Annotated in this window: 438 protein-coding genes, 5 tRNA genes, 1 other RNA gene, 6 pseudogenes and 1 other annotated feature (2 of these 451 only partly in view); of the genes and pseudogenes, 186 read left to right on the top strand and 264 right to left on the bottom strand. The window is 53.9% G+C overall.

Annotation, left to right across the window (positions count from 1 at the left end):
• The 4 genes from pyrF to pgpB all read right to left on the bottom strand — a co-directional run.
• Positions 1-108, bottom strand: partial view of an orotidine-5'-phosphate decarboxylase gene (gene pyrF, locus AWR26_RS12060; protein WP_064566075.1) — the 5' portion only. The gene continues 630 nt to the left of window position 1, outside the view; only the first 108 of its 738 coding nucleotides appear in the window; its start codon is at positions 106-108; its stop codon lies beyond the left edge, outside the window.
• Between the two features lie 188 nt (positions 109-296).
• Positions 297-1,466: a lipopolysaccharide assembly protein LapB gene (gene lapB / locus AWR26_RS12055; protein WP_064566074.1), complete on the bottom strand. Its 1,170-nt coding sequence runs from the start codon at positions 1,464-1,466 to the stop codon at positions 297-299.
• 6 nt (positions 1,467-1,472) lie between these two features.
• Positions 1,473-1,781: a LapA family protein gene (locus AWR26_RS12050; protein WP_043953495.1), complete on the bottom strand. Its 309-nt coding sequence runs from the start codon at positions 1,779-1,781 to the stop codon at positions 1,473-1,475.
• Positions 1,782-1,921: 140 nt separating this feature from the next.
• The gene (gene pgpB / locus AWR26_RS12045) at positions 1,922-2,686 is read right to left on the bottom strand and encodes a phosphatidylglycerophosphatase B (RefSeq protein WP_064566072.1); all 765 of its coding nucleotides are present in this window, start codon (positions 2,684-2,686) and stop codon (positions 1,922-1,924) included.
• A gap of 196 nt (positions 2,687-2,882) precedes the next feature.
• Between pgpB and ribA the strand changes: the two genes are divergently transcribed.
• Positions 2,883-3,470: a GTP cyclohydrolase II gene (gene ribA, locus AWR26_RS12040; RefSeq protein WP_007371938.1), complete on the top strand. Its 588-nt coding sequence runs from the start codon at positions 2,883-2,885 to the stop codon at positions 3,468-3,470.
• A gap of 47 nt (positions 3,471-3,517) precedes the next feature.
• On the opposite strand, the gene acnA is transcribed toward ribA, so the two are convergent.
• The 6 genes from acnA to topA all read right to left on the bottom strand — a co-directional run bounded on the left by acnA (position 3,518) and on the right by topA (position 11,009).
• On the bottom strand, positions 3,518-6,193 hold the full coding sequence (acnA, locus tag AWR26_RS12035; RefSeq protein WP_064566070.1) for an aconitate hydratase AcnA: 2,676 nt from the start codon (positions 6,191-6,193) through the stop codon (positions 3,518-3,520).
• A gap of 172 nt (positions 6,194-6,365) precedes the next feature.
• The gene (ymiC, locus tag AWR26_RS25720; RefSeq protein ID WP_227123165.1) at positions 6,366-6,464 is read right to left on the bottom strand and encodes a small membrane protein YmiC; all 99 of its coding nucleotides are present in this window, start codon (positions 6,462-6,464) and stop codon (positions 6,366-6,368) included.
• A gap of 138 nt (positions 6,465-6,602) precedes the next feature.
• A complete protein-coding gene (locus AWR26_RS12030; protein ID WP_007371935.1) occupies positions 6,603-6,773 on the bottom strand; it encodes a hypothetical protein in 171 nt (56 codons plus the stop codon).
• 1 nt (position 6,774) lies between these two features.
• Positions 6,775-6,936, bottom strand: coding sequence for a YmiA family putative membrane protein (locus AWR26_RS12025; RefSeq protein ID WP_072439810.1), 162 nt, complete (start codon positions 6,934-6,936; stop codon positions 6,775-6,777).
• A gap of 318 nt (positions 6,937-7,254) precedes the next feature.
• Positions 7,255-8,229, bottom strand: coding sequence for an HTH-type transcriptional regulator CysB (gene cysB / locus AWR26_RS12020; RefSeq protein ID WP_064566068.1), 975 nt, complete (start codon positions 8,227-8,229; stop codon positions 7,255-7,257).
• Positions 8,230-8,411: 182 nt separating this feature from the next.
• A complete protein-coding gene (gene topA / locus AWR26_RS12015; protein WP_064566066.1) occupies positions 8,412-11,009 on the bottom strand; it encodes a type I DNA topoisomerase in 2,598 nt (865 codons plus the stop codon).
• A gap of 395 nt (positions 11,010-11,404) precedes the next feature.
• Here topA and AWR26_RS12010 point away from each other — a divergent pair, with 395 nt between their 5' ends.
• Positions 11,405-11,656, top strand: a complete 252-nt coding sequence (locus AWR26_RS12010) for a YciN family protein (RefSeq protein WP_007371930.1) — start codon at positions 11,405-11,407, stop codon at positions 11,654-11,656.
• A 34-nt stretch (positions 11,657-11,690) separates the two neighbouring features.
• On the opposite strand, the gene sohB is transcribed toward AWR26_RS12010, so the two are convergent.
• Entirely contained in the window at positions 11,691-12,737 is a 1,047-nt protein-coding gene (sohB, locus tag AWR26_RS12005) for a protease SohB (RefSeq protein WP_064569004.1), read from the bottom strand.
• A gap of 225 nt (positions 12,738-12,962) precedes the next feature.
• On the opposite strand from sohB, the gene AWR26_RS12000 reads away from it, so the two are divergent.
• Positions 12,963-13,718, top strand: coding sequence for a YciK family oxidoreductase (locus AWR26_RS12000; protein WP_064566065.1), 756 nt, complete (start codon positions 12,963-12,965; stop codon positions 13,716-13,718).
• On the top strand, positions 13,715-14,305 hold the full coding sequence (gene cobO, locus AWR26_RS11995; RefSeq protein ID WP_064566063.1) for a cob(I)yrinic acid a,c-diamide adenosyltransferase: 591 nt from the start codon (positions 13,715-13,717) through the stop codon (positions 14,303-14,305). Before AWR26_RS12000 ends, cobO begins: the two co-directional genes overlap by 4 nt.
• A gap of 88 nt (positions 14,306-14,393) precedes the next feature.
• Here cobO and rluB read toward each other — a convergent pair whose 3' ends face one another.
• The 3 genes and pseudogenes from rluB to rnm all read right to left on the bottom strand — a co-directional run bounded on the left by rluB (position 14,394) and on the right by rnm (position 16,870).
• Positions 14,394-15,272 carry a 23S rRNA pseudouridine(2605) synthase RluB gene (gene rluB, locus AWR26_RS11990; RefSeq protein ID WP_064566061.1) on the bottom strand — a complete coding sequence of 293 codons (879 nt, stop codon included), beginning with the start codon at positions 15,270-15,272 and terminating at the stop codon, positions 14,394-14,396.
• A gap of 98 nt (positions 15,273-15,370) precedes the next feature.
• Positions 15,371-15,991: an L-threonylcarbamoyladenylate synthase gene (locus tag AWR26_RS11985; protein WP_064566058.1), complete on the bottom strand. Its 621-nt coding sequence runs from the start codon at positions 15,989-15,991 to the stop codon at positions 15,371-15,373.
• Positions 15,988-16,870 (bottom strand): annotated as a pseudogene (gene rnm, locus AWR26_RS11980) (RNase RNM). Before rnm ends, AWR26_RS11985 begins: the two are co-directional and overlap by 4 nt.
• 160 nt (positions 16,871-17,030) lie before the next feature.
• Positions 17,031-17,125, top strand: a sequence feature (Trp leader region).
• A 22-nt stretch (positions 17,126-17,147) separates the two neighbouring features.
• Between rnm and AWR26_RS11975 the strand changes: the two are divergent.
• Genes AWR26_RS11975 through trpA form a run of 5 tightly spaced genes read left to right on the top strand, consistent with a single transcriptional unit; the run spans position 17,148 to position 23,682 of the window.
• On the top strand, positions 17,148-18,710 hold the full coding sequence (locus AWR26_RS11975) for an anthranilate synthase component 1 (RefSeq protein ID WP_064566055.1): 1,563 nt from the start codon (positions 17,148-17,150) through the stop codon (positions 18,708-18,710).
• The gene (gene trpD, locus AWR26_RS11970) at positions 18,710-20,305 is read left to right on the top strand and encodes a bifunctional anthranilate synthase glutamate amidotransferase component TrpG/anthranilate phosphoribosyltransferase TrpD (protein WP_043953485.1); all 1,596 of its coding nucleotides are present in this window, start codon (positions 18,710-18,712) and stop codon (positions 20,303-20,305) included. Before AWR26_RS11975 ends, trpD begins: the two co-directional genes overlap by 1 nt.
• A 3-nt stretch (positions 20,306-20,308) precedes the next feature.
• Entirely contained in the window at positions 20,309-21,667 is a 1,359-nt protein-coding gene (gene trpCF / locus AWR26_RS11965) for a bifunctional indole-3-glycerol-phosphate synthase TrpC/phosphoribosylanthranilate isomerase TrpF (RefSeq protein WP_064566053.1), read from the top strand.
• A gap of 12 nt (positions 21,668-21,679) precedes the next feature.
• Complete coding sequence (trpB, locus tag AWR26_RS11960) at positions 21,680-22,873, top strand: tryptophan synthase subunit beta (RefSeq protein ID WP_064566050.1); 1,194 nt, start codon at positions 21,680-21,682, stop codon at positions 22,871-22,873.
• Positions 22,873-23,682: a tryptophan synthase subunit alpha gene (gene trpA, locus AWR26_RS11955; protein WP_064566048.1), complete on the top strand. Its 810-nt coding sequence runs from the start codon at positions 22,873-22,875 to the stop codon at positions 23,680-23,682. The genes trpB and trpA overlap by 1 nt, the downstream gene beginning before the upstream one ends.
• 20 nt (positions 23,683-23,702) lie before the next feature.
• Here the strand turns inward: trpA and AWR26_RS11950 are convergent, their stop codons facing one another.
• A complete protein-coding gene (locus tag AWR26_RS11950; protein WP_064566047.1) occupies positions 23,703-24,170 on the bottom strand; it encodes a MarR family winged helix-turn-helix transcriptional regulator in 468 nt (155 codons plus the stop codon).
• Between the two features lie 74 nt (positions 24,171-24,244).
• On the opposite strand from AWR26_RS11950, the gene AWR26_RS11945 reads away from it, so the two are divergent.
• Both AWR26_RS11945 and AWR26_RS11940 read left to right on the top strand, forming a co-directional pair.
• Positions 24,245-25,183: a quinone oxidoreductase family protein gene (locus tag AWR26_RS11945; protein WP_064566045.1), complete on the top strand. Its 939-nt coding sequence runs from the start codon at positions 24,245-24,247 to the stop codon at positions 25,181-25,183.
• Between the two features lie 10 nt (positions 25,184-25,193).
• A complete protein-coding gene (locus AWR26_RS11940; protein ID WP_082934099.1) occupies positions 25,194-26,498 on the top strand; it encodes a chloride channel protein in 1,305 nt (434 codons plus the stop codon).
• A gap of 114 nt (positions 26,499-26,612) precedes the next feature.
• Here the strand turns inward: AWR26_RS11940 and ompW are convergent, their stop codons facing one another.
• Positions 26,613-27,248: an outer membrane protein OmpW gene (gene ompW / locus AWR26_RS11935; RefSeq protein WP_043953478.1), complete on the bottom strand. Its 636-nt coding sequence runs from the start codon at positions 27,246-27,248 to the stop codon at positions 26,613-26,615.
• 280 nt (positions 27,249-27,528) lie between these two features.
• Between ompW and AWR26_RS11930 the strand changes: the two genes are divergently transcribed.
• The 4 genes from AWR26_RS11930 to yciA all read left to right on the top strand — a co-directional run bounded on the left by AWR26_RS11930 (position 27,529) and on the right by yciA (position 29,792).
• Positions 27,529-27,933 (top strand): YkgJ family cysteine cluster protein, encoded by a 405-nt coding sequence (locus AWR26_RS11930; protein ID WP_071892693.1) that lies wholly within the window; start codon positions 27,529-27,531, stop codon positions 27,931-27,933.
• 24 nt (positions 27,934-27,957) lie between these two features.
• Positions 27,958-28,698, top strand: coding sequence for a YciC family protein (locus AWR26_RS11925; protein WP_064566044.1), 741 nt, complete (start codon positions 27,958-27,960; stop codon positions 28,696-28,698).
• Between the two features lie 51 nt (positions 28,699-28,749).
• On the top strand, positions 28,750-29,292 hold the full coding sequence (locus AWR26_RS11920) for a septation protein A (protein ID WP_043953476.1): 543 nt from the start codon (positions 28,750-28,752) through the stop codon (positions 29,290-29,292).
• A gap of 98 nt (positions 29,293-29,390) precedes the next feature.
• Entirely contained in the window at positions 29,391-29,792 is a 402-nt protein-coding gene (gene yciA, locus AWR26_RS11915) for an acyl-CoA thioester hydrolase YciA (RefSeq protein ID WP_064566042.1), read from the top strand.
• 26 nt (positions 29,793-29,818) lie between these two features.
• Here yciA and tonB read toward each other — a convergent pair whose 3' ends face one another.
• The gene (gene tonB / locus AWR26_RS11910) at positions 29,819-30,544 is read right to left on the bottom strand and encodes a TonB system transport protein TonB (RefSeq protein WP_064569002.1); all 726 of its coding nucleotides are present in this window, start codon (positions 30,542-30,544) and stop codon (positions 29,819-29,821) included.
• A 220-nt stretch (positions 30,545-30,764) separates the two neighbouring features.
• Between tonB and AWR26_RS11905 the strand changes: the two genes are divergently transcribed.
• A complete protein-coding gene (locus AWR26_RS11905; protein WP_064566041.1) occupies positions 30,765-31,061 on the top strand; it encodes a YciI family protein in 297 nt (98 codons plus the stop codon).
• A gap of 45 nt (positions 31,062-31,106) precedes the next feature.
• Here AWR26_RS11905 and AWR26_RS11900 read toward each other — a convergent pair whose 3' ends face one another.
• The 3 genes from AWR26_RS11900 to AWR26_RS11890 form a co-directional block, all read right to left on the bottom strand.
• The gene (locus AWR26_RS11900; protein WP_043953473.1) at positions 31,107-31,445 is read right to left on the bottom strand and encodes an SMR family transporter; all 339 of its coding nucleotides are present in this window, start codon (positions 31,443-31,445) and stop codon (positions 31,107-31,109) included.
• Positions 31,446-31,464: 19 nt separating this feature from the next.
• Positions 31,465-32,085, bottom strand: a complete 621-nt coding sequence (locus AWR26_RS11895; RefSeq protein ID WP_064566039.1) for a LysE family translocator — start codon at positions 32,083-32,085, stop codon at positions 31,465-31,467.
• 66 nt (positions 32,086-32,151) lie between these two features.
• A complete protein-coding gene (locus AWR26_RS11890) occupies positions 32,152-32,325 on the bottom strand; it encodes a YciY family protein (protein ID WP_017457170.1) in 174 nt (57 codons plus the stop codon).
• Between the two features lie 139 nt (positions 32,326-32,464).
• On the opposite strand from AWR26_RS11890, the gene cls reads away from it, so the two are divergent.
• Both cls and AWR26_RS11880 read left to right on the top strand, forming a co-directional pair.
• Entirely contained in the window at positions 32,465-33,925 is a 1,461-nt protein-coding gene (cls, locus tag AWR26_RS11885) for a cardiolipin synthase (RefSeq protein ID WP_043953471.1), read from the top strand.
• Positions 33,926-33,956: 31 nt separating this feature from the next.
• A complete protein-coding gene (locus AWR26_RS11880) occupies positions 33,957-34,286 on the top strand; it encodes an HI1450 family dsDNA-mimic protein (RefSeq protein ID WP_064566037.1) in 330 nt (109 codons plus the stop codon).
• 55 nt (positions 34,287-34,341) lie between these two features.
• Here the strand turns inward: AWR26_RS11880 and oppF are convergent, their stop codons facing one another.
• The 5 genes from oppF to oppA form a co-directional block, all read right to left on the bottom strand.
• Positions 34,342-35,346, bottom strand: a complete 1,005-nt coding sequence (gene oppF / locus AWR26_RS11875; protein WP_007371901.1) for a murein tripeptide/oligopeptide ABC transporter ATP-binding protein OppF — start codon at positions 35,344-35,346, stop codon at positions 34,342-34,344.
• Complete coding sequence (gene oppD, locus AWR26_RS11870; RefSeq protein WP_064566035.1) at positions 35,343-36,356, bottom strand: ABC transporter ATP-binding protein; 1,014 nt, start codon at positions 36,354-36,356, stop codon at positions 35,343-35,345. Before oppD ends, oppF begins: the two co-directional genes overlap by 4 nt.
• A gap of 11 nt (positions 36,357-36,367) precedes the next feature.
• A complete protein-coding gene (gene oppC, locus AWR26_RS11865; protein ID WP_007371899.1) occupies positions 36,368-37,276 on the bottom strand; it encodes an oligopeptide ABC transporter permease OppC in 909 nt (302 codons plus the stop codon).
• A 14-nt stretch (positions 37,277-37,290) separates the two neighbouring features.
• Positions 37,291-38,211, bottom strand: a complete 921-nt coding sequence (gene oppB, locus AWR26_RS11860; protein ID WP_007371898.1) for an oligopeptide ABC transporter permease OppB — start codon at positions 38,209-38,211, stop codon at positions 37,291-37,293.
• A 134-nt stretch (positions 38,212-38,345) separates the two neighbouring features.
• Entirely contained in the window at positions 38,346-39,977 is a 1,632-nt protein-coding gene (gene oppA, locus AWR26_RS11855; protein ID WP_064566033.1) for an oligopeptide ABC transporter substrate-binding protein OppA, read from the bottom strand.
• A gap of 225 nt (positions 39,978-40,202) precedes the next feature.
• Here oppA and AWR26_RS11850 point away from each other — a divergent pair, with 225 nt between their 5' ends.
• Complete coding sequence (locus tag AWR26_RS11850; RefSeq protein WP_139227893.1) at positions 40,203-40,439, top strand: hypothetical protein; 237 nt, start codon at positions 40,203-40,205, stop codon at positions 40,437-40,439.
• Positions 40,440-40,804: 365 nt separating this feature from the next.
• Here AWR26_RS11850 and AWR26_RS11845 read toward each other — a convergent pair whose 3' ends face one another.
• On the bottom strand, positions 40,805-41,449 hold the full coding sequence (locus AWR26_RS11845; RefSeq protein WP_007371895.1) for a YchE family NAAT transporter: 645 nt from the start codon (positions 41,447-41,449) through the stop codon (positions 40,805-40,807).
• 477 nt (positions 41,450-41,926) lie between these two features.
• Between AWR26_RS11845 and adhE the strand changes: the two genes are divergently transcribed.
• Positions 41,927-44,611, top strand: a complete 2,685-nt coding sequence (gene adhE / locus AWR26_RS11840; protein WP_064566031.1) for a bifunctional acetaldehyde-CoA/alcohol dehydrogenase — start codon at positions 41,927-41,929, stop codon at positions 44,609-44,611.
• Positions 44,612-44,668: 57 nt separating this feature from the next.
• Here the strand turns inward: adhE and tdk are convergent, their stop codons facing one another.
• Entirely contained in the window at positions 44,669-45,298 is a 630-nt protein-coding gene (gene tdk / locus AWR26_RS11835) for a thymidine kinase (RefSeq protein WP_035885504.1), read from the bottom strand.
• A gap of 536 nt (positions 45,299-45,834) precedes the next feature.
• Between tdk and hns the strand changes: the two genes are divergently transcribed.
• Positions 45,835-46,248 (top strand): histone-like nucleoid-structuring protein H-NS, encoded by a 414-nt coding sequence (gene hns / locus AWR26_RS11830; protein ID WP_064566029.1) that lies wholly within the window; start codon positions 45,835-45,837, stop codon positions 46,246-46,248.
• A 273-nt stretch (positions 46,249-46,521) separates the two neighbouring features.
• On the opposite strand, the gene galU is transcribed toward hns, so the two are convergent.
• From galU to rssA, 3 genes are all read right to left on the bottom strand, one after another.
• Complete coding sequence (gene galU, locus AWR26_RS11825; RefSeq protein WP_064566027.1) at positions 46,522-47,433, bottom strand: UTP--glucose-1-phosphate uridylyltransferase GalU; 912 nt, start codon at positions 47,431-47,433, stop codon at positions 46,522-46,524.
• 197 nt (positions 47,434-47,630) lie between these two features.
• Positions 47,631-48,650: a two-component system response regulator RssB gene (gene rssB, locus AWR26_RS11820; RefSeq protein WP_064566025.1), complete on the bottom strand. Its 1,020-nt coding sequence runs from the start codon at positions 48,648-48,650 to the stop codon at positions 47,631-47,633.
• An 88-nt stretch (positions 48,651-48,738) separates the two neighbouring features.
• A complete protein-coding gene (rssA, locus tag AWR26_RS11815; protein WP_064566023.1) occupies positions 48,739-49,647 on the bottom strand; it encodes a patatin-like phospholipase RssA in 909 nt (302 codons plus the stop codon).
• Positions 49,648-49,757: 110 nt separating this feature from the next.
• On the opposite strand from rssA, the gene AWR26_RS11810 reads away from it, so the two are divergent.
• From AWR26_RS11810 to AWR26_RS11790, 5 genes are all read left to right on the top strand, one after another.
• On the top strand, positions 49,758-50,216 hold the full coding sequence (locus AWR26_RS11810; protein WP_071892687.1) for a YchJ family protein: 459 nt from the start codon (positions 49,758-49,760) through the stop codon (positions 50,214-50,216).
• Positions 50,217-50,264: 48 nt separating this feature from the next.
• Positions 50,265-51,107: a formyltetrahydrofolate deformylase gene (gene purU, locus AWR26_RS11805; protein WP_007371883.1), complete on the top strand. Its 843-nt coding sequence runs from the start codon at positions 50,265-50,267 to the stop codon at positions 51,105-51,107.
• A 163-nt stretch (positions 51,108-51,270) separates the two neighbouring features.
• A tRNA-Tyr gene (locus tag AWR26_RS11800) sits at positions 51,271-51,355 on the top strand.
• Positions 51,356-51,390: 35 nt separating this feature from the next.
• Positions 51,391-51,475 (top strand) — tRNA-Tyr (locus AWR26_RS11795).
• A gap of 52 nt (positions 51,476-51,527) precedes the next feature.
• A non-coding RNA gene (locus tag AWR26_RS11790) (RtT sRNA) lies at positions 51,528-51,659 on the top strand.
• 59 nt (positions 51,660-51,718) lie between these two features.
• On the opposite strand, the gene AWR26_RS11785 is transcribed toward AWR26_RS11790, so the two are convergent.
• Positions 51,719-52,162: an Lrp/AsnC family transcriptional regulator gene (locus AWR26_RS11785; protein ID WP_064569001.1), complete on the bottom strand. Its 444-nt coding sequence runs from the start codon at positions 52,160-52,162 to the stop codon at positions 51,719-51,721.
• A gap of 109 nt (positions 52,163-52,271) precedes the next feature.
• Here AWR26_RS11785 and AWR26_RS11780 point away from each other — a divergent pair, with 109 nt between their 5' ends.
• Positions 52,272-53,156: a DMT family transporter gene (locus AWR26_RS11780; RefSeq protein ID WP_064566021.1), complete on the top strand. Its 885-nt coding sequence runs from the start codon at positions 52,272-52,274 to the stop codon at positions 53,154-53,156.
• A 30-nt stretch (positions 53,157-53,186) separates the two neighbouring features.
• On the opposite strand, the gene narI is transcribed toward AWR26_RS11780, so the two are convergent.
• The 5 genes from narI to AWR26_RS11755 form a co-directional block, all read right to left on the bottom strand.
• The gene (gene narI / locus AWR26_RS11775; RefSeq protein WP_064566020.1) at positions 53,187-53,864 is read right to left on the bottom strand and encodes a respiratory nitrate reductase subunit gamma; all 678 of its coding nucleotides are present in this window, start codon (positions 53,862-53,864) and stop codon (positions 53,187-53,189) included.
• The gene (narJ, locus tag AWR26_RS11770; protein WP_007371879.1) at positions 53,864-54,574 is read right to left on the bottom strand and encodes a nitrate reductase molybdenum cofactor assembly chaperone; all 711 of its coding nucleotides are present in this window, start codon (positions 54,572-54,574) and stop codon (positions 53,864-53,866) included. Before narJ ends, narI begins: the two co-directional genes overlap by 1 nt.
• Positions 54,571-56,106: a nitrate reductase subunit beta gene (narH, locus tag AWR26_RS11765; protein ID WP_007371878.1), complete on the bottom strand. Its 1,536-nt coding sequence runs from the start codon at positions 56,104-56,106 to the stop codon at positions 54,571-54,573. The genes narJ and narH overlap by 4 nt, the downstream gene beginning before the upstream one ends.
• The gene (locus AWR26_RS11760) at positions 56,103-59,846 is read right to left on the bottom strand and encodes a nitrate reductase subunit alpha (RefSeq protein WP_064566019.1); all 3,744 of its coding nucleotides are present in this window, start codon (positions 59,844-59,846) and stop codon (positions 56,103-56,105) included. Before AWR26_RS11760 ends, narH begins: the two co-directional genes overlap by 4 nt.
• Before the next feature lie 390 nt (positions 59,847-60,236).
• Positions 60,237-61,628, bottom strand: coding sequence for a NarK family nitrate/nitrite MFS transporter (locus AWR26_RS11755; protein WP_064566018.1), 1,392 nt, complete (start codon positions 61,626-61,628; stop codon positions 60,237-60,239).
• 308 nt (positions 61,629-61,936) lie between these two features.
• On the opposite strand from AWR26_RS11755, the gene narX reads away from it, so the two are divergent.
• Together narX and narL are read left to right on the top strand one after the other, a co-directional pair.
• Positions 61,937-63,736, top strand: a complete 1,800-nt coding sequence (narX, locus tag AWR26_RS11750) for a nitrate/nitrite two-component system sensor histidine kinase NarX (protein WP_064566016.1) — start codon at positions 61,937-61,939, stop codon at positions 63,734-63,736.
• Positions 63,729-64,379, top strand: a complete 651-nt coding sequence (gene narL, locus AWR26_RS11745; protein ID WP_035889835.1) for a two-component system response regulator NarL — start codon at positions 63,729-63,731, stop codon at positions 64,377-64,379. Before narX ends, narL begins: the two co-directional genes overlap by 8 nt.
• Positions 64,380-64,382: 3 nt before the next feature.
• Here narL and AWR26_RS11740 read toward each other — a convergent pair whose 3' ends face one another.
• On the bottom strand, positions 64,383-65,786 hold the full coding sequence (locus tag AWR26_RS11740) for a YchO/YchP family invasin (protein WP_064566014.1): 1,404 nt from the start codon (positions 65,784-65,786) through the stop codon (positions 64,383-64,385).
• 172 nt (positions 65,787-65,958) lie between these two features.
• Here AWR26_RS11740 and AWR26_RS11735 point away from each other — a divergent pair, with 172 nt between their 5' ends.
• The 4 genes from AWR26_RS11735 to AWR26_RS11720 all read left to right on the top strand — a co-directional run bounded on the left by AWR26_RS11735 (position 65,959) and on the right by AWR26_RS11720 (position 69,316).
• On the top strand, positions 65,959-66,510 hold the full coding sequence (locus AWR26_RS11735) for a YbhB/YbcL family Raf kinase inhibitor-like protein (protein ID WP_064566012.1): 552 nt from the start codon (positions 65,959-65,961) through the stop codon (positions 66,508-66,510).
• A gap of 99 nt (positions 66,511-66,609) precedes the next feature.
• Positions 66,610-66,963: a DsrE/DsrF/TusD sulfur relay family protein gene (locus AWR26_RS11730; RefSeq protein WP_043953451.1), complete on the top strand. Its 354-nt coding sequence runs from the start codon at positions 66,610-66,612 to the stop codon at positions 66,961-66,963.
• Positions 66,964-67,070: 107 nt separating this feature from the next.
• Complete coding sequence (locus AWR26_RS11725; protein ID WP_064566010.1) at positions 67,071-68,855, top strand: methyl-accepting chemotaxis protein; 1,785 nt, start codon at positions 67,071-67,073, stop codon at positions 68,853-68,855.
• A 215-nt stretch (positions 68,856-69,070) separates the two neighbouring features.
• The gene (locus AWR26_RS11720; protein ID WP_043953449.1) at positions 69,071-69,316 is read left to right on the top strand and encodes a DUF1883 domain-containing protein; all 246 of its coding nucleotides are present in this window, start codon (positions 69,071-69,073) and stop codon (positions 69,314-69,316) included.
• Between the two features lie 4 nt (positions 69,317-69,320).
• Here AWR26_RS11720 and AWR26_RS11715 read toward each other — a convergent pair whose 3' ends face one another.
• Together AWR26_RS11715 and chaB are read right to left on the bottom strand one after the other, a co-directional pair.
• Positions 69,321-70,019 (bottom strand): gamma-glutamylcyclotransferase, encoded by a 699-nt coding sequence (locus tag AWR26_RS11715; RefSeq protein ID WP_064566008.1) that lies wholly within the window; start codon positions 70,017-70,019, stop codon positions 69,321-69,323.
• Positions 70,020-70,191: 172 nt separating this feature from the next.
• Positions 70,192-70,422: a putative cation transport regulator ChaB gene (gene chaB, locus AWR26_RS11710; protein WP_043953447.1), complete on the bottom strand. Its 231-nt coding sequence runs from the start codon at positions 70,420-70,422 to the stop codon at positions 70,192-70,194.
• A 275-nt stretch (positions 70,423-70,697) separates the two neighbouring features.
• Here chaB and chaA point away from each other — a divergent pair, with 275 nt between their 5' ends.
• Complete coding sequence (gene chaA, locus AWR26_RS11705) at positions 70,698-71,798, top strand: sodium-potassium/proton antiporter ChaA (protein WP_064566006.1); 1,101 nt, start codon at positions 70,698-70,700, stop codon at positions 71,796-71,798.
• A gap of 52 nt (positions 71,799-71,850) precedes the next feature.
• Here the strand turns inward: chaA and kdsA are convergent, their stop codons facing one another.
• The 6 genes from kdsA to hemA are packed head-to-tail and all read right to left on the bottom strand — an operon-like array spanning position 71,851 to position 77,171.
• On the bottom strand, positions 71,851-72,702 hold the full coding sequence (gene kdsA, locus AWR26_RS11700) for a 3-deoxy-8-phosphooctulonate synthase (protein WP_016495811.1): 852 nt from the start codon (positions 72,700-72,702) through the stop codon (positions 71,851-71,853).
• Positions 72,703-72,738: 36 nt separating this feature from the next.
• Complete coding sequence (gene sirB1 / locus AWR26_RS11695) at positions 72,739-73,548, bottom strand: invasion regulator SirB1 (RefSeq protein WP_064566004.1); 810 nt, start codon at positions 73,546-73,548, stop codon at positions 72,739-72,741.
• 3 nt (positions 73,549-73,551) lie between these two features.
• Complete coding sequence (sirB2, locus tag AWR26_RS11690; RefSeq protein WP_043953444.1) at positions 73,552-73,944, bottom strand: invasion regulator SirB2; 393 nt, start codon at positions 73,942-73,944, stop codon at positions 73,552-73,554.
• A 6-nt stretch (positions 73,945-73,950) separates the two neighbouring features.
• Entirely contained in the window at positions 73,951-74,790 is an 840-nt protein-coding gene (gene prmC, locus AWR26_RS11685; protein ID WP_064566002.1) for a peptide chain release factor N(5)-glutamine methyltransferase, read from the bottom strand.
• A complete protein-coding gene (gene prfA, locus AWR26_RS11680; protein WP_064566000.1) occupies positions 74,790-75,872 on the bottom strand; it encodes a peptide chain release factor 1 in 1,083 nt (360 codons plus the stop codon). Before prfA ends, prmC begins: the two co-directional genes overlap by 1 nt.
• Before the next feature lie 42 nt (positions 75,873-75,914).
• The gene (hemA, locus tag AWR26_RS11675) at positions 75,915-77,171 is read right to left on the bottom strand and encodes a glutamyl-tRNA reductase (protein WP_064565998.1); all 1,257 of its coding nucleotides are present in this window, start codon (positions 77,169-77,171) and stop codon (positions 75,915-75,917) included.
• Positions 77,172-77,372: 201 nt separating this feature from the next.
• On the opposite strand from hemA, the gene lolB reads away from it, so the two are divergent.
• The 4 genes from lolB (at position 77,373) to dauA (ending at position 81,718) form a co-directional block, all read left to right on the top strand.
• Complete coding sequence (lolB, locus tag AWR26_RS11670; RefSeq protein ID WP_007371857.1) at positions 77,373-77,996, top strand: lipoprotein insertase outer membrane protein LolB; 624 nt, start codon at positions 77,373-77,375, stop codon at positions 77,994-77,996.
• Positions 77,993-78,859 carry a 4-(cytidine 5'-diphospho)-2-C-methyl-D-erythritol kinase gene (ispE, locus tag AWR26_RS11665; RefSeq protein WP_064565996.1) on the top strand — a complete coding sequence of 289 codons (867 nt, stop codon included), beginning with the start codon at positions 77,993-77,995 and terminating at the stop codon, positions 78,857-78,859. The genes lolB and ispE overlap by 4 nt, the downstream gene beginning before the upstream one ends.
• 123 nt (positions 78,860-78,982) lie before the next feature.
• Positions 78,983-79,930 carry a ribose-phosphate diphosphokinase gene (gene prs, locus AWR26_RS11660; RefSeq protein ID WP_017457137.1) on the top strand — a complete coding sequence of 316 codons (948 nt, stop codon included), beginning with the start codon at positions 78,983-78,985 and terminating at the stop codon, positions 79,928-79,930.
• A 108-nt stretch (positions 79,931-80,038) separates the two neighbouring features.
• Positions 80,039-81,718, top strand: a complete 1,680-nt coding sequence (dauA, locus tag AWR26_RS11655) for a C4-dicarboxylic acid transporter DauA (protein WP_071892684.1) — start codon at positions 80,039-80,041, stop codon at positions 81,716-81,718.
• Here the strand turns inward: dauA and AWR26_RS11650 are convergent.
• Positions 81,713-82,759 (bottom strand): MerR family transcriptional regulator, encoded by a 1,047-nt coding sequence (locus AWR26_RS11650; protein ID WP_064565994.1) that lies wholly within the window; start codon positions 82,757-82,759, stop codon positions 81,713-81,715. The two genes, dauA and AWR26_RS11650, sit on opposite strands and share 6 nt — an antisense overlap.
• A 112-nt stretch (positions 82,760-82,871) precedes the next feature.
• Positions 82,872-83,147, bottom strand: coding sequence for a stress-induced protein YchH (gene ychH / locus AWR26_RS11645; protein ID WP_043953438.1), 276 nt, complete (start codon positions 83,145-83,147; stop codon positions 82,872-82,874).
• Positions 83,148-83,418: 271 nt separating this feature from the next.
• Here ychH and pth point away from each other — a divergent pair, with 271 nt between their 5' ends.
• The 3 genes from pth to copM all read left to right on the top strand — a co-directional run bounded on the left by pth (position 83,419) and on the right by copM (position 86,013).
• Positions 83,419-84,003, top strand: coding sequence for an aminoacyl-tRNA hydrolase (pth, locus tag AWR26_RS11640; RefSeq protein ID WP_007371851.1), 585 nt, complete (start codon positions 83,419-83,421; stop codon positions 84,001-84,003).
• A gap of 126 nt (positions 84,004-84,129) precedes the next feature.
• Positions 84,130-85,221 (top strand): redox-regulated ATPase YchF, encoded by a 1,092-nt coding sequence (gene ychF / locus AWR26_RS11635; protein ID WP_043953437.1) that lies wholly within the window; start codon positions 84,130-84,132, stop codon positions 85,219-85,221.
• Positions 85,222-85,662: 441 nt separating this feature from the next.
• Positions 85,663-86,013 carry a CopM family metallochaperone gene (copM, locus tag AWR26_RS11630; RefSeq protein WP_064565992.1) on the top strand — a complete coding sequence of 117 codons (351 nt, stop codon included), beginning with the start codon at positions 85,663-85,665 and terminating at the stop codon, positions 86,011-86,013.
• 382 nt (positions 86,014-86,395) lie between these two features.
• Here the strand turns inward: copM and AWR26_RS11625 are convergent, their stop codons facing one another.
• Positions 86,396-87,271 carry an AraC family transcriptional regulator gene (locus AWR26_RS11625; RefSeq protein ID WP_064565990.1) on the bottom strand — a complete coding sequence of 292 codons (876 nt, stop codon included), beginning with the start codon at positions 87,269-87,271 and terminating at the stop codon, positions 86,396-86,398.
• 248 nt (positions 87,272-87,519) lie between these two features.
• On the opposite strand from AWR26_RS11625, the gene AWR26_RS11620 reads away from it, so the two are divergent.
• Both AWR26_RS11620 and AWR26_RS11615 read left to right on the top strand, forming a co-directional pair.
• The gene (locus AWR26_RS11620; protein WP_064565988.1) at positions 87,520-88,275 is read left to right on the top strand and encodes an SDR family NAD(P)-dependent oxidoreductase; all 756 of its coding nucleotides are present in this window, start codon (positions 87,520-87,522) and stop codon (positions 88,273-88,275) included.
• Positions 88,276-88,493: 218 nt separating this feature from the next.
• Positions 88,494-89,072: a YceI family protein gene (locus AWR26_RS11615; protein WP_064565986.1), complete on the top strand. Its 579-nt coding sequence runs from the start codon at positions 88,494-88,496 to the stop codon at positions 89,070-89,072.
• Between the two features lie 46 nt (positions 89,073-89,118).
• Here the strand turns inward: AWR26_RS11615 and AWR26_RS11610 are convergent, their stop codons facing one another.
• The 3 genes from AWR26_RS11610 to AWR26_RS11600 all read right to left on the bottom strand — a co-directional run bounded on the left by AWR26_RS11610 (position 89,119) and on the right by AWR26_RS11600 (position 90,996).
• The gene (locus AWR26_RS11610) at positions 89,119-89,916 is read right to left on the bottom strand and encodes an anti-sigma factor family protein (protein ID WP_064565984.1); all 798 of its coding nucleotides are present in this window, start codon (positions 89,914-89,916) and stop codon (positions 89,119-89,121) included.
• Complete coding sequence (locus tag AWR26_RS11605) at positions 89,913-90,389, bottom strand: sigma-70 family RNA polymerase sigma factor (RefSeq protein WP_405055569.1); 477 nt, start codon at positions 90,387-90,389, stop codon at positions 89,913-89,915. The genes AWR26_RS11610 and AWR26_RS11605 overlap by 4 nt, the downstream gene beginning before the upstream one ends.
• A 61-nt stretch (positions 90,390-90,450) precedes the next feature.
• Positions 90,451-90,996: a tetratricopeptide repeat protein gene (locus AWR26_RS11600; RefSeq protein WP_064568999.1), complete on the bottom strand. Its 546-nt coding sequence runs from the start codon at positions 90,994-90,996 to the stop codon at positions 90,451-90,453.
• 353 nt (positions 90,997-91,349) lie between these two features.
• Here AWR26_RS11600 and AWR26_RS11595 point away from each other — a divergent pair, with 353 nt between their 5' ends.
• Complete coding sequence (locus tag AWR26_RS11595; protein ID WP_064565980.1) at positions 91,350-91,832, top strand: glutathione peroxidase; 483 nt, start codon at positions 91,350-91,352, stop codon at positions 91,830-91,832.
• A gap of 303 nt (positions 91,833-92,135) precedes the next feature.
• Positions 92,136-92,615, top strand: coding sequence for an RrF2 family transcriptional regulator (locus tag AWR26_RS11590; RefSeq protein WP_064565978.1), 480 nt, complete (start codon positions 92,136-92,138; stop codon positions 92,613-92,615).
• A gap of 65 nt (positions 92,616-92,680) precedes the next feature.
• On the opposite strand, the gene oqxB is transcribed toward AWR26_RS11590, so the two are convergent.
• Both oqxB and AWR26_RS11580 read right to left on the bottom strand, forming a co-directional pair.
• Positions 92,681-95,836, bottom strand: coding sequence for a multidrug efflux RND transporter permease subunit OqxB (gene oqxB / locus AWR26_RS11585; protein WP_064565976.1), 3,156 nt, complete (start codon positions 95,834-95,836; stop codon positions 92,681-92,683).
• A 23-nt stretch (positions 95,837-95,859) separates the two neighbouring features.
• On the bottom strand, positions 95,860-97,035 hold the full coding sequence (locus AWR26_RS11580; RefSeq protein ID WP_064565974.1) for an efflux RND transporter periplasmic adaptor subunit: 1,176 nt from the start codon (positions 97,033-97,035) through the stop codon (positions 95,860-95,862).
• A 333-nt stretch (positions 97,036-97,368) separates the two neighbouring features.
• Between AWR26_RS11580 and AWR26_RS11575 the strand changes: the two genes are divergently transcribed.
• Entirely contained in the window at positions 97,369-97,725 is a 357-nt protein-coding gene (locus tag AWR26_RS11575) for a helix-turn-helix domain-containing protein (RefSeq protein ID WP_043953408.1), read from the top strand.
• Between the two features lie 113 nt (positions 97,726-97,838).
• Here the strand turns inward: AWR26_RS11575 and AWR26_RS11570 are convergent, their stop codons facing one another.
• From AWR26_RS11570 to aroQ, 3 genes are all read right to left on the bottom strand, one after another.
• On the bottom strand, positions 97,839-99,179 hold the full coding sequence (locus AWR26_RS11570) for a glycoside hydrolase family 28 protein (protein ID WP_071892680.1): 1,341 nt from the start codon (positions 99,177-99,179) through the stop codon (positions 97,839-97,841).
• Between the two features lie 229 nt (positions 99,180-99,408).
• The gene (locus AWR26_RS11565) at positions 99,409-99,786 is read right to left on the bottom strand and encodes a hypothetical protein (RefSeq protein WP_064565970.1); all 378 of its coding nucleotides are present in this window, start codon (positions 99,784-99,786) and stop codon (positions 99,409-99,411) included.
• A gap of 557 nt (positions 99,787-100,343) precedes the next feature.
• Positions 100,344-100,877 carry a gamma subclass chorismate mutase AroQ gene (aroQ, locus tag AWR26_RS11560; RefSeq protein WP_064565968.1) on the bottom strand — a complete coding sequence of 178 codons (534 nt, stop codon included), beginning with the start codon at positions 100,875-100,877 and terminating at the stop codon, positions 100,344-100,346.
• Between the two features lie 552 nt (positions 100,878-101,429).
• On the opposite strand from aroQ, the gene AWR26_RS11555 reads away from it, so the two are divergent.
• The 8 genes from AWR26_RS11555 (at position 101,430) to AWR26_RS11520 (ending at position 108,044) form a co-directional block, all read left to right on the top strand.
• Positions 101,430-101,864 carry a RidA family protein gene (locus AWR26_RS11555; RefSeq protein WP_007371833.1) on the top strand — a complete coding sequence of 145 codons (435 nt, stop codon included), beginning with the start codon at positions 101,430-101,432 and terminating at the stop codon, positions 101,862-101,864.
• Positions 101,865-101,868: 4 nt separating this feature from the next.
• Positions 101,869-102,543, top strand: coding sequence for a DUF1028 domain-containing protein (locus AWR26_RS11550; RefSeq protein ID WP_064565966.1), 675 nt, complete (start codon positions 101,869-101,871; stop codon positions 102,541-102,543).
• Between the two features lie 15 nt (positions 102,544-102,558).
• Complete coding sequence (argE, locus tag AWR26_RS11545; RefSeq protein ID WP_064565964.1) at positions 102,559-103,716, top strand: acetylornithine deacetylase; 1,158 nt, start codon at positions 102,559-102,561, stop codon at positions 103,714-103,716.
• Positions 103,717-103,900: 184 nt separating this feature from the next.
• Positions 103,901-105,046 carry an ABC transporter ATP-binding protein gene (locus AWR26_RS11540; protein ID WP_064565962.1) on the top strand — a complete coding sequence of 382 codons (1,146 nt, stop codon included), beginning with the start codon at positions 103,901-103,903 and terminating at the stop codon, positions 105,044-105,046.
• 6 nt (positions 105,047-105,052) lie between these two features.
• The gene (locus AWR26_RS11535) at positions 105,053-106,048 is read left to right on the top strand and encodes an NAD(P)H-quinone oxidoreductase (protein ID WP_064565960.1); all 996 of its coding nucleotides are present in this window, start codon (positions 105,053-105,055) and stop codon (positions 106,046-106,048) included.
• Complete coding sequence (locus AWR26_RS11530; RefSeq protein WP_064565958.1) at positions 106,045-106,656, top strand: glutathione S-transferase; 612 nt, start codon at positions 106,045-106,047, stop codon at positions 106,654-106,656. Before AWR26_RS11535 ends, AWR26_RS11530 begins: the two co-directional genes overlap by 4 nt.
• A 12-nt stretch (positions 106,657-106,668) precedes the next feature.
• Positions 106,669-107,118, top strand: coding sequence for a type II 3-dehydroquinate dehydratase (locus AWR26_RS11525; RefSeq protein WP_064565956.1), 450 nt, complete (start codon positions 106,669-106,671; stop codon positions 107,116-107,118).
• Positions 107,115-108,044, top strand: a complete 930-nt coding sequence (locus tag AWR26_RS11520) for a 2-hydroxyacid dehydrogenase (RefSeq protein ID WP_064565954.1) — start codon at positions 107,115-107,117, stop codon at positions 108,042-108,044. Before AWR26_RS11525 ends, AWR26_RS11520 begins: the two co-directional genes overlap by 4 nt.
• A gap of 75 nt (positions 108,045-108,119) precedes the next feature.
• Here AWR26_RS11520 and AWR26_RS11515 read toward each other — a convergent pair whose 3' ends face one another.
• The gene (locus AWR26_RS11515; protein WP_064565952.1) at positions 108,120-109,082 is read right to left on the bottom strand and encodes a LysR family transcriptional regulator; all 963 of its coding nucleotides are present in this window, start codon (positions 109,080-109,082) and stop codon (positions 108,120-108,122) included.
• Positions 109,083-109,425: 343 nt separating this feature from the next.
• Between AWR26_RS11515 and AWR26_RS11510 the strand changes: the two genes are divergently transcribed.
• The 6 genes from AWR26_RS11510 (at position 109,426) to AWR26_RS11485 (ending at position 115,395) form a co-directional block, all read left to right on the top strand.
• Positions 109,426-110,457, top strand: a complete 1,032-nt coding sequence (locus AWR26_RS11510) for an ABC transporter substrate-binding protein (RefSeq protein ID WP_064565950.1) — start codon at positions 109,426-109,428, stop codon at positions 110,455-110,457.
• Between the two features lie 65 nt (positions 110,458-110,522).
• The gene (locus AWR26_RS11505) at positions 110,523-111,377 is read left to right on the top strand and encodes an ABC transporter permease (protein ID WP_064565949.1); all 855 of its coding nucleotides are present in this window, start codon (positions 110,523-110,525) and stop codon (positions 111,375-111,377) included.
• A gap of 1 nt (position 111,378) precedes the next feature.
• Positions 111,379-112,197 carry an ABC transporter permease gene (locus AWR26_RS11500; protein ID WP_064565947.1) on the top strand — a complete coding sequence of 273 codons (819 nt, stop codon included), beginning with the start codon at positions 111,379-111,381 and terminating at the stop codon, positions 112,195-112,197.
• A 130-nt stretch (positions 112,198-112,327) separates the two neighbouring features.
• Complete coding sequence (locus tag AWR26_RS11495) at positions 112,328-113,578, top strand: flavin-containing monooxygenase (RefSeq protein WP_064565945.1); 1,251 nt, start codon at positions 112,328-112,330, stop codon at positions 113,576-113,578.
• Between the two features lie 71 nt (positions 113,579-113,649).
• Complete coding sequence (locus tag AWR26_RS11490) at positions 113,650-114,798, top strand: alpha-hydroxy acid oxidase (protein WP_064565943.1); 1,149 nt, start codon at positions 113,650-113,652, stop codon at positions 114,796-114,798.
• Positions 114,799-114,855: 57 nt separating this feature from the next.
• The gene (locus tag AWR26_RS11485) at positions 114,856-115,395 is read left to right on the top strand and encodes a DUF2058 domain-containing protein (protein WP_064565941.1); all 540 of its coding nucleotides are present in this window, start codon (positions 114,856-114,858) and stop codon (positions 115,393-115,395) included.
• A gap of 8 nt (positions 115,396-115,403) precedes the next feature.
• On the opposite strand, the gene AWR26_RS11480 is transcribed toward AWR26_RS11485, so the two are convergent.
• Complete coding sequence (locus tag AWR26_RS11480) at positions 115,404-116,099, bottom strand: RluA family pseudouridine synthase (RefSeq protein ID WP_064565939.1); 696 nt, start codon at positions 116,097-116,099, stop codon at positions 115,404-115,406.
• Positions 116,100-116,347: 248 nt separating this feature from the next.
• Between AWR26_RS11480 and AWR26_RS11475 the strand changes: the two genes are divergently transcribed.
• Positions 116,348-116,824, top strand: coding sequence for a cold-shock protein (locus AWR26_RS11475; RefSeq protein WP_064565937.1), 477 nt, complete (start codon positions 116,348-116,350; stop codon positions 116,822-116,824).
• A gap of 113 nt (positions 116,825-116,937) precedes the next feature.
• Here the strand turns inward: AWR26_RS11475 and cybB are convergent, their stop codons facing one another.
• From cybB to AWR26_RS25715, 3 genes are all read right to left on the bottom strand, one after another.
• Positions 116,938-117,474: a cytochrome b561 gene (cybB, locus tag AWR26_RS11470; protein ID WP_064565935.1), complete on the bottom strand. Its 537-nt coding sequence runs from the start codon at positions 117,472-117,474 to the stop codon at positions 116,938-116,940.
• A 29-nt stretch (positions 117,475-117,503) separates the two neighbouring features.
• A complete protein-coding gene (locus tag AWR26_RS11465) occupies positions 117,504-118,193 on the bottom strand; it encodes a VIT1/CCC1 transporter family protein (RefSeq protein ID WP_064565932.1) in 690 nt (229 codons plus the stop codon).
• Between the two features lie 293 nt (positions 118,194-118,486).
• Positions 118,487-118,822 carry a hypothetical protein gene (locus AWR26_RS25715; protein ID WP_244256262.1) on the bottom strand — a complete coding sequence of 112 codons (336 nt, stop codon included), beginning with the start codon at positions 118,820-118,822 and terminating at the stop codon, positions 118,487-118,489.
• Between AWR26_RS25715 and AWR26_RS11460 the strand changes: the two genes are divergently transcribed.
• From AWR26_RS11460 to AWR26_RS11445, 4 genes are all read left to right on the top strand, one after another.
• Positions 118,706-120,226, top strand: coding sequence for an EAL domain-containing protein (locus tag AWR26_RS11460; protein ID WP_244256251.1), 1,521 nt, complete (start codon positions 118,706-118,708; stop codon positions 120,224-120,226). The genes AWR26_RS25715 and AWR26_RS11460 overlap by 117 nt on opposite strands.
• A 527-nt stretch (positions 120,227-120,753) precedes the next feature.
• The gene (locus AWR26_RS11455; protein ID WP_139227894.1) at positions 120,754-121,236 is read left to right on the top strand and encodes a hypothetical protein; all 483 of its coding nucleotides are present in this window, start codon (positions 120,754-120,756) and stop codon (positions 121,234-121,236) included.
• A 50-nt stretch (positions 121,237-121,286) separates the two neighbouring features.
• Complete coding sequence (locus AWR26_RS11450; RefSeq protein ID WP_064565926.1) at positions 121,287-121,904, top strand: hypothetical protein; 618 nt, start codon at positions 121,287-121,289, stop codon at positions 121,902-121,904.
• An 88-nt stretch (positions 121,905-121,992) separates the two neighbouring features.
• Positions 121,993-122,649, top strand: a complete 657-nt coding sequence (locus AWR26_RS11445; protein WP_064565924.1) for a hypothetical protein — start codon at positions 121,993-121,995, stop codon at positions 122,647-122,649.
• Between the two features lie 46 nt (positions 122,650-122,695).
• Here the strand turns inward: AWR26_RS11445 and urtE are convergent, their stop codons facing one another.
• From urtE to atzF, 8 genes are all read right to left on the bottom strand, one after another.
• On the bottom strand, positions 122,696-123,394 hold the full coding sequence (urtE, locus tag AWR26_RS11440) for an urea ABC transporter ATP-binding subunit UrtE (protein ID WP_043953382.1): 699 nt from the start codon (positions 123,392-123,394) through the stop codon (positions 122,696-122,698).
• A 1-nt stretch (position 123,395) separates the two neighbouring features.
• On the bottom strand, positions 123,396-124,187 hold the full coding sequence (gene urtD / locus AWR26_RS11435; RefSeq protein WP_064565921.1) for an urea ABC transporter ATP-binding protein UrtD: 792 nt from the start codon (positions 124,185-124,187) through the stop codon (positions 123,396-123,398).
• A complete protein-coding gene (gene urtC, locus AWR26_RS11430) occupies positions 124,180-125,256 on the bottom strand; it encodes an urea ABC transporter permease subunit UrtC (RefSeq protein WP_007371802.1) in 1,077 nt (358 codons plus the stop codon). The genes urtD and urtC overlap by 8 nt, the downstream gene beginning before the upstream one ends.
• The gene (gene urtB / locus AWR26_RS11425) at positions 125,256-126,830 is read right to left on the bottom strand and encodes an urea ABC transporter permease subunit UrtB (RefSeq protein WP_064565919.1); all 1,575 of its coding nucleotides are present in this window, start codon (positions 126,828-126,830) and stop codon (positions 125,256-125,258) included. Before urtB ends, urtC begins: the two co-directional genes overlap by 1 nt.
• 83 nt (positions 126,831-126,913) lie before the next feature.
• A complete protein-coding gene (gene urtA / locus AWR26_RS11420) occupies positions 126,914-128,185 on the bottom strand; it encodes an urea ABC transporter substrate-binding protein (protein WP_007371800.1) in 1,272 nt (423 codons plus the stop codon).
• 65 nt (positions 128,186-128,250) lie between these two features.
• The gene (locus AWR26_RS11415) at positions 128,251-128,952 is read right to left on the bottom strand and encodes a GntR family transcriptional regulator (protein ID WP_064565917.1); all 702 of its coding nucleotides are present in this window, start codon (positions 128,950-128,952) and stop codon (positions 128,251-128,253) included.
• A gap of 9 nt (positions 128,953-128,961) precedes the next feature.
• Positions 128,962-132,576: an urea carboxylase gene (gene uca, locus AWR26_RS11410; RefSeq protein ID WP_064565915.1), complete on the bottom strand. Its 3,615-nt coding sequence runs from the start codon at positions 132,574-132,576 to the stop codon at positions 128,962-128,964.
• The gene (gene atzF, locus AWR26_RS11405) at positions 132,569-134,371 is read right to left on the bottom strand and encodes an allophanate hydrolase (protein WP_064565913.1); all 1,803 of its coding nucleotides are present in this window, start codon (positions 134,369-134,371) and stop codon (positions 132,569-132,571) included. The genes uca and atzF overlap by 8 nt, the downstream gene beginning before the upstream one ends.
• 284 nt (positions 134,372-134,655) lie before the next feature.
• Here atzF and AWR26_RS11400 point away from each other — a divergent pair, with 284 nt between their 5' ends.
• Positions 134,656-135,612 carry a quinone oxidoreductase family protein gene (locus AWR26_RS11400; protein WP_064565911.1) on the top strand — a complete coding sequence of 319 codons (957 nt, stop codon included), beginning with the start codon at positions 134,656-134,658 and terminating at the stop codon, positions 135,610-135,612.
• A 65-nt stretch (positions 135,613-135,677) separates the two neighbouring features.
• Here AWR26_RS11400 and AWR26_RS11395 read toward each other — a convergent pair whose 3' ends face one another.
• The 4 genes from AWR26_RS11395 to AWR26_RS11380 form a co-directional block, all read right to left on the bottom strand.
• The gene (locus AWR26_RS11395; protein WP_064565909.1) at positions 135,678-136,463 is read right to left on the bottom strand and encodes a DUF3750 domain-containing protein; all 786 of its coding nucleotides are present in this window, start codon (positions 136,461-136,463) and stop codon (positions 135,678-135,680) included.
• A gap of 217 nt (positions 136,464-136,680) precedes the next feature.
• On the bottom strand, positions 136,681-137,127 hold the full coding sequence (locus tag AWR26_RS11390) for a DUF421 domain-containing protein (RefSeq protein ID WP_043953373.1): 447 nt from the start codon (positions 137,125-137,127) through the stop codon (positions 136,681-136,683).
• Between the two features lie 9 nt (positions 137,128-137,136).
• Positions 137,137-137,637, bottom strand: coding sequence for a hypothetical protein (locus AWR26_RS11385; protein ID WP_064565907.1), 501 nt, complete (start codon positions 137,635-137,637; stop codon positions 137,137-137,139).
• An 82-nt stretch (positions 137,638-137,719) separates the two neighbouring features.
• Positions 137,720-138,043 (bottom strand): hypothetical protein, encoded by a 324-nt coding sequence (locus tag AWR26_RS11380; protein ID WP_064565905.1) that lies wholly within the window; start codon positions 138,041-138,043, stop codon positions 137,720-137,722.
• A gap of 155 nt (positions 138,044-138,198) precedes the next feature.
• On the opposite strand from AWR26_RS11380, the gene AWR26_RS11375 reads away from it, so the two are divergent.
• Positions 138,199-140,589, top strand: a complete 2,391-nt coding sequence (locus AWR26_RS11375) for a phosphoketolase family protein (protein WP_064565903.1) — start codon at positions 138,199-138,201, stop codon at positions 140,587-140,589.
• Between the two features lie 29 nt (positions 140,590-140,618).
• Here the strand turns inward: AWR26_RS11375 and AWR26_RS11370 are convergent, their stop codons facing one another.
• On the bottom strand, positions 140,619-140,945 hold the full coding sequence (locus tag AWR26_RS11370; RefSeq protein WP_064565901.1) for a four-helix bundle copper-binding protein: 327 nt from the start codon (positions 140,943-140,945) through the stop codon (positions 140,619-140,621).
• Between the two features lie 786 nt (positions 140,946-141,731).
• Here AWR26_RS11370 and AWR26_RS11365 point away from each other — a divergent pair.
• The 7 genes from AWR26_RS11365 (at position 141,732) to AWR26_RS11335 (ending at position 146,593) form a co-directional block, all read left to right on the top strand.
• Positions 141,732-141,914 carry a con-10 family general stress protein gene (locus AWR26_RS11365; RefSeq protein WP_064565899.1) on the top strand — a complete coding sequence of 61 codons (183 nt, stop codon included), beginning with the start codon at positions 141,732-141,734 and terminating at the stop codon, positions 141,912-141,914.
• Between the two features lie 97 nt (positions 141,915-142,011).
• Entirely contained in the window at positions 142,012-142,506 is a 495-nt protein-coding gene (locus AWR26_RS11360; protein WP_064565897.1) for a YciE/YciF ferroxidase family protein, read from the top strand.
• A 78-nt stretch (positions 142,507-142,584) separates the two neighbouring features.
• Positions 142,585-143,091 carry a ferritin-like domain-containing protein gene (locus tag AWR26_RS11355; RefSeq protein WP_064565895.1) on the top strand — a complete coding sequence of 169 codons (507 nt, stop codon included), beginning with the start codon at positions 142,585-142,587 and terminating at the stop codon, positions 143,089-143,091.
• Between the two features lie 21 nt (positions 143,092-143,112).
• Positions 143,113-143,988, top strand: coding sequence for a manganese catalase family protein (locus AWR26_RS11350; protein ID WP_043953366.1), 876 nt, complete (start codon positions 143,113-143,115; stop codon positions 143,986-143,988).
• A gap of 66 nt (positions 143,989-144,054) precedes the next feature.
• Complete coding sequence (locus AWR26_RS11345) at positions 144,055-145,455, top strand: cytochrome ubiquinol oxidase subunit I (protein WP_064565893.1); 1,401 nt, start codon at positions 144,055-144,057, stop codon at positions 145,453-145,455.
• The gene (gene cydB / locus AWR26_RS11340; RefSeq protein WP_064565891.1) at positions 145,455-146,465 is read left to right on the top strand and encodes a cytochrome d ubiquinol oxidase subunit II; all 1,011 of its coding nucleotides are present in this window, start codon (positions 145,455-145,457) and stop codon (positions 146,463-146,465) included. Before AWR26_RS11345 ends, cydB begins: the two co-directional genes overlap by 1 nt.
• Positions 146,465-146,593 carry a DUF2474 family protein gene (locus AWR26_RS11335; RefSeq protein ID WP_082934097.1) on the top strand — a complete coding sequence of 43 codons (129 nt, stop codon included), beginning with the start codon at positions 146,465-146,467 and terminating at the stop codon, positions 146,591-146,593. Before cydB ends, AWR26_RS11335 begins: the two co-directional genes overlap by 1 nt.
• A 444-nt stretch (positions 146,594-147,037) precedes the next feature.
• Here AWR26_RS11335 and AWR26_RS11330 read toward each other — a convergent pair whose 3' ends face one another.
• Genes AWR26_RS11330 through AWR26_RS11320 form a run of 3 tightly spaced genes read right to left on the bottom strand, consistent with a single transcriptional unit; the run spans position 147,038 to position 149,723 of the window.
• A complete protein-coding gene (locus tag AWR26_RS11330; protein ID WP_082934146.1) occupies positions 147,038-147,532 on the bottom strand; it encodes a 2-oxo-tetronate isomerase in 495 nt (164 codons plus the stop codon).
• Positions 147,533-147,582: 50 nt separating this feature from the next.
• Positions 147,583-148,776, bottom strand: coding sequence for a zinc-dependent alcohol dehydrogenase (locus tag AWR26_RS11325; protein ID WP_064565889.1), 1,194 nt, complete (start codon positions 148,774-148,776; stop codon positions 147,583-147,585).
• 38 nt (positions 148,777-148,814) lie between these two features.
• A complete protein-coding gene (locus tag AWR26_RS11320; RefSeq protein ID WP_064565887.1) occupies positions 148,815-149,723 on the bottom strand; it encodes an SDR family oxidoreductase in 909 nt (302 codons plus the stop codon).
• A 197-nt stretch (positions 149,724-149,920) separates the two neighbouring features.
• On the opposite strand from AWR26_RS11320, the gene AWR26_RS11315 reads away from it, so the two are divergent.
• From AWR26_RS11315 to AWR26_RS11300, 4 genes are all read left to right on the top strand, one after another.
• Positions 149,921-151,246, top strand: coding sequence for a cation:proton antiporter (locus AWR26_RS11315; protein WP_064565885.1), 1,326 nt, complete (start codon positions 149,921-149,923; stop codon positions 151,244-151,246).
• Between the two features lie 176 nt (positions 151,247-151,422).
• A complete protein-coding gene (locus AWR26_RS11310) occupies positions 151,423-152,499 on the top strand; it encodes an alpha/beta fold hydrolase (RefSeq protein WP_064565884.1) in 1,077 nt (358 codons plus the stop codon).
• A 106-nt stretch (positions 152,500-152,605) separates the two neighbouring features.
• Positions 152,606-154,225 (top strand): methyl-accepting chemotaxis protein, encoded by a 1,620-nt coding sequence (locus AWR26_RS11305; RefSeq protein WP_064565882.1) that lies wholly within the window; start codon positions 152,606-152,608, stop codon positions 154,223-154,225.
• Between the two features lie 201 nt (positions 154,226-154,426).
• Positions 154,427-155,812, top strand: coding sequence for a diguanylate cyclase (locus AWR26_RS11300; protein WP_064565880.1), 1,386 nt, complete (start codon positions 154,427-154,429; stop codon positions 155,810-155,812).
• A 25-nt stretch (positions 155,813-155,837) separates the two neighbouring features.
• Here AWR26_RS11300 and AWR26_RS11295 read toward each other — a convergent pair whose 3' ends face one another.
• Positions 155,838-156,617, bottom strand: coding sequence for an acetoin reductase (locus tag AWR26_RS11295; protein ID WP_064565878.1), 780 nt, complete (start codon positions 156,615-156,617; stop codon positions 155,838-155,840).
• A 174-nt stretch (positions 156,618-156,791) separates the two neighbouring features.
• On the opposite strand from AWR26_RS11295, the gene AWR26_RS11290 reads away from it, so the two are divergent.
• Positions 156,792-159,500, top strand: coding sequence for a LuxR C-terminal-related transcriptional regulator (locus tag AWR26_RS11290; protein WP_064565876.1), 2,709 nt, complete (start codon positions 156,792-156,794; stop codon positions 159,498-159,500).
• Here AWR26_RS11290 and AWR26_RS11285 read toward each other — a convergent pair whose 3' ends face one another.
• From AWR26_RS11285 to AWR26_RS11265, 5 genes are all read right to left on the bottom strand, one after another.
• Entirely contained in the window at positions 159,501-160,514 is a 1,014-nt protein-coding gene (locus AWR26_RS11285; protein ID WP_244256245.1) for an alpha/beta fold hydrolase, read from the bottom strand. It lies immediately after the preceding gene.
• A gap of 75 nt (positions 160,515-160,589) precedes the next feature.
• Positions 160,590-161,825, bottom strand: a complete 1,236-nt coding sequence (locus tag AWR26_RS11280; protein WP_007371764.1) for an MFS transporter — start codon at positions 161,823-161,825, stop codon at positions 160,590-160,592.
• Positions 161,826-161,972: 147 nt separating this feature from the next.
• Positions 161,973-163,511 carry a DHA2 family efflux MFS transporter permease subunit gene (locus tag AWR26_RS11275; RefSeq protein ID WP_064565874.1) on the bottom strand — a complete coding sequence of 513 codons (1,539 nt, stop codon included), beginning with the start codon at positions 163,509-163,511 and terminating at the stop codon, positions 161,973-161,975.
• A gap of 10 nt (positions 163,512-163,521) precedes the next feature.
• Positions 163,522-164,700, bottom strand: a complete 1,179-nt coding sequence (locus tag AWR26_RS11270) for an efflux RND transporter periplasmic adaptor subunit (RefSeq protein WP_064565872.1) — start codon at positions 164,698-164,700, stop codon at positions 163,522-163,524.
• Positions 164,701-164,722: 22 nt separating this feature from the next.
• Positions 164,723-165,178 carry a MarR family transcriptional regulator gene (locus AWR26_RS11265; protein ID WP_064565871.1) on the bottom strand — a complete coding sequence of 152 codons (456 nt, stop codon included), beginning with the start codon at positions 165,176-165,178 and terminating at the stop codon, positions 164,723-164,725.
• Between the two features lie 554 nt (positions 165,179-165,732).
• On the opposite strand from AWR26_RS11265, the gene tssB (AWR26_RS11260) reads away from it, so the two are divergent.
• From tssB (AWR26_RS11260) to katG, 18 genes are all read left to right on the top strand, one after another.
• The gene (tssB, locus tag AWR26_RS11260) at positions 165,733-166,215 is read left to right on the top strand and encodes a type VI secretion system contractile sheath small subunit (protein WP_007371760.1); all 483 of its coding nucleotides are present in this window, start codon (positions 165,733-165,735) and stop codon (positions 166,213-166,215) included.
• Positions 166,216-166,217: 2 nt separating this feature from the next.
• A complete protein-coding gene (tssC, locus tag AWR26_RS11255; RefSeq protein WP_064565869.1) occupies positions 166,218-167,699 on the top strand; it encodes a type VI secretion system contractile sheath large subunit in 1,482 nt (493 codons plus the stop codon).
• A 39-nt stretch (positions 167,700-167,738) separates the two neighbouring features.
• Positions 167,739-168,221, top strand: coding sequence for an Hcp family type VI secretion system effector (locus tag AWR26_RS11250; protein WP_064565867.1), 483 nt, complete (start codon positions 167,739-167,741; stop codon positions 168,219-168,221).
• Positions 168,222-168,271: 50 nt separating this feature from the next.
• On the top strand, positions 168,272-168,694 hold the full coding sequence (locus AWR26_RS11245) for a GPW/gp25 family protein (RefSeq protein ID WP_064565865.1): 423 nt from the start codon (positions 168,272-168,274) through the stop codon (positions 168,692-168,694).
• A complete protein-coding gene (gene tssF, locus AWR26_RS11240) occupies positions 168,687-170,486 on the top strand; it encodes a type VI secretion system baseplate subunit TssF (RefSeq protein ID WP_064565863.1) in 1,800 nt (599 codons plus the stop codon). Before AWR26_RS11245 ends, tssF (AWR26_RS11240) begins: the two co-directional genes overlap by 8 nt.
• The gene (gene tssG, locus AWR26_RS11235; protein ID WP_064565861.1) at positions 170,477-171,418 is read left to right on the top strand and encodes a type VI secretion system baseplate subunit TssG; all 942 of its coding nucleotides are present in this window, start codon (positions 170,477-170,479) and stop codon (positions 171,416-171,418) included. Before tssF (AWR26_RS11240) ends, tssG (AWR26_RS11235) begins: the two co-directional genes overlap by 10 nt.
• A gap of 12 nt (positions 171,419-171,430) precedes the next feature.
• Positions 171,431-173,569 carry a type VI secretion system Vgr family protein gene (locus AWR26_RS11230; RefSeq protein WP_064565859.1) on the top strand — a complete coding sequence of 713 codons (2,139 nt, stop codon included), beginning with the start codon at positions 171,431-171,433 and terminating at the stop codon, positions 173,567-173,569.
• Positions 173,570-173,579: 10 nt separating this feature from the next.
• A complete protein-coding gene (locus AWR26_RS11225; protein ID WP_064565857.1) occupies positions 173,580-174,026 on the top strand; it encodes a DUF6931 family protein in 447 nt (148 codons plus the stop codon).
• Positions 174,026-174,325, top strand: coding sequence for a PAAR domain-containing protein (locus tag AWR26_RS11220; protein WP_043953333.1), 300 nt, complete (start codon positions 174,026-174,028; stop codon positions 174,323-174,325). The genes AWR26_RS11225 and AWR26_RS11220 overlap by 1 nt, the downstream gene beginning before the upstream one ends.
• Before the next feature lie 6 nt (positions 174,326-174,331).
• Positions 174,332-175,384 carry a type VI secretion system protein TssA gene (gene tssA / locus AWR26_RS11215; RefSeq protein WP_064565855.1) on the top strand — a complete coding sequence of 351 codons (1,053 nt, stop codon included), beginning with the start codon at positions 174,332-174,334 and terminating at the stop codon, positions 175,382-175,384.
• Entirely contained in the window at positions 175,384-176,013 is a 630-nt protein-coding gene (gene tssJ / locus AWR26_RS11210) for a type VI secretion system lipoprotein TssJ (RefSeq protein ID WP_064565853.1), read from the top strand. Before tssA (AWR26_RS11215) ends, tssJ (AWR26_RS11210) begins: the two co-directional genes overlap by 1 nt.
• Before the next feature lies 1 nt (position 176,014).
• Positions 176,015-177,376, top strand: a complete 1,362-nt coding sequence (gene tssK / locus AWR26_RS11205) for a type VI secretion system baseplate subunit TssK (protein WP_064565851.1) — start codon at positions 176,015-176,017, stop codon at positions 177,374-177,376.
• Entirely contained in the window at positions 177,373-177,993 is a 621-nt protein-coding gene (locus AWR26_RS11200) for a DotU family type IV/VI secretion system protein (RefSeq protein WP_064565849.1), read from the top strand. The genes tssK (AWR26_RS11205) and AWR26_RS11200 overlap by 4 nt, the downstream gene beginning before the upstream one ends.
• A 5-nt stretch (positions 177,994-177,998) precedes the next feature.
• Entirely contained in the window at positions 177,999-181,427 is a 3,429-nt protein-coding gene (locus AWR26_RS11195) for a type VI secretion protein IcmF/TssM N-terminal domain-containing protein (protein WP_064565847.1), read from the top strand.
• 19 nt (positions 181,428-181,446) lie between these two features.
• Positions 181,447-183,957: a type VI secretion system ATPase TssH gene (tssH, locus tag AWR26_RS11190; protein WP_064565846.1), complete on the top strand. Its 2,511-nt coding sequence runs from the start codon at positions 181,447-181,449 to the stop codon at positions 183,955-183,957.
• Between the two features lie 520 nt (positions 183,958-184,477).
• The gene (locus tag AWR26_RS11185) at positions 184,478-185,032 is read left to right on the top strand and encodes a winged helix-turn-helix domain-containing protein (protein WP_064565844.1); all 555 of its coding nucleotides are present in this window, start codon (positions 184,478-184,480) and stop codon (positions 185,030-185,032) included.
• A gap of 542 nt (positions 185,033-185,574) precedes the next feature.
• A complete protein-coding gene (locus AWR26_RS11180; protein ID WP_156525210.1) occupies positions 185,575-186,516 on the top strand; it encodes a hypothetical protein in 942 nt (313 codons plus the stop codon).
• A gap of 167 nt (positions 186,517-186,683) precedes the next feature.
• The gene (katG, locus tag AWR26_RS11175) at positions 186,684-188,867 is read left to right on the top strand and encodes a catalase/peroxidase HPI (RefSeq protein WP_064565840.1); all 2,184 of its coding nucleotides are present in this window, start codon (positions 186,684-186,686) and stop codon (positions 188,865-188,867) included.
• 340 nt (positions 188,868-189,207) lie between these two features.
• Here the strand turns inward: katG and AWR26_RS11170 are convergent, their stop codons facing one another.
• Entirely contained in the window at positions 189,208-189,417 is a 210-nt protein-coding gene (locus AWR26_RS11170) for a hypothetical protein (protein WP_064565838.1), read from the bottom strand.
• Positions 189,418-189,594: 177 nt separating this feature from the next.
• Between AWR26_RS11170 and AWR26_RS11165 the strand changes: the two genes are divergently transcribed.
• A complete protein-coding gene (locus AWR26_RS11165) occupies positions 189,595-190,575 on the top strand; it encodes a GlxA family transcriptional regulator (protein ID WP_064565836.1) in 981 nt (326 codons plus the stop codon).
• A 78-nt stretch (positions 190,576-190,653) separates the two neighbouring features.
• Positions 190,654-191,664, top strand: coding sequence for a type I glyceraldehyde-3-phosphate dehydrogenase (gap, locus tag AWR26_RS11160; protein ID WP_043953322.1), 1,011 nt, complete (start codon positions 190,654-190,656; stop codon positions 191,662-191,664).
• A 38-nt stretch (positions 191,665-191,702) separates the two neighbouring features.
• Here the strand turns inward: gap and AWR26_RS11155 are convergent, their stop codons facing one another.
• Positions 191,703-192,056, bottom strand: a complete 354-nt coding sequence (locus AWR26_RS11155) for a MerR family transcriptional regulator (protein WP_007371738.1) — start codon at positions 192,054-192,056, stop codon at positions 191,703-191,705.
• Positions 192,057-192,139: 83 nt separating this feature from the next.
• On the opposite strand from AWR26_RS11155, the gene AWR26_RS11150 reads away from it, so the two are divergent.
• Positions 192,140-193,021 (top strand): alpha/beta fold hydrolase, encoded by an 882-nt coding sequence (locus AWR26_RS11150; protein ID WP_064565834.1) that lies wholly within the window; start codon positions 192,140-192,142, stop codon positions 193,019-193,021.
• Between the two features lie 40 nt (positions 193,022-193,061).
• Here AWR26_RS11150 and adhP read toward each other — a convergent pair whose 3' ends face one another.
• Both adhP and exaC read right to left on the bottom strand, forming a co-directional pair.
• On the bottom strand, positions 193,062-194,093 hold the full coding sequence (gene adhP, locus AWR26_RS11145; RefSeq protein ID WP_035888619.1) for an alcohol dehydrogenase AdhP: 1,032 nt from the start codon (positions 194,091-194,093) through the stop codon (positions 193,062-193,064).
• A 27-nt stretch (positions 194,094-194,120) separates the two neighbouring features.
• Complete coding sequence (gene exaC, locus AWR26_RS11140) at positions 194,121-195,641, bottom strand: acetaldehyde dehydrogenase ExaC (RefSeq protein WP_064565831.1); 1,521 nt, start codon at positions 195,639-195,641, stop codon at positions 194,121-194,123.
• Between the two features lie 273 nt (positions 195,642-195,914).
• Between exaC and AWR26_RS11135 the strand changes: the two genes are divergently transcribed.
• The gene (locus tag AWR26_RS11135; protein WP_064565828.1) at positions 195,915-197,651 is read left to right on the top strand and encodes a sigma-54-dependent Fis family transcriptional regulator; all 1,737 of its coding nucleotides are present in this window, start codon (positions 195,915-195,917) and stop codon (positions 197,649-197,651) included.
• Between the two features lie 31 nt (positions 197,652-197,682).
• Here the strand turns inward: AWR26_RS11135 and AWR26_RS11130 are convergent, their stop codons facing one another.
• The 9 genes from AWR26_RS11130 to nifH all read right to left on the bottom strand — a co-directional run bounded on the left by AWR26_RS11130 (position 197,683) and on the right by nifH (position 206,522).
• Positions 197,683-198,486 carry a S1 family peptidase gene (locus tag AWR26_RS11130; protein WP_064565826.1) on the bottom strand — a complete coding sequence of 268 codons (804 nt, stop codon included), beginning with the start codon at positions 198,484-198,486 and terminating at the stop codon, positions 197,683-197,685.
• A 495-nt stretch (positions 198,487-198,981) separates the two neighbouring features.
• A complete protein-coding gene (locus AWR26_RS11125; protein ID WP_082934145.1) occupies positions 198,982-200,586 on the bottom strand; it encodes a sigma-54 interaction domain-containing protein in 1,605 nt (534 codons plus the stop codon).
• Positions 200,587-200,756: 170 nt separating this feature from the next.
• On the bottom strand, positions 200,757-201,368 hold the full coding sequence (locus AWR26_RS11120) for a Fe-only nitrogenase accessory AnfO family protein (RefSeq protein ID WP_064565823.1): 612 nt from the start codon (positions 201,366-201,368) through the stop codon (positions 200,757-200,759).
• Positions 201,369-201,380: 12 nt separating this feature from the next.
• Positions 201,381-201,875: a pyridoxamine 5'-phosphate oxidase family protein gene (locus AWR26_RS11115; RefSeq protein ID WP_064565821.1), complete on the bottom strand. Its 495-nt coding sequence runs from the start codon at positions 201,873-201,875 to the stop codon at positions 201,381-201,383.
• Entirely contained in the window at positions 201,872-202,294 is a 423-nt protein-coding gene (locus AWR26_RS11110) for a hypothetical protein (RefSeq protein WP_064565819.1), read from the bottom strand. The genes AWR26_RS11115 and AWR26_RS11110 overlap by 4 nt, the downstream gene beginning before the upstream one ends.
• 43 nt (positions 202,295-202,337) lie before the next feature.
• On the bottom strand, positions 202,338-203,726 hold the full coding sequence (gene anfK, locus AWR26_RS11105) for a Fe-only nitrogenase subunit beta (RefSeq protein ID WP_064565817.1): 1,389 nt from the start codon (positions 203,724-203,726) through the stop codon (positions 202,338-202,340).
• A gap of 11 nt (positions 203,727-203,737) precedes the next feature.
• Positions 203,738-204,082 (bottom strand): Fe-only nitrogenase subunit delta, encoded by a 345-nt coding sequence (gene anfG / locus AWR26_RS11100; protein WP_064565815.1) that lies wholly within the window; start codon positions 204,080-204,082, stop codon positions 203,738-203,740.
• The gene (gene anfD, locus AWR26_RS11095; RefSeq protein ID WP_064565813.1) at positions 204,079-205,650 is read right to left on the bottom strand and encodes a nitrogenase iron-iron protein, alpha chain; all 1,572 of its coding nucleotides are present in this window, start codon (positions 205,648-205,650) and stop codon (positions 204,079-204,081) included. Before anfD ends, anfG begins: the two co-directional genes overlap by 4 nt.
• Before the next feature lie 44 nt (positions 205,651-205,694).
• On the bottom strand, positions 205,695-206,522 hold the full coding sequence (nifH, locus tag AWR26_RS11090) for a nitrogenase iron protein (RefSeq protein WP_035888626.1): 828 nt from the start codon (positions 206,520-206,522) through the stop codon (positions 205,695-205,697).
• 14 nt (positions 206,523-206,536) lie between these two features.
• Between nifH and AWR26_RS11085 the strand changes: the two genes are divergently transcribed.
• On the top strand, positions 206,537-206,770 hold the full coding sequence (locus AWR26_RS11085; RefSeq protein ID WP_139227896.1) for a hypothetical protein: 234 nt from the start codon (positions 206,537-206,539) through the stop codon (positions 206,768-206,770).
• Here the strand turns inward: AWR26_RS11085 and AWR26_RS11080 are convergent.
• A complete protein-coding gene (locus tag AWR26_RS11080) occupies positions 206,750-207,448 on the bottom strand; it encodes a glutamine amidotransferase (RefSeq protein ID WP_064565811.1) in 699 nt (232 codons plus the stop codon). The two genes, AWR26_RS11085 and AWR26_RS11080, sit on opposite strands and share 21 nt — an antisense overlap.
• 409 nt (positions 207,449-207,857) lie before the next feature.
• On the opposite strand from AWR26_RS11080, the gene AWR26_RS11075 reads away from it, so the two are divergent.
• Positions 207,858-209,207 carry an MFS transporter gene (locus AWR26_RS11075; protein ID WP_064565809.1) on the top strand — a complete coding sequence of 450 codons (1,350 nt, stop codon included), beginning with the start codon at positions 207,858-207,860 and terminating at the stop codon, positions 209,205-209,207.
• Positions 209,208-209,246: 39 nt separating this feature from the next.
• Here the strand turns inward: AWR26_RS11075 and mqo are convergent, their stop codons facing one another.
• Together mqo and AWR26_RS11065 are read right to left on the bottom strand one after the other, a co-directional pair.
• Complete coding sequence (gene mqo, locus AWR26_RS11070; RefSeq protein ID WP_139227897.1) at positions 209,247-210,896, bottom strand: malate dehydrogenase (quinone); 1,650 nt, start codon at positions 210,894-210,896, stop codon at positions 209,247-209,249.
• A 280-nt stretch (positions 210,897-211,176) separates the two neighbouring features.
• Positions 211,177-212,091 (bottom strand): N-acetylmuramic acid 6-phosphate etherase, encoded by a 915-nt coding sequence (locus tag AWR26_RS11065; RefSeq protein WP_064565805.1) that lies wholly within the window; start codon positions 212,089-212,091, stop codon positions 211,177-211,179.
• 176 nt (positions 212,092-212,267) lie between these two features.
• On the opposite strand from AWR26_RS11065, the gene AWR26_RS11060 reads away from it, so the two are divergent.
• Both AWR26_RS11060 and dcuR read left to right on the top strand, forming a co-directional pair.
• The gene (locus AWR26_RS11060) at positions 212,268-213,884 is read left to right on the top strand and encodes a sensor histidine kinase (protein WP_064565804.1); all 1,617 of its coding nucleotides are present in this window, start codon (positions 212,268-212,270) and stop codon (positions 213,882-213,884) included.
• The gene (gene dcuR / locus AWR26_RS11055; protein ID WP_043953306.1) at positions 213,881-214,600 is read left to right on the top strand and encodes a two-component system response regulator DcuR; all 720 of its coding nucleotides are present in this window, start codon (positions 213,881-213,883) and stop codon (positions 214,598-214,600) included. The genes AWR26_RS11060 and dcuR overlap by 4 nt, the downstream gene beginning before the upstream one ends.
• On the opposite strand, the gene AWR26_RS11050 is transcribed toward dcuR, so the two are convergent.
• Positions 214,581-215,543 carry an FAD:protein FMN transferase gene (locus AWR26_RS11050; protein WP_064565802.1) on the bottom strand — a complete coding sequence of 321 codons (963 nt, stop codon included), beginning with the start codon at positions 215,541-215,543 and terminating at the stop codon, positions 214,581-214,583. The two genes, dcuR and AWR26_RS11050, sit on opposite strands and share 20 nt — an antisense overlap.
• A 163-nt stretch (positions 215,544-215,706) precedes the next feature.
• Positions 215,707-218,484 carry a flavocytochrome c gene (locus AWR26_RS11045; protein ID WP_064565800.1) on the bottom strand — a complete coding sequence of 926 codons (2,778 nt, stop codon included), beginning with the start codon at positions 218,482-218,484 and terminating at the stop codon, positions 215,707-215,709.
• 637 nt (positions 218,485-219,121) lie between these two features.
• Between AWR26_RS11045 and AWR26_RS11040 the strand changes: the two genes are divergently transcribed.
• Positions 219,122-220,633: an anion permease gene (locus tag AWR26_RS11040; RefSeq protein WP_064565798.1), complete on the top strand. Its 1,512-nt coding sequence runs from the start codon at positions 219,122-219,124 to the stop codon at positions 220,631-220,633.
• Between the two features lie 51 nt (positions 220,634-220,684).
• Entirely contained in the window at positions 220,685-222,334 is a 1,650-nt protein-coding gene (fumA, locus tag AWR26_RS11035) for a class I fumarate hydratase FumA (RefSeq protein WP_043953302.1), read from the top strand.
• A 638-nt stretch (positions 222,335-222,972) separates the two neighbouring features.
• On the opposite strand, the gene AWR26_RS11030 is transcribed toward fumA, so the two are convergent.
• Entirely contained in the window at positions 222,973-223,236 is a 264-nt protein-coding gene (locus AWR26_RS11030; protein WP_064565795.1) for a hypothetical protein, read from the bottom strand.
• Positions 223,237-223,347: 111 nt separating this feature from the next.
• On the opposite strand from AWR26_RS11030, the pseudogene AWR26_RS11025 reads away from it, so the two are divergent.
• Positions 223,348-223,740, top strand: a pseudogene (locus tag AWR26_RS11025) (FumA C-terminus/TtdB family hydratase beta subunit); the annotation flags it as partial.
• A 208-nt stretch (positions 223,741-223,948) separates the two neighbouring features.
• Here the strand turns inward: AWR26_RS11025 and AWR26_RS11020 are convergent.
• The 29 genes from AWR26_RS11020 to AWR26_RS10880 all read right to left on the bottom strand — a co-directional run bounded on the left by AWR26_RS11020 (position 223,949) and on the right by AWR26_RS10880 (position 256,818).
• Positions 223,949-224,335 (bottom strand): immunity protein Tsi6 family protein, encoded by a 387-nt coding sequence (locus AWR26_RS11020; protein WP_064565791.1) that lies wholly within the window; start codon positions 224,333-224,335, stop codon positions 223,949-223,951.
• A 119-nt stretch (positions 224,336-224,454) separates the two neighbouring features.
• Positions 224,455-224,676: a hypothetical protein gene (locus tag AWR26_RS11015; protein WP_139227916.1), complete on the bottom strand. Its 222-nt coding sequence runs from the start codon at positions 224,674-224,676 to the stop codon at positions 224,455-224,457.
• Between the two features lie 81 nt (positions 224,677-224,757).
• Positions 224,758-225,828, bottom strand: coding sequence for an ADP-ribosylarginine hydrolase Tri1 (gene tri1, locus AWR26_RS11010; protein WP_064565787.1), 1,071 nt, complete (start codon positions 225,826-225,828; stop codon positions 224,758-224,760).
• Entirely contained in the window at positions 225,828-227,159 is a 1,332-nt protein-coding gene (locus tag AWR26_RS11005; RefSeq protein WP_064565785.1) for a PAAR domain-containing protein, read from the bottom strand. The genes tri1 and AWR26_RS11005 overlap by 1 nt, the downstream gene beginning before the upstream one ends.
• Positions 227,152-227,958 (bottom strand): DcrB-related protein, encoded by an 807-nt coding sequence (locus tag AWR26_RS11000; RefSeq protein WP_064565783.1) that lies wholly within the window; start codon positions 227,956-227,958, stop codon positions 227,152-227,154. Before AWR26_RS11000 ends, AWR26_RS11005 begins: the two co-directional genes overlap by 8 nt.
• A gap of 12 nt (positions 227,959-227,970) precedes the next feature.
• Positions 227,971-229,896: a type VI secretion system Vgr family protein gene (locus tag AWR26_RS10995; protein WP_064565781.1), complete on the bottom strand. Its 1,926-nt coding sequence runs from the start codon at positions 229,894-229,896 to the stop codon at positions 227,971-227,973.
• 58 nt (positions 229,897-229,954) lie between these two features.
• On the bottom strand, positions 229,955-230,458 hold the full coding sequence (locus AWR26_RS10990; RefSeq protein WP_227122918.1) for a DcrB-related protein: 504 nt from the start codon (positions 230,456-230,458) through the stop codon (positions 229,955-229,957).
• Positions 230,459-230,484: 26 nt separating this feature from the next.
• Positions 230,485-231,924, bottom strand: coding sequence for a serine/threonine protein kinase (locus AWR26_RS10985; protein ID WP_064565777.1), 1,440 nt, complete (start codon positions 231,922-231,924; stop codon positions 230,485-230,487).
• 26 nt (positions 231,925-231,950) lie between these two features.
• Positions 231,951-234,563, bottom strand: coding sequence for a type VI secretion system ATPase TssH (tssH, locus tag AWR26_RS10980; protein WP_064565775.1), 2,613 nt, complete (start codon positions 234,561-234,563; stop codon positions 231,951-231,953).
• A gap of 44 nt (positions 234,564-234,607) precedes the next feature.
• Complete coding sequence (tssG, locus tag AWR26_RS10975; protein WP_064565773.1) at positions 234,608-235,651, bottom strand: type VI secretion system baseplate subunit TssG; 1,044 nt, start codon at positions 235,649-235,651, stop codon at positions 234,608-234,610.
• Complete coding sequence (gene tssF / locus AWR26_RS10970) at positions 235,648-237,519, bottom strand: type VI secretion system baseplate subunit TssF (RefSeq protein WP_043953291.1); 1,872 nt, start codon at positions 237,517-237,519, stop codon at positions 235,648-235,650. The genes tssG (AWR26_RS10975) and tssF (AWR26_RS10970) overlap by 4 nt, the downstream gene beginning before the upstream one ends.
• Before the next feature lie 2 nt (positions 237,520-237,521).
• On the bottom strand, positions 237,522-238,091 hold the full coding sequence (tssE, locus tag AWR26_RS10965; protein WP_043953290.1) for a type VI secretion system baseplate subunit TssE: 570 nt from the start codon (positions 238,089-238,091) through the stop codon (positions 237,522-237,524).
• Positions 238,084-238,896 (bottom strand): type VI secretion system accessory protein TagJ, encoded by an 813-nt coding sequence (locus AWR26_RS10960; protein ID WP_064565771.1) that lies wholly within the window; start codon positions 238,894-238,896, stop codon positions 238,084-238,086. Before AWR26_RS10960 ends, tssE begins: the two co-directional genes overlap by 8 nt.
• A gap of 9 nt (positions 238,897-238,905) precedes the next feature.
• The gene (locus AWR26_RS10955; protein ID WP_064565769.1) at positions 238,906-239,895 is read right to left on the bottom strand and encodes a hypothetical protein; all 990 of its coding nucleotides are present in this window, start codon (positions 239,893-239,895) and stop codon (positions 238,906-238,908) included.
• Between the two features lie 20 nt (positions 239,896-239,915).
• On the bottom strand, positions 239,916-240,710 hold the full coding sequence (locus tag AWR26_RS10950; RefSeq protein WP_007371684.1) for a PP2C family protein-serine/threonine phosphatase: 795 nt from the start codon (positions 240,708-240,710) through the stop codon (positions 239,916-239,918).
• Positions 240,707-242,494, bottom strand: a complete 1,788-nt coding sequence (gene tagH / locus AWR26_RS10945) for a type VI secretion system-associated FHA domain protein TagH (RefSeq protein WP_064565767.1) — start codon at positions 242,492-242,494, stop codon at positions 240,707-240,709. The genes AWR26_RS10950 and tagH overlap by 4 nt, the downstream gene beginning before the upstream one ends.
• A 126-nt stretch (positions 242,495-242,620) precedes the next feature.
• Positions 242,621-243,457, bottom strand: a complete 837-nt coding sequence (locus tag AWR26_RS10940) for a lysozyme inhibitor LprI family protein (protein WP_064565765.1) — start codon at positions 243,455-243,457, stop codon at positions 242,621-242,623.
• Positions 243,458-243,808: 351 nt separating this feature from the next.
• On the bottom strand, positions 243,809-244,291 hold the full coding sequence (locus AWR26_RS10935) for an Hcp family type VI secretion system effector (RefSeq protein WP_043953284.1): 483 nt from the start codon (positions 244,289-244,291) through the stop codon (positions 243,809-243,811).
• A 227-nt stretch (positions 244,292-244,518) separates the two neighbouring features.
• Positions 244,519-244,944 (bottom strand): T6SS amidase immunity protein Tai4 family protein, encoded by a 426-nt coding sequence (locus AWR26_RS10930; protein WP_064565763.1) that lies wholly within the window; start codon positions 244,942-244,944, stop codon positions 244,519-244,521.
• Positions 244,941-245,447, bottom strand: coding sequence for a type VI secretion system amidase effector protein Tae4 (locus AWR26_RS10925; protein ID WP_064565761.1), 507 nt, complete (start codon positions 245,445-245,447; stop codon positions 244,941-244,943). The genes AWR26_RS10930 and AWR26_RS10925 overlap by 4 nt, the downstream gene beginning before the upstream one ends.
• A 252-nt stretch (positions 245,448-245,699) precedes the next feature.
• The gene (gene tssC / locus AWR26_RS10920; protein ID WP_007371676.1) at positions 245,700-247,199 is read right to left on the bottom strand and encodes a type VI secretion system contractile sheath large subunit; all 1,500 of its coding nucleotides are present in this window, start codon (positions 247,197-247,199) and stop codon (positions 245,700-245,702) included.
• 3 nt (positions 247,200-247,202) lie between these two features.
• Complete coding sequence (gene tssB / locus AWR26_RS10915; protein WP_007371675.1) at positions 247,203-247,727, bottom strand: type VI secretion system contractile sheath small subunit; 525 nt, start codon at positions 247,725-247,727, stop codon at positions 247,203-247,205.
• A gap of 74 nt (positions 247,728-247,801) precedes the next feature.
• On the bottom strand, positions 247,802-248,815 hold the full coding sequence (gene tssA, locus AWR26_RS10910; RefSeq protein WP_064565759.1) for a type VI secretion system protein TssA: 1,014 nt from the start codon (positions 248,813-248,815) through the stop codon (positions 247,802-247,804).
• An 11-nt stretch (positions 248,816-248,826) separates the two neighbouring features.
• Complete coding sequence (tagF, locus tag AWR26_RS10905) at positions 248,827-249,534, bottom strand: type VI secretion system-associated protein TagF (RefSeq protein WP_007371673.1); 708 nt, start codon at positions 249,532-249,534, stop codon at positions 248,827-248,829.
• A 17-nt stretch (positions 249,535-249,551) separates the two neighbouring features.
• On the bottom strand, positions 249,552-253,166 hold the full coding sequence (gene tssM / locus AWR26_RS10900; RefSeq protein WP_064565757.1) for a type VI secretion system membrane subunit TssM: 3,615 nt from the start codon (positions 253,164-253,166) through the stop codon (positions 249,552-249,554).
• Between the two features lie 3 nt (positions 253,167-253,169).
• Positions 253,170-254,408, bottom strand: a complete 1,239-nt coding sequence (locus AWR26_RS10895) for a DotU family type VI secretion system protein (protein ID WP_064565755.1) — start codon at positions 254,406-254,408, stop codon at positions 253,170-253,172.
• 17 nt (positions 254,409-254,425) lie between these two features.
• A complete protein-coding gene (gene tssK / locus AWR26_RS10890; protein WP_064565753.1) occupies positions 254,426-255,769 on the bottom strand; it encodes a type VI secretion system baseplate subunit TssK in 1,344 nt (447 codons plus the stop codon).
• 24 nt (positions 255,770-255,793) lie between these two features.
• Positions 255,794-256,300, bottom strand: a complete 507-nt coding sequence (tssJ, locus tag AWR26_RS10885) for a type VI secretion system lipoprotein TssJ (protein ID WP_007371669.1) — start codon at positions 256,298-256,300, stop codon at positions 255,794-255,796.
• Between the two features lie 23 nt (positions 256,301-256,323).
• Positions 256,324-256,818, bottom strand: coding sequence for a hypothetical protein (locus AWR26_RS10880; RefSeq protein WP_064565751.1), 495 nt, complete (start codon positions 256,816-256,818; stop codon positions 256,324-256,326).
• A 971-nt stretch (positions 256,819-257,789) separates the two neighbouring features.
• Here AWR26_RS10880 and AWR26_RS10875 point away from each other — a divergent pair.
• On the top strand, positions 257,790-259,490 hold the full coding sequence (locus AWR26_RS10875; protein ID WP_064565749.1) for an alpha,alpha-trehalase: 1,701 nt from the start codon (positions 257,790-257,792) through the stop codon (positions 259,488-259,490).
• A 49-nt stretch (positions 259,491-259,539) separates the two neighbouring features.
• On the opposite strand, the gene AWR26_RS10870 is transcribed toward AWR26_RS10875, so the two are convergent.
• A complete protein-coding gene (locus AWR26_RS10870; RefSeq protein WP_007371666.1) occupies positions 259,540-259,794 on the bottom strand; it encodes a GlsB/YeaQ/YmgE family stress response membrane protein in 255 nt (84 codons plus the stop codon).
• A gap of 210 nt (positions 259,795-260,004) precedes the next feature.
• Between AWR26_RS10870 and ycgR the strand changes: the two genes are divergently transcribed.
• Positions 260,005-260,736, top strand: coding sequence for a flagellar brake protein YcgR (gene ycgR, locus AWR26_RS10865; protein WP_064565747.1), 732 nt, complete (start codon positions 260,005-260,007; stop codon positions 260,734-260,736).
• Here the strand turns inward: ycgR and emtA are convergent, their stop codons facing one another.
• Entirely contained in the window at positions 260,737-261,348 is a 612-nt protein-coding gene (gene emtA, locus AWR26_RS10860; RefSeq protein ID WP_064565745.1) for a membrane-bound lytic murein transglycosylase EmtA, read from the bottom strand.
• Positions 261,349-261,448: 100 nt separating this feature from the next.
• On the opposite strand from emtA, the gene ldcA reads away from it, so the two are divergent.
• Positions 261,449-262,360, top strand: coding sequence for a muramoyltetrapeptide carboxypeptidase (gene ldcA, locus AWR26_RS10855; protein ID WP_064565742.1), 912 nt, complete (start codon positions 261,449-261,451; stop codon positions 262,358-262,360).
• 121 nt (positions 262,361-262,481) lie between these two features.
• Complete coding sequence (locus tag AWR26_RS10850; RefSeq protein ID WP_064565740.1) at positions 262,482-264,215, top strand: potassium/proton antiporter; 1,734 nt, start codon at positions 262,482-262,484, stop codon at positions 264,213-264,215.
• Positions 264,216-264,230: 15 nt separating this feature from the next.
• Here AWR26_RS10850 and dadX read toward each other — a convergent pair whose 3' ends face one another.
• Both dadX and AWR26_RS10840 read right to left on the bottom strand, forming a co-directional pair.
• Positions 264,231-265,301 (bottom strand): catabolic alanine racemase DadX, encoded by a 1,071-nt coding sequence (dadX, locus tag AWR26_RS10845; RefSeq protein ID WP_064565738.1) that lies wholly within the window; start codon positions 265,299-265,301, stop codon positions 264,231-264,233.
• Positions 265,302-265,319: 18 nt separating this feature from the next.
• Complete coding sequence (locus tag AWR26_RS10840) at positions 265,320-266,618, bottom strand: D-amino acid dehydrogenase (protein WP_064565736.1); 1,299 nt, start codon at positions 266,616-266,618, stop codon at positions 265,320-265,322.
• Between the two features lie 317 nt (positions 266,619-266,935).
• Between AWR26_RS10840 and AWR26_RS10835 the strand changes: the two genes are divergently transcribed.
• Positions 266,936-268,468, top strand: a complete 1,533-nt coding sequence (locus AWR26_RS10835; RefSeq protein ID WP_043953267.1) for a SpoVR family protein — start codon at positions 266,936-266,938, stop codon at positions 268,466-268,468.
• Positions 268,469-268,504: 36 nt separating this feature from the next.
• Here the strand turns inward: AWR26_RS10835 and fadR are convergent, their stop codons facing one another.
• The gene (gene fadR / locus AWR26_RS10830) at positions 268,505-269,224 is read right to left on the bottom strand and encodes a fatty acid metabolism transcriptional regulator FadR (protein WP_007371658.1); all 720 of its coding nucleotides are present in this window, start codon (positions 269,222-269,224) and stop codon (positions 268,505-268,507) included.
• A gap of 329 nt (positions 269,225-269,553) precedes the next feature.
• Between fadR and dsbB the strand changes: the two genes are divergently transcribed.
• Complete coding sequence (gene dsbB / locus AWR26_RS10825) at positions 269,554-270,084, top strand: disulfide bond formation protein DsbB (RefSeq protein ID WP_043953266.1); 531 nt, start codon at positions 269,554-269,556, stop codon at positions 270,082-270,084.
• Between the two features lie 211 nt (positions 270,085-270,295).
• Here dsbB and AWR26_RS10820 read toward each other — a convergent pair whose 3' ends face one another.
• From AWR26_RS10820 to AWR26_RS10810, 3 genes are all read right to left on the bottom strand, one after another.
• Positions 270,296-270,742 carry a YcgN family cysteine cluster protein gene (locus AWR26_RS10820; RefSeq protein ID WP_007371656.1) on the bottom strand — a complete coding sequence of 149 codons (447 nt, stop codon included), beginning with the start codon at positions 270,740-270,742 and terminating at the stop codon, positions 270,296-270,298.
• 93 nt (positions 270,743-270,835) lie between these two features.
• Entirely contained in the window at positions 270,836-271,495 is a 660-nt protein-coding gene (locus AWR26_RS10815; protein ID WP_064565734.1) for a fumarylacetoacetate hydrolase family protein, read from the bottom strand.
• A 144-nt stretch (positions 271,496-271,639) separates the two neighbouring features.
• Positions 271,640-271,915 carry a YcgL domain-containing protein gene (locus AWR26_RS10810; RefSeq protein ID WP_064565732.1) on the bottom strand — a complete coding sequence of 92 codons (276 nt, stop codon included), beginning with the start codon at positions 271,913-271,915 and terminating at the stop codon, positions 271,640-271,642.
• A 122-nt stretch (positions 271,916-272,037) separates the two neighbouring features.
• Here AWR26_RS10810 and minC point away from each other — a divergent pair, with 122 nt between their 5' ends.
• The 3 genes from minC to minE are packed head-to-tail and all read left to right on the top strand — an operon-like array spanning position 272,038 to position 273,835.
• Complete coding sequence (gene minC / locus AWR26_RS10805; protein ID WP_064565730.1) at positions 272,038-272,730, top strand: septum site-determining protein MinC; 693 nt, start codon at positions 272,038-272,040, stop codon at positions 272,728-272,730.
• Between the two features lie 22 nt (positions 272,731-272,752).
• On the top strand, positions 272,753-273,565 hold the full coding sequence (minD, locus tag AWR26_RS10800; protein ID WP_007371652.1) for a septum site-determining protein MinD: 813 nt from the start codon (positions 272,753-272,755) through the stop codon (positions 273,563-273,565).
• A gap of 3 nt (positions 273,566-273,568) precedes the next feature.
• Positions 273,569-273,835, top strand: coding sequence for a cell division topological specificity factor MinE (gene minE, locus AWR26_RS10795; RefSeq protein WP_007371651.1), 267 nt, complete (start codon positions 273,569-273,571; stop codon positions 273,833-273,835).
• Positions 273,836-273,922: 87 nt separating this feature from the next.
• Here the strand turns inward: minE and rnd are convergent, their stop codons facing one another.
• The 5 genes from rnd to AWR26_RS10770 all read right to left on the bottom strand — a co-directional run bounded on the left by rnd (position 273,923) and on the right by AWR26_RS10770 (position 280,304).
• Positions 273,923-275,038 carry a ribonuclease D gene (gene rnd, locus AWR26_RS10790; protein ID WP_064565728.1) on the bottom strand — a complete coding sequence of 372 codons (1,116 nt, stop codon included), beginning with the start codon at positions 275,036-275,038 and terminating at the stop codon, positions 273,923-273,925.
• A gap of 83 nt (positions 275,039-275,121) precedes the next feature.
• A complete protein-coding gene (gene fadD / locus AWR26_RS10785; RefSeq protein ID WP_139227915.1) occupies positions 275,122-276,807 on the bottom strand; it encodes a long-chain-fatty-acid--CoA ligase FadD in 1,686 nt (561 codons plus the stop codon).
• A 205-nt stretch (positions 276,808-277,012) separates the two neighbouring features.
• On the bottom strand, positions 277,013-277,603 hold the full coding sequence (locus AWR26_RS10780; protein ID WP_064565724.1) for a Slp family lipoprotein: 591 nt from the start codon (positions 277,601-277,603) through the stop codon (positions 277,013-277,015).
• A 36-nt stretch (positions 277,604-277,639) separates the two neighbouring features.
• On the bottom strand, positions 277,640-278,335 hold the full coding sequence (gene tsaB / locus AWR26_RS10775) for a tRNA (adenosine(37)-N6)-threonylcarbamoyltransferase complex dimerization subunit type 1 TsaB (RefSeq protein ID WP_064565722.1): 696 nt from the start codon (positions 278,333-278,335) through the stop codon (positions 277,640-277,642).
• A 58-nt stretch (positions 278,336-278,393) separates the two neighbouring features.
• Positions 278,394-280,304, bottom strand: a complete 1,911-nt coding sequence (locus tag AWR26_RS10770; protein WP_064565720.1) for an ATP-dependent DNA helicase — start codon at positions 280,302-280,304, stop codon at positions 278,394-278,396.
• Between the two features lie 111 nt (positions 280,305-280,415).
• On the opposite strand from AWR26_RS10770, the gene AWR26_RS10765 reads away from it, so the two are divergent.
• On the top strand, positions 280,416-280,760 hold the full coding sequence (locus AWR26_RS10765; protein WP_064565717.1) for a RidA family protein: 345 nt from the start codon (positions 280,416-280,418) through the stop codon (positions 280,758-280,760).
• On the opposite strand, the gene AWR26_RS10760 is transcribed toward AWR26_RS10765, so the two are convergent.
• Entirely contained in the window at positions 280,761-280,943 is a 183-nt protein-coding gene (locus AWR26_RS10760; RefSeq protein ID WP_035887444.1) for a YoaH family protein, read from the bottom strand.
• Positions 280,944-281,024: 81 nt separating this feature from the next.
• On the opposite strand from AWR26_RS10760, the gene pabB reads away from it, so the two are divergent.
• The 4 genes from pabB (at position 281,025) to AWR26_RS10740 (ending at position 286,253) form a co-directional block, all read left to right on the top strand.
• Positions 281,025-282,377 (top strand): aminodeoxychorismate synthase component 1, encoded by a 1,353-nt coding sequence (gene pabB / locus AWR26_RS10755; protein WP_064565715.1) that lies wholly within the window; start codon positions 281,025-281,027, stop codon positions 282,375-282,377.
• A gap of 3 nt (positions 282,378-282,380) precedes the next feature.
• Positions 282,381-282,959: a CoA pyrophosphatase gene (locus tag AWR26_RS10750; protein WP_043953256.1), complete on the top strand. Its 579-nt coding sequence runs from the start codon at positions 282,381-282,383 to the stop codon at positions 282,957-282,959.
• Between the two features lie 173 nt (positions 282,960-283,132).
• A complete protein-coding gene (gene sdaA, locus AWR26_RS10745; RefSeq protein ID WP_064565713.1) occupies positions 283,133-284,497 on the top strand; it encodes an L-serine ammonia-lyase in 1,365 nt (454 codons plus the stop codon).
• Positions 284,498-284,654: 157 nt separating this feature from the next.
• Entirely contained in the window at positions 284,655-286,253 is a 1,599-nt protein-coding gene (locus AWR26_RS10740) for an EAL domain-containing protein (RefSeq protein WP_064565712.1), read from the top strand.
• Positions 286,254-286,256: 3 nt separating this feature from the next.
• Here the strand turns inward: AWR26_RS10740 and yoaE are convergent, their stop codons facing one another.
• Positions 286,257-287,816 (bottom strand): CNNM family cation transport protein YoaE, encoded by a 1,560-nt coding sequence (gene yoaE, locus AWR26_RS10735; protein WP_064565710.1) that lies wholly within the window; start codon positions 287,814-287,816, stop codon positions 286,257-286,259.
• A complete protein-coding gene (locus tag AWR26_RS25900) occupies positions 287,804-287,962 on the bottom strand; it encodes a protein YoaL (RefSeq protein WP_405055559.1) in 159 nt (52 codons plus the stop codon). Before AWR26_RS25900 ends, yoaE begins: the two co-directional genes overlap by 13 nt.
• A 312-nt stretch (positions 287,963-288,274) precedes the next feature.
• Between AWR26_RS25900 and manX the strand changes: the two genes are divergently transcribed.
• The 5 genes from manX to mntP all read left to right on the top strand — a co-directional run bounded on the left by manX (position 288,275) and on the right by mntP (position 292,426).
• Positions 288,275-289,237 carry a PTS mannose transporter subunit IIAB gene (gene manX / locus AWR26_RS10730; RefSeq protein WP_064565708.1) on the top strand — a complete coding sequence of 321 codons (963 nt, stop codon included), beginning with the start codon at positions 288,275-288,277 and terminating at the stop codon, positions 289,235-289,237.
• Between the two features lie 63 nt (positions 289,238-289,300).
• Positions 289,301-290,101, top strand: coding sequence for a PTS mannose/fructose/sorbose transporter subunit IIC (locus AWR26_RS10725; protein WP_064565706.1), 801 nt, complete (start codon positions 289,301-289,303; stop codon positions 290,099-290,101).
• A gap of 12 nt (positions 290,102-290,113) precedes the next feature.
• Positions 290,114-290,965: a PTS mannose transporter subunit IID gene (locus AWR26_RS10720; protein ID WP_064565704.1), complete on the top strand. Its 852-nt coding sequence runs from the start codon at positions 290,114-290,116 to the stop codon at positions 290,963-290,965.
• 57 nt (positions 290,966-291,022) lie between these two features.
• Complete coding sequence (locus tag AWR26_RS10715; RefSeq protein ID WP_064565702.1) at positions 291,023-291,481, top strand: DUF986 family protein; 459 nt, start codon at positions 291,023-291,025, stop codon at positions 291,479-291,481.
• Between the two features lie 378 nt (positions 291,482-291,859).
• On the top strand, positions 291,860-292,426 hold the full coding sequence (gene mntP, locus AWR26_RS10710; RefSeq protein ID WP_064565700.1) for a manganese efflux pump MntP: 567 nt from the start codon (positions 291,860-291,862) through the stop codon (positions 292,424-292,426).
• Here the strand turns inward: mntP and rlmA are convergent.
• From rlmA to mgrB, 6 genes and pseudogenes are all read right to left on the bottom strand, one after another.
• Complete coding sequence (rlmA, locus tag AWR26_RS10705) at positions 292,423-293,238, bottom strand: 23S rRNA (guanine(745)-N(1))-methyltransferase (RefSeq protein ID WP_064565698.1); 816 nt, start codon at positions 293,236-293,238, stop codon at positions 292,423-292,425. The two genes, mntP and rlmA, sit on opposite strands and share 4 nt — an antisense overlap.
• Before the next feature lie 141 nt (positions 293,239-293,379).
• On the bottom strand, positions 293,380-293,589 hold the full coding sequence (gene cspE, locus AWR26_RS10700; RefSeq protein WP_001062678.1) for a transcription antiterminator/RNA stability regulator CspE: 210 nt from the start codon (positions 293,587-293,589) through the stop codon (positions 293,380-293,382).
• Positions 293,590-293,601: 12 nt separating this feature from the next.
• Positions 293,602-293,743 (bottom strand): annotated as a pseudogene (locus AWR26_RS10695) (DUF2627 domain-containing protein).
• Between the two features lie 512 nt (positions 293,744-294,255).
• Entirely contained in the window at positions 294,256-295,245 is a 990-nt protein-coding gene (locus tag AWR26_RS10690; RefSeq protein WP_064565696.1) for an MBL fold metallo-hydrolase, read from the bottom strand.
• 17 nt (positions 295,246-295,262) lie between these two features.
• On the bottom strand, positions 295,263-295,553 hold the full coding sequence (locus AWR26_RS10685; RefSeq protein WP_043953245.1) for a YebO family protein: 291 nt from the start codon (positions 295,551-295,553) through the stop codon (positions 295,263-295,265).
• Between the two features lie 74 nt (positions 295,554-295,627).
• On the bottom strand, positions 295,628-295,771 hold the full coding sequence (gene mgrB / locus AWR26_RS10680; protein WP_007371630.1) for a PhoP/PhoQ regulator MgrB: 144 nt from the start codon (positions 295,769-295,771) through the stop codon (positions 295,628-295,630).
• A 161-nt stretch (positions 295,772-295,932) separates the two neighbouring features.
• Between mgrB and AWR26_RS10675 the strand changes: the two genes are divergently transcribed.
• Complete coding sequence (locus AWR26_RS10675; protein WP_064565694.1) at positions 295,933-296,172, top strand: YobH family protein; 240 nt, start codon at positions 295,933-295,935, stop codon at positions 296,170-296,172.
• A 44-nt stretch (positions 296,173-296,216) separates the two neighbouring features.
• On the opposite strand, the gene kdgR is transcribed toward AWR26_RS10675, so the two are convergent.
• Positions 296,217-297,008, bottom strand: a complete 792-nt coding sequence (kdgR, locus tag AWR26_RS10670; protein WP_043953243.1) for a DNA-binding transcriptional regulator KdgR — start codon at positions 297,006-297,008, stop codon at positions 296,217-296,219.
• A 202-nt stretch (positions 297,009-297,210) separates the two neighbouring features.
• Between kdgR and AWR26_RS10665 the strand changes: the two genes are divergently transcribed.
• Complete coding sequence (locus AWR26_RS10665) at positions 297,211-298,581, top strand: MFS transporter (protein ID WP_064565692.1); 1,371 nt, start codon at positions 297,211-297,213, stop codon at positions 298,579-298,581.
• A gap of 77 nt (positions 298,582-298,658) precedes the next feature.
• Here AWR26_RS10665 and htpX read toward each other — a convergent pair whose 3' ends face one another.
• The 4 genes from htpX to AWR26_RS10645 all read right to left on the bottom strand — a co-directional run bounded on the left by htpX (position 298,659) and on the right by AWR26_RS10645 (position 303,081).
• Positions 298,659-299,540, bottom strand: coding sequence for a protease HtpX (gene htpX / locus AWR26_RS10660; protein WP_064565690.1), 882 nt, complete (start codon positions 299,538-299,540; stop codon positions 298,659-298,661).
• A gap of 192 nt (positions 299,541-299,732) precedes the next feature.
• A complete protein-coding gene (gene prc / locus AWR26_RS10655; protein ID WP_064565688.1) occupies positions 299,733-301,781 on the bottom strand; it encodes a carboxy terminal-processing peptidase in 2,049 nt (682 codons plus the stop codon).
• Between the two features lie 19 nt (positions 301,782-301,800).
• On the bottom strand, positions 301,801-302,487 hold the full coding sequence (proQ, locus tag AWR26_RS10650; RefSeq protein ID WP_064565686.1) for an RNA chaperone ProQ: 687 nt from the start codon (positions 302,485-302,487) through the stop codon (positions 301,801-301,803).
• A gap of 96 nt (positions 302,488-302,583) precedes the next feature.
• Positions 302,584-303,081, bottom strand: a complete 498-nt coding sequence (locus tag AWR26_RS10645) for a GAF domain-containing protein (protein ID WP_043953238.1) — start codon at positions 303,079-303,081, stop codon at positions 302,584-302,586.
• A gap of 132 nt (positions 303,082-303,213) precedes the next feature.
• On the opposite strand from AWR26_RS10645, the gene yebS reads away from it, so the two are divergent.
• The 5 genes from yebS to AWR26_RS10620 all read left to right on the top strand — a co-directional run bounded on the left by yebS (position 303,214) and on the right by AWR26_RS10620 (position 309,269).
• Positions 303,214-304,497, top strand: a complete 1,284-nt coding sequence (yebS, locus tag AWR26_RS10640) for a membrane integrity lipid transport subunit YebS (RefSeq protein ID WP_064565684.1) — start codon at positions 303,214-303,216, stop codon at positions 304,495-304,497.
• Positions 304,466-307,099, top strand: a complete 2,634-nt coding sequence (locus AWR26_RS10635; protein WP_064565682.1) for a PqiB family protein — start codon at positions 304,466-304,468, stop codon at positions 307,097-307,099. The genes yebS and AWR26_RS10635 overlap by 32 nt, the downstream gene beginning before the upstream one ends.
• A gap of 78 nt (positions 307,100-307,177) precedes the next feature.
• Positions 307,178-308,617: a 16S rRNA (cytosine(1407)-C(5))-methyltransferase RsmF gene (rsmF, locus tag AWR26_RS10630; RefSeq protein WP_206062525.1), complete on the top strand. Its 1,440-nt coding sequence runs from the start codon at positions 307,178-307,180 to the stop codon at positions 308,615-308,617.
• A gap of 114 nt (positions 308,618-308,731) precedes the next feature.
• Positions 308,732-308,971, top strand: a complete 240-nt coding sequence (locus AWR26_RS10625) for a YebV family protein (RefSeq protein WP_007371619.1) — start codon at positions 308,732-308,734, stop codon at positions 308,969-308,971.
• A 106-nt stretch (positions 308,972-309,077) separates the two neighbouring features.
• Positions 309,078-309,269 carry a YdfD/YebW family protein gene (locus AWR26_RS10620; protein ID WP_007371618.1) on the top strand — a complete coding sequence of 64 codons (192 nt, stop codon included), beginning with the start codon at positions 309,078-309,080 and terminating at the stop codon, positions 309,267-309,269.
• Here AWR26_RS10620 and pphA read toward each other — a convergent pair whose 3' ends face one another.
• Entirely contained in the window at positions 309,270-309,914 is a 645-nt protein-coding gene (gene pphA, locus AWR26_RS10615) for a protein-serine/threonine phosphatase (protein WP_064565677.1), read from the bottom strand. It lies immediately after the preceding gene.
• A 173-nt stretch (positions 309,915-310,087) separates the two neighbouring features.
• Here pphA and AWR26_RS10610 point away from each other — a divergent pair, with 173 nt between their 5' ends.
• Complete coding sequence (locus AWR26_RS10610; RefSeq protein WP_064565675.1) at positions 310,088-311,035, top strand: VirK/YbjX family protein; 948 nt, start codon at positions 310,088-310,090, stop codon at positions 311,033-311,035.
• An 86-nt stretch (positions 311,036-311,121) separates the two neighbouring features.
• Here AWR26_RS10610 and AWR26_RS10605 read toward each other — a convergent pair whose 3' ends face one another.
• Entirely contained in the window at positions 311,122-312,153 is a 1,032-nt protein-coding gene (locus AWR26_RS10605; RefSeq protein ID WP_139227912.1) for a zinc-dependent alcohol dehydrogenase family protein, read from the bottom strand.
• A 104-nt stretch (positions 312,154-312,257) separates the two neighbouring features.
• On the opposite strand from AWR26_RS10605, the gene AWR26_RS10600 reads away from it, so the two are divergent.
• Complete coding sequence (locus AWR26_RS10600) at positions 312,258-313,169, top strand: LysR family transcriptional regulator (RefSeq protein WP_064568994.1); 912 nt, start codon at positions 312,258-312,260, stop codon at positions 313,167-313,169.
• Positions 313,170-313,283: 114 nt separating this feature from the next.
• On the opposite strand, the gene AWR26_RS10595 is transcribed toward AWR26_RS10600, so the two are convergent.
• The 4 genes from AWR26_RS10595 to AWR26_RS10580 form a co-directional block, all read right to left on the bottom strand.
• Positions 313,284-316,340 (bottom strand): efflux RND transporter permease subunit, encoded by a 3,057-nt coding sequence (locus tag AWR26_RS10595; RefSeq protein WP_064565673.1) that lies wholly within the window; start codon positions 316,338-316,340, stop codon positions 313,284-313,286.
• Complete coding sequence (locus AWR26_RS10590; protein ID WP_064565671.1) at positions 316,337-317,491, bottom strand: efflux RND transporter periplasmic adaptor subunit; 1,155 nt, start codon at positions 317,489-317,491, stop codon at positions 316,337-316,339. Before AWR26_RS10590 ends, AWR26_RS10595 begins: the two co-directional genes overlap by 4 nt.
• A 93-nt stretch (positions 317,492-317,584) precedes the next feature.
• A complete protein-coding gene (locus tag AWR26_RS10585; RefSeq protein ID WP_064565669.1) occupies positions 317,585-318,763 on the bottom strand; it encodes a sensor histidine kinase in 1,179 nt (392 codons plus the stop codon).
• A complete protein-coding gene (locus AWR26_RS10580; protein ID WP_064565667.1) occupies positions 318,760-319,455 on the bottom strand; it encodes a response regulator in 696 nt (231 codons plus the stop codon). Before AWR26_RS10580 ends, AWR26_RS10585 begins: the two co-directional genes overlap by 4 nt.
• Before the next feature lie 127 nt (positions 319,456-319,582).
• Here AWR26_RS10580 and AWR26_RS10575 point away from each other — a divergent pair, with 127 nt between their 5' ends.
• Positions 319,583-320,371, top strand: coding sequence for a MipA/OmpV family protein (locus AWR26_RS10575; protein ID WP_064568993.1), 789 nt, complete (start codon positions 319,583-319,585; stop codon positions 320,369-320,371).
• A gap of 105 nt (positions 320,372-320,476) precedes the next feature.
• Here the strand turns inward: AWR26_RS10575 and AWR26_RS10570 are convergent, their stop codons facing one another.
• The gene (locus AWR26_RS10570; RefSeq protein WP_064565665.1) at positions 320,477-321,007 is read right to left on the bottom strand and encodes a lipocalin family protein; all 531 of its coding nucleotides are present in this window, start codon (positions 321,005-321,007) and stop codon (positions 320,477-320,479) included.
• A gap of 206 nt (positions 321,008-321,213) precedes the next feature.
• Here AWR26_RS10570 and AWR26_RS10565 point away from each other — a divergent pair.
• Positions 321,214-321,303: pseudogene (locus tag AWR26_RS10565) on the top strand (nuclear transport factor 2 family protein); the annotation flags it as partial.
• Positions 321,304-321,392: 89 nt separating this feature from the next.
• Here the strand turns inward: AWR26_RS10565 and AWR26_RS10560 are convergent.
• Positions 321,393-322,089: pseudogene (locus AWR26_RS10560) on the bottom strand (transposase); the annotation flags it as partial.
• A 294-nt stretch (positions 322,090-322,383) separates the two neighbouring features.
• Here AWR26_RS10560 and AWR26_RS10555 point away from each other — a divergent pair.
• Both AWR26_RS10555 and AWR26_RS10550 read left to right on the top strand, forming a co-directional pair.
• Positions 322,384-323,280, top strand: a complete 897-nt coding sequence (locus AWR26_RS10555) for an acyltransferase family protein (RefSeq protein WP_407658794.1) — start codon at positions 322,384-322,386, stop codon at positions 323,278-323,280.
• A 158-nt stretch (positions 323,281-323,438) separates the two neighbouring features.
• Entirely contained in the window at positions 323,439-324,125 is a 687-nt protein-coding gene (locus AWR26_RS10550; protein WP_244256243.1) for a tyrosine-type recombinase/integrase, read from the top strand.
• A 336-nt stretch (positions 324,126-324,461) separates the two neighbouring features.
• Here the strand turns inward: AWR26_RS10550 and AWR26_RS10545 are convergent, their stop codons facing one another.
• The 3 genes from AWR26_RS10545 to yobA are packed head-to-tail and all read right to left on the bottom strand — an operon-like array spanning position 324,462 to position 326,066.
• Positions 324,462-324,800: a YebY family protein gene (locus tag AWR26_RS10545; RefSeq protein ID WP_064565660.1), complete on the bottom strand. Its 339-nt coding sequence runs from the start codon at positions 324,798-324,800 to the stop codon at positions 324,462-324,464.
• A gap of 18 nt (positions 324,801-324,818) precedes the next feature.
• Complete coding sequence (copD, locus tag AWR26_RS10540; protein WP_064565658.1) at positions 324,819-325,688, bottom strand: copper homeostasis membrane protein CopD; 870 nt, start codon at positions 325,686-325,688, stop codon at positions 324,819-324,821.
• Between the two features lie 3 nt (positions 325,689-325,691).
• The gene (yobA, locus tag AWR26_RS10535; RefSeq protein WP_064565656.1) at positions 325,692-326,066 is read right to left on the bottom strand and encodes a CopC domain-containing protein YobA; all 375 of its coding nucleotides are present in this window, start codon (positions 326,064-326,066) and stop codon (positions 325,692-325,694) included.
• A 137-nt stretch (positions 326,067-326,203) separates the two neighbouring features.
• On the opposite strand from yobA, the gene AWR26_RS10530 reads away from it, so the two are divergent.
• Both AWR26_RS10530 and exoX read left to right on the top strand, forming a co-directional pair.
• Positions 326,204-326,434: a DNA polymerase III subunit theta gene (locus AWR26_RS10530; RefSeq protein ID WP_043953224.1), complete on the top strand. Its 231-nt coding sequence runs from the start codon at positions 326,204-326,206 to the stop codon at positions 326,432-326,434.
• A gap of 11 nt (positions 326,435-326,445) precedes the next feature.
• Positions 326,446-327,108: an exodeoxyribonuclease X gene (exoX, locus tag AWR26_RS10525; RefSeq protein WP_064565654.1), complete on the top strand. Its 663-nt coding sequence runs from the start codon at positions 326,446-326,448 to the stop codon at positions 327,106-327,108.
• Here the strand turns inward: exoX and ptrB are convergent.
• The 4 genes from ptrB to AWR26_RS10505 all read right to left on the bottom strand — a co-directional run bounded on the left by ptrB (position 327,105) and on the right by AWR26_RS10505 (position 330,748).
• Positions 327,105-329,165, bottom strand: a complete 2,061-nt coding sequence (gene ptrB, locus AWR26_RS10520; RefSeq protein ID WP_064565652.1) for an oligopeptidase B — start codon at positions 329,163-329,165, stop codon at positions 327,105-327,107. The genes exoX and ptrB overlap by 4 nt on opposite strands.
• A gap of 83 nt (positions 329,166-329,248) precedes the next feature.
• Complete coding sequence (locus AWR26_RS10515) at positions 329,249-329,905, bottom strand: tellurite resistance TerB family protein (protein WP_175518628.1); 657 nt, start codon at positions 329,903-329,905, stop codon at positions 329,249-329,251.
• Positions 329,906-329,995: 90 nt separating this feature from the next.
• Positions 329,996-330,346, bottom strand: a complete 351-nt coding sequence (gene yebF / locus AWR26_RS10510) for a protein YebF (protein WP_064565648.1) — start codon at positions 330,344-330,346, stop codon at positions 329,996-329,998.
• A gap of 63 nt (positions 330,347-330,409) precedes the next feature.
• Entirely contained in the window at positions 330,410-330,748 is a 339-nt protein-coding gene (locus AWR26_RS10505; RefSeq protein ID WP_064565646.1) for a YebG family protein, read from the bottom strand.
• 132 nt (positions 330,749-330,880) lie between these two features.
• Between AWR26_RS10505 and purT the strand changes: the two genes are divergently transcribed.
• Positions 330,881-332,059: a formate-dependent phosphoribosylglycinamide formyltransferase gene (purT, locus tag AWR26_RS10500; protein WP_064565644.1), complete on the top strand. Its 1,179-nt coding sequence runs from the start codon at positions 330,881-330,883 to the stop codon at positions 332,057-332,059.
• Positions 332,060-332,130: 71 nt separating this feature from the next.
• Here the strand turns inward: purT and kdgA are convergent, their stop codons facing one another.
• From kdgA to zwf, 3 genes are all read right to left on the bottom strand, one after another.
• Positions 332,131-332,772: a bifunctional 4-hydroxy-2-oxoglutarate aldolase/2-dehydro-3-deoxy-phosphogluconate aldolase gene (gene kdgA / locus AWR26_RS10495; RefSeq protein WP_064565642.1), complete on the bottom strand. Its 642-nt coding sequence runs from the start codon at positions 332,770-332,772 to the stop codon at positions 332,131-332,133.
• A 37-nt stretch (positions 332,773-332,809) separates the two neighbouring features.
• Entirely contained in the window at positions 332,810-334,621 is a 1,812-nt protein-coding gene (gene edd / locus AWR26_RS10490) for a phosphogluconate dehydratase (protein ID WP_064565640.1), read from the bottom strand.
• 233 nt (positions 334,622-334,854) lie between these two features.
• Positions 334,855-336,330 (bottom strand): glucose-6-phosphate dehydrogenase, encoded by a 1,476-nt coding sequence (zwf, locus tag AWR26_RS10485; RefSeq protein WP_007371594.1) that lies wholly within the window; start codon positions 336,328-336,330, stop codon positions 334,855-334,857.
• Positions 336,331-336,672: 342 nt separating this feature from the next.
• Between zwf and AWR26_RS10480 the strand changes: the two genes are divergently transcribed.
• A complete protein-coding gene (locus tag AWR26_RS10480; RefSeq protein WP_007371592.1) occupies positions 336,673-337,542 on the top strand; it encodes a MurR/RpiR family transcriptional regulator in 870 nt (289 codons plus the stop codon).
• 126 nt (positions 337,543-337,668) lie between these two features.
• A complete protein-coding gene (gene pyk / locus AWR26_RS10475) occupies positions 337,669-339,111 on the top strand; it encodes a pyruvate kinase (RefSeq protein WP_007371591.1) in 1,443 nt (480 codons plus the stop codon).
• A gap of 45 nt (positions 339,112-339,156) precedes the next feature.
• Here the strand turns inward: pyk and lpxM are convergent, their stop codons facing one another.
• From lpxM to znuA, 3 genes are all read right to left on the bottom strand, one after another.
• The gene (lpxM, locus tag AWR26_RS10470; RefSeq protein WP_064565638.1) at positions 339,157-340,128 is read right to left on the bottom strand and encodes a lauroyl-Kdo(2)-lipid IV(A) myristoyltransferase; all 972 of its coding nucleotides are present in this window, start codon (positions 340,126-340,128) and stop codon (positions 339,157-339,159) included.
• Between the two features lie 130 nt (positions 340,129-340,258).
• Positions 340,259-341,584: a murein DD-endopeptidase MepM gene (gene mepM / locus AWR26_RS10465; protein ID WP_071892677.1), complete on the bottom strand. Its 1,326-nt coding sequence runs from the start codon at positions 341,582-341,584 to the stop codon at positions 340,259-340,261.
• Positions 341,585-341,599: 15 nt separating this feature from the next.
• Positions 341,600-342,544, bottom strand: a complete 945-nt coding sequence (znuA, locus tag AWR26_RS10460) for a zinc ABC transporter substrate-binding protein ZnuA (RefSeq protein WP_064565634.1) — start codon at positions 342,542-342,544, stop codon at positions 341,600-341,602.
• 78 nt (positions 342,545-342,622) lie between these two features.
• Between znuA and znuC the strand changes: the two genes are divergently transcribed.
• Positions 342,623-343,378 (top strand): zinc ABC transporter ATP-binding protein ZnuC, encoded by a 756-nt coding sequence (znuC, locus tag AWR26_RS10455; protein ID WP_035887496.1) that lies wholly within the window; start codon positions 342,623-342,625, stop codon positions 343,376-343,378.
• On the top strand, positions 343,375-344,160 hold the full coding sequence (gene znuB, locus AWR26_RS10450; protein ID WP_064565632.1) for a zinc ABC transporter permease subunit ZnuB: 786 nt from the start codon (positions 343,375-343,377) through the stop codon (positions 344,158-344,160). The genes znuC and znuB overlap by 4 nt, the downstream gene beginning before the upstream one ends.
• Positions 344,161-344,245: 85 nt before the next feature.
• Here the strand turns inward: znuB and ruvB are convergent, their stop codons facing one another.
• The 3 genes from ruvB to AWR26_RS10435 all read right to left on the bottom strand — a co-directional run bounded on the left by ruvB (position 344,246) and on the right by AWR26_RS10435 (position 346,857).
• Positions 344,246-345,256 carry a Holliday junction branch migration DNA helicase RuvB gene (gene ruvB / locus AWR26_RS10445; protein ID WP_064565630.1) on the bottom strand — a complete coding sequence of 337 codons (1,011 nt, stop codon included), beginning with the start codon at positions 345,254-345,256 and terminating at the stop codon, positions 344,246-344,248.
• An 8-nt stretch (positions 345,257-345,264) separates the two neighbouring features.
• Complete coding sequence (gene ruvA, locus AWR26_RS10440; RefSeq protein ID WP_064565628.1) at positions 345,265-345,876, bottom strand: Holliday junction branch migration protein RuvA; 612 nt, start codon at positions 345,874-345,876, stop codon at positions 345,265-345,267.
• A 99-nt stretch (positions 345,877-345,975) separates the two neighbouring features.
• Positions 345,976-346,857, bottom strand: a complete 882-nt coding sequence (locus AWR26_RS10435) for an SDR family oxidoreductase (RefSeq protein ID WP_064565626.1) — start codon at positions 346,855-346,857, stop codon at positions 345,976-345,978.
• Positions 346,858-346,952: 95 nt separating this feature from the next.
• Here AWR26_RS10435 and AWR26_RS10430 point away from each other — a divergent pair, with 95 nt between their 5' ends.
• Positions 346,953-347,771: a helix-turn-helix transcriptional regulator gene (locus AWR26_RS10430; protein ID WP_064565624.1), complete on the top strand. Its 819-nt coding sequence runs from the start codon at positions 346,953-346,955 to the stop codon at positions 347,769-347,771.
• A 25-nt stretch (positions 347,772-347,796) separates the two neighbouring features.
• On the opposite strand, the gene ruvC is transcribed toward AWR26_RS10430, so the two are convergent.
• The 4 genes from ruvC to aspS all read right to left on the bottom strand — a co-directional run bounded on the left by ruvC (position 347,797) and on the right by aspS (position 351,465).
• Positions 347,797-348,318, bottom strand: coding sequence for a crossover junction endodeoxyribonuclease RuvC (ruvC, locus tag AWR26_RS10425; RefSeq protein ID WP_007371581.1), 522 nt, complete (start codon positions 348,316-348,318; stop codon positions 347,797-347,799).
• A gap of 37 nt (positions 348,319-348,355) precedes the next feature.
• The gene (locus AWR26_RS10420) at positions 348,356-349,096 is read right to left on the bottom strand and encodes a YebC/PmpR family DNA-binding transcriptional regulator (RefSeq protein WP_007371580.1); all 741 of its coding nucleotides are present in this window, start codon (positions 349,094-349,096) and stop codon (positions 348,356-348,358) included.
• Positions 349,097-349,241: 145 nt separating this feature from the next.
• On the bottom strand, positions 349,242-349,685 hold the full coding sequence (gene nudB, locus AWR26_RS10415) for a dihydroneopterin triphosphate diphosphatase (protein WP_043953206.1): 444 nt from the start codon (positions 349,683-349,685) through the stop codon (positions 349,242-349,244).
• A gap of 1 nt (position 349,686) precedes the next feature.
• Positions 349,687-351,465: an aspartate--tRNA ligase gene (gene aspS, locus AWR26_RS10410; RefSeq protein WP_064565622.1), complete on the bottom strand. Its 1,779-nt coding sequence runs from the start codon at positions 351,463-351,465 to the stop codon at positions 349,687-349,689.
• Between the two features lie 267 nt (positions 351,466-351,732).
• Between aspS and AWR26_RS10405 the strand changes: the two genes are divergently transcribed.
• The 5 genes from AWR26_RS10405 to cmoB are packed head-to-tail and all read left to right on the top strand — an operon-like array spanning position 351,733 to position 355,310.
• The gene (locus tag AWR26_RS10405) at positions 351,733-352,299 is read left to right on the top strand and encodes a hydrolase (RefSeq protein ID WP_064565620.1); all 567 of its coding nucleotides are present in this window, start codon (positions 351,733-351,735) and stop codon (positions 352,297-352,299) included.
• Positions 352,296-353,114 (top strand): DUF72 domain-containing protein, encoded by an 819-nt coding sequence (locus AWR26_RS10400; protein ID WP_064565618.1) that lies wholly within the window; start codon positions 352,296-352,298, stop codon positions 353,112-353,114. The genes AWR26_RS10405 and AWR26_RS10400 overlap by 4 nt, the downstream gene beginning before the upstream one ends.
• Positions 353,115-353,166: 52 nt before the next feature.
• On the top strand, positions 353,167-353,562 hold the full coding sequence (locus tag AWR26_RS10395; RefSeq protein WP_064565616.1) for an MAPEG family protein: 396 nt from the start codon (positions 353,167-353,169) through the stop codon (positions 353,560-353,562).
• 39 nt (positions 353,563-353,601) lie between these two features.
• A complete protein-coding gene (gene cmoA, locus AWR26_RS10390) occupies positions 353,602-354,342 on the top strand; it encodes a carboxy-S-adenosyl-L-methionine synthase CmoA (RefSeq protein WP_007371573.1) in 741 nt (246 codons plus the stop codon).
• On the top strand, positions 354,339-355,310 hold the full coding sequence (cmoB, locus tag AWR26_RS10385) for a tRNA 5-methoxyuridine(34)/uridine 5-oxyacetic acid(34) synthase CmoB (protein ID WP_043953201.1): 972 nt from the start codon (positions 354,339-354,341) through the stop codon (positions 355,308-355,310). The genes cmoA and cmoB overlap by 4 nt, the downstream gene beginning before the upstream one ends.
• A gap of 82 nt (positions 355,311-355,392) precedes the next feature.
• On the opposite strand, the gene cutC is transcribed toward cmoB, so the two are convergent.
• Both cutC and AWR26_RS10375 read right to left on the bottom strand, forming a co-directional pair.
• Positions 355,393-356,136 (bottom strand): copper homeostasis protein CutC, encoded by a 744-nt coding sequence (cutC, locus tag AWR26_RS10380; RefSeq protein ID WP_064565614.1) that lies wholly within the window; start codon positions 356,134-356,136, stop codon positions 355,393-355,395.
• Positions 356,137-356,206: 70 nt separating this feature from the next.
• On the bottom strand, positions 356,207-356,767 hold the full coding sequence (locus AWR26_RS10375; RefSeq protein ID WP_064565612.1) for a VOC family protein: 561 nt from the start codon (positions 356,765-356,767) through the stop codon (positions 356,207-356,209).
• A gap of 214 nt (positions 356,768-356,981) precedes the next feature.
• Between AWR26_RS10375 and argS the strand changes: the two genes are divergently transcribed.
• Positions 356,982-358,715, top strand: a complete 1,734-nt coding sequence (gene argS / locus AWR26_RS10370) for an arginine--tRNA ligase (protein ID WP_064565610.1) — start codon at positions 356,982-356,984, stop codon at positions 358,713-358,715.
• Between the two features lie 145 nt (positions 358,716-358,860).
• Here the strand turns inward: argS and AWR26_RS10365 are convergent, their stop codons facing one another.
• From AWR26_RS10365 to flhB, 6 genes are all read right to left on the bottom strand, one after another.
• Complete coding sequence (locus AWR26_RS10365; protein ID WP_052502016.1) at positions 358,861-359,151, bottom strand: hypothetical protein; 291 nt, start codon at positions 359,149-359,151, stop codon at positions 358,861-358,863.
• A 255-nt stretch (positions 359,152-359,406) separates the two neighbouring features.
• Positions 359,407-360,546 carry a beta-galactosidase BglB gene (gene bglB, locus AWR26_RS10360; RefSeq protein ID WP_064565607.1) on the bottom strand — a complete coding sequence of 380 codons (1,140 nt, stop codon included), beginning with the start codon at positions 360,544-360,546 and terminating at the stop codon, positions 359,407-359,409.
• Between the two features lie 10 nt (positions 360,547-360,556).
• Positions 360,557-362,131 carry an MFS transporter gene (locus AWR26_RS10355; RefSeq protein ID WP_064565605.1) on the bottom strand — a complete coding sequence of 525 codons (1,575 nt, stop codon included), beginning with the start codon at positions 362,129-362,131 and terminating at the stop codon, positions 360,557-360,559.
• A 302-nt stretch (positions 362,132-362,433) separates the two neighbouring features.
• On the bottom strand, positions 362,434-362,844 hold the full coding sequence (gene flhE, locus AWR26_RS10350) for a flagellar protein FlhE (RefSeq protein WP_064565603.1): 411 nt from the start codon (positions 362,842-362,844) through the stop codon (positions 362,434-362,436).
• The gene (flhA, locus tag AWR26_RS10345; protein ID WP_064565601.1) at positions 362,844-364,922 is read right to left on the bottom strand and encodes a flagellar biosynthesis protein FlhA; all 2,079 of its coding nucleotides are present in this window, start codon (positions 364,920-364,922) and stop codon (positions 362,844-362,846) included. The genes flhE and flhA overlap by 1 nt, the downstream gene beginning before the upstream one ends.
• Positions 364,915-366,075, bottom strand: coding sequence for a flagellar biosynthesis protein FlhB (flhB, locus tag AWR26_RS10340; protein WP_407658784.1), 1,161 nt, complete (start codon positions 366,073-366,075; stop codon positions 364,915-364,917). Before flhB ends, flhA begins: the two co-directional genes overlap by 8 nt.
• Before the next feature lie 379 nt (positions 366,076-366,454).
• Here flhB and AWR26_RS10335 point away from each other — a divergent pair, with 379 nt between their 5' ends.
• Positions 366,455-367,003: a CPBP family intramembrane glutamic endopeptidase gene (locus tag AWR26_RS10335; RefSeq protein WP_244256240.1), complete on the top strand. Its 549-nt coding sequence runs from the start codon at positions 366,455-366,457 to the stop codon at positions 367,001-367,003.
• An 81-nt stretch (positions 367,004-367,084) separates the two neighbouring features.
• On the opposite strand, the gene cheZ is transcribed toward AWR26_RS10335, so the two are convergent.
• From cheZ to flhD, 12 genes are all read right to left on the bottom strand, one after another.
• A complete protein-coding gene (cheZ, locus tag AWR26_RS10330) occupies positions 367,085-367,729 on the bottom strand; it encodes a protein phosphatase CheZ (protein WP_007371560.1) in 645 nt (214 codons plus the stop codon).
• 10 nt (positions 367,730-367,739) lie between these two features.
• Positions 367,740-368,129 carry a chemotaxis response regulator CheY gene (gene cheY, locus AWR26_RS10325; RefSeq protein WP_007371559.1) on the bottom strand — a complete coding sequence of 130 codons (390 nt, stop codon included), beginning with the start codon at positions 368,127-368,129 and terminating at the stop codon, positions 367,740-367,742.
• A gap of 17 nt (positions 368,130-368,146) precedes the next feature.
• Entirely contained in the window at positions 368,147-369,196 is a 1,050-nt protein-coding gene (locus AWR26_RS10320; RefSeq protein ID WP_064565597.1) for a protein-glutamate methylesterase/protein-glutamine glutaminase, read from the bottom strand.
• Positions 369,193-370,062 (bottom strand): protein-glutamate O-methyltransferase CheR, encoded by an 870-nt coding sequence (gene cheR / locus AWR26_RS10315; RefSeq protein ID WP_007371557.1) that lies wholly within the window; start codon positions 370,060-370,062, stop codon positions 369,193-369,195. Before cheR ends, AWR26_RS10320 begins: the two co-directional genes overlap by 4 nt.
• 24 nt (positions 370,063-370,086) lie before the next feature.
• Complete coding sequence (tap, locus tag AWR26_RS10310; protein WP_064565595.1) at positions 370,087-371,685, bottom strand: methyl-accepting chemotaxis protein IV; 1,599 nt, start codon at positions 371,683-371,685, stop codon at positions 370,087-370,089.
• 42 nt (positions 371,686-371,727) lie between these two features.
• Positions 371,728-373,392: a methyl-accepting chemotaxis protein II gene (gene tar, locus AWR26_RS10305; protein ID WP_064565593.1), complete on the bottom strand. Its 1,665-nt coding sequence runs from the start codon at positions 373,390-373,392 to the stop codon at positions 371,728-371,730.
• Between the two features lie 377 nt (positions 373,393-373,769).
• On the bottom strand, positions 373,770-374,273 hold the full coding sequence (gene cheW, locus AWR26_RS10300) for a chemotaxis protein CheW (protein WP_007371553.1): 504 nt from the start codon (positions 374,271-374,273) through the stop codon (positions 373,770-373,772).
• Positions 374,274-374,293: 20 nt separating this feature from the next.
• The gene (gene cheA / locus AWR26_RS10295) at positions 374,294-376,345 is read right to left on the bottom strand and encodes a chemotaxis protein CheA (protein ID WP_064565591.1); all 2,052 of its coding nucleotides are present in this window, start codon (positions 376,343-376,345) and stop codon (positions 374,294-374,296) included.
• Between the two features lie 4 nt (positions 376,346-376,349).
• Entirely contained in the window at positions 376,350-377,309 is a 960-nt protein-coding gene (motB, locus tag AWR26_RS10290; RefSeq protein ID WP_064565589.1) for a flagellar motor protein MotB, read from the bottom strand.
• Entirely contained in the window at positions 377,306-378,193 is an 888-nt protein-coding gene (gene motA, locus AWR26_RS10285) for a flagellar motor stator protein MotA (RefSeq protein ID WP_007371550.1), read from the bottom strand. Before motA ends, motB begins: the two co-directional genes overlap by 4 nt.
• A gap of 125 nt (positions 378,194-378,318) precedes the next feature.
• A complete protein-coding gene (gene flhC, locus AWR26_RS10280; RefSeq protein WP_043953187.1) occupies positions 378,319-378,897 on the bottom strand; it encodes a flagellar transcriptional regulator FlhC in 579 nt (192 codons plus the stop codon).
• Positions 378,898-378,899: 2 nt separating this feature from the next.
• Positions 378,900-379,250, bottom strand: a complete 351-nt coding sequence (flhD, locus tag AWR26_RS10275) for a flagellar transcriptional regulator FlhD (RefSeq protein ID WP_043953186.1) — start codon at positions 379,248-379,250, stop codon at positions 378,900-378,902.
• A gap of 779 nt (positions 379,251-380,029) precedes the next feature.
• Between flhD and uspC the strand changes: the two genes are divergently transcribed.
• Positions 380,030-380,455, top strand: coding sequence for a universal stress protein UspC (gene uspC, locus AWR26_RS10270; RefSeq protein WP_043953185.1), 426 nt, complete (start codon positions 380,030-380,032; stop codon positions 380,453-380,455).
• Between the two features lie 33 nt (positions 380,456-380,488).
• On the opposite strand, the gene otsA is transcribed toward uspC, so the two are convergent.
• The 8 genes from otsA to azuC all read right to left on the bottom strand — a co-directional run bounded on the left by otsA (position 380,489) and on the right by azuC (position 387,868).
• A complete protein-coding gene (gene otsA / locus AWR26_RS10265; protein ID WP_064565587.1) occupies positions 380,489-381,913 on the bottom strand; it encodes an alpha,alpha-trehalose-phosphate synthase in 1,425 nt (474 codons plus the stop codon).
• Complete coding sequence (otsB, locus tag AWR26_RS10260) at positions 381,888-382,694, bottom strand: trehalose-phosphatase (RefSeq protein WP_064565585.1); 807 nt, start codon at positions 382,692-382,694, stop codon at positions 381,888-381,890. The genes otsA and otsB overlap by 26 nt, the downstream gene beginning before the upstream one ends.
• A gap of 186 nt (positions 382,695-382,880) precedes the next feature.
• A complete protein-coding gene (gene araH / locus AWR26_RS10255) occupies positions 382,881-383,861 on the bottom strand; it encodes an L-arabinose ABC transporter permease AraH (RefSeq protein WP_064565583.1) in 981 nt (326 codons plus the stop codon).
• Positions 383,862-383,875: 14 nt separating this feature from the next.
• Positions 383,876-385,390 (bottom strand): L-arabinose ABC transporter ATP-binding protein AraG, encoded by a 1,515-nt coding sequence (araG, locus tag AWR26_RS10250; protein ID WP_043953181.1) that lies wholly within the window; start codon positions 385,388-385,390, stop codon positions 383,876-383,878.
• A 71-nt stretch (positions 385,391-385,461) separates the two neighbouring features.
• Entirely contained in the window at positions 385,462-386,442 is a 981-nt protein-coding gene (locus tag AWR26_RS10245) for an arabinose ABC transporter substrate-binding protein (protein ID WP_007371542.1), read from the bottom strand.
• 316 nt (positions 386,443-386,758) lie between these two features.
• The gene (locus AWR26_RS10240) at positions 386,759-387,316 is read right to left on the bottom strand and encodes a DJ-1 family glyoxalase III (protein ID WP_064565580.1); all 558 of its coding nucleotides are present in this window, start codon (positions 387,314-387,316) and stop codon (positions 386,759-386,761) included.
• A gap of 105 nt (positions 387,317-387,421) precedes the next feature.
• The gene (locus tag AWR26_RS10235) at positions 387,422-387,673 is read right to left on the bottom strand and encodes a DUF2766 family protein (protein WP_043953179.1); all 252 of its coding nucleotides are present in this window, start codon (positions 387,671-387,673) and stop codon (positions 387,422-387,424) included.
• Between the two features lie 111 nt (positions 387,674-387,784).
• Positions 387,785-387,868: a stress response protein AzuC gene (azuC, locus tag AWR26_RS10230; protein ID WP_017458329.1), complete on the bottom strand. Its 84-nt coding sequence runs from the start codon at positions 387,866-387,868 to the stop codon at positions 387,785-387,787.
• A gap of 213 nt (positions 387,869-388,081) precedes the next feature.
• Between azuC and AWR26_RS10225 the strand changes: the two genes are divergently transcribed.
• On the top strand, positions 388,082-389,506 hold the full coding sequence (locus AWR26_RS10225) for an MFS transporter (RefSeq protein ID WP_064565578.1): 1,425 nt from the start codon (positions 388,082-388,084) through the stop codon (positions 389,504-389,506).
• A gap of 39 nt (positions 389,507-389,545) precedes the next feature.
• On the opposite strand, the gene AWR26_RS10220 is transcribed toward AWR26_RS10225, so the two are convergent.
• Positions 389,546-390,184 (bottom strand): RpiB/LacA/LacB family sugar-phosphate isomerase, encoded by a 639-nt coding sequence (locus tag AWR26_RS10220; protein WP_035887538.1) that lies wholly within the window; start codon positions 390,182-390,184, stop codon positions 389,546-389,548.
• 244 nt (positions 390,185-390,428) lie between these two features.
• Between AWR26_RS10220 and yecR the strand changes: the two genes are divergently transcribed.
• Positions 390,429-390,761 carry a YecR family lipoprotein gene (gene yecR / locus AWR26_RS10215; protein WP_064568991.1) on the top strand — a complete coding sequence of 111 codons (333 nt, stop codon included), beginning with the start codon at positions 390,429-390,431 and terminating at the stop codon, positions 390,759-390,761.
• A gap of 202 nt (positions 390,762-390,963) precedes the next feature.
• Complete coding sequence (gene ftnA / locus AWR26_RS10210) at positions 390,964-391,461, top strand: non-heme ferritin (protein ID WP_064565576.1); 498 nt, start codon at positions 390,964-390,966, stop codon at positions 391,459-391,461.
• A 40-nt stretch (positions 391,462-391,501) separates the two neighbouring features.
• Here ftnA and AWR26_RS10205 read toward each other — a convergent pair whose 3' ends face one another.
• Complete coding sequence (locus tag AWR26_RS10205; RefSeq protein WP_064565574.1) at positions 391,502-391,741, bottom strand: YecH family metal-binding protein; 240 nt, start codon at positions 391,739-391,741, stop codon at positions 391,502-391,504.
• A gap of 378 nt (positions 391,742-392,119) precedes the next feature.
• Between AWR26_RS10205 and tyrP the strand changes: the two genes are divergently transcribed.
• A complete protein-coding gene (gene tyrP / locus AWR26_RS10200; protein ID WP_064565572.1) occupies positions 392,120-393,331 on the top strand; it encodes a tyrosine transporter TyrP in 1,212 nt (403 codons plus the stop codon).
• A gap of 245 nt (positions 393,332-393,576) precedes the next feature.
• Here the strand turns inward: tyrP and AWR26_RS10195 are convergent.
• From AWR26_RS10195 to uvrY, 6 genes are all read right to left on the bottom strand, one after another.
• A tRNA-Leu gene (locus AWR26_RS10195) sits at positions 393,577-393,663 on the bottom strand.
• Between the two features lie 12 nt (positions 393,664-393,675).
• A tRNA-Cys gene (locus tag AWR26_RS10190) sits at positions 393,676-393,749 on the bottom strand.
• Between the two features lie 54 nt (positions 393,750-393,803).
• Positions 393,804-393,879: transfer RNA gene (locus AWR26_RS10185), tRNA-Gly, on the bottom strand.
• Between the two features lie 149 nt (positions 393,880-394,028).
• The gene (pgsA, locus tag AWR26_RS10180; RefSeq protein ID WP_064565569.1) at positions 394,029-394,577 is read right to left on the bottom strand and encodes a CDP-diacylglycerol--glycerol-3-phosphate 3-phosphatidyltransferase; all 549 of its coding nucleotides are present in this window, start codon (positions 394,575-394,577) and stop codon (positions 394,029-394,031) included.
• A 56-nt stretch (positions 394,578-394,633) separates the two neighbouring features.
• Complete coding sequence (gene uvrC, locus AWR26_RS10175) at positions 394,634-396,466, bottom strand: excinuclease ABC subunit UvrC (RefSeq protein ID WP_064565566.1); 1,833 nt, start codon at positions 396,464-396,466, stop codon at positions 394,634-394,636.
• Positions 396,463-397,119 (bottom strand): UvrY/SirA/GacA family response regulator transcription factor, encoded by a 657-nt coding sequence (uvrY, locus tag AWR26_RS10170; protein WP_007371531.1) that lies wholly within the window; start codon positions 397,117-397,119, stop codon positions 396,463-396,465. The genes uvrC and uvrY overlap by 4 nt, the downstream gene beginning before the upstream one ends.
• A 396-nt stretch (positions 397,120-397,515) precedes the next feature.
• On the opposite strand from uvrY, the gene AWR26_RS25950 reads away from it, so the two are divergent.
• Together AWR26_RS25950 and AWR26_RS10165 are read left to right on the top strand one after the other, a co-directional pair.
• Positions 397,516-397,587 carry a hypothetical protein gene (locus AWR26_RS25950; protein WP_418268669.1) on the top strand — a complete coding sequence of 24 codons (72 nt, stop codon included), beginning with the start codon at positions 397,516-397,518 and terminating at the stop codon, positions 397,585-397,587.
• Positions 397,584-397,808: a DUF2594 family protein gene (locus tag AWR26_RS10165; protein ID WP_007371530.1), complete on the top strand. Its 225-nt coding sequence runs from the start codon at positions 397,584-397,586 to the stop codon at positions 397,806-397,808. The genes AWR26_RS25950 and AWR26_RS10165 overlap by 4 nt, the downstream gene beginning before the upstream one ends.
• Positions 397,809-397,871: 63 nt before the next feature.
• Here AWR26_RS10165 and sdiA read toward each other — a convergent pair whose 3' ends face one another.
• The 11 genes from sdiA to AWR26_RS10110 all read right to left on the bottom strand — a co-directional run bounded on the left by sdiA (position 397,872) and on the right by AWR26_RS10110 (position 408,049).
• Positions 397,872-398,594, bottom strand: a complete 723-nt coding sequence (gene sdiA / locus AWR26_RS10160) for a transcriptional regulator SdiA (RefSeq protein ID WP_064565563.1) — start codon at positions 398,592-398,594, stop codon at positions 397,872-397,874.
• A 289-nt stretch (positions 398,595-398,883) separates the two neighbouring features.
• Positions 398,884-399,636 (bottom strand): L-cystine ABC transporter ATP-binding protein TcyN, encoded by a 753-nt coding sequence (tcyN, locus tag AWR26_RS10155; protein WP_064565560.1) that lies wholly within the window; start codon positions 399,634-399,636, stop codon positions 398,884-398,886.
• Complete coding sequence (tcyL, locus tag AWR26_RS10150) at positions 399,633-400,301, bottom strand: cystine ABC transporter permease (RefSeq protein WP_064565557.1); 669 nt, start codon at positions 400,299-400,301, stop codon at positions 399,633-399,635. Before tcyL ends, tcyN begins: the two co-directional genes overlap by 4 nt.
• Before the next feature lie 18 nt (positions 400,302-400,319).
• Entirely contained in the window at positions 400,320-401,306 is a 987-nt protein-coding gene (dcyD, locus tag AWR26_RS10145) for a D-cysteine desulfhydrase (RefSeq protein ID WP_064565555.1), read from the bottom strand.
• Between the two features lie 106 nt (positions 401,307-401,412).
• Positions 401,413-402,213 (bottom strand): cystine ABC transporter substrate-binding protein, encoded by an 801-nt coding sequence (gene tcyJ / locus AWR26_RS10140; RefSeq protein WP_064565552.1) that lies wholly within the window; start codon positions 402,211-402,213, stop codon positions 401,413-401,415.
• An 88-nt stretch (positions 402,214-402,301) separates the two neighbouring features.
• The gene (gene fliZ / locus AWR26_RS10135) at positions 402,302-402,853 is read right to left on the bottom strand and encodes a flagella biosynthesis regulatory protein FliZ (RefSeq protein WP_064565549.1); all 552 of its coding nucleotides are present in this window, start codon (positions 402,851-402,853) and stop codon (positions 402,302-402,304) included.
• 62 nt (positions 402,854-402,915) lie between these two features.
• On the bottom strand, positions 402,916-403,635 hold the full coding sequence (locus tag AWR26_RS10130) for an RNA polymerase sigma factor FliA (protein ID WP_007371523.1): 720 nt from the start codon (positions 403,633-403,635) through the stop codon (positions 402,916-402,918).
• Positions 403,636-403,735: 100 nt separating this feature from the next.
• The gene (locus tag AWR26_RS10125; RefSeq protein ID WP_064565546.1) at positions 403,736-404,140 is read right to left on the bottom strand and encodes a hypothetical protein; all 405 of its coding nucleotides are present in this window, start codon (positions 404,138-404,140) and stop codon (positions 403,736-403,738) included.
• 471 nt (positions 404,141-404,611) lie between these two features.
• Positions 404,612-405,721 (bottom strand): Gfo/Idh/MocA family protein, encoded by a 1,110-nt coding sequence (locus AWR26_RS10120; protein WP_064565543.1) that lies wholly within the window; start codon positions 405,719-405,721, stop codon positions 404,612-404,614.
• A gap of 10 nt (positions 405,722-405,731) precedes the next feature.
• Positions 405,732-406,898 carry an ATP-grasp domain-containing protein gene (locus AWR26_RS10115; protein ID WP_064565540.1) on the bottom strand — a complete coding sequence of 389 codons (1,167 nt, stop codon included), beginning with the start codon at positions 406,896-406,898 and terminating at the stop codon, positions 405,732-405,734.
• Entirely contained in the window at positions 406,895-408,049 is a 1,155-nt protein-coding gene (locus AWR26_RS10110) for a DegT/DnrJ/EryC1/StrS family aminotransferase (RefSeq protein ID WP_064565537.1), read from the bottom strand. Before AWR26_RS10110 ends, AWR26_RS10115 begins: the two co-directional genes overlap by 4 nt.
• Positions 408,050-408,292: 243 nt before the next feature.
• Between AWR26_RS10110 and AWR26_RS10105 the strand changes: the two genes are divergently transcribed.
• Positions 408,293-411,853 carry a glycosyltransferase gene (locus AWR26_RS10105; protein ID WP_064565534.1) on the top strand — a complete coding sequence of 1,187 codons (3,561 nt, stop codon included), beginning with the start codon at positions 408,293-408,295 and terminating at the stop codon, positions 411,851-411,853.
• A gap of 59 nt (positions 411,854-411,912) precedes the next feature.
• On the opposite strand, the gene AWR26_RS10100 is transcribed toward AWR26_RS10105, so the two are convergent.
• The 4 genes from AWR26_RS10100 to AWR26_RS10085 form a co-directional block, all read right to left on the bottom strand.
• Positions 411,913-415,563 carry a glycosyltransferase gene (locus AWR26_RS10100; protein WP_064565527.1) on the bottom strand — a complete coding sequence of 1,217 codons (3,651 nt, stop codon included), beginning with the start codon at positions 415,561-415,563 and terminating at the stop codon, positions 411,913-411,915.
• Positions 415,564-415,746: 183 nt separating this feature from the next.
• Complete coding sequence (locus tag AWR26_RS10095; RefSeq protein WP_007371515.1) at positions 415,747-416,649, bottom strand: flagellin N-terminal helical domain-containing protein; 903 nt, start codon at positions 416,647-416,649, stop codon at positions 415,747-415,749.
• A 197-nt stretch (positions 416,650-416,846) separates the two neighbouring features.
• Positions 416,847-417,752, bottom strand: coding sequence for a flagellin N-terminal helical domain-containing protein (locus AWR26_RS10090; RefSeq protein WP_064565524.1), 906 nt, complete (start codon positions 417,750-417,752; stop codon positions 416,847-416,849).
• Positions 417,753-417,939: 187 nt separating this feature from the next.
• Positions 417,940-418,845: a flagellin N-terminal helical domain-containing protein gene (locus tag AWR26_RS10085; RefSeq protein WP_043953160.1), complete on the bottom strand. Its 906-nt coding sequence runs from the start codon at positions 418,843-418,845 to the stop codon at positions 417,940-417,942.
• Between the two features lie 245 nt (positions 418,846-419,090).
• Here AWR26_RS10085 and fliD point away from each other — a divergent pair, with 245 nt between their 5' ends.
• Genes fliD through fliT form a run of 3 tightly spaced genes read left to right on the top strand, consistent with a single transcriptional unit; the run spans position 419,091 to position 421,296 of the window.
• Positions 419,091-420,506, top strand: a complete 1,416-nt coding sequence (gene fliD, locus AWR26_RS10080; protein WP_064565521.1) for a flagellar filament capping protein FliD — start codon at positions 419,091-419,093, stop codon at positions 420,504-420,506.
• A 20-nt stretch (positions 420,507-420,526) separates the two neighbouring features.
• Entirely contained in the window at positions 420,527-420,937 is a 411-nt protein-coding gene (gene fliS, locus AWR26_RS10075) for a flagellar export chaperone FliS (RefSeq protein WP_043953158.1), read from the top strand.
• Positions 420,937-421,296 (top strand): flagella biosynthesis regulatory protein FliT, encoded by a 360-nt coding sequence (gene fliT / locus AWR26_RS10070; RefSeq protein ID WP_007371510.1) that lies wholly within the window; start codon positions 420,937-420,939, stop codon positions 421,294-421,296. Before fliS ends, fliT begins: the two co-directional genes overlap by 1 nt.
• Before the next feature lie 249 nt (positions 421,297-421,545).
• Here fliT and yedD read toward each other — a convergent pair whose 3' ends face one another.
• The gene (gene yedD / locus AWR26_RS10065; RefSeq protein ID WP_064565517.1) at positions 421,546-421,956 is read right to left on the bottom strand and encodes a lipoprotein YedD; all 411 of its coding nucleotides are present in this window, start codon (positions 421,954-421,956) and stop codon (positions 421,546-421,548) included.
• Positions 421,957-422,141: 185 nt separating this feature from the next.
• Between yedD and yedE the strand changes: the two genes are divergently transcribed.
• Together yedE and yedF are read left to right on the top strand one after the other, a co-directional pair.
• Positions 422,142-423,347 (top strand): selenium metabolism membrane protein YedE/FdhT, encoded by a 1,206-nt coding sequence (gene yedE / locus AWR26_RS10060; RefSeq protein ID WP_064565514.1) that lies wholly within the window; start codon positions 422,142-422,144, stop codon positions 423,345-423,347.
• The gene (gene yedF, locus AWR26_RS10055; RefSeq protein WP_035890239.1) at positions 423,344-423,574 is read left to right on the top strand and encodes a sulfurtransferase-like selenium metabolism protein YedF; all 231 of its coding nucleotides are present in this window, start codon (positions 423,344-423,346) and stop codon (positions 423,572-423,574) included. The genes yedE and yedF overlap by 4 nt, the downstream gene beginning before the upstream one ends.
• A gap of 49 nt (positions 423,575-423,623) precedes the next feature.
• Here the strand turns inward: yedF and AWR26_RS10050 are convergent, their stop codons facing one another.
• Positions 423,624-424,520 carry a diguanylate cyclase gene (locus AWR26_RS10050; protein WP_064565511.1) on the bottom strand — a complete coding sequence of 299 codons (897 nt, stop codon included), beginning with the start codon at positions 424,518-424,520 and terminating at the stop codon, positions 423,624-423,626.
• Between the two features lie 315 nt (positions 424,521-424,835).
• On the opposite strand from AWR26_RS10050, the gene AWR26_RS25710 reads away from it, so the two are divergent.
• Positions 424,836-425,006 (top strand): YnfU family zinc-binding protein, encoded by a 171-nt coding sequence (locus AWR26_RS25710; protein ID WP_217273295.1) that lies wholly within the window; start codon positions 424,836-424,838, stop codon positions 425,004-425,006.
• A gap of 169 nt (positions 425,007-425,175) precedes the next feature.
• Here the strand turns inward: AWR26_RS25710 and fliE are convergent, their stop codons facing one another.
• Positions 425,176-425,487 (bottom strand): flagellar hook-basal body complex protein FliE, encoded by a 312-nt coding sequence (fliE, locus tag AWR26_RS10045; RefSeq protein WP_007371501.1) that lies wholly within the window; start codon positions 425,485-425,487, stop codon positions 425,176-425,178.
• Positions 425,488-425,713: 226 nt separating this feature from the next.
• Between fliE and fliF the strand changes: the two genes are divergently transcribed.
• The 14 genes from fliF (at position 425,714) to rcsA (ending at position 437,294) form a co-directional block, all read left to right on the top strand.
• Entirely contained in the window at positions 425,714-427,402 is a 1,689-nt protein-coding gene (gene fliF, locus AWR26_RS10040; protein ID WP_064565508.1) for a flagellar basal-body MS-ring/collar protein FliF, read from the top strand.
• On the top strand, positions 427,392-428,390 hold the full coding sequence (gene fliG, locus AWR26_RS10035) for a flagellar motor switch protein FliG (protein ID WP_007371498.1): 999 nt from the start codon (positions 427,392-427,394) through the stop codon (positions 428,388-428,390). The genes fliF and fliG overlap by 11 nt, the downstream gene beginning before the upstream one ends.
• Positions 428,383-429,096 (top strand): flagellar assembly protein FliH, encoded by a 714-nt coding sequence (gene fliH / locus AWR26_RS10030; RefSeq protein ID WP_007371497.1) that lies wholly within the window; start codon positions 428,383-428,385, stop codon positions 429,094-429,096. The genes fliG and fliH overlap by 8 nt, the downstream gene beginning before the upstream one ends.
• The gene (gene fliI, locus AWR26_RS10025; protein WP_007371496.1) at positions 429,096-430,466 is read left to right on the top strand and encodes a flagellar protein export ATPase FliI; all 1,371 of its coding nucleotides are present in this window, start codon (positions 429,096-429,098) and stop codon (positions 430,464-430,466) included. The genes fliH and fliI overlap by 1 nt, the downstream gene beginning before the upstream one ends.
• 20 nt (positions 430,467-430,486) lie before the next feature.
• Positions 430,487-430,930 carry a flagellar export protein FliJ gene (fliJ, locus tag AWR26_RS10020; protein ID WP_043953151.1) on the top strand — a complete coding sequence of 148 codons (444 nt, stop codon included), beginning with the start codon at positions 430,487-430,489 and terminating at the stop codon, positions 430,928-430,930.
• The gene (gene fliK / locus AWR26_RS10015; RefSeq protein WP_064565505.1) at positions 430,927-432,195 is read left to right on the top strand and encodes a flagellar hook length control protein FliK; all 1,269 of its coding nucleotides are present in this window, start codon (positions 430,927-430,929) and stop codon (positions 432,193-432,195) included. Before fliJ ends, fliK begins: the two co-directional genes overlap by 4 nt.
• 104 nt (positions 432,196-432,299) lie before the next feature.
• Positions 432,300-432,767, top strand: coding sequence for a flagellar basal body-associated protein FliL (gene fliL / locus AWR26_RS10010; protein WP_043953149.1), 468 nt, complete (start codon positions 432,300-432,302; stop codon positions 432,765-432,767).
• Positions 432,768-432,771: 4 nt separating this feature from the next.
• Positions 432,772-433,776 (top strand): flagellar motor switch protein FliM, encoded by a 1,005-nt coding sequence (gene fliM, locus AWR26_RS10005; protein WP_007371492.1) that lies wholly within the window; start codon positions 432,772-432,774, stop codon positions 433,774-433,776.
• Positions 433,773-434,189, top strand: coding sequence for a flagellar motor switch protein FliN (fliN, locus tag AWR26_RS10000; protein WP_043953147.1), 417 nt, complete (start codon positions 433,773-433,775; stop codon positions 434,187-434,189). Before fliM ends, fliN begins: the two co-directional genes overlap by 4 nt.
• Before the next feature lie 7 nt (positions 434,190-434,196).
• Positions 434,197-434,571, top strand: a complete 375-nt coding sequence (gene fliO, locus AWR26_RS09995; RefSeq protein WP_007371490.1) for a flagellar biosynthetic protein FliO — start codon at positions 434,197-434,199, stop codon at positions 434,569-434,571.
• The gene (gene fliP, locus AWR26_RS09990; protein WP_043953145.1) at positions 434,571-435,308 is read left to right on the top strand and encodes a flagellar type III secretion system pore protein FliP; all 738 of its coding nucleotides are present in this window, start codon (positions 434,571-434,573) and stop codon (positions 435,306-435,308) included. The genes fliO and fliP overlap by 1 nt, the downstream gene beginning before the upstream one ends.
• A gap of 9 nt (positions 435,309-435,317) precedes the next feature.
• On the top strand, positions 435,318-435,587 hold the full coding sequence (fliQ, locus tag AWR26_RS09985; RefSeq protein ID WP_007371488.1) for a flagellar biosynthesis protein FliQ: 270 nt from the start codon (positions 435,318-435,320) through the stop codon (positions 435,585-435,587).
• An 8-nt stretch (positions 435,588-435,595) separates the two neighbouring features.
• A complete protein-coding gene (fliR, locus tag AWR26_RS09980) occupies positions 435,596-436,393 on the top strand; it encodes a flagellar biosynthetic protein FliR (RefSeq protein WP_043953143.1) in 798 nt (265 codons plus the stop codon).
• A 277-nt stretch (positions 436,394-436,670) separates the two neighbouring features.
• The gene (gene rcsA / locus AWR26_RS09975; RefSeq protein ID WP_007371486.1) at positions 436,671-437,294 is read left to right on the top strand and encodes a transcriptional regulator RcsA; all 624 of its coding nucleotides are present in this window, start codon (positions 436,671-436,673) and stop codon (positions 437,292-437,294) included.
• Between the two features lie 43 nt (positions 437,295-437,337).
• Here rcsA and dsrB read toward each other — a convergent pair whose 3' ends face one another.
• The gene (gene dsrB / locus AWR26_RS09970; RefSeq protein WP_007371485.1) at positions 437,338-437,526 is read right to left on the bottom strand and encodes a protein DsrB; all 189 of its coding nucleotides are present in this window, start codon (positions 437,524-437,526) and stop codon (positions 437,338-437,340) included.
• 126 nt (positions 437,527-437,652) lie between these two features.
• On the opposite strand from dsrB, the gene yodD reads away from it, so the two are divergent.
• The gene (gene yodD, locus AWR26_RS09965) at positions 437,653-437,883 is read left to right on the top strand and encodes a YodD family peroxide/acid resistance protein (RefSeq protein WP_043953142.1); all 231 of its coding nucleotides are present in this window, start codon (positions 437,653-437,655) and stop codon (positions 437,881-437,883) included.
• Between the two features lie 220 nt (positions 437,884-438,103).
• On the top strand, positions 438,104-438,934 hold the full coding sequence (locus AWR26_RS09960) for a mannosyl-3-phosphoglycerate phosphatase-related protein (protein ID WP_064565502.1): 831 nt from the start codon (positions 438,104-438,106) through the stop codon (positions 438,932-438,934).
• Here AWR26_RS09960 and dgcQ read toward each other — a convergent pair.
• The 3 genes and pseudogenes from dgcQ to AWR26_RS09945 all read right to left on the bottom strand — a co-directional run bounded on the left by dgcQ (position 438,898) and on the right by AWR26_RS09945 (position 441,880).
• Positions 438,898-440,600: pseudogene (dgcQ, locus tag AWR26_RS09955) on the bottom strand (cellulose biosynthesis regulator diguanylate cyclase DgcQ). The gene AWR26_RS09960 and the pseudogene dgcQ sit on opposite strands and share 37 nt — an antisense overlap.
• Before the next feature lie 106 nt (positions 440,601-440,706).
• Positions 440,707-440,889 carry a YodC family protein gene (locus tag AWR26_RS09950; protein ID WP_007371481.1) on the bottom strand — a complete coding sequence of 61 codons (183 nt, stop codon included), beginning with the start codon at positions 440,887-440,889 and terminating at the stop codon, positions 440,707-440,709.
• Positions 440,890-440,968: 79 nt separating this feature from the next.
• Positions 440,969-441,880: a DUF808 family protein gene (locus tag AWR26_RS09945; RefSeq protein WP_064565500.1), complete on the bottom strand. Its 912-nt coding sequence runs from the start codon at positions 441,878-441,880 to the stop codon at positions 440,969-440,971.
• A gap of 177 nt (positions 441,881-442,057) precedes the next feature.
• Between AWR26_RS09945 and yedA the strand changes: the two genes are divergently transcribed.
• Complete coding sequence (gene yedA / locus AWR26_RS09940; RefSeq protein ID WP_064565496.1) at positions 442,058-442,966, top strand: drug/metabolite exporter YedA; 909 nt, start codon at positions 442,058-442,060, stop codon at positions 442,964-442,966.
• On the opposite strand, the gene AWR26_RS09935 is transcribed toward yedA, so the two are convergent.
• The 20 genes from AWR26_RS09935 to AWR26_RS09845 form a co-directional block, all read right to left on the bottom strand.
• Positions 442,944-443,435, bottom strand: coding sequence for a very short patch repair endonuclease (locus AWR26_RS09935; RefSeq protein WP_043953137.1), 492 nt, complete (start codon positions 443,433-443,435; stop codon positions 442,944-442,946). The genes yedA and AWR26_RS09935 overlap by 23 nt on opposite strands.
• A gap of 11 nt (positions 443,436-443,446) precedes the next feature.
• Positions 443,447-444,145, bottom strand: a complete 699-nt coding sequence (locus tag AWR26_RS09930) for a phosphohydrolase (protein ID WP_064565493.1) — start codon at positions 444,143-444,145, stop codon at positions 443,447-443,449.
• A gap of 39 nt (positions 444,146-444,184) precedes the next feature.
• A complete protein-coding gene (gene drpB / locus AWR26_RS09925; protein WP_064568990.1) occupies positions 444,185-444,442 on the bottom strand; it encodes a cell division protein DrpB in 258 nt (85 codons plus the stop codon).
• A gap of 903 nt (positions 444,443-445,345) precedes the next feature.
• Positions 445,346-445,957, bottom strand: coding sequence for a hypothetical protein (locus AWR26_RS09920; protein ID WP_064565490.1), 612 nt, complete (start codon positions 445,955-445,957; stop codon positions 445,346-445,348).
• A 1,305-nt stretch (positions 445,958-447,262) separates the two neighbouring features.
• Complete coding sequence (locus AWR26_RS09915) at positions 447,263-448,054, bottom strand: hypothetical protein (protein WP_064565487.1); 792 nt, start codon at positions 448,052-448,054, stop codon at positions 447,263-447,265.
• Positions 448,055-448,282: 228 nt separating this feature from the next.
• On the bottom strand, positions 448,283-448,948 hold the full coding sequence (locus tag AWR26_RS09910; RefSeq protein ID WP_064565485.1) for a RipA family octameric membrane protein: 666 nt from the start codon (positions 448,946-448,948) through the stop codon (positions 448,283-448,285).
• A gap of 372 nt (positions 448,949-449,320) precedes the next feature.
• Complete coding sequence (locus tag AWR26_RS09905; RefSeq protein ID WP_064565482.1) at positions 449,321-450,586, bottom strand: Y-family DNA polymerase; 1,266 nt, start codon at positions 450,584-450,586, stop codon at positions 449,321-449,323.
• Positions 450,587-450,588: 2 nt separating this feature from the next.
• Positions 450,589-451,011: a translesion error-prone DNA polymerase V autoproteolytic subunit gene (locus tag AWR26_RS09900; protein WP_064565479.1), complete on the bottom strand. Its 423-nt coding sequence runs from the start codon at positions 451,009-451,011 to the stop codon at positions 450,589-450,591.
• A gap of 134 nt (positions 451,012-451,145) precedes the next feature.
• Positions 451,146-451,520, bottom strand: coding sequence for a tail fiber assembly protein (locus AWR26_RS09895; protein WP_064565477.1), 375 nt, complete (start codon positions 451,518-451,520; stop codon positions 451,146-451,148).
• Complete coding sequence (locus tag AWR26_RS25705; RefSeq protein ID WP_244256238.1) at positions 451,517-452,635, bottom strand: hypothetical protein; 1,119 nt, start codon at positions 452,633-452,635, stop codon at positions 451,517-451,519. The genes AWR26_RS09895 and AWR26_RS25705 overlap by 4 nt, the downstream gene beginning before the upstream one ends.
• A gap of 55 nt (positions 452,636-452,690) precedes the next feature.
• Complete coding sequence (gene cor, locus AWR26_RS09885) at positions 452,691-452,927, bottom strand: phage exclusion lipoprotein Cor (RefSeq protein ID WP_064565474.1); 237 nt, start codon at positions 452,925-452,927, stop codon at positions 452,691-452,693.
• A gap of 108 nt (positions 452,928-453,035) precedes the next feature.
• Positions 453,036-453,707: a hypothetical protein gene (locus AWR26_RS09880; protein WP_064565471.1), complete on the bottom strand. Its 672-nt coding sequence runs from the start codon at positions 453,705-453,707 to the stop codon at positions 453,036-453,038.
• On the bottom strand, positions 453,707-454,009 hold the full coding sequence (locus tag AWR26_RS25870; protein ID WP_071892670.1) for a hypothetical protein: 303 nt from the start codon (positions 454,007-454,009) through the stop codon (positions 453,707-453,709). The genes AWR26_RS09880 and AWR26_RS25870 overlap by 1 nt, the downstream gene beginning before the upstream one ends.
• 45 nt (positions 454,010-454,054) lie before the next feature.
• Positions 454,055-457,243, bottom strand: a complete 3,189-nt coding sequence (locus AWR26_RS09875) for a host specificity protein J (RefSeq protein ID WP_064565468.1) — start codon at positions 457,241-457,243, stop codon at positions 454,055-454,057.
• Between the two features lie 51 nt (positions 457,244-457,294).
• Positions 457,295-457,894 carry a tail assembly protein gene (locus AWR26_RS09870; RefSeq protein ID WP_064565465.1) on the bottom strand — a complete coding sequence of 200 codons (600 nt, stop codon included), beginning with the start codon at positions 457,892-457,894 and terminating at the stop codon, positions 457,295-457,297.
• 62 nt (positions 457,895-457,956) lie between these two features.
• On the bottom strand, positions 457,957-458,271 hold the full coding sequence (locus AWR26_RS09865) for a hypothetical protein (RefSeq protein WP_064565463.1): 315 nt from the start codon (positions 458,269-458,271) through the stop codon (positions 457,957-457,959).
• Between the two features lie 133 nt (positions 458,272-458,404).
• On the bottom strand, positions 458,405-459,115 hold the full coding sequence (locus AWR26_RS09860; RefSeq protein ID WP_064565460.1) for a C40 family peptidase: 711 nt from the start codon (positions 459,113-459,115) through the stop codon (positions 458,405-458,407).
• Position 459,116: 1 nt separating this feature from the next.
• A complete protein-coding gene (locus AWR26_RS09855; RefSeq protein ID WP_064565457.1) occupies positions 459,117-459,872 on the bottom strand; it encodes a phage minor tail protein L in 756 nt (251 codons plus the stop codon).
• The gene (locus tag AWR26_RS09850; protein WP_064565454.1) at positions 459,869-460,216 is read right to left on the bottom strand and encodes a phage tail protein; all 348 of its coding nucleotides are present in this window, start codon (positions 460,214-460,216) and stop codon (positions 459,869-459,871) included. The genes AWR26_RS09855 and AWR26_RS09850 overlap by 4 nt, the downstream gene beginning before the upstream one ends.
• Before the next feature lie 2 nt (positions 460,217-460,218).
• Positions 460,219-461,373: the 3' end of a phage tail tape measure protein gene (locus tag AWR26_RS09845; RefSeq protein WP_064565451.1), read on the bottom strand. 1,347 nt of this gene lie beyond the right edge of the window; 1,155 of the gene's 2,502 nt are visible here — the last part of the coding sequence; the start codon falls outside the window, past its right edge; it ends in the stop codon at positions 460,219-460,221.

Genomic DNA, 461,373 nt, shown 5'->3' with positions numbered 1-461,373 from the left:
GATGCGGTCGACAAACGCCAGCGCTTTGTCGCGGTTATCGTAATCAAGTGCCACTACCACCGGGGAAGCAGTCACAGCGCGGGAAGTCGATAAAGGAGTAGATGTCATGATCGGACCTTCTGAAATGAGGCACCCGCACAGGCGCGAAGTGAATAAACGGCGTGCATTCTACCTGCGGGAGCCTGGAAATAACAGTTTCCATTTTTCCCCTGCAAAGCGATGTTGTTGCACAGGTCTGACAGATGAGTGTCTAAATCCATTAGTATGTTGTAACTAAAATGAGGACTTTTAAAAAATCACTGTCCATCGAGACCGCGTATAGGCTTAACCGTTGACCACGCCCGGCATGACGGACAGTGCCAGTAAATGGTAAATGCCGTAAAACCGCATTTATGGCAGCGGTAGCGCGGCTTACTTCGCACCTGCTCACCCACCATGTCGCGCAACACCATCAGGCTCTCTTTCGCACGCCCTTCCTCTGCATCATGCAAATGGTAATCGATAAGTTTGTGGAATACGCGCATGGTCGGATGACGCTGTACCTGTCGGGTCACGTAGCTCTGCGCGGCATCTGCCCCATCACGCTGCTCAATGATTTCCGCCAGCATCAGTTCTGCGGTGGCACCAACGTTCTCTTCAACACAACGTTGCAGAAATGCTGCCCATTCGTCATTTTTGCCCAGTTGCTGATAGCAGGTCTGGAGCATATCCAGCGTTTCGCACACCAGATCTTTATCCTGCTCGATAACCCGCAACAGTGTTTCGACCGCTTTGCCGTACTCCCCGTTGCTCATAAACACCCGCCCCATCATGATGGAAACGCGCGGGCTATTACGATCGGCGGCGGCGCCTTTTTTCAGCAGCCCCATCGCGCGATCCATATCTTCATTACCCATCTGCTGCAGCGCCAGCTCACAGTAAAAATGGGCGATCTCGCCGAGTTGCTTCTCTTTGCCGAGTTTCACCAGCCGCTCAGCCACATCAATCGCTTTTTGCCATTCACTGGTGGCCTGATAAATTTGCAGCAATTGCTGTAGTGCGTTGACGCGGAAATCCGTTTCGTCGACCAGCTGTTTGAACATATCTTCAGCCCGGTCATACAGACCCGCCGCCATATAGTCACGGCCCAGTTGCTGCACGGCCAGCAGACGCTGGTCATAGGTGAGCGAAGCGCTTTCCATCAGCGTTTGGTGTATGCGAATAGCGCGATCCACTTCGCCGCGCGAGCGGAACAAGTTACCAAGGGTAAGATGTGCTTCGACAGTGCCGGTATCCTCTTTCAACATCTCGAGGAACAGGTCTACAGCCTTATCTTGCTGGTTGCTGAGTAACAGGTTAACCCCAGCCACATATTCACGTGAGAGCCGGTTAGCTTCATCCTGCTTTGTTTGTTGAGCATTTCTGCGCCCCATGTACCAGCCGTAGGCAGCCGCGACAGGTAACAACAGAAACAGCAACTCCAGCATAAAATATTATTCCTTCACCGCCGCTGTGCCGGGGACAACCGGTACATCTGAGGCGGGAGCAAGCTGGTGCTCAAGTCTTTTGATCTTACGTTCAGCGCGAACCAGAGAGACACGCACGCGTAGCCAGAACAGGCCGCAAATCAGCCAGCCGATGATAAACCCGGCCGCAAACAGTACAGCCAGCAGCGTAGAAATGCGATATTCGCCCTGCGCCAGTAAATAATTGAATGTTACCTGCTGATCGTTTTGCGCACCAAGCGTAATCGACACGACAAAAATCGCTAATACCAGTAAGAAAATGAGTAAATATTTCACATTACATCCCGTCATGTGGTTCAGGCGATGAATTTCTATGCAACTGACTGCACGCAGCCTTATAACCTATCATTTTAGCGCCCTTCGTGGAATGAAATTACATAATGCCAAATTCCGATTTGCGGGCGAAATATCTGAAATCAAGTCTCGCGATCTCTGGCGACAATTTCTGGCACCTCTTGCGCGGGCGGCGTCAATGGGCCGCACAGGCGCTGCGCCAGCCATGTCGCCAGCGTGACCAGCAGCCAGGAAATCAGCGTTGCGACGACTAAATCGCGCGGCCAGTGCATGCCCAGCAATAAACGGCTGCCCATTACCCCGGTTGCCCATACTAACAGGAAAACAATGGTCCATGTCCGTCTGCGCGGCCACAATAAACCCACGCCCAGCAATGCCCAACTGGCAGCAAACATCGTGTGTCCGGAAGGAAAGGCAAAACCGGTCTCTTTTTGCCAATGTTTACGTAAAAAACCAGGAATATCATGCTGCCCGGAGAGCTGCGATTTCACCAGTTCTCCCCGTGACTTACGCTTTAAAGTGTAGAACTCATCCGCCGGGATATTGTGCGTTTTTTCCAGCCATAACACGAAAGGACGCGGCTCCTGCACTCGCTCTTTGACGAAGGATTTTAATCCCTGCCCGACCAGAATTGCGCATCCAAGAATCGCAAACAGCACCAGCGCCGCTTTCAGGCGAAAACGCAGGCACCAGAGAAACCAGCCGCATAGCAACACGTGCGTAATAATCCCCCACGGCTGCGTAACCGTTTCGGTTAACCAGAAGAGAAAATGGAGCCACCATCGGGATTGTCCGGGCTGCCAACTCCAGCCGGAAACCCACACGGCCAGCGGCATCACCAATAAAATCGCCGCTCCCGCAGTTGTACGCTTTGCAATTGACAGCATGTCCTCTCCTTTCTGTTAAGCGACTCAATCATAACCGAAATATAACATTCACGCTAAAAGCGACGTATTTGTGCGTTTAACCAGCAATGGAATGGTCACTTGTAGGTGTTATTCAGTGCATTGTGGCAAAATACACCTATACAGAAGGCCAACAGGCTAAAGGCGCGCAGTGTGCCAATATAATTCGGAGATTCACATGCAACTTAAACGTGTGGCAGAAGCCAAACTGCCAACCCCATGGGGCGACTTCCTGATGGTGGGTTTTGAAGAACTGGCTACCGGGCAAGATCACGTTGCTCTTGTTTTCGGCGATATTTCCGGGCAGTTGCCTGTCCTGGCGCGCGTACATTCGGAGTGTCTGACCGGTGACGCCCTTTTCAGTTTGCGTTGTGACTGTGGCTTTCAGCTTGAAGCGGCCCTGAACCATATCGCCGAGGAAGGTCGCGGCGTGCTGCTTTATCATCGCCAGGAAGGTCGTAACATTGGTCTGCTGAATAAAATCCGCGCTTATGCGTTGCAGGATCAGGGCTACGACACCGTCGAGGCCAATCATCAACTGGGTTTCGCCGCCGATGAGCGCGATTTCACCCTGTGCGCCGATATGTTCAAACTGCTGGGCGTCGATGAAGTCCGCCTGCTGACCAATAACCCCAAGAAAGTGGAAATCCTGACCGAAGCCGGGATCAACATCGTGGAACGCGTCCCGCTGATTGTCGGCCGCAACCCGAAAAACGAACACTATCTGGATACGAAAGCCGAAAAAATGGGGCATCTGCTGAAATAAGCTGCCGCCATGAACGTAAAAAGGCCTGCAGACGCAGGCCTTTTTGTTTAGTTCAGCATGTTGCGTATCACATAGTGCAAGATGCCGTCATTGCGGTAGTAAGTCAGCTCTGTCGACGTATCAATGCGGCAGCGGCATTCCAGCATTTCCTGCTTACCATCAGCGCGGGTAAGTGTTACCGCTAATGTTCCACCCGGTTTGATATGCTCTAAATCCGCAATATCCAGTGTTTCCTCGCCGGTAAGTCCCAGCGTTTTGCGCGTAACGCCTTGCGGGAATTCCAGCGGCAGGATCCCCATACCAATCAGATTCGAGCGGTGAATACGCTCAAACGATTCGGCGATCACCACGCGAATCCCCAGCAGACGCGGCCCCTTGGCGGCCCAGTCGCGGCTGGAGCCTGAACCATACTCTTTACCGGCAATCACCGCTAATGGCGTTTTCTCCTGCTGATAACGCATCGCGGCATCATAGATGGAGATCACTTCACTGCCCGGTAAATGGCGAGTCATGCCCCCTTCCACGCCTGGCACCATTTCATTGCGGATACGAATATTGGCAAACGTACCGCGCATCATGACTTCATGGTTGCCGCGCCGCGATCCGTACGAGTTAAAATCACGACGCTCAACGCCGTGGCTTTGCAGATAACGTCCAGCCGGGCTGTCCGCTTTGATACTGCCCGCCGGCGAAATATGGTCGGTGGTGACAGAATCACCAAGCATGGCAAGGATCCGCGCGCCGTGAATATCCTCTACCGGCTTCGGTTGCGCCGCCATATCATCAAAGAACGGAGATAACCGGATATAGGTTGAATCATTCTGCCAGCCGTAAGTGTCCGAACGCTCAACCTGGATCGCTTTCCATTCCGGCGTACCTTCAAACACCTCGGCATACTCTTTGCGGAACATCTCCGTCGAGACCTGCTCAACGGCACGCGCAATTTCGTTGCTGGAAGGCCAGATATCTTTCAGGTAGACCGGATCGCCTTTCCGATCGTGGCCAAGAGGATCGGTGGCGAGGTTGATATTCATGTTCCCCGCCAGCGCGTAAGCCACCACCAGCGGCGGAGACGCCAGCCAGTTGGTTTTCACCAGCGGATGAATGCGGCCTTCAAAGTTTCGGTTGCCCGAAAGTACCGCGCCAACCGTCAGATCGCCCGCGCGGATCGCTTGCTCAATCGGTTCCGGCAGCGGGCCAGAGTTACCGATACAGGTCGTACAGCCATATCCAACCAGGTTAAAACCCAGCTCATCAAGGTAAGGCGTCAGGCGCGCCTGCGCCAGGTAATCGGAAACCACTTTCGAACCCGGCGCCAGTGAAGCTTTTACCCACGGCTGAAGTTTCAGGCCAAGTGTGACGGCCTTCTTCGCCAGTAACCCGGCAGCCATCAGCACGCTGGGGTTTGAGGTATTCGTACAGGAAGTAATGGCGGCAATGACCACCGCGCCATCCGGCAATTGATATGAATGTCCATTGAGCACGTAGTCGACCGGTTTGCGGTCCTTCTGCGCCGTATTCAGTTCCAGTTCAGAGCTGGCGGCAAAGGCTTTAGGCACATCGCCAAGCGCTACACGATCCTGTGGACGTTTGGGGCCAGCAAGACTTGCCTCGACATCATGCATATTCAGTTCGAGTGTGCTGGTAAATACCGGTTCATCACCCGGGTTACGCCACATGCCCTGCGCTTTCGCATAGGCTTCAACCAACGCAACCTGCTCTTCGCTACGCCCGCTCAGGCGCATATATTCAAGCGTTACGCCATCAATAGGGAAAAAACCGCAGGTGGCGCCATACTCGGGTGCCATATTGGCGATAGTGGCGCGATCGGCGAGCGGCAGCGAATCGAGTCCGTCACCATAAAATTCGACGAATTTCCCCACCACGCCGTGTTTACGCAACATCTGCGTCACCGTCAGCACCAGGTCGGTGGCGGTAATGCCTTCACGCAGCTTGCCGGTCAGTTTAAAACCAACGACGTCAGGAATGAGCATGGAAACCGGCTGGCCGAGCATAGCGGCTTCCGCTTCAATACCCCCGACACCCCAGCCCAGCACGCCCAGACCATTGATCATCGTAGTGTGCGAATCGGTACCGACCAGCGTGTCCGGATAAGCAACCCACTCTTTGTCCTGGAGTTCACTCCACACGGCTTTGCCGAGGTATTCAAGGTTGACCTGGTGGCAGATACCGGTGCCAGGCGGTACGACGCTGAAGCGGCTAAAGGCTTGCTGGCCCCAGCGCAGAAAAACATAACGCTCATGGTTACGCTCCATCTCCAGCCGGACGTTCTCTTCGAACGCGTCATCATCACCAAAATGGTCAACGGTGACTGAGTGGTCGATAACCAAATCAACCGGTGACAGCGGGTTTACTTTCGCGGTATCGCCACCGAGACGTTTTACCGCTTCGCGCATGGCAGCAAGATCAACGACTGCGGGGACACCGGTGAAATCCTGCATCAGAACCCTGGCCGGGCGATAAGCAATTTCTCTGTCGGCATGGGCGGTAGTTAGCCAGCCCGCCAGCGCACGAATATCCTCTTCAGTGACGGATTCCTCATCCTGCCAGCGCAGAAGATTTTCGAGTAGTACTTTGAGTGACTTGGGTAGACGCGCAATATCCCCAAGTTGTCTGGCGGCCAGCGGCAAGCTGTAATAGTGGTAAGTTTTATTCTCTGCCTGCAATGTGTCCTTACTGGCTTCGCGTAGGGTCAACGACATGTGCTCCTCCTTACTTACAGGGATTGCGATACCCTGAAGATCTTCAGGGTCTGTATTAAAGATAACACAAACATATCGTAACGATTTGATAACAACCCAAATTGCTACAAACGGACAAATTTACAGGCGAGGAAATTAAAAAAGCCCCGCAGTTGCGAGGCTTTTCAATTCATTACCGGATGAGCATCCAGACAATCTGAGCCCAAAAGAGGATGGAAACAGAAAACACGCTGATCCACGACCAGTATTTCATTCGACAATCATTATTCATCAATAAATTACCAGAAAAACTATTCATTAAAACTGAGTCTTTACTCAATTCATTTATGCTGTGTATTAATTAAAGAGTACATAAGATCATACCAATGAATAGCGTGGATAATTTCCCACAATTATTCTGATGATATATTTATTGTTTTTTGGTGTCGTCTTCAGCGAAGGCATCAATAAAAGCTTGCTGCTGTGGCGTCAGTTTCCAGCATGCTGGAATAGAGGTCACAGTTTTGGTTTTCGCTTTCTGTGGTGTGTCACGAAGCTGACATACTTGCTTAACTGGTTCTAATCGACCCGCTATAGCCATTTTAACCCCAGAATTTCCAGATCAATAACGCGATAACCGCCCAAAATAAGGCAGAACCAAGAAATACCGCCAGCCAGGCTTTACGCTTGAGCTCAGGATCCCTTTTTGGCTCTTCACTTCCTGATGGCATTGCTAACCTCGTACAATCGACATCACTTATCATTTTGGGCACCAACAATAGGTACAATTAATCATGAGATGAGACAAATCCTAAAAGAACTTTAGCCGAAAATCCAGTGAATTTACTCACCATTTCCAAAGAAATATTTAATCTTTTGACCACAAATAAATTATTGAAGTAATAAATTTGCAGACCAGCAATTTAGTTTCTATTTTTGTCGCTAAATAGTGACAGTGTCTGCTCTGAGGATGTGATTTCAATCACCGAGGCGGATTTTCGATAAGTCAGATGATGATAATAATGATTTAGCTTTAGTCAGAGTTAAGGGTATCTTTTCAGTCGAAAAGATACCCTCCGACATTATTTTTGCGGCAACTTAATATCTTTAAACATCGCTTCTATATCTTCATTAGAACGCAATGCCACGGCAGTATCGACGACATCGCGGGTTAAATGCGGCGCAAAGCGTTGAATAAAATCATACATATAGCTACGCAAGAAGGTGCTGCGACGGAAACCAATTTTGGTTGTGCTGTGGCTGAAAATCTCATGCGCATCCAGCTTGACCAGGTCCGGATCGGAAACCGGATCGACCGCCATACTGGCAATAACACCGACTCCCAGGCCAAGTCTTACATAAGTTTTAATAACGTCTGCGTCGGTGGCGGTAAAGACAATACGCGGCGTTAACCCTGCGCGATTAAACGCGGTATCCAACTCCGAACGGCCTGTAAAACCAAAGGTATACGTTACCAGCGGATACTGCGCCAGCTCCTCAATCGTGACCGATTGCTTTGAAGCCAGTGGATGGTCCGGCGTAACCACGATTGAACGGTTCCAGTGATAGCACGGCAGCATCACCAGATCGTCATACAGATGTAACGCTTCAGTGGCTATGGCGAAGTCCGCATTCCCCTTCGAAACCGCTTCGGCAATTTGCGTGGGCGATCCTTGATGCATATGCAAGGAAACGCGCGGGTAGCGTTCAATAAAGCCTTTGATCACGTTAGGCAACGCATAGCGCGCCTGAGTGTGCGTGGTGGCGACATACAACGAGCCTTTGTCGGGCCAGGTATGTTCCCCCGCCACCGATTTAATCGCATCCACTTTTGACAGGACTTCGCGCGCAATGCGGATAATTTCCTGTCCGGCGGGCGTCACCTGGGTAAGATGCTTGCCGCTGCGGGCAAAAATTTGGATCCCCAGCTCATCTTCCAGCATGCGGACTTGCTTACTGATACCAGGCTGGGAAGTATAAAGCCCTTCCGCCGTCGAGGAGACATTGAGGTTGTGATTGACCACCTCGACGATATAACGAAGCTGCTGTAGTTTCATAACAGACCATCCGAAGTACGCAAACGGGTTATCGCTTAAGACGATTTCATAATAAAAAAGCGGATTGCTATAACAACTATATCATTTATAGCTTCTGTGTATAGCAGCGAACAAAGAATAATAATGCAGGTATAAAAAAGGGCCGACAGAGCGGCCCTTTTGGGATAGGTAACTGAAGTCGCTTATTTTTTAGCTTCAGTCCACTTGTTATCAATGTAGAAAGCCGACCATCCCGTTGCTTTGCCCTCTTTTTCCGATGCCACATACTGCTGTTTGGTTTTACGGCTAAAACGGACAATCGTTTTATTACCTTCCGGATCCTGCTGCGGCGCGTCGGCCAGGTAACGCAGTTTTTCCGGCAGACGATCGCGGAAGCGGTACAGTTCTTCCACCAGCGGCGCACGTGTTTCACGCGATTTCGGGAAGGTATTGGCGGCGAGGAACACCCCGGCAGCACCATCACGCAGCACGAAATATGCGTCGGATTTTTCGCAAGGCAGCTCCGGTAATGGCACCGGATCTTCCTTCGGTGGTGCAACTTCACCGTTACGCAGAATTTTACGCGTGTTTTTGCAATCGTCGTTGGTACATGCCATGTACTTACCAAAACGCCCCATTTTCAGGTGCATTTCAGAACCGCATTTCTCACACTCAACGATCGGACCGTCATACCCCTTGATGCGGAACTCGCCCTCTTCGATTTCGTAGCCATCACAGGTCGGGTTATTACCGCAGACATGTAATTTGCGCTTCGGATCGATGAGGTAGCTGTCCATCGCCGTGCCGCACTTCTGGCAACGACGTTTGGCGCGCAGCGCGTTGGTTTCCGCGTCATCGCCTTCCAGCACATTGAGCACTTCGTTTTCCGGCACAAGGTTAATGGTGGTCTTACAGCGCTCTTTTGGCGGCAGCGCATAGCCGGAACAGCCGAGGAACACGCCGGTACTGGCGGTACGAATCCCCATTTTACGGCCGCAGGTCGGACAGTCGATGCTGGTCAGCACCATCTGGTTCGGTCGCATACCGCCCGCTTCCGGATCCTGTTCAGCTTGCTCAAGCTGGCGAGAAAAATCGCCAAAGAAGCTGTCCAGCACCTTCCGCCACTCGGCTTCATGGTTTGCGACGCGGTCAAGACTGTCTTCCATCTGCGCGGTAAAATCGTAGTTCATCAGCTCGCGGAAGTTCTCTTCCAGGCGATCGGTGACGATTTCACCCATTTTTTCCGCGTAAAAACGACGGTTTTCCACGCGCACATAGCCCCTGTCCTGAATGGTCGAAATGATCGAGGCATAAGTGGACGGACGGCCAATGCCGCGTTTTTCAAGCTCTTTAACCAGCGAAGCTTCGCTGAAACGCGCTGGCGGCTTGGTAAAGTGTTGCGCCGGAGTCAGTTCTACGAGCGACAGCACATCACCTTTATTCACTGACGGTAGAGTGCGATCTTCATCGCCCTTGCGCAGTGCCGGCATCACTTTTGTCCAGCCATCGAAGCGCAAAATGCGCCCGCGCGCTTTGAGGCGGAAATCACCCGCACCCACGGTCAGCGTCGTGGAATCGTACTGCGCAGGGGTCATCTGACAGGCGACAAACTGGCGCCAGATAAGCTGATACAGCTTCTGCGCGTCGGTTTCCATGTCCTTCAGCGACTCAGCCTGCACTGCGACATCGGAAGGACGAATCGCTTCGTGCGCTTCCTGGGAATTTTCTTTACTGGCGTACTGGTTAGCCGATTCCGGCAGGTATTTCTTACCGAAATTGTCGGTAATATAGCCGCGAACCATGTTGATCGCGTCCTGGCTCAGATTCGTTGAGTCGGTACGCATGTAGGTGATGTAACCGGCTTCGTACAGACGCTGCGCCATCATCATGGTTTTCTTCACGCCAAAGCCGAGACGCGTGCTGGCGGCCTGCTGCAACGTGGAGGTGATAAACGGCGCACCGGGCTTGCTGCTGGTCGGTTTATCTTCCCGCTCCAGTACGGTGTAACGCGCTTTCTCCAGCAGGCTAACGGCGGCCATTGTCTGCTCGCGATTGACCGGACGGAACGCTTTATCACCTTGATGCGTCACCTGCAGCGGCAATGCATCGCCGCCAGGCGTCGCGGTCGCGGCATCAATTTCCCAGAACTCTTCCGGAACAAAGGCTTTGATTTCGCGCTCGCGTTCAACCACCAGACGAACAGCAACAGACTGCACGCGGCCAGCAGAAAGGCCTCGGGCAATTTTCTTCCACAGCAGCGGAGAGACCATGTAACCCACAACGCGATCCATAAAGCGGCGCGCCTGCTGGGCATTCACACGGTCAATATTCAGTTCACCCGGCGTTTCAAAAGCCTGGCGAATCGCATTCTTGGTGATTTCGTTAAACACTACGCGGCTGTAGCGTTTTTCATCACCGCCGATCACTTCCCGCAGGTGCCATGCAATGGCTTCCCCTTCGCGGTCAAGGTCGGTTGCGAGATAGATGTGGTCGGCTTTTTCAGCCAGCGATTTCAGTTCAGAAACCACCTTCTCTTTGCCTGGCAGCACTTCGTAATGTGCATCCCAGTTGTGCCATGGGTCGATCCCCATGCGATTGACAAGAGCGCCGCGTTCATCCTTTTTAGGCTTCTTAGCCGTTTTGGTGGAGGCTGAGTCTGCGCTCTTTTTGGGTGCTGAGCCACTGGTCGGCAAATCACGGATATGACCAACACTGGATTTAACCACATAGTCATTACCCAGATATTTATTGATCGTTTTGGCTTTTGCCGGGGACTCAACGATAACGAGAGCTTTGCCCATATTCACCTTTACCTAATTTAATTCTTCCAGGAATACGTCGACATTGCTTAACACCACCCGCGACGAACCTTCACTATTGCGGCGACAACCGGGGATATCAACCCCCATATCTGGCCAGGCGCGTCAAACGGAGCATTCAGGTGGCTGAGTTTACAAGCTTTTTCGCGTCAGGGTGATGTAGTACGACGGTGTTATGGTCGAATGTCAAGCAATTCTGTTGCCAGATTGACGAAAGCGTCACACTGTACCTGATAAAATTTGTTACGCAACTTTATTAGCACGCAAAAATGAAACGCGCCAGCACAACAACAGGGCAAACCCTTTGCAAAAACAGGGAAAATTTGCTCCCTGTCCGGGCCAGCGGTAAACTTCAGAAAATTTTGAGGAGTAGAAAAATGACCGGTACATCTCAACCCATCGATCGCCAAACATTGCTGGAGCTGGCTAACAAACTGATCCGTGAGCATGAAGATACGCTGGCAGGTATTGCCGCCACCGATGTTACCCAGCGCAATGGCGTGCTGGTGTTCAGCGGCGAGTACTATCTGGATGAGCAAGGTCTGCCAACGCCAAAAAGCACGGCAGTATTCAATATGTTCAAATACTTAGCGCATGAACTTTCAGAAAAGTATCATCTTATTGACTAAGTAAAAACGCGAGGCTTCTGGCCTCGCGTTTTGTTTACATCAGGGGTTTTTGCCCGCGCTGCCACCAGCGCATCAGCAGATGGTCAATACTCTCTGTCGCACTGCCGGTAAACCGCTCCATCATTTTCTTGCGTTGCTGGTAGCGGACGCCGATAACTTCATGATTCTCATACAGGCTGAGCAGCAGTTCGTCGCTGGTGCCAATCTGATCAATCAGCCCCTTCTCCAGCGCCTGGGAGCCATACCAGTGTTCACCGGTCGCCACGCTTTCAATATCCAGTGCCGGGCGCATCTGATGAACGAATTCTTTAAATAAGTCATGGGTTTCATTCAGGCTTTCGCGGAATTTCTGCCGCCCTTCTTCGGTATTTTCACCCAGTAGAGTGAGCGTACGTTTAAACTGTCCGGCAGTATGCAACTCAATATCGATCTCTTTGCCTTTCAGGAAACGGTTGAAGTTAGGGACCTGTGCCACCACGCCGATAGAGCCAATAATGGCGAAGGGCGCGGCAACAATTTTATCCGCCACGCAGGCCATCATATAACCGCCGCTGGCTGCCACTTTATCAACGGCAATCGTCAGCGGAATATGTCTGTCGCGCAGGCGCTGCAATTGAGAAGCCGCAAGACCGTAGCCGTGCACCACGCCGCCGGGGCTTTCAAGTCGCAGAACGACCTGATCCTGCGGTTTGGCCACGGTCAGCACGGCGGTAATTTCCTCGCGCAACCCGCTGACTTCTCCGGCGTCCATACTGCCTTTAAAATCCAGCACATAAACGCGTGATTTTCCTGTATCACCGTTTTTCCCTGCTTTTGCTTTCGCTTTGGCTTCCTTTGCCTCCTGCTTCAGCTTTTTCTTCTGCGCTTTATACCACTGTTTCTGCTGATGATCGTCCAGCAACGAAGCGGACATCTCCTCCTGCATCTCTTTATACTGCTCGCTCAAACGGGTAATTTTCAGCTCACCCCGCTGGCGCTTGCGCTGCGTCAGATTGACAATAAGCACTGCTATCACCGCAATCGCCACTACCACGGTCGCGATCTTGGCCAAAAACAGACCATATTCAGACAGTAATTCCACGCGTACCACCTCGGTTACACCAATAAATAATGGCTCCAGTGTACATGAGCCGTCCGGGCGCGTCTCGCGCAAGCCCTGCACCAAATGTGCCATGTCGCTGAATTTTTTAACACTCTCTGGCTTAAAGGTTGCGCAACTCTCCGCCAGGCCGATTGAAATAGCCTGTCATTTAAGGCATAAAGCCAACATATGAAGGTGAATACCGACCCGGCCTGAGGAGGCAGTATGCATTATCAGCCGCAACGCGATCTGCTAAACGACCGCATAATTCTTGTTACTGGTGCCAGTGACGGCATCGGTAAAGAAGCCGCCCTGACCTACGCCCGCCACGGCGCGAACCTGATTTTGCTCGGACGCCAGGAAGCGAAATTACGCCAGGTCGCGCAGGCAATAAATGACGAAGGTCAGCAGGCACAATGGTTTACTCTGGATATGGCAACCTGTACGCCGGAAGAGTGCCAACAGTTGGCGGCAACAATCGCAGCCACCACGCCACGCCTTGATGGCGTGCTGCACAACGCCGGTTTACTGGGCGATGTTTGCCCGATGAGCGAACAGGATCCCGCAACCTGGGATGCCGTTATGCAGGTCAACGTCAACGCAACATTCTATCTTACGCAGGCGCTTCTTCCTTTATTACTCAAATCAGACAGCGGTTCGCTGGTGTTTACCTCTTCCAGCGTGGGGCGTCAGGGGCGCGCCAACTGGGGTGCTTATGCAGCGTCAAAATTCGCCACCGAGGGAATGATGCAGGTGCTGGCCGAAGAGTACCAGAACCGCCTGCGGGTCAACTGTATCAACCCGGGCGGCACGCGCACTAAAATGCGTGCCAGCGCCTTCCCGACAGAAGATCCGCAAAAACTCAAAACCCCCGCCGATATTATGCCGCTCTATTTGTGGCTGATGGGCGATGACAGCCGACGCAAAACCGGGATGAGCTTTGATGCACAACCCGGTCGTAAACCAGGGATTGCACAATGAGTGAAGAACGTTATCAGCAACGTCAACAGCGTGTAAAAGAACGCGTTGATGCACGCGTCGTCGCCGCGCAGGACGAACGTGGAATTATTATTGTCTTCACCGGTAACGGCAAAGGCAAAACCACCGCAGCGTTTGGCACCGCCACGCGCGCTGTCGGACATGGGAAAAAGGTCGGCGTGATCCAGTTTATTAAAGGGACCTGGCCAAACGGCGAACGTAACCTGCTGGAGCCATTGGGTGTGGAATTTCAGGTCATGGCGACCGGTTTTACCTGGGACACGCAGAACCGTGAAAGTGACACAGCGGCTTGTCTGGCGGTGTGGCAGCACGCGGAGAAAATGCTGGCTGACCCTTCTCTGGACATGGTGCTGCTCGATGAGCTGACCTACATGGTGGCGTATGATTATTTGCCGCTGGAAACGGTGCTGAACGCGTTGCGCAACCGTCCGCCAATGCAAACGGTGATCATTACGGGACGCGGCTGCCACCGGGATATTCTGGAACTGGCAGATACGGTCAGTGAACTACGCCCGGTTAAACATGCTTTCGAAGCAGGTATTAAAGCGCAGATCGGTATTGATTATTGATGGCCATTCTGGGCTGGCGATAATGCAGGCCCGTTGACGAGCAGTGGTCAACGCAGGCGATAAAAAAGGGGCTTTCGCCCCTTTTTTGTTAATCGTTTTTGTTACGCGTACTGCCAGGACGGCGAGTGCCGCCAGGCTGGCTGTGGCGCTTCACGGCACGACGGATCTGATTTGCTTTCATGCGGCGACGATCTTTCTCTACCGCCACTTTTGATTGCGTTTCCGCTTCCAGACCAACCAGTTCGCGCAAATAGTTGGTTTGCGCCAGATCCAGCTCCGTCCAGCCGCCGCGCGGCAGACCTTTCGGCAGCGGGATATCACCGTAACGGACGCGGATCAGGCGGCTAACCTGAACACCCACCGCTTCCCACAGGCGACGCACTTCGCGGTTACGCCCTTCGGTCAGGGTCACGTTGTACCACTGGTTAATCCCTTCACCACCGCTGAATTTGATGGTTTTAAATGCCGCCTGGCCGTCTTCCAGTTGCACACCGCGCGCGAGATCGCGCAGCTTCGCATCGTCCACTTCACCAAATACGCGCACGGCGTATTCGCGCTCAACTTCACGGCTCGGGTGCATCAGGCGGTTCGCCAGCTCACCGTCGGTGGTAAACAGCAACAAACCGCAGGTATTGACGTCGAGACGACCAACAGCAATCCAGCGCGCACCGCGCAGTTTTGGCAGACGATCAAATACCGTCGGGCGGCCTTCAGGATCGTTGCGGGTACAGAGCTCGCCTTCGGGTTTGTAGTACGCCAGCACACGACAAATCTGCTCGACGGACTCTTTCACCGAAATGAGATGACCATCGATACGAATTTTCAGCCCCGGCGTCACTTCAACGCGGTCGCCCAGGGTAGCGATTTTACCGTCCACGCTGACGCGGCCAGCTTCAATAATAGATTCGATCTCACGGCGGGAGCCGTGGCCAGCTCGCGCCAGCACTTTCTGTAGTTTTTCGCTCATAGAGCATCCTTAGGTGTCGCCTTCACAGGCGTCGAATAGGGTCATCAGTCCGGCGAAGCCGCTGCTGAAATGGCCGCGTAGTATAGCGGCTTGCGCCACTATAGGAAAGGCTTAACGTCACCAACGCCTTCGCGGAGCACCACCGGCGTGTCATCGGTTAAGTCTATCACCGTTGTCGGCTGCTGCCCGAGATAGCCGCCGTGGATGATCAGATCAACGACTTTTTCCAGGCGATCCTTGATTTCATCAGGGTCCGATTCGGTAAAATCGCTGCCCGGCAGCATTAATGACGTCGAAAGCATCGGCTCATTGAGCGCTTCCAGCAGCGCCAGCGCAATCGGGTTTGACGGTACGCGCAGCCCGATGGTTTTGCGTTTTTCCTGCAATAAACGACGCGGCACCTCTTTTGTCCCTTTCAGGATAAAGGTGTAATTACCGGGCGTATTATTTTTAATCAGACGAAACGCCACGTTATCAACGAATGAATAGGTCGACAGTTCAGATAGATCGCGGCACATCAGCGTGAAGTTGTGGCCATCCGGCAGATGACGGATGCGACAAATCCGCTCCATCGCGCCTTTATCCTCGATTTTGCACCCCAGCGCATACCCGGAGTCGGTGGGATAAACAATCACACCGCCCTTACGCACGATCTCCACCGCCTGATTAATTAATCGCGGTTGTGGGTTTTCCGGATGAATATAAAAAAACTGACTCATACTTCCCTCTCTTTCGTTTTACCGCGGCTGCTCCCATTTCAGCCAGACACCTTCAACACCGGCCGGTAGCCAGAGTTTGCGCCCCAGTTCAATCCACGGACAGGGCTGATGGAAATCCGATCCTTGCGACGCCAGCAAACCATACTGACGGGCATACACGGCGAGCTGCGATCGTTCATTGGGAGCCTGCTGGCATTGGGCAACTTCCATCGCCTCTCCGCCGCGTTCAGCAAAATGCGCCAGCAGTCTTTTCAGCCATTTAGCGGAAAGGTTATAACGACCAGGATGAGCCAATACCGCCGTTCCGCCAGAATGATGAATGACTTCAATAGCTTGTTCTATTGTACACCACTGCGGCGGAACATATCCCGTTTTCCCGCGCGCAAGATATTTTTTAAAAACATCGGCGATGTTACTGGCCTTACCCTGCTCAACCAGAAAGCGGGCAAAGTGACCACGCGTCACGCTCGCGCCCTGTGCCAGCCGCTGTGCACCTTCCCACGCGCCGGGAATATGCGCTTTTTCCAGACGCTCGGCAATCAGTTGCGCGCGCTGAATACGACGCGCGGACTGCTGCTGCAAAAATTCGCCCATCGCCGGGTGATCGATATCGATATTCAGACCCACGATATGGATTTCATGATTTTCCCAGACGGTAGAGATTTCCACGCCATTAATGAGTTCCAGCGCCAGCCCGGCGCGGGCAATTTCAGCCCGTGCCGCAGTGATTGCAGCTGTGGTATCGTGATCGGTAATGGCCAGCGTGCCCACGCGCATTTCTACCGCGCGATGTACCAGTTGTTCCGGGGAAAGCAGGCCGTCAGAGGCGCTGGTGTGGCTATGCAGGTCATAAATTATGGCGTAATTCGTGTCGCTCAAAGCGGCTCCGTAGATTTTCAGGACATCTGTTTGCGCCCTATCATAACGGTTAGCCAACTTTTTCTGAAATCGAGGGTTGACTTTCTTTCCATGAACCAGTTAACTAGTACGCAAGTTCACACGACAAGGTATCGCAACAATGAATGCACATTTCTCTGTTACTCGCTGGTGGCGCACTCCCTGAACAGGGCTGTGAGATCACGTGCGCATTCAGCATACCGATACCCGGCCCGCTCACTCAGCGGGCTTTTTTTTGAACAAATTTATGAGAGCGACTATGCAAACGCAAAAACCAGCACTCGAACTTCTGACCAGCAACGCCGCATACCGCGACAATCCGACGGCGCTGTTCCACCAATTATGCGGCGATCGCCCGGCCACGTTGCTGCTGGAATCCGCCGATATCGACAGCAAGAATGATTTAAAAAGCCTGCTGCTGGTCGATAGCGCGCTGCGCATTACCGCGCTGGGTGACACTGTCACTATTAAGGCGCTCACCGCCAACGGCGCTTCCCTGCTAAATCTGCTCGATGCGGCGCTGCCCGCCGGGGTTGAAAACACCGTGCTGACGGATGGCCGCGAATTGCGTTTCCCGTCGGTCAGCACGCTACTGGATGAAGATGCCCGCCTGTGCTCGCTCTCGGTATTTGACGCTTTCCGACTGCTGCAAACGCTGGTGGGCGTCCCGGCAGATGAACGCGAAGCGATGTTTTTCGGCGGCTTGTTTGCCTATGACCTGGTCGCCGGTTTTGAAGATTTACCGCAGCTTGCCCACGATCGTCGCTGCCCGGATTACTGCTTCTATCTCGCGGAAACATTACTGGTGATCGACCACCAGAAAAAACAAACACGTATCCAGGCGAGCGTATTCAGCCAGGATGCCAGCGAAAAAGCACGCCTGCTTGAGCGTATTAATGTCCTGCGCCAACAATTGGATCTACCCGCAGAGCCGCTGCCGGTGCAAACCGTTGCGCATATGCGCTGCGAGACCAATCAAAGCGATGAAGAGTACGGCGCCGTTGTTCGGGAGATGCAGAAAGCGATTCGCAGCGGCGAAATTTTCCAGGTTGTCCCGTCGCGCCGCTTTACGCTGCCTTGCCCTTCGCCGCTGGCCGCTTATGAAGTGCTGAAAAAGAGCAACCCCAGCCCGTATATGTTTTTCATGCAGGACGATGATTTCGCCCTGTTCGGCGCATCGCCGGAAAGCTCACTGAAATACGACGCCAGCAACCGTCAGATTGAGATCTACCCCATCGCCGGAACGCGCCCGCGCGGTCGTCGCCCGGATGGTTCGCTGGATCGCGATCTCGACAGCCGTATCGAACTCGATATGCGTACCGACCATAAAGAACTTTCTGAGCACCTGATGCTGGTCGATCTGGCGCGTAACGATCTGGCGCGCATCTGTACACCAGGTAGCCGTTATGTTGCCGACCTGACAAAAGTGGATCGTTACTCCTACGTTATGCACCTGGTTTCCCGCGTGGTGGGTGAATTGCGTCAGGATCTGGATGTGCTGCACGCTTACCGCGCCTGCATGAACATGGGAACGCTTAGCGGCGCACCGAAAGTCCGCGCCATGCAACTGATTGCCCAGGCCGAAGGGGCTCGACGCGGCAGCTATGGCGGCGCTGTCGGTTACTTCACCGCTCACGGCGATCTGGATACCTGCATTGTCATTCGTTCTGCGTGGGTTGAAGACGGTATTGCCACCGTTCAGGCCGGAGCAGGCGTGGTACTGGATTCTGTACCGCAGTCTGAAGCCGATGAAACCCGTAATAAAGCTCGCGCGGTTCTGCGCGCCATTGCCACCGCACACCACGCACAGGAGACGTTCTGATGGCTGACATTCTGCTGCTCGATAATATCGACTCTTTTACTTACAACCTGGCGGATCAGCTGCGTGCAAGTGGACATAATGTGGTGATTTATCGCAACCATGTACCCGCACAAACCTTAATTGACCGTCTGGCAACGATGCAAAATCCGGTGCTGATGCTGTCACCGGGTCCGGGCGCGCCATCAGAAGCGGGCTGTATGCCGGAACTGTTAACGCGTCTGCGCGGCAAGTTGCCGATTATCGGTATCTGCCTTGGACACCAGGCGATTGTCGAGGCGTACGGCGGCTATGTCGGCCAGGCCGGTGAAATCCTGCACGGCAAAGCCTCCAGTATTGAACATGATGGTCAGGCGATGTTTGCCGGTTTAAGCAATCCACTGCCGGTGGCACGTTACCATTCGCTGGTTGGCAGCAATATTCCCGCCGGATTGACCATCAATGCGCATTTCAACGGTATGGTGATGGCGGTACGTCACGACGCGGATCGCGTCTGCGGCTTCCAGTTCCACCCGGAATCGATCCTCACCACGCAAGGCGCGCGTCTGCTGGAGCAGACGCTGGCCTGGGCGTTGCAGAAACTGGAGCAGAGCAACACGCTGCAACCGATTCTGGAGAAACTTTACCAGGCGCAAACCCTCAGCCAGCAAGAGAGCCACCAGCTCTTCTCGGCGGTGGTGCGCGGCGAGCTGAAGCCTGAACAACTGGCCGCAGCGCTGGTCAGTATGAAGATCCGCGGCGAGCACCCGAATGAAATTGCCGGTGCGGCTACGGCGCTGCTGGAAAATGCCGCCCCCTTCCCGCGCCCGGATTATCCGTTCGCGGATATCGTCGGCACCGGCGGCGATGGCAGCAACAGTATCAATATTTCCACCGCCAGCGCGTTTGTCGCTGCCGCGTGCGGGCTGAAGGTCGCTAAACACGGCAACCGCAGCGTTTCCAGCCGTTCAGGCTCATCCGATCTGCTGGCCGCATTTGGTATTAATCTGGATATGAATGCCGACAAATCGCGCAGCGCGCTGGATGAACTTGGCGTCTGCTTCCTGTTCGCGCCGAAATACCACACCGGTTTCCGCCACGCGATGCCGGTACGTCAGCAGTTGAAAACCCGCACCCTGTTTAACGTGCTGGGGCCGCTCATCAACCCGGCGCATCCGCCGCTGGCGTTGATTGGCGTTTACAGCCCGGAGCTGGTGCTGCCGATTGCGGAAACCCTGCGCGTTCTCGGTTATCAGCGTGCAGCCGTCGTGCATAGCGGCGGAATGGATGAAGTGTCATTACATGCGCCGACACTTGTTGCAGAGCTCAATAATGGTGAAATTAAAAGTTACCAGTTGAGTGCCGAAGACTTCGGCCTGACGCCTTATCATCAGGAACAGCTTGCGGGCGGCACGCCGGAAGAAAACCGTGACATTCTGACGCGCTTATTACAAGGTAAAGGCGAAACTGCTCATGAAGCCGCGGTGGCCGCCAACGTTGCGATGCTGATGCGTCTGCACGGCAACGAAGATTTACGGGCCAACGCGCAGAAAGTACTGGATGTGCTGCACAGCGGAGCAGCCTACGACAAAGTCACCGCACTTGCGGCAAGAGGATAAAAGATGCAGACCGTTTTAGCGAAAATCGTCGCCGACAAAGCCGTATGGGTTGCGGCGCGTAAGGAGCAACAACCGCTAGCCAGTTTCCAGAACGACGTCGTGCCGAGTACGCGCAGCTTCTACGATGCCCTGCAAGGAACACGGACCGCCTTTATTCTGGAGTGCAAAAAAGCGTCGCCGTCCAAAGGCGTTATCCGTGACGATTTCGATCCGGCGCGCATCGCCGGCGTTTACAAACATCACGCTTCGGCGATTTCCGTCCTGACCGATGAGAAATATTTCCAGGGCAGTTTCGATTTTCTGCCCATCGTCAGCGCCATCGCGCCGCAGCCGATCCTGTGCAAAGATTTTATTATCGACCCGTATCAGATCTATCTGGCGCGTCACTACCAGGCCGATGCCTGCCTGTTGATGCTGTCAGTGCTGGATGACGAACAGTACCGCCAGCTTGCTGCCGTGGCGCACAGCCTGAAGATGGGCGTGCTGACTGAAGTAAGCAACGAAGAAGAGCTGCAACGCGCCATTGCGCTAGAAGCGAAAGTGGTTGGCATTAATAACCGCGATCTGCGTGATCTGTCGATTGATCTCAACCGTACCCGCCAGCTTGCGCCACGTCTGGGTAAAGGCGTCACGGTGATCAGCGAGTCCGGCATTAATACCTACGCCCAGGTTCGCGAACTGAGCCACTTTGCCAATGGTTTCCTGATCGGTTCGGCGCTGATGTCTCATGACGATCTGGATGCCGCCGTGAAACGCGTGCTGCTCGGCGAGAACAAAGTTTGCGGATTGACTCGCGCCGAAGATGCGCGCGCCGCCCATGAAGCGGGCGCGATTTACGGTGGATTGATTTTTGTCGCCTCCTCGCCGCGCGCCGTTTCCGATGAACAGGCGCAGGCAGTAATGCAGGGTGCGCCGCTGCAATATGTCGGCGTGTTCCGTAACGCCCCGGTTGAAGATGTGGTGGCGAAAGCGCAAGCGCTGGCACTCTCTGCGGTGCAGTTACACGGCAGCGAAGATCAGGCCTACATTGATGCTCTGCGCGCGGTACTGCCTGCGCAGACGCAAATCTGGAAAGCGCTGAGCGTCAGCGACACCCTGCCGGCGCGCAACTTACAGCAGGTCGATAAATATCTCTTCGACAACGGCCAGGGCGGCAGTGGCCAAAGCTTCGACTGGTCACTGCTGGCCGGTGAACCGCTCGATAATGTGCTGCTGGCTGGCGGCCTGAGCGCAGATAATTGTGTGCAGGCGGCGAAAACCGGCTGTGCCGGACTCGATTTTAATTCAGGCGTGGAGTCGGAACCGGGTATTAAAGATGCCAGCAAACTGGCTTCGGTTTTCCGTACACTGCGTGCTTATTAAGGAAAGAAGAGAATGACGACACTATTGAACCCATGGTTTGGCGAGTTTGGCGGCATGTTTGTTCCACAGATCCTGATGCCTGCCCTGCGCCAACTGGAAGAAGCGTTTGTCAGCGCCCAGAGCGATGCGGATTTTCAGCGCCAGTTTAACGATCTGCTGAAAAACTACGCCGGACGTCCTACTGCGCTAACAAAATGCCAGAACCTGACGGCCGGTACCCGCACCACGCTGTACCTGAAACGTGAAGATCTGCTGCACGGCGGCGCGCACAAAACCAACCAGGTTCTCGGTCAGGCGCTGCTGGCAAAACGGATGGGCAAAACCGAAATCATCGCAGAAACCGGCGCGGGGCAACATGGCGTTGCATCAGCGCTGGCCAGTGCCTTGCTCGGCCTGAAGTGCCGCATCTATATGGGTGCAAAAGATGTTGAGCGCCAGTCGCCGAACGTCTTCCGTATGCGTCTGATGGGCGCAGAAGTGATCCCGGTACACAGCGGTTCCGCCACGCTGAAAGACGCCTGTAACGAAGCGCTGCGCGACTGGTCCGGCAGCTACGAAACCGCCCACTATATGCTCGGTACTGCCGCTGGCCCACACCCGTTCCCGACCATTGTGCGCGAATTCCAGCGCATGATCGGCGAAGAGACCAAAGCGCAGATCCTCGAAAAAGAGGGGCGTCTGCCGGATGCGGTGATCGCCTGCGTTGGCGGCGGCTCCAATGCTATTGGCATGTTTGCCGATTTTATCGATGAAACCGGCGTTGGCCTGATTGGCGTTGAACCGGCCGGTCACGGTATTGAAACCGGCGAACACGGCGCGCCGCTGAAGCACGGCCGCGTGGGCATCTATTTCGGCATGAAATCGCCGATGATGCAGACCGATGAAGGCCAGATTGAAGAATCTTACTCTATCTCCGCCGGGCTGGATTTCCCGTCTGTCGGGCCGCAGCATGCGTACCTCAACAGCATTGGGCGCGCTGATTATGTGTCGATTACTGACGACGAAGCGCTGGACGCTTTCCAGATGCTGAGCCGCCATGAAGGGATTATTCCGGCGCTGGAATCTTCGCATGCCCTCGCGCACGCGCTGAAAATGATGCGCGAAAACCCGGATAAAGAGCAGTTGCTGGTCGTTAACCTTTCCGGCCGCGGCGATAAAGACATCTTCACCGTACATGACATCCTGAAAGCACGAGGGGAAATCTGATGGAACGCTACGACAACCTGTTTAAACGGCTCGCCGACCGGAAAGAAGGCGCTTTCGTTCCCTTCGTTACGCTGGGCGATCCGTCGCCGGAACAGTCACTGAAAATTATCGATACGCTGATCGAAGCCGGCGCGGACGCGCTGGAGCTGGGGATTCCCTTCTCCGATCCGCTGGCCGACGGCCCGACAATCCAGGGCGCGACCCTGCGCGCTTTCGCCGCTGGCGTTACGCCGACCCAGTGCTTTGAAATACTGGCGACCATTCGCCAGAAGCATCCGACCATTCCAATTGGCCTGCTGATGTACGCCAACCTGGTGTTCAGCGGCGGCATTGATGAGTTTTATGCCAAATGCGAAAAAGTCGGTGTCGATTCCGTGCTGGTGGCCGATGTGCCCATTGAAGAGTCTGCACCTTTCCGTCAGGCGGCGATGCGCCACAATGTTGCGCCAATCTTTATCTGCCCGCCGAATGCCGATGATGAACTGCTGCGCCAGATTGCCTCTTATGGTCGCGGTTATACCTATCTGCTGTCACGGGCTGGCGTGACCGGTGCGGAAAACCGTGCAGCGCTGCCGTTGCATCACCTGGTGGAAAAACTGAAGGAATACCACGCTGCGCCGCCGTTGCAGGGTTTTGGTATCTCTGCGCCGGATCAGGTCACCGCTGCCGTGAACGCAGGCGCTGCGGGCGCGATTTCTGGTTCGGCGATTGTCAAAATCATCGAAAAAAATCTGCAAAACCCCACCGCGATGCTGGCTGAGCTGAAAGCGTTTGTTCAGAGCCTGAAAGCCGCTACGCTGCCACGTTAATCCTGTTGCCGCCTGTTCGCTCAGGCGGCCTCTTCTTGCTTCAGTAGTGTCTGCGCATATTTCTGGACCAACCGGAACAGCGCCTGAACATCATCGGGTTCCCAGCCGTCGAATGACGCATTCATCAGCCGCTGCCGCGCGGCGTCAATTTTCATTGTCATCGCTTTGCCTTCTTCGCTGATGGTGAGCTCGCTCACTCGTTTGTCCTGCGGCTGACTTTTTTTCACCACCAGCCCGGCCTGCTCCAGTTTTTTCACCTGACGGCTTACCGTGGTGTAATCCCGTCCGACGCGGTTAGCCAGGTCAACTACACCGATGGGGCCAAAACGTTCAACCGTCACCAGCAGCGGAAACAACACCTGATCAAGGGTGATTTCCGCCGCGCGCATCAGCGCCATATCGCGTAACGGATGATTCATCACGCCAATAATAGTGAGTAACGCGCGATGGAAATCATCGATGTCGTAATTAATATGTGCATTTTGCATATAAATTCCTGATGGTGTAGAGTGGCAATCTCAATATGTGCATTTTACACATAAACCCTGACGGAGAGAATTCTATGTACGCAGCCATTGTCCACCAGACCAACCTACCCCCACGTTATGCCAGCTTCGCCATGCCTGAAGCCCGGCAGGACGAGTGCCTGATCACCGTTAACGCCGCCGCGATAAGTCATGTGGTGAAAAGCCGCGCATCAGGCCAGCATTACAGTTTTGACGGTACGTTACCCTTTGTACCGGGTATTGATGGCGTCGGCACCCGACCAGACGGCCAGCGGGTCTGGTTTGCCTTCCCGCGCTCGCCGTGGGGTAGCATGGCAGAGTTTGCGCCAGTCGCCGAACAGCACTGCATCCCTCTGGCGGATGAGCTGGACAGCATCAGCGCCGCAGCGATGGCCAATCCGGGTATGTCAGCCTGGGCCGCACTGGTAACCCGCGCGGGCCTCCGTCGCGGCGAAACGGTGTTAATCAATGGCGCAACGGGCAGCGCCGGACAACTTGCGGTGCAGATTGCCCGCTACCTCGGCGCGGGGAAAATTATCGTCACCGGGCGTAATGCCGCCGTTTTGCACAGTCTTGGCGCGGATTACACAATCAATCTGACGGATGAGAGCGACGCGCTGCGCCAGCAATTCGCTCGCGCCTTCGCGACTCCTGTCGATGTAGTGGTTGATTATTTATGGGGCAGTAGCGCCGAACTGATTCTCACCGCCGCCGCGAAGGCGAAATCGCCAACCCGCTTTGTGCAGGTAGGTGCGCTTTCCGGGCAAGATATCTGTTTGTCCGGTGCCTGGCTGCGCGCGGCACCGATCCAGATGATGGGTAGCGGCATCGGCAGTTTATCGTTACCTCAGTTGCTGCAGGCCACCGCAGAGATGTTCGCCGTGGCGGTACCGGCGCAACTGCGTATTGCCACCACGCCTGCGCCTCTGAGTGACGTTGAAACGGCCTGGCAGCGAGATGACAGCCAGAAAAGAACCGTTTTTGTTATCAGCTAATGGTAACCCATTGTTAAAAGGTTCATATTTTCTGTGGAATAATGACCGCGACGCGGGTTACACAGAGAATGAATTGATGAGCGACACTCCTTCCTCCTGGCCGCGGCGCTGGATCGCGCTGCTGCTGACTGGCCTGCTTTCCGGCGCGTCAGGCATGCTGATTGCGCTACTGCTGCATGAAATCCAGCATCTGGTGTTCGGTTACAGCCAGCAATCACTGATTGGCGGCGCGCCGTTTCTGCAAGGCGTCACCGATGCCAGCAACCTGCGCCGCTTTGCCGCATTGACCGGCGCCGGTGTGATTGCTGGCTGCGGCTGGTGGTTGCTGGCGAGATATGGCAAGCCCCGGGTAAGCGTTACGGCGGCGCTCGGCGAAAAGGGTTGCCAGATGCCTGCGAGCACCACAATCTGCCATGCCCTGTTACAGGTGGTGACGGTGGCGATGGGCTCGCCGCTGGGACGTGAAAGCGCGCCGCGGGAAGTGGGCGCGCTGTTTGGCGGCAGCATTGCCCGGCGTAGCGGCCTTAATGAGCAGGAAACCCGGCTGGTGATCGCCTGTGGTGCAGGAGCCGGGCTGGCGGCGGTTTATAACGTTCCGCTGGCCGGTGCGATTTTCACGCTGGAAGTGCTGCTGGTGACCATCGCCTGGGATGCGGTGATCGCCGCAACGGTCAGCTCCGCGCTGGCGGCGTTTGTCGCCTCGCTGGTGCTGGGCAACGAACGACAGTACCAATTTATTGCGCCACCCGCGCCAGTGTCATTAATCGTTTGGGCGGCGCTCTCCGGCCCACTGTTCGGTTATGCCGCCTGCCAGTTTCGCCGCATGACGCGGCATGCGCGCGGCCAGGCGAAAAGCAACTGGCAGATGCCGCTGTTCTGCATCCTGGCCTTTGCCTGCCTGGGCTTGTTCTCCATCTGGTTTCCGCAACTTCCGGGCAACGGCCGCGGGCCGGTGCAGCTCAGTTTTGGCGGCGGTGTCACTCTGCCGCTGGCAGCCATGCTGATTGGCCTGAAAGTAGTGAGTATCTGGATGGTGCTACGCAGCGGCGCGGAGGGCGGCCTGCTGACACCCGGTCTGGCGATTGGCGCACTGCTGGGCGCGCTGATGTTTCTGCTTGTCGGCCCCTTCTTCCCTGGCGGCAGTATGGCGGAATTTGCTCTCACCGGCGGTGCCGCGTTTCTGGCGTCGTCCATGCAGATGCCGCTGACCGCCATTGTCCTGTTGATGGAATTCACCGGCATGGACTTCAGCTTTTTTATCCCTCTCACACTGTGTGTGGCTGGCGCGTATATGACCTGCCGCTACGTAGAGTGATCCCGACGTCTGAATTACCGATGCAGTGACTAAATGGATTTGGCGGTATAAGAGCCACGAACGCAGAGATAAACGGGGAAACTGGCCGCAAGCGGGGCCAGTTTCCAGCCGGACTCAGAAACGATAACCCGCAGAGAACATAAATACCCACGGATCCAGGCGAGTACTGACACTCTGCTGAGCGCCATTGGCTTTGAAACGCACGTCCGTATCGATATCCATATACCAGACCGACATATTGATTAACCAGTTGCGGTTGATCAGATAGTCCAGCCCCACTTGCCCTGCCGCGCCCCACGAATCTTTCAGGCTCAGATCGGAAAGCCCGGCTTCTTTACCGGTGTCGTTAAATTTTTCGTCAAAGAAAGTGGTGTAGTTAATACCCGCACCAATATACGGACGGAATTTGCTTTTCGGATCACCAAAGTACCACTGCGCCATCAGCGAAGGCGGCAAATGATGCACGGTTGCGATATCGCCCGTAGGACCGGTGCCTACGCGGTGGCGGAACGGCGTCGCAGCCAGCAGTTCAATACCCACGTTGTCCGTTGCCATCCAGGTCATCGTCACACCCAACTGGGTGTTATTGCTGACATTAAAACTGCCAAGACTTCCCAGAACATTATCCGAACCTGCCGTTGGACGGACAGTAGCGGAACCGGCACGAATAAAGAATTCGCCCGCGTCATGCGCATACGCGCCGCCGGAAAGCGAACTCAGGACTAATGCTGCCACAGCTAATTTTTTCATATCCACTCCATGATTGAGGTTTTTATCGCGGCGTGAATATACCCATAATTGAGTACAAAGTGATCCAACCCAGATCACACTTAATCCCGTAATTTAACATTCATTGATCTGAGATAATTTTCAATTTGATGCCATCTCCTTAATTTTTGTATTTAAATCAATTTTCACTTTTTCAGGCATGAAAAAATTTCCACCTTAGCCATCTTGTACGCCAGCAAACGCAGAGATAATTTAGTGGCCTGACAATTCGTCTTGATACGTTGTGAAGTGCAGGTGTGCTATGAGTGATCTCAATCCGTGCATGTCGTGCGGAGCATGTTGTGCGTATTTTCGTGTCTCTTTTTACTGGGCTGAAGCGGATGACGCTGGCGGCCCTGTCCCGGCTCAACTTACAGAGCCAGTAACTCCCTTTTTACGCTGTATGAGCGGCACCAATCAGAAGCAGAGCCGCTGCGTGGCGCTGGAAGGTACCCCCGGCGAATCAGTCCGTTGCAGCATCTATGAAGGAAGGCCGTCACCCTGCCGGGAATTCGCGATGTCTGGCGAGAATGGCGAAGTGAATGAAGCCTGCGATCGCGCCCGCGCACGTTACGGATTAGCGCCTCTTTACAAAGATATGCTTTTCCATACAAGCCATGATGCTGCCACTGAGCCACTATTCGGGGTACAATCGCCGACAATTTAATACCGCAATACTCAAGGAGAGTGCATGTCTATCACGGCGAAGTCCGTTTACCGTGACACGGGGAATTTTTTTCGTAATCAGTTGATTACCATTTTGCTGATTGCGCTGCTGTGCGCATTTATCACCGCAGTCATTGGGCACGCGTTTTCGCCTACTGACGAACAACTCTCCATTTTAACCCAAGGGGATAACCTGGCAGGCAGCGTCGGTTTGTTTGAACTGGTGCAAAACATGACGCCAGAGCAACAGCAGGTGCTGCTGCGCGCCTCGGCCGCATCAACGTTTTCCGGGCTTATCGGCAACGCGATTCTGGCAGGCGGCGTTTTACTGCTGATCCAGATGGTTTCTGCCGGTCAACGCGTCAGTGCGCTGCGCGCGATTGGTGCCAGCGCGCCGGTGCTGCCAAAGCTGTTTTTACTGATCCTGTTGACCACTTTTATGGTGCAGATTGGCATTATGTTTATCATTGTTCCGGGCGTGATTCTGGCGATTCTGCTCTCCTTCGCCCCCGTCATGCTGGTACAGGATAAAGTGGGGATTTTCGCCGCCATGCGCAGCAGTATGCGTTTGAGCTGGCAAAATATGCGGCTGGTAGCTCCGGCGGTCATAAGCTGGCTGCTGGCAAAAACAGCGCTGTTAATGTTCGCGCACAATTTCGCGGTTCTCACCCCGGAAGTGGGCGCAGTTATCGCGAATACAATCAGCAATTTGATCTCGGCGGCGCTGCTTATTTATCTGTTCCGCCTTTATATGCTGATGCGCTAATGATTGTTCCGGCAGCCCTGTCAGGGTTGCCCCTGTTTATGGAATCCTAGAATGAAGCAGTTTCTTGATTTTCTTCCGCTGGCGCTCTTTTTCGCGGTTTACAAGCTTTACGATATTTTTGCCGCGACCAAGGTATTGATTATTGCCTCGGCCATCGTGCTGATTTATTGCTGGATCCGTTACCGCAAAGTGGAAAAAGTGGCGTTAATCACGTTTGTGCTGGTCGCCGTGTTTGGCGGATTGACCATCAAATTCCACGACGTTGAGTTTATTAAGTGGAAAGTCACGGTGATTTACGGTCTGTTTGCCGTCGCGCTGCTGTTCAGCCAGTTGGTAATGAAGAAAACCCTCATCCAGAGCATGCTCGGGAAAGAGCTGACGCTGCCTGCGGTCGTCTGGTCACGGCTGAACATCGCCTGGGCGCTGTTCTTTATCGCTTGCGGGCTGGCGAATATCTATATTGCTTTCTGGCTGCCGTTTGATGTTTGGGTCAATTTCAAAGTGTTTGGCCTGACGATTCTGACGCTGGTGTTTACCGTGCTCAGCGGTATTTACATCTACCGCCATATGCCACAGCAGGATGATAACTCCTGAAAACTGAAGCCAGGCCAACGCCTGGCTTTTTTCTTTCCGAACGCCCCGTATTCGTAGTAGCATCCCGCCAGAAATCCCTCATCACAGAAGAGATAATAATGACCACCATTCAGGAGACTCCTCAGGGAGAACTTGTTTTACGCACATTAGCAATGCCAGCGGATACCAATGCTAACGGAGATATTTTCGGCGGCTGGTTGATGTCACAAATGGATATGGGGGGCGCAATCCTGGCAAAAGAGATTGCGCACGGACGCGTAGTCACCGTGCGGGTGGATGGCATGACCTTCCTCCGTCCGGTTGCCGTCGGCGACGTGGTGTGCTGCTATGCGCGCTGCGTGAAACGCGGGAATACTTCCGTCAGCATCAATATCGAAGTGTGGGTGAAAAAAGTCTCTTCTGAGCCAATTGGGCAGCGTTACAAAGCCACCGAAGCGCTGTTTATCTATGTCGCGGTTGATAAAGAAGGGAAACCTCGCCCGCTACCGCAGCAGTCATAAAAAAAGCCTCCGTCAGGAGGCTTTTTTTATTCCATTGACGCCCCGCCGTTCAGGCGGAACACAACATTGACTATCAGTCCTGAACCCGGTTTTCCGGCTTCGTAGCGCCATTTCCGCATGGCCGCTTTCACTTCACGCTCAAACATGTTTGCTGGTTGCGCCGACAGAACTTCAATATTCTCGACGCGACCATCGGCCGTAACATCAAATTTCACCCGCACACGACCTTCAATGCGCAACGCCTGGGCACGCGCCGGATATTGTGGCTGGTTACGACTCAACGCGCGCGGACCGGCCGGCACGGACGGCGCTGGCGTGGAGGACGCCGACGGTGTCGGATTCGCCACCGGGCGTGCTGGCGCGTTGTTGTTAAACGGTGATTCCGGATGCGGCTGTGCTGGTTTAACCTCCTGCTTCGGCTGCTCGACCTTTTTCTCCGGTTTCGGCTTTGGCTTCGGCTTAGGTTTCGGTTTTGGCTTTTCAATCACCACAGGGGCTTCTTTTGGCGGCTCGACTACCGGTTCCGGTTCGGGCTCTGGCTCCGGTTCGACGACGGGTTGTGGCGGTTGTGCTACCTGCGGCGGTTCGAGTTCAGCCGGTGTCACCATCGTCACAGAGATAGGCTGTGCGGGTGCGGGCAATTCAACAACCTGATGTACCGATGTATAGAGCAGACCTGCCACGACGGCTCCGTGAATAGCGACGGACAACAGCGTCGGCCAGGGAAAGCGGCGAGGTAAATCAAGGGTCATTGAAGTCATAATCATGTCAGTTAAAAAACCAGGGTTCAATTTTAAATGCAAATAGCAATCATATTCAACAAGCCATCGCATTGGCCCATCATTTTCTCTCATGACCGGACAAAAAAAACCACCTTTTTTATAAGGGTGCTCATGTCAGAGCATCTTTACATTGCAGTCGTATTCCCTTTCACATACGGTATGCCTTTCCGATAAGTAAGGAGCCCTTCCCGTGCTTTACGTTATTTTTGCTGAAGATGTTGCTGACTCGCTTGAGAAACGTTTATCCGTGCGCCCTGCCCACCTGGCGCGACTGCAATTACTGCATGACGAAGGTCGTTTGCTGACGGCTGGCCCGATGCCAGCGGTGGACAGCAATGATCCTGGCGCCGCAGGTTTTACCGGTTCAACGGTGATTGCAGAGTTTGAATCGCTGGAAGGGGCAAAAGCCTGGGCGGATGCCGATCCCTATGTCGCTGCTGGCGTGTACCAGAACGTTATCGTTAAACCGTTCAAGAAGGTTTTTTAAAACTTAAGGCCCGCCAATGATGGCGGGCCCTTCTGGTTACAATGATTAATGAGCAACACTTTTTGAAAAAAGATTAATGGTAACCACACCGGCAATAATCAGCCCCATACCCAGCATTGCCGGAAGATCCAGTTTCTGGCCGTGAACCAACCAGCCAACAATCCCAATCAATACAATCCCGGCGCCAGACCAGATGGCGTAAATAATTCCCGTCGGGATGGTGCGCATCGGAATCGTCAGGCACCAGAACGCGATGCAATAACCCGCAATGCTGATGATACTGGGCAGCAACCGGGTGAAGCTGTCGGATGATTTCAGTGCGGTGGTGGCAATCACTTCAACAACAATGGCGATACCAAGAAAAATAAGCGCTTCTTTATTCATTTTGTCCAACTTATATCCGTTAACGCTTGCTCATGGCCAGGCGGGTGGCAAACAGCAAAAACACCATGCCGGTACTGCGATCCATCCAGCGTATCACTCTCTCTTTACGCAAGAATGACGACAGCGGTCGGGTCGCCGAAATTAATACCGTTGACCAGCAGGAGCCCAACACAACATGAATCATAACCAGGCCAAATGTCCAGGCGATCAGCGGCTGCCCGTGTGGAATAAATTGCGGCAAAAAAGAGACGTAAAAGATACCGACTTTAGGATTCAGCACATTACCCAGCATGCCTTTTATAAACCAGTTTTGCGCTTTGGTTTGCCCTTCATTGCCTGTCGTCAGTGCGCCACGGGGGCGTAGCAGCATATTCAGCCCCAGCCAGCAGAGGTAAGCGGCACCGCAATACTTCAGGATGTTATAAGCGAGTTCAGAAACCGCAATCAGCGCGCCAAGACCGAAGGCGACCATCGCGCCCCAAATCAGGCATCCGGTATTGATACCTAGTGCGGCTTTGAATGCCTGCTTACGCCCTTCGACTGCCGCCGTACGCAGTATCAGCGCGGTATCAAGCCCGGGTGTTAACGTCAGCAGCGTTGCCGCAAAAGTAAATGCAAGAAGACTATCAATAACCGACATGCTGCTTCTCCTGTAGATAAAAGAAAGCCCTAAAACGACCGCGGGCACCTTATCGGTGCCCGGGTATCAAAGATCGTAAATGGCGAACAACAGCACATTACGATGGCGATTTACGCCGCATTTTCTGATGGCGTGGATGCGCATATTGCGGCGTGATTGCGCTTCCAGCCAGCGGGCTTTACGGCGGCTCATCTGCCGAAGCATACGCCAGCGCCCCACTTCCGTTCGACTACGCTTCATTTTTACAACTCTGAACAAAACAGAGAGGCCATTATAGTCCGTCGATTTTCCCAGGCCAGTGCTTTTCCGCGTTTTTATTTGCCAGATTAATGCGGATGCGTAAACTCATGAGATGTGGTTTTTAAAAGGATTTTTATCTATGTCCACTTTTTACACCGTAATGAGTTGGCTGATTGTCTTAGGTTACTGGCTACTGATTGCTGGTGTAACCCTGCGTATTTTAATGAAACGGCGGGCGGTAACGTCGGCGATGGCCTGGCTGTTAATCATCTATATTCTGCCACTGGTCGGAATTATCGCTTACCTTTCGCTGGGCGAATTGCATCTTGGCAAACGCCGCGCCGAACGCGCCCGCGCTATGTGGCCTTCTACCGCCAAATGGCTCAACGATTTAAAAAACTTTAAACACATCTTCGCGCAGGAAAACAGCAGTGTTGCTTCGTCATTATTTAAATTGTGCGAACGGCGCCAGGGCATCGCGGGCGTAAAAGGCAACCAGTTACAACTGCTGACTTCCAGCGATGATGTCATGCAGGCGCTGATCCGCGATATTCAGCTCGCCAGGCACAATATCGAGATGGTGTTCTACATCTGGCAGCCCGGCGGATTGGCCGATCAGGTGGCGGAATCGCTGATGGCCGCGGCGCGGCGCGGCGTGCACTGCCGTCTGTTACTTGACTCTGCGGGTAGCGTGGCATTCTTCCGTAGCCCATGGGCCGCGATGATGCGCAATGCGGGCATTGAGGTGGTCGAGGCGCTGAAAGTGAATCTGATGCGCGTTTTTTTACGCCGTATGGATTTACGCCAGCACCGCAAGATTGTGCTCATCGATAACTATATTGCTTACACTGGCAGTATGAATATGGTAGACCCGCGCTTCTTCAAACAGGACGCTGGCGTCGGCCAGTGGGTCGATTTGATGGCGCGTATGGAAGGCCCGGTTGCCACGGCGATGGGCATCATCTACTCCTGCGACTGGGAGATTGAGACCGGCAAACGCATTCTGCCACCGCCGCCGGATGCCAATATCATGCCGTTTGAAGAAGCCAGCGGGCATACGATTCACACCATTGCCTCGGGTCCGGGATTTCCTGAAGATTTGATTCACCAGGCATTACTGACTGCCGTTTACGCCTCGCGTGAATACTTGATCATGACCACGCCCTATTTCGTACCCAGTGACGACTTGCTGCACGCCATTTGCACGGCGGCGCAGCGCGGCGTCGATGTGAGCATTATTCTGCCGCGCAAAAACGACTCGGTGCTGGTTGGTTGGGCCAGCCGCGCCTTCTTCACTGAGTTGCTGGCGGCCGGGGTGAAGATTTATCAGTTTGAAGGTGGCCTGTTGCACACCAAAAGCGTGCTGGTTGATGGCGAATTGAGCCTTATTGGCACCGTGAATCTCGATATGCGCAGTTTGTGGCTGAATTTTGAGATCACGCTGGTTATTGATGATGCCGGTTTTGGCGGCGATCTGGCGGCGGTGCAGGACGATTACATTTCCCGTTCCCGGCTACTTGATGCGCGTTTGTGGGTAAAACGGCCCTTCTGGCACCGTATTGCTGAACGACTGTTTTACTTCTTTAGTCCGTTGCTGTAAAACGTGCCCAACAGACATGAAGAGGTAAACCATGGAAATGGATCTGAACAACCGCCTGACCGAAGACGAAACCCTCGAACAGGCTTATGACATCTTCCTCGAACTGGCGGCAGACAACCTTGACCCGGCGGACATCATTCTTTTCAACCTGCAATTTGAAGAGCGTGGCGGCGCAGAGTTGTTTGATCCAGGCGAAGATTGGGCGGAGCATGTTGATTACGATTTGAACCCGGATTTCTTCGCTGAAGTGGTAATCGGGCTGGCAGACACCGACGGTGGCGAACTCAATGACATTTTCGCGCGCGTTCTGCTGTGTCGCGAGAAAAATCATAAAATTTGCCATATTCTGTGGCGCGAATAAGCTGCCGTGGAAGTAAAAAGGGCTGACAAATGTCAGCCCTTTTTTTATACATCGCTTATAACGGATCGACTTTCAGGCACGAGACCGCATGGCGGAAACTGCCCTCCAGTACCGGACGCGTCTGCGCGCATTCCGGCCCGGCAATCGGGCAACGGGTGCGGAAGACACAACCTGAAGGCGGGTTAATCGGCGACGGTAAATCCCCTTCCAGCAACTGGATAGTTTTATTCTTTTCCAGATCCGGATCGGGAACCGGCACGGCTGACATCAGCGCTTTGGTGTACGGATGTAGCGGGTTTTGATACACCTCATCGTACGTGCCTAACTCAACGGCGTGCCCAAGGTACATCACCAGAACGCGATCGGAGATATGCTTCACGACGGCCAGGTCATGGGCGATAAAGATCAGTGACAGCCCCATTTCACGTTGCAGTTGTTGCAGCAGGTTCACCACCTGCGCCTGAATCGACACATCCAGTGCAGAGACCGGCTCGTCGCAGATAATCAGCTTGGGTTCAAGGATCAGCGCGCGCGCAATACCAATACGCTGACACTGGCCGCCGGAAAACTCATGCGGGTAACGGTTGATCAGGTTCGGCAACAAACCGACCTTCATCATCATCGTTTTGACGCGATCGCGCACTTCCTGACGCGACATTTTCGGGTGATAGGTGCGCAACGGCTCGGCAATGATTTCCCCGATAGTCATACGCGGGTTCAGCGACGCCAGCGGATCCTGGAAAATCATCTGGATATCGCTGCGCACATCGCGCCACTCTTCCGGTTTCATGCCCAGCAGATCTTTACCCAGCCAGGCGACTTTACCGTCGGTGGCTTTTACCAGCCCGATAATGGCACGCGCAAAGGTCGATTTACCGCAACCGGACTCGCCCACCACGCCAAGGGTTTCACCTTCGTACAGACGCAGGGTAACGCCATCGACCGCTTTCAGGGTCTTAGCCGGTTGCCAGAACCACTGTTTGCCGTCTTTAATATCGAAATGCACCTTCAGATCGGCGATTTCCAGCAGCACTTTTCTCTCTTCGGTCATCGCGTTCATACCAGTTCCTCCACCGACTTAAAGCAGGCGCGCAGGCGGCCTGGGGCAAACTGCTCCAGCGGAGGAGCACTGTTACAGATTTCCATCGCGTGCGGACAGCGCGGCTGGAACGGACAGCCTTTCGGCAGACGCAGTAAGTTCGGCGGGTTGCCCGGAATGGTCAACAGCGCTTCACCTTCCGCATCCAGACGCGGCACAGCGCTTAGCAGACCGATGGAATAAGGATGAGACGGCTGGTAGAACACATCGCGCGCGTTGCCATATTCCATGGTGCGTCCGGCATACATCACCAGCACTTTATCGCAAATTCCGGCCACTACGCCGAGATCGTGAGTGATCATGATAATCGCGGTGTTGAATTCACGTTTCAGTTCATTCAGCAAGGTCATGATCTGCGCCTGTACGGTCACATCCAGCGCGGTGGTCGGCTCGTCGGCAATCAGCAGTTTCGGCCGACACAGCAACGCCATCGCGATCATCACACGCTGACGCATACCACCAGAAAATTCATGCGGATACATGCGCATGCGCTTACGCGCTTCCGGCATTTTCACCGCATCAAGCATTTTTACGGATTCTTCAAATGCTTCCGCTTTGCCTATGCCTTTGTGCAACATCAGGACTTCCATTAACTGCTCGCCAACCCTCATATACGGGTTCAGCGAGGTCATTGGGTCCTGGAAAATCATCGAGATCTGCTCGGCGCGCAGTTTGTTCAGCGCCTGTTCCGGCAAATTGAGGATCTCTTTACCGTTAAACGTCGCCGAACCGCCAATGCGGCCGTTGGCCGCCAGTAGCCCCATCAGCGCAAATGCAGTTTGCGATTTGCCGGAGCCGGACTCACCAACGATACCCAGCGTTTCCCCGGCTCGTAGCGAGAAATTGAGATCGTTGACCGCCGTAACATCGCCATCCGGCGTCTGGAAGGTGACCCGTAAATCTTTGACATCCAGCAGAAGGTCCGATTGCTGCCGCGTCGTGGACGCTAATGAGGTTTCAGTAATGCTCATGACAGCACTCCTTAACGATCTTTCGGGTCGAGGGCATCACGCAGGCCATCGCCGATAAAGTTAAAACAGAACAGGGTGACAACGAGGAAACCCGCCGGGAACAGCAGCAACCACGGAGACACTTCCATCGAGTTGGCGCCATCGCTTAACAGCGCGCCCCAGCTGCTCAGTGGTTCCTGCGTACCCAGCCCCAGGAAGCTGAGGAAGGATTCGAACAGGATCATGCTCGGCACCAGCAGCGACGCGTACACCACTACCACGCCCAGCACGTTCGGTACGATGTGACGCACCACGATATTCGCCGTGGAAACACCGCCAACCTGTGCCGCTTCGATAAACTCTTTACGCTTAAGGCTTAAAGTCTGGCCGCGAACGATACGCGCCATATCCAGCCAGGAGACCATGCCGATCGCCACAAAAATGAGCAGAATATTTTGCCCAAAGAAGGTCACCAGCAGGATAACGAAGAACATAAACGGGAAGGAATTGAGGATTTCCAGCAGACGCATCATGACGGAATCTGTCTTGCCGCCGAGGTAGCCGGAAAGCGATCCGTACAGCGTACCGACCACGACCGCCACCAGCGCCGCCGCAATACCGACCATCAGCGAGATACGTCCGCCGATCGCCACGCGAACCAGCAGATCGCGCCCGGAGGAGTCGGTACCAAAATAGTGACCGGACTCCATATCCGGCTGGCTCGACATCATGCCCCAGTCGGTATCGAAATAGGTAAATTGTGAAACCATTGGTGCCAGCGTCACAAACAGTGCAATCAGCAACAGCACAACCAGGCTGGCAACCGCCGCACGGTTATGCATAAAGCGGCGACGCGCATCCTGCCACAGACTACGTCCTTCGACTTCGAGTTTCTCACTGAAGTTTTCCAGCGCCTCGCTGTTTTTCTTACTTAACATCATGGCGAACTCCAGTGTTAATAACGGATCTTCGGATCGATGACGGCATACAGCACATCAACGATCGCGTTAAAGATAATGGTCAGCGCCCCGACAAGGATGGTCAGGCTCAGCACCAGCGAATAGTCACGGTTCAGCGCGCCGTTCACAAACAGCTGGCCGATACCCGGCAGGCCATAAATGGTCTCGATAACCATTGAACCGGTAATAATGCCGACAAACGCAGGCCCCATATAAGAGAGTACCGGCAGCAGCGCAGGTTTCAGCGCGTGGCGGAAGATAATGCGGCGCATCGGCAGCCCTTTCGCCCGCGCGGTACGGATAAAGTTTGAGTGTAATACCTCAATCATTGAACCGCGCGTAATACGGGCGATGCTGGCGATATAGGCCAGAGAGAGCGCAACCATCGGCAGGATCATGAATTTCAGCGCGCCGCCATTCCAGCCACCGGCGGGCAGCCATTTCAATATAATGGCGAAGATCATCACTAATAATGGTGCGACAACAAAACTGGGGATCACTACCCCGGTCATTGCCAGCCCCATCACCGTGTAGTCCCACTTCGTGTTCTGGTTTAACGCCGCAACAACGCCTGCGGTAACGCCAAAGACAATCGCAAGAATAAAGGCTGCCGCCCCTAATTTCGCTGAAACCGGGAAGCTGGCCGCAACCAGATCGTTTACGGTGTAGTCTTTGTATTTAAATGACGGTCCGAAATCGAAATGCGCCAACTGTTTCAGATAGCTGAAATATTGCGTAGTGATCGGATCGTTTAAATGGTATTTCGCCTCAATATTCGCCATCACTTCCGGCGCAAGCGCACGTTCACCGGTAAAAGGACTACCCGGCGCGAGACGCATCATAAAGAACGAAATCGTGATAAGGATGAAAAGCGTTGGGATCGCTTCTAGACAGCGACGTAGGATAAATTTCAACATTGCCCGTACCTTCTGGCCTGTGCCTTTTACACATTCGCTTCCAGACTGCCATTAGCCGTCCGTGCATGATGTGTATTCTGTTGCGTAAAAAATAAGACACTGTGGGGCAGGTTGCCCTGCCCCACTCATTGCCATTAATGCTTGATAATATACAAGTTTTTAACGTAGATATTATCCATCGGGTCTTTACCGGTGTAGCCGCCAACCCAGGTTTTCACCAGACGGGCGTTCACGTAGTAGTAAACCGGAACGATCGCCGAGTCTTTATCCAACTGCTGTTCAGCTTTGGAGTAAAGCTCCGTACGCTGCGCTTCGTCAGTAACTTTCAGCGTGTCGGCAATCAGCTTGTCAAACGCCGGGCTCTTATAGTGCGCGGTGTTGTTAGAGCTGTCGGACAGCATGGTATTCAGGAAAGAAGTCGGCTCGTTGTAGTCCGCACACCAGCCCGCACGTGCCACATCAAAGGTGCCCTGATGACGCGTGTCGAGGAAGGTTTTCCACTCCTGGTTTTCCAGCGTTACGTTAGCGCCCAGGTTTTTCTTCCAGATGGAAGCCACGGCGATCGCCAGTTTTTTATGCAGGTCAGACGTGTTGTACAGCAGGCTGAAGGAGAGCGGTTTATCCGCAGTATAACCGGCTTCGGCCAGCAGTTTTTTCGCTTCGGCGTTACGCTGTTCTTGAGTCATTTTGAACCAGGCCGGTTCAGTCAGTTTTGCACCATCGGTATACGGCGGCGTGTAGCTGTATGCCGGCAGATCGCCCTGGTTTTTCACTTTATTAACGATGATGTCGCGATCCAGCGCCAGTTTCAGAGCGGTACGAACACGAACGTCAGTGAATGGCGGTTTTTGGTTGTTGATTTCGTAGTAATAAGTACACAGGTACGGATCGACGTGCACTTCTTTAGGAATCTCTTTTTTCAGCTTCTGGAACAGTTCAATCGGCATGTTGTTGTAAGTCATGTCGATTTCGCCGCTGCGATAGCGGTTAACGTCTGTCACTTCAGAAGAGATCGGCAGGTAGGTAACCTGGTTGATAACCGTTTTAGCGTTATCCCAATAGTTGGTGTTACGCTCAAGAACGATACGTTCGTTGACCACCCAGTCTTTCAGTTTGTATGCACCGTTGGTGACAATGTTGGCTGGTTGAGTCCATTTTTCACCGTATTTCTCAATAGCGGCTTTAGGCACAGCAGAAACTGACGGGTGAACCAGCAGTTTGTAGAAATAAGGAACCGGCTCGCTAAGCGTCACTTCAAAGGTATTGTCATCAATAGCTTTTACGCCGAGATCGGTGACAGGTTTTTTACCGGCGATAACATCGTCGATGTTAGCGATATGACCGTATTGCAGGTAGCTCGCATACGGAGAAGCCGTTTTCGGATCCGCCAGACGCTGCCAGCTGTAGACGAAATCGTGCGCCGTTACCGGCGTACCGTCGGACCATTTTGCGTTTTTGCGCAGATGGAAGGTCCAGACTTTAAAATCTTTGTTTTCCCACTTCTCTGCAACACCGGCGGTCGGGTGGCCTTCAACATCAGAGATCAGCAGACCTTCGAACAGATCGCGGCTGACGTTGGATTCAGGAACCCCTTCAATTTTGTGCGGGTCGAGAGATTGCACTTCAGAACCGTTATTACGGACCAGCGTCTGATTATCCGCCAGTTGAACACCTGCCGGAACGTCGGCAGCCATTGCCGCGTTGCCGGTAATTAGCGCAGCCAGAACTCCTGCTGCTACCAGACTTTTCTTTGTGATGATGGACATTGTGTTGATACTCCACTCATTATAATTACTGACGTTGACGTCAGCGTGTTTCATCCCCTGTGGGGGTCTGAAGAGCGCAGGAGCTTTTTGGCGCTATCAGACATCTTTTTTTACTGCTGCTATCACCGACTTTTTTATTACGGATCGCTCAAACGGCAATCTTACGTCGATTCGGTAAACCGCCCCCCCTGTCGAGGCAGCTCTGATTCTGGCGATGGTCGTTATATGAAAACGATTCTCATCTATATTGTTTATCTTGCAAATTATAAGGAGCTAAATATAAGGGCGGAAAATATCAAATGCCTCACACCGCCGCCAATACAATTTGCAAATTTGTTAACCATTTCTCTTTTGCGACACAGCGTTATCTATGAAGCGCTGCGTTCACAGCCTCCCTTTGAGTTTTTTATCTCTTTAAATCAAGAAGATAAGGAAGCATTACCACCATGTAATGCTTTTTAGCAGATGCCGTATTTTTTTGCACAAATAATCAACAATTGACTACTTTTTAGCACATTCATCTGCAGGAAGTCTGAAAGTACTAATATCATTTCGATTATGTCACGGCAAGCCCAATAGTATGGTGTGACAGAAATAACAGCGTCAATTGTGCGAAATACGCACAGGATAGATTCACATTACTTATAATTCACTGATTGGGAACAGATTTTCTGATAAGTGTAAATTATTATATTTCGCGCCGCTTTGCGCATTCTTCATATCTTTTACTAATTTTTGGCTTTTCCAGGCGGGTCCGTAGCGGCTGAATTTACCTGTTATATAAAGGAAGAGATAACAAGCTCAGCCGTACGTAATAAAAAGGTGAATCAGTTCAGCAGACCGGGGAACAAGGATCTTATGCCGCCGACAATAAACTCAATGCCCAATGCCATCAATAATAACCCCATAATACGCGTGATAACGTTGATGCCGGTTTGCCCCAGTAAGCGCACTAACCATGGCGCGATGCGGAACAGCCCCCACGAGCAGAAAGCAAATAACGCAATGGCCACGGTAAAACCAATTAAATGTACCAGGTTGTGATAGCGCGTCCCCCACACAATCGTGGAGCTGATGGCACCAGGCCCCGCCATTAAAGGTAATGCCAGCGGCACTACGCCGATGCTTTCGCGAATCGCGGTTTCTGACTTCTCTTGTTTATTCTGTTTATCTTCCCCGAGCTTGCCGCTGATCATCGACATGGCAATAGTGACAACCAGAATGCCGCCGGCAATGCGGAACGAATCAATCGAGATGCCGAATAGCTGCAAAATGCCATTACCGAGAAATAAAGAAGTCCAGAGGATAATTGCCACTGAGACGTTTGCAGTAAGGTTGGTTTTATTTCGCGCACCAACCATCTGATAACTGGTCATGCTGATAAAAACCGGAATGATGCCGACCGGGTTCACCAGCGCAAAAAGACCAATAAAAAATTTAAAATAAAGAGGTAAATCTATCAATGTTTGCACCGCTGTAAGCTCCGTAATGTCACCCTATATCAACTATATCGGCGTGGCAGGAAAATCCATGCAGAAGATACGCGTTTTCGTGCCGCTGTTCATTAAGATTTGCAGAAAAATCATGCAATACAGCGCGTTACACAGTTGTTGTAATTGTGATAATCTTACGGCGCGCCTGGCCAAATGCCATTAACATTTGATACAAACGCCCAAAAACGGCCTGCTGAAAGGTGTCAGCTTCGCTGAAACTTGACATAGATCACGCATTACTTACTCAGAAGTGGGTAATCTTGAATCCACGAAAAGAGAGCAAAATCGTCAATAAATGCGACTTTTCTGTTAAGGCTCTTTCAGTAAACCAGTAGTATTGGGTTGGCGTTAAGTCTTTGTTTTTCTGAACCTTATGCAACCTGCAGCCGGCCTGTCTATAATTTCACCCTGGACAGCTGGTTTACTAAAAGAGTTTAACATTATCAGGAGAGCATTATGGCTGTTACTAATGTCGCTGAACTTAACGCGCTCGTTGAACGAGTGAAAAAAGCCCAGCGTGAATATGCCAACTTTACTCAAGAGCAAGTAGATAAAATCTTCCGTGCCGCCGCCCTGGCAGCCGCAGATGCTCGAATCCCTCTCGCTAAAATGGCCGTTGCCGAATCTGGTATGGGTATCGTTGAAGATAAAGTGATTAAAAACCACTTCGCTTCTGAGTATATCTACAACGCCTATAAAGATGAGAAAACCTGTGGTGTGCTGTCTGAAGATGATACCTTCGGCACCATCACCATTGCGGAACCTATCGGCATCATCTGTGGTATCGTTCCAACCACTAACCCAACCTCTACTGCTATCTTCAAATCGCTAATTAGCCTGAAGACCCGTAACGCAATTATCTTCTCTCCACATCCGCGCGCTAAAGATGCTACTAACAAAGCCGCAGACATCGTTCTGCAAGCTGCGATTGCCGCTGGCGCGCCGAAAGATTTGATCGGCTGGATTGACCAACCGTCTGTTGAATTATCCAACGCACTGATGCACCACCCTGACATTAACCTGATTCTGGCCACCGGTGGCCCGGGTATGGTTAAAGCGGCGTACAGTTCCGGTAAACCAGCAATTGGTGTAGGCGCTGGTAACACCCCGGTTGTGATCGACGAAACTGCCGATATCAAACGTGCCGTCGCATCCGTACTGATGTCCAAAACCTTCGATAACGGCGTGATCTGCGCATCTGAACAATCTGTCGTTGTTGTCGATTCTGTGTATGACGCCGTTCGCGAACGTTTCGCCAGCCACGGCGGCTACATGTTGCAGGGTAAAGAACTGAAAGCCGTTCAGGATATTATCCTGAAAAATGGCGCGCTGAACGCCGCTATCGTTGGCCAGCCAGCCTATAAAATTGCTGAGCTTGCCGGCTTCACCGTTCCGGCTACAACCAAGATCCTGATTGGTGAAGTGAAAGTGGTTGATGAAAGTGAACCATTTGCACATGAAAAACTCTCCCCGACGCTGGCAATGTACCGTGCGAAAGACTTTGAAGACGCGGTAGAAAAAGCTGAGAAACTGGTCGCCATGGGCGGTATCGGTCATACTTCCTGCCTGTATACCGACCAGGATAACCAGCCGGATCGTGTCGCCTTCTTCGGTCAGAAGATGAAAACCGCACGTATCCTGATCAACACCCCGGCATCACAGGGTGGTATCGGTGACCTGTATAACTTTAAACTCGCGCCTTCCCTGACTCTGGGTTGTGGTTCCTGGGGTGGTAACTCCATCTCCGAAAACGTTGGTCCGAAACACCTGATCAACAAGAAAACCGTTGCTAAGCGAGCTGAAAACATGTTGTGGCATAAACTTCCGAAATCTATCTACTTCCGCCGTGGCTCACTGCCAATTGCGCTGGATGAAGTGATTACTGATGGTCACAAACGCGCGCTTATCGTGACCGACCGTTTCCTCTTCAACAATGGCTATGCAGACCAGATCACCTCTGTGCTGAAAGCGGCTGGCGTGGAAACTGAAGTGTTCTTCGAAGTTGAAGCTGACCCGACGCTGACCATCGTGCGTAAAGGTGCGGAACTGGCGAACTCCTTCAAACCGGACATCATCATCGCGCTTGGTGGTGGTTCCCCGATGGATGCCGCTAAAATCATGTGGGTTATGTACGAACATCCGGAAACCCATTTCGAAGAGCTGGCGCTGCGCTTTATGGACATCCGTAAACGTATCTACAAGTTCCCGAAAATGGGCGTGAAAGCGAAAATGGTCGCTATCACCACTACTTCCGGTACCGGTTCTGAAGTGACGCCGTTTGCCGTCGTGACCGATGATGCAACCGGTCAGAAATACCCGCTGGCAGATTATGCACTGACCCCGGATATGGCCATTGTCGACGCCAACCTCGTAATGGAAATGCCGAAATCACTGTGTGCTTTCGGTGGCCTGGACGCGGTGACGCACGCACTGGAAGCTTATGTTTCTGTACTGGCTTCTGAATTCTCCGATGGTCAGGCGCTGCAAGCCCTGAAACTGTTGAAAGAAAATCTGCCAGCGTCTTACAACGAAGGTTCTAAAAACCCGGTAGCACGTGAACGCGTTCACAGTGCAGCGACCATCGCCGGTATCGCGTTTGCAAACGCCTTCCTCGGCGTGTGTCACTCCATGGCGCACAAACTGGGCTCACAGTTCCACATTCCGCACGGTCTGGCTAACGCCCTGCTGATCTGTAACGTTATCCGCTACAACGCGAATGACAACCCGACCAAACAGACGGCTTTCAGCCAGTACGATCGTCCGCAGGCGCGTCGTCGCTATGCTGAGATCGCCGATCATCTGGGCCTGAGCGCTCCAGGCGACCGTACCGCAGCGAAAATTGAAAAACTGCTGGCATGGCTGGAAAGCCTGAAAGCTGAACTGGGCATTCCGAAATCTATCCGTGAAGCTGGCGTGCAGGAAGCGGACTTCCTTGCGAACGTGGATAAACTGTCTGAAGATGCATTTGATGACCAGTGCACTGGCGCTAACCCGCGTTACCCACTGATCTCCGAACTGAAACAAATCCTGCTGGATACGTTCTATGGTCGTGAGTTCAAAGAAAGTGACACGGCATCAGCGAAAGTTGAAGTGGTAGTACCGGCTGTAAAAGCAGATAAAAAAGCGAAGAAAACCGCTTAATTATCTCAGTTAATAAAAAACCCGCTTCGGCGGGTTTTTTTATATCTGACATTAAACTCAACAATCGGACGTTGTTCCGCGTACGCGTTGCTGTATCGCCGTTAACGAACCCTCAGCAAGGGCTTCCTTATAGTGTTTACGGCATACGGAGACATAGCGCTCATTGCCGCCTATTACTACCTGCTCCCCTTCATTGTAGGGACGTCCGGCCTGATCCAGGCGCAGTACCATGCTGGCTTTACGTCCGCAGAAACAGATGGTTTTCAGTTCGACCAGTTTGTCTGACCACGCGAGTAAATATTGGCTTCCCACGAACAGCTCGCCGCGAAAATCAGTACGCAGCCCATAGCACAGTACCGGGATATCCAGTTGATCAACAACTTCAGACAATGCATAGACCTGTTCACGCGTTAAAAACTGGCTCTCATCCACCAGCACGCAATGTACCGCTTCACGCGCATGTTCAGCTTTTATCTCTTCGAATAATGCAGTGTGTTGATTAAACAAACGCGCAGGTGATGATAAGCCAATACGCGAACTTACCTTCCCTGCTCCGAAGCGATCGTCAATTTCAGCGGTGTAGACTACCGAACGCATGCCGCGTTCCTGATAATTGTACGAAGACTGTAGTAACGCTGTCGATTTCCCTGCATTCATTGCTGAATAGTAGAAATAAAGCTGTGCCATTGCGTGCAAAACCCCAATCAAAGTGTGATATTCCGACAACGATTGTACCATATTTTATCTGGCTAACCCTGAGCCAGCGCTGATCCTGAGTAAATCGGGTCTGGTTATGGACTCATAGATATAAGGCAAGTTTATGCAGTGGTTTGTTACTGCCAAAGAAACAACAATTAGAAACCGGGTCGTATACATACTATTTGTAATCAGAACAATCTGAGCTTATGGTTCGGAAATTATTAATAATTTAGAAGAAAAACCCCATCTGATGTCGTAATACATAAGGCTGTTATTTATCCATTGTGCCTATAACCCTTTCTGGATTAATCGAAAGCAGCCGCAATCCTGACGATGAAGTTTGTCGTCGGTATAAGCGCTGTTTTGTGCGATTCTTCAAGCTAAATTTAAGTTAGCGATATTTAAAAATCATCGAAATAAATGGGTATTTTGAATTCCTTACATTCTCAGCTATTGCACTGGTCAAATTAACGCTCTATTATTAGCCCAACAAACCACCCCAATATAAGTTTGAGATTACTACAATGAGCGAAGCACTTAAAATTCTGAACAACATCCGTACTCTTCGTGCGCAGGCAAGAGAATGCACTCTGGAAACGCTCGAAGAAATGCTGGAAAAATTAGAAGTTGTGGTAAATGAACGCCGCGAGGAAGAAAGCGCCGCCGCAGCTGAAGTTGAAGAACGTACGCGTAAACTGCAACAATACCGTGACATGCTGATGGCTGACGGTATTGACCCGAATGAATTGCTGAATAGTCTTTCTGCTGCTAAATCCGGCACAAAAGCTAAACGCGCAGCACGTCCGGCTAAATATAGCTACGTTGATGAAAACGGCGAAACTAAAACGTGGACTGGCCAGGGTCGCACTCCTGCTGTTATCAAAAAAGCAATGGACGAACAAGGCAAACAGCTCGACGATTTCCTGATCACCGAGTAATCTCGCCTGCTTCAAAAAAATCCCGCCACCGGCGGGATTTTTTTTGATGAACCACACAATATCTTCACAAATATAGTGTAGCGCCAACCCCGCTCAGACTTACTGCTTGCCTTTTGTTTAAATTCTCAACATCACATTATTCTTTTTGTGCGCTTTGTTCTTACGAGAAGAAGTTAACGGATGTTTCACCTGGAAACACAAAAATAAAAAGGCCGGAGATAATCAGCGCATTGCACTATTGTCTCCGGCCTTATTTGGGCATCAGGAAGAAGATTATGCTTTTCCGGTGCCTACAGTATCTTCCAGCCAGGTTTTAAATTCGGCACCAAGAGAATTGTGACGAAGACCGTATTCTACGAACGCCTGCATATATCCCAGCTTATTACCACAATCGTGGCTCTTGCCTTTCATATGATAAGCTTCAACCGTTTCTTTTTCGATTAACATATCAATCGCATCGGTAAGCTGAATCTCATCACCCGCTCCCGGAGGCGTTTTCGCCAGCAACGGCCAAATTTGCTCACTCAGCACATAACGGCCTACCACGGCCAGATTGGACGGCGCAACGTCGGCTTTCGGTTTTTCTACCACGCCAACCATCGGCACGCTGTCGCCTGGATTTAACGTGGCGCCTTTACAGTCAACGACACCATAGGCGGTCACATCAGCAACCGGCTCAACCATAATCTGGCTGGCACCCGTTTCGTCAAAGCGTTTAATCATTTCAGCCAGGTTATCCTGGGACAGATCGGATTCATATTCATCCAGAATAACGTCCGGAAGAATTACCGCGACTGGCTCATTACCAACCACCGGATGCGCACACAGCACTGCGTGTCCCAATCCTTTCGCCAGCCCCTGACGAACCTGCATAATAGTGACATGTGGCGGGCAAATGGACTGAACTTCTTCCAGAAGCTGACGTTTAACACGTTTTTCCAGCATCGCTTCCAGTTCAAAACTGGTATCGAAATGGTTTTCAATAGAGTTTTTGGAGGAATGTGTGACCAGAACGATTTCCGTAATACCTGCAGCGATACATTCATTAACGACATACTGAATTAATGGCTTATCCACCAGCGGTAACATTTCTTTAGGAATTGCCTTGGTCGCTGGTAACATCCTGGTTCCCAATCCCGCTACCGGGATTACTGCTTTAGTCACTTTCGAATTTATTGCAGCCATTGAAATCTCCTGGACTGTTCAAACTATGAACATGTTCATGAATTAACTCGCGCCTGAGTATATCAGTACCCACCCATCAACCAGGTCTGAAAAGGACGCGCTTACATCTAATTAGGACAAATACGCATATTCTGCGGCGATAGTACCACCCGTTTAATCCGACGGGTAAATGTATCTGCAATGGATGATGCGATCGCTCATTCCGCGCTCAACATCAAGCGCAGCCGCCCCCCAGCGCCCCACACCTGACATTGCCAGGAGTCGCAGCGCTGGCTCAACTGATTAAGATAAGTATTACCCAATGTGCCAAGCGGAACACCGTTGCTAATTTGAATATGGTGATCGCCGGTATTTAACGAGGCATTAAGCCCGGCTGAAACTAATATCAGGTTTTTAAGATCGCTGTGGTAATAGCCCACCAGTAGCGGAAATTGTCCCGGCAAATTCGCCTGGCGCAAAAGCTGATTCACCTGTTTAAGTAACGCTCCCATTTCAGGCAAACGCTGACGCTGACGCTGATGCGATAGCTGTTCTTGCAGCAGGCCGTTAAATAACGCCCGCAATAATAGTGCAGCCAGTACGCCGTTATTCCCCGCGCGGGTAACATCCAGGCAGTAAAAGGCGAGATCCTGCGAAGAAATAGGCGCAATATCCAGAACCAGCCCTGGATTTTCCGCCGAAACTAACTGGCGATAATTTACCCGGCACCCGGAAAGTACCTGCTGTACCGGCGGCTGAAGTTCCTGCAACAAATTGGCCGCCGCCTGCGGATTACCTACCAGCGCGTCCCAGTCCTGGAACAGGCGTTCCTCTTCTTCGACGCGCGAGTTAAACATGTTGGGATAAATACAGGCAAAGATAGTTTCTTTCAGGCGGTTGAAATCTTTCACCGGTTTTAGCACCACGTCCTGCACGCCAAGACGCAACGCTTTAGCGATGTCAGCCATATTTTCTGTTGCGGAGATCACCAGCACCGGAGTCTGATCGCCCTGATTACGCAACGATTCGATCAGCATCAGACCATTCATGCGCGGCATCGCAAGATCGCAAATCATCAAATCAGGCTTACTTGTCGTCATCAACTCCAGCGCGTCCACGCCATCACCAGCAAGCAGCGTCGTCGCACCTAATGACAGGAGCCATGAATCCAGCAGCGAGCGGAAAACGGGCTCGTCCTCAACGATCAGTATTTGTTTTCCGGTTAACGGCTGCGTCATCTTTTCTCCCCTGCCTGACGATAGACTAATAGTGGCATGCTTCGCCAGGAATCGCCTGTCAGAATTTGCTGAACTCTTGTAAAAATAGTCACACTGATGTCCGCGCCAGAGGCATCAATTCATCGATTTTCTTTTCAACCGCCAGCTGACCAGCAGCAATGGCAGCGTCCGCACGGTGAAAGTCTAGCGTCGATATTTGCGGGCAAACAGGCTGTAGCAAAATATCAGGGGGATCGCCTGCCATACGGTTGCGCTTAAGCCGGTTCTCCAGCACCTGAATCGAGGTACTCATGATCTCCATCGCGGTTGGCGCTACCGGACGTTTGGGCGTAATGCGGCCCAGCCGCGCGCGCAGACGTTTATGCCACGCTAATGTCTCTCCGACGGCGCTTTCTGTTTCGTTTTGCGTGAGATTTAATGACATAAGATCCTGTTGCATCAAATGCGCATCATGCTGTAAATCGACAGCAATCACGACATCCGCACCTAACGCACGGGTCAATGAAATGGGAACCGGGTTAACTACCGCGCCATCAACCAGCCAGTAACCATTGTGCGCAACCGGCGACATAAGGCCAGGCATACTACAGGAAGCGCGTACTGCATGATGCATATTGCCGCTGGTGAACCAGAGTTCACGCCCGGTACTCAGGTTGGTCGCCACTGCGCCAAATCGCTTTTCGCACTGGCTAAATTCAGTAAACGGTAAAATCTGGCGATATTGATTGAACACGCGTTCTCCACGGAGCAAACCACCGCGCTGCCATGAGACATCCATCAACCGCAGCACATCCCAGTAGCTAAAGGCGCGCACCCACGATTCCAGCGCCGACAGGCGCCCACAGGAATACGCCGCACCTACCAGAGATCCAATGGAACACCCTGCCACAATATCGATCTCAATGCCGGCACGCTCCAGGGCATTAATTACACCAATATGCGACCAGCCCCGGGCTGCGCCTGAACCGAGCGCCAGACCTATTTTTACCGTTCTCATTACGCTTGTTTCACTTCCCCCGGCTTACTGTAGCCACAACGCTGCGGCTCAGTTAACATATTGCTACCCTGGCGCAAACGCGCCGCTTTTATTGTTCCTGGAATGCTATTTTGTCTCAATCTTGCCCATGCGGTAGCGCTCTCGATTATAGCCTATGTTGTCAGCCTTATCTGTCTGGTACGCAGGTTGCGCCGGATCCCTCACGCCTGATGCGCTCGCGTTACACCGCTTTTGTTCTCCATCAGGCCGAATACCTGATCAAAACCTGGCATCCCTCTTGCGAAGCTCATGCGTTCCGCCAGCAAATTGAAGCCGGATTTGCCGATACATACTGGCTGGGTCTGACGGTATTTGAGCATGCTGATGGCGCTAATGCCAACGAAGGCTATGTCAGTTTTGTGGCGCGCTTTCAGGAAAAGGGTAAGAACGGCGCGATAATCGAACGTTCCCGATTCTTAAAGGAGAACGGCCAGTGGTATTATATCGACGGTACGCGTCCTCAGTTTGGCCGTAACGATCCCTGCCCTTGTGGGTCAGGTAAAAAATTTAAAAAGTGCTGCGGGCAATAAGCCGGGCATCACCTCATAGCAAACATCATCAACAGGATTTACCCGGCAATGCATTCATTACAACGTAAAATTTTGCGCACCATTTGCCCTGACCAAAAAGGCCTTATCGCGCGGATCACTAACATTTGTTATAAGCACGAACTGAACATTGTGCAGAACAATGAGTTTGTGGATCACCGCACCGGACGCTTTTTTATGCGTACCGAGCTGGAAGGTATTTTTAACGACGCCACGCTGTTGGCCGATCTTGATAGCGCGCTGCCGGAAGGCTCCATTCGCGAGCTGAACCCTGCCGGTCGTCGCCGCGTGGTTATTCTGGTGACAAAAGAGGCGCATTGCCTCGGCGATCTGCTAATGAAAGCCAACTATGGTGGGCTGGATGTGGAGATTGCCGCCGTTATCGGTAACCATGATACGCTGCGTTCTCTGGTAGAGCGCTTCGACATTCCGTTCGAACTGGTAAGCCATGAAGGGTTGACCCGCGAAGCGCACGATGCACTGATGGTGCAGGCGATTGAAGCCCATCAACCCGATTATGTAGTGCTGGCAAAATACATGCGAGTGTTGACTCCGGAGTTTGTTTCCCGCTTCCCGAATAAGATCATCAATATTCACCACTCGTTCCTGCCTGCCTTTATCGGCGCCCGTCCTTATCATCAGGCGTATGAGCGCGGTGTGAAGATCATCGGCGCAACTGCGCACTATGTGAATGACAATCTGGACGAAGGCCCAATCATTATGCAGGACGTCATTCATGTGGATCACACCTATACAGCAGAAGATATGATGCGCGCCGGTCGTGACGTCGAGAAAAATGTTCTGAGCCGTGCGCTGTATCAGGTGCTGGCGCAACGGGTATTTGTATACGGTAACCGGACGATTATTCTTTAATCATTAATAAAATGAATTGCCTGCGTTTGCACCATTACGTGCAAAAAGCAGGCAACCGATTCAATTTTGGTATTTCAGCGCTTTACAGCGACGCGTCATTTGATATGATGCGCCGCGCTTCCCGAGATGGAAGCGGGCCAGTATCAAACTAGCTTTACCCCGTGGTGGGGTTCCCGAGCGGCCAAAGGGAGCAGACTGTAAATCTGCCGTCATCGACTTCGAAGGTTCGAATCCTTCCCCCACCACCATCTACTGCACATGCATCACAATAAGTATTACCCCTGGTGGGGTTCCCGAGCGGCCAAAGGGAGCAGACTGTAAATCTGCCGTCATCGACTTCGAAGGTTCGAATCCTTCCCCCACCACCATCTTCAAAAACACTTTCCCAGCTCCCAGCTTTTATCCAGCTCAATACCCACATATTTTTCCGATCGGGGAAGGACGAGAACCTTCGATTAAGGTTCGACTCGAGCAACGCGAGAGCGCGTTGCCGCAGGCAACGACCCGCAGGGTGAGGCGCTTTAGCGCCGAATCATCCTTCCCCCACCACCATCTCCAAAAACACTTTCCCTGCTTTTATCCAGCTCAATATCTGCATATTTTGCCGATGGTTAGATTGGTGGTAACCGCCGTTTAACCGGTGAACTCTTCACTATCGACGTATTACATTGCGCATACTCGGAAATCGTGTCGAGCAGTGCATCCAGTTGCTCGATGGAGTGCACAACCAGCCGCATAACGAAACAGTCTTCTCCGGTGACCTTGTCATTTTCTATACACTCGGGCAACGCCTGAATCAGCTTATCCACTTTCTGCAGCATCCCGGGCAATGGCCTGACCCGTACCAGCGCCTGTATGCGATAATCCAGCGCCGCGAGATTTACCCGAGCGCCATATCCCTCTATTACGCCCCGCTCCTCCAGCCGTTTAACCCGTTCCGCCGTGCTGGGTGAAGTGAGCCCTACGCGTGCGCTAAGCACTTTTAACGACTGGCGCGCATCTTCCGCTAGTGAGGCGAGAATGGCACGGTCGATGTCATCAATAATGTATTCCATAATTTTCACCTAATTTATAAAGGCATTAACAATATCTTACCTTATATCCTCTCTGTAAAGCTGGCCGCTGTTTTTCGACAATAAGCGCATCAACTTCAGGAGGTCATCGATGAAAACTATTCCAGAGGGTGCCTGGCAAATGAGCCTGGCGATGCTGATTTCCGGATCGATTGGCGCATTTGTCCTGCTCAGCGGGATGGCGGTGATTGATGTGGTTTTCTGGCGCTGCCTGATAGGTGCATTTACCCTTTTTCTGTTTATCCGCTTTAGCAAACAACCGCTGCGCCGCATCCCCCGCACAATCTTACTTCTGGCCATTGCCGGGGGAGTTGCACTGGTCATTAACTGGTTGCTGCTGTTCGCCGCTTACAGCCGTATTTCAATGGGGCTGGCGACGGTGGTCTACAACACGCAACCCTTTATGCTGGTGCTGATGAGTATGCTGCTCGGCGAACGTGTCACGCTGACAAAATGGGGCTGGTTGCTGCTGGCCTTTTCCGGCGTCGTACTGTTGCTACTTAGCGAACTACGCCATCCGAATGCGCAATGGCTTAGTGGAATGGCGATGGCGTTAGGCGCCGCATTTTTCTATGCCCTGACGGCAATGATTGCCCGCCATTTGCGTCAGTTACCGGCGCAACATATTGCTCTGATTCAGGTGCTGACCGGCGTAGTGATGCTGCTGCCGCTGGCGCATATTTCAGCCCCTGCCCAGCCTTTTTCGTGGGCCATGGTATTGACGCTGGGGATTCTGCATACCGGCGTAATGTATCAACTGCTTTATAGCGCGATACAGAAATTACCCACGCCGTTAATTGGCTCCCTGTCGTTTATTTATCCTCTGGTTGCGATTGTTATTGATAACCTGCTGTTTGGCCATTCGCTCAGTCTCGTGCAAATGGCAGGTGGCGTGCTTATTCTGCTGGCGGCTGCAGGCAATAATCTCGGCTGGGGTGAGCGTCGAAATGCCCCGGCAACACTCACCTCACGGTAATAAAAAACCCCGCGTTGCGGGGTTTTTTCATTAGCGACGAGCACGCACGATCTGGTATTTCCGCGTCAGATACTCCACCGGCGCGCTCCAGATATGCACCAGGCGGGAGAACGGGAACAGCACAAACAGCGTCATTCCCAGCACCAAATGCATGCGGTAAATAAAGGCAACACCATCAAGATGCGCAGAGGCTCCGCCATGGAAAGTGACCACAGCCTGCGCCCAGCCGACCAGTTTCATCATTTCGCTGCCATCCATATGCTGAGCAGAGAACGGAATAGTCAATAAGCCCAGCGCACACTGCACCATCAGCAGCGTCATGATCAGAATGTCCGCCGTGGTCGAGGTCGCACGGATGCGCGGATTGAACAGGCGGCGTTTCAGCAGCAGCAAACCACCCACCAGGCACATCACGCCGCAGGCCCCACCGCCGATCATCGCCATCTTCTGTTTCACTTCGATCGGCAGGAATGATTCATACATCCAGTGCGGCGTCAGCATCCCGAGGAAATGGCCGGCGAAGATGCCCAGAATACCCAGGTGGAACAGGTTCGAGGCGAGGTTCATCCCTTTGCGATCCAGCATCTGGCTGGAGCCTGCGCGCCAGCTGTATTGCCCATAGTCATAACGCAGCCAGCTACCAATCAGGAAAACCGCACCGGCCAGATAGGGATAGATGTCAAAGAAGAACATATTAAGGAAGTGCATTAGCGCTCTCCTCCTGTTGTGATATTCAGATATTGCGGTGCGACAGCGCCCGCAAATCGGCGCTGATGAGCAGTAATGTCAGAGTCGCCGCAGCCCTGTTCAGCAAAGAATTTCACCTGCTCCTCTTCCCACACGGCATCCAGCGCCTGCGGCGTATCGTCGCGCGCTTCAGCGGCAATTTTTTCCGCCACTTGCGCGTTATCCACTGCCGTTTTACTCAGTGAAAGCAGTGCCTCAAACAGCGTGGCGTAATGGCTTTCACGCTGCTGCAAGCGCGCCTGTAACAGCGCCAGGATCGGCGCGATATCCTGCAAACCGCCAATCGCTTCCGCCGGGGGAAGCTGCGCCAGATACTCCAGATAGAGCGGCAGATGATCCGGCAATTCGCGGCTGTCGAGCAGCAAACCGTGGCGCTCATACTGCGCCAGCAGATCGACCATCGCCTGCCCACGATCGCGGGATTCGCCGTGGACATGTTCAAACAGCAGCAACGAGGTTGCGCGACCGCGATCAAACAGCTCGCTGTAAGTGGACTGCGCGTCCAGCAGATCCTGCGCCGTCAAATCGCGTAAAAAGATCCCGACCTGCTGCGCATCGGCTTTCGCCAGATTTTCGCCGGAGGCCAGCGCATCAAACAGCTCCTGCTGATGCTGCCACAGGGCAGCATCCGGGTACTCCAGCAAACGGGAAATAACCACCAGTTCAATCATGGGTGCGGCTCCGTTTTGACTGTGACATCCACCGCATCAATGCGACGACTGTTGAACAGGTTGAATTTGCTGTCTGAACCGTGGCAACCATCGCCGAAACTAAAGCCACAACCACTTTTCTCCGGGAACGCTTCACGCGCCAGCTCACGATGGCTGGACGGCACAACGAAACGGTCTTCGTAGTTGGCGATCGCCAGATAACGATACATCTCCTGCGCCTGCTCTTTCGACAGCCCAACTTCTTCCAGCGCACGGGTATCTTCGATGCCTTCAACCGTTTCCGCACGTTTAAAGTGGCGCATCGCCAGCATGCGTTTCAGCGCCAGCAGCACCGGTTCGGTGTCTCCGGCCGTCAACAGGTTCGCCAGGTACTGCACCGGAATGCGCAGGCTCTCGACGTTCGGCAGAATGCCATTGCTGCCCAGTTCCCCCGCATCCGCTGCGGACTGGATCGGCGACAGAGGCGGTACGTACCACACCATCGGCAGCGTGCGATATTCCGGATGCAGCGGCAGCGCCAGTTTCCAGTCCATCGCCATTTTGTAGACCGGTGATTTCTGCGCCGCGTCAATCACGCTTTGCGGCACGCCATCGGCCAGCGCTTGCGCGATCACCGCCGGATCATGCGGATCGAGGAACACATCAAGCTGGCGCTGGTACAGGTCTTTTTCGCTTTCGGTGCTGGCGGCGTTTTCAATCGCATCCGCGTCATACAGCAGCACGCCAAGATAACGAATACGGCCAACGCAGGTTTCCGAACAAACGGTCGGCATACCCGCTTCAATACGCGGATAACAGAAAATGCACTTCTCGGATTTGCCGCTCTTCCAGTTGAAGTAGATTTTTTTGTATGGGCAACCGGTGACACACATACGCCAGCCGCGACATTTATCCTGATCGATCAGCACAATGCCGTCTTCTTCACGTTTGTAGATCGCGCCGCTCGGGCAGGTCGCAACGCATGCCGGGTTCAGACAGTGTTCACACAGACGCGGCAAATACATCATGAAGGTGTTTTCGAACTGGCCGTACATCGCTTTTTGCAGGTTGGCGAAGTTCTGGTCTTTGCTCAGCTTATCGAACTCACCGCCCAGATCGTCTTCCCAGTTCGGACCGGCAGTGATTTTGTTCATCCGCTGGCCGGTGATCAACGAGCGCGGACGCGCAATCGGCTGATGTTTGCTTTCCGGCGCGTTATGCAGACGCTGATAGTCAAAATCGAACGGTTCGTAGTAATCATCAATCTCCGGCAAATGCGGGTTGGCGAAGATCTTACCGAGCAGCAGCGCACGGTTGCCCATACGCGGTTGCAGTTTGCCGTTGATTTTGCGGATCCAGCCGCCCTTCCATTTTTCCTGGTTTTCCCAGTCGGTCGGGAAGCCGGTGCCCGGCTTGGTTTCAACGTTATTGAACCACGCGTATTCCACGCCTTCACGGCTGGTCCAGACGTTTTTACAGGTCACAGAACAGGTATGACAGCCGATGCATTTATCGAGATTCAGCACCATGCCGACTTGCGAACGAATTTTCATTTTGCGCTCTCCTGTACCTGGTCATTGCCTTCGCCATCCAACCAGTTGATATTTTTCATCTTACGCACCACCACAAACTCATCACGGTTGGAACCGACCGTTCCGTAATAGTTGAAACCATAAGCCAGCTGGGCATAGCCGCCGATCATATGCGTCGGTTTCGGCGTGATGCGGGTAACCGAGTTATGGATACCACCGCGCTGCCCGGTAATTTCTGACCCCGGCAGGTTCACGATACGTTCCTGCGCGTGGTACATCATCGTCATACCGGATGGCACACGCTGGCTCACCACCGCACGCGCTGTCAGCGCACCGTTGCTGTTGAACACTTCGATCCAGTCGTTATCCGCAATGCCCATCTCTTTGGCATCAACATCGCTGAGCCATACCACCGGGCCGCCGCGACCCAGCGTCAGCATCAGCAGGTTATCGCTGTAAGTGGAGTGAATGCCCCATTTCTGGTGCGGCGTCAGGAAGTTGAGCGCTTTTTCCTTATAACCATTAGGTTTCACGCCCATCACCTCTTTCACCGAACGGGTGTCAATCGGCGGACGGTAAACCAGCAGGCTTTCGCCGAAGTCGCGCATCCATTGATGATCCTGATATAACTGCTGGCGGCCGGAGAGCGTGCGCCATGGGATCAACTCATGTACGTTGGTATAACCGGCGTTGTAAGAGACATGCTCATCTTCGAGGCCGGACCAGGTCGGGCTGGAGATAATTTTGCGCGGCTGCGCCTGGATATCGCGGAAACGAATCTTTTCGTCTTCTTTATTCAGCGCCAGGTGCGTATGGTCGCGACCGGTAAATTCACTGAGCGCTGCCCACGCTTTCACCGCCACGTTGCCGTTGGTTTCCGGTGCCAGCGTCAGGATCATCTCTGCTGCATCAATCGCCGTATTCAACATCGGCTGGCCTTTCGCCGGGCCATCAGCTTTGGTGTAGTTGAGCTTACGCAGCAGATCCATTTCGCTCTGGGTGTTCCAGGCGATACCTTTGCCGCCGTTGCCAATTTTCTCCATCAATGGGCCAATCGACGTGAAGCGTTCGTAGGTTGCCGGATAATCACGTTCGACCGGAATGATATGCGGCGCGGTTTTACCCGGGATCAGATCGCATTCGCCTTTTTTCCAGTCCTGCACGCCCAGCGGCTGCGCCAGCTCTGCGGCAGAATCGTGCTGGATCGGCAGCGTCACCACGTCGGTCTCTTTACCCAGGTGGCCGACGCACAGCGCGGAGAAGGATTTGGCGATGCCTTTGTAAATCTCCCAGTCGCTTTTGGATTCCCATGCCGGATCGACAGCGGCAGAGAGCGGATGAATAAACGGGTGCATATCCGAGGTATTCATGTCGTCTTTTTCATACCAGGTTGCCGTTGGCAGCACGATATCGGAATAGAGGCAAGTGCTCGACAGGCGGAAATCCAGCGTCACCACCAGATCCAGTTTGCCGTCGAGGCCGTTATCACGCCATTCCACCTCTTCTGGCTTCACGCCGCCCTGCTTGCCAAGATCTTTGCCCTGAATACCGTGTTCGGTGCCCAGCAAATACTTGAGCATGAACTCATGACCTTTACCGGAAGAACCGAGCAGGTTGGAGCGCCAGATAAACAGGTTTCGCGGATGGTTTTTACCGTTTTCCGGCTGTTCCGCCGCAAAGCGCAAAGAACCTTCTTTCAGGGATTTCACCGTGTAATCCACGGCGCTCATCCCGGCTTTTTCCGCTTCGGCGGCGATGCGCAGCGGGTTGGTGCCTAACTGCGGCGCTGACGGCAGCCAGCCCATGCGTTCAGCACGCACGTTAAAGTCGATCAGGTGGCCGGTATAGCGGGATTTATCCGCCAGCGGCGACAGGAATTCCTGTGCCGTTACCGTCTCATAACGCCACTGGCTGGAGTGATTATAGAAATAAGAGGTGCTGTTCATATGGCGCGCCGGACGCTGCCAGTCGAGAGCAAACGCCAACGGCTGCCAGCCGGTTTGCGGACGCAATTTTTCCTGGCCAACATAGTGGGCCCAGCCGCCACCGCTCTGCCCCACACAGCCACAGAAGATCAGCATGTTGATAATGCCGCGATAGTTCATATCGAGGTGATACCAGTGGTTCATCCCGGCACCGATAATCACCATCGAACGGCCATGGGTTTTGTCGGCGTTATCGGCGAACTCGCGGGCAATGCGGATAATCTGCGCCTGCGACACACCGGTGATTTTCTCTGCCCACGCCGGCGTATAGGCTTTAATTTCGTCGTAACGGGTCGCGCAGTTTTCATCATCCAGACCGCGATCCAGGCCGTAGTTGGCGAGCGTCAGATCGTAGACCGTCGCCACCAGCGCCGTAGAACCGTCTGCCAGTTGAATGCGTTTTACCGGCAGTTTGTGCAGCAGGATATTTTCCAGCGAAACGCCGCTAACATGTTCGCTGCTTTCGCCACCGAAATACGGGAAACCAACCTGCGCCACATCGTCGTGTTTACCGAGCAGGCTCAGATTCAACTCTACGTCAGCGCCATTGCCGCCATCGCGTTGTTCAAGGTTCCATTTCCCTTTCTCACCCCAGCGGAAACCGATAGAGCCGTTCGGCGCGACCAGGTTGCCATCGTTATCAAGAGCGATGGTCTTCCATTCCGGGTTATTTTGCTGGCCCAGCGCATCCACCAGATCGGCAGCGCGCAACATGCGACCGGCGGCGTAATAACCGTCGCGCTCCTCCAGCATCACCAGCATCGGCATGTCGGTATAGCGACGCACATAATCGGTGAAATACTGGCTCGGTTTGTCCAGATGGAATTCGCGCAGCATGACATGGCCCATTGCCAGCGCCATCGCAGCATCGGTGCCCTGTTTTGGCGCCAGCCACAAATCGCACAGCTTGGCGATTTCAGCGTAATCCGGCGTCACAGCAACGGTTTTGGTGCCTTTGTAACGCACTTCGGTAAAGAAGTGCGCATCCGGAGTACGGGTTTGCGGCACGTTAGAACCCCAGGCGATGATGTAGCTGGAGTTGTACCAGTCAGCAGATTCCGGTACGTCAGTCTGTTCGCCCCAGGTTTGCGGCGAGGCGGGCGGTAAATCGCAGTACCAGTCATAGAAGCTCAGGCAGGTGCCGCCGAGCAATGAAAGGTAACGCGCGCCAGAAGCATAAGAGACCATCGACATCGCCGGGATCGGCGAAAAACCTGCCACGCGGTCCGGGCCGTAGGTTTTGACGGTATAAACGTTGGATGCCGCAATCAGCTCGTTTACTTCCTGCCAGGAAGAACGCACGAAACCACCGCGGCCGCGCGCCTGCTTAAAGCTTTTCGCTTTATCGGCATCTTCAATGATGGAAGCCCAGGCATTCACCGGATCGGCATGCTGCGCTTTCGCTTCGCGCCACAGTTTGATCAGGCGTTTACGCATCAGCGGATATTTCAGACGGTTAGCGCTGTAGAGATACCAGGAGTAACTCGCGCCGCGCGGGCAGCCACGCGGTTCATGGTTAGGCATATCCGGGCGGGTACGCGGGTAGTCTGTCTGTTGGGTTTCCCAGGTGACCAGCCCGTTTTTAACAAAGATCTGCCAGCTACAGGAACCAGTACAGTTCACGCCGTGGGTAGAGCGAACGATTTTGTCGTGCTGCCAGCGGCTACGGTATCCATCCTCCCAGTCCCGGTTGGTGTTTAAGAGCTGGCCGTGCCCGTCGGCAAAGGTTTCGCCTTTCTGTTTGAAGTAGCGAAACCGGTCCAGGAATTTACTCATCGGGGTTCTCCTGTTGGAGCCTGTATGGCTCTCTTGCTAAATCGACATTGCTGCATTTGCCGCGACGGTAACCCTCACAAAGACAAAGAGAATTGATGGCGATCAAGCCCTCAGGGCTTCACACGGGCAGCAAAAAAGAGAGTTACCTCCAAAGGGTTAGTCGTTTCTGTTTTTTAATCGACTGATAAATAAGAATTTTTATGAAAGAAGTGCAGAATCGTCTCTACTTTTCCAGAATGCCAGGTATTAAGGGGTAGATGTTCTGCCTGGCCCCTGGCGCACGAGAGCTTCCGCAGCAGGATGAAAACAAACTGAATAGTATGTTGTAACTACAATCTGAATAAAAAAAGCGCGGCTTTCACCGCGCAAGATAATCAACAAGTTTTTATTTTATTGTTTTTTACGCCCGTATATCGCCCAGGTGATCACAACACAGGCAATATAGAACACGAGAAAGACTTTCATTGCGCCAGCCGGAGAGCCGGTTAATGCCAGGGAAGTCCCGAACGCTTTCGGAATGAAAAAGCCGCCAATCGCGCCAATTGCCGAGATAAACCCAAGCGCCGCCGCCGTTTCTGTTGCCGCTTCGCGCATGGCTTCACTCTCACTACCACCGCGTTTTTGTACGCGTTCCATGGTCATTTTGCGGAAAATAACCGAAATCATCTGGAAAGTAGAACCACTGCCGAGACCTGCCGTCAGGAACAGCACCAGGAAGACGCAGAAGAAGGCAATAAAGCTGCCGCCAGTACCCTCAGTGGGTAAGGTCAGGAACAGCGCCGCGCTGAAAATGGCCATCACCACAAAGTTCACCAGCGTGACTCGCGTGCCGCCGAGGCGATCGGAGATCGCGCCGCCAGCCGAACGCGCCAGCGCGCCGATCAGTGGGCCGAAGAAGGCAAAATGCAGGATCTGTACATCCGGAAACTGCGTTTTCGACAGCATGGCGAAACCGGCTGAAAAGCCGATAAACGAACCGAAGGTTGCCAGATAGAGGAAACTCATGATCCACAAGTGGCTGCGTTTCAGTACCGGCAATTGCGCGCGCAGTGAGGCCTTAGAGGTCGCCAGTTCGTTCATGCCGAACCACGCCGCCAGCGTAAAGAAGGCCAGCAGCGGAACCCAGACCCAGGCCGCGTTCTCCAGATACAGCATTGAGCCGTCCGGCTGCGCCACGCCCGTACCACCAAAAGCGGCAAAAATGGAAAAAGAGACGGCCAGCGGCGCAATCAATTGCATCACGCTGACGCCCAGATTGCCCAGCCCGCCGTTGATCCCCAGCGCACCGCCCTGCTTCTGTTTCGGGAAGAAGAAACTGATGTTCGCCATGCTCGAAGCAAAGTTTGCGCCGGCGAAACCGCACAGCAGCGAGATAATAATAAACGAACTAAAAGGCGTGGTCGGATCCTGCACGGCAAAACCGAGCCATACGCAAGGAATAATCAGAATCCCGGTGCTGAAGGCCGTCCATCGACGTCCGCCAAACACCGGTACCATAAAAGAGTACGGAACACGAAGTAGCGCGCCGGAAACTGAAGGCAGCGCCGTCAGCATAAAGAGCTGGTCGGTGGTAAACTTGAAGCCCACTTTTGGCAGGTTAACGGCGACGGCGCTGAACAGCATCCAGACGCAAAACGCCAGAAGCAGGCAAGGAACGGAAATCCACAAGTTACGGCTTGCAATCGCATGTCCCTGCTGTTGCCAGAAAGCCGGATCTTCAGGACGCCATTCGGTAATAACCCGTGATGACGAACTTTTTCCCGGGATGGATGAGTGCTGCATATACACCTCTGCTGATCGGTTTGATGCCTGCCACCATAGTTTTTGCAGCGCCAGGTAAGTTGATATAAATCAAAGGAAAAGCAGCACTTTCTACGCCCGAAAAATCACCATGCTCATTAGTGAGTAGTCATAACATACAAAAAAGGTGTGGTTTTTCACGGCTATCGCCGCTACCGCGCAGATTGTTCCCACGTTGGTCGACACGCTGGCAATAAAGAGGTAATCCTTTAGAGGTATGGGTATACCCCAGGCGATAGCTGACAATACCGCCATCCGCAGCGTATGCGGTCAAGGAGCTTTCATCACTTATGCTAAAACGCCTCTTTTCTCCTATTTCGCTGGTTAACCAACTGGCGCTGCTGATGTTGCTGTCCACGGTTATCGGCGTGGCAGGCATGGCGATCTCCGGCTGGCTGGTACAGGGCGTTCAGGGCAGTGCACACGCTATCAATAAAGCCGGTTCTCTGCGCATGCAGAGCTATCGCCTGCTGTCAGCGATTCCGCTGCACGAAGACAAGCAATATCTGTTTGATGAAATGGAACATACCGCCTTTAGCCCGGAGCTGGCGCTGGCCGCGCAGCGTGATGGCCAGCAGGCGCAGCTTGCTGAGTTACAAAACTACTGGCACAGCATTGTGATCCCTGCTATCCGCCAGGCGCAACGCTCCAGTGAAGCCGCAGACACCATCGCCATCTTCGTTGGCAGGATTGATAAACTGGTGACGTCGTTCGATCGCAGCACAGAACAACGGATTGAACAGGTCGTCATCATGCAACATCTGATGGCGCTGTTGATGGCTCTGCTGCTGCTGTTTGCCGTCGTCTGGCTGCGCTCAAAACTGTTGCGCCCATGGCACCAACTGCTGCAAATGGCGCGCGCCGTCAGCCAGCGTGATTTTACCCAGCGCGCCTCGATTAGCGGACGCAACGAAATGGCGACACTTGGCGAGGCGTTGAATAACATGTCCGCAGAGCTGGCGGAGAGTTACGCCGTGCTCGAACAGCGCGTCAAAGAGAAGACCGCCGGGCTTGAGCAGAAAAACCAGATCCTGTCGTTTTTGTGGCAGGCTAACCATCGCCTGCACTCGCGCATTCCGCTATGCGAACGCCTTTCGCCGGTACTTAATGGCTTGCAGGATTTAACCCTGCTGCACGATATCGAACTGCGCGTCTACGACATGGAAGATGAGAATAATCATCAGGAGTTTACTTGCCAGTCGGATGCCAGTTGTGATGATAAAGGCTGCCATTTGTGCCCGCGCGGTGCCCCAACGCCGCATCCGGGTTCCGGAACAACATTAAAATGGCGGCTGGCGGATACCCATATGCAGTACGGTTTGCTGCTGGCGCAATTGCCGCCAGGCCGGCATTTAAGCCATGACCAGCAGCAACTGGTTGATACGCTGGTGGAACAAATAACCGCGACGCTGGCGCTCGACAGGCATCAGGACAAACAGCAGCAGTTGCTGGTTATGGAAGAGCGGGCAACCATCGCCCGTGAACTGCATGATTCGATTGCGCAATCCCTCTCCTGCATGAAGATGCAGGTCAGTTGCCTGCAAATGCAGGGCGATGCGTTGCCGCAGAACAGCCAGCAGTTGCTGGGCCAGATCCGTAACGAGCTGAATACGTCCTGGGCGCAGTTACGCGAATTGTTGACCACCTTCCGCTTACAATTAACCGAACCGGGGCTGCGCCCGGCGCTGGAAGCCAGTTGCCAGGAATACAGCGATCATTTCGGTTTCCAGGTGCGGCTCGACTATCAGCTTACGCCCCGCCTGGTGCCGCCGCATCAGGCGATCCATCTGTTGCAAATTGCCCGCGAAGCGCTGAGCAATGCCCTGAAACACTCCGGCGCAACCGCGGTCAGCGTTGCTGTAGAACAGCAAGAAAACCGGGTGATACTGCGCGTTACCGATAATGGGCGCGGTATTCAGGTCAATGCTGAAAGGACAAATCATTATGGATTGATCATTATGCGTGACCGCGCGCAAAGCCTGCGCGGCGATTGCCAGGTCCGCCCCGTTGCTTCCGGCGGGACCGAGGTTATCGTTACGTTCATCCCTGAGACGTTTCTCTCACCCATGCAAGGAGATACCCATGAGTAACCCGCAACCGGCCACTATTTTGCTGATCGACGACCATCCGATGCTGCGAACCGGTGTGAAGCAGTTGATCGGCATGGCGCCCGACATCACCGTGGTCGGCGAGGCCAGCAACGGTGAGCAAGGGATTGAACTGGCGGATGCGCTCGATCCAGACCTGATACTGCTGGATCTCAATATGCCTGGCATGAACGGCCTGGAAACACTCGACAAACTGCGCGAGAAATCGCTTTCCGGTCGGGTGGTGGTCTTCAGCGTTTCCAACCACGAAGAAGATGTCGTGACCGCGCTGAAACGCGGCGCGGATGGCTATCTGTTGAAAGATATGGAGCCGGAAGATTTACTGAAAGCGTTGCAGCAAGCAGCAGCGGGAGAGATGGTGCTCAGCGAAGCGCTCACCCCGGTGCTGGCGGCAAGCTTGCGCGCCAATCGCGCGACCAGCGATCGCGACATCAGCCAGCTCACCCCACGCGAACGCGATATTCTCAAGCTGATTGCGCAGGGGTTGCCGAATAAAATGATCGCCCGCCGTCTCGATATCACCGAGAGCACGGTCAAAGTCCACGTTAAACATATGCTGAAGAAAATGAAGCTGAAATCCCGCGTTGAAGCTGCGGTGTGGGTTCATCAGGAACGCATTTTTTGACCGTTACGGGGCTGGCAGCGACCAGCCCGCGTTATCGTCATCGTCCGTCATCGGCGGCACCACCGGTTCGGTCAGTTTCAGCTCGATGGTATTCGACGCCACGCGCTGCCCTTTTTCATCTTCCACCAGCGCGGTGAGCGTCCAGCGATTACTCGCTCCTTCAGCGCTATCCCAGCGCGGCATAATCAACGTCCAGCCATCGGCACTGCGGCCATTCGCTGGCGGCGTCAGGCTAAGCGCCTGGGTATCGCCCTGCCAGCTAATCGAACGCACGCCGTGCGTACTGTTGATTTGCAGCTTCAGCGCCACGGTTTCGCCTGGCTGTAAATCCCACGGCGGTGTCGCGAGAAACACCGACAACGTTTTGCGCTGACGAAATTCATATACCGGCGTACTGTTGCGCGTTGGGCTGTCGTAACGGCTGCCGCGCAGCGAACGGCTGGCGGCCACTTCGCTGGCTGAAAGTTGCTTCCACAACGGGACGCCAAAGCGGTAATTGAGCTTCAGACCTAAGTCATTCTGGCTAACGCCGCTTTCGCCCTGACGATGTTCGGCGGTCAGCGTCACCAGTGGAACCGGGGTATAGTTGAGGCCCACTTTCACCGCTACCGGATTGTGATAACCGGTGCCGGTATCAAACAGATCCACATTATCACCGAAGTACTGTTCAACGCTGAGGCTGGTATTGAGCTGCTGCCAGAACGGCAATCGCGCCTGCGCCGTCACGTCGTAACCCCGCGCCATCCGCTGTTGCTGCGTGGCGGTTTGATAATTCCAGTTGCTTACCGGCTGGTAGTAGTTGGCGGAGAAACGCAGATACTCCCCCCATGCCTCAGCGCCTAACCCGGCGCGGCTATAATTGTCATCCAGCAGCGTGTCGTAAAAAGTGTTATAGCCGAGCAACCAATCGCCTGCTATCCAGCGTTGGCCCAGCCCGACATTGCCCACCAGCCCCTGGTCCTGTTGCGTCACCCCGAGCTGCCCCCAACTGAGGTAGCGGTTATTGTCCTGCAGAGGCACAAACCAGTCGCCGTGGCTGCCAGTGAAACTCCCTTCGTTATCGACCTTAAAATCGACATTGGCGCTGCCCCAGGGCGACAGCCAGGATTCCACTTTCTGGTTCACTTCATCGCTTACCACATCGCGCAATTGCCCGAATGCAAACTGGCGCGCCTGCTCTCCTGCAGTCAGCCCGTTATCGGTCATGCTGGCTTCACCAAAGGCTTTGACCATTTCCGCAACGTGTTTTTCCTGCGTGCCATTTTCTGGCGCCATGCCGAGATCCGGCAAACCATCGCCGTCATTATCGAAGGGGTTTTCCGCTTGCTGAACGAAGCTATTTTGTGCGGCATCGACAACTTCGCCCGCCAGCAGCAATATCAGGAGAGATGGAACCTTATAATTCATAACACCGTACAGCAATTTGCTGATGATAATCCGCCCAGTTTTATCGACATGAACCGATAAGTTTAACGGTTTTGCCCCTGCTTTGCAGGGAGCAGCAAAATACCAGGAAAATCCTTACCCACCCGCTGCGTTGCAACTACAGTTAATGCACCACAGCTAAAAGAGAATCGCCATGAATTGTAAACTGCGTGGAGCGCTCTGTAGCGCGCTGCTGTTGTTCGGTGGACAGGCATACGCAAATGAACTGTTTAACCTGCAATCCCCGGCTTTCGCCGACAATGCATTGATGGAGAAAAAATTCGCCGGCAACGCCAGCAATAATCCCAACTGTACCGGTGAGAATCAGTCGCCCGCGCTGGTGTGGAGTAACCCGCCAGCCAGTACAAAAAGTTTTGCCCTGCTGGTTCACGATCCGGAAGGCGCGAACGGATTGGGGGTGACGCATCTGGTGGCTTACAATATTTCGCCCTCAACGACCGGTTTTGCCCTAAACGATCTGCGCGACGGCAAACATTATACCGGCGGGAAAAACAGCCCCGGTAATCTGCGCTGGCATGGCCCCTGCCCACCGCCTGGCAGCGGCGCGCACCATTACACGTTCACGCTGATTGCCACCTCACTGCCACCAACCTTGCCGGAAGGGCTAACCCGCGAGGCGCTGTTAGATAAACTTAAAGGGCACGCACTGGCCGCCAGCGGATTGATCGGCCGCTTCGGACAATAATTTGTGGTAATCCACTGATTCTGCGCCGCCGTCCTTTCACCGGGAACGGCGGCGCAGTAGCATAAGCCCCGTCTGCACAATGTTATCGAAGGAGTGAAAATGCAAAAGATCGTCATTGTCGCCACTGGCGCGGCTTATGGTAGCGAATCGCTGTTCAGTAGTTTGCGGCTGGCAATCGCCCTCTGCGAAGAAGAGAGCGCGAAGCAGCTGAAAGTGTTTTTAATGTCCGACGCGGTTACCGCCGGTCTGCGCGGGCAAAACCCGGCGGAAGGTTATAACCTGCAGCAGATGCTGGAGATTTTGACCGCCCAGGGCGTGGTGGTGAAATTATGCAAAACCTGCACCGATGGACGCGGTATCACCGCCCTGCCGCTGGCAGATGGCGTGGAAATCGGCACGCTGGTTGAACTGGCGCACTGGACGCTGGCTGCGGATAAAGTATTAACTTTTTAATTCCGCCGCGAGTTCAATACTATTTTCTTATGAATGACGTTCCGTCATCAAGTTTGCCTGTTGTGTTGCCGATAGCCACTTAAGACAACACAGCAGGTAAGATAATTATGTTTAGATCGATTAAATCCCGTATTATTGCGGCCACGGCGGGATGTCTCGCTATCGCTTTACTTCTTAACACCGTTATTAACTATCAAGTCACTCGCCAACATAATCAACAAACTCAGCAGGATATCCTCTCCAGCACCAGCGTAAGCCACAGTATTGCCATTGCCGACTGGGTCGCCAGTAAAATGGAGATCATCAGCTCGCTGCAAAGCGTCGCCTTAACTGACGATCCGGTGCCCATTTTCACGCAGATGGCGCACGCCGGCGGCTTCACCAATGTGTATATCGGTTATGCCAGCAAAACGGCGAAATTCTCCGATCCGACCGGCGTTCCTGCCGATTATGATCCGACGATCCGTCCGTGGTATCAGCAGGTACTGAAAGCGGATGCGCCGGTGGTAACCGCTCCGTATGTCGATGCGGGTAGCGGGAAACTGGTGGTCACGTTCGCCGTACCGGTGAAAGAGAACGGTACGCTGAAAGGCGTGGTCGCCGGTGATGTTTCGATGGACAGCGTGGTCGCTAACGTACGCGGCATCAATCCATCGCCTAACAGCAGCGGTTTGCTGCTGGATAGCGACGGGACGGTGATTGCCGCGAACAACGATAAACTGACGCTTAAACCCTTCGCAGAAGCGCTCAGCGGGGTAAGTTTCGCCGAGTTACGCGCCGGGAAAACCGTCGAAGGCCAGTACGCTGGCGTCCAGAAGATACTGCAAGCGACTCCGGTCAAAGGCACCCACTGGCTGCTGACCGTGGCGCTGGATAGCGCAGATTCCACGTCCGGTTTGCAGGCACAGCTCAAAGCGTCCGCCCTGTCGCTGGTCGTGCTGGTACTGGTTGCCGGTGGAGTCATGCACTGGATCGTGTCGGCCATGCTTAAACGACTGCTGACAATTCGCGATGCGATGAATGCCATCAGTAGCGGCACCGACGATCTTTCCCAGCGTTTACCGGTAGATGGCCATGATGAAGTGACGCAAATCGCTCATGCCTTTAACGCCTTCAGCGATAAATTGTCGGTGGTGATGGTTAAACTGCGTGATTCCAGCCAATCCGTACAGCAAGCGGCGCAGGAAATTGCCGCGGGTAACCAGGATCTCTCAGGAAGGACTGAACAGGCGGCTTCCAGCCTGCGCGAAACGGCCAGCGCCGTTGAGCAGATCACCGCGTCGGTCGCCCAGTCCACCGATGCTGCCGCTCAGGCTAATCAGCAGGCACATGCAGCATCTGCAGCGGCATCCCGCGGCGGTCAGGTAGTGACGCAGGCGATCACCACCATGCAATCCATTGAAACCGCTTCGGCGAAAATCGGCGACATCACCAGCGTGATTGACGGTATCGCCTTCCAGACGAATATTCTGGCGCTGAATGCCTCCGTCGAAGCGGCGCGTGCGGGCGAACAGGGACGCGGGTTTGCCGTGGTCGCCGGTGAAGTACGCAACCTGGCCAGCCGCAGCGCGCAGGCGGCGAAAGAGATCAAAACGCTGATTGATTCCACCACCGAAAGTGTCGCCACCGGTTCACGCTTTGTGCGGCTGGCGGGCGACAGCATGACCGACATTGTTTCCAGCATCGACAGTGTGTCGGTGATCATGCGCGAGATCACCGTCGCCACCAGCGAGCAGATGAAGGGCATTCAGGAAATCAATCATGCGGTTAGCGATCTTGACAGGATGGTGCAGCAAAACGCCGAGCTGGTGATCCAGTCCGCTGCCGCCGCAGGCGCGTTGCGCTCACAGGCCGGGGAGCTTGCTGAAACCGCCGGGCATTTCCGCATTTAATCTTCTTTCGGCGCATTTCACCCACGGTTTTATGCGCCGACCTCCCCCCTCGCCAGATAATGTAATTTTTGTTTAATCGCCACGTCATTATTTGATCAAAATCAGCATTCGTTATCCTTCACTTTGGTGTTATTGGCTGAGTGAATTGTGAACAGAATCACGCGCGAGAAGTTTTCGTGGCGGAAAGCGTTGTTATAAAACTACGGGGTTGGAAAATGGCGGTGGTAAAAGCAAGTTTGAAATTATTTGGCGGGGATACAATTGTCGTTCGTTGTTCAGCAAATTGTCATATTCATTTGATGAGCGAGAAGAGCAGCGCGGCTAATGAGCAGACCGATATTTTAAGCGTCCAGAACCGCGCAAGCGCCTATCTGGCGGTGCCTTACAGTGGGATCTGGAACGTGCTGATCGATAGCCACAGCCAGTCGCTGGAGCACTCAATCAGCTACGTTGCAGCATAATCGCTCAACAGACAAAACCAGGTTGCAGGTCCGGGCCTGGTTTTTCTCCCTCCAGCAAGCCACGCACTCTCCCCACCAATTCATTCAGGCAGTCATCGTGCATGCCGAGCTTAATCAGTTCCTGTTCAAGTGCAAAAAGGTATTGCGCATTGGTGCCAAGCGGGCCGCTGGCGGAGGCAATCAACGGGGCAATAGTTTGCGCGCGGGTATCGAATTCGTAGAGCGGATGGCGTGGATCCATAATAAACACCAGCGCGTTAATAACACGGCCGTCGTCCAGCGCCAGCTTGCACCAGCTCGGCATATAGCAGCCGGTGATCATTTCACGCTTCCACAGCAGCGACAGCTCTTCCGTAAGCGTTTCCTCCGGCAGACGGTAAGCGACACCGGTCGTGCGGCCGCCCTCTTTCAGCGCCAGCATGCGGCCAGGCTGACAAGCCGTTCCGCGGCCCGCGGTTAAGCGCAGGCAAAAGGCGCGATGCCAGCCAACCAGCGTTCCGGTGCAGGACTCTTCAAATTCCAGCGCCGGGTTCCACATCAGCGAACCGTAGCCGAAAATCCACACCGGGCCCTCATCCGGACGACAAGCGAGCGTCGCTGCCAGCGATGCGGCCCGCTGTTCCGCCGACCATAACAGCGACTCCTCAATGTCGCCAAACGCCGTTTTACAATCGGCTGTTCGCAAGAAATCACGCGTTAACATCTTTTACCTCCGCCACTGCCTGCGTCCCTGCGACTGCTCTACTGCTGTCTTCCCGACAAATGCTGCTTTAAGCGCAGCTTACTACGCACCATATGCAATTCGCGGGCCGCTTGCAATAGCACCAACACATTGAATATGGCTATAAATGGCGAAGTGTAATTATTTCATTGTGTTATTTCTTTTTGTGCCAGCGATCGTCATCGCCTTTTTCATAATCTTGTTTAACGGCTGACCAGGCAACGCGATGCGCAGTCTCTTCGCGGCTGGCGTCATCGCGCCGATCGGCTTTGTCCTTGTACTGCTCCCAGGCGCTATTAAACGCCTCTTTATAAATTTCCTGCGCATGAGCAGGCAGTACATGCTGGACGCTGTCAGGAAGATCGGATTTCTCTTTATAGGGCATGTTTTGGCTCCTTTTGGGCTAAATGAATAAGCCTGGTTGATAATCCGCGCAACCGCCACCGCACCATGATTTATTGCAAATAAAAAATCACATTACATTGTTAAATAAAGCTATTTTTTATGAGATAGCCTTTTTCTAAGCATTAGAATAAAAATTATAAATAGACAGTAAAACTAAGTAAAAACCCGCCTGAAACTGGCGATTTTTTGCTATTTTAGGCCGCTGATAATTTTATCTATAATCCACATACACCTGCACCATGACGGAGCATCATAATGACAACAACGCACGAAGCGGTTAAAACCCGCCACAAGGAGACATCCCTCATTTTCCCGGTGCTGGCGCTGGCCGTGCTGCTTTTCTGGGGAAGTTCGCAGTCATTGCCAGCGGTGATTGGCATCAATATCCTGGCGCTGGTCGGCATTCTTGCCAGCGCCTTTAGCGTGGTTCGCCATGCTGACGTACTCGCCCACCGCCTCGGCGAGCCCTATGGTTCGCTGATTCTGAGTCTCTCGGTGGTGATCCTCGAAGTGAGCCTGATTTCCGCGCTGATGGCAACAGGCGATGCGGCGCCAACGCTGATGCGCGACACGCTTTACTCTATCATCATGATTGTCACCGGCGGGCTGGTGGGGTTCTCGCTGCTGCTCGGCGGGCGTAAATTCGCCACCCAGTATATGAATCTGTTTGGCATCAAACAGTATCTTATCGCCCTGTTCCCGCTGGCGATTATTGTGCTGGTGTTCCCGATGGCGCTGCCGGAGGCCAATTTCACGATTGCTCAGTCGCTGCTGGTGGCATTAATCTCGGCGGCGATGTACGGCGTGTTTTTGCTGATTCAGACCAAAACGCATCAGAGTCTGTTTGTTTACGAGCATGAAGATGAGAGCGACGACGACGATCCGCATCACGGCAAACCGTCTGCACACGGGAATTTGTGGCATACCGTATGGCTGATCGTGCATCTGATTGCGGTGATTGCGGTGACCAAAATGAACGCGAAGCCGCTGGAGGCGCTGCTGACAGAGATGAATGCGCCCGTCGCGTTTACCGGTTTCCTGGTCGCGCTGCTGATCCTGTCGCCGGAAGGTCTTGGGGCGCTGAAAGCGGTGCTGAATAATCAGGTTCAGCGCGCCATGAATCTGTTTTTTGGTTCGGTGCTGGCGACCATTTCCCTGACGGTGCCGGTCGTTACGCTGATTGCGTGGATCACCGGTAATCACCTGGTGTTTGGCCTTGGCGCGCCGGAGATGATTGTGATGGTCTCCTCGCTGCTGCTGTGCCAGCTCTCCTTCTCGACCGGTCGAACGAATGTGCTGAACGGCGCGGCGCATATGGCGCTGTTTGCGGCTTACCTGATGACGATATTTGCCTGACGCCCTTTTACCTGGCCGATAAAAAACCCCGCATTTGCGGGGTTTTGTTTTTTTACTCGGTGTCGAGTTCGTCGAAGCTTTTCACCAGATCGTCAATCGCTTTGATCTGCTTGAGGAACGGTTCGAGTTTGTCCAGCGGCAGCGCGGACGGGCCATCGCATTTTGCGTTGTCCGGATCCGGATGCGCTTCAATAAACAGGCCCGCCAGACCTGTAGCCATCCCTGCGCGAGCCAGTTCAGTGACCTGCGCGCGGCGACCGCCGGAAGCCGCGCCAAACGGGTCGCGGCATTGCAGTGCGTGGGTGACGTCAAAAATCACCGGCGAGTTATTGGAGACTTTCTTCATCACGCCGAAACCGAGCATATCCACAACCAGGTTGTCATAACCAAAGTTAGCGCCGCGGTCGCAGAGGATCACTTTGTCATTGCCGCCTTCATGGAATTTATCCACGATATTGCCCATCTGGCCTGGGCTTACGAACTGCGGTTTTTTCACGTTGATGACCGCGCCGGTTTTCGCCATCGCTTCCACCAGATCGGTCTGGCGGGCGAGGAACGCCGGAAGCTGAATCACGTCAACCACATCGGCTACCGGCTGCGCCTGGGAAGCTTCATGCACGTCGGTGATCACTTTTACGCCAAAGGTCTGTTTCAGTTCCTGGAAAATTTTCATTCCCTCTTCCAGACCCGGCCCGCGATAGGACTTGATGGAAGAACGGTTGGCTTTATCAAAAGAGGCTTTGAACACATACGGAATACCCAGTTTCTGGGTCACAGTCACGTAGTGTTCGCAAATGCGCATCGCCAGATCGCGGGATTCCAGCACGTTCATACCACCAAACAGCACAAACGGCAGGTCGTTCGCAACGTTAATGTCGCCAATGCTGACCACTTTTTGTTTCATAAAATCGCCTTATCAAGTGTGAATCGGAACTTACTTTTAATGCAGGGTAACCTGTTTGTGCGAAATCGTGTTGATTTGCGCGCGGATCATCTCGCTTATCGGATCCTCCGGACACTGCTCGACGAAGTAACTCAGGTCGTGCAGCGCCACATGATCGCAATCAAGCTGGGCGTAAATCAGCCCACGGTCACGGATTTCGTACGGATCTTCCGGATTAAACTGTAACAGTGCTTCACTGGCGCGTAAGGCCAGTTCCATCTGCTGCTCTTCCATCAGCGCTGACTTTAAGGTATCCAGCAGTTTGCGGATCACTTCAGCGTTGTCAGCTTCATCCAGATCTTCGTTAAACAGCTCGGCGACCGGGCTGATATTGCCCTTCAGCCACACTTCGAGCGTATGTTCATCCAGTGTGTCGCCATTAAACGGGTTAATGAGCCACATTTCGCCATCCAGCCACTCGGCGCGCAGGATTAGCTGCGTCGGGAAAATGACCGGCGTCAGCGGAATGTCGAGACGCCCGGCGACCCACAATAAGATCGCCCCCAGCGAAACGGCGCTTCCCTGACGATTTTCCAGTACTTTATCCAGCCACAGTGCATCAGACAGGCGGTAAACCCCACGCGTGTCTTTAAAACCCCATTCGCCGTAAAACAACTCAATGAGCTTTTCCAGCTGCCAGTCCTGAGGCTTCGCCTGACTTATTTCCTCTCGCGCCAGGCTCAGCAGCCGCTCCAGCTCTTCATGCACGTACAGCGAAGGAAAATCATCGCGAATCAGCTCTGAAACAAGGATCATCCCGTCGCATAATGGCGCGTTGTTAAATTCGAAATCAGCTAACGACCTCATTTCTTACCCCAGTATCGGTACTTTTGTGGCGGCGAGTTTAATGATGATGTACAGCACCACCAGCCCCAGCATAAAGGCGATAAAACCCGTTTGCTGGCTGCGCGGACGATGTCGTCCCAGCGCGATAAAACCCAAAACGATGTAGATGATAACGCCAAACAGCTTTTCAGTCAGCCATGCGCCTTTAACAGTAAAAGGTAAATAGCCCGTTACCCACATCAATCCGCCGCCGCTTAGCAGCAACAGGCTGTCGACCACATGCGGTACAACCCGCACCCAGCGGGCCTGCGCACGTGGGTTATTCTCCCAGCGCCACCAGTAACGTAAAACGAACAGGCTAATGGTCAACGCAACGCAGGTCAAATGCAATGTAATCAGTATGTTAAAGGCGTGCACCGCGCATTACTCCTGTAAAGGCTGCTTTCCCAGCGTCAGCCGCTCATTACCGCCATAATCCCGGCAGGTTTCCACTTCCTGCCAGCCATATTGTGAAAATAGCGAACGCACCGCCGCGCCCTGCTGCCAGCCATGTTCCAGCAGCAGCCAGCCGCCCGGCAGCAAAAAGCGCCGCGCATCGCAAATGATGGTCTGTAAATCGGCGAGACCATGATCGGCCGCCACCAGCGCGCTCAGCGGTTCAAAACGGACATCGCCCTGCGCGAGATGCGGATCCTGCTCGTCAATATAGGGAGGATTGCTGACAATCATGGCGAACTGCTGCCCTGCAAGCGCACTGAACCAGCGACTTTGCAGGATCTCGACGTTGGTGATCGCCAGGTGTTCCGCATTGCGTTGCGCCAGCGCCACCGCCTCAGCAACCACATCGACGGCAGTAACGTGGCAATCCGGCCGTTCGCTGGCCAGCGCCAGCGCGATCGCCCCGGTCCCGGTGCCCAGATCGAGAATGCGACACGGCGAAGCGGGAAGGCGGTTTAACGCCTGCTCGACCAGGCACTCCGTGTCCGGGCGCGGGATCAGCGTCGCCGGAGAAACAAACAGCGGCAGCGACCAGAACTCACGCTCACCAACCAGGTGCGCCACCGGTTCACCAAGCGCACGGCGCGCCAGCAGCGCATCCAGTTGCTGCTGCTGTTCCGCCGTAAGCCGCGTTTCACCAAAAGCAAGAATGAAGGTGCGCGTTTTGCCGGTCACAAACCCCAGCAGAATTTCAGCATCGCGGCGCGGGCTTTCGCTCGTCTGCAACTGGCTTATCGCCGCACGCAACCACTGTTGATAGTCCATTAGTCCTGCTCGGAAAGCGCCGCCAGTTGATCGGCCTGATATTCCTGCACAATCGGCTCAATCAGCATATCGAGCTTGCCTTCCATCACCTCATCAAGACGATAAAGTGTCACGTTGATGCGGTGATCGGTAACGCGCCCCTGCGGAAAATTGTATGTGCGGTTGCGATCGCTGCGATCGCCGCTGCCCAGCAGATTGCGGCGGGTTGATGCTTCCGCCTGCTGGCGTTTCGCCATCTCCGCTGCGTGGATACGCGCGCCCAGCACTGACATCGCTTTGGCTTTGTTTTTATGCTGCGAACGTTCGTCCTGGCATTCGACCACAATCCCCGTCGGCAGGTGGGTAATACGGATTGCCGAGTCGGTGGTGTTAACGTGCTGGCCGCCCGCGCCGGAGGAGCGGAAAGTATCAATGCGCAGATCCGCCGGGTTGATATCCGGCAGCTCAGCTTCAGGCAGCTCCGGCATGACAGCAACGGTACAGGCAGAAGTATGAATACGCCCCTGCGATTCGGTCGCCGGGACGCGCTGCACACGATGGCCGCCCGATTCAAACTTCAGACGCCCGTAGACGCCTTCGCCGCTGATTTTGGCGATCACTTCTTTATAGCCGCCATGTTCACCGTCATTGGCGCTCATGATCTCCACGCGCCAGCGGCGGGCTTCCGCGTAGCGGCTGTACATGCGGAACAGATCGCCGGCAAATAATGCCGCTTCGTCACCGCCCGTACCCGCGCGAACCTCAACGAAAGCATTGCGTTCGTCATCCGGATCTTTTGGCAAGAGTAAAACCTGTAACTGCTGCTCCAGCTGTTCGCTTTTTTCTTTCGCATCGCGCAACTCTTCCTGCGCCATTTCGCGCATTTCCGGGTCGTCGAGCATCATCTGTGCCGTTTCAATATCTTCCTGAACCTGTTGCCAGTCAGTAAAACAGCGCGACACATCGCTTAGCTGCGCATATTCCCGCGACAGCGCGCGGAAACGATCCTGGTCGGCAATAGTTTGCGCATCACCCAGCAGCGCCTGAACTTCTTCATGGCGTTCATGCAGGGCTTCCAGTTTGGCAACGATAGAAGGCTTCATAGGCGTAAATGCACCTTTTAATAATCAGAGAGTGGTGTTGTGCTAATCCAGCCCGAGGCTGTTGCGCAAAGTATGCAGGCGCTCATCATCCCCGTCACGGGCGGCCTGCTGAAGAGATTTGGTTGGAGCGTGGATCAGGCGATTAGTCAGCTTCCACGCGAGGTCCTGCATGATAACCTGCGGATCGCCGCCCTGCTCCAGCGCAGCCAGCGCTTTGGCGGTCAGCTCATCGCGCACGGCTTCGGAATGGCTACGGTATTCACGAATTGTCTCGCTGGCGCTTTGCGCGCGCAGCCATGACATAAATTCGCTGGTTTCCTGGGCGACGATGGTTTCCGCCTGCACCGCAGCGGCTTTACGCTGCGCCAGGTTGTGCTGAATAATGCTTTGCAGATCGTCGACGCTGTAGAGATAAGCGTTGGCCACTTTCCCCACTTCCGGTTCAACGTCGCGCGGTACGGCGATGTCCACCAGCAGCATCGGTTGATTGCGGCGCGCTTTCATCGCGCGTTCCACCATCCCTTTACCGATGATCGGCAGCGGGCTGGCGGTAGAACTGATGACAATATCAGCGTCTTTCAGGCGCTCGTCGATTTCGCTCAGGGAGATAACGTCAGCCCCGACTTCCCCCGCCAGCACCTGCGCGCGCTCACGCGTACGGTTCGCAATGATCATCTTCTGCACTTTGTGTTCGCGCAGGTGACGGGCAACCAGTTCAATGGTTTCGCCTGCGCCAACCAGTAAGACGGTGACTGTCGAGAGGGATTCGAAAATCTGCCGCGCCAGCGTACAGGCGGCAAAGGCGACTGACACGGCACTGGCGCCAATATCGGTTTCCGTACGCACCCGTTTAGCCACGGAGAAGGATTTCTGGAACATGCGTTCCAGATCGCTGGCATTGCCGTGCCCGCGCTGCGAATCGGCATAGGCTTTTTTCACCTGGCCGAGAATTTGCGGCTCGCCAAGCACCAGCGAATCGAGCCCGCTTGCCACGCGCATTAAATGGCTGACGGCGTCATTATCCTGATGCCAGTAAAGACTCTGGCGCACTTCCTCTTCGCTCAGGTGATGGTAATCACACAACCAGCGAACCAGCGCTTCACGCAGGTTTTCCCGCTCTTCGACGCTCAAATAAAGCTCGGTGCGGTTACAGGTTGAAAGCACCACCCCACCCTGCACCATCGGCTGCGAGAGCAGGCTTTCCAGCGCCTGGTCAAGCGTATCCGGCGAAAATGCAATGCGTTCTCGCAGCGAAACGGGTGCCGTTTTGTGGTTGATGCCAAGAGCTAAAAGGGTCATGGGCGCGGGAATAGTACCAACGTTGATAAGGTTAGACTGCACGCATCATACAGGATGCGCACGGTCAATAAAAGAGAGACTCTCCTTTCGGAGTAATTGGTATTTTAATGATTTAAGACAACTTGAACGTAGACGCTGTTACAGTGCGGCGCTAGCATTAAGCCTAATCACCGCAACCTCTCTCAAGGATTTGTCATCGTTATGACTCTGTCGGACTTCCGCTTTATTCGCCTGCTGCCGCTGGCCAGCCTCGTTTTGACCGCCTGTACGCTCAACGCGCCCAAAGGGCCGGGGCAAAGCCCGGATTCGCCGCAGTGGCGTCAGCATCAGCAGCAGGTGCGCGCATTAAGCCAGTACCAGACGCGCGGTGCCTTCGCTTACCTGTCCGATCAGCAAAAAGTCTACGCCCGCTTCTTCTGGCAGCAGACCGGTGAAGATCGTTACCGTTTGTTGCTGACCAATCCGCTGGGCAGCACTGAACTGGAGCTGAACGCGCAGCCGGGCAATGTGCAACTGGTTGATAATAAAGGCCAGCGCTATACCGCTGACGATGCTGAAGAGATGATCGGCAAGCTGACCGGCATGCCTATCCCGCTCAATAGCCTGCGCCAGTGGATCCTCGGTCTGCCGGGCAATGCCACCGATTACAAACTTGACGATCAGTATCGCCTGAGCGAGCTGAACTACAGCCAGGGCGGTAAAAGCTGGAAAGTTGTTTATGGCGGATATGACAGCAAAACCCAGCCAGCAATGCCTGCGAATATGGAGCTGAGCGACGGTAGTCAACGTATCAAGCTGAAGATGGATAACTGGATTGTAAAATGACGACCTGGCCCGCTCCGGCGAAACTTAACCTTTTTTTATACATTACCGGCCAGCGAGCTGATGGCTACCACACCTTGCAGACGCTTTTTCAATTTCTCGATTATGGCGATACGCTGACCATCGAACCGCGCAGCGACGGTGAAATTCGTCTGTTAACCCCGATTGCCGGGTTGCCTGATGAAGAGAACCTGATCGTTCGCGCGGCACGTTTGCTGATCAAACGCGCCCGTGAGACTGGGCGTTACCCTGAAGGCAGCGGCGCCGATATTGCGATTGATAAACGTCTGCCAATGGGTGGCGGCCTGGGCGGCGGTTCATCAAATGCCGCGACGGTACTGGTTGCGTTGAATCATTTATGGCGCTGTCAGTTAAGCGTTGATGAACTGGCGACGCTTGGCCTGCAACTGGGCGCGGATGTACCGGTATTTGTGCGCGGGCATGCAGCTTTTGCCGAAGGGATTGGTGAAATCCTGACGCCGGTTAATCCCCCGGAGAAATGGTATCTGGTGGCGCATCCGGGCGTCAGCATTCCCACGCCGATGATTTTCAAAGATCCCGAGTTGCCAAGAGCGACACCGAAACGGTCAATCGAAACGTTGCTAAATTGTGAATTCGGCAACGATTGCGAGGTTATCGCAAGAAAACGTTTTCGCGAGGTTGATGCCGCGCTTTCCTGGCTGTTAGAATACGCGCCGTCGCGCCTGACTGGCACAGGAGCCTGTGTCTTTTCCGAATTTGACACCGAATCCGCCGCTCGTCAGGTGCTTGAGCAAGCCCCGGAATGGCTGCACGGTTTTGTCGCGCGAGGCGTCAACCTCTCGCCGCTAGCACAAACCATCGCCGGGCAAGCTGAGCTCCGGTGACAACGTCACATGTTCCAGACGTTGCATCGCGCTCTTTAATACACCGCATGGATAGAATTTCGCCCTGACCGCACATTCTGGCGTATTCTATCCACCACTGGACGCATGCCTGAGGTTCTTCTCGTGCCTGATATGAAGCTTTTTGCTGGTAACGCTACCCCGGAACTAGCACAACGTATTGCCAACCGCCTGTACACTTCTCTCGGCGACGCCGCTGTAGGTCGCTTTAGCGACGGCGAAGTCAGCGTACAAATTAATGAAAACGTACGCGGTGGTGATATTTTCATCATCCAGTCCACTTGTGCTCCCACAAACGACAACCTGATGGAACTGGTTGTCATGGTTGATGCGCTGCGTCGTGCTTCCGCAGGCCGTATCACCGCGGTCATTCCTTATTTCGGCTACGCCCGTCAGGACCGCCGCGTGCGTTCTGCCCGTGTGCCAATTACCGCAAAAGTCGTTGCTGATTTCCTTTCCAGCGTTGGCGTTGACCGCGTGTTGACCGTTGACCTGCATGCTGAACAGATTCAGGGCTTCTTCGATGTGCCGGTTGATAACGTATTCGGTAGCCCGATCCTGCTCGAAGATATGCTGCAACTGAACCTGGACAACCCTATCGTGGTTTCTCCGGACATCGGCGGTGTGGTTCGTGCCCGTGCTATCGCCAAACTGCTGAACGATACTGATATGGCGATCATCGACAAACGCCGTCCGCGCGCTAACGTCTCTCAGGTGATGCACATCATCGGCGACGTGGCTAACCGCGACTGCGTACTGGTTGACGATATGATCGATACCGGCGGTACGCTGTGCAAAGCGGCAGAAGCGCTGAAAGAGCGTGGCGCAAAACGCGTATTTGCTTACGCGACGCACCCGATTTTCTCTGGCAATGCGGTGAACAACCTGCGCAACTCCGTGATCGACGAAGTGGTAGTCTGCGACACCATTCCGCTGAGCGATGAGATCAAAGCGCTGCCGAACGTACGTACGCTGACGCTGTCTGGCATGCTGGCCGAAGCTATCCGCCGTATCAGCAACGAAGAATCTATTTCTGCGATGTTCGAACATTAATCGCTGCTGACAAGAAAACCCGCTGCGGCGGGTTTTTTTATCTTTGAATGTTATTTGTATGATTTATTTAGTCGTTATTACTTTCCACCTCCAGGATGAAATAGCATCGTGAATAAATTTTTCACTCCCCAGGTTCTGCCTTTCCGCGCGTTAATTGAGGCGTGCTGGAAAGAAAAATACACGATGGCTCGCTTTACCCGCGATCTGATCGCCGGTATCACCGTCGGAATTATCGCCATTCCCCTGTCGATGGCGCTGGCGATTGGCAGCGGCGTCGCGCCGCAATATGGCCTGTATACCTCGGCGATTGCCGGTATCGTTATCGCCCTGAGCGGCGGTTCACGCTACAGCGTTTCCGGCCCGACCGCCGCGTTTGTGGTGATCCTCTATCCGGTTTCGCAACAGTTTGGCCTTGCGGGCCTGCTGGTTGCCACGCTGATGTCCGGGGTGTTCCTGATCCTCTTCGGCCTGGCGCGCTTTGGCCGGTTGATTGAATATATTCCGCTTTCGGTGACGCTCGGTTTTACCTCCGGTATTGGCATCACCATTGCCACGATGCAGTTGAAAGATTTTCTCGGGCTGCATATGACGCATGTCCCGGAACATTACCTGCAAAAAGTGGGTGCGCTGGTGATGGCGCTGCCCACCATTAATTTTGGCGATGCGGCCATCGGCGTGACGACACTGGCAACGCTGGTTCTCTGGCCGCGCTTACGCATACGCTTGCCCGGTCACTTGCCTGCACTGCTGGCAGGCTGCGCGGTGATGCTGGTGGTGAACCTGCTCGGCGGTCATGTTGCCACTATCGGTTCCCAGTTCCAGTACACGCTGGCAGATGGCACGCAGGGCAACGGTATCCCTCAGCTTCTGCCACAGTTGGTGTTGCCGTGGGATCTGCCGGGTTCGAATTTCACCCTGAGCTGGAACTCGCTACAGGCGATGCTGCCCGCCGCGTTTTCAATGGCCATGCTGGGCGCCATTGAATCGCTGCTCTGCGCGGTGGTACTGGACGGGATGACCGGCACCAAACATAAAGCCAACAGCGAACTGATTGGCCAGGGCATGGGGAATATTATCGCGCCGTTCTTTGGCGGTATCACCGCGACGGCGGCGATTGCCCGCTCTGCCGCCAACGTGCGCGCGGGCGCCACTTCGCCCATTTCGGCCGTGGTCCATGCGCTGCTGGTGATCCTGGCGTTACTGGCGCTGGCGCCGCTCCTCTCCTGGCTGCCGCTGTCGGCGATGGCCGCGCTGCTGTTAATGGTGGCGTGGAATATGAGTGAAGCGCACAAAGTAATCGATCTGCTGCGCCGCGCGCCCGCCGATGACATTGTGGTGATGCTGATGTGTATGTCGCTGACGGTGCTGTTCGATATGGTTATCGCCATTAGCGTCGGGATTGTGCTGGCGTCGCTGCTGTTTATGCGCCGCATTGCGCGGATGACGCACCTGGCAGCGGTGAATGTCAGCGTGCCGGATGACGTGCTGGTGCTGCGCGTTATTGGCCCGCTGTTCTTTGCCGCGGCGGAAGGTGTGTTCAGCGATCTGGAAACCCGCATCGCCGGTAAGCGAATTGTTGTGCTGAAGTGGGATGCCGTGCCGGTGCTCGATGCTGGTGGGCTGGATGCCTTCCGCCGTTTTGTTGCCCGCCTACCGGAAGGTACCGAGCTGCGGGTCAGCAATCTGGAGTTTCAGCCGCTGCGCACGCTGGCGCGCGCCGGTGTACAGCCCATCCCTGGCCGACTGGCTTTCTTCCCTAACCGCGACGCGGCATTAGCCGATCTATGAACCGGATGCGGAATAGCGATTCCGCATCATCACCTCTATCGCCCGTTGTAGCCATTGCAGCACTTCGGGCGTCATCCATGTCCCCTTCATCAGGTGCGGTTCCTGGTGCATCGCAGTGCGAAACTTTTGCTGCGTCTGCGCATCCGTTCCGGCGTAAGACTGGAACAGCGCCAGCCAGTTTTGCGCCAGCGCCTGCGCCTCTTCCGACTGCGGATCCAGCGCCTGCCGCTGGGCGAGATGCAGTTTCGCCACCAGCGGCGGCCACTCCATCATGCGGTCAAAATAGTGGGCCCGCGTGAAGGCCATCTCTTCCGGCGACAGATAACGCTGCCAGATAGCGAGCTTACTTTCTGCGAAACTGCGGGTAATAAAATCGACGATGCTTTGCGTGATGCCGGTTTGCTCGCGCATCTGCGGTTCCACACTGTGCATCTCGTTTAAACGGGTAAGAAACTCCGGCTTATTCGCCGTATCGTCTTCAAGACGGCTCATCCAGCGCGTTGCCAGATCCATCGCGCGTACATCGTCCGGTGGGCAATTTTCCGCCAGCAATTTCTGCGCTTCACTCACCATTTCGGCCCAGGCCTGCTCCCGCGCCTCGTCGGGCGTGGCAAATGGCAATTCCTGTAACTCTTGCGGACTAAACCAGCGATCGTACATTTTCATCATCTCCAGTGTCTGTAGCCATGACTCCAGGTCAGGCTCCGCACCGCTGGCAAGACCGTCACGCAAAGCTGTGAGCTGATGACGTAAGGTGACAATGTCACGCATTTGCTTATCGAGCATGGTGATTTGCTGATCCAGCAATTCTGCCAGCGGGCGCGTCTCCTGCGCCAGATAATCATTAATTGCCGCCAGTTCCATACCTGCTTTCGCCAGCGCCTGAATCATGTGCAGGCGTTTCACATCAGCAAGATTATAGAGCCGGTAACCCGCGGCGCTTCGGGCAGAAGGGAGCAGCAAACCAATATGTTCATAGTGATGCAGCGTACGCACACTGATGCCCGCCCGCCGCGACAACTCTCCAACCTGAATCAACATGGCTTCCCCCTCTTCTCCACAGACCGGACTTTCAGGCCTGACGTTACGTGAGGGTCAAGCAGAACACAAAAAAAAACGGCTCACTCAGGAGCCGTTTTCGAAAAACTCGTCTTTAACTGTGATGTTGCCGGTCACGGCGGCAGCGTTTGTCATAGTGGCGAACCCACCAGTATTTATCGCAAACCTGCTCATGGCCTCCTACACGGGCACCTGCGAGCCAGAGAACAGCGCCGAGGAAGATACTCAGTACCGCGCCGTGCGCAAAAAATTGCGGCAGGTTAAGCTGCGGAAGCTGGTTTAAAATAGAGTAACCAACACCAACAACCATCACGACCAACCCCAACCCCATGAGCGCATTACCGAGTAACGAAGCGTTTTTGCGTTTCATATGTCACCTCCGGAACAATGGGTTGGATGGGAAAACCCCAATCCTTGTGAACAAAGTATAGACATCGCTCTTTTTGGCGGTTGCGGACACGATCACAATTACATATGTTTGGCTAACAAAAATTTACAAATAAGCGATTGAACTGCTTGAATTTCGAATGATTGAGGTGAGCAATCATTATCATTTCCCACCGGATACCGTGAGAATTTTGTCATCGCGCCCCGCACAACGTAAACTACGCGCCGGATATTGACCTGGTCAGGAATAAAAAGTGACGATTAAACTGATTGTCGGGCTGGCGAACCCTGGCGCTGAATACGCTGCGACACGCCACAATGCGGGTGCCTGGTATGTCGATTTACTGGCGGAACGCGCGCGCGCGCCGCTGCGCGATGAACCGAAATTCTTCGGTTATACCTCGCGCATTAATCTGGCGGGCGAAGATGTGCGTCTGCTGGTGCCGACCACCTTTATGAACCTGAGCGGCAAAGCGGTGGCGGCGATGGCGACTTTTTATCGCATCAACCCGGATGAAATCCTTGTCGCGCATGATGAACTGGATCTGCCGCCAGGCGTGGCGAAGTTCAAACTGGGCGGCGGTCACGGTGGCCATAACGGCCTGAAAGACATTATTAGTAAGCTGGGGAATAACCCCAATTTTCACCGTTTGCGCGTGGGTATCGGCCATCCGGGGGATAAAAACAAAGTGGTCGGTTTTGTACTGGGCAAACCGCCGGTTTCTGAACAGAAGCTGATCGATGAAGCCGTTGACGAAGCGGCACGTTGTACAGAGATCTGGCTGAAGGATGGTTTAACCAAAGCCACCAACCGCCTGCATGCCTTTAAGGCACAGTAACCCCACTGCAACGGCAATTTTGCCGCGCGTTACATCTGTTACGTGTATAATAGGCAAAGTTATTCACTTTTCTACAATCCGTTTTACTCAACGGGTTGATTATCAAGAGATTAAGGTAATTACATCATGGGATTCAAATGCGGTATCGTTGGTCTGCCCAACGTAGGTAAATCCACCCTGTTCAACGCGCTCACCAAAGCAGGTATTGAAGCGGCAAACTTCCCCTTCTGTACTATTGAGCCGAACACCGGTGTCGTACCGATGCCCGATCCGCGTCTGGACAAACTCGCGGAAATCGTTAAGCCTCAGCGCATTCTGCCGACCACGATGGAATTTGTTGATATCGCCGGTCTGGTAAAAGGCGCGTCCAAAGGTGAAGGCCTGGGTAACCAGTTCCTGACCAACATCCGCGAAACCGAAGCCATCGGCCACGTTGTACGCTGCTTTGAAAACGACAACATCATCCACGTTGCCGGTAAAGTTGACCCGGCGGAAGATATCGACGTTATCAACACCGAACTGGCGCTGTCCGATCTGGAAACCTGCGAGCGTGCGATTCACCGCGTGTCCAAGAAAGCAAAAGGCGGCGATAAAGACGCGAAAGTTGAGCTGGCCGCGCTGGAAAAATGCCTGCCGCAGCTGGAAAACGCCGGTATGCTGCGCGCGCTGGATCTGAGCAAAGAAGAGAAAGAAGCCATTCGTTACCTGAGCTTCCTGACGCTGAAACCGACCATGTACATCGCTAACGTCAATGAAGACGGTTTCGAAAACAACCCGTATCTGGATCAGGTTCGCGCCATCGCGGAAAAAGAAGGCTCTGTAGTCGTGCCGGTTTGTGCCGCGGTTGAAGCGGATATCGCCGAGCTGGATGACGAAGAGCGTGATGAGTTCATGGCCGAGCTGGGTCTTGAAGAGCCGGGCCTGAACCGCGTGATCCGCGCCGGTTATGCCCTGCTGAATCTGCAAACCTACTTCACCGCCGGGGTGAAAGAAGTGCGTGCCTGGACAATCCCGGTTGGCGCAACGGCTCCGCAGGCTGCCGGTAAAATTCACACCGACTTCGAAAAAGGCTTTATCCGCGCGCAAACCATCGCTTATGAAGACTTTATTGCTTACAAAGGCGAGCAAGGCGCGAAAGAAGCCGGCAAAATGCGTGCAGAAGGCAAAGAGTACATCGTTAAAGATGGCGACGTGATGAACTTCCTGTTCAACGTCTAAATAAGTTTTGTTGTCTCATGAGGTGTCACAACATCTCATAAATCTCACAAAACCCGCTAAAATCCACGCGTTTGCGTGGATTTTTTATTCCATATTGTCTCATGAAAGCGCAGTCTAAAATGAGTACAATCCGTTTCCATTCTTATTTTATCTGTAGTGGTCAACAAAACTGGCCACCGCTTTAACGTTTTTCCAGTATCGGTTTTCATATCCAGCCGGTGGCATTTTAATCGCCGAACCATGCCGACGCTTATTGTTATAAATCATTCCGATATAATAAAAAATATCACTGCGGGCTTCTTGTCATTATCCCGGCAAAACGGACCATTCACTTTTAAAGATCTCCCGATATCCTGATTAGCTCCTCTCAAAAAGTATGTGGCATTAAAACAGATATGCTTACATAATTACCTTGTACGCAACTAACATAGGATTTATTTCATGAAACTCAAAGGCTCTCTTTTTGTTATATTAATGTTATCTCTGCCAGCGATATCCGCCGAACACTCGACGATGAAAATGACTGATATGGCATCATCGGCATCGTCGCAGGAATATATGGCTGGTATGAAAGACATGCATGAAAAAATGATGACAGCTTTTAAAGAGTCTGATCCTGATAAAGCCTTTGCTAAGGGCATGATTCCACATCATGAAGGTGCGATAGCAATGGCTGAAACCGAACTCAAATACGGAAAAGATCCCGAAATGAGAAAGCTTGCGCAGAACATCATAAAAGCGCAGAAAAGTGAAATCGAGCAGATGAATAAATGGGTCAGTAATCATAAATAAATATTACTGATGACCAAAATCAGAGTAATCCAAATATATTCATGGGCACAGAAACCTGCTAATCGTAAAATAATCAAAACCCGATCCCTTTCGGGTTTTGATTTAAAATAGATCTTAATTATCTGCAATATACGTAGCTTATAAAATACCCGTCGTGGCCGCAGAAGAACACAGCGCTATCCCATAACGCTCCCTGTCTGCATTGGAAAACAGGCAACCTGAACACCAACCCAAATCCCTTCTTTGTAGGTTATGGTTGCAAAATAGCGGGTCTGCTGACCATCCTGACAAAAATCTCCCTAAGTACGGATGATATCGGTTAATAGAAAATCAAGCAGCATCTTGTCCCCCCCGAAGCGATTGTCTTCCGCAATCGGTGACGTTACTGCCCTGCAAATATGGAACTCAAATGCGCGTCACGGATGCTGCGAGCCGGTGGTTGGCCGAACATACGCGAATATTCACGGGTAAACTGCGTCACACTCTCATAGCCGACGCCATGAGCAGCGGTGCTAACCGCAGCACCTTCCGCAAGCATACGCCTGCGGGCTTCGACCAGACGCAACTGTTTTTGAAATTGCAGCGGTGTGAGCGTAGTGACATTGCGAAAATGCGTATGGAACACCGAAATACTCATACCCGCTGCATCGGCCAGCATTTTGATGCGCAACGGCCGATCATATTGAGTCCGAATAATCTCGACAGCCCGGGCGATCCGGCGGGCATGGCTATCCGTGTTTCCAAGAGCACGCACAGATTTGCCATATCGTCCGGAGAGCAGCCAGTAATGCAACTCGCGCACCAACTGGCGACCCAGCATCTTCAACGCATGCGGTCTGTCGAGCAATTTCAGCAGGCGCAACGCCGCTTCTGCGACGTCCTCTTCGATCTGGTCAACCCTCACGGGCAGATCCGGCGTTGCCTGCAGTTTCCCCATATCGCCAACCAATTCAGTAATCACCGCAGCATCAAGTTCCACGACCAGTGAATAATATGGGGTGGCGGCGCTGGCGGTGATAACCTGGCTTACTGTCGGCACATCCGCAGTCACCAGCAAAGACTCCCCCGCGCCAAAATCAAAAGTATGGCTACCCATCGTCACCTGCTTGCGGCCTTGCAGTACAAATGCGACCAGCGGTTTAGTAATGGCGAACTGCAGCAAGGAAGGTGCGCTCTCGCTGAGGATGAATACCCCTGGAATGGGGGTGGTTGCCACACCTTCTTTATTGCGATGCGCGTCGGCATATTTCCGTGCCACCCGAAGCAGCGCCGCAGTTGTCTTTGCACCTTCAGGCTCATCAGTGCCTGAGGTACCTACTTCAGATAATCGGGTCGTCACCATCATATTTTTAGGCTATTAAATGCGATTTAAGCGTGCGCTAATCTTAGTGCAGTTCTGATTGAATAGAAATTTCAAAATTATCAGGCAAGTTTTCGCGATTATCGGGCAACCTAAAATGCGTTGTGCTGGTTAGTATTTCATCTCCACTGATTAGGAGATATTTCATGACAACCCTTTCTCTTGTAACCGGTGCCAGTCGGGGCCTTGGTCGAAATACTGCACTGAGCATTGCCCGCCATGGTGGCGATGTGATCATCACCTATCGTAATGACAAAGAAGCCGCAGACGCCGTGGCGGCTGACATCCAGTCTCTTGGTCGTAAAGCAATGACGCTTCAACTGGACGTGAGTAACGTGTCGTCCTTTCTCGGTTTCGTGGCCGCCATACGCGCCGCATTGCGAGACAATTGGGGGCGCGATACGTTCGACCATCTCATCAATAACGCCGGGCATGGAGAAATGGCCGACTTCGTGGATACCACTGAAGCACAGTTTGACGCGCTCTTTGACGTTCACGTGAAGGGGGTATTTTTCCTGACACAGTCACTTCTGCCGATGCTGGCCGATGGCGGACGGATCATCAATTTCTCATCGGGTCTGACTCGCGTGTCGTTCCCCGGGTTCTCGGCCTACTCGGCGGCCAAAGGCGCAGTTGAAGTGCTCAGCGTTTATATGGCTAAAGAGCTGGGCAGCCGTGGCATTACCGTCAATACCATTGCCCCGGGCGCAATCGAAACGGACTTCCTGGGCGGGGCTGTACGTGACATTCCCGATTACAACAAAGCCTTTGCTGGTATGACTGCGCTGGGTCGCGTGGGGTTACCTGACGATATCGGTCCGATGATTGCCAGCCTGTTGGGTGAGGAGAACCGATGGGTCAACGCTCAGCGCATTGAAGTTTCCGGCGGGCAATCGATTTAATCGCTCTGTGATAGATTCCACTGCGGGTGGGATCTATCGCCTCCCCTGTCTGCCATTGAGCCACGACGATACGCGGCAAGGCCGGGAATCCTGCAAAATCCGCTGCCTGCAAAAGCGGCTCCTTTAACGGCGGGCTGTGTTAAGCCATTACGCTCTTTGCATCGAATAAAAAACAGGGCTGGCACGTTTACACGCTAAACACATCAAGGATTATCAACATGACGCGTATCGTGCCTGTCATCGCTCTCGGATTTTTAATCACCTCCTTTTCGTTATGTGCCAGCCCGGCTAACTACCGTATCAACACGCAAAAAACAACGATTACCCTCTCCTGGCATGCATTTGGGGATACTTCAGAGGCCAGGCTGGGAGATGTGACGGGGGATATTGTGCTCAATGCCGGAAACGACGAGGACGACACTATCTCTGTTTCCATTCCGGTGGCAACGCTGCAGGCGTCCAACAGGCTGTTAACCTGGCAGATGAAAGGCACGCTCTTTTTTGATGCCGGACGCTATCCGAACATCACTTTCATCAGTAGCCGCGTGGTGTCACTGGAACAGGGCCATTTTCGTATTTTTGGCACACTGGCAGTTAAGAACGTCTCGCGCCCGGTTATTCTGGATGCCTTACTGCCAGGGAAAAACACCGGGCTCACCGGGGCTGCGAACATTTATCTGCATGCCTCAACGACGATTTCACGCTCAGCATTCAATATGGCCAGTTTCGCTGCGCTGGTAGATGACCACGTGATAATCAATATTGATATTCAGGCCCGCCTGCATCAGGCCGTCTGAGCATCCCCGGCAGCCCGTTACCAGGCATACCGGCGTGTTTCTTTTGCTATGAAAGTGCAGCCTGCAATGTCAGTGCGTTTTGTTGCAGTTGGGAAGCAGGGTTACGGCCAATCAACACAAACTGGTAGCCTCTGGCATGCCACCAGACGAGATTCATCCGGTGGCGCTGCTCGTGATTCAGTTCTGTGCTGGCTGAATGGCGGTCCGGTGAAATACAGAGCGCCATCGGGCCATAATCGGCATGCATCCAGGCGATTTGCGCAATCGAGGTGCTGTCATAGCGCAGCATACGCACCATTTTCAGCTCTGCCCCATGCAGCACAAGTTGCTGCTCATTCGCCTGCAAACCTATGTCTTGTGCAGTACGCGCCAGTCCACGCTGCAATGCTGATGGAGAACTGTCTGCATCAAGCAACGTTTCTGCACTGTACAAAGACATATACTGAGCCTCAAGGTCGCGAATTTTTTCGCTCTCTCCCTGAGGTTTTGTTGCAGGGCGTGCGAAATAGCCCAGCCCTGAGCCGATAACCAGAAAACTGAGCGAGGCCGCGATCAACGCGCGTCGGCTGACTCCGGTTGCCCCGGGAGTCGTTGCCGGTGGTTGGGCGAGCACATTGGCCAGTTGTGCCTCCAGCCGAGACTGCGGTGCCTCTTCCAGCAGTGGCGCGAAGGCGCGGGCAATGTCAGTCTGGTTGAGCCTTAGCGCTTCGGTTCGTTCGGCCAGTTGTTTATCCTGACCGAGCGCCGCCTCAAAGCGCTCGGCATCGCTGGCCTGCATTTCGCCATCCAGCCAGGCGACTATCGCCTCATCGCTGTACGGCGCGGTAAATCTCATTGATTTCAATATCGCTTCTCCTGTACAGGATGCGGCGTGTGAATCAGCTGGGCGATTTTCGCCCTTGCCGTAGCCAGCCGGCTCATGATCGTGCCAATCGGGACAGACAATGTATCTGCCGCCTCCTGATAGGTAAAACCTTCAACATAGACTAAAAATACCGCATTGCGTTGTGCTTCCGGCAGAGCGCTCACGTACTGCATAATTTTCGCATAGTGCAGGCGCGCCTCATCCTGTTCATGCGTATCCGGCGCCAGTAATTCATCGCTTTCGACGAACCCCTGCCCCAGCCGCACCCGGCGGGAACGCACCTCTGAAATCCAGATGGAATGCAGAATAGTGAATAACCAACTGTCAATGCGTGTGCCGGGGGTGAACTGCGCGCTTTTTTCAAGCGCGCGGACACAGGTAGACTGCACCAGTTCTTCGGCAACCTCGCGGTTACGCGACAGAACCAGCCCATAGCGCCACAGGCGTGTCAGATGTTCAGCAAGATGCTGACGGACGTCACTGGTCGTGATTTTATTATCCTCATACCATTACTCAGGATTCAGGATGGCCGTCGATAGCAGCCTGCAGATCCTTGTACTCTTCGCAACTATGGCCGCAAAGTGTGGCGATGGTTTCCAGTTGCGCTTTTGCCAGGTCAGGACGCCCTTTCACCAGCCATGCTTCACCAAGGTATTCACGTACTTTGGCATAGGTCGGATCGAGTGCTATGGAACGCTGGTAATAGCCGATACCTTCATCAGTACGGCCCAGCTTACGCGTGGCATAGCCCCGGTAATTCCAGGCCTCGGCAGTATCACCATTTTTCAGCGTGTTAAGCAGATCCAGAGCTGCCTGGTACTCCCCTTTTTTTGCCAGATGATAAGCATAACTGGTTTTATCTTTATCACTGAGCTGGCTTGTTTTCTCAGGGACGCACTGTTTTGTCGTGCTGTCATACACCTGCCCGGTGGGACAATCCGGCGTTTTGCTGTTGGTATTATCGTCACCTGCGGCAAAAACCGGCGTGGTGAGCAGAACAAACACCACCGGCAGCAGACGTTGAATCATTGCGGAAGGTAAAAACGAAAACAGGTTCATGGTGAACTGCGGGATGACGCAAACTGCAGTAACCCAATGCAGTACCAGGGTAAAACTATCGTAGCGCTGTCGTATTAACTGCGGCGTGGTTTCAGTCATAAGTTAGATTCCATCAGTGTGTTGATGATGGGTAAACGCCACACCTTCTGAATCTATTCGATAAAAAATACTTTTTTCGCTTTGTATCCCGGAACGCAGGTCAAAGGTCGCCTGTTTGTTGTTCTTTTCGTTCGGCTTTGCAAAGATGTACCGCACACGATTCCAGACCTGCCACGCAATCAGGAACAGAATCTATTCTCTACACTCCAGTGGCGCCGTTGACGTCGAACTGATTCAGCTTTGAGGATTCCGCTATGGCTCCCTTTCATCAACTTACCGCCACCAGTCTGGACGGCCAGCTTATCTCTATGGCCGACTATGCGGGTAAGGTGGTTCTGGTCGTGAATACCGCCAGCCTCTGTGGCTTCACGCCACAATACGGCGGCCTGGAAGCGCTCTACCAGAAATACGCCGCCCGAGGTTTGGTGGTGCTGGGTTTCCCCTGCAACCAGTTCGGTAAGCAGGAACCCGGCGGTGCCGAGGAAATCGCCCAGACCTGCCACATTAACTACGGTGTCAGCTTTCCGATGTTCGGGAAGGTCGAGGTCAACGGAGCCGCAGCGCACCCGGTGTTTCGTTATCTGAAAAGCGAATTACCCGGCGTGCTGGGTGGGCGAATCAAGTGGAACTTCACTAAGTTTCTGATCGGACGCGACGGTAAACCGCTCAAGCGTTTTGCTCCCTTCACCACCCCGGAGAAAATGGAAGCCACAATCCTTGCGGCACTTGAAATCTAAGCGTTTTTCATTCAAACCCTTCAAAGCAGGCTTGTTGAACGGTTTGATTTAAACATTTCGCTTGTTTTGGCGACTTTCCCGCGGAGTTACCTTTGCCAAACAGCACAGGAAATTTGCGATCGAGAAAGTACACAGATTGATACATTGCTCACATTCGGCGCGCACTGGAAACTCTTTTTTACGAGCCAGGTCAAGCGTGGACGTCTTCAAAAAAAATCCCGTATTTGTTATATTGTTGTTTATTGTTTTTTCACCTCTGCGGTGCCAAAAAGAACAAGATTCACCGCAACCCAGGATACAAAAATGTTAGATTACCGCTTCCCGACAGCTTTGCAGATGGTTCTCAGCGTAGCGATGGCGGAGCAATTAGGTGAACGTTCGACGAGTGCGATTCTGGCCTACGGCCTGGAAGCCAATCCGAGCTTTATCCGCAAATTAATGGTTCCACTCACGCGTGACGGCATTATTGTCTCAACGCTTGGCCGCAACGGCTCTATTCATCTTGGTCGCCCGGCGGACCAGATCACCCTGCGCGATATCTACCTTTCTGTCACAGAAGATAAAAGGCTGTGGGCGTCGCGTCCTGATATACCGGCTCGCTGCGTGGTCAGCGCTAATGCCTGCTGGTACTTCAAATCTATCGCCAATGAAGCGGAGCAGGCGTCCTTAGCGGTATTAGCGCAGCATACCGTGGCAAGCGCGCTGGATGAGGTCAAAAAAGCCGATACCAGCGGGTGCGATCCGCTGCCTGAACTGATTGCCCAGTATAAAAAAACGTCTTAATTATTGACCTGTTGCGAAAAAAAACCGCCTCACTATGAAGGCGGTTTTTTGTTATTTGCCATAAGCTACGCAGGCAAAACATCCCTTTCCACTTTTTTGCCGCGCGTCACCAGCTTACGCAGCGTGACGTAGAACACCGGCGTCAGGAACAGACCAAACAGCGTCACGCCCAGCATACCGGAGAACACCGTGATCCCGGTGACGCCGCGCACTTCTGCCCCTGCGCCGTGGCCGAGGATCAGCGGAATCGTCCCGGCAATAAAGGCGATAGAGGTCATCACAATCGGGCGCAAACGCAGGCGGCAAGCCTCCAGCGCGGCTTCCATGATGCCTTTCCCCTGAATTTCCAGTTCGCGGGCAAACTCAACGATAAGAATCGCGTTTTTACAGGCCAGCCCCATCAGTACCACCAGACCAACCTGCACGAACACGTTGTTATCACCGCCGGTCAGCCAGACGCCAAACAGCGCGGAGAGCATCGTCATTGGGACGATCAGGATCACCGCCAGCGGCAGCGTCCAGCTTTCATACAGCGCCGCCAGCACCAGGAACGCCAGCAGAACCGCGACCGGGAAGACGATCAGCGCCGTATTGCCCTGAGTCGCCTGCTGGAAACTCAGATCCGTCCACTCGATATTCATCCCATTCGGCAGTATCTGCTTAGACATCCCCTCCAGTTGCGTCATCGCCTGCGAAGAAGAGAGGACGCGAGGATCGGCATCACCAATGAGATCCGCCGCCGGATAACCATTGTAACGAATCACCGGATCCGGCCCGTAGGTGGTCGTGATCTTCACCATACTGCCGATCGGCACCATTTCGCCCTGATTATTACGGGTGCGCAAATTCGCAATATTTTCCACGCTGTCGCGGAACGGCCCGTCGGCCTGCGCCATTACGCGCCAGGTACGTCCGAACTGGTTAAAATCGTTCACATAAGACGAGCCCAGGTAGGTTTGCAGCGTACCGAAAAGATCGGTCAGCGACACGCCCTGCGCTTTCGCCTTATCACGATCGACCTGCACGTCCAGTTGCGGAACGTTAGCCTGGTAGGTGGAGATCGGGAAATGCATCCCCGGCGTCTGCATAATCGCACCAGACATAGTGTTCACCGCGCTTTGCAGCGCGCCATAGCCAAGACCGGCGCGATCCTGGATGTACAGCGAATAGCCAGAACCCTGACCCAGCCCTAAAATCGGCGGCGGCAAAATGGAGAAGCCAAAGCCCTGCTGGATTTGCGCGATTTTCGCGTTGATCTCAGCGTTAATTTCCGCCGCAGTATGTTTACGCTGGTCGAACGGTTTCAGGCCAAAAAAGACCGTCCCGGTATTCGGCGTATTGGTGAACTGCAACGCATTGAGCCCTGGAAAAGCGACCGCATAATCCACGCCTTCGGTATTCATACCGATTTCGCTCATTTTGCGGATCACCGCATCGGTACGCGCCAGCGAAGAGCCTTCCGGCATTTTCACGCCGCCAATTAAATAGAGCTTATCCTGAGTCGGAATAAACCCGCCGGGTACGGCTTTAAACATGACGCCAGCGGCACAGAGCAGCAGCACATAAACCACAAACACCGCACCACGTCGTCCGAGCGTTTTACCAACCAGCCCCTGATAGCGGTCCGAGCTACGGTGGAAAAAGCGGTTAAACGGACGGAACAGCCAACCGAACAGACGATCAATAAGCCTCGTCGGGAAGTCTTTCGGTGCGCCGTGCGGCTTTAACAGCAGAGCAGCCAGCGCCGGAGAGAGCGTCAGCGAGTTGATGGCAGAGATAACCGTCGAAATCGCGATCGTCACCGCAAACTGTTTGTAGAACTGACCGGTCACCCCGGAGAGAAACGCCATCGGCACAAACACCGCGCACAGCACCAGCGCAATGGCGATAATCGGCCCGGAGACCTCACGCATCGCCTGATGCGCCGCCGCAAGCGGTGCAAGCCCCTCTTCAATATTTCGCTCGACGTTTTCCACCACCACGATGGCGTCATCGACAACGATACCGATAGCCAATACCAGCCCGAACAGACTCAGGGTATTAAGCGAAAAACCAAGCAGGTAGAGAATACTGAACGTTCCGACGACCGATACCGGCACCGCGATCAGCGGAATAATCGACGCGCGCCAGGTTTGCAGGAACAGAATCACCACCAGCACCACCAGCACTACCGCTTCCAGCAGCGTTTGCACGACCGCACGAATGGAATCGCGAACAAACACCGTCGGATCGTAAGGTGCCGCCCATTTCATATCTTCCGGGAAACGCGTGGCCAGTTCGTTCATTTTGGCGCGTACGGCGTTCGACAAATCGATGGCGTTCGCCCCCGGAGACTGGAAGATACCAATCCCGACCGCGTCTTTATTGTTAAGCTGGGAACGCAGCGCATAGCTGCCGGAACCCATTTCAATACGCGCCACGTCGCGCAGGCGAACCAGCGAGCCATCTTGCGCCGTTTTCAGAATAATATTGCCAAACTCTTCTTCGGTGTGCAGGCGCCCCTGGGCGTTAATCGAGATCAGGAAATCGCTCTCTTTCGGCAGCGGTTCAGCGCCAAGCTGCCCGGCGGAAACCTGCACGTTTTGCTCCTGCATCGCCGTCACCACATCCGAGGCAGTCAACCCGCGTGCCGCCACCTTATTGGGATCCAGCCAGATGCGCATCGCGTATTCGCCCGCGCCAAAAATCTGAATTTGACCAACACCTGGCAGACGCGCCAGCTCATCCTTCACTTTCAGCGTGGCGTAGTTACGCATATACAGCGAATCGTATTTACCGCCAGGCGAAAACAGATGCACCACCAGCGTGAGCGTCGGCGATTGTTTCTGGGTAGTAATACCCAAACGCCGCACATCTTCCGGCAGACGCGCCTCGGCCTGCGATACCCGGTTTTGCACCTGAACCTGCGCCTGATCGGGGTCTGTACCCGGACGGAAGGTTACGGTGGTCACCAGTACGCCGTCGGAGCCTGCGACGGATTTCATGTACATCATGTTCTCAACGCCGTTGATCGCTTCTTCCAGCGGCGTCGCCACGGTTTCTGCAATCACTTTCGGGTTGGCACCTGGATACTCCGCTCGCACCTGCACGCTTGGCGGTACGACATCAGGATATTCGCTGACCGGCAACAGCGGGATGGCGATTAATCCTGTAATAAAAATCAGAATCGACAGCACCGCGGCAAAAATCGGCCTGTCGATAAAAAAGCGGGAAAAGTCCATGTTTCGGATTCTCAGGTAAGGGATCAGTTGAGGGCGGTGCTGGCGGTCATGGCAACGGTTTTCGCATTAACCGGCATACCCGGCATAAACACTTTTTGTAAACCATCAACGATGACTTTATCGCCCGGGGTCAGCCCCTGCTGCACGATGCGTAAACCATCTGCAAGACGACCCGGCGTAATATCGCGACGCTGCGCTTTACCATCTTTATCAACGATATAAACATATTTGCGATCCTGATCGGTCAGCACTGCTTTGTCGTCGATAAGCGTGGCTTTGAATTCAGCGCTGCCCGGCAGGCGTACGCGGGCAAACAGTCCCGGCGTGAACTGACGCTGTGAGTTATCCAGCAGCGCGCGCATACGGATCGTACCGGTACTCGGCGTTAACTGATTATCAAGAAAATCCACTTTGCCCTGGTGGGGGTAACCCTCTTCGCCAACAAGGCCAATCTCAACCGGTAGCGCCAGGTGATTACTGGATGCCCCCTGCCCGCTGCGAGCGAGATTTTGATAGTGAAGATAGGTTGACTCATCCACGTCAAAGTAGACATAAACCGTCTTCTGCGATACCAGCGTGGTAAGCACGCTGGCGCTATCACCGGCAGTGACCAGATTACCGCTGGTGATCAACGCACGGCTGGCGCGGCCATCAATCGGCGCGGTCACCTTGGTGAAATCCAGGTTAAGTTGCGCGGCATCCACCGCCGCCTGCGCGGCGCGAATGTCGGCCTGCGCCTGGGCCGCGGCCGAACGGCGCTGCTCCCACTCTTCACGGGATACCAGGTTGGTATGGATCAATTTATCGGTACGGTTAGCCTCGCTTTGCGCCAGGCTGGCCTGCGTTTTGGCTCTTGCCAACGTCGCCTGCGCCTGTTCCAGCGCGGCGCGATAGGTTCTGTCATCAATCGTGAACAGCACCTCGCCCTTTTTCACCTCCTGGCCGTCGGTGTAATTCACTTTATCAATGTAGCCGGAGACGCGGGGGCGGAGCTGAACGCTTTCCACCGCTTCAATCCGACCATTAAAGCTATCCCACTGACTAATGGATTTCACTACCACGTTAGCTGCGCTGACGGAGGGAGCTTGTGGCACGGCGTTTTGCGCAACACCTTTATCGCATCCGACGAGCAGTACGGAGAGGAATATCACTCCCAGCGCATTCAAATGAAAGTTAACCCAAGGTTTCTGCAGGCTCATTATTTTTATTCCGCTAATTGTAGCCGCCGGGCAAGACGCAGCAGGAGATGCCGCGCCACTTCCTTTGTCCGGGCTGGCTTAAGGCCATTTGTGTCGTTCATCGCCACAAAACTGTAACAGTTCCGAATACACTATCGCGGCGATTGTAGGAAGGCGCTTAATTAAGTGCAAGAATAATTGTTGCACTTTATGTGCTATTTGTTGCACAGGGAAATGACCCGTTTCGGCCAGGGTTTTAAATGCAACAATAAAACTTGCAATTAATGCAAAAGCGGGCCACTTTAAATGCAACAGATAAAGATACGTTTTAATCAGCCTGCGTGAGGAAACGAGATGAACACTGGCGCATTTATTCACGATTTGCTCGACTGGATCGACAACAACCTTGAAGGCCGTCTGGACATTGCTACCGTTTCCAGGCGAGCCGGCTATTCGAAATGGCACCTCCAGCGGATATTCAAAGAACATACCGGCTACCGTCTCGCCGAGTATATTCGCGCGCAGAAGCTGAAAAAATCGGTCGAGCGCTTAGCCCACAGCGACGAACCGATTTTGAATGTGGCGATGGCGTTAGGCTTTGACTCCCAGCAATCCTTCAACCGCAGCTTCAAACGTCAGTATGGCCAGGCCCCTGGCGCATGGCGCCGCAGTATCAGTTCCCCGAAAACGCAGCATTTACGCCAGCAATGAAGCTGGTGCGTTGTGGGTTTCGCCGCGACAGTTGAGGGAAATCGTCGGCCTGATAGCCGCAGGCCAGCGTGTTCAGTTTGACGTTTCATTCGAATAGCCGCTTTCTGCGCTACTCATTTTACTGATGGCGCATCCGTCACGGGAAAGGGGATCCAGTGTGTTGCGCAATCAACGGGAACAACCGCTGGCTGCAACGATGCTTCTCCTGCCGGAACAGGCGAGACGCCGTCCGGGCCAATGCGGATCTGCGCCGCTTCAATTAGCCAGCGGGCTGCATGACTGAAATGAACCCCGTTCAGGGCAAAATGCAAAGAATGAGCGGCATCATAACCGCGCAACACCAACTGGCCAGTTTCGCCGGAAATATGCGTCAGGGAAATATCACGGTAGACGGGAATGTTGTTCCCGATCGCGTGTGCGTCATATCGCGTATCAAAGTCGAGCGGCCGCCGGTTCCCCCGCATACAAACATTTTCGTAGCGGATATCGCTGACAATCCCACCCCGGCTGAGATCACTTTTGATACGAAGCCCTGAAGTCGTACCGTCAAGCGTCAAATCACGCACCCGAATATCGCTGACACCACCCACCGTCTCGCTACCAATCGACATGCCGTGTCCCCAATAAAAATGGTTGTCCACTAACAGCACATGACGCGTGGGCCCAGCGGCGCCAGCTTTAATCGCCACATTGTCGTCACCGGTTCTGATGAAGCTGTGAGCAATAAGGATATTCTGCGACGAAACAGGATCAATGCCGTCGGTATTGCGGGCATTCGCAGGAGTATCAATACGTACGCCCCAGAAAGTCGCATTGCGCACATTCTTCAGGGTGACATGGAATCCAGGGGAATTTCGCAGCGTAATGCCGTGAAAAGTCATATTTGAGCCATCATCTATTTCAATCAGGCGAGGCACATTCTGCGCCGCACCTTCTCGCTGCGCGCGGCGAGCCAGTTGCCACCAGGATTCATTCTCTCCTTGCATCCGCTCTCCGCCCTGCCCATCAATCGTCCCCTCCCCGACAATGCCTCCACCTTCGGTATTCTTAAACACAATAAAAGGCCGACAGCCATTCCCCTTATCATCGAGGGTTCCACAGCGCCCATTTTTGTCATAAACACGTGGGTCAGTATTGGCTGCGAGTATTGCGCCATGTGAAATCCAGAGCGTGACGCCAGATTTCATGGTCAACGGCCCACTGGAGAAATGACCGGCAAGGAGTTGTAAAGCCTCCCCCCGTGGGCAGTGATTAATCGCCGACTGAAGTCGTTGGCTATCGTCGCCTGCTGAATAATCCTGGCGGGGAGCCAATTTTGCACAGATATGCGCGGGCAGCACAGGCTCAGACAAATCAGGGCTCGCCTCGGGCAATATCGCCGCGCTGAACCCTGATACCGGGACGGCTAACATACCAGCGAGGATTACGTTCAAATGACAGCGCAGAATAAACATACTGTTCCCGATATCAGAATTATTAAAGTATTGTAGCGTCGCCGCGATAAAAACATCTGGCGAACAGGTGTTCAGTTGAAGTGGCGTTTATGTTTGTTGCGAAAAAAAAGATATAATTTTTCGCCTCTTCATTTTTACCACAGTCAGTGAACAGGCGTTCATTGATTAAATCGCGCTGGCTTTAGCAACCCGTACAGTTTTTTATTTCAGGTAAAAGGGAAATTTATGCTTATTCATCACTTCCCGGGTTTGTAAAAACCCGTCCGGATATGGCATCAAGAGCATTGACAGCTTGCTTAACCTCTTCGAAGTCATGATAAAACTGATTATTTATCGGCATGTGTCTCAGGAGCCCAAGGCAATAGTTCAGCGCGTTTAGCGCATTGTGTATTGGGTACAAACAGAGCATGGCATTACTGTCCAGGCTGGCTCTGCTTAACAGGCGAATATCCTGTTCAATACCTGCTTTGATAACGTCCAGTTTACCGTGCAGCAAACGCAAGGTGTCAGGCTCTTCGGGTTCCAGGATCAACACGTTAATCAAGCCAATGGCTTCTTTAAAGTTTTTAACGATAGAGTTAATAAAACTACGCGTTTCGGATGCCATGTCCACTCCGTAAGTCATCATTAATGCCAACACAGTTACCGGATATCATTGGTGTTATTATCCGCCGGCATAAAAAAGTAAACTGCTTTGTAATATCTTTAAAAATCACCGTCGGGAATTCACCCGCTGGCGTTCTTATTTTCATTAGACAAATTTAACATTGTAAAATTAAACTTTACTGCAATAACGCGGTTAAATATCGCCAGCGTATAGCGAAAAATGGCTTTCAGTGACATAAAAAAGCTATCACGTGAAGCTGAAGATATCGGCTAACCTGAAATATGACGGAATGGCGTCAATTCGTTTGGCAAATGAAAAAACAGAAGCGCTGTAAGAAGAATCAGATAATGATGAATTATCGTTAATTTCCAGCGTCTGAATTATCGGATTGGATATCGCCGCCAGCCGACCCTGTCGGATTGCATACGCGTGATAAAATATTTCTTCCGTACCGCCCAGGCCTGCAAAGCGTTAATCGAACCCCTGAGAATGATCAGCGGTTCGCAAACCCTTACCCGTACGGACGCTGAATCGCCTGGCAGCGCCGCAGCGGTCTCCTACGTGGCACGCTGAATAAAGCGCATGGTGTCGAGTAAATTATCCTTCTCGGCTTCAGTCAGATTCGGGGAGACGGTCTTCTCGGCCAGCCAGGCCCGCTCGGAATAAGAGAGTTGACCTGTGCGAAGCCGCTGGCTGATGGTCATCAGCAGATGCTTGTCCAGTTCATTGATACGCTGTCTGATTCCCTCAAGATCCTGTTGGGTGACAGATAAATCTGCTGGCGCAAACCCGTCTGCCAGATAGCGATACTGTATCGTTTTCCCCGCCGTCATCAACGCACTGATGAACGACTCCACAGAGTGAGGTTCCAGCCCGGCCTCTTGCGCCGTGTTTCGCGCCGCCGCCAACACTTTTTGTTCCCGCGCTAAATCCTCCACGGGTAAACGATACTTCGCCTTGTAAGCCGCAACATCTCTCATTATCTGCATACGTTCAGTCAAGATTAACGACAGGGCATTAAGACAGATGGAAGCTGATGCTCCCGCAAAAACGCTTCCGGACATGAGTAGAGTTGATGCGAAATTCTTCATAACCAGCCCTCAAAGAAAGGTGAGACATTAATTTAACTGCGCAAATATAACTAAAGGTTACTATTTCGTTTCTGGATGTAAGCGCTTTGTTATAAGCAACGCCAGCTTTCTGTACCGCTCGTTATCGCGCAGCGCTTATGGATTCGGCACTGGCGGCTAACAAGCGCGCTTTTCAGATACGCCATTGCGTGATGAACAAAGGCACCTGCAAGAAGACGCAGCAAATCAGGTACCTGAACACATCATTCACTTTTCATTAATTTAATTACGTTATTATTTCACCAAAGCGGCTTTCGGTAAGGAAATGTAACGCGCTGATATCCATGTAGATTCATCGGCAGCCCGCGAGTCTGCTACGAAGCGGCGATGGAAAGATGGAAACACGTGATCAGGCCTTTTGTGCCGGGGCGCTTCGCCGTTTTATGCGCACAAAAGCGGTGTGGGTTTGGGGGCGTTCGCATTTTCTAAACTAACGCCTCGGATTATTCTGTTTTATTTGTTGTAGCCTGAGAAGGTATACCTTGCCGGGAACCCATTTCCAGGCAGGCAGACATGAGCACACATACCCGCATTCGCAAATTCAATACGAAAGATACTTACCCAAATCAGTCGCTTGATAACGATCTTTGCCAGGCGGTACGCGCTGGCAATACCGTGTACGTTCGCGGGCAGATTGGTACTGATTTCGAAGGCAACCTGGTGGGGCTTGGCGATCCGGCAGCGCAGGCCGAGCAAGCGATGAAGAACGTGAAACAACTGCTGGAAGAAGCGGGCAGCGATCTGTCACACATCGTTAAAACCACCACCTATATCATCGACCCCCGCTACCGCGAGCCGGTTTATCAAGTGGTTGGCAAATGGCTGAAGGGTGTATTTCCGATCTCAACCGGACTGGTCATTTCTGCGCTTGGTCAGCCGCAGTGGCTGATGGAAATTGATGTTATCGCGGTGATTCCGGACGACTGGCAGCCGCAATCAGGAGCCTAAACTCATGACGTTATCGATTATCGGACGCTGCGCGCAAACCGGCCAGATCGGCATTGCTATCAGCTCATCCAGCATCGCGGTCGGCGCACGCTGCCCCTGGCTGCGCAGCAAGGTCGGCGCGGTATCAACGCAAAACATCACCTTACCGGCGCTGGGGCCGCGCATTCTTGATCGGCTACAGCAAGGCGACGCTGCCGAAACCGCGCTGCAATTCGGGCTTGGTACGGATGACTACGCCATGTACCGGCAGGTTACCGTGCTGACGGCCAGCGGTGAAAGCGCGTTCTACAGCGGCGAAAAGACGCTGGGAGTGAACAACGCGCTGCGCGGGGAGAACTGCGTGGCGGCGGGTAATCTGCTGGCAAACGCGGAGGTCATTACCGCAATGGTCAACGCCTTCGAACAGCAATCAGGGCATCTTGCTGACAGGCTCATTGCTGCGATGCAGGCGGGCCTGCTCGCGGGCGGAGAAGCTGGCCCGGTGCATTCGGCGGCGCTGTCGATTGTCGATTCGCCAGTCTGGCCGATTGTTGATTTACGCGTTGACTGGACGGACGCCGATCCGATTGCTGAACTTAGCCAGCTCTGGCAAGCCTACAAACCGCAGATGCAGGACTATTTAACCCGCGCGCTCGATCCCCGCAGTGCACCGGGTTACGGCGTGCCGGGCGACGAGTAACCGCAAGGAGATCTGATGATGAGCAGCCGCAAACTGCTGGAACAACTGGTGGCGTTTAACACCACCAGCCGCGAATCTAATCTGGCGCTGATCGACTTTGTTCGTCGCTACTTAACCGGGCTTGGTGTCGAGTGCGAACTGATTCACAACGCCGAACGCAGCAAAGCGAATCTGTATGCCCGGCTTGGCCCATCGGGTAGCGGCGGCGTGATGCTCTCGGGCCACAGCGACGTGGTGCCCGTTGACGGGCAGAACTGGAGCGTTCCCCCCTTTGTGCTGACTGAGCGAGAAGGCAAACTGTACGGTCGCGGCACGGCGGACATGAAAGGCTTTATCGCCTGCATGCTGGCAGCCGTACCCTATTTTCTTACGCAGCCGCTGGCGCAACCGCTGCATCTGGCAATCTCTTATGATGAGGAAGTGGGATGCCTTGGCGTGCGAACGCTGCTGGACGCGCTCTCTCAGCGGCCGGAAAAGCCCGATATCTGCCTGATTGGCGAACCCACCGAATTGCAACCCGTGCTCGGCCACAAAGGCAAGCTCGGCGTGCGCTGTGAAGTACAGGGTGCCGCCTGCCATTCGGCCTACGCACCACAGGGCGTGAATGCCATCGAATATGCCGCAAAGCTTATCCAGAAGCTTACGGTGATAGGCCAGCGGCTGGCCGCGCCGGAACATCAGGATGCGCGTTTTGATCCGCCGTTTACCACCGTGCAAACGGGCGTTATTCAGGGTGGCCGGGCGCTCAATATCGTGCCTGCCGAATGTACGTTTGACTTCGAGGTCCGCACATTGCCGCAGGATGACGCGCAGGAAGTAGCCGAGGAACTGGAGCATTACGCGCAGCGCGAACTCCTGCCGCAAATGCACGCCGTGAATAGTGATGCGGCGATCCGCTTTTATCCCATCAGCGGTTATCCCGGTTTGTACACCGCCGCGCAAAGCGCCGCGGCGCGACTGCTTGCTCATCTCACGGGTTCCAGTGCGTTCAGCACCGTCGCATTCGGTACGGAAGGAGGGTTGTTTCATCAGGCGGGTATTCCCAGCGTGGTCTGCGGGCCAGGCAGTATGGCGCAGGGCCATAAAGCGGATGAGTTTATCACCGTTGAACAGTTGGACGCCTGCGATGCCCTGCTACGCCGTCTTGCTATATGGATGTGCCAAAAAGCATAACGTTGCCGCCCAACACTATCGCACCGTAAATGCCGGGCGCGTCCTCGGCCGCCCGGCATTTATTCCCCCACCCTTTACTGCTTTAACTTTTCCAAATGCCAGCTTCAGGAAGCACTAACCGCATGATGCACGCTGAAGCCGTATGCTGGTGGTCAGTATTTGATAGCCCGTTTCTGGAGATTCCATGGTCAGTGCAGAAGTCACCACATTCCCGCAGCCCGCAACGCTGCCCCCCGTCGCGCACACTCACGTTGCCGTACGGCTTGATGGCGTACTGAAACGCTTTGGCGATGCCATCGCCTTACACAAAATTTCCCTGATGATTGAGGAAGGGGAATTTATTACGCTGCTAGGCCCTTCCGGCTGCGGTAAAACCACGCTGCTGAATCTGATGGCGGGTTTCGCCGAAGCGGACGGCGGCGAAATCTTCATTGATGGCGATCTGGTTACCGATATACCGCCCTGGCAGCGTGAAATCGGCATTGTCTTTCAGAACTACGCACTGTTCCCACATATGACGGTCGAGAAGAACGTGGGTTACGGCCTGCGTATGCGCGGTGTGCCGAAAGCCGAGATTGCTGAACGCGTTGAGCAGGCGCTGGCGCTGGTGAAACTTGCCGGTTATGGCCACCGCAAGCCACGTGAACTTTCTGGCGGCCAGCAGCAGCGCGTGGCGCTGGCCCGCGCGTTGGTCATTCGCCCTAAAGTGCTGCTGCTGGATGAACCTTTCTCCGCACTGGACAAAAACCTGCGCCTGTCAATGCAGGTTGAGTTGAAAGCGATTCAGCGCAAGCTGGGCGTCACCACCGTTTTCGTGACGCACGATCAGGGTGAAGCGCTGAGCATGAGCGATCGCGTGGTGGTGATGTCGGCAGGCCATGTACGCCAGATCGGCACGCCGGATGAGATTTATCGCCGTCCGCAGGATCCGTTTGTCGCGGGTTTTGTCGGTGATGTAAACATTCTGCCGGGGCGCTACGCCGGTCGCGATGGCGATGCAATACTCGATCTGGGCGGTAATGTGCTGCGTCTGCCAGCAGAGCGCGTTCATGCCACGATTGGCGAGCGCCTTGATGTCTACGTCCGTCCGGAAAATATTCAACTGGCTGCGCTTGGCCCGCATTCATTGTTGAGCGCCACGGTTATCGCCCATGTCTTTCAGGGCGATCATGTTGATGTCCATCTTGATGTGCCTGCACTGGGCAACGCCGCGCTGTTTGCCCGCCAGTCCGGCCTGAATTCGCTGACGCGCTGGCCAGTCGGTAGCCTGGTTGGCGTGAGTGTCGATGACGAAGGCGTGTGCGCATTTAGCACGGCGAAGCAGGGATAAGCCGCAATGATACCTGAAATGATGAATGCCGTGATTGCCTGCCGCCCGGGCGGCCCGGAGGTGTTAGAGCGCGTACAGCGCCCTGTGCCGCAGCCTGGCGCCGGTGAAGTGCTGATCCGTGTGGCCAGTGCGGGGGTCAATCGCCCCGATATTCTGCAGCGCAATGGCATGCCGTTGCCGCCAGGGGTAACCGATGTGCTGGGGCTGGAAGTCTCCGGTACTGTGGTGGCGCTGGGCGCGGGTGTTGAATTCCCCGCGGTTGGCTCGCCGGTCATGGCGCTGCTCAATGGCGGCGGTTATGCGGACTACTGCGTGGCGCGTGCTGAACTCTGTTTATCCGTGCCGGAAACGCTGCCGCTCGCGCAGGCCGCAGGCGTGCCGGAGGCGGCATTTACCGTGTGGCATAACCTGTTTGAACTGGGGCGTTTGCAGCCGGGTGAAAGCGTACTGATTCACGGTGCAGCAAGCGGTGTTGGCACCTTTGCTATTCAATGTGCGCAGGCATGCGGGGCGCGGGTGATTGCGACGGCTGGCGGGAGTGAAAAGATTGCGGCGCTGCAACAGCTCGGTGTCTGGCACGCCATCAACCGCCACAGCGAAGATTTCGTCGCCGTCGTGCTTGCCGCAACCGAAGGACGCGGTGTCGATGTGGTGCTGGATAATGTCGGTGGCGATTACGTGGCGCGCAACCTGAGCGCGTTAGCGCCGGGCGGACGTCATATCAGCCTTTCATTTATGCAGGGCGCGAAGATTGAACTCGATCTGCAACTGGTGATGCGCAAAGGGCTGAGCCTCACCTCTTCTACCCTGCGCCCCAAAAGCGTGGCCGAAAAAATGCGGCTGGCGCAGTGCATCAACAAACATCTGCTGCCGCTGATCGGCGCAGGCAAAATCGCACCGACGCTGTATCAAACCTTACCGTTAGCGCAAGCCGCTGACGCTCATCGTCTCCTTGAGGCCAATGCCAACATCGGCAAAGTGCTGCTGCAGGTGGCGCCATGATGCAACTCTTTTATGCCACCACCTCCGCTTATGTACGCAAAGTGATGGTGTGCGCAAGCGTACTGGGTCTGGCTGATGAGATAGAACGGCTGGATTCTGCCGCCCACCCAATTGAGCGCGACGAACGTATCGCCGTGTTTAATCCGCTGGCAAAAGTACCGGCGCTGCGCACCGAAAACGGGCTCTGTCTCTATGACAGCCGGGTCATTTGCGAATACCTCAACGCGCGGGCCGGGGGCGATTTATACCCGGCACAGGGTGATGCACGCTGGAGAAGTCTGGCACGCCAGGCGCTGGGCGACGGGATGATCGATGCTGCATTACTGGCACGTTACGAATTCAGTGCGCGTCCCCCGGAGAAGCAGTGGCAGAACTGGGCTGACGCGCAGCTGAAAAAAGTTGCCGCCGCACTGGCAGAGATCGAAGGCCAGGCCAGCAGTTTCAGCACTCATCCCAATGATATCGGGCTGATTGCCATTGGCTGTGCGCTCGGTTATCTCGACTTCCGCTTTGCCGGGCTCAACTGGCGCGACGGTCATCCGCTTACCGCCGCCTGGTTCGCCCTCTTCGATGCGCATCCGGCGATGGCCGCGACGCGTCCGTATTAATCAGGAGTGTGCATGTCACAGCAGATCTATTTTCTCAATGGGCCGAACGCCAATTTGTATGGGCTGGATAAAAACGGCACCTACGGCAGCGAAAGTTTTGTCAGCATCGAAGCGCGCTGTCAGCGACGCGCCGCGTCACATGGTGTGATATTGCATTTTCGCCAGAGCAACCACGAAGGCGTATTGGTTGACTGGATTCAGGAGGCGCGTCAGAACGCGGTGGGGTTAATTATCAACGCCGCGGGTTTAACCTACAGTTCGGTGCCTATTCTTGATGCGTTGCTGATGTTTGATGGGCCGATCATTGAAACGCATATGAGCAACATCTGGAAACGCGAGCCGTTCCGCCATCACTCGCTGGTGTCGAAAGCGGCGACCGGTGTGATTGCCGGGCTGGGCGCAGCCGGTTACGAGCTGGCGATCGACGCGGTGGTCAACCTGCTGGGAACGCACGCTGCATGAGTACATTAGTGTTTTACAGCGAATTCGACAGCTTCGAAGAGTGGTCCGGTTTACTTGCCCCACATTTGCCCGGCGTGACGATTTGCCGCGCCGAAACGGTGCAAAACCCCGATGAGGTGCACTATGCGCTGGCATGGAAACCGCCTCATGGCTTCTTTGCGCCGTACCGCAATCTCAAACTGTTGGTGAATCTCGGCGCGGGTGTTGATTCGCTGGTGGGACGCGACGATCTACCGGACATTCCGATAATCCGTCTCTCCGATCCGGATATGGCACGCATGATGGCCGGGTACGTGCTGTTTGCCGTGCTGCGCTACGCGCGCGATATCCCGGCATTTGAACGCGCGCAGCGTGAACAGCGCTGGCATTACCTGCATCCACGCAAACCTTCCGGCATCCGGGTTGGTGTGCTGGGTTTGGGAGAGTTGGGCGCCTATACGGCGCGGGAACTGGTACGACAGGGGTTCGACGTGCGCGGCTGGTCGCGTTCGCCAAAAGCGATGACGGGTATAACGTGCAGCAGTGGGCTGGCGTCGCTGAATGATTTTCTCAGCCAGAGCGACATTCTGGTGGTCATGCTGCCGCTCACGCCGCACACCGCTGGCTTGCTGAGTGCAGAGCGGCTGTCGCGCCTGCCGTACGGCGCGGCGTTCATTAATGTTTCGCGCGGGGCGATTGTCGATCAGGCGGCGCTGACTGACGCGCTGCGCTCAGGGCAGATTGCTGAAGCCACGCTGGATGTGTTTGACCGCGAGCCGCTGCCTTCCTGCGATCCGCTGTGGCGGATGGATAACGTGCTGATCACGCCGCATCTGGCCTCGGTCGCCATCCCGGCCAGCGCCGCACAGCAGGTGGCAGAAAACATCCTGCGTGCCGCACGCGGTGAATCAGTGACCAATCAGGTGTTCCCGGAGCGTGGGTATTAACGGAAAGCCGCGCAATGTCTGGCAGCCATGCTGCCGACATTGCGCCAGGCGTTACATTGCGCCGCCGGGCATCCATCACGCCACCCGCACCACCTGCGGATCGAAATAACTGGGTGCCGCCATGCCAGGAATATACTGGTCGGAGATAAAAACGCGGCAGCGCTCAGCGAAGGCGTTAACCACCATGGAGTGCTGGGTGTGAGCGGCGGTCGCGTAACCGAGTAGCATCGGCCTGTTGGTCCCGGCCAGCCGTACGCGAATCAGGCGTTTGCCATCCTGGGAGAGATGCGCTTTCGGCCGCACGTTGGCGATACCAAACCCCACGCCGTTCGCCACCATCGCACGCACCACTTCCATATTGCTGGAGCGCATCACCACATTCGGCGTTACGCCCGCCTCGCTAAACAGCCCGAGGAAATATTCACGGCTCCACGGCATATCCAGCAACACCATCGGCATCGTCGCCAGATCCTGAATGGTCACCGCCGATTGTGTCGCCAGCGGATGATGTTCACCCACCATCACATACGGTGGCAACTGTGCCAGCGACGTAAATGCGATGTCGCTGGCGGGAACCAAATCGTAGGTCAACGCGATATCGATGTCGGCGGTGCGCAACTGTTTCAGCAACTGTTCATGGTTGCCTTCGACAAGCGTAATGCGCACGCCGGGAAACGCGCGGCCAAAGCCGAACACCAGTTCGGGCGTCAGCATAGGCGCCAGCGTATCCAGACAGCCCACGCGCAGCGGGCCGCGCACATGGTTCATGGATTCCGACGCGATAGTATAAAGGTTCGACATCTGCTCCAGAATGAGCTTCGCCTCTTTCAGAACCTGATGACCGATCGCCGTGAGCGAAACGCCCTGCGCGTGATGGCGCACAAAAAGCTGTACGCCAAGTTCAGATTCGATATGGGTGATAGCAGCCGAGATCGACGGCGACGAAACGTGGATACGTTCTGAAGCGCCAATGATGCTGCCCGCCTCTCCCGAGGCGACAAAATATTCCAGCTGACGCTGGGTTATGCGACTGAGCATGCAGGTTCTCCTGAGATCGCCGACGCGATCATGTCGCGTCAGTCATTCTAATAGTGCTTATTTTTATGCACTTATCATGCCAAACGACAAATAACAGCATAATTCCCTGGTTTTGTTGTACCGCCCTTCCCTTCAGCCTTATCACTGGTTAAGAAAATCCGTTGCAAAGCAGCGCCTTTTTTAGCGTCAGAAATCCTGATGCAACGGCGAGGAAAAGGCTGTTTTACGGAATCAACTCGCAACGTCATTATCGCTTTCACACCAGGGAACACCGTTTGCACCGTTCCGGCGCGCCGGGTTTCAGATTGCTACAACAGCCATTTCATAAGATGGGGATGAGAATATGTTGCGTAAGATTTGTGCCTTAACGTTGTTGACCACATGCGTGCTCAGTGCAGGCAATGCGATGGCCGCTGACAAGCTGATTGTCAGCACCTGGGGCGGCGGTTTTAAAGATTTGATCGATGAAACCATTGCCAAAGAGTTCACCAAAGAGACCGGCGTAGAAGTGCAGTTTGTCACTGGCGGCACCATTGATCGCCTGAACAAAGCCAAGCTGGCGGGCGGTTCACCGGAAACTGACGTGACCTTTACCACCGCGCATGTGGGCTATCTGTACGCCAACTCAGGCCTGTTTGAAAAACTCGATATGAGCAAAATCCCGAACGCAGCAAACCTGGTGCAACAGGCGAAAGTCAGCCCTTATCACCTCGGCGTGTGGGGCTACGTTTACACCATCGGCTATCGTCCGGATCTGGTGCCCAAAGGTGAAACCTTTACCAGTTGGAACGATCTGTGGAAGCCCGAGCTGAAAGGTACGCTGGCGCTGCCAGACTGGGATCCGAGCCATATCATTGCGGTGGCCGCCAAACTTTCCGGCAGCGATGCGGCGCACTGGGAGCAAGGCCAGGCGAAGCTGAAAGCGCTGATCCCGAATATCAAATCGTTCTATACCGATGATGCCAACAGCCAGCAATTGATCTCCACGGGCGAAACCCCGGTACAGGTGATGCTGTCGATGAACGCCTACAACATGATGGCTGAAGGGGTGGACGTCAAACTGGCGATCCCCAAAGAGGGGGCGATTTTGGGCGTCGATACCATTGGTATCAACAAAGGCACCAAACATAGCGATCTTGCATATAAGTTCATGAATATTGCCCTGAAGCCCGACATTCAGGAGCAGGTGGCAAAGATTTATCACGGCAGCCCAACGGTAACCAACGCGCATATCGATCCTGAGCTGGCGAAACTGCCGGGCATGCTCACCACGCCTGCACAGTGGAATGCCACCATCAATACCGATCCGCAACTGCGCGCCGAGAAAACCGCAGAGTGGCGTCAGTGGTTCTCTGAAAACATCATGTCTCATTGATTTATCGGGCGGCTTGCGGGCCGCCCGGGTTCTACCGGCAGCACATTACTCAGGCAGCAAGGTCTATGACGAGAAAACCGACATTTTTACCCTGGTTCATCATCCCCGCGACGCTCGCCGCTGTCGGGCTGGTTGTCGCGATGTTCGCGGTGATGCAGTTCAGCGTGCGGGCGTATATTCCCGGTTCGCTCGACGTGGGCGGATTTACGCTGGCGAACTTCAAAGGCCTGTTCAAAAGCATCTATGCCGATGCGTTTATTAACACCGTCGTGCTGAGTGCGAAAACCGCTATTTTTGGCCTGCTGATGAGCTACCCGCTGGCGTATGCGCTGGTGCGCACCCGCACCACATGGATCAAATCCGCGATTTTGATCATTGCGATTACGCCGATGTTTCTCGGCGAAGTGGTGCGCACCTATTCCTGGATTATCGTGCTGGGTAACAGCGGCTTCCTTAATAGTCTGCTGCTGGCGTTGGGCGTTATCTCCACGCCGATTCAGTTTATGTTTACGCAAACCGGCGTGGTGCTGGCACTGGTGCACGTGACCATGCCAATCATGGTGCTGATGCTGGCGACCGCCTTGTCGCACATCAACCCGGATTATGAGAAAGCCGCCGCCAGCCTGGGCGCAGGGCCGATCCGTACCCTGCTGACCGTGACGATTCCCCTCTCGATCCCCGGCATTGTCTCCAGCCTCACTACCGCGTTTGCCTGGACCTTTAGCGCCTTTGCCACACCGCAGCTTATTGGCGGCGGACGCGTCAGCACCGTGGCGACCATGGTCTATCAGTTGGGTTTCTCGTCGATGAACTTCCCGTTTGCCGCCGCGCTGAGCATCGCCGGTTTGATCCTGACCATCCTGCTGTTGCTGGCACTCAAACGCATGACCCGATTCCTGCGCACGATGGGAGAGCATTGATATGACCCGTTCGCTCAACGACAAACTGACTGTACTGGCGGGCCGCCTGCTGGTCGCTGCTATTCTGCTCTTTGTGATGCTGCCGACGATCGTGGTAGTGATCTCCTCGTTCAGCAGTACCGCCGTGTTGTTCTTTCCGCCGAAAGGCTGGTCGCTGCGCTGGTTCGAGCGCGCGGTGAATTATGATGATTTCCGTCACGGCTTCTACTCCGGGCTGATTGTTACCGCATGGGCATCGTCACTGGCGGTGATCATCGGCACCACGCTGGCGATTGCTATCGAACGCTATGCGTTTCCGTGTAAGCAGGTGCTGGAAGGGATTCTGCTGTCGCCGCTGTTTATCCCGCATTTCACCATTGGCCTGGGCCTGCTGATGCTGGTGTCGCAACTCAACCTGGGGCGCGGTTATCCGCTGGTGATTTTCTGCCACATCGTGCTGGTCCTGCCGTTTGTGCTGCGCAGCGTTTATGTGTCGATAAAAAACCTTGAACAGCGCATTGAACTGGCAGCAGCAAGCCTTGGCGCATCGCCATTGCGCGTGGTGTGGACCATCACCGTACCGCTGATTTTGCCGGGCCTGTTTGGCGGCTGGCTGTTTGCCGCGATCCTCTCGTTTAACGAATTTACCGCGTCGTTGTTTATTACTACCCAGGCAACACAGACCTTACCGGTGGCAATGTACAACTATGTGCGTGAATTTGCTGACCCGACACTGGCGGCCCTGTCGGTTATTTATATTGCCGTCACCGCCACCTTATTAATTATTGCCAATAAGTTTTTAGGCCTGGGGAAAATATTGAACATTGAGACCAGACATTAATTAACCGTGAATGAAGGCGCACTGGAATTTCCCGTGCGCTGCCTTTAAGACGCCTGATTATCATTAATACGACACCCGATTACGCTTCGCGATAAAACTATCGAGGGTCGCTTATATCCAGGAATTCAACATGTCAGTAGAAAAAATTAATACCGTCATTGTCGGCGCAGGTCAGGCCGGTATTGCCATGAGCGAGCATCTGGCATTAATGGGCGTGCCCCACGTCGTACTGGAACGCAGCCGCATCGCTGAACGCTGGCGTTCTGAACGTTGGGATTCGTTGGTAGCGAACGGTCCCGCGTGGCACGACCGCTTTCCATCGCTGAAATTCGACAATATTTCCCAGGAAGCATTTCCGCCGAAAGAGCGCATGGCGCAATATTTTGAAGACTATGCAAGGATGATTAACGCTCCCGTACGCACCGGCGTTGAGGTACATCAGGTTGTGCGCCTGGCGGGACGCAGCGGATTCAAAGTGGTGACCTCCGCCGGTGAATTTGAAGCCGCGAATGTGGTGGCCGCCACCGGCCCGTTTCAGAAACCCTCATTCCCGCAGATCGTGCCGCAAAGCGCAGGCGTGCAGCAGATTCACTCTTCCGTCTACAAAAACCCGCAGCAACTGCCCTCAGGCGGCGTGCTGGTGGTGGGTGCTGGCGCTTCCGGTACGCAAATTGCCGAAGAGCTGCGTAAAGCGGGCCGGGACGTTTATCTGTCGGTCGGCGAACATTATCGCCCGCCGCGCGCCTACCGTGACCGTGATTACTGCTGGTGGCTCGGCGCGCTTGGCCTGTGGGATGAAGTGAAAATAAAACCGAAAAAAGAGCACGTTGCTTTTGCGGTAAGCGGCTATGAAGGCGGTAAAACCGTCGATTTCCGTCGCCTGGCGCATATGGGTATTACGCTGGTGGGCATCACCCAAAGCTGGGATAACGGTGTCCTGAGCTTTGCCGACGGCCTGGCGGAGAATATCGCTGCGGGTGATAACGCCTACTTTGACGTGCTGCGCGATGCGGATGCTTACATCGAACGCAACGGGCTGGATCTGCCGCCCGAGCCGCAGGCGTGGGAACTGCTGCCGGATCCGCAATGTCTGCTCAATCCGCTGGCGCAATTAGATATTGCCGCAGCGGGTATTACCACCATTATCTGGGCGACGGGTTTTAAATTTGATTTTAGCTGGCTGCAAGTGGATGCCTTCGACGAAAAAGGCCTGCCATTCCATAAACGCGGTATTTCCGCCGAGCGCGGTATCTATTTTCTCGGCCTGCCTAATTTAGTAAACCGGGCATCATCGTTTATTTATGGTGTATGGCACGATGCGAAATACATTGCCGATCATATTGTTTTGCAGAACGCTTATACCGACTACGTTAAATCATAATTGTCCACGTATTCTGATCGTCACCGGTGGCTAAATCATCGTTATTTAGCCACACCGTCCTGGATAACAACATGATCATCACCTGCATTGAAGATCTCCGGCAACTGGCGCGTAAGCGGGTGCCCAAAATGTTTTACGATTATGTCGATGCCGGCTCGTGGAGCGAATATAGCTATCGTGCCAATGAAGCGGATTTACGTCGCCTTGAGTTTCGCCAGCGCGTGGCGGTCGATATTACCGCCCGCAGCACCGCCAGCATGATGCTTGGACAGCCTGTAACAATGCCCGTAGCCATTGCCCCCACGGGGTTAACCGGCATGATCCATCCCGACGGCGAAATCCTTGCGGCACGGGCAGCGAAAACGTTCGGCATCCCCTTTACGCTTTCGACAATGAGTATTTGTTCCATTGAAACCGTGGCGCAGGCTACGGATTACCATCCCTTCTGGTTCCAGCTCTATGTCATGCGCGATCGCCAGTTTGTCGCGAATCTTATCGATCGCGCAAAGGCCGCCAACTGCGGTGCGCTGGTCGTGACGATGGATCTCCAGGTGTTTGGGCAGCGCCATAAAGACATTAAAAATGGCCTGTCTACGCCGCCGAAAATGACGCTGCGCAACCTGCTGAATATTGCCAGCAAACCCCGCTGGTGCCGCAATATGCTCGCAACCCGCAACCGTAACTTTGGCAATATTATCGGTCACGCCAGCGGTGTTAATAACATTGATGCCATGGTGGAGTGGACAGCGCAGCAGTTCGATCCGCGCCTCTCCTGGCAGGATATTGAGTGGATTAAACGGCGCTGGGGCGGCAAGCTGATCGTAAAAGGCATTATGGACGTAGAAGATGCCCGCCTGGCGGTGGCGGCAGGCGCGGATGCGCTTATTGTCTCTAATCACGGCGGCCGTCAACTGGATGGCGTCTCGTCATCAAGTACCTTATTGCCAGAGATTGTCGCCGCAGTGGGTAATGATATTGAAGTCCATTTCGACGGCGGGATACGTTCCGGGCAGGATGTGCTGAAGGCGATTGCGCTGGGGGCTAAAGGAACCTATATCGGGCGCAGTATGCTGTATGGCTTAGGGGCGATGGGCGAAGAAGGTGTCACCCTGGCGCTAAATATCATTCGTAATGAATTCGATTTGTCGATGGCTTTTTGCGGCAAGACCCATGTTGCTGCCATTGATGCAGGGATCCTGCGGCGCAGGTTGTTTGACTGACTTGCCCCATTTGGCTGTTATAATCCCGCTAACACACCAATGGGTTTAATGACGACAATGACAAAACTTACCTTGCAAGAGCAGCTGTTAAAAGCGGGATTAGTCACCAGCAAAAAAATGGCCAAAGTCCAGAGAACGGCGAAAAAGTCCCGCGTTCAGGCGCGTGAGGCCAGAGAAGCGGTAGAAGAAAATAAGAAAGCGCAACTTGAGCGCGATAAGCAACTCAGCGAACAGCAAAAGCAGGCTGCGTTATCGAAAGAGTATAAAGCGCAGATCAAGCAGCTTATTGAGATGAACCGCATCACAATAACGAAAGGCAATATCAGTTTTAACTTCACCGACAATAACCTGATTAAAAAAATAGAAGTCGATAAAGTGACTCAGGCGCAGCTGATCAATGGCCGTCTCGCCATTGCCCGTCTGGTGGCCGACAACAGCGGTGATAACCAATACGCCATTATCCCGGCGGCTGTCGCCGATAAAATTGCCCAGCGCGATGCCAACTGTATTGTGCTGCACAGCGCGCTCACCCAGGAAGCACAGGACGAAGACGATCCGTATGCCGACTTCAAAGTGCCCGATGATTTGATGTGGTAATTCGCGTTTCAGAATGGGCTGTCATGACGGGCGTTGATCCACGTGTTGCTGCCAGGATGAACAAAATGCAACGCGCTGGCGTGCAGCATCAACCGCGGTGCCCGTTCAGTCCCCGGCATCAGCCGACCGCCATACAGATCGCACCCCAGAATCGGATGCCCGAGGTGCTGGCAGTGAATGCGTAGCTGGTGCGTGCGCCCGGTTTCAGGAATAAGCTCCACGCGCGACAGCGGCAGTAATCTGCCCTCTTCCTGCGTCTGGTAAAAACGCTCAATAACGCGAAAACGGGAACGCGCTGGCTTGCCGCTGGCCGCACAAAGCGACATCAGCGGGAAGCATGCCGGGTCTTTGCCGATCGCCGCATCGATCACCCCTTCGTCGTCGTGCACGTGTCCGCAAAGCAATGCGCTGTAAACCTTGGTGACGCTGCGCTGGCTGAACTGCTGGCAGAGCGCGGCATTAATGGCTTTATTGCGGGCAACCACCATTAACCCGGAAGTGCCAAAATCGAGGCGGTGCACCAGGGTGCATCCGGGGAATATCTGCACCAGCCGATAATGCACCGAATCGAGATTTTGCGGGTTTTTCCCCGACAGGCTGAGTAATCCGCTGGGTTTATTGATCAGCACCAGGTGCTCGTCCTGATAGAGCGTTTCAATATTGTCGTGACACGGCGGGGCAATAAAAGTATCGATCGTAGACATCGGGCAGCCCGAGTGGAGAGTGGCAGCGGATAATAACGGATTTTCACCGAACTGGCGAACCCGGCGGTTCGCTTAACGGGCGCGACAGGCGTTTTCCCCCTGCTGCCTGGCGTTCCGTGGTTTTCCTCACTCGCAGAGCAGAAATTTATCATTCACACTTAACCAGGCATGGCCTGCGCAGGCATTGTGCTTTACACTGCGCGCTGCAAAAAACTGAGTAGATAAACGATTAACCAGGCGGTACAGCGATGAACGGAACAATCACAACGTGGTTTAAAGATAAAGGTTTTGGCTTTATCAAAGATGAAAACGGCGAAAACCGTTATTTTCATGTGATTAAGGTTGCTAACCCTGAGCTAATTAAGAAAGATGCGGCGGTGACTTTCGAACCCACCACCAATAACAAGGGGTTATCGGCTTACGCGGTGAAAGTTATCCCTGACAGCAAATACATCTATATTGCTGGCGAACGTTTCAAGCTTGCGTCGATCAAATCGTATCTGGTGTACAGCGAAGAAGTCCCCGCTGATACTCGCATCGATAAAGAAAACGTCGTGTTGTCGGTGGGTCTGCTGATGGAAAATATCCGGCCGAAGAGCACCACCAAGCCGGGCGAAATGCGCTCGGTGAAAAAACTGGCGATCACCACCTTTCAGGGCACAACGTCCATTTTCTCGGAAGATGAAATCGACATTGATGCGACGGTGAAAATGCTTAAAGTTTGAGCCACCGTTGCTCTGCTTTCTGTACCACGCGCTGGCGTACCGTAAGCCAGCGCATGGTAATGAGAAAGAAGCGGGCTGAATGTCGCTTCTTTTCCCATTCAAGGTAAACCAGCTTAATCCGGGCGCTTGCCTGGCATCATTCTCAGCAAGGTATTATCCCGCAGTATATAGTGGTGCAACAGCGCGGCTGCCGCATGCAAGCCAATGATAAAATAGCCCGTATTCGCCAGTAATTCATGAATCTCTTTCAGGCTATGTTGCAGTACACTATTTTTTTCTGCCGCAACCGGCATGTTAATAAACAGAAAGCTCCACTCTTTCTGGCCGTAATAGAGCGATACCACCCCCAGCAGCGGAAGAAAAATAAACAGTGCATATAAAATAAAATGCACCACAGTGGCGCTGAGTTTTTGCCATTGTGGCAGAGCGGGAACGATCGGCGGTTCCGGGAAAATAAATCTAAATACCATTCTGACCAGCATCAGAATAAAGACACTGAGGCCGCAAGTGTAATGGGTTATTGTCATCCAGTAACGGCCGACAGAATCTTTGGGGAAAATATCCCTGAATTCCATCGCCGCGTACGCGATCGCGATCAGCAATAAAACCAGCCAGTGTAGTGCTATCTGCCCACCTGAGTATTTTTTCATTTTTTCTTTCCTGCGAATGAAACGATTATTTAAGCCAGCGCCTGTCCGGCGAGCGAACCTGCGCCCATCGACAACGCCATCGCCATGGCGCTCCAGAAGGTGATGCGAATAATGGCTTTCAGCGGCGGCGCTTTGCCGGCGACCGACGAGATATAGCCGAGGAGCGCCAGGGAAAAAAGTGTGGAAAGGATGACGCACAGCAAAACCCACCGTGCCGGCGTTAACCACGCCACCAGAACCGGCAACACCGCACCGGCAGAAAAACTGATGGCTGAAAAAATCGCGGCCTGCAGCGGCCGTGCTGAATTCGTCTCCGTCAGGCCCAGTTCTTCCCGGGCATGCGCTTCAAGCGCATCCTTTGCCATCAGTTGCTCCGCAACCTCGCGGGCAAGCGAAGGCGTCAGCCCCCGTTGTATATACAGTGACGTCAGTTCCTGCACCTCCCCGGCATAATCCGTCGCCAGCTCCCTTTTTTCCTGTGCCAGCGCCGCCTTTTCGGTATCGGCTTGCGATGAGACAGAGACATATTCTCCCGTTGCCATTGACATCGCACCGGCGACCAGCCCGGCAACGCCCGCCAGCAACACGCCGGAGGAGGAACTCCCCGCAGACGCAACCCCGAGAACAAGGCTGGCCGTTGACACGATGCCATCATTGGCGCCCAGTACTGCCGCCCGGAGCCATCCCACTCTTCCGATACTGTGAAGTTCCAGATGCATGATGATGTTTTCCTTTTATCCGTGAATGAATCTGCCTGGCATTACGGGTATTAAAAAATCGCGTTGAGAAGGTGTTAATTTATTCTGTCAGCCTTAACGTCACATTAAGAGGGAATGAGTAAAATCCAGGATCTGCTGATTTTTATTTTTCCAAACGCTGAAATGATAATAGCTATCATGCTCATTCATAAGTTGTTCAACAAATTATCCCATCAGCATTACCATTAATTTCATTTTACCTTTCATGCAGGTTATGACCGGTAATTTTCCGGCGCCAGTATGAATTGTTCAGATTATTCACCTGCAGTCAAAGCGAATTGCGACGTTGTCACGTTGTCAGAAAAAAGAGGTGTAAAGTTCACCATAACGAGACGTGCCGTGCGCTGGCGATTTTCGTTTCTCTCAACCATGCTTTTTGTACTGACATTTTGACACGAGAAATCACCCATTTCGCCCAGGACACGATAATGCGCAATGCCCTTATCCCTCTCATCACGGCTGTGCTTCTTTTTATTACCGGCGTTTTTATTCTTAATATGCAGCTCTGGTACTCCACCCGGGCGGAGCGCCTTGAAGGTGCCATATACGCGGTGAATAATATCAATAACATTCTTGATGAAGCGTCCCATGCTACCCATCTTGCCATTGACATCGCGGGGAAAGGATGCGATCCGGAGGGACAATTTCAGCTCGGCACTGAAGCCGCCCTGCAGCCCCATCTGCGCACGATCCTGATTGTTAAAGGCCGGGAAGTCTGGTGCTCATCGCTACCGGGAAATCGCGGGCTGCTGGCGCGTATTCCCAAAATGTCTGCGGCCAGTCTGTTTCTCGCACCGGCAGAGGACGCGGCAAACGAACAGCCCTTTCTGGTCTATCAGACGCGATTTGCCGCAAGCCGCGTGCTGGTCACCATCAGCGATCAGCATATTCGCGAGGCGCTGAATGCGCCGTTAGAGGGGGTTATCTACCGATTGCGCGTCGGGAACAATGTGATCGGCCTGTCGGGGGATATCGCCGCGCTTAACGCCAGCACGCCCCCTTCGGGTCAAGTCAATTCGAAAGCCTATCCCTTCAGTATTATTTACAATCAACCGCCGCTGTTTAGCGTGTTCCGGCTCGTCTCTTTGGGGCCGGGCATCCTGATTTTCATCCTGTTCATCTCCTGCGCGGCGGCCTACGCGCTGGTTAAATACCTGAATAAAAATGCCACACCGGCAGAGACGCTGCGCCGGGCCATTACCAACGGTGAGATCGTGCCTTTTTACCAGCCGGTGGTGAATGGCAGAGAGGGAACCCTGCGCGGCGTCGAAGTACTGGCGCGCTGGAAACACCCGCAATCCGGCTATATCCCGCCCGTATCCTTTATCCCTTTAGCTGAAAAATCAGATCTGATCATACCGCTAACGCAAAGCCTGATGCGGCAGGTCGTGGCCAATATGAACGCCATTGCTCACATGTTGCAGGAAGGTTTTCACATCGGTATTAACTTCAGCGCGTCCCATATCACTTCGCCCGATTTTGTCGCGGAGTGTCTGAAATTCAAAGAGAGTTTCAATCACCCTGCGCTCAATCTGGTAATTGAAGTGACCGAACGCGAACCCTTAAACGTGGATGAAGATCTGGTGCATCGGCTGAATGTCCTGCATGAAAATGGATTTGTTATCGCACTGGATGATTTCGGTACTGGCTACTCAGGGCTCTCTTACCTGCACGATCTGCATATTGATTACATTAAAATCGACCAGAGTTTCGTTGCCAGAGTGAATGCCGAGCAGGACTCGACGCGGATTTTAGACTGCGTGCTGGATCTGGCGCGCAAACTCTCGTTAAGCATTGTCGCCGAAGGCGTCGAAACGAAAGAACAGCTCGATTACCTGAATCAAAACAACATCACTTTCCTGCAAGGTTACTACTTCTATAAGCCGGTCAACTTTCAGGAGCTGATCAAAATTCTGCTGTCAAAACCCAAAGTGAAGGTCGCTGTGGATGATGCAACGCGGGAAAAAGAGGATGTTCACGACATAGTGAATTGAAATAAAAACACTTTTTCCGGTACAGATTGTTGAAGATCTTATCTTTTTCGTATTTGTCGGCGATCGACGGAAGGCGGTAAACCAAACAGCCGGGCATATTCCCCCAATGCGCATTCCAATGTTCGAAAAGCGTATTGACTTCCCCCTTGGTGGAAAAGCGTCACGATATTGATCGTTGCCTTGCAAGAATGGACACGAGAGGCAGATCGGTTAATAGCGAACGGCGACTTTTTCGCATGATAATTCCGAAATAATAACGCCGCGTTCTTCATCATTACGCGCTTCTCGCCTTCATTCACGCAGCAATCCACGGCTCTGATGTAATACATTTCGCGGTGTGTACATTCGCGATAAACGTTTTCAGCACGCACATATTATATATCGGTTAATCGTACCACTACTCTTGTTGTACCCACGCGCTTTGCGGGGGAACACTTCCTCCGTGCTGCCATGGATATTCGCGGTTAATACTTTATCTCACAACTGTGGTAGCCCTTACGAAATAAGACCATCGGCATGAGGTAAATGTGAATAATACAATACACGATGTTTTATTACAGGATTATCCTTTGCTATTTTCCGGCTTGCCAGCAATAAGCTCTGAAAACGAAAGGGAGTTAGTGCAGTTCTGCGAACAGCATAAGGAACATGTTTTATCTGCGATGCCATGGGCGGCTTCAGAGATTGCAGGTAGTTGCGGGTTTAAATCCCTTTTTCAGCTCATTTCTCATCATGGTGGGCGAAAAATATATATCCCCAAGGATGCGGCAAAGTTCTATAAATTATACGAGATTGAGATTCCCAAAAAACAGTATTCCCGGTTATGCAAATATGCGGATTCTGCCGGGAACATCGAAATGCCATCGGCATGGGGCGTATTTGTGGCCATTCGTCGCGCGGCCATGCAGATAGCTATGCAGGACCAGGTTTCACCAAAATCGTTAGTGAAAACGTTTGGCGTCACCATGAGGAGTATAAGGCTCATAAAATCACGAAATACCTATCTGTAAGCAGGCAGTTGTCATCACGTTATTTTCACTCAATACACAAGGTGGATATTATGTCTCAGCAATACACTGTCAATGTTACCAATAATTCAACGATGTTTGGCTCTTTCTGTATTTATCAGTCATTACCGGACATTAGCAATCCGAATATTATGTCGTTGGCCTGGCTGACAAAAGCGGCCTTTCCCGGCACACTGCTCTCTTTCACGTGGGGAATTGACTACAGCTTTGTCTGGGATGATTCAGGACCGCTGGATGTGGGCAGTGTATTCACGGCGTCGCAGAGTGTTCCCTGCGATCCCTCCGGCAATAATAATATCACGCTGATGTACAGCAATGGCGCTTATAATTTTACCGGGCTGAATAATGGCGGGCGTAATGGCACCTTATTTATTACCGGCCATGAAAGTATTAACCCCGTTAATAGCGCCGCTGTCGGGATCGCCATGTCGGGCGCGGGAACATTTGTCCAGCCGGCGCAGCCGAATATGGATTTGGTGTTTTCCGTTACGCCGACGTACTGGATCACTTACGGTAATTACATCCCCGGCCAGGTTATTCAGATCAGCGATATCAGCAATGCACAGCAATTAACTTTCCCAATGGGCAGCTATGAACTTGATGTGACGCTGCAAAGAAATAATAGCTGGGTTGTCGCCAGCAACAGTTAACCGTTAATAACAGCGGGGAAAGGTGTGAGGCCATAATTTATCCCTCACGCCCTTCCCTCTTTATAATTCGTTTCAGAAGGGGAATAAAATGGACAAAGAACAATATGACCGACAGAAAATTAATGAATTTCTCCTGTTGGTGAGTAATGAGGATGAAGTCATTACCTCTACCGGTGCCAGTGTCGTCAATATTAGTGGCACGCTTTATAACGTTGATGGCAGTACGCCGGATCCCAAAAGAGTGCCGGGATATAAAGATAAAAGCTGGAAGGATTTACTCATTGCGAAAGGCATTCCGTCAGGCAGCCCTTGCTATATTACTAACGCCGTTCCGGCGGGCACCAGCCATCCTGAATTTTCCGTCGGTGGTCATATGACGCCCTCCAGCGACGGAAATGTGTCTGTCGGCGGGAGTTGTTATTTGATGCCCGAGTGCCAGTGGCATAACAATAAAGCCCGGGACGGTATTGCGTTTTATCACAGTGAAACGGCCATGCTTCAGCTCACCGGGTATATGCAGGGCGAGCTGGGAGCCACATTCCAGATACGGCTACCGTGCAGCGAAGCTTTTGGTCTGCTGTACAACCTTGAAGGTGACTGGCAACATCAAAACTTCGCCACTAAAGCGGACGCAGAATATTTTCTCGCCCAGTTGAATGGCGGCCAGCAAGTGGAACACCACCTTTTCGAACGTCATATCCAGCTCCAGGGTCAGAGCCAGCGGCTGAAGCTGGTCAAAGTCTGAGTATACCGTTCCTGCCGACGGGATAACCGGCAGGAACGGCTACCCTTCAAATCGCCACCAGTTGTCTTACGCCCTGCGCTTCCATCTCCTCGCCGCGTCCGCGCTGGATAATGGTGCCGCGCGACATCACCAGATACTGATCGGCGAGCTCAGCGGCAAAATCGTAAAACTGCTCCACCAGCAGAATGGCCATATCGCCGCGATTCGCCAGGCTGCGGATCACCGCGCCAATCTCCTTGATAACCGAGGGCTGAATACCTTCCGTCGGCTCATCGAGGATCAACAACTGCGGCTTGCAGGCCAGCGCCCGCCCGATGGCAAGCTGCTGCTGCTGCCCGCCGGAGAGATCGCCGCCCCGCCGCTGTTTCATCTCGCGCAGCACCGGGAAGAGATGGTAAATCTCGTCGGGCACCGTTTTCGCCTGGCGTCCCGAAAAGCGCGACAGCCCCATCAGCAGATTCTCTTCGACGGTCAAACGGGGGAAAATCTCTCGCCCCTGCGGAACGTAGGCGATCCCCTGCTGCACCCGCTGGTGCGGTTTGCTGTTATTGATCAGTTTGCCCTGCCAGTGAACCGTGCCGGACTTCGCCGGAATCAGACCCATCAGGCACTTCAGCAGCGTGGTTTTCCCCACGCCGTTGCGCCCCAGCAGGCAGGTAATTTCACCGGGTGTGGTCTCGAACGACAAGCCGCGCAAAATGTGGCTGCCGCCGTAATACTGGTTTAACTCTTTCACCTGCAACATATTAGCGCCCCAGATAAACGTCGATAACTTGCTCGTTGGCCTGCACCTCGCGCAGCGAACCTTCCGCCAGCACCTGCCCCTGATGCAGCACGGTCACGTAGTCGGCAATGGTTTCGACAAAGCCCATATCATGCTCCACCACCATCAGCGAGTGTTTGCCCGCCAGCGTGCGAAACAGCTCGGCGATATACTCCGTTTCGGCATCCGTCAGCCCGGCGGCAGGCTCATCCAGCAACAGCAGATGCGGTTCCTGAACCAGCAGCATGCCAATTTCCAGAAACTGTTTTTGCCCGTGAGAAAGCAGCCCGGACGGGCGCTGCCGATGCTCCGTCAGCCGCAGCAACAGCAGCACTTCATCAATGCGATCCCGCTGCTCGCCGCTGAGCCTGGCACGCAGGCTGGTCCACACCGACTTATCCATTTTCAGCGCAATTTCGAGGTTTTCCGTCACGCTCAGCGCTTCAAACACCGTGGGTTTCTGGAACTTACGCCCAATGCCCGCACGGCTAATCTCCACCGGCGACATCCCGGTAAGATCGATGTTCTGATCGTAGGTGATCGTGCCGCTGTCCGGCCGTGTTTTACCGGTAATGATATCCATCAGCGTGGTTTTGCCTGCGCCATTTGGCCCGATCACGCAGCGTAGTTCCCCCACGCCAATCGACAGCGACAAATCCGTCAGCGCGCGAAACGAATCAAACGTAACGTTGATTTTTTCCAGTTGCAGCACCGGATCGGTAGTTTCGCGGTAACGGTCCTGCAACTGCGGCTGGGTAAAAAGGGAATCAGTCATGCTTCCTCCGTTTGAGCAGGCCAATCACGCCGCGCGGCAGGAACAGCGTCACAAGAATAAACATCAGCCCAAGGAAGAAGAGCCACACGTCCGGGAAAGCGACGGTAAACCAGCTCTTCGCGCCGTTCACGATCCCGGCGCCGAGGATCGGCCCAATCAGCGAGCCGCGCCCGCCGAGCGCCACCCAAATCGCCGCTTCAATCGAGTTGGTCGGCGACATTTCGCTGGGGTTGATAATCCCCACCTGCGGCACATACAGCGCGCCCGCCAGCCCGCACAGCACGGCGGAGAGCGTCCAGACGAAAAGCTTGTAGCCTTTCGGATCGTAGCCGCAGAACATCAGCCGGTTTTCCGCGTCGCGCACGGCAGTGAGCACCCGGCCAAACTTGCTGCGCGTCAGCATCACGCCAATCGCCAGCGACCCCGCCAGCAGCAGCACCGTTGCCACAAACAGCGCGATGCGCGTACCAGTTGCCGATACCGGAAAGCCGAGCAGCGTGGTAAAACCGGTAAAGCCGTTGTTGCCGCCAAAGCCGGTTTCGTTGCGAAAAAACAGCAACATCCCGGCGTAGGTCAGCGCCTGGGTCATGATCGAGAAGTAGACATCTTTAATGCGCGAGCGAAAGGCGAAATAGCCGAACACCAGCGCCAGCAGGCCCGGCACCAGGATCACCAGGCACAGCGCCCAGGCGAAATACTGCGTTCCGGCCCAGAACCACGGTAATTCCGTCCACGAGAGAAACGACATAAACGCCGGCAGCCCGTCACCGGCGGCCTGGCGCATCAGATACATTCCCATCGCATAACCGCCGAGGGCGAAAAACAAGCCGTGTCCCAGCGACAGCAGCCCCGCATAGCCCCACACCAAATCCAGCGCCACCGCGACAATGGCGTAGCAGAGGATTTTGCCTATCAGCGTCAGCGTGTAGGTGGAGATCGCCAGCGGATTTTCCGCCGGGAGCAGCGCGAAAAAGGGCAGGATCAGCAGCGCGGCCAGCAGCAGTGAAGCGAGCATGCAGGTCAGGCGCGGCGCGCGTCGGGCGATAGTTAACGTAATAGGTTGGCTCATCAGTCAATTACCCGCCCTTTGAATGCAAACAACCCCTGCGGTCGTTTCTGAATAAACAGCACGATCAATACCAGGATCGCGATCTTGCCCAGCACCGCGCCGATTTGCGGCTCAAGGACTTTGTTCAGCACGCCGAGGCCCAGCGCCGCCACGACCGTGCCTGCCAGTTGCCCGACGCCGCCGGTTACCACCACGAGGAAAGAGTCAATAATGTAGCCCTGTCCCAGTTCCGGGCCGACGTTACCGAGCTGCGACAGCGCTACCCCGCCCAGCCCGGCAATACCGGAACCTAAACCGAAAGCCAGCATATCGACGCGCCCGGTGGGTACGCCGCAGCAATCCGCCATGCGGCGGTTTTGCGTCACCGCCCGCACGTTCATGCCGAGGCGGGTTTTGTTCAGCAGCAGCCAGGTGAGGATCAGCACGCCGATAACAAACACAATCACCGCAATACGGTTCCAGGGCAGCACCAGGTTCGGCAACACCGACCAGCCGCCGGAGAGCCACGCCGGGTTAGCGACTTCCAGGTTCTGCGTGCCGAACAGCACGCGCACCAGTTGAATCAGCATCAGGCTAATCCCCCAGGTGGCGAGCAGGGTTTCCAGCGGCCGTCCGTAAAGATGGCGAATAATGGTGCGCTCCAGCAGCATGCCGATAATGGCGGTGATAAAAAACGCCACCGGCAGTGCCACCAGCGGGTAAATCGCCAGCCAGTCGGGGGCAAAGCGCTGAAACAGATCCTGCACCAGCCAGGTGGAGTACGCGCCCAGCATCAACATTTCGCCGTGCGCCATATTAATCACGCCGAGCAAACCGTAAGTGATCGCCAGCCCCAGCGCCGCCAGCAACAGGATCGATCCGAGCGAAATCCCGCTGAACGCCTGGCCGAGCCAGTCGCCCCATCTCAGGCGTTGCTGTACCTGCTTCAGGCTGTCAGCGGCGGCCTGGCGCACGGCGGCGTCCGGCTCATTTTGCGGCTGCGTCAGACGTTGCAGGCTGGCCTGCACCTGCGGATCGCTGGCTTCGCCCAATAGTTTCACCGCCTGCAAACGCCGTTCGGCGCGGCTATCAGCAAGTTGTAAGTTCGCCACCGCAATAGCCAGCGCAGTGTGCACGCTGTCGTTTTTCTCTGCCGCCAGCCGGGCGCTGAGAAACGGCAGTTGATCGGCCTGCGCACCGTTTTGTAGCGTCAGAGCCGCGCGCAGACGGACGCTGTCGTCCGGGCTGACCAGTTGGTGCGTGGCCAGCGCGCTGGCCACCAGCCCGCGAATGCGGTTATTCATAAACACTTTTTTCGTCGCGCCCGCAGGCGCTGCGTCGCCTTCCAGCGCCGTTAGTTTGCCGTTCTGCTCGGTGAAGAGTTGACCATTCGTATCGGTGACGACCGTTTCGTCATTCAGCGCCTGCAACAGCGGCAAGCGCGATGCCTCCGGCGCGGCAGACCACTGCTGAAGCAGTTGCGCCTGCTGCGTGCGGCTGGCCTTGCCATAATCAGCGGCAGGCCCGGCCTGCGCCGTCGCGGTCATCAGCAGGCAGCCGAAAAGGAGAAAGCCCAAAGCCGGGAATATTTTCATCTGTCAGCGTCTTTTGATGGTTATCCGGCCAGGCCGGAACATTCAACCACTGTCAGGGGCAGTACGCCTGCCCCTGACACGTCTTATTTACCGCCGGTTTTTACCGGGTAATCCGGTTTTTTATCGTTGCCCGCAATGTACGGGCTCCACGGCTGGGCGCGGATCGGCTTATCGGTATTCCACACCACGTTGAACTGACCGTTCTCTTCGATTTCACCAATCATCACCGGCTTGTGTAAGTGGTGGTTGGTGGCATCCATGGTCAGCGTAAAGCCGCTTGGCGCAGCAAAGGTCTGGCCTGCCATCGCCGCACGGACTTTATCCACGTCGGTGGTTCCCGCTTTCTCAACCGCCTGCGCCCACATATGGATGCCGACGTAGGTCGCTTCCATCGGATCGTTGGTCACCACGGTGTCGGCGTTCGGCAGTTTGTGCGCTTTGGCATAGGCACGGTAATCCGCAACAAATTTGGTGTTCACCGGGTTGCTGACTGACTCAAAGTAGTTCCACGCAGCCAGATGGCCGACCAGCGGTTTGGTGTCGATACCGCGCAGCTCCTCTTCGCCGACCGAGAAGGCCACCACCGGCACATCAGTCGCTTTAATGCCCTGGTTCGCCAGCTCTTTATAGAACGGCACGTTGGAGTCGCCGTTAATGGTGGAGATCACAGCGGTTTTGCCGCCTGCGGAGAATTTCTTGATATTGGCAACGATAGTCTGGTAATCGCTGTAGCCAAACGGGGTATAGACTTCTTCAATATCTTTATCCTGTACACCTTTAGAGTGCAGGAAGGCGCGCAGAATTTTGTTGGTGGTGCGCGGGTAGACATAGTCAGTGCCGAGCAGGAAGAAGCGTTTTGCGCTGCCGCCGTCTTCACTCATCATGTATTCCACCGCCGGGATCGCCTGCTGGTTTGGTGCCGCGCCGGTGTAGAACACATTCGGCGACATCTCTTCCCCTTCATATTGCACCGGGTAGAACAGCAGGCCGTTCAGCTCTTCAAACACTGGTAGCACTGATTTGCGCGAAACCGAGGTCCAGCAGCCAAACACCACCGCGGCTTTATCCTGGGTCAGCAGTTGACGCGCTTTTTCCGCAAACAGCGGCCAGTTAGAGGCGGGATCGACCACCACCGGCTCCAGCTTTTTACCCAGCACGCCGCCTTTGGCGTTAATTTCATCAATGGTCATCAGCGCCATGTCTTTCAACGGCGTTTCTGAAATGGCCATAGTGCCGGAGAGGGAGTGCATGATCCCCACTTTAATGGTGTCTGCTGCGTATGCCTGTAACGACAAGCCCATGCTCAAAAAAGTGGCTGACAGGGCAAAAGCTTTCAGTAAAGAACGTCTTTTCATTACAAAACCCCTAAATGATATTGAGTGATTAAAATTCCCCGCCGGACGACGGGGCGGAACCACGGCTACGGTGAAACGGGTTGTAAACTTGCCTGCTGGAGCATGTGTAAGGTGATTTTCCTGACCTCGGCTTTGCTCTGAGAAATGTGCTCGGTCAGAATGCGCTGCGCCTCCTCGGTTTGCTGTTTCAGGATCGCCTGTAAAACACGGGCATGTTCGTTGTAGGTCGCATCCACACGGTCATTGCGGGTGAAATCAAGATGGCGGATGATGCGCATCTTCTCGGTCAACTCCACATGTACCCGTACCATTTCACTGTTGCCGCTGGCGCGTACCAGCGTGGTGTGAAATTGCTCATCCTGCAGCGATAACGCTTTGCTCGGCTCCATGCGCGGCGCGTCAATCCAGAAGCTGACCAGCGGCGCCAGATGTTCTGAACAGATGCCCGGCGGCATGCCGCATAAGCGACGTACCGCTTCCCTTTCCAGTACGATACGAAAGTCGTACAGCGCTTCGAAATAATTGAAATCAAAAGGTTTTACCTGCCAGCCGCTGCGCGAGTAAACCTGCACATACCCTTCATGCTCAAGCCAGAACAGCGCCTGCCGCACCGGGGTACGGCTGGCCGACATCCGCTCGGAGATCTCGTTTTCGCTGAAATGCGCGCCCGGCATTAAGCGAAAATCAAAGATGTCGTTTTTCAGTTCGTGATAAATGCGCTCCGCCAGGCCGACGGTGCGTTTTTTATTGCCCTTCTCGCTCATCATCCGTCTCCCTTATTCCAGCCACAGCAGCGTGTCGCCGGGGCTAACCGGACGCCCCGGCTGGCAGGCAATACGTTTAACCTTGCCGCTCTGCGGCGCGTTGATGGCCAGCTCCATCTTCATCGCTTCGACGATCACCAGCGGCTGGCCTTCCGTCACGGCATCGCCGGGATTAACCAGCACCTTCCAGATGTTGCCGCTCATATCGGCGCACACCGGCAATGCGTCGTCATCCTCGGCGATTGCTTCCGGCGGCTGGCTTTCCGCTACGCTGGCCTGATCGTCCAGTTGCCAGCGCTCCACTTCCGCTTCGAAGGCTTCCGCCTGGCGGGTGCGGAATTCGGCAATGTCGGCGGCGTTATCGCGCAGGAACTGCAAATGCTGCGGGAAATCAAACACCGTCTCTTCAATGCGGATGGTGGCGCGGCCTTCGCGGAAATCGTCACGTAACTGAGTAAGTTCCGCTTCACTCACCGGGTAGAAGCGCACCTGGTCGAAGAAGTGCAGCAGCCACGGCTCGTTGGCGGCAAATTGCGCGTTTTTGAGGAACTTGTTCCAGATAGGCAGCGTGCGGCCCACCAGTTGATAGCCGCCGGGGGAATCCATGCCGTAGATGCACATGTACATCCCGCCGATCCCAACGGTGCCTTCGGCGGTAAAGGTACGCGCCGGGTTATATTTGGAACTCAGCAGACGATGACGCGGATCGATCGGCACCGCGCAGGGTGCGCCGAGATAGACATCGCCAAGGCCCAGGATCAGATAGCTGGCGTCAAAAATCGTCGCCTTCACCGCTTCGCGGCTTGCCAGGCCGTTGATACGCTGAATAAAGTCGACGTTGTTAGGCAACCACGGCGCTGTCGCGCGCACCGTGTCTTTGTAGCGGCTGACCGCATCCAGCGTGGCGCTGTCTTCAAACGCCATCGGCAGATGCACAATGCGTGATGGCACTTTCATCTGGCTGACATCGCCAATGTGCGACTCCAGCTCCAGCAGCAGCGCTACCAGTTCCTGCTGGCTAATGGCGAGGCTGTCATAACGCACCTGCAAAGAACGCACGCCTGGCGACAGCTCTTTCACGCCCGGATGCGCCCGTTTGCGCAGTTGTTCCATCAGCAGGTGAACACGCAGACGCAGCGCCAGATCCAGCACGTTGTCGCCATACTCAATCAGAATGTAGTTATCCCCGGCCTGGCGATAGACAATCGCCGGTGCGCCAGCAGCGGCAGGCAGCGACACCAGCGCGGTGGCAGAAACGCCGTCGCGATCGGCAAGGGATGGCGTAGTGAATTCCGCCAGTTGGCTGGCATGCAGCGTCTCAATGCTGCGCTCCTGCGCTTTTTCCCGCGCCACCGCCTCTTCCACGCTGATCGGGTAGAAGCGGATGCGATCGCCCGGTTTGACCTGCCCGACTTTCCACAGCTCGGCTTTAGCGATGGTCACCGGGCAGACAAAACCGCCGAGGCTCGGGCCATCGCGGGTAAGGATCACCGGGAAGTCGCCGGTAAAGTTAATTGCGCCAATGGCGTATTCGCAGTCGTGAACGTTAGAGGGGTGCAGACCGGCTTCACCGCCGTTTGGCCGCGTCCAGCTTGGTTTCGGCCCAACCAGCCGCACGCCGAGGCGGTTTGAGTTGTAATGCACTTGCCAGTCGCTGGCGAAGAACTCGTCGATCGCGTCCTGGGTAAAGAAATCCGGCGCGCCGTGCGGCCCGTACAGCACACCAATGCGCCACAGTTCGCCATACTCCGGGATCAGCGACGGGCTAATCGCCTGGGGTTCGCTCACCGGCGCGGGCGTAGTACAGGCGGCCAGTTGCGGGCGCGAAATCGGCAGCAGATCGGCGACTTTCAGCGTGCGTCCGGCGTGGCCGCCAAACTGCCCGAGTGCAAAGGTGGAGCGGCTGCCAAGGTATTGCGGCACATCAATGCCGTTACGCACCGCGAGATACGCGCGGCAGCCGACCTGCGCGCGCCCATACGCCAGAATCTGCCCGGCGTTAACGGTGATCGGTTGCCATAATGGCACCGCTTCGCCATCCAGCGTCGCCTGACAATCTGCCCCGGTCAGGGCGATCACCGCTGCGCTGTGAAATTGCAGCACCGGACCTTGCAGGGTGAACTCCAGCCCCGCCGCCGCCTCGTGGTTACCAACAATGCGGTTGGCCAGGCGGAAAGCAAAATCATCCATCGGGCCGGAAGGCGGCACGCCGATATCCCAATAACCGAGGCGGCCCGGATAATCCTGAACGCTGCTCCAGGTTCCCGGTTGCAGCACCTCAATCACCGGCGCGTGCGCGTCAACACTGTCGAGCATCCGCGTCCACATGCTGCCATGACGGAAGGCTTCGCTGGCGGTGATCTGGCGCAGATAATCCAGGTTGGTGGTAATGCCGTGCAGGCGGGTGGCGTCGAGCGCCGCCTGCAATTTTGCCAGCGCCTCTTCGCGGCTGTCGCCATGAACAATCAGTTTGGCGATCATCGGATCATAAAATGCCGACACTTCACTGCCGGTGGTCACGCCGGTATCCACACGCACACCCTGCGGGAAAGCCACTTCGGTTAATACGCCAGGACTGGGCTGGAAGTTTTTCAGCGGGTTTTCGGCATAGATACGCACTTCGATGGCCGCGCCTTGCGGTGCCTGTTGCAGACGCCCCCAGTCAATCGCTTCATCCGCCGCCACGCGCAGCATGCACTCGACCAGATCCAGCCCGGTAACGCACTCGGTGACCGGATGCTCCACCTGCAAACGGGTGTTGACCTCCAGAAAGTAGAACGCATCCCGCTGCGCGTCGTAGATAAATTCCACGGTGCCCGCGCTGCGGTAATTGACCAGTTTGCCAAGCTGCACCGCCGCGCTGAGCAGCGCTTCACGGGTAGTGGCTGGCAGGTTTGGCGCCGGGGTTTCTTCCACCACTTTCTGGTTGCGGCGCTGCAATGAGCAGTCGCGCTCGCCGAGCGCCACGACATTGCCTTTGCCGTCGCCAAAGATCTGCACTTCAATATGCCGCGCGCGATCGATGCAGCGCTCGACAAACACGCCGGCGTCGCTAAAAAACTGTTCGCCAAGCCGCCGCACGCTCTCCCAGGCATCATGGAGCGCCTGCGCATTGGCGCAGCGCGTCAGACCAATACCACCGCCGCCCGCCGTGCTTTTCAGCATCACCGGATAGCCAATATTCGCTGCGGCTGCCAGCGCTGCATCCAGCGAGTCGAGCAGCCCGGTGCCCGGCGTCATCGGCACGCCCGCCTCGGCAGCCAGCTCGCGCGCCCGATGTTTCAGCCCAAACTCACCAATCTGTTGTGCCGTCGGGCCGACAAAAACAATGCCCGCCTGTTCACAGGCGGCGGCAAACGGCAGGCTTTCCGACAAAAATCCGTAACCCGGCCAGATAGCCTGTGCCCCCGTTTCCTGCGCTGCGGCGATGATTTTGTCGATACGCAGATAACTGTCGCTGGCCTTTTCGCCGCCGAGTGCCACGGCAATATCGGCCTGTTTGACATGTTCGGCATTTTTATCAGCGTCGGAATAGACCGCCACGCTTTTGATACCCAGACGTTGCAGCGTGCGGATGGCGCGACAGGCAATTTCGCCCCGGTTGGCAATCAGTACGGTGTTAAACATGTTTGCTCTCCTGGCGGGCAATCCAGTTACGCCAGCCTTTAAATTCAGTAATGTCGGTGGCATCGTGCAGCGCTGCCGGTTCGCAGATAAACCCTTTCACCCAGCGGCCATCGGCCAGCTCCAGCGAACCAATACCGAGCGGCGCGGGGATCTCCGCGACAAATTCACCAAAACGCGCGAGCGGGATATCCCACAGCTCCACCGCAATGGCCGCGCCCTGCGCCTGGCGGGCAATGCCCGGCTTGGGCGGTGTGGTGTTTGCCAGTGCATACAGCCGGTAGCACGGCGCGGTTTCGGTGGCTTCGACAAACGCGGCATCGCGGCTGGTGAGCTGGAAGTTCAGCGGCATGCCGCGCAGATGCGCACCTACTACGGCAACGCGAACATGGTGTTGAGAAACCGGTAATGCCATCGCTGGCGGAGTGAATGGCTGGCCGGTCGCGCCGAGCGGCAGCGCCAGTTGCTGCTGCCAGCGCAGGCCAAAATCCGCCAGCGCACGGTCATGCCAGGCCGGGGCGATCAGCGTGATCCCGGCCGGTAAACCGTCGGCGCGAAATGGCGCAGGCAAGGCCAGCGCACAAAGATCAGCAAGATTGGTAAAGTTGGTGTAGGTGCCAAACTGCGAGTTGAAGAGAATCGGCTCCTGCTTCATCTCTTCCAGCGTATGGATGGTAGGCGATGTCGGGACCACCAGCGCATCAACCTCGCTCAGGGCGCGCTGAATTTTTTGCGTCAGCTCTGCACGCAGGTACTCCGCGTTAAAGGCATCCACCGCGCTGTAGTTCAACCCGGCGGAAATAATGGTGTGCACGGTGGGGTCCATCTGCTCCGGGTGTTGCAGCATCTCGCCGACAGAGGCGGTACGTTCCGCCACCCACGGCCCCTGATAAAGCTGCTCAGCAAGCTGGTAGAACGGCGAGAAATCGATCGGCTGCAACGTTGCGCCGCCGGCACGCAACGCCTCCAGCGCCTTCAGCCAGGCGGCTTCAGCCTGCGCATCGCCAAAGAAACGCAGCTCTGCCGGGATAGCGAAAACCGGGTTTTGCGGGATGGCCGCCGGCGCGGTTGCCGGGTTAACGCGCGAATAGGCATCTTCACTGTCTGCGCCACCCGCCAGCGTCGCAATGTAAAACGCATCTTCCACCGTCAGGGCAAACACCGACAGCGTGTCATTCAGACGACAAGCAGGCAGCACGCCGGTTGCAGAGAGCCAGCCTTTGGTTGGCTTCAGCCCGACAATATTGTTAAACCCGGCAGGCACGCGGCCCGAACCGGCGGTGTCGGTACCAAAGGCAAACGGCACCAGGCCACGCGCCACCACCGAAGCCGATCCCGAACTGGAACCGCCGCTGACATACGCCGGATCAAAAGTGTTTGGCACCGCACCGTAGGGGGAACGCGTGCCGACCAGCCCGGTGGCGAACTGATCGAGGTTGGTTTTACCAATCACAATCGCCCCCGCCGCTTTCAGCCGGGCGACGGCAGTGGCATCTCTTTCAGCGATAAATTCGAGCGCCGGGCACGCCGCCGTGGTCGGCCAGCCCGCCACATCCACATTGTCTTTGACGGCGAAAGGTACGCCGAACAGCGGAAACGCATCCGGGTTATTGCGGTACAGCGGCAGTAACGCAGTAATTTGCGCCTGCAACTGCGCGTCGCTGGCGATCACCAGCCAGGCATTATCCTCAAGGGATAAAGCATCTATATGCGCTTTTAAAAGCGAATAAACCGACTCACTCTCCTGCCGGATGCGCTGCTGCCATGCAGCCAGTGTTTTTCCTGTCATTAACGCCATCGTTGAATTCCTGTTGGTATACAAGATGGAATTCAATCAGCAAGCGGCATGCCAGAAATTCAATACCTTGTTTTTAAAGTAAAAACGCTATTTTGTGCCTGTTTTTTCAAAAACCACCTGCACCCTTTCTGAACATCTGCGCGCAATGGCAGTGCAATTACTATTGGAAAAACAGATATCTATAAGCAATATCAGAATATTCAATTATGGCGGTATGCCGCTATTCTTTGCCTGATTAACCTATAAACCTGCGCGAGCCCTTTGCGTAATAGCGAGGAGAAAAGATGAGAGCCGCTGTCTATTTTCAGGCCGGAAAACCGGACGTATTGCGCTATATCGATGTGCCGCAGCCCGTTTGCGGCGCAGACGAGGTATTGATTAAGGTTGAAGCGATCGCCCTTGAAGGCGGTGATGTGATTAATCGCGCCACCGCCGCCCCTTCTTCGCGGGGCACTATCCCCGGCTATTCGGCGGCGGGCACCATTGTGGCGGTAGGTAAAAATGTGCAAAACCGCCAGCCCGGCCAGCGCGTTGCCACTATTGCGCTTAACGGTTCACATGCCCAATACCGCGCTGCGCCCGCCGCATGGAGCTGGGTTATCCCCGATGGGCTGGATGTGGTGACCGCCGCCGCGATCCCGGTGAGTTTTGGCACCGCCGCCTGGGCGCTCTCTTCGCGCCTGCATCTTCAGGCGGGCGAAACGCTGCTGATCCAGGGCGGTGCGGGCGGCGTTGGCGTGGCGGCCATTCAACTGGCGAAAGCGCGTGGCGCGCGCGTGCTGGCGACACTTTCCGGCAGCGCCCGCGTGGCAAAACTTCACGAACTGGGCCTTGATGTGGCGCTTGATTACCGCCAGCAGGATATTGTGGCCGAGGTGCAAACGCTCACCCAACAGCGCGGCGTGGACAGCGTGCTGGATCTGGTGGGCTCCACGCTGGAACTCTCCTTCGCCTGCCTGCGAGAAGGCGGAACCGTGGTGCTGGCCGGTAACGCCGGGGGCAGTACCCGCGCCGATTTAGCGGCGTTACAGCAGGCCAATCAGACGCTGAGCGGGCTATTCTGGGGGCGCGAACTGGCTAACGAACAGGCCAGAGCCTCCGTTGACGGGCTGCTGGCGCAGGCGCGCGATGGCGTGTTACGGGTGCTTATTGATCGCGAGTTTGCGCTACAGGATGTGGTGGAAGCCCACCGTTACGCCGAAGAGAACCGCGTGCTCGGGCGCATTATTCTGCGCCCCTGAAGGCCATTATTGCAGGCTGAGGATAAGCAGAGCCAGGTCAGGATGCTGGCAGCGGAGCGCCGCGCTTACGGCGCGCGTTCCGCGGTCTCTTTCTGCAAATTGTCGCTGCCGAGACCGCCAATAAACGGCAGACGCAGGCGCAGCGGCGTGAAACCCAGCCCAACATTCAGCCCCAGCAGATTGAGTTCAAACCCCTCTTCCGCCCCCAGCGTTACGCCTGCGACACCGAGCAGAGAGACCTGCACGCCGCGCCCGGAAGGTGGCAGGCCAATCGGATTGCGCAGCGAGCGGAAATCTTTGCCGACCGCATTGGCGGGCAGATCCAGCTTCAGCGCCGGGACTTCGCGCCCGATATGCGCGAGAAAAGTATTGCTGTTCGGCCCAGGCCAGGCGTGGTAGGTCTGCGGCCACGGGTAAGAGGCAATCGCCGCTTCAATCTGCGGGATCATCGCTTCGGCCTGCGGGCCACGGTGATCGACCAGCAAGCGCGGCTGTGCGCCGTACCAGTAGCCATCGGGAATATTACTGTTACGCCGCACCTTATCGCCTGCGCCCCAGCTAATCACCTCGTAGCGGTTATAATGTGTTTCCCCGGCGCGTTTGAAAATGATCCATGGATGCACCGCCACCGCCCCTTTCCAGCCCCAGGTAGGTGCGGCATAAACCTGCACGATAGCAAGTTGGGCATTTATGCGCGCATCAGGCGCAATACCGGCAGAATCACGCCGGGCATCCCACCACCCGTGCTGCGTGCGCGTGTCCCGCTGGTGCATTGCCTGAGCAAGGCTGACGGCAAGGGAGAGCAGCGTGATGCACAGCAGGCTCAGGAAAAAGGTTTTTATGACGATCATGGCGGCCTGCTAACAGAAGGGAGAATTCAGCGTCTGCCCATTGTACTGGTGTTTTTTTGCCCGGCAAGACGCCGCCGCGCTGGTGGGCTGGGGAAACAGGCCGAATAGCATAAAAATCCAAAACGCGGCGAAGCCCGCAAAGATAAATAGCGCCGCACACAAGCGAGTTGCCCGGAAGCAGCCGGACAACGCGCCGCGTGCATTTGCTTACCGTGGCTTACCCCTCAACGGGAATAATGGAGATATGCCCATTGCGTTCGAGAATGGCATAGCGGATTTTACTCAACTCGGTAATACCCTGATTCTGTCGCGCTGCGACCAGAATATCATCGCAGGAGACATCCACTTTTTGCAGTTTATCGACAAGGGGAATGCCATTTTCAACGAGGATAACCGGCGAACCATCAATGACCGACTCCGCCCCGGAGAGATATTTTTTCACCAGCCCAAACAAAATATCGACCGCCACCAGCGTAATAATGGTCAGCATTGCACCGGTAACGGAAAAGTCATTGCCGAGAAGCGCCTGTTGCGTGGCCTCACTGATGATTAACAGCAGAATCAGGTCAAAGCTGGTCATCTCTAATAACGCGCGGCGCCCCACCACTTTAAAAACCAGTAACAGGATGAAATAGATCGCCAACGCCCGCAGCACCATTTCCATGTTGTTCTCCTACGGATAAATGAACTGCCAGAACCGGATGCCCGGTTCGTCATTAACTGCGACGGTATTCATCGATTTTCCCGGCGTGCCTGGTGTGGTATTCAGCCACACCGTAAAATCGCCGCTGCGGGTGATGTTGTTATAAACCAGGTAGAGCGTCTCTCCCCGGCTGTACATGCTGTCGGGCTGGGGCCAGACATTGCCGTGTTGATAATTCTCATTGAACGCGCCACCGAGGCTGATGACATATTTCTTCGCCGCCTGGGTTTGCAGGGTGATTTTTAGCGTCTGGGCGTTTTGCAGACGCCCGAATCGCTCATAGTGAATTTTCAGCGTCTGCTGAGCATTACTTTTGTCAGCCGGGCTAAAATAGCCGCCGGAAAAAACGCCGCTCAGCGCGGCGATAATAATCGCCAGCAGCACAAAAGCCCCGATGCGCCGAAACCCGGCTTCGAAATTCAGCGCCCAGGCCTTTTCAGCTACGCCTGGCAACGTCTCGTTGCGTTTCATTATGTCCCTCGCCGTTTCGCTTTCCAGAGATGAAAAACACTATCCAGAAGCCTGGCAGCCTGGCTCGCTTTCGCTATCAGATTCAGGCGAAATCGTCGGACGGCCCATCCAGAGGGCGCAGCGGCGGGAAAATGCGGGCGATCTCTTCGGCAATATCAAATTCGGTTAAATTTTCTTCGGCAATCAGTAACCAGGTCGAACCTTGCGGCGATTTCCATTCGGTAATAAAAAGCTGCGCGTCCGGGCGTAACACGATCTTCTCTCCGCTGTCGCGCGTATAAAACTGCCCGGCGCGTTTATCGTTATCCGGCAGCGTTAACCAGAGCGCCGGGTAAACGCCGCGCCAGACTTCGCCATGGTGCTCGCCGCCCAGAACCAGATATTCCTGCATCACTGTTTTCGCCATTGACCGTCTCCGCTGGATGAACCTCTATCAAGCTTACAACATCGGCCAGAAATCGCGTCCCGACGCCCCTCCTTAACATCTATGCCAGGCTTAAGGGGAACCCATTTTTACAGGAGCTCCCTCTAGCTCATCGCAACCATACAAAAGGAGAACGCATGACGGCATCTTCCCTATCTGACCATGACATCCAGTTGATCGATCGCTACTGGCGCGCCGCGAATTACCTCTCCGTCGGACAAATTTACCTGATGGATAACCCCTTACTACGCGAACCCCTCAAGCCGGAACACATCAAGCCGCGCCTGCTGGGACACTGGGGAACCACGCCCGGCCTTAACTTTATTTATGCCCATCTCAACCGCGTGATACGCCAGCGCGATCTCGATATGATCTCTATCTGCGGTCCGGGGCACGGCGGGCCGGGCATGGTGGCGAATACGTGGCTTGAAGGCTCTTACAGCGAGATTTACCCGCAGGTGAGCCAGGATGCGCAGGGGATGAAAAAATTGTTCCGCCAGTTCTCTTTTCCCGGCGGCATCCCCAGCCATGCCGCGCCGGAAACGCCCGGTTCTATTAATGAAGGTGGCGAGTTGGGTTACTCGCTGGCGCATGCCTTTGGCGCGGTATTTGATAACCCGTCGTTAATTGCCGCCTGCGTGATTGGCGATGGCGAAGCGGAAACCGGCCCGCTGGCCGCAAGCTGGCACGGAATTAAATTCCTCAATGCCGCGCGCGACGGCGCGGTGCTGCCGATTTTGCATCTGAATGGGTACAAGATTGCTAACCCGACGATCCTCGGACGCGCCAGCGATGAAGATCTGTTTCAACTGTTTCGCGGCTACGGGTATGAACCCCTGCTGGTCAGCGGGCATGAGCCGGAGCAAATGCATCGCGATATGGCGCAGGCACTGGACAGCGCCCTTGACCGCATTGCGGATTTTCAGCAGCAGGCGCGCGGCCATCAGGCAGCAGAGCGTTTACCGCGCTGGCCGCTCATTCTGTTGCGTAGCCCGAAAGGCTGGACCGGTCCACAAACCGTGGACGGCAAAAAGGTGGAAGATTTCTGGCGCGCGCACCAGGTGCCGGTCTCTTCATGCCGGGAAAACGACGAGCATCGCCAGATCCTGCAGCGCTGGATGCAAAGCTACCAGCCGCAGGATCTCTTTGATGAACACGGTCAGTTAAAGGCGGAACTGCGCGCGCTGGCACCGTCCGGGGATAAACGCATGGGCGCGTCGCCGTGGGCAAATGGCGGGCGGTTACGCCGCGAACTGGTGACACCGGCATTGCAATCGTACGCCGTGGAGGTCACCTCGCCCGGTGAAATCCAGGCGGAATCCACAGCGGCGCTCGGCGCATATCTGGCTGGCATCTTCCAGCAAAACCCGGATAACTTCCGTCTTTTTGGCCCGGATGAAACGGCATCTAATCGCCTGAGTAAGGTGTTCGATGTCACCAACCGCACGTGGCAGGCGGCGCAAAAACCGTGGGATGAACAGCTCGCGCCCGATGGCCGGGTAATGGAAATTCTCAGCGAGCACCAGTGTCAGGGCTGGCTGGAAGGGTATCTGCTCACCGGGCGGCACGGTCTGTTTAACTGTTACGAAGCGTTTATTCATATTGTCGATTCGATGTTTAATCAGCATGCCAAGTGGCTGAAAGTGACGCGCAAATTGCCGTGGCGGGCTCCCATTTCCTCGCTGAATTACCTGCTCTCGTCCCATGTCTGGCGCCAGGATCACAACGGTTATAGCCATCAGGATCCCGGCTTTATCGATCACGTTGCCAACAAGAAAGCCGATATTGTGCGCATTTATCTGCCGCCGGATGCCAACACGCTGCTCTGTGTGGCGGATCACTGCCTGAAAACCTGGGATCGCATCAATGTGATTGTCGCCGGGAAACAGCCTGCGCCGCAGTGGCTGACGCTGGAGGGTGCCGCAAAGCACTGCGCGGATGGAATGGGGATCTGGTACTGGGCGGGCACAGTTGAGGAAGGTGAAACGCCGGATGTGGTGATGGCCTGTGCCGGTGACGTGCCCACCATGGAGACGCTCGCGGCGGTCGACCTGCTGCGTGAATTCCTGCCAGCGTTGCGCATTCAGGTGGTGAACGTCGTCGATTTAATGGCGTTACAGACCCACGATCAGCACCCGCATGGCCTGAGCGAGCAGGCGTTTGATGCCCTTTTCACCGTCGATAAACCGGTAGTTTTCGCTTTCCACGGTTACCCCAGTTTGATCCACCGGTTAACCTACCTGCGCCATAACCACCGCAATTTCCACGTGCGCGGTTTTATGGAGGAAGGCACCACCACCACGCCGTTTGATATGACGGTGCTGAATGAGTTGGATCGCTTTCATCTGGCGCAGGAAGCGATATTACGCGTGCCGTCGCTGCAGGGGAAAGCGGACGCGATCCTTGATGTGTTACAGGAGAAAATCGCCGCCCATCATCGTTATGTCCGCGAATACGGTGAAGATCTGCCGGAAGTGCAGAACTGGAAATGGCCGTCACAGCAAGGCAGCGACGCTGCGCCGGAATAGCGGGCAGCGCCACCGCGCTTATGCCCGCATCAGGCGGCCATCTGCAAACAGGCTTGCGCGCAGGTTCGACACGCCTGCGCGCACTGCTGGCAGTGATCGTGCGGGTGTCTGCTGCACTCTTCAGCGCAGGATTTACAGATATCCACGCACACCCGGCACAGCGGCTGCAGATAGTCATTCTCCAGCGCCATGAACTGCCCCACCAGCCGACAGAGCGCCGCACACTGGAGATCCAGTTTGATGCAGTCACGCATCATTGCCATATCCTCTTCATTCAGACAACTCGCGGCGCAATGCTCGCAGGCAATGGCGCATTGGTAACAGGCATCGCTACAGGTTTTATGTTCGGTTTGCATAAACTCCTCCTTCTGTTGTCGAAGATATTAAGTGTGTACGAAGGCTGCATTTACGCGAATTATTAATTTTTTCTGCACAATAATAAGGCATTCAAACACAGCGCAAATATTTCCCGGCAGAAATGTTGTTCAACAAAAATAAATTAAAAACACTTAAAATCAATAAGTTAAAATAAGTGCCATCTAATTATTTACGCTGCGAAATAGTAACATCCATTGATGATGCAACTTAACCAGGACTATTCTGAGGGCGCTTTTCTTAATTGTTAGCAGACTAATCCCGGTAGCGAATATGCATTTGCATGCCTTCAGGATCGGTCCGGATTTGCTGTTCCTGAAGGTTTTTTTATTTCAGCTAAAGCGCCGACTCCTGCGTCCTGCAGAAAATAGAAGTTAACTGTGCGATACATCACAGCTTCATCTCCTCTCCCGGTAAGATTTGTCTTAAAAAGATTAACAAAATTTATATAAATTCATTGCAGGACAATGCCGGTGCGTAAACAAAAGTCACTATTTCGGCTATTTTGCCGTCATTTCAGGCATTTTGTAACCATGATTACTATTTCATTTCTATAAAAACAGGCCATAACTTCTTTATCTGCAAAGATATATGACCGATACAACAAATCTGGAATATCCATTCAGTGACTAATTTTTCATCATGGCAATTTTTCCCGCTTCGGTTTGACTAATTATCGATAGCGACTAACTTTAATTACGAACACCGACGACATTGAGATGCAAAATATGTCGTTTTATTTTAAACAACGAAACTGGAGAAATAACATGGCTGAACATCGTGGCGGTTCTGGTAATTTCGCAGAAGATCGTGATAAAGCATCCGAAGCTGGTCGTAAAGGTGGTCAACATAGCGGCGGTAATTTCAAAAATGATCCGCAACGCGCATCTGAAGCCGGGAAAAAAGGCGGTCAAAATAGCCATGGCGGCGGCCGAAAATCAGGCGAATAATACCTAACCACCTTGCTTCGAGCATTAAGTTATTTGTATTTTACGGCGAGTCGAAACGGCTCGCCATTATTTTCTCTTGCATGAAAGGTAATTCGCTATGCAGATTAATTCCCTTACTGATCTATTTATTCATTCCCTCTCTGATATTTACAGCGCGGAAAAGCAACTGACCCGCGCTCTCTCCAAACTGGCGCGTGAGTCTTCAAGCAGCGAGCTGTCTGAGGCTTTTAAAAAGCACTATGAAGAAACCCAGGGGCAGATTGAGCGCCTCGACCAGTTGGTAGAAGCAGAGCCTGAAATCAAGCTTAAGCGCATGAAATGTCACGCTATGGAAGGGCTGATCGATGAAGCCAATGAGGTCATTGAAGCCACGGAAAAAGGCAGCGTACGTGATGCCGGGCTGATTGCAGCAGCGCAAAAAGTCGAACATTACGAAATTGCTTCCTACGGTACACTTTGTACCCTCGCCAGTCAGTTAGGTCTGAAAAAGGCGCAGCAATTACTTGCTGAAACCTTAGAAGAAGAAAAAACCACCGATACATTACTTACCAAAATAGCCACTTCAAGTATTAATCAGAAAGCTGGAAGCTAATAACCGCCAGCACATGTCATCCCTGATAATATTATTCTTCAGGGTCAGTGAGACAGCCCGAAAATAGAGGAATGTACTATGACACCGCAAGAAAATTATCATGACTGGCTACGCGACGCACACGCCATGGAAAAACAAGCCGAATCGATGCTCAGCGCAATGAGCAGCCGCATCGAAAATTATCCCGACTTGCGTGCAAGAATTGAGCAGCACTTAACTGAAACTCAAGGACAGATTAAACTTCTGGAAGAGGTTCTCGATCGCAACAATATTAATCGCTCATTAATGAAAGATGCGACCAGTAAAATGAGTGCGATGGGTCAGGCTGTTGGAGGCATGTTTGCTTCTGATGAAGTTGTCAAAGGCTCAATTAGCAGCTACGTATTTGAGCAATTTGAAATTGCCTGTTATACGTCGTTAATTGCAGCGGCAGAAAAAGTCGGTGATATTGCCAGCATCGATATTTTCAAACAAATTCTCGCCGAAGAGAAAGCGATGGCTGAATGGGCATTTAATCATTTACCCGACGTTACCGAACAATTTTTACTTCGCGATGCCGCCGCTGGTGTGGAAGCTAAAAAATAAACAAAATCATCAGGAGAATTTATGTTTCGACACGTAAAACAACTACAGTACACCGTACGCGTCAGTGAGCCAAACCCAGGGCTGGCAAACCTCTTACTGGAACAGTTCGGCGGCCCGCAAGGCGAGCTGGCGGCCGCCTGCCGTTATTTCACCCAGGGTCTGGGTGATGACGATGTGGGTCGCAAAGAGATGTTGATGGATATTGCCACCGAAGAATTAAGCCATCTGGAAATTATTGGAACTCTGGTCGGCATGCTGAATAAAGGCGCGAAAGGCGAGCTGGCAGAAGGGACAGAAAAAGAGGCGGAACTTTATCGCTCATTAACCGCCAATGGCAATGACAGCCATATTACCTCGCTATTATATGGCGGTGGCCCTGCCCTGACGAATTCCGGCGGCGTGCCGTGGACGGCGGCTTATATTGATACCATTGGCGAAGTCACGGCGGATATGCGCTCCAATATTGCGGCGGAAGCGCGCGCGAAAATTATTTACGAACGGCTGATTAATGTCACGGACGATCCGGGCGTTAAAGATGCGCTGAGTTTCCTGATGACGCGAGAAGCGGCGCATCAGCTCTCCTTCGAGAAGGCGCTCTATTCCATTCGTAATAACTTCCCGCCTGGTAAATTGCCGCCCATCGAACAGTACAGCAATGTGTACTACAACATGTCCGAAGGCGATGATCCGCGCGGAAGCTGGAATAGCGACGAGAACTTCGACTACGTGGCCGATCCGCAACCTGCCGTGGATGGCGGCGATGGCCTCGCCACGGTGCAACTCAACGATAAACAGCGTGCACTGCTGAAAGCGATGGCGGAACGTACGCAATCCGATCCTGGTGTTGATCCGCTGACCGGTGCTGAGCTCGGTAGCGGCGAGCCGCAAGAGAAATAATACTTATTGATAACCTGTCATATTCACCCCTTAGTTTAGGGGTGTTTTTTTGTGGGGTAACCGGGCATGTTCGAATTCGATGCGTTCCATCTGGCAAGGCTTCAGTTCGCCTTTACGGTCTCGTTTCACATTATTTTTCCCGCCATCACTATCGGGCTCGCCAGCTATCTGGTGGTGCTTGAAGGGTTATGGCTGAAAACCAAAAATCCCGACTGGCGCGCGATGTATCACTTCTGGCTGAAGATCTTCGCCGTCAACTTCGGTATGGGCGTGGTGTCCGGGCTGGTAATGGCCTATCAGTTTGGTACCAACTGGAGCGGCTTTTCCCAGTTTGCCGGCAGTATTACCGGGCCATTGCTCACCTATGAGGTGCTGACCGCTTTCTTCCTTGAGGCGGGTTTTCTCGGCGTCATGCTGTTTGGCTGGAATAAAGTGGGGCCGGGGCTGCACTTTTTTGCCACCTGCATGGTGGCGCTCGGCACGCTGATGTCTACGTTCTGGATCCTGGCCTCCAATAGCTGGATGCATACGCCGCAAGGGTTTGCCATTGAAAATGGTCAGGTGATCCCTGTCGACTGGTTTGCGGTCATTTTTAACCCGTCATTCCCGTACCGTTTGCTGCATATGACCATTGCCGCGTTTCTCAGCACTGCCCTCTTCGTCGGCGCTTCCGCCGCCTGGCACTTGCTGCACCGCAATGACACACCGGCAATTCGCAAGATGCTGTCGATGGCGATGTGGATGGCGCTGGCCGTTGCGCCGATCCAGGCCTTTATTGGCGATATGCATGGCCTGAACACGCTGAAGCATCAGCCCGCGAAGATCGCCGCCATTGAGGGGCACTGGGAAAATCCGCCCGGCGAAGCCACGCCGTTGTTGCTGTTTGGCTTGCCGGATATGGAACAAGAGCGCACGCGATACGCGGTGGAAATCCCTTCTCTCGGCAGCCTGATCCTCACCCACTCGCTGCACGAACAAGTGCCTGCGCTGAAAGATTTCCCGAAAGCGGATCGGCCCAACTCCACGATTGTCTTCTGGTCATTTCGTCTGATGGTCGGGATGGGGCTATTGATGATTGCGCTCGGCGTTGCCGCTTTGTGGTTACGTTTCCGCCAGCGGCTATATACATCGCGCCCCTTCCTGTACTTCGCGCTGTGCATGGGCCCGGCGGGGTTGATTGCCATTCTTGCCGGTTGGGTGACCACCGAAGTCGGGCGACAACCCTGGGTCGTCTATGGGCTGCTGCGCACGGCGGATGCGGTTTCCCTGCATAGCACCTTACAGATGAGCCTGAGCCTGCTGGCCTTTATCGTGGTGTACACCTCGGTCTTCGGCGTCGGCTACAGCTATATGGTGCGGTTGATTAAGAAAGGGCCGCAGCCCTGGGATGAACATGCAACAGACGGCAGACCGGCGCGCCCGCTCTCGGCGGCGGGTGAGCATTTGCAGGCGGAGGAGGAAAAATAATGGGCATCGATTTATCGCTGATCTGGTTTGTCATCATCGTCTTTGCCACGCTGATGTATATCGTGATGGACGGCTTCGATCTGGGCATCGGTATTCTCTTCCCGGCGATTCAGGATGGCGGCGAACGGGATATTATGGTGAACAGCGTCGCGCCGGTGTGGGATGGCAACGAAACCTGGCTGGTGCTCGGCGGCGCCGGGCTTTTTGGCGCGTTTCCTCTCGCTTATGCGGTGATCGCCGATGCGCTGGCCATTCCGCTGACATTAATGTTGATCGGTCTTATTTTTCGTGGCGTGGCGTTTGAGTTCCGTTTTAAAGCCACTCCGAATCATAAGCCGTTCTGGGATAAGTCCTTTCTCGCCGGATCGCTGCTGGCGACCTTTATGCAGGGCGTGGTAGTCGGCGCGGTGATCAACGGTTTTCCTGTCACCGGCCGTACTTTCAGCGGCGGTTCGCTCGACTGGCTAACGCCCTTTAACCTGTTCTGCGGCGTTGGTCTGGTCATCACGTATGGCCTGTTGGGTGCCAGTTGGCTGGTGATGAAAAGCGAAGGAAACCTGCAACAGAAAATGCGTGTTGTCGCCAGAACGCTGTTGCTGGCGCTGCTGGTGGCGATGGCCGCGATCAGCCTGTGGACACCGCTTTCCCATGCAGCGATCGCCGAACGCTGGTTCAGCCGGCCGAATATCTGGTTTTTTGCCCCGGTTCCGCTGCTGGCGATCCTCTTTAGCGTCTGGTTATGGCATACGCTGAGCAATGCGCAATACCATATTTTGCCGTTCATTCTGACGCTGGGGCTGATTTTCCTCGGCTTTAGCGGGCTGGGCATCAGTATCTGGCCGCATATTATTCCGCCGGATATCACGCTGTGGCAGGCCGCCGCGCCGCCGCAAAGCCAGGGCTTTATGCTGGTTGGCGCACTGCTGATTATTCCGGTGATCCTGGTTTACACTTTCTGGAGCTACTACGTGTTTCGCGGAAAAATCCAGCATGGCGCGGGGTATCACTGATGTCATTTAAACGTATCGCACCGAAAATCATGTGGTTTGTTGGGCTGTGGTTTGCCAGCGTGCTGGCCCTGTTTCTCGTCAGCTCTGTGCTCAGGCTGCTGATGTCAATGGCCGGGCTACGCGCGTAAGGCAGCGCAGGAAGGGTTACTCAATCTTGCCGCTGAAAACGCGAAATCCCCAGCGGTTATATATAAAGCAGTGTAATAGACACCAGTAACGCAAAACTGATCAGCAGAAATTTTTGCGTTTCTGGCGGCGCGGCTGCTTGATGGAAGCCAAATTGTCAGGCGGTTATCGCCTTATCCAGAGATATTTAGGTATTTTCTTATGTCGTTAAAAAAGGCCACGCATGTGGCCCGGTTTACGATTATTTTTTTGGCGGAACGGGTTTTTTATCGCCGGATTCCGGTGCTTCATGGGGATCGTCTTTTTCAACCTGTAACATTGTTACCTCCTCATTATTTACGCAGATTTTTCACTATAGCCCGGTAAAGGAAAAAACAGCCAAGCGGCAGCAGGAAGAGTATATTTCCCGCTGCGCTTGTTTTATTTCAGTACCCCTTCTTCAGCATTTAGTCCGATTCGGCTAATAAGCGAATTAATCGGCCGAGAGCATAATTGGTTGCCTCTTTGATATTCGCTTCGCTGTCGCCGGTAAACTGTTTCACCCGGGTATGAATGCTGTTGTCAGCAAGCTGCCAGGCAAACCAGATCGTGCCCGCTGGCGTACCATCTTCGCCGCCGTCCGGCCCGGCGTAGCCGCTAACCGCAATGCCGATATGCGCCTGCGACTGGCGCACGGCGCCCGCCGCCATCTCAATAACGGCCTGTTCGCTTACCGCCGTGTGCTCGGTAAGGGTTTCGCGACTGACGCCAAGCATGATCATCTTGGCTTCGTCGGTAAAGGTCACAAACCCGCTGCCATAAAACGACGGGGTATTCTCCGCTGCGCATAACGACGAGGCGATCATCCCGCCGGTGCAGGACTCCGCCGTCGCCAGTTGCAGCTTCTTTTCCGTTAACAACCGCCCCAGTTCATTGGCAATAGATAACGAAGGTGTGGTCATCAAATCGCCCTCAGAGTAAAGGCGCAGACGGCGCTGCGCCTGTTGAAGAATCAAACGGTAGCTTTTTCCGCCTTCATGCCGGGCACGAGAATCACTTTGCGGCACTCTTCCTGGCGTTTTTCGAAGATTTCATACCCACGCGCCGCCTCTTCCAGCGGCATATGGTGAGTAATAATCTCCTCCGGCGTCAGGTGTCCCTGTTCGACAAGCGCCAGCAATTCCGGCAGCCAGGCATGAACATGCGTCTGCCCCATTTTGAAGGTCAGCCCTTTATCGAAGGCATCGCCGAACATAAAGCCATGGATAAACCCGGCGTAGACGCCCGGCACGCTGACAATGCCGCCACGCCGCACCGCGGCGATACATTGCCGCAGCGCTTTCCCGCTGCTGCCTTCAATTTTGAGCGTGCTCAGTACGGTTTCTGTGATGCTGCCTTTCGCTTCAAAGCCCACAGCATCAATGACCGCATCAACGCCCCGGTTGCCCGGCGTATTTTCGATAATCCACGCCGCGGGATCGTCGTTTTTATCGAAGTTAATCGGGATCGCGCCATAGCGTTGCCGGGCGAACTCCAGCCGGTAATCGTTGTGATCGACGATAAAAATCTGCTCAGCGCCTTTAAAGCGCGCGCAGGCCGCCGTCAGCAATCCCACCGGCCCGGCACCGTAAATGGCCACCCGCGAACCCGGTTTCACTTCGGCATTGATCACCGCCTGCCAGGCCGTCGGCAGAATATCGGAGAGGAACAGCACCTTCTCATCCGGCAGAATGTCCGGGACTTTAAAAGGCCCGGTGTTGGCTTTCGGCACGCGGACATACTCCGCCTGCCCGCCCGGAACACCGCCGTACAGGCTGCTGTAGCCAAACAGCGCGGCGGGCGGCGTGATGCTCTTGCGATTCAGCGCCGCGCCCCGCCCGCTGTTGGTGCTTTCACAGGCCGAATATTGCTGCAACCGGCAGAAAAAACAGTCGCCGCAGGCGATCACAAACGGGATCACCACCCGATCGCCCTTGCTGACGTTTTTCACTTCCGGCCCGGCTTCGACAACCTCGCCCATAAATTCGTGGCCGAAGATATCGCCATGATGCGTACCCGGAATTTTGCCGCGGTACAGATGCAGATCGGAGCCACAAATCGCTGTCGCGGTCACGCGCAGAATGATGTCGTCCGGGGCAGCCAGCCCCGGATCGGCGACATTCTCGACTTTGACGCTATGAGGTCCGTGATACGTTAATGCTTTCACAGGCGATTCTCCTGACGTTGATAAAAAAGGGCGGCGCGTTACACGGTTCCCGTACCACCGTCAGAACACCAGACCTGGCCCGACGCATAGCTGTTTTCAGACGAAGCCAGGGTGACATACAGCGGCGCAATCTCTGCCGGCTGGCCTGGACGGCCGAGCGGCGCGGAAGCGCCAAACTGCTCGATTTTTTCCTGCGGCTGTCCGCCGCAACATTGCAGCGCGGTCCAGTATGGGCCAGGCGCAACGGCGTTCACGCGGATCCCTTTCGGCCCCAGTTGTTTGGCGAGGGATTTGGTAAACGTCGCAATAGCCGCTTTGGTCTGGGCGTAATCGAGCAGTATTTCGCTCGGTTCGTACGCCTGAACGGAAGTGGTATTAATAATTGCCGCCCCGCGGGACATCTTTTTCAGCGCGGCTTTCGTTATCCAGAACATCGCGTAGACGTTAGTTTTGAACGTGGCATCAAACGCTTCGGTGGTCAGTTCTTCTATCGATTCACAGAATTGCTGACGCCCGGCGTTATTCACCAGCAGATCCAGCCCGCCTAACGCTTCGCTGGCCTGTTCCACTAATTGCTGGCAGAACGTTTCATCACGGATATCGCCGGGGATTGCCACTGCCTTGCGCCCGGCTTCCTGGATCAGGGCAATCACTTCCCGCGCGTCATCCTCTTCCGCTGGCAGATAGTTGATAGCCACATCGGCGCCTTCGCGGGCAAAGGCAATGGCAACAGCGCGGCCAATACCGGAATCGCCGCCGGTGATCAGCGCCTTACGGCCATTCAGCCGACCGCTGCCCTGGTAACTTTTTTCACCGTGATCGGGACGCGGCTCCATTTTCCCGATAAGGCCCGGGAACGGCTGTTTTTGATGTGGAAATGGCGGAACCGGGTAGTTTTCGGTATTAGTCTGATTTGTGGTGTGCTTCGGGTTATTTGTGCTATCCATTCGCTTACCTCTTCATGTTTAATTACCACGAACATAAAGGGTAGAACAAAAATAGCGATGAATAAAAATAACGAAGCTGAAAATAATATTTCACCGTTTACGACAGCTAATTTACCGCCTCGCTTTGCAATATTCTGGAATATCGTCTCTGCAGCGTCTATACCCTTTTAAATAGCTAAACGACACAGTGGAGAGATATGGGATATTTGGCGTGGACGGCAGCAACCGGCTGTTTATTATTATTGATGTCACTCTCTTATGGCTGGATAAGCCGTGCACCGGTGTCGGTTTTTGGCCTTTATCTTTTGGTGGGTATTGCCTGCGGTCCCTGGGTATTTAATATTCTCAATATTGATATTGCCGCGCACGCCACGCTGACCAGCCGGGTGACGGAAATCGCCATGGCGGCTTCGCTGTTTATTACCGGGTTAAAAATTCGCCTGCCGCTGACGTCGCCTTACTGGAAGATGGGAATCAAACTGGCGCTACCCGGCATGTTGCTCACTATCGGCGGAATGATGCTGGCCGCCCATTTCATGGCCGATCTCTCCTGGCCGCTGTCGCTGGCGCTTGCCGCGATCCTCGCCCCGACCGATCCGGTGCTGGCAAGCCTGGTCTCCATCAACGATGCCAGAGATGGCGACCAGCTCCGAATCGCCCTCTCCAGCGAAGCCGGGTTGAATGACGGCACCGCTCTGCCATTTTTGATGCTGGCGCTGATCTGGCATCGGGCTGGCGGCAGCATCAGCACCGATGAGTGGCTTAGCTGGCTGAGCATCGATCTGGTGTGGGCATTGGTGGGCGGGCTGGCTATCGGTTTTTTGCTGGGGCGCAGCATTGGGCTTATCGCCACCCGCTCGCGGCATGCTCAGGGTGAAGTGGCCCCCAGCGATTTTGTCGCGCTATCGCTGATCTGCCTCAGTTTCTCCCTTGCCATGGCCGTCAGCGCCTCCGGTTTTCTGGCCGCGTTTGCTGCCGGGGTTGGGCTGCGCAGCGCCGAAGTCAGCGTGCAGAAAAGGCATCCGGACCAGAAAGAGGTTGAGCACGACTTACCGGCGGAAATGCAGGTCAATCCCCACGCGCGGCACGCGCTGGAAGAACATAACCCGATCAAATCGGTGGGGCTGGTGATTGGCGATGCCCTCTCCTTTGGCGATACGGTTGAGCGGATATTTGCGGCGGTGCTGGTGATTATTCTCGGCGTCACGCTGGCACAGCACTGGGATATGCCCGCCCTGGTGCTGGCTTTCATGCTGTTCGTCATTATTCGACCGCTGTCGGTGCTGCTGCTGACCTGGCGTTCGGGAGAGTCGCTGTTTCACCGTCTGAGCCTCGGATGGCTGGGGATCCGCGGCATCGGCAGCCTGAATTATATTGCGTATGCGTATATGCACGGGCTGGACAGCGCCCGCGCGGGCGAACTGGCGGATATCGCCATTACGATAGTGACCTTCAGCGTGCTGATCCACGGTATCTCGGTCACTCCGTTACTGAGGCTGCGCCGCAAGTGGGAGCAGGATTAAGAGATGAACCCGATGCATCTTACATAAGAGAAACTGTATTAAAAACGTCTCGTTAAAACGCAAAAAAGGAGGACAGAATATTATTTTCTGGTGATGTTTTTGATATTAATTGGGATTTATCTGAATTGAAATTACTATCGAATTCCCGGAACCTGCACATACTAAAGAGTTACTTTATGTTCTTTCGCATAATATCAGGAACGACGCTCGCCATTCTGTTAGCTTTATCACCTTTATCTCACGCAGCAAATTCAGCACCCACTGTTCAGGAAGGCGACTGGGTCGCCAACGAATTCACCTTTAATAGCGGTGAAAAACTCAACGATCTGCGTATTCATTACTACACGCTCGGCGATCGCAGCAAACCTGCGGTATTACTCCTGCACGGAACGAACCAGCCGATTAAAGCGTTGCTGGCCCCAGGATTTGCCGGTGAGTTATTTACCCCCGGCGCAGCGCTCGATAGCAGTAAATATTTCATCATCATCCCGGAAAGTATTGGCTCGGGGAAATCCTCCAAACCGTCAGATGGTTTGCGCATGAACTTTCCGCACTACGATTATGACGATATGGTGACCGCGCAATATCGCTTAATTAAAGAAGGACTCGGTATTTCGCATTTGCGCCTGGTGATGGGTTATTCGATGGGCGGTATGCAGACCTGGCTGTGGGGGGAAAAATACCCGACGATGATGGATGCGCTGGTGCCGATGGCCTCACAGCCCAACGAGCTTTCTGGCCGTAACTGGATGATGCGGCGCATGTTAATTGAGTCGATTAAAGCCGATCCGGCCTGGGCGCAGGGCAATTACCAGCAGCAACCGCCTGCGCTGAAGACCGCCAATATTATGTTCAGTATTGCCACCACCGGCGGCACGCTGAATTACCAGCATAAAGCGCCAACCCGTGCGCTGGCCGATAAACTGGTGGATGAACGTCTGGCCGCGCCGGTCACTGCGGATGCCAACGACTTTATTTATATCTGGGGCTCTTCGGCGAACTATAACGCGTTACCGGCCTTAAACCGTATTACCGCGCCAATGCTGATCATTAACTCCGCCGATGATGAACGTAATCCGGTAGAAACCGGGATCCTCAGCGGCGAGCTCCACAAAATAAAACAGGCTGAGCTTTTTCTTATTCCAGCCAGCGTGGAAACCAGCGGCCACGGCACCATGATGTCGGCAAAATTTTACCGCGACAAACTGCGCGCTTTTTTGGCCGCCACACCTCAACGGCAGGATAAAAAGTAATTTCTTTACCCAGGAAGCGACGCACGTTGCTTCCTGATTTTTCGCATAACAACGTTATTTTCACCCCTCTTTTCTTTTTTCATTCATCGGTAACAGGGAAAACGCTATGTTTCGTCGAATAAAGATCCGTACTGCTCTTAGCATGATGATATTTTCACTGACGGCCTTATTACTGTTCGTGGGTATTCTGGGATTGGTGGCAGTGCAATCCGGGAATAAATCCTTTGCCCGCGTTGATACGGAAGTCTTGCCCGGTCTGGTTGCCTTAAATGAGAGTTCCGAGCTACTACTGCGTGGTCGTCTGGATTTACGCTTGTATGAATCGCTGGTCGGTAACGGCGAAACCGAGAAAGCCAACGTCGCGCTGGAGCGCGCACGCGGCAAAATTGATAGCGCCAGCGGCAAATGGCAGGAGTACCTGAAATATCCGCAATCGGCTGAAGAGCAAGTTATCGCCAATGAAATGGCCACCACCCGCGCCGCGCTGATGAATGAATTTATCGATCCGGCCTTTGCGGCGCTGAAAGCGGGCAAACTTGACGAATATCGCCAGCGTGCCGGGAAATCAACCGCGCTGTATGCGGCATTTGATAAGGCCTCCAAATCGCTGGTCGCGTTTAAAATTAAAAGCATTGACCACGCCTATGATGACTCCAACAACCGCGTTAAACGCATGGAGTTTGTTCTCTACTTCTCAATTGCCTGTGCGCTGGTACTGGCGGGCCTGGCGTGGTCAGTGATGACCAACCTGATTGTCAAACCGCTCAATAACGTGATTACTGTGTTTGACCGTATTGCCGAGGGCGATTTGCGCGCGCGCATTGATGTTGCCGGGAAAAACGAAATCGCCCAACTCTTCGCCGCCGTACGGCGTATGCGCGATGGTCTGGAGAATATGGTGCGCATGGTGCGTAGCGGTACGGATGCCATCGGCTCCGGCGTGGAAGAGATTGCTTCCGGCAATATCGATCTCTCCAGCCGTACCGAGCAACAGGCCGCCTCGCTGGATGAAACCGCCTCCAGCATGGAGCAGATTATGGCGACGGTAAAAAATAACGAAGACAACACACGCAAAGCGAACGAACTGTCGCAAAAAGCCTCGGACACCGCTTCGCGTGGCGCAACCGTGGTTTCGGAAGTGGTTTCTACCATGAATGCTATCGAAAAAAGCTCGGCGCAAATTGGCGATATTGTCGGTGTGATTGATGGAATTGCCTTCCAGACCAACCTGCTGGCGCTGAACGCCGCCGTCGAAGCGGCCCGCGCCGGGGAGGCCGGACGCGGCTTCGCGGTGGTGGCATCGGAAGTGCGCGTGCTGGCGCAGCGCAGCGCCACGGCGGCAAAAGAGATTGGCACGATGATCAGTGATTCACTTAGCCGCATCGAACAGGGTTCCGGGCTGGTGAAAGAAGCTGGCGCGACGATGAACGAAGTGATGGTCGATGTGAAAAAAGTGGTCGAGATCATGGATGACGTGATGCTGGCTTCCGGCGAGCAGACGCGCGGTATTTCGCAAATGAATATCGCCATTCATCAGATGGACGGCGTCACTCAGCAGAACGCATCGCTGGTTTCCGAAGTCGCGACCGCCGCCAGCGCCCTGCAACAGCAGGTGGTGAATTTGCAGCAGTCTGTCACACGCTTCCTCGTTGATGACGCATCGCTGCAATCAGGAAATGGCCGCCACCCCGGACCACAGGGAATGGCGCTGGCTCACGCCAATTAAGGAAGTCTGCCACAGGCTAAACCGACAACATCCACGCTACGGCGTGGATGTTTTTCGCCCCGCCCCGCGCCTGCGCAGCATATCCGGCAATATCCCGCCGACAATCAGCGCATCGCCGGACCGCTTTTTGCTTGACCTTGCCCCGGTGCCTGCCCGTACTATTTGCGCCATACATCATCAATATTAATGGTTGGCATACACATGGAACAGGTTGAACACAGTGATAATACGTTGCTGCTCAGCGAGTGGCAGGATCTGCTTAACCAGACTTCACCGCAGGTTCACGACATTTTGACGGCACTCAGCGATGAGGAAATCCGTCATCTGGTGACCGCTTTTTATGACTACATGCTTTCACATTCTGAAAGTGAACTGTTTTTAAATACCGATCAGGTCAATTCGCGGCTTAGCCACAGTATGTTCCACTGGTTACGCAGCGTGCTCGGCAGTGCTGGTGAAGATCTGCCGCAACTGCTAGAGAATCAGCGGGCCATCGGCATTGTGCATGCGCGCATTGGCTTACCGCTGGATCTGGTGGCGCGCGGCGCGCGCAAACTCAAGAATGAGCTTTATCGTCTGCTTCAGGCCAAAGAAACCATTCCTGCTTCGCTGCTCAACGACGCTATCTGTTTCAGTAGCCTGGCGATGGATACCGCCATCGAAGCGATGACAGTTTCCTGGTCGCCGGGCTATCAAAACTCCATGCGGGCGCAGGAGCAGTATCGCCTGTTATCCATTTATGATGACGTGAACGTTGAACGAGAACGGCAGATCAACGCGCTGACCAGTTGGGAAAATCAGTTTATCTACAATATCGCTACCGGCTTACCGGCGGCGGACATTATCACCTTGTCGGCGTCGGAATTCGGCATGTGGCTGGCGCATAAGGGCCGTTATTTGCTGGGTAATCCGGAGATGCTGGCCAGCATTGATGAGCTGATTAAACAGGCGGACGATCGGCTGGCGCGGATGCGGGCCAGCGAAAAACAGACGGAGGAGTCGCGCCTGAGCCTGTTACAGGCCATCCGGCAGCTTACCGGACAGATCCATCGTCTTCTTCTGGCGATGTTTGATGCGCAGGTGGAGCTGGAGAACGGCAAAGATCCGCTGACGCAACTGTTTAACCGCCGCTTTATTCCGACCATTATGCGGCGGGAAATTTCGCTGGCGCTGAATGTGCGTAAACCCTTTGTGCTGGCGATGATCGACATTGATTATTTCAAGAAAATCAATGACAGCTTCGGCCACAACGCGGGCGATATGACGCTGAAAAGCGTGGCGACGGCGATTTTTGACCACTTCCGCAGCAGCGATTATGTGTTCCGCTATGGCGGCGAGGAGTTTATGGTGCTGCTGGTGGAATCGGATCTGTCGCAGGCCTCCATTATGCTGGAAACCTTACGCGCAAAAATCGCCGGGCTGGCGATTGAAGTCGCACCCGGTAAGCCCATTTCCGTCACCGTCAGCATCGGCCTTGCTGAATTTGATTATCACCCGGATTACAAACGGTTAATTGAGAAAGCGGACCGCGCGCTGTACGTGGCTAAAAGCCATGGGCGCAACCGGCTGGAAGCGAGCCGGAACTGAGTATCACCCGTTCCGGCTCTCTGACTTAACGGTAAACAATACCGCCATCAATCAGGATTGACTGCCCGGTGACATAATCGGAATCCGGGCCAGCCAGATAAGAGACCAGGCTTGCGACATCATCCGGCGTTTCGGGGCGGCCAAGCGCGATGCCGCCGACGTATTTGTTCCAGGTTTCGCCAATCGCGGCGCCGGTGATTTCTGAGAAGCGCCTATCGATTTCCGTCCACATCCCCGTGCCGACAATCCCCGGGCAATAAGCGTTCACCGTGATCCCACGGCTGGCGTACTCTTTCGCCGCCGTTTGCGTCAGCGCGCGAACAGCAAATTTCGTTGCGGAGTAGATGCCGAGCAGCGCAAAACCATCATGCCCGGCAATAGAACAGGCATTGATAATTTTCCCTTTCTGTTTACGGTCGATAAATTTCTTCGCCGCCGCCTGGATGCCCCACAGCGTTCCCTGCACGTTGATCCGCATAATGCGATCAACTTCTTCCGGCGTCACATCCGCCAGTGCCTGCACCTGCGCGATACCCGCGTTGTTGACGATGATATCGAAGCCGCCAAGCTCTCTTTCCGCCTGGTTGACGGCCTCATACACCTGCTCGCGATCGGCAATATCCGCCACGAAAGTGGCAACCTGACGTCCCAGCGCTTTGATCTCTGCGGCAACCGCGTCCAGCCCTTCGCGCTTAACATCAACCAGCATCAGCGACGCGCCATCCTTTGCCAGACGCAAGGCAATACCCCGGCCAATTCCCTGACCCGCGCCGGTGACCAGAGCAACTTTATTTTCGATAGCCATAATCTCTACTTACCTCATCCTGATTAACGGTTATTCTGCCCGCTGGCGCACAGTCTGATGGGCAAAAAGGCCTGACTATACATCGGCGGTGGATGGTTATTTACTCTATAGACACGAACAGAGATGGCCTACCCCCTCTGATGGGGGGGCAAGCACAGGGCGAGAGAGGGAGACATGGCGTTTTTATCCTCAACCAGGGATCTACCCGCAGTGGAGACGCACGATGAACCGTTCCGTTTCGCCCGCGCGTTACCGCTGATCCTCACCAAGCTCACGCCGCCGCGCTCGCCGGGCACATTAGTGCAGCGTGAGCGGCTGTTACAGCAGCTTGATGGCGCTTCTTCCCGTAACCTGACGCTGGTGCGCGCTGCCGCCGGGTTTGGCAAAACGACGCTGCTGGCGCAGTGGTATCATCGCCGCCAACAGCGGGGCGACAGCATCGCCTGGCTGAGCCTGGAAGAGGATGACAACTCGCCGCTGCTGTTTATGCGTTACGTGCAGGAGGCGTTACGCCCGCTCAGCCAGCAGGAAAAAACGCCACTATCTCCGGTGCCTGGCGGCGAACTCGCGAATGATTTAGCCCACTTCTGCGCCACGCTCGTTAACCTGTTGCACACGCAGCCGCGCCCGCTGTACCTCATTCTTGATGATTACCAGAACATTCAGCACCCGGAGATCCATGCCGGGATAAGCTGGCTGTTGGCCCATGCGCCCGCCTGCCTGCATCTGGTGTTAGGCAGCCGTTGTCCGCCGCCATGGGCGCTCAGCCGCCTGCAAATCGAGGATCAACTGCTGGAGATCGATGATGACGCGCTGCGCTTTACCCACGATGAAGCGCACGCGTGGTTTTCCGCGACCACCGCAACATCGGTAAAAAAAGAGACGCTTCACCGCCTGATTTCGGTCACTGAAGGCTGGATTGCAGGCATGAAAATGGCCGCGCTTGCCCCGCACGGTCACACCGATAACGAGGGAAGCCTGCGGGCCAGTTCCCGGTCAGTTTCGCGCTATCTGGATGAGGTGGTCTTTGCCCCGCTACCGGCTGACGTGTTTGATTTTCTGCTGCAAACGTCTCTGCTTAATCGTCTCCATCCGGCATTGTGTGATGCCGTAACCGGTCTGCATAACGGTGAGGAGATGCTCGCCTGGATAGCCGGGCGCAACCTGTTTCTCTCCACCCTTGATGACGAGGGATTCTGGTTTCGTTACCACCCACTCATGCGCGATGCATTATTAACGCGTTTACAACGCCATGGGCTGGAAGCCGTGAATGTGCTGCATGAACGAGCCAGCACCTGGTTTGCCGCCCAGCAACTGTGGGCTGAAGCCATCCGCCATACGCTCGCTGCCGGTAAACCGATGACCCCTCATGCGGTTGCCGGGGCGCAATCGCTGGCTGAAGAGGGCGATATCGATACCATGGTGCGCTGGATGCGCTATCTGCCTGCGGACGTGACACCCGCGCGTATCGAACTGCAAATCAATCTCGCATGGGCGCTGGCGCACTATTTCCGGTTTGACGATGCGCGCCAACTGCTGGATGAGCTTGACGCACTGGCGGCAAAAAACCCGGCGCTGGCCCACCCTGCCCGCATCAAATTACGCGTGGTGCGGGCGATTTGCGAAGCCTTCGCCGAAAATATTGCCGCCAGTCTCGCGATTGTGGAGCCGCTGTTGCAGGCGGTGCCCTGCGGCGATATCTGGGTAGATGGCCTGGTGTGCAATATTCTTAGCTACGGCTACCTTGTCGCTTCACGCCCGCAGCAGGCACTGGCTGTTCATCAGCGTATCGCCATTGCGCAAGCGCCCCAGCGCAATCTGTTTGTGGAGGTTTATCGCGCTTTCGTGATGGCGCAGGCCTGTCTGCGCCAGGGGGATTTAACGCAGGCTGAGCAGTTGGCTTCCCGCGCGTTGTGTCATGCGCAACTGCATACCGGCACCAATTCCAGCAGCAGCGCAACGCTGGCACCGGTGCTGGCAGAAATCGCCTGGGAACGAGGAAGCGATGAGCATATCGAAGCGCTGTTGACCCTGCGGCGGCAAACCATTGATGACGTCTGCCCGCCGGACGGTCTGAGCAGTTGCTACCGTGTACTGGCACGTCATGCGCAGCAAAACAACCAGCCCCTCGAAGCGCAGGCGCTGTTACAGCATGCTGAACAACTGGCTGAGCGGCGCGGCTGGTTGCGCATCCGCGCTTTTCTGCTCGCTGAGCGGCTGGCGCTTTATCTGCTGGCGGGTCATCACGATGCCGCCGAAACTGCGCTGGCACAGTTGCTGCGGATTCGCGCGGCGGACCCTCATCAACAAACGCTTATCGACAGGTACAGCGCCATCAGCCAGTGTCGGATACTGATGGCAAACGGCGAACCGCTGGCGGCGGCAAGGTTACTGCACGCGCAGGTAGAGGCGCTTGAGGAGTGCGGCGAATGGCTGAGTGCTGTGCGCTGGCGCTTGCTGGAAGCCATTGCCCTGTTCCGCGGCGGAGACATCGCCCAGGCGGCCGGGGTGGGTTTACCGGCGCTGCAAAGCGCGGTGGCGAAAAATCTGCGCCGCAGCCTGCAAGACCTCGGCCCGGATCTCGCCTTGTGGCTGGCTCACCTGAGTAAGCAGCCCGCGCAGGATGCAGTTATCCGCACGCTGCTTAACCAGCTAAGCACGATGCTGCCCGCCTCCGTAACCGCAGGCCTGCGGTTAACGGAGCGCGAACAGCAAACGTTGTGCTTAATTGCTGATGGCCATTCCAACAAACAGATCGCCCGCTCGCTGGGGATTTCTGTAGAAACCGTCAAATGGCACCTGAAACAGCTCTATGAAAAGTTGCAGGTGAAGGGGCGCATTCAGGCGGTCAATCAGGCACGTAAACAGCAACTGTTACGCTGACTACTGGCGAAGGGCTTCCAGCAGCGTCTGATTAAAACGCGTCGGCTCTTCCATCTGCGGCGCGTGGCCCAGCCCGTCAAACTCAATCAGCTTCGCGCCGGGAATCGCTTTCGCCGTTGCTTTACCGAGCTGTGCATAGTGGCCCAGCTTCGCTTTCACCGCCGGTGACGCAATGTCGCTGCCAATGGCCGTGGTATCCGCCGTGCCGATCATTAACGTGGTTGGCGTTTGCAGATCCTTAAACTCATAGAACACTGGCTGAGTGAAAATCATGTCGTAGATCAGCGCCGAGTTCCATGCCACCCGCTCATGCCCCGGCCCTTTATTCAACCCTGCCAGCATCGTCACCCAGCGCTCGTATTCCGCTTTCCAGCGCCCGACGTAGTAAGTTTTCAGTTCATATTCGCGGATACTCGCCGCCGAGAGTTTCAGCTCCCGCTGGTACCATTGGTCCACCGTGCGATACGGCACGCCGAGCGCTTTCCAGTCTTCCAGACCGATCGGGTTCACCAGCACCAGTTGTTCAACGGCTTGCGGATACATCAACGCATAGCGCGTCGCCAGCATTCCCCCGGTGGAATGGCCGACGATCACCGCACGGGAAATCCCCAGTCTTTGCAGTAAAGCGTGGGTATTGTCGGCTAATTGCTGAAAAGTGTACTGATAATGCGCGGGCTTGCTGGAGGTGCAAAAACCGACCTGATCCGGCGCGATAACCCGGTAACCCTGCTGGCTCAGCGCCGCGATCGTGCTCTCCCAGGTAGCGCCGCAGAAATTCTTGCCGTGCAGCAGCACCACCGCCCTGCCGTTGCTTTTGCCGACCGGCGCAACATCCATATAGCCCATTTGTAGCTTCTCGCCTTGCGAGGTAAAAGCGAACGTTTGCTTAGGATATGGATAGGCAAAACCTTCCAGTTGCGCGCCGTACGACGGTGTGTCGTCCGCGCTGGCAGACCCGGTATACAGCGCCGCGAGCAGCATCAGCGGCAGACATTTTTTCATTCCAGATTGCATGAGTGTTCCTCCTTGAATAGAGAGCAAAAAAGAAAGCATAGCCTGCTTTCGCCCGGCGTGGGCAAATGCGCCCGGCTATGCTGCGTTGCTCTCCAGCCGCTGGCGGTGCCGCAGGCCAGGGAACATCTTCATCCATAGCGCCACCACCAACAGCGTGCCGATACCGCCCAACGCCGCAGCGGGCACCGCGCCGAGCCACGCAGCGAGCATCCCGGATTCAAATTCGCCAAGCTGGTTCGAGGTGTTGATAAAGATCGAGTTAACCGCATTGACCCGCCCGCGCATCTCATCCGGGGTATCCAGTTGCACCAGCGAACCGCGGATCACCATGCTCACCATATCGCAGCCGCCGAGGGCGAACAGCGCCAGCAGCGACAGCCACATCAGGTTTGAAAAGGCAAACACCAGCGTCGCCACGCCAAACCCGGCGACGCTCATAAACATGATCATGCCAACGTTGCGCGTAAGCGTTCGGTGGCTAAGCCAGAAGCCCACCAGCAGCGCCCCGACCGCAGGCGCGCTGCGTAGCAAACCCAGCCCCAGCGGACCGGTATGCAGGACATCGTGAGCGAAAATGGGCAGCAGCGCCGTCGCCCCGCCCAATAATACGGCAAACAGATCGAGGGAGATTACGCCGAGCACATCCGGGCGATTGCGGATGAAATTCACCCCGGCGAACAGCGATGAAAGCGTGGCCGGGGTGCGTTTCGGCTGCGCCTGTTCATAGCGCAGCGTGCTCACCAAAAGAAGCGACACCAGATACAACCCCGCCGTGGCGGTGTACACCACATCCGCGCCCGCCGCATAAAGAAAACCGCCCAGCGCCGGGCCGACAATCTGCGCCGCCTGGCCGGAAACCGCATTGGCGGCGGTGGCGCGGGGTAAAATCGAGGCCGGAACCAGCGCCGGCAGCATCGAAATCATCGACGGTGATTCGACGGTTTTGGCGCAGGAGATAATAAAAATCAGCAGCAGGATCACCCAGACGCTGGCGTCGCCTTGCCACGTCAGCCAGGCCAGCGCCGCAATCGCCAGCCATTCGCAAATCTGGCCGATCAGCACCACGCGGCGCCGATCAAACTGGTCAGCGATATGCCCGGCAGGCAGCGCCAGCGTGACCGAAGGAACGAACTGCACCAGACCAATCATCCCCAGCCAGAAGGCGCTTTGCGTCTGGGAATAGATCTGCCAGCCGACAATGATGGATAACATCTGAAAACCAAAGCTGGAACTGGTTCGCGCCAGCCAGAACGCCACAAACGAACGGTGCTGCAATAAACGACCATCACTGCCGGGTAATACGGGTGCCATAGTTTATCTCATCTTATTCCCGTCATATTTCAAGTTGCAGGTGCGTTGGCTTTCCTGTTCGGCGCATCCCTGATGCCTTCCCTCTTCGGGGCCTGTTCAACACGGAAAAACGTTTTGTCCGGCAACTCGAATCATTTGGGTACTCTATTAATGCCCTGCCGCAGGCGGCGCGCCAGACACGCCGGATCGCACAAACGGCGGGCGGGCAAACCAAATCAACACCATCAGCACCATAAAACCCCAGCCTAACAGCCAGAAATAGTCGATGGTTGACATCATATAGGCCTGCTGTTCGATGGTTTTATCCACGGCCGCAAGGTGCTGCTGCGTCACACCGCCCATCTTATGCAGGTAATCCATTGCCGCCGGGTTATAGGTGGTGACGCTCTCGGTGAGGTTAGCATGGTGATAAACCTCACGTCGCGACCAAATCCAGGTGGTGAGCGACGAGGCGAAGGAACCGCCGAGCACGCGGAAAAAGGTCGCCAGCCCGGAGCCTTCCGCCACTTCAGCACCGTTCAAATTCGACAGCACAATGGTGGTGATCGGCATAAAGAAGAACGCTACGCCGATGCCCATAAACATCTGCACTTCGGCAATGGTGCGAAAATCGACGCTGGTGTTGAACTGCGCGCGCAGCAGGCACGAGATGCCCATCGTCATAAACGACAGCGTGGCCAGGATTCGCAGATCCACTTTGTGCGCATAGCGGCCGATAAACGCCGTCAGCAGCAGCGGCAAAAAGCCCATTGGCGCTGCGGCCAGCCCGGCCCAGATGGCGGTGTAGCCCATCTGGGTTTGCAGCCACTGCGGCAGAATAATGTTAATGGCGAAAAACGCCGCATAGCCGAGCGTCAGCGTTGCCGTACCGATGGCGAAGTTACGATCCTTAAACAGCCGCAGGTTCACAATCGGGTGGTTTTCCCCCAGTTCCCAAATCACAAACGACACCAGCGCAATCGCCGAGATAACTGACATGACGATGATTTCCGGCGCGTTGAACCAGTCAAGATCGTTGCCTTTGTCGAGCACCACCTGCAACAGCCCAACGCCGAGAACCAGCAGTGCAATGCCAATGTAATCAATCGGCGCAGTGGTGGTGGTCTCTTCCCTGGCGCGAAGCTGGCTCCAGACGGTAATGGCGGCAAAAATCCCGATCGGCACGTTGATGTAAAAAATCCACGGCCATGAGTAGTTATCGGTTATCCAGCCACCGGTGATCGGCCCGACAATCGGCGCCACGACGGTCACCATCGACAGCAGCGCCAGCGCCATACTGCGTTTGCTGGTCGGGAAGATGACCAGCAAGAGCGTCTGGCACATCGGGAACATCGGCCCGGCGAAAAAGCCCTGCAGGGCGCGGAAAATAATCAGCTCGGTCATGCTGTGGGCAAAGCCGCAAAGGAACGAGGTCAGGGTAAAGAGCGCCACCGAACCGACAAACAGCCTGAGCTGGCCGAAGCGTCGGGTGAACCAGCCGGTCAGCGGCAGCGCAATGGCGTTGCACACCGCAAACGAGGTAATCACCCAGGTGCCCTGATCCGAGCTGACGCCGAGATTACCGGCGATGGTCGGCAGCGCCACGTTGGCGATGGTGGTATCCAGCACCTGCATAAACGTTGCCAGCGACAGCGCAATCGTCGCCAGCAGCAGGCTGGGAGGCGTAAACGCCGACTTATCTTGCATAACGTCTCTCTTAGCGGGCGCTGGACGCTACCGCCTGGCTGTTGTCATGAAGAATTTTCGCCACCAGTTGATCGGCATTTTGCAGCGCGTTCTGGTACACGTCGGTGGTGAAGCGCGGCGCGGCAACGGTCTGTTGCGGCAGCAGGTGACCGCCCGTATCACGGATATCCACGCGGGCAAACATCGACAGCCCAACACGCAGCGGGTGTTTCTGCATATCGTGCGGATCGAGGGTGATGCGCACCGGCAGACGCTGGACAATTTTGATCCAGTTACCGCTGGCGTTCTGCGCGGGCAGCAGCGAGAAGGCGCTGCCGGTACCAATACCAAGGCTCTCAATGACCCCGTGGTATTCAACGTTATCGCCATAGAGATCGGCGGTCAGCGTCACTTTCTGCCCCAGCCGCATGGTCTCCATCTGGCTCTCTTTAAAGTTGGCATCCACCCAGACCTGATCCAGCGGCACAATCGACATCAACGTAGTGCCGGAATCAACCCGCATGCCGAGCTGCACCGCGCGTTTGGCAACAAAGCCGCTCACCGGCGCAACAATGGTGCTACGGGCATTGTCGAGGTAGCGCTGGCGCAGCGTGGCGACCGCGCTTTTGATTTCCGGATGGCTGTCGATCACCGTGTCATCGACCATCGCCAGATTGGTGGTTAACGCCTGTTGCGCCGCCGCCAAATCGCTTTTCGCAGTGGTCACCGCATCGCGGTAATGCGCCAGATCTTCAGCGGCAATCGCTCCGCTGGCAAAGATCTTTTGCCGCCGCGCATAGTCATTTTGCGCAGTTTGCAGCGTCACCTGTTTCGCTGCGACCTGTGCGCGATAGTTATCGGCGGTGCTGTAAAGCCCGCGCACCTGGCGCACGGTGCTGGCAAGGTTGGCTTCCGCCTGTTGCAGGGCGATTTCTGTATCGCTTGGATCGAGCAGCACCAGCGGCTGCCCTTTTTCTACGTAATCACCTTCATCAACGGCAACTTGCGTGACGGTACCGGCGATTTGCGGCGTCAGCGTCACCAGGTTGGCATTGACATAAGCGTCATCGGTCGTTTCGTAATAGCGGGCATACAAAAAGTACCAGGCCAGACATCCTGCGGCGATCGCCAACAGAATGAGGAACAGAATAGCGAAGTTGCGCTTACGTTTGCTGGGCGCGCGTTCGGCTTGTGCAGATGAAGTTTGCATCGTAAATACCTTATTGGACAACTTAGCGATGTGGGCGAGTTGCCTCGTCCGGCAACATTTTTATCAGCAGTTCGACCAGCAATCGGGACTCTTCGGATGTCAGGCGGCTGGTCAGCGAACTGAGAATCGAGGCCAGCGCCTCATTCTGGAAACGTTCGCAGATTTGCTGCCCTTTTTCGGTCAGAGCCAGGATCACCTGGCGTTTATCTTCCGGATTGGTGTTGCGCACGATCAGATCGCGTTTCACCATTCGTTCCAACATGCGGCTCATTGCTCCGGCATCCATCAGCAAGTTTTTGCTCACTTCAACCGGGCTGTTAAAACCTTTGTAGATACTGATCAGCACCTTGAACTGCGCGGCGGTGATATCCGCCGACGAAAAATACTGACTAATAAGCTGGTCTTTAAACTGATTCGCCAGATGAATCAGTAAGCCAAGATGCAGTTTGGGAATGGGGGTATCCGTTGTGTCCGTCATGATGTTTGCCTGGTCAGTAATTACAATTGAAACTACTGACCAGGCAACTAACTGTCAACGGATTGTCAAGTTAAGCGCACATTTTGTCAGTCCGTCGGCGGCGGAGAGCCTGCTACGCCGAGGTTTTCACACTCATACCTCTGACATCGGCCAGGCAAGACCATCAAATAAGGCAGCAAGCGTAATAACGGTTTAATAGCCAGGGTGATTATTTCTCTCTGTAATTGGAACAGTTATTTAAAATTCTTCGTTGAATTACATATATTATGTTTCTCCATAAACAAAATTAAAAACAGTGCCGATCGCTCAATTTGTGATAATGTAATACGCATACTGCAAACAATAATAAGCTTTAGCTCCATTGTATAAAAAATACCTCAAATATTATTCAGGAAACTTATTTCTTGAATATTCCCATTCGCTCTTAATTAAGAGCATAAATATAGCAGCAAACTACAACCTGAAGTAACTTATCAGCGTATGTTTGAGCACAGCACCAGTGACAGCTTAATTGCATGGTTAATTAAGCTATACGTCATTATTTGGAGGAAAACATGAGCAACACTCAACACAAATTAGATAAAGCCCGTCCGCCGCGGGTACAAATAACCTATGATGTCGAGATTGGTGATGCCCAGACGGCAAAAGAATTACCTTTAGTTCTTGGCGTTATGGGCGATTTCACCAATACCGAAACTGAACTGCGCGATCGTAAATTCCTGCACGTTGATAAAGATAATTTCAACGAAATCATGTCGTCGATGAAACCGGTCGCGGAATTTTTAGTCGATAGCGCATTGCCCGATCAGGAAGGAAAAATGGCCGTGTCATTAACCTTCCAGAATATGGATGATTTTTCTCCAGATAATATTGTTCAACAAGTTGAACCGCTGCGCAAATTGATGGAATTGCGTGAACAATTATCAGATTTGCGTAATCGCGCCGCCAGTAATGAGCGTTTAAAAACGCAACTGGCAGAAATAGCAATGCAGCAGAATAAACAAACAGAGCAGACAGATAACCCGGCAGAGGAATAAAAATGGATAGTGAACTGGCTGTAGGCACTGTTGCTGAAACAACATTCAGCGATGATTTTCTCAATCAGGTAATCGATAATACAAAAGCAATTCGTCGTGAATCAGATCGCGACCGGATGAAAACACAGCTTAATAATTTTCTCGCCGAAGTGACGGCAGGAACAGTGACTGTTTCCAGCGATCTGATTGGCAGCATCGAACAGCGAATTTCAGCCATTGATGAACTGCTTTCCAGTCAGGTAAGTTTAATTATTCATGCCCCTGAATTTCAGAAAAAAGAGTCGTCATGGCGTGGTCTGCATAAACTGGTGCAAACCAGCGTAACGGAAAATACGCAAATCCGCGTTCTGCAATGTACTAAACAAGAATTGATAAAAGATTTTAAATCGGCCAGCGATTTCGATCAGTCAATGTTGTTTAAATGCGTCTATGAAAGCGAATACGGTACTTTTGGCGGTACGCCATTTTCGTCTTTTATTGGCGATTTCGAATTTGATAACACGCCACAAGATATTAATTTGCTGGAACAGATTTCCCATGTCGCGGCTGCGGCCCACGCCCCTTTCCTGAGCGCTATTGCGCCGGGCATGCTGTCGATGCAGGATTTTTCCGAACTGCCTCGCCCACGGGATCTGGCGAAATTATTTGAGACCACGGATTACGCGCGCTGGCGTTCATTCCGCCAGAACGATGATAGCCGGTATATTGGCCTCACATTACCCCGCGTGCTGGGACGTATGCCCTACGGCAGTAAAACCATCCCGGCGGAAACCTTTTGCTTCGAAGAACAGATCAATGAAAACGAAAGCGGCAGCGATTATCTGTGGATGAATTCCGCCTGGGAGCTGGCAGGCAAGATCGTTGAATCCTTTGAAGAGTATGGCTGGTGCGCCTCCATTCGCGGCGTCGAAGGGGGTGGCCTGGTGCAATCATTACCGGCGTATAACTACACCTCAATCAGCGGTGAAAGGACCATGCAATGCCCTACGCAGGTCGCTATTTCAGATCGCCGGGAAAAAGAGCTTTCCGATCTCGGCTTTATTCCGCTGGTGCATTGCAAAGGAACCGACTATGCGGCGTTTTTTGCTGTTCAGTCAGCCAACAAACCGCGTTTATATAACTCTGACCAGGCGAATGCGAATGCGCGCTTGTCGAGCCAGTTGCCATACATTCTGGCCACGTCGCGGTTTGCCCATTATTTGAAATCCATCGTTCGCGATAAGGTCGGCAGTTTTATGTCGCGCAGCGAGTGCGAAGAATATTTACAGAAGTGGATTATGCAATATGTCGTGGCCTCCGATAACGCAGGCCCGGAAACAAAAGCGCGTTTCCCACTTCGTGAAGCCCAAATTGACGTCGTTGAAGTTCCTGGTTTTCCTGGAACCTATCGCGCAATCGCATGGTTAAAACCTCATTTCCAACTTGAGGGTTTAAGTATGTCTTTACGCCTTGTAGCCGATTTACCGTCTGCTGCCGGTGCGTAATTTATTTTTCATTGTTTCATTATTAATAAAGGATTAGATATGGCTAAACTCCAGGACTGTCAATTCATCGAAATTAAAATTGACAACAAACCCGTAAAAGGCGCCTCAACGGAAAGTGCTTATAAAGACTGGATCGAAGGGTATGCTCCGATGGGCATCACCACCTACTCCGGCCCTGACGGTACCTATTTTGATTCAACTCACATTTCCTTATTAGTCACCAAGGAAAGCAGCAACTTTTTTGAGCAGTATTTAAAACGCGGTTATAAAAATATCACTATCACGGTTGTACACCGCGGCTCTGACGAGTTCTCTGCGAACTATGAAATTCAGCGTATCACCTACACTGATTGTAAGATCCAGAGCCTTCGTTACGAAATGCGTGACGATTTATTTATGGATCTCACATTCGTCTTTGAAGGTGAAGTTACCCTCACCATTAATGTACCGAATGCTGCTGGAACTGGCCTCGATAAAATTGGCCCGATTACATACGACATTCCGACAAAAGCGCTTAAATAATAGCGCGTACCGGCTGCCCCGGCGGCCGGTTTTATCCAGGAAGCGCAGGAATGATATATTCATTACTCTCCACCCTCAGTGATAACCACCCTCTTCGTGAAGAGGATGATTATCACTGCGAAGCGCTTACGCATCACGATTTGCTGAAAGAATTAAAAATGTTATTAAGCTCCCGCGCGCGTTATCCCGGCATTGAGGAGATTCCCCTTATTAATACATCGGTGTTGAACTTTGGTATTGATGAGTCATTCCAGCAAATCGATGAATTGCTGCCGCGGCGTAATATTATGGAACATCGGCTGAAAACCGCGATTGCCCGTTTTGAGCCACGGTTAACGCAGGTTTCCATTACCAGCAAGCAGGATAAGCCGGACGAAATTCAATTTAACGTCCAGGCAAATTACTTACAGAAGCGATTAACCATTCAGCTTATCTGGAATGACGATACGGGAGTATTTTATTTCGATGAATAGTTTACTTTCTTATTATCAGAAGGAACTGAACTTCTTAAAAAAGCATGGCCGCGTTTTCGCTGAACGCTTTCCGAAAATAGCCCGTCGGCTTGGCATGATCGAGGGGGAATCCGCCGATCCGCATGTCAGCCGGTTGATTGAATCTTTTGCCTTATTAACATCGCGTATTCATCAGCGGCTGGATGAGGATATGCCTGAAGTGGTCGAGGCGCTCATTGCTTCACTGGCTCCCCAGTTCCTGCGTCCGCTGCCATCAACCTGCATTGTGATGATGGAGCCCGATCCCGCGCGCAGCGGCATCAGCGGCAAAAATATTCTTGCGCCGGGAACCGCACTGTTTACTCGCAACAGCGCCCCGCTGCCCTGCCAGTTTCAAACCATCTACCCGGTAACGCTACTGCCGCTCAGCATCGAGACGGCAAGGCTGCATTTTGACAGCGATATTCTGAACTGGAAGTTACGCCTGCAGTTTCGCGTCTGGCCGGGCGGTGCGATCGGGGCCGAAAAGATCCGCCTCTATCTGCACGGCCAGGACAATGCGGTCAACCTGCTTTATACGGTGCTCTGTTCTGAACTTCAGAGCCTTGGCCTTTCGCAGGGCGAAAGCAGCATCGCGCTGCCCACCACGGCAATCGCCCCGGTGGGTTTTGAGGTGGAAGATGCGCTGCTTACGCGGGATCCCCGCATTGCGCCAATCCATATTCTGCTGCTGGATTATTTTTATTTTCCGCAGAAATTCTCTTTTATTGACCTGCAATTGCCGGAAGGTTTTACCGCCAGCGGTAATGAAACTTTTGAAATTCAGGCTGTTATCAGGCGCAACCGCTTGACAAAAAAACTGGAAAAAATGGCGGATATTGTCGATGCCAGCTTTTTCCGCCTGTTCTGTTCTCCCGCCGTTAATTTGTTTACGCAGCGTGCAGAACCGCTCACGCTTAATGATGCCACCGTCGAGCATCCGGTTATTCCGGATAACCGCTATCCGGGGCTGATTAGTGTCTGGTCAATCGATACCGTTACCGTGCAGCGTAAAAGCGAAGGGCGCATTGATCACTGGCCGGTGCGTTCACTGCTTGAAAGCCACCTGCACGCGGACAATACCGACAACACCGGGCTGTGCTGGCAGAGCACCCACCGGGAAGTGCATGGCCCGCGCGGCGTGGAGCCAACCTGTTTTATTGCTTTCAGTAAAAGCCAGCCCGGCCCGGCTGCGCCGATCGCTGAAGTGGTGACCATCACCATGCGGTGCAGCAACCATTCGCTGCCGCATCAGTTGCAGTATGGTCATCCCGACGGCGATTTTGACGCCGACGCCGCCGTTGCCGCGCTGAAAACCATTGCCCTCACCCATCCGACGCGTCCGCTTAATCCCCCGGAAAAGAGCGCACAACGCTGGCGTTTTCTGGCGCAATTGTCCCTCAATCATCAATTGCTGGCGGGTGAACGCGGCGCACAGCAGCTGGCAGAGATGCTGGCGCTCTATAACCGTGATGTGCAGCCAGGTAAGACGCCCCTCTTTACGTTGATCCAGTCGCTGGAGTGCCAGCCGGTTACCCGCAGGCTGGTCAAAAACGATCCGCACTCGCTGGCCCGTGGCATCAACGTGCTGATGACATTTCGCCACCAGGCGCTGAATGAGCCTGACTATTACCTGTTCTGCTCGTTGCTGGATCGCCTGCTGGCGCTGTACGCCCCGGTCAATAGCTTTATCCGGCTCGCCACCTGTATCGAGCAGGAAGCCGAAACGCTGCACCAGTGGCCGGTGCGCGCCGGGAGGCTGTCATGGCTTTGATTCCGCTTATCAGTAAATTCAATTTCTATCAGCAAATTCGCCTGCTGCTGCGCGGGCTACGCGATGGCAAAAAAACCGATGAAACGTTACTGGATGAAGCGCTGCATCTGACGTCAACCCTTTCGCTGAATGCGCCGGAGGGTGACGTGGAGTCGCTGTCCCAGCCAGCGCCCGGTGAGCCGCTTACGGTGACGGCGTTTCATCATGGTCTGACCGGTGCGATGGGCGCACTGCCTTCGGTGTACACCGAGTGGCTGATTGAACGCCAGTACCGCTACAGCGACGGCAGCGCCAAAGCATTTTTCGATCTCTTTGGCCACCGGCTCTACTGCCTGGATTATCTCGCCTGGCAAAAAAACCATTTATACGCACTCGCTGAATCGACAGATTCCTCGCCGCTCAATATGGCCATCCTTGCGCTTACCGGCCTGACGAATGAAGCGCCCGTCCCGGCAATGGTGAACCACGCCGCGTTATTTGCCGCGCCCGTGCGTTCAATGGTCAACCTGGAGCGCTGGCTGAGTCAGCTTTTTGCTGTCCCGGCGCAGGTGATCCCGTTTACCGGCGGCTGGCGCAGCGTGAGCGATGAGGAGCGCTGCCAGCTCGGCAATCCTCAACACAGGCTGGAAACCGCGCCAATGCTGGGTGCCGCGCGGCGGGAGGTACATGCGCATTTTGATGTCTTGCTCGGCCCGATGTCCGCCGAGTCTTCCCGCCGTTTTATTCCGCAGGGCGCAGCCTGGCAGGATCTCTGGGCGCGTATCCGCGATTACGTCGGCCCGGTAATGGACTTCTCGGTTTCCTTACTGATCAGCCGTTCTTCTCCCGGTTCCAGCCCACTGGGAATGCACGCTTTAGGCGTGGATTTTTGTCTTGGCAGCAGCGCGGGGACTTATCTGCATAAGGTGCAGAAACCTGCCCCGGCCTTTTAAACAGGATTAGGTATGTCGATTATTGAAAAAAGCAAAGAGCAACAACACCACTTTATCGGCTGGAACGGCGACCTCGCCGATTCGCTGCTGCTGGTCTCACTTCGCGGACAGGAATCACTCTCCTCGCCGTATCAATACGAACTGCGTTCGCTGACCAAACTGAAGGAGGCCGATCTGGCACGCTGGCATGGCGAAGCGGTCTCCTGTCGCATCGGCGACGGCAGTCAGTCGCTACCGCAGCGTCATCTGCACGGCGTTGTAACCCGCATTCGTTATGCGCAACGCACCGGGGATGAGGTGGAATGTATTTTCACGCTCGAACCAACACTTTCGCTGCTGCACATGGGGCGCATGATGCGCATCTGGCAAAACACCAGCGTGCCGGATCTGGTCAGTACCCTGCTCAAAAGTTACGGCATCAATGATGTCGAGGTGCAGTTGCATGGCACGTACCCGAAGCGAGAGTACTGCGTGCAGTATCGTGAGTCGGCATTACGTTTTATCCAGCGGATTTTACAGGAAGAAGGGATCTACTACTTTTTCCGCCACAGCGCAGCGGGCCATACCTTAGTGCTGGCCGATCATCCCGCCAGCCATACCCCCATTGGCGGAGAGAAACTCGCCTGGCACCATCAGGGGGAAATCATCACCGGCGGCACGATCGATAGCTGGGAAGCCAGCGTGGCGTTGCTGCCAGCAAGCGTGGCGATTCAGGGCTTCAATATGCCGCAAACCGCCGCGATTGATGATCTGAAAAGCGCCCGCAGTGCTGATAAATCCATCTCCTCCGTGACGTTTACCGATATCACGCCACAGGGTGAACGCGAGTTGATCACCCGCCAGGCGCAAACGGTGATGGCGGCGAAAGAAGCCAATATTCGCCACTTTGCCGCGACGGCGAATGCGCACTGGTTGAGTTGCGGCGAAATCTTCACGCTGAGCGGCCATCCTTCCGGCGACAAAGCGTACAACATCCAGCGCCTGGATCTTGAAGCGGTTAATAACTTTGACGACAACAGCAGTGCCTGCTTTTGCCAGTTGCAGGCGGTAGCGAACGATCAGCCGTGGGTGCCAGCCGCTAACCATCCGCTGCCGGAGATCCCAGGCGTGCTGACGGCAACCGTTGTCGGGCCGGCTTCAGAAGAGATCCACGCCGATGAATATGGCCGCATCAAGATCCACTTCCCGTGGGACAAAGAAAACCCCAATGACGATACCTGCTCCTGCTGGGTGCAGGTGGTACAGCCGTGGAGCGGCGCGAATTTCGGTGCGCAGTTTCTTCCACGCGTCGGCTGTGAAGTGTTGGTCAGCTTTGTGCAGGGACATCCCGATTTCCCGGTGGTCATCGGCACGGTGCATAACGGGCAGAATAAGCCGCCCTTCGCCCTTCCCGCCGGGAAAAACGAGAGCGGTTTTGTGTCGCGCAGCACGCCCAAAGGCAGCGTCGATGAGGGCCATCGCCTGAGTTTCAACGATAAAAAAGGCGAAGAGTTGCTGACCATCATTGCGCAAAAGGATCTCGCGCTGACGGTGAAAAATGATGCCACCAGCACCATCGCCGCCAACCGCAGCACCGAGTTGACCAAAGGCAACGATCTCTTAGTGCTGAAAGAAGGCGATATGAGCGTCACGCTGGAAAAAGGCAACTGGCAACAGCGCGTGACGGGCAATGCCAGCGCAGAGGTAAAGGACGGTGATTACACCCTCAGCGTGACCGGTAATGCCACCACCGAAGTGAAAGACGGCGAGTACAAACTCAGCGTCGCCGGTAATACCACCACCGAAGTGAAAGACGGCGAATACAAACTCAGCGTCGCCGGTAATACCACCACCGAAGTGAAAGACGGTAACTACAAGCTCAGCGTGGCGGGCAATAACACCACCGAGCTGAAGAGTGGCAACTACATGCTTAGCGTGAGCGGCGGCAGCGGCGGTATCAAAACCGATAAAGCGCTGACCTTCGAATCCACGCAAGGCATCGAACTGAAAGTGGGCAGCAACAAAATCAGCCTCTCGCCCAGCGGCATTACGATTAACGGCACCCTGCTCACCCTTGAAGCGAAAGCCACGGCAGAGCTTAAAGGCGCAATGGCCACGGTGTCCGGCAGCGGGATGACGCAGGTTTCAGGCGGCATTATTAACATCGGCTAAGGAGAGCACCATGGCATCCGTTGAATTATCCCACCATCAACAGCTTGCATGCGGCAATTGGGAAGAAGCGCTGCAACAGTGGCGCCAGCAGTATGACTTCAAAACGGTCGTCAGCCAATTGACCGCCCTGCTTCGGCGTTTTGCCAGCACGGATGCGCTGCCGCTGCTGGATGATATCGCCCGCTACGGCCGTCAACCCGACGAGATGCTGCGCTGGCGCATTTTTGAACAGGCGAAGGAGCTGGGTTTTAACACGCCGGCAGGTGCCCTTGCGTTGTCGCTGTTCTGGTCGCAGGGAAGTATGAGCCCGCCGGATCTCGAGCCGGTTTATCCCGATCCGCAACTGAGCCAGCAAATCCTGAATTGTGCGCTGGTAATGTCAGCCTGCCAGCTCTCGGAGTCTCCGACGGAGGGCGTGCGCCTGCTGTTTTCCCACATTGCTGACGGAGGTCTGTGATGGCTCAGCCTGCGGCCCGTGTTTCTGATATGCATACCTGCCCGATGGTGACGCCCGGCGTTCCGCCAATCCCGCATGTCGGCGGGCCCATCATGCCGCCCGGCGTCCCTACGGTGCTGATTGGCGGTCTTCCCGCCGCGACCGTCGGTTCAATGGCGACCTGCGTCGGGCCTGTCGACAGCATCGTGATGGGCAGTGTCAAAGTGCTGATCGGCAAAAAACCGGCCGCACGCATGGGCGATAGCTGTGCGCATGGCGGCGTCATTGTCGCCGGGTGCCCCAAAGTTCTGATCGGATAAGTGAACATGACCTTTGTTGCCGATATCGCGCCACTACTGGCGCCAATTAGCCCGGAAAATCCTGCCGGGGAAAATCTGGAATATGAACTGCTGTTTGACACCATCCGCAGCGCGCGTGAAAGCGACCCGGACTACTTGCCCGAAGGCGACTGGTCGGTAAGCGAACCCCGCAAAGCGGACTGGAATAAAGTGCGGACGCTGAGTGAAAAAGCCCTTACGGAGCAGAGCAAAGATCTGCAACTGGCGTGCTGGCTTGTGGAATCGCGCTGCCATTTGCAGGGGCTTGCCGGGCTGTGCTCGGGCATCGATTTTCTTTGCGCCTTCCTGCAACAGTTCTGGTTTCAGTGCTGGCCTTCGCTTGAGGAAGATGGCGTTTTAGCGCGCCGTAGCCGACTGTCGCGCCTCGATCGCGACATCAGTATGCAGCTTTTTCGCCAGCCGTTGCTGGCGCAAGAGATGACTTCGCTGGCGACCTGGCGGGAGATTCAGGCGTTCGAACAAAAAATTACCAGCCACCCGGAAAGCCGCGAGGAGTTGATAGCGCAGAAAGGCGATCTGTCGATGAGCAGTTTCGATCGGCTGGCGACGCAATTTTCTGCCCATGACATCAGCCAGCAGCTTGCGCTGACGGAACAACTGGCCGCTGCGCTACGGCAATGCGAGGCATGTTATGCCTCGTTGAGTGAGGACCAGGAGGGTGACGTTTTTGTGCTGATTCGCCAGACCCTGGCGGAAATCACCGACTATCTGCAACGCCTGGCGCAACGGGCAATGCCCCTCCCTGCCGATGCGCCTGCTGACAGCGCAGAAGACGCACCGCTGACCACAACGTCGCCCTTCGCCACCTCACAGGTGATGAACCGTGAGTTAGCCATCAGCCAAATGCTGGCTATCGGCGCGTGGTTTCGCCAAACCGAACCCTCCAGCCCGGTGCCGTTTCTGATGGATCGCGCCGCCCGCTGGGCAAATATGACGCTGACCGAATGGCTGGAAGAGATGCTTACCGACGATACCAGCCTGCATGCCATTCATAATGTATTAACAGGACAGAGCCAATAATGCCGGGAAAACATACCCTTATCATTGCTTTTTGCGCTGCGCTGCTTAGCGGGTGTGCAGAGGAAAACCCCGCGCCCGCCACGAAACAGCAGGCCATTGACCAGGTTGCCGCGCCTTTTGCCCAGGGCGCCATCACGTTGGCGATTCAAACCGACCCGGATTTGAATGCGGTACATGGCATCGCCAATAGCTGCACGTTACTGGTTATCCAGGCGCAACAAGCCAATACGCTAAGCAAACTGCTCTCTAACCCTTTCGCTTTAAAGAGCCTGTTCAGTGCCGCGGGCGCGCAGGATGAGATCTTAAAAGTTGACCGCTATGCCGCCATGCCGGGACAGCGCACAACGCTGCATATCGATCGCAGCGAGAATACCCGTTACCTCGCAGTGGTTGCCGGTTATTACCCGTTCCCGCAAAAGCAACATATGGCGCTTATCCGCATTCCCGTCACCACCGAAAGTTCCGGCTGGTGGACGCCGCGCTGGCATGCACAACTGGCGCCGGTAACGCTATCCCTTCATCTCGGTAGCAACAGCATGACGCAGTTTACCGGCGCGGAACGCGAACCGCTGCGCCTGCAAAATGCGACGCCCGCGCCTGCATCCTCCCCTGCCAGGCAAGGAAGCTGATATGTACCCAGAACTTCAGCAGATTTACTGGTATTCGGGTGTTTATCTACAGCCGCAACATTTGCAGTCTGTCGATCTGCATCATCACTACATGCTGTCACGCCATCGCCAACTGGCGCAGCCGTGGAATGTTGGGCTGATTGAGTTGGTGTTTAACCCGGAAACGTTGGTTGATTTCACGCTAAAAATTGAACACCTGAAGGCGCTGTTACCTTCCGGGGATTATCTGGAGTTTCCCGGCAACTGTAGCCTGCAGCCGCGACAATTTCGCCAGGCATGGAAACAACTGGAGAAACCGTTAACCCTATGGCTGGCGCTGCGCCGTTTCGACCCAGGCCATGTGAATGTCGGTGACTCGCCAAACAGCCGTTGGTTTAAAGCACCGGAAGAAGGCGTAATGAAAGATGTCTACTTCGACGGGCCGGAGTGCAGCGTCTCACGCATTCTTTATAACGTACAGATCCTCACCGACAGCGAGAAAGAGGCGGTGGTGGATTGTGAATTTATTCCCCTTCTGCGGCTGCGCTATGACACCGATCGGGTGATCCCTGACGCCAGTTTTTGTCCTCCACTGGTCAGCCTTGGCAGCACGCCGGTGCTGAAAAATCTGCTGGACGGTCTGTATGCCGAGCTGGCAAACCGCGCCTATAAACTCGAGGAGTACAAACGCCCGGAACAGAGCAATACCGCCCAGCGCGGCGATATGACGCAACTGTTGGTGATGCGCTCGCTTAACCGGGTTCTGCCGTTGCTGCACCACTACTGTCGTACGCCGGGCATGCATCCGTGGCCTGTTTACGGTCTGCTGGCGCAACTGATTGGCGAACTCTCCAGTTTCAGCGATCGCTGTTCATTTAATGGTGAATGGGCCGGTGAGACGATGCGCCTGTTGCCGTATGACCACTATGACCTTTACGCCTGTTTCGCCAGCGCGAAAACCCTTCTGCTTTCACTGCTCAATAACCTGGCGCTGGAAGATAACGTCTGGATCACCTTCGTGCCGACCAGCCAACGCATCTTTATCGGCGATTTGTCGTCACTCGGCGGACAACAGGGCGACAGCGTGTTGCTGCGGCTGCGTTCAGAGCAGCAACTCCCCGGCACAACCGAGAGCAGCGGTTTCAAAGTGGCACCGGGTTCGGCGATCGGTAAGCTGATTCAACATGCGCTGCCGGGGATTGCCGCTACGGCGCTGAATCCCGCTCCGCGTGGCGTGCCGCAGAGCAAAAACGCGGTCTATTACCAACTGAACCAACAGGATGAGCTGTGGAAGAAGATCGACCAGGAGCAGAGCCTGGCGTTTTATTGGGATGATGCGCCCGACGATCTGCAAGTCCAGGCCGTCTTTATGGGGGTGTCATGAGCGAGCTTCTTGATAGCTATCTGCCCGTCTTCAGGCAAGTACTGGAGATGATTGCAGAGCCAACATCGTTTACCGATTACGCCGACGCGCGGCAAGGGTGCCTTGTCCGGCTGGAACAGGCAATGCAACGAGCCGGCCGACAGGATGCCAGCGAAGAGGAGAAAGCGGCCGCGCAGTTTGCGGTTATCGCCTGGATCGATGAAACGGTGCTCTGTTCCTCCTTGCCGTGGCGCGAGCGCTGGCAGAGTGAATTATTGCAGCGTAAGTATCTGAATATCACCGTCGCCGGAGAGCGATTTTTTACCTGTCTGGCGCAGCTTGAGCCTGCCTGGCATCAGGCGAGAAAGGTCTTTCTCTTCTGTCTGCAAAATGGTTTTCACGGTCAGTACAGCACGCCCGAAGATGACGAGCCGTTGCAGGAGATCATTACAGAGCAGCGTGCGCTGTGCTTGCCTGCGTCATGGCTAAGCTGGCCAAACGACAGCGCGATCACGCCCGCGACATGCGGACAAACCATCGCCACGCCGCTGCATAAACGCCTGCTACTGCGGACAACCGTGACTCTGTTGCTGCTGTACGGATTTTTACTTTTGCTTCTTTATCACTACACAAACTGACCTCTATGTTTAAGAAATTAGCCTGTTTTACTGGCTGGCTGGCGGTACTGTGCCTGTCGCTGATCTTCAGTTTTATGCTCGGCCTGTGGCAAGGATGGAGCACGCCAGGGATCCTGCTGCTGTGGCTGCTGGTCATGGTGCTGGCCGCGCTGCTGTGGCACTCGCTCCCCGAGTTATTGCTGCTTATCAGGGGGAAAAAAGGCCGCCGCTGGTTCACAAAATACCGCTTATCGCGCCGGGAATATGTGCTGTTTAATCACTGGAAAGCGGGAGCCTCGGTCATCAGGCGCATTAAGCGTCGGCGCACGCATCTTCCGTGGTATTTGCTGGTTGGTGAACGCTGTGGCAAAAGTACGCTGCTGGCCAGCGCAGGGTTGCCCCGTTTTTATGGTGATAGCGTCGATGGCATCACAGCCCCAACCCGCACGCTGCGGTGGTGGTTTTTCCGCGATTTGTGCGTGCTCGATCTGTCGAGCAATTTTTTAAACGGTGCTGCCAGCTTCCGCCAGGCCTGGAGCAAACTTGCCCGCTGGTGCACGCACATTCCCGCGCCGGGCGGCATCATCATAGCGTTGCCGATGAGCCAGTTAATGCGTGGCGATCTCAGCCAATTGCATGCGCTGGCTCGCCAGCAACGTAGCCTTATCGAACCGTTGGTCCGGCACTATGGCGAGCGCTTGCCACTCTACGTGTTGGTCACCCAGTGCGATAAGTTTCCAGGTTTCAGTTTGTGGCAGCATCAGCTTTCTGACGCCCAGCGCCAGCAGGCGCTGGGTTATACATGGAGTGTGCCGCCGCATATTGATGGCCAGGACGACACCACGCTGCAACCGCTATTCACCCGTCTGCATGAAGGCTTTTCTCTCGTGCGGCTGAGTATGGCGCGCCCGGCCACGCTCAGCGCGCCTGAGTACAATGCCCTGCTGGATTTCCCGGAAGCGTTCGCCCGGCTGGAACCCGCCCTGCGCTACACGCTGGCCGCCCTGTGCGAAGCCAACGCCTATTTCAGCCCGGCCACGCTAAAGAGCATCTGGTTTTGCGCCGCCGAACCTCAGGTGGAAAATCAGGGTCGCCGCAGCAGCTATTTCATCCAGGAGTTGTTGACCCGCCACCTTCCGGCATTGAGTTTAAAAAGAAGCGGGCTGCGCTGGTATCAGCGTTCCTTCGGCAGAACGTGCTGCTACACCGCAGCCGGTATCTGCGCCCTCTGGCTGGCGATAAGTGCCAGTATGAGCGCCATGCGCTTGCGCCCGGGGCTGGCTGAATTAGCGCCGGATAAGCTAGCGGCGTTTGTTGCCGCAGACGAGCAACATGCCACGCTGGCGCTGCCCTGGCTGCCGTTTATGCCTTTATTCAACCAGCAACAACGCGAGGCTGAAACGTTGCTTGCCCGCATTCCAGTGACGGCCCGCCCTGCCCGGCAGACGCTGGAAGCGTATCAGCAACGCGCCCTTCACGCGTCGCCCGCGCAACAGCGGCACGCCATTCTGCAACTGGCTGCGGCAGTCACGCGCTGGCGACAAATGCAGCAAGGTACGCCGCTGGATACCCTCGCCGAAGCCGCGCCGATCAGCGACGAACTGACGCAAAATGTCTATCCGCCGACGCTATCGCCGCTGACCCGGCTGGCGCTGGAGCGTTATTACATGCAGCGTCCCTATGGCGAACGCTGGTTGCAGAACGCACAACGGGTGCTGGAAAATCTGGTCAATCACGATCTGTCGTTACGCTGGTTACAGGCTCCGGACGCCGCATTTCCGCCGCTGCACGCGGCAACGTTCTGGCCAGCCTTACCCGATTCACTGGCTCTCGACGGGAGATGGACGCAGGCCGGTGAAGCCACCGTTAATCAATGGATGGCAGAGATTGAAGCCGCTGCCGGGCGCACTGAACCGGTTTTTCAGCCATTGCGCGAAAGCTGGCAACAAGTGAGGCAGCAGGCATGGCGTCACTATCTGATCGACGTGACGGCGCATCTTTCACCGGATGAAACAGGCACGGTGTCGCGCCGCCAGCTGATTGCTATCAGCCAGAATCAAAGCCCGGCGATGCGCTTTGCCGCCCGCATTGTTGACGAGCTTGACACCATTGCGCCGGAACACGCACAGCCCTGGCTGACCACGCTGCGTGACGTTCAGACGCTCGCCCGCGCGGGCGATGGTGCCGCGCTGCTGCAACGCACAGAGCGGATCAACAATCAACTGCGCCAGTCGCTTGCCGCCTGGTTTCAGGGCAAAAGCCAAACGGCTGCGGCCGCCACCGCGCAATCTGCTCAACAGGCGTGGCTCGCGTGGCAAAAATCCCGGAACAGCGCCGTTACTGCAGCCGTAGCGCAGGAGAAACCCGGTGATACGTTAACGCGCGGGCTTTTTACCCCCGGGCAACAAAAACCGGACACCAACCCGCTGGGTACTCTCCTGCCGGCACTGGCCACGTTGCAGGAACGCGTTTCCCCCGATGAGCCCGATGCGGATGTGGCGGCAGTGTGGCGGCTGTATCAGGATGATGCCCGCACGCTACTGGCGAACGCGATGGCCAGCAGCGCTTGTTGGTTGAATACGCAATGGAAAAGCAGCGTGATTTGGCCGCTGGGGAAAAATGCCGAAAAACGCAGCTATGAAGAGCAACAAACGCTGAGCCAGCAACTGGTGGGCAATTTCCTGCGCGGCCCGGCGAAGCCCATGCTGTCGGTGGACAATAATGGTCTTCGCGCCGCCGGTTTTGCTGGCATGACGCTGCCCTTAACGGCGGAATTTAGTCAGTATCTCCGTAACGCCTTTCCCCCGGATATTCTTCAGGATCTGCCGCAACGCACCACCACCAAAGTCCAGGATCGGAAAGCAACGTTGCAGGCCAAAGTTGCGGCGCTTGAGTTGCAACAAAGCAAGCTCGAAAAACAGGTTGTGAAAACGACGGTCACCAGCTTGCCAGCCACTATCGCTGAAGGCGCGCAGGTGATCCCAACCGGAACACAACTGTTACTGAACTGCCAGAAAGGCGGCCAGGTGCTCAGCAGTATGAATTTTGCCGACAAGGCCGATTTCACCTGGCAGCCGGGCCAGTGCCGCGGCGTCACGCTAAGCGTTACGTTCCCTGATTTTGTCGCGGTCGATCAGATTAATGGCGACGATGCCTGGCCGTGGTTTGTCAGCCTGTTCTCTTCAGGAGAAACCCTGATCGACAGCCGTGATTTCGGTGACAGCGCAGAGTTGCTTAAGCGATTAGGCATCAAACAGATCCTCGTTCGTTTCGCCATGTCCAACACTCAGCCCCTTGAGGAGGCGTGGCAAAGCTGGAAAACGAACGCCGATGAAATCAGTTCCCTCACTCAACAAATCAGCGATCTCAACGAGCAGTCAGCGTATCCGCAACCTGACGAGTTAGCGGCGCACGCGCTTTCTGGTTTGCCCGACGAAATCGCACAGTGTCAGTAACACCATTGAAGGTACTTTTATGAGCCATCATTTAAAACCAATAATTAAGAAGCTTTCCGCTGAGGGACGAGCGGTACTTGACACCGCCGTCAGCCATGCGGTTTCTCTGCAACATACAGAAGTGACGCCAGAACATTTACTGATGGCAATACTGCGCCAGCAAAGCCCCTTGATTGAACAACTGGGATTACAGAGCGGGCTGCCGGTCAGCCGGTTGTTTGATGCATTACAGCAGGAGCTTCAGCACCAGCGGCCGCAACAAAACGCCGCGCCCCACTTTTCCCTTGCGCTGACCGAGTGGTTTATTGCGGGCTGGTTATTAGCAAGCAGCCACTGGGGACAAACCCAACTGACGCCCGCCGCCCTGCTGGGCGCGTTATTTGATGACGGCAATGCCTTACGGTTCGCCACCCCGGTGGAAAAAGCACTGCAATGCGATCGCCCCAAAGCGCTGGCGTTGCTGCAAAGCATCTATGCGCCCGTGCCTGCTCGCGATGAACAGCCAGCGGCCAGTACCTCTGCACTGCAAAGATACACGCGCAACCTCAGTGAACTGGCACGTAAAGGCGAACTGGATCCGGTTCTGGGCCGCGAATCCGAACTGCGCCAGATGGTAGATATTCTGTTACGCCGCCGCCAGAACAACCCGATTCTTACCGGTGAGCCCGGCGTCGGGAAAACTGCGCTTGCCGAAGCGCTGGCGATGCGCATTGTCGCTGGCACCTTTCCGCAGATGCTGGAATCGACAGAGATATTGACGCTGGATTTGGGGTTATTACAGGCCGGCGCGAGCGTGAAAGGTGAGTTTGAAAACCGCCTTCAGCAGTTGCTGAAAGAGGTCGCCCGCGCCCCCATGCCGATTATTTTATTCATTGATGAAGCGCATACGCTCATTGGCGCAGGAGGATCCGCCGGACAAAGCGATGCGGCTAACTTACTCAAACCCGCGCTGGCGCGCGGTGAGTTGCGAATTATTGCCGCCACAACCTGGGTGGAATATAAAAAATACTTCGAGAAAGATGCCGCGCTGGCGCGCCGCTTTCAGCTCATCAAAGTGGCGGAGCCGGATACGGATAAAGCAACGACAATGTTACGCGCGATGGCACCAGCCATGTCCCGACATCACGGTGTTCCCATCCTCGAAAGCGCCATCCATGCCGCTATCTCTCTCTCCAGCCGTTACATTGCCGAACGCCAGCTTCCCGACAAATCGGTGAGTTTGCTGGATACCGCTTGCGCCCGCGTGGCGATATCACAAACTCAGGAACCGAAAGAGATTGAGGCCATCTGCGTACAACTGCGCGCCATTGAGTGCGAGATTGCCGCACTGAAACGAGAAAACAGCGCGCCAGAGCGGCAGGTAAAACTTCGTCAGCATGCCACGAGCTTGCAGGCCTCTCTCGATTCACTGCGTAAGGAATGGGAGCGGCAAACGCTGCTGGTGCAACAGCTACAGCAGAGCCAGGATGCCGAAGAAATTGCGCAGATGCGTGAAACGCTGGCTGCATGTCACCAACAGCACGCGATGGTGTTTGAGTGCGTGGACGCCGCCTGCGTGGCGGACGTGGTTGCAGACTGGACCGGAATCCCGCTTGGACACATGCTGGAACAGGAGCACCAGCAACTGGACTCCCTGTGCGAACGGCTTGAACAACGGATTATTGGGCAAAGACATGCCCTCAAGCATATCACTCAACAAATTCGCATCAGTCGCGCCGGGCTTGCCGATCCGCAAAAACCCACCGGCGTTTACATGCTGGCCGGTCCCTCGGGAATCGGCAAAACCGAAACGTCGCTGGCGCTGGCAGAACTGCTGTACGGCGGGGAAAAAAGCATGGTGACCATTAATATGTCCGAGTACCAGGAGGCCCACTCCGTTTCGGGGCTGAAAGGTTCACCGCCAGGCTATGTGGGTTACGGTCAGGGCGGTGTACTTACCGAAGCCGTGCGCCGTAACCCCTATTGTGTGGTACTGCTGGATGAAGTGGAAAAAGCGCACCCGGACGTCATGGAGCTGTTCTATCAAATTTTCGATAAGGGCATCATCGAAGACGCAGAAGGACAGATGATTAATTTCCGTAACACGCTGATTATTATGACGTCTAATCTGGCCAGCGCGGCGCTGATTAGCGCCTGGGAAAAAGGCACAACCTCGCCGGAAGCGTTGTGCAATATTATTCGCCCTGAGTTTGAACGTGTCTTCAGCCCGGCGTTGATGGGACGTATGACGCTGATCCCTTACCTGCCCTTGCAGCCGCTGGAGCTGGCGCAGATCATCGAATTGAAGCTTCAGCACCTGTGCCGCCGTTATCAAACTGCGACAGAAAGCGACTCACGCCCAGGCTGGACAAATAAAGTGGTTAATTGGGTGGCGAAACGTTGTCAGGTACAGCAAAGTGGCGCGCGCGATATTGACCAGATATTGACCTCTCATTTATTACCGATTCTGGCTGACCATGCGTTAACCTCAGCGGCAAAAAATGAAGTGAAAATTGATATCCGCAAAGACCAGCTGGCGTTAAAAGTATAACGACTTAACTTAAATTTATTTTGCCCTGTAAGGAAAGACCAGCGTCAGGATCGTTTCGCTGAGGTTTTGTCGCTGGCTTTTGATTTATGTTTTATACTGATTCCATTCAGCTGGTTTGCGTAACAGAGTCTTATAATAAAACATAAAAATCATGAATGGATTGGAACATTATACATTTAATATTTTATCAAAAATAACTTAATTCTCCCAAACCCGGATAAGAAAAAACAAAAAACCAGATTAAAATCATCCGTAAAAACTCAGAATAATAAATAAATTATTCAGGCGAAATAATCCTGGGTTCACATTCATCTAATTTATATTATTCACAAAAACATCTGGAAAAACACATTACATAATAATACAACCAATTGATTTATAAAATATTTGTTTATACCATCATATAAATATGTGTGATAAGAATCTTATTAAGATGAAATATTTTTAAATTTATTGCCATGGCAATGTATGCTTATGCTTATCGAAAGTGAATTCAATAAATAACAAAAAGGGGATTTAAATGAACTCGCATATATATCGCATTAACAATGAAGTTGACTTTAATATAACCGAACGGACTCTGTGTCGATGTGATATGTACTTGCCACCAGCATTATTGACTAAACCTGCTTCTAAATGTCTTGAGCTTTTAATAACAAAGAAGTCCGGAGAGATTGTTACGCATAACGAGCTTTATGATTATGCGTGGGAAAAGCGCACCAAAGAGACATCACCCAACACCTTATATCAAACCATATTCCAAATCAGACGTATTATAGCCACGACATTTAACACTAAAGAGCAATTCATTCTGACGCTTCCACGGGAAGGATTTTACTTTAATCCAGCGGTGAAAATCGAACCACTTGAATATAAAACAACACACACAGACAAATACATTTCCAGAGGTTTGAAATTTGCGTTACATACAGCAAACCACGAATCTGAAATTCATGCTCAGCTTAACACGCTGCATCAGATTCTGCTGGATGTATGCGACAAAGTTAGCTTTATTGAAAAACTCACCCGAACGGAACATGAAAGCAAGGCGCCCACTGGCTACTTTTTAAAATGAACCGAAGGCTATCTGTGGAGATCGTTTAACTTCTTACAGTAAAAAGGTTATCTATGAAAAACAGGACATAATTCGATCATTAAAAAAATAACAAACGCATCACTTATTCTAAATTAACTACATCTGTCTCACTTTTGAGTTTTTTCGCATGATGTGTACTCCTTTGTCGGTAATGTTGCGGAGCAGATCTCGCATTGCCGGCCAGTTACAGGTCATCACTGTCATTGAATCTTCTCAACGAGGAAAGCGATTTACCCGCAAAGCAGAGTATATTATTGAATCCTTCGGCTTGTGCTAATCTGTTATTACATTATTAAATCTTCCGGTATCAATTCCTGCCTTATGAATAAACCTTAGCGCTTAATTAAGACAGATATTATGGCGTTCGTTCATAAACATTCATAAACTACAACTACGATTAATAAACATTATTACGAATCAACTGAAAAATGGTGTCCTCCGTAAGACACTATTCATGCTGTGTTTCGCTTTCAGCGATTTACAGCGTTCTTCCTTTAACTCAAATAATTTTCGAGGCGCACATGCGAATATTAGGGAAAAAGATCAAATCCAATATATTTAATGATTCATATTTTGAGCTTGAAAGCTGGAAAAAGGTTTATCGAAAAACACTTTTAATACCGCAAATATCACCCTCAAGAAAAAATGCTCATCGCGACAATTTAGTTTTAATACATACAATCCGTGATATAAAGGATGATAATTCACCATTTTTTAACGGCAGAGCAGAAGATATTATTGCCACATGGGATATAGTGAGCAGTTCGCTCATTCGTATGCAATCGTCCTGCTATGATCGTAGCCAATGGGCCGATGTGGGATTTATCCTTGCTGCTCCACCGCAAAATATCATTGGCACATTTCACAAAGATGTCTGGTTTCCCAACCATGCAGGAAATCAAAGTTGGGAAAATAAAAACTCCTACTCGCTCAGTGACAGATATTTTTTGGGCATCAATAAGAGCTACAATAATGCAAAGGTGAGGAAATATATAAAAAGCGCTATGCCTGACCAAACCTATGCCTCCATGATGAGCCCGGAAAGGCTGATTTCCGAATCTGACGGCGTATACCATAACGAAGTGCTGATTGTGGGTAAAAAAGATATCAATACCTATGCTGATTTTCCTCCCACCGACAGAGTGAAAGTTTGCGGTATCTATTTTTACTATGAAAGAGGCCAAAACCATAAACTTCCGCAGTATCAACAAAACAGAGAATTAATTGAAAAATTAAAACAGCACAACCCCGACCTGCCTGTCATCGAACATTCCGTCTGGGGGGTGAGCTTTCCGCTTTTTCGTGGTAAAGGCCTTTATCCCACCTTTTATCCTGGCCTGTGGCGGAGTCTCTCCGCCCTTTTCCCTCTCTTTCTCCCCCCGCCAACAGATGAAGATCTGCTCATCCGCTCCGCTTTTATGGGTACGATCAAACAAGACACAAAAAAACCGGAACAAGCGTAGCGCGATTGCTAAGGTTGATGAGGCAGTAATAAATTTATGTGACGTTTGTCGGTTTTTTATGCATTAAAAGAAAGGTATTAGCTATCAAATCTGTAGATTTATTCAAGTACCTTTAACAGGAAGCAGTGTATATCGTAACGGCATTACACAAGCAAATGGAGCCAGATATGAGCACGTCAGACGAACAATCCCTCTCTTCAGCCGTCGAGAAATGTCCTTTCCATGATAAAGCCAGCAAGCAGAGCACGGCCGGTGCCACCAGCAACCGCGACTGGTGGCCGAACCAACTGCGCGTCGATTTGCTGAACCAGCACTCTAACCGCTCCAATCCGCTGGGTGAGTCCTTTAACTACCGCGAAGAGTTTAAAAAACTCGACTACTCCGCACTGAAAGCTGATATCCGTAGCGTGTTGACCGATTCACAATCCTGGTGGCCTGCCGACTGGGGCAGTTACATCGGGCTGTTCATTCGTATGGCCTGGCACAGCGCCGGGACGTACCGTACCGTTGATGGCCGTGGCGGTTCCGGACGCGGTCAGCAGCGTTTTGCGCCGCTGAACTCCTGGCCGGATAACGTCAGCCTTGATAAAGCGCGCCGCCTGCTGTGGCCGGTAAAACAGAAATATGGCCAGAAAATCTCCTGGGCCGATTTGATCATTCTGGCGGGGAACGTGGCGCTGGAAAATGCCGGTTTCCGCACCTTCGGTTTTGGCGCGGGCCGCGAAGATGTCTGGGAACCGGATTTCGACGTGGACTGGGGTAACGAGAAAGAGTGGCTGAGCCATCGTCATCCGGAAAGCCTGGCGCAGGCAGCGATTGGCGCGACCGAAATGGGGCTGATTTACGTCAACCCGGAAGGCCCGAACGCCAGCGGCGAACCCGTTTCCGCTGCTTCGGCCATTCGCGCCACCTTCGGTAATATGGGGATGAACGATGAAGAGACCGTCGCGCTGATTGCCGGTGGTCATACGTTGGGTAAAACTCACGGTGCGGCAAAACCAGACGACTACGTAGGCCCGGAACCGGAAGCCGCGCCGCTGGAAGCGCAGGGCTTTGGCTGGATGAGCAGCTACGGCAGCGGCGCGGGCGCTGATGCTATTACCTCCGGGCTGGAAGTGGCATGGACACAAACGCCAACCCAGTGGAGCAACTACTTCTTCGAGAACCTGTTCAAATATGAGTGGGTACAGACCCGTAGCCCGGCTGGCGCTATCCAGTTTGAAGCCGTCGATGCGCCGGAAATCATCCCGGACCCGTTTGATCCGGCGAAAAAACGCAAACCCACCATGTTGGTTACCGACCTGACGCTGCGTTTTGACCCGGAATTCGAGAAAATTTCCCGTCGTTTCCTGAACGATCCGCAGGCATTTAACGAAGCCTTTGCCCGCGCATGGTTCAAACTGACGCACCGTGATATGGGGCCAAAATCCCGTTACATCGGACCGGAAGTTCCGCATGAAGATCTGATTTGGCAGGATCCGTTACCGGCTGCCACTTATCACCCTGACGGCGCAGATATCGCCAACCTGAAAGCGGATATCGCCGCCTCAGGCCTGTCGGTCAGCGATCTGGTTTCGGTGGCCTGGGCTTCCGCTTCCACCTTCCGTGGCGGCGATAAACGCGGCGGCGCGAACGGCGCGCGTCTTGCGCTTGCCCCGCAAAACGGCTGGGAAGTGAATGCCCGCGCAGTGAAAGCCTTGCCGGTACTGCAGCGTATTCAGCAGGCGTCGGCAAAAGCCTCGCTGGCCGATATCATTGTGCTGGCCGGTGTGGTTGGCGTTGAGCAGGCGGCAGCATCGGCGGGTGTACAGGTGAATGTACCGTTTACCCCGGGACGCGTTGATGCCCGTCAGGATCAAACCGATGTTGAATCCTTCAATCTGATGGAACCGCTGGCCGATGGTTTCCGTAATTATCGCCGCGTGTGGGATGGGGTAAGCACCGAAACCCTGCTGATTGATAAAGCGCAGCAACTGACGCTGACCGCGCCGGAACTGACAGCTCTTGTCGGTGGGCTGCGTGTTCTGGGCGCTAACTACGATGACAGCAAACACGGCGTCTTTACCGATCGCGTCGGGGTGCTGAGCACCGACTTCTTCGTCAACCTGCTGGATATGCGCACCGCGTGGAAAGCAACTGACGAAAAAGCGGAGCTGTTTGAAGGCCGCGATCGTCAGAGCGGTGAGCTGCGCTACACGGCGACGCGCGCCGATCTGGTCTTCGGCTCCAACTCGGTACTGCGCGCGCTGGCGGAAGTCTACGCCAGCAGCGATGCGAAACAGAAATTTGTCATCGACTTCGTTGCTGCGTGGACGAAAGTGATGAATCTGGACCGCTTCGACCTGCAATAAACCGCGCTGCGGCAAACAACACACCTGCGGGCTCCAACCCGCAGGTTTTTTTATGCCTGCCCATTTATTTAGTGACAGTGTCACACTGAAATCTACGCAAAAAAACCCGGTATGGATACCGGGGAACAGTTGATAACGAGTTTTGCTGACCGGCTCCGCGATCAAAGAGTAATAACTGATGAAGCCAGACTCCGCGAGAAGGACGCTGCGGGGCGGGCTTGCGCCATTAAACGGCCGGAATGTAACGCAGAGATGACGGCAGGGTTTCAGGAAAAATAAGCATCAGGGCGACACTGTTATTTCTGTCACCCACAACAGACCTAAAAAATAGAGTTAAAAATCAGTCGGATGCTGAGGTCTCTTCTTGATCGCGCCTGAGTACAAAATGGTTATTATGGCGGGTGATTTTTGCTCCGCTGTCGCCATAATTCGCAGAAAGCATGAAGAAGGCGTCGGCATCGACATCAAATGCCAGCTCCACCTCCGTCTGCTTACCAGAGGTAATCATTTGATATGCCTGCTTTAAGTTATACGCTTTTGCAATTGCCATGGATAAATCCTCGCGTGAGATGCGACCGATAAAAATCCTGTACTCTAGTTATAGTAGCGATTTGGAAATTCGTTTGCTTCTCATTAACGGCCTTTCAGATTTGGATCAGGTCAGCCCTTACGCTTAAAATTCCGTTCGCATCTTGACTTATAATGTGACAAGTGTACTTTTCAGGACATGAAGAGATTCCTGATTATCGTTCCCGATGGCGGCATGTTATTCGAAGCCGCCGGTATTGCCGACATTCTGATGCAGGCCAATCGCCTGCGTGCCGATGAAACCCAACAGCCGCGTTACCGGGTGAGCATCGCCACCACGCAGCCGCACCAGGTGATCCACGGTCAGTCTGGCCTCAATCTGCTGGCCGATTTCCGTCTGCCGGAGCTGGACCCGCGCGAGCCGTGGGATACCATCATGATCACCGGACGCGGAAACGATGAAGAGGAAGGCACCGCCGTCGTTGACTGGCTGCGTCTTGCCGCCCCCCATGCCGACAGAGTGGCGTCCATCTGCGGCGGCGCGATGCTGCTGGCAGAAACCGGGTTGCTTGACGGTCGGCGCGCCACCACCCACTGGCGGCTGCTTGAGACCATGCAGTCGCGCTATCCGCTGGTCAACGTCGAAGGCGGCCCGCTCTATATTCAGGATGGGCCGATATGGACTTCCGGCGGCGTCAGCTCCGGTTTTGACCTGACGCTGGCGCTGGTCGAAGAGGATTACGGTTTCACCCTCGCCCGCGACGTCGCGCAGGATATGGTGATGTATTTGCGTCGCCCCGGCGGCCAGTTGCAGTTTAGCCGCTACCATCTGCAACAGACGGAGAGTATCGGGCCTGTCAGTGAGTTACAAAGCTGGATCCTGGAAAACCTGACCGACGATCTCTCCGTCGAAAAGCTTGCCGAACGCGTGGCGATGAGCCCGCGCAATTTCACCCGCGTCTTTACCCGTGAAACCGGCGTCCCTCCGGCGCGTTATGTTGCCGAAGCGCGGCTTGCCGCTGCCCGACACCGCCTGGAGCAAACCCGCGAAACGCTGGAGAGCGTGGCCGCCGCCACGGGTTTCGGCAACAGCATCAACTTACGCCGCATCTTTGAACGTCAACTGCAGCTTACCCCCGGCGAGTATCGCCAGCGCTTCCACTGCCGCAAAATGGCGTAAAGTGATCCTTATCCGTCCTTTACGCCAAAACGCTGCCACCTTAAAGTGACTTCAGACACGAAAAAGAAGGAGTCAATCATGGTTAAGGTCGGCATTAACGGTTTTGGCAGGATCGGGCGCAACGTACTGCGCGCCGCGCTCGGTAACCCAGAGATTCAAATCGTCGCGATCAACGATCTGACGGACAGCAAAACCCTCGCCCATCTGCTGAAACACGATTCACTGCTCGGCACGCTGCCGGTTCCGGTTGAAGCAGGTGAAGGCCAGTTGTTTGTCGATGGCAACGCAGTGCGCGTTTTCAGTGAACGCGATCCGGCGAATATTCCGTGGCGCGACGTTGGCGTGGAAATTGTGATTGAAGCCACCGGATTCTTTACCGATCGTGAAAAAGCCGCAGTGCATATCAGCCACGGCGGCGCAAAACGGGTGATTATCTCCGCGCCGGGGAAAAATGATGACCTGACTATCGTGCTCGGCGTGAACGACACACAGTATGATCCGACGCGTCATTTCGTGGTCAGCAACGGCAGTTGCACCACTAACGGGCTGGCACCTGCCGCCCAGGTACTGCACCAGAATTTTGGTATTGAACACGGGTTGATGAACACCACCCACGCATACACCAACAGCCAGGCGCTGCACGACCAGCCGGAAAAAGATCTGCGCGGCGCGCGTGCCGCAGCGCTCTCCATCGTGCCTTACTCCAGCGGCGCGGCGAAAGCGCTCGGCAAAGTGATCCCGGAACTGGACGGACGGTTGACCGGTTATTCGCTACGCGTACCGGTACCGGTGGTGTCGATCGTCGACTTAACGGTAACGCTGAAACGCGATGTGACCGTGGAAGAAGTGAATGACGCTTTCCGCAAAGCCGCCGCAAACGGGCCGCTGAAAGGCATTCTTGGCTATAGCGATGAGCCGCTGGTTTCCAGTGATTATCAGGGCGATCCGCGCTCTTCCATTATCGACGGCCTGTCAACGCTGGTGATTGGCGGCAATCTGGTGAAAATCCTCGCCTGGTACGATAACGAGTGGGGCTTCTCCAACCGGCTGGTGGATCTGACGAAACTGATGGCGCAGCGCGGTTTATAATCCGCAGCCCTCAAAAAACCACGCTACGGCGTGGTTTTTTATTGCTCGTCGCTGCCGCTCAGCGCGGCGAGTAGCTGTGCACGGCGCTGCTCAAGGGTGGCGATTTGTGCTTCAATGCGACCGAGGCGTTTACGCTGCAGTTCACGGGTTTGCGGGCAAAATGCGGCCCCTTCCGTGCTGCGCATGCATTCCGGGAAGGTGGCAATTTCCGCCAGGCTAAACCCGGTAGCAATCAATTGTTGGATCTGTCGCACCTGGCCGACCACCTGCGCAGAAAAATACCGATAGCCGTTACAGGCCCGCGTAGAACATAACAGCCCATACCGATCATAGTGACGAATAGAACGCACGCTGACGCCCGTTTGCCGGGCAAGCTCGCCAATCGATAGCATTTTTTCTCCTCGTTTGCTGCTTGACTCTGACACCAGTGTAAAGGTTGAGGATAGCCACGAATCGTTAACCGGAGGAACATTTTATGCTGTTATCGCGTGGCCGTAACCTTGTCTTCATCCTGCTGCTGTTTTGCGCCTCACTGTACGCGCAGGAGAAGCACTATACCGTTGTCTCGTCAGACGGCGTACCGCTGGCTGTACAGGAAACTGGCGCAGCAGACGGTCAGCCCATCATCTTTATTCATGGGCTGTTAGGCAGCCATCTTAACTGGGAGAAACAGTGGCAGGATCCCGCCCTGCAGCGTTTTCGCCTGATCAGTTTCGACCTGCGCGGTCATGGCTTATCAGGCAAACCGGAGCAAGCAACAGCTTATACGGAAAACCGTCGCTGGGCGGATGATGTTGCAGCCGTGATCAAAGGCAGCGGCGCAAACAAGCCGCTTCTGGTGGGCTGGTCGCTGGGTGGCGTGGTCATCAGCCACTATCTGGCGGCCTATGGTGATCAACAGATTGCAGGCGTGTTGTATGTCGATGGCGTGGTAGAAATCACACCAGAACAAATACCCGCTCACCCGCAGGTTTATCAGGATATGGTGTCCGCGGATCTGAAAACCCATCTGGCAGGTGAGCGTGATTTCCTGCGTCTGTGCTTCCATCAGCAACCCGACACCGCCACGTTTGAGCGCCTGCTGGCTAACGCTGCGCTGGCCTCGTGGACAATGCAACGCGCTGTGCCGCAAATGAAAGTGTCACTCGCGCAGGGGCTGGGCAAAGCAAAAGTACCGGTACTGTTTATTTACGGGGAAAAAGATCAACTGGTGAACCCACAAGCTTCACTGGCGCGGGCCAGAAGCGTAAATCCACACATACGTACGCTGTTGTACGCCGATTCGGGACACGCGCCCTTTTTAGAAGAACCACAGCGTTTCAACCGGGATCTGGCGGCATTTGCCGACTCACTGTAACAAAACGGGGCATCGCGCCCCGTTTTTTATCACCACGCCATCACAACGACATATCCACCACGATGCGACCGGTTATTTTCCCGGCGCGCATCCGATCAAAGATGCTGTTGATATTCTCCAGCGGTTCAACGGCAATTTCCGCATGTACTTTATTGCGCCCGGCAAAATCCAGCGCCTCTTGCAGATCTTTGCGCGTTCCCACAATGGAACCACGTACGGTGATGCCATCCAGCACCATGTCGAAGATCGAGAGGTCGAATTTGCCCGGCGGCAGCCCGTTCAGCACCATTGTCCCGCCACGGCGCATCATGGTGGTTGCCTGTTCAAATGCTTTTGGTGATACCGCCGTGACCAGCACGCCGTGCGCGCCGCCAAACTCGGCGTGGAAGCGCTTGCCGGGATCCTCTTCCCGCCCATTGACCACCACCGATGCGCCGAGCCGACGAGCAAATTCGAGCTTGTCATCGTCAATGTCCACCGCCGCCACATTCATCCCCATCGCCACGGCATACTGGATCGCCAGATGACCGAGACCGCCGATCCCCGAGATCACCACCCATTCACCGGCGCGGGCTTCCGTCATCTTCAGCCCTTTGTAAACCGTTACCCCGGCGCAGAGGATAGGCGCAATCGCGTGGAATTCGACGTTATCCGGCAGAATACCGACGTAGTTAGCGTCCGCCAGGCAATATTCGGCAAAAGTGCCGTTTACCGAATAACCGGAGTTCTGTTGCCCGTGGCACAAGGTCTCCCAGCCGCTCAGGCAGTGTTCGCAGTGCCCGCAGGCAGAGTAAAGCCACGGCACGCCAACCCGATCGCCCTCTTTCACATGCGTCACGCCCGGCCCCACTGCGACTACGTGACCCACGCCTTCGTGGCCGGGAATAAACGGCGGATTCGGTTTCACCGGCCAGTCGCCTTCTGCGGCATGCAAATCGGTATGGCAGACACCGGTCGCCTCGATCTTGACCAGAATTTTGCCCGGCGCTACCGCAGGCACCATGACCTCTTCAATCACCAGCGGTTGCCCGAACGCTTTAACCACTGCCGCTTTCATCGTTTTCAGTTGCATAGCATTGCCTCGTCCTGATGAGATTGATTAATACAGACCCAATGGTGTACCGCTGTAGCTGACCAGCAGGTTTTTAATCTGCTGATAATGACTCAGCGCCAGCTTGTGCGTTTCGCGCCCAACGCCCGAATTTTTGTACCCACCAAAAGCCGCATGTGCCGGATAGAGGTGGTAACAGTTGGTCCACACGCGCCCGGCTTTGATGCCGCGCCCCATGCGCCATGCGCGGTTGATATCCAGCGTCCACACCCCGGCACCCAGGCCGAATTCGGTATCGTTAGCGATACGCAGCGCTTCAGCTTCATCTTTGAAAGTGGTGATCCCGAGCACCGGCCCAAAAATTTCTTCCTGGAAACAGCGCATGCCGTTATGGCCTTTAATCAACGTCGGCTGAATGTAGAAGCCGTTTTGCAGGCTATCCCCATGCTTGATCAGCTCGCCGCCGGTGATGATTTCGCCCCCCTCTTCGCGGGCAATGTTGATATAGGAAAGGATTTTGTCGTACTGCTCCTGCGAAGCTTGCGCGCCAATCATGGTTTCAGTATCAAAGGGGTCGCCTTTGCGGATGTTTTCCATACGCGCCAGCACTTTTTCTACGAACTGCGGATAGATGGATTCCTGCACCAGCACGCGTGACGGACAGGTACAGACTTCGCCCTGGTTGAAGAAGCCAAGCACGACGCCTTCGACGGCTTTATCGATAAATTCAGCATCGCCATTCAGCACATCTTCAAAGTAAATGTTGGGTGATTTACCGCCCAGCTCGACGGTGCTGGGAATAATGTTTTCCGCCGCGCAGGAGAGAATGTGGCGGCCAATCGGCGTCGATCCGGTAAAGGCAATTTTCTCAATGCGTTTGCTGCGCGCCAGCGGTTCGCCCGCTTCCGTACCAAAGCCATGAACCACGTTGAGCACGCCTTTTGGCAGCAGATCGCCAATCAGCTCCATCAACACGCAGATGCCGAGCGGCGTTTGCTCCGCAGGTTTCAGCACCACGCAGTTACCCGCCGCCAGCGCAGGCGCCAGTTTCCAGGCCGCCATCAAAATCGGGAAGTTCCACGGAATGATCTGCCCAACCACGCCGAGCGGTTCATAGATATGGTAAGCCACCGTATTGCTGTCGATTTCGGCGGCTGTCCCCTCCTGTGCCCGGATGCAACCGGCAAAGTAGCGGAAGTGATCAACCGCCAGTGGAATATCCGCCCCCATTGTTTCGCGGATGGGTTTCCCGTTGTCCCATGTTTCTGTTAACGCCAGCACTTCCAGATTGGCTTCAATGCGGTCTGCAATCGCCAGCAGCACATTCGAACGTTCCTGCACGCTGGTTTTTCCCCAGGCGTCGGCGGCAGCATGCGCTGCATCCAGAGCCTTCTCTATATCCACCGCGCCCGAACGCGGGAATTCGGCAATCACCTGTCCGGTTACCGGCGAGGTATTGGTGAACCAGCCGCCCTCTACCGGGTCTACAAATTTTCCGTCGATATAATTGCCATAACGCTGTTTAAAAGAGACTTTCGCGCCATCAAGGCCAGGGTGAATGTATTTCATCAGATGTTCCTCTTTTATTATCGGTACAGGTGAGGCGTCTCGCGCCAGGGCGGACAGAGGAACATAAGCACTTCTTATGCCAGATTGCTGCTGCCATAGGTAAAAATGAATTTTTTCTTTGTAAAACAAATAATAACAGGCGGGTTTAAAGATAAATCGGACAAAACGACAAAAAATGATGTGCAAGCGAGTACAGGAATTGTGTCGCACGTCGCTACACACGAGACACTCTTATGCTACACAAATGTAACATTGTAATTGCCGGAGAGTAACATGCCGACACGCGTAGATACTTTGCCAACCACCCGTTCCGGTCTGCCTTGCCAGTTGCAGGATTCCTGGCAACGTAGCCTTAACTATGGGCTGACACGGGATGATGACGCCCAGCCGTGGGTGGCTAACGCGATGCTGAAAGATGCGCGTGCGGAAAATGGCTGGGTGAAACACCTGGTCGCTCCCCTGCTGGCGCGGCTGCGGCCGGAGCTGAACAAACACCCGTCGATTATGGTGATGTCCGACGCGACCGGGCTGGTGCTGGAAACGCACGGCAACAGCGATTTTCTGCACAAAGCGCAGCGCTATGCCCTGTCGCCCGGCAATCTGTGGGGCGAACATGCGCGCGGCACTAACGCTATTGGCACCGCGCTGGCGCTCCAGCAGCATTGTGAAGTGGCTGGCGGCGAGCACTATCTGAGCCGTAATGCCGGGCTGTTCTGCTCAGCCGCGCCAGTGTTTCGCCCCGACGGCCAGGTTGCCGGGGTGCTGGATCTCTCCACCCCGGCGATGACGCCGCGCCATGATGCCGCCGCTTTGATCCGCCGCACGGTATGCCAGATCGAACACGCCTGGGCCACCAGCGCTCTCGGCGCTAATCGCTGGTTATTGAGCCTGCATCATGATGAAAAAATCCTCGGCACCGCGCAGGAGTTGCTGCTGATTTTTGACGATCGCACGCTGCTCGGCGCCAATAAGCTGGCGATGGATGCGTTCGCCCTCACCAGCGGCCATTTTGGTGCACTTGAACTGGATGCGCTGTTTCCCGGCCTTGAGCTACGCGGCGGTGAAACGGTGCTGGAAACCGGTAATCATCAGCGTTTTTATGCCCGCCAGACACTGCCAGCCCGCCGTTTTAGCGGGCGCGGCAGTGCACAGCAGACAGAGCAGCACGGTATCGAAAAAGAGAAGGCGCTGCGCATTGTGAATGCCGGGATTGCGCTGTGCATTACCGGTGAAACAGGCTGTGGCAAAGAGTATCTGGCGCGCGAGTTGTACAGCCGCAGCCAGTGGCATACGGGCAATTTCGTCGCCATCAACTGTGCCGCGTTACCCGAACATCTGATTGAATCAGAGCTGTTCGGCTATGTCCCCGGCGCTTTTACCGGTGCCAGCCCGAAAGGGTATATCGGTAAATGCCGCGAAGCGGATGGTGGCGTACTGTTTCTTGATGAAATCGGCGACATGCCGCTGGCGCTGCAAACCCGCCTGCTGCGCGTGTTGCAGGAGAAAAAAGTGACGCCGCTGGGTGCCAATAGCAGTTGGGACGTGAATTTCGCTTTGATCTGCGCAACGCATCAGGATCTGGCCGCGCGGGTGCAGGCAGGCACGTTTCGCGAGGATCTGCTGTACCGCATTCAGGAGTTTCACCTGCGCATTCCGCCGCTGCGTGAATGGCAGCATAGAGAGGGATTTATCCACAAATTGTGGCACGAACTGGGTGCCGCCAGCCGTGGGTTGACGTTAAGCGATGAGGTGGTGAACACGCTCGCGCACCAGCCGTGGCCGGGCAATGTGCGTCAATTGTTAAGCCAGTTGCGGGTATTAATGGCGCTGGCAGAAGATGGCGATCGGATTACGCTCGCCGATCTGCCCGGCGAAATCCACGCCGCACCAGTGTCGCAACGCCCCAGTGACGAACAGAGCGCCATCGCGCAAGCGCAGGGGAATATGAGCCTTGCGGCGAAAAAACTCGGTATTTCGCGCAGCACGCTCTATCGACGGCTGGCAAAATAGTATGGCCGAAACGGCCATACTATTCAGTACGTTACTCTACGGCTGTCGCTTTGATCCACTCGGCAAACTTGCTCACGCGGGTGAACTGCTCTGCCGGAGCAATTAAGCTACGGGAAACCAGGCCCACGACATAGCGTTTGCCGTTGTAATCGGCATACAGTGGGCCGCCGGAATCGCCGCCCGCCGTACCGCTACCTGCACAGACATGGAAATCTGGATCCTGGTTGGTTGCCGGGTAGCCAGCCGGAACGTCGGTGCACATTTTATCCGGCAGAGCGACCATCGTTTTTTTATTCAGCACATTCGGGCGTACGCCATTTTCATTATCGCCAAAACCTACTGCCGTCAGCGGAATATTGGTCAGTGCGGCAGGCGGATCCTGTTCCGGGTTTAAACCGGCCAGCGTAGCGAAATTACTGCTGTTCGCCGCTCGGGACAGCTTAATCAGCGCAAGATCGTTTTTCGCCGTGCCACCAAGCGTTGTGGTGTCATAGTCAGGATGAACAATCACTTTCTCGATGGAAACCTGATCTTTCTTCACCAGCGGGGTGTAGCTTTCCATCCCTACCATGATACTCGCCGTGCTGGTATCAAAATGCGAAACACAGTGCGCCGCCGTAACCGCCCAGCGGGAGTTAACCAGCACGCCGCCGCAGACATGGCCCGCCACCGTCGTACCTTTGCTGATGGTAATAAAATCAGGGAATTCGCCGGCTATTGCCGTCGATCCGTTGACGATACGCGCAGCAGCCTCGCTGGCGGCAGCCGTTTGCATGGTCGCCATCGGCACGATAAACGCCGCCGCTAATGCAGCGGCAATCAGTTTTGCTTTCACTATTACATCTCCAGGATAAAAAGCCGCGCCAGCATCTGTAACTCCTTCAGCGCGATCAATTGAAATTATTCAGTGTAAAATGCCTGCTTATTCCCGAATAAAAATAAACAAAGAAAACACAGTCCGGGGAATATATAAATCAACAATCCTTCTGTAAATACAGACAGTTTTCTTATTTGCGGGAATATTCTCTAGCCAGGATGTTTTTTGTCATGGCGCTGGTGCGCAGCCAGACAGAATGAGCCATGAGTTGCGTGGTTGTTGGCAGGATAAACCGTCGTGTAATCAGCAGGATGAAAAGCAAAAAAAAGCCGTACTGACGGGATGAATAACATCAGTACGGCAAGTTAAAAAAATGCAGGTACTAAACTGTGCATATTCTCAAAGAGAAAGAGAAAGACAAAGATAGGCACGGGATGAAATATACTTAGTGACCAGTTCAAAGTAAATAGAGACACTTTTCCTTCTGCCCTGGAATATTCTTCATGGTTATTCTCAAGTCTGCCCACGATAGTGTTTATAATTGAGTTGATATTTTTCCAGACGTAATCCCAGCGCGCGTCGGGTCATATTCAGATAATTGGCTGCACGCGAGACATTGCCCTGAAATTTCGCCAGCGCTTCGGTGATCAGATCGTATTCCACCCGCGCCAGGCGCGCTTCCAGCCCTTCCTGCTCCGTCAGATGGTCGATAATGGGTTGCAGATGAATGGGCAGATGATAACTGTGAATAAACCCCTCATCCGCCAGCAATACCGCCCGTTCCATCACATTCTCCAGTTCGCGCACATTGCCCGGCCACGTATAGTTGAGCAGCATATTCAACGCCGGGGTGGCAATGGTCGGCACTTCCACGCCCTGCTCACTGGCAAAACGGGCGTTGAAATGGTCGGCAAGGATCAAAATGTCACTTCCCCGTTCGCGCAACGGCGGAATGGTAATGGGAAAGACATTTAAGCGATAGTAGAGATCCTCACGAAAGGTGCCCTGCTCGACCATTTCACTCAAATCCCGGTGCGTTGCTGCAAGAATGCGCACATTGACGCTCAGGGTTTCATTGCTGCCTACCCGCTCGAAACTGCGTTCCTGGATCACTCGCAACAATTTGGATTGCGCAGACAGCGATAACTCCCCTACTTCATCAAGAAACAACGTCCCGCCATCCGCTTCTTCAAACCGTCCGGCGCGCCGGGAGATGGCGCCGGTAAATGCGCCCTTTTCGTGACCAAACAGTTCGCTTTCAATCACACTCTCCGGCAGCGACGCGCAGTTAAAGCGGATAAATGGCCCGCCCGCACAGTGGCTGTTCTGGTGAATGGCGGTGGCAACACGTTCTTTACCGACGCCGCTTTCACCGAGGATCAATACGGTGGTGCGCGCATGGCTGACTTTCTCAATCAGCCGGTAAACCTGCTGCATGGTGCGGGAGTTGCCAATAATATTGGCCGGTTTGAATTTTTCCCCGCCGTGCAGCGCCGTATGCGTCTGCACTATTTTCTGCTGTGCGCGCTCAAGCAGATGCAGCTCCACAGCCTGCGCAATAATGGCGGCAATCACCCGTAACACTTCAAGATCGAGAAAACGGAGCTGCGCGTTGTGATAAATCCGTTCGATGCCGATGGTGCCCATCACTTTCAGCCCGCGAATAATCGGCACGCAGATAAAGGAGTGTTGTCCGTCGCGCTGGCGATCCCAACTACCGGTGCGGTTTAAAAACAGCGGATCGTCAGCAATGTGCGGCACGACAATCGGCTGACGTGTTTCAATCACTTTACCGGTGATCCCCTCGCCCGGCGCATAAACGCCCTTTTCGACCTCTTCCGGCGACAAACCATAACTCTCATGAATAAAAATTTGATCGCAACTGGCGTCATACAGGGTGATCATCGCGCGCTGCACCTGCAAATGTTTTTGCATCAGCTCCAGCACCAGCTTCAGCGTACTGTCTAAACTGCCGCCGGCGCTGACTACTTTGCTCACTTCAGAGAGCAGCGGCATAAGCTCGGATCGGCACTCACCGAGGCGGCAGCTGAATGACAGCGCGCCGGTCAGTACCGGCGACACGGTGTTCGCAGCAACGGCAGTTTTCTCATCGCGCATGATGTCTCTCCCGGTCAACAGGCCCGCAGGCAAACAGTGCAAAATCAGCGCCAGCACAACGTTATAAAAATCATCTGTAACAGATTGATTATTCAGCCCCAAAAAAACGCGCACTCTGCCACGCGCAAAAAAAGTGTTCCCCGGCGAACATTTTTGTCGTGTTACCGACATCAGGACGCCGTTTTTGTCACCACCACCCGCAGGTTGCCATCGTCCAGCGGCGTGCTGTGATACAGAAGGTGGTAGTCCGCAAGGCGGGCAAACCATTTCGGCACATGGTCACACAACAGTTCCAGCCGCGTGAACTCTTCACGCCCCAGCAGCGGTATCAGCAGCAGCTTCGCGGTGTGCGTATCATCAGCCCCGGCCTGTCGCGCAGCGATCAGATCGACATAAAATTCGCCGGGTTCAGCGCCAGGATGGACAAATGCCTGTGGCGGCAGCGTCACCGCTTCCGGCTCCATGGGTTGCTTCGCAATGGCGTCCAGCGCCGGTTCCGGCGCGCCCGTACACTGCCACAAAGTCAACCCGAGCCCATCGAACCAGGCGCGCGGCGCGCCCTGCACCTCGCGCGTGACGAAATGGCGACAGGCAGGTAGCTGCGCCAGCATTGCCAGCGTCTGTTCACGAAAAGCTTCAAGCGATGTACAGGACGACAAATCGAAAGCAATTTGTTGCGCAATCTGCCAGCGTCCGCAATCACGAGAAAACAGCGTCACCGTGCCGGGCGCGGTGAGCGGTGCCACCTGACCTTGCGGGTCGAGAAAAACCGCAATATTCATCTTTCCTCCGGACTAATAGCCGTGTTGTTTCCCCTTCATCGAAGTAATGTCAATGCGGATAACCTGGGTGGCTTTCAGGTTGGCGGCGGGAAAGTGGAACGTTTTGTCGCTGAAACGCGCCATCAGGCGGTGCAGCATGGTGACCTTTTCCGTCTCGTCGTCAACAAAATGGGTTTTACCGACGCCTATCACCGTGCGGTGACGCGCCTCAAAGTTGCAGGCCAGCTCATCTTCGATGATGCCGCCGTATTCAGACACCGCAAAGCAGATGTTGGCGTTTTGCCGCATGATGTCGATTTTGCTCCCGGCACGCGCCGAGTGAAACCACAGCGCCGTGCCATCCCAGACATAAAACACCGGCAGCAGAAACGGCATATCCGCGCAGGCCAGCGCGATATACATCACCCTTCCGGCCTGCAAAATCGCATCCAAAGCCTGAGGCTCGGTCAGTTCCCGCTCATCGCGGCGCATCTCGCCGTGCGGGTGCATTAGTGTCTGCTGGCTCATGATTTTTCCTCCTGCAGGCGTCGCTGTTCGCTGGCAATCAGCGCATCCAGCGACTGACAAACGCTGAGAATGCGCACTTTGTCGTGCTCATCCGGTGTACCGTGGTGATAGTCATCTACCGAGCAGATACCGAAAATACTGTCCAGCGACAAAATGCCGTCGCGCAAGGAGTTGCTAAACACGCTCTTTTGCGCGGCACTCGCCAGCAGACTGCGGTAGTTATGGTTAAAGGGCATATCGCCATGCAAGGAGCAGAGCGCAATCAGATAGCACTCCACGGCAATGGCCGCGACGTTAAATACCAGGCTGGCGGAACGGTTTTGCACCGCCAGCAGACTGGCGCGGCGATGGTAACCTTTCGCATAGTCGTAACAGCGGACAAAACGCTGTTCATCGGTCTCAAACAGGAGTTGCGCCATGGTTTTCTCCAGCCGGGGCGAGCCCCGGCGTTCAGGTCAGGCATTACCAGACATTGAGGATCCACTCTTTATTTTTCTTGTATTCCATATCGGTAAACAGCGTGTTCGCCATCTGCTCTGCCAGCCAGATTGCACCAGCGTAACCCACCACCGGATGGCGATAGTGCCCAGCGCGGTCGTAGGTGGGAAAGCCCACGCGCACCATCGGGATCTGGTTATCAATGGCGGTAAAACGCCCTTTCGAGTGACCGAGAATCAGATCCAGCTCCAGCTCACCTTCCGTAATGCGTTTTTCCATCTCCCACAGGTCGGCGTTGGTAACAATCTCCATCTTGTACTCCACCTGTTGCTGCAACGCCTGAATGCGCGGGTCATCGGCATAGGTGGCGTTGTCGTCACCCAGCAACAGCAGCACCGGTTTCATCTCCAGATCGAGGCAAAATTCCGCCAGCCCCACCACCAGATCCGGGTTGCCGTAGATCGCCACCTTTTTATCGGCGAGGAACATATGAACCAGATCGGTCAGCGCATCGAGGGCAATGCCGCGTTCACGCACCAGTGATTCAGGGATAGGTTTACCGGTGAGCGTTTTCAGGTTGTGCAGGAAAGTATCGGTGTTGCGAATACCAATTGGCGTCGGGCCAATCAGCGCCGGGACGTCAAACTTCTCTTCCAGATAACGCGCCGCTTTCGCCCCTTCGTAGCGGTTAAGCGCAATCGTGGCGCTGGCGTTCGCCGTACCGGTAAGATCGGCAATGGTGGTGTTGCCGTGTGAAACGGTATTGCCGGACGGCATCAGCGGCGAGTCAAAGGCTTCGATTTCAAACAGCACCGTGGCATCAATCGACATCTCATCCAGCAGATGTTTTAACGCCGTCACGTCACCGGGGTTCACCCAGCCAGTGATAAGGTTGATCTTGCCGTTCGGCTCGCTTTTACGGGCGAAATACTTAACGATATCGCGCACCGCCACGTCATAGCCGCTGATCATACTGCCGACAAAACTCGGCGTGTGAATCGGGATCAGATGCACTTCGCGCCCGGCGTATTTCTCTTGCAGCAGGCCATTGTTGAGCTTTCGCACCACGCCATCGACATCATCACCAATAACCTCTGTCGAACAGGTGGTGATAATCGGAATCACTTTGACATGCGGGTAACGCATCAGCAGCACATCTACCGCCTGTTCCACACGATCCAGCGCGCCAAATACCGCGCCATCTTCATGCACCGAGGAAGAGGCAATTTCGAAGCTCTCTTTCAGATGCTGGGAGATCAGCAGACGCACGAACATCACGCATCCCTGCCCGCCATGCACAATACCAATACAATCTTTAATGCCGATGCTGACATACTGCGCCCCGGCGGGCTGGCAGGTAAAAATTGGGTTGATCACCCCGGTGCGATCTTTCGCTTTCAATTCACAAGACATGCTCACCCCCTTCAGTAACGCTGGTCGGTCAGTTCGGCATTCAGCGAACCGGTGATGGTCAGATAATCCAGCCGCTGGTGCAGCGCCTCAAGCAATGCGCCGATTTCCGCCCTCTTCATGCTTTGTAGCCAGCTAAAGCGGGTTCGGTACGCATCGGCCAGCACCACGGCGTCGGCCCAGTAACAACGGTCAGCAGGGTTTGCCAGCTCGACCTCCTCGCCACATAACAACTGGCGGGTTTTCCCCAGCACGCCCGCGTTCTGCTTCTCACGATCCCAACTGCGGGAGTGAAACTGCCACAGACAGTGCTTCATGATGTAATCCACCATCAGCTCTACTTGTTCATCCTGCGTCATACGGCCTCCTGACGGCGGGCAGCATCGGCGGAAAAATCCGGGTATTCGCGCTGGCGCAACTTGCTGACGCTGTCGAAGCCGCCGCTGTATTCGCGCAGTTCGCTGTTATTGCGTACTGCGTCGTCAAGTCCGGCATCCGACAGCATGCGGGCGGTGGCGAAGCCCTGGCCAACCGGGATCTCCTGCTGGCTGATATCGAGCTGCGCCAGTTGATGGATCGGTGAATAGATCGCGTTGTAAATATCACGGGCGAAACGCACCCAGCCTTCAAAACCTTTGTACGGCCCGTTGTGATACGCATGGGCATTGAGGTATGGCACGCGGATTTTTTTCGCCACTTCGCCGGGACGTTTACCGGTGAAAATGACATCTGGCTTCAGTTTGTACATCGCTTCCAGCGACTCCAGTTCATTGGGATCGTCAATAGCCAGCGCGCCGGGTTCGCAGCGAGCGATGCCTTTTTCCATATCCCCCTGATGACCAAACTTGGTGTAGACCGACACCACCTCCACGCCCATCTCCGCGTGGATCACATGCGCCCAGTGCCAGAGTTTGGAGCCACCAGGCCACAGGCATACTTTTTTGCCTTTCAGGCGTTCTTTGTACCAGTCCAGTTCCGGTTTCCAGCGGGCAATCTCTTCATCAATAATCGCCTGCGCCCGATCTTCAATGCCGAAAAACAAGCCGATTTTGCGCAGCGATTCGGAGAGTGGGCCGAAGCCAAAACCGTCGATATCGAGGCGCGGTATGCCGTAACGCACCCGCAATTCGTTGCAGATATATTCCGCCGAACGTGCACACTCCAGCACATTCAGATGGGCTTTATGCATCGCCCGCAGGTCGTCATAGGAGCCGTTGCCGGTAAAAGTCGACAGCACCTGGATCCCCATGCGTTTGAAATAATCGACCATCACCTCCTGGTCACCCTGAATGTTATATTCGCCAACATAGTTGATGACATAATCGCTGGTGATCGTCGGTTCGACCGTGCCAACTTTTTGGTTTATCCATGCGATATTAATTTTATGGTGGCCGCCCGACTGGCTTGGGCCAGCAAATCCCGGCGAGTTACAGACGAAAATATCTACTTCCGGGCGTTCATCCATTACTTCCTGCGCAATAGCGGCAATATCATCACCGATTAATGCCGAGGCGCAGGTTTGATAAATGGTCATCCGTTTAATATCTGGATGAGCGTCAAATGCTTCGATGATATTGTTCTTGAGGACTTTCTCAGCACCAAAAACAATATGCTTCTCTTTCATATCAGTCGCGAAGGTATATTTAAGCTGGAAGTTATCGTTATCGCTAATATAACGTTTTGTCTGCCAGGTGTCGTACGTGCAACCGACCGGGCCGTGGCTAATATGAATCACGTCTTTCATCGGCGTGCCAATAACATGCTTGGCCCCGCAATAGGCGCAACCGCGTTCGGAAATCGTTCCCGGAATGGTATTTAAATACCCCAGCGGCAGCGCGGAGGTGATATCTTCATCCGCGCCTTTAACGACGGCATGCTGTTTACGCTCGGGAATGCATTTACTGCAATCAAACTCATGATACGGCATAACTAATCCCCCTTCCGGGAATGACTGTAAAATAACCGGACGAATTAATCGCTCAGACCATATTTAACGACCATTTTTTCCAGCTGATCCATGGTCAGCGGATGGGGGATCACCAGGTCGGTATTTTCAATGATCTTGCGTCCCAGTTCGCGATACTCCTGCGCCTGGTTAGCTTCCGGGTCAAATTCGGTGACGGTTTTCTTGTTGAACTCCGCTTTCTGCACGATGTTGTCGCGCGGCACAAAGTGGATCATTTTTGTGCCGATCGCTGCGGTAAACTCTTCGAGAAACTCTTTTTCACCGTCCACATTACGGCTGTTACAGATAATTCCGCCAAGACGGACGCCGCTCTGTTTGGCGTATTTCACCAGGCCTTTACAGATATTATTTGCCGCATAAATTGCCATCATTTCCCCGGAAGCAACGATATAAACTTCCTGTGCTTTACCGTCGCGGATGGGCATAGCGAAACCGCCACAAACCACATCGCCGAGTACATCAAAAAAGATAAAATCGAGATCGTCGGCGTAGGCTTTATTATCCTCCATCAGATCGATAGCGGTAATTACCCCACGTCCTGCGCACCCCACGCCTGGCTCCGGGCCACCGGATTCAACACAGCGGATATTAAAGACGCCGGTTTTCACCACCATATCATTGGTTATTTTCTCGGCCCCCTGATCGCGCAGAACATCCATTAGTGTCTCTTGCGGTTTACCGCCAAGAATAAGACGCGTGGAGTCAGCTTTCGGATCGCAGCCATGAATAAACACTTTTTTACCGTGGAACCAGGCCAGAGCCGCCGCCGTATTTTGTGTGGTGGTCGACTTGCCGATCCCTCCTTTGCCATAAATAGCCAGCTTACGTGTCATGATATTTCCTCTTGATGAACAACATTGCGAAAGTGTGTTTGCAAACAGGCAAGAGGAAATTGCAAAGCGGAGGCCAGCTTATCGCCAGTGGTAAAAAAATCGGGTTATTAACTGAAAGTATTACGCTTATTTATTTTTCGCCCGGGTGGCGGGCGAAATATCCACGAAAGAAAGTGTTCCGCGGCGAACTTTCCCGCCAGCAAAACGTTCACGAAAGTGAAATTCAGTTAGCTTGCGAGCGGCGCTAACCAGCGGCTAATCACCTGCGAAAGCGCAGCGGCCAGCGCCGGGCTGTATTGCGCGGCCTGCTCGCGAAGCTGACGCGGATCGATACCGGCATGACTCAGTTCACTGGCGTGGCCTACCAGCCAGCCTTCAAGCCCGATAGCGCTCACCTCCGGATGAAACTGCAATGCCAGCGCATGCGGCGCATAGAGAAAGGCCTGGTTATCGCAGACCGCGCTGCGTGCCAGATGGCTCGACCCCTGCGGAATGGCAAACCGGTCACCGTGCCAGTGCAGCACCGGCAGATCCGCCAACGGTGCCAGCAGATCGCTGTGTTCCCCGGGCGTGAGGGTCAGCGGCGCATAGCCGATTTCCGTCACGCCCATTGGCGCAACCTCCGCCTCCAGCGCCCGCGCGATGAGCTGCGCGCCAAGACAAATACCGAGTACCGGTTTGCCGTGCGCCAGCCGCTCACGAATATGGCGCAGCTCGTCGTTGAGGAACGGATAAATCGCTTGTTGGTACGCGCCGATCGGCCCGCCCAGCACCACCAGCAAATCGGCGGCCTGCGGATCAAGATGGGCAAATGACTCAACCGGTGTGTCGATATAGCGGCATTCGTAACCGAGCGAATGCAGGGTATCGGCCAGCGTGCCTAAATCTTCAAAGGGGACATGACGGAAAGCAACAGCCGTTTTCATTACAACTCCTTGCAGGTTAAAGGCGGGAAGAAAACCATCGTCAGCCGGAAGCCCCCGGGTTGTCAATGCGGAGGATGTGGTTATTGCTGGGGCAAAAACGCAATAGCGATCGCGGTTTTTATTTTTTACGCGCTATTTTTTGTGATCAACTTCAAACAAAAAAGATATAACGTACAGAAATGCAAAAAGAATCGGCTTTGTTATGCAAATGCACATTGTCTGTCCCTGGCGATACTCCTAATCTCTGCCTGATGAATAATGATCGGTAAAGTCATTGTCACACTAACGGAGTAAATAAATAGCATAAGACGTTTCTGCAATGTTAATAGTGAATGCACTTCAGTAACGCCTGCTGGAATGAATTCATATTAGCATTTTTCGATTTCATTTAAGTTTAAGGTGGTTTCTCATGAGTCAAGTTAATAATCTTGAGGGCGTTCTGCACGCCAAAAAAACGAATGTCAGATGGCATATCGTTATTATCCTCTTCATTATTACTGCGGTGAGCGTCGGCGACCGTTCGACGCTGGCGATTGCCGGTAAAGATATGTCTGCCGCGCTTGGCATTAACCCCGGCCAGATGGGCTGGGTATTCTCCTCATTCGCCTGGGCCTACTGCCTGGCGCAGATTCCTGGCGGCTGGCTGCTTGACCGTTTTGGGTCAAAAAAGGTTTATCTTTGCGGCCTTTGCATGTGGTCCATTTTCACGCTGCTGCAAGGCTGCGTGGAGATTTTTCACGGCTTTGGCGCAATTATTTGCTTTACCATTTTGCTGTTTCTTGTCGGGTTGTTTGAAGCGCCGGTGATGCCAGGCAACAGCCGTTTTGTTGCGGCCTGGTTCCCGTCAAAAGAGCGCGCCACCGCTGCGGCAATATTTAACTCCGCGCAATATTTCGCTACGGCTATTTTCGCGCCCATTATGGGCTGGCTGACGCTCAATTATGGCTGGCAATCTATTTTTATCTTTATGGGTACGCTGGGGATCGTTATTACTTTTGCTGCGGCGAAAGTGGTACATAATCCATTAAATCATCCGCGTGTGAATAGCGAAGAAATTGAGTACATTCGCCAGGGCGGCGCGCTGGTGGATATGGATCAGAGCAAAATTAAAACTGGCCCGACATTTGACTTTAGTGCATTTAAACAATTAATCACCAACCGCATGCTGCTTGGCGTCTATCTGGGCCAATACTGTATTAACGTTTTAACTTTCTTCTTTATTACCTGGTTTCCACTCTATCTGGCGATGGAAAAAGGGCTGGATATCAAAACCGTCGGCTTTATCGCCGCGATCCCGGCTATTTGCGGCTTCCTCGGCGGCCTGACGGGCGGCGTGATCTCCGACCGCATTCTGCGCATCACTCAATCACTGTCGATTGCCCGTAAAACGCCCATCGTGCTCGGCATGCTGCTCTCGATGGTGATGGTGTTCTGTAACTATGTGGACTCGATTTACCTGGTGGTTTTCTTTATGTCGCTGGCTTTCCTCGGGAAAGGCATTGGCGCGTTGGGCTGGGCGGTGATGTCTGATACCGCGCCAAAAGAGATGGCCGGCGTGGCGGGCGGTTTCTTTAACCTGTGCGGTAACTTCGCCGGGATTATCTCGCCGGTGGTGATTGGCTACATCGTGAAAGCGACCGGCCATTTTGAGTGGGCGCTGGTGTTCGTGGCGGTCCATGCGCTGATTGCCATCTTCAGCTTCGTGGTGATTGTCGGTCCGATTAAGCGTATCGAACTGAACAAAGTAAAAGCGCAGTAAGCGGTGCGAAAAAAAGCCCCTCGTAAGGGGCTTTGGTATTTACAGCGCCATGTCGTGTTGCGGCGCGTTTTCGGTTTTTGCGGCCGGTTTCGCTTCCGGCGTTGTGCGCTCTGGCATCTGAATCACCGGCGGTTTCGTCAGTTGCAGCGTTGCGGCGGTGTCATCCCAGACTTTCTGCGTCAGCGCCACGTTGCCGTTCAACTGCTGGCCGTAGCTCGGCACGATTTCCCGGATCTTGCTCTGCCACTCTGCTGAATTGAACTGCTGCGGGAACATCTTCTTGATGACGTTCAGCGTAATCGGCGCAGCGGTAGATGCGCCTGGCGACGCGCCCAGCAACGCGGAAATGGTTTTCTGCTGATCGACCACCACTTCCGTGCCCAGCTTCAGCACGCCGCCCTTCTCTTCATCTTTTTTGATGATCTGTACGCGCTGACCGGCCTGAATCAGTTTCCAGTCCTCTTTACGCGCCTGCGGATAGTACTCTTTCAGCGCCGCAAAACGGTCGTCATCGCTCAGCATTACCTGACCGACCAGGTATTTCACCAGGTCAAAGTTGTCGAGGCCCACGTGAGTCATCGGCATAAAGTTGCTGGTAGTGGTGGTGCTCAGCAGATCGAAGAACGAACCGTTTTTCAGGAACTTGGTAGAGAAAGTAGCGAATGGCCCGAACAGCACCACACGTTTGCCATCGATAAAGCGGGCATCAATATGCGGTACTGACATTGGCGGCGCGCCCACAGAAGCCTGGCCGTACACTTTTTGCAGATGCTGGCTGGTGATCGCCGGGTTTTCGGTCATCAGGAAGGAACCGCCGACCGGGAAGCCCGCATAGTTATCGGCTTCCGGAATACCGGTTTTTTGCAGCAGTTTCAGCGCACCGCCGCCCGCACCGATAAAGACATATTTCGCATCAATGGTGTGCTCGTTGCCGCTTTTCACATCTTTGATGGTGACATGCCAGGAGTTATCGGCATTACGTTTAAAGTCGGTAACTTCAGAGGAGGTTTGCAGGGAGAAATTGCTGCTCTTTTTCAGGCTGCTGACCAGCTGGCGAGTAATTTCGCCGTAGTTCACATCCGTACCTACCGGCGTCCAGGTGGCGGCCACTTTCTGATTCGGATCGCGCCCTTCCATCACCAGCGGTGCCCACTGTTTAATTTGCTGATGATCGGTGGAGAATTTCATGCCCTGGAATAACGTGGTTTGCTGTAAAGCCGCATAACGTTTTGCCAGATAATCAACGTTATCGCCCCAGACAAAGCTCATGTGCGGGGTGGAATTAATAAAGTTGTGCGGGTTATTTAATACGCCACGTTTAATCTGCGCTGACCAGAATTGGCGGGAAATCATAAACTGCTCGTTAATTTCCAGCGCTTTGCTGACATCAATAGAACCGTCCGCACGCTGCGGCGTATAGTTCAGTTCCATATTGGCGGAGTGACCCGTACCGGCGTTATTCCAGCCGTTCGACGACTCCAGTGCGACAGCGTCGAGTTTCTCGACCATTACCTGTTTCCATTCCGGCTGTAATTCCTGCAGCCAGGTTCCCAGAGAAGCGCTCATGATGCCGCCGCCAATCAGCAGGAAGTCCGTTTTCTGATTCTCTTCCGCCCAGGCACTGGTCGCGGAACTGACGAGCAGCGCAACGGCGCTCAGCGATATAATTGTCTTTTTAATTGCAGGCATATTGATTAGATTACATAGCAAGTGTGATTTGTGAAAACTGATATTAACGCATCTTTACGTTATTTTAAAATATCATTCACAACTTCATTAAATACCCGCATCAATAGCTAACTGGTTTTTTAAATTAAAAAAAGCAGTGGCATAAAGTGTGTGGAATTAATATCGCGAAGATTTATTTTAAAGCGCAGAAATATCAAGCCGCTTTTCGCCAGATAATAAATTATGCGGTGGGAAATAAATGTGGAAAACCCGCCAGCGCAGCGTCTGGCGGGCAGTAATATCAGGCTTCCACCAGATGCAATTTCGCTTCCTGCAGGGCAATACGCAGGCTCTGGTGATTTTCCGCCAGCAAATCCTGCGCCTTCGCGTTGTTCAGGCCGGTCAGTTGCATCAGAATCGCCGTACGGCAGTCATTATCGCTGGCGGCCAGTGCGCTTTTCGCCTGCTCGCGGTTGCACTGCGTTGCCGCCATCACCAGCGCGATTTGCCGCTCGATCCAGTGCATATTGTCGGGCTTAAGGTCAACGCGCAGATTGCTGTAGACTCGCCCGGTGCGGATCGCCAGCCCGCTCGCCAGCATAGTGAGGATCTGCTGCTGCGCCAGCCGCGCTTTCGGTTCGTTAAAACCGGCAATCACTTCCGCGCCCGTTTCCGGCGCTATCACGATATCCGCCATCTGCGCGGCTTCACTCTCCCGAGCATGGCTGAGCAGCGCAATGCACGCGCCAACCGACCAGGCATGGCGCAGGGCGCCCCACATCCACGGCGTTTTCCCGCTGACCGACAGCGCCACCAGCATGTCCTGATGACCAAAGCGGATCGCCTGGAGATCGGCAACGCCCAGCGCGTAGTTCGCCGCCGCTTTTTCCTGATCCTGCCTTTTTGCTTCCGCGCCGCCCGCCATCAGCCCGATGAGCTGTGGGTGCGCATCCGGCGCAAAATCCGCAACCATCTGTAGCGCGGCGCGCCCCGACGCCCCCGCGCCGACAATCACCACCCGACCGCCGCGATTTAGCGTGGCGCTGGCGTTATCCACCAGCCGGGCGATCTCCGGTAAACAGGCCCCTGTCGCATTGACGACCGCCTGGTCTTCGCGGTTGATGAGCGCCAGCATATCCTGCGTTGCCAGCCTGTCGATATCGGCTGTCTCTGTGTGACGGCGTTCCATTACTGAACCGTTTGGCTTATTGCTCATACCCTGCTCCTTCTGAATGGTTCCACACACACTATAAGGTTATTTATTTGTTATACCTGCGAATGAGGTCACGCTTCCCGCCCCGGATTGAGTACTTTTCCTTTTTTCACACGGCTTTATGAAATCGTCGCCATCGGTGATAATAAGATTCTTATTAAGAAGAAATCAGGTCTGGCATGAATGACTTAGCGTCTGCGGCGATAAAACCGCGCAAACGTCCAATGAAACTTGGCACCACGGTGACATTAATGGTGTGCAGCGTCACCGGCTCCGTGCTGCTACTGGCGTGTGCACTGTGGTTTTGGCAAATCAGCAACGCCACGCGCGATGGGGTGAAAGAGACGGCGCTGGCAGTGGCCCGCACGCTGGCGGATGCGCCGGAGATCAAACGCGGTTTGTTGTTGCCGCCGGGCAGCAACGTGATACAGCCGCTGGCTTCGGCGGTCACCACGCGCAATGATCTGCTTTACGCCATCGTCACCAATATGCAGGGGATTCGTTATTCGCATCCGAATGCCGCGATCATCGGGCAAAAGTTTATCGGCGATGATCTGCAGCCCGCGCTGCGCGGTAAAGAGAATGTGGCGGTAAATCGCGGCACGCTGGGGCTGGCGCTACGTGTATTTACGCCGGTTTATGACAGCCGCTATCAGCAAATTGGCGTGGTGGTGGTCGGCATTTCTCTGAGTAAAGTGCAGGATCAGGTAAACCGCAGCCGCTGGGCGGTGATGTGGACGCTGCTATTCAGCGCGCTGATTGGCTCGCTCGGCATCTGGCAACTGGTGCGTGTGCTGAAACGTATTCTGCTGGGGCTGGAACCGTACGAAATCTCCGCGCAGTTTAAGCAGCGCCAGGCGATGTTACAGTCGCTTAAAGAAGGGGTGATTGCGGTGGATGCCGACGGGCGCGTGACGCTGCTTAATCACGCCGCGCGGCAGATGCTGTTGACCAATGCCGCCGATGGCGCTGCCGGGCACGGGCCTTTGCTGGCCGATCTGCTGGAGGTGTTGAAAACCGGGGTGCCGATTCAGGATCGCGAACTGGGCTGTAATGGCCTGCTGTTGCTGTGCAATACCGTGCCGGTGCGCAGCCAGAACACGATTATCGGTGCTATCAGCACGTTCCGTGATAAAACAGAAGTCAGTCAGTTGCTGCAACGGCTGGACGGGATGGTGAACTATGTTGACGCCCTGCGCACCACCTCCCATGAATTTATGAATAAATTGCATGTGATCCTCGGCCTGCTGAATATGAAGCGTTATGACAAGCTGGAGGATTATGTGCTGCAAACGGCACAGAATTATCAGACCGATATTGGCGCCATTCAACACCGAATTAAATCGCCAGTGGTCGCCGGTTTTCTGTTAGGTAAGCTCAACCGGGCAAAAGAGCGTGGCGTGACCCTGACGCTGGCCGATGAAAGCCTGGTTCCGGATAATCCGAACGAAAAACAGGTGACCGTGCTGGTAACAGTGCTCGGTAACCTGATAGAAAACGCGCTCGATGCGTTAAGCCAACAGGCGGAGGGCGAAGTCAGCCTGCTGCTGCATTATCAGGATGGTTGGCTTGTCGGCGAGGTCAGCGACGATGGTCCGGGCATTGCGCCGGACAATATTGATGTTATTTTCCGCAAAGGGTTTTCGACCAAAGGCGATAACCGTGGCGTTGGGCTTTTTCTTGCCAGTCAGCAGCTTACCGAGCTGGGCGGAACCCTGACCGTTGAATCCGAGCCCGGCGTATTTACCCAATTTTTTGTCCATCTCCCCTGGGATAGTGAAAGGAAGACAGCGTGATAAATGTATTAATTGTTGACGATGATGCCATGGTAGCAGAACTGAACCGCATGTATGTGACGCAGATTGCCGGCTTTCAGTGCTGCGGGACTGCGTCGTCGCTGCATCAGGCTGAGGAGATGATTAAAGATCCGCTGCGCGATATCGATCTGGTGCTGCTGGATGTGTATATGCAGCAGGACAGCGGGCTGGATCTGCTGCCGATTATTCGCGCCAGCGGGCGCGCTATCGACGTCATTATGATTACGTCATCTGCCGATGCCGCCACCATTCAGACCTCACTGCACTACGGTGTGGTCGATTATTTAATTAAACCGTTCCAGTTCCCGCGTTTCGAAGAGGCGCTCACCACGTGGCGCGAAAAGCGCAAGCTGATGGATGCGCGCCCGTACTATGAGCAATCGGACGTGGATCGCCTGCTGCACGGCGGCGCACCGGAAGTGGCTGACACTCGTCGTCTGCCAAAAGGGCTGACCGCGCAGACCCTGCGTACCATTTGTCAGTGGATTGATGCCCATCCGGGCGTTGAATTCTCAACCGATGAACTGGCAAACGCGGTCAATATTTCCCGCGTATCGTGCCGTAAATACCTGATTTGGCTGGCGCAGATTAACATTCTCTACACCACCATTCACTATGGCGCCACCGGGAGACCGGTTTACCGCTATCAGTTGATTGCTGAACAGTACAGCCTGCTTAAGCAGTACAGTCAGTAAGCCGGTAGCTGGCATCGAGCGGCGTGAAACGGAACTGACGCCGCGATGAAAGGGTAATTTCGCGGTTTTTGCTGACAAAAATCGCTTCAATATCCTGCCGCTGGCGCAGCAATGCGCAGCCCTTTTCAACACCCAGCCCAAACAGCAGCGTGGTCCAGATATCGCCATCGAGGGAGTCGGTGGAAATCACGGTCACGCTGTCGAGTTCGTTATTCAGCGGATAGCCGCTGCGCGGATCGAGGATATGGTGCCATAGCTTGCCATCCTGCTCGAAATAGCGCTCATAGGTGCCGGATGTCACCACCGATTTATTCACCACTTCAATCGAACCCACCAGCGCATCAGCAGCGGCGAAGGGCTTTTTCACACCGATGCTCCAGCCGCCCTGCGGCGATCCCAGCGTTTGTACATTGCCGCCGAGGTTGATCAGCCCGTCGCTGACGCCCTGCTGATGCAGGTAGTCGCGCACCCGGTCGGCGATAAACCCTTTGGCAATGGCGCCCAGATCGATCTCCATGCCTGGCTGCGCCAGAAACACACTGGCGGCGGCATCATCAAGAATAACATCCTGCGGGCGCGTGATGCGCAGCCGCGCGGCAATCTCATCCGCCGCCGGAACGGAATCACCCTTAAAACCGATGCGCCACAGTTTCACCAGCGGGCCGATCGCCAGGTTAAACGCGCTTTCCGGCAACTGGCTGGCGGCTTTGGCACATTTGATCAGTTCATACACCGGGCGGCTGACGACAACCGGATGACGCCCGGCAGCGTGGTTAATATCCATGACCTGCGAATCGGCGCGGTTAACGGTAAAGAGGTCTTCGTACTGTTTGATCAGCGAAAAAACGCGCGACGCGAGCGCTTCATCGTGGGAGAAGAGTTTCAGCAGGATGGGCGAGCCCATCAGCACCGCAGAGTAGCTCCAGACACGGTTATCAGACATCGCACTCTCCTTCATTGATGGATACCGGCTTAACAGGCTTGCCAGCGGATTCAAGCGGAAGATTCAGGTCATCCCTCTGCAACAAAGCCGCCACCCGGCAATAGTACCTGATGACGGCTCTGATTATCAGTGCGGTGAATAGCCGGTTGCCCGGCTACAGCGTTTAACTACGTTTGGCGCGAACCGCCGCCTGATGCCCCGCCAGCGAACCGAAGATGATGATATCGGCGACCGCGTTACCGCCGATACGGTTACCGCCGTGGATACCGCCAACCACTTCACCCGCCGCATACGCGCCCGGAATGACCTGATGCGCGGTATTCAGCACTTCCGTTTCGGTGTTGATGGTCACACCGCCCATGGTGTGGTGTACGCCTGGCGCAATCTGAATGGCGTGGAACGGGCCTTCGTTAATCGGAGCACGCAGCGCGGTGGTACGACCGAAGTCTTCATCGTGCTGTTTTTCCACAAAGCCATTGTAACGTTCAAGCGTGGCAAGGAACGCATGATAGTCGATGCCCAGTTTGTCCGCCAGTTCGCGCGGAGAGCTGGCGCTGGTCACCAGACCTTTCGCAATGTACTCGTCGGCCGCTTTGTTTTTCGCTCTGACATGCTCATCAAATACGATGTAAGCGTAATGTTCCGGCAGCGCGATGATGGCCGCTGAGACTTTATCGCGGGTCGACATCTCATTGTAGAAGCGTTTGCCCTGCTGACTGACCAGAATCGCACCGCCGCCGCGGATGGACTCAGAAACCAGATAGGAGGTTTTCTGTTCAACGGTCGGGTGGATCTGGATTTCGCCCATATCCACGGTTCCGGCACCCAGACGTTCCAGCAGCGCGATACCGCCGCCGGTTGCGCCTTTATGGTTGGTGGTAACGAAACCTTCCAGATCCGGACGGTATTTCACCACCATCGCGCTGTTGGCGCTGAAGCCGCCGGTCGCCACAATCACACTTTTCGCCTGAACATTCAGGGTTTCCTGCTCATCAGTCAGCAGACGCACACCGCGCACTTCACCCTCAGTGAACAGAATCTCTTCGACGGACGTATCCAGCATCACATCGATACCGCGTTTAGTGACATTACGCACCAGACCGCTGATCAGGTAACCGCCGACGGCCGATCCATCACGCGGACGGTGCGTACGGTCGATGCTCATGCCGCCGGTTGTGGTGATGTCATTCAGCATGATGCCGCGACGCGCCAGCCATTCGATCGCTTCCGGCGCATTTTCCACAAAGCGGCGCAGCAGTTCCGGGTTGTTTTTGTTACCACCGCCTTTCAGCGTTTCAGCGAAGAACAGCTCTTTGCTGTCCTGGATGCCTTTTACGCGCTGGAAGCGGGTTTCTGCCGCGTTCATCCCGGCAGAGGCTTTAATGGTGTTACCGCCGATGGTCGGCATTTTCTCAACGATCAGCACGCTTGCGCCTTCGTCGTGCGCCTGAATGGCTGCCGCCAGGCCAGCGCCGCCGCTACCTACCACCACGACATCGTAATTTTTCACGGCCAGGACATCGCCGCCCTCTTCGGCTACGCGCGCTTTGCTGGATTTCAGCATCGCTTTCGATACCGCTTTTTTCACTGCTTCGCTCTGGCTGGTTGCGCCGGAGATAGCATCAACATGCGGTGAATTGGCATCAAGGATGCGATCGCGGATCTCTTCAAAGCTGCTGGTGAACTCTACGCTTTGCGGCGCAGAGGCCAGTTCGATACCGGCAATACGGTCGGTTTCCAGGCTAACGTTAATCACCATTTCGCTGGTGTCGTCCTGTACCGTTTCAACGAACAGGCCCGGTTTAAATTTCGCTTCGCCCATGCTCATGTCGCGAATCATCGCTTCCACCAGCGAGAAGCGCCACAGCGGTTCCGGAATATTCAGCGCTTCACGCTGGGTGCTGTCGATAAACAGTTCGAGGTTTTCACCTTTGGCGATGCGTGCCGCCCAGTCCGGATAAGCGATGCAGGCACGACCCACGGCGATCAGATCGTAACCATGATCCAGCCCCTGCTCTGCGTCAGCCGCGTTAACCACACCGCCCACGCCCATCACCGGAACTTGCGCCAGCACGTCAGAGCGCATCGCACAATATTTATCAATCAACGGCGTCGGATCGCTGGTGTCATTAATGGAAGGACGCAGCGCCGCGCCAACAGAGAAGTGCAGATAATCGACACCGCGCGCCGCCAGTTTTTCCAGCAGGAACATGGTGTCATCAAAGCGGATTCCGGGAACTTCCAGCTCTTCCGGCGAGAAGCGGTAACCAATAATGAAGGCATCGTCCGCGTACTGACGCGCCATTTTGTGGGTGATATCCAGCACCGCCAGCGGGAATTTCGCGCGGTTATCGCGGCTGCCGCCCCACTCGTCATCACGCTGGTTCGAGTTCGGTGAGAAGAATTGCTGAATCAAATAAGTGTTGGCGCCGTGGATTTCCACGCCGTCAAAACCGGCCTGAATGGCGCGGCGTACCGCTTCACCAAATTTCACCACCATCGCTTCAACTTCCGCCGTGGTCATCGCCACCGGCGTGGCGGCACCGTCACGCGGAGCGGCAATCGCGCTTGGTGCAATCGGCGTACGGCCGCCAATCAGTTTCGGCTCGACCATGCGGCCGCCGTGGTAAATTTGCAGGATCGCTTTAGAGCCTTCTGCTTTGATGGCTTCGGCGATTTTTGCCAGACCAGCAATTTTTTCGTCGTTATCAATACCAATTGCACCGGGGAATGCGAGACCCAAATCGTCAACAAAACAACACTCTACGATAATTGTCCCAATGCTACCGGCACGTACACGATAATATTCAACCAGTTCACTGGTGACGGTACCATCGTAATAACCGGTGCAGGTGGTCATCGGAGCCATTAACAAACGGTTTTTCAGTTCTACGCCGTTTGGTAATGTAAAGGGGCTGAGGATGCGCTCGTTGCTGGTCATATTTAACTCCAAATCTAAATTTATAAACTTTGAATTCGGTGACGGATTTATTTTTTATTTTCGTTTGAAAATCCATTTGTCGTGTATTTAATATACCTGTAATTCTATTTACAAAATTAATTACGTTAGTTAAAAAACTATTTAACCACCTTAATAACAGCACTACCTCTACTGTATTATCAATTTTAAATAATATATTCACATCATATTAATTACCGGTAACATTGCGATTACCTGATCAACGTAGCAAAGGTTTTCCCAAAGCCAAACAAAAACAAAACTATCAATTAGTTAGCGAACTAAAAACGACAAATGAGATTTATTATCAGCACCAATATTTAACAATTGAGATGTTTCTCACAGAATAACCACATACTGCTATGTGGGTATTAAAAAATATAAAAAAAACCTATGGCGCTTGCGTTTTTTTGATCTCAATCAAGAGTATTAGCGAGTGGAAGCGCAATATATAAAAACAGAAACTTTCTTAATTTAACGCAGATAAAGATGCGTTAGTAAAAACCCGGCAGAATATGAAAAGTCACAATAAAGAACTAAAGTAACTTATGTAAGTAAATAAAGTGACATTCAAATCTGCTACCGACCCCGAATTTTTAACTACTTGTAGATGCTCACTATGAAAGAGAAAACGACAACACCACCGTCTGCCAGTGCAGCCAGTGCGAAAGGCGGAAATAAAAACCGCCTGATTATGATGGCGCTGCCGATTATCGTCGCAGTGCTCCTGCTATTTGTTCCGGTACCGGAGGGCTTACCGCCTTTTGCGTGGCACTACTTCGCTATCTTTGTTGGCGTGATCGTAGGTTTGATCTTCGAACCGCTGCCGGGCGCTGTTATCGGTATGACCGGCGTGGTGGTCATCGCGCTGTGCAGTCAGTGGCTGCTGTTTAGCCCTGAGCAGTTAGCCGATCCGAAATTCAAACTCGCTGGCCAGTCCTTTAAATGGGCGGTGAGCGGTTTCGGTAACTCAACCGTCTGGCTGATTTTCGGCGCGTTTATGTTTGCCGCCGGTTACGATAAAACGCAGTTCGGTCGCCGCCTGGCGCTGATTCTGGTGAAATACCTTGGCCGCCGCAGCCTGACGCTCGGTTACGCTATCACCTTCGCCGATCTGCTGCTGGCACCGTTCACACCGTCTAACACCGCGCGTAGCGGGGGCACTATCTACCCGATTATTGCCAACCTGCCGCCGCTGTACGGTTCAAAACCGAACGATCCGAGCGCACGCCGTATTGGTTCCTATCTGATGTGGGTTGCCATCACCGCCGCCTGTATCACCAGTTCTATGTTCCTCTCCGCTCTGGCGCCGAACCTGCTGGCGCTGGCGCTGGTGAAAAGCACCGTTGGCATCAGTATCTCCTGGGGTAGCTGGTTTATCGCCTTCCTGCCGCTTGGCGTGCTGCTGATTCTGACCATGCCGCTGCTGGCTTACTGGTTCTATCCGCCAGAAGTAAAAATCAATGATGAAGTGCCGCTGTGGGCAAGCCGCGAGCTGGAAAAACTGGGCAAAATGTCCCGTAACGAAATCCTGCTGCTGGTGTTTGTCTGCTGTGCGCTGCTGATGTGGATCTTCGCGGCCGACTTTATTGAACCCGCTCTGGCTGCTTTGCTGGTTGTGGTACTGATGCTGTGGACCGGCGTACTGACCTGGAACGACATTACCAGCAACAAACCGGCATGGAACACCTTCGTGTGGTTCGCCACCCTGGTTGCGCTGGCCGATGGCCTCTCCTCCACTGGCTTCATTGCCTGGCTGGGTAAAGAAGGCGGCCTGCTGATGAGCGGTATCTCTCCGGGGATGGCAACGATTGCTCTGCTGCTGGCGTTCTACCTGCTGCACTATCTGTTTGCCAGCACCACAGCGCACACCACAGCCCTGCTGCCGGCGATGCTGACCATTGCCGCCACGATCCCGGGCATCAATATGGAAGTGGTTGTGCTGGTTCTGTGTACCTCTCTGGGTGTGATGGGCATCATCACGCCGTACGGTACTGGCCCGAGCCCGATTTACTACGGTAGCGGCTACCTGCCGACCAAAGACTACTGGCGTCTGGGCACCATCTTCGGTGCGATCTTCCTCGCCGCCCTGCTGTTGATTGGTTATCCGTGGATTACCATGATGTTCTGATTCACAACCGCCGGGCTTTCCCGGCGGTTTATTTTTATGGAGTAATGAGCTATGTCGAACAAACCTTTTGTATATCAGGATCCGTTCCCGCTGGCGAAAGACAATACGGAATATTATCTGCTGAGCCGTGAACATGTTTCGGTCGCCGACTTTGACGGCCAGGAAGTCTTAAAAGTGGAACCCGAAGCGCTGACGCTGCTGGCACAGCAGGCTTTCCACGATGCCTCTTTCCTGCTGCGCACTTCCCACCAGAAACAGGTTGCGGCCATTCTGACTGACCCGGAAGCGAGCGAAAACGACAAATACGTGGCGCTGCAATTCCTGCGTAATTCCGAAATCGCCGCCAAGGGCGTGCTGCCGACCTGCCAGGATACCGGCACGGCAATCATCATGGGTAAAAAAGGCCAGCGCGTATGGACCGGCGGCGGCGACGAAGCGGCGCTGGCTCGCGGTGTCTATAACACTTACACCGAAGATAACCTGCGCTATTCACAGAACGCGCCGCTGGATATGTACAAAGAAGTGAATACCGGCACCAACCTGCCGGCACAGATCGATCTCTACAGCGTGGATGGCGATGAGTATAAGTTCCTTTGCATCGCCAAAGGCGGCGGTTCTGCAAACAAAACCTATCTCTACCAGGAAACCAAGGCGCTGATCACCCCGGCGAAACTGAAAAACTACCTGGTTGAGAAGATGCGTTCTCTCGGCACGGCAGCCTGCCCGCCGTACCACATTGCCTTTGTTATTGGCGGCACGTCCGCTGAATCCACGCTGAAAACCGTGAAGCTGGCATCGACCCGTTACTATGATGGTCTGCCGACCGAAGGTAACGAGCACGGCCAGGCATTCCGCGATGTGCAACTGGAACAGGAACTGATGCAGGAAGCGCAGAACCTCGGTCTTGGCGCGCAGTTTGGCGGTAAATATTTCGCCCACGACATCCGCGTGATCCGTCTGCCGCGTCACGGCGCATCCTGCCCGATCGGCATGGGTGTCTCCTGCTCCGCCGACCGTAATATCAAAGCGAAAATCAACCGCGAAGGTATCTGGATTGAGAAAATGGAGCACAATCCGGGGCAGTACATTCCGGAAGCGCTGCGCCAGCAGGGCGAAGGCGATGTGGCGAAAATCAATCTGAACCAGCCGATGAAAGATATCCTGGCGCAGCTTTCTGCGTTCCCGGTATCGACTCGTCTGTCGCTGAACGGCACTATCATCGTGGCGCGTGATATTGCCCATGCAAAACTGAAAGAGCTGATCGACAACGGCGAAGAGCTGCCGCAGTACGTGAAAGATCACCCGATCTATTACGCAGGCCCGGCGAAAACGCCTGAAGGTTATGCTTCCGGTTCCCTCGGCCCAACCACCGCAGGGCGTATGGATTCCTACGTGGATCTGCTGCAATCCCACGGCGCGAGCATGATCATGCTGGCGAAAGGCAACCGCAGCCAGCAAGTGACCGATGCCTGTGCCAAACACGGCGGTTTCTATCTGGGAAGTATTGGCGGCCCGGCTGCAGTACTGGCGCAGCAGAGCATTAAGAGCCTCGAATGCGTGGCTTACCCGGAACTGGGTATGGAAGCGATCTGGAAGATTGAAGTGGAGAACTTCCCGGCGTTTATTCTGGTGGATGACAAAGGTAACGATTTCTTCCAGCAGATCCAGAACAAACAGTGCGCAGGCTGTAGCCAGCGTTAAGATGTGAAAACACCCGGCCGGGAAACCCGCCGGGTGTTTTTTTAGGAGATCGGCCCAGGGCTTTGCTCCGCATATCAAAAATTCGGTGAATATCACCCGCTCGCGAGATCTGATTTACCTGCAGGCATGAAAAACCGGCATATAAACCAGTTTTTATAAAAAAGATAGTATAAATAAAAAGAGATATACCAACGCCAGAGACTTAAAGATAATACGTTGTAATTCATCATCAATCCCGGCCATTCTGCTTTTATGGATAGATATAACCTTGATGATGATTATTTATCTGAAATGGTTAACGCACTATTTTAACGTCCGAAACTTCCCGATTCAAAAATGTACTCCAGTCTTTCCTGATGTTCTCCGCAGGTTTCTTTAAATATTCGACATCCTCTTTATGAGTAACTTCATCATCTGTTAATAAAAAGTCTTTACTAACGTCAAAATGCGAATTGGGATAATAATTAGGCATTAATACTGAAAGTATCCATTTATCGGCCGACCTTAGCAACTCAAAATCACCTCGTTGTGAACAGACAACATATACTTTCATCTTAAACTTCCTTATTACGCCAGAAAACAATGACAGGTATCAGTTGTAAATATCGCATCGTCATTTAACCAGACGCGAAAAACCATCAGACAAGATCGTCAAATTCTTTTTTACTTAATTCTCTTGATTGAAAAGAATTATAATTTGCGCGAATATTTTCAGAAATGCTTTTAACGTAATCAACATCTAACGGTTTAACCATCTCATCAAACGAAAACAAAAAAAATCTCGCCACATCAATTTTATAATCACCTTCGCTAAACATTACCTTTAAAATAAATTCGCCATCTTTTTTTTGATAAAGTGTAAAATCCCACGGGTTTACTGATATTTTTTTTAGGTTAGTCATAATATTTCTCCTGTAACTATATCTTTAACTATAAAATCCCTACCGTTAATCATGCCTTCTGTATTAACAACAGCTTCTAAGTCTCCCTTATTTTCCGGGCTGATTGGAACCTATTACGCAGGCCCGGCAAAAACGCCTGAAGGTTATGCTTCCGGTTCCCTCGGCCCAACCACCGCAGGGCGTATGGATTCCTACGTGGATCTGCTGCAATCCCACGGCGCGAGCATGATCATGCTGGCGAAAGGCAACCGCAGCCAGCAAATGACCGATGCCTGTGCCAAACACGGCGGTTTCTATCTGGGAAGTATTGGCGGCCCGGCTGCAGTACTGGCGCAGCAGAGCATTAAGAGCCTCGAATGCGTGGCTTACCCGGAACTGGGTATGGAAGCGATCTGGAAGATTGAAGTGGAGAACTTCCCGGCGTTTATTCTGGTGGATGACAAAGGTAACGATTTCTTCCAGCAGATCCAGAACAAACAGTGCGCAGGCTGTAGCCAGCGTTAAGATGTGAAAACACCCGGCCGGGAAACCAGCCGGGTGTTTTTTTAGGAGATCGGCCCAGGGCTTTGCTCCGCATATCAAAAATCGGTGAATATCACCCGCTCGCGGGATCTGATTTACATACAGGCATGAAAAACCGGCATATAAACCAGTTTTTTATAAAAAAGATGTGTTTATTACAGACATACACCATTTATTTTATTATGGAAACCTACACAGAAAAATCATATGGATATAAGCTGGAAAGTTTCTTTTGTTTTTCAAAAAAAATCTTATTAACCTGATGTGGCAATTGTATCTTTAATCCCTTGCGTATTTGCGCGGCAATATAAAAAGCATCAGTTAAGCGTTCAAAGAAAATTTCATCAGATGTTTCAAATTCTTTAACCGCAAAGATACCAAACGTCAGATCGCGTAACTTACTTTTGTCTTTTTGCGTTCCATTGACAACATCCCTCAAATATTCAAGCTGAGCAACAATTGAATTGTACATAGGCTCAAGCGCACCAGCGGCTGGATTACTTTTAATCGATTTATATCTTTTAACCGCTAATCTTAAAGCTTTTTCTACATAATCTAAGGCAGTTAATTCAGTCATTTAACAGCTCGATAGCCAGTCGACACGGCACGGACGCATACGATAAACAGAGTGCTGGCGACAATGGAGTAGAGACGATGTCGCACCCAGCAGCATAAAAAATCTCGTCTGTTCCTGAATCAGCGGAGGACATCAGTCAATCCTAAAGATCCGTATAAGAAAATTAGAGCCGACAAGTCGTCAATATATTCATTAGATAACACTTTTCGCTCCCTTTTACCGTTGTGTTGGATAATACTTTTCATCGGGATGATGTATTCACTTCCTTTGGTTATTTTTATTAACACATCGACATCGGAGAGATTTTTGAACGCTTTGCCAAGGAATTTAAGCAGTAGCACTTCGCCCTCCTGACGGATTAAGTGGTACATTTTTCTTAATCCTGACATTATTTTCAGCAAGGCAATTTGATTTCATTCCGGTTAAAGAAAATTCTCATCGGGTGCGCGGTCAAATAATTCAGCCGCCATATTTGCAATGCGTCCATGTTGCACCAGTTTGTCTTTCCAGTCTTGCGGAATGCCAGCGTGGCCATATAACGCTCCGGCGATTTGCCCTGCTGTAGCAGCAACGCTATCGGCATCGTCACCCAGGTTTGCGGCTAATAATACCGCATCGCGGAAATTATTCGTATTCCACACGGCCCAGAGAGCGGCTTCGAGGGTATCAATAACATATGCACTGGAACGAATCTGATCGCGCGTTTTTTGTTTGTACTCACCAGCATTAATAATCAATACCCGTGAAGACAGCGGTACGATATGCGGTGAAAATGTTTTTTCCTTGTCATATCCATTGATTAAATAATGCAATATCAATCCAAGGAAAAAACAAGATGAAAGGGATTCAGACGCTCCATGCGTCGCCTGACTCTGCGCCTGCGAGTCAAACCATATTCCACGTAGTGTTTTTCGACGAAATATGGCTACTGGCGCTTCACGTATCAGCGCCGCGTTACCGGCGGTATTTTTTTCTGTATTCCCCATCCACATCGGACCGTGCTGAAGATATTGTTCCAGTGCAAAACGGGTTGTATTGCCGATATCGAAACAGATACCGTTGCTGCTGTTTTCACCCTGCTTATACCAGCGTACCAGCCGATCGCGGAAATCATTTACCTCTAATTTATTCCGTTGTAGATAGGTTTCAGCCAAGCACAATGCCATTGACGTATCATCGGTCCACTCACCAGCCTTAAGCCTGAAGGCTCCCCCTCCCACCATATCGTGTACCGTATAACGATCCCGGGGCTGAAATTCAAGCGTTGTCCCCACTGCATCGCCGACCGCCAACCCGACCATTGCGCCAATCGCTTTATCCCGCGCAGTTTCGCGCGAAATCACAAGCGGAAGCGCTTCGTCCCAGGCCTCGTATTTAACCGCTGATGGATCAGTCGCCTCAGACAATCGTTTTCTAATGTTAGGAGGCAGATAATCATAATACCGATCGGCATAATTACTGATTGTAAGATCGTCGGCATGTAAATCGATCATTAGAGTTCCTTCAAGTGAATTTTGGTTATACCTGCTTCATTTGTACGACTAATTACTTCAAACTGCGTATCACTTTTAAACAGTACTTCAGTTTCTGTTGCATTAAATTCAGACAAGAAATCAATTTTTCTGCCTGAATAGCCTTCCATTTTCATTTGAATTGGCCCATCAAAGGCTTTGTTGACATCGCTACTCACAAACGCGCGGTCAGAAACGGTATTGCCTGGCATATATTGGCTAAGGACTTCATCAGGCAAACTATTCATACCACGAAATGTCGTCCCGGTATGAGCCGGAAGGTTATCCAGACCTTCATTGATATGTTGGGCAAATGCTTCAAGTTCCGGTGTTAGCGGTTTTGTCCCGCGCAGAGCAGGGTTGATCATTTTATAACCAGGATCTGTGGTGTAACCATGAAGTGCACCGACCTGATCATCCGTTAATAATTTGGACAAGTGCGGAGCTTTATTGTCAATCAATTCCCGACCTCGGGCAATCCATTTACTAGCTCTTGCTTCACCAACCGCCTCTTTCAGACTCATCAATGGTCTGGGAGTAGCGACAGATTTAACCACGGCAGGCTCTGCGATTACCTTCCCGGTCCGCCAGGCGTTATACTTCGCTCCGCCTTTAGCCCCCAGACCACCGCCAATGAGCCCGCCAGCCAGCATGCTCCATTTCTGGCCGTCACTGCCCTCGCCAAAGATTTTACCGCCAATATAGTTGCCGAGCGTTCCTCCCGCCATTCCCCCTGCGGTACTAAACAATGCAATTACCGGTCCGGCAACTACCGCCAGAGCACCAGCCCCAACACCTAACATTACCCAGTTAACCCACTCCGGGATCTCCGGACTGATTTCATCAGTCTGAACCTTTGCGCCCCCAATAAAAACATTGGAAGACCCCTGGAAAATCTCTGCACTACAGGTCAAACGATCGCCGAGACGCGCAGCAGGATAGTTGTTGATGTATACCTTTATAGAACCTTCAGCAACTCGCTGTGGGCTACCGCTATGCTCATCGCACTCACCGAGAGAGAGATGCGCGCGAATTGCCTTACGACTATTGATAAAGACATCAGGAGACCCCTCCCTCAGCATTCCGGTCACATGTCTGGGCGCCCATGACATACTGCCTAAAACTTCCCCCAAACCGCCGCCGGCGCAAGCACTGGCGGCCACAGCGGAGACCGCCACCAGTGCCGCGCCACCGGTTACCGCTACGGCAGCCGCGCCCAACAAAGCACCACCGATAAGGCCAGCGATCATCCAGCCTTTCGACGCTGTATGAGCAATGGGATCATCAACGCGCGCGGCTTGATACTCAGCCATGTTTCACGCCATCTCTGCTCTGTGCAAGGAAACGTCGGACATCCTCAGCGGAATCCAGTCCAGCAACACCAGCAAATGTACGACAAATAGACAATTGCTGCCCAAGATTGTGCCCACCGGCCTCAGGAAGCGTCCACAGTGCATAGCGTACTGGCTGGCTTCCGGGTACGGGAGCGATCTTCAGTGCTTGCCCATCCTGCGCGTAGAGCAAAAACGCACCTTCACGTGCTCGTTGCAAAGGCAAGTGCTGGTAAAGTGCCTGTATACCCTCAAAGGCGCTTAGATGCTTTGTCTCAGTATCAAGCGCAAAGAATATCCGTTGATCATCAGCCTGTAGCATCTGCTCAGGTTCTGTTTCACGTTCGCGATGAAATTTAATGCTCTGAATAATCTCCTGGTATTGCCGCTGGTAATAATCACTGAATTCATCAGGGCAAGTACCAATGTAACAAACAATTTTTTTCCCGGTTGGCTGTTCATTTAATAAGACCACTGTCTGGCGCTGAAAAATAAGCGCGCCATCGCTTTTGAACTGATAATAAAGTTCAATCGCAGGTTCACCGTCAATCGTAACAGGTCGGGACAAGTGAAGCTGAAACTGCGGAACAGTAATTTCCATCTCACGCAATATTCTCGCAGCCACCGCCTGAATATTTTCGTCTTTTTTGGCACTGGCCCGGGATACAACGAAAGTAAATTCACTTGCACCATTATCATTCAGCGTAAATAAATTCATGGTACGATCTTTAAACACATCCGGAAGCGCCAGCGTTGCTTCCTGGAGAATATAATCAGCCATTTACGTATCCCTTTATTTATTGCTGTTGATAACAAAAAAACTTTCGACTTCTTGCTGAATGGCCGCCTGATGTCCTGAGCCGGGTGCGACTATCGCAGCCGAACCGCCGTCAGGATTTAAATGAAGTTCTCCCCCAGTGGTATTAATTTGCGCAGTTTTTTTCGCCGTGAAGTTGAAATCATTACCAACGATATTGATGCTTCCATCACTGGATAATTCAATCGCACTCTCCCCACACTCCAGACGCAATGTGTTCCCTGCTGAGAGAATAAAGGTATTGCACGCTTTATCCTGACGATCGTTGCCAGTTAAATTCACCGTATTGACTTTGACGCCAGTATTTTGGTTTTTCACCACCCGCAGCGTTTCGTTTTCCCCAACAAAATGTGTGTGATTCTTTTCGATGGTGTGGCTTTCGTCGTTCTCAACATCCACATCAAGGTTACGCTCGGCATGCAGCCACACCTGCTCCTCCCCCGCTTTATCCTCAAAGCGCAGGGCGTTGGCGTTATCCACCGAGCCATCTTTCGAACGGCTGAGGAAACCCATTTGCGTGGCGGCAGCGGGCAATGCCCACGGCGGCATGCTGGCTTCGTTATAGACACGACCGGTGATGATCGGCCGGTCCGGATCGCCGTTGATGAAGTCGATCACCACTTCGTCGCCGACGCGCGGAATTTGTACGCCGCCAAAGCCCTGGCCCGCCCAGGCGCTGGAGACGCGCACCCAGCAGGAGCTGGTGTCATCCCCTTTTGCCAGACGGTCCCAGTGGAATTTCACCTTCACCCGCCCATATTTGTCCGTCCAGATGCTCTCCCCCTGCGGGCCGACCACTTTCGCCGTCTGCGGGCCGTAGGTGCGCGGCCACGCCGTCACCGCCGCCGGCCGGTACACCACCGACGACGGAATGACCGTAAAGTCGATGCGGTGCTCCGTTTCCCCGTCGCTGCCGCTCGCGTAGCGGTTCTCTTCAAAAAAGTAGGTCGCGGCAGTGGTCAGGTAGTCGCCGTTATCGCTGAAAAACGGCGCGTTATACAGCGTGAAGGTGTTGCCCGGCGCCACGCCCACCGCCGTGGCCGTGCCCTGAATCTGCTGGTGCTCCACCTGCCAGCGCTCCTGGCGGATGCGCGCGTAAAACTCGCCGTGGCCGTGCTCGACAAAACGCCCCGGCCAGTCATACACGTCAATGCTCCCCGGCTGCGGCGACGACGGGTTCTGCCGCGCCTGGAACAGCCACGCATTCGGCTTGCGGAAATCATAGTCGTCAAGGCTGTAGATGCCCGGCGTGACGCTGTCCTCCAGCGCCCACTGGCTGATGCCCTCCTCATCCGTGCTGCCGCCGGAAGGGGTCTGATGGTAGGGAACGGTTTCGTAACCGGGGAAGGGTTTAAATTCGGCGGCGTCATCGGTCAGCACCAGCGTGTGTCTGTCAGCCTCATGCCTGAAGTGGTAGGCAATCCCTTCCAGCTCCATCAGCCGGCTGATGAAGTCGAAGCTGCTCTCCTGGTACTGCACGCAGTAATCCCAGACGCGGTAGCTGCCGCTCAGCCGGTCTTCCAGACTGACCTGGTATTCACCGAGCAGCGTTTTCACAATCTGCGGCACCGTCTGCCCCTGGAAGATGCGCAGGTTACGGTCGCGCTTCATCGGCCACACATCCGGCTCGACGGTAAGCTGATAGACAGCGTAGCGCGTGCCCGACAGCTCCGTCGCGCTCACCGCCACGCGGGTCACTTTCCCGTTGAAGTAACGCGTGCCCGTCTGCGTCGGGACCGTCACCGTCACCGGCTGGCCCAGCAATTGACTGCGGTCGATACGCGCGTCCGTCCCCAGCACCGTCAGCGCCAGCGTAAACGGCTCCGACAGCGCCTCGCGCCCGGCGAGTTTCCAGAAAAGCAGCCCCTCTACGGGCAGCCTGACCGATATTCTGTTCACCATAACGTTGCATCCGTAATTAAGTTTATCTCAGCGATAATAACTGCAGCACTGATATGTTTTATTTTGCGCGATGAAATTTAATGCTCTGGATGATTTCCTGGTATTGTTTTTGATGATATTCACTGAATTCACCAGGACAGGTGCCTACATAGCTGACCATCTTTTTCCCGGCGACCGCATCATCCAGTAAAATTAGCGTCTGACGCTGATAAATAATGCGGTTATCATTTTTGAATTGATAAAAAAGTTCAACGGCGGGATAACCATCCACTTCCAGCATTTGTGAAGATTCGAGATGAAAATCTGTGAGAGTTATTTCCAGCTCACGTGCTTTTTTAGCGGCGACGGTATGAACTTTATCATCGGGTTGAGCACTGGATCGAGACACGACAAACGTAAATTCACTGTCACCGTTATTGCTGTGTGTTAATAAATTCATGGCTCTGTCTTTTTTAATATGTCGGGCAATACAACCGTAACGATCGAAAAAGGACGACATCACATTATTTGTAATGCGAGAGAGATGTGGGGGAGATATTTCTCCCCGCATTTTGCCGGGCACAATATTACCCGGCGAAATAGTGTTGGTTAAGGTTGCGGATTAATTAACCAGGTACCCGGATTAGCAATGGTGATAGTCTGACTGCGTCTCTGACCATTACCCTGCAGGAGCACTTCGTAACGACCGGGTTGCAGTTTCAGTGAGGCAAAACCATTGGCCGCCGGCGAAACAGACTGTGCTTCGCCATTGAGGCTCAGTTTTTCGCCCTCTTTCATGCGCACAAAAAGTTGCGCGACAGGCGTCTGGCTAACCACCGGCGCGGTGCTTTGCGCTGCGGCCTGCACGGGCGGCGGTGTCTGAACAGCAGGCGCTTCCCGCACAGGCTGCTGTACCGGCGGTGCGGGTTGTTCTTCCGGCGTCACGCTGGTGGTCTGCGTCGCCTCTTCCGGCGCTGAATTGCCGCCGAACAGCATGGCCCCGGCGATGATGCCGACAATCACACCTGCTGCCACCAGGCCTGGCAATTTGTAGCGCTGCCAGCCCGGCGTCGCCGGTTTTTCTTCGGTCTCTTCAACCGGTACCAGCATGGTACCCGGTTGTTTAACGCTCATCACATCGCCAAGCCCGGCAACCGGCATCTCAATCAGCGCCGCGAACTCATCCACGGTCTGCGGACGATCTTCCATCTTCAACGCCAGCGCGCGATCCACCGCCTGCAACAGCGAAGGGGTGTACCCCGGCAGGTTGCGCTGCGTAAGCGGCATATAGGTGTCCTGAATGCTGCGCACCACGCTGACCGGCGGCGGCGAACCAATAATCAACGTATGCAGCACCGCGCCAAGGGCGTAAATATCGGTCCACGGCCCCTGCTCGCTTTCGTTGTCGTCGGTGTATTGTTCGATCGGTGCATAGCCAGGACGCAGCATGGTTTCCGTTTCGTCGGAAACAGAACCAATACTGCGGCGCGCGGAGCCGAAATCGAGCAGCACCGGCAAGCCGTTATCCTGGATCTGAATGTTATCCAGCGAGATATCGCGATGCAGATACCCTTCGTCATGGATGGTTTTGATGGCACCCAGCAGCATCGGCAGCATGCGGCGGATCCAGGCTTCGTTAATCAGCGTTGGGTTTTTCTCGCGCAGGCGGGAAAGCGTGGTGCCACTGTAGAACACCGTGCCCATATAAGCGGTATCGTTCTGCACCCAAAAACGCAGCACGTGCAGCAGGTTCGGGTGGTTAAAACGCGCCAGCAGACGCGCTTCCTGGATAAAACTGTTCAGCCCGGCGGTAAAAGCTTTGCTAAAACGCTCGCTGCGCAGCACCAGCGTCATGTCGTCGTTGCGTACAGCCAGTGAAGAGGGCATAAACTCTTTAATCGCGATGGTGCGTTCAAGCTGATGATCCCAGGCGCGATAGACGATGCCAAAACCACCGCCGCCAATCACTTCTTTAATTTCGAACTCGTTGAAGCGATATCCTGGCGGCAGTGCATTCGGTACACTCCGGTTGTTATCGTGATCCGTCATAGTGGAAAACTCTCTTGATAATGGCTTTACGCCGCAAACTGACAGTGAAACTCACCCTGCTCGAGCGTGACACGTAAGCGCTTATATTGCTCGTCCCGCGCGCTGGCGTCGAGTAATAGCTGGCTCATCATCGGCAGCAAAGTGTTCGTAAGGATGGCGTCCACCATACGGCCGCCTGATTCAACTTCGGTACAGCGCGCCACAATCTGCCCGACCACGCTGTCATCGATTTCCGAGACAATGCCGTGGTTCTCCTCCAGACGGCGCTGAATGCGCTTAAGCTGCAAGCGCACAATCTGCGCCAGCATCTCGTCGCTGAGCGGGAAATAAGGCACCACCAGCAAACGGCCAAGCAACGCGGGCGGGAAAACCTGCAACAGCGGCGGACGCAGTGCATCGCGCAGCGCATCCGGTTCCGGCATCAGTTCCGGATCGGCGCACATGCCGGTAATCAACTCGGTGCCAACGTTAGACGTCAGGATGATGATGGTATTGCGAAAATCGATATGGCGGCCTTCACCATCTTCCATCCAGCCTTTATCAAACACCTGGAAGAAGATTTCATGCACGTCCGGATGCGCTTTTTCGATCTCATCCAGCAGCACCACGCTGTACGGGCGACGGCGCACGGCTTCGGTTAACACGCCGCCTTCGCCATAACCGACATAGCCCGGAGGCGCGCCTTTCAGCGTCGAGACGGTGTGCGCTTCCTGGAACTCGCTCATATTAATGGTGATAACGTTCTGCTCGCCGCCATACAGCGATTCCGCCAGCGCCAGCGCTGTTTCGGTTTTGCCCACGCCGGAAGGACCGCAGAGCATAAACACGCCGACCGGTTTGTTTGGATCGTCGAGACGGGCGCGTGAGGTACGCACGCGTTTGGCGATCAACTCCAGACCGTGGCGCTGGCCGATCACGCGTTCATTCAGCGTATCCGCCAGTTTCAGCACCGCATCGATTTCATTTTTCACCATCCGTCCCAGCGGAATGCCGGTCCAGTCGGACACCACCGCCGCCACCACGTTGGCATCAACCGAGGTGAACAGCAGCGGCGCGTCGCCCTGCAATGTTTTAAGTGCCTGCTGCTGCTGCGCCAGCGAGTCACGTAAAGCGGCCAGCTCCTCTTCCGCTGCGGTATGCAACTGCGCGCGCAGCGCGATAATGGCATCAACCAGCGCCTGCTCCTGCTGCCAACGCTGCGTCAGCTCGTCGCGCAGTTGTTCCTGATGTTGACGCGCGGCGGTTAATTTCTCTACCCGCCCGCTGTCGCCAGCCGCCATTTTCGCTTCGCGGTTAGCAATCTCAATCTCTACCTCCAGCGCGGCAATGCGGTGCAGGCAATCTTCCAGTTGCGGCGGAGGCGCACTCTGGCTGACGGCAACGCGGGCGCAGGCCGTATCGAGCAGCGCCACGGCTTTATCCGGCAATTGACGCGCCGGAATGTAGCGGTGAGAGAGCTTGACGGCGGCAACGACCGCTTCATCAAGCAGCAACACGCGATGGTGTTTCTCCAGCGCGGAAACCGTGCTGCGCAGCATTAATACCGCTTTCTCTTCATCCGGCTCGGCAACCTGCACAGTCTGGAAGCGACGGGTTAATGCCGGATCTTTTTCAACGTATTTCTTATATTCCGCCCAGGTGGTCGCGCCGATGGTGCGCAACTGTCCGCGCGCCAGCGCCGGTTTCAGCAGGTTGGCGGCATCGCCGGTGCCCTGCTGGCCGCCTGCGCCAATCAGGGTGTGAATTTCGTCGATAAACAGAATGATTGGCGTCGGGCTGGATTGCACTTCGTTGATCAACGCTTGCAGCCGCGCTTCGAACTCGCCTTTCATGCCCGCGCCTGCCTGCAACATGCCAATATCCAGCAACCACAGTTGCACGTTCGCCAGCGGTTCCGGCACATCGCCTGCGGCAATGCGCAGCGCTAACCCTTCCACTACGGCCGTTTTTCCTACCCCGGCTTCGCCGGTTAACAGCGGGTTGTTCTGGCGGCGACGCATCAAAATATCGACCATCTGGCGGATCTCTTCGTCGCGGCCCACTACAGGATCGATTTTGCCGTCGCGCGCTCTGGCGGTCAGATCCTGGCCATATTGCGCCAGCGTGCCCTGCTGTTGCGGTGCGGCGGCGGTATCGCCAACGGCGGTTGCCGTCTGCTGCGTCTCTTTGCTGTTGGCGAAAATCGCCTCGAAGTTGTCGAGCAGCGCATCGGCGCTCACCCGCTCAAACTGCGACGAAATGCCTTTCAGCACGGTCGCCAGGCTCCAGGTTTTCAGGATCCCCGCCAGCAGATGGCCGCCGCGGATGCGCGTGACGCCAAATTTCAGCGAACCGTAAACCCACGCCCGCTCAACGGCGGTATCAATATGTTCCGAGAGATCGGAGACCGAACTTGCTCCGCGCGGCAGTTTATCGAGCGCGGCAACGATATCCCGGGTCAGCGCCTCTTCATTCAGCGAAAAGTGGCGGATCACCTGTTGCAGGTCGCCCTCCGACTGTTGCATCAGCTGGTGCAGCCAGTGAACCAGCTCAACGTAGGGGTTGCCACGCAGTTTGCAAAACGCAGTGGCGCTTTCCAGCGAGGTAAATAACAGCGTATCGAGTTTGCCGAACAGGACGGCGCGGCTAATTTCCGACATTGTAAATTCCGTTAGTTGTCACGTCAGATGAATAAGACGAAAGGTTATCCTTCCGGGCTGAATACCAAATCTCCGCGCGGTTGCGGCTGCGGCTGAGCGCCAAGCCAGGCGCTGTAACCAAGACGACCCGTGCCACCCAGCGTGGCACCAGCAACATCTTCATGGCGCAGGATCACGCGCAGCGCCCACTCATATTCGATGCCAAGATACTGGCGCACCCAGTCGCGCATCTCGGTCACGGCTTTTTCTCCGGGCAAGAAACGCCGGTAAGTTTCGGCGGATAACGGGCCAATTTCGATGCGAAATTTGTGGCTCACGTCGCGCACAGCTTTACCCAGAAAGGCCGACTGCCCAAGGCGCGGCGCATGGCGACCGCCCTGCAAACGCGCGCGTTCGCGTTCGCTTAGTGGCATCCACTGCGGCACGTTTTCGACGATGGATACCGGCACATTAAAATAGCAGCGCAGGATCTTCTCCAGCCCTTCCGGATCGCGTCCGTTGCGCGTCAGATGCCCGGCCAGCGCAAAACGCGCATGCGGGCTGATGCTGCCTTTTTCCAGTTGCCCCGGTTGTCCCATGCCGATCAGCGAAGCGATGTACTGTTCAAAGCGTTTGTTATCACCCCGGTCGAGCGACACCGTGGGCTGCGCATCGGCCCATGCGCGATAAAACAGCAGCGACAAGCGGTGGTGAAACAGATCGGCGAAGGCGCTGAGGCTATCATCCTGATGATGATCGATGCGTTCGCGGGCATATTCCGTCAGATGGATCGGCAACGGACCGTTCGGGCCGAACAGCCCGAAGCTGAAAATGGAGATATCGTACAGCGGCGAACCGTCGCGCTTACGCACGTCGGCAAGGGTCGACGGCGCAAAGCCCAGCGAGGGTTTTTGCCCGATGCGCACCGATTCGAAACGCGGCAGCGGCGCGCGCCCGAGCGGGTAACGTTCCCCGCCGCGGGCGTCAATACGCCGCAGCAGGCTGAACAGATCGTAGCGCCACGGCGTGGCCATCACGTTCTGCCAGAATGCCTCCGGCAGCGAACTGGCACGGACAATCTGCGGCGCGCTGGTTGGGGCTTCGCTCATATCAGCGCCCTCTTGCCCATGCGCGGCGGCCAGTAGCCGATTTCACCGCGCTGCTGGCTTTTCAGGGTGAACTCGGTAAAGCTGTTCATGCCCACCAGTCTTGCAAAAACGCGCTCCAGCACGCTGCCGAACAGCCACGGGCTGAAGCCGGAAAACGCCTGCTCATCGACCGTCAGCGTAATGCCAATACCGCGAGCAAAGACGATCGGCCCCGGCTCCGGCACGCGACGATGCACCGGCTCCAGCACGCAGTGGCGCACGCCGTCGATCTGGCGCGCTACCGGCGCTTCCGCCAGCCGCGTGTATAGTCCCAGAAGCTGGCGCAACGCCGCCGCGCCTTCACCATCATCACCGTCCATCAGGCTGAGATAGTTCATCTGCAACTGGCTGATCAACCGCCAGGTACTTAGCCCCTCCGCCAGCGCCGGGCGCGGCGGCGTCGGACCTTTACGCAGGTGCAGGGATTTCACCGGCAGCGAATCCGGCATCACGAACTGCCCCATATCCTGCTGCAACATCAGCGGTAAGTCGCGGCTGGTACACAGCACTTCAGCGGTGATATAGCGTAAATCTTCGCGCCACGGCGCATGCTGCTCATCAACCAGCGAGGCAAAGACTTCGGAACCAATATAACCGGTACGGGTGCCGTAGCGCTGCGCATGTTCCGATAACGCGCGCTGCTCGCGGCGCACGGAAAAGTAAGCGCCATAGTTGCCTTCATCCTGGCTCCAGCTACTCCAGAACGGGCGAAACGTCTGCTCATCGCGCTGACCATCGACGCTGGCGTGGATTTTGCGCACCGCGTAGATTTCATAATCAAGCGGGCGAATGTTATCCACCACCAGGTGGTATTCGTGCTGGTTTTCGCTCAGCTTTTGCCTTTCGGCCACTTTCGGGAACAGGTTAATCACCGGCGTGCAGTGCAGCGCAAGGTGATTTTTATCCACTACCCGCTCCAGTTGCCCATCGGCTTTATCCAGCAGAATGATGATATCGAACGAGGTGGCATCGCCGCTTTGCGCCACCATCGAACGCAGCCCCTGAAGGCTGATAAACAGGAAACGCTGCGGGAAGGCGAAATACTCCTGCAACAGACGGTAGCCGTCGAAGTTGCGCAGATCGTCCGGCAGTAACGACTGGCTGGCGGCAAAGCCTTCCTGCTGCAATGCGTCATCGGCCAGCACCTGCAACGGCGCACTGGCGCTGTTGGCCTGGCACACAATACCCACCTGGTGACCCATCAGCAGTTCCAGCAGTTTCAGCGCCTGCATATCCGGGCCGCTAAGGAACAGTTCCAGGCGATCAAAATCGAGATGGCCGAGGTTGACCGGGCCGTCACAGCTCACCCGAATGCGCAGCGCGCTTTGCGCCCCGCGCTGGCTCAGGCCAACTTTCGCCAGCGGCAGATCGGCTGGTACGCCGCCCAGTTCCACCTGGCTGATTTTCAGCGGTAACAGCGTGACATCATGGGCGGTGGTATAGCTACAGGTGACGCCATTCTTCTTCATCACCTGGCTGTCCATCATGGTGCCGCGCGGCACCACAAAGCCGTTGCTCAGATCCCCTTTCGCACTGTCCGGCGTCAGCTCCGCAATCGCCATCGACGGCGTCGGCGCGAGATAATTGGGCGCCACCATCTCCAGCAGGCGCTGGGAGAAGCGGGGAAATTCGGCGTCCATTTTCAGTTGTACGCGGGAGGTCAGGAAGGCAAAGCCCTCCATCAGACGTTCGACATACGGATCGGCAACGTCCATGCCGCGCATGCCGAGGCGTCCGGCCACTTTCGGATAGCGCCCGGCAAACTCCTGGCCCATTTCGCGCAGCCAGGCCAGTTCGCGGTTGTAGTACTCCAGTAATTTGCTGTCCATGATTACCCCGCGTCTTTCAGCTCGAAATGCCCGTTTTCCAGATCCACATCCGTGCGGAACAGAAACTCCAGCGGATACGGCACGCACCACAAGCGCCCTTTGATCTCAATCGACAACACGTTGTGCAGATCCAGCGACTGGGTATCGGAAATGCAGCGAACCTGTAAGCCCTGCGGCAAAATGCGCGGTTCAAAATACAAAATCGCGTTGGTCAGCTTGCGCTGGATATCCTGCCATTCGATGTCCGACATCCGCTTGCCCGCCAGCGGCGACACACCAAAATTAACCACCGAGCGACGCACTTCATCAAAGCCGTTCAGATCCTGCTGCGCTTCGTTGTTGATGGTATTGAACAGCCACTGCAAATCACGCAGTACGTGGCGTCGCAGCGTGGAATGGGAGACCAGATTGCTGTTCAGCGGCTCCTGAACTTTGTCCGGCGCGTCATCGGTGAGGCGATCGAGCAGCGACGGCTGCATTTTGTCGCGCGCGCCGACGGTCTCTTTGCCGCGTCGCGAGCGCCAGCCGCTGCGCAGCAGATCGCTCTCTTCATCGTGGGCGGAATTACTCATCTGCAACGGCCGTGTCGAAACTCAGCGTGGCCAGATCGAGCAGCGAGAACTCGGCGCTGTCGTTGAGCCAGACTTTTTGCCCGTGGCCCAGGAAGTGCGGCGCATCGCCCGGTAGCGCCTGCCATTCGGTCACGCGGGCAAGTTTAAAGCGATCTTCGGCTTCGCTATCCAGCGGATAACGCGCCGGGATCTGGCACACCTGTTCGCTGCCATCCTGCAAACGCACCAGCGTATGGCGCCACACCAGGTCGGTGACGCTGGCCGGCGGCTGAAACTGCATAGCGGCAATGGCGCTGAACGGCAACCAGAAATAACGGCCGTTGACGATCGCTTCGCAGACCGGGCCAAAGCGGCAGTCGCCATCCATCAGCCAGTCGAAAGTGTGCGTTTCGCCATCCTGCGTGGTTAACTGGCCGGGGTTCGCTTCGGCGCTCTCCAGTGCGGCTTCGCGGTGCGCGGCAGGCTCGGTGGATTCCGGGTCCAGCGCGCTGACCATCGACGCCAGCCACGGCCACTGTTGATCTGGCGTGACCGGACGGGCGCGGCCGGCCATTACGTCGGCACGCTGGCGTTCACCGTTGATCGCCTGCTCCAGCAGCGTTACCGTCGGTTGCGCCTGCGGTTTCAGCGCCTGCCAGCTTTTCAGCTGCGCCAGCGCGCGCGGCCAGTTGCCGTCAAGGCAGAGAAGCTGAGCAAAGGCCGCCCGCAGATCGGCATCGCCTGGCTGGGTGCGGATGCGGCTTTCCAGCCGGGCAAGGCTCTCATGCAGGGACTCGCCCGCCAGTTGTTGCAACAAGGTATTCATCGCCGCTCCTTAGTTCAGGGTCTTGTAAGTCCCGACCGCCGGATCGCGTAGCTGCGGGTGCAACGAATCGATCAGCAGAATATTAAGGCGCGTACCCGGTTCAAACCACGGCGTCCAGGCTTTACGCACTTCATCAAGGCGCGCCTGCAAACGGGTGGCATCGCTGGCAACATCGCGGGAGATTTCCACCGCCACCGTGCCGTTCGCCTGCCAGCCGTTGAGGCTGTTGACGTAGGGCAGGATCATCCAGCTTTGCGCCAGGCTGCCTTCGCTGACGACCATGCGTTCGTTGTTAACGGTGGTGATCAGCAGACGATCGGCGTCAACGCTGTCGCTCAGGCCGCTCACCGGGAAACCGTGAACAAAGGTCATGGTGATCTTTTTCTCGCTGCCGTTACTGATCTGCGTCACTTCGCTACGCCCGTTCAGCCAGCCGCCCTTTTCACATTTGCCATCCTCTTTCGCCGGAATAAACAGCGCTGGCGCGCTGGCATCACCCTGCCAGAAGGTGCGCAGATGGCAGCCGTCCTGCAGGGTAAATTCCTGCCACGGCGTACGGTTAGCGGCCGGGGAGAGATCTTCAGCACGTTCTGTCGGTGGCGTCAGGGTGGCAGAGGTGGAAGTGGAAGCCGTTGACGTTGCGCCCGTCGAGGTGACGACCGGCGCCCACTCTTTCGCTTTATCGGCCGTCCCTTCAGCCAGAGTCGCGCCCTGCGGGTCGGTCAATTTCCAGTGCACCTGCGTCAGCGTGCCGCACTGGTTTTCCAGCAGCGCGCCAAGACGCGGTAAAAAGTTGTTCAGTACGGCCGGTTTTTTATCGCCGTTGGCGACAATACGCAGCGGCAATGTTTTGCTGCACCAGCTTTTCGGCGTGTTATCCGCGATGTTATCGATCCAGACATCCAGTTTTTGCGAAGGCGACTGCACGATGCGGTAGTTTTCTGCCTGTACGCTGCCACACACCGCCAGCAGAGCCAAACCCGGTAGCCAAAGTTTCATAAAAGTCCTTGTAAGCTGTATCAATCACGAAGAGGGAAAAACTGGGCGGCTTCAGAGAGCGTATGCAGTAGCGTCGTCTCCTGAGGCGTGCCCATCCACACCGCTACGGCGCTATAGTTGTCCTGCTGAGTCTGCGCCCCGACACTGTTTTTCAGCAGGATTTGATTCATCAGCGTCAGCCACTCATCCGGCGTATTCACCATATGCAGCGACTGTTGCATCTGCTCTTCACTGACGCCGTGCCAGAAGCCATCTGTACAGAGCAAAAACGCATCGCCATCTTCAATCGGCACTACATCGCTGTAGCTTGGCTCGCGTTCATCTTCACCAAGACCCAGTGCGAAGTAGAGCAAGTTACCGTTGATGCCTTCGGTTTGATGCCCGGCATCTTTCATCTGCTGCACCAGGCTGTGATCGGTGGTGACATGATAGAGCCAGCCGCGACGAAAGAGATACAGGCGGCTGTCGCCCGCGTGCGCCCAGTAGGCAAGCTGATAATCCCGGTCGATAAACAGGCTTACCATGGTAGTGCCCATACGGTGATAATCCTGCACCGCTTTCTGCTCTTCGCGGATAGCGCGGTTAGCATCATTGACGTACTGACGAATGTACTGGGCATTCAGGTGCTCATCGCCATCAAACCGGCTGATAATGGTATTACGCGCCAGTGCGGCCGCTACGTCGCCGCCGGGTAACCCGGCGATGCCGTCACATACCACAAAGCAGGCGGCACGTTCGCCGATGTTCTCCCCGGTCTGATCCTGATTACTGGCACGTTCGCCCTGTCGGGATATGGAGGCCGTGCTGATATTCATTCTTCCGATCCGCTTTGTGAGTCTTTGTACTGGTTAACCTCCATGTCATAAGCGTGGAGGAACGCTTCGCCAAACAGGGTATGGAAGTCATCGTCAATTTCACCCGCCGTTTGCGCGTAGGTGCGCACAAAGTAGTCCCACAGAGCGGCTTTACGGTTCGAGAGTACGCCGAGACGCGCGGTGGCGCCGTCGCGTTTGGCGTCATCTTCCAGTTGTTCCGGGTTAAACGACTGCAACATCGCGGCGATAATCGCGCGGATCCCGGAAATCATGCCCAACTGGTGCGCCTGTAAGTCGATCAGCGCATCGCGCACCGACTTTTTCGGCGGCATGAAGCCAGGCATCCGCGTACCAAACATCTGCATCAGCACGGTTTTGCCCGACGGCAGCAGCTTGAACGGGTTGTTGGCGTCATCCAGCACCATCGTCATATCGGCTTTAACGCCGCGTTTCAGAATCGAGCGCGAGGAGAGCAGCGCAACGGTGCCCTGGGAAAACATGCTCAGCATCTGGCCGAGCTGACGCATGTTCTCTTTATCGAACTGCGGCACCGGCTGCATATCGCCAAGCCCCATCCCTTCCAGTAACGCGTCCAGCAGCTCGCCTTTCAGCACATCGCTGCTGTCGCCATTGCTGGCGGCTGGCGCGCTGCGCACTTCGTTGTTGCTCTGAAGCGGATCGATACGCAGACGCCCTTTCGGCGTTTGCGCCGCGCTGCGCTGTACCGCTTGCGGCGTCGGCAGCGTAATACCTGCGTAATCCTGCGGCTCCGACATCGGTTCCGGCTCTTCATCGGCGAACAGCGGCGTGCCGCTGAGATCTTCCGCGTGCAGTTCGGTGATGATCGGCTGCGGCTGTTGTGGCGGCGTCACGTTGTGCGGATCGGTGATGATTGGCTCGGCGGATTTTGCCGGAGCAATCTCATCGGCATGTGCCAGCGGCACTGCGCCGCTTAACAGCCCAAGCGGATCGTCGCTGCGAGCTGCCGACGTGCTGCCGCCACCAAACAGCGCCAGCGGATCCAGTTCATCCGCTTCCGGCACAGGCTTTTGCGCGGCCCGCTCAACCGGCGGCACCAGCGTGGAGGGCGTGGCGTCGTTAAAAATGCTGTCATTTTTAAAGAGCTGTTCATCGTTAAACAGCTGATCGGAGGCGAGAGTTTTCGGCGTCACCAGCGGCTCGTTGTTATTCAACAGCGAGAGCGGATCTTCCGGGTTACGCTCCGGCTCTTTCGGCGCGGCAAAGGGGTTGAGATTTTGTGCTTCCGGCGTTTTTGCCCGGTTGCTGGAGATGCTGTCGGAGATGGAGAACTCCTGCATCAGGCTGTCCCAGATCTCCGTGGGCACTGACGCCGGGGCGTTTTCCGCTGTGCTTTTCGGCGCCGGGGCGGGTGCCGGTTTGGCCACTTGCGGCTGAACGTGCTTCGGATACATCTCCTCCGCCATACGACTTACCGGCTGCGTATCCTGAATCAGCTCGGTCACTTCGATGCGGTACTCATCAATGCCCAGAATATCGCCATCCTGCAATTCGACCTGACGGCCACGTTCCAGGGGAATATCATTCAGCACTACGCGGGTCACATTGCCGCGATTGGTGATGCGACACTCGCCATTACCGGCGATATGAACAATCGCCTGTAAGCGAGAAATGGAGCGGTCGTTATCCGGCAGCACCAGGTTGTTATCAGTGCCACGGCCGATAGTGCCGCCAGGCGGATAAAAGTCGCAGCGGCTTTGCGGCGGCTGATGACCGGGTTTACTGGTAATAATCGTGAATCGCATAGCATATTCCTGCTGGAGTTATGTGCACTCAAACGGCGCCGTTTTCCATAAAGCGGCTGCGTTTGAATACCTGAATATGATTTCAACAGCTCCGGCGCAGCCCACCGGAGCAAACAGGTTCGTGTATCAGTACGTCTTGCTGCTTAGTTCCGAAACACGGGCTTTCATCGATTTTTTAATGCAGGCGGCATCCGCCTGACACTGGTTGCGCTTCGCTAACCACGCGCGCTGCGCCGATTTGATTTGCGCGACTGCGGCTTTATCCGCCGGGTCGATCTCTTGCTGTTCCAGCAGTTGGGTTTTCCAGGCATCCGTCACGCTCACATCCCAGGCTGCCAGATCATCACTGGCGCAAATGGTTTGTTCTACCGCGTTCAAGCTGGCGCTGCAGGAGAAACTGGGGGTTACCTTTTCGCCCGCTTTCACGCGCTGCAACACAAAATAGCTGCCATCATCCCAGTTCATGACCATCTTATCGGCGGATAAGAGAGCCAGCCAATTATCCATTGCCTCGCCATCCGGCCCAAGGTACCCCTTCTGGCACTGAAGCAGAATAGGTGTAATCTTTTGATTGCCATACGATGCTAAATCAAAATCCCCGGCAACCGGAATCTTTGGCTCCGCGCGGCGTTCACCGGAGGTTTTCAAAATCGCTTCATTGAGGGTCATCGGTGGCTGTGCGCGATAGGCGGGTTGCTGGCAATCAATATTCTTTATTAATTCGCCGCTGACAGAATCGCGATCAAAGTGGATAACGCGTCCAACATAGCGGGGATCGTTCATCTTTGTATCAAGGTAAGTCGTGGCGTAGTTATCCGTTGCGCCGGAAACAATACGCCACTGCCCGATAATCGATGCGCTGGCATCTGCTGCGCTGGCGGTACTGGCGCTCAGCATGAAAAGTGCCGTCGCAAGACCGTACCCGATGTTCATTACGCGGTTCCCTTTGCTGCCTTCTGTCATTTTGCTTTCCTGCTGCCGATACTGTAGCGATCCGGCGATCGCCGTAATCTTGTCTTCGTTCTTTTATTTTTGTTTATGCGCCAAGCGGAGCGGGTCAATATAAAACGGGTTGCATTGTTACGGTCACTCCCTTTAAACACCACATCGTAAACACCTGCCAGTTGATGTCAGGCCAGACGGTGTAAGGGCTGGCATAAATGGTGTTCCCTGCCCCGGTAATGCTTAAGAATTTACTTAAGCACAATAATATATTTCTGTTTGCCACCAGTCTCAATAATGTCTTTTTTGCGGATACAGGCACAGAGCCGGTGCTCTGTGCCTGCCGTAATGCGCGTCAAAAAGAGAACAGCATTACGCTTCTTTGTTTTCCTTGATGTTCCAGCCAGAGCTGGTTTCAGCACCTTTACCGCCGGAAGAAGACTGCTCCCAGTACTGCTGTTTCACTTTCGCAGCCTGGAATGCATAGGTCACACCTACGGTATCGCCGTTATCCGCACCGGTGTACTGAACAGAGGTCACCAGCACATCTTCCAGCGTGATACGTGCGTATTCAACCTGCTGACCGCCGGCTTTGCAGACGGAAAGCTCAACCTTGGTCAGGTGCTTACCGCTGGCGCAGTGTTTCAGGATAGCCGTCGTGGATTTATCAATGAGTGCATTTACGTGAAGGTCGTTGAAATTGACTTTACCGGCACCGCCGCCACCGCCAACACTCATATTTCCTGGCTGTGAAGCGCCCCAGGAAAAAGATGTGATATCAGTCCAGCCGGTGTGGTTAGAGTCTTTAGATTCACCCGTAACTCCATCGACCTTCAGAAACATATCAATAGCCATAATATTTACTCTTCGTTAATGATAAATATTGCTTTCGAAAAAGCGCTTATATGGCAAACGGGTAAGCATGGGGCCGAATAAAACCGTCCATATTTTACCTCTGCCTCGTTTATTTCTGAAAAGATAAGCTATCTGTTCAGAAACACTCATTCCCTCACTAAGAGAGAAAGAATTCGGTTATTTTCACTCTGCTTCGTGACACATTATTTGTGCACGAGCAGTTAACGTTAATTCGGATTATCCTGTTGCCAGGTGTGCTGCGGATTTTTCAGCAGTACCTCTTTCGCCAGCTTATCCAGTTCAGGGCTATGATATAAACGCAGGCAATTTAGCGTCAGCCCTTTAACCTTTTGCGGGCTTTCCGTATGGAATTGATGCGTCGTTCCTTTGAACTGGTTGATTAAGGCATTAATCTTTGCGTCACCATTTTCAATATCAAACGGCATCCATTCCCGCATTGCGTTTGCGCTTCGCGCCGCGTCCAGCGAGTAAGGCGATTTTGGATCGGCAACCTGTGCAATGCAGCGTGCAAGCGTCATATCCTTCACCACTTGCGTGTATGGCATATTTTTAATGAAGGCCATCGGGTCTTCTTTCTGACCTGCCAGGACGCTGCTGCACACCAATAACAAACCGAGACAGGCGATTCTCATGGCAACTCCCAAAAACTGGCTTTGGTCGTTGTGTAATTCGTATTCGGTGCATTGAAATAACAGTGATCGGAACAGGTCAGCCCATTCCAGAATGTTGCATGGCCCGTTGCATCATCCCACTGATCCACCGAGAACAATATAATGCCTTTCTTATTGTGTAATTTATCGACCGGTAATGAAGGATAGCTAACAATCAGATCGGGTTTACCCCACTGTCTGGTTAACCAATTAATGACATCCCCAACACGGAAGAAATACCATTTTTTATCAGCACCTGAGACCGTGATGCCATTAATTCTTGGCACCGGAAAACCGGTATAATTTAAAACATAACTCATTCGTACTGCGCAGCTATTTACCCAACCACCTTCGCTTTCCGGAATTTCAAAATTCGTACGAACTTTGCCGCCAATGACGTTCTTCACTTTGGTCAGGGGATCTTTTGGGTCATATATTTGTGCCGCGGCTCCCCAAGCGGCGACAAATGATGGTCGGTTGCTCATCGTTACAGTCCTTCTGATATATGAGTTAAACGGGCCAGAATTATTGTCTTTGCACTACGATTTGCTCCGCGTGCAAGCATCACGGTGCTGCGTCATCGCTTCAAGAATTAAGCTGGAAGCACGTACCTTTTTCAGGCGCTCAATAGGCAACGTCCAGCAACCCACCGACAAGTACGTTGTGTAAATTCATACCCCATCCTTTAGCTAAACGCCTTCATGCCGCAGGCGCATCCTGCCTGCGGCACCTTCTGCTTACGCCTCTTTGGTTTTCAGTGACGGCAGTTTTGACACCAGACGCAGCGACACGGTCAGACCTTCCAGCTGGTAGTGCGGACGCAGGAAGAATTTCGCGGCGTAGTAGCCAGGGTTGTCCTCGATCTCCTGCACCTGCACTTCGGCCGCCGCCAGCGGTTTACGCGCTTTGGTTTCCTGCGAGGAGTTGGCCGGGTCGCCGTCGACGTAGTTCATCACCCAGTCGTTCAGCCAGCGCTCCATTTCGTCGCGCTCGCGGAAGGAACCAATTTTGTCGCGCACAATGCACTTCAGGTAATGCGCAAAACGGCAGCAGGCGAAGAGATACGGCAGACGGGAAGCCAGACGCGCGTTGGCGGTGGCATCGGCATCGTGGTACTCGGTCGGTTTTTGCAGCGACTGCGCGCCGATAAAGGCGGCAAAGTCAGAGTTTTTACGGTGGATCAGCGGCATAAAGCCGTTTTTCGCCAGTTCCGCTTCACGGCGATCGCTGATGGCAATCTCGGTCGGGCACTTCATGTCCACGCCGCCATCGTCGCTCGGGAAGGTGTGGCACGGCAGATTTTCCACCGCCCCGCCGGATTCAACGCCGCGAATCGAGGTGCACCAGCCGTACTCTTTAAAGGAGCGGTTGATGTTGGTCGCCATCGCGTAAGCAGCGTTTGCCCAGGTGTAGTTGTTGTGGTTCGCGCCGTCGGTCTCTTCTTCAAAATCGAAGCTATCCACCGGGTTCGTGCGAATGCCGTACGGCAGACGGGAGAGGAAGCGCGGCATTACGAGGCCTAAGTAACGAGCATCTTCCGATTCACGCAGTGAACGCCAGGCGGCGTATTCGGTGTTCTGGAAGATTTTCGTCAGATCGCGCGGGTTCGCCAGCTCCTGCCAGGACTCCATCTGCATCACGCTTGGTGCGGTGCCGGTGATAAACGGACAGTGCGCCGCCGCGCCGATACGCGCCATCTCGCCGAGCAGCTCAACGTCCTGCGGGCTATGGTCGAAGTAGTAATCGCCCACCAGGCAGCCAAACGGTTCGCCGCCGAACTGACCGTACTCTTCTTCGTAGATTTTTTTAAAGATCGGGCTCTGATCCCAGCCGACGCCTTTAAAACGCTTCAGGTTACGGCCCAGTTCCTGCTTGGAGATGCTCATAAAGCGGATTTTCAGCATCTCATCTGTTTCAGTGTTATTCACCAGATGGCTGAGACCGCGCCAGGCGCTCTCCAGCTTCTGAAACTCTTCATGGTGGATAATCTGGTTAATCTGTTGTGACAGCTTCTCATCGATACCGGCAATCAGGTTCTGAATGGTGCGGTAGGTGTCGTTGGAGAAGGTCACGGTATTTTCCAGCGCCTGCTGCGCCAGCGTTTTCACCGCGCTTTCAACCGCGGAACGCGCCTGGTCGGTTTTCGGGCGGAACTCTTTGTTCAGCAGTGAGCTAAATTCATCCTGGCTGAAGGCCTGGGCGCCCTGCTGTTCATGTTGTTGCGAAGGATTGCTCATGGTTTACTCCTCTTTACCTTGCGCGTTCTCGTCGCTGTTCGGCAACTGGCTAAGGGATTTCAGCAGCGTCGGATCCTGCAACACTTTGGCGATCAGCTCTTCCGCGCCGTTTTTCCCGTCCATATAGGTCAGCAGGTTAGAAAGCTGCGTGCGGGCTTCCAGCAGTTTGTTCAGCGGCTCGACTTTGCGGGCGATGGCATCCGGCAGGAAGTCATCCATGCTGTCGAAGGTAAGATCGACGTTCAACCGGCCTTCGCCCGTCAGCGTGTTATCCACGTTGAAGGCGACGCGCGGTTTCAGCGCTTTCATACGCTCATCGAAGTTGTCGACATCGATCTCGAGGAATTTACGCTCCTCAATAGACGGTAAGTTCTCCACCGGTTTCCCGACCAGATCCGCCATAACGCCCATCACAAACGGAAGCTGGATTTTGCGCTCAGCGCCATAAACTTCCACGTCGTACTCAATCTGTACGCGCGGCGCGCGGTTGCGGGCGATAAATTTTTGACCACTGTTACTTATTGGCATGATGTTCTCCATCGAATATGCGCGGTGAAGGTTTGACGGCCGGCGACGCGCCTGCCGTCATAACACGGTACGCGTCACTCCTGACGCCCAAAGATGTTTTGCAACTGGCTTACGCCATCGGGCGCCAGATCGCGAATAATTTCCATAAAATCGAGTTCGATTAATCGCTGTACGCGATCGATCATCAGCGGTGCCGGGTGGCTCGGTTCATGCTGAGTAAAGTATTGCTTCACTTTCTCCAGCATCAACTGAGCGTCGGCGCGCGTCGTTACCTGCGCTGTGCGCCAGTCGGTGTGCGCTGCGAGCGGTGCGGCAACCGGCTGCGGCGCCGGGGCTTTTTGCTCCTCCCCTGCGGACGGTGCAGGCTGCTCATCGCCACGGGAAGCGCGGCTCGCTCCGGCAATCATGCTGACTGTTTTCAGTAACTGTTCCATTTCCGGCACCCCGCTTTCGCCCAGTTGTTCCAGCAGCCATGTACGGATGGTTTGCAGGCGCCCTTCAATCTGCCCGATAGCTTCAATACCGGGCTGACCGCCGCGTACCAGTTCATCAATCAAACGCACCCGACCGCCCGGGTAACCCGCGCATTCGGTTTTGCTGCCATCCAGCAGCGCCTGCGCATCGCGCACGTTCAGCTCGTCACCATTACTGCGTAACAGTATCGACTGGCGCAGCGTGGTGGTGAGCGCAGATTTGTCACTCAGCGCGGCCAGCGCATTAATGCGGTAGAAGGGATCGAATTCACCGCCATCGGTAAGCGACGGCCAAAGCTGATCCCAGTACAGCGCCAGCGCCTGGCCCAGCAGCAGCAAACCATCTGCATAGCCTTCCAGCCCACGGCGACGCGTCCATGCGTGGGTCAGCGCCAGCATAACGCGAATATCTTTCGTGCGTTCCAGCAGCGAGGTGGCCAGTTTTTCCACGCGGTTCCAGTCGGCGGGTTCGGCAGGAATGATCGTGCTGCCGAACTGCTGCTCGGCTTTACCGAGGCTGGCCTGTTCCATCGCCTGGAAGTCGGCGTCATACTCCAGATTTTCGCCGCACGGCTGCTCCGGCGTGACCGGAGCCAGTAAAGAGTCAATCGTCATCCGCAACCTGCTTATTCAAACATCGGTGGGTAAAGACCGTGGCGACCGGGTCTTGCTCCCCCCGCCGGGTCAAACAGCAGCGTAAAGAGCTGCCCGGTAAAATTGCCGCTATGTACGTGTGTATAAAGCGGATAGCCGTCGCTGCGGTTAGTCCACCAGAAACTGATCTGGCGCAACGGGTCAAAACATTCGGCGGCCTGATTCCAGCCAATGGTCGATTCACCGTCGCCTTCATAACCGATTACGTCAAGAATTTCCGAGCGCGACTCCGGCGCAACCAGTTGCACGGGCGGAATCGACAGCAGTGCCTGGTCGAGCTGTTCCGGCGAGTAGCCATTGCGGATAGCGTGCAGCAGCGTGCGGCCCAGTTGCTGATACCAGTCACCTGCCTGCGCCAGATGGCGCGGCGTCCACTCCAGCGGGTTAATCGCCATCAGCGCGCAAATCGGATACTGGCGCCCGACGCTGTCGCGCCCCGGCAGCAGACACCCCATCTGCACTTGCTGCCCGCCAAGCATAGGCGGGACAACAAAATTCCACACCGGCGCATTGCCGAACTGGCGATCGCTGGCGCGCTGCTCTTCTTTTTGCCAGTTCATCAACCCCACCTGGAACCAGTGGGACCACTGCCGTTGCAGCGCATCGGGAAAGCGGCGCTGTAAAAAATCACCGGCACTCGGCAGTTTTCCGTACCAGCTAATTGCTGAAGTCATCGTCATTGGCGTTCCTTTGCAGTTCAAGGACATGCGAAACGGGGAAGCTGGAACGGGTTGCGGATGCTGTTAGGCGCAAACTCCAGCGTCACCTGATGCCCGTCAACGGTGAATGTCGCCTGGCGGCTAAGGCTACTACTGCCGGGGCTGACGCGGGCTTTATCGAAAAAGCGATTCAGTGCCCACGCGCCGTTGGTAACCAGCGTCGCGGTTGTGCCGCTGGCCAGACCGAGTTGCATCCGCACCTGGTTGGTTCCGCCCGATCCCGGCCAGTTAACGATTTGTACCGCCTGCGGCCCGTGGCTGTAACGCAGAATTTGCCCGTCCACATCCAGCGTCATGGTCAGGATGGTGTTATCCATACGCACCGTGCGCACGGTGGTGCGAAACGACGGCGTGGTGCTGCCATTGGCAAAGAAAGCATCGCGGATAGACTGCGCCTGCTGGAACGGCACCAGCACACCTTCGCTGCCCGGCAGCGTTTTGCCGTCGATACCCGGCATAAAGCGCCAGGTGGACTGCGTGGTATCGACTTTATTCGTCAGGTTATCGCGAAAGAAGGTATCCATCAGACCGGTGCCCGGCGCGAACATCCGCGCCAGATCGTCCGGCGTCACTTCACTGCTGGCTGAGCGCACCAGCGGATAACGCCCGGCAATGGCCTGACGGCAGAAGCTGCCCACTTCAACGCTGATACGCTTGCGAACATTTTCCAGATCCCGGCGCTGTGTATCGCTGCTGGCACCTACGGCCATGTTGCTGAACATCGTTTGCAGGCCGCCAGGCAGACGTCCGGCGCTGGCCTGTAAACGGCTGATTGCTTCACCACCCGGCGGGGGCATCCCGCTGTTGGCAGCATCCTGAACGGCGGTCAGATAGCGGTACAGCTCATCAACCTGCTTAAGAAAATCATCAAAAACGATGGTTTTCCCGCCCTTTTCCAGTGGCTGCGCCAGTTCGATAATCGGCGCAAAGTGTTCGGTTACACGCTGTTCCGGTGTCTGGCTGGCTGCGGCATTGGTGGTTTCTGCTGCGCCATCGTGGTTGCTGAACAGGGTTTCCAGCATCTGCGTACCACGGTTAGTGCTGCCGGCACTTTTCGCTTTTTCAGCCTCTTCCGGCTCATCCCGCGTCAGTTTCAGTTGCTGGCTCAGGTTGAGCACCAGCCGACGCAGCGGTGAGTTATTGCCGGAAAGCAAACGCGCCGTATTGATGCGCTGATTCAGATCGGCGCTGTTATTCAACTGAATGTCGCTTAAGAAGCTGTCCCACAGGGCGATAAAGTCGCGGGCGTAGAGCTGGCGCACCGCGTTATCCGTCTGCTGTTTGTCTTCCGACTGCGTGGTCGCGCCCAGTACCCAGCTATCATCTTCATGCAGGGAAGCGGTTACCGGTGCGATCTTTGCGTTGAAGGTATTCCAGTAGCCGTCCGGCGTGTACAGCCCCGGCAGCCCTTCACTCACTGGCTTGCCGCTTTTGCGCGAAAAGACCAGCTCGCTTTGCGGTCCGCCCAGTGAAGCCAGCGAAACCGGCTTCAGATTGTCATCATGTTCCAGCAGACGTTTCAGACGGCCATAAACGCGCGTGGAGAGCGGTTGCTGATTAATCATTGCCTGCTCACGGCTGATTAACGCCTCATCTTTAGCGTACGGCGACGACTGAATTTGCGGCTCCAGCAGTTGCGTCAGATGCCATTCAAGCTGGCGGATCTGCGCTTTGGTGACGTTCTGTGGCAGATTGCGTTCCAGATTGAGCATCACCCATGAGTGCAGGAATTTGCCGTCGTAATGTTTCGGCTGATAGAGCATCTGGTAGGCTTTCAGCGCTTCGTAGCTATATTCCACATCGCTGCCGTTATCGTTGCGCAGCCAGGTGGTAATGCGCATCGCCACTTCCGGTAACAGCATCTGTTGCAGTGCTTTCTGGTACAGCGTCTGTGAGGCGTCAGCCACATCATTACCACGATACAATCCCATGCGGCGGGTGATCGGCGGGTTGTTGATGTCGAAAGCGTCGCTCTGCGGCAGCGCGGAAAGCCCGTTCAGCAGCGGCAGCATGGCAAACAGATCGCCCTGCTGGCGGCTACGCAGCGCTTTGATCTCCTGATCCAGCGCCGGCACTTTGGCCTGCACTTCATCAAGGTAATCTTTGTTATTGCCGTAGCTGGTCAGCCACAAGGCGCTGATAACAATCAGCAGCGCCAGCAACGCCGCATAACCAGACCAGATCACTGCCCGGCTGCGGAGTTCCCACCAGCGGTTTTGCCCGGCAATACCCGCTTCCTGGAAGATGACGTTTTGCAGCACATGCTTGATAAAGAAGCTCTGCCCTTTTCCGCCCGGTACTGGCTCCTCTTTACTCACCGAATCCCAGTTATCCCCGGCTTTCCCCTGCGGCAGCGAGAGCGCCCGGCTGAGTTCGCCCATTACGCGGTCGAAAGGCAGACCCTCCTGTGTACCGCTGGCAAAGTAGATACCGCGCGGCGAGAATTCGGTTTCGAAGTTAGAACGGGCAAACAATGTGTTCAGGTAGTCAGACAGCAGCGGGCGAAGTGCGGCGAATTCCTGCGGAAACAGGAAACATTCCGCGCGCGCCTGTGCATCGCTTTCCCGCAATAGCGTATCCGGCAGCGCCGCATCCAGCCGCTGCTGTAACAGAGCAAATTCCTGCAGAAAACTGCCCTGCAAGTCGAAATCCGCAAGCCTGGCTTTTTCCCACGGGAAGGTGAAACCCCAGATCTGATCGCGCTGCGCTTTATCAAAACTGGCAAAATAGGCGCGAAAACCTTTCAGCAAATCGGCTTTGGTGACCAGCACGTAAACCGGGAAACGAATGCCCAACTGCTCATGCAACTCGGTCAGGCGCTGGCGCAGATTAAGCGCCTGCTCGCGGGAGGCTTCGGCGGATTGCGTCAGCAGATCGGCAATGCTGATCGTTACAATCACGCCGTTAATCGGCTGGCGACGGCGGTATTTTTGCAGCAGACCGAGGAATTTCGCCCATTCGCTGGCGTCCTGGACCTGCTCGCTCTCCTGCGTGGTGTAACGACCGGCGGTATCCAGCAGCACCGCTTCGTTGGTGAACCACCAGTCGCAGTTGCGCGTTCCGCCGATGCCGCGCAGCGCGGTTTTACCAAAACGATCCGCCAGCGGGAATTGCAGGCCGGAGTTCACCAGCGCAGTGGTTTTCCCGGAACCTGGCGCACCAATGATCACGTACCACGGTAACTGATACAGATACTGGGTGCTGAAGCGCTGCGTCCACAGTCCGCGCTGGCCCGGCTGGTTAAAATGGGCTTTTTTCAGTACCTGTGCGGCCTCTTCAAAGCGCTCATTGAGTATCTGATCTTCACTGTTCAGGCGTTTGCGCTCGACCGGATCTTTGGCCTCTTCGCTTTTCAGGTTGTCCATCAGCTTGCGGTTGAGCCAGGCATTATAGAGGCGCGGCACAATGTGGCTGTGAACCCAAATCAGGTACATCACCGCAATAGTGATCATGCGGTTTTGCTCTGACTCAAGCGGGCGGGAGTCGACGACGGAGAGCAGCGGGCCGATCATCCAGATCACGGCAGCCAGCCCCGTCACGCCAAGGAAACCCCACAAAATGCGGTTGGTCAGCAATGAAAGCAACATATTCATCCTTTAGTTTCCTTGCGGCAGTCCGTTCAGCTCGGCGGCCGTATTTTCCGGCGACACCAGCAAAGTAATCTCTACGCGGCGGTTGCGGGCGCGGTTTTCCGGCGTGTTGTTCGGCGCGATCGGGTTCATCTCCCCTCGCCCTTCCGCTTTCACGCGTTCCGGCTGCGACAGGTGTTTTTGCAGCAGCGACTGCACCGAGCGCGCACGCTCCAGAGAGAGCTCATAGTTAGAGGCGAATCGCGCGCTGCGGATCGGCACGTTATCGCTAAAGCCGACCACCAAAATGCGGCCGCTGACATTGTTCATCGCCTGGGCGACGCGGTCGATCACCGGTTCATAGCTGTCTCGCGCCACCGTCGAACCGGAAGCAAACAGCCCATCGCCTTTTAAGGTCACCACGCTGCGATCGGCTTCATCGCGCACCGCCACCAGCCCTTGTTGAATTTCCGGGCGCAGGAAGGCGCGCAGATTAAGCACTGGCGGCGCACTCGCCGCGGGTTGGGCAATGGTCGCTTCCGGCAGTTGCGTCTGATAGATTTTCGCCAGCACCGGGCTGGTGTTATCGCCAAGCCGCCAGTTGAGCACGATATAGAACAGGCAGGCGAGGAAGCCCGCCAGCCCGACACAGGCCCATAATGGGATCACCGGACGCCAGAGTTTACGCATCACCGGTTGATCTTCCGGGTGCGGCGAAAGCGGCGGCGGATAGTTACCACGCACGCCACGGATCATTTGCCACAGGCGCTGCTTGATGGTTTCCAGCTGCGTGCGGCCGTTGTCCATCACCCGGTAGCGGCCTTCAAAGCCAAGCAGCAGGCAGAAGTTGATCAGCTCCAGCAAGGCGATGTGCTCGCGCGGGTTTTGCGACAACCGTGCCAATAGCTGGAAGAACTTCTCCCCGCCCCAGGTTTCGTTGTGGAATGTCACCAGCAGGCCGCTGCCGGACCAGACACCACGGCTGCCCCACGGCGTCAGCGCTGCGGCTTCATCCAGCGCGGTACAGAGGCAGTAGCGCGCGCCCACGATCACCTCGTAGGCCAGCCCGGATTGCTGGCAGCGCACTTCAAAACGGCGGATCTCATCAATTAAATGCTGACGCAAACCGCTTTGATCGTCATGGGAGACCGAATAGCGGATTTGCGGTATCGCATTAAGTAGCGGGTTTGCCGCTGCGACCAAAGGATTGTTACCACTGGCTCCTGCCAGAGCGGCATCACTGCCGGCGGCGTTTTGTTCCTGCATATTGTGCGCTCGCTCTCTTATTCAGTCGGGCTTCGGATGGCCCAAAACTCCATATCAAGACCCGGGAATTCGCCCGCCAGATGCAGTGCGAAAGCCCCCGATTTCTCCATTTCGTTCCAGAGTTCGCCGCCTTTTTCCAGCTCGAAATAGTTGTAACCGGCATGCCACGGAATTTGCGGCGGCGCGACCGGCATGGCGCGTAGCATCATGCCGGGCAACTGGAGCTGTACCAGATCGCGGATTTTGGTGACCGGGGCGACTTTCATCTGCGCCGGGAAATGGGTTTGCAGGATTTCGCCCGGCACGTTGGCCTTGACCGCCAGCACAAAGCCGAACTCCCGCGCCATGCTGGTATTCGGCAGCGTGGCGACATTCAGGCCGTGAGTGCGTTCAGTGAGCGGAAGCTGGATAGCGTGCTCCTCCATCACCAGCGACAGCCCCTGGCGCAGCATCAATTGCAGCTTGCTGAAGCAGCCCGCGAGATCGTCATGGTCATAAACCGGCAGCGTCTCTTCCGGCGAACGTGCTGCAGTCCAGGTCGTCAGCTCCGTGGCGAACGCCAGCCAGCTACGCCACAGCTCTTCCGGGTGGATCATCGGCAGCGTTTTCAGATGCGCCACCTCACCAACGTGGTGATTGATCAACGCCAGCAGCGTGAACTCCACCATTTCCGAGGTATTAAAACGCCCCGGCTGGCGCAGGCGCTGACCGATTTGCTGGCTGCGCTGCAGCAGCAAACTTTGCAGATCGTTGAGCGCGCCATACAGCAGCGGATTATTGATGGCGTTGAGTACCGGCGGGATATAACGTGTATCGAGGCGAACGTGATTATCGTTACGCTTCTCCAGCACGTGGACCACGCCAATAGCCGTCCATTCGGCGCTCAGATCTTTTTCCAGCATCAGTTTCAGACGCAAACGACCAAACTGCACGGCAGCCGGTCCGACGGACATGGCGTTGTCATCATCCACTTCGCTTTCCCAGGTGACGTAACGCGCCAGCGAATCTTTCTCTTCGCTGAAAATGACTTCATCCCGTCCGCCGCGCCGCGCCGGTAACGCCAGCACCACGCGCTCATTACTGGTGTTGTCCGGGATAGCCAGCGGCGCAGGCGCCTGGCGTGCATCGTGGAAAGAGAAAAAAGTGCCGTCCGGCAGCAAACCACTGGCAGAGCTCAGGGCGATACAGCCCTGACGCAACATCGCGTCATCCAGTTCAAGATCCAGGTAGCCCCAAAGGTACGGGCGTTGCAGTGTCCCCCACTCACGAATGTGATGTTGCAGGTAACTTTCCGCACGCTGAAAATGATGAGGACGCAGAAACATACCTTCGGTCCATATGACCTTTTCTGCTTTATTCATACTGTTTTCCTGTTTAGGCTGGCGCTATTTGGAAATGACGCGAATTCCGTTGATGTCGAGGAAAAGATTCGCTTCCAGTTCGTCCGCAGAGGATTTCCAGAATTCGTAGAAGTGGCTCTCGCCCTGCACCGGAAGCGGCAGGGAGATACGCCATTTCTTGCCATCCAGTGCCTGATATTCCGCGATCACGCCAATGTAACGCGCCTCCGGCGCGCTTTTGCCACTCAGCGTTTTCGACAACTGACCGGGCATCAGGAAAAATTCATCACTGTTGAGCAGGTTGGCACCCAGCACGCTGTCAGCGTTATTTTGCAGCGACCAGAAATCGGCAGACATAAACGTGGCGTCCGATTTCAACAGCAGAACCCTGACTTTAAGAGGAGCGGACTCATTGATTTGCGGATGAGCCCTGAACTGAAGGTTATAGCTGGTAGGTACGCTGTGTGAAGAAGATCCACAACCGCTGGCCAGGGTGGCCAGCACAAAGAAAAACACCAGACAGAACTGGCGCACAACAGCATTATTATTCATATCTGGCACTCGTCACGGCTGGATTAATCGATGATCCAGGTTCCTGAGTTAGCGTTTTTGCAGGCTTTGCCGCTGCCGTCTACCGTCACGCAAGTCTGTTTTTTCGGCGCGACTCTGCGACGACGATCTTCACGCAGCGTTTTGTCATACAGCTCGCTTTTCACCACGGCGCGCATCGGCACATAGCCAATCAGCTCTTCCTTCCCTTCATCGGCCAGCGCCATCCAGAAGTGCTCAACCTGTCCCAGCACAACATAAGTTTTACCGGCTTCAAGCTGGCGGATCACTTTGCCGCCGAAATCCGGTTTGCTCATAACGGAAGCCGGATAAAGCGCGCGATAGTTTTGGTTAATGGGATTAAATTCGGTTGGAGCAAGCACTGCATAACGGTGAGTTAAGGTAACGCCATTCACTTCACTGGTAACAATGGTGTCGTCGCCTGGAGCCGGTTTCGGTGGCGCTTTACACCCACTAACGCCAAAGACAAAAAGAAGAGCCAAGACCATTCGCATGTTCATAGAGTTTTTTCCATTGCAAATATATTACTGTGTTGACCTGGAGCGTTTCGGAAAGTAGCAGTTAAATCGCTCTAAATAACCTCATCCTTTTCCATCTAAACGCCGTGATAATGAATAAAAGGCATAGCTACCGCACGAGCCTGCACAAAGCAAGGCTGCAATATTATTACTTTTTATTGACTATCGTGACACAATTTTACAGATCGGACTATTCAATTCAATATGATCTCCGACCTGTTGAAATAGGATTATTTAATTTTTTTGCAAATTAGGACAATTCTCAAGAAAAAATTTCACTTGAGGAAAGAAATATTAAAGACAGCAAATCATCGCGCCAGCTTATTAAAGTAAAAACTCCTAACCCGCTGAAATTAAATAGATAATACCTATCGCTCCTTTCTTAGCATATACTCAGAATTATGTGATAAGAGTAATCCTAAAAACATAAATATAAGAATAAATACTACAATATCTGGTAGTGCTAATTCCATATTAAATGCATGGTTTAAGCGCTTTTACACCCTATTTCGGATTCTTTTGTCAGTATTGGAGAAATATATTGAGCAAAGTATGGCTATTTGCCGAAAGCACATAGTCACGCAGAGAACTATTTCATAGCGGTATTGCAAATTGTGGCAAGCGAAAACATTCTTCGCATGAAATGGTTTAGTGATACTTAATCACTTTGAACTCACATTAAATGAAACCATTCAGCTATGCTGACCTGCCGCAATATTGTCCATTTTTTACTCCGCTGCATATTTGATGGCTAAAATAATCACGCCGCCTTGATCAACTCTCGTCACACTTTTGCGCAAAAAAACCGCATTTTTGTCGTAACCAGGCGGGGAAATAGTCTGGAATCGCGCAAAATGCCAAACGGAGCACGCGATTTATCTGATATTCGACTAAGGTTTGCTCAAGATTGATGTCAGCGGTGCCGTGAAGCGCCAGCTCAAGGAGAATGATTGATGATAAAACCTGTTATGCGCCAGCCGCGTTCGCTGTTGCTGGCAATGCACGTCGTTTTGGGTGGAGCATTACTTGCTGTTGTTCCCCATGCACTATCCGCAGATGCTCCGAATGCGCAGCAATCACCGGATATCCTGCTCGGCCCGCTGTTTAATGATGTGCAAAGCGCCAAACTTTTTCCCGATCAAAAAACCTTTGCCGATGCCGTCCCCAAAGGCGATCCGCTGATGATCCTCGCGGATTACCGGATGCAGCGTAATCAAACCAGTTTCGATTTGCGCCACTTCGTCGATGTTAACTTTACCTTACCGAAAGAGGGCGAGGCCTATGTTCCGCCTGAAGGACAGAGCCTGCGCGAGCATATTGACGGCCTGTGGCCCGTGTTGACACGCACAACGGATAGCGCCGGTAAATGGGATTCCCTGCTGCCGCTGCCAAAACCCTATGTCGTGCCTGGCGGTCGTTTCCGCGAAGTCTATTACTGGGACAGCTACTTCACGATGCTGGGCCTCGCCGAAAGCGGACACTGGGACAAGATCAACGATATGGTGACCAACTTCGCGCACGAAATTGATACCTGGGGACATATTCCCAACGGCAACCGCACCTACTATCTGAGCCGTTCGCAGCCGCCGTTTTTCGCCTTGATGGTTGAACTATTGGCCACCCATGATGGTGATGAGGCGCTGAAAACCTGGCTGCCGCAGATGGAAAAAGAGTATCGCTACTGGATGGAAGGCGTCGATAGCCTGCAACCGGGCCAGGCGAGCCAGCGCGTGGTGAAACTGAATGACGGAACCGTGTTAAACCGCTACTGGGACGACCGCGATACGCCGCGTCCGGAATCGTGGCTTGATGATGTCACGACGGCGAAAAATAACCCTAACCGCCCTGCCACGGAGATCTATCGCGATTTGCGTTCCGCTGCCGCTTCGGGCTGGGATTTCAGTTCGCGCTGGATGGATAACCCGCAACAGCTCGGTACTATTCGCACCACCAGCATTGTCCCCGTGGATCTGAACGCGTTGATGTTCAAAATGGAAAAAATGCTTGCCCGTGGCTATCAGGTTTCCGGCGATGCCGCAAAGGCCACCCAGTATGAAGCTCTTGCCACCGCGCGGCAGAAAGGCATTGAAGCCAATCTGTGGAACGAAAAAGAGGGCTGGTACGCGGATTACGATCTGAAAACCCATAAGGTCAGAAACCAGCTCACCGCAGCGGCGCTCTTCCCGCTGTTTGTCAACGCGGCGGCGAAGGATCGTGCGGATAAAGTGGCTGCCGCCACGCAGGCGCGGCTACTGAAACCCGGCGGCATCACTACCACCACCGTGAATAGCGGACAACAGTGGGATGCGCCTAACGGCTGGGCACCGCTGCAATGGGTTGCCGCCGAGGGGCTGCAAAATTACCAGCAGCAGAAACTTTCGCAGGAGGTGAGCTGGCGCTTCCTGACCAATGTTCAGCACACCTACGACCGCGAGAAAAAACTGGTGGAAAAATATGATGTCAGCACCACCGGTACGGGCGGCGGTGGCGGCGAGTATCCGCTGCAGGACGGCTTTGGCTGGACTAACGGCGTCACGCTGAAAATGCTGGATCTGGTGTGCCCGAAAGAGAAACCCTGCGACAACGTGCCACAAACGCAACCAGTGGCCACCGCAAAACAACCTGCGCCTGCCGAACAAAAAGCCGCGCAGTAAACATGAAAAAGGCCGCAGCGATTGCGGCCTTTTTACTGAAGCGGAAGTGTTAATCTCTGCGCAACAGCCTGAATACCGCCAGCACGACGATAGCGCCAACGACCGCAACAAGGAAGCTGTGCAGATTAAAGCCGGTAATATCACCGCCAAAACCAAACGTTGTCGCCAGCCAGCCCCCAACAACCGCCCCCACAATCCCCAGAATACAAGTCAGAATAAATCCGCCACCATCCCGTCCGGGCATGATTAATTTAGCAATAATGCCAGCTATCAAACCAAAAAGGATCCACGCAAGAATGCCCATTTTACTTTCTCCTTCTGCTTGTTTCGTTTACACGCACGCACCACAACGGCGGCGCATTAGCTACAGTATAGTTGTCGGCGACAAAACTTTTTCATCTCACAGACTTAATCCCCTCTTCCGGGAAAATTTTTCGCAGTATTTGTATTAAGTTATCTCTGAAATTGCCGATAACCCAACGACGGTGTGTCAGTCATCAAGGAGCCATTCGGCGTGAGCAACTACAGTGAGCAGTTCCTGAAACAAAATCCTCTGGCCGTACTGGGTGTTTTGCGCGATCTGCAAAAAAGCCAGGTGCCTGTCTGCATTACCTGGGGCAGCGGTCAGTTCATCAGTAAGATACTGGAAGTCAATCCGGAAGAGCTGGTGATGGATTTTGGTAGCCAGGAGTATGAGAACAACGCAGTGCAGCGTGCCGGGAAAGTGACAATTACCGCAGAAACACAAGGCGCCAAAGTTGAATTTACACTGCCCGGGCTTGCCGCTGGTGATTACCAGGCGCTGCCGGCATTTATTTCCGCGCTGCCGGATTCGCTGTGGTTTATTCAGCGCCGAGAATATTTCCGTATCAGCGCCCCGCTCCATCCGGCTTATTTTTGTAAAGCGTTGATGCCGGACAAAAGCGAGATCCGCTTTCGCCTGTTCGACCTCTCATTAGGCGGGATGGGCGCCCTGCTGGATGGCGAATTACCCCCGGCACTGCAACCGGGCATGCGCTTTTCGCATGTGGAACTGGACATGGCGTCCTGGGGGCAATTTTATTTTGACGCACAGCTGATTGCGATTGGCGAGCGCAAAGTGGTGGACGGGAAAAACAGCACCATCGTTACGCCACGCCTGAGCTTCCGCTTTCTGAATGTCAGCCCCGGCGTTGAGCGCGAGCTCCAGCGCATTATCTTCGCCCTGGAGCGCGAGGCGCGCGAACGCGCCAACCGGGTGCGCTGATTACATCGCATCCATCGCTTTTTGTACTTTCCAGATATAGCGCGGCGCTTGTGGCGCGGGGTGTTTCTCCGCCACGTGTTTCAGAAAAGCGTCAGCGCTCAAATCATTGATCTCGTCAATCGCTTCGCCGCGATCCGATGAGAACGTGCGCAGCAATGCTCCGGCACCGTTAACATAGGAAACGACCAGCGCGTACTGCATCACCCGCTGGTCGCGGATCCCCGCCAGCGGCCCATGTTCGAGAATGCTTAAATAAGCTGCGCCCATAGAAATATTGCGTTCGGGATTTTTCAGTTCGCTACTGGAGGGTTGACCGCTCCAGCCCATATAACGGTAGACTTCACGTCCGGCGGTTGACGCTTTCAGTTGCATCAGCCCTACCGCATTGGATTTACTCACCAGGTTCGGGTTTCCTCCGGATTCCACGGCAATCATCGCCGTCAGCAGCCGCGGGCTGACACCCCACGCCGCGCCCGCCTTCTCGGTGATCGGCATCCATTGCATCGCCCGTTTCACCGGCACTTCCGGATTCCAGTCCGGCTGGCGGTAATCCTGTCTTGAACTACATCCGGCCAAAAGTACCACTAAAAAAGCAAACCATCTTAATTTCACGCCAACAAATCCTTCTTCGGGGGCTCATCACTGCGGATGACAACGATACAGGTTAGCGGCATGATAACTGTTTCCCTATAGATGTCAGCAAGGAAATGCCATGTCCACCATCCATTTGATTGCCCCTTCCGGTTATTGCATTAATCAGCACGCGGCGGCACTTGCCGCCGAACGTCTGACGCAGCAGGGGCATCACATTACCAATCCATCCGTCATCACCCGGCGCAGCGAGCGGTTTGCCGGCAGCGATAAAGAGCGCCTGGCCGACATCAACGCGCTGGCAACCCTGGCGGGCAACAATACGATTGTGATGGCGGTGCGCGGCGGCTATGGTGCCAGCCGTTTGCTGGCTGATATTGACTGGCAGGGCATCGCGGCGCGTCAGCAACAGCAACCGCTGCTGATTTGCGGCCACAGTGATTTTACGGCGATCCAGCTTGGCCTGCTGGCAACCGGCAACGTCATTACCTTTAGCGGGCCGATGCTGGCGGGTAATTTCGGCGCAGACACGCTGGACGCCTTCACGCAGGAGCACTTCTGGCGCGCGTTGACCAGCCCGACCTTCAGCATCGAGTGGAACGGCATTGGCCCGCAGTGCCATGTTGAAGGCACGCTATGGGGCGGGAATCTGGCGATGCTGACTTCACTTATCGGCACGCCGTGGTTACCGTCAATACCGGGCGGTATTCTGGTGGTGGAAGATATTAATGAACATCCTTATCGCGTTGAACGTATGCTTTTGCAACTGCTACACGCCGGGATTCTGGCGCAGCAACAGGCACTCATTCTCGGGAGTTTCTCCCACGCCCAACCTAACGATTACGATGCGGGCTACAATCTTACAAAGATGGTGGATTACCTGCGTTCGCAACTGACTATCCCGGTCATTAGCGGGCTGGCCTTCGGTCATGAACCGCAAACGGTCACCCTGCCGTTAGGCGCGTTTGCCCAACTGCAACATACTGATAAAACACTATTGACGCTGACCGGTCATCCTGTGATCTCCGGGTAAAAAAAGTGCTTAATGTTCTTATTAAGACACTGTTTCTGCCGTTATTATGAAGTGAAGTTACCAACCCCGGGTTTCTGGCCCGGGTGATTCCCACTGGCGAGGATTAAGGAGAAGCACCACATTGGACGCTGAGGCGATAATTAGTCTGTTTATTCTGGGTTCTGTTCTTGTAACCTGTAGCATCTTATTGAGTTCTTTCTCTTCCCGCCTTGGTATTCCTATCCTGGTCATTTTCCTGGTCATCGGTATGTTAGCCGGCATTGACGGTATCGGCGGGATCCCGTTCGATAACTACCCGCTGGCTTATATGGTCAGTAACCTCGCGCTGGCGATTATTTTGCTGGATGGCGGTATGCGAACCCGCGCCAGCTCCTTTCGCGTCGCACTCGGCCCCGCGCTTTCGCTCGCCACTGTCGGTGTGCTGGTCACCTCCAGTCTTACCGGCATGATGGCCGCGTGGTTGTTCAAGCTCAACCTGATGGAAGGGCTGCTGATTGGCGCGATTGTCGGTTCCACCGATGCAGCAGCGGTGTTCTCGCTACTGGGAGGCAAAGGGCTGAACGAGCGCGTCGGCTCCACGCTGGAGATCGAGTCGGGCAGTAACGATCCGATGGCGGTCTTCCTGACCATCACGCTGATTGAGATGATCCAGAAGCACAAAGCCGATCTCGATGTGATGTTCCTGGTGCATATCGTGCAGGAGTTTGGTCTCGGCATTCTGCTGGGCGGCGCGGGCGGCTACCTGCTGCAACAGATGATCAACCGTATCGCCCTGCCGCCGGGTCTCTACCCGCTGCTGGCGCTCAGCGGCGGTATTCTGGTTTTTGCCCTGACGACGGCCCTGCACGGCAGCGGTATTCTGGCCGTTTATTTATGTGGTTTTGTGCTGGGCAACCGGCCGATCCGCAACCGTTACGGGATTTTGCAAAACTTCGATGGGCTGGCCTGGCTGGCGCAAATCGCCATGTTCCTCGTGCTGGGTCTGCTGGTCACGCCGTCCGATCTGCTGCCAATTGCCGTCTCTGCCCTGATCCTCTCCGCATGGATGATTTTTATCGCCCGTCCGTTGTCGGTGTTTGCCAGCCTGCTGCCGTTCCGCGGTTTCAATCTGCGTGAGCGCGTGTTTATCAGTTGGGTGGGGCTACGCGGCGCTGTGCCGATTATTCTCGCAACCTTCCCGATGATGGCCGGGCTGGATAATGCGCGGCTGTTCTTTAACGTTGCCTTCTTCGTGGTGCTGATCTCACTGCTATTCCAGGGGACTTCGCTCACCTGGGCGGCGAAAAAAGCCAAAGTGGTGGTGCCGCCGGTCGGCTGGCCTGTTTCTCGCGTGGGGCTGGACATTCACCCGGATAATCCCTTCGAGCAGTTCGTCTATCAACTTAGCGCCGATAAATGGTGCGTGGGCGCGGCGCTGCGTGATTTGCACATGCCGGAAGAGACGCGCATTGCGGCGCTGTTTCGCGGTAATAGTCTGTTGCATCCGACCGGCAGCACCCGGTTGCGGGAAGGCGATGTGCTGTGCGTTATTGGTCGCGAGCGCGATCTCCCGGCGCTCGGCAAGCTGTTTAGTCAGTCGCCGCCGGTGGCGCTGGATCAGCGTTTCTTTGGCGATTTTATCCTCGAAGCCGATGCCAAATTCGCCGACGTGGCACTGATTTACGGTCTGGAGGAAGGGCTTGAGCACCGCGATAACCAGCAGACGCTGGGCGATATTGTTCAGCAGTTGTTGGGGGCAGCACCGGTGGTGGGTGACCAGGTTGAGTTTGCCGGAATGATCTGGACGGTGGCCGAAAAAGCCGACAACGCGGTGTCAAAAGTGGGCGTCAGAGTGGCAGAAGACGAGGCGGAATAACCGCCTCGCAGTAAGTTACACCGTCACAACAGGCACGCGCGGCGCCAGTGCGCACATCAGTTCGTACCCAACCGTGCCTGCCGCCGCAGCGACTTCATCGATTTTTATCTCCTTGCCCCACAGTTCGACCGGCGTACCGATACCGGCCTGCGGGCAAGGTGTTAAATCAACCGTAAGCATATCCATCGAAATTGCGCCGACCGTTGCGGTGCGGATCCCATCGACCAGTACCGGCGTGCCGGAAGGTGCAATGCGCGGATAGCCATCGGCATAACCGCAGGCCACCACACCGATACGCTGCTCTTCGCTGGCACGATAGCGGCAACCATAACCGACCGTTTCGCCCGCTTTTAACGTTTGCACCGCGATAATTTCGCTGCTGAGCGTCATCACCGGCCGAATACCGCTGTTGGCGACATCCTGCCATTGACCGGAAGGCGATGCGCCATACAGCACAATACCCGGACGCACCCAGTCGAAATGCGCTTCAGGATGCCATAACGTCGCCGCAGAGTTGGATAACGATCGCGGCGCATCCAGCCCTTCCGCCGCCTGCGTAATACGCGCCATCGGCCCGGCGATGCCATCCGGGCGTTCCGCTTCGGCAAAGTGCGACATCAGGGTAATGCTGCTTACGTTGTTAATCGCCCGCAGTTGCTGCCACACGGTATGCACGCGATCCGGCATAAAGCCAAGGCGATTCATGCCGCTGTTAATCTTCAGATAGATATCCAGCGGCGCTTGCAGTTGCGCATTTTGTAGCGCCTTAATCTGCCAGTTGCTGTGCAGGCTGGTGGTCAGCCGGTATTTATCGAATAGCGGTAACTCATCGGCGTGAAAAAAACCTTCCAGCATCAGAATCGGCCCTTTCCAGCCGCGTTCACGCAATAAAATGGCCTCTTCGAGGTTCAGCATCGCAAAACCATCGGTGCTGGCAAGCGAACGCCAGACACGATCGATACCGTGACCGTATGCATTCGCCTTAACCACTGACCAGACCTTCGCTGTTGGCGCAGCCCGACGCACGACCTGTAAGTTATTGCCTAACGCTTGTAAGTCCAGCGAGGCCAGAATCGGACGAGACATCATTTTTCCTTATATTTATCAGTTATGAACGCCATGCAGATGCTGTGCGCGAGCCGGAGTAAAGCCAGGTAAATAGCGGGCGACGGAGAGATCGTCAGCCGCAATAGCGGGCGTTTTGCCGGACATTAAATCACTGAGCAACTGACCGGAACCGCAGGCCATCGTCCAGCCCAGCGTACCGTGACCGGTGTTGAGCCACAGATTTTTATACGGCGTACGGCCAACAACTGGCGTACCGTCCGGCGTCATCGGACGCAGGCCGGTCCAGAATGTCGCTTCTTCAACGCGACCACCGCGCGGGAAGAGATCGCGTACCACCATTTCCAGCGTTTCGCGGCGCGGTTGCAGCAGCTCGGTGTTGAACCCGACAATTTCCGCCATGCCGCCGACACGAATGCGCTTATCAAACCGCGTAATGGCGATTTTGTAGGTTTCGTCGAGGATGGTGGAAACCGGCGCGCCGTCTTCCTGCGCAACAGGGATCGTCAGCGAGTAACCTTTCAGCGGGTATACCGGAATATCAACAATGCCTTTCAGCAGCCCGGTTGACCAGGAGCCGAAGGCCATCACATACGCATCGGCCTTTACTACCTCTTCGCCGCACTTCACACCATAGATGTTTTCACCTTCATACAGCAGACGATCCACTGGAGTATTGAAGCGAAAAACCACCCCGGCCTGCTCAGCCATGCTGGCAAGTTGCTGAGTAAAAAGCTGGCAGTCGCCGGTTTCATCATTTGGCAAACGCAGGCCGCCGGTTAATTTGTGCGCCACTTCCGCCAGCGCAGGCTCAACCTCAGCCAGTCGTGCGGATTCCAGCAACTGGTAAGGAACACCTGCATCCTGCAATACGGCAATGTCGCGGGTGGCGTTTTCATACTGGGCGGCGGTGCGGAAAAGCTGCAAGGTGCCGCCCTGCCGGCCTTCATACTGAATACCGGTGGTTTCACGGAGCAGTTTCAGGCAGTCGCGGCTGTACTCTGCCAGCCGCACCATACGCCCTTTGTTCTCTGCATAGTGCCGGGCGTCGCAGTTGCGCAGCATCTGCCACATCCATTTCAGCTGTGATGAGGTGCCGTCAAGGCTGATAGCAAGCGGTGCATGGCGCTGGAACATCCATTTGATGGCCTTCAGCGGCACACCCGGCGCGGCCCAGGGCGCGGCATAACCGGGGGAAATCTGCCCGGCATTACCGGCGCTGGTTTCCTGTGCCGGACCCGGCTGGCGGTCAATCACCGTGACATCATGACCCGCCTGACGCAAATACCAGGCACTGGCGACGCCCACAACGCCGCTTCCCAATACAACAACTCGCATATCCCTCTCCTGTGAGTAAAGCACGATCGTCTAATTACAAATTGATAACCCAGATGAAAATATTATTCAACATATGGCTTTTTTATGGTGACACTCCTCACAGCTTCGCCGTATCACAAGGCCTGCGATTATTTAGCATCTCCTGCTGCGCGACATTTCGCCGCAGTATAAAATTTTGCAAAACCGACTATTAATACCGGTATCAGGTTCAAAATTCGCGAACAAAAAAGTGCCCTCTCGTACAGAATTGATTGCGTGTTCTATGCTTGAAATGAGACGCTCCATACAGAGAGTGTTCTAACAATGAGGGCGCGCTAATGGCTACGATTGACTCAATGAATAAGGACTCTATTCGTCTGAGTGATGGACCCGACTGGACTTTTGATCTACTGGATGTCTATCTGGCCGAAATCGACCGGGTAGCAAAACTTTATCGGCTGGATACTTATCCGCATCAAATTGAAGTCATTACTTCAGAGCAGATGATGGATGCCTACTCCAGCGTCGGTATGCCGATCAACTACCCTCACTGGTCGTTTGGTAAGAAATTCATTGAAACCGAACGGCTCTATAAACATGGGCAACAAGGGCTGGCTTACGAGATCGTCATCAACTCCAACCCGTGTATCGCTTATCTGATGGAAGAAAATACCATCACCATGCAAGCGCTGGTGATGGCGCATGCCTGCTACGGGCACAACTCTTTCTTTAAGAATAACTACCTGTTCCGCAGCTGGACCGACGCCAGTTCAATTGTCGATTACCTTATTTTCGCGCGGAAATACATTACTGACTGCGAAGAGCGGTACGGCGTCGATGAAGTCGAAAAGCTGCTCGACTCTTGCCATGCGCTGATGAACTACGGGGTGGATCGCTACAAACGCCCGCAAAAAATTTCGTTGCAGGAGGAAAAAGCCCGGCAGAAAAGCCGCGAGGAGTATCTGCAAAGCCAGGTGAATATGCTGTGGCGTACGCTGCCAAAACGCGAAGAGGAGCGCGCCACCGCCGAAACGCGCCGCTATCCGTCTGAGCCGCAGGAAAACCTGCTCTATTTTATGGAGAAGAACGCGCCGCTGCTGGAGCCGTGGCAGCGTGAGATCCTGCGCATCGTGCGTAAAGTCAGCCAGTATTTCTACCCGCAAAAACAGACGCAGGTGATGAATGAAGGCTGGGCGACGTTCTGGCATTACACCATCCTTAACCATCTCTATGATGAAGGGAAAGTGACCGACCGCTTTATGCTGGAGTTCCTGCACAGTCACACAAACGTTGTGTTCCAGCCCCCCTATAACAGCCCGTGGTACAGCGGTATTAACCCGTATGCGCTTGGTTTCGCTATGTTCCAGGATATTAAGCGTATTTGCCAGTCGCCGACGGACGAAGACCGCTACTGGTTCCCGGATATTGCCGGTTCCGACTGGCTGGAAACGCTGCATTTCGCCATGCGCGATTTTAAAGATGAAAGCTTCATTAGCCAGTTTATGTCGCCGAAAATCATGCGTGATTTCCGCTTCTTTACCGTGCTGGATGACGATCGCAATAACTACCTGGAGATCGCAGCAATCCATAATGAAGAGGGATACCGGGAAATTCGCTCGCGCCTGTCGTCGCAGTACAATCTCAGCAATCTGGAGCCCAACATTCAGGTCTGGAATGTCGATCTGCGCGGCGATCGCTCATTAACGCTGCGTTATATTCCGCATAACCGCGCACCGCTGGATAAAGGCCGCCGGGAAGTACTGAAACACGTGCATCGCCTGTGGGGGTTTGATGTGCTGCTGGAGCAGCAAAATGAAGATGGCAGCGTGGAACTGCTGGAAAGATGCCCGCCTCGCCAGAGTAGCCTGTAACGAAAAAACCCTCTGTTCACAGAGGGTTTTTTTTGCTTATCGAACCTGCAACGCTAAATCGCCAGGCATCGTTTTCTGCATGCGGTGCCAGATTTCACCGCTTTCATGGCCGTAACGACGCACCAGCTCATAGACTTTCTCGTATTGCGCCTGTTCGCACACTTCAGCAAGCTGGTGATAAAAACCCAGCGCCAGGCTGCGGGCTTCCGGGCTGGAGAAGTAATGACGCCCGATGCGGGTGTACAGCCCTTTCATGCCGTTGAGAATCAGCCCATAGATTGGGTTGCCGGAGGCAAACGCCAGCCCACGAAAAACGTTGTAATCGAGATCGGCGAACGCATCGGCGTGATCTTCCACCTCGCGCGCTTTGGCCAATACCTGCAGCGCTTGATCCGGATGCAGACGGAATGCCGTACGAATAAAGATGGTTGAGATATTGGTACGCACCGACAGCAGGTTATCGATCAGCTGGGGAACGCTTTCGTGATCCAGACGCGCCAGTGTTTCGAGAATATTCAGCCCGGAAGTTTCCCAGAAGTTATTCACTTTCGTGGGCTTGCCGTGCTGAATCGTCAGCCAGCCATCACGTGCCAGACGCTGCAACACTTCACGTAACGTGGTACGAGTGACGCCGATCAGTTCAGAGAGTTCGCGTTCAGCCGGAAGAATCGATCCTGGCGGAAAGCGACTATTCCAGATACTTTCGATGATGTATTCTTCCGCGAAACCCGCCGGGCTCTGCGCCTTAATGACCATAGACAAATTTCCATTACACAGCTAAGCAAAGGACACTCATCATACCAGACCCCGTCCGGTGCAGGTAGCGTACGGCAAGAAGAAAAAAAGGGATCACATCTCCATTTTCGTGATTTTACAAGGCTTAACCCTGTTTTAAGCATGCCTTTCATTTGAAACAAACCAGAATCTATCAATATTTTGTTTCGCGCAAAATAACAGCAAGTTTATTCCCAATTTGACATTCCGCATGATAAACATTCGATTACGTATTATTTTGATGCCTGCTAGTGGCCTCTACAATGATTTCGTTTACACTGCGTTGTCTACGCATCTCCAGGGAAAAGATTATGTTGCGATATTTAAATGAGTGCTCGCGTGGGCGCGGTGCCTGGCTTCTTATGGCACTTACTGCGTTTGCACTTGAAATGGTCGCGCTGTGGTTCCAGCATGTGATGCTGCTGAAACCCTGCGTGCTTTGTATTTATGAACGTTGTGCGCTATTTGGCGTGATGGGCGCAGGTATTGTGGGTGCCATTGCACCTAAAACGCCGCTCCGCTATGTCGCTCTGGTTATCTGGATTTACAGCGCTATTCGCGGTATCCAGCTCGCCTGGGAGCATACGATGATTCAGTTGCACCCTTCGCCGTTTATGACCTGCGATTTTGCCGCGCGTTTTCCTGCGTGGTTGCCGCTCAATAAATGGTTGCCGCAAGTGTTTGTTGCGACAGGGGATTGTGCAGAACGTCAGTGGGAGTTCCTGACGCTGGACATGCCGCAATGGCTGCTGGGTATTTTTGTTGCTTATCTGATTGTTGCGCTGCTGGTACTGATTGCCCAGCCGTTCAAACCGAAAAAACGCGATCTGTTCGGTCGCTAAAAAAACGCTCCTTCGGGAGCGTTTTTTTTATGCCTCAACAGGGAAAGCGCAACTGGCGCTCCGCGTCAGATTTAATTGGCGGAGCACGCCATTAATTTCACCGAATATCTCTGGCGATATTTCGTGGATATATAAAACATGCAGGCGAAGAGCTGTTAATTGGCAGCTTAATAAATTAACGCTTTATTTTCGTGACAGCGATTTCGGCAGATCAATCCGCCCATTCAGGTTTGTTGAGGATATGGTCCTGCCAGTCCTGGACTTCCGACTCTTTCACCGCAATATGCCGTACCGAGATACGCTCCGCATGCATCGCTGCTTTCGAACCGGTACGCAACGGATGCCACAGCGGCAGCGATTTCCCTTCAGCCAGCAGGCGGTAAGCGCAGCTCGGCGGCAGCCATTCGAAGGTAGGCAGATTTTCGCGCGTCAGCTTAATGCAGTCTGGTTCATACTCGAAGCGCCGCTCGTAGTTGCGGCACTGACAGGTTTTGATATTCAACTGACGGCAGGCAACGTTGGTGAAGTAGATCTCATCGGTGTCTTCATCCATCAGTTTATGCAGGCAGCACTGACCGCAGCCGTCGCACAGCGATTCCCACTCCGCGTCGGTCATTTGTTCGAGAGTTTTGCTTTGCCAGAAAGGAGTGTCGCTCATGATGAAATCCGCCATTGAAATACAGGGTGCACCTTATAACCAGTCTGGCATGCGGATGCAAGTTTTGCCGCCCGATTAAGGCGGCAAATTGCCTTACAGAACGCGGGTCGACAGAGAAAAACCGTTGAAACTGACTTCCAACTCGTCGCCGCTGTGCAGCGGGCCAACGCCGTCCGGCGTACCGGTCAGGATCACATCGCCCGCTTTCAGCGTAAAGAAGCGGCTCATATAAGCGATCAGCGGCACGATTTTGTGGATCATATCCGCCGTGGTGCCCTGCTGGCGCACTTCGCCGTTGATTTTCAGCCCAAGCAGCGTATTTTGCGGATCGCTGGTAAATTCCGCCGCCGGAATAAAACCGGAAATCGGACAGGAGTTATCAAAGCCTTTGGCTTTTTCCCACGGTTGCCCCGCTTTCTTCATTTTGCCTTGCAGATCGCGCAGCGTAAGATCGAGCGCAACGCCGTAGCCGGCAATCGCTTTTTTGACGTGATCTTCCGTTGCCTGGCGCAATGTGGCGCCAATCAGCACGGCAAGTTCGACTTCGTGATGTACCGAGCCAAAATCCTGCGGCAGAGCCAGCGGCTGGCGGATATCGCACAGGGCGGTTTCCGGTTTGATAAACAGTACCGGCTCTTCAGGGGTGGCGCTCCCCATCTCCTGAATATGTTTCGCATAGTTGCTGCCAACGCAAACCACTTTACTCACCGGGTAATCCAGCAGCGCGCCCTGCCAGTTATGATGTTGATACATGTTTTTCCCCTAAGTAACACATTGAACATGAGCGAAAAATGACTATCCGCGCCGCCTGACGGTTTGTCAAATCTCAATATGTTACGGCTCTCGCCGCAAGGAAAATAAGCAGCGGCAGAAACTCTGCCACTGTGGGAAAGGAGATTATTGTTTGTCGTTATCAGCAAGATGCTGTTTGAGTAAATTTTCCGGCGGCGGCGGTAATTGCAAATAATAGCCTTGAGTAGTCAGCGCCTCTTTTACTTTTTCCAAATCGGCACCGGCCAGTTTTTTACTCCCGTCGAGGGGTAAAATCATTGCCAACTGCGGTTGACCAAAACTTTGCATTAAAGTTTCCGGCACGCGGGAAAAATCGTCTCTTTTTTCGACATACAGATAAGTCTGATCGCGTCGGGTACTTCGGTAGATCACACAAAACATACTTTTACTCGGAATTAGCGGGTGGTTACTTGCCTGAATATAATAGTGACTATAACATGCCTGATAGTCTTCGGAATATTGCTCCGTGTGCGAGCGATAATAGCAAAATGAGTAAGGTCAGGATGTCAAACACGCCCATCGAGCTAAAAGGCAGTAGTTTTACCTTATCAGTGGTTCACTTGCATGATGCAAAACCCGAGGTTATTCGTCAGGCGTTAGAAGACAAAATCGCTCAGGCTCCTGCTTTTCTACAACATGCCCCCGTGGTTGTTAATGTCTCGGCGCTGGAAGGTCCGGTTAACTGGCCCCAGTTACAAAAGACTATTGCCGCATCCGGGCTGCGCGTTGTGGGTATCAGCGGTTGTAAAGATACCGAACTGAAAGCAGAAATCGAACGCGCCGGGCTTCCCTTACTGACAGAAGGCAAAGAGAAAGCACCGCGTCAGGTCAGCGCCCCGGAACCCGAGCCGGTTGTTACTCCGGTCACAAAAACACGCCTGGTTGATATGCCAGTTCGTTCCGGTCAGCGCATTTATGCACCACACTGTGATCTGATTGTGACCAGCCACGTTAGCGCAGGCGCAGAGTTAATTGCCGACGGCAATATCCATGTTTACGGCATGATGCGCGGCCGCGCGCTGGCAGGTGCCGGCGGCGATAAAGAAGCACAAATATTTTGCACACATCTCACGCCGGAGCTGGTCTCCATCGCGGGAGAATACTGGCTGAGCGATAAAATCCCGGCCGAATTTTATGGCAAAGCAGCGCGTTTGCAGTTAATTAACGACGCTTTGACAATTCAACCCTTAAATTAAGCCCTTTTAACAAGGAACTCCTATGGCACGCATTATTGTTGTTACTTCGGGTAAAGGGGGCGTTGGCAAGACCACCTCCAGCGCGGCCATCGCTACTGGTTTAGCCCAGAAGGGCAAAAAGACCGTGGTTATCGATTTCGATATTGGGCTGCGTAACCTTGACCTGATCATGGGTTGCGAGCGCCGCGTCGTGTACGATTTCGTGAACGTCATTCAGGGCGATGCCACTCTGAACCAGGCGCTGATTAAAGATAAGCGCACGGAAAACCTCTATATTCTACCGGCGTCGCAGACACGCGACAAAGACGCCCTCACCCGCGACGGCGTGGATAAGGTGCTCGAAGATCTGAAGAAAATGGACTTCGATTTTATCGTCTGCGACTCCCCGGCGGGTATCGAAACCGGTGCGCTGATGGCGCTCTATTTCGCCGATGAAGCAATTATTACCACCAACCCGGAAGTCTCGTCTGTACGTGACTCTGACCGTATCCTCGGCATTCTGGCTTCCAAGTCGCGCCGCGCGGAAAATGGTGAAGAGCCGATTAAAGAACATCTGTTGCTGACCCGCTATAACCCCGGTCGTGTGAACCGTGGCGACATGTTGAGCATGGAAGATGTGCTGGAAATTCTGCGTATCAAACTGGTTGGCGTGATCCCGGAAGATCAATCCGTGCTGCGCGCGTCGAACCAGGGTGAGCCTGTGATTCTGGATACCAACGCTGACGCCGGTAAAGCGTATGCCGATGCCGTCGATCGTCTGCTGGGAGAAGAACGCCCTTTCCGCTTCATCGAAGAAGAGAAGAAAGGTTTCCTCAAACGCCTGTTCGGAGGATAAGTTATGGCATTACTCGACTTTTTTCTCTCCAGAAAAAAGAATACCGCCAGCATTGCGAAAGAGCGTCTGCAGATTATTGTTGCGGAACGTCGTCGTAGTGACGCGGAACCCCATTATTTACCGCAGCTCAAGCGGGATATTCTGGAAGTGATCTGCAAGTACGTGCAAATCGATCCGGAAATGGTAACCGTGCAGCTGGAACAAAAAGGGGACGATATTTCCATTCTGGAACTTAACGTTACCCTGCCGGAAACGGAAGAAACGAAATAACACTCCCGTTTTCCAGGCATTAAAAAAGGCAGAAGAAATTCTGCCTTTTTGTTTATTTCAGCGAAACACTGTAATTATTTACAGCTATTAATTCGGGTATTCCACTAATAATGCGTTCAGTTGATCGGCCATCAATTCCCCGCGCCAGCCACTGATTAATTCCGGCAAAGTATTCTGTGGTTTTAGCTTCCAGTGCCAGTTCAGTAACTGATTAATTTGCCGACGAGAAGCCAGCAGCTCAACGCTGATATTGTGGCTTTCGCTGATGGTCTGTACCAGCGATTTGATCGCTTTGAATGCTTTACGATAACCTGGCATATCCATCAGATTGAGCAGCGGCTCCGGCAACTCCTCTTCCGGCAGCGCCTGAGCCTGCGCGACCAGCGCCAGCAGCGTTTTGCCGTGGAAACGGATCTCACTGCCGGAAAGGCCGATACTGTCCAGTTCGCCCATGCTGGAAGGCATATAGCGCGCCACCGCCCACAGGTTCTCTTCGCGCACCACAAAATTAACCGCCAGATCGCGTTCCCGGGCTTTACGCAGACGCCATTCTGCCAGCAGACGCAGGCAGGCCAACTGGCGCGTACGCAGCTGCCAGGCGTTGCCTATCTCGCGCCACGCCTCTTCCGGGGCCAGCACTTCCTGGCGGCGCTGCATCATCAGGCGACACTCATCCAGCGCCGCTTCCAGCCGCCCGGCTGCGCGGGTTTCCGCCATCAACTTGTCGGCAATCGGCAGCAGATACCAGACGTCAGCGGCAGCATAATCACACTGGCGCTCCGTCAGCGGCCGCGCCAGCCAGTCGGTGCGGGATTCGCTTTTATCAATCGTCAGACCGGTAAACTCTTCCACCATCGCGGCAAATCCCCATGATAGCGGACGACCGCAAAATGCGGCGAGGATCTGGGTATCAATCATCGGCTGCGGCTGTACGCCGAATGCGTTGAGGAACACTTCCAGATCTTCACTGCCGGCATGCAGGTATTTGACAACCTGCGTGTTGATCAGCAGATCGCGAAACGGCGCCCACTCGGTAATGGTCAGCGGATCGATCAGCGCCGTATGTTCGCCATCAAAAAGCTGGATCAAACCGAGTTGCGGATAGTAGGTACGGGTACGGACAAATTCGGTATCCAGGGCAATGGCCGGGAACGCGCTGGCGGCTTCACACAGTGAAGCAAGGCCGTCATTCGTCGTTATCATCTGGTAATTCAAATCATCATCTCTTTAGTTTGCGCCCATAAAAAACGCCGGCTTAACCGGCGTTCAGGCGACTAACGCATAGCTCAGGCTTTATTGTCCACTTTGGCGCGCGCTTCGTCACGCAATTCTCGCCGCAGGATCTTGCCAACGTTCGATTTTGGCAGTTCATTGCGGAATTCGACCAGCTTCGGCACTTTATATCCGGTGAGCTGGCGACGGCAGAAGGCGATTAATGCATCTTCGCTCAGCGACGCATCTTTTTTCACCACGAAGATCTTCACCGCTTCGCCGCTGTTTTCGGACGGAACCCCTACGGCGGCAACTTCCTGCACCCCGGCATGCTGCATGACCACATCTTCGATTTCATTCGGATAGACGTTAAAACCGGAGACGAGGATCATATCTTTCTTGCGATCGACAATGCGCAGGAACCCCTCTTCATCCATTACCGCAATATCGCCGGTATGCAGCCAGCCGTCGCGGATAATTTCATCCGTGGCATCCGGGCGCTGCCAGTAACCCAGCATCACCTGCGGCCCTTTTACGCATAGCTCGCCAGGCTCGCCCGGCGGCACTTCGTTATTGTTGTCGTCTACCAGTTTGGCTTCCGTCGACGGCACCGGCAGGCCAATGCTGCCGCTGTGATAATCGATATCGTGCGGGTTGACGCTCACCAGCGGCGCGCATTCCGTCAGGCCGTAACCCTCAAGCAGATACTGCCCGGTCAGTTTCACCCAGCGATCGGCAACGGCCTGTTGCACTGGCATACCGCCGCCAGCGGAAAGATGCAGCGAGGAGAAATCCAGCGCGCGGAACTCTTCATTGTTCAGCAGCGCGTTAAACAGTGTGTTCACGCCGGTCATTGCGGTGAACGGATATTTGCTCAGCTCTTTGACCAGCCCCGGAATGTCACGCGGGTTGGTGATCAGCAGGTTCTGCCCGCCCAGTTCAATAAACAGCAGGCAGTTCATGGTCAGCGCAAAGATGTGATACAGCGGTAGCGCTGTGACGACCAGCTCTTTGCCGCGGTGCAACAGCGGCCCGTAAGTTGCGTTGACCTGCTCCAGGTTCGCCAGCATATTGCGATGCGTGAGCATCGCCCCTTTTGCGACACCGGTTGTACCACCGGTATATTGCAGAAACGCCAGATCCCCGGTGACGACTTCCGGCTTGACGTATTGCATGCGATAGCCGGTTTGCAGCGCACGGCGGAAAGAGATGGCATCCGGCAGGTGATACTTCGGTACCAGACGCTTCACATATTTGACGACAAAGTTCACCAGCGTGCCTTTCGCCGGAGAGAGCTGATCGCCCATGCGGGTCAGAATGACGTGACGTACCTGCGTCTTATCAACGATCTTTTCCAGGGTGTGCGCAAAGTTGGAGACAATCACAATTGCGGAAGAACCGCTGTCATTCAATTGGTGCTCAAGTTCACGCGGGGTGTAAAGCGGATTCACGTTCACCACAATCATGCCCGCGCGCAAAATGCCGAACAGCGCGACCGGATATTGCAGCAGGTTTGGCATCATCAACGCGACGCGATCGCCCTTTTTCAGCCCCAGGCCTTGCTGTAAATAAGCGGCAAACGCCCGGCTACGCTCTTCCAGCTTGCGGAAGGTCATCACCTCGCCCATGTTGATGAAGGCGGGTTGATCGGCGTAACGCGCGACGGAGTGTTCAAAAAGTTCTACCAGGGATTGATAACGGTCGGGGTTGATCTCCGCCGGAACATCGGCGGGGTAACGGTTAAGCCAAACCTTCTTCAATGCATCACCTCTAAAATGAGTATTTCTGGTCATCACAACCCCATTTAATAAACAAGCCGTTAACATAATATTAACTCAGCGTACCAGTTTATTAATTAAGCGAACTGAAGGTTGCGAAGCCCGTCACTAATTATTTTTGTTATACACAGCCACAGACAGAAACAGCGGCTTAGCCGCTGTCTCATTTATTCAATAAAACAAGAGATTACTCTGTCACGATGGTCTCTACGCGGGCAGGTTCTGGCGGGTACCAGCCCCAGCCGGGGTAACCTGTTCGCCATCCGTGTCGACCAGGCGGCCCCCAAAACCACGGGTCTATCGGTTGAGGCGGCATCATCACTTGTTGAGTCAGATGCCAGCGTTTATAGCCGGTCGCCTGCATCACCATAAATTTGTAAGGGGCGTCGCCGATTTTACCATCCGCAGTGCCGGTAATCGGTCCAACCACTGTGACCAGTTGATTGCGGAAATCAACCGGATCGAGGAAGCCATTTACCTCCGCATAAATTCGCCCGACCGAAGGCTCGCCCAGTACCGGACGGGCGCCGCTGTCGAGCGGTACGGAGGCGATCTCCAGCCGGGTTTTCCCCTGCTGGTTCTGGATATCCACGACTTTGCCGCCGAAGCGGGCTTCCTGACCGACGTACAGCGACGGCGCACTCATCACCCGGACTAAATCGTCCTGCGGCGTGGGACTGGTTCCTTTAATCGCGTCAGGCACAGAAACACAACCACTCAACACCGCCGTTGCCAATCCTGCCAGCAACCAGCGCATAACTTTTTTTTGACCCGCCATGATGCGACTCCTTCACCCAGTTGTAATTACTGAGATTCATTCCCGGCCAGGAAGTTTCTTCCATGCCACTTCGTTACGTAAATAAACCGGTTCAGCGTGCTCCACGGCAACGGTTTTCTGTGCGGCGAACAGTTGCTGCGCAATCGGCAGCATATCTTCTGCAGTCGGGAGCAGGATTTCGCCGTCCGTGAGCGTCAGTGCATTACCGTTACCCATCTCCGGCCATGCGGGCCAACCAGTACCGACCGTTGCCCACTGGCCATCAAGCTGCTGAAGGCGCTCGCTTACCGCTTCCGGTTTGAGCACCGCTTCTGTCTCTTCGCCGTGCCAGACGCCCTGCTCGTCACGCTGGTATTCTGCCCAGTAGACTTCACCCATACGTGCATCAATCGCGGCAAGTACGCGGGTTGCGCCAGTTTTACGCCATGCGCCCTGCGCCATTGTTGCCAGTGTTGAAACGCCAATCATCGGCAGTTCGGCGCCCAGCGCAAGTCCCTGCGCAATGCCAATACCAATACGCACACCGGTAAAACTCCCCGGCCCGCGGCCAAAGGCCAGCGCATCAAGTTGTGTCAGTTTAAGATCGGCATCACCCAGCACATCCCTGACCAGCGGCAGGATGCGTTGGGTATGTTCACGTGGGCAAAGTTCGAAATGAGCGAAGGTAGTACCATCGTTCCACAGGGCGACAGAACAGGCTTCTGTGGCGGTATCAATAGCCAGAATTCGCATGGGTATAGCGGTCCATGAAAAACAAAATGGCGCGCATCTTACCACAGTCCCCGGCAAATTACTGCGCCGGACGCGCAGCAAGAAATTCAACGGCGCGGCGAATATCGCGCGTGCGCGGCGCGGGCGGCAGGCTGGCGAGGAACACCGCACCGTAGGGTCGCATCACCAGGCGGTTATCGCAAATCACCAGCACGCCGCGATCGTCGATGTCGCGGATCAGACGCCCGACGCCCTGTTTCAGCGTAATGACCGCATCCGGGAGTTGCACCTCATCGAATGGATCGCCGCCGCGCAGACGGCAATCTTCCATGCGCGCTTTTAACAGCGGATCTTCGGGCGAGGTAAACGGCAGTTTATCGATGATCACCAGCGACAGCGTATCGCCGCGCACATCCACGCCCTCCCAGAAACTGCTGGTTGCCACCAGCAGCGCGTTACCGGCGCTGACGAACTGTTGCAGCAACTGGCCTTTACTGGTTTCACCCTGCAACAGCACCGGCAGGCTCATCGTGGCGCGGAACTGCTCTGCCAGTTCGCGCATCATGGCGTGCGAAGTACAGAGCATAAAACAGCGGCCATTGTTGGCTTCAATCATTGGGCGCAGCATGGCCGCCAGCTGCCGGGCTGAGCCAGGCTGGTTAGTCTGCGGCAGATTGCGCGGCACGCATAGCAGCGCCTGATGCTGATAATCGAAAGGACTCGGCAGCAGCAGCGATTCCGCCTCGTCGATTCCGAGACGCGCCGTAAAGTGATGCAGATCGTCATTCACGGAAAGCGTCGCCGAAGTGAAAATCCAGCTCCCCTTTTTCTGCGCCATCACCTCTTTGAATTTATCCGCCACCGTCAAGGGTGTCAGCGCAAGGGTGAAGTTGCGCGAGGTGCACTCATACCAGTAGCTGTAACCGGGTTGATTAATTTCTTTCAGACGCTTGAGCCGTGCGCGGTAAGTGGTCGCCCGCTCAAAAGCGGCATCAAGCAGCGCCGAGCGCCCAAGGGAGAGTTTCGCCACGTCGTAGCAAAGTTCCAGCGCATCATCGAGCAGCAGCAGCGCGCGCTGGATGTTGGCATCGGCCAGCAATTCACGCAGGTTGCCGCGATAGCCGGGCTCACCAAGTTGCAGGCGGAAATCCTGCGTGCTTTGCGCCAGCCGGTCGGCGCATTTTTGTAGCTGCGCGGTATCTTTCAATTCGGTGCGATAAGCAATGGTGAAATCTTTCGCCAGATCCAGTAACTGGCGGCTGGAGAGCGACTGGCCAAAATACTGGCTGGCGATGTCCGGAAGCTGATGCGCTTCGTCGAAAATCATCACCTCAGCCTCCGGGATAAGCTCACCGAAGCCGCTCTCTTTCACCACCATATCCGCGAGAAACAGATGGTGGTTCACCACCACCACGTCAGCATCCATCGCTTTTTTGCGCGCTTTAACCACAAAGCAATCTTTATACATCGGGCAATCGCTGCCCAGACAGTTGTCGTTGGTGCTGGTGACCAGCGGCCAGGCCTGCGAATCTTCGGCTACGCTGACGCAGGTGCTGATATCACCATCGGTAGTCTGATTTGACCAGGAGCGCAGAAGAATGACATCACTCAGGGTTTGTACCGGCAGATCGCCGCCGGCCAGCGCCTGCTGTTCCAGGCGTTCAATACAGAGGTAGTTGGAGCGGCCTTTCAGCAGTGCGGTACGCCCGGTGAATTCCAGCGCGTTGGCTACCGTGGGCAGGTCGCGGCTGTAGAGCTGATCCTGCAACGCTTTTGAACCGGTGGAGATAATGACTTTTTTACCGGCGCGTAAGGCGGGCGCGAGATAGGCGTAAGTTTTCCCGGTGCCAGTACCGGCTTCGACCACCAGCGGCTGGGTGTTGTCGATAGCCTGCATCACGGCGTGCGCCATCTGGCGCTGCGGTTCACGCGGTTTGAATCCCGGTATCGCTTTGGCCAGTTGGCCGTCTGTTGCAAAATCGTCCGTCACACTACCCCCTGGTTAAATCGACAGTGATTATGTCAGGGTGGGCGGATTTACGCCAGCCGGGTTTTTGTGGCACTCTTGCCCGCGACTGTATGGAAAATAAGAAGGTGTGTTATGACAATTGTGCGTATTGACGCGGCGGATCGCTGGTCTGATGTGGTGATCCACAACCAGACCCTTTATTACACCGGGGTGCCGGAAAATCTGGACGCCGATGCGTTTGAGCAGACAGCAAATACGCTGGCGCAAATCGATGCCGTGCTGGCAAAACAAGGCAGCGACAAATCACGTATCCTCGATGCCACTATTTTTCTGTCCGATAGCAACGACTTCGCCGCGATGAATAAAGCGTGGGATGCATGGGTTGTTGCGGGCCATGCGCCCGTGCGCTGCACCATGCAGGCAAAGCTGATGAACCCGCACTATAAAGTGGAAATCAAAATCATCGCCGCGCTGTAATTACTCGTCCTCTTCATCTTCAAAGCGCGCCACAATCCGTTCACCCGTGTGGCTGGCGCGCAACTCTTCTGCAACCTGCGTAATCGCCTGACCGCTGCTCATGCCGCCAGCCATTAACTCCTGGATGCGCTCCACGGCTTTTTGCTGCTGCTCGTGGCTAAGGGAAGGTAAACCTGCAAACATCGTGAACTCCTGCTAAATTATTGGCGCTAATTATTTCATGCGTCCGCACAATTCACCAGCCGAAGACGCAGATGAGGATCAATGAAGACGTTATCCCCCGCCGTTATTACATTACCGTGGCGCCGCGACGCAGCCGAATACTACTTTGCGCCACTTAGCCAGCAGCCCTGGGCGATGTTGCTACACTCAGGTCTTGCCGAGCACCCACATAACCGTTTCGATATTCTGGTTGCCGATCCGTTAACCACGATCACGACCCACGGAGAAATAACTTCACTTAACGGTAGGCATGAAAGCCGCAGCGATCCATTGCAACTGCTACAACAACAGCTGGAGGCGCACAATCTGCATCCGGCGCACACTCCGGATCTACCTTTTCAGGGCGGCGCGCTCGGCCTGTTTGGCTATGACTTAGGCCGCCGTTTCGAAAAACTGCCGCAGCGGGCGCAGGCGGATATTACCCTGCCTGATATGGCCGTTGGCATTTATGACTGGGCGCTGGTCGTTGACCATCGGTTGCAGCGGGTTACGCTGCTGAGCCATGCCGATGTCAATGCCCGGCTGGCCTGGTTGCAGACGCAACGCGCGCCGCAGCAGGACGATTTCCGGCTGACGTCGCCGTGGCAAGCAAATATGAGCCGCGCCGAATACGGAGAAAAATTCCGCCAGGTGCAGGAGTGGCTGCACAGCGGCGACTGTTACCAGGTTAATCTCGCTCAGCGTTTTCAGGCACGCTATACGGGAGATGAATGGCAGGCATTTACCCGCCTTAATCGCGAAAACCGCGCGCCATTTAGTGCATTTTTACGCCTGCCGCAGGGCGCCATATTAAGCCTTTCTCCGGAACGTTTTATTCGTCTTGACGGCTCGCACATTGAGACGCGACCAATCAAAGGTACGCTGCCAAGGCTGGCCGATCCGCAAGCGGATGCGCAGCAGGCGCAGAAACTCGCCGCTTCGCCGAAAGATCGCGCCGAGAATCTGATGATTGTCGATTTGATGCGTAATGATATTGGCCGCGTAGCGACGCCGGGTTCGGTGCGCGTGCCGGAACTGTTTGTCGTCGAACCCTTCCCCGCCGTTCATCACCTTGTCAGTACCGTCACGGCTGAGCTGCCGGAGGGCCGCCATGCCAGCGATCTGCTACGGGCCGCGTTCCCTGGCGGCTCGATTACCGGCGCCCCCAAAGTTCGCGCTATGGAAATTATTGATACCCTGGAACCACAACGACGTAATGCATGGTGCGGCAGCATCGGTTATCTGAGCTTTTGCGGCAATATGGACACCAGCATTACCATCCGCACGTTAACCGCCTGCAACGGGCAAATATACTGCTCTGCGGGCGGCGGGATTGTCGCCGACAGCCTGGAAGAAGCGGAGTATCAGGAAACTTTTGATAAAGTTAATCGTATCCTGCGACAACTGGAGAGATGATTCGTGGAGCAAGCGGCTTTAACTCTGGATGATTTTTTATCACGTTTTCAACTGTTACGCCCCCAGCTCAATCCGGCGGTGATGAATACACGCCAGGCCGCCGTGCTGGTACCTGTAGTGCGGCGCCAGCAGCCGGGTCTGCTACTGACGCAGCGCTCGCCGCTGCTGCGTAAACATGCCGGTCAGGTCGCTTTTCCCGGCGGCGCGGTCGACAGTACCGATGCATCACTGATTGCCGCCGCGCTGCGGGAAGCACAGGAAGAGGTGGCGATTCCTCCCGATGCGGTGGAAGTTATCGGCGTCCTGCCGCCGGTCGATAGCGTCACCGGCTTTCAGGTCACGCCGGTGGTGGGCATTATTCCGCCGGATCTTCACTACCATGCCAGCGAAGATGAAGTGGCGGCGGTTTTCGAAATGCCGCTGGCCGAAGCGCTGCGGCTTGGGCGCTACCATCCGCTCGACATTCATCGCCACGGTAACGCACATCGCGTGTGGCTCTCCTGGTATCAGCATTATTTTGTCTGGGGCATGACGGCCGGAATTATTCGTTCGCTGGCACTGCAAATTGGCCGCAAGCCTTGACTATACTTTACACATAACATTTTTGTGACAGCGTGCGCGCTATTAGTAATATCAGGGTGAGCCATTAGTTTAATTCATGTGAATAGTTAAGCTGACGGCTGGCATCCCTCTTACACTATGCGCAGTTATTACATCGTTACTGGAACGCCGGTAACCCTGTCAGGAGCGTTAATGTGATTAGTATATTCGACATGTTTAAGGTGGGGATTGGTCCCTCATCTTCCCACACTGTTGGCCCGATGAAGGCCGGGAAGCAGTTCGTCGATGATCTGGTCGAAAAAGGATTGCTGGAAAGCGTTACCCGTGTTGCGGTGGACGTTTACGGCTCACTCTCCCTCACCGGGAAAGGCCACCATACCGATATCGCCATCATTATGGGTCTCGCGGGTAATGAACCTGCCACCGTCGATATCGACGCTATCCCCACGTTTATCCGCGACGTAGAGACTCGCGGTCGCCTGCTGCTGGCGCAAGGCCGCCACGAAGTGGATTTCCCGCAGGATGACGGCATGCGTTTTCACAGCGATAACCTCTCGCTACATGAAAACGGTATGCGCATCTCAGCGTGGAATGGCGATAACGTGGTGTACAGCAAAACCTACTATTCCATTGGCGGCGGTTTTATCGTCGATGAAGAGCATTTTGGTCAGGAGACGGTCAGCGCCGTCAATGTGCCCTGGCCCTTCAAATCTGCCACTCAGATGCTGGAGTATTGCAAAGAGACAGGCTTGTCCCTCTCCGGCATGGTGATGCAGAACGAACTGGCGCTGCACTCGAAAAAAGAGATCGAAGAGTATTTCGGCAATGTGTGGGCAACCATGCGCGCCTGTATCGATCGCGGCATGAACACTGAAGGCGTGCTGCCTGGGCCGCTGCGCGTTCCGCGCCGGGCTTCCGCGCTGCGCCGTCTGCTGGTCGCCAGCGATAAACTCTCCCACGATCCGATGAACGTGGTCGACTGGGTGAATATGTTCGCGCTGGCGGTGAACGAAGAGAACGCCGCCGGGGGCCGCGTGGTGACTGCGCCGACGAATGGCGCATGCGGTATCGTGCCTGCCGTGCTGGCCTATTACGATCACTTTATTGAATCCGTTAGCCCGGATATCTACATCCGTTACTTCCTCGCTGCGGGCGCCATCGGCGCGCTCTACAAAATGAACGCCTCCATTTCCGGGGCGGAAGTCGGTTGTCAGGGCGAAGTTGGCGTAGCCTGTTCCATGGCGGCGGCCGGTCTGGCGGAACTGCTTGGTGCCAGCCCGGAGCAGGTTTGCGTGGCGGCGGAAATCGGTATGGAGCATAACCTTGGTCTGACCTGCGATCCGGTCGCCGGGCAGGTACAGGTTCCCTGTATTGAGCGAAACGCGATTGCCTCCGTGAAAGCGATCAACGCCTCCAGGATGGCGATGCGCCGCACCAGCGCGCCGCGCGTCTCGCTCGATAAGGTGATAGAAACGATGTACGAAACCGGTAAAGATATGAACGCCAAATACCGGGAAACGTCACGCGGTGGTCTGGCCATCAAAGTACAGTGTGATTAAATAATTCCGCGCCGTTCAACTGAACGGCGTTTTTATGCGCGCTATTGCGCCAGTGGAATGATATTTCTCCGATTTGTCGTCGCTAAGTTAATTCCCCACTACACTTTCTGTATCCTGGCAAGGATTTCACGTCGGGGAGCTCACAGGCGACAATGGCATGCAGACGGCTCAACGGATCATTAAAAGATATCGACGGCGGCGCACTATTGTCTCCGTATCGGTGGCTATTGTCGCACTAATTTTTACGCTGACTTTCCGTTTTATTTCGGAGCGGAATTTAAATCATCAACGTATTACCGCCTTTACCCAACATGCTGTAAATACATTTGATCAATTATTGCTGCCGCTGGTAGCGGGCCGCTCTACGTTGATTCCACTGGTTGGTCAACCCTGCGCCAGCGTGCATTTGCAATTACGTAAACAGGCGGCCAGCCTGCAAACCGTGCGTGCTGTCGCGTTGATCAAAGACGGTATTCTTTATTGCTCCAGTATTTTTGGTTACCGCGATGTGCCAATAAAACAGGTGCAATCGTTCCTTCCCACCCGGGAACCTCTGTTGATGCTCTCGACAGACCAGACATTGCTAAAGGGGCGCCCGGTACTGATTATGTGGTATCCCACCTCTGAAGATGGGCAGGATGGCGTCATTGAAGCAGTCAATATCGATCTGCTGAGCGATTTAGTCCTGGAACCGCAGGCGCCGCTGATCACGCACGCTGTGCTGAGCGTAAGCGGCAAACATCTGGTGCATGGCAAAGGCATCATGGCCACCTTACCACCGCTGGGTGATGAAAGAGCGTACCAGCGCGTATCAACGAATTTCCCTTTCAGCATCAGCGTCAGCGGCCCGGGCGCGGCGAAACTCGCGTTATTACATCTACCGTCACAACTGCCGCTGGCGCTGATGATGAGTCTGCTGACCGGCTTTATCGCCTGGTTTGCAACCGCCAGCCGCATGAGTTTTTCCCGCGAGATCAACCTTGGGATTGCCGGACGTGAATTTGAACTGTTCTGTCAGCCGTTGCTGAAAGCACGCACATTAGAGTGTGATGGCGTAGAGATCTTGCTGCGCTGGCATAACCCGCGCCAGGGTTGGATCTCGCCGGAAGTGTTTATTTCGATAGCGGAAGAACATAACCTGATCGCGCCACTGACTCGCTACGTACTGACGGAGATTCAGCAGCAACTGCATTTTTTCCCCGACGATGTTCATTTCCATATTGGTATTAATGCGGCACCGAGCCATTTACGCAACGGCGAATTGCTGCGGGACGTAAATCAGCTCTGGTTTAATCACCACCCGATGCAGCAATTAATTATCGAACTGACGGAACGTGATGTGTTATTCGAAAAGGACTCCCGAATGGTGCAGGATCTTCGGCGTCGGGGAGTAAAAATTGCGATAGATGATTTTGGCACTGGCAATAGCTCGTTGGCCTGGCTGGAGCAGTTGCACCCGGACGTGCTGAAAATTGATAAATCCTTCACCAAAACCATCGGTACCGATGCCATTAATTCGACGGTCACCGATATGATCATTGCGTTAGGACAGAGACTGAATATTGAACTGGTGGCCGAAGGCGTCGAAACCCCGCTACAGGCGCAGCATCTGCGGCAGCGAGGGGTGAATATATTGCAGGGTTTTCTCTACGCAGAGCCAATGCCCATCAAGGCGTTCCCGGCGTGGCTGGCGGGGCACAAGGAGACCCCGTCAACGCGGCAAAACGGTCATGTTTTGCCTTTCACGCCGGACTGAGGATCACTCCTCTTCGTCGTGTTCCGACTGCTCTTTAACAATGCGTACCAGATCCACACGATAGTCGTTGGCTTCGACGACGGTGATGTGCAACGGTGCAATTTCCAGCACTTCGCCCGCCGGTGGGATTTGCCCTTTGGCGGAGATAACCAGACCGGCCACTGTCGCGACATTCTCATCGTCATTGACCAGGTTATCAATGCCGAGCGTATGCTGTAACGCATGTAAATCGGTGGTACCTTTCACCAGCCAGCCGTCGCCATCGGCCACGATTTCCGGCGTTTCATCCGCATCAGGGAACTCACCGGCAATCGCTTCCAGCACGTCCAGCGGCGTGACCAGCCCCTGCACCATACCAAACTCGTTCGTTACAATCACAAAGCTGCCGCGCGCCCGGCGCAACACCGCCAGCAGTTTGATAGGATCGAGCGTTTCCGGCACCACAATTGCCGGGCTGGCCGCAGCGATAGCAGCGACATCAGCCCCCTCTTCCAGCGCCACCAGCATCTCTTTCGCGCGGACAATACCGATCACTTCATCCAGCTCGCCACGGCATACCGGGAACAGGCTGTGCGGTGACGAAAGCAGTTGCTGACGGATCTGATCAACGCTCAGGCTGGCATCCACCCAACTGATATCGCCGCGCGGCGTCATGATACTGCGCAGCGAACGAGACGCCAGCGTCAGCACGCCGTTGATCATATAGCGTTCTTCTTCAGCAAATGCGCCTTCCGGCACCGGTACCGCAGCCTGGCTATCGGTTTCGATTTGCGGGCTTGCCTGGCGACGACCGCCCATCAGACGCAAAATGGCATCTGCTGTACGCGCACGCAGCGGTAGATTCGACTGATGGCGAATAAAGTTACGTCGGGCAACCTGGTTGAAAAACTCAATGATGATGGAGAAACCAATCGCCGCGTACAAATAGCCTTTCGGAATATGGAAACCAAAGCCTTCGGCCACCAGACTCAGACCGATCATCAGCAGGAAGCTCAGACAGAGCACAACGACCGTCGGATGCTGGTTAACAAAACGCGTTAGCGGTTTCGATGCCAGCAGCATAACCGCCATTGCGATAACGACCGCCGCCATCATAACCGGCAAATGGTTCACCATACCGACAGCGGTGATCACGGCATCCAGCGAGAAAACAGCATCAAGAATAACAATTTGCAGGACCACCACCCAGAAACTGGCATAGCCTTTTCCGTGCCCGCCATCATGTTCGCGGTTTTCCAGCCGTTCATGCAGCTCCGTTGTGGCTTTGAACAGCAGGAACACACCACCAAATAGCATGATCAAATCGCGACCGGAGAAGTTGAAACTGCCCACGGAGAAAAGCGGTTGGGTCAGCGTCACCATCCATGAAATCAGCGACAGCAGGCCAAGGCGCATGACCAGCGCGAGCGACAGACCGAGCAGGCGTGCTTTATCACGCTGTTTGGGCGGCAGTTTATCGGCAAGGATGGCAATAAACACCAGGTTATCAATACCCAGTACGATTTCCAGAACAACCAGCGTTAGCAATCCCGCCCATATCGAGGGATCCATTAAGAATTCCATGACAGGCTCCTGCAACAAGCGTGACGCAATGATGTGCGAGTATGCACAGGCATGATGGCATTGAACATATTAGGAAAGTGGCGGAAAACGCCGGAATGCACGGCACTGAAAGGCCTGAAGGTGAACTGACGTCGGTGACGATCCATACGGTGGGCTACAGCCCTCTACTCCTGACTAATTAAACGAACGGTAAACATAACAGAGAGCATTTATTGTTGGCAAAGATTTACCAGACTTTGCAAATTATGTGGATATTTTGCGCTCCGAATTTTCACGTATACGAAACCTAAATTACGGATCTTCATCACATAAATTATTTTTTCACTATCTAAAATAATTCACGAAGGAAATTAGTCTTTTGCTTTAACCCTTATATCTGAATCGATTCGGTTTACCGGGACAGATTCCACAATACACCGATTAATGGTGTGTTAACGACAAGAAGAAGGAGGTAGCAAGTGACCATTGCTATTGTTATAGGCACACATGGTTGGGCCGCGGAACAACTGCTGAAAACCGCCGAAATGCTGCTGGGCGAGCAGGATAACGTCGGTTGGATTGATTTCGTTCCCGGTGAAAATGCGGAAACGTTAATCGAAAAGTACAACGCGCAACTGGAGAAACTGGAAACCAGCAAAGGCGTGCTATTTCTCGTCGATACATGGGGCGGTAGTCCGTTTAACGCTGCCAGCCGTATTGTCGTCGATAAAGAGCATTACGAAGTCATTGCCGGTGTGAACGTTCCGATGCTGGTGGAAACACTGATGGCCAGGGACGATAACCCGACCTTCGACGAACTGGTAGCGTTAGCCGTCGAAACAGGACGTGAGGGGGTGAAAGCCCTGAAAGCGCAACCTGTTGAAAAACCGACTCCTGCGCCTGCGCCAGCAAGGGCAGCAGCGCCTGCGAAGCCAATGGGTCCGAATGATTACATGGTTATCGGCCTTGCGCGCATCGATGACCGTCTGATCCACGGCCAGGTGGCAACTCGCTGGACCAAAGAGACCAATGTCACGCGCATTATCGTTGTTAGCGATGAAGTGGCAGCGGATACCGTACGTAAGACCCTGTTAACCCAGGTTGCCCCTCCCGGCGTAACTGCGCATGTCGTGGATGTCGCCAAAATGCTGCGCGTCTACAACAACCCGAAATATGCGGGTGAACGCGTCATGCTGTTATTCACTAACCCGACCGATGTGGAACGCGTTGTGGAAGGCGGCGTGAAAATCACCAGCGTCAATATTGGCGGTATGGCGTATCGCCAGGGCAAAACCCAGGTGAACAACGCTGTTTCGGTCGATGAGAAAGATATCGCAGCTTTCAAAAAACTGAACGAACGCGGCATCGAACTGGAAGTCCGTAAAGTTTCAAACGATCCGAAACTGAAAATGATGGATTTGATCAGCAAAGTGGCGAACTAACCGCGGCGACCTGATTAACTCAGTTTTCACATTTACGTCTGATTTAGCTATAGGAGAAGTACAATGGAGATTACCACTCTTCAGATTGTGCTGGTGTTCGTGGTTGCATGTATCGCCGGTATGGAGTCGATACTGGACGAATTCCAGTTCCACCGTCCGTTGGTGGCATGTACGCTGGTAGGTATCGTCCTGGGTGATATGAAAACCGGTATCATCATCGGTGGTACCCTGGAAATGATCGCGCTGGGCTGGATGAACATCGGTGCCGCAGTTGCCCCTGATGCCGCACTGGCGTCGATTATTTCGACCATTCTGGTCATTGGCGGGCATCAGAGCATCGGTGCGGGTATCGCGCTCGCCATCCCGCTGGCCGCTGCGGGCCAGGTGTTGACCATTATCGTTCGTACTATCACCGTAGGCTTCCAGCATGCGGCGGATAAGGCGGCTGAAAGCGGCAACCTGACCGCGCTCTCGTGGATCCACGTTTCTTCCCTGTTCCTGCAAGCCATGCGTATCGCCATTCCGGCGGTGATTGTCGCCATCTCTGTCGGCACCAGCGAAGTGCAGAGCATGCTGAACGCCATTCCTGAAGTGGTGACCAGCGGTCTGAATATCGCCGGCGGTATGATTGTAGTGGTAGGTTATGCAATGGTCATCAACATGATGCGCGCAGGCTACCTGATGCCATTCTTCTACCTCGGCTTTGTAACCGCCGCCTTTACCAATTTCAACCTGGTATCGCTGGGTGTTATCGGTGCGGTAATGGCGATTCTCTACATTCAGCTCAGCCCGAAATATAACCGCTCCGCAGGTGGCCCTGCTCCGGCGGCGGGTAATAACGATCTTGATAACGAACTGGATTAACAGGTGAACGACATGGTTGATATGACTAAAACTCCGACTGAGAGAAAACTCACCCAGAGTGACATTCGTGGTGTGTTCATTCGTTCTAACCTGTTCCAGGGTTCATGGAACTTCGAACGTATGCAGGCGCTGGGCTTCTGTTTCTCAATGGTACCGGCCATTAAACGCCTTTACCCTGAGAATAACGAAGCGCGCCGCCAGGCAATTAAGCGCCACCTCGAATTTTTCAACACCCATCCGTACGTGGCCGCGCCGGTGCTCGGCGTTACGCTGGCGATGGAAGAGCAGCGTGCCAACGGCGCGGAGATCGACGATGGCGCGATCAACGGTATTAAAGTAGGTCTGATGGGGCCGCTGGCCGGTGTGGGCGACCCAATCTTCTGGGGAACCGTACGGCCGGTATTTGCTGCACTGGGCGCTGGTATTGCCATGAGCGGCAGCCTGCTCGGGCCATTGCTGTTCTTTGTCCTCTTTAATATTGTCCGCCTGGCGACACGCTATTACGGCGTGGCGTACGGTTACCGTAAAGGTATCGACATCGTTAAAGATATGGGCGGCGGCTTCCTGCAGAAACTGACCGAGGGGGCGTCAATCCTCGGCCTGTTTGTCATGGGCGCCCTGGTGAACAAGTGGACACACGTTAACATTCCAATGGTTGTCTCGCAGATTACTGACCAGACCGGTAAAACAACGGTGACAACCGTACAGACCATTCTCGACCAGTTGATGCCGGGTCTGGTGCCTCTGCTGTTAACCTTCGCCTGTATGTGGCTGCTGCGTAAGAAAGTAAACCCGCTGTGGATTATCGTCGGGTTCTTTATCATCGGGATTGTTGGTTACGCGATTGGCCTGCTGGGCCTGTAACCAGGTATGTGTTAACCGGGGGCTTACCGCCCCCGGTTTTTATTTTAAGGAGGAACAATGACCGTTACGGATAGCGTTCTGCTGGCGTTTGTCGCCGCCCTGTTTGCTTTCGCCATCTATGACGAATTCGTCATGCCACGTCGTCAGGGTGCATCGCTGCTGACCGTTCCCCTACTGCGCAGAAGCCGCACTGATGGCGCTATTTTTGTCGGCCTGCTGGCGATCCTGATTTACAACAACACGATGAATGGCGGTTCCCCTTTAACGCTATGGTTATTATCTGCGCTGGCATTGCTCGGTATTTATCTTTTTTGGATCCGCGCACCGAAAATCATCTTTAAAGAGCGGGGCTTTTTCTTTGCTAATGTCTGGATCGAATATAACCGTATTAAAGAGATGAATTTATCGGAAGATGGCGTGTTGGTCATGCAATTAGAGCAGCGCCGCTTACTTATCCGTGTGCGAAATATCGACGACCTTGAGAAAATTTATAAAGTTATCGTTAATACTCAATGAGTTAAGATATAGCAAAATCTATATTTATCCGCATAAAAAATAAGCTAATTTATAGCCATTGCTATATTAAGGGGGAAATGTACTTATATTTATTAACGTTATTTTCACCTATAAATCTAAATGCAAATCGTTATCAACTAGTTACTGGAATTATATTTTCCGGTTGTTGTTTTATATTCTCAAAATATGTTAAGGTGCGTCCGTCGTTGGGGAGTAGCCGATTTCTGCTTATCCGGAAATGTACGTGTCAACATACTCGTTGCAAAACGTGGCGCGTACGGACTGAATCTATTTCAGTCAGGCGAGACCATTGGCACATTAACTGCTGTTTACTGGGGGCAGTGATGTGTTTATGGAATTCCCGGTCAGGACGTCACGATGAATCTTTCCGCTACTCTTCTTCTCGCCTTTGGCATGTCTATGGATGCTTTTGCTGCTTCCATCGGCAAAGGCGCGACGCTGCATAAACCTAAATTCTCTGAAGCACTGCGCACGGGTCTTATTTTCGGCACCATTGAAACGTTGACGCCGCTCATCGGTTGGGGCCTCGGTATGCTGGCCACCCAGTTTGTACTGGAGTGGAACCACTGGGTCGCGTTTGTGCTACTGATGTTTCTTGGCGGGCGCATGATTATTGAAGGCGTACGCGGCGATGACGGTTGCGAAGCGGAAACGCCGCATCGTCACGGTTTCTGGCTGCTGGTCACGACCGCCATTGCCACCAGTCTGGACGCAATGGCTGTTGGCGTCGGTCTGGCTTTCCTGCAGGTTAATATTATCGCCACCGCGCTGGCGATTGGTTGTGCAACGCTGATTATGTCGACGCTCGGGATTATGGTTGGCCGTTTTATCGGCCCGCTGCTGGGCAAACGAGCCGAAATTCTTGGCGGTATTGTGCTGATTGGCATTGGTGCACAGATCCTGTGGAACCACTTCGCCGGTTAATCTTCCCGCTGTAAGCAGTGAATACTGAAATCTGTCTGGCAGCGGAAGCGTTCCGTTGCCGCTAATATTTCCCATACTTCCGGTTTCGCCCGCCATGCAAAAGGCGTCATCTGTAGCAAAGCCACCGCCTCCTGGCCGGTAAGGCTCATCTCATAAGCCAGTGCGCGGGTTTCTACTACTTTAAATCCTTCTATTGTGCCCGCATTTTCAGCATGCAGTTTTACGTCGTCGTAGATTAGCCCTTTCAGTTCCAGCAAATGGCGAGGCCCGGGAGCAGCGGTAATGACTACGCCACCGGGCTTGATGACACGCGCCAGCTCTTCCGCTTTACAGGGAGCATAGATGCGAACCAGAGCGTCTATGCTCTTATCTTCAAACGGCAGACGATGACTGGAAGCCACACAAAACATAACCAGTGGATAGCGTTTTGCCGCCGCTCGAATCGCAGCTTTGGAGACATCCAGCCCAAACGTTTTTGCACCGTGGTGTCGGCCTATCGCAGCAAAGGCCTGAGTGTAATACCCTTCCCCACAGCCAATATCCAGTATCGCGTCAGCCTGCTCTGGCAATCTGGCCTGTAACAGAACGCCGATGGCATCCCGCAACGGCTGATAGTGTCCAGCATCCAGAAATGCACGTCGCGCCTGCATCATCTCCGCACTATCGCCGGGATCGCGGGAACGTTTATGCTGTACCGGCAACAGATTCACATAACCTTCTTTCGCCAGATCAAACTGATGACGCTGCGGACAAATGAAGGCGCTCTCGCGACGCTGTAAAGGCGAGTGACAGAGCGGGCAACTGAAAGGCATAACAACTCCGAAGGGTATTTCTTAAAGGGCGAAAGTGTACCGCCATTTGTCGCACGAGGAAATTAAAAAGCCCCGCACAAGTGCGAGGCTTTATGGCTGACTTTAACGCGCAAAGCGCGTACAAGCTCAGAGGTGTCGAAATCAGATAGCAGTTACGTTAACTGCAGCCGGGCCTTTCTGACCGTCCTGAATTTCAAACTCAACGTTCTGGCCTTCAGCCAGAGTTTTGAAGCCGTTACCCTGGATTGCAGAGAAATGTACGAATACATCTTTGCTGCCGTCTGCCGGAGTAATGAAACCAAAACCTTTAGACTCGTTGAACCACTTAACTTGACCTTTAATCTTTGCCATTTGCAAAATTCCTTAATGTATATACTTCGCCCGCAGGCATTGACTGAGAAAACTGAGACATTACTGCTTGAGGCACTAATATAAGGTTCGGCAGAGAAGCTGTATTCAACGAAACGTGTTTACTCAGGACTTCTTTACTGAAAATGCCACACATAAACAGAACTGTACCTCGATTGACCCAAAACGTGTTATCACACAATATGTAAATTATGGCAAGCCATTTTTAAACATGTCTGGATCCGCCGCACAAATTCTAAGGTTATCAAAGCTTCTATTGCACTTTTATGCATTACAATGAACGCTATAACAGTCGCCTGACCCTTATCCTCATGCATCGACAATAGCTGATTTTTCACCATTGCTCAACAGGTTCCATGCGCTTAAGCACGCCACAATATGTCTATGCATATAGCGTATATCGTAAGAACTTTTTGCGCATAGTTATGCTTTTTTTATTGACCAGGAAGATTCTTAAACTATTAAGACAACAGAGGAAACTATTTCCCTGGTTTACACTGGATAGTTGTTGTGCAAATAAGCTTTGCCCTGCACCAAAATAATGAATTTATGATGACATTGCCTCATAAAAAGGCAATAAAAACGTTTCGATAAAAATAAAACTATGTCATATAAAAAGCACAATACTTTTGGAACGAAGCGGGAGTATTACCCGAGGGATAAATACTGACCAATTTTCAGGATTCTAAAGTTATCATTATCCGTCGCCGCTTCGCTTAATGACTGTTGCAATTCCTTTACCGGTTGATCCAGGGATTCATCAGCCAGTTCAAACACGCCCCAATGGATGGGAAACGCCAGCGGGCTGCCCAATTGTTGCCATAACGCGACAGCACTTTGCGGATCCATATGGTTAATCGACATAAACCAGCGCGGCGCATAAGCGCCTACCGGTAATGCGACAACATCCAGCGCGCCTAAACGCTGCGGAATAGTGAGCAGCTCCGGAGTGTATCCCGTATCGCCAGCAAACCAGAACCGTTCTTCTGCTGATTCAACCACCCAACCGCACCATAATGAACGGTTGCGGTCCCATAATGTTCGCATGCTCCAATGTTGTGCAGGCACCGCCGTATAGACCATTCCCTGAAAGGTCACACTTTGCCACCAGTCCAGTTCCGTTACGTACTTTGCGCCCAGACGGCGGATCAGCGCTCCCAACCCAAGCGGGATGAAGAACTGTACGTCAGGGAAACGGCGCAACAACGCGCGCAATGTCCACGTATCCAGATGATCATAATGATTGTGGGAAATCAGGATCGCATCCAGTTGTGGAATATCTGCAATGGCAAGCGCAAGCGGTGTACGACGCTGCGGACCGGCAAAACGGACAGGAGAAGCACGACGGGAGAAAACAGGATCGGTGAGCAGGTATTGCTCCTGAAGGCGTAACAAAATGCTGGCATGGCCCAACCACCACAATCCGTTGCTGTCGCCAGTTATTTCCGCTTTCTGCCACCACTGCTCGATAAAGCGGTCATAGCCATCAGCGGGAGGACGGGGAAGCCCGGCGGCCTTGCGCTCATTGCGCCAGCGCTTAACGTCACCAGGTTGATGTACGGCGGGCGTCGTATTGATGAACCCATCAGGGGAGTGATGAGAAAGTGCAGGATTATACCAGGGGTTTTTCCAGACCATCTCATCCTCCTGCGCTGTTAGCGTTCAGCCACCAGACGGATGAAATCCTCATCCTCTTCTTTTTCCTGCACTTTAACAGGCGCTGTTTGCGGTTCTTTTTCGGGTTCGTTGGATTCACATAAACGACGCAGCAATGCATTTTGCCGTTTTTGCTGATCCAGCAGCGCTTCAAGCAGCTCAATCTGCTCATTTGTACGCGAGCTGGCGCGATTGATAAAGAACCACAGAACCAGCCCGACCAGCAGAACCACCAAAGAAACAACAATAGACGCAATATTAAGCGCGCCTGAATTTATAACTTCGTTCATTTCACCACCTCAATGTTGACGCGACATTTTACCACTGGCGTCAAGGAAGGAAATCATTCACTGAGAAATTACCATTACCAGGGGATGAATTTGTTGACGATGCAGATGCCGCTGAAAAATTGTACATCCTGATCGCACATCACGTTAAGCATTTGAGTCCAGAGCAGCAGGCAGCCTACCAGCACGACAATCAGGATCAGCCACTTATATTTTCTCACTCCACTCTCCAGTACATTGTCAGGTGTAACCAGGTTAGCATGGCAACATTAAACCGCGACTAACTGTATCTCTATTCGCAATTTTTCGGAATGCATGACTTGTTTCAGTCAATGAATCGGGTAGCTTTAAGATATGATTTAGAGTGAAGCAAGGAGCTGATATGCGAACACTTATTCGCGCCGTTATCGTTGTAGCATTGCTGTGGATTGGGCTTCTGCTGAGCGGTTATGGGGTGTTGATTGGCAGTAATGAAAATGCTGGTGGGCTGGGATTACAATGTAAATATGTAACAGCGCGTGGCATCAGTACCGCACAATATGTACATTCGGACAATGGTTTTTTCGGGCTGGCAAATTGCCCTTTGATACGTAAAAGCGACACCGTTATCGATAACGGTTAGCATCAAAACAAAAAAACCGCCGGTATGGCGGTTTTTTTCGTCTGTCAGAATGGATACTGATTATAACCCATCTGTTCTGAAATCTTGCGAGCAGCCTGATGAAGCATGGCCACGTATTCATGCAGTCGCTCTTCAGAGAAACGCAGAGTCGGGAAAGAGATACTCAGACCGGCGATGACCACGCCAAAACGGTCGAAAACGGGTACGCCAATACAACGCAGGCCTTCTTCCTGTTCCTCATTATCTTCGCCGTAGCCTTGTTCACGCACAACATCCAGCATCGGCAGGAGATCTTCAGTGCTGGTAATCGTACGCTCGGTGCTGCGCTTATATTCAACCCCTTCCAGGATCTGCTTAACCTCTTCACGATCGCGCCACGCCAGCAGCACCTTACCGATAGCGGTACTGTACAGCGGGTTACGGCGACCAATGCGCGAGTACATACGCAAGTTATACATCGAATCAATTTTATGGATGTAAACAATGCTGTCCTCGTCGAGTGCGCCAAGGTGAATGGTCTCTTTTGTCAGACGAGAGAGCTCACGCATCTGGATATCCGCACTGCGGATCAGATCCACGTTTTGCAATGCACGTGCGCCCAGCTCGAACAGTTTAAGCGTCAGGGAATATTTTTCAGACTCCCCTTCCTGCGCAACATAACCCAGTGATTTCATTGTTTGCAAAAAGCGATAGACGGTGCTTTTCGACATCATGACACGCTGCGACAGCTCGGTGATGCCGATTTCGCGCTCTTCACCGAGCGCCTGCAGAATGCCAAATACCTTCAATACTGAAGAGACAGAATCTGGCTGCTTGTCCAAATCTGCGATAGCCATTAATCACCTCATCGCGTGTGTTTTATAAAATTCAGAATCGGTTTTTATTATAAATTCGTCGCTCAGTCGCCGCAATGCACGTTTGTTAACTTCGTTACAATTCTGCGACATAAAGCCCGTTACAAATCTGCGGCATAAAGCCGGAATGCAAATGATAGAATCATTATACAAATAACTGTGTGACATTAACCCTGAAATTCATATGGATAAATCTTCTCTGGACGGACTTCCCGTCCCGCTGCGTTACGGCGCAGTGTTGACCATTATTATTGGTATTGCAATGGCAGTGCTTGATGGGGCTATTGCCAACGTCGCGCTACCAACCATTGCACGCGATCTCAACGCTTCACCCGCAAGTTCTATCTGGATTGTTAACGCTTACCAGATTGCGATCGTGGTCTCCCTGCTCACCCTCTCTTTTCTCGGCGACATGTTTGGTTACCGTCGGGTTTATCAGTGTGGCCTGGTACTGTTCACTCTCACTTCCCTGCTTTGCGCACTCTCTGACTCATTGCTGACATTAACGCTGGCGCGTGTGGCCCAAGGGTTTGGCGGCGCGGCGCTGATGAGTGTGAATACCGCGCTCATTCGTCTTATCTACCCGCACCGTAGCCTCGGGCGCGGTATGGGTATTAACTCTTTTGTGGTCGCGGTTTCATCGGCGGCCGGGCCGACAATCGCCGCCGCCATTCTCTCCGTGGCTTCCTGGCAGTGGTTATTCCTGATTAACGTACCGCTCGGTATTATTGCTTTATTGCTGGCAATTAAATTTTTACCACCGAACGCAGCACGCACATCAAAGCCCAAATTCGATCTGCCAAGCGCTGTAATGAATGCATTAACATTTGGTTTATTAATTACCGCGCTGAGCAGTTTTGCTCAGGGGCAATCTTCCACACTCGTGGCAGCCGAACTTGTTGCGTTGTTGATCATCGGCTGGTTCTTTGTACGCCGACAACTGCGGCTGCCAGTACCACTTCTGCCAGTTGACTTACTGCGCATTCCACTTTTTTCGCTCTCTATCGGCACGTCGGTCTGCTCGTTCTGCGCGCAGATGCTGGCGCTGGTATCCCTGCCCTTCTTTCTGCAAACCGTACTTGGGCGAAGTGAAGTCGAAACCGGCCTGTTGCTGACGCCGTGGCCGCTGGCCACGATGGTGATGGCGCCGCTGGCCGGTTATCTGATTGAGCGCGTGCATGCCGGGTTACTGGGTGCTTTAGGGCTGGTGATGATGGCATGCGGGCTGTTCGCGCTGGCACTTCTTCCGGGCTCACCGGCAGATATCGATATTATCTGGCGTATGGCGCTGTGCGGTGCCGGTTTTGGTCTGTTCCAGTCGCCAAACAACCACACCATTATTACCGCTGCGCCGCGTCAGCGCAGCGGTGGCGCCAGTGGGATGCTCGGTACGGCACGATTGCTGGGGCAAAGCTCCGGCGCTGCGCTGGTGGCATTAATGTTCAATATGTTTAACACCCACGGCACGCATGTTTCATTGTTGCTGGCAGGGACTTTGGCGACCATAGCGGCCATCATCAGCGGACTGCGGATCTCGCAGCCGAAAGCAGAGTAATCAATCCCCTCTCCCAGGGCTTAGGGATGAAAAAAAAAGCGCGCCAGTTGGCGCGCTTTGCATTTCCTGCTGCTACGTTATTTCAGGTACTCACCAGAACGCAGTGCTTCAATACGTTTATCCAGCGGCGGGTGCGTCATGAATAGCTCGCTCAACGATTTAGATTTACCGTTGATGCAAAACGCCATCATGCTGCTCGCCTCCTGCGGCTCATAACTGGTTTTCAGACGCTGCAACGCAGCAATCATTTTCTCGCGGCCAACCAGTTTTGCAGAACCGGCATCGGCATGGAACTCGCGATAGCGGGAGAACCACATAGTAATAATGCTGGCCAGAATACCGAACACCAGCTCCAGTACGGTTGCAACCACGAAGTAGATCATCGGGTTGCCATTGCTCTCTTCGCCATCATCGCGATTGCCGCCAAGAAACCCGGCAGCAATCTGCGCGATAATACGCGAAATGAAGATCACGAAGGTGTTCACGATCCCCTGAATCAGCGTCATGGTGACCATATCACCATTGGCAATATGGCTAATTTCATGGGCAATGACCGCTTCAGCTTCGTCGCGGCTCATGTTCTGCAACAACCCGGTGCTGACTGCCACAAGTGAAGCATCACGGCGCGCGCCGGTCGCAAAGGCGTTAATATCCGGTGCATGATAAATGGCAACCTGAGGCATGGCGATACCCGCCTGGCGAGATTGTTGCGCCACCGTATCCATTAACCAGCGTTCCATATCGTTACGCGGCTGTTCGATCACTTCACCACCCACAGATTTCAGCGCCATCCATTTCGACATCAACAGCGAAATGAACGAGCCACCAAAACCAAACAGCAGCGCCATAATCATCAAGCCCTGAACGCTGCTCGACTGAATGCCCGTCAGGCTAAGCACCAGGCCGAACACCAACATCACGGCCAGGTTAGTCAACAGGAAGAGCGCGATTCGCATCATAATTTTCTTTTAACCTCAACTTAACAAAACGCACAATGCGGTTACCCACATCGTATGGGTATACGCGCCATTTTCAAGCATCAGGGTGTCGTAAGTCACCAGAAAGACACAACTTTACATTTTGTAGCATAATGCTTACGCCAGCAAAGAGGTGTAAAAAAACAGGCACAATTTCTTGTGCCTGTGTGGGGATTACTTCGCGGGGGCGGGGTCTTCCGCTGGCCGATCTTTTTCCTCATGAGCCAGGTCAAGCGCGATGTGTACCGTCTCGTCGAGGTACGGATCCGGCTCCTGATAATCCTTCGGCAGATCATCCAGTTTTTTCAGCAACGGCTTACCTTCACGCTTGAAGCGATCGTTGAGGCGCGAAAGACGAATTGCATCATCTTCGGCGTTCTCTTTTTCACGCTGCGCCAGGTTGAGCGATACAATATTGCGTTTATCTTTCAGGGCATTGAAACGCGCAATGTCCTTCATGATGTATTGGAACTCAGGATCTTTCGCAATACGCTCTTCATGTTCCTTCAGCAGTGTCGGTCCGAACGGTTTCAAATCACCGGACTTCACAAAGGTGGCAGCATTGATGCTGTCCCACGGCAGTGCATTGTCTTCGAATTTTTCCCCGGTCTCCGTCACCTGCGTGCCGGTCGGCATAATAATATCCGGCGTCACGCCTTTGCGCTGCGTACTGCCACCGTTGACGCGATAGAATTTCTGGATGGTGTATTGCACCGAACCCAGTGCCGGCCACTCAGGACGCAGCATCTGATCGTAAATACGGTTAAGCGAGCGGTACTGCTGAACGGTGCCTTTACCGAAGGTCGGTTCGCCAACAATCAACGCGCGACCATAATCCTGCATCGCTGCCGCAAAGATTTCCGATGCCGAGGCGCTAAAGCGGTCAACCAGCACCACCAGCGGGCCTTTATAGTAGACCACGCCATCCGTATCGCTGTCTTCGCGCACTTTACCGTTATTATCACGTACCTGCACAACCGGGCCGGACGGAATAAACAGACCAGAAAGCGATACCGCTTCCGTCAGCGCGCCGCCGCCATTGCTGCGCAAATCGATAACCACGCTGCTGACGTTCTGTTTTTCCAGTTTTTGCAGTTGCGCTTTGACATCATCAGTCAGCCCAACGTAAAAGCCCGGAATGTCCAGTACACCGACTTTCTCTTTGCCGACCGTCTTCACGGACATTTTCACCGCACGGTCTTCCAGACGAATGCGTTCGCGCGTCAGCGTCACAATGCGCGTCTTCGTCCCCTTACCTGCCGGCAAGATTTCGAGGCGCACTTTGCTGCCTTTTGGCCCTTTGATCAGCGCCACCACATCATCAAGACGCCAGCCAATGACATCGACCATGTTCTGCCCGGTCTGGCCGACACCCACAATCCGATCGCCAACGGTAATCGCTTTGCTTTTCGCCGCCGGACCGCCCGCCACCATCGAGTTGATCACAGTGTAATCATCGTCGCCCTGCAACACTGCACCAATGCCTTCAAGCGAGAGGCTCATCTCAGTATTGAATTGCTCAGTATTACGCGGCGAGAGGTAATTGGTATGCGGATCGATTTCACGGGCGAATGAGGTCATTGCCAGCGAGAACACATCTTCACTATTGGTCTGCGCCAGACGGCGAATCGCAAATTTATAGCGGCGAGTCAGCGTCTCACGGATCTCTTTATCATCTTTCCCGGTGAGTTTCAGGCTCAGCTCATCATACTTAACTTTGCTGTCCCACAGCGCGTTCAGCTCCGCTTCATCTTTCGGCCACGGCGCTTTGCTGCGATCCAGGTTGAAGGTGTCGTTGCCGCTGAAATCCATCGGACGTTCCAGTACTTTCAGCGCGTACTGATAACGTTCAAATCGACGCTTTTGCGCCAGATTGTACAGGTCGTAGAAAACGTCCAATTTTCCGCTGCGCAGCTCATCACCGAGCATGCCTTTCTTTTGCGAAAACTGCTCAACATCGCTGGCCAGCAGCACATTGTGGCTGTAGTCGAGCAGGTTGAGGTAACGGGTAAAGATCTTCGCGGAGAAAGCTTGATCCAAATCGAACTGGCGGTAGTGAGAACGCGTGAAACGTGAAGTAACCCGTTCACTCACCGTCGCGTGCTGAGTCTCTTCCTTCAAAATCGGAATTTGATCGGCACGGGTGATATCTTCCACAGCCAGCGCGTGGCCTGTTACGAATAACAGACCCGCTAACGCTGTGCGCTTAAACAAAGTGTTCATGCCAGGCCAGGCCTCCGTTTCAGAACAATAAATGTTCTGCGCGTACGATCATCGACATACCCGAACTAAGCTGTACGCGAACGCCATCTTTGGTGATTTCCAGCACCGTAGCATCCATCGCATTGTTCCCCGCTTTCACCTTCAGGTTCTGGCCCACGCTCAGTACAGATAAATCTGAAACCGGAGTATGGCGCTCTTCCTGCTGCGGTGCCCGTGGTGTTTTCGCAACAGGTTTATCAACGCGAGGTTTGCGCTCGGCGCCCTCTTTACGACGCGGAGCCGGACGGGCTTTGCGTTCGCGACGCGGTGCGTCTTCCTGACCCGCAGCAGCGGCAGCTTCGCGTTTTTTAGCTTGCTGTTCAGCGCGTTGCGCCTGAACACGCGCTTTGGCTTCTTCAAGCTGTTTGCGAGCGTGCTCTACGTGCTGCTCATCCAGCACGCCACAGGCGTTGCCGTCGAGATCGACGCGAGCCGCACCAGCTTTGATACCGTACAGGTAACGCCAGCTTGAAGTATAAAGACGTAAAGCGGAACGAAGTTGGGTTTTGCTGAGATTCATCTCACCCTCAACGCGCTCAACCAAATCCTGAAAAATACCGATTTTCAGGGGACGTGCTTCACCTTCAGCACTGAAACAGTGAGGAAAGCGTTCGGCCAAAAAAGCGATAACTTCTTTACTGCTATTCAACTTAGGTTGATTTTCCATGAAATTTCCTGATTACAACGGACGTTGCCAACAAGCGCAGGCATGAACAGGCGTCATTATAATGACGCATTCAGTAATTGCTACGTTATCCGCTGATTATCCTGCGACGGTGGCGAAGATTTTTTGATAATCGGTCGCCGCGAGGACATTTTCCAGATGTGAAACCAGCTCGCTGAGCCCTTGTTCATCTTCAGCCGTGAAGCGAGAGAAGACGACGCTATCGATATCCAGCACGCCAATAATCTGCTTATTCACTGTGACAGGCAGTACGATTTCGGCGTTACTGGCGGCATCACAAGCGATGTGTCCGTCAAATTGATGAACATCTTCCACGCGCTGCACTCGCGCTTGCGCCACTGCCGTTCCGCAAACGCCCCGACCGACCGGGATACGAACGCAGGCGATTTTGCCCTGGAACGGCCCTAACACCAGCGTGTCGCCTTCCAGCAGGTAAAAGCCCGCCCAGTTCACGCCATCAAGGCGTTCAAACAATAGCGCACTGGTATTCGCCAGAGTGGCTAAAAAACTGGTCTCACCTGCCATTAACGCCTGAAAATCGCGATTAAGATCCGCGTAAAATTCTGTTTTGTTCATTACCTGACCATTTTGCTGTCTAACTTTGAGAAACTGCTTAGCCTATTAAAATAAGCATTAAATGCGTTGATGCTCAAGATGTTCCATTCATGAGTTAAGATAGTTTTATTCAAACCTTTTCTGAAGCATGCAATGGCTCTCAAGATACAACGCATTACACCTGCAAAAAAAATTGCCGTTCATCAGGTCGGTGAAGCTCTGCCCCGCGCACATTATCAGCGCTGCCCGCAATGCGATACGCTTTTTGCGTTACCGGTTATGAAATCGCACCAAAGCGCATTTTGCCCCTGCTGTGATGCGAAAGTCCGCGATGGCCGCGACTGGTCATTAACCCGCCTCGGCGCAATGGCCATCACTATGATCCTACTGATGCCTTTCGCCTGGGGCGAACCGCTGCTGCATCTCTACTTACTCGGTGTGCGCATCGATGCCAACCTGTTGCAGGGGATCTGGCAAATGACCATGCAGGGCTCGCCGCTCACCGCTGCCATGGTGCTTTTTTGCAGCGTTGGCGCGCCGCTGGTGCTGGTGACTGCCATCGCCTATTTATGGCTTGGCAATATTCTGGGAATGAACCTGCGCCCGGTGCTATTAATGCTGGAGAAGCTCAAAGAGTGGGTCATGCTGGATATCTATCTGGTCGGCGTCGGCGTCGCCTCCATCAAAGTTCAGGATTACGCCTTCCTGCAGCCAGGCATTGGGCTGTTTGCTTTTGGCTCTCTGGTCGTTCTCAGCATCATGACCTTAATCCATCTCAATGTGGAGCAACTCTGGGAGCGCTTCTACCCTCAACGGCCCGCAAAACGGCCGGACCCGAAGCTGGAAGTGTGCCTGGGCTGCCATTTCACCGGGTTTCCTGATATTCGGGGGCGTTGTCCGCGCTGCCATATTCCGCTGCCCCATCGACGCAAGCAGAGCCTGCAAAAGTGCTGGGCGTCGCTGATTGCTTCTTTTATTTTGCTGTTCCCGGCGAACCTGCTGCCGATTTCAATAATTTACGTGAATGGTTCTCGCCAGGAGGATACCATTCTCTCCGGCATTATTTCGCTCGCTCATAGCAATATCGCGGTGGCTGGCGTGGTATTTATCGCCAGTATTCTGGTGCCGTTTACCAAGGTGATTGTGCTGTTTACACTGCTTGTCAGCATCCATTTTAAATTTGAACAGGGGTTACGCACTCGCATTCTGTTACTGCGCTTTGTGACGTGGATTGGGCGCTGGTCGATGCTCGATCTGTTTGTCATTTCATTGATGATGTCACTGATTAATCGCGACCAGCTACTCGCTTTTACCATGGGACCAGCCGCGTTTTATTTCGGCGCGGCGGTAATTTTGACTATTCTTGCTGTGGAATGGCTGGACAGCCGCTTACTTTGGGATGCACATGAGTCAGGAAACCCCCGCTTCGCCGACTGAAGCGCGAATTAAAACGAAACGGCGCATTTCGCCATTCTGGCTGTTACCGGTTATCGCTCTGTTGATTGCCGGCTGGCTTATCTGGAGCAGCTACGAAGATCGCGGCAATACCATCACCATCGATTTTATGTCGGCTGACGGCATCGTCGCCGGGCGTACGCCGGTGCGCTATCAGGGCGTCGAGGTCGGGACTGTCCAGGACATTCGTCTCAGTGACGATCTGAAAAAAATCGAAGTGCGCGCCAGTATTAAATCGAATATGAAGGATGCGCTGCGCAGCGAAACGCAGTTCTGGCTGGTCACACCCAAAGCCTCGCTGGCGGGAATTTCCGGCCTTGATGCGCTGGTCGGCGGCAACTATATCGGCATGATGCCAGGCAAGGGCGAGCCACAGGATCACTTCACCGCACTGGATACGCAGCCGAAATACCGGCTGAACAACGGCGAATTGATGATTCATCTGCACGCGCCGGATCTCGGGGCGCTGAACAGCGGCTCGCTGGTCTATTTCCGCAAAATCCCGGTCGGCCGCGTTTACGACTATTCAATCAATACCAATAAACAGGGCGTCACCATCGACGTGTTGATCGAGCGGCGCTTCACCAATCTGGTGAAAAAAGGCAGCCGCTTCTGGAATGTCTCCGGCGTAAAAGCCGATGTCAGCCTGAGCGGCGCGAAAGTGCAGCTTGAAAGCCTGGCGGCGCTGGTCAACGGCGCGATCGCTTTTGACTCTCCGGATGAATCACAGCCTGCGGTTCAGGATGATGAGTACGGCTTATATGAAGATTTAGCGCACAGCCAGCGTGGCGTACTGGTGAAGCTCGACCTGCCAGGCGGCCAGGGGCTGAAGGCCGGATCGACACCGCTGATGTATCAGGGGCTGGAAGTGGGTCAGTTGACCAAAATCGACCTCAATCCAGGAGGGACAGTCAGCGGTGAAATGACCGTCGATCCGAGCGTGGTCAACTTGCTGCGCGATAATACGCGTATCGAAATGCGCAATCCCAAAATTTCGCTCAGTGATACCAATCTCAGCTCGCTGCTGACCGGCAGTACGCTGGAACTGATTCCGGGCGAAGGCCAACCGCGCAATCAATTTGTTGTGCTGCCAGCGGATAAAAACCTGTTACAGGAGCCGGGAGTCATTACCCTGACGCTTACCGCGCCAGAAAGTTATGGCATCGATGCCGGGCAACCGCTGGTGTTGCATGGCGTCAAAGTCGGCCAGGTGCTGGAGCGTAAACTGACGAATCAGGGCGTAACCTTTGCCATCGCTATCGATCCACAATATGGCGACCTGGTCCACGGCGACAGTAAATTCGTGGTGAACAGCCGCATCGATGTCAAAGTCGGGCTGGATGGCGTCGAGTTTCTCGCTGCCAGCGCCAACGAATGGGTGAACGGCGGCATCCGCATTCTGCCCGGCGTGAAAGGCGAAATGAAAAAGAGCTATCCGCTGTTTGCTAACCTTGATAAAGCGCTGGAAAACAGTCTCAGCGATCTGCCCACCACGACGTTGACGCTGACGGCGGATACCCTGCCGGACGTCCAGGCCGGTTCGGTCGTTCTCTACCGCAAGTTTGAAGTAGGTGAAGTGATCACCGTGCGCCCGCGCGCCAATGCCTTTGATATCGATCTGCATATCAAACCGGAATATCGCGATTTGTTGACCAGCAACAGCGTCTTCTGGGCTGAAGGCGGTGCGAAAGTGCAGCTTAATGGCCGCGGGCTGACGGTGCAGGCTTCCCCCCTTTCACGAGCTATCAAAGGCGCCATCAGCTTTGACAACCTGAGCGGCGCGAACCGGGAACTGAAAAAAGGCGAGAAGCGCCAGCTTTATGCTTCAGAAACCGCAGCTCGCGCCGTCGGCGGGCAAATCACGCTGCACGCCTATGATGCCGGGAAACTCGCGGCGGGCATGCCGATCCGTTATCTGGGTATCGATATCGGCCAGGTGCAGGATCTGCGCCTGAACACCGATAAAAACGAAGTACAGGCCAGCGCGGTACTCTATCCGGAATATGTACGCAACTTTGCGCGCAACGGTTCGCGTTTCTCGGTGATCACCCCGCAAATATCGGCGGCTGGCGTCGAGCATCTGGATACGTTGTTGCAGCCTTATATCAACGTCGAACCGGGCCGGGGCGATATGCGCCGCGACTTTGAAATTTCAGAAGCGACGATCGCCGACTCCCGCTATCTCGATGGGCTGAACATTATTGTTGAAGCGCCGGAAGTGGGCTCAATGAATATCGGCACGCCAGTCCTGTTCCGCGGAATCGAAGTAGGTACGGTGACCGGAATGACGCTGGGCACCTTGTCGGATCGCGTTATGGTGGCCATGCGCATCAGCAAAAACTATCAGCATCTGGTGCGTAACAACACGGTATTCTGGCTGGCTTCCGGTTATACGCTGGACTTCGGTCTGGTCGGCGGCGTCGTTAAAACCGGGACATTCAATCAGTTCATTCGCGGCGGTATTGCTTTCGCCACGCCGCCGGAAACGCCGCTGGCGCCGAAAGCGCAGCCGGGTAAACACTTCCTGCTGCTGGAAAGCGAACCGAAAGAGTGGCGCGAATGGGGCACTGCCCTTCCCCGTTAACCCTGCCTGCTCCGGCGTGTTTGCGCCGGAGCCTTTATGCTACACTGCGCGCCTGTTTTTCTCCTTGTGGTGCGCCCCGTGGCTCAAAACGCTGTCTACCTTCCTGACGAATTCCTCGCGCAAATGCGCCTGGCAATGCCGGAACATCTCTCTTTCGATGAGTTCATCGCTGCCTGCCAGCGCCCGCTGCGCCGCAGCATTCGCGTTAACACGCTGAAAATCTCCGTCGCCGATTTTCTCACCCTTGTAGCCCCATATGGCTGGCAACTGACGCCGGTACCGTGGTGCGAGGAAGGGTTCTGGATCGAACGCGATGATGAAGAGGCGCTGCCGCTGGGCAGTACCGCTGAGCATCTGAGTGGGATGTTTTATATTCAGGAAGCCAGTTCAATGCTGCCCGTTGCCGCGCTGTTTGCCGATGGCGAAATGCCGCAGCGCGTGATGGACGTGGCCGCCGCACCAGGTTCCAAAACCACGCAGATCGCCGCGCGGATGAATAATTCTGGGGCCATCCTGGCCAATGAATTTTCCGCCAGCCGCGTCAAAGTGTTGCACGCGAATATCAGCCGCAATGGCATCCGCAATGTGGCCCTGACACATTTTGATGGCCGCGTATTCGGCCAGGCGTTGCCGGAGATGTTCGACGCCATTCTGCTTGATGCGCCCTGCTCCGGCGAAGGTGTGGTGCGTAAAGATGCGGATGCGCTGAAAAACTGGTCCGTCGCCAGCAATCTGGACATCGCGGCCACGCAGCGTGAACTGATCGATAGCGCTTTCCACGCGCTGCGCCCCGGCGGCACGCTGGTCTATTCCACCTGTACGCTCAACCGCGACGAAAATGAGGCCATCTGCCACTGGTTGCGGGAACAGTACCCGGACGCCGTCGAATTTATGTCGCTGGATGGGCTATTTGCCGATGCCGCTCGCGCTTTAACAGCGGAAGGTTTCCTGCACGTATTCCCGCAAATTTACGACTGCGAAGGCTTTTTTGTCGCCCGTCTGCGCAAAACAGCGGCGGTCGAACCTTTGCCTGCGCCGACGTACAAAGTGGGCAATTTCCCCTTCACGCCGCTGAAAGCCAAAGAGGCTGCCCAGGTCGCAACGGCCGCTGCCGCCGTCGGTTTACGCTGGGACGAAAATCTGCGCCTGTGGCAGCGCGATAAAGAGCTGTGGCTGTTTCCGACCGACATTGAGCCGTTAATCGGCAAAGTTCGCTTCTCGCGCATTGGCCTGCGTCTGGCAGAAACACACAACAAAGGCTATCGCTGGCAGCATGAAGCGGTGATTGCGCTGGCGGGCCAGGATAATCCGCTGGCGTTTTCCCTGACGCTCGCCGAGGCGGAAGAGTGGTATCGCGGACGCGATATTTACCCGCAAACAGTGCCTGCGCGTGACGATGTAATTGTCACTTTCCAGGGGCAACCGCTGGGCCTGGCGAAAAAAGTGGGATCGCGGCTGAAGAACAGTTATCCGCGTGAACTGGTGCGTGATGGCCGATTGTTTGCCAGCAATGCGTGACAGCGCACAAAAAAATCGCACCTTCTGACTGGCATCTTTCTCCGTGTTGTACCAGGCTCAAATTTGGGCGGCCATACTGGTCGTACCACATTTCAACGTTCAACGGAGAGCATTATGACGAAAACCAGCGTGCGCATTGGCGCATTCGAAATCGATGATGCCGAGTTGCAGGGAGAGAACCAGGGGGAGCGAACGTTACATATCCCCTGCAGTTCCGATCCAGATTTATGCATGCAGCTTGATGCCTGGGACGCGGACACCAGCATTCCCGCGCTCCTTAACGGCGAACATTCGGTCCTTTATCGTGAGCATTACGATCAACAATCTGATACCTGGGTTATGCGCCTTGCCTGATCCAATGGAAACCCGTCCGTAAGACGGGTTATTTACCTGCCTGATTTCCCCTGCCTGAATTCATCCCCTACACTTATCGTTACGTTGTACGGAACTGAGGGATGGAATGTTCGCGCTGGTCTTATTCGTTTGCTACCTGGACGGTGGATGTGACGACATCGTAGTCGATGTGTTTAATACGGAGCAGCAGTGCCTTGTTGCCATGGACAATCAACGCATACGCTATGGCGGTTGTTTTCCCGTCGAAGAGTTTATTGATGGTTTCTGGCATCCGGCCAATGAATTCAGCGATTTTTAGCTACTGTAACTGCACCAGCGTTAATTCACCGCCAAAAACGGCACCCGTGTCAATGTAGTGCTGGTTTTGTTTGTCAATGCGCGCTTTCAGCGGCGTATGACCAAACCAGAAATGATCGGCGCCCGCAATACGCTGCCCTTTTCCCGCCAGCCACTGGTTGAGCCTGTCGCGTCGCCACAACACCGATTCGCCGTCCACAACCTGCTCCCATTGGTACTCTTCCGCCGGGTAATCCGCATGCGCGATGACATTCACCATACCGCCGCAGCGTATCTCCAGGATATAAGGCAACTCAGCGCAGGTGCGCAGCGCGGCCAGCGCTTCTTGCTGTTCCGCCTCGCTGAGGGCGCTAAACCAGCTACCGCCATTGAGTTGCCACATCGCCATATCGCCAAAACGCAGGGCGTCAATCGCCATCTGCTCATGATTACCACGCACGGTCTTAAACCAGCGTTTTTTGAGCAGCGCCAGGCAGCGCAGGCTCTCCGGCCCGCGATCAATTAAATCCCCCACGCACACCAGCAGATCCTGGTAGGGATCAAACTGGCGCTCGCGCAGCGCCTGCATTAAACGTTGGTGGCAACCGTGCAGATCGCCGACCAGCCAGATATGCCGCCAGTGCTCTCCGTCAAGACGTTGATACATAATTTCCCCTCCTTTTTTGAGTATAGGAAAATCCTTGACAGGGAGAGGAATAATTGTGCGTAGCCTGTTAATTAAATAAAGGTTAAATGAAAGCGAAATAAAACAAAGGCGCCTATTAATTTGTATTTCCCAGACCTCTAAAATATAAATATATTAATTAGAGGTCACTCACCGTGTCGAATATTAGTCAATCAACAGAACTTAAACAAAATAATAATTCACACATTATTGGCGATCTGGTGAGTGGCCGTCTGGTGCCCGGTCCTATCTGGAAAAAGCGCGAGTACCGCCTGAAGTTCCTGCTGCGTTCGCTGCTGTTCTGGTCTGCCACCAACCGCATGCTTAATGCGCTTTCCCGCCGCCCGGATTTCGACCGCCTGCTGGCGACACAAATCACGCTACCGAGTAAATCGCACCGTCAGTATCTGACGCGCGGTTTACATGCCTCGCAGCGTGCCGATGCCATTATCAACCACTACCACTGGCTTGATAACAACGTATCACCGCGACTGGCCGCCGCCCTCAGCGCGACTGAACCCACACAGCTTTTTGATTTTACCGGGAAAGATGATGCGCATTTCACGGTATACGCTTCTAACGCCAGCAAAGCGGAGCGCGAAGGGGAAAGCACGCTCTGGGTGTGCGATGGCAACAATACGTTACTGGCCAGCGCGACATTCAGCGTTATCAGCGAAAAAGGGCAGCAAATTCTGGTCATTGGCGGTCTGCAAGGCCCGCGCAAAGAGATCAGTCATGAGGTCATTAAGCTGGCGACCCGCGCCTGCCACGGCGTTTTCCCGAAAAAAATCGCCCTTGAAGTACTGAGCCAGCTCGCCACGCTGACCGGCGTGTCAGCAATCTATGGCGTAAGTGATAATGGGCATGTCTTCCGCGCGCTGCGTTATCGCCTGAGCAAAGGACGACATTTCCATGCCAGTTATGATGAATTTTGGGCCTCGATTGAAGGGGTAAAAGATAATGCCTGGCGCTGGCGTTTACCGCTGATTTTTTCACGTAAGTCGCTGGAAAGTATCGCCAGTAAAAAACGTGCAGAATATCGCCGTCGATTTGAATTACTGGATAATGTAACGGAAAAAATGCAGGCGCTGATGCGGAAATAAATATAAACGGGCGATAAATTACCCTACCCGTTTATATTTTTTACAACAAAAATATCATTGCCGAATAATAATTCGACAAATCGCGATCACCCGATTGCCTTATTTTCCATGGTGATAATTATCTTGCCTGACGGCCCACGCGCCAGATGCGTCAACGCCGCTGGCAGCGCTGCCAGCGGATAAAGTTGGTCTATCACCGGGGCGAATCCCTGTTGGTCGACGGCAGCGCAGAGATCTTCCAGCGCCCGCCGGTGCCCGGTAGCAATGCCATAAAGATGCAGATCTTTAAACAGCAACGGTTCCAGCGGCGAAGAAACCTCAAAACCTGCCAGCGCGCCAATCAGATAAATTTTTCCACCTACCGCCGCCATTGCGGCGGACTGACCCAGATGGCTGCCACCGACAAGCTCCAGCACGTGATCCACCCCACGATCGGCGGTTAATGCCAGTACCGTTGCCACAACATCCTGCTGGCGATCGATCACCTCATCCGCACCCCACAGTTTCGCCTGTTCACATTTGCTGCTTCGCGTCACCAGCAAGGTGCGTGCCCCTTTCATGCGCGCAATTTGCAGTGCGGCGAGCGCCACGCCGCCTGTCCCTTCGATCAGTACCGTTTCACCGCGCTGAATATTGCCGCGTTCGACCAGCGCGAACCAGGCCGTGAGCGTGGCGCAAGGTAACGTGCTGGCTTGCACATGATCGAGAGAAGCCGGTTTGCGTACCAACCAGTTCTCTTTCATCACGACATACTCCGCCAGCACGCCCGGATAAAATCCGCCCAGCGTTCGGTAAGCCATTTCACGTGCGTTACCCGGCCGTGGCCCGTCCTGCCACTCCGGCGTAAAGACAGAAATCACTTCATCGCCAGGTACAAAGCGGGTCACATTCGCGCCGGTATCCACCACACAGCCTGAAAGATCGGAACCCGGTGTAAAAGGAAAACGCAGGGGTAAACCGCGCCCATTTTCGATGACCATCAGGTCGCGATGATTGAGGGCAACCGCCATTACTTTTACCAGCACTTCATCCGCTGCGGGTTGTGGCCTGGCAACATGATTCAGTGCTAACGCATCACGCCCTGTCTGGTGCATTTCCCAGCGTTTCATGGTCTGCATCACTTCTTTTCCTCGGTTATTGATCTGTTTTGCATTCTGACAGCGCCGGGATTGCGAATTAATACCTTATAATCCGCATGAACTGGTGAATGAGGGGCAACAATGTGAAAGGAACCGAATACACGGAACTGGTCGCTTTTCTGGCGGTTGCCGAGGAGAAAAATTTCCGCCGCGCCGCCGGGAGACTCGGACTATCCCCGTCTGCGGTGAGTCATACCATTCGCGCGCTTGAAACCCGGTTGCAGGTTCGGCTGTTCAATCGCACCACGCGCAGCGTTTCACCGACGCAAGCCGGGCTGGATTTTATGGCCCGACTCTCTGCGCCGATGCTGGCGCTGGAGAGCGCCGTTGAGGCCGTCAGCGAAACGGGTCCGGCGCTGCGGGGCAAGCTGCGCATTAATCTGTCACGTCTGGCCGCGCAGCGCGCCATTCTGCCGAAGCTGCAACGGTTCATGTCGCTTTATCCTGGTATTCAACTTGATTTGGTCATTGATGATCATCTTGAAGATGTCGTGGCCGCCGGGTTTGATGCCGGGATCCGCACCGGAGACCGCGTGCCAAAAGACATGATTGCAGTGCGCATGACCGACGATCTGCAAATGGTGATTGTCGCCGCGCCCTCCTGCTTCAGCGAGCAGCCTCCTCCCACGCGGCCGGAAGCCCTCAACCAGTATCGCCTGATTAATTATCGCTGGAGCGAGAATGGCGCGCACTATCGCTGGAAACTGCAACGCGGCGATGAAAAGGTTGAGGTTGCCGTCGATGCAGCATTAACCGTCAACGATATTAATGTGCAGTTGGCTGCCGCTGAATCAGGCGTCGGGCTGGCGCTATTAGAACAGCAGCACGTCCACGCCGCCATCGACGCGGGAACGCTGATTCACGTCCTGCCGCAGTGGCATAAACATGAAGAGGGATTCTTTCTTTACTATCCGCGCAACGCATTTATGGCACCGGCAATGCGCTTACTGATCGATTTTTTCCGCCTGGATATCGGCTCACGGCCGCGCGGCTGAACGGGCGCGGCAAAGCGCCATCAGCCTTGCGGGTAAAGTCAGGGATGCACTGACCCGCCTGGCATGTGCTGGTGTTCAACTGTCGGCCAGATTCCCCCTGATAGCCTGAATAGACTAATGGCCCGCGGTTTTATGCCAACCCAACAGCAGGCTGAAGGCAGCGGGTAACACGGTCAGCGTGACCAGCGTGGCCACAATCAGCCCGCCGATAATCGCGTAGGCCATCGGCCCCCAGAAAACCTGATGCGAGATAGGGATCATTCCGAGGATCGCCGCACAAGCGGTCAACATAATGGGCCGCGCCCGGTGCTCCGTCGCCGCCACAATGGCTTCGTTTGCGGCCATTCCCTGCGCCAGATTGCTGTCCACTTCGCTGATTAAAATCACCGCGTTGCGGATAATCATCCCCGCCAGCGCAATCACCCCCAGCAATGCTACAAAGCCCATCGGCGTTCCCGTCGGCAGCATCGCCAGGACAATCCCCGGCAGACCAAACGGAGCCATCAGCAGCGCAAGCAGCATGCGGGAAAAACGCTGCAACTGAAGCATTAACAACGTCAGCATGACAATGAGCGTCACCGGTAGCACAGCGTACACCGAGCGGTTCCCTTTATCGGATTCAGCCGCTGTCCCGCCTTCTTCGATTCGGTATCCGGCAGGCAATTGTGCGCGCAGTTTATCCACTGTCGGGCGCAGGCCAGCCGACACGCTTTCAGCGCGCACGCCGGGCGCCAGATCGGTCTGAACAGTGATAAAGGGCAAACGCTGGCGACGCCAGATAACCGGATCGTCCACGCCCCAGGCCAGCGTCGCGACTTCGCTCAGCGGAATTTTTGTGCCCTTTGCTGTTGGTAACATCAACGTCGACAGCGTGCCAAAATCCAGCCGTTCACGATCGTTGCCGCGTAACACCACCCCGACCAGTCGATCGTTATCCCGCACCGTGGTCACCGTGCTGCCGGACCAGACGGTATTCAGCATTTGCGCGATGCTTTCTGATGAAACCCCTGCCGCCCGCGCTGCCGTCTGGTTGACCTGAAGCGTAATCGTCCTTTCCGGCTCGCCAGCGGTCAGGTTCACTTCGCGCGTCAGTGATGACGTGCCTATTTCTGCCGCCAGGCGATGCGCAAGCCGTTGCACCTGCGCATAATCCGGCCCGCTCACCCGGTATTTCACCGGCCAGCCAACGGGCGGCCCTAACTCCAGCGGCGAAACACGGGTTGTCAGATCGGCGAACTGGCTGGCCAGCAGCGTCGTCAGTTTCTGGCGCAAGCGATCCCTCGCCGCCAGATTTTTCGCCACCACCACCAGCTGCGCGGTGTTTTCATTATCCAGCAACACATCCATTGGCAGATAAAAACGCACCGCGCCGGATCCGACATACGTGGTGTAGTGATCGATATCCGTATTCCCCTTGAGCGCCTTCTCCAGGCGTTCCGCCTGCCGCTCCATTTCAGGCTGAGAGGCATTCGCCGGCAGAGACAGGCTGACCAGTAACTCCGGGCGATCCGAGGCCGGGAAAAACTCTCCCTGCATCCAGCGTGTACCGATCGCCGCCAGCGCCAGTGCGGCAACGGCGATCACCAGCGTCGATAAACGGTGGCGCAGCACGCATGCCAGCAAAGCCCGATATGCACGCGCCAGCCGTCCTGCGCCGCGTTCGCGCCCGTTGATGTGGGCTGGCAGCAACCATGCGCCTGTCAGCGGAGAGAAGAGTATGGCGACCACCCACGAGCTGAGTAAGGCAATCAACACCACCGCAAACAGCGAGAAGCAGTATTCTCCGGCGCTGCTGGCAGCAAAGCCAACGGGGATGAAACCGGCGATCATCACCAGTGTTCCGGTGAGCATAGGAAACGCCGTGGTTTTGAATGCATAAGTGGCGGCGTTTTTACGCGACTCGCCGGCTTCCAGCCGGGCAACCATGGTTTCGACGGTGATCATCGCGTCATCCACCAGCAGCCCCAGTGCAATGATCAGCGCGCCCAGAGAAATGCGCTGCAATCCGATTCCGGCCAGCATCATCCCGGCAAAGGTCATCGCCAGTACCAGCGGTATCGCGGCGGCAACCACCAGCCCCGCACGCATGCCCAGCGAAACAAAAGAGACGGCAAGCACAATCAGCACGGCTTCAACCAGCACCCGGACAAAGCCACTGACCGCGTCGCTCACCACCGCCGACTGGTCTGCCACCTTCACCATCTCAATGCCGTGGGGCAACTGGGCCGCAACTTCAGCCATTCTTGCGTTCAATGCCTGGCCGAAACGCAGCATATTGCCGGTGGCGGCCATCGAAATGGCCAACCCAATCGCAGGCTGGCCGTTGACGCGAAACACCGGCGCGGGTGGTTCGGCAATCTGGCGGCTCACGGTGGCAATATCGGTCAGCGGAATATAACGGTCGTTAATGTGCAGGGTGATCGCCCGCAGGCTCTCCTCGCTGGTCAGCGCGCCGCTGACGCGCAGCGCGACATTATCTTTGCCGGTACGAAGTGTTCCGGCCGGTTCGACGGCATTTTGCGCGGCCAGCGCATCGCTCACCTGCTGGATATCCAGCCCCATCCCTGCCAGTTGCCGGGGCGAAAAGGCAATCACTATCTGTTCCTGCTGTTCACCCAGCAGGGTCATTTTGCCCATGTCCGGAAGCGACGTCAGGCCGCGGCGGATCGCCTCCACGCGATCGCGCAGTTCACGCGCGCTATAGCCCTCCGCCGTGAAGCCATAAATTGTGCCAAAGGTGTCATCAAACTCATCATTCACCGCCGGGCCTTGCGCGCCCTGGGGTAGCGAAGGGGCAATATCCTGCATCTTTTTGCGAATCTGATACCAGATGTCCGGCACCTGCCGCGGCGGCGTATCGTCGCGCAGATTGACATAGATAACGGTACTGCCGGCCCGGGTTTCGCTTTCGAGATAATCCAGCCACGGGATTTCCTGGAGTTTCTTCTCCAGCACATCGGTAACAAGCCGCGTGGTATCCGCAACCGTGGCGCCAGGCCACTGGGCAGAAACCACCGCCGTTTTGATGGTGAAGGCCGGATCTTCATTACGCGGCAGATTTTCGTAACACAGCACGCCGGTCGCGATAATAAGCAGCATAAAAAAGCTTATCAGTTGCTGGTGTGCCAGCGCCCAGGCAGAAAGATTAAAGCGTGATTCAACAGGTTTCATGGCTGCGGCTCCCCGGCAATTACCGGTTCACCGGCGCGTAATTTGCTGACGCCTGCGGTGATGACTTTGTCGCCGACGCCCACGCCTGAAGCAATCACCGCGGATGTGGCAGAGTAACCGGCAAGCGTGACCGCGCGTAATTGCGCCTGTCCGTGCCCGTCGATAATAAACACCGCCGGTTGATCGCCAAGGCGGCTGAGTGCTGACGCCGGTACGGTATAGCCGCCTGGCATCGCTGACGGTATCTCAATGGTCGCGCTGGCTCCCAGCGCCATCGCCGCTGGCGGCGTCTCTAAAGTCACCCGGACCTGCCAGGTGCGCGTTTGCGGATCGGCCTGCGGGCTAATATCGCGCAATTTTCCGCTGGCGCGGATAGCCGGGTTTGCCAGCAAAGCCACCGGAAACCGCAGTGCGTTTGACGATGATGCAGGCAAAAGTTGTGGATCGGCGATATCAAAAACCACATCGCGCGCCTCGCTGGTCGCCAGCGTGAAAATCGTCTGCCCTGCGCTGACCACCTGCCCTGCCGAGGCGCTGACGCGAGTGATGATCCCATCGGCAGGCGCTGTCAGTTGGGTCCAGGCCAGATTCTCCTGCGCAGTGTGCAACGCGGCGATACTACTTTTCAGGCGGGATGCTGCCTCCTGCCAGTCGGCACGAGCGCTATCAAGCTGAGTGCGGGCAATGGCCCCGGAAGGCATGAGCGCCTGCATCCGGCTCAGGTTAAGTGCCGCAACGCGTTCAGCGGCGCGGGCGCTTTCCACATCGGCAGTGGCGCTGGTCAGTTGGTTTTTCCCGGTCTCACTCTCCATTGCGGCGAGCACCTGCCCGGCATGCACCCGTTCGCCAATATCGACCAGGCGGCTGACCATTCGTCCGTCAAGGCGAAAAGCCAGCGCCGTCTCATCATGGGCGCGGATCTCCCCGGTGCGCACCGTCAGCGGATGCGCGGAGGTCGCCACGATAATCTGATAACGAACGGGCCTTGGTGGCGCGGGTTTTTCTGTCTGTTTCTCTCCGCATCCCGTCAACAACGTCAGTACCGCCGCGAGAAGCAGCAGCGGAAGCAGAGAAAGGAGGGAAATCGTGCGTGCAACACTAAAAAGATGATGCAGGCTCTGACGCAGATAATCGCTAAATTGTTCTGACATAACGCCACTCCGAATCGGTAATGGCGTTATTGAATCCGGCTTGCGTCGAGATTCGTTCCAGTTTTCGTCAAGAATCCATCAAGAGCGTATGAATTACTCCGTCGCGTCTGTGGGAAGCGAGATGCTGACTTTCAGGCCGCCTTTTTCCGGCAACGACGCGCTGATGCTGCCGCCATGCGCGTGACAGATGGCGCGAGCAATGGAAAGCCCAAGGCCGCTGCCGCCAGAATGTCGCGCCCGCGATGTTTCTGCGCGGGTGAAGCGCTCAAACATAAGCGGCAGAAAATCCGCCGTCACGCCCGGCCCGTCATCCGCAAAATCAATCCGGTAGAGGTTATGCTGCTGCTGAAGAACGATGGATAAATGGCCGTCCCGCCGACCATAGCGCAGCGCATTTTCCATCAGGACGGTAAAAACCTGCCCCAGACGGAACGCGTCGCCGATGAACATCGAAGGCGTACTTGCAGTAACGGTAATCGTCAGACCGGCGCTATCCGCCAGCGGTTTCAGCCATGCCGCGCGCTCATTTAACAGTTCCGCCAGAGACACCGGCTGGAGCGTAAGCGTCAGTTGCCCGGCATCAGCCAGTGATAACAGGTGGAGTTCATCCGTCAGTCGGCTGAGATACTGCAACTGCTTCATCACCATTCCCAATTGCGCTTCGCTGGGTTCAAACACCCCATCCAACATACCCTGCAAACGACCAATGGCGGCCGTTAGCGGCGAGCGCAGTTCATGTGCCATTGCCACATGCGAAGCCCGAAGCTCGCGATCATATCTCGCCAGTTGGCGCGTCATGCTGTTGAAGTCGCTGGCGAATCGCACCATTTCCTCAGGCGCTTCTTTTACCAGCTCCGCCTGGCTGCCAAACTGACCGAGCGTAACTTCGTCGGCCGCATCCCGCAGACGGCTGAATTGCAGCGCCAGCGGCCGCGCATAGCGAAGCCCCATAATGACAATAAAGGGGATCATCACCAGCACCAGCACGGCAACCATTATCCAGTCCGCAGAAGCAATTGAGGGCGTGGAATAGCTCAGCCCCCACCATGTATCAACAATATCGTGGAAGCGCGACGGATTGAGTTGCGGGTTCTCTTTCAGGGCAAGAAACTCGTCGCGCACCGGAGCAGGCATATGGTGCAGCACCCAGAAATTCTGTACGGCGTAACGCAACCACATACATAACGCGATGATAATGACAGAGCCGATCGCCAGCGCGAGGATACGCCCGCAAATCCAGCGCCAGAGCGACTGATGCACCGATTTTTTCATGGCTGCCTGAACCTGTAGCCGACCCCGCGCACATTGGCTAAAACGCCCGTTACGCCCGCATTTTCAAGTTTTTTGCGTAAATTATAAACGTGGGTATCGACGACCCTTTCCAGCGCCTCGCTTTCCGGCAGACACTGCTCAAGCAGGAACTGGCGTGAAAAAGGTCGCGTCGGATGGCGCAGCAAAGTGGTTAAAATCGAAAACTCGGCTGGCGTCAGTTCGAGAAAACGCTCGCTGTTATCCGGCTGGATGACCGCCGCCGTAATGGCGGTGGTGTTCACTTCCAGATGATGCCAGCGCAGGATCTCTTCACGCGTTTCTGTGCGGCTAGCGCGCCGTAGCACCGCCTGAACGCGCGCTACCACTTCGCCGGGATGGTAGGGTTTTACGACATAATCATCCGCACCGTAACGCAATGCTCCGATACGATCGGGAGCGTCTCCCATCGCCGTCACCATTATCACCGGCACATCGCTTTTACGGCGCAGGGCCGCCAGCACTTCGGTACCATTCATCCCCGGCAACATCACATCCAGCAGGATAAGATCGGGTTTCCAGCGTTGCGCCAGCTCAAGCCCGCTCAGGCCATCGACGGTCAACGCTACATCATAATTTTCGCGACGCAGGTAGGCTTCCAGCACATTTGCCGCATCGACATCGTCTTCAATCACGAGAATTTTCCGGGACAGCATTTGCTCACCTTGACCGTTTCTTAACACTTTCCTGACCGTTTATTGATATGAGCCGGATACATTCCGCACTCAGAAGAGGGTAAAACCCTGCCGAAACAGCACGTTCCCCAATAAGCGAGATGTGATGATGATATCGATAAAAACCGCCTTGTACAGGAGCAGCCCATTACTGGCCGCCTTCGTATTCTCAGCCCATGCTGATGACGATACTGCCGCGCAAAATGCGTTCACCCTGGGCATCGGAGGGCAATATGCCCCTCGCTACAGTGGCTCAGACAAACAACGCCTGCAAATGGTTCCTGTGATACAGGCACGCTGGAATGCGCTCTTTTTTGATTCGCAAAAAGGGCTGGGTTACGACTTACAGGCCGATAACGGACTCTATTTCGAACATACGCTCGGTTATGGGTTGGGACGCGCCGATAGCAACTCCGGCTGGCGCGATGGCGCAAACAATTTAAAAGGGATGGGTAACATTGATGCCACCCTCAATACGGCAATGGCTGTCGGCTGGAGCATTACCCCGTGGCTTAACATCGAAGGCAAAGCCACCCTTCCCCTGACCGACGGCCAGGGCGTGCAATATCAGACATCGCTGGCGTTAATCCCGCTGCAAACCGCCAGCGATACGTTGGCTTTTCAGTCTGCCGCGCTGTTTGGCGATAGCCGTTACATGAACACCTTTTATGGCGTTAACAGAGCGCAAAGCTTGCGTAGCGGATACGCTCGCTATGCGGCAGCGTCGGGTTTCTATGGGGTGAATAGCGACCTGACGTGGAATCATCAATTTGATGAACACTGGGGAGCAATGATCAGTGTCGGTTATAGCTGGTTAAGCGACCATGCCGCTGACAGCCCGCTGGTGCAGCGCCGTAATGAAGGGAGCGGCGTGTTGGCCATTCTTTATACCTTCTAGAGGGTTTAGAAAGGCAAACCTGCCACTTTGCTCTGATGCCGCAATCATTATGGACATAAGCCGCTCTCCGGCTTTTCTGCAACCTGCGGAGAGCGTGTTCCCGCACTAGTCGCTTTGCGCAACCCAATGGAGTTTATTGACCTGGAAACCCAGGCGCTGCGCAACCGCGAGATAATTTTGCTTCACTGCATCCGGAATGGTCGGCGTGCGTGAGAGGATCCACAGGTAATCGCGATTTGGCCCACTCACCAACGCGTAGTGATAGTCGTCATCGAGAGCAATAACGTTATAGCCGCCATAGAACGGGCCGAAGAACGAGACCTTCAGTGCGGCGGTCGTCGGCGAGCCGGTAAACAGCGCTTTACCTTCGCTTTCACGCCATTTTTGCTTTTGCGGATCGTAACCCCGGTTCAGCACGCTGATTGCGCCGTCGCGGCGCTGGCCATAAGTCGCGGTGACCTGCTCCAGGCCGCGCTCAAAGCGGTTTTCCAGCCGTGCGATTTCGTACCATTTGCCAAGATATCGGCTGGCATCAAAGCCGGATACGGGCTGTACGCCTTTCGGCGGAGTGGGCGACTTGCAAGCCACCAGCGTCAGCGCAATCGCTACGCCAGTCAAAACGGGCCAGAATTTCATGTGCGCTCCTTTTCTCTGCAGCATCAAGTGTGCGTGGATACTGGGCTTCTGTTGCGTCTGTTTTATCTCTTCTCGCTAATAAATCGCTTAAGAAAATATCCATAACCAATTGAAATAAAATAGTAATCAAAATAATTTTTGTCAAAATTTGGACAAGATTTAGCGATTGTGCAGATTTTAACTCTACCCCGAGATGGACAACTGGGGATAACTACGATGCGGGGGAAATGATTTATGAACATCTCCCTTTACCGGGCTGCGCGATTCGCCGCGTGAAAAGGAGCCTGCGCGTATGACGACACTTCTTATTACGAGCACCAGCTCCGGAATCGGTGCCCGACTGGCAGCGCGGCATCACTTCCCCCCGAACCGAACATCACGGTACTCGATTAAAATCATCAACGACATTGAACGTACGAAAACGGCGACCGCAAATCAGAGAGTCGTGCATGAGATCAACTAATCAGCTCTGGTTTAACGCTTCCGGCGTAACCAACGGTGCCGGATTACGCACAGGCAGACGTTGCTTACCTTTGCGGCGAAAGTTCAGCCTCCGCAGGCTGTAAATCCGGTGGATCCTTTTATGATTCCACGGGTATCCCTGCCGCCGCAGAATCTGAAATAACTTTGGGAAACCATATCGTGGATACCTTTCGGCGGCGGCCTGTAACGCGGAAATAACGGGTTCATCACGCGTGGTATCCGGGCGGTAATGGTAAACCGTTCTGCTCAGATTCAGACTCCGGCAGGCCTGACGAATACTGAGTCCGGATGTCGTTATCAGATGAGCTACCAGCTCACGCTTAAGGGCTGGTTTTAAAGCTTTTTTCGATAACATCTTTCAGTGCCCGGTTCTCAAGACTGAGATCGGCAAACATCTGTTTGAGACGGCGGTTCTCATCTTCAAGATCCTTTATCTTTTTAATATCAGAAGATTCCATGCAGCCATATCGGGATTTCCAGTTGTAGTAAGTCGCCTCAGAAATACCGGCCTCCCGGCAGACATCCTTAACAGTTCGTCCTGCTTCGACTGATTTAATCACGGCGATGATCTGGTGCTCAGTAAAACGGGCTTTACGCATGGCGATCTCCTTCGTTGGCAGATTGAGTATGCCGGAAGATCTCGAAATGTGGATGGCACGATTATGCGGGAGACTTACATGATGATTGTTGATAAAACGATATGCGATCCTATTGTCATCACCGTTGCCTTTTAATGTTTTCTCGCGGTATCAGTATGTTATAGACAAATACTCACTACGTGTTTTCATTCTTACGTAGTATACTGTAACGCTTAACTACTCTTACCTTACCAATGACATCATGAAAACAAGACATATTGACTACATCGATACTGCTAAAGGGATTGGGATTTTATCCGTACTAATTGGACACATATTCCCGAGGCAAAATGTCGATTTCATATACCTATTTCATATGCCGCTGTTTTTTTCATAAGTGGGTATTTATTATCTCCACAACCAACAACTAACTTCATAACAAAAAAAACCAAAGGATTAATTATCCCATATATTTATTTTGCTTTGATTATTATCACCTTAAATACTGTTATATCAGCAATCCTTGGAAGTCTTACTATTGTCGATGTGGCAAAATCACTTATAAAATCAGTCTATGGCGGGGCTTTATTGAAGGGTGATTTAGGTGCATATTGGTTTATCACAGTTCTATTCATTTCTATTATCATCTTGAACTGGATGTTAAACAATTTAAATACAAGAAAAATTTCACTTATCACAATTGCCATGTATTCAGCATCCTTTATTAATCAACACTACATAGCAAGCATCGTTTTTCCTTTAGGGGTGAACATTTGCCTACAGGCAATCCCGTTAATGTATATTGGTTATTTATCCAGAAATAATCAAAAGTTCTTTAAAATTTTATCTGCCGCTGGCATGGCATTTTTGTTAATGTATGTATTGTTGCAGCCAGAATCAATGCGGGTTGATTTCAAAGCTTCTCAGTATGGGATTCCAGTAATTAATACTTTGCTTTCGATAACATGGATATACATTACTTTCCTGCTAAGTAATGCACTGAAAGAAATAGACATATTGAAGTTTATAGGCTCAGCATCTCTAACAATTATGTTTACTCATCAGTGGATACACTTTCATTTGATAGCGTTAGGCATTGAAAATCTTTACGCCATACTTATCATAACATTATTATTATCAATAGCATGTCATTTATTATTTAAAAAATGGGAGTTAAGCTCCTCACTCCTGCTGGGCAAGAGCAGCAGGTAATATTTTCACTTCTATTTATAACTACCAGTCATGATTCATAAAAACCGCTCATGACTAGTAGTTATGTTTAACTTATTGTGCTTATGGGGATTCAGGAAGAATATGACTCCCATCCCCATCCTTGATGTAAGAACGAAGCTCTTTACGATATTCAGTCCATGCCGCAAGCTCAACTTTTACTGAATCCTCAGTGGTCCCTGCATAATCATCATCAGCAATCTGTTCATTCAGTTGGGCTATATGAATCGTTGCTCGATCGTACTCTGATTGCGCGGCCGCAAGATTTTCAGCCGCTATCTCTTCTGGTGTTTTCTCTGTTTACGGTGATTCGTCAGGCGGCATTATCTCATTCAGAGTGGGCGGCAAATGCATGTGATCTTGCCCTTGTCACTGGTCAGCGCCGGGAGGATGTTTCTCTGTTCAGGTTTAGTGATATCAGAGATGGCAGGCTCTTTGTGACGCAGGGAAAAACGGGTCACAAGCTGGCAATCTCCCTCAATTTGAGACTGGACGCCGCAGGCCTGTTTTTGCAGGATGTGATTGAGCGTTGCAGGGTGAATAACCCATCTAATTTTATGCTCTACTCATCGATAAGGCGAGGTGGCAGGAAGCCGGGGCCATTATTCCCTGACGGGCTAACTCAGGCATTTTCCGATCTTCGTGATTCCTCCGGCTTAAGGTTCGGGCCAAACCCTCCTTCTTTTCATGAGATAAGAAGTCTGGCTGGGAGGCTTTATGAAGTGGAGTATGGGGAGGAATTTGCTCAACGTTTGCCTGGTCATAAAAACAGCGCAATGACGAAAAAATACCTGGACGCGCGCAGTGCAGAGTATGTTATGGTTTGAGCCGGATATAGGGTTTTCGGAGTTATTTCTGGAAATTTCGGGAAGAGATATAAAAAATCTTTATATTCCATATAGATAAAAAAAGACCGAATACGATTCCTGTATTCGGTCCAGGGAAATGGCTCTTGGGAGAGAGCCGTGCGCTAAAAGTTGGCATTAATGCAGGCTAAGTCGCCTGGCACTTTAAGAATAGATGACGGCGTCAGCTTTTCCAGTCCGCGACAAAAGTGGAAAGAAAAATTCGCTAACCGTCACGCTAAAAAATGCAAAAACCGCAAGACTTGCTCAAACAGGCTTGCGGTTTTTTATTGAATATCAGGCAGTTAATATAGCCAGTTAACAAAGTTTCTCTGCCCGGGCGATAAACGGTTCAAGGCTCATCTTTTCACCGGGTTTTGCGGGATCATTAACCTGAATAATACCGATCGGCTGCCCACTGGCTTTACCGCTGGCGACCTGCTTTTCCGCCACATCGTTCAGCGGGTATTGCACCAGCGTGCTGGGATTGATGGCATAAAGCGCATGTCCGGGACGGCAGGTCAGCATGATCTCTTCGCGATCAAATGCCCATTTGTCTTTGCCCATTTCAAAGCGGCTGACGGTGATCACCTGCGGTGCAGCAAGCGCCACACCTGAACATGTCAGCATTAACAGCCCTAATAAGTTCTTTTTCATTCTTTCCGCCAGGTTCAGTCAAAAAGGTTCCCATGTCGCAAAAAGGCTCACTGCGGCAAGCACAAGCGCGCCCAACCCCAGTTCGGCCCAGGTCAGGGCGATAAATCGCTGCCGCGCAGCATCATGATGCCGATTCAGACGCGGCACCAGAACATACCGATTCACAAGGGCAATTACCACCATCAGCGCCACAAGCGCACATTTCAGTAATAGCATCCGCCCCCAGTCATTTTGCCAGGGGCGCGCTACGCCTTCGATCAAAAGTGTATTAACTACACCGGTTGCCAGCACGCCCGCGACCGCAAAATGGCCATAGTGGGAAAAACGCAGCATGGCCGAGATGGCCGCCGGGCGTGACTGCCCGTGGGCCAGGCGCATGCAAAACAGTACCGGCAGCAATCCGCCGATCCACATCGCCGCACAAAGCAGATGCAGCGCATGATTGCCACGCTGAAGAACGCCCATCGCCCCTTCACGCATTGCAGCGTGCCCCACTCCCGCTGCCAGCAGAAACTGGATCGCCAGCAGCACGAATATACGCCGCTGCTGTTGAGGCTGCAGGAACAGGCTTATCAGCGTCAGGAGGGCAAAAATGATTTGCCACGCCCAGATCGTGCCAAAGCCGGTCGCCGCAACCGCCAGCCAGGTCGAGGGTTGCCAGACATCTCCCCAGCCCTCCCCCATTAATCCGCCCTGGAAAGCGAACATCAGGATCGCGCTAAGAGCGCTCAGCCATAAACATCCACGCTGAAGGGGAAGAAAGCGGCGGGTAATCAGATGCTCCAGGCTGCGCGGAGCCAGCCACGCACTGAACAGTGCGCAGCCAAACGAGAGCATCAGGGCGGCGAAATGCACAAATCGCAACCCAACAAAAGCGATCTCCAACATTGGTTACTTCACAGAAAAGTGATACTGCCCGCTGGTTTTGTGCCCATCGACGGAAACCACGTGCCAGTTAACGGTATAATTGCCCGGCGTCAACGGTTGCTCCAGCGGAACGATCATTTGCGTTTTGTCATTCTCATTGCGCTTTACTGCGTCGGTTCTGATAATTTGTTGCTGCGCACCGGTTACCGAGATGCCGCTGAATTTCGGTTCAATACCTTCCGAGAAATTCAGTGTTAGCGCCTGTGGCGCAGCGGTTACCGCCGCATCGGCGGCTGGGTATTGCCCCTTGAGATGCGCATGTGCCAGCACTGCAGGTGCCGTAAAAAGGCTGGCGATGAGCACCGCTGTTCGCCAGTGTGCGTAAGCAGAGATGGACATAGAGTTCATTCCTTTTTGTTATACATTTAGGGAAAAGAATAACCCTGTACAATATTCGCGTCGAGTATCATTGTCGGTGCACTTGTCTTTCTGCGACAGGCTTAGTAACTTTTGCCGCGTGAACCCAGGAGAAAATCATGATTACCAATCTTGCGCAGCTTGAACAGGAAGAGATGGACAAGGTCAATGTCGATCTTGCTGCCGCGGGCGTTGCCTTTAAAGAACGCTACAACATGCCGGTGATTGCGGAAGCCGTGGAGCGTGAACAGCCGGAGCACCTGCGTAACTGGTTTCGCGAGCGTTTAATCGCTCATCGTCTGGCTTCCGTTTCGCTTTCGCGCCTGCCTTATGAGCCTAAAGCTAAATAACGGAGCAGGTTATGTTACGTGTTATCGATACCGAAACCTGCGACCTGCAAGGCGGGGTTGTGGAAATTGCCTCCGTTGACGTGGTTGACGGAAAGATAGTCAATCCGATGAGCCATCTGGTCCGGCCCGATCGCCCTATCAGTCCGCAGGCGATGGCCATCCATCACATAACAGAAGCGATGGTGGCCAATCAGCCGTGGATTGAAGAGATTGTGCCGCATTACTATGGCAGCAACTGGTACGTGGCGCATAACGCCAGTTTTGACCGCCGCGTGCTGCCAGAAATGCCGGGCGAATGGATTTGCACCATGAAGCTGGCGCGCCGTCTCTGGCCGGGAATTAAATACAGCAACATGGCGCTATATAAATCCCGCAAACTGAGCGTACAGACGCCGCCGGGGCTGCATCATCACCGCGCGTTATACGACTGCTATATCACCGCCGCGTTACTGATAGATATTATGCAGGTTTCCGGCTGGACGCCGGATCAGATGGCGACCGTGACCGGCCGCCCGGCGCTGGTAACTACTTTCACCTTCGGTAAATACCGCGGCAAAACGGTGTCTGAGATTGCCGACCGCGATCCGGGCTACCTGCGCTGGCTGTTCAATAACCTGGAGCGTATGAGCCCGGAACTGCGACTGACGTTAAAGCACTATCTCGGCGACGATTAATGTACCCCGTGTCCGGGTAAAGTGCCCTGCGTCAGGGCAATCAGGAAAGCGTACTCCAGCGCCACACCTTCATAGGATTTAAAACGCCCGGATTTCCCTCCGTGCCCGGAATCCATATCGGTACAAAGCAGCAGCAGATTATTGTCCGTTTTGTACTCGCGCAGTTTTGCTACCCACTTCGCCGGTTCCCAGTACTGTACCTGCGAATCGTGCAGCCCGGTCGTTACCAGCATGTGCGGGTAATCGTGGGCTCCGACGTTATCATAAGGGCTGTATCCCTTGATGTAGTGATAGTAGGTTTCATCCTGCGGATTCCCCCACTCTTCAAACTCACCGGTGGTCAGCGGAATAGATTCATCCAGCATGGTGGTCACGACATCAACAAAGGGCACCTGGGCAATCACGCCATGAAATAGCGAGGGACGCTGATTGATGACTGCGCCTATCAGCATACCACCAGCGCTTCCCCCCATGCCGTAGCAGAAGAGCGGCGAACCATATCCCTGCGCCAGTAGCGAATCGGTGACATCGATAAAATCATTGAAGGTATTTTTCTTGTTGAGGAATTTTCCCTCTTCATACCACGATTGCCCCAGCTCACCGCCGCCGCGTACGTGGGCAATGGCAAACACAAAACCCCGATCAAGCAGGCTCAAACGGCTACTGCTAAAGTCTGCATCCATACTGGCGCCGTAGGATCCATACCCGTAGACCAGCAGCGGATTTTCACCTTTGCGGAATAAGGTGTGGTTGTAAACCAGCGAGACCGGTACTTCTACGCCATCTCTGGCGTGGATCCACAGGTGTTCACTGCGATAGTGGCTGGCATCGAAACCCGCGACCTCAACTTGCTTCAGCACGCGCCGCTCGCCGGTATCCATATCCAGTTCAAAAAGTGTGTCCGGCGTGGTCATCGACGAGTAGCCGTAGCGTAAACGCGAGGTTTCCGGTTCCGGATTATACGCCAGCCAGGTGACATAGGCCGGATCGTCAAACGCAATGCCCACCACTTCCCGCGTCTTACGGTTGATCTGCCGCAGGCTGGTTAAACCGCGCTGCCGCTCCTCAACCACCAGCCAGTCGCTGAAAAGCGTAAACCCTTCCAGCATGACCTGTTCGCGCGCCGGGATCAGCACTTCCCAGCGCCTTTCATCGCGCACTTTGGTACGATACAGGCCAAAGTTTTTGCCTTCGCGGTTAGAACGCAGGTAGAAAGTGTGCTGGAAATGGTCGAGGCTGTACTCATGCTCTTTGCGTCTTGGCAAAAAACAGAGCGGCTGCGCATCGGGTAGCTCTGCGTCGAGAAGCAGCACTTCGCTGGTGGTAGCGCTGGAAAGGTGGATTGTAATGTAGTGCTGCGAGGTCGTTTTGCCTAAACCGACATAGAAGGTCTCATCCTGCTCTTCGTACACCAGCTCATCCTGCTGCGCTGATTCTCCGACAGTGTGGCGCCACACCTGATACGGCAACAGCGTGGTTGCATGCTTGCGCACATAGTAGAGCGTTTCGGAGTCATTAACCCAGACAAAATCCGGTGAAACGTTATCCAGCACTTCCGGGTACCAGTTGCCGGTTTCAAGGTTACGAAAACGCAAACCATACTGGCGGCGCGATAAAAAGTCTTCGGCTATCGCCATAATGGCGTTGTCTGGCGAGACTTCCAGGCCGCCGAGCGTATAGAATTCGCTGTGTGATGCGCGCTGGTTGGCATCCAGCAGCACCGTCCACTCATCCCACTCTGCGCTCAGCACCGACTGACGCTGGTAGATTGCATATTCATTACCCGGTTCGTAAATGTGCCGATAGCGATAACCATTTCTGACATAGGGCGCGGAAACCTCACGTTGCGGTATGCGTGAGATGATCTCCTGCAGCACGTCATCCTGTAGCGCCTGCTGCGACGCCATCATTTTGCGGCCGTAGTCATTTTCCTGACGCAGATAGTCAAGCACCTCTGGCTGCGAGCGGGTATCGTCCCGCAGCCAGTAATAGTTATCAACGCGCGTATCGCCATGCGTGGTGATAGCGTGTGGGATCTGTTTTGCTTTCGGCGACATAGTATTGTTCTTTTTTGTTTAACACACTTATAAGGTTGGCAAAACCCGCGCGTGATGCAAGCGAAACCACACTGTAATCAGAATCAAGCGGTAAGTTTTTGCTGCTTTATATCCGCTTCTATCTCCTCACGAACGGCCTGCGGGATCTGTAACGCATCTCCCAATGCATTCAGATAGCTGCGTTCCATAAAGTGATCGATATCGATAACGGCACAGCTGAGATACCAGAGTTCCAGCGCCTCTTCTTCATTCTGTACACCCTGCGCCAGACGCGCGGGATCCAGCGGTTGTTCGATTGCCTGCGCAACCAACCGCCGCCCCTGTTCTTCCACCCCGGCTTCACGAAGCTGCTGCTCGATAGCGGCTCGTTCTTTGTCGTCGATATGACCATCGCTCTTCGCGGCAAAAACCAGAGCCAGGATCAGGCGCTCCGTGCGCACATCCAGCGGAGATTGCTGCTGCCCGTACTGTGGCTCTCCCTGATGCGCGTTGCGGATACGGTCTTTGTATTTATTCCACAGCACCGTACCGGCGACCGCGCCGCCGCCAACCAACAGTGCGCTGGTACCGTATTTAGCAAGCAATTTGCGTGAGGATTTACTGGCAACGAGCAGCCCGGCAAGGCCACCTAATGCGCCCGGCGCCAGCAGGTTATGTAACCCCTGACCGCCCGAAGTTGAGGGATCCGTATTATCTTTCGAACCCAGCAACGACTGTATTTGATTCAACCAGCTCATAATGCCCTCGCTTATCTATGTGTGGTTGCCCAGAGTATGCGAGGGGGATGTCAGGAAGTGTCTATAGCGGCAAAAGATGAGAAAAGTATCGCGTTACGGTTGCGGCTGGTACTCTGCCGCGCCCGCTTTGCAATCAACGGCCACACGGTAGTGAATATCCATATTTTTACCGCGAACCGTGAGCGGTACTGTCCATTTATCACCCTTACCAACGATCTCTTTCGGATTCACCCAGGCGACCGGATCGGCCTGCCCCAGTTTTTTCTGATCGTCTGCCCAGCGCACAATGCGATTTTGCAGATAGTCACGCTTAACGCTGGCCGCGATCCCATCGGCATCAAGACCTTCACAAGAAGGAAACTTTACCGCTTTATCCGTTGCAGCGTGCGCCATGGTACTGCCTGCCAGCAAAAGCAGACCTGTAAAAACTCCTGCTATTTTCATGCTTATCTCCAGGTACTTACTTGTCCAGTCAAAAGCATGGTACAAATTGCTGGCAGTGCAAGATCAGGCCACTTTCGCACGCTTCTGCGCGCTTTTAATATCCACTGCGTCTGTCGGTTCAGCATCAGCAGAAGCAGACGCTGCGGCAGGCTCTTCCGCTTCAGCACCTGGCAATTTGCCGGATTTCAGAATACCGCTCAGCGCGTCTTTCTGTTCAGCAAGCCACAGCGCCATTTGATCGCGCATCTCATCTTCCAGCGCTACCGGGCCGGTACCTAACCAGTCGCCCAGCACTTCCGCCAGATCGAGCATTTTATCGTAAGCATCAGCTTCCTTTTTGCTGGCAAAAGACATTTTTTCCTCACCTTCACGAATGACTACGTATTTAACTTCTACCGCCATGATGCAGCCTCATTCAACTGTGTATTTATACAGTATATTAGCGCGATGAAAAAAGCATCGCAAGGGATAAAAGACAGACGCAAACGTTTTCGTTTATACTGCGCCCAGTTTTTTCCCCAACGGTAAGATGCTATGACTCTTTTAGGTACTGCGCTGCGCCCGGCAGCAACTCGCGTGATGTTACTCGGCTCTGGCGAACTGGGTAAGGAAGTGGCCATTGAATGTCAACGACTGGGCATTGAAGTTATCGCGGTAGATCGCTATGCCGATGCGCCAGCAATGCATGTGGCGCACCGTTCGCATGTGATCAATATGCTTGATGGTGAGGCGCTAAAGGCGCTGGTCGCACAAGAAAAACCGCATTTTATCGTGCCAGAAATCGAAGCGATCGCCACCGATACACTGCTGGAACTGGAAGCGCAGGGCCAGCATGTGGTGCCCTGCGCCCGTGCCACAAAATTGACCATGAACCGTGAAGGCATTCGTCGCCTGGCGGCGGAAGAGTTGCAGTTACCAACATCCAGCTACCGCTTTGCCGACAGTGAAGCGGCTTTTCGCGATGCCGTCGCCGAAATAGGTTTGCCCTGTATCGTAAAACCGGTGATGAGCTCCTCCGGTAAAGGTCAGAGCTTTATTAAAAGCGCAGAGCAACTGACAAAAGCCTGGGAATACGCCCAACAGGGTGGCCGTGCGGGTGCCGGACGGGTGATTGTCGAAGGCGTGGTTAACTTTGATTTTGAAATCACGCTTCTGACCATCAGCGCCGTTGATGGCGTCCATTTTTGCGCACCGGTCGGCCACCGCCAGGAAGACGGTGATTATCGCGAATCCTGGCAGCCTCAGCAGATGTCGCCGCTGGCGCTGGAACGCGCGCAGGCAATTGCCAGCAAAGTCGTGCTGGCGCTGGGCGGCTATGGGCTGTTCGGCGTTGAGCTGTTCGTTTGCGGCGATGAAGTGATCTTCAGCGAGGTTTCTCCTCGCCCGCATGATACCGGGATGGTGACGCTGATTTCCCAGGATCTCTCGGAGTTCGCACTGCATGTCCGTGCTTTCCTCGGTTTACCGATTGGCGACATTCGCCAGTACGGCCCGGCAGCTTCGGCCGTGATCCTGCCGCGTCTGCGCAGCCAGAATGTGACCTTCGATAACGTGCAAAATGCGCTCGCCGCCGGTGTACAACTGCGTCTTTTTGGTAAACCTGAAATCGACGGTTCGCGCCGCATGGGCGTAGCGCTGGCCGTGGCTGAAAGTGTCGAAAAGGCCGTAGAGCGCGCGGTTGCCGCCGCGGCCGCAGTTCAGGTTAAGGGCTAAAAAAAAGCCCGGGGGCGCTCATCGCCTACCGGGCTTTTCTGCACAAGGCGGGTAAACACCCGCCCGCGAGATTACTGTTTCGCGCCTTCAACCGCTTCACGCGCCAGTTTGGTGATGCGATCGTAATCACCCGCTTCCAGCGCATCGGCCGGAACCAGCCAGGAACCGCCGATGCACAGCACGCTTTTCAGCGCCAGGTAATCACGGTAGTTAGCCGGGGAGATCCCGCCAGTCGGGCAGAAACGGACCTGAGAGAACGGACCTGCAATCGCCTGCAACGCTTTAGTACCGCCATTTGCTTCCGCCGGGAAGAATTTGAACTCTTTCAGACCGTAGTCCATGCCCAGCATCAACTCAGAAACGGTGCTGATGCCCGGGATCAGCGGGATAGTACCTTCGGTTGCGGCTTTCAGCAGCGGCTCGGTCAGGCCCGGGCTGATAGCGAACTGCGCGCCAGCAGCGGTCACTTCCGCCAGCTGCTGCGGGTTCAGTACCGTACCGGCACCGATAATTGCGTCGGGCACTTCTTTTGCGATAGCGCGGATAGCATCCATCGCACAAGCGGTACGCAGGGTGACTTCCAGTACGCGAACACCGCCAGCAACCAGCGCTTTTGCCATCGGCACAGCGTGTTCCAGTTTGTTCACTACAATCACCGGCACTACCGGACCTGTTTTCAGAATTGCTTCTGCACTCGTTTTCCAGTTTTTCATCAGAGTTTTTCTCTCGCCAGAACTAAATCTTATCGTCTTAAAAAGTGATACAGGTTGCGCCCTGCTCCGCACCTGAGAGTTTCTCCCGCAGCGCGCCGAACAATTCGCGGCCTGTGCCCACGCGCATCGCGCTCAGGTCAGGAATATGCGGCTGACGTGCGGCAAGTTCTTCGTCATCAACCAACAGCGTTAACTCGCCTGTCTGCCCGTTAACCCGGATAATATCGCCATCACGTACTTTCGCCAGCAATCCGCCATCGTATGCTTCTGGTGTAACGTGGATCGCCGACGGCACTTTACCTGATGCGCCTGACAGCCGTCCATCGGTAACCAGTGCAATTTTGAAACGGCGGTCCAATAATACACCAAGTGGCGGCATGAGTTTATGTAATTCTGGCATGCCGTTCGCTTTTGGCCCTTGATGACGGACAACCACCACGCAATCACGGTCCAGCAGGCCTGCTTCGAAGGCCGGTAAGACATCATGCTGGCTTTCAAAAATTACCGCTGGCGCTTCAATAACCTGATTTTCAACCGGTACTGCTGAGGTTTTCATCACCGCGCGCCCCAGGTTGCCGCTCAGCACTTTGGTGCCGCCATGTTTTGAGAACGGCTGTTCGATGGTCGCAATGACGTCAGCATCCAGCGATGCAGCCGCGCCATCACGCCAGTCCAGCTCGCCATTATTGAGCCACGGCTCCTGGGTGTAGCGCGTCAGGCCAAAGCCCGCCACGGTGTGAACATCTTCATGCAACAGACCGCCTTTCAGCAGTTCACGCATCAGCACCGGCACACCGCCAGCCGCCTGGAAGTGGTTAATATCTGCCGGGCCATTCGGGTAGAGACGCGCCAGCAGCGGAACCACATCAGAAAGATCGGAGAAATCATCCCAGTTGATAATGATCCCTGCTGCGCGCGCCATCGCCACCAGATGCATGGTGTGGTTGGTGGAGCCACCCGTCGCCAGCAGTGAAACGATACCGTTCACCACGACTTTTTCATCAATCATTTTACCGAGCGGCATCCACTCGTTGCCATTGCCGGTCAGACGGGTCACCTGACGGGCTGCCGCTTCAGTCAGTACACGGCGCAGAGGCGCATCCGGATGGACAAACGATGAGCCAGGCAGTTGCATGCCCATAAACTCAATCACCATCTGGTTAGTGTTAGCCGTGCCGTAAAACGTACAAGTCCCTGGTGCATGATATGACGCGGCTTCTGATTCGAGCAGCGCCATACGATCGACTTTACCTTCCGCATAAAGCTGGCGAATGCGTACTTTCTCTTTATTTGCCAGACCGCTCGCCATCGGGCCAGACGGAATAAACACCGCCGGTAAATGACCAAATGACAGCGCTGCCATGGCCAGCCCCGGGACAATTTTGTCGCACACACCGAGGTACAGCGCGCCGTCAAACATATTGTGAGAAAGCCCTACCGCTGCCGACATGGCAATCACTTCGCGGCTCAGCAGGGAAAGTTCCATGCCGTCCTGCCCCTGGGTTACGCCGTCGCACATTGCCGGAACGCCGCCCGCTACCTGACCCACCGCGTTCACTGAATGCAACGCTTTACGGATAATCTCCGGATAGACTTCGTAAGGCTGATGAGCGGAAAGCATGTCGTTGTAGGAAGTGATAATGGCAATATTGTTGCGCAACATGCTTTTGAGGGAGGCTTTGTCGTCAGGCTGGCAAGCTGCAAATCCATGTGCCAGGTTACCGCAGGCCAGTGTGGAACGGCGCACGGTGTTCGTTTTCGCCTGTTCAATGCGGGCAAGGTAGGCTGAGCGGGTTTCGCGCGAACGCTCAATAATGCGATTTGTTACGCGTAACATTGTTGAGTTCATAAAGGCTCCTGAAATTTATCTGTCCGGGGAACCGCGTCAACAATGCCATAAGCCTTCGTTATCAGACTGTAAACACCAAAACGCCGCGCCCCTGAGGCAAAATCGCTTCAGCCAGTGTAATAAAAAAAGCCCCGCTGGTGAATCCAGTCGGGGCCTGAAAGGTGAAAAATTATTCTGATATCTGTGTTAGATCATGTTACCGGTAAAATGAAATGCTTTTTGCCGCAATAACATCACTCAAACTCGTTCCATGAACGGCCGTCGCGGGTAATCATCGCCACCGATGCAACCGGTCCCCAGGTACCCGCCTGATACGGTTTCGGCGCATCGTTGTCCGCGGCCCACGCTTCGGTGATGGAATCGACCCATTTCCAGGCTTCTTCCACTTCGTCACGACGCACGAACAGAGCCTGAATACCACGCATGGTTTCCAGCAGAAGGCGCTCGTAAGCATCAGCAAGATGCGTTTGATTAAAGGTTTCGGAGTAGCTCAGATCGAGTTTGGTAATTTGCAGGTTGTGTTTATGATCCAGGCCTGGAACCTTATTAAGCACCTGAATATCCACACCTTCATCCGGCTGCAGGCGAATGGTCAGTTTGTTCTGCGGCAGATCCTGCCAGGACTCTTTGAACAGGTTCAGCTCAGGCGTTTTAAAGTAGACCACAACTTCTGAACATTTGGTCGGCAGACGTTTACCGGTGCGCAAATAGAACGGCACGCCGGCCCAGCGCCAGTTATCGATATCAACACGGATAGCGACGAACGTTTCGGTATTGCTGGATTTATTCGCTCCCTCTTCTTCCAGGTAACCCGGCACTTTTTTGCCTTGCGCAAACCCGGCGGTGTACTGACCACGTACGGTTTTTTCGCGCACGTTGGTGCGATCGATGCGGCGCAACGATTTCAGCACTTTCACTTTTTCATCACGAATACTGTCCGCGGTCAGATCGGACGGCGGCGACATGGCAATCATGCAGAGGATCTGCAACAGGTGGTTCTGGATCATGTCGCGCATCTGCCCGGCCTGGTCAAAATAGCCCCAGCGCCCTTCGATACCGACCTCTTCCGCCACGGTGATTTCCACGTGATCGATGGTACGGTTATCCCAGTTGTTAACAAACAGGGAGTTGGCAAAACGCAGCGCCAGCAGGTTAAGTACCGTCTCTTTACCCAGATAATGGTCGATGCGGTATACCTGGCACTCTTCGAAAAATTCGCCCACCTGGTCGTTAATTTCCCGCGATGTCGCAAGCGATGTTCCCAGCGGCTTTTCCATCACGACACGCGCCGGTTTCGCGTTCAGTTTTGCTTCACCCAGCCCCTTACAGATGGCGCCAAAGGTGCTCGGCGGCATGGCAAAGTAGTTGATGGTCGTGCGATTTTTCTGGTCAAGCATCGCGCCGAGACGTTTGAATGCGGAGGTTTCGTTAACATCCAGATTGCAAAAATCCAGACGACCACTCAGCTTATCCCACAGACTTTCGTCGATTTTTTCCTTCATGAAGGTTTCAAGCGCTTCACGAACAACCTTGGTATAGGCTTCCTTATCCCACTCGGCACGGCCGACCCCCAGGATACGTGTATCCGGATGGATCTGCCCCGCTTTTTCCAGTTGGTACAGTGAAGGCAGCAATTTCCGGCGTGCGAGGTCACCTTTCGCGCCGAAAATGACCAGGTCACACGCCTGGGCTGTTTGTACTACCGCCATGTCAATCTCCTCAGTTGGCTGTCCTGGAGCGTTAGCCAGGCCTTAGTTGTAATTTTATTACAGTACACTGTACTGCGTTTACGTAATTCCCGAAACTGTTACGCATTGTCAGGACGTGCGTTATTTTGTTGTGACAAAAAATCTGTTTTTTTGCCCTGAAAAAGCCGGATATTTGCCCTGGAAACAGACGATAAAATCTGACTCTGATCATGTAATGAAAAAAAACAACATCATTTCTCATCACTACTTACACTTCTGCTTCCCGCGGGGGTAATATCTGTTTAAAACGCATCACGATTCCATCTATCAGTGTAATCGTTTCACCATGAGCGCTTTATCACCATGAATATGCTGGAAAAAATCCAGTCACGGCTGGAACACCTTAGCAAATCCGAACGGAAGGTCGCGGAAGTCATCCTCGCCGCTCCGGACCAGGCCATCCACTCCAGCATCGCTGCGCTGGCACAGGAAGCAGATGTCAGTGAACCGACGGTAAACCGTTTTTGCCGCAGCCTTGATACTCGCGGTTTCCCGGACTTTAAGTTACATCTGGCACAAAGTCTCGCCAACGGCACGCCCTATGTTAATCGAAATGTTGACGAAGATGACAGCGTAGAAGCCTATACCGGAAAAATCTTTGAGTCGGCAATGGCCAGCCTCGATCACGTCCGGCAATCGCTGGATATGGCCGCTGTCAATCGCGCCGTCGATCTGTTGACCCAGGCGAAAAAAATCTCGTTTTTCGGTCTCGGCTCGTCTGCCGCCGTTGCGCACGACGCCATGAACAAATTTTTCCGCTTCAACGTACCGGTGATTTACTCTGACGACATCGTGCTGCAACGCATGAGTTGTATGAATTGTAGCGACGATGACGTGGTTGTGCTGATTTCCCATACCGGAAGAACAAAAAACCTTGTTGAGCTTGCGCAACTGGCGCGTGAAAACGACGCCATGGTCATTGCCCTGACTTCAGCAGGGACACCGCTTGCGCGCGAGGCAACGCTTGCTATCACGCTTGATGTCCCGGAAGATACTGACATTTATATGCCCATGGTTTCCCGACTTGCGCAACTGACCGTCATTGACGTGCTGGCCACCGGTTTTACCTTGCGCCGCGGCGCAAAATTCAGGGATAACTTGAAGCGAGTCAAAGAAGCCCTGAAAGAATCGCGCTTTGATAAGGAGTTACTTATCAAAAGTGATAACCACTAATAGTTAATAACAAAGCAGTAACCTCTTACGCTGTTCGGTCAGGCGCATTGCCCTTCACAGCGGGGCGCTAAATGGCCGAATTCATGTTCACGCAACACCAAGTTGTTTCAGTCAACGGAGTATTACATGTCCAGAAGGCTTCGCAGGACCAAAATCGTAACCACTTTAGGCCCGGCCACTGACCGCGATAACAACCTTGAGAAGGTTATCGCTGCTGGCGCTAACGTGGTGCGTATGAACTTCTCACACGGAACACCTGAAGATCATAAATTACGTGCGGATAAGGTACGTGAGATTGCGGCAAAACTGGGACGTCATGTTGCTATCCTTGGCGATTTGCAGGGACCTAAAATTCGCGTGTCTACCTTCAAGGAAGGCAAAGTTTTCCTGAACGTTGGCGATAAATTCCTGCTTGATGCCAACCTGGGTAAAGGCGAAGGCGACAAGGAAAAAGTCGGCATCGACTATAAAGGCCTGCCAGCCGACGTGGTGACGGGCGATATCCTGCTGCTCGACGACGGTCGCGTTCAGTTGAAAGTGCTGGAAGTTCAGGGCATGAAAGTGTTCACCGAAGTGACTGTCGGCGGACCGCTCTCCAATAACAAAGGCATCAACAAACTGGGCGGCGGTCTCTCTGCTGAAGCTCTGACAGAGAAAGACAAAGCGGATATCGTTACCGCGGCGCTGATCGGCGTTGATTACCTGGCAGTCTCTTTCCCGCGCTGCGGCGAAGATCTGAACTACGCCCGCCGCCTGGCGCGCGATGCAGGCTGCGACGCGAAGATTGTAGCGAAAGTCGAACGTGCGGAAGCTGTTTGCGATCAGGACGCGATGGACGATGTGATCCTTGCGTCTGATGTGGTGATGGTTGCCCGTGGCGATCTCGGCGTTGAAATCGGCGATCCGGAACTGGTCGGTATTCAGAAAGCGCTGATCCGCCGTGCCCGTCAACTGAACCGTGCGGTGATCACCGCCACGCAGATGATGGAGTCGATGATCACCAACCCAATGCCAACCCGCGCGGAAGTAATGGATGTCGCTAACGCCGTGCTTGACGGCACCGATGCCGTAATGCTCTCTGCGGAAACCGCCGCCGGTCAGTATCCGTCTGAAACCGTAGCGGCAATGGCGCGCGTTTGTCTGGGTGCGGAAAAGATCCCAAGCATCAACGTTTCTAAACACCGCCTGGATATTCAGTTCGATAACGTAGAAGAAGCGATCGCGATGTCGGCGATGTACGCGGCCAATCACCTGAAAGGTGTAACCGCTATCATCTCCATGACCGAATCCGGCCGTACCGCCCTGATGACTTCACGCATCAGTTCCGGCCTGCCGATTTTCGCCCTCTCCCGCCATGAGCGCACCCTGAACCTGACAGCGCTCTACCGTGGCGTAACGCCGGTCTATTTCGACAGCGTTAACGAAGGCGTTGCCGCCGCTAACGACGCCGTTAACCTGCTGCGTGACAAAGGCTATCTGCTTTCCGGCGATCTGGTGATCGTGACGCAGGGTGACGTGATGAGCACCGTGGGTACCACCAATACCACTCGTATTCTGACCGTCGAATAACCGGCAGCCAGAAAAGTAGAAGGCCTCTCGCTGGAGAGGCCTTTTTTATCTCTTCGGGAACAGTTCTTTACGCTTATAGGGCTCTGTTTCGCCGGGTTTGCGCGTTTTTAGCAGCTTCAGGATCCAGGTGTATTGCTCCGGACGAGGTGTGACAAATACTTCCACCTCTTCATTCATGCGTCTGGCGATCGTGTTGTCGTCCGCTGTCAGCAGATCATCCATCGGCGGCCGCACCTGGATAATCAGACGATGCGTTCTGGCGTCATAAACCGGGAACAACGGTACAACACGTGCGCGGCAGACTTTCATCAGGCGACCAATGGCCGGAAGCGTTGCTTTGTAGGTGGCAAAGAAATCGACAAACTCGCTGTGCTCCGCGCCGTGATCCTGGTCCGGCAGATAGTAGCCCCAGTAGCCCTGGCGCACCGACTGGATAAAAGGTTTAATGCCATCGTTGCGCGCATGCAAACGCCCACCAAAACGGCGACGCACAGTATTCCAGACATAATCAAAGACCTTATTGCCTTGGTTATGGAACATGGCCGCCATCTGCTGCCCCTGTGAAGCCATCAGCATCGCCGGAATATCCACGCCCCAGCCGTGCGGCACGAGGAAAATGACTTTCTCGTTGTTACGTTGCAATTCATCGATGATGTATTTGCCCTGCCAGTCGACGCGCGGCAACACCTTTTCCGGGCCACGGATCGCCAGCTCCGCCATCATGACCATTGCCTGAGGCGCAGTAGCAAACATCTCATCAATAATGGCTTCCCTTTCAGCTTCGCTTTTTTCAGGAAAGCAGTAGAGCAAATTGATCTGTGCGCGACGACGCGCGCTTTTGCCAAATTTCCCGGCCAGACGGCCCAGTTTTCCCAGCAGGGGATCGCGTACCGACGGCGGAACCAGCGCTACGCCAGCAAATGCCAGTACGCCCAGCCACGCGCCCCAGTTACGCGGGTGGCGGAATTCACTTTCGAACTCCGGAATATATTCACTGTTATTTTTTTTCGTTTCCATGCATCGTCCGCAGGCCAGAAATCAAGTCACTCAGGATAAGGAGATAGTGTAGCGAGGCGTTATCTTTCACACAAAAGAAAAAGCCGGCGCGCAACACGCACCGGCTTCGAACGCATATTTGTTAAGCGAATCAGTCAAAACGCAGCTGCGGAATAACCTCTTTCACCTGCGACAGATAATCCGTGCGATCCGAACCGGTCAGCCCTTCGGTGCGCGGTAGTTTTGCCGTTAACGGGTTGACAGCCTGTTGGTTGATCCACATTTCATAATGCAAATGCGGCCCGGTGGAACGTCCGGTATTACCCGACAGAGCGATGCGATCGCCACGCTTCACTTTCTGACCCGGTTTTACCAGCAGTTTACGCAGATGCATATAACGGGTTGTGTAAGTACGACCGTGGCGGATAGCAATGTAGTTCCCCGCTGCGCCACTGCGTTTTGCCACCACAACTTCACCGTCGCCAACAGCAAGCACTGGCGTGCCTTGCGGCAGAGCAAAATCGACGCCTCTGTGCGGTGCAACGCGGCCAGTTACTGGATTCAGACGGCGCGGATTAAAGTTTGACGAGACGCGGAACTGTTTCGCAGTCGGAAAGCGCATAAAGCCTTTTGCCAGCCCGCTACCATTGCGATCGTAAAATTTGCCGTCTTCGGCGCGAATGGCGTAGTAATCTTTGCCGTCAGAACGCAGGCGAACGCCGACTAACTGGCTCTGTTCCTGCTTACCTTCCAGCATTTCGCGGGACATCAGCACGGCAAACTCATCGCCTTTTTTCAGCTTACGGAAATCCATTTGCCACTGCATCGCTTTGATCACCGCGCTGACTTCAGCGCTGGTTAAACCGGCTTCACGGGCGCTGGCGACGAAGCTCGCGCCAACCGTACCTTTCATCACCGAATTCACCCAGTCGCCCTGCTGTATCTCGCTGCTCATTTTAAAACCGCCATCGACGCGGTCATACGTGCGGGTTTCGCGGCGGGACATCTCCCACGTCAGGCGTTGCAGATCGCCATCAGCGGTGAGCGTCCATGAGAGCTGTTGACCGATCTTCAGGTTGCGCAGTTCCTTATCGGCAGCGGCAAGCTGGCTGATATCGCCCATATCAATGCCGTACTGGTTGAGGATACTGCTGAGCGTATCGCCGGTAGAAACCACATATTCGTGAACGCCAACTTCATTGGCGGTTTTATCATCCAGTTCATCTTGCGGGATATCATCCACATCATCAGAAGTGGTTTGATCAATAGGTTCGCTGGCTTCCGGCAGCAACGAGCGGATTTCATTTTTCGGCAGCTCAATCGCTTTCACGATTGGGGGTGTGGCTTCGGGATGATAAACGTAAGGCCGCCAGACGGCGACCGTGAGTGTAAGAACTGTAAGCGACCCCAGCAAGACACGGTGGGGTCGGGGCAGATTGTTAAATGCCAGAGCGACAGAGCGGGCTATCTGTTGCACGTATTCACTTCCTCGTTATTCTCCTTTCAGGCAGCTCGCATACTGCTGAGCCAGTTGGGTAAGGAACTGCGGATAGCTCTCTTTGCCCAACTTGATACTGATTCCAAGTGGATCCAACGTTCCCATTCGAACGGATGTCCCTCTGGCAACAGCTTCAACGACCGCTGGCCTGAACTGTGGCTCAGCAAAAACGCACGTGGCTTTTTGCTCAACCAACTGTGTTCTGATTTCATGTAAACGCTGCGCACCAGGCTGAATTTCGGGATTGACGGTAAAGTGCCCCAATGGGGTCAGCCCGTAGTGTCTTTCAAAGTAGCCATAGGCGTCATGAAAAACGAAATACCCCTTCCCTTTCAGCGGTGCCAGCTCGTTACCAGCTTGCTTATCCGCCTGAGTTAATGATGCCTCAAAGGCCTGCAAGTTGGCGTCAAGCCTGGCTCGACTTTGCGGCATAACTTCCACTAATTTATCGTGGATTGCAACCGCCGACAGCCGCGCAATCTCTGGGGAAAGCCACAGATGCATGTTGTAATCGCCGTGATGGTGATGCTCGTCACTTTTTTCGCCATCGTGGTGATCTTCACCATGCCCATGTTCGTCTTCATCGGCCCCTTTCATCAGCAGCGGTTTTACACCGGCAAGCGCGGCCATCGATACCTGTTTCTGCTCAGAAATTTTTTGTACGGAACGCGCCATAAAGGCTTCCATCTCCGGGCCGACCCAAAAAACTAAGTCCGCGTTTTGTAAGCGTTTTACATCTGAAGGACGCAGTGAATAATCATGCTCGGATGCACCATCTGGCAGCAGCACTTCAGTAGTCGTCACTCCGTCGGCAATGGCAGAAGCGATAAATCCTAATGGTTTGAGTGAAGCCACCACAGCGGCATTAGCGGTTTGTGCTGTACCAGCGAGAAGAGCAGCAGATAGCGCTGCGCAAAGAAGCGTATTTTTATGTAACATAATGCAACTGTTCATCGTAATGAGTGTGTGGGGTGTGATATTATAACATCCGACAACTTGTGCAACCTGTTAAATGCTATGACGAATCTTGTAACGCTCGAAAATGTCACCGTTGCTTTTGGTCAACGGCGCGTCCTGTCTGATATCTCGCTCAACTTACGCGCAGGAAAAATTTTAACCTTGCTCGGCCCCAATGGTGCGGGTAAATCTACGCTGGTGCGCGCAGTGCTGGGCCTGGTAGCACCGGATGCAGGGATGATCAAGCGTGAAAAGAACCTGCGTATCGGCTATGTGCCGCAAAAATTGCATCTTGACGCCACATTACCGCTGACGGTAGGCCGCTTTATGCGTTTACGCCCCGGCACCCGCAAAGACGACATTATTCCGGCGCTGAAACGCGTACAGGCTGCACATCTGGTAGATGCTCCGATGCAAAAACTTTCCGGGGGCGAAACGCAGCGTGTTTTGCTGGCTCGCGCCCTGCTTAACAGCCCGCAGCTTTTGGTGCTGGATGAACCCACCCAGGGCGTAGACGTTAATGGCCAGGTCGCGCTTTACAATCTGATAGATCAACTGCGTAAAGAACTCAACTGTGCAGTACTGATGGTTTCTCACGATCTGCATCTGGTGATGGCGAAAACGGATGAAGTCCTGTGCCTTAACCACCATATTTGCTGTTCAGGTACGCCAGAAGTGGTTTCGATGCATCCGGAATTTATCTCTATGTTTGGGCATCGCGGTGCGGAACAGCTTGGCATTTATCGCCATAACCATAATCACCGCCACGATCTGCAGGGCCGGATTGTTCTGCGCCAGGGTAATGGACACTCATGATTGAATTATTACTGCCCGGCTGGCTGGCCGGGGTTTTGCTCGCCTGCGCTGCCGGGCCGCTGGGCTCATTTGTCGTCTGGCGACGGATGTCCTATTTTGGCGACACGCTGGCGCACGCATCTTTACTTGGCGTTGCATTTGGTCTTCTGCTGGATGTGAATCCCTTTTACGCTGTCATTGCCGTGACGTTACTGCTGGCAGTTGGTCTGGTGTGGCTGGAGAAACGCCCGCAACTGGCGATCGATACTCTGCTCGGTATTATGGCGCACAGTGCGCTATCTCTCGGTCTGGTCGTGGTCAGTCTGATGTCGAACATTCGCGTCGATTTGATGGCTTATCTGTTTGGCGATCTGCTGGCGGTGACGCCGGACGATCTCATGGCTATTGCTACTGGCGTGGTGGTGGTGCTGGCGATCCTGCTCTGGCAGTGGCGCAACTTACTGTCGATGACCATCAGCCCGGAGCTGGCATTTGTTGACGGCGTGAAGCTGCAACGGGTCAAGCTGTTGCTGATGCTGGTTACCGCCCTGACCATTGGCGTCGCCATGAAATTTGTCGGCGCACTGATCATCACTTCACTGTTGATTATCCCGGCTGCGACAGCGCGTCGATTCGCGCGAACACCAGAACAGATGGCGGCGATTGCCGTAGCCGTCGGAATGATTGCGGTCACCGGCGGTCTGACTTTCTCCGCCTTCTACGATACGCCAGCCGGCCCGTCAGTCGTGCTGTGCGCGGCGCTGCTGTTTATCTTTAGCATGACGAAGAAACCCGTTAACTAACGATTATCGGGCGCAGCTGGCTAAGATCATCCGTTGCTGCAACTGATATAAAAGGCCGGAAGCAGACGCTTGCCGGCCTTTTTGTTTATGGCATTTCCGGTGGGGTGATACCAAAGTGATTCCAGGCCCGCACGGTCGCCATGCGCCCACGCGGTGTCCTCTGTAAAAATCCTTGCTGAATCAAATACGGTTCCAGCACATCCTCAATCGTTTCCCGCTCTTCGCCGATTGCCGCAGCAAGATTATCCAGCCCGACGGGACCACCGAAGAATTTATCAATCACTGCCAGCAGAAGTTTACGATCCATATAGTCGAACCCTTCTGCATCAACATTCAGCATATCCAGCGCTTTCGCCGCGATTTCAGCGGTAATATCGCCATTATGTTTCACTTCGGCAAAATCGCGCACGCGGCGCAGCAGGCGGTTGGCGATACGCGGCGTACCGCGAGAACGACGCGCCACTTCCAGTGCGCCCTCTTCGCTCATCTCCAGCCCCATATAACGGGCACTGCGACCGACAATATGTTGCAAATCGGCCACCTGATAAAACTCCAGCCGCTGCACAATACCAAAACGGTCACGCAGCGGCGAAGTCAGTGACCCCGCGCGCGTAGTCGCGCCGATCAGCGTAAAAGGGGGAAGATCGATCTTAATGGAACGCGCCGCCGGGCCTTCACCGATCATGATATCCAGTTGGTAATCTTCCATCGCCGGATAAAGCACTTCTTCCACCACCGGTGAAAGACGGTGAATTTCATCGATGAACAGTACGTCGTGCGGTTCGAGGTTAGTGAGCATCGCCGCCAAATCGCCCGCCTTTTCAAGCACCGGGCCGGAAGTGGTGCGCAAATTAACGCCCAATTCGTTGGCGACAATATTCGCCAGCGTGGTTTTTCCAAGGCCGGGAGGACCAAAAATCAGCAGATGATCGAGCGCGTCGCCGCGCAGTTTTGCCGCCTGGATAAAAATCTCCATCTGCGAACGAACCTGCGGCTGGCCGATATACTCATCGAGCATTTTCGGGCGAATAGCGCGATCAACAACCTCTTCCACATCAGTACTGGCAGGGGCCACCAGACGGTCTGCTTCAATCATCCTCTACCTCACAACGCCGCGCGCAGCGCTTCACGGATCAGGGTTTCACTGTTGGCATCCGGGCGGGCAATCTTGCTGACCATCCGGCTGGCTTCCTGAGGTTTATATCCCAGCGACACCAGCGCAGCAACCGCTTCCTGCTCAGCGTCGTCCGCTGCCGGGCTGGCCGGAGAGGTGAGAACCAGATCGACCGCAGGAGTGAAGAGATCGCCATGCAGACCTTTAAAGCGGTCTTTCATTTCGACAATCAAGCGCTCGGCGGTCTTTTTACCGATCCCCGGCAATTTGACCAGCGCAGCGGGATCTTCGCGTTCGACGGCGTTAACGAATTGCTGTGCTGACATGCCGGACAAAATCGCCAGCGCCAGTTTCGGCCCGACGCCATTCGTTTTAATCAGCTCACGAAACAGCGTGCGTTCCTGCTTATTGTTAAAGCCGTACAGTAACTGCGCATCTTCACGCACCACAAACTGGGTGAAAACCGTCGCCTCTTTACCGGCATCCGGCAATTCATAAAAACAGGTCATCGGCATGTGCACTTCATAACCCACGCCTCCCACTTCCAGCAGAACCAACGGGGGTTGTTTTTCTACAATAATGCCTCTGAGTCTGCCTATCACGTGACGCTCCTGCGCTATGGGCTAAGGTGTAATGCTGTATCATAAAAAAAGGCTGGATAGATATCCAGCCGAATATTGAAAGAAAAGCGCGAGGGCGGTTCAGGAATGGGCGTAATACGCCTCATCGCTCAGATCGTCTAACAGCGTACGCTGCGTTGGCTGCCAGCCCAGCACCTGGCGAGTCTGTTCGCTTGATGCTGACATCTCCCCGGCCGCAAAATTAGCGAACCAGCCAAAATGAGCGGCTTCACGCGGTTCGGCTGGTAAACCTAGCATTTTGCCGATAGCAATGGCGATATCGCGCATAGCAATCGCCTCTTCCGCGACCGCGTGATAAACCGGCTGTGTGACGCCACTTTCCAGCGCCAGCCGGTAGACCTTCGCTGCATCAATCCGGTGTACCGCCGCCCAGTGATTATCCGCCCCGGCAGGCCAGGCGGCGACGCCAGTTTGTTTTGCCAGGGCGATCAGAATGGGTACAAAGCCGTGATCGCCGACGCCGTGCACGGTGGGTGCCAGGCGGATACTCGCCGCGCGTACGCCTTTTTCAGCCAGCGCCTGCGCCGCCTGTTCGGAACGACGAAGATAGTCCGGCCCTTCGCCCGGCTTGTCTGCTTCCGTTGCCGGGCGGCCCTGCGACAGCCTTGCCAGCCCCGACGTCACCAATAACGGGCGTTCGGAGCCGAGTAACGCCTCTCCCAGTACTTCAATTGCGCGTTGATCCTGTGCGCAATTCTGCGCAAAGCGCGAAAAATCATGATTAAACGCAGTGTGGATCACAGCATCGGCTTTTGCCGCCGCCGCAAAAAGAACGTCATGATCGTCCAGCGTTCCATGAACCACTTGCCCGCCGGCGGCAAGCAGTGCCTGCGCCTTGTCTGCATTTCGCACCAGACCACTTACCTGGTGCCCGGCGGCCAGTAACTCAGCCGCCACTGTTGCGCCGACCCATCCGGTCGCGCCAGTCAGAAAAACATGCATGCGTGTGCCTCCTGATGTTGACTCGCGCCGTTATCCTTATAAATATCCGTGATAGAGAAAAGTAGTGACTTTATCGTGGTATAAGGACTAACAGGATGCAGAGCGTTACTCAGCCAAAAGATCTGGGCAGTTACCTGAAATCCCGCCGCGCGCAGTTGGATCCCAACGCGCTGGGATTTCACACCGCACGCCGACGCACGCCGGGGCTGCGGCGGGAAGAAGTCGCGCATCTGGCCTGCATTAGCGCCACCTGGTATACCTGGCTTGAACAAGGACGCGGTGGTACACCCTCGGCAGAAGTGCTGGACAGAATTTGCCAGGCGCTGCGCCTTTCCGAACGGGAACGGGAGCATGTTTTTCATCTGGCTCTCGGGCGCGCTCCGGGCATACATTACGCGGCAACCGGCACAGTGACCGAACGGCTGCAAAAGGTGCTGGACTGTATGCCCATCAGCCCGGCGGTGATCCGCAATGCCACCTGGGATGTGCTGGCATGGAACAAAGCCGCCACCGTGGTGTTATCCGATTACCCCACATTGCCCGTGCAGGAGCGTAATATTCTGCGCCGTATTTTCCTTAATCCGCAGGCTCGTGCTGCCCAGAGCGACTGGTACGCGCTGGCGCGCTATCTGGTGGCGGCGTTCCGTGCTGATGCGACCCGTGCAGGTGCATCGGTGGAGATCCGCCCTCTGGTAGAAGAGTTGAGTTCTGCCTCTCCTGAATTTGCCGCGCTATGGCAAAGCAATGATATTGGCGGGATGGGAGAAGGCACCAAAATTCTGCTGCACAGGAATGTCGGCAAGTTATCGCTGGAGTATTCGAGTTTTTCTGTGGAAGGACAACCCGATTTGACGATGGTGGTTTATAACCCATCGGAGGAAGAGGATGCGCAGAAAATTCGCTCGCTGTTATAAAAAAAGCGCCGTTAACTGGCGCTTTTTAACGTAATCTTCCGCGGGCAAGATTAAGCCGCGTACTGCTCACCTGTAAGGCGTTCTGACTGACATGGCAATGCGTAATGGCAATTGCCAGCGCATCAGCGGCATCCGCCTGCGGATTGGCCGGAAGCTTCAGCAAGGTTCGCACCATGTGTTGCACTTGGCTTTTTTCCGCGCTGCCAATACCGACAACCGTCTGTTTGACCTGACGGGCAGCATACTCAAAGACGGGGAGATCCTGATTGACGGCGGCAACGATCGCCACGCCGCGCGCCTGCCCAAGTTTCAGCGCTGAATCGGCATTTTTCGCCATAAACACCTGTTCGATGGCGAAAAAATCCGGCTGAAACTGGGTGATGATTTCCGTCACGCCTGCGTAAATGAGCTTGAGGCGCGACGGTAAATCCTCGACCTTCGTGCGAATGCAGCCGCTGCCAAGGTAGGTCAGTTGCCTTCCAGTCTGGCGGATCACACCGTAACCGGTGACGCGCGAACCCGGGTCAATACCGAGAATAATCGCCATTATGCGCCTCCGGCCAGGGGTGGTTTAGTCAGCGACATTACAGCGTCGCCGCAACCTCATCGGAGATCTCACCGTTATGGTAGACTTCCTGCACGTCGTCGCAATCTTCCAGCATATCGATCAGACGCAGCAGTTTCGGCGCAGTTTCTGCATCCATATCAGCTTTGGTAGACGGGATCATCGACACTTCAGCGTTGTCCGCTTTCAGGCCAGCCGCTTCCAGCGCATCGCGCACGGCACCCATCTCTTCCCACGCGGTGTAGACGTCGATAGCGCCGTCATCAAAGGTCACCACGTCTTCAGCACCGGCTTCCAGCGCCGCTTCCATGATGGTGTCTTCGTCGCCCGCTTCAAAGGAGATCACCCCTTTTTTGCTGAACAGATAAGCCACGGAACCGTCAGTCCCCAGGTTACCACCGCATTTGCTGAAAGCATGACGCACTTCGGCAACGGTACGGTTGCGGTTGTCACTCAGACATTCAACCATTACCGCGGTGCCGCCAGGGCCGTAACCTTCATAAATGATGGTTTCCATATTCGCGTCGTCATCGCCGCCCACGCCGCGCGCGATAGCACGGTTTAAGGTGTCGCGGGTCATGTTGTTGGACAACGCTTTATCCACCGCCGCGCGCAGACGCGGGTTGGAACCGATATCGCCGCCGCCCAGACGGGCAGCCGTAACCAGCTCGCGAATGATTTTGGTAAAGATCTTACCGCGCTTGGCATCCTGTGCTGCTTTGCGGTGTTTGGTGTTGGCCCATTTACTGTGACCTGCCATAAAAAACTCTCCAATAAAGCCATTTCCCTTCGCCTTTCAGCCTCAGAAGCATTGACAACCCCATCCGTACCAGCCGCTTACCGAAGCAAGCTTCTGGCGACGTGCGGGTTTGCCGCCTTCCTGAGAACTAAAATTCCGGGGAAAATTAGTCGGCGTTAATAACAAATTCTTCAATCGCCTGCCGGTTGCTCCATGATTTGGTTAATGCCGCCGCTGCGGGGGCATCAAGCCAGCGGTACGTCAGATGTTCGGTAAAAACAATCGGACGTTCATGGGGCAGCGCAAGACAAAACCAGGATTCGGTATTGTGCGTTACGCCCGGCGCATAGCGATGACGTAAATGACTAAAGATTTCATACTCCACCGTGCGCTGACAGTCGACTAAGGTCAGTTGCTCGCAGACAACATCGATTTCGACCTCTTCCTTTACTTCACGCAGGGCGGCTTGCGTTGCGTTCTCCCCCGCTTCCAGGCTGCCGGTTACCGACTGCCAGAAATCGGGATCGTCGCGTCGCTGCAACATCAGCACCCGTTTCGTGTCCTGCGCGTAAATTACCACCAGCACGGAAACGGGATGCTTGAATGGCATCTTATTTATTCTCCGGGGTCTCTTTTTTGACCACCGCAATGCCCAGTTCCGCCAGCGCGGCCGGGTTAGCGAAACTCGGCGCTTCGGTCAGTAGACAGGCTGCCGCCGTGGTTTTCGGGAAGGCAATAACGTCACGGATGTTATCGGTACCGGTCAGCAGCATGGTCAGACGATCCAGGCCGAATGCCAAGCCCGCATGCGGCGGCGTACCGTATTTCAGCGCATCAAGCAGGAAACCAAACTTCTCGCGCTGTTCCTGCTCGTTAATCCCCAGGATGCTGAACACGGTCTGCTGCATTTCGCCGCTGTGGATACGGACAGAACCGCCGCCCACTTCGTAACCGTTGATCACCATATCGTAGGCGTTAGCCACCGCATCTTCCGGCGCCGCTTTCAGCTCGGCAGCGGTCATGTCTTTCGGCGAGGTGAACGGATGGTGCATCGCCGTCAGACCGCCTTCACCGTCATCTTCAAACATCGGGAAGTCGATAACCCACAACGGAGCCCACTTCGCTTCGTCTGTCAGATTCAGATCTTTACCGAGCTTCAGACGCAACGCGCCCAGCGCATCAGCAACCACTTTCTTGTGGTCCGCGCCGAAGAAGATCATGTCGCCGTCCTGCGCGCCCGTGCGCTCAAGGATCGCGCTGACAATTTCAGCATTCAGGAACTTGGCCACCGGGCTGGTAATGCCTTCCAGGCCTTTCGCTGCTTCATTAACCTTGATGTACGCCAGGCCTTTCGCGCCGTAGATTTCAATAAATTTGCCGTAGTCGTCAATTTGTTTACGGCTAAGTTGTGCGCCACCTGGCACACGCAGCGCGGCAACGCGACCTTTTGCATCGTTTGCCGGGCCGGAGAAGACTTTAAATTCGACCGTTTTCAGCAGGTCAGCCACGTCCACCAGTTCCATCGGGTTACGCAGATCCGGTTTATCAGAACCATAGCGGCGCTCTGCTTCAGCAAAGGTCATGATCGGGAAATCCCCCAGATCAACACCTTTAATTTCCAGCCACAGCTGACGCACTAACGCTTCCATCACTTCACGCACCTGCGGCGCGGTCATGAAAGAGGTTTCCACATCAATCTGGGTAAATTCCGGCTGACGGTCAGCGCGCAGGTCTTCATCACGGAAGCATTTAACGATCTGATAATAACGGTCAAAACCGGACATCATCAGCAGCTGTTTGAACAGCTGTGGGGACTGCGGCAGCGCGTAAAATTTGCCTTTATGCACGCGCGAAGGTACGAGGTAGTCGCGTGCGCCTTCCGGCGTGGCTTTCGTCAGCATCGGCGTTTCGATATCGAGGAAGCCGTGATCGTCCATAAAGCGACGCACGAAACTGGTGATTTTCGCACGGGTTTTCAGGCGCTGCGCCATTTCCGGACGACGCAGATCGAGATAGCGATATTTCAGACGCGCTTCTTCGGTGTTGACGTGGTTGGAGTCCAGCGGCAGCACATCGGAACGGTTGATGATGTTCAGTTCAGTGGCGAACACTTCAACTTCGCCGGTAGCCATATCTTTGTTGACGTTTTTCGCGTCACGGGCACGAACGGTACCGGTAATCTGAATACAGAACTCATTACGCAGTTCAGAGGCGAGCTGGAACGCATCCTTACGGTCCGGGTCGAAAAACACCTGCACGATGCCTTCACGATCGCGCATATCAATAAAGATAAGGCTACCGAGGTCACGACGACGGTTGACCCACCCACAAAGCGTTACTTGCTGCCCCACATGGGACTGATTAAGCTGCCCGCAATATACTGTACGCATGAGATATCCCTTAAATTAGCTGCGCGCGACCTGTCACCTGCGCGGCAGGCATTCTGGTGGCAGCTATTTTCGTATGTCACTACTGGATGAAAAAAGGGGGCTATTATACTGGAAATTCTGACCAACGATAAGCCCGCTACTGACTGTACGCACGTTTGCTGCGCGCTTATTGCGCATTCTCACAAAAATTAACAAAATTTCTACACCGCGCTGGCGTGCAGAACGCGTAAGGTATCCACCGACGTCATTCATTTTTCAGGAGTTATGATGCTGAAGCTCAATGCTGAGAAAACCGCTCTGGTGGTGATCGATTTACAGGAAGGAATTCTGCCTTTCGCCGGTGGTCCTCACGCGGCACAGGATGTGGTAAAACGCGCCGCTGCTCTGGCGGAAAAATTTCGTGCGAACGGTGCACCTGTTGTGCTGGTACGCGTGGGCTGGTCAGCGGATTTCGCCGAAGCGCTGAAACAACCGGTTGACGCCGCGACAGGCGGCCATGCGTTGCCGGATAACTGGTGGACTTACCCGCAAGCATTGGGGAAAAAAGAGAGCGACATCGAAGTAACCAAGCGTCAGTGGGGCGCCTTTTACGGCACCGATCTGGAGCTGCAACTGCGCCGTCGCGGGATTGATACCATTGTGCTGTGCGGCATTTCCACCAATATCGGGGTGGAATCCACCGCCCGTAATGCCTGGGAACTGGGCTTCTCGCTGGTGCTTGCTGAAGATGCGTGCAGCGCGGCGAATGCCGAACAGCATCAGGGCAGCATGAAAAATATCTTCCCGCGCATCAGCCGCGTGCGCAGCACGGACGAGATCCTCAGCGCGTTATGATGTATGTCGGCCTGCCGCAATGGTCGCACCCGAAATGGGTGCGTCTTGGCATTGACAGTCTTGAGGCGTATGCCCGCCACTTCAACTGTGTCGAAGGCAACACCACGCTGTATGCGCTTCCCAAAGCGGAGGTCGTCGCGCGCTGGTACGCGCAGACCAGCGATGATTTTCGCTTCTGTTTTAAATTTCCGGCCACCATTTCGCACCAGGCGGCGCTGCGAAATTGCGACGATCTGACAGCGGAATTTTTCAGCCGCATGTCCCCGTTAGCGGGACGAATAGGTCAGTACTGGTTACAACTTCCGGCCGTTTTCTCACCGCGGGACTTGCCTGCACTGTGGGCATTTCTTGATGCGCTTCCCGGGGAATTTACCTACGGCGTCGAAGTGCGCCACCCGCTCTTTTTCGCCAAAGGCGAAGAAGAAAAAGCCCTTAATCAGGGTTTGCATGCCCGTGGCGTCAACCGCGTGATCCTTGACAGCCGTCCGGTGCACAGCGCAATTGCGCACAGTGAAGCCGTGATTGAAGCCCAGCGCAAAAAACCGAAAGTGCCGGTACATGCGCTGATCACCGCTCATCATCCTATGGTGCGTTTCATTGGTAGCGACAATATGGCGCAGAATCGGCAGCTTTTCGCCGTCTGGCTGGAAAAGTTGCCGCAATGGGAACAGACCACCACACCGTATCTTTTCCTGCATACCCCGGATATCGCCCAGGCGCCGGAACTGGTTGAGACGCTGTGGCAGGATCTTTCCACCGCCATCCCGGCTATTGGCGCGGCGCCTTCCCTTCCGCAGCAATCTTCTCTTTTTTGAGTGAAGCACCTATCATTGAGAAGCCATCGCCATCATCGTAAAGGGAGTTAGTATGGTTAGCGCGCTCTACGCCGTGCTGGGTGCATTATTGCTGCTGAAGTTTTCTTTTGATGTTATCCGCCTGCGTTCACAATATCGCGTCAGTTATGGCGACGGCGGGTTCAGTGAACTGCAAAGCGCGATACGCATTCATGGTAATGCCGTGGAATATATTCCTGTCGCGCTGCTGTTGTTGCTGTTCATGGAGATGGACGGCGCAGAAACCTGGATGGTGCATATCTGCGGGATGATGTTGATTGTTGGTCGCCTGATGCATTATTACGGATACCACCATCGGCTGGTTCGCTGGCGTCGTTCTGGTATGGGTGCAACGTTTTGTTCGCTGGTGCTGATGGTGCTGGCCAACCTGTGGTATATGCCCTGGGAGTTGGTTTTCTCCCTGCATTAGCGCACAATACGCCCCTTTGTTTTCCCGGATATTTACACTATGTCTCACCGCGACACGCTTTTTTCTGCGCCTATCGCCAGCCTGGGCGACTGGACTTTCGATGAACGGGTAGCCGAAGTCTTCCCGGATATGATCCAGCGTTCCGTACCGGGTTACTCCAATATCATTTCGATGATCGGCATGCTGGCGGAGCGCTTCGTGCAGCCTGCCACGCAGGTTTACGATCTCGGTTGTTCACTCGGTGCCGCCACGCTGTCGGTACGCCGCAACATTCATCAGGATGGCTGCAAAATTATCGCCGTGGATAACTCGCCGGCCATGGTCGAACGCTGCCGTCGCCATATTGACGCCTACAAAGCGCCGACGCCCGTTGAGGTGATCGAAGGCGATATTCGCGATATTCAGATCGAAAATGCCTCAATGGTGGTGCTCAACTTTACGTTGCAATTTCTCGAGCCGGACGACCGCCTGAAGCTGCTGCAAAAGGTCTATCAGGGGCTGAATCCGGGCGGTGCGCTGGTGTTGTCGGAAAAATTCAGTTTTGAAGATAGTACTGTCGGCGAGCTGCTGTTCAATATGCATCACGACTTTAAACGCGCCAACGGTTACAGCGAACTGGAGATCAGCCAGAAACGCAGCATGCTGGAAAACGTCATGCTGACAGATTCCGTCGAGGCGCATAAAGCGCGCCTGCATACCGCCGGGTTTGAACACAGCGAATTGTGGTTCCAGTGCTTTAACTTCGGCTCGCTGGTTGCACTGAAGGCGGAGAAGGCATGATCGAGTTTGGCCGTTTTTATCAGCAAATTGCCGTTGGCCCGCTAGCGCACTGGCTCGACACGCTACCGCCGCAAATTTCCGCCTGGCAGCGCGAGGCCCTGCACGGGCAGTTTAAACAGTGGAACAATGCGGTCGAATTTCTGCCGCAGCTTACACCAGCAAAGCTGGATCTGCTCAATGGCGTGACGGCGCAAAGTGATGAACCGCTGAGCGCCGGTCAGCTCAAAGGCATGGAAACCCTGCTGCGTAACCTGATGCCGTGGCGCAAAGGGCCGTTTTCTCTGTATGGCATTGATATTGACACCGAATGGCGATCCGACTGGAAGTGGGAGCGCGTGCTGCCGCACCTGTCAGACTTACGCGGACGTACCATTCTCGATGTCGGCTGCGGCAGCGGTTATCACCTGTGGCGCATGATTGGCGCCGGAGCGTCGCTGGCAATCGGGATCGATCCGACGCAACTCTTTTTGTGTCAGTTCGAAGCGGTACGTAAGCTGCTGGGCGACGATCGCCGTGCGCACTTGTTGCCGCTGGGGATTGAGCAACTTCCGGCGCTGAACGCCTTCGACACCGTATTTTCGATGGGCGTACTGTATCACCGCCGTTCGCCGCTGGAACATCTGTGGCAACTGAAAGATCAACTGGTGAAAGAGGGTGAGCTGGTTCTGGAAACGCTGGTGGTTGAAGGTGATGAACATACAGTTCTGGTTCCGGGCGATCGCTATGCGCAAATGCGCAACGTCTACTTTATTCCTTCTGCGCTGGCGTTGAAAAACTGGCTTGAGAAGTGCGGTTTTGTCGATGTGCGTATCGCCGATATGTGCGTTACCAGCACCGAGGAACAGCGCCGGACACCGTGGATGGTGACCGAATCGCTGGCGGATTTCCTCGATCCGCATGACAGCACGAAAACCGTCGAAGGTTATCCGGCGCCGCTGCGCGCCGTACTGATTGCCCGCAAACCATAAGACAAAAAAAGGCCCCTGTTAATGGCAGGGGCCTGGTACAAGCAAGCATCATATTGGGCGACATGATGCGCGGTAAAAACTGTTACGGGCGGTGAAGCGCAATGATCTGCTTCATCTTCGCCACTGCCGCGCCGTCAACACCGTAGCGGGCATATTCATCCGCCTGGGCATCCGACGACATCGATAATCCACTATTGCGATAACGCATTGGTGACGCTGACCAGCGTCCTGCCGAGCTGTGAACCTCTTTGACCCCCGCCTCCAGAAACATTTCCAGGTTTTGCGGACGCACACCAGCACCGGCCATAATGATTGGAGCGCCAGAGCGGGCATTAAGTTCCCTAATTAATGAAAGTCCTTTTTCTGCCGACGCCTGCTGACCGGAAGTGAGAATACGAACAACGCCTAATTCTGCCAGCGCATCGCAGGCCTGATGCGGGTTGGCGCACATATCGAAGGCACGATGAAAGGTCACCGCCATCCCCTGCGCTGCCGACATAATTTCCTGCATACGCGGCATATCGACCTGACCGTCTTCGTTCAGTACCCCCGTGACCAGGCCGGGAAAACCGAGTTCACGCAGCAACTGGATATCTTCCAGCATGGCGGCAAATTCATCGGCGCGGTAGCAAAAATCGCCGCCGCGCGGGCGAACAATCGGATGCACCGGAATCGTCACTCGTTGGCGGATGCTTTTCAGCGCACCGGCGGAAGGCGTTAACCCGCCCTCTTTCGGTGCCGCACAAAACTCGATGCGATCTGCCCCCTGCTGCTGGGCGATCACCGCGTCATCAACGCCGTAACAACAGATTTCCAGTAAGGCCATAGATCCTCCCTTTATTCATCATGACACGCTTATATAATTGCGAATCTGCGCGCCCTCACACCTGCGAGCGTCACTGCTCGCTGGCGACAATCTCTTCAATGGTCCACGGGTGAAATTTCACCGTCACTTTGCCGTCGGTTACCGCAAGCGTTGGGTTTGGCAAACGTTCACGTTCCCCTTTTGGCGAACTGGTTTTCACGACGATCCCGGGCTGGCTTAATCCTTCATCAGCCAGCAGCGCCAGCGCGCGGGCATTCAGGGTTTCCGGCGCGCCTGGCAGGACAATTTCGATATGCTCCCAACCTTCGTGCGGATAACGTTTCTCGCCCGGCCACGGCAGTTCAATCACCGTAAATGCCCAGTGCTCCACGTGCAGCGGCTGATGCAATTTAAATAAGCAGATCGGGCGCCCGTTGATGATATTTTCCGACAGCAGTTCAGCGCACCGTTCAAACCCGCGTCGCCAGCGATCTGCCGTGGCGTTCTGGTGGCAGCGCAGAGAAATATGGTCGGCATGAAGTGGCGCAATCGCCAACCCTAATCGCGCGGTTAGCGCCTGCAAATCGTCGCGAAAACGCGGCAGATCCGCGAGAATATCCTGCAATTCTTCAATTTCTTGCCAGTTGTTCATAAGCCGTGCCCGTATGTCGTCGCAAAGCGCATAATCTACCTTGTTATGCGCCGCTAACCAACTGCCTGGCGTTCTGCGCGCCGGCAGATGATTTTCTGCACAGACCACGCGCGACGCGGTGCTGACGCCAACGGGCAATTGCAGTATACTCCCGCCTTTAATGAACACCCGGACGCAGCCCGCTTGTGTCGCGTCCTAAACGTAAGGTATCCCGGTGAATATTCAGGCTCTTCTCTCAGAAAAAGTCAGTCAGGCTATGATTGCGGCAGGCGCGCCCGCCGATTGCGAACCGCAGGTTCGTCAGTCAGCTAAAGTTCAGTTTGGCGACTATCAGGCTAACGGTGTAATGGCAGTGGCTAAAAAACTGGGCATGGCGCCGCGACAACTGGCTGAGCAGGTTCTGTCTCATCTCTCACTCGACGGGATTGCTAACAAAGTTGAGATCGCCGGGCCCGGTTTTATCAATATCTTCCTCGCACCGGAATTTCTCGCGGCGGAAGTTAACCAGGCGCTGAAATCTGAACGCCTGGGCGTAACACAGCCGCAGCCGCAAACCATTGTGATTGACTACTCTGCGCCAAACGTGGCGAAAGAGATGCACGTTGGCCATCTGCGTTCAACCATTATTGGCGATGCCTCCGTACGTACGCTGGAATTCCTCGGGCACCACGTTATTCGCGCGAACCATGTTGGCGACTGGGGCACCCAGTTCGGCATGTTGATTGCGTATCTTGAGCTGAAGCAGCAAGAAAACGCCGGTGAAATGGCGCTGGCCGATCTGGAAGGTTTCTACCGCGAAGCGAAAAAGCATTACGACGAAGATGCCGATTTCGCTGAACGTGCGCGCGGCTATGTCGTAAAACTGCAGGGTGGCGACGAATACTGCCGTGAAATGTGGCGCAAGCTGGTCGACATCACTATGAGTCAGAACCAGAAAACCTATGAGCGCTTAAACGTTACCCTGACGCGCAAAGATGTGATGGGTGAAAGCCTCTACAACCCGATGCTGCCTGGTATCGTTGCCGACCTGAAAGCAAAAGGTCTGGCGGTAGAAAGTGAAGGCGCTACCGTGGTGTTCCTTGATGAGTACAAAAACAAGGAAGGCGAACCGATGGGGGTTATCATCCAGAAGAAGGATGGCGGCTACCTCTACACCACGACGGATATCGCCTGCGCCAAATATCGTTATGAAACGCTGCATGCCGATCGCGTGCTCTACTACATTGATTCCCGTCAGCATCAGCATCTGATGCAGGCGTGGACCATCGTGCGCAAAGCCGGTTATGTGCCGGATTCCGTACCGCTGGAACACCATATGTTCGGCATGATGCTGGGCAAAGATGGTAAACCGTTTAAAACCCGTGCCGGCGGTACGGTGAAACTTGCCGATCTGCTGGATGAAGCGCTGGAGCGCGCCCGTCGTCTGGTGGCCGAGAAAAACCCGGAGATGCCAGCAGACGAGCTGGAAAAACTGGCTAACGCGGTGGGCATCGGCGCGGTGAAATACGCGGATCTGTCAAAGAACCGTACCACCGATTACGTTTTCGACTGGGATAACATGCTGGCGTTTGAAGGCAATACCGCGCCGTATATGCAGTATGCCTATACGCGCGTACTCTCCGTGTTCCGCAAAGCGGGGCTTGAAGAGAGCGAGCTGGAAAATGCACCGGTTATCATCAATGAAGAGCGCGAATCGCAACTGGCGGCTCGCCTGCTGCAATTTGAAGAGACGCTGAATGTTGTGGCGCGTGAAGGGACGCCGCACGTGATGTGCGCCTACCTTTACGATCTGGCCGGTCTGTTTTCCGGTTTCTATGAGCACTGCCCGATTCTCTCCGCCGGGAATGAAGAGGTGCGCAACAGCCGTCTGAAACTGGCGCTGCTGACGGCGAAAACGCTGAAGCTGGGGCTGGATACGCTGGGAATTGAGACCATCGACAGAATGTAAAAAAAATTGTCCGCCTCACCAGAGGCGGACTGTTTGTTACAATCTGGCTAAGATTGAACAGACGCGCATACTCAATAAATAACAGAGTCAACAATAACAGGATGTTTATTTCAAAGAGCAATCACTATCATGACGATAATATGGTTCAGATCTCACTAATCGAGTGGATAGCTAATTCATTGTCAAATGACTCATATATAACGACCTTGACCAGAGTAACCTCAACTGACTGGGAATGAATAAAAGTGCGTTGAGCAATATAAGCGTACAAATGGCCAGCAACCAGTTGACTACCAATATACATTAGCGGCAAATATTTCGCTCCGACGATCCCTTCAAACGCTGTTATAAACCGGGATACCTGATCTTTTGTCATTCCTTTTTCATTGATGTTCACCGCAGGGTCAATAACATAGCCACCCACTATTTCCCCCATTCTCACCTCCTTGTTTTGCGCATTAGATAAATCTCAAACACAAATTAAAAGTAGACGATACAGAATTCATACAATGTGTCCTTAATCACAATTTTATTAATAACGAATAAATAATTTAATTATTCATGAGAGGAATGTTTTTATTAATTACATTTAGATTAATTATTTTCGATACAATAAAAACCGTTCGGATTATTCCAGATAAAAAACCGCTCACTATATGCAGGAGCGGTTTTTATTTTATACATAGCGAACTTAGAAATATTTACGCAAATATTCCGTCAGGCAGAGCATGGCCATCGCCTGACCATATGGCATAGAGGTAAGTGGGATCTGACGGTAGAACTCCAGATTACTGCCCATGCCGGTGCCGAACGAAACCTGCAACAACTCCCCTTCCGGCGAAATATTGCCGACGATCGCTTTCACCGCGTTTTCTGCCACCTCAGAATAATCAGCACTGATATAGCGTTTACGCAACGCTTTCAGAATACCGTAGGCAAACCCTGCAGTCGCCGACGCCTCCAGATAGGAATCGGCATCGTCCAGCAGTGTATGCCACAGCCCGCTCTCATGTTGGCACTGTGCCAGCGCGGCGATTTGCGCATTCAGCACCTGCACCAGATAGCGGCGCACCGCGTTATTTTCCGGCAGATCCACCAGTTCAAGAAAATCCGGAATCACAATGGTCAGCCAGCTATTACCGCGCGCCCAGCGCGCTTTGGCAAAGTTATGTCGCCCCTCGTAGTTCCAACCGTGGAACCACAACCCGGTTTCCCGATCCAGCAAATTTTGCACATGCAGCAGAAATTGATAGACCGCCTCTTCCACATAATCCGGGCGGTTGAGCAGCTTACCGATCTTCGCCAATGGCAGTACCGTCATCATCAGGGTGTCATCCCACATCTGCTGGTGATTCTCTTCTGCCAGCGTAATGTGCTGCATACCGCCGTGATCGGTGCGCGGCATCTCGTTCATCGCCCACTCCGCCCAACTCTCCAGCCACGGTAAATACGTTGGATTGCGCGTCTCTTCATAGCGGTACGCCAGCGTCAGAAACGGCGCCATGGTATTGACGTTTTTGGTGGTTGCGCCTTCGGCAAAACGATCGGCGAACCAGCTATCAATCACCTCGCGAATGGTCTCGTCACCAGTCTGGCGGTAATACTGATACATGCCGTACAGCCCAACGCCGTGCGTCCATTCCCAGCCAGCCCAGCCCTTGGTGTCAATCACGCGGCCATCATCCAGACGGAGTAAAAACTCGCCAGTGGTATCGTGAATGTTGACCAGATTGTGGGTAACTTTGCGAATCAACGCCTTCAGTTCATCACGGGCGATAAAACGCTCCGGCTGACGCAGTAACGGGCTGTGTTTGACAGGCCAAACCTTCATATTCTTAACCTCAGTTGTAAGTCGATTTCAGTGACGCGTCTTTCAGGGAGGGTGCGGCAGGTTTATTACGATTCAGATAGCCGATATTGTTATTGCCCCACAGGGATTCGTATGGCATTCCCGCCAGCATCTCAACCGTTTCCCGCGCCTGCGGAGTAATGCATTCCGGCATCGCACGCCCGCTCTGGCGCATTTTTGCCGTCTCTTCGCGCAGCACGCTGTGCGTTTTCAGGTTCAGCCTGAAGCGCAGGGAAACGAGGAAACCGCAGCACAGCACCGCGATAGTGCCAAAGCACATGATCATCAGGATGGTGTGGCTCACTTCCGGTGCCTGGATTTTCTGACCGGAGACAAAGCCCGATGCCTGCATCACGATCCCCACCAGCATCACTGCACCAGCCTGCGAGGCTTTGCGCGTCAGCGTCATGATGCCAGCGAAAATCCCTTCGCGACGCTGGCCGGTGACCACTTCGTCAATATCAGCGATATAGGTGTAAATGTTCCACGGCACATAGTTGATACCGCCACGCCCCAGCCCTGCAACGGCAGAAACCAGCAGCAACAGCGAGTACACGTCGCTCAAACCGGTGTAATAAAGTACGGCGTAAGACGCGGCGCTTAGACCGAACAGCGTCACCACCATGCGGTAAGACGGCGCAGGCCCAAAGCGAATACACAGCGGGATCATGGCGATAACTGCAATGAACTGGAAGATCGCCATGGTGCCCATCAGGCTGGATGCCACCGAGGCTTCGTGCATCAGCACAAACACCACGTAGTAAGTGAATACGGCGTTGAACACATCCTGCGCAATATAGCCGCCGAGATACATGCCCAGATGCTGGCGGAAGATTTTGATGCGCAGCGTTGAGCTCAGTTCAACAAACAGGCGGCTCAGGCTCTGGCCGAGAGTAAGATGTTTTTTCTCCGCTTCCGCGCGCAGCGCCGCTTCCGTCCACTCTTCACGCGGGCGCTCCCAGGTGAAGCACCAGACAAACGTCAGCATCATCGCGCACATCACCGAGAACACCAGGCTGGCATAGAAGAAAGAGATCGGGTTGTCTTTGCCGAACCAGGTCAGCAGGATCCCGGGGAGGAATGACGCCAGAATTGCTGACATCTGCGCCATTGAGATGCGCGCGCCGGAGAATTTGGTTTTCTGTTTGAAGTCATCGGTCATTTCCGGCACCAGCGTTTCATAGGGCACCAGAATCATGGTGTAGACCACATCAAACAGCAGGTAGGCCAGCAGGTAATACCAAAAGTTCATGTCCCCTACCCACATAATTGAGTAGCTGAACACACAAGGAATACCCAGCAGAATAAAGAATTTACGGCGACCAAAGCGTTTGCCCAGCCAGGTCGTACCGAAGTTATCGGTCAAAAAGCCCATCAGCGGACTCACGACCGCATCCAGCACCCTTGCAGCGGCAAAGATAAATGTCGCTTCGATCGGTGTCAGACCACAAAAGGTTGTGTAGAAATAGAGTAACCATGCTGCGGTCAACGCGGTCGTGCCCGCTCCCAGAAAATCGCCAGAACCGTAGGCGAGGTAATTAACCAGTCCAATTTTACGTGTTTTCATTGCCGTCAACCCTGTTCATTATTGGGGACCTTTGACAATCCGGCTTAGCCAAAGGAATTTCTTACACGGCTAAAGTAAGAGGATGTACAACAGGAAACCTTTCTGTTTCTGCCAGCAAAAAGGCGTAACTGGCAAAAATGCAAAGAGTGTCGATACGTGCATCACTGATTTATAAAACAGCGTTTCTAATGCTTCAAAAGGCGTGGTCAAAAATGAGTGGCAGATAGCAAAATCCCGCGCTGATGGCGGGATAGAAGGCTAAAAAAGCAGCTAAGCGATTGAGTTTATTGCCAGCGAAGCGGCTAGCTTTTGGCAGGCTGACGGTAATTCACAATGACCTGATTACTGCGGACATTCAGCGGCGGCCACAAACGCCCGCCGCCCGGCACTTCCCAGACAAAACGTAACTGTTCGGCAGCGGGTACATCCGCCAAACCGCGCGTTGAACCGCTCTGGCCATCGAGCGCCACGCAGCGCGTCTGCGAACAGAGACGCACCAGCAATCCCGCTGGCGTCGGGCCGTTCAGCTCATAGCGCCAGGAGACTTCCGTTATCAGCCCATTCACCGGCTGTGTTGGCCCTAATGGCCGTGACGACGCCGCTACGCCCCGGTTATCCAGCCGAATGCCGATGCTGCTGGCTTGCCAGGCGCCTTCGCCCGCCGCGCTGGCAAACAACGGCAGTGCGACGATAAACAGAGCGAGATAACGCATTATTTACCCCCGATGGTTGCTGTCATGCGGATATGACGATTGTCGGACATCTCCATATTCGACATCACCACCAGCTGCGGCAGACTGCGACGCAGGAAACGCGCCAGCAACGGACGCAGGGCATGGTTGACCAGCAGCACCGGCGGCGCACCGAGCATCTCCTGACGCGCCAGCGCTTCCTGAGTCTGCTCCAGTAAACGGTCGGCCAGACCCGGCTCCAGGCCACCGCCGCCCTGCAGTGCTTGCAGCAGCAGACGTTCCAGCGGCGTATCAAGGCCAATCACCTGCACTTCATCATTACCCGGGAACCACTGCTGCGTAATCGCGCGGCCGAGCGCGACGCGCACCACTGCGGTGAGTTCGTGCGGGTCGGTTTGCAGCGGCGCATGCTCGGCCAGCGTTTCGAGAATGGTGCGCATATCGCGAATCGGCACTTTCTCCGCCAGCAGGTTTTGCAACACTTTGTGCAGCGTGGTCAGCGTCACCACGCCCGGCACTAAATCTTCGGTCAGCTTCGGCATCTCCTGGCTCACGCGATCGAGCAGTTGCTGCGCTTCCTGACGGCCAAACAGTTCCGCTGAGAACTGACCAATCAGGTGGTTGAGGTGCGTTGCTACCACGGTACTCGCTTCCACCACGGTAAAGCCCTGGATTTGCGCCTGCTCTTTCAGCGCGCTCTCGATCCAGATTGCTGCCAGACCAAAAGCCGGATCGACAGTCTGCTCGCCCGGCAGCGAACCGGCTGCCGTGCCGGGGTTAATCGCCAGCCAGCGGCCCGGATAGGCTTCGCCGCTGCCAATTTCCACCCCTTTCATCAAAATACGGTAGCGCGCCGGCGGCAGATCCATATTGTCGCGAATATGCACCACCGGCGGCAGGAAGCCCATGTCCTGGGCAAATTTCTTACGAATACTGCGGATACGCCCCAGCAGCTCGCCATCCTGCTGGAAATCCACCATCGGAATCAGACGGTAACCCACTTCCATGCCGAGGGAATCTTCCAGTTGCACATCATTCCAGGTCGCTTCCACGGCCTGCGTGTTTTCCGGTACCTTCACCGGTGCCGCTTCGACAGGTGCCGCCTGTTGACGTCCGCGCAACCACCAGGCAAGCCCGAGCAGCGCCGCAGTAAACAGCAGGAAGACAAAGTTTGGCATGCCAGGCACCATCCCCAGCAGACCGAGAACACCGGCGCTCAGCAACATAACGCGCGGGTTAGAGAAGAGTTGCCCAACCATCTGCTGGCCGACATCTTCGTCGGTGCTGACGCGCGTGACGATAACGCCCGCTGCGGTTGAAATGACCAGCGCCGGGATCTGCGCCACAAGGCCATCACCGATAGTCAACAGCGTATAGCTTTCCGCCGCATCGCCCATCGACAGGCCATGTTGCAGTACACCCACCAACAGACCGCCGATGATGTTGATCACCATGATCAGAATACCGGCGATGGCATCACCACGAACGAACTTACTCGCACCGTCCATCGAACCGTAGAAGTCGGCTTCCTGCGTCACTTCCGAACGACGGCGTTTCGCCTCATCTTCGCCGATAATCCCGGCGTTAAGGTCGGCATCGATCGCCATCTGCTTACCGGGCATCCCGTCGAGCACGAAGCGCGCGCCTACTTCCGCGATACGTCCGGCACCTTTGGTGATAACCATAAAGTTGATGATCACGAGGATGACGAACACCACGATACCAATGGCAAAGTTACCGCCAACCAGGAAGTGACCGAAGGCTTCAACCACGCGCCCTGCGGCGGCGGCACCGGTGTGCCCTTCCATCAGAATGATACGCGTGGAGGCGACGTTGAGCGCCAGGCGCAGCAAAGTGGTAAACAGCAGAATGGTCGGGAAAGCGGCGAATTCGAGCGTACGCTGGGTGAACATCGCCACCAGCAGCACCATGATCGACAGCGCGATATTAAAGGTAAACAGCAGGTCGAGGACAAACGCCGGCAGCGGCAGCACCATCATCGACAAAATAAGCAAAATGAGCACAGGCCCGGCAAGCACTTGCCATTGGGTCGATTTCAGATTGCTGGGCAGACGCAGCATTGCTACCAGATTAGCCATCAGTGTCCTTCTCGTTCATAAAATCCAGCGCTTCAGGCACCGGAAGATTCTCAGGTTTAACAGGTCGTTGTCCGCCTGACAGTCGCCAGCGTTTCAACTGCCATACCCACGCCAGCACTTCGGCGACCGCCGCATAAAGCTGGCCTGGGATCTGCTGTCCAATTTCCGCATGGCGGAAAAGCGCACGCGCCAGTGGCGGCGCTTCCAGAATCGGTACGCGATTTTCCGTACCCAACTCGCGAATACGCAGCGCGACCAGGCCGGAGCCTTTCGCTACGACTTTCGGCGCGCTCATTTTATTTTCGTCATATTGCAGCGCGACGGCATAGTGCGTCGGGTTGGTGACAATCACATCAGCTTTCGGTACATCGGCCATCATGCGGCGGCGAGCAGCGGCTCGCTGCATCTGGCGGATACGGCTTTTGATATGCGGGTCGCCTTCGCTCTGCTTAAATTCGTCACGAATATCCTGGCGCGACATGCGCAATTTTTTCATATGGCTGTAGATCTGCCAGAAAACGTCGAAACCGACCATCGGGATGATGCTCAGCGACACCAGCAGCGCACACAGCCCGGCCAGATTAAGGGCGCTGGCCATCGCGGTTAACGGCGATTCGCTCATCAGGCGCATCATATCCGGCCAGTGATGCCAGACGAATATGCCGGCAACACTGCCCATCAACAGGGCTTTCATTAACGCTTTAAGCAGTTCCGCGCCTACCTGGGAAGAAAACAGACGTCCAAGACCGCTTAGCGGATTGAGCTTGGAAAAATTAAACGCCAGCGACTTGGTGCTGAAAACCAGTCCCCCCAACATTACCGGCGCAATCAGCGCGATAATCACCACGCCAGTCAACAGCGGCAGCATTCCCAGCAGCGCCGTTTTCAGCATCATGATCACCTGCCCGACAAACAGCCCCGGATCGTTGATGATTTTATGATCGAAGCGCAGCCCGGAAGAGAGCGCCATCGATAACCGTCGACCAAACATCTCGCCGCCAAACCACAGAATGCAAACACCCACCAGCATCACCAGCAGTGATGTCAGCTCTTTCGATCGGGGGATTTGCCCTTCTTCACGCGCCTTTTCTAGTCGGTGCGCTGTGGGGGCTTCTGTTTTGTCTTCGTTGTCTTCAGAGGCCACGGCCTGCATCCACGGATTACGGATTTGACAACATATTGCCAGAGTCAAGGGTATCTAATGGGCAGAGTAAGGCATAAAAACAGGGGGTTTTCGCCATTTGAAGTGCCCCGCAGGCATCATCCACGCACCTGAAACGAGGCCAAAACAGCAATGCCATGTAAAAAATCCTGCCTAAACGCCATTTTTTGTCGGCCTGTCCTGATTGTTAACGACTGAACAGAATTGCAGACAATCTCCTTTATAATGGTCGGCTTCGCGTATAACCCTGCACGGACGTAACTTTTTTATGCCAGTACAATCGGACCGAACATCGCATACAGCGGTGTGCATCGCGGCGTTTGTTATCTATTACAGCCTCTTCTATTTCGCTATTTACATTCCAGGCTTTATGCGTCTATATCAAAATGGCCTCGATGGTCCGTTTCTGCATGGCGCACTGTTGCTCCCCTGCTCACTGCTGCTGTGGCGTTATTACGGGCGTCATTATGACGGGTTACTGCCTTTCGGCACCCTGGCGTGGCGAAACCTTGCCGCGCCGTTGCTGGCGCTGGTGGCAATGCTGGTAATGGAAAAACTCTTCCAGCAGCCTGAGCCGTGGCTGGATTCTTTGGAAGGGTATACCGGGTTAACCCGCTGGGCGTGGATATTCACGGCCTGTTTGATAGCGCCTGTGAGTGAAGAGATTATTTTTCGCGGCTTTTTGCTCAATGCCAGTCTGGGATGGGGAAAAGTACCGCAACAACTCGGTATTGTGCTGACTTCTTTATTGTTTGCCGCCATTCATATGCAATATCAGGCGCCGCTCACTTTTATTCAGTTGTTTATTTTTTCTGCGCTATTGTGTGTTGTCCGGCTCGGGACAGGCGGGCTGCTGATACCAATAGTGCTGCATGCGCTGTCGAATCTCTTCGCAGTGGGCGATATCTTCCTGCAATAAAAAAGGGAAGGTTTCCCTTCCCTTTTTCGTGGGTTCGCTGACTTCACCTTCAGGCTGTCTGAAGGTGAATGTGCCGACAAATTAGAAGCCGAGGCTGTCCAGCAGGTCGTCCACCTGGTCCTGGCTTGCCACCACGCCTGCTTTGGTGGCGTCGAGCTGAGGACCATTGAGCAGGCTGTCGTTTTCGCGTTTCGGGCGCGCAGACTGCTCCGGGATGTTTTCCAGCAGCACCATCAGCAATTGGCGTTCGATCTCCTGGATTACGTCCATCATGCGCTTGATCACCTGACCGGTAAGATCCTGGAAATCCTGCGCCATCATGATGTCCAGCAACTGGGCGTTGGTGAAGCTGGTATGACCCGGAATTTCACCAAGGAACTTGCGGGTATCGGTCACCAGTTCACGGGCATCTGCCAGTTCAATCGGGTTCTCGAACCACTCGTCCCAGCGCTTGCTCAGCGCTTTTGAATTTTTTTCCATCTCATCCTGGTGAGGCTGAGAGGCTTCCACGCTGTTCAGCGCGCGCTCGGCGGCCTGCGCCGTCATCTGGACCACATAATCCAGGCGATCGCGCGCGTCCGGAATCGCTTCCGCCGCTTCGGCAATCGCTTGATCCAGGCCCAACTCGCGCAGACTATCGCGCAGCATGCGCGTCAGACTACCAATGCGGGCAATAATGTCGCTGGGAGAATGCTCTTCAGAAGGTTTTATTGAAGGTTGCAACATAGTCCGGTCCTCACATGCCAAGTTTCTCGAAGATCTTACCGAGCTTCTCTTCCAGGGTGGCTGCGGTGAACGGTTTCACCACATAGCCACTTGCACCAGCCTGCGCCGCCGCAATGATATTCTCTTTTTTCGCTTCAGCCGTCACCATCAGCACCGGCATAGAAGCCATATTGCTGTCGGCACGGATGGTCTTCAGCAATTCCAGACCATCCATATTTGGCATGTTCCAGTCGGAGATGACAAAACCAAAACCACCGGTCTGCAATTTGTTCAGCGCATCAACACCGTCTTCCGCCTCTTCGACGTTGTTGAATCCCAGCTCTTTCAGCAGGTTGCGCACAATGCGACGCATGGTGGAAAAGTCATCCACAACCAAAAACTTAAGCTCTTTATCCGCCATAAAAAATTACTCCTGGTTCAAATACGTATTGCCTGTCCGGCACTGATTTTCGCCAGCATCTGCTGGCTTACCTGGCTAAGATCGACCACTTCGTTGACGCCACCCATATTGATGGCCTCACGCGGCATGCCGAACACCACACAACTTGCTTCGTTTTGCGCGATGGTCCAGGCTCCCGCCTGGTGCATTGCTAACATTCCCGCCGCGCCATCGTTGCCCATCCCCGTAAGAATCACACCTACGGCGTTGCGCCCCGCATGTTTCGCGACCGAATGAAACAGCACATCCACCGACGGACGGTGCCGGTTAACCGGCGGCCCATCGTGGATCTTAATCTGATAGTTTGCCCCGCTACGCGCGAGCTCCATATGCTTATCGCCCGGAGCAATATACGCGTGTCCCGGCAGAACGCGCTCACCATCTTCCGCTTCCTTGACGCTGATCTGGCAGAGCTTGTTCAACCGCTCAGCAAATGAGCGGGTAAAGCCCGGCGGCATATGCTGAGTGATTAGAATACCCGGACTTGAGAGCGGCAATGGCTGGAGTACATGACGAATTGCCTCTGTTCCTCCGGTTGACGCACCAATGACCAGCAATTTTTCCGAGCTCAGCAGCGGGCCAGCCTTCAGCAGCGCCGGCGCTTCCATCGGTTTATGCGCAGCAATACGCGCACGCGAAGCAGTGCGCACTTTCTCCGCAATCATTTCGCTGTAGGCCAGCATCCCTTCACGAATGCCGATTTGCGGTTTGGTGACGAAATCAATCGCCCCCAGCTCCAGCGCACGCAACGTCACTTCCGAGCCTTTACCGGTCAGCGAAGAGACCATCACCACCGGCATTGGCCGCAGACGCATTAATTTCTCAAGGAAATCGAGCCCATCCATGCGCGGCATTTCTACATCCAGCGTTAAGACATCCGGGTTGAATTTTTTGATTAAATCCCGGGCGACTAACGGGTCTGGCGCCGTCGCCACCATCTCCATATCGCTGTGGCTATTGATAATTTCTGTCATGATCTGGCGCATCAATGCGGAATCATCGACGGACAACACCCTGATTTTACTCATGCTTTATCCTTACTCAGCGCATAAACAGTCTGCCCACGGAGGCTGAACTCGCGCACGAGGTTGCTGAAGTTCTCCGAATGCCCGGCAAACAGTAATCCGTCCGGCTTAAGCAGCGGAGCAAAACGATGCAGAATGTCCTGTTGCGTCGTTTTATCAAAATAAATCATCACGTTACGGCAAAAAATTGCGTCAAAAGGCCCCGGAACGTTGTACTGCTTATCCAGCAGGTTCACGGTGGTGAATTCGACGTAATTCGCCAGTTCTTGCCGTACACGTACCAGCCCGGCATGCGGGCCGGTTCCACGCATAAAATAGCGCTGCATCTGCTGTGGCGAGAGGGTCTTCAACTCGTCCTGGCGATAAATACCGCTGCGTGCTTTTTCCAGCACTTCGGTGTCGATATCGCTGGCAAACACTTTCCAGCGACCCGGCGCCATGCCCAGCGCATCGGCAAGAGTAATCGCCAGCGAGTAAGGTTCCTCGCCGGTAGAGGCCGCGGCACTCCATACGCGGTATTCACCCGTGCGCTTACGCGCATGCTCAGCCAGTACCGGAAAGTGATGCGCTTCCCGGAAAAATGCGGTGAGATTGGTGGTCAGCGAGTTGATAAACGCTTGCCACTCGGCGCTGTTCTGGTTCGCTTCCAGCATGCTCAGATAGCGACCAAAATCATCCAACCCCAGCGTGCGTAAACGGCGAACAAGGCGGTTGTACACCATGTCGCGTTTATGGTCCGCAAGAACGATCCCCGCACGCTGGTAGATCAATTGACATATCCGACGGAAATGCGCATCGGACAGCGCCAGGCGCTGTGTCATCTGTTGCAGTATTGATGACGTTTGCCCTGTGGGCAGTGATGATGTCATAGCGCCTTCTCAACCAGGTTAATTTCAGGATGCAGCAGGCACGGCTTTGGGCGGTGCCACTTCGGGTAATGCAATATGCTCTTCAATCTTAAATACAGCCACTAACGAGGTCAGGTTATCCGCCTGGTTTGCCAGTTGATCGGTCGCGGAAGCGGCCTCTTCTACCAGCGCCGCGTTCTGCTGTGTGACCTGATCCATCTGGCTGACCGCCAGCGCAACCTGTTCAATGCCACGACGCTGTTCATCCGACGCGGAGGCGATCTCGCCCATAATGTCGTTGACCTGCGTCACCGAGCGGACGATTTCCGTCATCGTCTGCGCGGCGGTATCCACCAGCGCTGAACCCTGCTGAACACGGGATACCGACTCTTCAATCAGACCTTTAATCTCTTTTGCCGCCTGAGCGCTGCGGCTGGCCAGGTTACGAACTTCCCCTGCCACCACGGCAAATCCCCGGCCCTGCTCACCCGCACGTGCCGCTTCCACTGCGGCGTTCAGCGCGAGAATATTGGTCTGAAACGCGATGCCATCAATCACGCTGATGATATCGCCGATTTTTTGCGAGCTGCCGGCAATCTCCTGCATGGTACTTGCCACGCGGGTGGTTTGCTGCCCGCCTTTTCTCGCGGTTTCCGCCGCACTCTGCGCCAGACCGGAAGCCTGACGCGCATTATCGGCGTTCTGCCCGACCGTCGCCGTCAACTGCTCCATGCTGGCTGCCGTTTGCGCCAGCGAAGCGGCCTGCTGTTCAGTGCGCGCCGATAAGTCATTGTTGCCTGAAGCAATTTCCGAAATACCGGTATGCATCGCGTAGCTGCCCTGCCGAACATCGCTGACCGTAGTACGCAGCGCTGCCTGCATTTTTTTCAGGCTGGCGAAGATCGCCGAAATTTCATTACGTCCGTTAACAGCAATCGGCTTCGCCAGATTGCCTGCCGCGATGCTGTCAAAGTGGCTGCTGATGATCGCCAGCGGCTGAACAATCATCTTGCGCGACCAGAACAGTGCGATGCTGGTAATCAGCGCCGCAAGGATCACCACCGCAATAAAAATGGCCGCCGAACGGTGATAGTTGCTTTCGCTGTCCTGCCGTGCCTGCTCGGCAAACTCATTTATGTGCTTTTCCCACGCGTTAAAATTCGCGTCAAACTGGTCCTGCGACTCCTTTACCGGCGCGGTCATAAAATCTGATAGCTGGTTATTTTCAAGCCAGGTGGCCTGATGCTCCAGATCGCTGCGCCATGCGCTATACGTCGCTTTCGTCCCGTCCTGCAATTTTTGTCCCGCAGGCGTCATTGCGGCAATGCCCAGAAACTCTTTCTCTTTCTCATCTGCCAGTTTCAGGCTGGCTTTTGCCTGCGTCATCAGAGCTTTAATATCATCTGGCGGATAACTTAATGCCGTGAGCGTACCCGCTTTATTGAGCAATGTGCTCGCTTCAAGCAACGTGGCGCGAATTTGCATCAGAGCGCTGCGTTGATGGTTGCTGTTCGCTACTTCCTGTAAATGCGATGTGCTCTGTTTAAAAGCCCAAAAGGACAATCCGTTACTGCCGACCTGCAAAATGCCACACACAATCAAAATCAAAAAAAGTGTTGTCGAGATACGAATACGATTAAACATTAACGCCCCATCTGGCGGAAAAATGTCCGCGGTTAAGAACTGCTAAAATGTTTCCCAGTTATCTTCTTGTCCGGTTGCAAGTTGGCGACTCCGCGCCGGGGTCTTAGCGCTGCCTGCTGCCGGAGTTAAGGCACGCTGCGCCGGTTTGCCGGATACAGAAGAAAGGCGGAAAGCAGATACCGCCATCGTCAATCGACTGGCTTGTTCTTCTAAGGCAGCGGCTGCGGCTGCCGATTGTTGTACCAGTGACGCATTCTGTTGCGTGACGCGATCCATCTCGGATACCGCCAGCGCAACCTGATCGATGCCACGGCTCTGTTCATCCGATGCCGAGGCGATCTCACCCATGATGTCGTTAACACGCGTAACGGCGTTAACAATGTCCGACATGGTTTCACCGGCACTCTCCACAAGCACAGAGCCGGTATCCACGCGGGAAACGGAATCTTCAATTAAAGTTTTAATCTCTTTCGCCGCCTGGGCGCTGCGGCTGGCCAGATTACGCACTTCCCCTGCCACCACGGCAAATCCCCGGCCCTGCTCGCCCGCACGCGCCGCTTCTACCGCCGCGTTCAGCGCCAGGATATTAGTCTGGAAGGCAATACCGTCAATCACACCGATAATGTCAGCGATTTTCTGCGAACTGGTGGCGATATCGTGCATGGTTTTCACCACGCCATCGACGACTTTACCGCCGCGCTCGGCAGTTTCCGATGCACTTTGCGCCAGCAGCGAAGCCTGACGGGCGTTGTCGGCGTTCTGCTTAACGGTAGCCGTCAACTCTTCCATGCTGGCAGCGGTCTGCTCCAGCGCCGAAGCTTGTTCTTCGGTACGCGAGGAGAGATCGTTATTTCCGGCCGCAATTTCGCTGGTGCCAGAATAAATGGCATCGGAGCCCTGGCGCACATTGGTAACGGTATCGATTAGCGCGTTCTGCATGTGATCGACGCTTTGCGCCAGTTCCGTCATTTCGCTGCGACCGGCAATGGTCAGCGTATGCGTCAGGTTACCGCCCGCGATTTCGCGGATATGAGCGATGACTGCTGACAATGGCGACAGCAGAATACGGCGGATCCCGTACCAGACGCCGGTCAGGACAATCACCAGCGCCAGCGCCAGAATCGCCATCTGCCATTTCGCAAAGGTGTAATCGCTAACGCTCTGCTCCCAGGCATTACGGTAGAGGCTGTCGCTCAGTGCGGCATATTTCGCCATCGCGTCACCGAGGGCGTTTTGCATTCCCTGAGTCGGTTGCGCCATAAAGGCGTTGATATTGCCGCTCTCCAGAAACTGAACCAGCTCCGTCAGCGCAGCATTATAGGTACGATATTTCTCATCCAGCGTCTGGCGCGCCGCATCCATTTCCGGCAGCGATGGCATGTTATGAAAGGCATCGTAATGTTTTGCCGCTTCCGCCAGGGAAGCTTTCGCGCTGTTCAACAGGTCGGTTTTGGCGCTGCTTTGCTGGTTGCTCGGGTCGAGCAACATACGCGCCGACGAGCGGCTCAGGTTGATACGCGTCTGCAGCATTAATTCCCAGGCTTTACCCAGTTCGGTTTGTTGCATACGCAGGTCATTAGACGCAGCAAAACTCTGCTGGTTTTGCTTAAGGGAAGAGAAAAAAAGCCCCCCGGATACGAGCTGCAACAGGGCAAACACTGCCAGCACACTCATCAGCAGAGTAACGACGCGGATACGGTTCAACATGCAACACCTTTTCGATATGTTCTTAATGGTGTTATCGGCATGCGGTCAGGGAACTTTACATTTGCGAAAGGGAATTAAATAGCAACTTAAAATGAAATGTCCCACGGTCAGGGTTTTTCACTGTATGTGCCCTGCGGCGGCGTGGTCTGCGTTGTAAGGTGCAGTCAGTTAACGTTAATGTCGCACCGATAGCGGTTTAATGACTGGAAAATCTTACAACGAACGACACTGCAAAAGAGATATTTTTATCAGTAAAAATAAGCAATTAGAAGAAACTAACGCGTTGCTCATGGGCAGTAAAGAAGAGACAAAATAATGGACAAAAAAGAGTATAAAAAAAGCGGATGACCGGTGAGTCATCCGCTCTTGTATGGCGGTTACGCGACGTGCGTTGCCGCGATGTCCAGCAGCGCCATCTCTTCGCTGTTGAGCAGTTTTTCGATGTTCACCAGAATCAGCATCCGGTCGCCAAGCGCGCCGAGGCCGGTCAGGTATTCGGTGGACAGGGTGACGGCGAATTCCGGCGCCGGGCGGATCTGGTCCGATGCCAGGGAAAGCACATCAGAGACGCCATCCACCACGATGCCAACCACACGCTGTCCCAGATTCAGAACGATAACCACGGTGTTGTCATCATATTCGACGTCGCCCTGGCTGAACTTCACGCGCAGGTCAACAATCGGCACGATCACGCCACGCAGGTTGGTCACGCCTTTGATAAAGTCCGGGGTATTGGCGATACGGGTCACCTGATCGTAGCCACGAATTTCCTGCACTTTGAGTATATCGATGCCGTACTCTTCATCGCCCAGAGTGAATACCAGAAATTCCTGTCCTGACGGCTCGCCAGCCAGTTTTGCTACATTACTCATACCGGTCATGTTTTATACCTTTTACTTAATCAGGCGGCTGTGTGCGCCATACGATGTTCACGATTCAACCCCTGCAACGCTGACACATCCACGATCAGCGCAACGCTACCATCGCCCAGGATGGTGGCGGCAGAAATACCCGGCACTTTGCGATAGTTGCTTTCCAGGTTTTTCACCACAACCTGGTGCTGACCGATCAACTGATCAACCAGCAGCGCATAGCGACGACCTGCGCTCTGCAGAATAACGACAATCCCCTGCGTGGCTTCAGTTTTCGCCCCCATCACATCAAACACTTTCCACAACTCAACCAGAGGCAGGTATTCGCCACGTACTTCCAGTACGCGCTCGCCACCGGCCAGCGGGTGCAGATCTTCTTCACGCGGTTGCAGTGACTCCATCACCGCGTTCAGCGGCAGAATGAAGACTTCGTTGTTCACTTTTACTGACATTCCGTCGAGGATTGCCAGCGTCAGCGGCAGCAGGATACGAATCGTCGTACCGGAGCCTTGTTTGGATTTAATTTCAACGTGACCACCCATTTCCTGGATGTTACGTTTTACCACGTCCATACCCACGCCGCGGCCGGAAACGTCAGTAACCTGCTCTGCGGTGGAGAAGCCCGGGGCAAAAATCAGCATGCCGACTTCTTCATCGGTCATGTTTTCATTGACCGCCATTCCCTGCGAAATCGCTTTCGCCAGAATACGCTCGCGGTTAAGACCCGCACCGTCGTCAGTCACTTCGATGCAGATGTTTCCGCCCTGGTGTTCCGCAGAAAGAATCAGGTTACCGATAGGTGATTTACCGGCTTCGACACGTTTTTGCGGGGTTTCAATACCGTGGTCGAGGCTGTTACGCACCAGGTGTGTTAACGGGTCAATGATGCGCTCGATCAGGCTCTTATCCAGCTCCGTCGAGCTACCTTGCAGGGTCAGTTCAACCTGTTTATCCAGCTTGCTCGCCAGATCGCGCACCAGACGCGGGAAGCGGCTAAAGACATATTCCATCGGCATCATACGGATGGACATGACCGATTCCTGCAGGTCGCGGGCGTTGCGCTGCAACTGGCTCATGCTGGTGATCAGATCGCCGTGTGTGACCGGATCCAGCTCGTTGGAGCGCTGAGCCAGCATCGACTGGGTGATCACCAGCTCGCCGACCAGGTTAATTAACTGGTCAACTTTTTCAACCGCCACACGGATACTGGTTGATTCGCTGGCGCGCGCCGGTTTTTCACGCGCTGCCGGTTGCTCTTTCGCTACCGCTTTCAGCGCCGGAGCCGCTGGTTTCTCCGCCGGAACCGCAACAGGCGCCGGTGCTTCAACCACTTGCGCAACCGCTTCAACTGCGGCTGGCGCGGGGGCTGCCTCTGCGGTGGTTTTTTCGAACGCAATTTGATCGGCTTCGATGACGAAGCACAATACCGCGATAATATCGTCTTCGCTGACGCCGCCATCAAGCGTCACGCTCAGGGTATCAGTCCCCTTCACCACGTCGCTCAATGTTCCGAGGTTACCTAACTCTTCTTCCAGCAGCGCAACTTCGCTCTCTTTCAGGCGAGACAGGACGATGCGCAGTTTGCCGTCGCTTTCGGCAGCTGGCGCAGCAGCAGTTTCGGACCCCAGTGCAGCCGTATCCACAACGGAGAGTTTTGCGCCATTCGCAGGGGCAGCAACGACCTCCCCTTTTGCTTCCAGCGCCAGCTGGCGCAGGGCATTGCAGATATATTCGAAGCTGGCGGCGTCCGGCTCTTGCGAGCTTTTATAAGCGTCGAGCTGTTCCTGCATAATATCTTTGGTTTCCAAAAACAGGTTGATAATGTCGGTGTTAAGCTGCATTTCGCCACGCCGGGCCTCATCAAGCAGGTTTTCCATCAGGTGTGTGGTTTCCTGCAGGATGGTAAAACCAAATGTACCTGCGCCTCCTTTAATAGAGTGCGCCGCACGAAAGATGGCGTTGAGCTGTTCCGAATCCGGCGCTTCCGGCACCAGATCCAGTAAATGTTGTTCCATATCAGCCAACAACTCGTCGGCCTCATCGAAGAATGTCTGATAAAAATCACTTATATCCATGCTCACGCTATCACCTCGGATTTGCTTGTGGCGATGTGGGAACTGCTGCCGGAGCCGCCGGTGTGGATGCAGGTGCTGCTCCGACCGCAGGTTCTGGCTGTGTAATCGCGCTTATTGGCGCACTCTCACTTTCGGCATTCTCATGCAGAATGGCTTCTTCAGTCTGTTTGTTGAGTACCAAAAGACTGATTCGGCGGTTGATTGCTTCATTCGGACCTCTGTCCGCCAGGCGCATTGTCGCCGCCATACCTACAACTCGAAGAATTTTGCCGTTATCCAGCCCACCGGCAACCAGTTCACGGCGCGACGCGTTTGCGCGATCGGCGGACAGTTCCCAGTTGCTGTACCCTCTTTCGCCATTGGCGTAAGGGAAATCATCGGTGTGGCCCGAAAGGCTCACTTTGTTAGGGATGCCATTCAGTACTGGCGCAATAGCACGCAAAATATCGCGCATATAAGGTTCGACTTCTGCGCTGCCGGTTTTAAACATCGGCCGGTTCTGGCTGTCGATAATCTGAATACGCAACCCTTCCTGCACCAGATCGATTTTCAGGTGCGGACGCAACGCACGCAGTTTAGGATCGGCTTCAATTAACTGATCCAGATCGCCGCGCAACTTACTCAACCGCGACTGCTCCATGCGTTTTTTCAAATCGTCAATATTGGGCTGTTTTTGCACTTCGCCCTGTTGCTGTGTGTAGTCATCGCCACCGCCCGGGATCGGGCTCTCGCTGTTTGAAATTCGCTGCCCACCCGTAATTGCGGTTGCTAACGGCGTACGGAAATACTCCGCAATCTGAATCAGTTCTTTCGGGCTGGAGATGGAGATCAACCACATCACCAGGAAGAACGCCATCATCGCCGTCATAAAGTCGGCGTAGGCAATCTTCCAGGAGCCGTGCGCTCCACCGCCATGACCTTTATGTTTTTTTCGTCTGACTACGACGATCGGATGGGACTGATTTTTCATGCGTCCTCGGTCGTAGTCTGTTGGTTAGGATTTCTGACCGCACGGACGTGTTCATCCAGTTCGATAAACGACGGACGTTCGCTGGAGTACAGCGTTTTACGACCAAATTCGACCGCAATTGGCGGTGCATAACCGTTAAGATTCGACAGCAAAGTGATCTTGACGCACTGCATCATCTTGGCGGTTTCCGCGCTCTTCTGGCGCAGAACGCTGGCCAGCGGAGAGATAAAACCGTACGCCAACAGGATGCCGAGGAAGGTTCCCACCATCGCGTGCGCAATCAGCGCGCCGAGTTCAGCCGCCGGACGATCGGCGGAGGCCAGCGCGTGCACCACCCCCATCACCGCCGCAACGATACCGAACGCGGGTAACGAATCGCCCACCATCGCCAGCGCATTCGCCGGCACTTCGGCTTCGCTTTCGTGCGTTTCGATCTCTTCGTCCATCAGCGCTTCAATTTCAAAGGTATTCATGTTGCCGCTGATGATCAGGCGCAGATAATCGACAATAAATTCAAGCATCGTCGCATCCGCAAGAATACGCGGATAGCTGGCGAAAATTTCGCTCTCTTTCGGATTCTCAATATCTCTTTCGAGCGAGAACATCCCTTGCTGACGCGATTTCGCCATCAGGCGGTAAAGCAGAGCCAGCAAATCCATATACATGCTTTTGGTGTATTTCGAACGACGAAACAGCAAAGGCATGGCTTTCATCGTACCTTTGATCGCTTTGCCATTGTTACCAACGATGAATGCACCTACCCCCGCGCCACCGATGATGATCAGTTCAGACGGTTGATAAAGTGCCCCAAGTTCTCCGCCGGTCATCATATAACCGCCAAAGACTGCACCAAGAACAACCAGGTAACCTAATACGATAAGCACGACATCATCCTTCTGCTAATGACTAAGGCTCGGGATAAACATTGCAAAGGGTTAAACCGAATTTCAGGCAAAAAAAAGCAGCGGCATTACTGCACCGCTGCTGGAGTGTTTTCCACCTGATTCGGTCAAACAGCCTGTTCGATCTGTTCATCCAGCAGTTGTGGAATAATATCGGCAGCATCCCGGGAAAGTTTACGTCTTTTTACCGCGCGAGACGGCGGCTGGCATAAACTACAGGCAAAGCTACCAACAGGCTGATGTGCGTGCGTAATAAAATTACCGCCACAGCAATTACAGCGAGACAACTCCAGCATTCCGCTTTCCACGAAACGAACCAGTGTCCAGGCGCGAGTCAGCGCCAGTAGCGGCCCATCATCGTTATGAGGGCATTGTTCCAGATAGAGTTTGTACGCTTTGATGACTGCATCAACGCCGCTGCACAGGCCTGTTTTTAATAAAAACTGCCAGGCGTTACAGAACATGGATGCATGAATATTCTGCTCCCAGGTCATAAACCAGTCAGTGGAGAATGGCAGCATGCCTTTCGGCGGCGGGCTACCACGTAACTCTTTGTAGAGTTTAATAAGACGACCACGGCTAAGCTGTGTCTCACTCTCCAGCATCTGTAAACGCGCACCCAGCGAAATCAGCTCCATTGCTAACTGAATATCGCGGGCTTCCTGAACAATGCTTTTCTCGCTCATGATTAAGCCCTTTTCTTCCTTGCCGCATCGCCGGTCTGTGAAGACTCATTCAGCAGGCGGGTTGAAAGTAAAATCCCGGTGTGGACTTGCTGTAAGTCATCCACGCGTGATTCCTGGGTCAGACGAGTAATTGTCTGGTGGCTGTCAAAACGGAACTGGCAGATAAGCTGATTGGTTTCAGCCAGTTTTACCATTTGTGGAAGAGTTAATTCACCCAATGTGTTAGCCATCTCTTCGTTAATACCAAGACGGAACATTGCGGACGCTTTGTCCTGGCTAATTAAACGCTGAGCAAGAAGCAAATACGACAAGTTAATGTCATATACATGTTTCAGCAACTCGGATGTATGCATTTTTCCCATCCCGAATAACCAACTTGTATCTTATGCGGCTGAGCCGCACCCCGTGATGTCGCCGGAAAAAACCGGTATAAAGAAAGAAAGGCTAAATGCATAACTGACTTAGAATCTCGCACTCGCGGCACTTCGCTCAAATGTAATGGCCTTGATACGTGCTTAATCATTTCTTACAAAGAACTAAGATTTTTCCTAATTCGACGCAACTGTACTCGTAGGTGCTGACACATACAATCTGACCCGAACAAAAATTTGAAATTTTTGTGATCTGCGTCACAAAATTTAACGGATTATGGGTAATAAATCTATCAGTCCCGCTTGTGATTTGATGCTTTTTTGTTCTGTCAGCCGCTTTTTTTATTCCATTTGTCCGAATACTCATGCAAAACCAGGGCTGCAATCCGGCAACTGGTCTGAGGAGTAGCGTTTTGCAACATTCCTCGTTAACGAAACGTTTCTATTGCAGACATAAAATTAAAAAAGTATATAAAACAACAAATTAAGCTTTCAGGCGTGCTAATTAATTACTCCAGGCAATCATTTCAAAATTGTTAGTTATTATGATTGATAGTTTAACAATTTGATCTTAAATTCTTTAAATTTTAGATAAGATTTTAAAATCGGTTAAATGCAGGAATATGCATTAAAGTCTTAGCATAAGAATAATTAATGAATATTTATGATAACCTTCACATCCCCGCAATAATTCTGGGTTGCACTGCGTGCTGAAACAGAGTAATGGTGAAAAAAATTTGATTTGTCGTGGAGAGTGAGAAATGCAATATGCTCATCTTCTGGTCGCCGTTGCAGTGACGCCCGAAAGTCAGCGTTTACTGGCGAAAGCCATTGATATTGCTCGCCCTTTCAATGCCCGCATCTCCCTTATTACCTTAGCTTCCGATCCCGAACTCTATAACCAGCTAGCCGCTCCGATGATGGAGAATGTCCGTGAAGTGTTGCAGGAAGAGACGCAGCAATTTCTGGACCAGCTCATTAGCGAGGCAGGTTACCCTATCGAACAGGCGCTCATCGCCTCGGGCACATTAAGCGAACATATTTTGCATATCTGCCGTACGCAGGGCATCGATCTGGTGGTCTGCGGCAATCACAATCAAACGTTCCTCGCCCGCGCAGCGTGTGCGGCAAAGAGCATTGTGCATTCCAGTGAAGTGGATGTTTTATTGGTGCCATTAGGAACGTGAAGCGCTCCTGCTGTCGCAGGAGCGCCGCTGACGTTAAGCCAGCTTTGGAAAGGTCGCCACTTTATGCTGTAGCTGGCTTTGTGCGCTACGTGGCGTGATGCGCTTTAAATCACGAAGGAACCTCTGCTGCCAGTGGTTGATATCATTTTCCTTTATGATTTCAAGCATTTCCGCATGGCGCGATATACGCTCTGCCAGCGGCATTCTTAGCGCTCTGTCCATCGCCGCAGCGACATCATCCCGGTCGTAAGGATTCACAAGCAGCGCCGATGTCAGCTCATTCGCCGCCCCGGCAAATTGCGACAGGATCAACACCCCCGGATCGGCCGGATCCTGCGCGGCGACATACTCTTTCGCGACGAGATTCATGCCGTCACGCAGCGGCGTCACTAAGCCTACTTCGGCGTAACGGAAGACTTTCATCAATACCTTACGGTCAAAGTGCTGGTTCAAATAGTAAAGCGGCGTCCAGCCAAGCTGACCATATTTACCGTTGATTCGCCCGGCTTCGGTTTCCAGTTGGTGCCGAATATCCTGGTAAGCCTGCACTTCGCCACGGGAGGTTGGTGCAATCTGCGTATAGCGGATTTTTCCGTGATGCTGGGGGTATTTCTCCAGCAGCGTTTCATAGGCAAGGAAGCGCTCTGGCAAGCCTTTGGAGTAGTCAAGCCGCTCCACAGAGAAAATGTTCTTAACGTTCTTAAGTTCATTTTTCAGCTGCGCCAGTTTAGGCGGCAGCGGCCCGGCAGCCTGTTTGGCTATCTCGTCCGGTTCAATCCCTATCGGGTAAACTTCAGTGCGGAAATTTTTCCCCCACGCGACGTGTTCTTTACCGCTGCGAGTGGTCAGACGAGTCTGCATTGACAGACTATCCAGGAACGCCAGTCTGTCGCTTTCGGTCTGAAAACCGAGCAGGTCATAATCACAGAGCGCTTCCAGCAGCTCCGCATGCGGCGGCAAGGCGTTAAAGATTTCCGGCGTCGGGAAAGGGATATGCAGGAAGAAACCAATCTGATTATTCACACCGCGCTTGCGCAGTTCGCTGGCAAACGGTAGCAGGTGATAATCGTGGATCCACAGAATGTCATCGTCTTTCAGTAACGGCAGCAGTTTATCCGCCAGCAGCGCATTGACCTGCTGGTAACCCTCCCAGGCTTCCCGCTGGTAATTCACCAGATCGAGTCGATAGTGAAATGCTGGCCATAAAACGGCGTTGGAGAATTGCGAATAATACTGTTCGTAATGTTCTTCACTAAGGGTAAACGATGCCCATGTGATATTCCCTTTTGTCACCTTTTTTAGCGGCTGTTCCTCATCTCCCAGCTCACCGCTCCAGCCAAACCACAGCCCGCCGGTGGCTTTTAATGCTCCCAGAATCCCTACAGCCAGCCCGCCAGCGCTGGCCTTTTTGTTGTCAGGCGGAGCAATACGATTAGATACTACGACTAAGCGACTCATAGCCATCTCTCCTGTTTGTTAGCGCCTGTTGTTTTTCTTGTTGATGGTCAGTGATACGTTCAAGCCACCGATAAACTTCATTTACGCTGTCCAGACGCCATTTTGCCTGCGTCTCGCCAGCACCAACTTTGATTGATTCGCCCCCCAGCGCGTTCACGGTTTTAAACCCATGCTCGTCCGTCAAATCATCGCCGACAAAAACCGGTATGCGGCCAGCAAAAGGCGGTGTCTCTAAAAATGCCGCAATAGCCGCTCCCTTATGAATGCCGGACGGTTTAAGCTCCACCACGCATTTCCCTGGTTGCATCGCCAGTTGCGGGTAGCGCGCGACCATTTGCTTTGCCAGTGCAAAAACCGCGTCTTCATGCTGCGGCGCCTGACGGTAGTGCAAAGCAAATGCCATGCCTTTCGCTTCCAGCTCCACGCCGTTAAGCGATGCCACTTCGTGCCGGAGCGAACGCTCCAGTGGTTGTACGATATTTTCCGGTAATGTTACCCGTTCGGTATGACCCTTGATGTCGCGGCGTTCTGCCCCGTGCACGCCAGCCAGCGGAAAACGCCAGGGTTTGGCGAGTTGCTCGAGCTCAGCGATTGAGCGCCCTGAAATCAATGCCAGTGCCCCGTTGTTCATCTCAGCAAGCAATGAAAGTCTGGCCAGCACAGCGTCCGGAACAGAGACATCATCCGGGTGTGGTTTAATGTCAGCGAGGGTGCCATCCAAATCGAAAAAAAAGGCAAAATTCCCGGAAAAGAGAGGCGGTACAGATAATGCGTCTTCCACCCTGGTTTCCTCCTTACAGTCTTTGATGAGAGCCGTTCTTCAATAACATCTCATTATCATTAGCCATGTAAGTATAGACAGTGTGACGCTGCTCGCCATTTTAAGCATGACTTACCAGCCGGATTAGCGGCTGGTAAGGTAGGGGGATAAACTATAAGGTTAGGTCTAAAAATTGCGCGGTAAGGCTTAAACAGTGCGTTTGGCCTTTTGTTTGTAACGGTCGAAAATCACCGCCGCCAGCAGGATCAAACCACGTACCACATACTGTGAGAACGGCGAGATGTTCAGCAGGTTCATGGCATTTTCGACGGTACCCAGAATCAGGATCCCGGCAACAACATACGATATTTTGCCAATTCCGCCTTTCAGCGAAACACCACCCAATACGCAGGCTGAGATAACAATCAGCTCATAGCCAATCGACGTCATCGGCTGGCCGCTGGTCATACGCGAAGCAAGAATAATCCCCGCTGCCGCTGAGACCAGGCCGGAGAGCACAAAGATGATGATTTTCGTGCGTACCACCGGAACGCCCGCCAGACGGGCCGCTTCTTCATTACCGCCAATTGCCAGCGTATTGCGGCCAAACGTGGTTCTATTGAGCAGGAAGCCAAAAATAACCAGGCAGCCAACCGTCAACCAAATCGGCGCGGGCAGCCCCAGCCAGTTGGCGTAACCGAGGGTAAAGAAACGTTCATCCTCGATGCCGACCGCTTTACCGTCGGAAATGATATACGCCAGCCCACGGACGATCTGCATCGTGGCAAGCGTGGTGATCAAGGCATTGATCTTCAAACGCGCAATCACGAAGCCGTTAATGAAACCACTGACCACGCCGAGCAGCAAACCGGCAAATACGCCGAGCCACAAACTCTCCGAAATATTAATCACCACTGCCGTGGTTACCCCGGCGCAGGCAATGACCGACGCGACCGACAGGTCAAAATCCCCGGACGCAAGGCAGAACAGCATGCCGCAGGCCACCATGCCGGACATTGAGATCGCCAGCCCAAGCCCTTTCATATTGACGAAAGAGGCGAAGTTCGGCACAAACAGCGCGCAGCCGATAAACAGCACGGCAAACACTACCAGCATGCCGAACTGATCCCAGATTCGCCCAAAGCTGAGCGAGGATTTCGGTGCGCGGGACGTAGTTAAAGATGACATCATTTTCTCCTCACTCAGGCGACAGCCTGGCTAACTTTCGGCATCGCGAGGCTCAACGCCCGCTGTTCATCACACTGACCGTGAAGCAGTTCACCGGCAATTTCCCCTTCACGCATCACCACAATGCGATCGGCAACGCCGAGCACTTCCGGCAAATCACTGGAGGCAAACAGCACCGCAACACCGCGGGAAGCCAGCGCGTAAATTACGTTGTAGATCTCATGTTTCGCCCCGACATCGATGCCGCGCGTCGGCTCGTCGAGCAAAATGACTTTCATCTCTTCCGATAACCAGCGACCAAGAATCGCCTTCTGCTGGTTGCCACCGGAGAGATTCATAATCAGTTGTTCCGCGCCAGGCGTTTTGATATTGAGCGAACGAATGTGGTGTTCGGCGTTTTCACTTTCCCAGCCATCATTGATCAGGCAACCCGCGCGAATGTATTTGCGCCGGGCGCTGATATTGATGTTCTCCTGCACCGAGTGAACCGGAATAATACCTTCCGCTTTACGATCTTCCGGGCACAACATCATGCCCGCCTGGATGGCATGCGCCGGTTTAGTGATATTGACTTGCTCCCCGTCGATAAAGACCTGCCCTTCGGTAATTTTCGTCCCGCCGAATAAGCCTTTCATTAATTCACTGCGCCCGGCACCCACCAGCCCGAAGAGGCCGACAATTTCACCGCTGCGCACGTTTAAAGAGATGGGCGTTCGTACGCCTGGCGCTTTAACCTGCTCCAGCCGCAGGCGTTCTGCACCGTATTCCCGGGGTTTCCAGCCATAAATATCCCCCAGCTCGCGTCCAACCATCGCCTGCACCAGTTGGTCATGATTGACCTGCTGCATGTCCGTAAAGGTGCGCACATAGCGGCCATCTTTAAAGACGGTAATGGCATCGCTGAGCGCAAAAATCTCTTCCATGCGGTGGGAGACATAGAGGATCACCCGTCCCTCTTTACGTAGCTCACGGATCACCCGGAACAGGTTGTCGATCTCACGCGCGGAGAGAGAACTGGTGGGTTCATCAAAAGCGATGATTTTGGCGTTGCGCGCCAGCGCCTTGGCAATTTCGACCATTTGCCACTGACCAATAGAGAGATATTTCAGCGGCGTTTGCGGATCGATATCCAGCCCAAGATGCTGAAGCTGCAAACCGGCTTCGTAATTCAGCAGCGAGCGGTTCACAATGCCGCTTTTGTGCGGGATCTGGCCGAGATAGATATTCTCCGCGACGGTCATTTCCGGCACCAGATGCAGCTCCTGGTAGATGATCGCCACTCCGGCATTCAGCGCTGCCGTGGTATCCGCAAAGGCGACTTCCTCACCTTTTATTACCAGCGAACCGGTGGTTGGCGCGTAATTGCCGCTGAGGATTTTTAACAGTGTCGATTTACCTGCGCCGTTTTCACCCATCAGGGCGTGGATTTGCCCGGCGTAACAATCAAAACTGATCTCACTAAGCGCTTTCACACCGGGGAAGGTCTTGCCGATGCCGCGAAAAGAGAGATAAGGAGTAGACTGTTGCATAACGTCTCCGTAAAGCAGTTCATTGTACGTCTGGCTCCCCGCCTGACGCGGGGAGCACAATCAACAGAGAATTACAGTCCTTTTTTCGCCAGCTCTTCTTTGAAGTTCTCGCGGGTGATCAGCACCACGTCCGTTACTGCTGTAAATTTCGGTGGTTCAACCCCCTTGGTAACCCAGTTGTAGAGCAGTTGGCTGGTTTTATAGCCATGCACGTCCGGGCTTGGCAGCAGCGAACCAAAGAAGCCGGTCGCCTGCGCTTTCGACAGCTCACTTACCGCATCGACGCCGTTAATACCAATACCGATGACATCCGGCGCTTTAAAGCCCTGGCCTTCTGTCGCACGTACGCCACCCAGCACAGTGTTGTCATTCATGCCCAGCACCAGCCAGTGTTTCACTTCCGGATGCTGTACCAGCAGGGAGTTACCGGCATCAAATGCACCGGGGATATCGTTAGATTTGGTCGGCACCTGGTAGATCTGTTTTTCCGGGAAACCGGCTTTTTTCAGCGCGTCCATAGAACCGGTCGTGCGGCGGCGAGCGGTATCCAGCTCGTTCGCGGTAATCGCCATGACGCCCGTCTCTTTCACATTCCAGCCGCGTTTTTGCATCTCTTTATAGAGCTCTTCACCCTGACGCGCGCCGATTTCGCTCGCTGCCATCATCACCAGCGGCACCGAGGTCATCGGTTCGCCTTTGGCGTTGACGAACTGGTCATCCACCGCAATGACTTTCATGTCATAACCCCGCGCTTTGGCGACAATCGCCGAGCCAAGTTTGGGATCCGGAGTACAAATAACAAATCCTTTTGCGCCGCTGGCCGCCAGGCTATCAATGGCGTTCAGCGTTTTTTCGCCATCAGGGACGGCGATTTTAATCACTTCAAAACCTAAATCTTTGCCCGCCTTGTCGGCAAACTTCCATTCAGTCTGAAACCAGGGTTCTTCCGGCTGTTTAACCAGAAATCCGAGCTTCATCGTTTCAGCGATAGCGGATTGTGACATAACGGCAGCCAGACCGATGGCCGCCAACGCTTTAGTGAATTTGTGCATGGTAAACTCCAGCTTTAGCTTTCTTTTATGTAGGGAAAAAGAATTACCGGTTCATTTAAAAGTTAATAAAACAAGGCATTAGAGTCCGCACACCCCTGGACACCTGTGCTGGAAGTAGTTTTAGCGGGAAATTGATTCTCCATAGGAGAGCGGCATCACACCGCAGAATTACAGTAATTCTGTACATAAATTCAGCGATATAGCACATAAAAACAGGCGATTTTGTCAGACAAATAGAAAGGGTAAAAGCAGGATAATCCATAACATCAGCCAGCTTATCCTTGTCCCGGATGCAGGGCGCATCCGGGCAGAAAAATTACCAGCTATAGTAGATATGATCGGCCTGATTGCGCGCCGCAGTGTCGTCCCCCTGCAAACGCGCGGCAATCGTCAGCGCAAAATCGAAAGCCAGCCCGAGACCTTTGCCGCTAATCAGGTTGCCATCTTCCACCACTGGCGCGTCAACATACTCACCATCATGGACTGTTTCGTACAGATCGCCGGAGCAGACATAGCGGCGGCCCTTCAGCAAGCCGTTGCCGCCCAGCACGCGCGCAGCAGCGGAACAGATAGGGCAAATTAACTTGCCGGCAGTGTCGTGCTGTTCAACAAATTGCACCACCGCCTGGCTGGTGGCCCGATTCGCGCTGCCCTGCGGCCCGCCGGGTAAGACGATGGCGTCATACAGCGTAGCCTGACGCTCAACCAGTGTGCTGTCTGCAACCATCGGAATAGCGTGATAACTGACCACCGCGCGGGACTCCGCGCAGGCCAGTGTTTCGACTTCAATATTTAAGCGACGCAGGATATCAATGGTGATAATCGCTTCTGCTTCTTCGAAACCGGGCGCCAACAACACCGCCACTTTTTTCATGTCCGACTCCTTACGTTGAAGGTGGGTTGATTAAAGTGGGGTTATTGTTGATCAAAACAGCGTTTCAAAATTCCCGCTGCGTCACATCCCTGCCAGGCAGAGTACTCAGTGAGCTTCACCCTGAGGGGTAAATTTCAGTTCAATTAAGGCGATAGCTTTCTGGATTGCACGGCGGGTAACCGGGTCGGTCGCTGCCGGGTGGGTAGTAAAATCGATGCTCTTAAGCTGGTGAGACATTTTCTCACGCACTTCAACCGGCGCGATGACGTCGATAACGTCGAGGATCTGTTTGATGACGAGCTGACAGGCAACGATATCGGATACCAGTTCCTGGTCGGCGGAGAGATTCTGTGACATAGGCGCTCCTTTAATAAAGTGCGCCATAGTAGCGGGAATTCATGCGTATGAGTAGGCCTGACCGCCGGACGACGGGCATAAAAAAACCTGCTTCAGCAGGTTTTTTTATCATCAGAACATAGCGCCTGGCGGTACGTCTTTGAAAGTTTTGCAGTAGGTTTCAAACATGTGCTTCAGAATCTTACGCAGTTTCATTTTTTGCTCCGGCGATTTGTTATGCAGGTGTTACGTCTCAATGCGTACATAATATGACCCCCATCACAAAAATCAATCGTCATGTGATAGAAATCACGTTTCAAAAAATAAAAGCAGCGTAGCTTTGTTAAAAATTTAATTATAAATCCTGCGGTTAGCGTGCTAAAAATTTTTTTAGCATTCTCAATTATTTTTGCAGATGGCAGACCCACAATGAGTGAAAGCACCCTTTTGCGGAAGACTGGAGGTCTTTCTCCCGCTGCGCTACTGGTAGCCGGCGCTTTCTTTATGGAGTTTATCGACGGCACGGTAATCGCTACCGCTCTGCCAGATATGGCAAAAACGTTTGGTGTCGAAGCCGTTGCGCTAAACATCGGTATCAGTGCTTATTTAATTACCCTTGCTGTGCTGATCCCGGCCAGCGGCTGGATCGCCGATCGCTTTGGCGCGCGCAATGTCTTTTCGCTGGCGCTGGCTATCTTCACCATTGCGTCAATATTGTGTGGACTGTCGACCAGCGTAGAGATGTTTGTCAGCATGCGTATTTTGCAGGGCATAGGCGGCGCATTGATGGTGCCGGTTGGGCGCCTCGCCGTACTGCGCACCACGCCAAAACATCAGCTTATTACCGCCATCGCCACGCTCACCTGGCCCGCGCTGGTCGCGCCGATCATCGGCCCGCCGCTGGGCGGATTTATCACGCATTACGCTGACTGGCGTTGGATCTTCTTTATTAATGTGCCGCTGGGAATTATGGCGATTTTGCTGGCGTTGCGCATCATTCCCAATATTCGTGAAGAGGAGCGGCGCCCGTTCGATTTGCCGGGGTTTATCGCCACGTCTGTGGCGATGGTCAGCCTGGTTTATGCCATGGAGGATTTAGGCGCAGAGCAGCCGCAAGGCGTGCTGACCGGCGGATTGCTGGTTCTGGGCGGTTTAACGCTGGCCTTTACCTTGCGCCATTTCCGGCGTGCGCAATGGCCGATGATCCGGCTGGATGCGCTGCAGGTGCCGACATTTCGCGTGACGATGTACGGCGGCTCGCTGTTTCGCGCATCAATAAGCGCCGTCCCTTTTCTGCTGCCGCTGCTGTTTCAGGTCGGTTTTGGTATGGATCCGTTCCACGCCGGGCTGCTGGTGCTGGCAGTATTTGCCGGTAACCTGACGATCAAACCCGCCACGACACCGCTGATTCGCTGGCTGGGCTTTAAAAAATTGCTGCTGATTAACGGCACGCTGAATGTGCTGGCGCTGCTGGCCTGCGCATTTCTTACCTCAGCAACGCCTGGCTGGCTCACCTTTGTGGTGCTGTTCCTGGGCGGCGTCTTCCGTTCGGTACAGTTTACCGGCGTCAGCACCCTCGCCTTTGCCGATGTTCCGTCGCCACAAATGAGTTATGCCAATACGCTGTTCAGTACCGCCACGCAACTGGCTGTCGGCCTGGGTATCACGCTTGGTGCGATTGGTATTCGTATTGGTGAACATGTCAGTGAGTGGCTGCATATCACTGGCGTTGAAGGGATCAGTTTCCGGCTGGCGTTTGTGTTTATCGCGCTGATTTGCCTGGTTGGCCTGTTTGATACGTTGCGCCTGACCAAAGATGCCGGAAGCGCCGTATCGCAGAAGAAAAAAGCGTAAAGAGAGCGCCGCAACCCGTCCAGCTGCGGCGGTTTTTTATCAGGCCAGCACTTCGCGAACGAACGCTTCAATCTCTTTGTTCTGGCAGTGTTCAAAGAAGCACTGCTGGAAGCGCTCGCCGGAGACGGCCGTTTTCACCAGTTCACGGTCAATAGCGCGCAGGGAATCAAGGTAATTGTCTTTCACCACTGCAGCTTTTACCTGGTTCAGGATCCCGGCATTACGCACCTGCGGCTCTTTACGCTCCGGCGGATAACCTTCGCCTTTACGACCGGTAAAGGCTTTTTCAAAAATAAAGCGCACGTTCAGTTCCGCGCCCCAGCCAAAACCTTTCGCAAACGGCAGCGATAACGCATTACCGTTGTTGATCTGGGCAAAGAGGAACGCATCTGCTGGATCAATACAGTAGCCGCACACTACGCCCGGATGAATGTTCAGCGACATCAGCGCGCCCTGCCCGGTACCGCAGCCGGTGACGACAAAATCCACCGCTTTCGCGTTCAGCAGAATACTTGCCATAATGCCCAGGTGGATGTAGGTCAGATGATGGTCATTCTCGTCGCTCATGCCGACGTTAAACACCGGGAAATCTTTTTCATCGGCAACGGCTTTCAGCTCTTTCAGAATGATGGCGTTTTTAGCCGCCTGACTGTTTTCCATCATCAGTGCAATTTTCATTTTTGATCTCCTGTGAACGTGCTTCAGATAGCAAAGGTTGGATAAACCATACTATCTGGCAAACATACTTTCAAATTTAATGAAAAATTGTTTTAAAAATCAAAAGCAGGTTCACAGTTTTGCCTCACTCCCTCGTTATTTCGCCGTCGCGATTAGTAGCGCCAGTTCCACGGGTTATTCTGCCGATTGCCCTCTGAGCCGCACGTTAAGATGAGAACATGCCAAAATGAATCAGAGTGATTTCATGAAGAAAATTTTTGTTGCCGCCTCGCTGCTGCTGCTTGCTGGCTGTACTCTCACTAAAGAGGCGGAAGTCAGCAGCGTGGATACCACCAGTGGTCTGGTGCGTCTGAGTTATAACCAGTCGATGATGCAAACCGCGAATTACGATCAATACACCGCACAAGGAACGGCTAACAAGCAGTGCCAGCAGATGGGTTACGCTACGGCAGTGCCTTTCGGCCAGCCGATCGAAACGTGTAGCCTGATCAGCGGGTCAGTTTGCATGAATACAAAAGTCACTATTCAATATCAATGCCGCGGCATGGCCTTTTCTCATACCGCGGGCAGTTGGTAATTTCCGGGCCGGCAATCATGCTGGCCTGCACATTTATTAATAATCAAAACAATTCTCATTTATTTAATTAACCGCTGCAATGCGTGTTATTCTCATTCACTTCGTGAATAGATGATTTTTCATTTAACCTTTTGCAAATAATTAAATAACAAATTATAGTGGCCGCTCCACTATTCTATTTTTATATTTTCGGAGCCGCGCCATGTTAAAAGCAGAGATGATTGAAAAACTAAATGAGCAAATGAATCTGGAACTGTTTTCTTCTCTGCTTTACCAGCAGATGAGCGCATGGTGCAGCTACCACAGCTTTGAAGGCGCCGCGGCTTTCCTGCGCCGTCACGCGCAGGAAGAGATGACGCACATGCAGCGTCTGTTTGACTACCTTACGGATACCGGCAGCCTGCCGCGCATCAATACTATCGAATCACCGGTTGCCGATTATGCCTCGCTGGATGTGCTGTTTCGCGCCACTTACGAACATGAACAACTGATCACGCAGAAAATTAATGAACTGGCGCACGTTGCTATGACCTCTCAGGATTATCCAACCTTTAATTTCCTGCAATGGTATGTTGCCGAACAGCACGAAGAAGAGAAATTGTTTAAATCGGTTATCGATAAATTAACGCTGGCGGGTAAAAGCGGCGAAGGTTTGTATTTCATCGATAAAGAACTGGCGACGCTGGATTCGCAGAACTAATTACGCAGGCGGTAAATAATACTCTTTACCGCCTTTTTTATTAATGTTTGCAGATTTTACTTTCGTGAGTGGAAAACCCCTCTTCAGCCGGAATAAATTTTCCGCGCGCCGCTAAAAAGGTCACTAATTCCGCCGCCGTCATTCCCTCTGCTGAGCAAGTATGAAAACGCGCCGTTTCCCCAAAGCGGGCCGTAATGGCCGCAGCGAGACTCTCTGTGGTGTAATGTTCGCCTGATGCAATCATCATATTCAGTACTTCATGACCATGTATTGATGCCATAAATCCTCCTCACAAAAGGTGCATCATAAACACAACATTATCTGTAGATGTTGCGTTAAGACAGGTTTACATGCATCTGGTCCAGCACCAGTCCTGCTTATTTACAGCCTGACAGAAGTAGCGATCGTTTTCCGTTTCCAGCGCGATTTCATGATCGAAAAAGAGATCGGTTAACTACTTGCCGTTTTCGATGCTCCACTCATCTTCCTTTAACCCTTGGGCAAAGTTTCACCATCAGAATTTGTTTGTACAGATGGCTCAAAAAACATCGTAAATATATCGTTACACTCTATGTAACGGTCGTTTGACGAAACTACTGAATTATCTTAATCTGCGCCGCAGTTTAGGCTAGTAGTGTGTTTTATTGCAGAGGAAAGCGTGAAGAATCGAACACTTGGGAGTGTTTTTATCGTCGCCGGTACCACGATCGGCGCAGGGATGTTGGCAATGCCGCTGGCAGCAGCTGGCGTTGGGTTTGCCACCACTTTCGGGTTACTTATCGCGCTGTGGGGGGTGATGTGTTACACCGCCCTGCTCTTGCTGGAGGTTTATCAGCATGTTCCCGCCGATACCGGTCTGGGCTCACTGGCGAGGCGTTATCTTGGGCGCTATGGGCAGTGGATAACAGGTTTCAGTATGATGTTCTTAATGTACGCGCTGACCGCAGCGTACATCAGCGGCGCAGGAGAGTTGCTGGCGTCCAGCATCAGCCAGTGGTTTAACGTTGCGCTTTCGCCAGTCGCCGGTGTGCTGCTGTTCACTCTTGTTGCCGGTGGTGTCGTATGCGCTGGTACTTCGCTTGTCGATCTGTTTAACCGCTTTCTTTTCAGCGCCAAACTCCTGTTCCTCGTGGTGATGCTGGCGCTGTTAATGCCGCACGTTCATCGCGCGAATTTGCTGACCATGCCGTTGGAAAAAGGACTGGCGCTGTCGGCAATTCCTGTGATCTTCACCTCGTTTGGTTTTCACGGTAGCGTACCGAGCATCGTCAGTTATATGGGCGGCGATATCCGCAAATTGCGCAAAATATTTATCATCGGTAGCGCCATTCCGCTGGTGGCCTATATTTTCTGGCAGCTCGCAACGCTTGGCAGTATTGATTCGTCAACGTTTATGGGGCTGCTGGCCAGCCAGGCAGGATTAAACGGGTTGCTGCAAGCATTACGCGAAGTGGTGGCCTCGCCGCATGTGGAACTGGCCGTCCATCTGTTTGCCGATCTGGCGCTGGCGACCTCTTTCCTCGGTGTGTCGCTGGGATTATTTGATTATCTCGCGGATCTTTTTCAGCGGCATAACAATGCGGCCGGACGCCTGCAAAGCGGAATGATCACCTTCCTGCCGCCGCTGGCCTTTGCGTTATTTTATCCTCGCGGATTTGTGATGGCGCTCGGCTATGCCGGTGTCGCCCTTTCCGTACTGGCACTTCTGTTACCGTCAATGCTGGCCTGGCAAAGCCGGAAGCATAATTCGCAACACAGTTATCGTGTTCCCGGCGGTAAACCCATGCTGTGCCTGATTTTCGCCTGTGGCATTGCGATTATCGTCATTCAGTTTTTTAACGTCACCGGTCTGCTGCCTGAAGTGGGATAAGCCTGAAAAAAAACCGCGCGATAAGATTCGTGCGGTTTTTTGTGCAGTGGATGATATCGAAACGGCCAGCAAACTTTATTTCAGAATCCCTGAAGCAATAACGCTTTGAATATTTTCGCAGGCGATGTAAATCGCTTCGCTTGAATTCGGTAATAGTATGGGCGCTGAAAAACAGGCATAAAAAAACCGCCTTACGAGGCGGTCACACGACACTGCTTATCATTGATTTTATTCTTGTTTTCCCATGGTACCCGGAGCGGGACTTGAACCCGCACAGCGCGAACGCCGAGGGATTTTAAATCCCTTGTGTCTACCGATTCCACCATCCGGGCTCGGGAAGAAATTGGAGGCGCGTTCCGGAGTCGAACCGGACTAGACGGATTTGCAATCCGCTACATAACCGCTTTGCTAACGCGCCGTGAATCTCTGTGCTTTTCAGCCAGCACCCGCTGTTTTAGCCGATGCTTTAATTTGGAGCGGGAAACGAGACTCGAACTCGCGACCCCGACCTTGGCAAGGTCGTGCTCTACCAACTGAGCTATTCCCGCATTATCAAGTTTTATTCTAATCACTTGATTTTTCTATCTTCTGGCGAGCTACGCTGCCTTCCGATGCGTTGCATTCTACTTACCTGACGCACTGAGTCAACGATATTTTTCAAAACCCGGATCGTTTGCTGAAAATTAAGACGATACGATCAAGGTTCAAGCAGATCGCCACGTGCTGCGTTCAGATATTGCAGCATTGACCACAATGTCAACCCGGCAGCAACGAAGAACAACGTAATACCAGCATATTCAACCCAGATATTTGGACGCCACAGCAGCCCTACCAGCGCCATCATTTGCGCCGTGGTTTTCACTTTACCGATCCAGGATACCGCTACGCGGCTGCGTTTCCCCATCTCCGCCATCCACTCACGAAGAGCGGAAATAATGATCTCGCGGGCGATCATGGTAGCCGCAGGCAGCGTTACCCACCAGGTATGATAATGTTCAGCCACCAGCACCATCGCGATAGCGACCAGCACTTTATCGGCAACCGGATCGAGGAAGGCACCAAAGCGGGTGCTCTGATTCCAGCGGCGCGCCAGATAGCCGTCAAACCAGTCGGTTATCGCCGCAACACAAAAAATAAGCGCACAAACGAGCGGTGACCAGTAAAAAGGAAGATAAAACGCCAGCACGAAAAAAGGGATCAGGATGACGCGAAAAAGGGTAAGCAACGTAGGAATATTGAATCGCATAGTGGCGTTAACTGTCTGTTGTCCGTAAATTTTCGCTCTATGGTGCTACAGAGCCCCTAATGTTTCAACGAGTAGAAGATCTTTTCTGCCAGTCCTTGCGAGATCCCCGGCACTTTTGAGATTTCATCAACGCTGGCATTGAGCAATCCTTGTAATCCACCCATATATTTCAGCAGCATTTGGCGACGTTTCGGCCCCACGCCTTCGATTGTTTCCAACGAACTGGTGTTCTTCACTTTGGCGCGTTTGTTCCGGTGACCGCTGATCGCATGATCGTGCGATTCGTCGCGAATATGCTGGATAACATGCAGCGCCGGAGAGTCCGGTGGCAGACTAAACCCCTCGCCTTCCGGCTCAAAGAACAGCGTTTCAAGCCCGGCTTTGCGATCGGCGCCTTTCGCGACGCCCAGCAGCAACGGCTTGTGCTTATCCCACGGAACATCCAGCTCGGCAAAAACCGCCTTCGCCTGTCCAAGTTGCCCTTTGCCGCCATCAATAAGGATCACGTCCGGAATTTTGCTCTCTTCAATCGCTTTGCCGTAACGACGACGCAGTACCTGATTCATTGCCGCATAGTCATCGCCGGGAGTAATACCGGCGATATTATAGCGGCGGTACTCCGCGCGTAATGGCCCATTGGTATCAAAAACCACACATGACGCAACGGTCTGTTCGCCCATCGTATGGCTGATATCAAAGCATTCCATCCGTTTCACTTCTGGTAGTTGTAACACGCTGGCCAGCGCGGCCAAACGCTGGTGAACGGTCGACTGCTGCGAAAGCCTGGTGCCAAGCGCCGTGGCAGCATTTGTACGCGCCAGCTTCAGATAGCGTGCGCGATCGCCGCGCGGTTTAGTCTGTACATTAACCCGGCGACCAGCCAGTTCAGAGAGTGAATCGGCCAACAGCGTTTTATCACTGAGATTAAAATCCAGCAGGATTTCGCCAGGTAGGGTTCGCATCTGGCTGCCCTGCAAATAAAACTGACCAACAAACGTTTCCACCACTTCGCCCAGCTCCGTACCACCAGGCACTTTGGGAAAGTAACTGCGGCTGCCAAGTACTTTCCCCTGACGAATAAACAATACGTGCACACAGGCCATGCCGGCATCAAACGCCACGCCGATAACATCAAGATCGTCGCCAGTGTTAGAGACAAACTGTTTTTCCGTAACCCGGCGTACCGCCTGAATCTGGTCGCGCACGCGCGCGGCTTCTTCAAATTCCAGCGCCTGGCTGGCCTTCTCCATGCGGGCGATAAGTTGCGTCAGCACCTGATCGTCTTTGCCGGCAAGGAACAAGCGAACGTACTCAACCTGCTGCGCATACTCTTCTTCACTGACCAGGCCGGCGACACACGGCCCCAGGCAGCGACCAATCTGGTATTGCAGGCACGGGCGGGAGCGGTTGCGATAAACGCTATTCTCACACTGGCGGACAGGGAATATCTTCTGCAACAGCGCCAGCGTCTCGCGCACGGCATAGCCGTTCGGAAACGGGCCGAAATACTCCCCTTTCGTATGTTTCGCACCGCGGTGCATCGACAGCCGGGGATGCGTATCGCCGCTGAGAAAAATAAACGGGTAAGATTTATCATCCCGCAACAAAACGTTATAGCGGGGCTGATAAAGCTTGATGTAGTTATGTTCCAGCAGCAGCGCCTCAGTTTCGGTATGCGTTACCGTCACATCAATCTGTTGGATTTGCGCGACCAGCGCTTCGGTTTTTCGTGAGGCAAGATTGCTGCGAAAATAGCTGGAAAGGCGTTTTTTAAGATCTTTCGCTTTACCAACATAGATAACGGTTCCGCCGGCGTCATACATACGATAAACGCCGGGTTTGCTGGTCACCGTTTTGAGGAAGGCTTTTGAATCGAAAACTTCAGTCACTGACTTAACAACGTCTCCGCATTACACAGACCATGGCGAATGGCGAGGTGCGTCAATTCGACATCACCGTGAATGTTCAATTTACTGAACATTCGATAGCGATAGCTGTTCACCGTTTTGGGGCTCAGATGGAGTTGTTCAGAAATCTCATTCACTTTCTGACCCTTCGTGATCATCAGCATAATCTGCAATTCTCGTTCAGACAAACTGGCAAACGGCGAGTCCGTTTTTTCAGGTTCAATCTGGCTGAGTGCCATTTGCTGAGCGATATCAGAGGCAATGTAGCGCTGTCCGGAATGCACGGAGCGAATGGCATTCACCACTTCCTGTGGCGCGGCGCCTTTGCTCAGATAACCGGCTGCACCCGCTTGCATGACTTTCGCTGGCAGAGGGTTTTCCGTGTGAACGGTAAGCATAATGACTTTGGTGTCGACGTTGGCACGCGCAATTTTACGCGTGGCTTCAAGGCCGCCGATTCCGGGCATGCTCATGTCCATCAAGACGACATCAACGGAATTGGCCCGACACCATTTGATGGCATCTTCGCCGCAGTTGACTTCACCCGTGACTTTTATGCCTTTGACATCTTCAAGAATGCGTCGTATCCCTGCGCGCACCAGTTCATGATCATCAACAAGTAGTACGTTGATCAATGGAGTATCTCCGAAAAGAGGGATAACGCTGCTGAAAGCTAATTAAACGTATATTAACGGTTTTTCATCCAATAATGAAAGGTAAAATAACCCGTACTTTTCGATTTTGTTCTCGTTTCTGGAAATTAAGCTGTACAAAATGTGGAAAGTGTTTCCGTGTTCTCAAGGCGTTGCGTAAGAAAATCTAAACCGCATTTTTCATAGAGTTGCCAAAAAAGCTTTTACTTTCGCAGGAATTATCTGAGTAATATGTAACAACAATTAACTACGCTTAAACCCCGTTTAAACATATATTCTTAGGTAATAGAAAGTTCTGCTATTTATTGCGCCTGGTTTAATCTAACAAACCAAACAATAGCGATCAAAAAACAACCACTGCATTCTTTTGGCCGGGTTGTGGTATACTCCGCCGCTTTGACAGTGACCGTCGCGCAACGGCGCGGCTACATAACGAGGAAAATAAATTGAGCACACCTGATTTTTCCACTGCTGAAAATGCAAAGGATCTGGCACAGGAAGTCGCTTGCCTGAAATCATTGTTGACGCTGATGTTGCAGGCAATGGGCCAGGCGGATGCGGGCCGCGTCATCATTAAAATGGAAAAGCAAATTGAACAAATGGAAAATGAAGCTCAGGCAGCGGTATTTTCCAGCACTGTTAAGCAAATTAAACAAGCTTACCGCCAGTAATAAAAAAACCGGCTGCCAGGTAACCTGACAGCCGGCTGATTTCTGATTCGTCGCAGTGAATAATCAAATCATTCCGGTCGCTGCCGCATAACAGGCAATCTGCGTTTTATTCGGCGCATTGAATTTCTTCTGCATATTTTTCTGGTGAAAATTGACGGTATTCTCAGAGATCGACAAAATCATGGCGATTTCCGCCGAAGTCTTGCCTTCCGCCGTCCATTTCAATATCTCACGCTCACGCTTACTGAAGCGCATCTCCGGCGTCAACACCATCTGATCTTCCAGTCGCGTAAGCGCCAGCAGGCTGAGCTGCACCAGCGTCTGCAACCGCAGTTCAATCTCATCGTCAGGCATCATTTTGCCAAGCAGGCTGCTACGCGAGACCGAGAGAAAACCCAGCGCATGATTAGGCAGCATCAGACACTGCGAGATTCCTTTCCGCAGGCCATGATCCCGCGCAGCATCCCACAATACCATCGCATCCTGGAAGAGCTTGTCACTCCAGGGCAAATGGCCCTGAATGAAATTTTCGGCTTTGAGCACCGGATCAATGGCAAAGTAATTCTCCGCCTGATAATGCTGCATCCAGGCCTGCGGATACGTCGTTTCAACGCTCATCCTCGGGCGCGTGAAGGGCACCGGATGGCGAACGCACAGGGAGAAATAATCAAACTCCAGCAGCTGTGTTTGCCGCTGTAACTCTGTATAAACGTCCTTAGCTACTGTCATTTCCTGGAAGCGCGACATCATTTCGCGCCGCCAGGTAAAAAAGTCTTTATCCTGCATACCGACCGGTAATACCCCTGGTTTTAATAATCATTATTATGTATACATTAAGCTAACACATAAAACTTAATTATAAATATAAAATATCGGCTAATGTGGAAATAAGTTGCACAGGCTGCCGGATTTAATGCTGGCAACCGACAGGAAAAACTGCGTGACTATTGGATAATTGCAGGGATATACGCGAAAAATAGCCGCAGCAACGGCACGCCATTAATTCCGCCCCAAAAATTTAGGTTAAGGTCAATTAACGCGATTCAGCAAACAGGCGTGCGGAATCGCGCCATGTTCATTGCATCAGGAATTTTTCCAGAAACTGCCGGGTTCGTGGATGTTGCGGCTGGGAAAACAGCAGTTTCGCTGGCCCCTGCTCCACAATGCGCCCCTGATCCATAAAAATCGCCCTGTCCGCCACATCGCGGGCAAAACTCATCTCATGAGTCACAATCACCATGGTGCGTTTCTCCTGCGCCAGTTGGCGAATGGTGTTAAGCACTTCACCAACCAGTTCAGGATCGAGCGCGGAGGTTGGCTCGTCAAAAAGAATAACATCAGGGCGCATCGCCAGTGCACGGGCAATCGCGACGCGCTGCTGCTGGCCGCCGGACAAACGACGTGGAAAACTCTCCTCTTTCCCTTTCAGCCCCACTTTTTCCAGCAACTGACGCGCCCGCGCGCAAGCCTCTTCTTTCGCTTCGCCCTTCACAATCACCGGCCCTTCAATAATGTTCTCCAGCACCGTGCGGTGTGGAAACAGATTGAAGTTCTGGAACACAAACCCGACATGCTGGCGCAACTGGCGGATAGCCTTTTTCTGCTCGCCAGAGGATCGAGAGGCATCAATGGTGATGGCCCCCACGCGGATCGTCCCGCTTTCCGGCTGTTCCAGCAGATTAATACTGCGCAATAAGGTGGTTTTACCAGACCCGCTAGGGCCGATAATCGCCACCACTTCTCCCTCCTGCACCTCCAGATCGATACCGTGCAGGACGGTTTGCCCGTGGAATTTTTTCACCAGATTTTTAACGTCGATAGCACTCATTTTGCATCACGCTCCTGGCGGTTAAGCTGGTTTTCAAAATAGTTCTGCAACGTGGAGAGCACGGTCGCCATGACCCAGTAGATCAGCGATGCCGCCAGATACATGGTGAATACTTCCAGCGTGCGTGAGGTGATCAGTTGCGCCTGACGGAACAGCTCTGGCACCTGAATGGTAGCCGCCAGCGAAGTATCTTTGACGAGGCTGATAAAACTGTTGCTCAGCGGCGGTAGCGCCACGCGAGCGGCCTGCGGAAGGATCGCGCGGCGCAGCGTTTGCCAGGAGGTCATGCCGATACTGGCGGCCGCTTCCCATTGCCCTTTATCGATCGACGAGATGGCGGCGCGCAAGGTTTCCGCAGCATACGCTGCCGTGTTAAGCGAAAGCCCAATCATCGCCGCCGGGATGGGATCCAGCTCGATGCCAAACTGCGGCAGGCCATAATAGATCATAAAAAGTTGTGCAATCAGCGGCGTACCGCGAAAAATCGAGATATAAAAACGCGCCAGCCAGCGTACCGGCAGCAGCGGCGACATTCGCATCAGCGCCAGCACAAAACCGAACAGCAAACCAAAAAACATGCCGCCAATACTCAATTGCAGCGTGAACACGGCCCCCTTGAGCAGATAAGGGGCGGAATCGATAACTAGCTGTAAGCTCTCTTGCATCAGAATGCTGCCTGCGGATCAGATATGCGGATGGTAGGCGAAGAGCGCTGGCGCGCCGCCGGTATGGACAAAAAGGATCGGACCATCGTCTTTAAAACGTTTCTGCTCAATGCCATCAAGCAGACCCGCCATCGCCTTACCGGTATAGACCGGATCGAGCAAAACCCCTTCCAGACGCGCCAGCAGCTTCACGGCTTCCATCCCTTCCTCATTTGGCATGCCATAACCCGGCGCAAAGTACTCATCCCACAGCACAATATCGGCATTCGCGCTGATCTCCAGATCGTGGGCGATCGCCTGCTGCAAGCTCACCACTTTGGGTTTTTGATCCGCCACGCTGCGCGAAACGGTAACGCCAATTAACTCGACATCCGGCAATAACTGCTCCAGCCCGACAGCAAGCCCGGCATGCGTTCCGGCACTCCCGGAAGCCACCACCACCGACGACAGCGCGACCGCGCCTTCGCACTGCTGGGCAATTTCCAGCGCGCTTTCGACGTAACCCATGGCACCTAACGCATTAGAACCGCCGACCGGAATCACATACGGGCGAAAACCCTGCGCCTCGACCCGTGTCGCGAGCGCCTCCAGTTGCGCAGCCGGATCGGTCAACGCATCGCACATTTCAATTTGCGCATTGAACAGATCCAGCAGCAAGCGGTTGCCATTGCTGAGATAGTTTTCTGCCTTCGTACCAATGGGGTTTTCCAGCAGCGCAACGCAGTGCAAACCCAGTTTCGCCGCCACTGCGGCGGTCTGGCGCACATGGTTAGACTGAATCGCGCCTGCGGTGATCAGCGTGTCTGCGCCTTCACGTAGCGCATCCGCAGCAAGAAACTCCAGTTTGCGCAGCTTGTTGCCGCCCATCGCAATCGGCGTCACATCATCACGTTTGATGAAAATCTCACGCCCAAGGTAATCGGACAGTCGCGGCAGGTACTCCAGCGGCGTCGGTGCGCCAATAAATTCAAGACGCGGAAAGCGGGTCAGGTTGTGCAAAGACATAAAACCTCCGAGACCGGATAACGTTGTGTATTGTTTTTATTATGCACATTTACAGAGATGAAATAAAAAAGGCGCTTTTTTAAGCGCCTTTTTTAACGAGGAACGATCACTTCGTCACATCTGTTCCAAACCATTTTTCCGACAGCGCTTTCATCGTGCCATCTTTTTGCATATCGGCAATGGCCGCATCAATCGCCTGCAACAAATCTTCATTACCCTTGCGTAGCGCCACACCGGACTCCTGACGCGAGAACGCATCGCCAGCCACCGCCAGGGTATCTTTGGTTTTCTTCACCAGATCCAGCGCCGCAAGGCGATCCACCAGAATCGCATCGATACGGCCAACGCGCAGATCCTGGTATTTCGTCGGGTCATCATCATAAGTGCGAATATCGACGCCCTGAACGTTCTTGCGCAGCCACTCTTCATAGTTGGTGCCCAGGCCAACGCCGACTTTTTTGCCTTTCAGATCGGCCGCGGATTTAATGCCCGCCTCATTGCCTTTTTTCACCAGTGCCTGGATACCGGAGATGGTATAGGGCGTGGAGAAATCATATTTTTTCTTGCGTTCATCGGAGATGGTCACCTGGTTGATCACCACGTCGATGCGTTTCGAATCCAGCGAGGCCAGCATACCGTCCCATTTCGTCGGCTTCAGGGCGGCTTTCACCCCCAAATGCTTCGCTAACGCATCGGCGAACTCCACTTCAAAACCCGTTAACTTGCCGTCATCGCCCTGGAAACTGAACGGCGGATACGTGCCCTCCAGACCGACTAACAACGTGCCGCGCTCTTTGATTTTATTCAGCAGGTTTTCCGCGGCGAATGTTTTTGCGCTTATCCCCGCCATCAGCGTGACGGCCATAACGGCCATCAGCGCCCGACGTCCCAGAAGTGCTAGTTTCATAGTTACCCCGATAAAAGAATTGGCTGCAGCAGTGCATTGCCTGGAAAAACGTAATCACAAGCAATGACTCACCACATGTTATTCTTTTTTAATATATATCAGATCTCGCGCCGACAGCGATTTTTTGCATCGGCGCAAAACGCATCTGCGTCTTAAACTGAGCATATTTGCGCAAAGCGATCCGATAGTTATTGGTGCTGGTCGCGGGTAACCATGGCTCCAGGTTTTCGTCGAGGAACCCTTCATTGAGCAAATCACGGGAGATGTTTAACTCGCTCAGATGATTGCCAAGCCGGCGCAGACGCACGACATATTCGCGCACCGTACCGTGGCTCATCTCAGTCTGTTCGAAGAGATATTGTTTGAACCCGATGATATCGAAGAAATCGCTCTGCTCTTTGCAGTGCAAATCCCCGCAGAAACGACAGAGTGCAACCCACTCTTTTTGCTCTTGTTGCCAGGCCGCTTCATCCAACAGCATATCCAGCCGGGAAATCGCAATTTTGTTTACGATTTCGCCCCGGCGGACCAGTGTGATGCGGTCGAGCAACTTATGGCAATGAGCGCAATGCGTCTGGCTGTGTTTAAAGTCTTTAAGGTAGCGGCTTAGAGGCCGTCTTTTAGGTTGCTGCACCGTCATGATAACTCCTGGTTGTCAATGCGTTGTTCGGCATTTACCAGGGGCGATGCAGGATCACCAACCTATAACTTACCCAGCTTGGTGCGTAAGCGCTTAATAGCCTGACTATGGAGCTGGCTTACCCGCGATTCTCCTACTTCAAGAACAGCGCCAATCTCTTTGAGATTAAGCTCTTCCTGGTAGTACAGCGTCAGGACAAGTTGTTCACGCTCCGGGAGAGATTCAATCGCTTCCATCACCCGGTGACGCAAATTACTTTCCATTAGCTGGAATAACGGGTTTTCCTGTTGATGATCGTCAGTCACCAGCTCGATACTGTCGCCGTGCTCTTCCCGCCATTCATCATAGGAGAAAAGCTGGCTATTGTTGGTATCGAGCAGCATCTGACGGTATTCCTCGACAGGAATCCCAAGGCGCTGCGACACTTCTGTTTCCGTCGCGTTACGCCCCAGTTCTTGCTCTAGTTGCCCCATCGCCTGCGCCACTTCGCGGGCATTACGCCGGACGCTGCGCGGCACCCAATCGCGGCTGCGCAACTCGTCCAGCATTGCCCCACGAATACGCTGCACTGCGTAAGTGGTAAATGCCGTTCCTTGCAGAGCGTCGTATCGGTCTACAGCATTCAGTAGACCGATACCGCCCGCCTGTAGCAGGTCGTCCAGTTCCACACTCGCCGGCAATCGCACCTGTAGGCGCAATGCTTCGTGACGCACAAGAGGTACATAACGCTGCCACAGCGAGTGTTTATCCATTACACCTTCAGCGGTATAGAGTGAATTCACGATAAACAGCCCTGCGTTAATTGAGTTATCGGCATGATTATCCGATTCTGGAGTGGTTTTAATCGGATGAATAGTGGGTGAAATGGGGGGTTATTTGCCTTTATAACTCCACACGTTTCGACGGTAATGCATTTAATACTAGCTCGAAAGCCTGCGCCGGATGGTGTCCGCGCTGGTAAAATCGATAATCATTTGAAATATTGTAGATAAATTGAAACATCGCGATCGGTTTTTTACTTTTGTGATTTACACCGGTGTTTTGCGCGTCCGACAAAATTCTTTGCTTGCGCCCCAATGACCACAATTTTCGCTGCGTTTTTAACATATTGCTTCCCGGTATCATCAGAAACGTCTCATCAGCATCAACGCAATAATCAACGTACGCTTCATCAGTTTGTAGGAATGCTAAATCTTCTGACAAACAAGGGCTTGTAGCAAAAGGTCGACCAGAAATCGCCCTCAGCACATCAATCCCCTGAAGCATAAAAAGCAATCTGTCTGTCATAGTTTTTATGCCATCGGGAACATGACAGAATTTACACAGTAGCGATTTGTTTTTCCGGCAAAATTCCGTGGCGTAAACCGTAACGATATTTCTATCAATCCATGAGCACCAGCCTGCAAAATAGTTTCTCTATTTGTACTACCCGTGCATCTAATTCGCTGCAGACATAGCAGACAAGTAGAATGTAATTCCCAGGCAAATCTCTTTGCGCCCTACGGCCTAACTTGATGATATTGTGACCATAAAATCTATAACCTTCAGGACACGTTTTCGCCTTTATTGCTTCATAAACGACCGTCTCGCTTTTATGGAGCAAAAATGTCTGCGCATTTTGCACTAAATAACCCGCAGGTCGTCATCTGCGCGTGAACGGGCATTCACTTTATTTCATTTATAATATCTATAAATCACTGCGGCCTGTGCCCGTTCTACATAAACAAAAGCGATTTCAGGGCGACGTCAAAAGGCCAATTACAGCACTATTTTTTGCTGCGCAATCGCACTTCTGTTCGCGCTTTCCAGGAACGATAATCCCTGCAATGCGGTGGCAGAACCAATCGCATAGCTGTTTGCTTCGCCACGCAACGCGGCGGCGATATCGCAGTAATAGTTGGCAAAAGCTTCAATAAAACCGGCCGGATGACCGGCTTTAAAGCGGCAGTAACGATCCAGATTAGCGATGGTGTTATCACCCGCCGTGCGATCGACAATACGCACGTTGCCGTGAATATCAGCGAGGCGCAGGTACTCCGGCTCCATCTGCAACCATTCGGCGCTGCCTTCCGTACCATAAATTCTGATCCGCAAACCGTTGCGGAAACCCAGCGCGGCTTTACCGTACCAGTAGTTACACACCATATCGTCGCTATAACGCGAGATGATGTTGACGGTGTCTACCACGTTTGGCACACGCGCAAACGTGCTGTTGACGGCGTAAACATCCAGCGCCTGTTTGTCGGTGAGAAACTCCACCAACTGATGCACATGAACCCCGAGATCCAGCGATACCGTCGGGATTTCGCCGTCCACTCGCCGCCAGAGTTGCGGTAACGTCACGCTGCCATCATTGCGGCAGCGGCTAAAACCTTCCTGCGGCATTTCAACCATCACCTGCTGAATTCGCCCAAGCCCGCCGCTCAGCAGGCGCTGACGCAATTCGCGCACCATCGGGTAACCGGTATAGTTGAACGTCACATACAGCGGGCTGTTAACCTCATCAACCCGCTGCTGAATCTCTTGCGCATCACCCACCGTTGCCACCATCGCCTTCTCGCAGATGATCGGTAACGGGTACTCCAGGCAGGCCAGTAAAATGTCGCGGTGCGCTGGCGTCGGCGTCAGCACCACCACTGCATCAAGGCGCTGATGCTCTTTTTCCAGCATCAATAGCGCATCCTGATAAATCGCGCGCTTCTCCAGCCCCCAGGCGGCTCCGGTTTGCTGATTAATACTTTCATCACGGCTGAAACAGCCCGCCGTCAACTGGAAGTGCCCGTCCATCTGGCTGGCGATCTTATGTGTCATGCCGATGGCAGAATTGATACCGCCACCGATGAATGCAAGGCGCAAAGGCTTGGCCATAATCCAGTCCTTAAATCGTTTTAAAAGAAAAATAGTTTTTGAGCTGTGGCGTGAGCCGCGCCAGTTCGGCGAAATCCTCAAACTCGGCAAAAACCAGCCCCGCCCTGTCGCGCGGCGCGGGCAGCAGAGGATCGCCAGGTAACTTCAGCGGAACAGTCTCAATAATTTGCGCCGCCAGCGGGGCAAAGCGATAGCCAACAAAGTGACTTTCAGCATCGCTGGAAATGGTATGCCGGGCGATGGCTCGTCGATGCGCGGGGCGACGCGCGCTGAATGTCGATTCACGACCAATAAAGGGAGCAACAAAACCAGCGGAATAGGCTTCACCGGTGGACAACTCAATCAGACGTGAATAGAGATCGCCCGGGCAACGGCGGGTTAACTCAATCAGCCAAAAATCATGTTCGTTGGCAATGAACTGGGTATGCAGTAAGCCATCAACGAGTTGCAGTTCCCGCACCAGCGTCTGCATACATTCGCTGACGCGATCGCGCATCGCTTCAGCGAGCGTCAGGCTCAGGCTGCTGCTGTTCACCTGCCAGGGATAAACGGTGCAATATTCATCGACAAAAAATTCACAGACAATCTCACCGCCGCGAATAAATGCCGAGTGGCTGTATAACGCGCCTTCGCAGAAGGTTTCGATGACGCAGTGGCCATTACGGGAAGCGCCGCGTGCCAGTTCAACCGCCTGTGGCAATGCGCCCGGCTCGCGCACCAGCGTAATACCGATCCCGCTATAAGCATCAATCGGCTTAACCAGCAGCGGAAAAGGCAAATTGCGCGCCGCTTCCGGTTCGTTAACCGCACGCGGAATCGGATACCCCTTCAGCTCGGCCCAGGCGCGGAAACGATCTTTAAGAAACAGCGTGTCGCTGACGTCCGGCGTATCAAAACCGGCCAGCCCGAGTTCGGCAGCCACGCGGCTACCGGTCAGATAAGAAACATCGGTCACGCCGGGCAAAATCGCCGCAATTTTCTGTTCGCGCGCCACTGCCAGCACGGCATCGGCGTCAGCATAATTCTGCACATGCGCAATATCGGCGAACTTCATCCCCGCATCCTGCGCTTTGCCGCTGCACACCAGCGTGGTAAAACCCGCAGCTTTGACAGCCTGCTGCAAAGGCAGCGAGGCAAACCCGGCATCAAGGATCATCGCCGTTGCTGGCTGGCTCATATGCCCCCCGCAGAAATCATGGCGACATTGTTTGCGACAGGGCGCGCCATACGGCGGATAACATCCACAATACGCTGCTGATCTTCCCGCGTAAGCCCAGGGTAGATCGGCAGGCAGAGCACTTTCTCCGCGATATCGTTCGCGCAAGGTAAATGCTCTTTTTGCGAGGTGGCAAAACCGCGATACATACTGAACGAGCTAATTAAAGGGTAGAAGTAGCGACGGGTTAAGATGCCTTCGCTTTTCATTGCTTCATAGAGCGCATTGCGGCTGATGCCAAACTCAGGTTCAATCAACACCGGGCAATACGCATGGTTCCAGCTCACATCATCGGGTACGTTCAGGAGGCTCAGTCCTTCAACACCATCGAGCATCGCAAGATAGTCCTGATACAGCGCCTGGCGTTCAGCCAGCGCCTGATCAATATGTTTTAACTGCAACAGACCGAATGCCGCTTCCACTTCATTCATTTTGGCGTTGATACCGGGCGCAACCACGCGGGTTTCACCGGCAAAGCCAAAGTTTTTCAGGTAGTCGATGCGCTGCTTCGTGCGCGCGTCATGGCAGATAATCGCGCCGCCTTCGAAGGTGTTAAACACTTTCGTGGCATGGAAACTGAGTACCGAAAGATCGCCATGATTCAGGATGCTGGTGCCGTTTTTCTTCACGCCGAATGCATGCGCGGCGTCATAAAGCACTTTTAAGCCGTAAACATCCGCCACCTGCTGGATTTTATCCACGTCACAGGGTACGCCATAACAGTGCACCGGCATGATCGCCGTCGTCTGCGGCGTAATTAGCTCTTCAACGCGTTCCGGGTTGATGTTGTAGGTCAGCGGGTCGATATCCGCAAACACGGGCGTCAGGCCATTCCACAGCAAGGTATGTGAGGTAGCGACAAACGAGTAAGGAGTAGTAATCACCTCACCCGTGATACGCAGCGCCTGGAGTGCCGTCAACAACGCCAGTGTGCCATTGGCGAACAGACAGACATATTTCACACCCAGATATTCCGCCAGCGCTTCTTCAAGTTGCTGGTGGAATGTCCCGCCATTGGTGAGGATGCGGTTCTGCCAAATCTTTTCCAGATAGGGAATAAACTCTTCCAGAGGCGGCAACAGAGGGCTGGTGACGAAGATGTTATTGTCCATAAAATGAACCTGAACAAGCCAGAGATGACTTTGATGTTACAGGCACCAAAGTGAATCTATTGGGTAAACAAGGGGCATTTCCCATGCCAATTAAGCCCGCAAGACACCTGCCTCCCTTTGCTATTATTGGCCGAGATAAAGAAAATCCGTGAAATTTCACGCCTGAGAAACCAGGCCGTCATCACCTCGTTGCCGCATCGCGTGTTGATGCGCTCAAACTGCTGCTCACATAACGGAAAAAAAATGAACGAATGCGCTTTGGTGAGTATCGTTATCCCGACTTACAAGCCCGAATTCTTCGCGACAACACTCGCCAGTGCATTGAATCAGAGCTGGCCAAATTGCGAAGTCATTATTTATGACGACAGCAACGACGACACCATTCGTCTCACCTGCGAGCGTTATGCATTAACCACCAAAACGCCTATCTATTACACCAAAAACAGCGTCCGTTTATGGGAAGAAGGCAACGTGCTGGCTGGCGTGCGTCAGGCCCGCGGTAAGTACATTAAGTTTCTCTACGATGATGACATTCTGTTCGAACACGCTATCACCCGGCTCGTCGCGGCGCTGGAATCTTCCCCCGGCAACAGCATGGCTTCCGCACGCCGTGTTCGCGTGGATGAAAATGGCACCCCGCTGGTCGATATCGCGGCGACCGCCTTTCCTTTTGCCGCCGATGTGATTCTGGATGGCCCGGACGTGGTGAAGTTTTTCGCCGATCATCCGGTCAACTTTATCGGCGAGCCCAGCTCCGTGCTGTGCTATCGCGAAGATCTGATCTCCTTCGGTGATGACCTCTTTACCCTGCTTGGCGAGAACCTCTACTTCCTGACCGATATGACGCTGTATCTGAAGTTACTGCGCCTCGGCAATCTGGCCTTTGTCGCTGAAACGCTCTCGGCTTTCCGCGTCTCAGAGAACCAGAGTAGTCAACTCGTGCATACCGGGAAATATGGCGATGTCATTAACAGAACCTATACCCGAATGCCGCAAATTGTCAGAGAACTGGGCTGGTACAGCGGTAATAAAGAAGAGAATGAAAAGGTCAAAGTTGCACCGATGCACGGTGAGCAACGTTTCCAGACGGAAAACCTGCTGCATGCGCTGCATAACTCGCTGCAAATCTCCGTGCGCCGGTTCTACAGCAACAAGATCAACAAATGGCTCGACGAACGCCGCCTGCAACCACAGTTCCGGCCGCTGGTGGAAGCTTTCCAGCAGGCGCGCAACACGCAGCAAACGTTAACCGTTTTTATCTCGCAGTACGGACATCATCCTGATGCTGTCACGTCAACTCTGCAAAGCCTGCAGCGCTACGCCGGGTTTGGGCTGACGCTGAATGCAGTGATCATCGCGGAGCAAAGCACCGATCTCCCTGCGCCGACGCTTATCGCACGGCACGATAAGCAGATTGAGATCGTCAATCAGTACATCGCCAGCCAGCCGTCTGACTGGGTGATGTTCATGGACGCCGGTGAAGTGCTGCTGGAAAGCGGCATGCTGATGTTCGATCTGGCGCTGGATGGCGCCTCTGGCTGCGATGCAATTTATGGCGATGAGTTCTACACGCAGAATGGCGAAATTGTCACCACCGCGATGCGCCCGGATTTCAACCTCGATTTACTGCTCAGCTACCCGGCAGAGATGGCCCGCCACTGGATTTTCCGCCGTGAAGCGCTTCTGGCCGCAGGCGGATTTAACCCGGCGTATCCGCAGGCCTGGCAGTTTGAGTTTATTGTTCGTCTGATTGAACAAAAAGGAATGGGTTTTGCGGGTCATCTGCCGGAACCGTTTGTGATTGGTCATCCGCCGGTGCAGGCCACCCAGCCGGAAGAACAGGCGATTTTGACCCGGCATCTGCATAATCGCGGTTATGCTCAGGGTACGGTAGTGGCTACGCATCCGGGGCTATATGCCCTGCGTTATAACCATCAACAACAACCGCTGGTGTCGATTATTATCCCGACCAAAGATCAGCTTCCTATTCTCAGCACCTGCGTCACCAGCCTGCTGGAGAAGACGCGCTACCGGAACTATGAACTGCTGATTGTTGATAACAACAGTGAGACGCCGGAAGCGTTGCAGTGGCTGGAGGGGATCTCGACTATCGATCCGCAACGCATTCGCGTACTGCGCTATCCGCATCCGTTTAACTATTCCGCTATCAACAATATGGCCGCACGGGAAGCGCGTGGTGAATATCTGGTATTGCTGAATAACGATACGGCAGTGATCAGCGAAAACTGGCTGGATCATATGCTGAATCATGGGTTACGCCCGGAAGTGGGGATCACCGGCGCGAAGCTGCTCTACCCGGACGGTAAAGTCCAGCATGCGGGTGTGGTGCTGGGGCTGCGAGGCCCGGCAGATCACCCCTTTATCGGCAGCGAAAACAACCGCGCCGGTTATATGAATCGTCTGCTGGTTGACCAGAATTACAACGTGGTCACCGCCGCGTGTCTGCTGATCCGCAAATCGGTCTATGAACAGGTCGGCGGGCTCGATGAAGAGAACTTCACCGTCTCCTATAACGATGTCGATCTGTGCCTGAAGGTGCGTGAAGCGGGCTATCTGACGGTGTGGACGCCGCATGCTCTCGTCATGCACGAAGGCAGCGTCAGCCAGAAGAAGGTCGATAAGACCGTGCAGGAGAAAAAACGCCAGCGCTTTATGGCCGAGCAGGACGCCATGTATGCCAAATGGATGCCGCTTATCGCCAACGATCCGGCCTATAACCCAAATCTGTCGCTCGATGGCGCGGGATTCCAGTTTGAAGCCAGCAGTAATAAAAGCTGGCAGCCGCTGCACTGGAAGCCGCTGCCACGTTTGATCGCGTTTCCGTTACAAAGCCAGCCCGGCAGCCGGTTACGCCTGGATGCACCGTTAGCATTACTGAATAATGCGGGCGTTGTCGAAGGGCAAATTAATTATCACCCCAGCACCTATACCGATATCAGTCGCTTTGCGCCGGATGCACTGATCGTCCATCGACAAATCAGCGACGGTGCGCAGGAGTGGTTGCGTCGTCTGCCGCAGGCAGCATCGGTGTTTAAAATCTTCGATCTGGATTGTTGGTTGCCTGGCTTACCGGTCAATGCCGAGGAGCGTAACGATCTGCCGCAGGATATTTTCGCTGCGCTGCGCGGTACGCTGGCGCATGTGGATCGTCTGATCGTCGCCAGCGATCAACTGGCCGAACAGTGCGCGGGCTTGCACAGAGATATCCGCGTAATGCCGACGCGGCTTTCGCCGCAGCAATGGTCGGGGTTATCCAGCCAGCGTGGCGTGGGTAAGAAACCGCGCATCGGCTGGTGCGGAACCGCGGCGAATACCGGCGATCTGGAGCTGATTCATAAGCTGGTCAGCCAGTTAGCCGATCGGGTTGAATGGGTGTTTTATGGCTACTGCCCGCCTTCCCTTCAGGAGTGGGTCAGCGAATTACATGCCCCGGTTCACCCGCAGCATTTTGCGAAAAAACTGGCCAGCCTGAATCTCGATCTCGCCGTGGAACCCCTGGCTGATACGCCATGGAACCGGGCACTTAGCCCGGTACGCCTGCTCGAATATGGTGCCTGCGGCGTGCCGGTGATTTGCAGCGATATCATCAGCACACAATGCATTGCTGGCGTGACGCGCGTCGAAAATCGCGCGAGAAGCTGGCGCGAAGCGATTGAAAACCACCTGCTTGATGCGGCGGCAGCGGCACAACTTGGCGATAATTTGCGCCTGTACGTGCTGGAAAACGGTATGTGGAACGGTGAAAGCCTGCTGCGCCAGGCGCAACTCTGGTTGCCGGATTAATGTTTCTCTGCACATAACAACAACGGCAACAAAAAAGGCGCTTTACAGCGCCTTTTCTTTTACTTGTCGGCCGGTAACCAGCCCTGACGCCAGTCATCGAGCCCGGCATCCCGCAGATACCAGTCGCTGCGCACGGCGGTACGCAACGCATCACCCTGCCGCTCGCGCAGCGCCGGATCGTGAATGTGCGCCTGAATCGCGTTCATCCAGTCTTTAAAGCGGTTCGCCACCAGCGTCACCGGTAGATTGCAGCGATAAGGTTCAATGTCGGTGGCGATGATCGGCACGCCGCAGGTGCCAATCTCCAGCAAACGCAGATTGCTCTTACATTCGTTGAACTGGTTGATTTCCAGCGGCACCAGCGCCAGGTCAAGATTCAAACTCGCCAGTTTCTCCGGGTACATTTCAAACGGTACGCCGGGGTGGAATTCACAGAGCACGTTGCGCGGCTTCATGCCCATAAACACCCACTCCACCTGCCCTTCCAGCTCTTTGATCAGCGGCAACAGGATCTCCAGATCGCCGGTATGCGAACTGCCTCCGGCCCAACCAACACGCACTTTTTTCCCGGTTCCGCGAGCGCTGAGCAGATGATCCCACTGATTCGGTGCCAGGCGGTTTTGCGCAATGCGAATATCACTGTGGAAACGGCTGTAGGCTTCGGCCAGCGGCGCAGTAGAAACCACAACCCAGTCGGCGCTGTCCATCACTTTGCGGAAGTTTTTCAGCATCTGCGGCGGGAAGTGCTGGCGGTTACCGTTTTTCATCGGCACGTTCAGCAGGTAATCATCATATTCCAGCACGATTTTCGCGCCGCTGACATCGCGTAACTGTTTCATGATATCCGGGAAGCGGCTGCCGGTGATCAGCTCAAGCAGAATCACATCCGGCCGCATTTGCGCGGCTTCCATCAGGCCGGGGATGGTGTTCGTCAGCCCGCCTTCAATCATCAAATGGCGTTCCAGCGCTTTGAATGGTTGCATCACCCGGTGATGACCACCACCGACCCAGTTGATGTGATGGGCTAACACTACCGGCAACGGGCGGCCAGGCAGCGGCTGGTGCAACCGCGCAATACTGGCGCTCAGCGTGAAGGCCTTGCCCATCTTCTGCATCAGCGGATGGTACGAAGGTTCATTCAGCAACCCCTGCTGCCACTCACCGCGCAGCGTCGTATAGTCCTGCAACAGCGGGCGCTCCTGCACGCCAATTTTGTTGCCGAATAAACGCGTCGCGCCGCCCATATGTTTCACGCGGGCGTAAGGCGTCCAGACATTGAGATATCCCTGCTGCTGCGCGCGCAATCCCAGATCCACATCGGCGAAATAGAGAGGATAACGCTCCTGGGTAAAGCCGTTTAAGGAGAAGAAAACCTCTTTGCGCACCATCATGCAGGAGGCGCTCACGGCGGCCAGGTTACGTGGTGTTTTCAGAAAGTGCTGGAAACCATTACTCTGCCCGTCAGCGCCGTCGAAAGCGACATCAACACCGTGCTGCACACCGACTAAATAGCCGCCATGTTGAATACGGCCATCCTGATACTCCAGCCGTGCGCCCACCAGCCCCACTTCCGGGCGCAGCGTATGTTCAAGCAGCGCATCCAGCCAGTTACCGTCGATGATTTCGCAGTCATTATTGAGGAACACCAGCACATCGCCACGCGCTTGTTGCGCGGCAGCATTATTGATTTCAGCGAAGTTAAAGGGCGCGTCGTAGCGCAAAATGCGCACCTGATCGAGCCCCAGCGCCGCCAGATCGTTGAGGAAACGGCAAGCATCCTCTTCTACCGACTGGTTATCAACGATCAGCAACTCATAGCGCTGATAGCGGGTCTTTTCCATCAGACTTTCAATGCAGCGCTTCAGCAGCGCAAAGCGATCGCGGGTCGGAATAATGATCGACACCAGCGGCGTCGCCTCCCACTGGTAGCGCAGGCGTTTAATATTCTCCGCTAATCCCTCTTCCAGCGCGGCGTTAATTCCCAAGCGTTGCAGATGCGCCAGCAGCGCCTGTTCGCAATCAGCGACCACCTCTGCCGCCTCGCTCCAGTGGGTTGCCGGATGCGGGTTTTCCACCAGCACTTCCGCCACACGGCCCACGGCGCCTGCGCCCTGTCCTTCGACAAAGCGCCACAGCAAATCGATATGCGCCGCATGGGGATAATGGCCGCTGAAACCTCCCACCTGCAAGGCAATTTCCCGCGAAAAAAGTACCGTCTGGCCGATATAAGGCACACCGCGCAGCAGATCGATATTAACGCCAGGACGCAGGGTGAATACCGGTTCGCCATTTTCCGCCCGCGTCATTTCATCACAGTAAAACAACCCGGCATTTTGCTGATTCATACGTTGCTCAGCAAAACGCAGCAGCGCGTCGTCACGCAACGTAAAACCTGCGGGGATCAGCAACATCGCTTCGGCGCTACGCGCTTGCAGCAGCGCATTAGCCACCGCAGGCCATTCGGCATCATCGGCAATCACATCAATACTGACGGCCGCCAGCGACTGGCTTTCCACTGACGCCCGCGTCTGCGTGCTGGCCTGATTGTCGCCAAGGATAATGACACCAATGCTGGCTTTATCCGGATATGCCCGGGCAAAAGTGAGCAACGCTTCCCGCCGCGCTTCGCTGATCTGACGATCGTCCAGCCAGCGGGTAAAGGAGTAATCGGTGGTTTGCTGCTGTGCCAGCACCGCTTTACTGTGGAAATTGAGGGCATAGCGGGATTTTTCATCAAGCTGGCGCGTCTTCGCCACCAGCGGCGCATTTACGATGGCATCCAGCGCGGTCTCCAGCGACCATTTCGCCGCAAAATCTGCGCGCTGTGCCTGCGTCCACGCCAGTACGCTGGCGTAGCCGCTTTGCAGCATCTCAACCCACTCATCGGCATCCGGGCAGTTGCGCAGCGACAGCGCACAAAAATGCTCGACTTCATGGCGGGCGAGGTTCGCGTCGTTCAGATAGCCTTCGACATAACCCTCGTTCACCAGGAACAGCGGGATCCCCAGCGTCAGCGCTTTCGCCACGCTGTCATCATTGCCGATCACAACGTCATAGTGTTCCAGCCAGGCCGGATCAATGCGCTGCGCTTGCTGGTTAAGATCCAGCCAGTCTATCTGAATGCCAGCTTCGCGGGCACGCTGCTGCACTTCGTACATTTCTGCCGACATTTTCGGCGCAATGTAGACCGCACGCGCCAGCGTCGACGATTCGCGGGTGCGCGCATACTGGCTGAAACGCGCCGGAACTGTCCACGGCAAGTTTTTCAGCTGCGTGCTTTCCACACCGGTCTGCAGCAGAAGCGCAGAAGTGCGCGGCGAGAGATCGAGCGTCAGCGCGGCGAACTGGTTTTCCAGCGCCACGCCCCACGGAATGTAGAGATCGTTATAGTCGTTGAAATGGCGGAAAATCATCGCCCCGCTGAGACGTTCAGCCGCGATGGCATCGAGCAGTTTATCGCTGAAGAAACCGCGGTAGATCCAGATAACATCATATTGCGTCTCCGGCTCACCCTGCTTGTCGGTCACCAGCGCAAAACGCCCTGTCGCCTTCAGGCGATCGATCTCCGCGTTCAGTGCCTTTCCGGCACTGCTGGTGATGACATCCACCCGCCAGTTCTGTGCCAGCAGCACATCGGCAATATCAAGTAATTCGTTGGTACAGGGCGTAAAGGCGTCAAATTTATCAACGCTAATTAATAGGCTTCGCATTTCTCATCCTCAGCACGCCGGGCCTGTTGGCCGGGGCGATCAACGGGCGTTTCTGTCGTTATGCAATATTGTGGGGGAGTGAGAAAAGATTGAGAGGAAAAACAGCCAGTAGAAAAGGCGCTATATCTGACGATTGGAGATAAAAAAAGGCATCCGAAGATGCCTTTATTAATCCGTTGCGAATTAACGCAGCAGGGACAGCATAGTCTGCGGAACCTGGTTGGCCTGAGCCAGTACGGAAGAACCGGCCTGCTGCAGGATCTGCGCGCGGGACATGTTCGATACTTCGGTCGCGTAATCGGAGTCCTGAATACGGCTGCGGGCAGACGTCAGGTTGCTCACGGTGTTGTTCAGGTTGGTGATGGTGGATTCGAAACGGTTCTGGGAAGCACCCAGCAGGCTGCGCTGTGAGTCAACCGCTTTGATTGCCGCATCGATATCTGCCAGCGGGCCGCCGTTGGTGCCGCCAGTGGCATCAACAGTACCGCTCAGTACGTCGAAACCTTCAGCCGCAGTCGCACGTGCGTTGCCGTTAACCACGCCGCCGGTAGACGCTGTTGCGCCAGTAGCGTTGAACAGGTTGTAAGAATCTGAAGAATCCAGGCTGATGGAGATGGTTTCGCCGTCTTTCGCGCCAACCTGGAAGTTGTAGCTGCTGGTACCGGAACCGGTGTTCAGCACTTTGATGCCGTTGAAGTCGGTCTGGGTGGTAACGCGGTTAACTTCTTCCATACGCTGGTTAACTTCAGCCTGGATGGAGTCGATGTCAGAAGCAGAGTTGGAGCTGTTCTGCGCCTGAACGGTCAGGTCACGGATACGCTGTAAGTTGTTGTTGATTTCGCTCAGCGCGCCTTCAGCCGTCTGCGACAGGGAGATACCGTCGTTGGCGTTACGGGCAGCAACGGTCAGGCCGTTGATGTTGGAAGTAAAGCGGTTAGCAATCGCCTGGCCAGCAGCATCATCTTTCGCGCTGTTGATACGCAAGCCGGAAGAGAGACGCTCGATCGCAGTACCCAGGGAAGCCTGAGATTTGGTCAGGTTGTTCTGGGTAGTCAGCGACAGGGTGTTAGTATTAATAACAGCCATGATAGTTATCCTTCATTGAGAAATTTATATTCCGGCATGGGCCAGCGGCTTCATCACCGTCTAAATTGTTATCGACGCTGTCGCCGAACTCTTTAATGCTTTTTATCTTTTTTATGTAATTTTCGTCGGCAAAAAAAACGATATATAAAATAAAAAAGCGCCGACAAGCGGCGCCTTTTTTATTACTTGATTTGCGATTAACGCAGCAGGGACAGCATGGTCTGCGGAACCTGGTTGGCCTGAGCCAGAACAGAAGAACCGGCCTGCTGCAGGATCTGCGCGCGGGACATGTTCGATACTTCGGTCGCGTAATCGGAGTCCTGAATACGGCTACGGGCAGAAGTCAGGTTGCTCACGGTGTTGTTCAGGTTGGTGATGGTGGATTCGAAACGGTTCTGGGAAGCACCCAGCAGGCTGCGCTGTGAGTCAACCGCTTTGATTGCCGCATCGATATCTGCCAGCGGGCCACCGTCAACAGTACCACTGGAGCTTACGGTACCGCTCAGTACGTCGAAACCTTCAGCCGCAGTCGCACGTGCAGTACCGTTGATGGTCTGGCCGGTGGTCTGGAAGGTTGCGCCAGTGGCGTTGTACAGGTTGTAGGAATCCGAAGAATCCAGGCTGATGGAGATGGTTTCGCCGTCTTTCGCGCCAACCTGGAAGTTGTAGCTGCTGGTACCGGAACCGGTGTTCAGCACTTTGATGCCGTTGAAGTCGGTCTGAGTAGTAACGCGGTTGATCTCTTCCATACGCTGGTTAACTTCAGCCTGGATGGAGTCGATGTCAGAAGCAGAGTTGGAGCTGTTCTGCGCCTGAACGGTCAGGTCACGAATACGCTGTAAGTTGTTGTTGATTTCGCTCAACGCGCCTTCAGCCGTCTGCGACAGGGAGATACCGTCGTTGGCGTTACGTGCAGCAACGGTCAGGCCGTTGATGTTGGAAGTAAAGCGGTTAGCAATCGCCTGGCCAGCAGCGTCGTCTTTCGCGCTGTTGATACGCAGACCGGAAGAGAGACGCTCGATCGCAGTACCCAGGGAAGCCTGAGATTTGGTCAGGTTGTTCTGAGTCGTCAGCGACAGGGTGTTAGTATTAATAACAGCCATGATAATTATCCTTCATTGAGAAATTTATATTCCGGTATGCGCCAGCGGCTTCATCACCGTCAAAATTGTTATCGACGGGGGTAATAAACTCTTTAGGGATTTTTTTATTTTTTTGCGGCGCCAGGTTTTTAACGCAAATAAAAAAGGCGCCGACAAGCGGCGCCCTTTTTTATTACCGGGTTTGCGATTAACGCAGCAGGGACAGCATGGTCTGCGGAACCTGGTTGGCCTGAGCCAGAACAGAAGAACCGGCCTGCTGCAGGATCTGCGCGCGGGACATGTTCGATACTTCTGTCGCGTAATCGGAGTCCTGAATACGGCTACGAGCAGACGTCAGGTTGTTCACGGTGTTGTTCAGGTTGGTGATGGTGGATTCGAAACGGTTCTGGGACGCACCCAGCAGGCTGCGCTGTGAGTCAACCGCTTTGATTGCCGCATCGATATCTGCCAGCGGGCTACCATCAACAGTACCGCTGGAGCTTACGGTACCGCTCAGTACGTCGAAACCTTCAGCCGCAGTCGCACGTGCAGTACCGTTGATGGTCTGACCGGTAGTCTGGAAAGTTGCGCCAGTGGCGTTGTACAGGTTGTAGGAATCAGAAGAGCTGAGGCTGATGGAGATGGTTTCGTTGTCTTTCGCGCCAACCTGGAAGTTGTAGCTGCTGGAGCCGGAACCGGTGTTCAGCACTTTGATGCCGTTGAAGTCGGTCTGAGTAGTAACGCGGTTGATCTCTTCCATACGCTGGTTAACTTCAGCCTGGATGGAGTCGATGTCAGAAGCAGAGTTGGAGCTGTTCTGCGCCTGAACGGTCAGGTCACGGATACGCTGTAAGTTGTTGTTGATTTCGCTCAACGCACCTTCAGCCGTCTGCGACAGGGAGATACCGTCGTTGGCGTTACGGGCAGCAACGGTCAGACCGTTGATGTTGGAAGTAAAGCGGTTAGCAATCGCCTGGCCAGCAGCGTCATCTTTCGCGCTGTTGATACGCAGACCGGAAGAGAGACGCTCGATAGCGGTACCCAGAGAAGCCTGAGATTTGGTCAGGTTGTTCTGAGTCGTCAGCGACAGGGTGTTAGTATTAATAACAGCCATGATGTAATTCCTTTAAATAAAAAAGTTATCAGATTCAGGCATCTGCCTACGGCGTTCTTACCGTCTTCCAGGTTATCGACCGTCACTGACCAACCTTTAGAGAAAAACTTTAATTTTTTAAAGCCACAAACTGCCCGCTATTCTTTGGCTTTATTTCGCCATTGCTTTAAAAAAAAACCTCTAATCTTTTCGCAGTCGCTGCCGATAATCCACACAGTGATTGTCTAAAACTGAAGGATGAAGATATGGCAAGTATTAGTTCGCTCGGCGCAGGCACAAGCTTGGATCTGAACACGTTGTATGACAATTTGCAGACAGCTGAACAAACAAAGCTGACGCCAATTACCACTCAGCAGACTTCGTATAAAGCCAAGCTGACAGCCTGGGGTGTGGTGCAAACCTCCCTGACTAAGCTGCAAACCGCTGCGAATGCGCTGAAAAATACATCAAACATCGCATCGACAAAGGTATCCAGCACTAACACCGCGTTCACTGCTACGCTGGCCAATGATGCCGCAGCGGGAACTTACTCGGTCGAGGTGTCTTCGCTGGCAGCTTCTCAATCTCTGCTCAGTCCAAAAGTGGCCAGCAAAGATACTGATTTAGGCGACAGCAGCCTGAGTTCTCGTACCATTACGATCACTCAGCCTGGGCAAAAGACGCCGATGACTGTGACGCTGAACAGCGATCAAACCAGTCTGTCGGATATTCGTGATGCCATTAACAAACAGCAAGGCAGCGTAACGGCGAGCATTATTAAAGCAGATGACAACAGCTACTACCTGGCACTGACTTCACGTGACAGCGGTACAGCTAACCAGATGACGATCACCACAAATGATACGCAACTGGCACAATACATCAGCTATGACTCAACGAATACCAGCAGTGCGAGCAACGTGATGACACAGCAGGTTGCTGCGTCTGACGCGAAACTGAAAATTAACGGGATTGAAATTACCCGTAGCAGCAACACGATTACAGATGCGCCGGAAGGTGTCACGCTGACGCTGAATAAAACCAACGTTGGCAGCCCGGAAACGTTGTCGGTGACGAAAGATAACCAGCCGATGACCGACGCGATTCAGGCGTTTGTTGATGCCTACAACTCGCTGCAAACGACCATTGCTAACCAGACCAAATATACAGCAGTGGATCAGGGCAGTGATTCGCAGGACAGCTCGAACGGCGACCTGCTGGGCGACGGTACGCTGCGCAACATTCAGACGCGTCTGCGCTCGATGTTGTCGTCCTCGCAGAATGACGCGGGCAGCTTCTCTATTTTGTCGCAACTGGGTGTGACTCAGGATACGACCGGTAAGCTGACCGTTGACAGCACCAAACTGAATAACGCGTTGAATGAAAAGTCAGCGGACGTGATCTCTTTCCTGTCCGGCGACGGTAAAACCACCGGGTTCGCCACGCAGGCAAGCAACCTGCTGGACGATTTTTTAGGCACCAATGGTACCGTGCAGAATGCAACCGACGGGATCAACAAGACCCTGAAACAGCTGTCCGATCAGTATGACCAGGTCAATGATCAGATCACCGCAACCATGGCGCGTTACAAAACACAGTTCACCAGTTTAAGTCAGCTGGTTTCTTCTCTGACGACAACCGGTAACTATTTGACCCAGCAGTTCAATGCTATGAGTGCATAAACCATCAGTTGAGGTTTGACATGTATACGAAATCGGGAACTCAGGCTTATGCCCAGGTCGGCGTGGAAAGTGCCGTTCTGAGTGCCAGCCCACATCAACTCGTGGTGTTGCTTTTTGATGGCGCCTTGAGCGCCATGAAAAAGGCCGCGATCCTGATTGAGCAGGGAGATATTCCCGGTAAAGGACGGGCGCTTTCACAGGCTATTAATATCATTACCAACGGCTTGCGGGCCGGTCTTAATCACGAAGCTGGTGGTGAGATCTCCGCAAATCTGGACAGTCTTTATGACTACATGACACGACGTCTTTTACAGGCAAATCTCCACAATGACCTCTCTGCCATTGATGAAGTATCGAAGTTGTTGAGCAACATCGCTGACGCCTGGAAAGAAATTGGCCCCAATAATCAAAACGCGCGGGACACTTACTAATGGAAGCAAATCTCGGGTTGCTCCACCACTATCAGCAGCTGTTGGTCGCCAGCCGCACCATGCTTAACCTCGCGAAGGAAGGGCGTTGGGACGAACTCATCGAACATGAAGTGAAGTACATTAACGCTGTGGAGAAGTTAGCACAGTTCCAGGATGCCGGAGAAATTGCGCCTCAGTTGCAGGCGCAAATTCGGCCGCTGCTGAAGCAAATTCTGGATAACGAAGTTGTGCTGAAAGAACTGTTAAACGAGCGAATGGACGAACTGCGGACATTGGTTAGACAGACATCTCGGCAACATAACCTGCATTCGACATATGGACGCCTCTCTGGAAATATACTCTTCCCGAATGAGATCTAATCTCAGAACAGGCGGGTGACGTTTTATCCCCTCACCCGCCCTGTTCTCTTCTGTTATCCCTGTTTCCCGAGTCTCAGGAACATGGCATCAGATTTTCTTTGTTCCCCCCTGTTTTACCTTTCGCGAAAAATGCCGGCTGCCGCCAATGCAGGCCTACTCCCGTGCGTAAAATGCACAGACACCGGCGATAGCTACGTATGGAAGAAACAGGAAAGGGGACGAGATGTGCCGGGCAGACCCGGCGCCCTCTTATTTGCTGATGTCCAGCCCGGCGCTGGACAGCGCGTTCTGGCACTCAACCGTCGGTTTATCGACGCGCTTGAGCGTCATGCCATCAAATTCCAGCGTATTACCTTCGTGGTCGAGCGGGTAAATATCCCGTTTTTGCGTCACGTTATATAACGTACTGCCGTCGCGCATCAGTTTGCCCGGTACGGCAATGACCCGCTGCCACTGGCGGCAATCCAGCGTGTCCCCTTCGGGCGTGACGATCAGGCTGGCGATAGCTTCCGGGCTGACCAGTTTGCTTTGCGGGCCTGCCGACTGCCAGTAACCCGCCAGACCTGCCGGTGCAGGTTGTTTTACCACCGCGTTGTAATCATCCACCTGTACGCAGCCGCTGAGCAGTAGCGCCGCGCCAATAATCACTCGCTTTTTCATTATTTATCCCGATCGCGAAGAAAAAAATATTGTGGCATTAAAGCATTATCATCGCCACCCTTCTGCGGCGCGAAGAAGTTTGATCTGCACCAGGATTTACGCCCTTTTTACGTTAGTTTGTCATTTGCCACGTGTATCATTCGCCTTCCTTAATTACTGCCTTCTGAGTTCAGAGGTTTTTAACTATGTCATGGCAATCCTTCAAGGAGCGTTTCCTGATTCGCTTCTGGTCCCCGATTCCGGCCGTTATCGCCGCCGGTATTCTCTCCACCTACTATTTCGGCATCACCGGCACCTTTTGGGCTGTGACGGGTGAATTCACCCGCTGGGGCGGCCAGTTGTTACAACTGGCCGGCGTGCATACCGAAGAGTGGGGATACTTCAAATTGATCCATCTGGACGGTACGCCGCTGACGCGTATTGACGGCATGATGATCATCGGTATGTTTGGCGGCTGTTTTGCTGCCGCGCTGTGGGCGAATAACGTCAAGCTACGTTTTCCGCATAGCCGTATCCGCATCGCGCAGGCCGTTGCTGGCGGTATCATTGCCGGTTTCGGCGCCCGGCTGGCGATGGGCTGTAATCTTGCCGCCTTCTTCACCGGCATTCCGCAATTTTCTTTGCATGCCTGGTTCTTTGCCGTGGCCACGGCGATTGGCTCATGGTTTGGCGCACGCTTTACGCTGCTGCCCATGTTCCGCATTGCGGTAAAGATGCAGAAAGTCTCCGCCGCTTCGCCGCTGACACAAAAACCGGATCAGGCAAAACGCCGCTTCCGCATCGGTATGCTGGTGTTTATCGGCATGGTGGGTTGGGCGCTGCTGACGGCGATGAATCAGCCAAAACTGGGGCTGGCGATGCTGTTTGGCGTCGGTTTTGGTTTACTGATTGAGCGGGCGCAAATCTGCTTCACCTCCGCATTCCGCGATATGTGGATCACCGGGCGCACCATGATGGCAAAAGCGATTATTTTCGGTATGGCGGCGAGCGCGATCGGCATCTTCAGCTATGTGCAACTGGGGATGGAGCCCAAAATCATGTGGGCCGGGCCGAATGCGGTACTCGGCGGCCTGCTGTTTGGCTTCGGGATTGTGCTGGCAGGCGGTTGTGAAACCGGCTGGATGTACCGCGCAGTTGAAGGTCAGGTGCATTACTGGTGGGTCGGGCTGGGCAATGTGATCGGCTCGACGATACTGGCCTGGTTCTGGGATGACTTATCCCCTTCTCTCGCCACCCACTGGGATAAAATCAACTTACTGAACACCTTTGGTCCGCTCGGCGGTCTGCTGGTGACCTATGCGTTGTTGCTGGCCGCGCTGCTGTTTGTCATTGGCTGGGAAAAACATTTCTTTCGCCGCAAAACGCCGGCGCCCGTGAAGGAGACTGCATGAACATTGTGCCCGATTACCGCCTCGATATGAGCGGTGAACCCTGCCCTTATCCGGCGGTAGCCACGCTCGAAGCGATGCCACAACTCAAAAAAGGGGAGATCCTGGAAGTGGTGAGCGACTGTCCGCAGTCGATCAATAACATTCCGCTGGATGCCCGCAACCACGGTTATACGGTGCTGGATATCCAGCAGGATGGCCCCACCATCCGCTACTTGATTCAGAAGTAACGCACCAGGCTGGCTCACCTGCAAAGGGTGAGCCAGCAGCCGATGAGACTCAGCCGGCGAAATGGCCAATCTCGCCCCGCTCGTCCATAAACATGCAGCGATTACGCCCGGTCTGCTTACCGCGATACATCGCCGCATCGGCACGTTTTGCCGCCTCGTCCAGTGACTCTTTGGCCTGGACTTTGGTTAACCCAACGGTGACCGTAATATGCAGCGCCTGATCGTCACAATGCAGGGTGGTGTCAGCAATGGTATTGCACAGCCGCAGCCCGCTCAGGCACGCATCGTTATCAGAAGGCGCGCGCAACAGAATGATAAATTCCTCGCCGCCATAGCGGTACGCATTATCGCCATCGCGAATTCCGTTACGTAATAATTGCGCGAGACCGCGTAATACGCTATCGCCAATTAGATGACCGTAAGTATCGTTAATATTTTTAAAGCGATCGATGTCCAGTAATAGCAGATAAACATTCTGCTCCGCAGCGCGTATTAATTGCTGTTCAAACGTTTCATTCAGCATTCTTCTGCCTGGCAAGCCGGTGAGAATATCGATACCGCTGCGCATATTTAATAAATAACTTTTACAGGTTGTCACCACGCTGGAAAATAGCGCCAGATGCTGTTTAAAGGCGGTGAAATGATCGGCTGTTACGGTTTTATTCTGAATGGCCAGCATCATCCGGCGACCACTGTCATGCATGCGCGCATGCGCCTCGCTAATCGCCTGAATACAGGAAGCTTCTTCCTCTCTTGTCGGTTGGTGATGATGCAGCCAGGTTCCGACACGACAGTGTTTATGCGCGCACGGATGAATAATATCAGGCTGTTCAAAGGCATTATTTACCACGCAGGAAAACATATTCACCAGCCAGTCATAATGGGCATCAACAGCATAATTAAGATCGGCGAGAATAGTGTCAATCTGACAAGTGTTACGGTACATAGTTGCCCTCCGCATCAGCTAATTTTTGGGCTGCTAGTGTAAGCAACTGAAGTTAGCTTTTTGTAAAGATCATTAAGACAGGGCAAGTATTAATTATTTCAGCGGGATGAATATTTACGAAAAGCACACCGCAAATGCAGTGCACAATACCCAGTGCGCGACTTACTCTTTGTCTGCGCAACGCCACTGTATATTTTTTATTCAAGAGATTCGGTGCTCAGCGCCGGGCTATGATATTTGCCCGCAGGGAAATCATTACGGGCTATATGTATCGGGATAGTGTATGGTTACAGCCCATTCATCAGGAAATACTCTATGCCACAACGGAAAGATTCAAAAAACAATCGCAACTTTCTTACCAAATGTACCTGCCCTCACTGCGCTATGCAGTCAGAACATAGCTTCACCCGAGTCCAGAAAGGTTCAGCGCTGATGTGCCCCCATTGCAGCAAGATCTTCAAACAAGACAAACCCGCTTACGCCTGAAATCAGCAACCTCAGTGGATACCGGTCGGCATTTAACGGCCGGTTTTAACCTGCACCGAATCCTCCAGCCGCTTATAGAGAAAAACCCCGCCAGAGCGAGGTTTTCACGTTGCCTTCCATGTCCACGCGAAAAGCGCAGACCGGTAGCAAAATGCAAAATTAGCCAGGCTTAAACCTGCATATTCATGATGTCCTGATAAGCAGACACCAGTTTATTACGCACCTGAACGCCCATTTGCAGCGAAATGGATGATTTTTGCAGATCGGTCATCACGTCATTCAGCGCCACGCCCGGTTCCCCGAGTGTGAACTTCTCTGCCTGCACACGTGCTGCGTTTTGCGTATCGCTGATGCGATCCAGCGCAGCATGCAGTTGTCCGGCAAAGCTGATTGTCGGTTCGCTCTCCACGCTCTGATTGCGTGCAACGCCAGCAGTTGCCTGCAGCTGGCTGATGACGCTTTCAATGCCCTGTATAGCCATTGTTTTTCCCCGGATGGTTTGATACTGGACAAGGTTAACAGCTTGTCAATGGGATAATGGCGGTAAATAGCGACAAAAAACCAGGTTATTTGGCGCATAGAAAATTGGGAATCATCAAATAATGGCATTGCCATGTTAATGGATAAATGTCGAGTTTGCCGACCCGGGAGTCTGTTTTGTTTCTCAACTCAAATAACAACATCCACCCAGAGTTACGAGGTGCGCAATGAGTGCGACTGCAACAACTGCACCGCAGAATAAATCTCTTGAGTGGCTTAACCGCTTACGCGCGAACCCCAAAATCCCTTTAATGGTGGCCGCCGCAGCAGCCGTCGCCATCGTTGTTGCTATGGTGCTGTGGGCCAAGAGCCCGGATTACCGGACGTTATTCAGCAACTTATCCGACCAGGATGGCGGAGCCATTGTCACGCAGTTGACCCAAATGAATATCCCTTACCGCTTCGCCGATGGCAACGGAGCGATTGAGGTTCCGGCGGATAAAGTGCACGAACTGCGCTTGCGTCTGGCGCAACAGGGTCTGCCGAAAGGCGGCGCAGTGGGTTTTGAACTGCTGGATCAGGAAAAATTCGGTATCAGTCAATTTAGCGAGCAAGTGAACTACCAGCGTGCGCTGGAAGGTGAACTGGCCCGCACTATCGAAACACTTGGCCCGGTGAAAAGTGCCCGCGTGCACCTCGCCATGCCGAAACCATCGCTGTTTGTTCGCGAACAAAAATCCCCTTCCGCTTCTGTCACCGTTAATCTGCAACCGGGCCGCGCCCTGGATGACGGCCAGATCAGCGCGATAGTCCATCTGGTTTCCAGCGCGGTGGCAGGTTTGCCGCCGGGTAACGTAACGGTCGTTGATCAGGGCGGTCGTCTGTTAACGCAGGCCGGGACTGCCGGTCGCGATCTGAATGATGCTCAACTGAAATATACCGCGGACGTTGAAGGCCGTATCCAGCGCCGTATCGAAGCCATCCTTGGCCCTATCGTCGGTAATGGCAACGTCCACGCGCAGGTTACCGCTCAACTCGATTTCGCGAATAAAGAGCAAACGGAAGAGCAGTACAGCCCGAACGGCGGCGATCCGGCGCAGGCGGTTCTGCGTTCACGCCAGGTGAACAGCAGCGAACAGATTGGCGGCCAGTATCCTGGCGGTGTTCCGGGAGCGCTCTCTAACCAGCCAGCGCCTGCGAACAGTGCGCCGATCACGACGCAAAATAACCAGCAGAATGCGCAGGGTCAGCAAGGCACCAATACCTCCACTGCGAACAGCAGCAATGCGGGGCCGCGTAATACCACGCATAGCGAAACCAATAACTACGAAGTTGATCGCACCATTCGTCATACCAAGATGAATGTCGGTGATATTGAGCGTCTCTCCGTTGCCGTGGTGGTGAACTACCGCACACTGGCAGATGGTAAAACCGCGGCACTGACCGCCGATCAACTGAAACAGATTGAAGATTTAACCCGTGAAGCGATGGGTTACACCGAAAAACGCGGTGATACCCTCAACGTTGTCAACTCGCCGTTTAACGCAACGGACGATATCGGTGGTCAGCTCCCGTTCTGGCAGCAGCAGTCGTTTATCGATCAGCTGATGTCCGCAGGCCGCTGGTTACTGGTGCTGATTGTTGCCTGGCTGTTGTGGCGTAAAGCGGTCCGTCCGCAACTGGTACGCCGCCAGGAAGAAGCGAAAGCTGCACAGGAAGCTGCGCAGGCACGAGCCGAAATTGAAGAGTCGGTGGAAGTTCGCCTGAGTAAAGATGAAATGAACCAGCAGCGCCGCTCTAACCAGCGCCTGAGCGCAGAAGTGATGAGCCAGCGTATTCGCGAAATGTCAGATAACGATCCGCGCGTCGTGGCGCTGGTCATTCGCCAGTGGATGAATAACGAACATGAGCAATAATCTTTCCGGAACGGACAAAAGTGTCATCTTGCTGATGACCATCGGCGAAGACCGTGCAGCAGAGGTGTTTAAACACCTCTCTGCCCGCGAAGTTCAGCATCTGAGTACCGCGATGGCCAGCGTGCGTCAAATCTCCAACAAGCAGTTGATGGACGTATTGCAGGAGTTTGAGAACGAAGCGGAACAATTCGCGGCGCTGAATATCAACGCCAACGACTACCTGCGTTCGGTGCTGGTCAAAGCGCTCGGCGAAGAGCGTGCTTCCAGCCTGCTGGAAGATATTCTCGAAACCCGCGATACCACCAGCGGCATCGAAACGCTCAACTTTATGGAGCCGCAGAGCGCCGCCGACCTTATTCGCGACGAACATCCGCAGATCATCGCCACCATTCTTGTGCACCTCAAACGTTCTCAGGCGGCAGATATTCTGGCGCTGTTTGACGAGCGCATGCGCCATGACGTGATGCTGCGTATCGCTACCTTCGGCGGCGTACAGCCTGCCGCGCTGGCGGAACTGACCGAAGTACTGAACAACCTGCTCGACGGCCAGAACCTCAAACGCAGCAAAATGGGCGGCGTGAGAACGGCGGCCGAGATCATCAACCTGATGAAAACCCAGCAGGAAGAAGCGGTTATTACTGCGGTTCGCGAGTTCGACGGCGAACTGGCGCAGAAAATTATCGACGAGATGTTCCTGTTCGAAAACCTGGTGGACGTGGACGACCGCAGTATCCAGCGCCTGCTGCAGGAAGTGGACTCCGAGTCCCTGCTTATCGCCCTCAAAGGCGCCGAGCAGCCGCTACGCGAGAAATTCCTGCGCAACATGTCCCAGCGTGCTGCCGATATCCTGCGCGACGACCTCGCCAACCGTGGCCCGGTGCGTCTGTCTCAGGTGGAAAACGAACAGAAAGCGATCCTGCTTATTGTTCGTCGTCTGGCGGAAACCGGCGAGATGGTAATTGGCAGCGGCGAGGATACCTATGTCTAACGAATTGCCCTGGAAAGTCTGGACGCCGGACGATCTGGCGCTCCCGCAGGCTGCCGAGTTCGCTCCCCTGCTGATGAACGAGAGTGCATCAGAAGACGCTGACGAGGAAGAAGACGTTTTATCCGAGGAGCAAAAACAGCAGCAGCAACTGGCACAGATCCAGATGCAGGCTCACGACGCGGGTTACAACGCGGGCCTCGCGGAAGGGCGCAAAGCGGGACACGATGTCGGTTACCAGGAAGGGCTGGCACAGGGCCAGGAGCAAGGGCTGAATCTGGCTCGCCAGCAGCAGGCTCCCCTGCACGCGCGGATGCAACAACTGGTCAGCGAATTCCAGTACACCCTGGATGCGCTCGACAGCGTGATTGCCTCCCGTCTGATGCAGATGGCACTGGAAGCTGCTCGCCAGGTGCTGGGACAAACGCCCTGTGTCGATAACAGTGCGCTGATCAAACAGATTCAACTGCTGTTGCAGCAGGAGCCGCTGTTCAGCGGCAAGCCGCAGTTGCGCGTTCACCCGGACGATCTGCAACGGGTAGAAGAGATGCTCGGCGCGACGTTAAGCCTGCACGGCTGGCGTCTGCGCGGCGACCCAACGCTGCATCCGGGCGGCTGTAAAGTTTCCGCCGATGAAGGCGATCTTGATGCCAGCGTGGCAACGCGCTGGCAGGAACTGTGCCGTCTGGCGGCGCCGGGAGTGATTTGATGACTGCGCGTTTGACCCGCTGGCTGACAACGCTCGATAACTTCGAAGCCAAAATGGTGCAACTCCCTTCTGTGCGCCGTTACGGGCGACTGACCCGCGCCACCGGCCTGGTGCTGGAGGCTACCGGTTTGCAGTTGCCGCTGGGCGCAACCTGCATCATTGAACGTCAGGAAGGCGGCGAAACTCACGAAGTGGAAAGTGAAGTGGTCGGCTTCAACGGTCAACGCCTGTTTCTGATGCCGCTGGAAGAAGTCGAAGGAATTTTGCCTGGCGCGCGCGTTTATGCACGCGGTGCGGTGGGCGATGGTTTACAAAGCAGCAAACAGTTGCCGCTCGGCCCTGCCCTGCTCGGACGCGTGCTCGACGGCGCAGGTAAACCGCTCGACGGCCTGCCCGCGCCCGATACCGGAGAAACAGGCGCGTTGATGACGCCGCCGTTTAACCCGTTGCAACGTACGGCGATTGAGCACGTGCTGGATACCGGCGTGCGCGCCATTAACGCCCTGCTGACGGTGGGCCGTGGTCAACGTATGGGTCTCTTTGCCGGTTCTGGCGTCGGTAAGAGTGTGCTGCTTGGCATGATGGCGCGTTATACCCAGGCCGACGTGATTGTCGTGGGGCTGATTGGCGAACGTGGCCGTGAAGTTAAAGATTTTATCGAGAACATTCTTGGGGCTGACGGTCGCGCACGTTCCGTCGTGATCGCTGCGCCAGCGGATGTGTCTCCGTTGTTGCGTATGCAGGGCGCTGCCTACGCCACGCGCATTGCTGAAGATTTCCGCGATCGCGGTCAGCATGTGCTTCTGATCATGGACTCTCTGACGCGTTATGCCATGGCGCAGCGTGAAATTGCGCTCGCGATCGGCGAACCGCCAGCAACCAAGGGTTATCCTCCTTCTGTCTTCGCCAAATTACCGGCGCTGGTGGAACGTGCGGGGAACGGCATTCACGGCGGCGGCTCGATCACCGCTTTCTATACCGTTCTCACCGAAGGGGATGATCAGCAAGATCCTATCGCGGATTCTGCGCGCGCGATTCTTGATGGACATATTGTGCTTTCCCGTCGTCTGGCGGAAGCCGGTCATTATCCGGCGATTGATATTGAAGCCTCCATCAGCCGTGCCATGACCGCGCTAATTACTGAACAACATTACGCAAGGGTCCGGAATTTCAAACAGTTGCTGTCTAGCTTCCAACGAAATCGCGATCTGGTGAGCGTTGGCGCGTATGCGCGAGGCAGTGACCCAATGCTGGATAAAGCTATTGCATTGTGGCCACAGCTTGAAGCCTTTCTGCAACAGGGCATCTTCGAACGTGCCGGGTGGGAAGATTCTATCCAGTCTTTAGAGCTGATCTTCCCGACAGTTTAAGGTAGTGGAGAGCTGACTTTATGACGCAAAACAGCGCATTAACGACGCTAAAAGATCTGGCTGAGAAAGAGGTTGACGACGCAGCACTGAAGTTGGGTGAGATGCGCCGCAACTGCCAGCAGGCGGAAGAGCAGTTGAAAATGCTGATCGACTATCAGCATGAGTATCGCAACAGTCTGAATAACAATATGAGCCAGGGCATTGATAATCAGCGCTGGCAAAATTATCAGCAATTTATTCAGACGCTGGAAAAAGCCATCGATCAGCATCGTAAACAACTGATGCAATGGAACGAGAAAGTCGATATCGCTCTGGGTTGCTGGCGAGAGAAGAAGCAGCGCTTACAGGCCTGGCAAACGCTGCAAGAGCGGCAAAGCGCAGCAGCATTACTGGCGGAAAACCGCCTCGATCAGAAAAAAATGGATGAGTTTGCACAACGCGCATCCCTGAGGAAAACAGAATGATCACCTTGCCAAAACTGGTAGTAACTGAATCCGATACCGGCACCAGCGCGCAGACAGGCAAAGCGGGCGGCGATTCAGCACAAGATTTCCTCGCCCTGCTTACTGGCGCGATGTCCGGCACTCAGGGGCAAACCCAGGAGAACGGTGAGCCGCTGACGCTTGCTGATTTACAAGCTGCGCTAGCAAGCGGCAAGTTGACGAAAGGCAACCTGACCGCAGCCACCGGTGAAGAGGCACAAACGCCCGCTCAGAAACTCGCGGATTTGCTTGCGCGTCAGATTGCCAAACGCGATGTCACCGCCGCGGCGACGGAAAGTACAGCCACCACTGCTGATATGCAAAAACTCCTGTCTGGCCTGACGCCTACGGCGAAAAGCGATGTTCTCGCCGCGCTGAACAAAACGGCGCAAAGCGGCGATGAGAAGAGTGATGCAACGGATGGCGAACTGGCAGGGCTCAGCGCACTGATGGCGATGCTGCCGCACCAGCAAACCGCGCAACTGAGCGCTTCCGCGACAACGAAATCGACCGGCGTCAGCACGCAGGATGTTGCCGCAGCCGCTAACCGCGCGCTGAACAGCAGCTCACTCTCGACTGCAGCCGATACCGATATCTCACGTGGCGCCGCGAAAAATGATCCGGCCGCGAACACACCTTTCCAGGTGGCTGACAATTCACAGCAGGCCGCGGTACTGGCCGCTGCCAGCGCCACGAAGAAAGATAACGACAATGCACTGCAGACCGCCAACACCACGGTTAGCGTGGCACCGGTGACCACCAGCGCCAGCGCGGCTCAGGCCAGCTTGCCTGTGGCAGCGCCGGTTATCAGCGCACCGCTGGGTAGCCATGAATGGCAGCAGAATCTCAGCCAGCACGTTACGCTGTTCACCCGCCAGGGCCAGCAGACGGCTGAGTTACGTTTGCATCCGGAAGATCTGGGGCAGGTGCAGATCTCTATCAAGCTGGAAGATAACCAGGCGCAACTGCAAATGGTTTCGGCGCACAGCCACGTTCGTCAGGCACTGGAAGCCGCATTACCGACGCTGCGCACCTCTCTGGCTGAAAGCGGTATTCAGCTTGGGCAGAGCAGCATCAGCAGCGAAAGTTTCACCGGCCAACAGCAACAGCAGGCCTCGCAGCAGCAACACGCTTCACGTTCGGGTTCCGGCGATGTTTTTGGTTCCGACGATGATACAGCCATCGTGACGCCAGCAAGCTTACAGTCTGTGGCTCGCGGTAACGGCGCTGTAGACATCTTTGCCTAAACGCCAGAGGTAGCATGATTATCCCCGTCTTTTCCGCGCTTTGACGCGCGCAGGACACGGGATAATCAACCTCATAAGCAGTACTAACAGGAAGCCCGTATCTAATGACTGACTCCGCTATTAATAAAAAACGTAAGCGCTCTATCTGGATCCCGCTGCTGGTGTTAATCACCCTCGCGGCATGCGCCACAGCTGGCTATAGTTACTGGCGTATGCAACAGAAACCTGCGGCAAACGCAAAAGCGGAAGCCCCGCCACCGCCAGCGCCGGTTTTCTTCGCGCTGGACACCTTTACTGTGAACCTGGGCGATGCCGATCGTGTGCTGTATGTGGGTATTACGCTGCGCCTGCGTGATGACGCAACGCGCGCCAGACTGAGTGAATATTTGCCGGAAGTGCGTAGCCGCTTGTTACTGTTGTTCTCTCGTCAGAGCGCGCAACAGCTTGCAACTGATGAGGGTAAACAGGCGCTTGCTACCGCGATTAAAGAGACGCTTGCAACGCCGTTAGTGCCAGGACAGCCGAAGCAGGAAGTCACTGACGTTCTTTATACAGCTTTCATTTTGCGGTAAAGACATGGGCGATAGTATTCTTTCTCAGGCCGAAATCGATGCGCTGCTCAATGGCGACAGCGATAAGAGCGATGATCCGAAACCGGGTATGGGCGGCGATAGCGATATTCGCCCCTATGACCCGAATACCCAGCGCCGCGTGGTGCGTGAGCGTCTGCAAGCGCTGGAGATCATCAATGAACGTTTTGCGCGTCAGTTTCGTATGGGGTTGTTCAACCTGCTGCGTCGTAGCCCGGATATCACCGTTGGCGCGATCCGCATTCAGCCCTATCATGAGTTTGCGCGTAACTTACCCGTTCCGACCAACCTTAACCTGATCCACCTGAAACCGCTGCGCGGCACCGGCCTGTTTGTCTTCTCGCCGAGCCTGGTGTTTATCGCCGTGGATAACCTGTTCGGTGGTGATGGACGCTTCCCGACGAAAGTGGAAGGCCGTGAGTTTACGCACACTGAACAGCGCGTAATCAATCGCATGCTTAAACTGGCGCTTGAAGCATACAGTGACGCGTGGAAGGCCATTAACCCGCTGGACGTAGAGTATGTACGTTCTGAAATGCAGGTTAAGTTCACTAACATTACTACGTCGCCGAATGATATCGTCGTCAATACGCCGTTCCACGTGGAAATCGGCAACCTGACCGGTGAATTCAACATCTGTCTGCCTTTCAGCATGATAGAGCCGCTGCGTGAGATGCTGGTGAACCCGCCGCTGGAAAACTCACGCACTGAAGACCAGAACTGGCGTGACAATTTAGTGCGTCAGGTTCAGCACTCCGAGCTGACTTTGATTGCCAATTTCGCGGATATTCCCCTGCGCCTGTCGCAGATACTTAAGCTCCAGCCCGGCGACGTGCTGCCGATTGATAAACCCGATCGCATTATCGCTCATGTGGACGGCGTACCGGTTCTTACCAGCCAGTACGGTACAGTCAATGGACAATATGCGTTACGTGTAGAGCACCTGATAAACCCGATTTTGAATTCGCTGAATGAGGAACAGCCCAAATGAGTGATATGAACAATCCGTCCGATGACAACAACGGAGCAGTGGACGATCTGTGGGCTGACGCGTTGAACGAACAAAAAACCGCAACTGGCAGTAAAAGCGCGGCTGATGCCGTGTTCCAGCAGCTTGGCGGCGGTGATGTTGGCGGCAATCTCCAGGATATCGACCTGATTATGGATATCCCGGTTAAGCTGACGGTCGAACTGGGCCGTACGCGGATGACCATTAAAGAGCTGCTGCGTCTGACGCAGGGTTCTGTCGTCGCCCTTGACGGGCTGGCAGGCGAGCCGCTGGATATCCTGATTAACGGCTATCTGATTGCGCAGGGTGAAGTGGTTGTCGTCGCCGATAAATACGGCGTGCGTATTACCGATATCATCACCCCGTCTGAGCGTATGCGTCGTCTGAGCCGTTGAGCCGAGCATGAAAACACAGGCCACGGTTTCCCAACCGTCTGCCATTTCCGGTTCGCCGCTTCTGCAAGTCAGCGGCGCACTGTTTGGCATTATCGCGGTGATTCTTGTCGCCGCGTGGCTGGCAAAACGCCTCGGCTTTGGCGGCAAAACCGCCGGTGCCAGGGGCTTAAAAGTGACAGCCAGCGCCTCTGTCGGCACGCGTGAACGCGTGGTGATTGTTGATGTTGAAGATGCACGTCTGGTACTCGGCGTGACTCCCACCCAAATAAACCTGTTACACAAACTTCCTCCTGCACCTGCTGAAAGTGAAGACGTGAACGACAAAAATGCGGATTTCCAGTCCGTGATGAAGAATTTGCTTAAGCGTTCCGGGAGATCCTGATGCGCCGTTTGTTACCCCTTGTGCTGGCTGGTTTATGGCTGGTTGCGCCAGCCGCTTTCGCTCAACTTCCCGGTCTTATTAGCCAGCCGCTGGCTAACGGCGGCCAGAGCTGGTCACTGCCGGTGCAGACGCTGGTGTTTATCACCTCCCTCACCTTCCTGCCGGCAATACTGCTGATGATGACCAGCTTCACCCGCATCATTATTGTGTTTGGCCTGCTGCGAAATGCGTTGGGTACGCAATCCGCGCCGCCAAACCAGGTACTGCTTGGGCTGGCGCTGTTTTTGACTTTTTTCATTATGTCGCCGGTTATCGACAAGATTTATAACGACGCCTATCAGCCGTTCAGTGAAAACAAGATCTCCGTGGATGTGGCGCTGGAGCGCGGCGCACAGCCGCTGCGTGAATTTATGCTGCGCCAGACCCGGGAAGCCGATCTGGCGCTGTTTGCCCGCCTCGCCAATGAGCCGCCTATTCAGGGGCCGGAAGCCGTACCAATGCGGATTTTGCTGCCTGCTTATGTGACCAGTGAGTTGAAAACGGCTTTCCAGATCGGCTTTACGATTTTTATTCCGTTTCTGATTATTGACCTGGTGATCGCCAGCGTACTGATGGCGTTGGGGATGATGATGGTGCCACCCGCGACCATCGCCCTGCCGTTCAAGCTGATGCTCTTCGTGCTGGTGGATGGCTGGCAGTTACTCGTCGGCTCGCTGGCGCAAAGCTTTTACAGTTAGGAGTAAAGCATGACACCCGAATCGGTCATGATGATGGGCACCGAGGCGATGAAAGTGGCTCTCGCGCTCGCTGCCCCACTGCTGCTGGTTGCGTTGATCACGGGTCTGGTGATCAGTATTTTGCAGGCTGCAACGCAGATCAACGAAATGACGCTCTCCTTTATCCCGAAAATCATCGCCGTGTTTATCGCGATTGTGGTTGCCGGGCCGTGGATGCTGAACTTGCTGCTTGATTATGTACGCACCCTGTTCAACAACATTCCTTATATCATCGGGTAAACCGGCTTATGCTGAACGTCACCAGCGACCAGTGGCTCCACTGGATCAGTATGTATTTCTGGCCGCTGCTGCGCGTAATGGCGCTGATTATGACCGCGCCGATCCTCAGTGAAACGCGTATCCCGCGACGCATTAAAGTTGGGCTGGGAATTGCCATTACTGTGGTCATTGCCCCGACACTGCCGCCAACCCCCGATGTGGCCATTTTTTCACCGCCAGCGCTGTGGCTGGCGTTACAGCAAATTCTGATTGGTATCGCGCTCGGTTTTACCATGCAATTTGCTTTTGCCACCATCCGTACCGCCGGCGAATTGATTGGCCTGCAAATGGGCCTCTCCTTTGCTACCTTTGTCGATCCCACCAGCCATTTAAATATGCCGGTGCTGGCGCGTATTCTCGATATGCTGGCAATGCTGCTGTTCCTTACCTTCAATGGTCATCTGTGGCTGATTTCCATGCTGGTGGACACCTTCCACACGCTGCCTATCGGCGGTAATCCGGTAAACAGTAACGCGTATCTGGCGCTCACCCGCTCGGCGGGAATGATTTTTCTCAATGGCCTGATGCTGGCCTTACCGGTGATCACCCTGCTGCTGACCATTAACCTGTCACTCGGTTTGCTAAACCGTATGGCTCCTCAGTTATCGGTGTTTGTCATTGGTTTTCCGGTGACATTAAGCGTGGGAATTTTGCTGATGGCAGTGATGATGCCGTTGCTTGCACCGTTCTGTGAACGATTATTCAGCGAGTTTTTCAATCTGTTAGCAGAAATTGTCAGCGAGCTGCCGCAGAATACTAATCCCTAGCTTTGGTATTGCCTTTGTAAGGATAATCCTAAAGTGAAATTTGCAAAACATCTTCTAACATATATCTGGCGCGGCTTATTTGTTTTTAGCAGTCTCACAGAACACAACATTTACTTTACTTTGAGATGATTCCTGGCAAATTATACGTAACTTTACGGGATAGTGGATTCGCCTGAAGTCTTCATCCTGCACTTCAGTTATATAAGTTTTTCCTGTACGGCTTCGGAAGCTTCTGGCGGGTGGTGAATTATCGTTACGCATTGAGTGAGGGTATGCCATGTCAACGATTATTATGGATTTATGCAGTTATACCCGGTTGGGATTAACAGGGTATCTGACGAGCCGGGGGGTAAAAAAACGAGAAATCAACGATGTACAAACAGTTGATGAACTCGAATCAGCTTGCGCCACACTTCAGCCATCCGTGGTGTTTATTAATGAAGACTGCTTTATCCATGACCCAAGCAGCAGTCAGCACATTAAACAAGTCATTAATCAACATCCCCGAACACTGTTTATCGTGTTTATGGCGATAGCCAATATTCATTTCGATGAATATCTTTTGGTCCGTAAAAATTTATTGATTAGTTCTAAATCCATCAAGCCTGAGTCGCTGGACAATATTCTGGGAGATTATCTGAGCAAGGAGAAAAAAAGCGTCGGAACCATTAATTTACCCACGCTTTCATTGAGCCGTACAGAGTCCAGCATGTTGAAAATGTGGATGTCCGGGCAAGATACGATCCAAATATCGGATCAGATGAATATCAAAGCCAAGACGGTGTCATCACATAAAGGCAATATAAAAAGAAAAATAAAAACACATAATAAACAAGTTATTTACCATGTCGTACGTCTTACCGATAATGTCACGACGGGTATATTTGTTAATATGCGTTAGAAAGTAGTATTTTTTTCACCCTCCCTGGCAGGAGGGCGAAATATTATTCTACTCGCTCGACAAAAATCCCATCAGGGTGGTCCTTTTCGTTAAAGAACCAAATACCGAGCGGGTAATCTTCAAGTGATACCAGGTACATCGTACCCTCATTGAATGCTTCAACAGCCAATACCACACCCGGACGGCGTGGACCCCCGTCCGTTTTGACTGTAACCCGATCGTTAACCTTCATATTTACCCTCCTGTCGCATTTACGCCAGTGTAGAACAAAACGCCGATGCTGGCAGCGTCCCGGCGTTTAGCTGGCGATTTTTTCTACCGTCTATACTTAACAACGGCATTGCAACGAGGTGACAGCATGAAAACGGCTAAAGAGTACAGCAATACCATCAAGCGCGACGTCGATATTGACGTTGATGCGCTACTGGCGGCCATAAATGAAATTAGCGAAAGCGAAGTTCATCGGGTCGAGGATGAAGAGGGCCAGCGCGTGAGCGTTGATGGTCGCGAATATCATACCTGGCGGGAACTGGCAGAGGCGTTTGAACTGGATGTTCATGATTTCAGCATTACGGAAGCGAATCGCTGAAGAAACATCCCGGCCGTAAAACGGCCGGGATAAAGCTTGCTTTCGCAAGAAGCACTTAAAATTCGTACACCAGGGAATCTGATGTAGCGAAACTTTATCGACAAAAGCGGACGATGACAAGAATTATTGATCAGGCGAATAATTAGAAATACAACTGTATTCTGTTGGATACAATAACTCCCCCACCGCCTGCCCTTTTCCAAATGATAAGGAGCCGAAAATGCCGAGTCTTGACGATCCCCTACTGGTATTTACCGATGTCGAAGGCACGCTGTTCGATAACCATACCGGCGAGTGGCAAGCTGCGGCAGAATGGCTTGACCGCCTTCGCACACAGTCAATCCCGCTCATTTTATGCAGCAGCAAAACTGCCGCAGAGATGATGGCCATTCAGAAATTGCTGCAACTGCAGGGACTACCGTTTATTGCTGAAAGCGGCGCTGTCATTCAGCTTGATGAACAATGGCAGGATCATGAGGATTACCCACGTATCATCAATGGTTCACCCCACGCTGATATTGCCAGCGTTCTGGCCCGGCTGCGTCAACAACATGGCTGGAAATTTACTACGTTTGGCGAACTGGATGAGCATGTGCTGGCAGACGTGACCGGTTTACCGCTGGCGCAGGCAAACCTTGCGCGTCTCCAGGAGGCGTCAGAAACGCTGATCTGGCGTGATAGCGACGAGGCGATGTCTGCTTTCGATCAAACGCTTCAGCAACTCGGACTGCGCTTTGTGCAGGGCGCGCGCTTCTGGCACGTTCTGGATGAGCGCAGTGGAAAAGATCAGGCCGTCAACTGGCTCACGCGCCAGTATCATCACTACCGGGGCGAACGCATGTTAACGCTCGGCCTCGGCGATGCCCCTAACGATGCGCCACTGCTTGATAGCGTTGATTTCGCTATCGTGGTGAAAGGCCTCAATCGCCAGGGCGTGCAATTGCGTCAGGATTCGCCACAGCGGGTTTATCACACAATGCAGGAAGGCGCGGCGGGCTGGCGCGAAGGTATGGATCATTTCTTTGGCGCGCCATCCGTAGAGCAAACCTGATCGCGTCCGTTGTTTTTCGCGCGGTACAGGCGGCTATCCGCAACAGATTGCAGGGATTCGAAATCGTAATCACCGTTCTCTGAAGCATTGCTGACGCCAAGCGACACCGTAATGCGCAGCGTGGTGTCTTTCTGCACCAGAATCTCTTTCCCCCGAATTCGCGCGCGAATAAGCTCGGCAACCCGCGTAGCCTGCTCCAGCGTACTGCCCGGCAGCAGAATACAGAACTCTTCCCCACCGACGCGCCCGGCAATATCCTGCCCGCCGATAGTATTGCTGATTATCCCGGCGGCATGAGAGAGCACCAGATCGCCAGCCTGATGACCGAAACGGTCGTTAACGCTTTTAAAGTGATCGAGATCGAGCTGGATAACGGCAAACGGCAGATTCTCCACGCGCGCCTGTTCAGATAACGTTTTTGCCCGTTCAAAAAATGAGCCCCGGTTATACAGGCGTGTTAACGGATCGAACCACGCCTGCCACTGCAACGTGTTCTGCATGCTGTACATGTTATTCACCATCCTGCGGATAATCCCCCAGGAGAACAGCAGCATACCGGTAAAGAGCAGCCACAGCAGCGACAGCGCGATGCTGATACGCCCAAAATCGCCGCTTATCCCCTCCCGCAACGTGTGAACACGCACCAGTACGCCACCAAACTGTCTCAGCTTTTGCCAGCTCACATAGCGGGTACCGAGATGGAGCCCGCCGATGGTATCGCGTTCCATATCCGCCAGTAGTTTATTGCGTTCTTTCGCACTGAACCCGGGTACTGCCCCCTGCTCCGTCAGCGTGCTGGTCAGCAGGTTAAAGCGGCTGTCATAAAGCAGATATTGTCCCCCTTCCTGATCTTCACGCGCTTTCACCAGTAACCGATTGATATCGCTAAGGGGGAAGCTCAGCACCAGCACGCCATACCAGTATCGCTGATAATCCAGCGGCACGCTGGCGGCAACAAACCCGCGTGTTACGCTGCCCTGGCGCGCCTGATCGGTATACCAGCGGACGCCACGGGCCCGATTTTCCTGCTGTTGCTGTTCCCGAAACCAGGGGCGCATCAGCAGACGGTAGTAGGTCGGAATTATCTGGCTTTCATTCTCCACCGGGTTTGTCGAGAGATAGAAACCGGCGCGAGAAACGTAATACGCCTGGCGTGGCAGCATGGACGCATTGGCAGAGAGACGAAACAGATAGCCGAGCTCCATCGCCGCGGTTAGCTCGTCAGGTAATCGCTCATCATCACGATTGAGGAGATCGCTTTGATTAACAAAATAATCGGATACGCCATAAATGGGCAGCGTGCGCGTGTTATCAAGGCCGATTTGCCACTGCGACTGTGTGCGCCGGAGCCCGAACTCCTGCTGTACATTATTCAGCACCTTAAAACCGAGCGGCGTTTGTAGCGCGGCCTGCATGCCGTTGCGAAAAAAAAGCAGCCTGTCCACGCCACTCTGCATTTGCATGTCCAGCGCGTTACTGACATTTTCCAGCTCGCTGCGCTGGCTGGCGACGTAAGCCCTTGCAGGACGATCACTTCTCGCCAGGTCAAAATCGTGGAACACACCATGACAATCAGAAAGCAAAGGTTAACCACCCGTGCCGGGAGAAAATAACGCTTCAGAGTGATAAACGACTTCGGTTGTTTCACGACGCTGTTCTGCCGCACACGAGCTCCCTGGAATTCAGTCTGTATTACCGCAGTCGATCTTTAGCACTGGCGTCGAATGGAGAACAATAAAAACGCCCAGCAAAAGCCGGGCGTTTCTATTGGGTTAGACCTGTTCGTGCGCCCTTTGCCTGTCGCCGGGCATCAGTTCATCTTCACGAAAGGCTTCCCGTTTGACCCCGTAACCGTCATACCATCGGCACTCCACCATACCGCTGGAGTAGCCGGTAACGATCATGCGCGGACCACCCTCTTTTGGTATTACTTCATCGCTGACCAAAAAGACCATAACTGCCTCCTGTATCAGGGCGAAACTTTTTCACATTAGACGAAGTTTACGGGTTTTGCATAATCGCTGCGGCGAGATTTTACCTGGCTGCACCGCGCAGATGCGTAACGCCTTTAACGACGGCCACGACCACCGCGCCGATGACGAATCCTAAAAGCAAATTAGCGACAAACGGTATCAGCATTTGCATCAACGCATGTTGACCAGCCGCGAAATGCTCGATCGCATGGTGCAGCGGGGTTATACCATGCACCACAATACCGCCGCCAACGAGGAACATCGCCAGCGTGCCGACCACGCTTAAGATCTTCATCAGCCAGGGAGCCAGAACAAGCAGCCCTTTGCCCACCACCTGCGACAGCGCGCCTTGCCGTTCTGCCAGCCAGTAACCCATGTCATCAAGCTTGACGATAATCCCCACCAGGCCGTAAACGCCGATGGTCACCAGCAGCGCAATGCCCGATAAAATCAGCACCTGGTTGAGCAGTGGCGCGTCGGCCACAATACCGAGCGTAATGGCGACAATCTCTGCCGATAAAATAAAATCGGTACGGACAGCGCCTTTGATTTTGTCTTTTTCGAACTGCTGTGGATTCTGAGCGGCCAGCGCCTCCAGCCGCTGCTGCCGGGCTTCCGGGTTCTCTTTATGCTTACGCGCAGCCAGGGTGTGCAGCACTTTTTCCACACCTTCGAAACACAAAAACGCGCCGCCGACCATCAACAGCGGTGTGATGGCCCACGGGATAAACGCGCTGATCAGCAAAGCCAGAGGAACCAGGATCACCTTGTTGAGCAGCGATCCGCGCGCCACGCCCCACACGACCGGCAATTCACGGTTGGCGCGAACGCCGGTTACCTGCTGCGCGTTGAGTGAAAGATCGTCTCCCAGCACACCGGCCGTTTTCTTCGCCGCCAGTTTGCCCATCACGGAAATGTCATCCAGCAAGGTGGCAATGTCGTCAAGCAATGTTAATAAACTACTTCCTGCCAAAATATCTTCCTTTTCAGAATTATCATTAAATTAAGTGCAGTATGCAGTAAAAACTCTATGGCGAAAATCATCCCATAGTGTCAACAAAAATTTAACAGCTTCTGCCGAATTAACCACTCGCAAGACGTATAGTTTTGACGTTTACTATAAGCCTCGTATCTTTTGTCGTGGTGGGTTATGCGTTTCAGGCAAGTTTTACCGCTTATTGGAGCGTTGTTTGCGCTCTATATCATCTGGGGTTCTACCTATTTTGTTATCCGCGTCGGTGTCGAAAGCTGGCCGCCTTTCATGATGGCTGGCATCCGCTTTTTATCCGCTGGCATCGTGCTGATAACCATTCTGTTGCTGAGCGGCCATAAACTGCCGCCGCTGCGCCCTATGCTCAACGCGGCGCTGATTGGCGTATTGCTGCTCGCTGTCGGTAACGGCTTTGTCACCGTGGCCGAACATCAGAATGTACCGTCAGGCATCGCTGCGGTTGTCGTGGCAACCGTACCGCTGTTTACGCTGTGCTTTAGCCATTTTTTCGGTATCGCGACGCGAAAACTTGAGTGGGCTGGCATTGCTATTGGCCTGGCGGGGATCATTTTGCTGAATAGCGGCGGAAACCTGAGCGGTAATCCGTGGGGCGCGGTGATGATCCTTATCGGCTCGCTAAGCTGGGCATTTGGTTCGGTGTACGGTTCGCGGATTGAACTCCCGAGTGGAATGATGGCGGGCGCGATTGAGATGCTGGCCGCCGGGATCGTGTTGCTGTCCGCCTCAGCCCTGAGCGGCGAACACCTTAGCGCCGTGCCGCCGCTGTCCGGCTTTTTCGCCGTCGGCTATCTGGCGCTGTTTGGCTCCATCATCGCCATTAGTGCCTATATGTATCTGATCCGCAACGTCTCACCGGCATTAGCAACCAGCTACGCCTATGTGAACCCGGTTGTGGCGGTACTACTGGGTACGGGCTTTGGCGGCGAACATCTCTCTTCCGTTGAATGGCTGGCGTTGGCGATCATTATTCTGGCGGTGGTACTGGTGACGCTGGGCAAATATCTCTTCCCGCCGTGCCCGGCTGTTACGCCTTGCGTGGAGAAGTAATCGCCATCGCATGAATCCCCTGAGTGTCGATCTGCGCGGTTTGTTGCCCCTCGCAGATCCACTCTTCCAGCCGCTCACTCAGCGCCTGCTCGCTTAATTTCAGCTTGCCGCGCAATGCACACTCCCACACCACCAGCACTCGCCAGCCCTGTTCAAGCAGCAACGCGCAGTCACGCGCATCACGCGCCACATTTTTGCCGATTTTTTCCAGCCAGAAATCCGTACGCGTGGCCGGAACCTTAAACAGATAGCAGTTATGGCGATGCCAGTAACACCCGTGGGTGAAGATCACGCAGCGATACGCATCCAGCACAAAATCAGGGCGACCCGGCAACGCGGCATCCTGTACGCGAAACGCCAGATCCAGCGATTGCAGGCAGGCGGCCAGCCTCTTTTCGATGGCCGTATCACGCGTAGCGATCGCCCGCATGTTCTTACTGCGCGTCGCTTTGTCATGAACATCCGCCATGGGTTTCTCCCTTAAAATGCTGAAGTACGAAAGTGCCGCAGCACCTCATCATCAATCCGTTGATGATCGCCCTGCAGTTCCGCGCTCAGTTTCGCCATGTAGTGCACAAGAAAATCGGCGTTATGCTCCGCCAGCTCGCGCCCTTTCGCCGTCTGCATAGTGGCAGGCAGCTTCAACAACTTACAGCGGAAATGATCGAGCGCGTAGGCTTTGTCGTCCAGTTCCCGCTCTGCGGCAAAGGGGTCGTTGCCGTCAAAGAGTGCCGCGCCCATCGCGCCGGAGACAGCAAATACGCGGGCCAGACCAATCGCGCCAAGCGATTCCAGCCGGTCTGCGTCCTGAACGATTTTGGCTTCCAGCGTGAGCGGTGCGATACCTGCGCTAAAGCTGTGCGCTTCAATGGCATGACGCACGGCGGGCACCGCGCTGTCGGGAAAATCAGGGAAGTCGTTGGCCATAATTTCAGCGGTTTTTTGCGCCGCCAGTACCGAGGATTGATGCCGCTGCGGGTGATTTTTTGCAAAGCTGACAATGTCATGGAAATAGCAGGCAGCCAACACCACCAGCCCATCAACCTGCTGCCCCTGCATCAGCGTCTGCGCGGTTTTCCACACCCGACGAAAGTGCGACACATCATGAGCTGCATCAGCATGATTAAAGTGTTGCGTCACCCATTTATCGAAACGGTGCTGCCAGTCAGATAAATTCATTGTGCATCCTGTCGATGAAAAGTCATTACCATAACATCTTCAGGCATCAGGATCGCGGGGGCGAGTATACCAGGCAATCGCGCCGAGAATTACGCCCACCAGGCCGAGCACCAGTACGCTGCTGAAACTTGTAAAACCTTCCGCGCTGGCGGCCCCTCTCGTTCCCTTCGCCACATTCGAAGGCGGACCGGGTAACCAGATATCGTTCAGCAAGCCCCAGATAAACCAGGCACAAAAAATCCAGAACGCCCACAGCGCCAACATCCCTCCCAGACTTCGTTTCGTTTTATCGTCCATAATGTTATTTTCCGCGCGGTTAAGGGTGAAAAGAATCGCTTCTTTCAGCGCCACTGTGATTACTTTCACATCATATCCTCTATAAATGATTTTTAAAGATATATCAGCATTATTTATATATTTTCCTATAACCCGCAAAAATGCCCGCTTTTGGTGCATAAGATTCACGTTATGTGAGCATGCAGAATAAAAACAAAGTGTTTTCATTTTATTTAAGCTTAAAAAATTAGTTTTCTTATTATAAAAACTGTGTAATTATCCTGACTCGTTTGTTATCCACCTTCCTTTCTTTATTTTTTACTGTCGCTCCTGTTTGACTTGTCCGACATTTTATGCCGGACTTTTTTTCGCCTGACAAAATAAAAAACAGCTCTGTTCTCTATTAACGCTACGCAAGCCGTGACGATTAAATATAAATTTAATAAGAAAAACAATGGATTACATGAAAATTAATTTTCATTCATCGACATTAATGTCAGAGAAAACAGCGTTTTTTCCATGTAGAATAGATGATATTTTCAACAATTATTTAAATTACAATACTGAGGGAAGTTGTTATTTCCCGAGGCTATTCCATTAATAAAATAAATAATAAAAAGTAAATCATCGATATAAATTATTTTTGCACAAGCATAGAAAGTTTGCTGTCGCCACATTCTTTGTAAAGTGATTAACGAGCATCAACCGGCATGCCGATCGAAACCGTGCATACATCAGCATGATTGATATGCGCTACACAACAGGAGGATGGGTATCAGTACAAGGAAGGAGAATGGCTGGCCTGTGGCAACGCACCACTGGGTTACGTTGCCACCGGTATCTTTGAAAATGGCACAAACTGTCCGCAGCCGTTTAAAATCAACCAAAGCGCGTTCGGCTGCAAACACATTATGCCCCTGTATTTTAATTGTTAGTGAATGGACGAAACAGATTAGGTTTATTCGGATCGCGGGGGAAAACCTGGATGCCATTTTTCCTTACATATCGGGTTCCTGTAAAATCCCTGGGAATATTTCCTTTTAATATTTTGTACTTACCAGGCGTATATGTAAGGCCTTCGTGTATATTATGATAATAATGACCTTTTTTACCAGGCGAACACGGCCCGCTAATATAAGAGAAAGAGATACCATCTCTTAGCATCTTTGCGCCAAGAATATTCAACCAATCTCTTTCGCCAATATTACAACAATGAAATTTCAAGACACCAATACGCTTTAGATCCCATAATTTCAAATAATGAAGAAAATCATCCGTTCTTAGTGCATAGCGTAAACCAAATTCGCTTGAATGACTGACGATAATTAATTTATCATTCTCATTCAGATCGGCACATAGCCCTCTCGAGACACCACCAAATAGAACGTCTCTGTAATCAGGATATTTTTTCCTAATGAAAGCGTAGTTATCTGGCTGTGTGTATTTTAGATCATCAAGGATGATGCATCTGACTTTTCCTTGCTTCCACACGGCCGGGATGTTCCGTCTCCCGAAAAGTCTAAGAAAATCCCACATACTATTTCCTCCGGTTAATAATATAATAAATGAAACTGGTATAAAATAAGCTGAAGGCGCGAGTTATTTTGACAAACAGCAGAATTTACCATTACATTTCAAAAATCTTTTATTAGAGTATTTTTAGGCGGCGAAAAAAAATTCCGAAGCAATTCCCCTTACGTAAAACACCTGAGAAACCACTTCAATAAACAGACATCAATACATTATATCCGGGCTGCGCCTGGCTAACATGAAAGATTCCATCTTTCATGTTATTAGCCGTCATCACGGCGACTTCACGTAATAATAAAAAAGTAGTTAGTGGTGATTGTAGATAGTGCTATTACTGATTACTACAATTAACATCTTATTTAAAACAGTATTTATTGGCGCCAAAATGCATGAATTCACTACCTATCGTAAACGTTGTTGACAGATAAAATAACAAAGACGATCGCGGTTAAGCACAGCAGCGCCAGAGCGTAATCGCGGTGCCCGTCGGATCGCCCTGCGCCGCAACGATCAGGGGTTCAATGAAACGTGTGCATTGTCAACGACTAAAATGCTCAATCAGAGCGAGAGAAATCCGGCGGTGAAAATAATAAAATGCATTACAGTTTATGAGACGTGTGCACATGACAGATTTCTCCATGCTGTGTAACATTCATAAAGTACAAGCGAAACATTTCCGGAATGAAATCAGTAAGAAACAAGCGATGGGGTGAAGTGGCGGAGAGAGGGGGATTTGAACCCCCGGTAGAGTTGCCCCTACTCCGGTTTTCGAGACCGATCTAAACCCTTTTCTTTTCATGTGGTTATATATTTTTGCTGGTATAAACGGCTTATTTCTCATCGTTATAAATCAATCTTTTAGAGACTTTTCCTGACTTAATATACCAATACCTTATGCCTGCTCAGAACATCAGGATGCTCTGGTGGAATCGCCAAAATTGTGCAACCTCAGTTTCAGACCGACGCTCCCCAGGGAAAACTCAGGACTGAGCGCATTAATGTACTCAGATGAAAACCAAAACCTAAATTCTTTTCCTGTTGCCTTCTTTCAGAGGTTTTTTTTGAGTGGCGCAACTCTGAACCTGCAAAGTTGTTATTACTCTGCAAGATGGTTGTGAGAAGACAACAAGTGCCATCAGCACCAACATTTACTGTGGCACGTTCGGACATAACACCGGGACGACGCAAACAGGCCGAATGACTGCCATGTTGCTTTGAGCTAAAAGCGGATGTTATATCCGCTTCCTAGATCCCGCAATTTGGGGCTCAGCACACCATTTATGAGCTTATATTTTCTAAGCATTAATCAATTCATCTATCAGGAGCATAACTTATAAAGGGCCCCATAGCCATAATTAGTCTATTCATAAAATGATATGTTGCCAAAGCGTAGTCATGAGTTTTGTAATCAATAATACTCATTTTCTTCCCTACATGTTTTTCAAAGCCAGGATATTTGCCAAGTTCATTATCAACCACATAAAGATGTTTTATTTTATTGTTAACAACTCTAACTTCATCAATAATAGAGTATGAAGGGATTTGCTCTAAATCCACCCCTATATCCTTAGATAATTTTTTTAGGGCGTTCCATTTGAACGGCATATTTTCGATACCTTCATCTTTGATTATCACAGCTCGTTTAACAAATTGTTCAATCGTTGCCCATAAATGAATAATCAAACCTTCATCAGCAATTTTCCTTGCTGATAAAACTTCGCAGGCTATATTAAAATTGCGGAAAGCTGAACGAGCAGAATTAATTTCCTCTTCGTCATGCTCATTATAGATGCGACTAAAAATTCCATTATGCTGCTCATCATAGTCTTTAAGTAATGGGGATATTTTCTCGGCATTTATATTGTATTGATACAATGCATACCTATTGAGCATAATGATATCATCAATTCGTTTATTAAAGCCATTCAAAAGAGAGAATCTTTTTTTACTTTTATTTCTCTCAATTTCACTCTGGATATCATCTGATCCGGGAAAATCGCAAAAATCATCAACCATTGTTTTTATTACAGGGTCTGAGCTTCTAATATTAAAATCCACATATTCATTTAAAGTTGGTATGAAATCTGCTTGTGTTAGTTCCATGTCTGTTTTCTCTATAGGATTTTGTAAAGGAGATTGAGTTTGCTCTTTTGAGAGGTCTTTCGCCTCAATGTAATATACGATAAATATTAATTAATCATAATGAAACCAATAATAACCACCTACGTGATAAGTAGCATTGTTCACTTTCAGTGGGTGTGTACTTACTGGGTAAATATTAGCCATACTAGTTTATCTACTTGTTAACACACTACAATAAATAAACGCCAACTATTCAATTATTGTTTCCCGTTGCACTGCTTTGGGAGAGTGCTTTTTTTTATGAGTTTTACCAAAAATAAACATCATAATACAGGAAAGCAAAGCTAAAATTAAGCTCACTGAGTACGCAAATATTTTTAACCAATCTTTCAAAACCAAATCGAGAGTACTGAATGAATTGTAAGTTGAAAATGCCGCTAATATTAACCAAATTACAGATATAAAAAAACAGACCCACTGATTAATTTTAGAAACAGATACACTCATTGGGCCAGTTATAAATTTATCTACGATGTTTTCATAACCGGGTCTCTCAAGTAAAGTTTTGTATAATGGGCCCGTTATCTCATCCTCTAACAGGTCAAGGTGATTTTCCCAGTTCTCTTGCCAATATTTACTTCCTCTACTTGACAGGAACCATGCAAAAGTAAATACAAAACCAATACAAGAAACTACAAATGATAAAAAGACTTTGCTTGGTATATGTTCTGATGACAGGATAGAAAAATATCCCGCAAATGCTACGGCTATCAATGCCCAGAAGTAAGCGGCTCTTTTCCAATAAAGTTCAATCTCAAACTTTCTAATATCCGATACCTGCTTAAATGCTTCCTCGTGAATTTTTGAACCTTCACTGTTAATTCCAAATTTTATGTTGTATTCATCTTGATTCATACTAGAACCCACGTTGAATATTAAAAATACAAGACTGCAGTAAAGTGCTGATGAAGATGACATGATTTATTATAAAATGTTACAGTTAAAACGCCAGTAATTTCGTTCGGTAGCAGCATTCATTTTAGTTACCATATAATAACTCAAGTGCTACAATTAATTAACTACTCGAATGTCCACTTGGCATAAAGCGACTTTCAAGATATGAGGCTCTTACATGGGGTGTCAGGGGCGGAGGCTCAAATCCTCTCGTGCCGACCAAAAACCCCAAAAAAAACCAACCCATTGCGGTTGGTTTTTTTATGCCTGCGAATTGCTCAAGGTAAAATGAAGGTAAAACCCCTGTCGCTTTAGCACCGTATTGCTTGCCAGTTACCGGACCACGGGCAGATCAGAGTAGCGTGTCGTGTACCGGGGAGACAGCATATCGCGTTTCATTTGCCACTGTTGCTGTATCCCCTGCCCGGCAAAGTATAAAGTGCCTCGGCCATCTTTTTTATTTAGCTCATCCAGAACTTCCATCAGCTTTTCACTGTTCGCGCGCGGTGCGTTGTCGTCAAACAAATTGAGCTGCGCGACGCCCTGGCTGAAAAAATCGCCCAGCATTACCCCCGCCTTCTGATACCGATGGCCATCCTTCCAGATCCGGTCCAGACAGCGCGCGGCCGCACCAATAATATCCCTGCTGTCCTGCGTGGGTGTGAGGAGTTTTACAGAGGCGCTGTTGCCATAATAAGGTTCATTTGGTGCAAACGGGCTGGTTTTAACGAAAGCAGATATGAACCGGCAGTACTGATGCTCGCCACGCAGCTTTTCCGCCGCCCGGCTGGCGTAGCTGCATATCGCCTGTCGCATATCCTCATAATCGGTAATGCGACCGCCAAACGAACGGGAGCAGACAATTTCCTGTTTTGCCGGTGCGAACTCCTCAAACCCGAGGCATGACTCGCCGCGAAGCTCTCTGACCGTTCTCTCCAGAACGACACTGAAGTGCTTACGGATAAACCGGACATCGGTGTCAGCCAGATCCAGTGCCGTTTTGATACCCATAGCGTCGAGCTTTTTTGAGATACGACGTCCTATCCCCCAGACGTCTTCAACCGGAAGCACTGCCATCAGCTTTCGCTGGCGCGCCTGGTTCGACAAATCGAGCACGCCACCAGTCTGTCGCTGCCACTTTTTTGCCGCGTGGTTGGCGAGCTTCGCCAGAGTTTTGGTTTGTGCGATGCCAACGCCGACAGTCAGATGAGTACGCTTCAGCACTGTGGCCCGTATCTCACGACCAAAGTCAGTTAAATCGCGGCAACTCCGCACGCCGGTAAGATCACAAAAGGCCTCATCAATCGAGTATATTTCCACGCGCGGCGACATCTCTTCCAGCGTCGTCATCACCCGGTTTGACATATCCGCGTATAACTCATAATTGCTACTGAACGCGACGATGCCGTGGCGCCTGAATGCTTCTTTCTGCTTAAAGTAAGGCTCGCCCATCACGACAAAAGGCTTTGCTTCAGCGCTCCGGGCAATCACGCAGCCGTCGTTATTCGACAAAACGACGACCGGCCTACCCCGCAAATCTGGCCGGAAAACAGTCTCGCACGACGCATAGAAGCTGTTCACATCACAAAGCGCAAACATAATCAGCCCACTGCTTTGACGATAAAAGTCACAACACCGAATATGTCGAGCGTGTCTTCACTCGTCACCCGGATCGGGCTGTATGCGGGATTCATTGGGTTGAGCTGAATGGCTGGCCTGAGCTGGAGGCGCTTCACAGTGAATTCGCCATCAACCGCCGCGATCACAATATCGCCGTGCTGCGCGGTGCGCGAACTGTCTACAACCAGCAGATCTCCATCGCTGATTCCGCCATCAATCATAGAATCCCCAGCAGCTTTTACGAAGTATGTCGCGCTGGGGCGTTGTACAAGAAGTTCGTTAAGGTCAATTCGCTGCTCAACATAATCCGCTGCCGGGCTGGGGAAGCCACATTGAACAAGGTCGCTGAAGAGCGGGAGCGCGACAACTGCGCGCGGAAAATCTGCTGGTTTGATGAATTGCATAGTGTAGCCCTGCTTAATACTGTTTTTATATACAGTAGTGTTATTGGTGCTACTGATCAAGGCCGCTTCGGTTGGAGGGAGCCAGTAATGAACTGGTTTTCTTTTGGCGATAAAAGGTTAGGAAGAAAAAAAATTTATTCAGGTATTTCAGGCCAGGCGATGTCAGGTGCAGTGGATGTATCAACTTTGCGTAACGCCTGTATGTACTTCTGCCAGATAATTAGCTCAGCCTTATCCTCGTCAGAAATGATGCCTAAAGTAAGCTCCACAACCCAGTCAGAGACTTTCGCCGCGGCATCTTCTCTTAGTTCAGCCAGTTTTCCATTCGCAATGGCAACGTAATCAACAGGTGCTTCCGGGTCATCCGTCCATATCCCTGTCTCAGGGTTATAGTGTTTTGCACCACCCTGAAAATCGTCAGGCACTTCAACGGATACCGTAGCGCCACCCCATAACGATGGCTCGAACCCATAAGATCGATAGTCACCCGTATAAACGTAAATATTCATGCTGTCACCTTCCAGACGTGAATTCTGCATGGGGCTGAAGTCCCCGAGGTGGTGACGCCATGACCGCCACCCGATACATTACTGCCAGCCCATAAATAACTGACTGCCGTCTGTAGCACAATTCCAGTTCCCTCTACATACGATGCATTAACGCCATATGCGTTAGCGGTAGAACTGTTAAAGGCCCACCCTGTGCGGGACCAGACGCCACCGATCTGAATTTCAGCCTCTACGACCACTGGCACGTTCACCCCGAACGGGTTTGTAAACACAGTTCTGGTGTTAACCCCAACCGTGCCGGCAGATATCAATGCGTAGCTGATCTTGTTACTGACAGCCGCCACTTTATTATCAGTTTCAGTTGTACTGTACACCGACAAATTGGCTCTCGCGGTTGAAGCTGTCGCAACCAGTTCACTAAGATTATTGGCCTTTTGAAGAAGGTTGTCAGGGTTAACGCTGGCGGCGGCGGCCTGCGCATCGGTTTTGGCCTGCTGTGCTGCTGTATTGGCCGCCACGGCATCGGTTTTTGCCTGCTGTGCTGCTGTGTTTGCGGCAGTCGCATTTGTGGCCGCCTGGCTTGCAGTAGTGGCATCGCCTGAAACCTGGACCGCTTTTGTATCGACATCCTGCAGATCTGTGGCAACCTGTTGAGCATCCTCCGCAACCTGATCTGCAATCTGCTGCAATGCTACCGTATCAATATCAGCCAGGAGATCACTGATTTTCTTCCAGCTCGGGCCAGTAAAGCTGGAACCATCAGGAAGGATTACGGTGATATCTCCGCTGTCACTGAATACGGCCTGCCAGTTCTGTTTGTCACTGTTTAAGCCACGTAGCGCCTCTGTAGTTTGCGCCACCAGCGCAGCAGTAATCTGGTTCTGTGCGGCGCGCGGAACGGCTGACCACGCAACACCCGATTGTGTTGGCCCCGGATAGTTGCTGATGAGCGTCAGAGATGTTGCGCTTTCAACCGATTTGACAGGCAGCGTGTAAGTAATGCCGCCGACTGTTGCGACAATAAAATCACCGTCGGTCAGCTCTGTAGCAAATGCCGTTCCACTGCCACCGACCGCAGCAGAATTATTGGTCAGGGTTAAATTTCCTGCTGACATATGGACTCCAGACAATAAAAAACCGCCGAAGCGGTTCTTTTAATTTCGATTAAATTTACTTGCAGTTAGAAGAAGTGAAATTATTTTTATTTACCCATCGCCAGTTAAACGGATCACCCGCCTTATATTCAGTCTGATTTGCAATGACACGCACGCCATAAATCTGCACTGTTTGAGGAAAACCTCCTAACATCGCAATTGCCTGACATACGGGCTGTTGTTTTTCCAGAATGGGGGATGAGCAGCCTGATAAAATCATTGCCAGTAAAAAAACAGAAAACATAGTTTTCATTTAATTATCTCCGGAGGTAATTATTAATTAAATTACGCTTACCTTGGAAATACCTGAAATAGATTTAACATATTAATAAACATAAACCGATCGATTTAAACGATCATTTTAGTCATAGGGATCTGTTTTTATCGCTATGATTGCATTCCCGTTATTTGTACTACCCACGACTGAACCGGAAGCGTTACTGCTGGATGCAGCGCTTATTCTGGAGGTTGAGCCATTGAATCTGCATCCTGTATAAGCGGTGGCTGCAATGACCTGAGGCTGACCCTGTACCATTACCTGTATCAGCGTTGCACCCAGAATGCCTGGACATACGGCATAACTTCCACTTAGTGTCTGGTCTATGTTTATTCCGCCGTTGTTGCCCGGCGTGCCGATTGTAACCAGATCACTTAATACCCGGCTTTCATTGGTTAACACCAACCTTCCGGCAGCATCCCATATTGCAATGCCCCATTCTGGCAGGGTTTGAGGGAAAATAGCGAAGATATAAGCAGTCAGCGTATGGGCTTGTCCGTATGGATTACCCGAGCTTACCATTACGTTGCTTCCGGACCTTATTGCGCTGACATATGTTGGTTGGGCTGTGTTACTTGTTTTACAGAAAGCAATGGCTGGATATGAAGCGTTAACAGGTATTGATGCTGATGCCCCCTGATATGTCCCATTGGCAACAGAATTAACAACAACTTTTCTGTATAAACAAAAAGGTGTGGAGTTCGGCGTTACGAAAGGGTTTCCATTAACATTAATTAATGCACCGTAAGCAGCCATCAGGCATTCTCCAGAAAAACTATTAATTCGCACTCTGAGGCGGCATAGTTACCTACGCCTGTACTGCTTGCTGCGCTAATCGTCATGGTGTTACCTGATGCGACTATACGCCTTCCGACGCCAACAGCTCCCTGATCAAGGGATAATGTAAACCCAACTTTGTAACCTGATGGTATCGTAAACGAGTACGACCCTGACGTCTGTCCTGCCGACAGGCTTACAATTCCCACCACCGACACTGGCTTTATTCCATAGTTGTTATAGACGCCTGATTCGTCCCATGTTGATATTCCGTATGCCATTATTTGCCCCACACGAATAAGGCGCCATCATGGCGCCATAGAGTCCTACCATGTTCCGGTTAATCGCCCTATCTGCACCCTGAGAACATTATTACTGTCTCGCACGGTTATAGTCTGGTTATCCTGCTTCATCGAACCCTCGCCGCTTGTTGACCCATAGTTAACGAAAGTTCCACTCTTATCGAGCCGCCATCCCGCTGAACCGGCAACGTAGTTATTCGACTGGATATAGTTCCCTATTTTGGCGTTTGTGATCGTCCCGTCCTGAATGAATGCACTGGAGATAAACACCTGCCCGTTGACCACCGCAAACGGTGAATATTGCGTGGTACCACTGCCGCTCATCAACACAAACTGGTTGGCATTGAACCCCACCCGCGTGATGACTGGCTGACCCGCCTGGGCCAGCACGGCGATCGACATTCCGGCGTTATACATCACGCCGTTTATCCTGACGCCGGTCTTCAGCGTATAGATAGCCGTTGCGCCGTCGCCATCCACCACCGCCGTAAGTTTGTCCTCCAGCGCTGCGGTGACATCGCCAATCTGTGCCTGCACCTGGGTGGACAGTTCTGCCAGCGCATTATCGACGTCGGCGATCGTCGTTTTCACGACCAGAATGTCAGCACGCACCTCACCGTATTGCGCCCACTGGTGCTCAACGGCACTGTGGGCAGCTAGCGCATCCTGCATGATCCCTTCAAGGTTAGTGTTAATGCCGCTGGTCAGCCGGTCGCCGTCGGCAGATGTGAGGAAACCATCACCAATCCCCTCCAGATAGTCAGCGGCCTGGTCGTTTGCCATCCCCCTGATCCAGTCGGTATAGCCCGATTCGTTGCCGGTTTTATCGACCAGTTGCGCGCGGTACCAGAATTCCTGCCCGGCTTTCAGTCCGAGCTGGGTGTATTCTGCCTGCGGGTATGGCACATCGGAGAGCAGCAGCGGATCTGAAAAATCACTGTTGGCCGTGTACTGAATTTCTGTTTTCAGCGTGTCAGCGGTGTTGGCCGGGAATCCCCAGTTGAGACGGATACCCCAGTTAATACCTGTCGCCATAAAACCAACCGGCTTCGGCGGGTTGCCTTCTTTTCCGGTCAGCGTCGTTTCGCTTGAGTAACCCCAGCCACTGGAGATTTCAGCGGCGTTGATGGCGCGCACGCGCACCAGATAGCGTCCCGCATAAATGCCCGGTACTTCAAACGAGGTGGTGGAGCTGCGCGGCACATTAACCCAGTTGCCGTCGTTGCGGCGCCACTGTGCTTCATAGGTGATCGCATTGGCTGTATCTGACCATGAAACACGCATGGTCTGAACGCTGATCCCCTGATTCACTACAGAATAACTGCCGATCACGATATCATCAGGCGCGGACTGGCTGCCCGGCGGCACGACACTGACAGGACGGCTGTCGATAATGGCTCCGGTATCAATGCGGGCATATTTGTCCGGATCATGAGCCGCGCCGGTAATGGCAAACGTGCCATCATTATTGTCAGTGACACTGACCACCCGGTATTGCTGGGCATACAGCTCGTCGGATTCCACAATCCAGACGCTTTCCGCTTCCGGCGTTTCGCTGTAAGCGGTGGTCACCGTGACCACTTTTCCATTAACGCTCTGAATGGTGCGGCTCTGCGCAGCACCGGAAGGCAGGTTCAGGAACAGCCGATTACCGGCAACCGCATCAGGCGCTCTGTCCAGGGTGATCACCCGTCCATTCACCGCGCTGATACGCCCGCCGGTAACTTTTCCCGACAGGTTCTCGTCGGCCACAGCGATGATGTAGCCAGGCTGCGGGATCATGCCATCCAGCCCAACGGAGAAAGAAACCATCCGGTCTTTATTGTTGGTTAGGATCCCCCAGCGCCCTTTACGGTTTGCTTCCGACTGGCGGGTGCAGCCGATCGCCGTCATTTCAAGCTGGTTAAAGCCTTTGTAGCGGGAGACCAGTTCCTGCTCAAAAACAGGCTCCATCGCATCAGCATAACCATTATCCGGATCGGAATATGAAACCAGCGCGCTGGTATATCGGTTTTTCGTTGTACTGCTGCTGTAGCTGAAACGGCCGTCGATGACATTTGCTCTGGTGTAGCTGTAATCGACATCGCGCGGCATGTCCGCAAGAGTAACAATCTGGTTGCCGCCCCAGTACGTCATCCCCCGGAAGATAGCGGCGAAGTCACGCAATACCGTATAAGCGTCGTTGCGATCCTGAACATAGACGTTACAGATATAGCGCGGCTCGGTGCCGCTGCCGCCTTTACCGTCCGGGACCGGCGCATCGCAATACTGCGCCACCTGATAGAGCGTCCATTTATCGATGTTCTCAGCCGTCAGGCGGTCACCCAGGCCGAAACGGTCAGAAACCACCAGATCGTAAAATATCCATGCCGGGTTATCAGTCCATGCCCATTTAAAGGCACCGGACCACGTGCCACTGTAGGCGCGCGTTTCCGGGTTGTAATTGTCCGGCACGCGGATCACGCGTCCGCGTGGCTCACAGGATATCTGCGGAATGGAGCCGTTGAACTGGCTCGAGTCAAATTCGATATAGAGCAGCGCAGTGTTGGGATAGCGCAGTTTGGCGTCGATAACTTCCGTATAGCTCTGGAGCGTCATTGTGTCGCCGATTTTGGCGCTGTTGGCGTCAGCGGTAATTTTCCTTACCCGCACGGTCCATGACGTAGCGCCAGCAGGCAGATCGATGCGGTGACTGCGCTCGTAGCCTGATGTCGTTTTCCCGCTGACGGCGGTGTTAATTTTCGTGACAAACGCCCCTCCATCCACCTGCAGATCAATCGCGTACTGAACCTGGTTACCCACCAGATCGCCGTCATCTTCTTGTTTAAAGAGTGACGCCCATTTCAGGCGAAGGCGTACCGCAGAAAGCTGAGAGTTGGTAAACGTATGCGTCCAGGCCGCTGAGCTTTTAATCTCGATGCCGGTGCTGATCTCATTCTCGGTACCAGGAATGCCCTGGATATAACTTTGCGCCTGGTCGCCCGGGCGAAACTCCCACGTCACTCCACTGAAATTCGATGAGCCATTGGCATTCAGCAGCGGCGTACCGTCAAGAAAAATACTCTGGCCGGTAAGTTGCCCGGAAAATTCCCCCTCACCCAGCGCGACAAGGATCTTCGCCTTCGCGACAGACTGGAGATCGTCAGGCTGTTCTGTGGGCGTGCGGGAACTGGAGCTACCGCCTTTGCGCCCCTGAATTTTCTTGTTTGCCATATTGCGCCCATAAAAAAACCGCCCGGAGGCGGTGATTAAGCGGAGAAAATTTTATTGCTGATCTTCGACGTAAATACCGGCGGAGATAATCGCACCGCCGATACGGCGTTTACCGTAAAGAAGCGGTACCGGGTAACCCTGGGCAGCGGTATTTGTCACACCGCCGAAGGCGTAAGATGCTCTGTTATCGGAATCCTGTTTGCTGGCCAGTCCGGCGGTCTGCGGGGAAAGCATTTGTACCACCCCGCCCAGCATCATTACCGCACCCATTTTAGCCATCCCGTAACCTACGGCTGACAGCGTGCCGCCAGAAAAATAACCAATGACAACGCCAACAACCACCAGCACAGCCCCGAGAATGGTTTGCAGCGCACCGGCTTTTTTACTTCCCATTGCCACCGGAACAATGCGTATCACCTCACCAGCCACGGGGAAACCCAGATCATCAACGCCAATATTTTCCTTGCCGCGAAAGACAGCATAGGTCAGCCCACGCCGCTTACTGGATATCATGAACTGCTCAAAGCCTTTTACCGTAGCCGCCAGAGCTCTGGTCGCTTCATGAGTGGTGCTTATTAAACGATGGTGAACTTTGCCAAAAGTTTTACCGAGAATGCCGCCAAGTTCTATTTGTGTCATAACTTCCTGCATTCTTTTCTCCAGAAAATAAAAAACCCGCCGAAGCGGGTCGATATATTTCATAAATACCAGGATTATTGGCATTTTACTGTTCGTAATGTTTCCAGCTGGTTTAAGCGAGCCTGCACTTTCTTGCGAGCCTCACTTTTTGCCATACCATTGCCTATGCCAAAATCCCCAAGGACGCCCAGTACAGTACGCCCATCAAAATCACCTGTGTTCTCAATCTCTTGTTGAATGCTATGTGTTTTAGCAATTTCCTGAGTTATTGCTTTACAATCTAAGGCTGAGGCTTCTTCTGCGGTTACTGCGGGCGCTTGAGGATATTGCTTGGTCGCGCACCCCGAAACGAAGGCCAGAGCAATTGCTACCATCACCATTTTTTTCATTTTTACTTTTCCCAGATAAAAATAAGATTAGCCCTGTCAGGCTAAAGGATTATACAAAAACAAAGATGGTTCGACGGCAGATTTTTAACAATCATGACAAAGAGAAAAGGAATTAATCAGGAAAGAAGATAATTTATAAAAACTCTCTGTAACGCAATATCTTAATAGTCCTCTCCCGCCAGTAACCGCCCCACGGCTCACGATTACTCAGCCGCCCGTACAGATGGTGCAGCATCATGTTGCCTTCCAGCAGGATCGCGGCATGGTTCCACTTGCTGGCCTGCACCTGCATGATCAGCACGTCGCCAGGGGCTGGCGCGCCGGACACTTCCCGGAATCCGCATTCGTACCAGTTGTCCTGGTATAAATTATCGGGATACTGATCTTCCCACCACGGATAATCGACCCGGTAATCAGGCAACTCAATGCCGTGAGTCTGCCTGAACCAGCTCATCACCAGCCCCCAGCAGTCGTAAACGCCCAGCACAAACGGGCGCTCAAGGAGCGGCAGCTCGCCGCGCGGCAGGATGGTACGGAAATCGCCTTCCGGCCAGCTCACGATATGCCACGGCAGCGCACTCAGATCGCATTGCGCTTTGTCGGCCTCGCTGGGCTGGGTGGTTGCATCGGGGTGGCTATGCACGATAGCAATTACCGTGCCCCGGTCTTCTGCCGCAGCATAGTCCTCCGGGCAGAGGACAAAATTGTCCTCCGGTTTTTCGGCAATATTGCGGCACGGGAAATAGCGTTCCACCCGGCTTTTCTGCACCACCAGGCCGCAGCACTCGCGCGGATATTCGGCGGCCGCATGCGCCATAATGTCGTCAATAATTTTCTGGCGCATATCAGCTCCGGATCAGCGATGTGCCGGGAAAACCGCCAAACGACAGTTCATTATTTTCCCCGAAACGCAGCTTGCACCCTGTCAGCGTGCCGTTGCATTCATCCAGCGACGGGTCGCTTACCGGGTTATTGTGCTTATCGAAATAGCGCGTCCCGGCGTAATCACAGCCGTTACCGGAACGGTACTGCCCGCGAATGCACCAGGTACAAAGCGAATGCAGCTGACGCGTCGGGATCATCAGTCCCTGCAAATCCATCGGGCTGGAAAGCGTGAACTCCACAACCTCATTTGTCTCGCTGCTTTTCGCATCGATGTACCAGACCTGCAGCTTTTCCTGCAACGGGTCAGCCGTCGGGTTTCCCTCCGCAAAATTCCGCGCATCAAGGTACTGCGCCAGCGTGTCGTGGATGGTGACTTTCGCCTGCAACATATCATCGTAGGCAAGGCACAGCGCAGTGATCGACGCATCAAGGTTAGCAACAGACAGTTTTGGTGATGCGCTGCTGCCGCTGGTTGATACTTCAATCCCGTCCAGCTCATACGGCCAGGCTCTGTACTCGTTACCCTGCCACCAGATGGACTTCGCCGGCAGCAATGATTCATCGCCACCTGCAGCGATAATTTCCGCTTCCGTGTGAGGAATGTTGTGACTGTGAAAACGAAGAATATCGCCCACACGGAACGCGGATCCGTCAACGTCAAGAAGCCGGACCGCGTTGCCCGGTTCCAGTTTTTGATAGTCGCTGTGTAAACTCATGGTGCAAATGCCTGCTCGAAGGTTGCAGTGATGGACATAACGTTCTGGCTTTTGACAACCTGCTGGAGGCTGTCAGCCTCAACACGCCAGAGCGCCAGCGCCCCGAAAGGTGGTTTAAAAGAAAAGGATTTGGTCTTATGCCTGCGCAGAAATGCATAAATTTCCAGCGCAGTTTCCGTACGCCCGTTAAAGGAAAAATCAAACGTCAGCGATTCAGGATTGAGGCCATCGCCACTCACTTGGGCATAACCATCGCCGAACTGGGCTTTTCTGACGTTGTCTTTACTTTTTATTATGGGCTGCCCGGCTGACTGAATCGGCCAGGTAAAGACCTCAATGGTCATTATTACCTCCGGTTTACTGCACTCCAGATAATTCCGCCGGGACGGACTTCGCGTTGAATACCCTCGGTGACAGACTGCTCGACAACCTGCTGATAGGCTTTCCCAATCTTCTCACCGGACGACGGCTGCTGGCCGCTGTTGTCCCCTGACGATGTCACTGAAACCGGCGCGTAAACATTCACTCCCATCGGTGAAGAAGCGATCGGTGAGGCGCTCCCGACGTATCCGCCGTTCGCATATCCCCGCATCAGGCGGTAAAGGTTACCCACACCGATTCGGCTCGTGGCTTCCTGGGTAAAAACGAACTCACCATGATGAACGATACCTGCGGGATCGTATTTACCACCCGGCCCCGTAAACCCGCCGCCCGCAAAGCCCAGGAGCGAACCAAAGGCAGTTCCGCCCAGGGTGGATTTAACAGTATTCAGCACCAACATCTGGCTGATCATCTGTGCAATCCCTTTAAGAAAGGTGGTGAGAAAATCTTTGAAGTTTGATTTACCTGTCACCAGAAAATCAGCCAGCTGCGAGGACATCCCGGTAAAGGCGCCCTGTGAAATCTGCTGTACCTGCGAGTAGACATTCGTCGCCGTATCGGCAAATTCTGCAAAACCTTTTTTGGCCCCGGCCTGCCAGTCGCCACGTAACTTATCCTCCTCTGCGTAATAATTACGCAGCGCCACCAGCTCCTTCTGGTAATCGGCATCCGTCAGCCTGCCGCCGGAATTCAGCCAGCCACTTTCAAGCTGGGCGAATGAGGATTGTCTTGTCGCATCCCGATCGCTTAGCGTTGCTGAATTTCTCAGCGCTGCCTGTTTCGCGGACGTCTGCGTGGCATATTTGCTCGCCGTGTCCATACGCTTATTCAGTTGCTCCTGAGCAACAATCTGATCGCCCAGCAACGCTTTCTGTTGTGCCAGTGCAAGTACCTGTTCCTTGCTGGCCAGCAGTGACTGTTCCTGCTTCGTCAACCGGCGCCTGCCTGCGGCGTCTTCCAGTACCGTAAATTGCGCCTCTGTGGCCCACAGGTCTTTACGTTGCTGGCTGATGACATCGTTAATGCCCTGGTGTTGTTGCAAAACCTTAAGCTGAGCCTGAAGCGCCAGCAGCTCAGCCGTGGATTTATCCTCCGCCCGATCACCGGCAGGAACGGCAGT

It is taken from the genome of Kosakonia oryzae (assembly GCF_001658025.2).
Taxonomy (GTDB): domain Bacteria; phylum Pseudomonadota; class Gammaproteobacteria; order Enterobacterales; family Enterobacteriaceae; genus Kosakonia; species Kosakonia oryzae.
The sequence above is the reverse complement of the archived record's forward strand: the minus strand, read 5'-3'. Positions and strand labels throughout refer to the sequence as shown.

What these genes read in the sequence shown, in the direction of transcription:
- AWR26_RS10685 (WP_043953245.1), bottom strand. Translation starts at nt 295,553, where the DNA reads ATGAACGAAGTTATAAATTCAGGCGCGCTTAATATTGCGTCTATTGTT.
- AWR26_RS11735 (WP_064566012.1), top strand. Translation starts at nt 65,959, where the DNA reads ATGAATTGTAAACTGCGTGGAGCGCTCTGTAGCGCGCTGCTGTTGTTC.
- cydB (WP_064565891.1), top strand. Translation starts at nt 145,455, where the DNA reads ATGGGCATCGATTTATCGCTGATCTGGTTTGTCATCATCGTCTTTGCC.
- AWR26_RS10740 (WP_064565712.1), top strand. Translation starts at nt 284,655, where the DNA reads ATGCAGACGGCTCAACGGATCATTAAAAGATATCGACGGCGGCGCACT.
- mntP (WP_064565700.1), top strand. Translation starts at nt 291,860, where the DNA reads ATGAATCTTTCCGCTACTCTTCTTCTCGCCTTTGGCATGTCTATGGAT.
- AWR26_RS11180 (WP_156525210.1), top strand. Translation starts at nt 185,575, where the DNA reads ATGCGAATATTAGGGAAAAAGATCAAATCCAATATATTTAATGATTCA.
- AWR26_RS12000 (WP_064566065.1), top strand. Translation starts at nt 12,963, where the DNA reads ATGCATTATCAGCCGCAACGCGATCTGCTAAACGACCGCATAATTCTT.
- AWR26_RS11295 (WP_064565878.1), bottom strand. Translation starts at nt 156,617, where the DNA reads ATGGCTATCGAAAATAAAGTTGCTCTGGTCACCGGCGCGGGTCAGGGA.
- tssJ (WP_007371669.1), bottom strand. Translation starts at nt 256,300, where the DNA reads ATGAATAATAATGCTGTTGTGCGCCAGTTCTGTCTGGTGTTTTTCTTT.
- AWR26_RS10125 (WP_064565546.1), bottom strand. Translation starts at nt 404,140, where the DNA reads ATGACAGACAGATTGCTTTTTATGCTTCAGGGGATTGATGTGCTGAGG.
- AWR26_RS11040 (WP_064565798.1), top strand. Translation starts at nt 219,122, where the DNA reads ATGAAAGAGAAAACGACAACACCACCGTCTGCCAGTGCAGCCAGTGCG.
- tssK (WP_064565753.1), bottom strand. Translation starts at nt 255,769, where the DNA reads ATGAATAAAGCAGAAAAGGTCATATGGACCGAAGGTATGTTTCTGCGT.
- trpD (WP_043953485.1), top strand. Translation starts at nt 18,710, where the DNA reads ATGGCTGACATTCTGCTGCTCGATAATATCGACTCTTTTACTTACAAC.
- AWR26_RS09935 (WP_043953137.1), bottom strand. Translation starts at nt 443,435, where the DNA reads ATGGCGGATGTTCATGACAAAGCGACGCGCAGTAAGAACATGCGGGCG.
- cheR (WP_007371557.1), bottom strand. Translation starts at nt 370,062, where the DNA reads ATGACATCATCACTGCCCACAGGGCAAACGTCATCAATACTGCAACAG.
- fliP (WP_043953145.1), top strand. Translation starts at nt 434,571, where the DNA reads ATGCGCCGTTTGTTACCCCTTGTGCTGGCTGGTTTATGGCTGGTTGCG.
- fliD (WP_064565521.1), top strand. Translation starts at nt 419,091, where the DNA reads ATGGCAAGTATTAGTTCGCTCGGCGCAGGCACAAGCTTGGATCTGAAC.
- minD (WP_007371652.1), top strand. Translation starts at nt 272,753, where the DNA reads ATGGCACGCATTATTGTTGTTACTTCGGGTAAAGGGGGCGTTGGCAAG.
- trpCF (WP_064566053.1), top strand. Translation starts at nt 20,309, where the DNA reads ATGCAGACCGTTTTAGCGAAAATCGTCGCCGACAAAGCCGTATGGGTT.
- znuB (WP_064565632.1), top strand. Translation starts at nt 343,375, where the DNA reads ATGATTGAATTATTACTGCCCGGCTGGCTGGCCGGGGTTTTGCTCGCC.
- AWR26_RS11900 (WP_043953473.1), bottom strand. Translation starts at nt 31,445, where the DNA reads ATGAATAAAGAAGCGCTTATTTTTCTTGGTATCGCCATTGTTGTTGAA.
- AWR26_RS10220 (WP_035887538.1), bottom strand. Translation starts at nt 390,184, where the DNA reads ATGAAAATTGCACTGATGATGGAAAACAGTCAGGCGGCTAAAAACGCC.
- AWR26_RS11275 (WP_064565874.1), bottom strand. Translation starts at nt 163,511, where the DNA reads ATGCAAGATAAGTCGGCGTTTACGCCTCCCAGCCTGCTGCTGGCGACG.
- exaC (WP_064565831.1), bottom strand. Translation starts at nt 195,641, where the DNA reads ATGAAATACATTCACCCTGGCCTTGATGGCGCGAAAGTCTCTTTTAAA.
- AWR26_RS11720 (WP_043953449.1), top strand. Translation starts at nt 69,071, where the DNA reads ATGGCGGTGGTAAAAGCAAGTTTGAAATTATTTGGCGGGGATACAATT.
- AWR26_RS10625 (WP_007371619.1), top strand. Translation starts at nt 308,732, where the DNA reads ATGACGAAAACCAGCGTGCGCATTGGCGCATTCGAAATCGATGATGCC.
- AWR26_RS11050 (WP_064565802.1), bottom strand. Translation starts at nt 215,543, where the DNA reads ATGTCTGATAACCGTGTCTGGAGCTACTCTGCGGTGCTGATGGGCTCG.
- AWR26_RS10375 (WP_064565612.1), bottom strand. Translation starts at nt 356,767, where the DNA reads ATGAACAACTGGCAAGAAATTGAAGAATTGCAGGATATTCTCGCGGAT.
- AWR26_RS10725 (WP_064565706.1), top strand. Translation starts at nt 289,301, where the DNA reads ATGGAGATTACCACTCTTCAGATTGTGCTGGTGTTCGTGGTTGCATGT.
- AWR26_RS11285 (WP_244256245.1), bottom strand. Translation starts at nt 160,514, where the DNA reads ATGCAATCTGGAATGAAAAAATGTCTGCCGCTGATGCTGCTCGCGGCG.
- AWR26_RS11895 (WP_064566039.1), bottom strand. Translation starts at nt 32,085, where the DNA reads ATGTCGGTTATTGATAGTCTTCTTGCATTTACTTTTGCGGCAACGCTG.
- aspS (WP_064565622.1), bottom strand. Translation starts at nt 351,465, where the DNA reads ATGCGTACAGTATATTGCGGGCAGCTTAATCAGTCCCATGTGGGGCAG.
- AWR26_RS12010 (WP_007371930.1), top strand. Translation starts at nt 11,405, where the DNA reads ATGACCGGTACATCTCAACCCATCGATCGCCAAACATTGCTGGAGCTG.
- tssC (WP_007371676.1), bottom strand. Translation starts at nt 247,199, where the DNA reads ATGAGCAATCCTTCGCAACAACATGAACAGCAGGGCGCCCAGGCCTTC.
- AWR26_RS10950 (WP_007371684.1), bottom strand. Translation starts at nt 240,710, where the DNA reads ATGAATATCAGCACGGCCTCCATATCCCGACAGGGCGAACGTGCCAGT.
- AWR26_RS10840 (WP_064565736.1), bottom strand. Translation starts at nt 266,618, where the DNA reads ATGCGAGTTGTTGTATTGGGAAGCGGCGTTGTGGGCGTCGCCAGTGCC.
- lapB (WP_064566074.1), bottom strand. Translation starts at nt 1,466, where the DNA reads ATGCTGGAGTTGCTGTTTCTGTTGTTACCTGTCGCGGCTGCCTACGGC.
- AWR26_RS10985 (WP_064565777.1), bottom strand. Translation starts at nt 231,924, where the DNA reads ATGACGGATCACGATAACAACCGGAGTGTACCGAATGCACTGCCGCCA.
- AWR26_RS10930 (WP_064565763.1), bottom strand. Translation starts at nt 244,944, where the DNA reads ATGAGAATCGCCTGTCTCGGTTTGTTATTGGTGTGCAGCAGCGTCCTG.
- AWR26_RS10585 (WP_064565669.1), bottom strand. Translation starts at nt 318,763, where the DNA reads ATGAAAAAATCGGTGCATCAGTCGCTCTGGCGCTGGATTTGCGGGCGT.
- aroQ (WP_064565968.1), bottom strand. Translation starts at nt 100,877, where the DNA reads ATGAAGAATTTCGCATCAACTCTACTCATGTCCGGAAGCGTTTTTGCG.
- fliM (WP_007371492.1), top strand. Translation starts at nt 432,772, where the DNA reads ATGGGCGATAGTATTCTTTCTCAGGCCGAAATCGATGCGCTGCTCAAT.
- fumA (WP_043953302.1), top strand. Translation starts at nt 220,685, where the DNA reads ATGTCGAACAAACCTTTTGTATATCAGGATCCGTTCCCGCTGGCGAAA.
- pgsA (WP_064565569.1), bottom strand. Translation starts at nt 394,577, where the DNA reads ATGCGATTCAATATTCCTACGTTGCTTACCCTTTTTCGCGTCATCCTG.
- AWR26_RS11195 (WP_064565847.1), top strand. Translation starts at nt 177,999, where the DNA reads ATGTTTAAGAAATTAGCCTGTTTTACTGGCTGGCTGGCGGTACTGTGC.
- AWR26_RS11315 (WP_064565885.1), top strand. Translation starts at nt 149,921, where the DNA reads ATGGGATATTTGGCGTGGACGGCAGCAACCGGCTGTTTATTATTATTG.
- ptrB (WP_064565652.1), bottom strand. Translation starts at nt 329,165, where the DNA reads ATGTCGCCGAAAGCAAAACAGATCCCACACGCTATCACCACGCATGGC.
- AWR26_RS12030 (WP_007371935.1), bottom strand. Translation starts at nt 6,773, where the DNA reads ATGGCTATAGCGGGTCGATTAGAACCAGTTAAGCAAGTATGTCAGCTT.
- AWR26_RS11600 (WP_064568999.1), bottom strand. Translation starts at nt 90,996, where the DNA reads ATGAACCTGTTTTCGTTTTTACCTTCCGCAATGATTCAACGTCTGCTG.
- urtB (WP_064565919.1), bottom strand. Translation starts at nt 126,830, where the DNA reads ATGAAAATATTCCCGGCTTTGGGCTTTCTCCTTTTCGGCTGCCTGCTG.
- AWR26_RS11165 (WP_064565836.1), top strand. Translation starts at nt 189,595, where the DNA reads ATGAAGAGATTCCTGATTATCGTTCCCGATGGCGGCATGTTATTCGAA.
- urtA (WP_007371800.1), bottom strand. Translation starts at nt 128,185, where the DNA reads ATGAAAAGACGTTCTTTACTGAAAGCTTTTGCCCTGTCAGCCACTTTT.
- AWR26_RS09855 (WP_064565457.1), bottom strand. Translation starts at nt 459,872, where the DNA reads ATGAGTTTACACAGCGACTATCAAAAACTGGAACCGGGCAACGCGGTC.
- fliT (WP_007371510.1), top strand. Translation starts at nt 420,937, where the DNA reads ATGGAAGCAAATCTCGGGTTGCTCCACCACTATCAGCAGCTGTTGGTC.
- AWR26_RS10960 (WP_064565771.1), bottom strand. Translation starts at nt 238,896, where the DNA reads ATGAATACCTTGTTGCAACAACTGGCGGGCGAGTCCCTGCATGAGAGC.
- AWR26_RS11320 (WP_064565887.1), bottom strand. Translation starts at nt 149,723, where the DNA reads ATGGATAGCACAAATAACCCGAAGCACACCACAAATCAGACTAATACC.
- dsrB (WP_007371485.1), bottom strand. Translation starts at nt 437,526, where the DNA reads ATGAAGGTTAACGATCGGGTTACAGTCAAAACGGACGGGGGTCCACGC.
- cmoB (WP_043953201.1), top strand. Translation starts at nt 354,339, where the DNA reads ATGATCGAGTTTGGCCGTTTTTATCAGCAAATTGCCGTTGGCCCGCTA.
- pyk (WP_007371591.1), top strand. Translation starts at nt 337,669, where the DNA reads ATGTCCAGAAGGCTTCGCAGGACCAAAATCGTAACCACTTTAGGCCCG.
- drpB (WP_064568990.1), bottom strand. Translation starts at nt 444,442, where the DNA reads ATGGACGATAAAACGAAACGAAGTCTGGGAGGGATGTTGGCGCTGTGG.
- AWR26_RS11415 (WP_064565917.1), bottom strand. Translation starts at nt 128,952, where the DNA reads ATGATGAGCGAGAAGGGCAATAAAAAACGCACCGTCGGCCTGGCGGAG.
- AWR26_RS10405 (WP_064565620.1), top strand. Translation starts at nt 351,733, where the DNA reads ATGCTGAAGCTCAATGCTGAGAAAACCGCTCTGGTGGTGATCGATTTA.
- AWR26_RS10355 (WP_064565605.1), bottom strand. Translation starts at nt 362,131, where the DNA reads ATGAAAACACGTAAAATTGGACTGGTTAATTACCTCGCCTACGGTTCT.
- AWR26_RS11135 (WP_064565828.1), top strand. Translation starts at nt 195,915, where the DNA reads ATGCCGACACGCGTAGATACTTTGCCAACCACCCGTTCCGGTCTGCCT.
- AWR26_RS11280 (WP_007371764.1), bottom strand. Translation starts at nt 161,825, where the DNA reads ATGGCACCCGTATTACCCGGCAGTGATGGTCGTTTATTGCAGCACCGT.
- AWR26_RS11925 (WP_064566044.1), top strand. Translation starts at nt 27,958, where the DNA reads ATGTCTATCACGGCGAAGTCCGTTTACCGTGACACGGGGAATTTTTTT.
- AWR26_RS10870 (WP_007371666.1), bottom strand. Translation starts at nt 259,794, where the DNA reads ATGGGCATTCTTGCGTGGATCCTTTTTGGTTTGATAGCTGGCATTATT.
- AWR26_RS10590 (WP_064565671.1), bottom strand. Translation starts at nt 317,491, where the DNA reads ATGTCAGAACAATTTAGCGATTATCTGCGTCAGAGCCTGCATCATCTT.
- AWR26_RS11125 (WP_082934145.1), bottom strand. Translation starts at nt 200,586, where the DNA reads ATGCGCGATGAGAAAACTGCCGTTGCTGCGAACACCGTGTCGCCGGTA.
- AWR26_RS10550 (WP_244256243.1), top strand. Translation starts at nt 323,439, where the DNA reads ATGCCGCAAGCTCAACTTTTACTGAATCCTCAGTGGTCCCTGCATAAT.
- fliJ (WP_043953151.1), top strand. Translation starts at nt 430,487, where the DNA reads ATGACGCAAAACAGCGCATTAACGACGCTAAAAGATCTGGCTGAGAAA.
- ftnA (WP_064565576.1), top strand. Translation starts at nt 390,964, where the DNA reads ATGTTAAAAGCAGAGATGATTGAAAAACTAAATGAGCAAATGAATCTG.
- AWR26_RS11220 (WP_043953333.1), top strand. Translation starts at nt 174,026, where the DNA reads ATGGCTCAGCCTGCGGCCCGTGTTTCTGATATGCATACCTGCCCGATG.
- AWR26_RS11370 (WP_064565901.1), bottom strand. Translation starts at nt 140,945, where the DNA reads ATGCAAACCGAACATAAAACCTGTAGCGATGCCTGTTACCAATGCGCC.
- AWR26_RS11110 (WP_064565819.1), bottom strand. Translation starts at nt 202,294, where the DNA reads ATGGCGCAACTCCTGTTTGAGACCGATGAACAGCGTTTTGTCCGCTGT.
- AWR26_RS11725 (WP_064566010.1), top strand. Translation starts at nt 67,071, where the DNA reads ATGTTTAGATCGATTAAATCCCGTATTATTGCGGCCACGGCGGGATGT.
- fliI (WP_007371496.1), top strand. Translation starts at nt 429,096, where the DNA reads ATGACTGCGCGTTTGACCCGCTGGCTGACAACGCTCGATAACTTCGAA.
- araG (WP_043953181.1), bottom strand. Translation starts at nt 385,390, where the DNA reads ATGCAACAGTCTACTCCTTATCTCTCTTTTCGCGGCATCGGCAAGACC.
- AWR26_RS09915 (WP_064565487.1), bottom strand. Translation starts at nt 448,054, where the DNA reads ATGGAACTAACACAAGCAGATTTCATACCAACTTTAAATGAATATGTG.
- AWR26_RS10780 (WP_064565724.1), bottom strand. Translation starts at nt 277,603, where the DNA reads ATGGCGGGTCAAAAAAAAGTTATGCGCTGGTTGCTGGCAGGATTGGCA.
- tssB (WP_007371760.1), top strand. Translation starts at nt 165,733, where the DNA reads ATGAGCAACACTCAACACAAATTAGATAAAGCCCGTCCGCCGCGGGTA.
- cysB (WP_064566068.1), bottom strand. Translation starts at nt 8,229, where the DNA reads ATGAAACTACAGCAGCTTCGTTATATCGTCGAGGTGGTCAATCACAAC.
- tri1 (WP_064565787.1), bottom strand. Translation starts at nt 225,828, where the DNA reads ATGATCGATTTACATGCCGACGATCTTACAATCAGTAATTATGCCGAT.
- AWR26_RS09875 (WP_064565468.1), bottom strand. Translation starts at nt 457,243, where the DNA reads ATGGCAAACAAGAAAATTCAGGGGCGCAAAGGCGGTAGCTCCAGTTCC.
- znuC (WP_035887496.1), top strand. Translation starts at nt 342,623, where the DNA reads ATGACGAATCTTGTAACGCTCGAAAATGTCACCGTTGCTTTTGGTCAA.
- rnd (WP_064565728.1), bottom strand. Translation starts at nt 275,038, where the DNA reads ATGATAACGACGAATGACGGCCTTGCTTCACTGTGTGAAGCCGCCAGC.
- anfK (WP_064565817.1), bottom strand. Translation starts at nt 203,726, where the DNA reads ATGTCTTGTGAATTGAAAGCGAAAGATCGCACCGGGGTGATCAACCCA.
- rcsA (WP_007371486.1), top strand. Translation starts at nt 436,671, where the DNA reads ATGTCAACGATTATTATGGATTTATGCAGTTATACCCGGTTGGGATTA.
- AWR26_RS09960 (WP_064565502.1), top strand. Translation starts at nt 438,104, where the DNA reads ATGCCGAGTCTTGACGATCCCCTACTGGTATTTACCGATGTCGAAGGC.
- hemA (WP_064565998.1), bottom strand. Translation starts at nt 77,171, where the DNA reads ATGACCCTTTTAGCTCTTGGCATCAACCACAAAACGGCACCCGTTTCG.
- fliN (WP_043953147.1), top strand. Translation starts at nt 433,773, where the DNA reads ATGAGTGATATGAACAATCCGTCCGATGACAACAACGGAGCAGTGGAC.
- AWR26_RS11400 (WP_064565911.1), top strand. Translation starts at nt 134,656, where the DNA reads ATGAGAGCCGCTGTCTATTTTCAGGCCGGAAAACCGGACGTATTGCGC.
- AWR26_RS09860 (WP_064565460.1), bottom strand. Translation starts at nt 459,115, where the DNA reads ATGCGCCAGAAAATTATTGACGACATTATGGCGCATGCGGCCGCCGAA.
- cobO (WP_064566063.1), top strand. Translation starts at nt 13,715, where the DNA reads ATGAGTGAAGAACGTTATCAGCAACGTCAACAGCGTGTAAAAGAACGC.
- atzF (WP_064565913.1), bottom strand. Translation starts at nt 134,371, where the DNA reads ATGGCGTTAATGACAGGAAAAACACTGGCTGCATGGCAGCAGCGCATC.
- uspC (WP_043953185.1), top strand. Translation starts at nt 380,030, where the DNA reads ATGCAATATGCTCATCTTCTGGTCGCCGTTGCAGTGACGCCCGAAAGT.
- kdgR (WP_043953243.1), bottom strand. Translation starts at nt 297,008, where the DNA reads ATGGCTATCGCAGATTTGGACAAGCAGCCAGATTCTGTCTCTTCAGTA.
- AWR26_RS09850 (WP_064565454.1), bottom strand. Translation starts at nt 460,216, where the DNA reads ATGACCATTGAGGTCTTTACCTGGCCGATTCAGTCAGCCGGGCAGCCC.
- cmoA (WP_007371573.1), top strand. Translation starts at nt 353,602, where the DNA reads ATGTCTCACCGCGACACGCTTTTTTCTGCGCCTATCGCCAGCCTGGGC.
- purU (WP_007371883.1), top strand. Translation starts at nt 50,265, where the DNA reads ATGCATTCATTACAACGTAAAATTTTGCGCACCATTTGCCCTGACCAA.
- fliK (WP_064565505.1), top strand. Translation starts at nt 430,927, where the DNA reads ATGATCACCTTGCCAAAACTGGTAGTAACTGAATCCGATACCGGCACC.
- AWR26_RS11570 (WP_071892680.1), bottom strand. Translation starts at nt 99,179, where the DNA reads ATGTTTATTCTGCGCTGTCATTTGAACGTAATCCTCGCTGGTATGTTA.
- fadR (WP_007371658.1), bottom strand. Translation starts at nt 269,224, where the DNA reads ATGGTCATTAAGGCGCAGAGCCCGGCGGGTTTCGCGGAAGAATACATC.
- trpB (WP_064566050.1), top strand. Translation starts at nt 21,680, where the DNA reads ATGACGACACTATTGAACCCATGGTTTGGCGAGTTTGGCGGCATGTTT.
- AWR26_RS11880 (WP_064566037.1), top strand. Translation starts at nt 33,957, where the DNA reads ATGGAAATGGATCTGAACAACCGCCTGACCGAAGACGAAACCCTCGAA.
- AWR26_RS11535 (WP_064565960.1), top strand. Translation starts at nt 105,053, where the DNA reads ATGATACCTGAAATGATGAATGCCGTGATTGCCTGCCGCCCGGGCGGC.
- tssM (WP_064565757.1), bottom strand. Translation starts at nt 253,166, where the DNA reads ATGAATATGTTGCTTTCATTGCTGACCAACCGCATTTTGTGGGGTTTC.
- AWR26_RS10595 (WP_064565673.1), bottom strand. Translation starts at nt 316,340, where the DNA reads ATGAAACCTGTTGAATCACGCTTTAATCTTTCTGCCTGGGCGCTGGCA.
- copD (WP_064565658.1), bottom strand. Translation starts at nt 325,688, where the DNA reads ATGTTGGAGATCGCTTTTGTTGGGTTGCGATTTGTGCATTTCGCCGCC.
- prc (WP_064565688.1), bottom strand. Translation starts at nt 301,781, where the DNA reads ATGAACACTTTGTTTAAGCGCACAGCGTTAGCGGGTCTGTTATTCGTA.
- AWR26_RS11115 (WP_064565821.1), bottom strand. Translation starts at nt 201,875, where the DNA reads ATGAGCCAGCAGACACTAATGCACCCGCACGGCGAGATGCGCCGCGAT.
- tagH (WP_064565767.1), bottom strand. Translation starts at nt 242,494, where the DNA reads ATGCGATTCACGATTATTACCAGTAAACCCGGTCATCAGCCGCCGCAA.
- AWR26_RS11490 (WP_064565943.1), top strand. Translation starts at nt 113,650, where the DNA reads ATGATCATCACCTGCATTGAAGATCTCCGGCAACTGGCGCGTAAGCGG.
- AWR26_RS11200 (WP_064565849.1), top strand. Translation starts at nt 177,373, where the DNA reads ATGAGCGAGCTTCTTGATAGCTATCTGCCCGTCTTCAGGCAAGTACTG.
- znuA (WP_064565634.1), bottom strand. Translation starts at nt 342,544, where the DNA reads ATGTTACATAAAAATACGCTTCTTTGCGCAGCGCTATCTGCTGCTCTT.
- rssA (WP_064566023.1), bottom strand. Translation starts at nt 49,647, where the DNA reads ATGAGAACGGTAAAAATAGGTCTGGCGCTCGGTTCAGGCGCAGCCCGG.
- AWR26_RS11730 (WP_043953451.1), top strand. Translation starts at nt 66,610, where the DNA reads ATGCAAAAGATCGTCATTGTCGCCACTGGCGCGGCTTATGGTAGCGAA.
- AWR26_RS11120 (WP_064565823.1), bottom strand. Translation starts at nt 201,368, where the DNA reads ATGAATATTGCGGTTTTTCTCGACCCGCAAGGTCAGGTGGCACCGCTC.
- copM (WP_064565992.1), top strand. Translation starts at nt 85,663, where the DNA reads ATGAAACTCAAAGGCTCTCTTTTTGTTATATTAATGTTATCTCTGCCA.
- fliZ (WP_064565549.1), bottom strand. Translation starts at nt 402,853, where the DNA reads ATGACGGTGCAGCAACCTAAAAGACGGCCTCTAAGCCGCTACCTTAAA.
- tssE (WP_043953290.1), bottom strand. Translation starts at nt 238,091, where the DNA reads ATGAGTAATTCCGCCCACGATGAAGAGAGCGATCTGCTGCGCAGCGGC.
- AWR26_RS10420 (WP_007371580.1), bottom strand. Translation starts at nt 349,096, where the DNA reads ATGGCAGGTCACAGTAAATGGGCCAACACCAAACACCGCAAAGCAGCA.
- AWR26_RS10815 (WP_064565734.1), bottom strand. Translation starts at nt 271,495, where the DNA reads ATGTATCAACATCATAACTGGCAGGGCGCGCTGCTGGATTACCCGGTG.
- AWR26_RS11150 (WP_064565834.1), top strand. Translation starts at nt 192,140, where the DNA reads ATGCTGTTATCGCGTGGCCGTAACCTTGTCTTCATCCTGCTGCTGTTT.
- AWR26_RS10100 (WP_064565527.1), bottom strand. Translation starts at nt 415,563, where the DNA reads ATGCGAAGCCTATTAATTAGCGTTGATAAATTTGACGCCTTTACGCCC.
- zwf (WP_007371594.1), bottom strand. Translation starts at nt 336,330, where the DNA reads ATGGCGGTAGTACAAACAGCCCAGGCGTGTGACCTGGTCATTTTCGGC.
- dsbB (WP_043953266.1), top strand. Translation starts at nt 269,554, where the DNA reads ATGTTGCGATATTTAAATGAGTGCTCGCGTGGGCGCGGTGCCTGGCTT.
- AWR26_RS10645 (WP_043953238.1), bottom strand. Translation starts at nt 303,081, where the DNA reads ATGAACAAAACAGAATTTTACGCGGATCTTAATCGCGATTTTCAGGCG.
- tsaB (WP_064565722.1), bottom strand. Translation starts at nt 278,335, where the DNA reads ATGCGAATTCTGGCTATTGATACCGCCACAGAAGCCTGTTCTGTCGCC.
- tssG (WP_064565861.1), top strand. Translation starts at nt 170,477, where the DNA reads ATGGCTTTGATTCCGCTTATCAGTAAATTCAATTTCTATCAGCAAATT.
- AWR26_RS10530 (WP_043953224.1), top strand. Translation starts at nt 326,204, where the DNA reads ATGATTACCAATCTTGCGCAGCTTGAACAGGAAGAGATGGACAAGGTC.
- AWR26_RS11920 (WP_043953476.1), top strand. Translation starts at nt 28,750, where the DNA reads ATGAAGCAGTTTCTTGATTTTCTTCCGCTGGCGCTCTTTTTCGCGGTT.
- fliL (WP_043953149.1), top strand. Translation starts at nt 432,300, where the DNA reads ATGACTGACTCCGCTATTAATAAAAAACGTAAGCGCTCTATCTGGATC.
- AWR26_RS10225 (WP_064565578.1), top strand. Translation starts at nt 388,082, where the DNA reads ATGAGTGAAAGCACCCTTTTGCGGAAGACTGGAGGTCTTTCTCCCGCT.
- AWR26_RS11550 (WP_064565966.1), top strand. Translation starts at nt 101,869, where the DNA reads ATGACGTTATCGATTATCGGACGCTGCGCGCAAACCGGCCAGATCGGC.
- nudB (WP_043953206.1), bottom strand. Translation starts at nt 349,685, where the DNA reads ATGCCATTCAAGCATCCCGTTTCCGTGCTGGTGGTAATTTACGCGCAG.
- AWR26_RS10090 (WP_064565524.1), bottom strand. Translation starts at nt 417,752, where the DNA reads ATGGCTGTTATTAATACTAACACCCTGTCGCTGACGACTCAGAACAAC.
- AWR26_RS11755 (WP_064566018.1), bottom strand. Translation starts at nt 61,628, where the DNA reads ATGCAGCACTCATCCATCCCGGGAAAAAGTTCGTCATCACGGGTTATT.
- yedF (WP_035890239.1), top strand. Translation starts at nt 423,344, where the DNA reads ATGAACATTGTGCCCGATTACCGCCTCGATATGAGCGGTGAACCCTGC.
- AWR26_RS10940 (WP_064565765.1), bottom strand. Translation starts at nt 243,457, where the DNA reads ATGACAGAAGGCAGCAAAGGGAACCGCGTAATGAACATCGGGTACGGT.
- adhP (WP_035888619.1), bottom strand. Translation starts at nt 194,093, where the DNA reads ATGCAACTGAAAACGATGAAAGCGGCAGTGGTTAAAGCGTTCGGGCAA.
- AWR26_RS11005 (WP_064565785.1), bottom strand. Translation starts at nt 227,159, where the DNA reads ATGGCTGAGTATCAAGCCGCGCGCGTTGATGATCCCATTGCTCATACA.
- yebS (WP_064565684.1), top strand. Translation starts at nt 303,214, where the DNA reads ATGGCTCTCAAGATACAACGCATTACACCTGCAAAAAAAATTGCCGTT.
- AWR26_RS11045 (WP_064565800.1), bottom strand. Translation starts at nt 218,484, where the DNA reads ATGACCAGCAACGAGCGCATCCTCAGCCCCTTTACATTACCAAACGGC.
- cheZ (WP_007371560.1), bottom strand. Translation starts at nt 367,729, where the DNA reads ATGTTGCAACCTTCAATAAAACCTTCTGAAGAGCATTCTCCCAGCGAC.
- purT (WP_064565644.1), top strand. Translation starts at nt 330,881, where the DNA reads ATGACTCTTTTAGGTACTGCGCTGCGCCCGGCAGCAACTCGCGTGATG.
- AWR26_RS11000 (WP_064565783.1), bottom strand. Translation starts at nt 227,958, where the DNA reads ATGGCTGATTATATTCTCCAGGAAGCAACGCTGGCGCTTCCGGATGTG.
- AWR26_RS11930 (WP_071892693.1), top strand. Translation starts at nt 27,529, where the DNA reads ATGAGTGATCTCAATCCGTGCATGTCGTGCGGAGCATGTTGTGCGTAT.
- AWR26_RS10545 (WP_064565660.1), bottom strand. Translation starts at nt 324,800, where the DNA reads ATGAAAAAGAACTTATTAGGGCTGTTAATGCTGACATGTTCAGGTGTG.
- tssB (WP_007371675.1), bottom strand. Translation starts at nt 247,727, where the DNA reads ATGCCAATAAGTAACAGTGGTCAAAAATTTATCGCCCGCAACCGCGCG.
- exoX (WP_064565654.1), top strand. Translation starts at nt 326,446, where the DNA reads ATGTTACGTGTTATCGATACCGAAACCTGCGACCTGCAAGGCGGGGTT.
- ompW (WP_043953478.1), bottom strand. Translation starts at nt 27,248, where the DNA reads ATGAAAAAATTAGCTGTGGCAGCATTAGTCCTGAGTTCGCTTTCCGGC.
- anfD (WP_064565813.1), bottom strand. Translation starts at nt 205,650, where the DNA reads ATGCCGTATCATGAGTTTGATTGCAGTAAATGCATTCCCGAGCGTAAA.
- AWR26_RS11020 (WP_064565791.1), bottom strand. Translation starts at nt 224,335, where the DNA reads ATGACTGAATTAACTGCCTTAGATTATGTAGAAAAAGCTTTAAGATTA.
- yedA (WP_064565496.1), top strand. Translation starts at nt 442,058, where the DNA reads ATGCGTTTCAGGCAAGTTTTACCGCTTATTGGAGCGTTGTTTGCGCTC.
- AWR26_RS11595 (WP_064565980.1), top strand. Translation starts at nt 91,350, where the DNA reads ATGGCTCCCTTTCATCAACTTACCGCCACCAGTCTGGACGGCCAGCTT.
- AWR26_RS10120 (WP_064565543.1), bottom strand. Translation starts at nt 405,721, where the DNA reads ATGGCCAAGCCTTTGCGCCTTGCATTCATCGGTGGCGGTATCAATTCT.
- AWR26_RS09880 (WP_064565471.1), bottom strand. Translation starts at nt 453,707, where the DNA reads ATGGCTGCTTACGGTGCATTAATTAATGTTAATGGAAACCCTTTCGTA.
- AWR26_RS10400 (WP_064565618.1), top strand. Translation starts at nt 352,296, where the DNA reads ATGATGTATGTCGGCCTGCCGCAATGGTCGCACCCGAAATGGGTGCGT.
- AWR26_RS11650 (WP_064565994.1), bottom strand. Translation starts at nt 82,759, where the DNA reads ATGTTGATTCAGGTTGGAGAGTTGTCGCGGCGGGCGGGCATCAGTGTG.
- urtC (WP_007371802.1), bottom strand. Translation starts at nt 125,256, where the DNA reads ATGAGCCAACCTATTACGTTAACTATCGCCCGACGCGCGCCGCGCCTG.
- cor (WP_064565474.1), bottom strand. Translation starts at nt 452,927, where the DNA reads ATGAAAACTATGTTTTCTGTTTTTTTACTGGCAATGATTTTATCAGGC.
- AWR26_RS11185 (WP_064565844.1), top strand. Translation starts at nt 184,478, where the DNA reads ATGAACTCGCATATATATCGCATTAACAATGAAGTTGACTTTAATATA.
- pphA (WP_064565677.1), bottom strand. Translation starts at nt 309,914, where the DNA reads ATGTATCAACGTCTTGACGGAGAGCACTGGCGGCATATCTGGCTGGTC.
- AWR26_RS11265 (WP_064565871.1), bottom strand. Translation starts at nt 165,178, where the DNA reads ATGACGGACACAACGGATACCCCCATTCCCAAACTGCATCTTGGCTTA.
- AWR26_RS11350 (WP_043953366.1), top strand. Translation starts at nt 143,113, where the DNA reads ATGTTTCGACACGTAAAACAACTACAGTACACCGTACGCGTCAGTGAG.
- trpA (WP_064566048.1), top strand. Translation starts at nt 22,873, where the DNA reads ATGGAACGCTACGACAACCTGTTTAAACGGCTCGCCGACCGGAAAGAA.
- AWR26_RS10570 (WP_064565665.1), bottom strand. Translation starts at nt 321,007, where the DNA reads ATGAAATTCTGGCCCGTTTTGACTGGCGTAGCGATTGCGCTGACGCTG.
- AWR26_RS11975 (WP_064566055.1), top strand. Translation starts at nt 17,148, where the DNA reads ATGCAAACGCAAAAACCAGCACTCGAACTTCTGACCAGCAACGCCGCA.
- yecR (WP_064568991.1), top strand. Translation starts at nt 390,429, where the DNA reads ATGAAGAAAATTTTTGTTGCCGCCTCGCTGCTGCTGCTTGCTGGCTGT.
- tssG (WP_064565773.1), bottom strand. Translation starts at nt 235,651, where the DNA reads ATGAGCGAAGCCCCAACCAGCGCGCCGCAGATTGTCCGTGCCAGTTCG.
- AWR26_RS10235 (WP_043953179.1), bottom strand. Translation starts at nt 387,673, where the DNA reads ATGTCACAGAATCTCTCCGCCGACCAGGAACTGGTATCCGATATCGTT.
- AWR26_RS11500 (WP_064565947.1), top strand. Translation starts at nt 111,379, where the DNA reads ATGACCCGTTCGCTCAACGACAAACTGACTGTACTGGCGGGCCGCCTG.
- motB (WP_064565589.1), bottom strand. Translation starts at nt 377,309, where the DNA reads ATGAAAAATCAGTCCCATCCGATCGTCGTAGTCAGACGAAAAAAACAT.
- AWR26_RS10995 (WP_064565781.1), bottom strand. Translation starts at nt 229,896, where the DNA reads ATGGTGAACAGAATATCGGTCAGGCTGCCCGTAGAGGGGCTGCTTTTC.
- mqo (WP_139227897.1), bottom strand. Translation starts at nt 210,896, where the DNA reads ATGCCTGCAATTAAAAAGACAATTATATCGCTGAGCGCCGTTGCGCTG.
- AWR26_RS10115 (WP_064565540.1), bottom strand. Translation starts at nt 406,898, where the DNA reads ATGAGCCAGCCAGCAACGGCGATGATCCTTGATGCCGGGTTTGCCTCG.
- AWR26_RS10765 (WP_064565717.1), top strand. Translation starts at nt 280,416, where the DNA reads ATGACAATTGTGCGTATTGACGCGGCGGATCGCTGGTCTGATGTGGTG.
- cybB (WP_064565935.1), bottom strand. Translation starts at nt 117,474, where the DNA reads ATGAAAAAATACTCAGGTGGGCAGATAGCACTACACTGGCTGGTTTTA.
- rssB (WP_064566025.1), bottom strand. Translation starts at nt 48,650, where the DNA reads ATGACGCAGCCGTTAACCGGAAAACAAATACTGATCGTTGAGGACGAG.
- AWR26_RS11030 (WP_064565795.1), bottom strand. Translation starts at nt 223,236, where the DNA reads ATGACTAACCTAAAAAAAATATCAGTAAACCCGTGGGATTTTACACTT.
- AWR26_RS25870 (WP_071892670.1), bottom strand. Translation starts at nt 454,009, where the DNA reads ATGGCATACGGAATATCAACATGGGACGAATCAGGCGTCTATAACAAC.
- AWR26_RS11510 (WP_064565950.1), top strand. Translation starts at nt 109,426, where the DNA reads ATGTTGCGTAAGATTTGTGCCTTAACGTTGTTGACCACATGCGTGCTC.
- AWR26_RS11480 (WP_064565939.1), bottom strand. Translation starts at nt 116,099, where the DNA reads ATGTCTACGATCGATACTTTTATTGCCCCGCCGTGTCACGACAATATT.
- fliR (WP_043953143.1), top strand. Translation starts at nt 435,596, where the DNA reads ATGCTGAACGTCACCAGCGACCAGTGGCTCCACTGGATCAGTATGTAT.
- AWR26_RS10395 (WP_064565616.1), top strand. Translation starts at nt 353,167, where the DNA reads ATGGTTAGCGCGCTCTACGCCGTGCTGGGTGCATTATTGCTGCTGAAG.
- tcyN (WP_064565560.1), bottom strand. Translation starts at nt 399,636, where the DNA reads ATGAGTGCTATCGACGTTAAAAATCTGGTGAAAAAATTCCACGGGCAA.
- tcyL (WP_064565557.1), bottom strand. Translation starts at nt 400,301, where the DNA reads ATGCAAGAGAGCTTACAGCTAGTTATCGATTCCGCCCCTTATCTGCTC.
- AWR26_RS10880 (WP_064565751.1), bottom strand. Translation starts at nt 256,818, where the DNA reads ATGAACATGCGAATGGTCTTGGCTCTTCTTTTTGTCTTTGGCGTTAGT.
- tssA (WP_064565759.1), bottom strand. Translation starts at nt 248,815, where the DNA reads ATGACGATTGACTCTTTACTGGCTCCGGTCACGCCGGAGCAGCCGTGC.
- ychH (WP_043953438.1), bottom strand. Translation starts at nt 83,147, where the DNA reads ATGAAACGCAAAAACGCTTCGTTACTCGGTAATGCGCTCATGGGGTTG.
- cls (WP_043953471.1), top strand. Translation starts at nt 32,465, where the DNA reads ATGTCCACTTTTTACACCGTAATGAGTTGGCTGATTGTCTTAGGTTAC.
- AWR26_RS11310 (WP_064565884.1), top strand. Translation starts at nt 151,423, where the DNA reads ATGTTCTTTCGCATAATATCAGGAACGACGCTCGCCATTCTGTTAGCT.
- AWR26_RS11085 (WP_139227896.1), top strand. Translation starts at nt 206,537, where the DNA reads ATGAACAACATTGCGAAAGTGTGTTTGCAAACAGGCAAGAGGAAATTG.
- edd (WP_064565640.1), bottom strand. Translation starts at nt 334,621, where the DNA reads ATGAACTCAACAATGTTACGCGTAACAAATCGCATTATTGAGCGTTCG.
- anfG (WP_064565815.1), bottom strand. Translation starts at nt 204,082, where the DNA reads ATGACGCAGGATGAACAAGTAGAGCTGATGGTGGATTACATCATGAAG.
- ldcA (WP_064565742.1), top strand. Translation starts at nt 261,449, where the DNA reads ATGTCCACCATCCATTTGATTGCCCCTTCCGGTTATTGCATTAATCAG.
- cspE (WP_001062678.1), bottom strand. Translation starts at nt 293,589, where the DNA reads ATGGCAAAGATTAAAGGTCAAGTTAAGTGGTTCAACGAGTCTAAAGGT.
- narL (WP_035889835.1), top strand. Translation starts at nt 63,729, where the DNA reads ATGAGTAACCCGCAACCGGCCACTATTTTGCTGATCGACGACCATCCG.
- AWR26_RS10925 (WP_064565761.1), bottom strand. Translation starts at nt 245,447, where the DNA reads ATGAGCAACCGACCATCATTTGTCGCCGCTTGGGGAGCCGCGGCACAA.
- narI (WP_064566020.1), bottom strand. Translation starts at nt 53,864, where the DNA reads ATGCACTTCCTTAATATGTTCTTCTTTGACATCTATCCCTATCTGGCC.
- AWR26_RS10635 (WP_064565682.1), top strand. Translation starts at nt 304,466, where the DNA reads ATGAGTCAGGAAACCCCCGCTTCGCCGACTGAAGCGCGAATTAAAACG.
- narJ (WP_007371879.1), bottom strand. Translation starts at nt 54,574, where the DNA reads ATGATTGAACTGGTGGTTATTTCCCGTTTGCTGGAGTACCCGGATGCT.
- AWR26_RS11475 (WP_064565937.1), top strand. Translation starts at nt 116,348, where the DNA reads ATGAACGGAACAATCACAACGTGGTTTAAAGATAAAGGTTTTGGCTTT.
- AWR26_RS25705 (WP_244256238.1), bottom strand. Translation starts at nt 452,635, where the DNA reads ATGTCAGCAGGAAATTTAACCCTGACCAATAATTCTGCTGCGGTCGGT.
- AWR26_RS11330 (WP_082934146.1), bottom strand. Translation starts at nt 147,532, where the DNA reads ATGACCACACCTTCGTTATCTATTGCCAATGAACTGGGGCGGTTGTTA.
- AWR26_RS11620 (WP_064565988.1), top strand. Translation starts at nt 87,520, where the DNA reads ATGACAACCCTTTCTCTTGTAACCGGTGCCAGTCGGGGCCTTGGTCGA.
- pabB (WP_064565715.1), top strand. Translation starts at nt 281,025, where the DNA reads ATGAAGACGTTATCCCCCGCCGTTATTACATTACCGTGGCGCCGCGAC.
- topA (WP_064566066.1), bottom strand. Translation starts at nt 11,009, where the DNA reads ATGGGCAAAGCTCTCGTTATCGTTGAGTCCCCGGCAAAAGCCAAAACG.
- sdiA (WP_064565563.1), bottom strand. Translation starts at nt 398,594, where the DNA reads ATGCAGGATAAAGACTTTTTTACCTGGCGGCGCGAAATGATGTCGCGC.
- AWR26_RS11065 (WP_064565805.1), bottom strand. Translation starts at nt 212,091, where the DNA reads ATGAGCAATAAGCCAAACGGTTCAGTAATGGAACGCCGTCACACAGAG.
- tssK (WP_064565851.1), top strand. Translation starts at nt 176,015, where the DNA reads ATGTACCCAGAACTTCAGCAGATTTACTGGTATTCGGGTGTTTATCTA.
- minC (WP_064565730.1), top strand. Translation starts at nt 272,038, where the DNA reads ATGTCAAACACGCCCATCGAGCTAAAAGGCAGTAGTTTTACCTTATCA.
- AWR26_RS11345 (WP_064565893.1), top strand. Translation starts at nt 144,055, where the DNA reads ATGTTCGAATTCGATGCGTTCCATCTGGCAAGGCTTCAGTTCGCCTTT.
- minE (WP_007371651.1), top strand. Translation starts at nt 273,569, where the DNA reads ATGGCATTACTCGACTTTTTTCTCTCCAGAAAAAAGAATACCGCCAGC.
- cheW (WP_007371553.1), bottom strand. Translation starts at nt 374,273, where the DNA reads ATGACCGGTATGAGTAATGTAGCAAAACTGGCTGGCGAGCCGTCAGGA.
- tssA (WP_064565855.1), top strand. Translation starts at nt 174,332, where the DNA reads ATGACCTTTGTTGCCGATATCGCGCCACTACTGGCGCCAATTAGCCCG.
- oppD (WP_064566035.1), bottom strand. Translation starts at nt 36,356, where the DNA reads ATGAGCATTACTGAAACCTCATTAGCGTCCACGACGCGGCAGCAATCG.
- AWR26_RS10665 (WP_064565692.1), top strand. Translation starts at nt 297,211, where the DNA reads ATGGATAAATCTTCTCTGGACGGACTTCCCGTCCCGCTGCGTTACGGC.
- AWR26_RS11075 (WP_064565809.1), top strand. Translation starts at nt 207,858, where the DNA reads ATGAGTCAAGTTAATAATCTTGAGGGCGTTCTGCACGCCAAAAAAACG.
- AWR26_RS11485 (WP_064565941.1), top strand. Translation starts at nt 114,856, where the DNA reads ATGACAAAACTTACCTTGCAAGAGCAGCTGTTAAAAGCGGGATTAGTC.
- fliE (WP_007371501.1), bottom strand. Translation starts at nt 425,487, where the DNA reads ATGGCTATACAGGGCATTGAAAGCGTCATCAGCCAGCTGCAGGCAACT.
- urtE (WP_043953382.1), bottom strand. Translation starts at nt 123,394, where the DNA reads ATGTTGCAGGTGAAAGAGTTAAACCAGTATTACGGCGGCAGCCACATT.
- AWR26_RS09900 (WP_064565479.1), bottom strand. Translation starts at nt 451,011, where the DNA reads ATGCAATTCATCAAACCAGCAGATTTTCCGCGCGCAGTTGTCGCGCTC.
- flhE (WP_064565603.1), bottom strand. Translation starts at nt 362,844, where the DNA reads ATGCGTTATCTCGCTCTGTTTATCGTCGCACTGCCGTTGTTTGCCAGC.
- oppA (WP_064566033.1), bottom strand. Translation starts at nt 39,977, where the DNA reads ATGTCCATCATCACAAAGAAAAGTCTGGTAGCAGCAGGAGTTCTGGCT.
- AWR26_RS11515 (WP_064565952.1), bottom strand. Translation starts at nt 109,082, where the DNA reads ATGCTCAGTCGCATAACCCAGCGTCAGCTGGAATATTTTGTCGCCTCG.
- ruvC (WP_007371581.1), bottom strand. Translation starts at nt 348,318, where the DNA reads ATGGCGATTATTCTCGGTATTGACCCGGGTTCGCGCGTCACCGGTTAC.
- AWR26_RS11555 (WP_007371833.1), top strand. Translation starts at nt 101,430, where the DNA reads ATGAGCACACATACCCGCATTCGCAAATTCAATACGAAAGATACTTAC.
- AWR26_RS10335 (WP_244256240.1), top strand. Translation starts at nt 366,455, where the DNA reads ATGCGTCTATATCAAAATGGCCTCGATGGTCCGTTTCTGCATGGCGCA.
- AWR26_RS10320 (WP_064565597.1), bottom strand. Translation starts at nt 369,196, where the DNA reads ATGAGTAAAATCAGGGTGTTGTCCGTCGATGATTCCGCATTGATGCGC.
- AWR26_RS11245 (WP_064565865.1), top strand. Translation starts at nt 168,272, where the DNA reads ATGATATATTCATTACTCTCCACCCTCAGTGATAACCACCCTCTTCGT.
- AWR26_RS11760 (WP_064566019.1), bottom strand. Translation starts at nt 59,846, where the DNA reads ATGAGTAAATTCCTGGACCGGTTTCGCTACTTCAAACAGAAAGGCGAA.
- tagF (WP_007371673.1), bottom strand. Translation starts at nt 249,534, where the DNA reads ATGACGATGACTTCAGCAATTAGCTGGTACGGAAAACTGCCGAGTGCC.
- rlmA (WP_064565698.1), bottom strand. Translation starts at nt 293,238, where the DNA reads ATGCCTTTCAGTTGCCCGCTCTGTCACTCGCCTTTACAGCGTCGCGAG.
- galU (WP_064566027.1), bottom strand. Translation starts at nt 47,433, where the DNA reads ATGGCTGCAATAAATTCGAAAGTGACTAAAGCAGTAATCCCGGTAGCG.
- oppF (WP_007371901.1), bottom strand. Translation starts at nt 35,346, where the DNA reads ATGAACGCGATGACCGAAGAGAGAAAAGTGCTGCTGGAAATCGCCGAT.
- AWR26_RS11360 (WP_064565897.1), top strand. Translation starts at nt 142,012, where the DNA reads ATGCAGATTAATTCCCTTACTGATCTATTTATTCATTCCCTCTCTGAT.
- otsA (WP_064565587.1), bottom strand. Translation starts at nt 381,913, where the DNA reads ATGAGTCGCTTAGTCGTAGTATCTAATCGTATTGCTCCGCCTGACAAC.
- fliH (WP_007371497.1), top strand. Translation starts at nt 428,383, where the DNA reads ATGTCTAACGAATTGCCCTGGAAAGTCTGGACGCCGGACGATCTGGCG.
- AWR26_RS12025 (WP_072439810.1), bottom strand. Translation starts at nt 6,936, where the DNA reads ATGATAAGTGATGTCGATTGTACGAGGTTAGCAATGCCATCAGGAAGT.
- tssH (WP_064565846.1), top strand. Translation starts at nt 181,447, where the DNA reads ATGAGCCATCATTTAAAACCAATAATTAAGAAGCTTTCCGCTGAGGGA.
- chaB (WP_043953447.1), bottom strand. Translation starts at nt 70,422, where the DNA reads ATGCCCTATAAAGAGAAATCCGATCTTCCTGACAGCGTCCAGCATGTA.
- AWR26_RS10085 (WP_043953160.1), bottom strand. Translation starts at nt 418,845, where the DNA reads ATGGCTGTTATTAATACTAACACCCTGTCGCTGACGACTCAGAACAAC.
- htpX (WP_064565690.1), bottom strand. Translation starts at nt 299,540, where the DNA reads ATGATGCGAATCGCGCTCTTCCTGTTGACTAACCTGGCCGTGATGTTG.
- kdsA (WP_016495811.1), bottom strand. Translation starts at nt 72,702, where the DNA reads ATGAAACAAAAAGTGGTCAGCATTGGCGACATTAACGTTGCGAACGAC.
- oppC (WP_007371899.1), bottom strand. Translation starts at nt 37,276, where the DNA reads ATGATGTTAAGTAAGAAAAACAGCGAGGCGCTGGAAAACTTCAGTGAG.
- AWR26_RS11540 (WP_064565962.1), top strand. Translation starts at nt 103,901, where the DNA reads ATGGTCAGTGCAGAAGTCACCACATTCCCGCAGCCCGCAACGCTGCCC.
- AWR26_RS11290 (WP_064565876.1), top strand. Translation starts at nt 156,792, where the DNA reads ATGGCGTTTTTATCCTCAACCAGGGATCTACCCGCAGTGGAGACGCAC.
- sirB1 (WP_064566004.1), bottom strand. Translation starts at nt 73,548, where the DNA reads ATGAGGTCGTTAGCTGATTTCGAATTTAACAACGCGCCATTATGCGAC.
- AWR26_RS10580 (WP_064565667.1), bottom strand. Translation starts at nt 319,455, where the DNA reads ATGCTGTCCCGGAAAATTCTCGTGATTGAAGACGATGTCGATGCGGCA.
- AWR26_RS11365 (WP_064565899.1), top strand. Translation starts at nt 141,732, where the DNA reads ATGGCTGAACATCGTGGCGGTTCTGGTAATTTCGCAGAAGATCGTGAT.
- tdk (WP_035885504.1), bottom strand. Translation starts at nt 45,298, where the DNA reads ATGGCACAGCTTTATTTCTACTATTCAGCAATGAATGCAGGGAAATCG.
- flhB (WP_407658784.1), bottom strand. Translation starts at nt 366,075, where the DNA reads ATGCAGGCCGTGGCCTCTGAAGACAACGAAGACAAAACAGAAGCCCCC.
- AWR26_RS11985 (WP_064566058.1), bottom strand. Translation starts at nt 15,991, where the DNA reads ATGAGTCAGTTTTTTTATATTCATCCGGAAAACCCACAACCGCGATTA.
- AWR26_RS09865 (WP_064565463.1), bottom strand. Translation starts at nt 458,271, where the DNA reads ATGAAAAAAATGGTGATGGTAGCAATTGCTCTGGCCTTCGTTTCGGGG.
- AWR26_RS10105 (WP_064565534.1), top strand. Translation starts at nt 408,293, where the DNA reads ATGAACGAATGCGCTTTGGTGAGTATCGTTATCCCGACTTACAAGCCC.
- AWR26_RS11615 (WP_064565986.1), top strand. Translation starts at nt 88,494, where the DNA reads ATGACGCGTATCGTGCCTGTCATCGCTCTCGGATTTTTAATCACCTCC.
- narX (WP_064566016.1), top strand. Translation starts at nt 61,937, where the DNA reads ATGCTAAAACGCCTCTTTTCTCCTATTTCGCTGGTTAACCAACTGGCG.
- yedE (WP_064565514.1), top strand. Translation starts at nt 422,142, where the DNA reads ATGTCATGGCAATCCTTCAAGGAGCGTTTCCTGATTCGCTTCTGGTCC.
- AWR26_RS11355 (WP_064565895.1), top strand. Translation starts at nt 142,585, where the DNA reads ATGACACCGCAAGAAAATTATCATGACTGGCTACGCGACGCACACGCC.
- ispE (WP_064565996.1), top strand. Translation starts at nt 77,993, where the DNA reads ATGACGACCTGGCCCGCTCCGGCGAAACTTAACCTTTTTTTATACATT.
- tssF (WP_064565863.1), top strand. Translation starts at nt 168,687, where the DNA reads ATGAATAGTTTACTTTCTTATTATCAGAAGGAACTGAACTTCTTAAAA.
- uca (WP_064565915.1), bottom strand. Translation starts at nt 132,576, where the DNA reads ATGTTTAACACCGTACTGATTGCCAACCGGGGCGAAATTGCCTGTCGC.
- tssC (WP_064565869.1), top strand. Translation starts at nt 166,218, where the DNA reads ATGGATAGTGAACTGGCTGTAGGCACTGTTGCTGAAACAACATTCAGC.
- flhD (WP_043953186.1), bottom strand. Translation starts at nt 379,250, where the DNA reads ATGCATACATCCGAGTTGCTGAAACATGTATATGACATTAACTTGTCG.
- AWR26_RS09870 (WP_064565465.1), bottom strand. Translation starts at nt 457,894, where the DNA reads ATGCAGGAAGTTATGACACAAATAGAACTTGGCGGCATTCTCGGTAAA.
- AWR26_RS09920 (WP_064565490.1), bottom strand. Translation starts at nt 445,957, where the DNA reads ATGTGGGATTTTCTTAGACTTTTCGGGAGACGGAACATCCCGGCCGTG.
- AWR26_RS11465 (WP_064565932.1), bottom strand. Translation starts at nt 118,193, where the DNA reads ATGCATCTGGAACTTCACAGTATCGGAAGAGTGGGATGGCTCCGGGCG.
- AWR26_RS10835 (WP_043953267.1), top strand. Translation starts at nt 266,936, where the DNA reads ATGGCTACGATTGACTCAATGAATAAGGACTCTATTCGTCTGAGTGAT.
- tssJ (WP_064565853.1), top strand. Translation starts at nt 175,384, where the DNA reads ATGCCGGGAAAACATACCCTTATCATTGCTTTTTGCGCTGCGCTGCTT.
- proQ (WP_064565686.1), bottom strand. Translation starts at nt 302,487, where the DNA reads ATGGAAAATCAACCTAAGTTGAATAGCAGTAAAGAAGTTATCGCTTTT.
- AWR26_RS10205 (WP_064565574.1), bottom strand. Translation starts at nt 391,741, where the DNA reads ATGGCATCAATACATGGTCATGAAGTACTGAATATGATGATTGCATCA.
- AWR26_RS11950 (WP_064566047.1), bottom strand. Translation starts at nt 24,170, where the DNA reads ATGCAAAATGCACATATTAATTACGACATCGATGATTTCCATCGCGCG.
- AWR26_RS11375 (WP_064565903.1), top strand. Translation starts at nt 138,199, where the DNA reads ATGACGGCATCTTCCCTATCTGACCATGACATCCAGTTGATCGATCGC.
- AWR26_RS11530 (WP_064565958.1), top strand. Translation starts at nt 106,045, where the DNA reads ATGATGCAACTCTTTTATGCCACCACCTCCGCTTATGTACGCAAAGTG.
- AWR26_RS10720 (WP_064565704.1), top strand. Translation starts at nt 290,114, where the DNA reads ATGGTTGATATGACTAAAACTCCGACTGAGAGAAAACTCACCCAGAGT.
- AWR26_RS10505 (WP_064565646.1), bottom strand. Translation starts at nt 330,748, where the DNA reads ATGGCGGTAGAAGTTAAATACGTAGTCATTCGTGAAGGTGAGGAAAAA.
- AWR26_RS10715 (WP_064565702.1), top strand. Translation starts at nt 291,023, where the DNA reads ATGACCGTTACGGATAGCGTTCTGCTGGCGTTTGTCGCCGCCCTGTTT.
- AWR26_RS11225 (WP_064565857.1), top strand. Translation starts at nt 173,580, where the DNA reads ATGGCATCCGTTGAATTATCCCACCATCAACAGCTTGCATGCGGCAAT.
- katG (WP_064565840.1), top strand. Translation starts at nt 186,684, where the DNA reads ATGAGCACGTCAGACGAACAATCCCTCTCTTCAGCCGTCGAGAAATGT.
- tap (WP_064565595.1), bottom strand. Translation starts at nt 371,685, where the DNA reads ATGTTTAATCGTATTCGTATCTCGACAACACTTTTTTTGATTTTGATT.
- tonB (WP_064569002.1), bottom strand. Translation starts at nt 30,544, where the DNA reads ATGACCCTTGATTTACCTCGCCGCTTTCCCTGGCCGACGCTGTTGTCC.
- ymiC (WP_227123165.1), bottom strand. Translation starts at nt 6,464, where the DNA reads ATGAATAATGATTGTCGAATGAAATACTGGTCGTGGATCAGCGTGTTT.
- AWR26_RS09905 (WP_064565482.1), bottom strand. Translation starts at nt 450,586, where the DNA reads ATGTTTGCGCTTTGTGATGTGAACAGCTTCTATGCGTCGTGCGAGACT.
- AWR26_RS11380 (WP_064565905.1), bottom strand. Translation starts at nt 138,043, where the DNA reads ATGGCGAAAACAGTGATGCAGGAATATCTGGTTCTGGGCGGCGAGCAC.
- AWR26_RS10575 (WP_064568993.1), top strand. Translation starts at nt 319,583, where the DNA reads ATGATATCGATAAAAACCGCCTTGTACAGGAGCAGCCCATTACTGGCC.
- yodD (WP_043953142.1), top strand. Translation starts at nt 437,653, where the DNA reads ATGAAAACGGCTAAAGAGTACAGCAATACCATCAAGCGCGACGTCGAT.
- dcyD (WP_064565555.1), bottom strand. Translation starts at nt 401,306, where the DNA reads ATGTCTTTGCACAACCTGACCCGCTTTCCGCGTCTTGAATTTATTGGC.
- AWR26_RS10095 (WP_007371515.1), bottom strand. Translation starts at nt 416,649, where the DNA reads ATGGCTGTTATTAATACTAACACCCTGTCGCTGACTACCCAGAACAAC.
- tssF (WP_043953291.1), bottom strand. Translation starts at nt 237,519, where the DNA reads ATGGACAGCAAATTACTGGAGTACTACAACCGCGAACTGGCCTGGCTG.
- kdgA (WP_064565642.1), bottom strand. Translation starts at nt 332,772, where the DNA reads ATGAAAAACTGGAAAACGAGTGCAGAAGCAATTCTGAAAACAGGTCCG.
- AWR26_RS10675 (WP_064565694.1), top strand. Translation starts at nt 295,933, where the DNA reads ATGCGAACACTTATTCGCGCCGTTATCGTTGTAGCATTGCTGTGGATT.
- AWR26_RS11520 (WP_064565954.1), top strand. Translation starts at nt 107,115, where the DNA reads ATGAGTACATTAGTGTTTTACAGCGAATTCGACAGCTTCGAAGAGTGG.
- flhC (WP_043953187.1), bottom strand. Translation starts at nt 378,897, where the DNA reads ATGAGCGAGAAAAGCATTGTTCAGGAAGCCCGCGATATTCAGTTAGCA.
- cheY (WP_007371559.1), bottom strand. Translation starts at nt 368,129, where the DNA reads ATGGCGGATAAAGAGCTTAAGTTTTTGGTTGTGGATGACTTTTCCACC.
- adhE (WP_064566031.1), top strand. Translation starts at nt 41,927, where the DNA reads ATGGCTGTTACTAATGTCGCTGAACTTAACGCGCTCGTTGAACGAGTG.
- AWR26_RS11890 (WP_017457170.1), bottom strand. Translation starts at nt 32,325, where the DNA reads ATGAAGCGTAGTCGAACGGAAGTGGGGCGCTGGCGTATGCTTCGGCAG.
- AWR26_RS09895 (WP_064565477.1), bottom strand. Translation starts at nt 451,520, where the DNA reads ATGAATATTTACGTTTATACGGGTGACTATCGATCTTATGGGTTCGAG.
- lolB (WP_007371857.1), top strand. Translation starts at nt 77,373, where the DNA reads ATGACTCTGTCGGACTTCCGCTTTATTCGCCTGCTGCCGCTGGCCAGC.
- AWR26_RS11385 (WP_064565907.1), bottom strand. Translation starts at nt 137,637, where the DNA reads ATGAAACGCAACGAGACGTTGCCAGGCGTAGCTGAAAAGGCCTGGGCG.
- AWR26_RS10820 (WP_007371656.1), bottom strand. Translation starts at nt 270,742, where the DNA reads ATGAGCGACACTCCTTTCTGGCAAAGCAAAACTCTCGAACAAATGACC.
- prfA (WP_064566000.1), bottom strand. Translation starts at nt 75,872, where the DNA reads ATGAAGCCTTCTATCGTTGCCAAACTGGAAGCCCTGCATGAACGCCAT.
- AWR26_RS10480 (WP_007371592.1), top strand. Translation starts at nt 336,673, where the DNA reads ATGAATATGCTGGAAAAAATCCAGTCACGGCTGGAACACCTTAGCAAA.
- AWR26_RS25710 (WP_217273295.1), top strand. Translation starts at nt 424,836, where the DNA reads ATGCCACAACGGAAAGATTCAAAAAACAATCGCAACTTTCTTACCAAA.
- fliS (WP_043953158.1), top strand. Translation starts at nt 420,527, where the DNA reads ATGTATACGAAATCGGGAACTCAGGCTTATGCCCAGGTCGGCGTGGAA.
- tcyJ (WP_064565552.1), bottom strand. Translation starts at nt 402,213, where the DNA reads ATGAAACTAGCACTTCTGGGACGTCGGGCGCTGATGGCCGTTATGGCC.
- argE (WP_064565964.1), top strand. Translation starts at nt 102,559, where the DNA reads ATGATGAGCAGCCGCAAACTGCTGGAACAACTGGTGGCGTTTAACACC.
- AWR26_RS11715 (WP_064566008.1), bottom strand. Translation starts at nt 70,019, where the DNA reads ATGTTAACGCGTGATTTCTTGCGAACAGCCGATTGTAAAACGGCGTTT.
- AWR26_RS10935 (WP_043953284.1), bottom strand. Translation starts at nt 244,291, where the DNA reads ATGGCTATTGATATGTTTCTGAAGGTCGATGGAGTTACGGGTGAATCT.
- AWR26_RS11590 (WP_064565978.1), top strand. Translation starts at nt 92,136, where the DNA reads ATGTTAGATTACCGCTTCCCGACAGCTTTGCAGATGGTTCTCAGCGTA.
- AWR26_RS11300 (WP_064565880.1), top strand. Translation starts at nt 154,427, where the DNA reads ATGGAACAGGTTGAACACAGTGATAATACGTTGCTGCTCAGCGAGTGG.
- AWR26_RS11305 (WP_064565882.1), top strand. Translation starts at nt 152,606, where the DNA reads ATGTTTCGTCGAATAAAGATCCGTACTGCTCTTAGCATGATGATATTT.
- AWR26_RS09930 (WP_064565493.1), bottom strand. Translation starts at nt 444,145, where the DNA reads ATGAATTTATCTGACTGGCAGCACCGTTTCGATAAATGGGTGACGCAA.
- acnA (WP_064566070.1), bottom strand. Translation starts at nt 6,193, where the DNA reads ATGTCGTTGACCCTACGCGAAGCCAGTAAGGACACATTGCAGGCAGAG.
- AWR26_RS10875 (WP_064565749.1), top strand. Translation starts at nt 257,790, where the DNA reads ATGATAAAACCTGTTATGCGCCAGCCGCGTTCGCTGTTGCTGGCAATG.
- AWR26_RS10605 (WP_139227912.1), bottom strand. Translation starts at nt 312,153, where the DNA reads ATGCAGACCATGAAACGCTGGGAAATGCACCAGACAGGGCGTGATGCG.
- fliO (WP_007371490.1), top strand. Translation starts at nt 434,197, where the DNA reads ATGAAAACACAGGCCACGGTTTCCCAACCGTCTGCCATTTCCGGTTCG.
- ychF (WP_043953437.1), top strand. Translation starts at nt 84,130, where the DNA reads ATGGGATTCAAATGCGGTATCGTTGGTCTGCCCAACGTAGGTAAATCC.
- AWR26_RS11740 (WP_064566014.1), bottom strand. Translation starts at nt 65,786, where the DNA reads ATGAATTATAAGGTTCCATCTCTCCTGATATTGCTGCTGGCGGGCGAA.
- AWR26_RS10110 (WP_064565537.1), bottom strand. Translation starts at nt 408,049, where the DNA reads ATGGACAATAACATCTTCGTCACCAGCCCTCTGTTGCCGCCTCTGGAA.
- AWR26_RS11390 (WP_043953373.1), bottom strand. Translation starts at nt 137,127, where the DNA reads ATGGAAATGGTGCTGCGGGCGTTGGCGATCTATTTCATCCTGTTACTG.
- gap (WP_043953322.1), top strand. Translation starts at nt 190,654, where the DNA reads ATGGTTAAGGTCGGCATTAACGGTTTTGGCAGGATCGGGCGCAACGTA.
- AWR26_RS09950 (WP_007371481.1), bottom strand. Translation starts at nt 440,889, where the DNA reads ATGGTCTTTTTGGTCAGCGATGAAGTAATACCAAAAGAGGGTGGTCCG.
- AWR26_RS25900 (WP_405055559.1), bottom strand. Translation starts at nt 287,962, where the DNA reads ATGGATCGTCACCGACGTCAGTTCACCTTCAGGCCTTTCAGTGCCGTG.
- AWR26_RS10240 (WP_064565580.1), bottom strand. Translation starts at nt 387,316, where the DNA reads ATGAAAAAAGTGGCGGTGTTGTTGGCGCCCGGTTTCGAAGAAGCAGAA.
- tar (WP_064565593.1), bottom strand. Translation starts at nt 373,392, where the DNA reads ATGTTGAACCGTATCCGCGTCGTTACTCTGCTGATGAGTGTGCTGGCA.
- AWR26_RS11395 (WP_064565909.1), bottom strand. Translation starts at nt 136,463, where the DNA reads ATGATCGTCATAAAAACCTTTTTCCTGAGCCTGCTGTGCATCACGCTG.
- yebF (WP_064565648.1), bottom strand. Translation starts at nt 330,346, where the DNA reads ATGAAAATAGCAGGAGTTTTTACAGGTCTGCTTTTGCTGGCAGGCAGT.
- azuC (WP_017458329.1), bottom strand. Translation starts at nt 387,868, where the DNA reads ATGAAACTGCGTAAGATTCTGAAGCACATGTTTGAAACCTACTGCAAA.
- AWR26_RS11575 (WP_043953408.1), top strand. Translation starts at nt 97,369, where the DNA reads ATGAACACTGGCGCATTTATTCACGATTTGCTCGACTGGATCGACAAC.
- AWR26_RS10955 (WP_064565769.1), bottom strand. Translation starts at nt 239,895, where the DNA reads ATGAAACTTTGGCTACCGGGTTTGGCTCTGCTGGCGGTGTGTGGCAGC.
- pgpB (WP_064566072.1), bottom strand. Translation starts at nt 2,686, where the DNA reads ATGCTGTCAATTGCAAAGCGTACAACTGCGGGAGCGGCGATTTTATTG.
- AWR26_RS11780 (WP_064566021.1), top strand. Translation starts at nt 52,272, where the DNA reads ATGAAAACTATTCCAGAGGGTGCCTGGCAAATGAGCCTGGCGATGCTG.
- oppB (WP_007371898.1), bottom strand. Translation starts at nt 38,211, where the DNA reads ATGTTGAAATTTATCCTACGTCGCTGTCTAGAAGCGATCCCAACGCTT.
- AWR26_RS10435 (WP_064565626.1), bottom strand. Translation starts at nt 346,857, where the DNA reads ATGCATGTTTTTCTGACTGGCGCGACCGGATGGGTCGGCGCAACAGTG.
- AWR26_RS11155 (WP_007371738.1), bottom strand. Translation starts at nt 192,056, where the DNA reads ATGCTATCGATTGGCGAGCTTGCCCGGCAAACGGGCGTCAGCGTGCGT.
- AWR26_RS10245 (WP_007371542.1), bottom strand. Translation starts at nt 386,442, where the DNA reads ATGCACAAATTCACTAAAGCGTTGGCGGCCATCGGTCTGGCTGCCGTT.
- yciA (WP_064566042.1), top strand. Translation starts at nt 29,391, where the DNA reads ATGACCACCATTCAGGAGACTCCTCAGGGAGAACTTGTTTTACGCACA.
- AWR26_RS10050 (WP_064565511.1), bottom strand. Translation starts at nt 424,520, where the DNA reads ATGTACCGTAACACTTGTCAGATTGACACTATTCTCGCCGATCTTAAT.
- AWR26_RS11250 (WP_064565867.1), top strand. Translation starts at nt 167,739, where the DNA reads ATGGCTAAACTCCAGGACTGTCAATTCATCGAAATTAAAATTGACAAC.
- AWR26_RS10690 (WP_064565696.1), bottom strand. Translation starts at nt 295,245, where the DNA reads ATGGTCTGGAAAAACCCCTGGTATAATCCTGCACTTTCTCATCACTCC.
- AWR26_RS11785 (WP_064569001.1), bottom strand. Translation starts at nt 52,162, where the DNA reads ATGGAATACATTATTGATGACATCGACCGTGCCATTCTCGCCTCACTA.
- bglB (WP_064565607.1), bottom strand. Translation starts at nt 360,546, where the DNA reads ATGAAGGTTTGGCCTGTCAAACACAGCCCGTTACTGCGTCAGCCGGAG.
- oqxB (WP_064565976.1), bottom strand. Translation starts at nt 95,836, where the DNA reads ATGGACTTTTCCCGCTTTTTTATCGACAGGCCGATTTTTGCCGCGGTG.
- urtD (WP_064565921.1), bottom strand. Translation starts at nt 124,187, where the DNA reads ATGACTGATTCCCTTTTTACCCAGCCGCAGTTGCAGGACCGTTACCGC.
- AWR26_RS11335 (WP_082934097.1), top strand. Translation starts at nt 146,465, where the DNA reads ATGTCATTTAAACGTATCGCACCGAAAATCATGTGGTTTGTTGGGCTG.
- AWR26_RS25715 (WP_244256262.1), bottom strand. Translation starts at nt 118,822, where the DNA reads ATGGGACGCTTCATCAAGAATGTTATTGATATTATTCACCGCGTATAT.
- ruvB (WP_064565630.1), bottom strand. Translation starts at nt 345,256, where the DNA reads ATGATTGAAGCAGACCGTCTGGTGGCCCCTGCCAGTACTGATGTGGAA.
- AWR26_RS10760 (WP_035887444.1), bottom strand. Translation starts at nt 280,943, where the DNA reads ATGTTTGCAGGTTTACCTTCCCTTAGCCACGAGCAGCAGCAAAAAGCC.
- tssH (WP_064565775.1), bottom strand. Translation starts at nt 234,563, where the DNA reads ATGTCGGAAATTAGCCGCGCCGTCCTGTTCGGCAAACTCGATACGCTG.
- AWR26_RS11080 (WP_064565811.1), bottom strand. Translation starts at nt 207,448, where the DNA reads ATGAAAACGGCTGTTGCTTTCCGTCATGTCCCCTTTGAAGATTTAGGC.
- AWR26_RS11230 (WP_064565859.1), top strand. Translation starts at nt 171,431, where the DNA reads ATGTCGATTATTGAAAAAAGCAAAGAGCAACAACACCACTTTATCGGC.
- AWR26_RS11850 (WP_139227893.1), top strand. Translation starts at nt 40,203, where the DNA reads ATGAAAACGATTCTCATCTATATTGTTTATCTTGCAAATTATAAGGAG.
- AWR26_RS11525 (WP_064565956.1), top strand. Translation starts at nt 106,669, where the DNA reads ATGTCACAGCAGATCTATTTTCTCAATGGGCCGAACGCCAATTTGTAT.
- prmC (WP_064566002.1), bottom strand. Translation starts at nt 74,790, where the DNA reads ATGGACTATCAACAGTGGTTGCGTGCGGCGATAAGCCAGTTGCAGACG.
- rluB (WP_064566061.1), bottom strand. Translation starts at nt 15,272, where the DNA reads ATGAGCGAAAAACTACAGAAAGTGCTGGCGCGAGCTGGCCACGGCTCC.
- AWR26_RS11580 (WP_064565974.1), bottom strand. Translation starts at nt 97,035, where the DNA reads ATGAGCCTGCAGAAACCTTGGGTTAACTTTCATTTGAATGCGCTGGGA.
- AWR26_RS09910 (WP_064565485.1), bottom strand. Translation starts at nt 448,948, where the DNA reads ATGAATCAAGATGAATACAACATAAAATTTGGAATTAACAGTGAAGGT.
- AWR26_RS11495 (WP_064565945.1), top strand. Translation starts at nt 112,328, where the DNA reads ATGTCAGTAGAAAAAATTAATACCGTCATTGTCGGCGCAGGTCAGGCC.
- yobA (WP_064565656.1), bottom strand. Translation starts at nt 326,066, where the DNA reads ATGTCCATCTCTGCTTACGCACACTGGCGAACAGCGGTGCTCATCGCC.
- AWR26_RS11565 (WP_064565970.1), bottom strand. Translation starts at nt 99,786, where the DNA reads ATGGCATCCGAAACGCGTAGTTTTATTAACTCTATCGTTAAAAACTTT.
- fliF (WP_064565508.1), top strand. Translation starts at nt 425,714, where the DNA reads ATGAGTGCGACTGCAACAACTGCACCGCAGAATAAATCTCTTGAGTGG.
- nifH (WP_035888626.1), bottom strand. Translation starts at nt 206,522, where the DNA reads ATGACACGTAAGCTGGCTATTTATGGCAAAGGAGGGATCGGCAAGTCG.
- AWR26_RS11505 (WP_064565949.1), top strand. Translation starts at nt 110,523, where the DNA reads ATGACGAGAAAACCGACATTTTTACCCTGGTTCATCATCCCCGCGACG.
- lpxM (WP_064565638.1), bottom strand. Translation starts at nt 340,128, where the DNA reads ATGGAAACGAAAAAAAATAACAGTGAATATATTCCGGAGTTCGAAAGT.
- AWR26_RS10365 (WP_052502016.1), bottom strand. Translation starts at nt 359,151, where the DNA reads ATGGGGGAAATAGTGGGTGGCTATGTTATTGACCCTGCGGTGAACATC.
- chaA (WP_064566006.1), top strand. Translation starts at nt 70,698, where the DNA reads ATGACAACAACGCACGAAGCGGTTAAAACCCGCCACAAGGAGACATCC.
- AWR26_RS11170 (WP_064565838.1), bottom strand. Translation starts at nt 189,417, where the DNA reads ATGGCAATTGCAAAAGCGTATAACTTAAAGCAGGCATATCAAATGATT.
- flhA (WP_064565601.1), bottom strand. Translation starts at nt 364,922, where the DNA reads ATGGCTAATCTGGTAGCAATGCTGCGTCTGCCCAGCAATCTGAAATCG.
- yoaE (WP_064565710.1), bottom strand. Translation starts at nt 287,816, where the DNA reads ATGGAATTCTTAATGGATCCCTCGATATGGGCGGGATTGCTAACGCTG.
- AWR26_RS11060 (WP_064565804.1), top strand. Translation starts at nt 212,268, where the DNA reads ATGAATGACTTAGCGTCTGCGGCGATAAAACCGCGCAAACGTCCAATG.
- AWR26_RS11270 (WP_064565872.1), bottom strand. Translation starts at nt 164,700, where the DNA reads ATGCAAACTTCATCTGCACAAGCCGAACGCGCGCCCAGCAAACGTAAG.
- AWR26_RS11945 (WP_064566045.1), top strand. Translation starts at nt 24,245, where the DNA reads ATGTACGCAGCCATTGTCCACCAGACCAACCTACCCCCACGTTATGCC.
- hns (WP_064566029.1), top strand. Translation starts at nt 45,835, where the DNA reads ATGAGCGAAGCACTTAAAATTCTGAACAACATCCGTACTCTTCGTGCG.
- yedD (WP_064565517.1), bottom strand. Translation starts at nt 421,956, where the DNA reads ATGAAAAAGCGAGTGATTATTGGCGCGGCGCTACTGCTCAGCGGCTGC.
- AWR26_RS10810 (WP_064565732.1), bottom strand. Translation starts at nt 271,915, where the DNA reads ATGTTTTGTGTGATCTACCGAAGTACCCGACGCGATCAGACTTATCTG.
- fliG (WP_007371498.1), top strand. Translation starts at nt 427,392, where the DNA reads ATGAGCAATAATCTTTCCGGAACGGACAAAAGTGTCATCTTGCTGATG.
- dadX (WP_064565738.1), bottom strand. Translation starts at nt 265,301, where the DNA reads ATGTCTCGTCCGATTCTGGCCTCGCTGGACTTACAAGCGTTAGGCAAT.
- AWR26_RS11450 (WP_064565926.1), top strand. Translation starts at nt 121,287, where the DNA reads ATGTCTCAGCAATACACTGTCAATGTTACCAATAATTCAACGATGTTT.
- AWR26_RS10895 (WP_064565755.1), bottom strand. Translation starts at nt 254,408, where the DNA reads ATGCAGGAACAAAACGCCGCCGGCAGTGATGCCGCTCTGGCAGGAGCC.
- cutC (WP_064565614.1), bottom strand. Translation starts at nt 356,136, where the DNA reads ATGGCCTTACTGGAAATCTGTTGTTACGGCGTTGATGACGCGGTGATC.
- narH (WP_007371878.1), bottom strand. Translation starts at nt 56,106, where the DNA reads ATGAAAATTCGTTCGCAAGTCGGCATGGTGCTGAATCTCGATAAATGC.
- fliQ (WP_007371488.1), top strand. Translation starts at nt 435,318, where the DNA reads ATGACACCCGAATCGGTCATGATGATGGGCACCGAGGCGATGAAAGTG.
- AWR26_RS10620 (WP_007371618.1), top strand. Translation starts at nt 309,078, where the DNA reads ATGTTCGCGCTGGTCTTATTCGTTTGCTACCTGGACGGTGGATGTGAC.
- araH (WP_064565583.1), bottom strand. Translation starts at nt 383,861, where the DNA reads ATGTCATCTTTAACTACGTCCCGCGCACCGAAATCCTCGCTCAGCTTT.
- AWR26_RS10430 (WP_064565624.1), top strand. Translation starts at nt 346,953, where the DNA reads ATGCAGAGCGTTACTCAGCCAAAAGATCTGGGCAGTTACCTGAAATCC.
- AWR26_RS11445 (WP_064565924.1), top strand. Translation starts at nt 121,993, where the DNA reads ATGGACAAAGAACAATATGACCGACAGAAAATTAATGAATTTCTCCTG.
- ribA (WP_007371938.1), top strand. Translation starts at nt 2,883, where the DNA reads ATGCAACTTAAACGTGTGGCAGAAGCCAAACTGCCAACCCCATGGGGC.